This is a genomic window from Lignipirellula cremea (assembly GCF_056501455.1).
Map to the genome: position 1 here is coordinate 1 of NZ_CM151415.1, position 460,000 is coordinate 460,000.

370 protein-coding genes, 2 tRNA genes and 1 pseudogene (1 of these 373 cut by a window edge) are annotated in these 460,000 nt (G+C 65.6%); 198 read left to right on the forward strand and 175 right to left on the reverse strand.

The features are described 5' to 3' along the window. From SH602x_RS00005 to SH602x_RS00035, 7 genes are all read left to right on the forward strand, one after another. Positions 1 to 1,467, forward strand: a complete 1,467-nt coding sequence (locus tag SH602x_RS00005; RefSeq protein WP_479474852.1) for a helix-turn-helix domain-containing protein — start codon at positions 1 to 3, stop codon at positions 1,465 to 1,467. Positions 1,468 to 2,200: 733 nt separating this feature from the next. Further along, a complete protein-coding gene (gene dnaN / locus SH602x_RS00010; RefSeq protein ID WP_479474853.1) occupies positions 2,201 to 3,343 on the forward strand; it encodes a DNA polymerase III subunit beta in 1,143 nt (380 codons plus the stop codon). Positions 3,344 to 3,493: 150 nt separating this feature from the next. After that, complete coding sequence (locus tag SH602x_RS00015) at positions 3,494 to 4,273, forward strand: hypothetical protein (RefSeq protein ID WP_479474854.1); 780 nt, start codon at positions 3,494 to 3,496, stop codon at positions 4,271 to 4,273. Positions 4,274 to 4,390: 117 nt separating this feature from the next. Then, positions 4,391 to 4,747 carry a DciA family protein gene (locus tag SH602x_RS00020; RefSeq protein ID WP_479474855.1) on the forward strand — a complete coding sequence of 119 codons (357 nt, stop codon included), beginning with the start codon at positions 4,391 to 4,393 and terminating at the stop codon, positions 4,745 to 4,747. A gap of 130 nt (positions 4,748 to 4,877) precedes the next feature. Continuing rightward, the gene (gene gyrB, locus SH602x_RS00025; protein ID WP_479474856.1) at positions 4,878 to 7,463 is read left to right on the forward strand and encodes a DNA topoisomerase (ATP-hydrolyzing) subunit B; all 2,586 of its coding nucleotides are present in this window, start codon (positions 4,878 to 4,880) and stop codon (positions 7,461 to 7,463) included. Positions 7,464 to 7,509: 46 nt separating this feature from the next. Next, positions 7,510 to 8,169 (forward strand): hypothetical protein, encoded by a 660-nt coding sequence (locus SH602x_RS00030; RefSeq protein ID WP_479474857.1) that lies wholly within the window; start codon positions 7,510 to 7,512, stop codon positions 8,167 to 8,169. A gap of 108 nt (positions 8,170 to 8,277) precedes the next feature. Next, positions 8,278 to 8,766: a DUF6398 domain-containing protein gene (locus SH602x_RS00035; protein WP_479474858.1), complete on the forward strand. Its 489-nt coding sequence runs from the start codon at positions 8,278 to 8,280 to the stop codon at positions 8,764 to 8,766. A gap of 73 nt (positions 8,767 to 8,839) precedes the next feature. On the opposite strand, the gene SH602x_RS00040 is transcribed toward SH602x_RS00035, so the two are convergent. Then, entirely contained in the window at positions 8,840 to 9,901 is a 1,062-nt protein-coding gene (locus SH602x_RS00040; protein WP_479474859.1) for an NAD(P)-dependent alcohol dehydrogenase, read from the reverse strand. 281 nt (positions 9,902 to 10,182) lie between these two features. Here SH602x_RS00040 and SH602x_RS00045 point away from each other — a divergent pair, with 281 nt between their 5' ends. From SH602x_RS00045 to SH602x_RS00055, 3 genes are all read left to right on the forward strand, one after another. Then, positions 10,183 to 10,641, forward strand: a complete 459-nt coding sequence (locus tag SH602x_RS00045; RefSeq protein ID WP_479474860.1) for a hypothetical protein — start codon at positions 10,183 to 10,185, stop codon at positions 10,639 to 10,641. Between the two features lie 442 nt (positions 10,642 to 11,083). After that, positions 11,084 to 13,705 carry an alkaline phosphatase D family protein gene (locus SH602x_RS00050; RefSeq protein WP_479474861.1) on the forward strand — a complete coding sequence of 874 codons (2,622 nt, stop codon included), beginning with the start codon at positions 11,084 to 11,086 and terminating at the stop codon, positions 13,703 to 13,705. Between the two features lie 39 nt (positions 13,706 to 13,744). Beyond that, the gene (locus SH602x_RS00055) at positions 13,745 to 14,212 is read left to right on the forward strand and encodes a hypothetical protein (protein ID WP_479474862.1); all 468 of its coding nucleotides are present in this window, start codon (positions 13,745 to 13,747) and stop codon (positions 14,210 to 14,212) included. A 12-nt stretch (positions 14,213 to 14,224) separates the two neighbouring features. On the opposite strand, the pseudogene SH602x_RS00060 reads toward SH602x_RS00055, so the two are convergent. Next, a pseudogene (locus tag SH602x_RS00060) lies at positions 14,225 to 14,365 on the reverse strand (LssY C-terminal domain-containing protein); the annotation flags it as partial. Between the two features lie 217 nt (positions 14,366 to 14,582). On the opposite strand from SH602x_RS00060, the gene SH602x_RS00065 reads away from it, so the two are divergent. After that, positions 14,583 to 15,170: a hypothetical protein gene (locus SH602x_RS00065; protein WP_479474863.1), complete on the forward strand. Its 588-nt coding sequence runs from the start codon at positions 14,583 to 14,585 to the stop codon at positions 15,168 to 15,170. A gap of 26 nt (positions 15,171 to 15,196) precedes the next feature. Here the strand turns inward: SH602x_RS00065 and SH602x_RS00070 are convergent, their stop codons facing one another. Further along, entirely contained in the window at positions 15,197 to 16,000 is an 804-nt protein-coding gene (locus SH602x_RS00070) for an LssY C-terminal domain-containing protein (RefSeq protein WP_479474864.1), read from the reverse strand. Between the two features lie 173 nt (positions 16,001 to 16,173). Between SH602x_RS00070 and SH602x_RS00075 the strand changes: the two genes are divergently transcribed. The 4 genes from SH602x_RS00075 to SH602x_RS00090 are packed head-to-tail and all read left to right on the forward strand — an operon-like array spanning position 16,174 to position 20,508. Continuing rightward, the gene (locus SH602x_RS00075) at positions 16,174 to 18,489 is read left to right on the forward strand and encodes a sialidase family protein (RefSeq protein WP_479474865.1); all 2,316 of its coding nucleotides are present in this window, start codon (positions 16,174 to 16,176) and stop codon (positions 18,487 to 18,489) included. Next, the gene (locus SH602x_RS00080) at positions 18,486 to 19,925 is read left to right on the forward strand and encodes a sulfatase family protein (protein WP_479474866.1); all 1,440 of its coding nucleotides are present in this window, start codon (positions 18,486 to 18,488) and stop codon (positions 19,923 to 19,925) included. The genes SH602x_RS00075 and SH602x_RS00080 overlap by 4 nt, the downstream gene beginning before the upstream one ends. Before the next feature lie 35 nt (positions 19,926 to 19,960). After that, positions 19,961 to 20,179 (forward strand): DUF433 domain-containing protein, encoded by a 219-nt coding sequence (locus tag SH602x_RS00085; RefSeq protein ID WP_479474867.1) that lies wholly within the window; start codon positions 19,961 to 19,963, stop codon positions 20,177 to 20,179. Then, positions 20,176 to 20,508 (forward strand): DUF5615 family PIN-like protein, encoded by a 333-nt coding sequence (locus SH602x_RS00090; RefSeq protein WP_479474868.1) that lies wholly within the window; start codon positions 20,176 to 20,178, stop codon positions 20,506 to 20,508. The genes SH602x_RS00085 and SH602x_RS00090 overlap by 4 nt, the downstream gene beginning before the upstream one ends. A gap of 30 nt (positions 20,509 to 20,538) precedes the next feature. Here SH602x_RS00090 and SH602x_RS00095 read toward each other — a convergent pair whose 3' ends face one another. Beyond that, positions 20,539 to 22,065: a UdgX family uracil-DNA binding protein gene (locus tag SH602x_RS00095; protein ID WP_479474869.1), complete on the reverse strand. Its 1,527-nt coding sequence runs from the start codon at positions 22,063 to 22,065 to the stop codon at positions 20,539 to 20,541. Positions 22,066 to 22,208: 143 nt separating this feature from the next. Further along, positions 22,209 to 23,459, reverse strand: coding sequence for a putative DNA modification/repair radical SAM protein (locus SH602x_RS00100; RefSeq protein ID WP_479474870.1), 1,251 nt, complete (start codon positions 23,457 to 23,459; stop codon positions 22,209 to 22,211). Between the two features lie 312 nt (positions 23,460 to 23,771). On the opposite strand from SH602x_RS00100, the gene SH602x_RS00105 reads away from it, so the two are divergent. Both SH602x_RS00105 and SH602x_RS00110 read left to right on the forward strand, forming a co-directional pair. Next, positions 23,772 to 25,799 carry an FAD-dependent oxidoreductase gene (locus tag SH602x_RS00105; RefSeq protein WP_479474871.1) on the forward strand — a complete coding sequence of 676 codons (2,028 nt, stop codon included), beginning with the start codon at positions 23,772 to 23,774 and terminating at the stop codon, positions 25,797 to 25,799. A gap of 187 nt (positions 25,800 to 25,986) precedes the next feature. Then, positions 25,987 to 26,475, forward strand: a complete 489-nt coding sequence (locus SH602x_RS00110) for a GNAT family N-acetyltransferase (protein ID WP_479474872.1) — start codon at positions 25,987 to 25,989, stop codon at positions 26,473 to 26,475. Positions 26,476 to 26,487: 12 nt separating this feature from the next. On the opposite strand, the gene SH602x_RS00115 is transcribed toward SH602x_RS00110, so the two are convergent. After that, positions 26,488 to 27,156: a metallophosphoesterase family protein gene (locus tag SH602x_RS00115; RefSeq protein WP_479474873.1), complete on the reverse strand. Its 669-nt coding sequence runs from the start codon at positions 27,154 to 27,156 to the stop codon at positions 26,488 to 26,490. A gap of 606 nt (positions 27,157 to 27,762) precedes the next feature. Here SH602x_RS00115 and nth point away from each other — a divergent pair. The 7 genes from nth (at position 27,763) to SH602x_RS00150 (ending at position 33,267) form a co-directional block, all read left to right on the forward strand. Next, positions 27,763 to 28,578, forward strand: coding sequence for an endonuclease III (gene nth, locus SH602x_RS00120; RefSeq protein WP_479474874.1), 816 nt, complete (start codon positions 27,763 to 27,765; stop codon positions 28,576 to 28,578). Continuing rightward, positions 28,575 to 29,156, forward strand: a complete 582-nt coding sequence (dcd, locus tag SH602x_RS00125; protein ID WP_479474875.1) for a dCTP deaminase — start codon at positions 28,575 to 28,577, stop codon at positions 29,154 to 29,156. Before nth ends, dcd begins: the two co-directional genes overlap by 4 nt. A gap of 26 nt (positions 29,157 to 29,182) precedes the next feature. After that, complete coding sequence (locus tag SH602x_RS00130) at positions 29,183 to 29,584, forward strand: hypothetical protein (RefSeq protein WP_479474876.1); 402 nt, start codon at positions 29,183 to 29,185, stop codon at positions 29,582 to 29,584. Between the two features lie 89 nt (positions 29,585 to 29,673). Then, positions 29,674 to 30,939, forward strand: a complete 1,266-nt coding sequence (locus SH602x_RS00135; RefSeq protein WP_479474877.1) for a DUF2254 domain-containing protein — start codon at positions 29,674 to 29,676, stop codon at positions 30,937 to 30,939. A 79-nt stretch (positions 30,940 to 31,018) separates the two neighbouring features. Beyond that, complete coding sequence (locus SH602x_RS00140; RefSeq protein ID WP_479474878.1) at positions 31,019 to 31,333, forward strand: helix-turn-helix domain-containing protein; 315 nt, start codon at positions 31,019 to 31,021, stop codon at positions 31,331 to 31,333. Positions 31,334 to 31,762: 429 nt separating this feature from the next. Continuing rightward, on the forward strand, positions 31,763 to 32,755 hold the full coding sequence (locus SH602x_RS00145; RefSeq protein ID WP_479474879.1) for an NHL repeat-containing protein: 993 nt from the start codon (positions 31,763 to 31,765) through the stop codon (positions 32,753 to 32,755). Between the two features lie 113 nt (positions 32,756 to 32,868). After that, a complete protein-coding gene (locus tag SH602x_RS00150; protein ID WP_479470456.1) occupies positions 32,869 to 33,267 on the forward strand; it encodes a response regulator transcription factor in 399 nt (132 codons plus the stop codon). A gap of 12 nt (positions 33,268 to 33,279) precedes the next feature. Here SH602x_RS00150 and SH602x_RS00155 read toward each other — a convergent pair whose 3' ends face one another. Beyond that, positions 33,280 to 33,891, reverse strand: a complete 612-nt coding sequence (locus SH602x_RS00155; protein ID WP_479474880.1) for a GspE/PulE/PilB domain-containing protein — start codon at positions 33,889 to 33,891, stop codon at positions 33,280 to 33,282. A 154-nt stretch (positions 33,892 to 34,045) separates the two neighbouring features. On the opposite strand from SH602x_RS00155, the gene SH602x_RS00160 reads away from it, so the two are divergent. Next, complete coding sequence (locus SH602x_RS00160) at positions 34,046 to 34,804, forward strand: glucose 1-dehydrogenase (RefSeq protein WP_479474881.1); 759 nt, start codon at positions 34,046 to 34,048, stop codon at positions 34,802 to 34,804. A 50-nt stretch (positions 34,805 to 34,854) separates the two neighbouring features. On the opposite strand, the gene SH602x_RS00165 is transcribed toward SH602x_RS00160, so the two are convergent. Genes SH602x_RS00165 through SH602x_RS00175 form a run of 3 tightly spaced genes read right to left on the reverse strand, consistent with a single transcriptional unit; the run spans position 34,855 to position 36,122 of the window. Continuing rightward, a complete protein-coding gene (locus SH602x_RS00165; protein ID WP_479474882.1) occupies positions 34,855 to 35,358 on the reverse strand; it encodes a DUF2243 domain-containing protein in 504 nt (167 codons plus the stop codon). Beyond that, the gene (locus SH602x_RS00170; RefSeq protein WP_479474883.1) at positions 35,342 to 35,623 is read right to left on the reverse strand and encodes a hypothetical protein; all 282 of its coding nucleotides are present in this window, start codon (positions 35,621 to 35,623) and stop codon (positions 35,342 to 35,344) included. Before SH602x_RS00170 ends, SH602x_RS00165 begins: the two co-directional genes overlap by 17 nt. Before the next feature lie 34 nt (positions 35,624 to 35,657). Then, on the reverse strand, positions 35,658 to 36,122 hold the full coding sequence (locus SH602x_RS00175) for a YgaP family membrane protein (RefSeq protein ID WP_479474884.1): 465 nt from the start codon (positions 36,120 to 36,122) through the stop codon (positions 35,658 to 35,660). Between the two features lie 201 nt (positions 36,123 to 36,323). On the opposite strand from SH602x_RS00175, the gene SH602x_RS00180 reads away from it, so the two are divergent. From SH602x_RS00180 to SH602x_RS00200, 5 genes are all read left to right on the forward strand, one after another. Beyond that, the gene (locus SH602x_RS00180; RefSeq protein WP_479474885.1) at positions 36,324 to 36,917 is read left to right on the forward strand and encodes a hypothetical protein; all 594 of its coding nucleotides are present in this window, start codon (positions 36,324 to 36,326) and stop codon (positions 36,915 to 36,917) included. A gap of 273 nt (positions 36,918 to 37,190) precedes the next feature. Then, the gene (locus SH602x_RS00185) at positions 37,191 to 38,354 is read left to right on the forward strand and encodes a zinc ribbon domain-containing protein (protein WP_479474886.1); all 1,164 of its coding nucleotides are present in this window, start codon (positions 37,191 to 37,193) and stop codon (positions 38,352 to 38,354) included. Between the two features lie 67 nt (positions 38,355 to 38,421). Next, a complete protein-coding gene (locus tag SH602x_RS00190; protein WP_479474887.1) occupies positions 38,422 to 39,726 on the forward strand; it encodes a tetratricopeptide repeat protein in 1,305 nt (434 codons plus the stop codon). Between the two features lie 85 nt (positions 39,727 to 39,811). Then, a complete protein-coding gene (locus tag SH602x_RS00195) occupies positions 39,812 to 41,047 on the forward strand; it encodes a glycosyltransferase (protein WP_479474888.1) in 1,236 nt (411 codons plus the stop codon). A 60-nt stretch (positions 41,048 to 41,107) separates the two neighbouring features. Then, the gene (locus SH602x_RS00200; protein ID WP_479474889.1) at positions 41,108 to 41,437 is read left to right on the forward strand and encodes a hypothetical protein; all 330 of its coding nucleotides are present in this window, start codon (positions 41,108 to 41,110) and stop codon (positions 41,435 to 41,437) included. Between the two features lie 164 nt (positions 41,438 to 41,601). Here the strand turns inward: SH602x_RS00200 and SH602x_RS00205 are convergent, their stop codons facing one another. From SH602x_RS00205 to SH602x_RS00215, 3 genes are all read right to left on the reverse strand, one after another. Beyond that, positions 41,602 to 42,801, reverse strand: a complete 1,200-nt coding sequence (locus tag SH602x_RS00205; RefSeq protein ID WP_479474890.1) for an esterase-like activity of phytase family protein — start codon at positions 42,799 to 42,801, stop codon at positions 41,602 to 41,604. A gap of 73 nt (positions 42,802 to 42,874) precedes the next feature. After that, the gene (locus SH602x_RS00210) at positions 42,875 to 43,234 is read right to left on the reverse strand and encodes a transthyretin-like family protein (RefSeq protein ID WP_479474891.1); all 360 of its coding nucleotides are present in this window, start codon (positions 43,232 to 43,234) and stop codon (positions 42,875 to 42,877) included. 179 nt (positions 43,235 to 43,413) lie between these two features. Further along, positions 43,414 to 44,379, reverse strand: coding sequence for a DUF1559 family PulG-like putative transporter (locus SH602x_RS00215; RefSeq protein ID WP_479474892.1), 966 nt, complete (start codon positions 44,377 to 44,379; stop codon positions 43,414 to 43,416). Positions 44,380 to 44,589: 210 nt separating this feature from the next. Between SH602x_RS00215 and SH602x_RS00220 the strand changes: the two genes are divergently transcribed. The 3 genes from SH602x_RS00220 to SH602x_RS00230 are packed head-to-tail and all read left to right on the forward strand — an operon-like array spanning position 44,590 to position 46,459. Continuing rightward, a complete protein-coding gene (locus SH602x_RS00220; RefSeq protein WP_479474893.1) occupies positions 44,590 to 44,721 on the forward strand; it encodes a hypothetical protein in 132 nt (43 codons plus the stop codon). Between the two features lie 17 nt (positions 44,722 to 44,738). Beyond that, entirely contained in the window at positions 44,739 to 45,869 is a 1,131-nt protein-coding gene (locus SH602x_RS00225) for a deoxyribonuclease IV (RefSeq protein WP_479474894.1), read from the forward strand. After that, the gene (locus tag SH602x_RS00230) at positions 45,866 to 46,459 is read left to right on the forward strand and encodes a class I SAM-dependent methyltransferase (protein ID WP_479474895.1); all 594 of its coding nucleotides are present in this window, start codon (positions 45,866 to 45,868) and stop codon (positions 46,457 to 46,459) included. The genes SH602x_RS00225 and SH602x_RS00230 overlap by 4 nt, the downstream gene beginning before the upstream one ends. A gap of 73 nt (positions 46,460 to 46,532) precedes the next feature. Here the strand turns inward: SH602x_RS00230 and SH602x_RS00235 are convergent, their stop codons facing one another. Both SH602x_RS00235 and SH602x_RS00240 read right to left on the reverse strand, forming a co-directional pair. Next, complete coding sequence (locus SH602x_RS00235; RefSeq protein WP_479474896.1) at positions 46,533 to 47,585, reverse strand: hypothetical protein; 1,053 nt, start codon at positions 47,583 to 47,585, stop codon at positions 46,533 to 46,535. 134 nt (positions 47,586 to 47,719) lie between these two features. Then, complete coding sequence (locus tag SH602x_RS00240) at positions 47,720 to 48,850, reverse strand: class I SAM-dependent methyltransferase (protein ID WP_479474897.1); 1,131 nt, start codon at positions 48,848 to 48,850, stop codon at positions 47,720 to 47,722. A gap of 172 nt (positions 48,851 to 49,022) precedes the next feature. Between SH602x_RS00240 and SH602x_RS00245 the strand changes: the two genes are divergently transcribed. From SH602x_RS00245 to SH602x_RS00255, 3 genes are all read left to right on the forward strand, one after another. After that, the gene (locus SH602x_RS00245) at positions 49,023 to 49,754 is read left to right on the forward strand and encodes an RNA polymerase sigma factor (protein WP_479474898.1); all 732 of its coding nucleotides are present in this window, start codon (positions 49,023 to 49,025) and stop codon (positions 49,752 to 49,754) included. Between the two features lie 206 nt (positions 49,755 to 49,960). Continuing rightward, positions 49,961 to 59,866: a VIT domain-containing protein gene (locus SH602x_RS00250; protein WP_479474899.1), complete on the forward strand. Its 9,906-nt coding sequence runs from the start codon at positions 49,961 to 49,963 to the stop codon at positions 59,864 to 59,866. Positions 59,867 to 59,986: 120 nt separating this feature from the next. Continuing rightward, positions 59,987 to 61,177 (forward strand): Fic family protein, encoded by a 1,191-nt coding sequence (locus tag SH602x_RS00255; RefSeq protein WP_479474900.1) that lies wholly within the window; start codon positions 59,987 to 59,989, stop codon positions 61,175 to 61,177. Positions 61,178 to 61,193: 16 nt separating this feature from the next. Here the strand turns inward: SH602x_RS00255 and SH602x_RS00260 are convergent, their stop codons facing one another. The 5 genes from SH602x_RS00260 to SH602x_RS00280 all read right to left on the reverse strand — a co-directional run bounded on the left by SH602x_RS00260 (position 61,194) and on the right by SH602x_RS00280 (position 67,771). Beyond that, positions 61,194 to 63,851 (reverse strand): sodium-translocating pyrophosphatase, encoded by a 2,658-nt coding sequence (locus SH602x_RS00260; protein ID WP_479474901.1) that lies wholly within the window; start codon positions 63,849 to 63,851, stop codon positions 61,194 to 61,196. 270 nt (positions 63,852 to 64,121) lie between these two features. Beyond that, on the reverse strand, positions 64,122 to 64,781 hold the full coding sequence (locus SH602x_RS00265) for a DUF4126 domain-containing protein (RefSeq protein ID WP_479474902.1): 660 nt from the start codon (positions 64,779 to 64,781) through the stop codon (positions 64,122 to 64,124). A gap of 77 nt (positions 64,782 to 64,858) precedes the next feature. Next, the gene (locus tag SH602x_RS00270) at positions 64,859 to 65,557 is read right to left on the reverse strand and encodes a C40 family peptidase (protein WP_479474903.1); all 699 of its coding nucleotides are present in this window, start codon (positions 65,555 to 65,557) and stop codon (positions 64,859 to 64,861) included. Positions 65,558 to 65,586: 29 nt separating this feature from the next. Next, positions 65,587 to 66,564, reverse strand: a complete 978-nt coding sequence (locus SH602x_RS00275; protein ID WP_479474904.1) for an outer membrane protein assembly factor BamB family protein — start codon at positions 66,562 to 66,564, stop codon at positions 65,587 to 65,589. A 226-nt stretch (positions 66,565 to 66,790) separates the two neighbouring features. Further along, positions 66,791 to 67,771: an aldo/keto reductase gene (locus tag SH602x_RS00280; RefSeq protein ID WP_479474905.1), complete on the reverse strand. Its 981-nt coding sequence runs from the start codon at positions 67,769 to 67,771 to the stop codon at positions 66,791 to 66,793. A gap of 169 nt (positions 67,772 to 67,940) precedes the next feature. Here SH602x_RS00280 and SH602x_RS00285 point away from each other — a divergent pair, with 169 nt between their 5' ends. The 8 genes from SH602x_RS00285 to SH602x_RS00320 all read left to right on the forward strand — a co-directional run bounded on the left by SH602x_RS00285 (position 67,941) and on the right by SH602x_RS00320 (position 77,163). Next, positions 67,941 to 69,491: an amidase family protein gene (locus tag SH602x_RS00285; RefSeq protein WP_479474906.1), complete on the forward strand. Its 1,551-nt coding sequence runs from the start codon at positions 67,941 to 67,943 to the stop codon at positions 69,489 to 69,491. A gap of 288 nt (positions 69,492 to 69,779) precedes the next feature. Further along, positions 69,780 to 70,028 (forward strand): hypothetical protein, encoded by a 249-nt coding sequence (locus SH602x_RS00290; protein ID WP_479474907.1) that lies wholly within the window; start codon positions 69,780 to 69,782, stop codon positions 70,026 to 70,028. 55 nt (positions 70,029 to 70,083) lie between these two features. After that, on the forward strand, positions 70,084 to 71,430 hold the full coding sequence (locus SH602x_RS00295) for an alpha/beta hydrolase family protein (protein ID WP_479474908.1): 1,347 nt from the start codon (positions 70,084 to 70,086) through the stop codon (positions 71,428 to 71,430). 116 nt (positions 71,431 to 71,546) lie between these two features. Next, positions 71,547 to 72,308 carry a hypothetical protein gene (locus SH602x_RS00300; RefSeq protein ID WP_479474909.1) on the forward strand — a complete coding sequence of 254 codons (762 nt, stop codon included), beginning with the start codon at positions 71,547 to 71,549 and terminating at the stop codon, positions 72,306 to 72,308. Positions 72,309 to 73,192: 884 nt separating this feature from the next. After that, on the forward strand, positions 73,193 to 74,020 hold the full coding sequence (gene rfbF / locus SH602x_RS00305; RefSeq protein WP_479474910.1) for a glucose-1-phosphate cytidylyltransferase: 828 nt from the start codon (positions 73,193 to 73,195) through the stop codon (positions 74,018 to 74,020). A 118-nt stretch (positions 74,021 to 74,138) separates the two neighbouring features. Then, complete coding sequence (locus tag SH602x_RS00310) at positions 74,139 to 75,197, forward strand: NAD-dependent epimerase/dehydratase family protein (RefSeq protein ID WP_479474911.1); 1,059 nt, start codon at positions 74,139 to 74,141, stop codon at positions 75,195 to 75,197. Next, positions 75,131 to 76,402 carry a class I SAM-dependent methyltransferase gene (locus SH602x_RS00315; protein WP_479474912.1) on the forward strand — a complete coding sequence of 424 codons (1,272 nt, stop codon included), beginning with the start codon at positions 75,131 to 75,133 and terminating at the stop codon, positions 76,400 to 76,402. Before SH602x_RS00310 ends, SH602x_RS00315 begins: the two co-directional genes overlap by 67 nt. 209 nt (positions 76,403 to 76,611) lie before the next feature. Then, positions 76,612 to 77,163, forward strand: a complete 552-nt coding sequence (locus SH602x_RS00320) for a dTDP-4-dehydrorhamnose 3,5-epimerase family protein (RefSeq protein ID WP_479474913.1) — start codon at positions 76,612 to 76,614, stop codon at positions 77,161 to 77,163. A gap of 17 nt (positions 77,164 to 77,180) precedes the next feature. Here the strand turns inward: SH602x_RS00320 and SH602x_RS00325 are convergent, their stop codons facing one another. Next, entirely contained in the window at positions 77,181 to 77,780 is a 600-nt protein-coding gene (locus tag SH602x_RS00325; RefSeq protein ID WP_479474914.1) for a hypothetical protein, read from the reverse strand. 34 nt (positions 77,781 to 77,814) lie between these two features. Then, a complete protein-coding gene (locus SH602x_RS00330) occupies positions 77,815 to 78,564 on the reverse strand; it encodes a class I SAM-dependent methyltransferase (RefSeq protein WP_479474915.1) in 750 nt (249 codons plus the stop codon). A gap of 227 nt (positions 78,565 to 78,791) precedes the next feature. Here SH602x_RS00330 and SH602x_RS00335 point away from each other — a divergent pair, with 227 nt between their 5' ends. The 6 genes from SH602x_RS00335 (at position 78,792) to SH602x_RS00360 (ending at position 85,478) form a co-directional block, all read left to right on the forward strand. Continuing rightward, positions 78,792 to 79,592 (forward strand): methyltransferase domain-containing protein, encoded by an 801-nt coding sequence (locus SH602x_RS00335; RefSeq protein ID WP_479474916.1) that lies wholly within the window; start codon positions 78,792 to 78,794, stop codon positions 79,590 to 79,592. Continuing rightward, complete coding sequence (locus tag SH602x_RS00340) at positions 79,589 to 80,806, forward strand: NAD(P)/FAD-dependent oxidoreductase (RefSeq protein ID WP_479474917.1); 1,218 nt, start codon at positions 79,589 to 79,591, stop codon at positions 80,804 to 80,806. Before SH602x_RS00335 ends, SH602x_RS00340 begins: the two co-directional genes overlap by 4 nt. Positions 80,807 to 80,935: 129 nt before the next feature. Then, on the forward strand, positions 80,936 to 82,066 hold the full coding sequence (locus SH602x_RS00345) for a type III polyketide synthase (RefSeq protein WP_479474918.1): 1,131 nt from the start codon (positions 80,936 to 80,938) through the stop codon (positions 82,064 to 82,066). Positions 82,067 to 82,417: 351 nt separating this feature from the next. Continuing rightward, on the forward strand, positions 82,418 to 83,416 hold the full coding sequence (locus tag SH602x_RS00350) for a DUF1559 family PulG-like putative transporter (protein ID WP_479474919.1): 999 nt from the start codon (positions 82,418 to 82,420) through the stop codon (positions 83,414 to 83,416). A gap of 115 nt (positions 83,417 to 83,531) precedes the next feature. Next, positions 83,532 to 83,855 carry a hypothetical protein gene (locus SH602x_RS00355; RefSeq protein WP_479474920.1) on the forward strand — a complete coding sequence of 108 codons (324 nt, stop codon included), beginning with the start codon at positions 83,532 to 83,534 and terminating at the stop codon, positions 83,853 to 83,855. Between the two features lie 195 nt (positions 83,856 to 84,050). After that, the gene (locus SH602x_RS00360) at positions 84,051 to 85,478 is read left to right on the forward strand and encodes a sulfatase family protein (protein WP_479474921.1); all 1,428 of its coding nucleotides are present in this window, start codon (positions 84,051 to 84,053) and stop codon (positions 85,476 to 85,478) included. Between the two features lie 158 nt (positions 85,479 to 85,636). Here SH602x_RS00360 and SH602x_RS00365 read toward each other — a convergent pair. Next, positions 85,637 to 85,710: transfer RNA gene (locus SH602x_RS00365), tRNA-Arg, on the reverse strand. A gap of 171 nt (positions 85,711 to 85,881) precedes the next feature. Between SH602x_RS00365 and SH602x_RS00370 the strand changes: the two genes are divergently transcribed. The 6 genes from SH602x_RS00370 to SH602x_RS00395 all read left to right on the forward strand — a co-directional run bounded on the left by SH602x_RS00370 (position 85,882) and on the right by SH602x_RS00395 (position 92,160). Then, a complete protein-coding gene (locus SH602x_RS00370; RefSeq protein ID WP_479474922.1) occupies positions 85,882 to 86,634 on the forward strand; it encodes an ATP-binding cassette domain-containing protein in 753 nt (250 codons plus the stop codon). Further along, positions 86,631 to 88,121, forward strand: a complete 1,491-nt coding sequence (locus SH602x_RS00375; RefSeq protein WP_479474923.1) for an ABC transporter permease/substrate-binding protein — start codon at positions 86,631 to 86,633, stop codon at positions 88,119 to 88,121. Before SH602x_RS00370 ends, SH602x_RS00375 begins: the two co-directional genes overlap by 4 nt. A 152-nt stretch (positions 88,122 to 88,273) precedes the next feature. Then, positions 88,274 to 88,705, forward strand: a complete 432-nt coding sequence (locus SH602x_RS00380; protein WP_479474924.1) for a hypothetical protein — start codon at positions 88,274 to 88,276, stop codon at positions 88,703 to 88,705. 131 nt (positions 88,706 to 88,836) lie between these two features. Continuing rightward, the gene (locus SH602x_RS00385) at positions 88,837 to 89,730 is read left to right on the forward strand and encodes a DUF1559 family PulG-like putative transporter (RefSeq protein WP_479474925.1); all 894 of its coding nucleotides are present in this window, start codon (positions 88,837 to 88,839) and stop codon (positions 89,728 to 89,730) included. Positions 89,731 to 90,183: 453 nt separating this feature from the next. Continuing rightward, entirely contained in the window at positions 90,184 to 90,981 is a 798-nt protein-coding gene (locus SH602x_RS00390; protein ID WP_479474926.1) for a BON domain-containing protein, read from the forward strand. Between the two features lie 609 nt (positions 90,982 to 91,590). Continuing rightward, positions 91,591 to 92,160, forward strand: coding sequence for a hypothetical protein (locus tag SH602x_RS00395; protein WP_479470414.1), 570 nt, complete (start codon positions 91,591 to 91,593; stop codon positions 92,158 to 92,160). 320 nt (positions 92,161 to 92,480) lie between these two features. On the opposite strand, the gene SH602x_RS00400 is transcribed toward SH602x_RS00395, so the two are convergent. Together SH602x_RS00400 and SH602x_RS00405 are read right to left on the reverse strand one after the other, a co-directional pair. Continuing rightward, positions 92,481 to 94,013, reverse strand: coding sequence for a sulfatase family protein (locus SH602x_RS00400; protein WP_479474927.1), 1,533 nt, complete (start codon positions 94,011 to 94,013; stop codon positions 92,481 to 92,483). A 280-nt stretch (positions 94,014 to 94,293) separates the two neighbouring features. Then, positions 94,294 to 94,716, reverse strand: a complete 423-nt coding sequence (locus SH602x_RS00405) for a DUF2721 domain-containing protein (RefSeq protein ID WP_479474928.1) — start codon at positions 94,714 to 94,716, stop codon at positions 94,294 to 94,296. A gap of 180 nt (positions 94,717 to 94,896) precedes the next feature. Here SH602x_RS00405 and SH602x_RS00410 point away from each other — a divergent pair, with 180 nt between their 5' ends. Continuing rightward, positions 94,897 to 95,673, forward strand: a complete 777-nt coding sequence (locus tag SH602x_RS00410; RefSeq protein ID WP_479474929.1) for a CorA family divalent cation transporter — start codon at positions 94,897 to 94,899, stop codon at positions 95,671 to 95,673. 9 nt (positions 95,674 to 95,682) lie between these two features. Further along, the gene (locus SH602x_RS00415; protein WP_479477139.1) at positions 95,683 to 96,189 is read left to right on the forward strand and encodes an Imm42 family immunity protein; all 507 of its coding nucleotides are present in this window, start codon (positions 95,683 to 95,685) and stop codon (positions 96,187 to 96,189) included. Positions 96,190 to 96,443: 254 nt separating this feature from the next. Here the strand turns inward: SH602x_RS00415 and SH602x_RS00420 are convergent, their stop codons facing one another. Further along, a complete protein-coding gene (locus SH602x_RS00420; RefSeq protein WP_479474930.1) occupies positions 96,444 to 98,300 on the reverse strand; it encodes an ATP-binding cassette domain-containing protein in 1,857 nt (618 codons plus the stop codon). A gap of 207 nt (positions 98,301 to 98,507) precedes the next feature. Between SH602x_RS00420 and SH602x_RS00425 the strand changes: the two genes are divergently transcribed. The 3 genes from SH602x_RS00425 (at position 98,508) to SH602x_RS00435 (ending at position 100,561) form a co-directional block, all read left to right on the forward strand. Further along, complete coding sequence (locus tag SH602x_RS00425; protein ID WP_479474931.1) at positions 98,508 to 99,170, forward strand: phosphoribosyltransferase; 663 nt, start codon at positions 98,508 to 98,510, stop codon at positions 99,168 to 99,170. 215 nt (positions 99,171 to 99,385) lie between these two features. After that, positions 99,386 to 100,087: a dienelactone hydrolase family protein gene (locus SH602x_RS00430; protein WP_479474932.1), complete on the forward strand. Its 702-nt coding sequence runs from the start codon at positions 99,386 to 99,388 to the stop codon at positions 100,085 to 100,087. Positions 100,088 to 100,234: 147 nt separating this feature from the next. Then, positions 100,235 to 100,561 (forward strand): hypothetical protein, encoded by a 327-nt coding sequence (locus SH602x_RS00435; protein ID WP_479474933.1) that lies wholly within the window; start codon positions 100,235 to 100,237, stop codon positions 100,559 to 100,561. Positions 100,562 to 100,571: 10 nt separating this feature from the next. Here the strand turns inward: SH602x_RS00435 and SH602x_RS00440 are convergent, their stop codons facing one another. Both SH602x_RS00440 and hisF read right to left on the reverse strand, forming a co-directional pair. Further along, positions 100,572 to 100,976 carry a HEAT repeat domain-containing protein gene (locus SH602x_RS00440; RefSeq protein WP_479474934.1) on the reverse strand — a complete coding sequence of 135 codons (405 nt, stop codon included), beginning with the start codon at positions 100,974 to 100,976 and terminating at the stop codon, positions 100,572 to 100,574. 28 nt (positions 100,977 to 101,004) lie between these two features. Further along, positions 101,005 to 101,772, reverse strand: a complete 768-nt coding sequence (gene hisF / locus SH602x_RS00445; protein ID WP_479470403.1) for an imidazole glycerol phosphate synthase subunit HisF — start codon at positions 101,770 to 101,772, stop codon at positions 101,005 to 101,007. A gap of 245 nt (positions 101,773 to 102,017) precedes the next feature. On the opposite strand from hisF, the gene SH602x_RS00450 reads away from it, so the two are divergent. Continuing rightward, on the forward strand, positions 102,018 to 102,635 hold the full coding sequence (locus SH602x_RS00450; protein WP_479474935.1) for a bactofilin family protein: 618 nt from the start codon (positions 102,018 to 102,020) through the stop codon (positions 102,633 to 102,635). A 42-nt stretch (positions 102,636 to 102,677) separates the two neighbouring features. Here SH602x_RS00450 and cyaB read toward each other — a convergent pair whose 3' ends face one another. Beyond that, entirely contained in the window at positions 102,678 to 103,238 is a 561-nt protein-coding gene (gene cyaB / locus SH602x_RS00455; RefSeq protein ID WP_479474936.1) for a class IV adenylate cyclase, read from the reverse strand. Between the two features lie 302 nt (positions 103,239 to 103,540). Here cyaB and SH602x_RS00460 point away from each other — a divergent pair, with 302 nt between their 5' ends. The 3 genes from SH602x_RS00460 to SH602x_RS00470 all read left to right on the forward strand — a co-directional run bounded on the left by SH602x_RS00460 (position 103,541) and on the right by SH602x_RS00470 (position 106,963). Next, on the forward strand, positions 103,541 to 104,632 hold the full coding sequence (locus SH602x_RS00460; RefSeq protein WP_479474937.1) for a PstS family phosphate ABC transporter substrate-binding protein: 1,092 nt from the start codon (positions 103,541 to 103,543) through the stop codon (positions 104,630 to 104,632). A gap of 64 nt (positions 104,633 to 104,696) precedes the next feature. After that, the gene (gene pstC / locus SH602x_RS00465) at positions 104,697 to 105,707 is read left to right on the forward strand and encodes a phosphate ABC transporter permease subunit PstC (protein WP_479470399.1); all 1,011 of its coding nucleotides are present in this window, start codon (positions 104,697 to 104,699) and stop codon (positions 105,705 to 105,707) included. Then, entirely contained in the window at positions 105,704 to 106,963 is a 1,260-nt protein-coding gene (locus tag SH602x_RS00470) for a PstA family ABC transporter permease (protein ID WP_479474938.1), read from the forward strand. The genes pstC and SH602x_RS00470 overlap by 4 nt, the downstream gene beginning before the upstream one ends. Before the next feature lie 329 nt (positions 106,964 to 107,292). Here the strand turns inward: SH602x_RS00470 and SH602x_RS00475 are convergent, their stop codons facing one another. The 7 genes from SH602x_RS00475 to SH602x_RS00505 all read right to left on the reverse strand — a co-directional run bounded on the left by SH602x_RS00475 (position 107,293) and on the right by SH602x_RS00505 (position 114,272). Then, on the reverse strand, positions 107,293 to 108,054 hold the full coding sequence (locus SH602x_RS00475) for a hypothetical protein (RefSeq protein ID WP_479474939.1): 762 nt from the start codon (positions 108,052 to 108,054) through the stop codon (positions 107,293 to 107,295). A gap of 247 nt (positions 108,055 to 108,301) precedes the next feature. Beyond that, positions 108,302 to 109,648 carry an ATPase, T2SS/T4P/T4SS family gene (locus SH602x_RS00480; RefSeq protein ID WP_479474940.1) on the reverse strand — a complete coding sequence of 449 codons (1,347 nt, stop codon included), beginning with the start codon at positions 109,646 to 109,648 and terminating at the stop codon, positions 108,302 to 108,304. A 178-nt stretch (positions 109,649 to 109,826) separates the two neighbouring features. After that, positions 109,827 to 111,020, reverse strand: a complete 1,194-nt coding sequence (locus SH602x_RS00485) for a type IV pilus twitching motility protein PilT (RefSeq protein WP_479474941.1) — start codon at positions 111,018 to 111,020, stop codon at positions 109,827 to 109,829. Positions 111,021 to 111,406: 386 nt separating this feature from the next. After that, positions 111,407 to 111,808: a carboxypeptidase-like regulatory domain-containing protein gene (locus SH602x_RS00490; protein ID WP_479474942.1), complete on the reverse strand. Its 402-nt coding sequence runs from the start codon at positions 111,806 to 111,808 to the stop codon at positions 111,407 to 111,409. Positions 111,809 to 111,978: 170 nt separating this feature from the next. Continuing rightward, positions 111,979 to 112,953 (reverse strand): DUF1559 family PulG-like putative transporter, encoded by a 975-nt coding sequence (locus SH602x_RS00495; RefSeq protein WP_479474943.1) that lies wholly within the window; start codon positions 112,951 to 112,953, stop codon positions 111,979 to 111,981. A gap of 71 nt (positions 112,954 to 113,024) precedes the next feature. Continuing rightward, the gene (locus tag SH602x_RS00500; protein WP_479470392.1) at positions 113,025 to 113,180 is read right to left on the reverse strand and encodes a hypothetical protein; all 156 of its coding nucleotides are present in this window, start codon (positions 113,178 to 113,180) and stop codon (positions 113,025 to 113,027) included. Positions 113,181 to 113,285: 105 nt separating this feature from the next. Beyond that, positions 113,286 to 114,272: a DUF1559 family PulG-like putative transporter gene (locus SH602x_RS00505; RefSeq protein WP_479474944.1), complete on the reverse strand. Its 987-nt coding sequence runs from the start codon at positions 114,270 to 114,272 to the stop codon at positions 113,286 to 113,288. 563 nt (positions 114,273 to 114,835) lie between these two features. Between SH602x_RS00505 and SH602x_RS00510 the strand changes: the two genes are divergently transcribed. The 4 genes from SH602x_RS00510 to SH602x_RS00525 all read left to right on the forward strand — a co-directional run bounded on the left by SH602x_RS00510 (position 114,836) and on the right by SH602x_RS00525 (position 117,899). Continuing rightward, positions 114,836 to 115,462, forward strand: coding sequence for a hypothetical protein (locus SH602x_RS00510; protein ID WP_479474945.1), 627 nt, complete (start codon positions 114,836 to 114,838; stop codon positions 115,460 to 115,462). Between the two features lie 240 nt (positions 115,463 to 115,702). Further along, positions 115,703 to 117,247 (forward strand): polysaccharide lyase, encoded by a 1,545-nt coding sequence (locus SH602x_RS00515; protein ID WP_479474946.1) that lies wholly within the window; start codon positions 115,703 to 115,705, stop codon positions 117,245 to 117,247. Positions 117,248 to 117,453: 206 nt separating this feature from the next. Further along, a complete protein-coding gene (locus tag SH602x_RS00520) occupies positions 117,454 to 117,660 on the forward strand; it encodes a hypothetical protein (RefSeq protein ID WP_479474947.1) in 207 nt (68 codons plus the stop codon). Next, positions 117,657 to 117,899 carry a hypothetical protein gene (locus SH602x_RS00525; RefSeq protein WP_479474948.1) on the forward strand — a complete coding sequence of 81 codons (243 nt, stop codon included), beginning with the start codon at positions 117,657 to 117,659 and terminating at the stop codon, positions 117,897 to 117,899. The genes SH602x_RS00520 and SH602x_RS00525 overlap by 4 nt, the downstream gene beginning before the upstream one ends. 27 nt (positions 117,900 to 117,926) lie before the next feature. On the opposite strand, the gene SH602x_RS00530 is transcribed toward SH602x_RS00525, so the two are convergent. Beyond that, positions 117,927 to 118,505: a DUF1697 domain-containing protein gene (locus SH602x_RS00530; protein WP_479474949.1), complete on the reverse strand. Its 579-nt coding sequence runs from the start codon at positions 118,503 to 118,505 to the stop codon at positions 117,927 to 117,929. Beyond that, positions 118,502 to 118,783, reverse strand: a complete 282-nt coding sequence (gene hemP / locus SH602x_RS00535; RefSeq protein ID WP_479474950.1) for a hemin uptake protein HemP — start codon at positions 118,781 to 118,783, stop codon at positions 118,502 to 118,504. The genes SH602x_RS00530 and hemP overlap by 4 nt, the downstream gene beginning before the upstream one ends. A gap of 186 nt (positions 118,784 to 118,969) precedes the next feature. Between hemP and SH602x_RS00540 the strand changes: the two genes are divergently transcribed. The 6 genes from SH602x_RS00540 to SH602x_RS00565 all read left to right on the forward strand — a co-directional run bounded on the left by SH602x_RS00540 (position 118,970) and on the right by SH602x_RS00565 (position 127,152). Then, positions 118,970 to 119,935 (forward strand): DUF1559 family PulG-like putative transporter, encoded by a 966-nt coding sequence (locus SH602x_RS00540; protein WP_479474951.1) that lies wholly within the window; start codon positions 118,970 to 118,972, stop codon positions 119,933 to 119,935. Positions 119,936 to 119,995: 60 nt separating this feature from the next. Further along, positions 119,996 to 120,271, forward strand: coding sequence for a hypothetical protein (locus SH602x_RS00545; protein ID WP_479474952.1), 276 nt, complete (start codon positions 119,996 to 119,998; stop codon positions 120,269 to 120,271). A 117-nt stretch (positions 120,272 to 120,388) separates the two neighbouring features. Beyond that, a complete protein-coding gene (locus SH602x_RS00550) occupies positions 120,389 to 122,032 on the forward strand; it encodes a Kelch repeat-containing protein (protein ID WP_479474953.1) in 1,644 nt (547 codons plus the stop codon). A 299-nt stretch (positions 122,033 to 122,331) separates the two neighbouring features. Continuing rightward, positions 122,332 to 123,285, forward strand: coding sequence for an IS110 family RNA-guided transposase (locus tag SH602x_RS00555; RefSeq protein ID WP_479474954.1), 954 nt, complete (start codon positions 122,332 to 122,334; stop codon positions 123,283 to 123,285). A 489-nt stretch (positions 123,286 to 123,774) separates the two neighbouring features. Further along, complete coding sequence (locus SH602x_RS00560; RefSeq protein ID WP_479474955.1) at positions 123,775 to 125,394, forward strand: hypothetical protein; 1,620 nt, start codon at positions 123,775 to 123,777, stop codon at positions 125,392 to 125,394. A gap of 216 nt (positions 125,395 to 125,610) precedes the next feature. Beyond that, a complete protein-coding gene (locus SH602x_RS00565; RefSeq protein WP_479474956.1) occupies positions 125,611 to 127,152 on the forward strand; it encodes a hypothetical protein in 1,542 nt (513 codons plus the stop codon). 128 nt (positions 127,153 to 127,280) lie between these two features. Here the strand turns inward: SH602x_RS00565 and SH602x_RS00570 are convergent, their stop codons facing one another. From SH602x_RS00570 to SH602x_RS00585, 4 genes are read right to left on the reverse strand one after another with little or no spacing between them, the layout of a single operon-like run. Then, on the reverse strand, positions 127,281 to 127,718 hold the full coding sequence (locus tag SH602x_RS00570) for a VOC family protein (RefSeq protein WP_479474957.1): 438 nt from the start codon (positions 127,716 to 127,718) through the stop codon (positions 127,281 to 127,283). Further along, the gene (locus tag SH602x_RS00575; protein WP_479474958.1) at positions 127,715 to 128,191 is read right to left on the reverse strand and encodes a VOC family protein; all 477 of its coding nucleotides are present in this window, start codon (positions 128,189 to 128,191) and stop codon (positions 127,715 to 127,717) included. Before SH602x_RS00575 ends, SH602x_RS00570 begins: the two co-directional genes overlap by 4 nt. Beyond that, positions 128,188 to 128,523, reverse strand: coding sequence for a VOC family protein (locus SH602x_RS00580; RefSeq protein ID WP_479474959.1), 336 nt, complete (start codon positions 128,521 to 128,523; stop codon positions 128,188 to 128,190). Before SH602x_RS00580 ends, SH602x_RS00575 begins: the two co-directional genes overlap by 4 nt. Positions 128,524 to 128,540: 17 nt before the next feature. Beyond that, on the reverse strand, positions 128,541 to 133,484 hold the full coding sequence (locus SH602x_RS00585) for a PVC-type heme-binding CxxCH protein (protein ID WP_479474960.1): 4,944 nt from the start codon (positions 133,482 to 133,484) through the stop codon (positions 128,541 to 128,543). A 192-nt stretch (positions 133,485 to 133,676) separates the two neighbouring features. Here SH602x_RS00585 and SH602x_RS00590 point away from each other — a divergent pair, with 192 nt between their 5' ends. Beyond that, the gene (locus tag SH602x_RS00590; protein ID WP_479474961.1) at positions 133,677 to 134,444 is read left to right on the forward strand and encodes a hypothetical protein; all 768 of its coding nucleotides are present in this window, start codon (positions 133,677 to 133,679) and stop codon (positions 134,442 to 134,444) included. Here SH602x_RS00590 and SH602x_RS00595 read toward each other — a convergent pair. The 3 genes from SH602x_RS00595 to SH602x_RS00605 form a co-directional block, all read right to left on the reverse strand. Next, entirely contained in the window at positions 134,431 to 135,024 is a 594-nt protein-coding gene (locus tag SH602x_RS00595) for a DUF488 domain-containing protein (RefSeq protein ID WP_479474962.1), read from the reverse strand. The two genes, SH602x_RS00590 and SH602x_RS00595, sit on opposite strands and share 14 nt — an antisense overlap. A 121-nt stretch (positions 135,025 to 135,145) precedes the next feature. Then, positions 135,146 to 135,685 (reverse strand): hypothetical protein, encoded by a 540-nt coding sequence (locus SH602x_RS00600; RefSeq protein ID WP_479474963.1) that lies wholly within the window; start codon positions 135,683 to 135,685, stop codon positions 135,146 to 135,148. A 173-nt stretch (positions 135,686 to 135,858) separates the two neighbouring features. After that, complete coding sequence (locus SH602x_RS00605) at positions 135,859 to 137,391, reverse strand: sulfatase family protein (RefSeq protein ID WP_479474964.1); 1,533 nt, start codon at positions 137,389 to 137,391, stop codon at positions 135,859 to 135,861. Positions 137,392 to 137,503: 112 nt separating this feature from the next. Here SH602x_RS00605 and SH602x_RS00610 point away from each other — a divergent pair, with 112 nt between their 5' ends. Continuing rightward, positions 137,504 to 138,085: an HD domain-containing protein gene (locus SH602x_RS00610; protein ID WP_479474965.1), complete on the forward strand. Its 582-nt coding sequence runs from the start codon at positions 137,504 to 137,506 to the stop codon at positions 138,083 to 138,085. A 482-nt stretch (positions 138,086 to 138,567) separates the two neighbouring features. Further along, entirely contained in the window at positions 138,568 to 139,119 is a 552-nt protein-coding gene (locus SH602x_RS00615; RefSeq protein WP_479474966.1) for a c-type heme family protein, read from the forward strand. Between the two features lie 15 nt (positions 139,120 to 139,134). Here SH602x_RS00615 and SH602x_RS00620 read toward each other — a convergent pair whose 3' ends face one another. Both SH602x_RS00620 and SH602x_RS00625 read right to left on the reverse strand, forming a co-directional pair. Continuing rightward, positions 139,135 to 140,301, reverse strand: a complete 1,167-nt coding sequence (locus SH602x_RS00620; protein ID WP_479474967.1) for an ADP-ribosylglycohydrolase family protein — start codon at positions 140,299 to 140,301, stop codon at positions 139,135 to 139,137. A gap of 91 nt (positions 140,302 to 140,392) precedes the next feature. After that, the gene (locus SH602x_RS00625) at positions 140,393 to 140,671 is read right to left on the reverse strand and encodes a hypothetical protein (RefSeq protein ID WP_479470372.1); all 279 of its coding nucleotides are present in this window, start codon (positions 140,669 to 140,671) and stop codon (positions 140,393 to 140,395) included. A gap of 497 nt (positions 140,672 to 141,168) precedes the next feature. Here SH602x_RS00625 and SH602x_RS00630 point away from each other — a divergent pair, with 497 nt between their 5' ends. The 3 genes from SH602x_RS00630 to SH602x_RS00640 all read left to right on the forward strand — a co-directional run bounded on the left by SH602x_RS00630 (position 141,169) and on the right by SH602x_RS00640 (position 144,315). Continuing rightward, complete coding sequence (locus SH602x_RS00630; RefSeq protein ID WP_479474968.1) at positions 141,169 to 141,951, forward strand: (Fe-S)-binding protein; 783 nt, start codon at positions 141,169 to 141,171, stop codon at positions 141,949 to 141,951. A gap of 217 nt (positions 141,952 to 142,168) precedes the next feature. Next, positions 142,169 to 143,674: a LutB/LldF family L-lactate oxidation iron-sulfur protein gene (locus SH602x_RS00635; protein ID WP_479474970.1), complete on the forward strand. Its 1,506-nt coding sequence runs from the start codon at positions 142,169 to 142,171 to the stop codon at positions 143,672 to 143,674. Next, positions 143,671 to 144,315 carry a LutC/YkgG family protein gene (locus tag SH602x_RS00640; RefSeq protein ID WP_479474971.1) on the forward strand — a complete coding sequence of 215 codons (645 nt, stop codon included), beginning with the start codon at positions 143,671 to 143,673 and terminating at the stop codon, positions 144,313 to 144,315. Before SH602x_RS00635 ends, SH602x_RS00640 begins: the two co-directional genes overlap by 4 nt. A gap of 9 nt (positions 144,316 to 144,324) precedes the next feature. On the opposite strand, the gene SH602x_RS00645 is transcribed toward SH602x_RS00640, so the two are convergent. Further along, positions 144,325 to 145,005 carry a LuxR C-terminal-related transcriptional regulator gene (locus tag SH602x_RS00645; RefSeq protein ID WP_479474972.1) on the reverse strand — a complete coding sequence of 227 codons (681 nt, stop codon included), beginning with the start codon at positions 145,003 to 145,005 and terminating at the stop codon, positions 144,325 to 144,327. Between the two features lie 301 nt (positions 145,006 to 145,306). Between SH602x_RS00645 and SH602x_RS00650 the strand changes: the two genes are divergently transcribed. The 3 genes from SH602x_RS00650 (at position 145,307) to SH602x_RS00660 (ending at position 148,770) form a co-directional block, all read left to right on the forward strand. Beyond that, positions 145,307 to 145,849, forward strand: coding sequence for a hypothetical protein (locus SH602x_RS00650; RefSeq protein WP_479474973.1), 543 nt, complete (start codon positions 145,307 to 145,309; stop codon positions 145,847 to 145,849). A 106-nt stretch (positions 145,850 to 145,955) separates the two neighbouring features. Beyond that, entirely contained in the window at positions 145,956 to 147,530 is a 1,575-nt protein-coding gene (locus tag SH602x_RS00655) for a serine/threonine-protein kinase (protein ID WP_479474974.1), read from the forward strand. 229 nt (positions 147,531 to 147,759) lie between these two features. Continuing rightward, positions 147,760 to 148,770 (forward strand): class I SAM-dependent methyltransferase, encoded by a 1,011-nt coding sequence (locus SH602x_RS00660; RefSeq protein ID WP_479470365.1) that lies wholly within the window; start codon positions 147,760 to 147,762, stop codon positions 148,768 to 148,770. A gap of 343 nt (positions 148,771 to 149,113) precedes the next feature. On the opposite strand, the gene SH602x_RS00665 is transcribed toward SH602x_RS00660, so the two are convergent. Continuing rightward, a complete protein-coding gene (locus tag SH602x_RS00665) occupies positions 149,114 to 149,635 on the reverse strand; it encodes an RNA-binding regulator (protein ID WP_479474975.1) in 522 nt (173 codons plus the stop codon). A 422-nt stretch (positions 149,636 to 150,057) separates the two neighbouring features. Continuing rightward, positions 150,058 to 151,323 (reverse strand): PP2C family protein-serine/threonine phosphatase, encoded by a 1,266-nt coding sequence (locus tag SH602x_RS00670; RefSeq protein ID WP_479474976.1) that lies wholly within the window; start codon positions 151,321 to 151,323, stop codon positions 150,058 to 150,060. A gap of 528 nt (positions 151,324 to 151,851) precedes the next feature. Here SH602x_RS00670 and SH602x_RS00675 point away from each other — a divergent pair. Next, positions 151,852 to 152,286 carry a PEGA domain-containing protein gene (locus SH602x_RS00675; RefSeq protein ID WP_479474977.1) on the forward strand — a complete coding sequence of 145 codons (435 nt, stop codon included), beginning with the start codon at positions 151,852 to 151,854 and terminating at the stop codon, positions 152,284 to 152,286. A gap of 165 nt (positions 152,287 to 152,451) precedes the next feature. Here SH602x_RS00675 and mntR read toward each other — a convergent pair whose 3' ends face one another. Then, a complete protein-coding gene (gene mntR / locus SH602x_RS00680) occupies positions 152,452 to 152,886 on the reverse strand; it encodes a manganese-binding transcriptional regulator MntR (RefSeq protein WP_479474978.1) in 435 nt (144 codons plus the stop codon). A 192-nt stretch (positions 152,887 to 153,078) separates the two neighbouring features. Between mntR and SH602x_RS00685 the strand changes: the two genes are divergently transcribed. The 3 genes from SH602x_RS00685 to SH602x_RS00695 are packed head-to-tail and all read left to right on the forward strand — an operon-like array spanning position 153,079 to position 154,910. After that, entirely contained in the window at positions 153,079 to 154,143 is a 1,065-nt protein-coding gene (locus tag SH602x_RS00685) for a DUF1559 family PulG-like putative transporter (protein ID WP_479474979.1), read from the forward strand. Next, on the forward strand, positions 154,133 to 154,567 hold the full coding sequence (locus SH602x_RS00690) for a hypothetical protein (RefSeq protein ID WP_479474980.1): 435 nt from the start codon (positions 154,133 to 154,135) through the stop codon (positions 154,565 to 154,567). The genes SH602x_RS00685 and SH602x_RS00690 overlap by 11 nt, the downstream gene beginning before the upstream one ends. After that, entirely contained in the window at positions 154,557 to 154,910 is a 354-nt protein-coding gene (locus SH602x_RS00695; RefSeq protein WP_479474981.1) for a hypothetical protein, read from the forward strand. The genes SH602x_RS00690 and SH602x_RS00695 overlap by 11 nt, the downstream gene beginning before the upstream one ends. A gap of 49 nt (positions 154,911 to 154,959) precedes the next feature. Here SH602x_RS00695 and SH602x_RS00700 read toward each other — a convergent pair whose 3' ends face one another. From SH602x_RS00700 to SH602x_RS00755, 12 genes are all read right to left on the reverse strand, one after another. After that, positions 154,960 to 155,427, reverse strand: a complete 468-nt coding sequence (locus tag SH602x_RS00700; protein WP_479474982.1) for a DUF1801 domain-containing protein — start codon at positions 155,425 to 155,427, stop codon at positions 154,960 to 154,962. A 47-nt stretch (positions 155,428 to 155,474) separates the two neighbouring features. Continuing rightward, positions 155,475 to 156,089: a hypothetical protein gene (locus tag SH602x_RS00705; protein WP_479474983.1), complete on the reverse strand. Its 615-nt coding sequence runs from the start codon at positions 156,087 to 156,089 to the stop codon at positions 155,475 to 155,477. A gap of 83 nt (positions 156,090 to 156,172) precedes the next feature. Then, entirely contained in the window at positions 156,173 to 156,709 is a 537-nt protein-coding gene (locus SH602x_RS00710) for a DUF1801 domain-containing protein (RefSeq protein ID WP_479474984.1), read from the reverse strand. A 63-nt stretch (positions 156,710 to 156,772) separates the two neighbouring features. Continuing rightward, positions 156,773 to 157,174, reverse strand: a complete 402-nt coding sequence (locus tag SH602x_RS00715) for a DUF3592 domain-containing protein (RefSeq protein ID WP_479474985.1) — start codon at positions 157,172 to 157,174, stop codon at positions 156,773 to 156,775. Positions 157,175 to 157,271: 97 nt separating this feature from the next. Then, entirely contained in the window at positions 157,272 to 157,730 is a 459-nt protein-coding gene (locus SH602x_RS00720) for a hypothetical protein (RefSeq protein ID WP_479474986.1), read from the reverse strand. 160 nt (positions 157,731 to 157,890) lie between these two features. After that, a complete protein-coding gene (locus SH602x_RS00725; protein WP_479474987.1) occupies positions 157,891 to 158,256 on the reverse strand; it encodes a hypothetical protein in 366 nt (121 codons plus the stop codon). A 53-nt stretch (positions 158,257 to 158,309) separates the two neighbouring features. Next, on the reverse strand, positions 158,310 to 159,602 hold the full coding sequence (locus tag SH602x_RS00730; RefSeq protein ID WP_479474988.1) for an MlaD family protein: 1,293 nt from the start codon (positions 159,600 to 159,602) through the stop codon (positions 158,310 to 158,312). Between the two features lie 130 nt (positions 159,603 to 159,732). Beyond that, a complete protein-coding gene (locus SH602x_RS00735) occupies positions 159,733 to 160,602 on the reverse strand; it encodes an ABC transporter ATP-binding protein (RefSeq protein ID WP_479474989.1) in 870 nt (289 codons plus the stop codon). Further along, on the reverse strand, positions 160,599 to 161,471 hold the full coding sequence (locus SH602x_RS00740; protein ID WP_479470351.1) for an MlaE family ABC transporter permease: 873 nt from the start codon (positions 161,469 to 161,471) through the stop codon (positions 160,599 to 160,601). The genes SH602x_RS00735 and SH602x_RS00740 overlap by 4 nt, the downstream gene beginning before the upstream one ends. A gap of 364 nt (positions 161,472 to 161,835) precedes the next feature. Then, positions 161,836 to 162,036, reverse strand: a complete 201-nt coding sequence (locus SH602x_RS00745; RefSeq protein WP_479474990.1) for a CsbD family protein — start codon at positions 162,034 to 162,036, stop codon at positions 161,836 to 161,838. Positions 162,037 to 162,169: 133 nt separating this feature from the next. Further along, complete coding sequence (locus SH602x_RS00750; RefSeq protein WP_479474991.1) at positions 162,170 to 162,718, reverse strand: transposase; 549 nt, start codon at positions 162,716 to 162,718, stop codon at positions 162,170 to 162,172. 81 nt (positions 162,719 to 162,799) lie between these two features. After that, positions 162,800 to 163,954, reverse strand: coding sequence for a DNA topoisomerase IV subunit A (locus SH602x_RS00755; protein ID WP_479474992.1), 1,155 nt, complete (start codon positions 163,952 to 163,954; stop codon positions 162,800 to 162,802). Positions 163,955 to 164,211: 257 nt separating this feature from the next. Here SH602x_RS00755 and SH602x_RS00760 point away from each other — a divergent pair, with 257 nt between their 5' ends. Beyond that, positions 164,212 to 164,937 (forward strand): class I SAM-dependent methyltransferase, encoded by a 726-nt coding sequence (locus SH602x_RS00760; protein ID WP_479474993.1) that lies wholly within the window; start codon positions 164,212 to 164,214, stop codon positions 164,935 to 164,937. Between the two features lie 211 nt (positions 164,938 to 165,148). Continuing rightward, on the forward strand, positions 165,149 to 165,511 hold the full coding sequence (locus tag SH602x_RS00765; RefSeq protein ID WP_479470345.1) for a DUF2237 family protein: 363 nt from the start codon (positions 165,149 to 165,151) through the stop codon (positions 165,509 to 165,511). A 21-nt stretch (positions 165,512 to 165,532) separates the two neighbouring features. Here SH602x_RS00765 and SH602x_RS00770 read toward each other — a convergent pair whose 3' ends face one another. After that, positions 165,533 to 166,144, reverse strand: coding sequence for a hypothetical protein (locus SH602x_RS00770; RefSeq protein WP_479474994.1), 612 nt, complete (start codon positions 166,142 to 166,144; stop codon positions 165,533 to 165,535). 146 nt (positions 166,145 to 166,290) lie between these two features. Then, positions 166,291 to 168,159 (reverse strand): bifunctional metallophosphatase/5'-nucleotidase, encoded by a 1,869-nt coding sequence (locus tag SH602x_RS00775; protein WP_479474995.1) that lies wholly within the window; start codon positions 168,157 to 168,159, stop codon positions 166,291 to 166,293. 285 nt (positions 168,160 to 168,444) lie between these two features. On the opposite strand from SH602x_RS00775, the gene SH602x_RS00780 reads away from it, so the two are divergent. Further along, positions 168,445 to 169,290, forward strand: a complete 846-nt coding sequence (locus SH602x_RS00780; RefSeq protein ID WP_479474996.1) for a hypothetical protein — start codon at positions 168,445 to 168,447, stop codon at positions 169,288 to 169,290. 106 nt (positions 169,291 to 169,396) lie between these two features. Then, a complete protein-coding gene (locus SH602x_RS00785; RefSeq protein WP_479474997.1) occupies positions 169,397 to 170,755 on the forward strand; it encodes a metal-dependent hydrolase family protein in 1,359 nt (452 codons plus the stop codon). 29 nt (positions 170,756 to 170,784) lie between these two features. Here the strand turns inward: SH602x_RS00785 and SH602x_RS00790 are convergent, their stop codons facing one another. Together SH602x_RS00790 and SH602x_RS00795 are read right to left on the reverse strand one after the other, a co-directional pair. Beyond that, entirely contained in the window at positions 170,785 to 172,176 is a 1,392-nt protein-coding gene (locus tag SH602x_RS00790; protein ID WP_479474998.1) for an outer membrane protein assembly factor BamB family protein, read from the reverse strand. Positions 172,177 to 172,356: 180 nt separating this feature from the next. Further along, the gene (locus SH602x_RS00795) at positions 172,357 to 174,912 is read right to left on the reverse strand and encodes an ATP-dependent Clp protease ATP-binding subunit (RefSeq protein WP_479474999.1); all 2,556 of its coding nucleotides are present in this window, start codon (positions 174,910 to 174,912) and stop codon (positions 172,357 to 172,359) included. A gap of 795 nt (positions 174,913 to 175,707) precedes the next feature. Here SH602x_RS00795 and SH602x_RS00800 point away from each other — a divergent pair. Continuing rightward, positions 175,708 to 176,661 carry a DUF1559 family PulG-like putative transporter gene (locus SH602x_RS00800; protein WP_479475000.1) on the forward strand — a complete coding sequence of 318 codons (954 nt, stop codon included), beginning with the start codon at positions 175,708 to 175,710 and terminating at the stop codon, positions 176,659 to 176,661. Between the two features lie 31 nt (positions 176,662 to 176,692). Then, positions 176,693 to 176,875 carry a hypothetical protein gene (locus SH602x_RS00805; protein WP_479475001.1) on the forward strand — a complete coding sequence of 61 codons (183 nt, stop codon included), beginning with the start codon at positions 176,693 to 176,695 and terminating at the stop codon, positions 176,873 to 176,875. A 110-nt stretch (positions 176,876 to 176,985) separates the two neighbouring features. Here SH602x_RS00805 and SH602x_RS00810 read toward each other — a convergent pair whose 3' ends face one another. Then, positions 176,986 to 177,690, reverse strand: a complete 705-nt coding sequence (locus tag SH602x_RS00810) for a CDC27 family protein (protein ID WP_479475002.1) — start codon at positions 177,688 to 177,690, stop codon at positions 176,986 to 176,988. 340 nt (positions 177,691 to 178,030) lie between these two features. On the opposite strand from SH602x_RS00810, the gene SH602x_RS00815 reads away from it, so the two are divergent. After that, positions 178,031 to 179,119 (forward strand): thiamine phosphate synthase, encoded by a 1,089-nt coding sequence (locus SH602x_RS00815; RefSeq protein WP_479475003.1) that lies wholly within the window; start codon positions 178,031 to 178,033, stop codon positions 179,117 to 179,119. Between the two features lie 329 nt (positions 179,120 to 179,448). Continuing rightward, the gene (locus tag SH602x_RS00820; RefSeq protein ID WP_479475004.1) at positions 179,449 to 180,147 is read left to right on the forward strand and encodes a PAS domain-containing protein; all 699 of its coding nucleotides are present in this window, start codon (positions 179,449 to 179,451) and stop codon (positions 180,145 to 180,147) included. A gap of 101 nt (positions 180,148 to 180,248) precedes the next feature. Here SH602x_RS00820 and SH602x_RS00825 read toward each other — a convergent pair whose 3' ends face one another. Continuing rightward, entirely contained in the window at positions 180,249 to 182,258 is a 2,010-nt protein-coding gene (locus SH602x_RS00825) for a hypothetical protein (RefSeq protein WP_479475005.1), read from the reverse strand. 419 nt (positions 182,259 to 182,677) lie between these two features. On the opposite strand from SH602x_RS00825, the gene SH602x_RS00830 reads away from it, so the two are divergent. Both SH602x_RS00830 and SH602x_RS00835 read left to right on the forward strand, forming a co-directional pair. Continuing rightward, positions 182,678 to 183,619, forward strand: coding sequence for a DUF1559 family PulG-like putative transporter (locus tag SH602x_RS00830; protein ID WP_479475006.1), 942 nt, complete (start codon positions 182,678 to 182,680; stop codon positions 183,617 to 183,619). A 55-nt stretch (positions 183,620 to 183,674) separates the two neighbouring features. After that, the gene (locus tag SH602x_RS00835) at positions 183,675 to 184,148 is read left to right on the forward strand and encodes a carboxypeptidase-like regulatory domain-containing protein (RefSeq protein WP_479475007.1); all 474 of its coding nucleotides are present in this window, start codon (positions 183,675 to 183,677) and stop codon (positions 184,146 to 184,148) included. On the opposite strand, the gene SH602x_RS00840 is transcribed toward SH602x_RS00835, so the two are convergent. Both SH602x_RS00840 and SH602x_RS00845 read right to left on the reverse strand, forming a co-directional pair. Continuing rightward, positions 184,145 to 184,342, reverse strand: a complete 198-nt coding sequence (locus tag SH602x_RS00840; RefSeq protein ID WP_479470330.1) for a hypothetical protein — start codon at positions 184,340 to 184,342, stop codon at positions 184,145 to 184,147. The two genes, SH602x_RS00835 and SH602x_RS00840, sit on opposite strands and share 4 nt — an antisense overlap. A gap of 61 nt (positions 184,343 to 184,403) precedes the next feature. Further along, positions 184,404 to 185,363, reverse strand: a complete 960-nt coding sequence (locus SH602x_RS00845; RefSeq protein WP_479475008.1) for a hypothetical protein — start codon at positions 185,361 to 185,363, stop codon at positions 184,404 to 184,406. 376 nt (positions 185,364 to 185,739) lie between these two features. Here SH602x_RS00845 and glmS point away from each other — a divergent pair, with 376 nt between their 5' ends. The 5 genes from glmS to SH602x_RS00870 all read left to right on the forward strand — a co-directional run bounded on the left by glmS (position 185,740) and on the right by SH602x_RS00870 (position 195,723). Further along, complete coding sequence (gene glmS, locus SH602x_RS00850; protein WP_479475009.1) at positions 185,740 to 187,641, forward strand: glutamine--fructose-6-phosphate transaminase (isomerizing); 1,902 nt, start codon at positions 185,740 to 185,742, stop codon at positions 187,639 to 187,641. 703 nt (positions 187,642 to 188,344) lie between these two features. After that, the gene (locus tag SH602x_RS00855; RefSeq protein WP_479475010.1) at positions 188,345 to 189,880 is read left to right on the forward strand and encodes a response regulator; all 1,536 of its coding nucleotides are present in this window, start codon (positions 188,345 to 188,347) and stop codon (positions 189,878 to 189,880) included. Positions 189,881 to 190,096: 216 nt separating this feature from the next. Then, positions 190,097 to 191,392 carry a metallophosphoesterase gene (locus SH602x_RS00860; RefSeq protein WP_479475011.1) on the forward strand — a complete coding sequence of 432 codons (1,296 nt, stop codon included), beginning with the start codon at positions 190,097 to 190,099 and terminating at the stop codon, positions 191,390 to 191,392. A 331-nt stretch (positions 191,393 to 191,723) separates the two neighbouring features. Continuing rightward, the gene (locus SH602x_RS00865) at positions 191,724 to 194,696 is read left to right on the forward strand and encodes a hsp70 family protein (protein WP_479475012.1); all 2,973 of its coding nucleotides are present in this window, start codon (positions 191,724 to 191,726) and stop codon (positions 194,694 to 194,696) included. 322 nt (positions 194,697 to 195,018) lie between these two features. Beyond that, positions 195,019 to 195,723, forward strand: a complete 705-nt coding sequence (locus SH602x_RS00870; protein ID WP_479470322.1) for a hypothetical protein — start codon at positions 195,019 to 195,021, stop codon at positions 195,721 to 195,723. A 50-nt stretch (positions 195,724 to 195,773) separates the two neighbouring features. On the opposite strand, the gene SH602x_RS00875 is transcribed toward SH602x_RS00870, so the two are convergent. Continuing rightward, complete coding sequence (locus SH602x_RS00875; protein WP_479475013.1) at positions 195,774 to 197,087, reverse strand: glycosyltransferase; 1,314 nt, start codon at positions 197,085 to 197,087, stop codon at positions 195,774 to 195,776. A gap of 648 nt (positions 197,088 to 197,735) precedes the next feature. Here SH602x_RS00875 and SH602x_RS00880 point away from each other — a divergent pair. From SH602x_RS00880 to SH602x_RS00895, 4 genes are all read left to right on the forward strand, one after another. Beyond that, positions 197,736 to 199,298, forward strand: a complete 1,563-nt coding sequence (locus SH602x_RS00880; protein ID WP_479475014.1) for a DUF4912 domain-containing protein — start codon at positions 197,736 to 197,738, stop codon at positions 199,296 to 199,298. Between the two features lie 627 nt (positions 199,299 to 199,925). Then, complete coding sequence (larE, locus tag SH602x_RS00885) at positions 199,926 to 200,783, forward strand: ATP-dependent sacrificial sulfur transferase LarE (RefSeq protein ID WP_479475015.1); 858 nt, start codon at positions 199,926 to 199,928, stop codon at positions 200,781 to 200,783. A gap of 95 nt (positions 200,784 to 200,878) precedes the next feature. After that, positions 200,879 to 201,583 (forward strand): ion transporter, encoded by a 705-nt coding sequence (locus tag SH602x_RS00890; protein ID WP_479475016.1) that lies wholly within the window; start codon positions 200,879 to 200,881, stop codon positions 201,581 to 201,583. 106 nt (positions 201,584 to 201,689) lie between these two features. Then, a complete protein-coding gene (locus SH602x_RS00895; protein WP_479475017.1) occupies positions 201,690 to 202,385 on the forward strand; it encodes a hypothetical protein in 696 nt (231 codons plus the stop codon). Between the two features lie 19 nt (positions 202,386 to 202,404). On the opposite strand, the gene SH602x_RS00900 is transcribed toward SH602x_RS00895, so the two are convergent. The 3 genes from SH602x_RS00900 to SH602x_RS00910 form a co-directional block, all read right to left on the reverse strand. Beyond that, positions 202,405 to 202,959 (reverse strand): shikimate kinase, encoded by a 555-nt coding sequence (locus SH602x_RS00900; RefSeq protein ID WP_479475018.1) that lies wholly within the window; start codon positions 202,957 to 202,959, stop codon positions 202,405 to 202,407. An 82-nt stretch (positions 202,960 to 203,041) separates the two neighbouring features. Next, the gene (gene aroE, locus SH602x_RS00905; protein WP_479475019.1) at positions 203,042 to 204,535 is read right to left on the reverse strand and encodes a shikimate dehydrogenase; all 1,494 of its coding nucleotides are present in this window, start codon (positions 204,533 to 204,535) and stop codon (positions 203,042 to 203,044) included. A gap of 293 nt (positions 204,536 to 204,828) precedes the next feature. Then, positions 204,829 to 205,962 carry an NINE protein gene (locus SH602x_RS00910; protein WP_479475020.1) on the reverse strand — a complete coding sequence of 378 codons (1,134 nt, stop codon included), beginning with the start codon at positions 205,960 to 205,962 and terminating at the stop codon, positions 204,829 to 204,831. 668 nt (positions 205,963 to 206,630) lie between these two features. On the opposite strand from SH602x_RS00910, the gene SH602x_RS00915 reads away from it, so the two are divergent. Next, on the forward strand, positions 206,631 to 208,064 hold the full coding sequence (locus SH602x_RS00915) for a DUF3326 domain-containing protein (RefSeq protein ID WP_479470313.1): 1,434 nt from the start codon (positions 206,631 to 206,633) through the stop codon (positions 208,062 to 208,064). Positions 208,065 to 208,445: 381 nt separating this feature from the next. Further along, positions 208,446 to 209,912: an aminotransferase class I/II-fold pyridoxal phosphate-dependent enzyme gene (locus SH602x_RS00920; protein ID WP_479475021.1), complete on the forward strand. Its 1,467-nt coding sequence runs from the start codon at positions 208,446 to 208,448 to the stop codon at positions 209,910 to 209,912. Between the two features lie 44 nt (positions 209,913 to 209,956). Here SH602x_RS00920 and SH602x_RS00925 read toward each other — a convergent pair whose 3' ends face one another. From SH602x_RS00925 to SH602x_RS00960, 8 genes are all read right to left on the reverse strand, one after another. Next, entirely contained in the window at positions 209,957 to 210,532 is a 576-nt protein-coding gene (locus SH602x_RS00925; protein ID WP_479475022.1) for a hypothetical protein, read from the reverse strand. Positions 210,533 to 210,623: 91 nt separating this feature from the next. Next, positions 210,624 to 211,649, reverse strand: coding sequence for a DUF362 domain-containing protein (locus tag SH602x_RS00930; RefSeq protein ID WP_479475023.1), 1,026 nt, complete (start codon positions 211,647 to 211,649; stop codon positions 210,624 to 210,626). Next, entirely contained in the window at positions 211,646 to 212,542 is an 897-nt protein-coding gene (locus tag SH602x_RS00935) for a hypothetical protein (RefSeq protein WP_479475024.1), read from the reverse strand. Before SH602x_RS00935 ends, SH602x_RS00930 begins: the two co-directional genes overlap by 4 nt. A 262-nt stretch (positions 212,543 to 212,804) precedes the next feature. Further along, a complete protein-coding gene (bioF, locus tag SH602x_RS00940) occupies positions 212,805 to 213,977 on the reverse strand; it encodes an 8-amino-7-oxononanoate synthase (RefSeq protein ID WP_479475025.1) in 1,173 nt (390 codons plus the stop codon). Between the two features lie 22 nt (positions 213,978 to 213,999). Then, positions 214,000 to 215,844 (reverse strand): hypothetical protein, encoded by a 1,845-nt coding sequence (locus SH602x_RS00945; protein WP_479475026.1) that lies wholly within the window; start codon positions 215,842 to 215,844, stop codon positions 214,000 to 214,002. 333 nt (positions 215,845 to 216,177) lie between these two features. Then, complete coding sequence (locus SH602x_RS00950) at positions 216,178 to 217,605, reverse strand: glycerate kinase type-2 family protein (RefSeq protein WP_479475027.1); 1,428 nt, start codon at positions 217,603 to 217,605, stop codon at positions 216,178 to 216,180. Continuing rightward, on the reverse strand, positions 217,602 to 218,444 hold the full coding sequence (locus SH602x_RS00955; protein WP_479475028.1) for a hypothetical protein: 843 nt from the start codon (positions 218,442 to 218,444) through the stop codon (positions 217,602 to 217,604). The genes SH602x_RS00950 and SH602x_RS00955 overlap by 4 nt, the downstream gene beginning before the upstream one ends. A gap of 83 nt (positions 218,445 to 218,527) precedes the next feature. Continuing rightward, positions 218,528 to 221,065 carry a hypothetical protein gene (locus tag SH602x_RS00960; RefSeq protein ID WP_479475029.1) on the reverse strand — a complete coding sequence of 846 codons (2,538 nt, stop codon included), beginning with the start codon at positions 221,063 to 221,065 and terminating at the stop codon, positions 218,528 to 218,530. An 882-nt stretch (positions 221,066 to 221,947) separates the two neighbouring features. Here SH602x_RS00960 and SH602x_RS00965 point away from each other — a divergent pair. Then, positions 221,948 to 222,226, forward strand: a complete 279-nt coding sequence (locus tag SH602x_RS00965) for a transcriptional regulator (RefSeq protein WP_479470301.1) — start codon at positions 221,948 to 221,950, stop codon at positions 222,224 to 222,226. Between the two features lie 288 nt (positions 222,227 to 222,514). Further along, complete coding sequence (locus tag SH602x_RS00970; RefSeq protein WP_479475030.1) at positions 222,515 to 224,047, forward strand: serine/threonine protein kinase; 1,533 nt, start codon at positions 222,515 to 222,517, stop codon at positions 224,045 to 224,047. 112 nt (positions 224,048 to 224,159) lie between these two features. Here SH602x_RS00970 and SH602x_RS00975 read toward each other — a convergent pair whose 3' ends face one another. Further along, on the reverse strand, positions 224,160 to 226,985 hold the full coding sequence (locus SH602x_RS00975; protein WP_479475031.1) for an MMPL family transporter: 2,826 nt from the start codon (positions 226,983 to 226,985) through the stop codon (positions 224,160 to 224,162). Positions 226,986 to 227,296: 311 nt separating this feature from the next. Between SH602x_RS00975 and SH602x_RS00980 the strand changes: the two genes are divergently transcribed. Together SH602x_RS00980 and SH602x_RS00985 are read left to right on the forward strand one after the other, a co-directional pair. Continuing rightward, on the forward strand, positions 227,297 to 228,526 hold the full coding sequence (locus SH602x_RS00980; protein WP_479475032.1) for an LL-diaminopimelate aminotransferase: 1,230 nt from the start codon (positions 227,297 to 227,299) through the stop codon (positions 228,524 to 228,526). 75 nt (positions 228,527 to 228,601) lie between these two features. Next, on the forward strand, positions 228,602 to 229,495 hold the full coding sequence (locus SH602x_RS00985) for a hypothetical protein (protein ID WP_479475033.1): 894 nt from the start codon (positions 228,602 to 228,604) through the stop codon (positions 229,493 to 229,495). Between the two features lie 339 nt (positions 229,496 to 229,834). On the opposite strand, the gene SH602x_RS00990 is transcribed toward SH602x_RS00985, so the two are convergent. From SH602x_RS00990 to SH602x_RS01020, 7 genes are all read right to left on the reverse strand, one after another. After that, positions 229,835 to 230,080 (reverse strand): hypothetical protein, encoded by a 246-nt coding sequence (locus SH602x_RS00990; protein ID WP_479475034.1) that lies wholly within the window; start codon positions 230,078 to 230,080, stop codon positions 229,835 to 229,837. A gap of 44 nt (positions 230,081 to 230,124) precedes the next feature. Next, positions 230,125 to 230,814 (reverse strand): DUF2461 domain-containing protein, encoded by a 690-nt coding sequence (locus SH602x_RS00995; RefSeq protein ID WP_479475035.1) that lies wholly within the window; start codon positions 230,812 to 230,814, stop codon positions 230,125 to 230,127. 68 nt (positions 230,815 to 230,882) lie between these two features. After that, entirely contained in the window at positions 230,883 to 232,886 is a 2,004-nt protein-coding gene (locus SH602x_RS01000) for a FecR domain-containing protein (protein WP_479475036.1), read from the reverse strand. Further along, the gene (locus SH602x_RS01005; RefSeq protein ID WP_479475037.1) at positions 232,883 to 233,434 is read right to left on the reverse strand and encodes a sigma-70 family RNA polymerase sigma factor; all 552 of its coding nucleotides are present in this window, start codon (positions 233,432 to 233,434) and stop codon (positions 232,883 to 232,885) included. The genes SH602x_RS01000 and SH602x_RS01005 overlap by 4 nt, the downstream gene beginning before the upstream one ends. 262 nt (positions 233,435 to 233,696) lie before the next feature. Then, a complete protein-coding gene (locus SH602x_RS01010; protein ID WP_479475038.1) occupies positions 233,697 to 234,587 on the reverse strand; it encodes a trypsin-like serine peptidase in 891 nt (296 codons plus the stop codon). Between the two features lie 135 nt (positions 234,588 to 234,722). Next, complete coding sequence (locus SH602x_RS01015) at positions 234,723 to 236,093, reverse strand: hypothetical protein (protein WP_479475039.1); 1,371 nt, start codon at positions 236,091 to 236,093, stop codon at positions 234,723 to 234,725. 213 nt (positions 236,094 to 236,306) lie between these two features. Next, positions 236,307 to 240,203, reverse strand: coding sequence for an MFS transporter (locus tag SH602x_RS01020; RefSeq protein WP_479475040.1), 3,897 nt, complete (start codon positions 240,201 to 240,203; stop codon positions 236,307 to 236,309). Between the two features lie 827 nt (positions 240,204 to 241,030). Here SH602x_RS01020 and SH602x_RS01025 point away from each other — a divergent pair. After that, complete coding sequence (locus tag SH602x_RS01025; protein ID WP_479475041.1) at positions 241,031 to 243,826, forward strand: hypothetical protein; 2,796 nt, start codon at positions 241,031 to 241,033, stop codon at positions 243,824 to 243,826. A gap of 87 nt (positions 243,827 to 243,913) precedes the next feature. Here the strand turns inward: SH602x_RS01025 and SH602x_RS01030 are convergent, their stop codons facing one another. From SH602x_RS01030 to acnA, 6 genes are all read right to left on the reverse strand, one after another. Then, complete coding sequence (locus SH602x_RS01030; RefSeq protein ID WP_479475042.1) at positions 243,914 to 244,630, reverse strand: hypothetical protein; 717 nt, start codon at positions 244,628 to 244,630, stop codon at positions 243,914 to 243,916. Between the two features lie 71 nt (positions 244,631 to 244,701). Then, positions 244,702 to 245,673, reverse strand: a complete 972-nt coding sequence (locus SH602x_RS01035) for a DUF1559 family PulG-like putative transporter (RefSeq protein WP_479475043.1) — start codon at positions 245,671 to 245,673, stop codon at positions 244,702 to 244,704. A 146-nt stretch (positions 245,674 to 245,819) separates the two neighbouring features. Then, complete coding sequence (locus SH602x_RS01040) at positions 245,820 to 246,707, reverse strand: hypothetical protein (RefSeq protein ID WP_479475044.1); 888 nt, start codon at positions 246,705 to 246,707, stop codon at positions 245,820 to 245,822. A gap of 296 nt (positions 246,708 to 247,003) precedes the next feature. Beyond that, the gene (locus SH602x_RS01045) at positions 247,004 to 247,417 is read right to left on the reverse strand and encodes a hypothetical protein (protein WP_479475045.1); all 414 of its coding nucleotides are present in this window, start codon (positions 247,415 to 247,417) and stop codon (positions 247,004 to 247,006) included. 279 nt (positions 247,418 to 247,696) lie between these two features. Then, positions 247,697 to 248,143 (reverse strand): hypothetical protein, encoded by a 447-nt coding sequence (locus SH602x_RS01050; RefSeq protein ID WP_479475046.1) that lies wholly within the window; start codon positions 248,141 to 248,143, stop codon positions 247,697 to 247,699. 298 nt (positions 248,144 to 248,441) lie between these two features. Next, complete coding sequence (gene acnA / locus SH602x_RS01055; protein WP_479475047.1) at positions 248,442 to 251,144, reverse strand: aconitate hydratase AcnA; 2,703 nt, start codon at positions 251,142 to 251,144, stop codon at positions 248,442 to 248,444. Positions 251,145 to 251,418: 274 nt separating this feature from the next. Here acnA and SH602x_RS01060 point away from each other — a divergent pair, with 274 nt between their 5' ends. From SH602x_RS01060 to SH602x_RS01075, 4 genes are all read left to right on the forward strand, one after another. Continuing rightward, the gene (locus SH602x_RS01060; protein ID WP_479475048.1) at positions 251,419 to 252,954 is read left to right on the forward strand and encodes a sensor histidine kinase; all 1,536 of its coding nucleotides are present in this window, start codon (positions 251,419 to 251,421) and stop codon (positions 252,952 to 252,954) included. A gap of 210 nt (positions 252,955 to 253,164) precedes the next feature. After that, the gene (phoU, locus tag SH602x_RS01065) at positions 253,165 to 253,872 is read left to right on the forward strand and encodes a phosphate signaling complex protein PhoU (protein ID WP_479475049.1); all 708 of its coding nucleotides are present in this window, start codon (positions 253,165 to 253,167) and stop codon (positions 253,870 to 253,872) included. A gap of 86 nt (positions 253,873 to 253,958) precedes the next feature. Then, positions 253,959 to 254,750, forward strand: coding sequence for a response regulator (locus tag SH602x_RS01070; protein ID WP_479475050.1), 792 nt, complete (start codon positions 253,959 to 253,961; stop codon positions 254,748 to 254,750). A 289-nt stretch (positions 254,751 to 255,039) separates the two neighbouring features. Continuing rightward, positions 255,040 to 255,363: a CD225/dispanin family protein gene (locus tag SH602x_RS01075; protein WP_479475051.1), complete on the forward strand. Its 324-nt coding sequence runs from the start codon at positions 255,040 to 255,042 to the stop codon at positions 255,361 to 255,363. A gap of 151 nt (positions 255,364 to 255,514) precedes the next feature. Here the strand turns inward: SH602x_RS01075 and SH602x_RS01080 are convergent, their stop codons facing one another. From SH602x_RS01080 to SH602x_RS01090, 3 genes are all read right to left on the reverse strand, one after another. Next, positions 255,515 to 256,087 carry a DUF2617 family protein gene (locus SH602x_RS01080; RefSeq protein ID WP_479475052.1) on the reverse strand — a complete coding sequence of 191 codons (573 nt, stop codon included), beginning with the start codon at positions 256,085 to 256,087 and terminating at the stop codon, positions 255,515 to 255,517. A gap of 319 nt (positions 256,088 to 256,406) precedes the next feature. Continuing rightward, positions 256,407 to 258,257 carry a polymorphic toxin-type HINT domain-containing protein gene (locus tag SH602x_RS01085; RefSeq protein ID WP_479475053.1) on the reverse strand — a complete coding sequence of 617 codons (1,851 nt, stop codon included), beginning with the start codon at positions 258,255 to 258,257 and terminating at the stop codon, positions 256,407 to 256,409. 129 nt (positions 258,258 to 258,386) lie between these two features. Next, on the reverse strand, positions 258,387 to 259,301 hold the full coding sequence (locus SH602x_RS01090) for a polymorphic toxin-type HINT domain-containing protein (protein ID WP_479475054.1): 915 nt from the start codon (positions 259,299 to 259,301) through the stop codon (positions 258,387 to 258,389). A 228-nt stretch (positions 259,302 to 259,529) separates the two neighbouring features. Here SH602x_RS01090 and SH602x_RS01095 point away from each other — a divergent pair, with 228 nt between their 5' ends. Then, positions 259,530 to 259,991: a hypothetical protein gene (locus tag SH602x_RS01095; RefSeq protein WP_479475055.1), complete on the forward strand. Its 462-nt coding sequence runs from the start codon at positions 259,530 to 259,532 to the stop codon at positions 259,989 to 259,991. 455 nt (positions 259,992 to 260,446) lie between these two features. Here the strand turns inward: SH602x_RS01095 and SH602x_RS01100 are convergent, their stop codons facing one another. The 4 genes from SH602x_RS01100 to SH602x_RS01115 form a co-directional block, all read right to left on the reverse strand. After that, entirely contained in the window at positions 260,447 to 262,255 is a 1,809-nt protein-coding gene (locus SH602x_RS01100; protein WP_479475056.1) for a polymorphic toxin-type HINT domain-containing protein, read from the reverse strand. A gap of 309 nt (positions 262,256 to 262,564) precedes the next feature. Further along, complete coding sequence (locus tag SH602x_RS01105; RefSeq protein ID WP_479475057.1) at positions 262,565 to 263,881, reverse strand: ATP-dependent 6-phosphofructokinase; 1,317 nt, start codon at positions 263,879 to 263,881, stop codon at positions 262,565 to 262,567. Between the two features lie 75 nt (positions 263,882 to 263,956). Then, a complete protein-coding gene (locus SH602x_RS01110) occupies positions 263,957 to 265,159 on the reverse strand; it encodes a leucine-rich repeat domain-containing protein (RefSeq protein WP_479475058.1) in 1,203 nt (400 codons plus the stop codon). 73 nt (positions 265,160 to 265,232) lie between these two features. Beyond that, positions 265,233 to 265,958 carry a class I SAM-dependent methyltransferase gene (locus SH602x_RS01115; RefSeq protein ID WP_479475059.1) on the reverse strand — a complete coding sequence of 242 codons (726 nt, stop codon included), beginning with the start codon at positions 265,956 to 265,958 and terminating at the stop codon, positions 265,233 to 265,235. 328 nt (positions 265,959 to 266,286) lie between these two features. On the opposite strand from SH602x_RS01115, the gene SH602x_RS01120 reads away from it, so the two are divergent. Then, entirely contained in the window at positions 266,287 to 267,204 is a 918-nt protein-coding gene (locus tag SH602x_RS01120; protein ID WP_479475060.1) for an NAD-dependent epimerase/dehydratase family protein, read from the forward strand. Between the two features lie 8 nt (positions 267,205 to 267,212). On the opposite strand, the gene SH602x_RS01125 is transcribed toward SH602x_RS01120, so the two are convergent. Further along, entirely contained in the window at positions 267,213 to 267,944 is a 732-nt protein-coding gene (locus SH602x_RS01125; protein WP_479475061.1) for a hypothetical protein, read from the reverse strand. Positions 267,945 to 268,202: 258 nt separating this feature from the next. Beyond that, a complete protein-coding gene (locus SH602x_RS01130) occupies positions 268,203 to 270,788 on the reverse strand; it encodes an alanine/glycine:cation symporter family protein (RefSeq protein ID WP_479475062.1) in 2,586 nt (861 codons plus the stop codon). A 431-nt stretch (positions 270,789 to 271,219) separates the two neighbouring features. Here SH602x_RS01130 and SH602x_RS01135 point away from each other — a divergent pair, with 431 nt between their 5' ends. The 11 genes from SH602x_RS01135 (at position 271,220) to SH602x_RS01185 (ending at position 281,068) form a co-directional block, all read left to right on the forward strand. Next, positions 271,220 to 271,987, forward strand: a complete 768-nt coding sequence (locus SH602x_RS01135; RefSeq protein ID WP_479475063.1) for a helix-turn-helix transcriptional regulator — start codon at positions 271,220 to 271,222, stop codon at positions 271,985 to 271,987. Between the two features lie 65 nt (positions 271,988 to 272,052). Further along, the gene (locus SH602x_RS01140; protein WP_479475064.1) at positions 272,053 to 272,688 is read left to right on the forward strand and encodes an NADH-quinone oxidoreductase subunit B; all 636 of its coding nucleotides are present in this window, start codon (positions 272,053 to 272,055) and stop codon (positions 272,686 to 272,688) included. An 88-nt stretch (positions 272,689 to 272,776) separates the two neighbouring features. Then, positions 272,777 to 273,595 carry a Fe-S cluster assembly ATPase SufC gene (sufC, locus tag SH602x_RS01145; protein ID WP_479475065.1) on the forward strand — a complete coding sequence of 273 codons (819 nt, stop codon included), beginning with the start codon at positions 272,777 to 272,779 and terminating at the stop codon, positions 273,593 to 273,595. Between the two features lie 143 nt (positions 273,596 to 273,738). Further along, on the forward strand, positions 273,739 to 275,151 hold the full coding sequence (sufB, locus tag SH602x_RS01150) for a Fe-S cluster assembly protein SufB (RefSeq protein ID WP_479475066.1): 1,413 nt from the start codon (positions 273,739 to 273,741) through the stop codon (positions 275,149 to 275,151). Between the two features lie 127 nt (positions 275,152 to 275,278). Further along, on the forward strand, positions 275,279 to 276,595 hold the full coding sequence (gene sufD / locus SH602x_RS01155) for a Fe-S cluster assembly protein SufD (RefSeq protein ID WP_479475067.1): 1,317 nt from the start codon (positions 275,279 to 275,281) through the stop codon (positions 276,593 to 276,595). A gap of 119 nt (positions 276,596 to 276,714) precedes the next feature. Further along, complete coding sequence (locus tag SH602x_RS01160) at positions 276,715 to 277,086, forward strand: hypothetical protein (protein ID WP_479475068.1); 372 nt, start codon at positions 276,715 to 276,717, stop codon at positions 277,084 to 277,086. Positions 277,087 to 277,277: 191 nt separating this feature from the next. Further along, the gene (locus SH602x_RS01165; RefSeq protein ID WP_479475069.1) at positions 277,278 to 277,595 is read left to right on the forward strand and encodes a Rieske (2Fe-2S) protein; all 318 of its coding nucleotides are present in this window, start codon (positions 277,278 to 277,280) and stop codon (positions 277,593 to 277,595) included. A gap of 40 nt (positions 277,596 to 277,635) precedes the next feature. Continuing rightward, positions 277,636 to 277,953 carry a metal-sulfur cluster assembly factor gene (locus SH602x_RS01170; protein ID WP_479475070.1) on the forward strand — a complete coding sequence of 106 codons (318 nt, stop codon included), beginning with the start codon at positions 277,636 to 277,638 and terminating at the stop codon, positions 277,951 to 277,953. Between the two features lie 334 nt (positions 277,954 to 278,287). Continuing rightward, positions 278,288 to 279,319: an ATP-grasp domain-containing protein gene (locus SH602x_RS01175; RefSeq protein WP_479475071.1), complete on the forward strand. Its 1,032-nt coding sequence runs from the start codon at positions 278,288 to 278,290 to the stop codon at positions 279,317 to 279,319. A gap of 31 nt (positions 279,320 to 279,350) precedes the next feature. Beyond that, positions 279,351 to 280,403, forward strand: a complete 1,053-nt coding sequence (locus tag SH602x_RS01180; RefSeq protein WP_479475072.1) for a hydantoinase/oxoprolinase family protein — start codon at positions 279,351 to 279,353, stop codon at positions 280,401 to 280,403. Beyond that, positions 280,400 to 281,068, forward strand: coding sequence for a hypothetical protein (locus SH602x_RS01185; protein WP_479475073.1), 669 nt, complete (start codon positions 280,400 to 280,402; stop codon positions 281,066 to 281,068). Before SH602x_RS01180 ends, SH602x_RS01185 begins: the two co-directional genes overlap by 4 nt. Before the next feature lie 111 nt (positions 281,069 to 281,179). On the opposite strand, the gene SH602x_RS01190 is transcribed toward SH602x_RS01185, so the two are convergent. From SH602x_RS01190 to SH602x_RS01210, 5 genes are all read right to left on the reverse strand, one after another. After that, positions 281,180 to 282,799, reverse strand: a complete 1,620-nt coding sequence (locus tag SH602x_RS01190) for a hypothetical protein (RefSeq protein WP_479475074.1) — start codon at positions 282,797 to 282,799, stop codon at positions 281,180 to 281,182. A 101-nt stretch (positions 282,800 to 282,900) separates the two neighbouring features. Continuing rightward, on the reverse strand, positions 282,901 to 285,171 hold the full coding sequence (pilM, locus tag SH602x_RS01195) for a pilus assembly protein PilM (RefSeq protein WP_479475075.1): 2,271 nt from the start codon (positions 285,169 to 285,171) through the stop codon (positions 282,901 to 282,903). A gap of 64 nt (positions 285,172 to 285,235) precedes the next feature. Beyond that, a complete protein-coding gene (locus SH602x_RS01200; RefSeq protein WP_479475076.1) occupies positions 285,236 to 286,375 on the reverse strand; it encodes a DUF1573 domain-containing protein in 1,140 nt (379 codons plus the stop codon). A 154-nt stretch (positions 286,376 to 286,529) separates the two neighbouring features. Further along, positions 286,530 to 287,786: a DUF1559 family PulG-like putative transporter gene (locus SH602x_RS01205; RefSeq protein WP_479475077.1), complete on the reverse strand. Its 1,257-nt coding sequence runs from the start codon at positions 287,784 to 287,786 to the stop codon at positions 286,530 to 286,532. Between the two features lie 148 nt (positions 287,787 to 287,934). Then, the gene (locus tag SH602x_RS01210; protein WP_479475078.1) at positions 287,935 to 289,068 is read right to left on the reverse strand and encodes a DUF1559 family PulG-like putative transporter; all 1,134 of its coding nucleotides are present in this window, start codon (positions 289,066 to 289,068) and stop codon (positions 287,935 to 287,937) included. Between the two features lie 426 nt (positions 289,069 to 289,494). On the opposite strand from SH602x_RS01210, the gene SH602x_RS01215 reads away from it, so the two are divergent. Next, positions 289,495 to 290,574 carry a 3-oxoacyl-ACP synthase III gene (locus tag SH602x_RS01215; RefSeq protein ID WP_479475079.1) on the forward strand — a complete coding sequence of 360 codons (1,080 nt, stop codon included), beginning with the start codon at positions 289,495 to 289,497 and terminating at the stop codon, positions 290,572 to 290,574. A gap of 76 nt (positions 290,575 to 290,650) precedes the next feature. On the opposite strand, the gene SH602x_RS01220 is transcribed toward SH602x_RS01215, so the two are convergent. Beyond that, positions 290,651 to 290,857 carry a hypothetical protein gene (locus tag SH602x_RS01220; RefSeq protein WP_479475080.1) on the reverse strand — a complete coding sequence of 69 codons (207 nt, stop codon included), beginning with the start codon at positions 290,855 to 290,857 and terminating at the stop codon, positions 290,651 to 290,653. Between the two features lie 639 nt (positions 290,858 to 291,496). Between SH602x_RS01220 and SH602x_RS01225 the strand changes: the two genes are divergently transcribed. Then, positions 291,497 to 292,966, forward strand: a complete 1,470-nt coding sequence (locus tag SH602x_RS01225; protein ID WP_479475081.1) for a porin — start codon at positions 291,497 to 291,499, stop codon at positions 292,964 to 292,966. A 233-nt stretch (positions 292,967 to 293,199) separates the two neighbouring features. Beyond that, positions 293,200 to 294,171, forward strand: a complete 972-nt coding sequence (locus tag SH602x_RS01230) for a C-terminal binding protein (RefSeq protein WP_479475082.1) — start codon at positions 293,200 to 293,202, stop codon at positions 294,169 to 294,171. Positions 294,172 to 294,222: 51 nt separating this feature from the next. Here SH602x_RS01230 and SH602x_RS01235 read toward each other — a convergent pair whose 3' ends face one another. After that, the gene (locus SH602x_RS01235) at positions 294,223 to 294,942 is read right to left on the reverse strand and encodes an FRG domain-containing protein (RefSeq protein ID WP_479475083.1); all 720 of its coding nucleotides are present in this window, start codon (positions 294,940 to 294,942) and stop codon (positions 294,223 to 294,225) included. 417 nt (positions 294,943 to 295,359) lie between these two features. Here SH602x_RS01235 and SH602x_RS01240 point away from each other — a divergent pair, with 417 nt between their 5' ends. Next, positions 295,360 to 295,863 (forward strand): hypothetical protein, encoded by a 504-nt coding sequence (locus SH602x_RS01240; protein ID WP_479475084.1) that lies wholly within the window; start codon positions 295,360 to 295,362, stop codon positions 295,861 to 295,863. A gap of 37 nt (positions 295,864 to 295,900) precedes the next feature. On the opposite strand, the gene SH602x_RS01245 is transcribed toward SH602x_RS01240, so the two are convergent. Beyond that, on the reverse strand, positions 295,901 to 296,722 hold the full coding sequence (locus SH602x_RS01245) for a hypothetical protein (protein ID WP_479475085.1): 822 nt from the start codon (positions 296,720 to 296,722) through the stop codon (positions 295,901 to 295,903). A 141-nt stretch (positions 296,723 to 296,863) separates the two neighbouring features. On the opposite strand from SH602x_RS01245, the gene SH602x_RS01250 reads away from it, so the two are divergent. Together SH602x_RS01250 and SH602x_RS01255 are read left to right on the forward strand one after the other, a co-directional pair. Then, positions 296,864 to 297,343, forward strand: coding sequence for a hypothetical protein (locus SH602x_RS01250; protein WP_479475086.1), 480 nt, complete (start codon positions 296,864 to 296,866; stop codon positions 297,341 to 297,343). Positions 297,344 to 297,412: 69 nt separating this feature from the next. Further along, positions 297,413 to 298,993 (forward strand): hypothetical protein, encoded by a 1,581-nt coding sequence (locus SH602x_RS01255; protein WP_479475087.1) that lies wholly within the window; start codon positions 297,413 to 297,415, stop codon positions 298,991 to 298,993. A 194-nt stretch (positions 298,994 to 299,187) separates the two neighbouring features. Here SH602x_RS01255 and SH602x_RS01260 read toward each other — a convergent pair whose 3' ends face one another. Then, a complete protein-coding gene (locus tag SH602x_RS01260; protein ID WP_479475088.1) occupies positions 299,188 to 300,429 on the reverse strand; it encodes a DUF5722 domain-containing protein in 1,242 nt (413 codons plus the stop codon). Between the two features lie 413 nt (positions 300,430 to 300,842). Here SH602x_RS01260 and SH602x_RS01265 point away from each other — a divergent pair, with 413 nt between their 5' ends. Further along, a complete protein-coding gene (locus SH602x_RS01265) occupies positions 300,843 to 301,181 on the forward strand; it encodes a tRNA-binding protein (RefSeq protein WP_479475089.1) in 339 nt (112 codons plus the stop codon). 56 nt (positions 301,182 to 301,237) lie between these two features. Here the strand turns inward: SH602x_RS01265 and SH602x_RS01270 are convergent, their stop codons facing one another. From SH602x_RS01270 to SH602x_RS01290, 5 genes are all read right to left on the reverse strand, one after another. Continuing rightward, positions 301,238 to 301,564, reverse strand: a complete 327-nt coding sequence (locus tag SH602x_RS01270; protein ID WP_479475090.1) for a hypothetical protein — start codon at positions 301,562 to 301,564, stop codon at positions 301,238 to 301,240. A gap of 173 nt (positions 301,565 to 301,737) precedes the next feature. Continuing rightward, a complete protein-coding gene (locus tag SH602x_RS01275) occupies positions 301,738 to 302,367 on the reverse strand; it encodes a DUF447 domain-containing protein (RefSeq protein ID WP_479475091.1) in 630 nt (209 codons plus the stop codon). Further along, positions 302,364 to 303,002 (reverse strand): anthranilate synthase component II, encoded by a 639-nt coding sequence (locus tag SH602x_RS01280; protein WP_479475092.1) that lies wholly within the window; start codon positions 303,000 to 303,002, stop codon positions 302,364 to 302,366. The genes SH602x_RS01275 and SH602x_RS01280 overlap by 4 nt, the downstream gene beginning before the upstream one ends. Before the next feature lie 210 nt (positions 303,003 to 303,212). Next, on the reverse strand, positions 303,213 to 304,463 hold the full coding sequence (locus SH602x_RS01285) for a hypothetical protein (RefSeq protein ID WP_479475093.1): 1,251 nt from the start codon (positions 304,461 to 304,463) through the stop codon (positions 303,213 to 303,215). Positions 304,464 to 304,499: 36 nt separating this feature from the next. Next, entirely contained in the window at positions 304,500 to 304,991 is a 492-nt protein-coding gene (locus tag SH602x_RS01290; protein WP_479475094.1) for a diacylglycerol kinase, read from the reverse strand. Positions 304,992 to 305,186: 195 nt separating this feature from the next. Between SH602x_RS01290 and SH602x_RS01295 the strand changes: the two genes are divergently transcribed. Continuing rightward, positions 305,187 to 306,331, forward strand: a protein-coding gene (locus tag SH602x_RS01295) for an IS630 family transposase (RefSeq protein WP_479472857.1) whose coding sequence is annotated in 2 segments (ribosomal slippage) — positions 305,187 to 305,634 and positions 305,634 to 306,331 — 1,146 coding nt in all. Because the reading frame shifts where the segments join, the coding sequence is not laid out codon by codon here. Between the two features lie 273 nt (positions 306,332 to 306,604). On the opposite strand, the gene lptD is transcribed toward SH602x_RS01295, so the two are convergent. Beyond that, a complete protein-coding gene (lptD, locus tag SH602x_RS01300; RefSeq protein ID WP_479470234.1) occupies positions 306,605 to 309,814 on the reverse strand; it encodes an LPS assembly protein LptD in 3,210 nt (1,069 codons plus the stop codon). Positions 309,815 to 310,194: 380 nt separating this feature from the next. On the opposite strand from lptD, the gene SH602x_RS01305 reads away from it, so the two are divergent. Then, entirely contained in the window at positions 310,195 to 310,566 is a 372-nt protein-coding gene (locus tag SH602x_RS01305; RefSeq protein WP_479475095.1) for a hypothetical protein, read from the forward strand. Positions 310,567 to 310,954: 388 nt separating this feature from the next. On the opposite strand, the gene SH602x_RS01310 is transcribed toward SH602x_RS01305, so the two are convergent. The 5 genes from SH602x_RS01310 to dnaK form a co-directional block, all read right to left on the reverse strand. After that, the gene (locus SH602x_RS01310; protein ID WP_479475096.1) at positions 310,955 to 312,211 is read right to left on the reverse strand and encodes a right-handed parallel beta-helix repeat-containing protein; all 1,257 of its coding nucleotides are present in this window, start codon (positions 312,209 to 312,211) and stop codon (positions 310,955 to 310,957) included. 14 nt (positions 312,212 to 312,225) lie between these two features. After that, positions 312,226 to 313,512 (reverse strand): S1C family serine protease, encoded by a 1,287-nt coding sequence (locus tag SH602x_RS01315; protein WP_479475097.1) that lies wholly within the window; start codon positions 313,510 to 313,512, stop codon positions 312,226 to 312,228. Positions 313,513 to 313,844: 332 nt separating this feature from the next. After that, a complete protein-coding gene (locus SH602x_RS01320; RefSeq protein ID WP_479475098.1) occupies positions 313,845 to 314,057 on the reverse strand; it encodes a hypothetical protein in 213 nt (70 codons plus the stop codon). Positions 314,058 to 314,296: 239 nt separating this feature from the next. After that, positions 314,297 to 315,441, reverse strand: a protein-coding gene (locus tag SH602x_RS01325; RefSeq protein ID WP_479472857.1) for an IS630 family transposase whose coding sequence is annotated in 2 segments (ribosomal slippage) — positions 314,297 to 314,994 and positions 314,994 to 315,441 — 1,146 coding nt in all. Because the reading frame shifts where the segments join, the coding sequence is not laid out codon by codon here. Positions 315,442 to 315,552: 111 nt separating this feature from the next. Then, entirely contained in the window at positions 315,553 to 317,457 is a 1,905-nt protein-coding gene (gene dnaK, locus SH602x_RS01330) for a molecular chaperone DnaK (protein WP_479475099.1), read from the reverse strand. 462 nt (positions 317,458 to 317,919) lie between these two features. On the opposite strand from dnaK, the gene pheA reads away from it, so the two are divergent. Then, the gene (gene pheA / locus SH602x_RS01335; RefSeq protein ID WP_479475100.1) at positions 317,920 to 319,026 is read left to right on the forward strand and encodes a prephenate dehydratase; all 1,107 of its coding nucleotides are present in this window, start codon (positions 317,920 to 317,922) and stop codon (positions 319,024 to 319,026) included. Positions 319,027 to 319,160: 134 nt separating this feature from the next. On the opposite strand, the gene SH602x_RS01340 is transcribed toward pheA, so the two are convergent. The 8 genes from SH602x_RS01340 to SH602x_RS01375 form a co-directional block, all read right to left on the reverse strand. After that, positions 319,161 to 319,415: a hypothetical protein gene (locus SH602x_RS01340; RefSeq protein ID WP_479475101.1), complete on the reverse strand. Its 255-nt coding sequence runs from the start codon at positions 319,413 to 319,415 to the stop codon at positions 319,161 to 319,163. 337 nt (positions 319,416 to 319,752) lie between these two features. Further along, positions 319,753 to 320,562, reverse strand: a complete 810-nt coding sequence (locus SH602x_RS01345; protein WP_479475102.1) for an enoyl-ACP reductase FabI — start codon at positions 320,560 to 320,562, stop codon at positions 319,753 to 319,755. Between the two features lie 302 nt (positions 320,563 to 320,864). Further along, entirely contained in the window at positions 320,865 to 321,299 is a 435-nt protein-coding gene (gene fabZ / locus SH602x_RS01350; RefSeq protein WP_479470225.1) for a 3-hydroxyacyl-ACP dehydratase FabZ, read from the reverse strand. A 143-nt stretch (positions 321,300 to 321,442) separates the two neighbouring features. Continuing rightward, the gene (locus SH602x_RS01355; protein ID WP_479475103.1) at positions 321,443 to 322,900 is read right to left on the reverse strand and encodes a phytoene desaturase family protein; all 1,458 of its coding nucleotides are present in this window, start codon (positions 322,898 to 322,900) and stop codon (positions 321,443 to 321,445) included. Between the two features lie 194 nt (positions 322,901 to 323,094). Further along, a complete protein-coding gene (locus SH602x_RS01360; RefSeq protein WP_479475104.1) occupies positions 323,095 to 324,495 on the reverse strand; it encodes a phytoene desaturase family protein in 1,401 nt (466 codons plus the stop codon). 87 nt (positions 324,496 to 324,582) lie between these two features. Continuing rightward, positions 324,583 to 324,843: an acyl carrier protein gene (locus SH602x_RS01365; protein ID WP_479470222.1), complete on the reverse strand. Its 261-nt coding sequence runs from the start codon at positions 324,841 to 324,843 to the stop codon at positions 324,583 to 324,585. A gap of 270 nt (positions 324,844 to 325,113) precedes the next feature. Further along, positions 325,114 to 326,391 carry a beta-ketoacyl-[acyl-carrier-protein] synthase family protein gene (locus SH602x_RS01370; protein WP_479475105.1) on the reverse strand — a complete coding sequence of 426 codons (1,278 nt, stop codon included), beginning with the start codon at positions 326,389 to 326,391 and terminating at the stop codon, positions 325,114 to 325,116. Between the two features lie 422 nt (positions 326,392 to 326,813). Then, positions 326,814 to 328,187 carry an MBT domain-containing protein gene (locus SH602x_RS01375; protein ID WP_479475106.1) on the reverse strand — a complete coding sequence of 458 codons (1,374 nt, stop codon included), beginning with the start codon at positions 328,185 to 328,187 and terminating at the stop codon, positions 326,814 to 326,816. A 318-nt stretch (positions 328,188 to 328,505) separates the two neighbouring features. On the opposite strand from SH602x_RS01375, the gene SH602x_RS01380 reads away from it, so the two are divergent. The 3 genes from SH602x_RS01380 to SH602x_RS01390 all read left to right on the forward strand — a co-directional run bounded on the left by SH602x_RS01380 (position 328,506) and on the right by SH602x_RS01390 (position 331,690). Further along, positions 328,506 to 329,291 carry a dioxygenase family protein gene (locus SH602x_RS01380; protein WP_479475107.1) on the forward strand — a complete coding sequence of 262 codons (786 nt, stop codon included), beginning with the start codon at positions 328,506 to 328,508 and terminating at the stop codon, positions 329,289 to 329,291. Between the two features lie 83 nt (positions 329,292 to 329,374). After that, positions 329,375 to 330,052 (forward strand): EF-hand domain-containing protein, encoded by a 678-nt coding sequence (locus SH602x_RS01385; RefSeq protein WP_479475108.1) that lies wholly within the window; start codon positions 329,375 to 329,377, stop codon positions 330,050 to 330,052. Positions 330,053 to 330,289: 237 nt separating this feature from the next. Next, positions 330,290 to 331,690 (forward strand): hypothetical protein, encoded by a 1,401-nt coding sequence (locus SH602x_RS01390; protein WP_479475109.1) that lies wholly within the window; start codon positions 330,290 to 330,292, stop codon positions 331,688 to 331,690. A 615-nt stretch (positions 331,691 to 332,305) separates the two neighbouring features. Here the strand turns inward: SH602x_RS01390 and SH602x_RS01395 are convergent. Together SH602x_RS01395 and SH602x_RS01400 are read right to left on the reverse strand one after the other, a co-directional pair. Further along, on the reverse strand, positions 332,306 to 333,196 hold the full coding sequence (locus SH602x_RS01395) for an acyl-CoA desaturase (protein WP_479475110.1): 891 nt from the start codon (positions 333,194 to 333,196) through the stop codon (positions 332,306 to 332,308). Positions 333,197 to 333,716: 520 nt separating this feature from the next. Continuing rightward, positions 333,717 to 334,718 carry a CHAD domain-containing protein gene (locus SH602x_RS01400; protein WP_479475111.1) on the reverse strand — a complete coding sequence of 334 codons (1,002 nt, stop codon included), beginning with the start codon at positions 334,716 to 334,718 and terminating at the stop codon, positions 333,717 to 333,719. 257 nt (positions 334,719 to 334,975) lie between these two features. Between SH602x_RS01400 and SH602x_RS01405 the strand changes: the two genes are divergently transcribed. From SH602x_RS01405 to SH602x_RS01415, 3 genes are all read left to right on the forward strand, one after another. Beyond that, the gene (locus tag SH602x_RS01405; RefSeq protein WP_479475112.1) at positions 334,976 to 336,091 is read left to right on the forward strand and encodes an NAD-dependent epimerase/dehydratase family protein; all 1,116 of its coding nucleotides are present in this window, start codon (positions 334,976 to 334,978) and stop codon (positions 336,089 to 336,091) included. After that, positions 336,088 to 337,131 carry a vitamin K epoxide reductase family protein gene (locus SH602x_RS01410; RefSeq protein WP_479475113.1) on the forward strand — a complete coding sequence of 348 codons (1,044 nt, stop codon included), beginning with the start codon at positions 336,088 to 336,090 and terminating at the stop codon, positions 337,129 to 337,131. Before SH602x_RS01405 ends, SH602x_RS01410 begins: the two co-directional genes overlap by 4 nt. A gap of 231 nt (positions 337,132 to 337,362) precedes the next feature. Continuing rightward, positions 337,363 to 337,887 (forward strand): Hsp20/alpha crystallin family protein, encoded by a 525-nt coding sequence (locus SH602x_RS01415; RefSeq protein ID WP_479475114.1) that lies wholly within the window; start codon positions 337,363 to 337,365, stop codon positions 337,885 to 337,887. Between the two features lie 282 nt (positions 337,888 to 338,169). Here SH602x_RS01415 and SH602x_RS01420 read toward each other — a convergent pair whose 3' ends face one another. After that, positions 338,170 to 339,171 carry a glycosyltransferase family 2 protein gene (locus tag SH602x_RS01420; protein ID WP_479475115.1) on the reverse strand — a complete coding sequence of 334 codons (1,002 nt, stop codon included), beginning with the start codon at positions 339,169 to 339,171 and terminating at the stop codon, positions 338,170 to 338,172. 230 nt (positions 339,172 to 339,401) lie between these two features. Between SH602x_RS01420 and SH602x_RS01425 the strand changes: the two genes are divergently transcribed. After that, positions 339,402 to 340,445, forward strand: coding sequence for an L-threonylcarbamoyladenylate synthase (locus tag SH602x_RS01425; RefSeq protein WP_479475116.1), 1,044 nt, complete (start codon positions 339,402 to 339,404; stop codon positions 340,443 to 340,445). On the opposite strand, the gene SH602x_RS01430 is transcribed toward SH602x_RS01425, so the two are convergent. After that, positions 340,431 to 340,835, reverse strand: coding sequence for a hypothetical protein (locus tag SH602x_RS01430; protein ID WP_479475117.1), 405 nt, complete (start codon positions 340,833 to 340,835; stop codon positions 340,431 to 340,433). The two genes, SH602x_RS01425 and SH602x_RS01430, sit on opposite strands and share 15 nt — an antisense overlap. 131 nt (positions 340,836 to 340,966) lie before the next feature. Here SH602x_RS01430 and SH602x_RS01435 point away from each other — a divergent pair, with 131 nt between their 5' ends. Beyond that, entirely contained in the window at positions 340,967 to 341,725 is a 759-nt protein-coding gene (locus SH602x_RS01435) for an RNA polymerase sigma factor (protein WP_479475118.1), read from the forward strand. Between the two features lie 174 nt (positions 341,726 to 341,899). Further along, on the forward strand, positions 341,900 to 345,973 hold the full coding sequence (locus SH602x_RS01440) for a WD40 repeat domain-containing serine/threonine protein kinase (protein WP_479475119.1): 4,074 nt from the start codon (positions 341,900 to 341,902) through the stop codon (positions 345,971 to 345,973). A 30-nt stretch (positions 345,974 to 346,003) separates the two neighbouring features. Here SH602x_RS01440 and SH602x_RS01445 read toward each other — a convergent pair whose 3' ends face one another. From SH602x_RS01445 to SH602x_RS01470, 6 genes are all read right to left on the reverse strand, one after another. Continuing rightward, positions 346,004 to 346,444 carry a hypothetical protein gene (locus SH602x_RS01445; RefSeq protein ID WP_479475120.1) on the reverse strand — a complete coding sequence of 147 codons (441 nt, stop codon included), beginning with the start codon at positions 346,442 to 346,444 and terminating at the stop codon, positions 346,004 to 346,006. A 160-nt stretch (positions 346,445 to 346,604) separates the two neighbouring features. Continuing rightward, positions 346,605 to 347,708, reverse strand: a complete 1,104-nt coding sequence (locus SH602x_RS01450) for a M14 family metallopeptidase (RefSeq protein WP_479475121.1) — start codon at positions 347,706 to 347,708, stop codon at positions 346,605 to 346,607. 368 nt (positions 347,709 to 348,076) lie between these two features. Next, positions 348,077 to 348,364 carry a DUF2934 domain-containing protein gene (locus SH602x_RS01455; protein ID WP_479470204.1) on the reverse strand — a complete coding sequence of 96 codons (288 nt, stop codon included), beginning with the start codon at positions 348,362 to 348,364 and terminating at the stop codon, positions 348,077 to 348,079. Between the two features lie 129 nt (positions 348,365 to 348,493). After that, positions 348,494 to 350,119, reverse strand: coding sequence for an FAD-dependent oxidoreductase (locus SH602x_RS01460; protein ID WP_479475122.1), 1,626 nt, complete (start codon positions 350,117 to 350,119; stop codon positions 348,494 to 348,496). 54 nt (positions 350,120 to 350,173) lie between these two features. Further along, a complete protein-coding gene (locus SH602x_RS01465) occupies positions 350,174 to 350,623 on the reverse strand; it encodes a DUF6924 domain-containing protein (RefSeq protein ID WP_479475123.1) in 450 nt (149 codons plus the stop codon). A gap of 7 nt (positions 350,624 to 350,630) precedes the next feature. Further along, positions 350,631 to 351,296, reverse strand: a complete 666-nt coding sequence (locus SH602x_RS01470; protein WP_479475124.1) for a hypothetical protein — start codon at positions 351,294 to 351,296, stop codon at positions 350,631 to 350,633. A 97-nt stretch (positions 351,297 to 351,393) separates the two neighbouring features. Here SH602x_RS01470 and SH602x_RS01475 point away from each other — a divergent pair, with 97 nt between their 5' ends. Beyond that, a complete protein-coding gene (locus SH602x_RS01475) occupies positions 351,394 to 352,296 on the forward strand; it encodes a PPK2 family polyphosphate kinase (protein WP_479475125.1) in 903 nt (300 codons plus the stop codon). A gap of 238 nt (positions 352,297 to 352,534) precedes the next feature. Then, complete coding sequence (locus tag SH602x_RS01480; RefSeq protein WP_479475126.1) at positions 352,535 to 354,058, forward strand: hypothetical protein; 1,524 nt, start codon at positions 352,535 to 352,537, stop codon at positions 354,056 to 354,058. A gap of 303 nt (positions 354,059 to 354,361) precedes the next feature. Here the strand turns inward: SH602x_RS01480 and SH602x_RS01485 are convergent. Then, positions 354,362 to 354,435 (reverse strand) — tRNA-Met (locus tag SH602x_RS01485). Positions 354,436 to 354,827: 392 nt separating this feature from the next. Between SH602x_RS01485 and SH602x_RS01490 the strand changes: the two genes are divergently transcribed. From SH602x_RS01490 to SH602x_RS01500, 3 genes are all read left to right on the forward strand, one after another. After that, positions 354,828 to 357,473 carry a hypothetical protein gene (locus SH602x_RS01490; RefSeq protein WP_479475127.1) on the forward strand — a complete coding sequence of 882 codons (2,646 nt, stop codon included), beginning with the start codon at positions 354,828 to 354,830 and terminating at the stop codon, positions 357,471 to 357,473. A 120-nt stretch (positions 357,474 to 357,593) separates the two neighbouring features. Then, on the forward strand, positions 357,594 to 358,574 hold the full coding sequence (locus SH602x_RS01495; protein WP_479475128.1) for a hypothetical protein: 981 nt from the start codon (positions 357,594 to 357,596) through the stop codon (positions 358,572 to 358,574). Between the two features lie 43 nt (positions 358,575 to 358,617). Continuing rightward, the gene (locus SH602x_RS01500; protein ID WP_479475129.1) at positions 358,618 to 359,313 is read left to right on the forward strand and encodes a MotA/TolQ/ExbB proton channel family protein; all 696 of its coding nucleotides are present in this window, start codon (positions 358,618 to 358,620) and stop codon (positions 359,311 to 359,313) included. A 190-nt stretch (positions 359,314 to 359,503) separates the two neighbouring features. Here the strand turns inward: SH602x_RS01500 and SH602x_RS01505 are convergent, their stop codons facing one another. From SH602x_RS01505 to SH602x_RS01515, 3 genes are all read right to left on the reverse strand, one after another. After that, the gene (locus SH602x_RS01505; RefSeq protein WP_479475130.1) at positions 359,504 to 360,112 is read right to left on the reverse strand and encodes a nitroreductase family protein; all 609 of its coding nucleotides are present in this window, start codon (positions 360,110 to 360,112) and stop codon (positions 359,504 to 359,506) included. A gap of 501 nt (positions 360,113 to 360,613) precedes the next feature. Then, the gene (locus tag SH602x_RS01510) at positions 360,614 to 361,468 is read right to left on the reverse strand and encodes a phosphoribosylaminoimidazolesuccinocarboxamide synthase (protein ID WP_479475131.1); all 855 of its coding nucleotides are present in this window, start codon (positions 361,466 to 361,468) and stop codon (positions 360,614 to 360,616) included. A 171-nt stretch (positions 361,469 to 361,639) separates the two neighbouring features. Beyond that, positions 361,640 to 363,007 (reverse strand): DUF1598 domain-containing protein, encoded by a 1,368-nt coding sequence (locus tag SH602x_RS01515; protein WP_479475132.1) that lies wholly within the window; start codon positions 363,005 to 363,007, stop codon positions 361,640 to 361,642. Between the two features lie 350 nt (positions 363,008 to 363,357). Between SH602x_RS01515 and SH602x_RS01520 the strand changes: the two genes are divergently transcribed. After that, positions 363,358 to 364,152: a biotin--[acetyl-CoA-carboxylase] ligase gene (locus SH602x_RS01520; RefSeq protein ID WP_479475133.1), complete on the forward strand. Its 795-nt coding sequence runs from the start codon at positions 363,358 to 363,360 to the stop codon at positions 364,150 to 364,152. A gap of 143 nt (positions 364,153 to 364,295) precedes the next feature. Here SH602x_RS01520 and SH602x_RS01525 read toward each other — a convergent pair whose 3' ends face one another. Beyond that, positions 364,296 to 366,788: a SurA N-terminal domain-containing protein gene (locus SH602x_RS01525; RefSeq protein WP_479475134.1), complete on the reverse strand. Its 2,493-nt coding sequence runs from the start codon at positions 366,786 to 366,788 to the stop codon at positions 364,296 to 364,298. Positions 366,789 to 367,050: 262 nt separating this feature from the next. Continuing rightward, positions 367,051 to 367,557, reverse strand: coding sequence for a hypothetical protein (locus tag SH602x_RS01530; protein ID WP_479475135.1), 507 nt, complete (start codon positions 367,555 to 367,557; stop codon positions 367,051 to 367,053). A gap of 429 nt (positions 367,558 to 367,986) precedes the next feature. Between SH602x_RS01530 and topA the strand changes: the two genes are divergently transcribed. The 5 genes from topA to SH602x_RS01555 all read left to right on the forward strand — a co-directional run bounded on the left by topA (position 367,987) and on the right by SH602x_RS01555 (position 374,529). Continuing rightward, positions 367,987 to 370,704 (forward strand): type I DNA topoisomerase, encoded by a 2,718-nt coding sequence (gene topA, locus SH602x_RS01535; RefSeq protein WP_479475136.1) that lies wholly within the window; start codon positions 367,987 to 367,989, stop codon positions 370,702 to 370,704. A gap of 413 nt (positions 370,705 to 371,117) precedes the next feature. Continuing rightward, positions 371,118 to 371,681: a hypothetical protein gene (locus tag SH602x_RS01540; protein ID WP_479475137.1), complete on the forward strand. Its 564-nt coding sequence runs from the start codon at positions 371,118 to 371,120 to the stop codon at positions 371,679 to 371,681. 263 nt (positions 371,682 to 371,944) lie between these two features. After that, positions 371,945 to 372,430 (forward strand): hypothetical protein, encoded by a 486-nt coding sequence (locus SH602x_RS01545; protein ID WP_479475138.1) that lies wholly within the window; start codon positions 371,945 to 371,947, stop codon positions 372,428 to 372,430. 233 nt (positions 372,431 to 372,663) lie between these two features. Beyond that, complete coding sequence (locus SH602x_RS01550) at positions 372,664 to 373,134, forward strand: hypothetical protein (protein WP_479475139.1); 471 nt, start codon at positions 372,664 to 372,666, stop codon at positions 373,132 to 373,134. Between the two features lie 45 nt (positions 373,135 to 373,179). Next, positions 373,180 to 374,529 carry an outer membrane protein assembly factor BamB family protein gene (locus SH602x_RS01555; RefSeq protein WP_479475140.1) on the forward strand — a complete coding sequence of 450 codons (1,350 nt, stop codon included), beginning with the start codon at positions 373,180 to 373,182 and terminating at the stop codon, positions 374,527 to 374,529. Between the two features lie 37 nt (positions 374,530 to 374,566). Here SH602x_RS01555 and SH602x_RS01560 read toward each other — a convergent pair whose 3' ends face one another. Together SH602x_RS01560 and bshB1 are read right to left on the reverse strand one after the other, a co-directional pair. After that, positions 374,567 to 375,532 (reverse strand): hypothetical protein, encoded by a 966-nt coding sequence (locus tag SH602x_RS01560; protein ID WP_479475141.1) that lies wholly within the window; start codon positions 375,530 to 375,532, stop codon positions 374,567 to 374,569. Positions 375,533 to 375,696: 164 nt separating this feature from the next. Next, a complete protein-coding gene (gene bshB1, locus SH602x_RS01565; RefSeq protein WP_479475142.1) occupies positions 375,697 to 376,386 on the reverse strand; it encodes a bacillithiol biosynthesis deacetylase BshB1 in 690 nt (229 codons plus the stop codon). A gap of 405 nt (positions 376,387 to 376,791) precedes the next feature. Here bshB1 and rimI point away from each other — a divergent pair, with 405 nt between their 5' ends. Both rimI and SH602x_RS01575 read left to right on the forward strand, forming a co-directional pair. Continuing rightward, the gene (gene rimI, locus SH602x_RS01570; protein WP_479468457.1) at positions 376,792 to 377,313 is read left to right on the forward strand and encodes a ribosomal protein S18-alanine N-acetyltransferase; all 522 of its coding nucleotides are present in this window, start codon (positions 376,792 to 376,794) and stop codon (positions 377,311 to 377,313) included. A 188-nt stretch (positions 377,314 to 377,501) separates the two neighbouring features. Next, positions 377,502 to 378,308, forward strand: a complete 807-nt coding sequence (locus SH602x_RS01575) for a TerC family protein (RefSeq protein WP_479475143.1) — start codon at positions 377,502 to 377,504, stop codon at positions 378,306 to 378,308. 113 nt (positions 378,309 to 378,421) lie between these two features. Here SH602x_RS01575 and SH602x_RS01580 read toward each other — a convergent pair whose 3' ends face one another. After that, on the reverse strand, positions 378,422 to 380,965 hold the full coding sequence (locus SH602x_RS01580; protein WP_479475144.1) for a ComEC/Rec2 family competence protein: 2,544 nt from the start codon (positions 380,963 to 380,965) through the stop codon (positions 378,422 to 378,424). 140 nt (positions 380,966 to 381,105) lie between these two features. Between SH602x_RS01580 and SH602x_RS01585 the strand changes: the two genes are divergently transcribed. From SH602x_RS01585 to SH602x_RS01600, 4 genes are all read left to right on the forward strand, one after another. Further along, positions 381,106 to 381,369, forward strand: a complete 264-nt coding sequence (locus tag SH602x_RS01585; RefSeq protein ID WP_479475145.1) for a hypothetical protein — start codon at positions 381,106 to 381,108, stop codon at positions 381,367 to 381,369. Between the two features lie 254 nt (positions 381,370 to 381,623). After that, on the forward strand, positions 381,624 to 382,646 hold the full coding sequence (locus SH602x_RS01590; protein ID WP_479475146.1) for a hypothetical protein: 1,023 nt from the start codon (positions 381,624 to 381,626) through the stop codon (positions 382,644 to 382,646). 469 nt (positions 382,647 to 383,115) lie between these two features. Beyond that, positions 383,116 to 383,808, forward strand: coding sequence for a DUF2490 domain-containing protein (locus SH602x_RS01595; RefSeq protein WP_479475147.1), 693 nt, complete (start codon positions 383,116 to 383,118; stop codon positions 383,806 to 383,808). A gap of 274 nt (positions 383,809 to 384,082) precedes the next feature. Next, positions 384,083 to 386,275, forward strand: coding sequence for a prolyl oligopeptidase family serine peptidase (locus SH602x_RS01600; RefSeq protein WP_479475148.1), 2,193 nt, complete (start codon positions 384,083 to 384,085; stop codon positions 386,273 to 386,275). A 290-nt stretch (positions 386,276 to 386,565) separates the two neighbouring features. On the opposite strand, the gene SH602x_RS01605 is transcribed toward SH602x_RS01600, so the two are convergent. The 3 genes from SH602x_RS01605 to SH602x_RS01615 all read right to left on the reverse strand — a co-directional run bounded on the left by SH602x_RS01605 (position 386,566) and on the right by SH602x_RS01615 (position 392,741). Then, the gene (locus tag SH602x_RS01605; protein ID WP_479475149.1) at positions 386,566 to 386,709 is read right to left on the reverse strand and encodes a hypothetical protein; all 144 of its coding nucleotides are present in this window, start codon (positions 386,707 to 386,709) and stop codon (positions 386,566 to 386,568) included. A gap of 821 nt (positions 386,710 to 387,530) precedes the next feature. Beyond that, on the reverse strand, positions 387,531 to 389,327 hold the full coding sequence (locus SH602x_RS01610) for a PQQ-binding-like beta-propeller repeat protein (protein ID WP_479475150.1): 1,797 nt from the start codon (positions 389,325 to 389,327) through the stop codon (positions 387,531 to 387,533). 348 nt (positions 389,328 to 389,675) lie between these two features. After that, a complete protein-coding gene (locus tag SH602x_RS01615; RefSeq protein WP_479477140.1) occupies positions 389,676 to 392,741 on the reverse strand; it encodes a PVC-type heme-binding CxxCH protein in 3,066 nt (1,021 codons plus the stop codon). On the opposite strand from SH602x_RS01615, the gene SH602x_RS01620 reads away from it, so the two are divergent. The 8 genes from SH602x_RS01620 to SH602x_RS01655 all read left to right on the forward strand — a co-directional run bounded on the left by SH602x_RS01620 (position 392,659) and on the right by SH602x_RS01655 (position 399,917). After that, a complete protein-coding gene (locus SH602x_RS01620; protein ID WP_479477141.1) occupies positions 392,659 to 392,850 on the forward strand; it encodes a PA3496 family putative envelope integrity protein in 192 nt (63 codons plus the stop codon). The genes SH602x_RS01615 and SH602x_RS01620 overlap by 83 nt on opposite strands. 409 nt (positions 392,851 to 393,259) lie before the next feature. Then, positions 393,260 to 394,354: a twin-arginine translocation signal domain-containing protein gene (locus SH602x_RS01625; RefSeq protein WP_479475151.1), complete on the forward strand. Its 1,095-nt coding sequence runs from the start codon at positions 393,260 to 393,262 to the stop codon at positions 394,352 to 394,354. Between the two features lie 65 nt (positions 394,355 to 394,419). Then, positions 394,420 to 396,795: an arylsulfatase gene (locus SH602x_RS01630; RefSeq protein WP_479475152.1), complete on the forward strand. Its 2,376-nt coding sequence runs from the start codon at positions 394,420 to 394,422 to the stop codon at positions 396,793 to 396,795. Positions 396,796 to 396,965: 170 nt separating this feature from the next. Continuing rightward, complete coding sequence (locus tag SH602x_RS01635) at positions 396,966 to 397,193, forward strand: hypothetical protein (protein WP_479475153.1); 228 nt, start codon at positions 396,966 to 396,968, stop codon at positions 397,191 to 397,193. Further along, positions 397,190 to 397,807 (forward strand): hypothetical protein, encoded by a 618-nt coding sequence (locus SH602x_RS01640; RefSeq protein ID WP_479475154.1) that lies wholly within the window; start codon positions 397,190 to 397,192, stop codon positions 397,805 to 397,807. The genes SH602x_RS01635 and SH602x_RS01640 overlap by 4 nt, the downstream gene beginning before the upstream one ends. Then, entirely contained in the window at positions 397,804 to 398,280 is a 477-nt protein-coding gene (locus SH602x_RS01645; RefSeq protein ID WP_479475155.1) for a hypothetical protein, read from the forward strand. Before SH602x_RS01640 ends, SH602x_RS01645 begins: the two co-directional genes overlap by 4 nt. Positions 398,281 to 398,405: 125 nt before the next feature. Further along, complete coding sequence (locus SH602x_RS01650) at positions 398,406 to 398,951, forward strand: YceI family protein (protein WP_479475156.1); 546 nt, start codon at positions 398,406 to 398,408, stop codon at positions 398,949 to 398,951. Between the two features lie 42 nt (positions 398,952 to 398,993). Next, on the forward strand, positions 398,994 to 399,917 hold the full coding sequence (locus SH602x_RS01655; RefSeq protein ID WP_479475157.1) for a hypothetical protein: 924 nt from the start codon (positions 398,994 to 398,996) through the stop codon (positions 399,915 to 399,917). A gap of 184 nt (positions 399,918 to 400,101) precedes the next feature. On the opposite strand, the gene SH602x_RS01660 is transcribed toward SH602x_RS01655, so the two are convergent. Then, complete coding sequence (locus SH602x_RS01660; protein WP_479475158.1) at positions 400,102 to 400,359, reverse strand: hypothetical protein; 258 nt, start codon at positions 400,357 to 400,359, stop codon at positions 400,102 to 400,104. An 86-nt stretch (positions 400,360 to 400,445) separates the two neighbouring features. Next, complete coding sequence (locus SH602x_RS01665; protein ID WP_479475159.1) at positions 400,446 to 401,936, reverse strand: DUF1254 domain-containing protein; 1,491 nt, start codon at positions 401,934 to 401,936, stop codon at positions 400,446 to 400,448. 341 nt (positions 401,937 to 402,277) lie between these two features. On the opposite strand from SH602x_RS01665, the gene SH602x_RS01670 reads away from it, so the two are divergent. Both SH602x_RS01670 and SH602x_RS01675 read left to right on the forward strand, forming a co-directional pair. After that, positions 402,278 to 402,736, forward strand: a complete 459-nt coding sequence (locus SH602x_RS01670) for a hypothetical protein (RefSeq protein WP_479475160.1) — start codon at positions 402,278 to 402,280, stop codon at positions 402,734 to 402,736. A gap of 616 nt (positions 402,737 to 403,352) precedes the next feature. Beyond that, positions 403,353 to 405,134 (forward strand): hypothetical protein, encoded by a 1,782-nt coding sequence (locus SH602x_RS01675; protein WP_479475161.1) that lies wholly within the window; start codon positions 403,353 to 403,355, stop codon positions 405,132 to 405,134. Between the two features lie 94 nt (positions 405,135 to 405,228). On the opposite strand, the gene SH602x_RS01680 is transcribed toward SH602x_RS01675, so the two are convergent. After that, positions 405,229 to 406,899 carry a hypothetical protein gene (locus SH602x_RS01680; protein WP_479475162.1) on the reverse strand — a complete coding sequence of 557 codons (1,671 nt, stop codon included), beginning with the start codon at positions 406,897 to 406,899 and terminating at the stop codon, positions 405,229 to 405,231. 324 nt (positions 406,900 to 407,223) lie between these two features. On the opposite strand from SH602x_RS01680, the gene SH602x_RS01685 reads away from it, so the two are divergent. Together SH602x_RS01685 and SH602x_RS01690 are read left to right on the forward strand one after the other, a co-directional pair. Then, complete coding sequence (locus SH602x_RS01685; protein WP_479475163.1) at positions 407,224 to 408,459, forward strand: TIGR02996 domain-containing protein; 1,236 nt, start codon at positions 407,224 to 407,226, stop codon at positions 408,457 to 408,459. 26 nt (positions 408,460 to 408,485) lie between these two features. After that, the gene (locus tag SH602x_RS01690) at positions 408,486 to 409,454 is read left to right on the forward strand and encodes a 3-keto-disaccharide hydrolase (protein WP_479475164.1); all 969 of its coding nucleotides are present in this window, start codon (positions 408,486 to 408,488) and stop codon (positions 409,452 to 409,454) included. 312 nt (positions 409,455 to 409,766) lie between these two features. Here SH602x_RS01690 and SH602x_RS01695 read toward each other — a convergent pair whose 3' ends face one another. The 3 genes from SH602x_RS01695 to SH602x_RS01705 are packed head-to-tail and all read right to left on the reverse strand — an operon-like array spanning position 409,767 to position 412,841. Beyond that, a complete protein-coding gene (locus SH602x_RS01695) occupies positions 409,767 to 411,428 on the reverse strand; it encodes a DUF3618 domain-containing protein (protein ID WP_479475165.1) in 1,662 nt (553 codons plus the stop codon). Then, the gene (locus SH602x_RS01700) at positions 411,425 to 411,937 is read right to left on the reverse strand and encodes a phage holin family protein (RefSeq protein ID WP_479475166.1); all 513 of its coding nucleotides are present in this window, start codon (positions 411,935 to 411,937) and stop codon (positions 411,425 to 411,427) included. The genes SH602x_RS01695 and SH602x_RS01700 overlap by 4 nt, the downstream gene beginning before the upstream one ends. Further along, a complete protein-coding gene (locus SH602x_RS01705; protein ID WP_479475167.1) occupies positions 411,927 to 412,841 on the reverse strand; it encodes a hypothetical protein in 915 nt (304 codons plus the stop codon). The genes SH602x_RS01700 and SH602x_RS01705 overlap by 11 nt, the downstream gene beginning before the upstream one ends. A gap of 1,132 nt (positions 412,842 to 413,973) precedes the next feature. Here SH602x_RS01705 and SH602x_RS01710 point away from each other — a divergent pair. Beyond that, complete coding sequence (locus SH602x_RS01710) at positions 413,974 to 417,441, forward strand: inverse autotransporter beta domain-containing protein (RefSeq protein ID WP_479475168.1); 3,468 nt, start codon at positions 413,974 to 413,976, stop codon at positions 417,439 to 417,441. 118 nt (positions 417,442 to 417,559) lie between these two features. Here SH602x_RS01710 and SH602x_RS01715 read toward each other — a convergent pair. Further along, a protein-coding gene (locus SH602x_RS01715) for an IS630 family transposase (protein WP_479472857.1) occupies positions 417,560 to 418,704 on the reverse strand; the annotation gives its coding sequence in 2 pieces (ribosomal slippage) (positions 417,560 to 418,257 and positions 418,257 to 418,704; 1,146 coding nt in all). Between the two features lie 497 nt (positions 418,705 to 419,201). On the opposite strand from SH602x_RS01715, the gene SH602x_RS01720 reads away from it, so the two are divergent. The 3 genes from SH602x_RS01720 to rpsB all read left to right on the forward strand — a co-directional run bounded on the left by SH602x_RS01720 (position 419,202) and on the right by rpsB (position 420,936). Continuing rightward, a complete protein-coding gene (locus SH602x_RS01720; RefSeq protein ID WP_479475169.1) occupies positions 419,202 to 419,591 on the forward strand; it encodes a type II toxin-antitoxin system RelE/ParE family toxin in 390 nt (129 codons plus the stop codon). Next, positions 419,588 to 419,965 carry a helix-turn-helix domain-containing protein gene (locus SH602x_RS01725; protein ID WP_479475170.1) on the forward strand — a complete coding sequence of 126 codons (378 nt, stop codon included), beginning with the start codon at positions 419,588 to 419,590 and terminating at the stop codon, positions 419,963 to 419,965. The genes SH602x_RS01720 and SH602x_RS01725 overlap by 4 nt, the downstream gene beginning before the upstream one ends. 236 nt (positions 419,966 to 420,201) lie before the next feature. Further along, positions 420,202 to 420,936 (forward strand): 30S ribosomal protein S2, encoded by a 735-nt coding sequence (gene rpsB, locus SH602x_RS01730; RefSeq protein WP_479470186.1) that lies wholly within the window; start codon positions 420,202 to 420,204, stop codon positions 420,934 to 420,936. A gap of 268 nt (positions 420,937 to 421,204) precedes the next feature. Here the strand turns inward: rpsB and SH602x_RS01735 are convergent, their stop codons facing one another. Next, positions 421,205 to 422,224, reverse strand: a complete 1,020-nt coding sequence (locus SH602x_RS01735; protein ID WP_479475171.1) for an ABC transporter substrate-binding protein — start codon at positions 422,222 to 422,224, stop codon at positions 421,205 to 421,207. Further along, positions 422,221 to 425,100, reverse strand: coding sequence for a PD-(D/E)XK nuclease family protein (locus SH602x_RS01740; protein WP_479475172.1), 2,880 nt, complete (start codon positions 425,098 to 425,100; stop codon positions 422,221 to 422,223). The genes SH602x_RS01735 and SH602x_RS01740 overlap by 4 nt, the downstream gene beginning before the upstream one ends. 354 nt (positions 425,101 to 425,454) lie before the next feature. On the opposite strand from SH602x_RS01740, the gene tsf reads away from it, so the two are divergent. The 6 genes from tsf to SH602x_RS01770 all read left to right on the forward strand — a co-directional run bounded on the left by tsf (position 425,455) and on the right by SH602x_RS01770 (position 431,116). Next, entirely contained in the window at positions 425,455 to 426,285 is an 831-nt protein-coding gene (gene tsf, locus SH602x_RS01745) for a translation elongation factor Ts (protein WP_479470183.1), read from the forward strand. 106 nt (positions 426,286 to 426,391) lie between these two features. Then, complete coding sequence (pyrH, locus tag SH602x_RS01750; protein ID WP_479470182.1) at positions 426,392 to 427,135, forward strand: UMP kinase; 744 nt, start codon at positions 426,392 to 426,394, stop codon at positions 427,133 to 427,135. Between the two features lie 264 nt (positions 427,136 to 427,399). Further along, positions 427,400 to 427,960, forward strand: a complete 561-nt coding sequence (gene frr / locus SH602x_RS01755; RefSeq protein ID WP_479475173.1) for a ribosome recycling factor — start codon at positions 427,400 to 427,402, stop codon at positions 427,958 to 427,960. A 94-nt stretch (positions 427,961 to 428,054) separates the two neighbouring features. Continuing rightward, on the forward strand, positions 428,055 to 428,624 hold the full coding sequence (locus tag SH602x_RS01760) for an RNA ligase 1 family protein (protein ID WP_479475174.1): 570 nt from the start codon (positions 428,055 to 428,057) through the stop codon (positions 428,622 to 428,624). Between the two features lie 160 nt (positions 428,625 to 428,784). Next, positions 428,785 to 429,672, forward strand: coding sequence for a glycerophosphodiester phosphodiesterase (locus SH602x_RS01765; RefSeq protein WP_479475175.1), 888 nt, complete (start codon positions 428,785 to 428,787; stop codon positions 429,670 to 429,672). 106 nt (positions 429,673 to 429,778) lie between these two features. Beyond that, positions 429,779 to 431,116, forward strand: a complete 1,338-nt coding sequence (locus tag SH602x_RS01770; RefSeq protein ID WP_479475176.1) for a PQQ-binding-like beta-propeller repeat protein — start codon at positions 429,779 to 429,781, stop codon at positions 431,114 to 431,116. A 35-nt stretch (positions 431,117 to 431,151) separates the two neighbouring features. On the opposite strand, the gene SH602x_RS01775 is transcribed toward SH602x_RS01770, so the two are convergent. From SH602x_RS01775 to SH602x_RS01800, 6 genes are all read right to left on the reverse strand, one after another. Continuing rightward, positions 431,152 to 434,454, reverse strand: coding sequence for a WD40 repeat domain-containing protein (locus tag SH602x_RS01775; protein ID WP_479475177.1), 3,303 nt, complete (start codon positions 434,452 to 434,454; stop codon positions 431,152 to 431,154). 261 nt (positions 434,455 to 434,715) lie between these two features. After that, positions 434,716 to 436,299, reverse strand: a complete 1,584-nt coding sequence (locus SH602x_RS01780; RefSeq protein WP_479475178.1) for a hypothetical protein — start codon at positions 436,297 to 436,299, stop codon at positions 434,716 to 434,718. An 11-nt stretch (positions 436,300 to 436,310) separates the two neighbouring features. Further along, complete coding sequence (locus SH602x_RS01785; RefSeq protein WP_479475179.1) at positions 436,311 to 438,656, reverse strand: ABC transporter substrate-binding protein; 2,346 nt, start codon at positions 438,654 to 438,656, stop codon at positions 436,311 to 436,313. Positions 438,657 to 438,877: 221 nt separating this feature from the next. Then, positions 438,878 to 442,294: an outer membrane protein assembly factor BamB family protein gene (locus tag SH602x_RS01790; RefSeq protein WP_479475180.1), complete on the reverse strand. Its 3,417-nt coding sequence runs from the start codon at positions 442,292 to 442,294 to the stop codon at positions 438,878 to 438,880. Positions 442,295 to 442,491: 197 nt separating this feature from the next. Then, entirely contained in the window at positions 442,492 to 443,103 is a 612-nt protein-coding gene (locus SH602x_RS01795) for a biopolymer transporter ExbD (RefSeq protein ID WP_479475181.1), read from the reverse strand. Positions 443,104 to 443,189: 86 nt separating this feature from the next. Further along, positions 443,190 to 443,687, reverse strand: a complete 498-nt coding sequence (locus SH602x_RS01800) for an ExbD/TolR family protein (RefSeq protein WP_479470172.1) — start codon at positions 443,685 to 443,687, stop codon at positions 443,190 to 443,192. Between the two features lie 379 nt (positions 443,688 to 444,066). On the opposite strand from SH602x_RS01800, the gene SH602x_RS01805 reads away from it, so the two are divergent. From SH602x_RS01805 to SH602x_RS01830, 6 genes are all read left to right on the forward strand, one after another. Beyond that, positions 444,067 to 445,053, forward strand: a complete 987-nt coding sequence (locus SH602x_RS01805; RefSeq protein WP_479470171.1) for a stage II sporulation protein M — start codon at positions 444,067 to 444,069, stop codon at positions 445,051 to 445,053. A gap of 119 nt (positions 445,054 to 445,172) precedes the next feature. Beyond that, positions 445,173 to 446,075, forward strand: coding sequence for a hypothetical protein (locus tag SH602x_RS01810; protein ID WP_479475182.1), 903 nt, complete (start codon positions 445,173 to 445,175; stop codon positions 446,073 to 446,075). After that, the gene (locus SH602x_RS01815; protein WP_479475183.1) at positions 446,072 to 447,214 is read left to right on the forward strand and encodes a DUF4129 domain-containing protein; all 1,143 of its coding nucleotides are present in this window, start codon (positions 446,072 to 446,074) and stop codon (positions 447,212 to 447,214) included. The genes SH602x_RS01810 and SH602x_RS01815 overlap by 4 nt, the downstream gene beginning before the upstream one ends. After that, a complete protein-coding gene (locus tag SH602x_RS01820; protein ID WP_479475184.1) occupies positions 447,207 to 448,781 on the forward strand; it encodes a hypothetical protein in 1,575 nt (524 codons plus the stop codon). The genes SH602x_RS01815 and SH602x_RS01820 overlap by 8 nt, the downstream gene beginning before the upstream one ends. A gap of 143 nt (positions 448,782 to 448,924) precedes the next feature. Beyond that, the gene (locus SH602x_RS01825; RefSeq protein WP_479475185.1) at positions 448,925 to 450,343 is read left to right on the forward strand and encodes an AAA family ATPase; all 1,419 of its coding nucleotides are present in this window, start codon (positions 448,925 to 448,927) and stop codon (positions 450,341 to 450,343) included. Positions 450,344 to 450,512: 169 nt separating this feature from the next. Then, complete coding sequence (locus SH602x_RS01830) at positions 450,513 to 451,988, forward strand: DUF58 domain-containing protein (protein ID WP_479475186.1); 1,476 nt, start codon at positions 450,513 to 450,515, stop codon at positions 451,986 to 451,988. 30 nt (positions 451,989 to 452,018) lie between these two features. On the opposite strand, the gene SH602x_RS01835 is transcribed toward SH602x_RS01830, so the two are convergent. Together SH602x_RS01835 and SH602x_RS01840 are read right to left on the reverse strand one after the other, a co-directional pair. Continuing rightward, complete coding sequence (locus SH602x_RS01835) at positions 452,019 to 452,876, reverse strand: HEAT repeat domain-containing protein (RefSeq protein ID WP_479475187.1); 858 nt, start codon at positions 452,874 to 452,876, stop codon at positions 452,019 to 452,021. A 22-nt stretch (positions 452,877 to 452,898) separates the two neighbouring features. Beyond that, positions 452,899 to 453,675 (reverse strand): carbon storage regulator, encoded by a 777-nt coding sequence (locus SH602x_RS01840; RefSeq protein ID WP_479470161.1) that lies wholly within the window; start codon positions 453,673 to 453,675, stop codon positions 452,899 to 452,901. Positions 453,676 to 454,260: 585 nt separating this feature from the next. On the opposite strand from SH602x_RS01840, the gene SH602x_RS01845 reads away from it, so the two are divergent. Beyond that, positions 454,261 to 454,512: a hypothetical protein gene (locus SH602x_RS01845; protein WP_479470160.1), complete on the forward strand. Its 252-nt coding sequence runs from the start codon at positions 454,261 to 454,263 to the stop codon at positions 454,510 to 454,512. Between the two features lie 167 nt (positions 454,513 to 454,679). Here SH602x_RS01845 and SH602x_RS01850 read toward each other — a convergent pair whose 3' ends face one another. Next, entirely contained in the window at positions 454,680 to 457,295 is a 2,616-nt protein-coding gene (locus tag SH602x_RS01850; RefSeq protein ID WP_479475188.1) for a hypothetical protein, read from the reverse strand. Positions 457,296 to 457,937: 642 nt separating this feature from the next. Here SH602x_RS01850 and SH602x_RS01855 point away from each other — a divergent pair. Next, the gene (locus SH602x_RS01855; RefSeq protein WP_479475189.1) at positions 457,938 to 458,531 is read left to right on the forward strand and encodes a hypothetical protein; all 594 of its coding nucleotides are present in this window, start codon (positions 457,938 to 457,940) and stop codon (positions 458,529 to 458,531) included. A 54-nt stretch (positions 458,532 to 458,585) separates the two neighbouring features. On the opposite strand, the gene SH602x_RS01860 is transcribed toward SH602x_RS01855, so the two are convergent. Beyond that, on the reverse strand, positions 458,586 to 458,936 hold the full coding sequence (locus SH602x_RS01860; protein ID WP_479470157.1) for a hypothetical protein: 351 nt from the start codon (positions 458,934 to 458,936) through the stop codon (positions 458,586 to 458,588). 482 nt (positions 458,937 to 459,418) lie between these two features. On the opposite strand from SH602x_RS01860, the gene SH602x_RS01865 reads away from it, so the two are divergent. Then, positions 459,419 to 460,000 carry the start of a dihydroorotase gene (locus tag SH602x_RS01865; protein WP_479475190.1) on the forward strand. It continues 747 nt past the right edge of the window, so only the first 582 of its 1,329 coding nucleotides appear in the window; the start codon lies at positions 459,419 to 459,421; its stop codon lies off the right edge, out of view.

A 460,000-nucleotide genomic window follows, 5' to 3' on the forward strand; every position in this document is an offset into this window, starting at 1 on the left:
GTGTCCGGTCGAGTCGTTTCGCTTCCGTTGTCGACGCGGATCCTTCCGCCCGACGCGACGCTGTTCAAGCCGGCTCCGACCCGCCCTTCGGAGTCCGGACCGGCCCCTGCGCGCCGCCGCAGCGCCCGCGAAACGAGAGCGAAGCGTCAGCAGGATCTGGACGAACTGGTCCGTCGGGAAACCACGCCTGAATCGCCGGACCTGGAGGCGAGCTGGAAGTCGCTGCTCCATCAGGCGGACCGGCCCTTCCCGATCGAGAACTTCCTGATCGGGCCCGAGAACGTCCTGTTGCTGCCCGCGATCGCCGCTCTGCTCCGCGAACCGCGCTGGACGGCCGACGAAGGTCAAGCGGAAGCGAAGAACGGCGCCGCCGGGCGATCTGCGTCCGCGAGCGCGACCGAATCAAGCGCGACGGAACCCTTCGATCGGCAGGCCTTCGGCATCGCCCTGCCGGACGACCTGCGGGAGCTGCTTTACAACCCGCTCGTCTTCTTCGGCCCCTCGGGCGTCGGCAAGTCGCACCTGACCTGGGGACTGGCGGCGCGGTGGGCGGAAGAGAACTCCCGGCGGCGTCCGATCGTCGTCGCGGCGGTCGACTTCGCCCGCAGTTACGCCACGGCGATCGAGACCGACTCGCTGCCTGACTTCCGGAAGAACTTCCAGGGAGCGGGGCTGCTGCTGGTCGAGGATCTGCAACAGATCGAATCGAAGCGGCCGGCCCAGCTGGAACTGCGCCGACTGATCGACGACGTCCTGGCCGACGGCGCGGCGGTCCTCGTCACGATGCGACGGTCGCCCATCGAATTGACGGGCCTCGATCCGGGCCTGGCCAGTCGTCTGATGCAGGGGCTGACCGCGCCGATGCAACCTCCTGGCGAGGCCGTACGGCGACGGATGATCGAACGGGTCGCGACGCTGCACCGCCTTCCGTTCGGTCCGGACGCGCTCGCCCTTCTGTCGCAGCGCCTGGAAGGGACGCTGCCCGAGCTGAATCACGCGCTGCTGCAGTTCGCGGCTCGGGGAGACGGCGTCGCTCGCATGCTCGCCGGCGACAAGAACGATTCGAATGGCAGCGGCGAAGGGGAAGATTCCGCGGAAGCGCCGCACCCGCTGGACGAATCGAGCGTGGCGGAGTTTCTCGAAGAGCGCGACAAGAGCCTGCAACCGAGCCTGAAGTCGATCGCCCAGGCGGTCGCGAAGTACTTCAAGCTCCGCATCGCCGACCTCAAGGGGAAGACCCGCCGGCAGAACGTCGTACACGCCCGATCGATCGGCATGTTTCTCTCGCGCGAGCTTACCGACGAGAGTCTGGAACGCGTAGGCAAGCATTACGGCGGTCGCGATCATACGACCGTCATTCATGCCTGCCGCAAGACCGCCGGCGATCTGGAGACGGACGCCGAAACCAAGCGTGCGATTCACGAGTTGCGGCTGCAGCTTCGTCCGCTCAACGGAGCGGCGTCATGAATTCAACGCTTCGTTTCGTCGCCCCGCTCGGCGTCATGCAGGGCCCGTGTGCCATGGCTGGCTTGTCCAGCCGTGCCGTGCAGCGGCGTTCCAGCCTTCCATCTCGGTATCGCTTTGCCGGCGAGTCGGATCAGGCCGGTCCTTCAGAGAGCGGAATCTTATCCAGCTTCCCGCACGGCTGGACAAGCCAGCCATGGCACACGGGTCGAGTATCTGATTCGGCCAGAAGCATCTGTTCAAAAACCACGGAGGGCTTACACCCTCCGCTCGCCTGGGACGGATCGGCGAACGACCGACGTTCGAAACTTGTCGCGCCGCGGATGACGGCGCGAGCGGGCTTCGGCGAGGGATCGCGACGGAGCTCTCGCGGCGTCGACAGCGACCGATCCGTCGCCTGTTCCCGGCGCCGGCGCAACGATAGACTGACGCCTTACGCAGGCTCCGCGACGCGGCGCAAGCGTCCGTCAGGAGAGAACTTCGGCGCGGCCAAGCGACCTTTCGAACGCGCCCGCCCTTCGCTTTCTTACTACGGTTCCTTTTTCTCTTACAAAGACATTCTTAAGAGAGAAGCGAACCGTTTTCGAAAGGACCGGGATCTCGGCCCCCGATCTCCGGCGACCCGGCGACAGTCTGGTCAGGTTCCGTGACACGTCTGGACACAGCTTCCTGACGGACTCGCGGTTTCCTTTCTTTCCCGTTCGATTCACCCCTTCGCGTTCTTCGATCGACCTCCATGAAGATCAAGTGCGATCTGGCGAAGCTCTCCGCCGCCTATCAGCATGCCGCCGCGGTCGCCCCGCAGCGCAGCCCCAAGCCGATCCTGCAGAACGTGAAGTTCACCGTCGGGCCGGGATCCGGCGCAGAGGGCGACGCGAACGGCGCGACGATGACGGCGACCGATATGGAGATCGGCATCGTCGTCAACGTCGAAGGCGTCGAGGTCCTGGAGCCGGGCGCGGTCCTGCTCCCCGTCGGTCGCTTCGGCGCCATCCTGCGGGAGAGCTACGACGACACGCTGGAGATCACCGCCGACGCGAAGAACGTCGTCATTCGAGGTCAGCGGAGCGAGTTCAAGTTCCCCTCGCAGAACGCGGACGAGTTTCCGGTCGTCGCGCACTTCGATGCCGACAGCTACCTGGAAGTCCCGGTCCGCCTGTTCCGCGAACTGATCCGCCGCACCGTCTTCGCGACCGATCCCGATAGCCCGCGCTACGCCCTCGGCGGCGTCCTGTTCGAGATGTCGGAGGACCGCATCGTGGCGGTCGGGACCGATTCGCGCCGCCTGGCGAAGATGGAAGGACCGGCCAAGGGGGTCGGCGGCTTCCGCGGCGCGGACGTCATGCCGATCGTGCCGACCCACTCGGTCAAGCTGCTCGAACGGGTTCTCGGGTCGGCGGAAGGCGACGTCAAAATCTCCGTGAAGGGGAACGACTTCCTCGTGCAAAGCTCCGCGGCGACGATCGGTTCCCGGCTGCTCGAAGGTCGCTTCCCGAAGTGGCGGGACGTGCTGCCCAAGAATCGCGACAGCGTGAAGGTCGACCTGTCCGTCGGTCCCCTGCTCGCCGCGCTGAAGCAGGCGGCGATCGTCACGACCAACGAGAGCCGCGGCGTCGACTTCAAGTTCGCGACGGGCACGCTGACGCTCGCGGGTCGCACCGCGGAGTTCGGCCAGTCGCGGATCGACCTGCCGATCGCCTACGACAGCGAAGAGAAGTTGGTGACGCTCGACCACCGGTTCGTGGCCGACTTTCTCCATCCGCTCGATCCGGAGAAGGGTCTCACCTTCGACATGGAAGACGCGGAGAAGTCGACGCTCTTCTCGACCGACGACGGTTACGAGTACGTCGTGATGCCGCTCGCCCAGGATCGGGGTTGAGCGAACAGATCGCGGCGATCATGAATCTTGGCGAGCGGAGGGTGTAAGCCCTCCGTGTCTGGCACGCGACTCGAAACGCTCGATGAACACGGAGGGCTTACACCCTCCGCTCGCGAGTGCGGAAAAACGATAAACGGTAAAGCTTCAAGCATGGAAGATGCTAAACAGCTAGCAATAAACTTTCTGAAGTCGCTCGGATATCGTGCCGAGTCGATTCCGGAATCATCCGATGGCGCGGGCAAACGCGCTGATATTGCTGCCGATGGTGATAATGATCGGTATGTCATCGAAGTGAAACACCGGCTCGAGGATCCAGTTCAACGCAAGGAGATGAACGAGCGTCTTGCGAATGGCGAACTTGTCCCTACCGCAGAATCGCTGGGTTATTCTGCTCGTGTCGACGCGATTCTGCGGCACGGGTTAAAGCAGATAGACGAGACTCCAAAGGCCGACGGTACGTTCAATCTTCTGTGGTTTCACGCTGAAGGTATGGACGCTGACCTGAAGGCACGTCGGGCGAGGAATACCTTCTATGGACTCGTCCACTTGTTGCCTCGGCCTCTCGACTCGCCGCGTGCGGAGGAAACGCAGTGCTTCTACTTTGACCACAACACCTCTATCCGACTCCCAACCGTGCATGGGCTGGTTATCGTCGATGGTGAAGGACTTCAGCTATGTATCAACGAATTTTCGGACAGGGCTTCTGAATTCCGCAGGTCGTCACTCGTTGCCAAATTGGGGACTGCTGTAATTGATCCTGTTTCGTTGGAATCAAGCGGGGAAGCAATTGTTCTACGAAGCAACGTCCGTAGATCTGACGAGACGCTCGTATTGCAGAAGATCTACGAACTGACCGGGAATCGTTACATTTCTATTCGCTTGAATCGACACGCCGTATCTGCAGCCATCGTCCCCGATTTCGATGCGTAGCAACAACTTGCGACTCGTACTCGTCGAAATCTCACGACTTCGACTGCTTGATTCCGGAGCTGCTGTTTTTAGCCCCGAGAAAAGCGATGACTGAAACGCTCAACGGAGGAGCGGGACATGAAACGGCAGGATGACCCGGAGATGCGGGAACTGAAGGAACTGGCCGGGAAGCGACGCCCGGGCGGTCCGAAACGAATCGGCGAAGTCGTCGGCAAACTGATCGCCCGCAAGGGCTACGTCGACGACCTGGGAGAGGAGCAGCGCCTGACGGCCTGGCGTGCCGCGGCGGGAACGCTCGCCGCTCATTCGCGACCGGGAAGATTGAACCGCGGGACGCTCGAAGTGCTGGTCAAGAACTCGGTCGTCCTGCAGGAGATCACGTTTCAGAAGGCGACCATTCTCGGCAAACTCCGCGAACGACCCGAATGGCGAACGTTGCACGAGATCCGCTTTCGGGTCGGAACGATCGATTGAGACGGTCGGCGAGTCGGTGTTGACTCGTCGAAAACAATACAAGCGACACGCTCGCGCACGATAGAGACGCGAGCTTCCGCGCGGCCGGCGACGAACGGTTTCGTCCAGGGCCGCCAGCGAAGGCGAATCGATGGCAGACGATCAGGACCCGCAGAATCAGCTTCCCGCAGACGCCGCTCCTGAAATCGAAGGGGCCGACGCCGAAGGCGACGCCGGCACGACGGAAGCGGTGCGCCCCAAGGCCAACGCCGGAGCCGGTCGAAAGGGAAACGAAGCGTACGAGGGGAAAGACCTCGAACACCTTTCCGACTGGGAGCACGTCCGCAAACGCCCCAGCATGTACATCGGCGACACGACCGCCCGGGGTCTGCACCACCTCGTCTACGAAGTGGTCGATAACTCCGTCGACGAGGCGATGGCCGGCTACGCCAGCGAAGTCTCGGTCCGGATCAACAAGGACAACTCCGTCACCGTCGAAGACAACGGTCGCGGCATCCCGACCGACGTCCACGAACAACTGACCCAGCAGCAGGGCCGCGAAGTCTCCACGCTCGAAGGCGTGATGACGGTCCTCAAGTTCGGCGGCAAGTTCAACAAGGGCGCCTACCAGACCTCCGGCGGTCTGCATGGCGTCGGCGTGACGGTCGTCAACTTCCTCTCCGAGTGGGCCGAGGTCGAAGTCGCCCGCGACGGCAAGCTCTACCGCCAGGAGTACGAACGCGGCATCCCGACCGGCCCCATCGAGCAGGCGGGCAAGTCGACCGGTCGCGGCACGAAGACCACGTTCAAGCCCGACGCGCAGATCTTCTCGGTCACCAAGTTCGCCTACGAAACGCTGCACAAGCGGCTGCAGGATCTGGCGTTCCTCAACCGGGGCGTGCGGATCAAGTTCCACGACGAACGGAACGACCAGGGGGACGAGTTCTATTACGAACGGGGCATCGTCGAGTACGTCGAATGGCTCAACCGGGCCAGCGATCCGCTCCACGCCGACGTCCTCTCCCTCGAAGGCGAACAGGACGGGGTCGGGTACGAAATCGCCCTGCAGTACTCCGACGAGTACACCGAAAGCCTCCACTCGTACGTCAACAACATCCACACGCATGAAGGGGGCACGCACGTCTCCGGCTTTCGTTCGGGCCTGACGCGGGCGCTCTCGAACTATGCGAAGAAGACGAACCTGCTGAAGGATCTCAATCCCACGGGCGAAGACTTCCGCGAAGGGCTCACCGTCGTGATCTCGCTCCGCGTGCCGGAGCCCAAATTCGAAGGTCAGACCAAGACCAAGCTCGGCAATTCCGAGGTCGAAGGGATCGTCAGCTCGGCGACGTACGAGTTTCTCACCAAGTACCTGGAGGAACATCCCAAGACCGCGACGTCGATGATCCGCAAGGGCATCCTCGCCGCGGAAGCCCGCGAGGCGGCCCGTCGCGCCCGGGAACTGGTCCAGAAGCGGAAGAGTGCCTTCGGCGGCGGTTCGCTGCCGGGCAAGCTTCGCGACTGCATCAGCCGGGAAGCCCATCGCTGCGAGCTTTACCTGGTCGAAGGCGATTCGGCAGGCGGAAGCGCCGAGGGGGGACGCCTGCGCGACTTCCAGGCCATCCTTCCGCTTCGCGGAAAGATCATCAACGCCTACAAGGCGCGCGAGGACAAGGTTCTCGCCAACGAAGAAGTGCAGAGCATGATCATGGCGATCGGTGCCGGCGTGGGGTCCGACATGGACCTCTCGAAGCTCCGATACCACAAGATCATCATCATGACCGACGCCGACATCGACGGCTCGCACATCCGCACGCTGCTGCTCTGCTTCTTCTATCGCCAGATGTACGCGATGGTCGCCAAGGGCCACGTCTACGTCGCGCAGCCGCCGCTCTATCGCGTCGTCGAGAAGAAGCGGACGTACTACGTCCAGGAAGAAGATCAGATGCGGACCCAACTCCTCGAACGGGGGCTGGAGGACGCCGTCTTCGATCCGAAGCGATCCGACGGACGAACCTTCGCCGGCGAGGACCTCCGGAAGCTCTGCGAACTGACCGCCGAACTGGAGGAAGAGATCCGAACGCTCGAGCGTCGCGGCATCTCGCTCAAGGCTCACGCGACGCGGTACGACGAGGCGACGCTGCGGTTGCCCGTGTTCCTGCTGTCGTACGGCAAGGACGAGAAGTGGTTCTTCACGCGGAGCGAACTGGAAGAGTTCAAGGCGACGCTGGAATCCCCTGCCCCGCCGGCGCCGGCGCCTGCTGCGGACGGCGAAGCGACCGTTCCGTCCGAAGAATTGGTCGTCGATCGGACGTCGACGCTGGAGTTCCACGAAGTCCGCACGATCAATCAGCGTCTGAAGGATCTGAACGATCTCGGCTTCGACGTCCAGTCGCTGATTCCGCAGGTCCGCACGGGCGACATCGAGCCGCGATACCTCCTGCACCGTGACGGCTCGGACAAGGGGATCGAGGATCTGCGCGAGCTGCTCGACGCGGTTCTGTCCGAAGGGAAGAAGGGCATGACGCTCACCCGCTTCAAGGGTCTGGGCGAGATGAACGCGGAAGAGCTTCGCGACACGACGCTCGACCCGGCCCAGCGGCGCCTGGTGAAGGTGACGATGGCCGACGTCGCCGCCGCCGACGAGATCTTCCGCATCCTGATGGGCGAGAAGGTCGAACCACGCCGGGAGTTCATCGAGAAGCACGCGCTGGAAGTGCAGAACCTGGACGTGTAGGGTGAAGCAGAGACTATGTCTCCTCGTCGCTCGCTCGGGATCCCAGATGTCGGAACTGAGGTCGTCTGACGCACCGCTGGCCGTTCTGACGTACGAGCAGCGCCTTACCGCCGATCTGGAGTTGGCGATGAGCGAAGGGAGCCGCTTTTTCGCGGGCGACAGCGACGTCCATAAAGCGCTTCGTCGAATCGCCGCCTGGTTATCGGAAATCGGCGTGCCCTACGCGGTGGCAGGCGGTATGGCGCTCGTCGCTCACGGCTATCGTCGCTTCACGGACGTCGTCGATATTCTGGTGACGGCCGAGGGACTGGAGCGGATTCACGAGGAGCTCGACGGACGCGGATTCGTTCGCCCGTTCGCGACGAGCAGGAACCTTCGCGAAACCGAGACTCGCGTGCAGATCGAGTTTCTGGTCGCCGGTCAGTACCCAGGCGACGGACGCGAGAAGCCTGTTCGATTTCCCGACCCGGCAACGGTCAGCTTCGAACGAGAGGGGGTCGTCTTTCTTAACCTCCCCACGTTGATCGAGCTCAAGTTGGCTTCCGGGATTTCGGGCGCAGGTCGGCGCAGGGACCTCGCCGACGTTCAGGAGTTGGTGAAAGCTCTTGACTTGCCGAGAGACTTCGGCGGTCAACTGAACGTGTACGTTCGAGCGACGTACGAAGAGCTCTATGACGAAGTCCACGGACCGCCCGGCGTCAGCTGACGTTCGATCGGGGAAGCGTTCGGTCGTTCTATATCCCGGCGTCGAATCGAAAGAGAGAGCGTGACCGGCCAGCCGAGACCACTAACTGTCGAACGACTGTTCGAGCTCGTGTCGCCCGGCTGTCGCGAACGGTGCTCCGAGATCGTCGAGCTGATCGACGCGTTCTGCGACCGGCATTTGAACGACGAGTATCGCGACGTCTGTCGCAAATTGGCGGCGGCTCTATGCATCGAAGGCTCGCCCGTCCTCAAGGGAAAGCCTGCGAGTTGGGCGTGCGGCGTGACGTACGCCGCGGGTCGGATCAATTTTCTGCATGATCCATCGCAGTCGCCGCACATGAAGCCGGACGACGTCGCGAAGGGTTACGGCGTCTCTCCGGCGACCATGTACGCGAAGGGCCGGATCGTCTGGGACGGACTCGACCTCATGCCCTTTCACCCGAGCTTCACCGTCGCCGCTCTCGCCGAGCGGAACCTGCTGATCTGGATGCTGACCGTGAACGGACGCCTGATGGACATCCGCGACGCGCCGCGCGACGCCCAGGTCGTCGCGTACGAACAAGGACTGATTCCGTACATTCCGGCAGACCGCGTCTGACAGGCGACGCTGTGAGCCGTCCAACGCACCGCGCGAAGTTCCGCCAACTCGCGATGTCGCATGTCCGCTCCGCTCACGCCGACTTCAGCGACGCCATGTCGATGGCGAAGCGGTACTTCACGTCGGACTTCAGCAGGCGCTCGTAGGCTTCGTTGACCTGCTGGATGGCGATCGTCTCGACGTCGGCAGTGATGCCGTGCTTGCCGCAGAAGTCGAGCATCTCCTGCGTCTCGGGCAGGCCGCCGATGTTGGAGCCGGAGACGCTCTTGCGGCCCATGATCAGGGCGAACGACGAGAGAGCGAGAGGCTTCGGCGGAGCGCCGACCAGCGTGAGGTTGCCGTCGCGACGCAGCAGGTGGATGTACGCGTTGACGTCGTGATCGGCGGAGACCGTGTCCAGGATGAAGTCGAACGTGCCGACGTGCTTCTTCATTTCGTCGGCGTTGCGGGAGACGACGACCTCGTCCGCGCCCAGTCGCAACGCGTCCTGCTTCTTGCCGGGCGACGTGGTGAAGACGACCGTCTCGGCGCCGAACGCCTTCGCGAACTTCACCCCCATGTGGCCGAGTCCGCCCAGTCCGACGATGCCGACCTTCTGACCCTTGGTCACGCCGTGAAATCGCAGCGGCGAATAGGTCGTGATCCCCGCGCACAGCAGCGGCGCCGCGCCCGCCAGGTCGAGATTCGTCGGAACCTTCAGCACGAAGCGCTCGTCGACGACGACGCTGTCGGAGTAGCCCCCGTACGTCACCGGCGCCGCGCCGTGCTTGTCGGGCGAGTTGAACGTCAGCGTCATGTTCGGGCAGAAGTTTTCCAGCCCCGCCTCGCACTCGGAGCACGTCTGGTCCGAATCGACCATGCACCCCACCGCCGCCAGATCGCCCGCCTTGAACTTCGTGACGGCGGACCCCACCTTCGTGACCCGCCCCACGATTTCATGCCCCGGCACGATCGGGTAGACGGTCGGCGTGACGTCGACCCACTCGTTGCGAACCGAGTGGATGTCGGAGTGGCAGATGCCGCAGAAGAGGATCTCGATCTGCACGTCGCGGTCGGTCGGATCGCGGCGCGGGATCGTGTCAGACGCCATCGGCGAAGTCGGACTGGCGGCGGAATAGGCTTTGGCTTGGAACACGCGTATCTCCTCGTGGCGGAACGTCGGCGATCGACCGAACGCTGCCCCGCGTCCGGTCGTGCATGGGAGATTCTAGGACCCTCCGCCGAGCGGCCACCGTCCGATCCGCATCCCGCCCGCAGAATCCCTGCCGAAACGATCTCCCGGGCGAAGCCTTCGCAGGAGACTGGCGGAATGGGGCGCTTGGGAAGGCCGGCGCCGGAGCGTCATCCCATCGATGCCCGCCCCTGTTATTCTGTGAAGCCTGCTCAGTCTCTTCTCCCGCCGATTGGTTCGCTCCCATGAAAGACTGGAAGTCCCTGAAGCCCGCGGATTTTCAGATCGAGGGTTCGGACCTGCGGACCGTCGTGCAGTTGGATCAGTCCGAAGTCTCGTTGACGATCGTCGAGCTCGAGGCGGTCGAGCAGGATCACGTCGCGAGCTTCGAAGCGCTGCTTGCCGGTTGGCAGGAGCGGCGGGAAGAGTTCGCGAAGCGGACGGAGAGGCATCTGCAGAGATTTCTGCCCGGGCGTAAGGTCGACCCGTCCGAGCTTCGCCTTTGGGGCGTCGAGCTGACGACCGAGGAGACGCAGCCGGTCGCGGCGACGTTCTTCTATCGCGTCGCCGGGGAATACGAATCGCCGACCTACCAGTTGGACCAGTTCGACGGCCGCAGCGTCGTCGAACTGAGCGTCCCGATCGAGGACGGCGACGTCGGCTGGGAGGACGCCGATCTGGCGACCACGAACGACTTCGATTGAAGGGGGCGCCTTCGACTCGCCCCCGCCTCGTCGTCCGTCGTCTGCCGTCCGTCCCGTCCTGAGAGCGCACCTTGCGGTTTGCGGTCGGCGACTACTCCAGGGTGGCGCCGGTTGCCTCAACCGGCGCGGGCGCAGCCCGTCGGAGGCCTCGGAGCGTATTCGGCGCGAGCTCGCCGTCCAACTTCGAGAGAGAGCTTCGACGAACCCGGCTGCGAGGATTCCGACTTGCCTCTGAGGCCTCCGATCCGCTGCGCGGACGCTGGTTGAGGCAACCAGCGCCACCCGCTCGCCGACGATTCCCGCATCAGTTCGGCGAACTTTCGTGCCAGTCGCAAACAGCAAGGTGCGCTCGTTCCTGATCGTCCGGCAGTTCGATGGTCCGACTGCTCCCGCTCGCCTGTTATCCTGAGAGGTCTTCTCTCCTCTCCTGCCAGGCGACGCGATGAACGACGACTCGCTGCGGATCGATCGGCGAACGGCCCTTTCCCTCGGCGCTGCCGCCGTCGCTGCGGGCGCCCTGCGAATCGACGCGGCGGCCGCTCAGCAGCCCGGCGAAGCTCCTGCTCGCGAGAACGCTTCTGAGCAAGCCGATCGCGGCTTCGCCTCCGAGTGGTCGAACGCTCCCGACCGCGTCTGGCTGGGCGAGTCGGTCTGGGCCAATCCGATGGAGGACTGGCGGATCGAGGACGGAAAAGCCGTCTGCACGACCGCGGCGCCGGGGCGAAACGTCCACTTGCTGACGCGGCGCCTCGGCAAGACTCCCGAGGCGTTCGAGACCTCCGTCGTCGTCGAACGCGTCGCCGGCGAACGGGGCGAAGTCGGCTTCGAAATCGGCATTCACGACGAGATCGACGATCCTCGCGGCTGGTGCCTGTTCGGGCGCGGCATCCGCGCCACGCTTTCGACCGACGGAACGCTGCGACTGGGGACTCTCCAGACTTATCGGCAGGAGTGGACGCGGATGCGTCTGACGCTCGAAGGGAAGCCGGCGGAGGACGGACGCTATTCCTTGAAGCTGACCGCAGCTACCGAAACGGGAGAATCGTCGAACTCCGTCGGCATCTTCTTCGCTGCTGATCAGCTTTTCGGCAACGTCGCCCTGATCCAGAACCCGGCTGCCGCGAATCCGGGCGGCGGAGCGGGGAAAGGCGAGCAGGGACCCAAGGCAGACGCCCGCTTCGCCTTCTCGAACTGGAAGCTCTCGGGCGAGAAGCTGACCGGCTCCGACGACCAGGCGTTCGGCCCGATCCTGTGGTGCATGCACAGCCTGTCGGATTCCCGCAGCAGCGAAGGTCGCATTCTGAAGCTGACCGCCCTGCTCCCTCCGCTGGGCGATGCGTATGCGAAGAAAGCCGTCCTCGAAGCCGACCGAGGAAACGGCTTCGAGCCCGTCGCGGAGAGCGAGCTCGACCCTGACGCCTGGACCGCGACCTTCCGCGTCGCGAACTGGCCCTCCGAGAAGGCCGTGCCCTATCGCGTCGTCTACCGGATGGCGAAGAACGACGGCGCGCCCGAGCGCTGCGAATACGCCGGCACGATCCGCCCCGAGCCGTCGGGTCGTCCGCTGAAGCTCGGCGCCCTGACCTGCCAGTTCCACAGCGCCTTCCCCTACACGCCGCTGGTCGAACGTCTCGCCGCGCACGATCCCGACATGCTCTACTTCTCGGGCGACCAGATCTACGAAGGGAACGGCGGCTTCGGCATCGTTCGCGAACCGGCCGATCGCGCGATCCTGAACTACCTGCGAAAGTTCTATCTCTTCGGCTGGGCGTTCGGCGACGTCATGCGCGATCGCCCGACGCTTTGCATCCCCGACGATCACGACGTCTTTCAGGGGAACTATTGGGGCGAAGGGGGCAAGCCGATGGCCAAGAACGCCGGCGTCAGCGTCGGCGGCTACATCGAGCCCGTTCGCATGGTGAACGTCGTGCACCGCACGAACTGCAGCCATCATCCGGACCTGTTCGATCCGAGGCCGATCGAACAGGGAATGAGCGTCTATTACGGCGACATGGTCTACGGTCGCGTCAGCTTCGCGATCGTCAGCGATCGGCAGTTCAAGTCCGGACCCGAGCGGGTCAACGCGGAGAGTCGTCAAAGGGCGGATCACATCACCGACCCCGACTTCGACCTGGCGACGCTCGACGCGGAGGGGCTGGAGTTGCTCGGCGAGCGGCAGGAGAAGTTCCTCGAAGCGTGGGTCGCCGACTGGCGCGGCGCCGATATGAAGGTCTTCCTCAGCGAGACCGTCTTCGCCGGCGCGGCCACGCATCACGGTTCGTTCGACGGCTTCCTCCGCGCCGATCTCGATTCCAACGGCTGGCCTCAGACGCCGCGGAACGAGGCGCTGCGCATCGTGCGGAAGGCGCTGCCGCTGCACGTGAACGGCGACCAGCACCTGGCGACGATGATTCACTACGGCATCGACGGAGCGCGGGACGGGTTCTGGTCCTTCTGCACGCCGGCGATCTCGACCGTCTACCAGCGCTGGTGGCGACCCGACGAGCTGGGCTGGGAGACGCAGAACCGGCCCGAGCATGGCCTGCCGAACACGGGCCAGTACGTCGACTCGTTCGGCCATCCGACCTTCGTCTATGCCGTCGGCAACCCTGACGGCACGGGCGATCCGAAGAACCGCTATCGCAACGCCCAGTCACGCGCCGGCGGCTTCGGCATCGTCACCATCGACGGCAGGGAGCGGACGTATCTCTGCGAGTGCTACCGCTTCCTCGGCGACCATCCCGAGGGCGAGCAGTACCCCGGCTGGCCCGTCACGATCCGCCAGTCCGACAACGACGGTCGCACGCCGAGGCGCTGGCTGCCCGAGCTTGTCGTGCAGGGCCTCTCGCGCCCCGTCGTGAAGGTCTACGCCGGCGACGCCCGGGGCGAACTGCTCTACGCCTTCCGCCTGAAGGACACGACCTTCCGTCCGCACGTCTACGCCGCAGGAACTTACGCCGTCGTCCTCGGCGAACCGGGGAAGGTCGAGCGGACTCTTAGGGGACTGGAAGCGAAGGCGGAGAAGGACGACGCGCGGAAGATCGAGATTTCGTTCGGAAAGTAAATTCCACCCCAATTCTAACAGGACTTGACGGATAGCTACATGAAACGCGACGTCGTCGTCGAATGCTGCCCCGAATGTATGACGCCGGCTGCGGGTTCGTTCGGCGGCATGACGCGCTGTCGCGGTTGCGGCTCGATCGTGCAGCTTGTATCGCGAAAAGTGACGATCGAGTCGGTCCCTGTCGATCCGGCCATTCATCAGCCCTCCTATTGGTCGTGGCCATTCAGGCTCCTAGCGTGGATGTTCATGACGATACTGCTCGGATTCGCAGGAACGGGATACGTTGGACGGCGAGTTTTCCTGATTTTCGGCATCGGTCTGGCGTGCCTGTTTCAGATGCCGACGGCAATCGTTCGCTCCTGCGTTTCGCCCGACATAGCCGGCTATATGGCGCTGCCGTGGGCGCTTGCGGTTCTGCCAATCGCATTTCTGCTCTCGGCGCTCATCGCCATTCGGTTCGGCGAACAGTTCGTGGACAAAGCCGATATCTGGAACGAACACGACTGACGCGACGAGGGTTTATGGGACGGCGTCCGCCGCCCGCTTCAACGTCACGGCAAGCAGCCTGCCGTCGGCGGCGATGTGATGCGTGATCTGGCCGGTCGTGTCGCGCAGGCCGACTCGCTTGTCGAACGCCGCGGAACCGACCCAGATCGGACGTCCCGATTCGCCGTCGTCCTTGGGCGAACGCCGGAAGCGGTTTACGAAATCGGTGACGACGACGGCCGACTCGCCGTGAAGCTGGTCGCGCTGCCGACCTGCCCCGTCTGGATCACCGGTCCGGCGCTGGCGAAGTGGGCGGCGAAGATTCTCTCGGTCGCACGACCCGACGGGTTAGCATAGAGTGCGGAGAGACGCTTCCAGCGAATCCGCGAACATGCTCCATCGTCGCACCTATCAGATCATCGCCTTCACGAGCGCGGCGCTTGCCGCGCTCGTGATCCTCGGCCATCTGACAGGCCACTGCTACTACAAGCATGGCGGTCAGTTTTCGCCTGATACGTTTCGCTGGCGATCCTACGAAGCGTACGTGCTGGGACCGGTTACGATCCCCTGGTACACGCCCGAGTACGAAACGGTCGTCGGTCGCTATCTGGACGAGAACGGTTACGTCGATGGGGATGCGACCGACGTTCGCTGGTTCCATACCGGCGGAAGCCGGGTCGGCTGGACGTTCATCGGTTGTTCGTTCGGAAGTCCCGTCGCATCGATCGCGACGGACGTCGATGACGAATTCGGAGAGCGACTGGTCGCGTGGTCTGAGCGACGTCCCGGTCTGGCGAAGGTCTTCTGGCCGAGAATCATCGACTGGATTCGCGGAGACCGATGCGCTGACGCGGCGGAACTGCTCGACCTGTGGAAGTACGACGAAGACCCTTCGACCGTCGACGACGTCGAGGCGCTGTTCGAGGAAGCGACGCGACGGGCGGACGAAAAATACGGGCCGCAACGCCCGGCAGGATGAGTCGTCTGCATCGGGAGCGATCGCGATCAGTCGTTCTTCGCCGCCGCCCGCTTCATCGTCACGACAAGCAACCTGCCGTCGGTGTGCCATGGATCGCCGCCGCCGTTGACGCCTTCGCAGACTTTGTGGAAGTCGTCGACGTAGTCGAAACTCGCCAGGCAATTCGTCTTCTGCAGCGTGGTGAGCAGGAAGTCGCGTTCGGCGTCGACGTCGGCGGCGATGTGATGCGTGATCTGCCCGGTCGTGGCGCTGAGACCGACTCGCTTGTCGAACGCTGCGGAACCGACCCAGATCGGGCGTCCCGACTCGCCGTCGACCTTCGGCGAACGCCAGAAGCGGACGTGATGTCGACTGCGGGGATCGTCGCCGACCGGATACTCGAACGCGAGATCTTCCTTGCGACCGAACAGAAACAGAGGGCTGACCGGCGCCTGATCGAAGGGCCGTTCGATCACCGTATCGACGGCGATCCGAAGGTCGCTTTTCAGGCCGAGCGCAGCCGCCGGGTACCATCCCGCCGCCTGCATGTCCGCGACGAACTGATCCTCGGAGCCGATCGCCGCCACGTTGACGGGATCGCCTGGATGATCGTCGCCGGTGATGGTGATGCCCGGCGTGTCGTCGAGTTCGGGATGTCGGTGGGCGTAGGTCTTCCATAGCCTGGGCATTGCGACGTACGCGACTCCCAGGTAGGTCGTCAGGATCACGAGCGCGGTCAGCCCGATTCTGCGACGCCAGACCTGGAAGGCCGAGCGCTTCGCCTGTTGAGTTGCTGGCTCGCGATCGAGGTCTTCGGCGGTCGTCGCTCCGGAGGACGCTTGCTCGTTCATCGTTTCGGTTTCTGCGATCGGCGTGGACGCGGTCGTTCGGGGCGATGTCGGGCATCGCGCGTCGAACCAGGAGTTTTCTCCGGTTATAGTCGAACGCCTGCCGGACTCGTCATCCTTCGTCGAGTCCAGCCTGCGAACCGCGCTCTCCCGGCTTCTCTCTTGTGATTCCCGCCATGGCCCTGTCTCGCACCGCGCTCGTCGCGACGCTGCTTCTGATCACGACCGCAGCGACGGCCCGAGCCGAAGAGCCGGCGTTCGACCTGGATCTGTCGCTCGAACCGCCGGTCGTCGATACGTCGCCCGGGCCGGAGTACGCCGACGAGGTCCGCGTCGGCAACATGATCATCGGCATCGAGCGGACGCCGCAGGGGCGACTGTGGGCCTGCTGGGTCGGCAACGGCGACAGCCCCAACGGGTTCTTCCTGCTGGCGTCGAGCGACGACGACGGAGCGACCTGGTCGAAGCCCCGGCTGGTCATCGATCCGACCGATCCGACCGATCCGCCCGGCGCTCCGCAGCGTCGCGCGCTCGTCGGCAACCTCTGGACCGATCCGAAGGGAAGGCTCTGGCTCTTCTTCGATCAGAGCCTCGGCTACTTCGACGGTCGCGGCGGCGACTGGCATATCCGCTGCGACGATCCCGACGCCGACGAACCGACTTGGACGGCGCCCGTCCGTTTCGCCGACGGTTGCACGCTGAACAAGCCGACCGTGCTGTCGAACGGCGACTGGCTCTTGCCGGTGGCGCTCTGGACACGCGATCGCATCGGCCCGGCGTCGCTGAAGGAAGCGCACCAGGATCTCGACTCGATTCGCATGGCGAACGTGTTCGCCTCGACCGACGAGGGCGAAACGTGGACCCGCCGCGGCGGCGTCGCCTTTCCGCAGACCGACTTCGACGAGCATATGATCGTCGAACGCCAGGACGGCAGCCTGTGGATGCTCGCGAGGACGACGCGGGGTATCAGCGAATCGTTTTCCACCGATCGGGGCGTCACCTGGAGCGAGCCGCAGCCGTCGAAGATCTCGAACTGCAGCGCGCGATTCTTCATCCGTCGCCTGGCGTCGGGCAAGCTGCTGCTGGTGAAGAACGGCCCGATCGACGTGCGACTCCCCCGGCGGTCGAGCATGACCGCGTTCCTGTCCGACGACGACGGCGCCACCTGGAGCGACGGACTGCTCCTCGACGATCGCGCGGCCGTGTCGTATCCCGACGGCGTGCAGGCGCCAGACGGCATGATCTATCTGTCGTACGACTGGAACCGGCACACCGACGCGGAGATCCTGCTGGCGAAGTTTCGCGAGGAGGACGTGCTCGCCCGGAAGTTCGTCACGCCAGGGGCGAAGCCGCGCATCCTGATCAACAAGGCCCACGCGCCGCATCTGCCCGGAGCGATCCGTCCCGATCCGAAGTGGACGACCCAGGCCGCGATCGACGCCAAGCAGGATCGCAGCAGCATCCCCTACGACGGCGTCAAGCCGAACAGCATGGTCTGCGATACGACCCTGCGGAAGTTGCCCGACGGATCGTGGATCCTGTTCCTGCTCGCGGGCGGCGATACGGAACCCTCGCCGCTGAACTACACCGGCGTCACGCGCAGTCGCGACGAAGGGAAAACCTGGACGCCGCTCGAACCGTTCGACGTCGGCTTCCCCCGCGAAGGGACGACCATCGGACAGGGTCCGACCGAGCTGATGACCCTCGGACAGCGGTCGACGCTGTTCTTTTCTACGCACTCGAAGCATTGGGCGAACGACTGGCGCAGCTGGTACCTCACCAGCGACGATTCGTTCGAAACGTGGAGCCAGCCTCGCGAAGTTCCCGGCAGACTGAAGGAGCGCACCTTCATCCGCGGCCAACTCGTCGCCCGCGATGGACGGATCCTGCTTCCGTTTCAGCACTACGTCGGTCCCGACGACGAACAGGATCGTCCGCCGCTCGACCGAGCGTTCACCAATCCGAGGAACGGCGTGCTGATCAGCTCGGACGGCGGCGAGACCTGGACCGAGCATGGCGATATCCGGCTGACGCCGAACGACCGCTACTTCGGCTGGGCGGAGAACGCGCTGTTCGAGCGCGAGGACGGCAGCATCGTGATGCTGATTCGGGCCGACGGGCTGGGGGGCCTGCTCTACGTCGCCGAGTCCCGCGACGGGGGGAAGACCTGGCCCGAGTTCGCGTCGGTCACCTCGATTCCCAACCCGGGCAGCAAGGCGACGCTCTACCCGCTGGGAGGCGATGCCGTCGCCCTGCTGCACAATCCGAATTCGAAGCATCGCAGTCCGCTGTCGCTCTGGATCAGCTTCGACGGCATGAAGAGTTGGCCCTACCAGCGCGTGCTGCATGCCGAGTCGTGCGACGGACCCCAGGGCCGCATCAACTATCCCGACGGCTTCGTGAGCGCCGACAAAGAGTGGCTGCACTTCGCCTTCGACGACAACCGCCACCGGGCCGTGCATTACAGCGCCAGGCTGCCGCCGCTGCCGTGAAGCGAACCTCTCTCAAGATTCTCGAACCGATCGCCGTGATGAAGCTCTTCCCCCGATTCGTTGTCGCTTCCTGTCTGATCGTGGTTGCGCTCGGCAATCATGTCGCGAACGGTCAGGCGCCCGCGCGGCCGAACATCGTCGTCTTCCTCGCCGACGATTTGAGCCTGCTCGATTCGACGGTCTACGGCTCGAACGAGGTTCGCACGCCGAACGTCGATCGAATCGCGCAGGCGGGGCTGACGTTCGACCGGGCGTTCGTCGCGTCGCCCAGTTGTGCGCCGAGTCGCGCGGCGCTGCTGACAGGACTCATGCCGGCGCGCAACGGCGCGGAGGCCAATCATTCCAAGGCCAGGTCCGAACTGGCGAAGCTGCCCGATCTGCTGGAGAAGCTGGGCTACCAGACGGTCGCCTTCGGCAAGGTCGCCCACTACCAGCACGCGAAGCATTACGGCTTCGATCGGGCGGAGTTCGAGGGCTTCCACGACTACCGCGGGATCGACGCCGCGGTCGAGTTTCTCGCGGGGCGGAAGCCGGACGACGCGAAGCCTCTCTGCCTGTTCGTGGGGACGAACTGGCCTCACCGGCCCTGGCCGGCAGCCGATGGATCTTATAAGCCAGGCGAGCTTGCCGTACCGCCGACGCACGTCGATACGCCGAAGACGCGGGCCTTCCGCGCCCGGTACCTGCAGGCGGTGGAACTGGCCGACGTCGACCTGGGCCGCATCTACGACGCCGCGACGACCCACCTGGGGCCGAACACGCTGTTCCTCTATTCCAGCGACCACGGCGCCCAGTGGCCGTTCGCGAAATGGAACTGCTACGAGGCCGGCCTGAACGTTCCCATGGTCGCCGTCTGGCCCGGCGCGATCGAGCCGGGCCGACGAACGGACGCCATGGTCAGTTGGATCGACATCCTGCCGACGCTCGTCGAGGCCGCGGGCGGCGAAGCGCCGAAGACCGGCCCTGCCGCGGATCAGATCGACGGACGATCGTTTCTGGCCGTACTCAAGGGCGAGACGCAGACCCACCGGGAGCGGATCTTCGCCACGCACTCGGGCGATCAGAACATGAACGTCTACCCGATCCGCAGCGTCCGCACGGAGCGCTGGAAGTACGTCCGGAACCTGCATCCGGAGTTTCAGCACACCACGCACGTCGACCGGGCGAAGATCGAAGACGAGGTCGGCTACTTCCGCTCCTGGGAACGCAAAGCCAAGTCCGGCGACGCCCATGCCGCCGCGACGGTCGCCCGCTATCGGGAGCGTCCAGCCGAGGAGCTTTACGATCTCGAAGCCGATCCGGACGACACGCAGAACCTGGCCGATGATCCGGAACAAGCCGAACGCCTCGCGTCGCTACGTGCGGCGCTTGACGTGTGGATGCAGGAGCAGGGCGACGAAGGAACGGTGTTCGGGGAACCGATTCGGTTGCCGTGAATTCGCCAGCGGAGTAGGCTTCGGATATGGATTACATGCGAATCATCACGATCGAACCTGGCAAGCGCAGCGGTCAGCCCTGCGTCCGGGGGCTTCGCATGACCGTCCGCGACGTGCTCGAGTACTTGGCTGGCGGGATGACGCCTGACGAAATCATCGCCGACTTCCCCGATTTGACGCTTGAAGACATTCAGGCCTGCCTGGCCTTCGCAGCCGATCGCGAGCGGCGGCTCTGGGTCGTGTCGGCGAGATGAAGCTTCTCTTCGACCAGAACCTTCCGTCGCGCATTTCGGAGCGGCTTCAGGCGGAGTTTCCAGGAACGAAGCACGTCCGGAACGTCGGTCTGACGAACGCGAGCGATCAAGACGTTTGGGACTACGCCCGGCGTAACGATTTCGTGCTCGTGTCGAAGGACGCCGACTTTCAGCAGCGAGCTCTGCTGTACGGACACCCGCCCAAGGTGATCTGGCTTCGCATCGGCAACTGCTCGACGTCCGTCGCGACCGAGCTTATCCGCTCGCAGCTCTCCGCGATTCGAGAGTTCGTCCAGGACGCCTCAGCCAGCCTGCTGGTTCTTTCATAGTTCTATCGCAGTCGCCGTAACGGGCCCCCCCTACCCCGCGACCAAACTCGCCGCGTAGCGCAGATCAGCGGCCAGTTCCTCGCGCCTCGTCGCCGCGGTTTCGCGGTCGGGCATCCGGAGAATGGCGGAGGGGTGCCAGCTCGCGACGGTCTGGGGGCAGAGCTCGCTTTCGAAGAGCTGCCCTCGGCTCTTGGTGACGCGGAAGGCGGGGCCGAGGACGGAGCTTGCCGCGGTCGCGCCCAGGCAGACGAGCACGTCGGGCTGCACGACCTCGATCTCCTTCTCCAGCCAGGCGCGACAGGCGACGACTTCGGAGCGGTTCGGGTTCTGGTGCATGCGACGCTTGCCGCGCAGCAGGAACTTGAAGTGCTTGACCGCGTTGGTGATATAGATCCGATCGCGATCGACCCCCGCCTCCTCCAGCGCTTCGTTCAGCAGCCGGCCGGCGGGTCCGACGAAGGGACGCCCCTGCTGATCCTCCTCGTCGCCCGGCTGCTCGCCCACCAGCACGATCCGCGCGTCTTCCGGTCCCTCGCCGAAGACCGTCTGCGTCGCCGGCTCGAATAGAGGACACCCCTGGCATCCCTTCGACGCCTTCTGTAGGGAAGGGAGCGTGATCGTCGGCGGAAGGAAGTCCGCGGCAGTCGTCGGCCAGCCTTTCAGTTTGCTCATCATCGCCTCCACGCGGGCGGGCGCCGCGGCCAGAAGCTCGGGCAGGATCCGCGTCTCGGGCAGCGTCGGCCAATGCCGCAGCGGCATCTCCTTCCGCATCGCCGAAAGCTTGATCCGCGCGGGGTTGAAGATCGATCCGTAATACGTGAGCCAGAGGTCGGTCAACTCGTCGTCTGCCGGCGCCTGATCCTTCGGCACGCCCTCGCTGAAGACGATCCGCTCGCCGTCCCACGTCGCCGATTGGTCCGGCGTCAGGACGGTCCACCGCATGGACGAGAAACGCTCCGCGAAGAAAGGCGCCGTGAGTTGCAGCGGTCGATGATCGGGCCGATGCCAGGCGACGTACCGCGGTTCTGTCTCGGTCGAATCATGCTGCACGCGGCGTGCCGGGTCGGTCTGCTCTGGTGCGACTCGATCGCCCGGAATTTCGACGAAGCGGACGAAGGCCTCCATCTTGTGCGCGTCGCGGCGGACGGCCTTCTCCATCATGACCGCGCGGCGGACGTCGTCGTCGGAATGAAGTTCCAGCAGATGCCGTTCGCCCTTCGCGATGCGGAACAGCATCCGATAGAGCAAGGCCCAGCGCCCTTCCTCCCGATGACACGCGACGTACCGGCAAAGCGCCAGGAACGGCGGCGGAACGACCAGCTTCTCGCGACGCGCGGGGGGAACCGATAGAAGCCTCGTCAGTTCGTCGGACGCTGACGCCTCGGCCCGATCGCCTTCGGCTGGGGCGCCCTCCCCTGCGGCGGCGTCGAACAACAGCGACGGTTGCGAGGACCACCCGTCGACCCACTCCACCTCCGTCGGCGGAACGTCGCGCTCCGCCAGACCTCGCGCCAGATCGCGCCACTCTTCGAAGATGCGGATGGAAGGCGTTCGCATGATCCTTCGGCGCTTCGTCTGTTCGTAGGGTGGGTCATTGACCCACCTTTCCCTTGGTCGATCCATGCGTGGTCAGGCAGACTGCGCAGTTCGGTGGGTCAATGACCCACCCTACGAAGAGAGACCGCCGGCCCGTGTCTGCCCTACAACTCTCCCGTGAGCGCCGACGTCGCGTCGAACAACGAAAGCTGCTTCGGCGGCGGGACGAGCCGCGAAAGGAGATCGTTCCGGTCGAGCGTCGCCAGCGCGGGATTCGCGTCGGCGACGATCAGGAACGGCGAGACCTTCTTCCACGAGACGCGGAGCTTCTCCAGGTCTTCCTGGCGGATCGAACGGTGGCGCCGGAGTTCGAGGATTCGCTGCACCGACCGCACGCCGAGACCCGGTACGCGCAGCAGCATCTCCCGTTCCGCCTTGTTGACGTCGATCGGGAAGAGCCCCCGATGCCGCAGCGCCCAGGCGAGCTTCGGGTCGATGGCCAGATCCAGGTTCGGCGCCTCGCGCGACGCGATCTCCCCTGCCGCGAAGCCGTAGAACCGCATCAGCCAGTCGGCCTGGTACAGGCGATGCTCGCGCACCAGCGGCGGCGACTTCGCGGGCAGTCTCGCGTCGCCGTGAGGGATCGGACTGAAGGCGGAGTAATAGACCCGCCTCAGCGCGTGCCGGCTGTAAAGTTCCGAACTCGTCGCCAGCATTTCGGCGTCGGTCGCGCTCGTCGCGCCGACGATCATCTGCGTGCTCTGCCCTGCCGGGGCGAAGCGAGGCGCGCGGTGCGTGACCTTCCGCTCGGTCTTGCTTTCCAGAACCTTGGCCGCGACCTGCCGCATCGTCGTCTCGACATGCGCGCGACGTTTCTCCGGGGCGAGCTTCTTCAGGTCGGCGTCGGTCGCCAGTTCGATGTTCGCGCTCAGCCGGTCGCACCACAGACCGGCCTCGGCCAGCAGCTTTTCATCCGCGAGCGGAATGGCCTTGAGGTGGATGTAGCCGCGGTAGTCCTGCTCCGTTCGCAGCTTTTTCGCGACGTCGATGAGCTGCTGCATCGTGTAGTCGGGACTCTGGATGATGCCTGAGCTGAGGAAGAGCCCCTCGATATAGTTCCGCTTGTAGAAGTCGATCGTCAGCTTCACGACCTCGTCGGTCGTGAAGCGGGCTCTGGGCGTATCGCTGCTGACGCGATTGACGCAGAACGTGCAGTCGTAAATGCAGACGTTCGTCAGCAGGATCTTGAGCAGCGAAACGCAGCGACCGTCCGGCGTGTAGCTGTGACAGATGCCGACCGGCGTCGTGCTGCCGATCCCTTTCCCGCCCCCCTGCCGGCGGCTGCCGCTGCTCGCGCACGACGCGTCGTACTTCGCCGCGTCCGCGAGGATCTCCAGTTTGCGGCGAACGTCCATGATCGGGGGGTAGAGGAACGTGAAGGCGCCGCAGAGACGGCGGGTCGCGACCGATCAGGACTAACCGCAATCGAACAGGCCGGCGTCACCGCTGTCGAATCATTTGTTCAGTGGCATTGTCCGCCCTCCGACCGACTTCGACAAGCGACGCTTTTCGTCGCTCGCGAGGGCATCGGCTTTCCGGGGCTCGATCGCGAAAGGCCGATCGATCGCGACTATATTGCGGACGCAAGGCTCCTCTCCCCTCCCGCCTCGGCAGGTCGCGTCATGTTCTCGTCTCGCCTTACTTCGTCGATGCTTCGCCGCGCAGCGATGCCCGTCATCTTGTTCGCGATCGGTGCGACGTTCGCAAGCGCAGACGAAGCCTTCGACGTCGTCGTCTTCGGCGGGACGCCGGCGGGCGTGACCGCGGCGGTCGGAGCGGCTCGCGAAGGGGCGTCGGTCGCGCTGCTCGAGCCGCAGGAGATCGTCGGCGGCATGATGAGCGGCGGCCTCTCGTTCAGCGATTCGAACCAGACCGACCGCCGGACCCTCCGCGGCCTGTTCGAAGAGATCCATCTGCGGATCGAAGCCGACTATCGCGAGCGAGGCGTCACGCTCCCCTATCGCGTCGAGGTCAAGGACCAGGCCAAGTGGACCTACGAACCGCATGTCGCGGAGAAGGTCTTTCACGATCTGCTGAAAGAGGCCGGCGTGCGCGTCTATCCGGGCGAACGTTTGACCGGCGTCGAGCAGAAGGACGGGCGCATCGTTTCGCTGACCACGCAGAACCGGACCGTCCGCGGGAAGACCTTCGTCGACGCGACCTACGAGGGCGATCTGCTTCCGGCAGCCGGCGTTTCGTTCCGGCTCGGTCGCGAGGGGCGTGACGAGCATGGCGAGTCGCTGGCCGGGAAGCAGTTCCCGAAGAAGCCCGTCCTCGGCGTCGACGTTCGCGACGCGAGCGGAAACCTGCTGCCGCTGATGACGGGGGAAAGCGCCGGCGAATCGGCGGCTGGCGACGACGGCGTCATGGTCTACAGCTATCGGCTCTGCCTGACGAAGGATCCGGCGAACCGCGTCGCCATCGAACCGCCAGCGAACTACGACCCCGCCCGGTACGAACTGGTCCGGCGCTTCGTCGCGGCCCATCCGCCGCAGCGGCTGCTGTTCGATCTGTACGAACTGCCGGGCGGCAAGAGCGACGGCAACAACAGCATCGGCGGCCAGATCTCCATCGGCCTCGTCGGCGCCAGCGCCGCGTGGTGCGACGCAAGCTACGACGAACGCGAACGGATCCGGCAGGAGCATCGCGAGTACACGCAGGGCCTGCTCTGGTTCATGGCGACCGATCCCGCGATTCCGGAGAAGCTGCGGAAAGAGATGCAGTCGTGGGGCTACGCCAAGGACGAGTTCGCGAAGTGGAATCACTTCCCGCCCGTGCTTTACGTCCGCGAAGGCCGTCGCCTGCAGGGCGAGTACGTCCTGACGCAGAGCGACGTTCTGGAAGCGACGACCAAGGACGATTCGATCGCCGTCAGTTCGTTTCCGATCGATTCGCATGACGTGCAGCGCGTGCCGACGGAGGACGGCAAGGGCTTCGTCAACGAAGGGACGATCTTCCCGAATCGCCTGCCCAACGGCTTCGGCCAGCCGCATCAGATTCCCTACCGTTCGATCGTGCCGCGGCGCGACGAGTGCATGAACCTGCTCGTGCCGTCCGGCGTCTCCAGCACGCACGTGGCGATGTCTTCGATCCGCGTGGAACCGACCTGGATGACGATCGGCCACAGCGCGGGCGTCGCGGCCGCGCTGGCCGCGAAGTCGGATCTCGCCGTGCAGGATCTGCCGTACGCGGAGCTGCGGGAACGGCTGGTCGCGCAGGGGCAGGCGCTCGACCTGCTTCCCATCCCCGAGGTCGCTGCGGCGGCGCAGGGCATCGATCCCGCGAAGCTGCCGGGCATGGTGCTCGACGATGCGACGGCGACGAAAGAAGGAGCCTGGCAGCATTCCACGAACTTCCGCCCCTACGTCGGCGTCGGGTACGTCCACGACGGCGAAGCGGAGAAGGGAACGCTGAAGCTGACGTTCGTCGCAAAGATTCCGCAGGCCGGGAAGTACGATCTGCGCATGGCTTACTCGCCGCATGAAACCCGCGCGAGCGCCGTGCCGGTGACGGTGCGATCGGGCGAACGAGAGACGGCCCTGTCGGTCGATCAGCGGCTGCCGCTCGACGCGAACGATCGCTTCCGCACGATCGCGACGCTCGACCTGCCTTCCGGCGAAACGACGATCGTCATCGAGAATCGCGATACGGACGGCTTCGTCGTGGTGGATGCGGTGCAGTTGCTGGCAAAGTAGCGGTCAGACAAGGCAAAATCGTCCTGTCTGGCTCTTCTCGGGCGGCGCTGGCTCTGCCAGTGTCGATCTGCGAAAGGGTCAACAACGATGGTCGATTTGGAACAGGTGTCCCACTGGCAAAGCCAGTGCCACCCGAAGGAGCGGATGCCATTCGACTCTATCCCGACCGGTAGGACCGCAGCGCCCGATGCCTGAACCGATCTCGCTGCGACGTAATCGCGACGACGATCTGCCGACGCTGATCGAGCTGTTTCGCGATACGGTCCGCCGCGTCAACGTGCGGGATTACACGCCCGAGCAGGTGCGTGCCTGGGCGCCCGACGAGATCGATCCGGCGAAGTGGCGGAGCTTCGCCGGACGCTTCGCGATCATCGCCGAGACGGAAGGTCGCATCGTCGGCTTCGCGGATCTGGAACCTGACGGACACCTCGACCGGTTCTTCGTCCACGCCGAGATGCAGGGCCGGGGCGTGGGGCGGGCGATGCTTCAGGCGCTGACGGGCGAAGCCGAACGTCTGGCTCTCCCCCGCATCTTCGCCGAGGTCAGCGTCACCGCCCGCCCCTTCTTCGAGCGGCACGGCTTCGTCGTGCTCACGGAGCAGTCGGTCGAAGTCCGCGGCCAGAGCCTGACCAACTATCGCATGGAGCGACGGCTGGACACGCCGGAAATGATCTGACCGCGACCTCTCCTACTTCGCCATCACCCCGTCGCTATCGACCTGCCAGAGCTGCTCGGTCTGGACGTCCATCGTGGTGAGATAGCCGCCGCCGAAGCAGCAGGTGTCGATGCAGATCAGGTGCCCCTCGTGCAGGATGCAGCCGTTGACCTGCGGCGTGTGGCCCACGACGACGGTCTTGCCCGAGACGTGCGGCGGGGGGATCTTCCGGACGTGCAGGTGCTCCCAGATCAGGATGCTCTCGTCCATCTCGTGGAGCGGGCGGTCGTATTCGTAGTTGGCGTGGGCGAAGAGAAAATCGTCCGTCTCGTGGTACCACAGGAGCTCGCGGTAGAATTTCCAGTGCTCCTTCGAAACGTTGTCCAGCGAGCCGTCGTAGCTGTCGACCGTCTCCTGGCCGCCGACTTCGAGCCAGAAGTCGTACTGGTACGAGTCCCCCTTCTGCAGGTCGTCGTAGGCCTCGATCAGCATCTGCTCGTGGTTGCCGCGGATCGTGACGACGTTGCACTTCTTGCGAAGGGCGATGACCGCGTCGATCACCTGACGGCTCTCCGGTCCGCGATCGATGTAGTCGCCCAGGAAGATCCAGGTGTCGTCGCGCTCGGGGGCGATCGCTTCGACCATCGCGTGCAGCGCCGCGGCATGTCCATGAATGTCGCCGGTGGCGAGCAGTCGCCCCATCGGGGTCTCTCCGTCCGAGTTGCAGGTCGATCGTCCGGGGAAGAGGAAGACGATCGTTCCGGTCCGTCGTGCGCGGCGCGCGCATCACCTTGCTTCTGCGCTTGCGCTTTTGTTTCTGCGCTTGTGCTTCGCGCCTCGTCGATAGCCTGTCTATGTTAATCGATCGCTACGTCGATCGAGAATGCCGGTCGCGCAAGCGGCGCCTGCGCGGCGCGTGTTGCGGATTGCGTTCGGCGCGGCGGCGCCGAGATCGAACAGACGTTGCTTCGAGAGTACGGCATCGCGAAATGGACGCTCCGTGTGCCACGGCTGGCTTGTCCAGCCGTGCGGAAAGCAGGGTTGGGCGTCCGGCAGGTTCGCACGTTTCACGATCTAACGCCGTCGCGTCCGATCCTCTCGACGGGACGAGCGAACCGAGAGGCGGCACGGCTGGACAAGCCAGCCGTGGCACACGAGTTCCTTTTCAAGGGCGGACGTGGAGCCTGCGTAAATCGCGAGGTTCGCAGCTCCTGCATCCCGAGTAAGATCACCTTCGTCGTCTGCACGATCTTCGCCAAGCAGAGCAGTCGAAAACGATAACGTCATCCCCGTTGAACTGAATCGACGATGGCCAAACTGACCAAGGCGCAAACCCACGCGCGGGAAGTGAACGACGCGCTCGAGCAGGAGTATCCGGAAGCGACCTGCGCGCTGCTGCATAAGAACGGTTACGAACTGCTCGCCGCGACGATCCTTTCGGCGCAGTGCACCGACGAGCGGGTCAACCTCACGACGCCCGCGCTGTTCAAGAAGTACCCCGGTCCGACGGAACTCGCCCAGGCCGAGCAGGAGGAGGTCGAGACGCTGATCAAGTCGACCGGCTTCTTCCGCGCGAAGGCCAAGAGCCTGATCGGCATGGCGCAGGGCGTCGTCGAGAACCACGACGGCCAGATCCCGCAGAACCTCGACGACCTAGTCAAGTTACCCGGCGTGGGTCGCAAGACGGCCAACGTGGTCCTGGGAACGTGCTACGGCATCCCCTCGGGCGTGGTCGTCGATACGCATGTGGGGCGCAACAGCGTTCGGCTGGGTCTGACGAAACAGACCGACCCGGTGAAGGTCGAGCGGGACCTGATGGCGCTGCTGCCCGCGGAGGCATGGATCGATTTCTCCCACCGGATGATTCTGCACGGGCGGGCGATCTGTAAAGCCCGGCGGCCCGAGTGCGAGCGTTGCCCGCTCTCTCCCCTCTGCCCGAAGATCGGGGTAAACTTGCCCCCTTCCGGCAAGGCGACGAAAACGGCAGGGTCGGCGGCGAATCCGAAGAAAGCCGCGAAGGCCGCCGTCTCTCCGAAGCTCGTCAGGAAGAAGCTCGCCGCGGCGAAACTCGTCGCCGCCGTTCCGAAGAAGACTCCTGCGGTCAAGAGAAAGACCCGTTCATGATCCTCTCCGGTCAGGAGATCAAAGAGCGTCTGGGCAAGGACATCGTCATCGAGCCGTTCGAGGAGAGCCGGCTCAATCCGAACAGCTACAACCTGACGCTGCACGACGAGCTGCTCGTTTACGAGGAGGTCGTGCTCGATATGGCGAAGCCGAATCGCTTCCGCCGGATCCAGATCCCGCCCGAGGGGATCACGCTGGCGCCGAACCGGCTCTACCTCGCCCGCACGACGGAGCGGACCGAGACGCTGAACCTTGTCCCGATGATCGAGGGGCGTTCGTCGGTGGGGCGCCTGGGCCTGTTCGTGCACGTCACCGCGGGCTTCGGCGACGTCGGCTTTCGGGGCTACTGGACGCTGGAGATGTTCGCGATCCATCCGATCCGCATCTACGCCGGCGTGGAGATCTGCCAGATCTTCTACCACCAGGTCTGCGGCCCGTTCGAAGAGTATCGCTCCGGCAAGTATCAGAACAATCGCGACATTCAGCCCAGTCTGCTCTACCGGGAAGTCGGCCCGCTGGTAGAAAGCAGTCGACAGATGAAGCTCGACCTGGAAGCGGGCGTCGAAGGCGCGGAGTGAAGTCGCTCGGGAGCGAGGGCATCGCTATGAACGCGCCCAAGTGCCGAGTCGTTCCGGAATCGCTGCGTTATCGTCAGAAGGTCATTCGTAACCTTGCCTTCGACGGCGATCGCCTCGTGCTCGACCTGCAGGGCGAAGGATTCGCGTACGCCCGGTTGACGTTCGAACTCGTCACCGGCTTCCGCGTGCTCGACGAACGCGATTTGTGCGAGTTTTGGAACGAGTATTCCGAACCGAACGGTTGGCTCTACGAGGTAGAGTCAGGCGGATGGCTCGAACTGGAGTCGATCCGCCCGCGTTTTTCGAGCCTTGAGATCAATCCGAACATCAAGGAGTACTTCGTCGTCGATGAGTGGTGCGTAAGCGTGCTTTGCAGCGCGCCGCCTGTACTGATCGATCTCGGAGCCAGCCCGCCCGCCCGTCCTTAGCATCGCAAGTACGGGCAGATTTCCCCAGCATTTCCCCAGACCTCCTGCGTGTGGCCGAACGCCGGGGCTACGGATGAAAGGAAAGGCCGATGCTTTCTCGCATCCGGTGGTTCGTCGAACGTCTCCCCAAGCGGCTCTGGTTTCGCGCGTCGATCTTCTGCCTGATCGGCGTGGCGTCCGCTCTGGCGGCGGTCTGGCTGGCCCCGCTGATTCCGGAGGAGACCGCGGAGAAATTCGGCGCCGACTCGGTGGGAGAGATCCTGACCGTGATCGCGTCGAGCATGCTCACGATCACGATCTTCTCGCTCACCACGCTCGTGCAGGCGCGGACGGCCGCGTCCCAGGGCGCGACGCCGCGAGCCGCGTCGCTGCTGGTCGAGGATACGGTCGCCCAGCACGCGCTCTCGACGTTTCTGGGCGCGTTCCTGTTCAGCCTGGTCGGGCTGATCTCGCTGCAGGCGGGGCTGTACGGATCGAGCGGTCGCGTCGTCCTCTTCCTGGCGACGCTGGGGCTGATTCTGTATATCGTCTTCACGCTGCTCCGCTGGATCGATCACCTCGGGTCGCTGGGTCGGATCGACCATACGATCGACCGCGTGGAGCAAGTCGCCGAGCGCGCGATGGAGCAGTATCGCGATTCGCCCTGCCTCGGCGCACGCGAGTATCACGATCCCCCTGCGACCGCCGCGCCGGTCTGCGTCGAGCGGATAGGGTACGTCCGACGCATCGACGTGGCCGCGTTGCAGGCGCTGGCCGAAGAGCACGATACGCAGATCTACGCCGTCCAGCGTCCCGGCGGCTTCTGCGACCCGTCGCGTCCGCTCGCCTACGTGACGAATAGCGAACTCGCGGAAGGCTCGGATGCGGAAGGCGAGAACGGCTTCGCGGAAAGCCTGCGGTCCGCCTTCGAGATCGGCGCTTCGCGATCGTACGAACAGGATCCGCGGTTCGGCCTGATCGTCCTTGCGGAGATCGGCGCTCGCGCCCTGTCGCCGGCCGTGAACGATTCCGGCACCGCGATCCAGTCCCTGCAGGCAGGAATGCGGCTGCTGTCGCTCGCATCGGAGACGAAGGGGGCGGAGGACGCGAAGTACGACCGCGTCTTCATGCGGCGTCTGGCGCCGGAGGATCTGTTCGACGACTCCTTTCTGCCGATCGCTCGCGACGGCGCGTCGCGGCTGGAGGTCGGAATCCGTCTGCAGAAGGCCCTGCGCGCGCTGGCGTCGCTGGGGGATGCCGAGTTCGCCGAGGCCGCTCGCAGGACGTCCTTCGCCGCGGCGTCTCGCGGTCAAACGGCGCTGACTTTTCCGGAAGATCGGGAGCGACTGGCCCGGGAAGTCGCCGATCGGTGGTAAGCCGTTTTTTCTTCGAACCGCCCTGGCGACCGTTCCGTATCGGAGAGCGTCGTCACGCCCTTTCGAGGAACGTCGCCCGATGCGCGTCGTCGCTCTCCGCTCTACCGCCCTTCGCCCCGTCGTTCTGGCGGAACTCGATATCCGTCGCCAGATCTCGCGATCGGCGGGCTCGCGACCGTCGGACTCCCGATCTTCGGACGCCCGACTGTCGACGCTGACCCGTCGAGAGCGGGAGGTCTATCGCGGCATCGACGCCGGCCTGAGCGTGCAGGAAATCGCCGCCCTGCTCAGCCGCAGCCCCAGCACGATCGAGCGCCACTGCCGCAACGCCAGGGCCAAGCTTCGGGCGACCGATCGGACGCCGGAGGATAGGTTCGCCTGGAACCGCAGCTGATTCCTCGTTATCCGTGTGCCATGGCTGGCTTGCCCAGCCGTGCGGACGCGGGCAGGCGCCGCCTATTCGAGTGGTCGCCAAGCCTTGAGTGTCATCCTCTCCTCCGGGCGCCACTGGCTCCGCCAGCGCTTTTCCGGAGGCCGGATCGCTCGTGTTGGGGCAACTTTTTAAGATGCAGCACTGGCGGAGCCAGTGGCACCCGGAACTCTCCGACAACCCGCACGAGTCGTTCTACCTGCGCGTTCGCAATTCCAACCTGTCGTGCCGAGCTTGTCAGCCTGGTCCGTCGTTTCCAAGGGCGCATGGCTGGTCAAGCCAGCCATGGCACACGACGGAGAGTCCCGTGCTCTCGCGGGAAAGGACCAATTCCTCGCGGCGGCGGGCGAATAGAATGAGTCGCTTCGGACGACTCCCCCGCATCGCCGCCGTATGACGCGCGACCTCTCCCCTGCCCTGAATCGCCGCACGTTCGTCGCCGGATCGCTGGCGTCGGCGGGGCTCGTGCTGTCCGGCTGTCTGCCGGCGGGCGATCCGGCGCTCGCGACGGCGACGGAGGATCTGTTCGTCTGGGGCCGCCCCGGCATGGGCGACGGGGAGTTCCAGAAGCCCCGAGCGATGACGATCGACGCGGACGACCGGATCTACGTCATCGACATGACGGGCCGCATCCAGGTCTTCACGACCGAGGGCGAACTCCTGCGAAGCTGGCGCACGCCCGAGATCTACCAGGGGAAACCGTGCGGGCTGGCCATCAGCCAGGCGGGCGAAATCAACGTCGCCGATACGCACTACTTCCGCGTGCTGTTCTACACGCCCCATGGCGAACTGCTCGAAGACAAGACGATCGGCGGCCAGACCGGCACCGGACCGGGCGAGTTCGGATTCCTCACCGACGTCGCCCAGGACTCGCAGGGCAATTACTTCATCGGCGAGTACGGCGAACGCGATCGCATCCAGCAGTTCGATCCCGCCGGCAAGTTCGTCCGCCTGTGGGGCGGTCACGGTCGCGAGCCGGGGCAGTTCGTCCGTCCGCAGGGCCTGCTGATGGACGACGACGATCGCCTCTGGGTCGCCGACGCCTGCAATCATCGGGTGCAGATCTTCGACGTGACGCAGGATCCGCCCGCCCTCGTCGGCGGCTGGGGGAGCGAAGGCTCGGCGCCGGGCGAGCTGCGATACCCGTACGGGATCATCTTCCTGCAGGACGGGAACGTCGCGCTGGCAGAGTACGGCAACCATCGCATCCAGATTCTGACCCGCGAAGGAAAGTCGCTCGGCACGTGGGGCCGCGCGGGTCGTCAGCCGGGCGAACTCCATCAGCCCTGGGCGCTCTGCCAGGATTCCCTCGGGCGGCTGCACGTGCTGGACACCTACAACCATCGCGTGCAGCGCATCCCGGCGACGGCGGTGGTCCCTGCGTGAAGATGGCGAAGCCGCGCGCTCCCGTCGCGGCGCCTGGCCTGCTAGAATCGATCGATCGGGGCCATCCGGCGCCGAACATGGAAGCCCCCCTGCCTGCCTTCCCCGACCGTTCCATGGACGAGCCCCGCGACGACGCCAAGGCCGCCAAGCGGATCCTCATCGTCGACGACGATCCCGAGATCATCGATTCGATCCGCATCACGCTCGAGGCCAAGGGCTTCGAGGTGCTGGTCGCGCGGAACGGCAACATGGGCCTCGCGATGGCCGAGAAGTCGAACCCCGACCTGGTCATCCTCGACATGATGATGCCGAAGCGCTCGGGCTTCCTCGTCCTCGAAGCGCTGCGCAAGGATCTGTCGAACCCCGTGAAGGTGATCATGATCACCGCCAACGAGGGCTCCCGGCACAAGGCCTACGCCGAAGAACTCGGCGTCGACGACTACATCCGCAAGCCCTTCGCCATGGACCGCCTGATCGACGCCGTCTTTCGACTGACGGGCGCGGAGGCGTAGCGTCGAATCCGATCACGCTTCGTCGGTGAACGCGATCAGTCCCATCAACTCCCCGCCGTCGCTCTCCTCGATCGTCAGCAGGTCGACGGCAGCACACTGGCCTGCCGCGGATCGCAGACGCAGTTCCTCGTCGTCGCGGCAGTAATAGACGGGTCGCGAGCAATCGACGCAGAAGCGGACGGTCGCGTCGGTCGTCGGCAGCAGATCGTTCCAGTGCAACGTGCATCGGGCGCGGAATCGCCGCCCGCACGAGCTGACTTCGCGCTCGCCCGTTCTCCTGCCGTATGCGACTCGCGTCAGTCGATCGACCCGGTCGCGCGGAGCCAGAACGATTTCCAGCCGGCGGTTCAGAATGAACTCGATTCGGCGGATCGTCTCCTCGTCGACGTCCTCGGCCAGGAGCATGGTCACGCATCCCGCGCCGATCGAGAGCGGGAACGCGCAGTTCTCCAGCGCGACGGAGGCGGGGACGTAGTCGCAGGGTTCGCAACTCGCGTACGGCGGAAGCGGGAAGGGGCGCCCCTCCCGCGTTCTGGCGATCAGATCGCGAGGGACCACGATCCATTGGCCTTCCATCGGCGGTCCGTTGTAACCTCCGCCCGCGGGGGGCATCTGTAAAGACATCGAATCGCTCCTGTCCGCGATGGTCGAACTTATCCGCGGCGCGTCGCCCCTTCGCGAATCTTAGCGCCGCGGACTTTTTCGCACGCGAATGCTCGATCGATCGATAATCCTCTCGTAAAGTCTTTCTGCACCGTCGTTTCGGAAGGTCTCGGCAATGACTCGATTCACCGGCAAGGTCGTGTTGGTCACGGGAGGCACCAGCGGCATCGGCAAGGCGACGGCCATCGCCTTCGCGAAAGAAGGCGCGAAGGTCGTCGTCTCCGGTAGAAGAGCGCCCGAAGGCGAGAAGGTCGTCGAGGAGATCCGCGCCGCAGGAGGCGATGCGGCGTTCGTTCGCGCCGACGTCGCCAAGGAGGCCGACGTCAAGAACCTGGTCGAGCAGACCGTCGCCAGGTTCGGCCGCCTCGACGTCGCCTTCAACAACGCCGGCGTCGAACATGGCGCCGCGATGGCCGACTTCACGGAGGAAGACTATCGGTACGTCTTCGACATCAACGTGCTCGGCGTCGCATTCTCGATGAAGTACGAGATCGCCGCGATGCGCAAGTCGGGCGGCGGCGCCATCGTGAACACGTCGAGCGTGCTGGGCCACGTCGCCGTCAAGAACTTCGGCATCTACAACGCCAGCAAGCACGCCGTCGAAGGGCTGACGAAAACGGCCGCCCTGGAACTCGGCGTCGAAAACATCCGCGTGAACGCGGTCGCCCCGGCGATCATCGAGACCGAGATGTACGACCGCGCGTTCGGCAGCTTGCCCGAGGCGGTCGTCGCTCAACTCAAGTCCGGCTATGCCGCCGGTCGTTTCGGACAGCCGCAGGAAGTCGCGGCCGCGGTGTTGTTTCTCGCATCGGACGCGGCGTCCTTCGTAACGGGGATGAGCCTGCCGGTCGATTCCGGATTGCTGGCGACTTAGGGCTTATGTCGACCGCAGCCCAGAGCGGGCGTCGCCGTCGTCAGCCGACCTCAAGCGGCGGCGCTCGCTCTGGATCGCGGGCCGGATCCGATCATCGCGAAGCCGATCAGAAAGAGCGCAGCGCCTGACCCCAGGAACGCCAGATCCCACACCAGGTGCCCCGGCGTTTCGACCACGTGATGAATATGCAGCAGGTGATGGTCGATCGCCCCTTCGACCAGGTTGAAGAGCCCCCACCCCAGCAGGATCGACCCGACGAAGTCCCGCGTTCGAAGCGGCGCCTGCGGACGCTGCACGGCATGCCACAGCAGGCCCAGGCCGACCGCGGTCATGGTCCAGGTGAACGCGTGGAACAGGCCGTCCCAGAACATGTTGATCTCCAGGTTCACGACCAGCCGCTCGGCCGGAAGGCCCGTGGTCGGATACTTCGCCGAGAGCATGTTGTGAGCCTGGAGCAGTTGATGGAACAGGATTCCGTCGACGAAGCCCCCCATCCCGATCCCCATCAGCGTTCCTGCCGAAATGAGCGGGCGACGATCAGGCCGGTCGTTCATCGGTCACCTCGACTGCTTGAGGAATGACCCTCGGCGAAGCGCTCAGCCCCGGCAGCGGCGCGAAGCGAACGAGCAGAACCAGCGCCAGCAGAATCGGGATCGGCAGACCCACGAGCGCCGCGTTCCAGAAGAACGAAGCGTCGAAGATCCCGGCGGCGACCTGCCTTCCGATATCCGAATCGCAGTAGGGGCACGCCTCCGCGGTCGACGCGGACGCGGCCAGCAGGACGCCTGCGACGAACGTCGCGCTCGGAAAGCTGCGCATGGCCCTGCTCCTCAAGGCGTGACGGGGCGCGAGACTATCGCCGCACGGCGCGCAGCGCCTCGTGGGCCCGACCGCCGCCGCTGGGATTGTTGGCGTCGTACGCCGTTCGGAAATCGCCGCGTACGGCCTTGAGCGCGTAACGCTCCTGGGCGATCTCCTGCTGCGTGCGAATGCCCAGGTTGCGGAAGATCGGCAGCGGGGGGCACCAGCCCTGCAACGAATGCTGCAGCAGGAATCCGCCCACCAGCGCCGGCAGCGCCAGGAACTTTCGATCCACGAAGATCCCGAGCGCCGTGCCGACGAGCACGACCGTCGCGGCGTTCGCCTGGAGCGTCCGTTCGACGTCCCATTCCTGATCGAGCTCTTCCAGGCGCTGGCCGATCTGCCGCGGGTCGGTGGCCGCGAAGTGCGTGACGCTCTGGTCGATCTTCTCGCGGATCGCTTCGTTGGCTTCGTCCGAAGTGTTGTCAGCGACTCGCGTCATCGATGCAGCGAACATGGTTGGATCTCCTTAGTTCTGAACGTTCGTTCCGACGGGCCCTCGAGGCGGGAATCGCTCGCGGGGCCCGATTTCGCCCGGATACGATGCGTATGACGTGCCGAAAATGAGCACGCTGCACAAGAATGGAGGAAGAGCGACGAATCCTTCTGGTCGGGAGAGGCAGCCGACGCCAGTTCAGCGAAATCTGGGAGCAGACAGATGACTATCGAAGCGAAACCGCCGGTTCGGCGCGGATCTGGCGGGGGCGTGATTCTCTTGGCGATCGTGGGAGCCGCCGCCTGCGTGCCCTTGCTGCTCCTCGGGGCGATGCTCGCCTACGGCTTCGCCCGATCGAGCACGACCGAGACGCGGATCGTCTATGCGACGCCGGCGTACTATGGAGACGACGTCGCCGCGGTTCCGGCTTCGGTCTCCCCCGAGTTCGAAACACGTCTCAACGCGGCGAACCGCATTCAGACGACGGCGGACCGGGACTCCGCGCTCGCCGTTCTCGCGGCGGAGTTTTCGAACAACGCGGACGAAGCCAACCGCGCGATCCTGGGCATCCAGGACGCCGGCGCCCGCGATGACGCGGCCTGGAACGCGGCAAAACGGTTCAGCAAGGTGAATCGCCCGCAGGATTCCGTGAAGATGATCGAGATGATGCTCGATCAGGATTCGCGCGACGCCGGCTTCCGCGCCGTCGCGACCGGCGAGTGGCCCGAGCGCGAGGGCGCGGCGACCGACAGCACGACCGTCGAGGTCGAATCCTATACGGGCGAACCGGCGGTCGCGGGCGAAGGAGCGCACTGAACGCTGCGGCAGGTCGAGCGCATCGCAAGATCGCCCGGTTTCGAGCGAACGGAGGACGTGCCGCACAGGCCGAGGGTACAATTCGCCCTGCGCCCCGGCAGACTGCTGCGAAACGCCTTCCTGGCGTTCCATAGTCTCGCCAGGTTCGGAACAAGTTCCTCACGGCTCGCGAGAGGGGGGGCGGAACCTCCCTCTCGTCGTCGCCTCCTGCGACGAACGCAGGCTGACTGCCGTTCGCAGCAGCCTGCTGAAATGCCGCCCGTCCGGTTCGCCATGCCGACCGAAACGAACTGCCCCCACTGCCGCGAAGCGTTGACCGTGCCGGACGCCCCGCAGGGACGGCTGGCCCAGTGTGCCCATTGCGGAGGGATCTTTCCGCTGGCGGTGGCGCTGGCGAATCGGTCGGACCCGGTCGCTCCGGCGCCGACGCTGCAATCGACCGCCCCCGGCAGTCGCGAAGCGGAAGGCGGCGGCGACTCGCCCGCGGTCGCGACGCCCGACTCGCCAGACGCCGTCGACGCGCCCGGGATTGAAGCGCCTGACGTTGAAGCGCCTGACGTTGAAGCGCCTGACGTTGAAGCGCCTGACGTTGAAGCGCTTGGCGTCGAAGCGCCCAAGGTCGAAGCTCTCGCCGTCGAGAGGCCCCCTTCCGCCGACGCTTCGACCGCGGCGGGTCGGCCGGCGCAAGCGACTCCCGTGATTCCGTCTCCCGCCGTCGCGACTCCTTCGGCGATGCCCTCGGTTCCGACGCCCGCGGGATGGCATCTGCGGATTCCAGAGGGGCGGACGTATGGACCGGTCGATCGGGCGAAGCTCGACCGCTGGCTGCAGGAGGGGCGGATCGACTCCGACTGCTCGCTGCGTCAGGGCGACCAGGAATCCTGGATCCCGGCAGCCACGCTCTTTCCGCAACTCCTTCCCCTTCCGAACGAACAGCCTGACGTTCGCCGGTCGGCTCCCGTATCGCCGTCGGCTCCCCTGGCTCAGACGGCTTACGCTCCCCGTCCGCAGTCGCTGACGGGCCAGGCTTCCTTCGGCGGCGCTTACGGCGCGAGCCAGTCCGGCGCCGACCCTTACGCCGCGGGGCAGCCCGTCCGCCGCACGGCGACGTCGGATTCCTATTCCGCGTCGCCTTACGGAGCGCCGGCGAACGCGACCGGCAGTCCCTTTCGCGGGACGCAGGTGCAGCCGCACCGGGGCGAGGTCGTCTTCCTGCTGGGACTGTTCGGACTGCTCTTGGGTTGCCCTGTCTTCTCGGGCGCCGCCTGGTATCTCGGCGGGGCTGATCTCCGGGCGATGAACCTCGGCCTGATGAACCCGGGCGGTCGGGGCATGACGACCTTCGGCTACGTCCTCGGGATCGTGGTCTCCTGCTTCTGGATCGTCGCCGTCCTGATCGGCATGCTGGTCATCAGCATTTCGATTCTGACGCAGTGAGCGACGGGCCTGCGTGCCGTCCTGGCAGGCATACTTTAGACTTCTTCGGATTGGTTGCGGTAGTTCGATGCAGGGATTCGCGCGGGGGGAGTTCAGGAACGCATCCCGCAATCGCCGTGCGGCATTTCTCGCCGCGCTGCTCGTCGTCGTGACGCTGCTCGCCGGCTGTGACATGGGGGCCGCGATGCGCGCGGCGCGCGACAAGGCGAAGGAACAACGCCGCGAAGCGTCGCAGGGGGCGGTGACCGCCGCGTTCGCCGCGGTCACCGACGAAGAGAGCCAGAGGCTCGCCCGGACGCTCGACGACGCCATCGACGCCGGCGACACGTCGGGCCTGATCGGTCTGTTCGATACGGAATCCTTCCTCGCGCTGATTCTGCAGCAGCCGGGATACGAGAGCGTGGACCCCGAACAGTTCCGCCGCGGGTTCGAGAAGGGCGGCGTCAGCGGCGACGACATCCTGCGCCGGCTCGTGTCGGATACGTCGAAGATCGTTACCCCGGACGGCGACTACCACCGTCTGCGGATCCACGAACGCGACGGCAGGAAGACCGCGCTCTTCCGCCTGATCGGCAACGACGCGCGACTCAACTATCACGAGTTCGCCTTCAGTCGCGGCGTCGACGGGCGCGCGCGAATCGCCGACGTCTACATCTACGCCACCGGCGAATGGCTCAGCCAGTCGGTCGGACGTCTGATGATCGCGGCCATGGGTCCGATGGAAGGCAGAATGTCCCAGGCTGAATCGGAGGCCGCGGATCGCGAGCTCGCCAACTTCACGAAGGCCCGACTGCTGGTCGAGAAAGGCGACTACGAAGGACTCGATGCGCTCGTCGCGACGATGTCTCCGGAGATGCAACGCGAGAAGTTCATCATCGTCATGCAGATCAGCGCGGCAGCGCCCGACCAGGAGCGCCTGATCCGACACTCCGACCGCCTGGCGGAGCTTTACCCGAACGATCCGGCGACCTTTCTGATGTGCTCCGACCGCTACCACGTGGAAGAGCGCTACGTCGAGGCTCTGGCGATGATGGACAAGCTCGCCGCGCACGTCGGCGGCGATCCCTATCTTTCTGCCTACCGTGCGGAACTGCTCTGCTCGCTCGATCGACTGCCTGAAGCGCGGGCCGCCGCGGAAGCGGCTTATCAGGCCGACCCGTCGAAGGACCTGGGGCTCGACGCGGTCTACGCGGCGCTCGCGAACGTCGCCGTTCTGGAGGGCGAATTCGACGAAGCCGCCTCCTGGATCCGCGAACTCGCCGATGTGCGGCAGATCCCGATGTCCTACGCCTGCGACTATATCCGTCGCGACGATCCCGCCTGGCAGGAGTTTCAGGAGACCGACGTCTGGAAGAAGCTGGCGAGAGAGTGAGATATCGGCGTGATCGACCCTTCGAGGCCTCTCCGCCGCCGGCGCTCCGTCCGCACGCTTCGGCTCCGCTGAAAGCAGGCTTCTCTTGCACTTCCTCTGCTCCACCTTCGGCAGCTCGGGCGACGTCTTTCCGATGCTGGGGCTCGCGCTGGAACTCCGCGAGCGGGGGCACGACGTCGCGTTCATGACCAGCGCGCAGTACGGCGATCTGGTCAGGCGGCATGGCCTGCCGTTCGAACCGCTCGGCGACGAGGCCGATTTCCAGGCCTGCGTTCGCCATCCCGATGTGTGGCATCCGCGCCGCGCGTTCGGGCACATCTTCCGCTCGATCCGGCACGTCTTCGTGCAGCAATACGAAGCCCACGCCCGGCTTGCACAGGGCGGCGACGCGGCGGCGATTACCAACTGCTTCGGCTTCGGCGCGTTCGATGCGAGGGATAAGTTCGGCCTGCCCGTGCTGACGCTGCAACTTCAGCCGGCGGGCATCTGGAGCGATATCGAACCGCCGACGCTGCCCGGCCTCTTCGGACCGCGGTGGATGCAGAGCGCCTGCCTTCGCATCGGCGAGCGGTTCGTCATCGACCGGACGGTCTGCCCGTTCCTGAACGAGCGGCGTCGCGAACTGGGCCTGCCGCCGATCCGTCGAATCGTGCGATGGTGGAACTCGCCCTCGGGCGTGCTCTGCATGTTCCCGGAGTGGTACGCCAGGCCGCAGACCGACTGGCCGACGCCGCTCGTTCAGACCGACTTCCCGCTTTGGAACGACCGCTCCGACGAAGCGTTGCCTGCCGAGGTCGGCGCCTATCTCGCCGCGGGCGATCCGCCGATCGTCTTCACGCCCGGCTCGGCCAACGCTCACGGACGCGCGTTCTTCCAGGCCGCCGTCGAGGCCTGCGTCGCGCTCCGGCGGCGCGGCATTCTGCTGACGGAGTTCGCCGAGCAGGTTCCCTCGCCGCTTCCGCCCGGCGTCGTTCGATTCGCCTACGTGCCGCTCGACCGGCTGCTTCCGCGCGCGGCCTGCTTCGTCCATCACGGCGGGATCGGGTCGATGTCGCAGGCCATGCTGGCCGGCATCCCCCAACTGCTGACGCCGCTCGCCCACGATCAGTTCGACAACGCCGCCCGCGTCCGTCGCCTCGGCGTCGGCGATTCCCTTCCCGCGACGCGCATCACGGCGAAGCGACTGACCGACATGCTGCAACGGCTGCTTGCGTCGTCAGCGGTTGTCGACGCAAGCAGCCGCATCGCGTCGCGGCTCGCTCCCCACGATGGATTACGCCGCTCGGCGGTAGCAGTGGAAAGGCTGGTACAGGCTCGATAAAGACAGGAACAGCTTGTCGTCAGCAGGACCGGCAAGTAGAAGAGAAACGCCCTTCCGTCGATGAGCCGAGCGATGCCGAAGTACCGGGTAACGATCAACGGTCAGAACTTTCTCGTCGATATGGACGGGAAGCTCGCGAAGCATGGCTTCATCACGTTTCGATTCGCCGAAGCGGACGATCCGAAGCTCGCGGAGAACGACGCCGTCGATGCGATCCGTCGAACCGAACGGCTGCGGGAACTGGTGAAGAACGGACCCGACGATCCGCCGATCATGGACGTGACCGAGATCGTCGAACTGGTCTCGTTCGACGACGTCGACAACCTGGAGCCGGGCTTCCTCTGGTACGACGAGACTCCGCGTCGGTGGTGGCAGTTCTGGAAGCGTTGAAGCGATTCGGTACGTTCTTCATCGCTCGGACAGGCATCAGTCTCGATAGCGATCCTCATCGGCGCTCGTCGTACCGATCGAGATCAACTAGGCCAGCGCCGCGACTCGCTCTTCGTACCGATCGAGCGGGGACTGCCTGCCCCCAGGTCGCCCTCGCGGAGCGATCAGTCGCTTCCCTTGACGCCGGGCAGCAGACCCTTCGGCACGGCGAAGACGTAGATCAGGCTCGGCTGGTCGGCGAGGAAATCGTTGTCCGTCGCGACCAGCAGCGTCCTGCGTCCGTCGGGCAGGTCCGGCCCGAACGTCAGGCCTTCGATCTTCGACGGGATCGACGGCCCCGCCAGACCGAATCGCGGATCGAGCAAGTCCATAAAGAGCGTCTTCTTCACCGGGCGAACGTCCGGGGGGAGGTCCTGCGCGGGAAGGGCTTCCACCGCGCCGACGTCCGTGGCCTCCGAAAGGTCGATCTTATAGAGCCGCTTGACGACGGCTTTCTTGCCTTCCTTGCCGTCTCGCTCGATGACGAGGTACTCGTCGCCGCCCATCGACAGGATTTCGTTGAGCCCGAGCTTGGGATCTTCGAGCACGTACACGAACTGTCGCGTCGCGCCGGTCGCCAAGTCGACTTCCAGCAGACGACAGTTCAGGCCCAGGCGCTCGCCTTCCGCGTCGAGAGCGCCGTCCTGAAGGAGCGGGCCCTGCATCAGTCCGATCAGACGCCGACCGTCGGCGGAGATCGCGAGACCCTCCATGCCCCGATTGTCCTGGCGACCGCGCGTGGCGGAGTCTTCGTCGCCCGTGAACGAAGGGTCGGCCAGAAACATCTCGGGAACGGGGATCGTTCGCCGACGTCGACCGGCAGAGTCGAAGCCCGCGATCGCCGGGCCGTATTCGTCCGACACCCAGATCATTCCGTCGCGGGACTGTCGAAGGCCCTCCGGATCGAGTCGACGTGCGGCTTCCTGCGGTCGCGCCGGGTCGATCGCCGCGGTACCGAGCAGGTTGCGACCCCGCTCGTCCTGCAGCATCGTCGTCGACGTCAGGGCGAAGTCGAACTTCGGCTTCGTTCCGGCATGCAGGGCCAGTTCGGCCGTATGGAACCGGCACCGGTACTGCGTCGCGCCGTCAGCCGGTCCTCGATCGGGCAGCACGAGGTAACGTCCGTCGCCGAGATGCTCGATCGCGGAGATGCCGCCGAAGCGGTCATGCGGCACGTCGCCTTCGAGCAATTCCGTGAGGCCGGAAGCGTCCCGGGAGTCGCCTTCGATCTCGATCGTGGCGAGCCGCTCGATCTCGTTTCCGGACAGGCTGCCGCAGATCGCGAACAGTGCGGCGACGGCCGCGTTACGAAGCGCTCGAATCATGCCGGAACTTCTAACGGTGCGAAGGAACGAGCGACGGAGCGCGGAGCGAGGTCGTCGGGAAACGTCAGCAGGTTCAGGACTTCGATTGGAGGTCGAACGTCAGCGGCTGCTGTCCGCCCTGGACCTCCTGCTCCAGCGTCGTCTGGGCGTTGTAACGGGCGGGCACGAGTTCCGGGACGCCGGATTCCGCGCTCTGATCGCCGCGCGTGCTGATCGAAACCTTGTGCTTGCCCGGCAGAGCGCCCATCTGGTCCGAAGAGTATCGGAGTTCGAACCGCCCCTGATCGTCCGTCGTACCGAGCGACGGCCGACCGTCTTCGGGACGGAAAACGACCTCGGCGTTCGGAAGCGGTTTTCCGTCGAGCGTCACCGTCCCGGTGACCGGCGTCAGTCCGAGATCGCCGCCGCAGCCGACGAACAGCGACGCCGTCATCGCGATCGCGAGCGCCCCGATCCGTCGGGCAATTCGAAAATCAATTCGTCGGTAGCGGGCCAAGGTCTCGTCTCCGCAATCAGGCGCTGTCGGGGGAAGGAACGCGGTCCGGCTCGTCGCGTCGTCGCGGACGAACCGGAGTCGTCCGGCGTTCGGAACGTGCATCGGCGGCTCGGGAATCACTCCAGGGTGACGACCGCGCCGTCGCCCATCTGGCCCATGGCCTGCCAGGTGGCGCCGTTCATGTTGGCGCTGAAGAAGCGAACCGAGCCGTCGCCGAGCAGGCCCTGGACCCCGTAACCGCCCTTTTTGACGGTACCCGTGTCGCTGGCTCCGCCGTGATTGCTGGCCGAGGCGTTGTTGTTGAGGCCGTTGACGACCCAGTTCGGGTGATTCTCGACTCGGATGAGCGTCGAATACTTGTTCCCGGAGTCGTTGGCGCCGCCGGGGCACTTGCCGACCCAGACGCTGCCGCGACGCTTCTCGGAGTCGGCGCCGTCCCAGAAGCGCTCGACGACCAGGAGCGTGTTGGACGTGCCGTCGATGATCGAAGCGATCTTCGTCTTGCTGTTGTAGAACATCGCGCCCCGGGTATGGGACGGCGATTTATTGGCGTAGTCGGCGTTCGAGCCGCTTCCGCAGACGGCCGCGTAGGACGACCGAGCGTGCCCCACGCCTCCGTTATCGCCGCCCAGCGCGTAGGCGGTGTGCAGTTCTCCGCTCGCTTCGCTCGGGCACTGAAAGACGCTCAGGACGGTCATCGTCTGGGCGTTCGGCGCGGCCGGAAAGTTCGGACCGTTCGGAGCGAGCTGGTCGTACAGCGTTCCCTGCTCGATGAACGGCAGGATGAACGTACCCCAGCCCCAGCCGCCCGTGACGGCCGTGCGACTGGGCTCCGCAGCCGCGGGGCTGACCGGCGTGCCGTTATTGAGATAGGCCATCGCCCCCGGCGGAAAGCACTTGAGCGTGTCGTGGTAGTTGTGCAGGCCGATCCCGATCTGCTTCAGGTTGTTGCCGCACGACATGCGGTTGGCCGCTTCGCGCGCCGCCTGCACGGCAGGCAGCAGCAGCGCGACCAGGACGCCGATGATGGCGATCACGACCAGGAGTTCGACTAACGTAAAACCGCGCGAAGGCTTCTTCATAAAGATCTCGCCAGTGGTCGCATCGCGTCTCGGCATCGATGAAGATCGACGCCATGAAACGGAGAAGAAACGGAGAGGAAACGATGAAGAGGCGAGTATCGAGATGAAGAATGAAGAAATCGTGAAGCATCGATGAATTTCCGGCGTGACTTCGTTCGCGCGATAATGAATTCCGGCTCCGCGATGGCTCTACCTTCGCGATCGGTCTTCATGCGTCAACGCATCGCGGTCGCCGAACCGACCCGCTACATTCGACTCGCCGACGAGCAGTCGCAGCGAACCTGGAGTTTCTCGTTCCCAGGCGCGAAGCGGCGAGCGATGGACCGATCGATGCAACCCTGAACAGCGAGTTCCGACGAATGATTCAGCTCGGCGCCCACATGTCGATCGCGGGCGGCTACTACAAGGCCGTCGACGAAGCCGGTTCGTTCGGCATGGAGGTCGTCCAGATCTTCACGAAGAACAACAACCAGTGGGCCGGCAAGCCGATCGCCGACGAGGACGTGAAGCTGTTCCGCGACGCGCTGACCCGGCACAGCGTGGGGCAGCCGATCTCGCACGCGTCGTATCTGATCAACCTCGCAGCGCCGTCGGACGAACTGTGGGAGAAGTCCATCGAGGGGATGGTCGTCGAACTGCAGCGGGCGGAGATGCTCGGCGTGAAGTACGTCGTCGTCCATCCGGGCGCCTTCACCACGACCTGCGAAGAAGTCGGCATCGAACGCGTCGCGACCGCGGTGAACCGCGTGCATGAACAGGTCCATGCCGACGGCTTCCAGGCCGAGATCCTGCTGGAAAACACCGCCGGCCAGGGGTCCTGCCTGGGGCATGACTTCACCCATCTCGGCGCCATGCTCGAGCGGATCGAACAGTCCGATCGCGTCGGCGTCTGCTTCGACACGTGCCATGCGTTCGCCGCGGGGCATGGCTTCGCCGACGCCGACGACTTCGATCAGATGAAGCGGCAGATCGACGAAGCGTTCGGCCTCGACAAGATCCGCGCCGTCCATCTGAACGACAGCAAGAAAGCCCGTGGCAGCCGGGTCGATCGCCACGATCACATCGGCGAAGGGCTGATCGGCCTCGACGGCTTCCGACGGTTCGTGACCGATTCGTTCTTCAGCAAGCTGCCGATGTATCTGGAGACGCCGAAGGAAGAACGCGACGGCGAACACTGGGACTCGATCAACCTCCGCACCGTCCGCGACCTGGCCGCCGGACGTACCATCCTCGCCAAACCGAGCGCGCCCGCAGCGGCAGCCGACGGTAAGGCGACGAAGGCGAAAGGTCCCGCGAAGAAGGTTGCTGCAAAGAAGGGCTCTGCGAAGAAGAGCGTCGCGAAAGTCGTCGAGGCGCCGCCGAAGAAGGCCGTCGTGAAGAAGGCTACCGTGACGAAGGCTCCCGCGAAGAAAGCCGCCCCCAAGGCGCCGGCGGCGAAGCAGCCCGCCGCGAAGAAGAAGTCCGCTCCGCGAAAGAAGTCGCAGGCGTGACCCGCCGCAAGAAGCCGCAGCGCCCTGCCCCGGGCGCCGCGCCGTTCGAGGCCGTGCGGAAGGGTTACGAGGCGCTCGGGCCGCAGGCCTACTATCAGGAGCATGGCGCCGGCTATCGCAACCCGCACGAGGCGACGATCGCCGAACTGCTGCGTCAGGTCGCGCTCGACTGGAAGCTCGATCTCTCCCGGGTCCTCGACCTCGCCTGCGGCAGCGGCGAAGTCACGCTCGCCCTGCGGGATCTCGTTCCCCCCGATCAGGCCCGCACCATCGAAGCCTGCGATCCGTTCACGCAAGACGCTTATCGCGAACGGACCGGTACCGAAGCGTTCGACTGGTCCTTTCAAGCCATCGCCGAGGGGGCGCTCGACGACCGTCGCTACTCGCTCGTCGTCTGCAGCTTTGCGCTTCATCTGTGCGAAGCCTCCTGGCTACCCCGCGTGGTTCAGGCGCTCGCCCGGTCGACCGACGATCTCCTCATCCTCACCCCGCACAAGCGTCCCGAGTTGAAGCCCGAATGGGGCTTCGACCTCGCGGACGAACGCCTCCACGATCGCGTGCGTGCGCGGCGGTATCGGCTTAGGGCTTGATCGCCAGGATGCCGTCGGCGGAGGAGCCGGCCCCGCAGGCGGGTCGTTGGCGCGGGCGTCACGGTCGCGCCGATCATCGCCGGCATGCGGATTCGAGAATACGCGCGACTTCCGGCTCGAATCGTCGCAATGAGTCGCTCGTTTCGAGAAGGTCGATGTTGACCTTGTTGGACATGGCGACGATCAACACGAACAAGTTCTGTCTCGCGACTCCCAGCTTCGGCCGCTCCGCGGGAGACTCCGATAGGCGAAGCAGCTTAGCGGCGTCTGCACTGTTCGCTGTCTCAATGATCCACGCGTCTAGCATCTGGACGTGGCTCGAATCAGGCTCCGGACGAAGGAGGCCCACCAGGAGCGAAACGCCGTGCAGGCGAGCGAGAATCGCGGCGCATTCGTCGACGTCGCCCTTTCCGAACCAGCCCGCGGAAAAACTTTCAGCGATGGTGAAATTACAGGCGAGATACCGATCGGATTCGAGAAGACCTCCGATTTCGATCGCGATTCCGAGGAGATCGATCACCGGCCGAAATTCGAAGATGCCGCAATTTACGAGACCGACGCCGTAGACCGTCCGCACGGTCCAGAGCAAGCAGCGCTCCCGCAGTTCCGCTTCGCCCGGACGCGCCTCTGCCGCCTTCCGTCGCAGGAGATCAGCGACCTTGGGAACGGCGAAGTCCGCGGCGGCTTTGAAGGCCTCGGTTCGCTCGGCGTCGGTAATGCTCGACTGCATCGACGTGCAGTCGAGCACGTTTAACGCCGGTAGGAACTCGCGGATATCGACGCGATCGATATCGACCACCGCGACTGCAAGCAGGCCATCGAACCAGCGCTGCCGGTCGTTTGCCCTAATCGCGAAGACCGCGGAACGATGAGCGAAAGTGAACAGGGCGTAGAGGCTGTCCGTCGTGAGCGCGCTTCTTCGCGCTTCGCGGCTTTCCGCAGAAAGCCCGGCGAACTCGCGACAGAACGAACGCAACGGTTCGTCGGCGTCGCTGGTCGGAAGACGGAGCAGGTCGCCTTCGCCGCGCCAGGTGTCGTAACTCGGCAGGACGAGATCCTGCGCCGCGGCGATTCGCTGTCCCGGTGCGACCGGCTCGCGTTCGGACGTCGGATCGTTCGAGGACATGCGAGCCCGCGCTTCGGAGAAGGAGTATCGAGGCAATCAATCCATGCCGGCATCGAGCATGCAGTTTGCCGTCCGATTCGATCGATTCGCGCTCAAGGCGCTGCGGCGACGCCGCCCTGCCGCTAATCGATCGACTAAACGGGCTTGACCGCCAGCACGCCGTCCGCAGGCGATTCGGTGCGGTAGAGGCGGGCGTCGACGAAGCCGACGGAACGGAGGAGTTCGTCGTACTCGGCGAAGGTCCGCTCCTTGCCTTCGGTGCAGGTGAGCATGTTGAGGTTCTGCATCTGGGCCCAGGGCGGGCCGGACTTGTCGTCGGCCAGAACCTTCTCCACGATCAGCAGCGCCCCGCCGGGCGGCAAGGCGTCGAAGATCCGCGTCAGCAGCGCCACGATCTTCGGCACGCTCCAGTCATGCACGATCCGCCCCAGTGCGTAGAGGTCGCCCGGCGGCAGCGGATCGACGAAGAAGTCTCCCGCGATGACTTGAAGGCGATCGGCGACCGGGGAAGCGCCCGTCATCTCGCGGGCCAGTCCGACCGCTTCGGGCAGATCGAAGACCACGCCGCGAAGATGGCCGTACCGCTCGCAGGCGGCGATGGCCAGATGGCCCGTCGCTCCGCCCAGGTCGACGAAGGTCTTATAAGGAGTGAGATCGACGGCCGCGACGACGGCGGGCGAACTGATCAGGCCGAAGCCGTGCATCCCCATCAGGAACTCGCGCTTCGCAGGCTCGTCGCGGAAGAAGTGCGAGAAGATCGGCCCCTCCCAGCCGTAGACCGCCGTCCAGCGATGCGACCCCTCGCGGACGGCTCCCTCCAGGTCGCCCCACAGCTTCCACCCCGCGTCGTTCGAATACTTCAGATACCCCGTCATCCGATCGGGGCTCGTCGAGGTGAGATACTTCGTCGCGACGTCCGCGTTGGCGTAGTCGTCGCCCTGCCGGCGGAGAAAGCCGATGCCGACGCAGGCGTCGAGCAGGCGCTCTAATCCGTCCTCGCTGCACGCCAGCCGCCCGGCGAGCGAGGCCAGCGACTGCGGACCCTCCGCCAGCGCGTCGAACACGCCCAGTTCCACCGCGGCGAACATGACCTTGGAGCGTCGGAAGCCCTGGATGCAGTCGAGAACGAGCGCGGCGTCGGAGGCGGACATGGCGGGGTCGAGCGGAGGGGAGAAGTTTCGCGGAAGCGCGACGATTCTATCGCGTTCGATTTCCTGAGCGGAGGGCGTGAGCCCTCCGAGTTCGTGGCGCGATCGATCCGTCAACGTCGAAGACTCGGAGGGCTGACGCCCTCCGCTCAGAAGGTTGCATGTCGCCTGTAAACGCTCTCCCGCGGAACTTTTCTCCTGAAAACTCGTCGAACTTCCGCTCTTTCCGCGACGGACGCCCAGCGGTCGCCGCGAACAGATAGACGACGCACGGGGACGAGGAAATCTTTTGAACGAGCCCGACGACGTCTCGACGATGCTGCGGCTCCGGGAAGGAGACGCGGACGCGTGGGACTCGCTGTACCGCCGGTACAGGGAGCGCGTCTGGCGCTATGTCGCGAACGCGACCGGCGCCGGCGAAGAGACGGTCGCTGATCTCGTGCAGGAGACGTTCCTCGAAGCGGCCCGGAGCGCCCGATCGTTCGACGCCGCGAAAGGGACGGCAGCCGGCTGGATCCTCGGCATCGCCAGTCGGCGGATCGCCGATTCCTGGCGGAAGACCTACCGAAACCGTCGGCTGCACGAAAGCTTCGCCCGATCGTTGGACGCCGGGGCGCTCGATGGTCACGCGAGCAGTGCGGGAAACGGCGCGACGGGCGAAGGCTCGGCAGCGCTCAGCGAACCCGAACGGCGCCTCTCCGCGAAGGAGCGGGCGGGCGCGGTTCGCGAAGCGCTCGCCTGCCTGCCGGGCGACTACGCGGAGTTGCTCGCAGGCAAGTACTTCGACGATGCGACGCTCGACGATCTGGCCGCAGCGCGGGGCGAAAGCGCCGTCGCCATCAGTTCGCGGCTCGCCCGGGCGCGGGACGCCTTGAGACAGGCGCTTCGCCGCGTCCTGCCGGATGAATTCAAGAACCCCGTGAATGATCGCCCCGTGACGGATCGGGGAGAACGACCTCCTCCCGCCGAACCCGCGGAGACGCCGGTCGCGTCCGCAACCGAACGCCGCAAGCCTGACTGACTGACCGACCGTTACCTGCACATGACGTTTATGGCCATACGCTCCTTCGGGTGGCACTGGCTCTGCCAGTGGGACATCCGATTTCGCTTCGCCGTCATGGGCGACTCTCTCCCGCTTCGACACTGGCAGAGCCAGCGCCGCCCGAGAAGAGCCAGACCTGACCACTCGCGCTTTGCTAACCAGCTAAACGCTCTGACTTGATCGCGATGAACGATACGCCGCATGAACCGGATGACGACCTGCTGCCGTGGCTGAACGCTGCGCGGGAGGACGTCGTCGCGCCGAACGCCGATCGACTCGATCGGATCGGACAGGCTGCGCGCGAAGCGTTCCTCGCCGCTCCGTCCGCTGACCCGCTGAAACGCTCTTCCGAACCGCTCGTCGTCGGCTCTGCCGGCCGCGGAACCTCTTCTTCGGGCGCTCGTCCCATGACCTGGATCTTTCGCACGCTGGCGCTCGCCGCGGCTGTCGCTTCCGTCGCCGTCGTCGGCTGGATGATGCAGCCGCAACCGGCGCAGGGCTTTCCTCTGGGCGACGCCTTCGATCGCCTGCGCCAGGCGAACTCCCTCACGCTGGAGTTCCGCGAGCAGGAGGGCGAAGGAAGGCTGTGGGTCGAGGCGCCGGGCCAGATGCGCAAGGAGTGGTCGCCGACCCGCTACGACATCGTCCGCGGCAGTCGCCTGTGGCGAGTCGACGAGACCCAGTCGACGGTCGACGAATCGACGTCGCCCTACTTCGACGCTTCCACGCAGGAACTCGATCTGTTCGCGGCGCTGGAACTGGCCGACGTCGACCGGCAGGCGATCGAGAACCTGCAGCCCGAGGCGGCGGTCACCTACGACGACGAAGCCTGCTATCGCTACGAGATGCGGATCGCGCGACCCGAGGGCGATCTGCAGATGGTCGCCTACGCCGGCATCGCGTCGAAGGAACTGAAGAGCCTCCTCTTCTATCCGTTCGGGCAGGAGAACGAACGAGCCGTGCCGCTGCGCGAGTTCCACCTGGTCGCGGTCAATCAGGCGCCGCCCGTGAACGCCTTCGCGGCGCAGACGGATCTTCGCGGCGACGGCGGCGTCGCCACGATCCTGGAAGCGTACGGCGTGGTGACGCTCCGTCCGCTCGATCAGCGGCGCTGGACGCCGGTCGGGCGGGAGACGCGGCTCTTCCCCAGCGACTGGCTGCGTGCGGAACTGCGGGGCGCTCATGCGGCGGTCGTGCGGATGAACGGCGGCGCCCGGGTGACGCTCGGCCCGGGGGCGCTGGTCGAATTCCTCGACGAGAACCGCATTCGCGTCCATGACGGCGACGTCGTCTTGGAGGCGGTCGACGATCTCGATGAACCCCTCGTCGCCGTCGGGCCGAAGGAGGGTTCGTTCGAGCTGCAGAAGGCGGGCAAGCTCTTTCTGCAGGTCCGTGCGCAGGACACGCTCGCGCAGCTCGACGCGTCGCCGAAATGGCTCGTCGGACTCGAAACGACGTCGGTCGGCAACTCCCTCGGCTCGCTGCTGGTCGAGGTCGACGGACGCAACGTGCCGCTCACCATCGGCGAGCATCGCGTGAAGGTCACCATCCGCGATCAGATCGCGCGGACGGTGATCGAGGAGACGTTCGTTAACGAGACGAACGAGCGGCTGGAAGGCGTCTTCACCTTCCCCCTGCCTGCCGACGCCTCGATCAGCGGCTTCGCGATGTGGGTGGGCAACGAACGGGTCGACGCCGACATCGTCGAGAAGCAGCGGGCGAGGCAGATCTACGAAACGATCCTGCACGAGAAACGCGATCCGGGCCTGCTGGAATGGACCGCGGGCAACGTCTTCCAGGCCCGCGTCTTCCCCATCGAGGCGAACGCGTCGAAGAAGATTCGCATCGAGTACACGCAGGTCCTGCCGATGCGGTCGGGCGCGTACCGTTACCGCTACGCCCTGATGAGCGACCTGCTCCGCCGCAACCCGCTCGACGAACTGACGATCCATGTCGACGTGCAGTCGGCCATTCCGCTGGCGAACATCCACTCGCCCACGCACGCGATCCGCCTGGACCAGAACGCGACGACCGCGCAGGCGGAGTTCACCGCGCGGGAGTACGTGCCGCAGTCGGACTTCGAGATGGTCTTCGAGACGTCGGGCATGCGACCCGAGGTCGTCTTCATCCCGCACCAGCGCGGGACCGACGGGTACTTCCTGCTGCAACTGACTCCGCCCACGGAAGGCGCGTGGAAGCGGGCCGTGCTGCAGGACGGACCGCCGCTGAAGATCCTGCTGCTCTGCGATACGTCGGCCTCGATGGACGACGCGTCGCGCAGCCGGCAGAAGGAACTCGTGCAGGCGACGCTCGCCGCGCTCGGCTCGCAGGATCAGTTCCTGCTGGCGACGACTGATGTCGATACCCTCATTGACGGCGACTGGCAGCCGCCGAGCGAGGAAGCGCGGAATCAGGCGATCGCGCGGCTCGATTCCCGGCTGTCGTTCGGCTGGACCGATCTGGCGAAGGCGGTCGCGACCGTGGCGCCGCAGTGCGACGAGAACACGCACGTCCTGTACCTGGGCGACGGCATCGTGACCGTCGGCGACGCGACGCCGGAACCCGCGCTCGCCGAGATCGACCGCATCGCGAAGGAACGCGCGCTCGGCACGTTCCACGCCATGGCGCTCGGCTCGACGTACGAGGCCCGGATGCTCAAGCGGCTGTCGCAGATCGGCGGCGGAACGTACCGCCTGCTGAACACGGACGACGACTCGGCCCTCGTCGTGCAGGAATGGCTGGCCCAGATCGCTTCGCCCGGTCTGACGGATATCAAGCTCGCGTTCGAAGGCATCCGCACCGCGGCGGTCTATCCCGAGGAACTGCTCCGCCTGCCCGAGGGGATGCAGCAGATCGTCGTCGGTCGTTTTATGCCGGAAGAGAAACCGATTACGGGACGGGCGATCGTGACCGGCAAGTTGCGAGGCGAACCGGTGAAGTACGTCGCGCAGATTCAGCTGCCCGCCTCGACCTCCGTTCCCGTGAAGACGACGGATCCGGACGACGCGAAGGCAGGCGAAGCGTCAGGCGAGGAGGAGGACAGCTCCTTCATCCCGCGGCTGTGGGGCAAGGCGCGCATCGATCACCTGCTGTCGCAGAGCGTCGACGGCCAGGCGAAGGCGGAGATCATCGGCCTTTCGGAAGAGTTCCGCCTGATTACGCCCTACACGTCGCTGCTGGTGCTGGAGAGCGACGCCGATCGCGAACGCTTCGGCGTGAAGCGCCAGGTCGCGATGCGAGACGGCGAACGGTTCTTCGCCTCCGCCGAAGAGAAGGCCAAGATCGAACAGCGGCAGAAGCTGCTCGCCCAGACGGCCCGCTACCGGCAGGGTCTGCGGCTGCAGGCGCTCGCCGCGATCGCCAGCCGGGGCCGCGGCGATCAGCCCCTGTTCGCGCCGATACAGCAGCGGTTCGATCAATTGAACCGGCGCAGTCTCACGGTTCTCTCGTCGGTCTCCGCCTCCGGCGCCGGGTCGCACTGGTATTTCCAGGAGGAGGCGATGCTGGGCGAGACGGTCGCGGGTCGCTGGAGCGGCGCCGCTCGCGGCGGCTCGATGAACGAACTGTTCGGCGTGTCGCGGCAGTTGTACGACCAGCTCGAGGTGGGGCAGAAGACGAAGCTCGGCGCCCTGACCTATCGGGAATCGATCGCCAAGGAGCTGCCCGCCCTGTTGCAGTTGACGGATGGGACGGCGTTCGACTCCGACTTCGACATGGCCGTCTACGATCCGCAGCCGGCGGACGACTACCTCTCCGACTTCGGGAATCAGCCCGACGGCGGGCTGAAGGCCGAGGAATCTCGCGGCGTGTGGGACCGCAGAGCGTCGTTCGGCCTCGACCTGGCGGAGAGCGAGTACGGGTACGTCGACGGACGTGCGGACGCCCCTGGCGGCGGCCCTTACGGGGGTTCGATCAGTAACGGTCGCTTCGGCAAGCGCATGGTTCTGACCAACGATGCGAAGCGACAGCAGGTCCGAAGCCTGGGCACGACCAACTTTTTCTCCCTGTCGGATCTGGCGCCGCAAAAGCCGGGACAGTCGCTGGCGTTCCTCCCGGTCGGTCGGTCGTATGGCTACGCCCCGACCGTCGAAGCCTTCCCCGACCTCTTCCCGCCCCTGCACGCGGCGCCGAAGGAACGGGCGGCGGAACTGCCGCTGCCTGCGAACTGGACGCCCGAGGCGATTCGACTGGCCGATCGCCTGGTGCAGACCGACGATCTGGCGCCGGACGCGCGGCTCGCCCTCCGCTCGGAAACGACTTCCTACGAAGCCCGTTGGAACCGCGTCACGGGCAAGAACGCGACCGAGGCGCTCGTCGCCGAAGGACGCTGGCTCGTGCGATCGACGTCCCCGACCGTCTTCGAAACGGTCGAGACCGTCTCCGACGGCCAGCGTCGTGCGGCCTATCCTCATCGCGGCACGGGCCGCGTGCGCGACGCCGCGAAGAGCGAAGCTCTCCCCTCGATCGACGGCTTCGGTCATGGCATCGAACAGCCGCTCTATCGCACGCACGGCTCGTACGACGTTCGCGTGCTCTCCGACGATGGCGAGACCGCCGTGCTGGAACTCGTCTCCGGAGTCTGGAAGACGAACCTGACGATCGACCTTTCGAAGAACGTCGTCACGCGCGTCGAGACCTCCCGGAGCGACCAGCTCGACGGGCAGGGGCAGCCGAAGAAGTGGAACGAGATCCGCTATGACGACTTCGTGCAGGCGGGCGGGTTGACCCTGCCGCAGAAGAAGACGTCGTTCGACGGCGAGGGTCGCGTCGACTCGGAGACCGTGCAGTCGCTGGAGGCGCTCGCGCCCGAGGCTTATGACGCCGCCTTCGCGGACGCGACCTCGTTCTGGGACGGGACGCTCTGGCTGGCGGTCGACCTTCCCTCCTTCCTGATCGCGAAGGCGCGCCTGCAGGCGGGCGGCGCAAGTCTCGAAGAGGCGTGGGTCATCTTCACGACCGAGGTCGGGCGTCAGGGCTGGGACGCCGCGGAACAGGCGCTTGTCCGGATTCGCGAAATCGCAGGCGAGAAGAAGATCGCGATCGATGAAATTCAGTTCCACTTCGATCGGCTGGCCCGTCGGGGAGAGAAGGCCCTCGCGACGGCGACCGCGAAGCTGAACGAACTTGCGGCGGAGGCGAAAGCCGACGGAGAGGAGTTCCGGGCCGACGAGTATCCGCGACTCGGCATCTGGCGCGACTACTTCTCCGGCGCCGTGACGACGGCGCGGTGGCTGGAGATGCTCGACGCGCTCAAGCCGCTGTACGACCGGCAGCCGCTGCCCGAGTACGGCACGCTGGCGTGGATGCAGCTTCGCATATACGCCCTCGATAACCTGGGCCGCACGGCTGAGGCGACGGAGCTGATGCGCGTCCGTTCGCAGGCCATGCCCTGGAGCGTCAGCGAACAGCTTCAGTACGCCCGGCGCCTGCGAAACCAGAACCGCTCCGAAGAGGCGCTGACGCTGCTCCGCGAACTGCTCGACGAACAGAAGCCGTACGACGACGGCGAACGGGACAGCTTCCGCTCGACGATCGCGGAGATTCTGGAACAGGATCGCCGGTACCAGGAGCTGGTCGACTTCCTCCGCGAGTGGACGAAGCGCGATACGACCGACGATGGCGCTTACTCCCGACTGCTCTGGGCGCTCCTCGCGATCCAGGAACAGGACCAGGCCGAAGAACTGGTCGCGAAGTGGCTCGACCGGGCGCTGAAGGAAGGCAAGCTGACTGACCAGGAGGCGAGTCAGGCCCGGGCCGCGCTGCGGTATCGCCTGGGCTACGTCCATCAGATCTCGCGGCACGCCCTGACCGTGCCGATGGCTCGCGACCTGCTCGAAATCGGGAAGAAGCTCCTGGCGTTTCCGGAGCGCTGGGAGCTGGCGACGACGCTCTTCTCCTACAGCGCGCTGGGCGGCATGGAGCAAGGGACCGAGCTGCGGAAAGAGATCCTGAAGACGCTCCGCGCGACTTACCGCGAGGTCACGCTCGACGAGCTGCGGATCCTCCGCAACCATCTGCAGCACGACGGCAGCGAGGAGCTCTTCGCGTTCCATCGCGACCTCGCGACGTACCTCGAACAGGAGCGTCTGGCGAACGGCGATCGGAAGGACGAACTGACCGGGCTGCTGTGGGATCTCTATTCCTACTTGCCGTTTACGTGGCAGGATCGGGTCGAGTACGCGCGGAAGATCGTCGCCGAGGAAGGCGCCCTTCGCGATACGTTCCAGGAACGGCTGGTCGATCTGCTGCTCGATCCGCCTGCCGATCAGGTCGAAGAGACGCTCCCCGCGGCGCTGCGCGAGATCGCGAAGATGGGAGAGGATCTGTCGCCCTCGCAGCGGAAGCTGGCCCAGCTCGCGAAGCTCGAATCGGTCCCGCCGATCCTGGTCGAGAAGTTCTTCGCACCGCAGCGCGAAACGATTCAGCGGCTCGCCGAGAAAGAACCGCAGAACCGGGCCGAGCATACGAAGGCCCTGAAGGAAGCGCACGCCGCCGCGGTCGACAAGGCGGTCGCCCTGCTGACCGACTTCCGCGACGAAGCGCCGGAAGTTCTGCGCCCCTGGGTCGATCTGTTCGGCTGGTCGCTGCTGGCGAAGCTCGACCGCGATCATAACGCGATCGTCGAGGCGCTGCGCGAGATCGTCGGCGCCCAGCCGGGACCCGAAGTCGTCGGCGAAGCGAATGACGAAGAAGGGCCCGCGGAGAATGAAGCGCCCGCCGACGCCGCGGCCGAAGCGAACGCGGAGAAGGCTCTCGCCGACGAAGCCGCCGCGACCGATCGTCTGCTCAAGAGCGTCCTCATCGGACGGGCGATCTCGATGCTCGCCTGGTTCGCGACGAAGCCCAAGGCCGACGCGGAACTGGTCGACTTCGTGCGGGGCTGGCTGGAGGCCACGACCGACGCGCCTCGGGCGTCGCTCGCCTGGCGGCAGATGCTCTACCAGTTCCTGCTCGCTCGCGAAGATAAGCAGAGGATCGAAGCCCTGCTGAGAAAGTGGAGCACGCTGGTCGCAGGCAAGGCGGGCGACGGCGAGGCCGACGAAGAACGCGAGCTGACCGTCCCCTGGCGCCGGGAGCTGGCGATGTTTCTCGCCGAGCAGAGCCAGCCGGGAGATGGGACGAAACTCGACGAAGCGATCCGGCTGTTCGAGGGACTGAAGGCGGATCGGACGCTCGACGCGGGCGACCTGCTGCTGCTGGCCGACTGGAAGCTGGCCCAGGGGGACGAAGCGGCGTGGAAGGCCATTCGCCGCGAGGCCTGGGACCTGACCGACGAGTACCAGCTCTCGCGAATGCTGCAGCAGACGGCTTACGAGTGGAGCAGCCAGGACCATCCCGAGACGCTGGACGAAGAGACGCTTCGCCAGATCGACGCGCTGTTTCAGAAGTCGTCGAACCCGGAGAACTATGTCGGCACGGTGCGTGACATTTACCTCGGGAGCAAGGACTTCCGCCTGCTCGCCAGTCTCCCGCGCCAGGTCGTCGGACGTACCGCCGGCGTCGCCTACGCCTTCACGCATACCGTCGCGACGCAGCTCCTGCCGAACGTGCATGAAGAGGCGACGCTCGACCAGATGCGGCAGGTGATCGACGAACTTCTCAAGGCAAGTCAGGGCGACGATCCGCAGAGCGCGACCGATCGCCGGCTGCTGAACCTGCTGCTCGCGACGGTCGAGATGCGGGCCGCGAACGTGCTGAACCAGCCCGGGCCGCACGCCGAGAAGGCGCTCGCCGCGCTCCGTCGTGCGAGCGACCGGCCTTACGGCGCCGACGAGGCGGTCGCCGCGGCGACGTTCCTGCGTTCGATCTTCGACTACGCCACGCTGGGACCGGAGTTGCGGACCGAGATTATGGTCCAGATGGAGCGGATCGAACGCGTCGTCGGCCAGACCAGCGAAGACCGCCTGCGGATCGCCGCGCTCCGGATGCAGGCGTTGCTCGCGATCCCGGAAGACGGGCTCGCCCTCCCGCTCCAGCGGAACCCGCGAGAGCAGGCCTACCTGATCGGCCAGGCGGCGTTCGACGACTTCCGGAACGCTCATCCCGACGCCTTTCCTTCCGCGCTGCAGGAACTCCTCGCGCAGCGGATGTCGATGCTGGAATTCGATTCGCGCTATCGCGAAAGCGAACGGCTGCTCGCGGGGGTGGAAGCGGTTTCTCGAAAGAGCCTGGGCGACGACTGGTACGAAACCAGGTTGCTCACGCTCTGGCGAACCGCGATGTATCACCGGCAGGAAGTCTCCGTCGGCGGCGGAAAGGATCTCTACATCGCGCTCCGCGACGCGGCGATCGCGCGGGAGAAGCAGGCCGAGCCGAAGGATCGCGAATCGCGTCTGAACTTCCTGGCCGACGTCTTCACCGTCGCCTTCGACAAGGGCATTCCCGGCGTTCGCGAGGACGTCGACCGGTTCGTGACGAACCGGCTGAACGACGCGATCGAAGATCTCCCGGAGGCGTTCGCGAGCGTGATCAACCGTTACGGCTCGCTGCTGGAGCATGTCTTCTCGCCGAAGCGCCGACTGGCGTTCCTGCTGGATCGGCTGGAGGATTACCCCCCTGTGCTGGCGTGGGAGATCGACCACCGCAACCGCAACTTCAACGACACGATCGCCTACCTGCGACTGACGATCGACAAGTCGCCGACGGAGAAACTCGGCGAACTCGAAGAGCCGACCGCGCGGTTCATGACTCAGGAGATCCAGCGCGAGATGCGCTGGCGCCAGTCTTCGCGTCGGGCGGGCTGGTCGAGGAACTACGAGAACGAAGTCGGCCTGTTCTGGGTCGCGAAGAAGGATCGCTTCAAGGGCGCCGCGCTGGAGGTTCTGGCCGAGACGCCCGATTCGCTCGACGCGCTGCTGTTCGTCGCGCAGTTCCTGCACAATGATCTGGCGATGACGAAGGACGCCGTCGTCGTATTGGAGAAGGCCTGGCGGAACGGCATGACCGATACGCAGGTGGCGGAGCACATCGTCAGCTACCTGCGGACCGATAAGCGAGAGCCCGAGGCCATTCCGTACCTCCTCGCGCTGATCGAACGCGTCCCCTCGAACATGCAGTACCGCCGGGAGCTGATCCTGGCCTACTGGAACGCGGACCGTAAGGACGACTGGAACCGCGAGTTCGACGAGGCGCTCGCTTACCTGGAGAAGCACGATCTCCGGGACGAAGGGAACCTTTACCTGATCGGCCAGACGGGCATCCAGGTCGACCGGGCGAAGGAAGGCGTGCCGATGATCGAGGAGGCGATCCGGATGCGGGAACTGAACGTCAAGTCCGTCGCGTCGGGCGATCATCAGTTCTCGAGCTACTTCGAGTCGCTCGCGCAGGGCTACCTCCAGCTCGGAGAAGGACGCAAGGCGTTCGACGCCGCGGCCAGCTCCGTGGTCGTCTGGCCCGAGGGGATGAACGAGCGCTGGTACCCGATCGACCGGCTGCGGGACGTCCTCCGCAGGATGCCCGACCGGGAGAAGTTCCTCGCCGACTGGAACGCCGAGGTCGAGCAGTCTGGCAAGGACAGTCAGCTTCTTAGGAAGGAACTGGGCCGCGTGCTGCTGGAAGAAGGGAAGCCGGCGGAAGCCGCGCAGCAACTGGAACTCGCCGCGGAGCTGGGCGGCATCGATCCGGAACTCGACAAGTTGCGAACCGAGGCCTACGCCGCGGCGAAAGATCCGAAGGGGCTTCGTCAGGCCTGGATCGATCGCCTGCGAAACTCGCCGCGGGAGTACGACCTGTACCTGCAGTTCGCCCGGACCATGGATGCGGGCGATCCGATGATCGAACGGGCGGTGACGACGACCGTCGAACTCGATCCCACGGAAGGCGGCAGCCACCTGGCGCTCGCCGGCTGGCGGCTGGAACGGGGCGACCTGGACGCGGCTCGTCGGCAGTACGTCCGCGCTCAGGAACTGCGAACGTTCGATCCCGCCGGCTGGCTCGGCGAAGGCGAAGTCCTGATCCGGCAGGAGCGCTGGAACGAGCTCCGCCAGACGATCAAGAAGCTCCGCGAGACCGCCTGGACGAATCCGCCTGCGGATCTGAGCCAGAAGATCGAAGCGCTGCGGTCGAAGCTGCCGGAGAGCGAGAGCGATTGAATTGCAACTTGCCTTGCTTGAATCGAGAAGCGATAATCGACGGGGATCTGTGATCAAGAATCAGATCAAAATCGAAGCCTTTTTTGATTCTGCCGGCGCTCTGTCATAAAAAGACCTGGTTTGGACGATCAAAAGTACGACTTTTTCGCCACTCATCCCTGGATCGATTTTCAATTCGATTTCCGTCGAGCGAGCCCTACGGCGCTATTCGCGATCGGCGCCGCGGCGTCGAAGTGCGTGCATGTCGGCGAGACGCTGCTTCCTCCGGATCTGCACCGAAGGTTTCTGGGGATCTACCTGGCGAAAGGAGCTCTCGCCACGACGGCGATCGAGGGAAACACCCTCAGCGAAAGCGATGCGAAGCGGATCGTACGCGGTACGGACACGATCCCTTCGTCGCGTGCGTACCAGAAGAAGGCCATCCAGAACATCATCGACGCTTCGACGGCGATCGTCGCGGAGAGTCTTCAGGCTCCGCCCGCTCGGTTGTCGATCGAGACGCTGAAGGGGCTCAACCGAACGGCTATTTCGGGATTGCCGGTCGACGAAGGCGTCGTCCCGGGCGAGTTCGCGAGTTACGAGGTGGTCGTCGGTCGCTATCGAGGCGTCAGCGTACGCGAACGCGGCCCGGCGTTAGAGAAGTTGTGCGAGTGGATCGAGCATCCGATTTGGAACGACCTGTCGTCCGATCGCATGTCGGTCGCGATCATCCGCGCTATTCTCGCACACCTTTACTTCGTCTGGATTCACCCGTTCGGCGACGGCAACGGGCGAACGGCTCGCTTGCTCGAGTTGAAGATTCTCTTCGACGCAGGCGTGCCGATGCCCTGCGCCCATTTGTTGAGCAACCACTACAACCTGACTCGCGATGAATACTATCGCCGGCTGGACGTCGCCAGTCGGACGCGGAACCCCTATCAGTTCGTCGAATATGCCGTCCAAGGACTGGTCGATGGCCTGAAGAGCCAGATCGCCAAAATCAACCGGTTTCAAAGGCGCGCCGTTTGGCGAGAACACGTCTACGACTCGTTCGGAGACCATCAGACCAAGACGTCGCGTCGGCAACGCGACTTGGCGCTCGCTCTCTATGGTCGGTCGAAGGGAGTAGACATCAGTCGAATTACGACGATGTCGCCTGCTTTGGAAGTCGCGTACGGCGGAAAGTCGCTTCAAACCGTCAAGCGTGACGCGAAGGCTCTGGCCGATCGCGGACTGGCGACGATCGACGCCGGTCGGGTGACCGCAAGTTTCCCGAGCCTGCTCAAATCGAGGTTGCCCAAGCGATCGCGCCGGACATCCGACGGCGAGTGAATCGGCAAGCGATTTCTTAAAACCACCCCATCGCCTGCAGCGAATAGCGGACGATCAGCGCGGCGACGGTCAGGCTGACCATGCTCATCAGCTTGATGAGGATGTTCAGCGAGGGGCCCGACGTGTCCTTGAAGGGGTCGCCGACCGTATCGCCGACGACGGCGGCCTTGTGAGCGGGGGAGCCCTTGCCGCCGAACGCGCCCTGTTCGATGTACTTCTTCGCGTTGTCCCAGGAACCGCCCGCGTTGGCCATGAAGATGGCGACGCTGAAGCCGCTGGCGAGCGCCCCGGCCAGCAGGCCCATCGTGCCGCCGACGCCGAGCGCCAGACCGGTCGCGATCGGGATGACGATGCTCAACGCCGAGGGCAGGATCATCTCCCGCTGCGCGGAGACCGTGCTGATCCGGACCGGCGCCGCGTAATCGGGAAGCGACGTCCCCTGCAGAATGCCCGGATCCTGGTTGAACTGCCGGCGAACCTCCTCGACCATCTCCTCGGCCGCGCGGCCGACCGCCTTCATGGTCATCGCGCAGAAGACGAACGTCGTCATGCATCCGATGAGCAGTCCCACCAGCGTCCGCGGATTGAGCAGCGTGGCTTCGTAGTACCGGGCGTAGTCGGGCAGCGTCGCCCGGTTCGCCGGCACGAACGCGACCCGGGACGGATCGGAAAGAAGGGTCGAAGCGGGCGCTCCGGCAGCCGCCAGATCGACGACCGCTTCGTCGCCCGCGGTCCGGACGTTCAACCGCGTCGCGGCGCCGTCGGTCGCGAGCGGGACGCTCTTCCACTGCGCCCGCCTGCCGTCTTCGGGCATGATCAGCCAGGCGCGTCCGATGTCGTCGGCCGAACCCCCCTGCCCCTGCGCGAGCTTCTCGACCACCAGGTGGGGCGAGACCTTGTAGAAGCCGGGCTCGGCCTCGGCGAGCAGCGCCGGATCGTCGGCCCAGCGCTCGAAGCCGATGCGGATCTCTTCCGCGTACGCGGCGAGGAGCGCCAGCGCCGTGAGCGCGGCCGACCCGATGGCGAAACCCTTCCCCGTCGCGGCGGTCGTGTTGCCCAGGCTGTCGAGGGCGTCGGTGCGCTCGCGAACGTACGGTTCCAGTTCGGCCATCTCGGCGTTGCCGCCCGCGTTGTCGGCGATCGGACCGTACGCGTCGGTCGCCAGCGTGATTCCCAGCGTGCTGAGCATGCCGACGGCGGCGACGGCGACGCCGTACAGGCCGAGCGTGAACGATTCGATCTCGTCGTAGCGACCGTTCGTGGCGGCGACGAACGCGGCGATCGTCGCGATGCAGATGATGAGGACCGGCGCCCAGACGCTCTTCATGCCGTCGGCGATGCCGCCGATGAGGATCGTCGCCGGACCCGTTTGCGCCTCTGCGGCCAGCCGCTGCGTGGGGCCGTACTCGGCGCTCGTCGCGTATTCGGTCCACTGGCCGATCGCCCATCCCGCGAGCAGCCCGACCACCACCGCGACGGCGACGCCCAGGAACCCGGGCAGCAGCCACCAGACGATCGCGAACGTCGCCAGCGACATCCCGACCGTGGCGGACAGAATTCCCTTTTGCAGCGCCCGCAGCAGGTCCTTCTGCGTCGCGTCTTCCGTGGTCGAAACCAGATAGATGCCGGCGATGGAGACGACGATGCCGAAGGCGGCGATCACGATGGGAAGAAAGATCGCCCCCAGTTGCAGGCGAGAGTCCCCCCCGTGGCCGAGTTGCACGAACGCGGCGGCGCCGAGCGACGCGGCGGCCAGGATCGAGCCGCAGTACGACTCGTACAGGTCGGCGCCCATGCCGGCGACGTCGCCGACGTTATCCCCGACGTTGTCGGCGATCGTGGCCGGATTGCGGGGATCGTCTTCGGGGATGCCCGCTTCGACTTTGCCGACCAGATCGGCGCCGACGTCCGCCGCCTTGGTGAAAATGCCCCCGCCGACGCGGGCGAAGAGCGCCTGCAGACTGGCCCCCATGCCGAAGGTGACCATCGTTACGGCGATCCGCGAGGGCGACTCGTCGAAGCCCCACCGCAGTACGCCGTACCAGATCAGGATGAAGAGCAGCCCCAGCCCGACGACCGCCAAACCCATCACCGCGCCGGAGCGGAAGGCGATCTGCAGGCCCGCGTTGAGCGAGACCTGCGCTCCCGCCGCCGTGCGACTGCTCGCCTGGGTCGCCGTCTTCATGCCGAAGTAACCGGCGAGACCCGAGAAAAACCCGCCCGTCAGAAACGCGAACGGCATGTAGACCGACTGCGCCCCGTAAGCCGCCGCCACGCCGAGCAGAATGGCCGTGACGATGAAGAAGCCGGTGACGACGAGGTACTGCTGACGCAGGTAGGCGCCGGCGCCTACCCGGACGTATTCGGCGATCTCGACCATCCGGGGCGTCCCCGGATCGGCGGTCATCATCTTGCGATAGAACAGGAACGCCTGGACGAGCGCCGCGATCGCTGCGACGGCTCCGAGCGCCCAGAGGAGCCCTTCCGGCGCGGGGAGCCCGCCGTAGGCATCAGCCGCGGTAGAGCCCGCTTCGGCGGTTCGTTCCTGGGAATAGGCAAGCGCAGGCGCGCCTCCTGCAAGCACGATTCCCGCCGCGAGCGCCTGCTTCGCTAGACTCCGGACCGATCCGCCGCTCCGCAGCGTCAGCGCCTGATTCGACTCCGTCTCCGACATGCCGCATCCTTGGTCGCAACTCGTGGGGGAAACGCAGCCGTCGATCGCGCGACGCAGCCGAAACCTGCCGCGGGGAAAACAGGCGTCAGGCTTCCGCGGCAGACGCGCCAGCGGCGTCCAGGCGCTCCGCATCTCGTCAGCGAATCGACGTTCGTCTATCGCACGATAGGGAGGAGGGCATGATAGGGGAGCGGCGACCGTTCCGCAATCAATGGCGGATCACGAACCTTCCCTCGCCGCGACGGGATCAGAAATTCCCCGTCTGCTGCCTCAGGCCGACGGCAGGGTGAGCTTGTCCGGCTCCGGCAGAGCCTCCCGGGCGAGTCGCTTCCGGCGGAACAGAAACCGCCAGGCGTACCGTGCGAGGAAGACGATCGCCACGAGCGTAAAGAGAGCCGCGGCGACCGGGACGACGATCGCCATCGCCGCCAGGACGAGCGACGCCACCCACTCGAACGTCGCGACCAGGAAGTTGCCGAAGCCCCCTGTCGCGGCGGTGGAGACGACACGAACGCCCGCCATGCCCAGGCTGGTCAGACCGGCCGCGCCCGCGCCGGCGATGATGGCGCACGACCATTGCAGGAGCGGATCGACCTCCGTCAGGAAGCCTGCCGTCGCGATCGTCCCGGCCAGCATCGCCGCCGGCGCCTTGACCGCGTCCAAGGCGTTATCGAGCCAGGGAACGTAGAACGCCCCCGTCTCCAGCAGAGTGGCGACGGCGAACGCGATCAGCGCGGGCCAGCTTCCGATCCAGGCGAAGCCTTCGTCGAAGCCGACCCACCCCAGCTTCGCCGCGACGCTCAGGCAGAGCATCGGAATGAAGACGCGAAAGCCGCACGCCGCCGAGAGCGCGACGCCGACGCAAAGCGACAGCAAGGCGCTCGTCCAGACGTCAGGCGATTCAGCGGAGACGGCGAACCATTCGAGCATGAGCAGGAACACGAAGGACGGAGAGAAACGTTCTGGGAGCGAGCGAGCGGTCGAAGCGTCGTCCTTCCATTATTCGCTCAATTGTCGGCGTTATCCGGTTCTTTCTCCACGACCGGTACGTATTCCATCTCTCTCGCCCCTTTGAGGCTACCGTCCGGCTGGGGCATCGGCTCGAAGAGATCGTCGTTCTCGAAGAGCTCCTGGGGGGTCAGCATTCCGGGACGCTGGTCCAGGGTCCCGATTTTCTTGAATTCCGGGATCTGGTTCAGGACGTATGCCGTCAGCTCGCTGCAGATCCACTCGTCCTTCTGGTTGAAGAGCGCGTCGGACGCCGCCCGGGCCGCGTCGCCGGTGACCTTGTTGATCAACCAGCCGACGAAGTGGTCGTTCAGTGCGTGAGCGACCAGCACGCCGTTGTCGAATCGCGTGCCGACCTGCGACTCTGCCAGCTCGCAGATCCGGTCGGCCAGCTCCGGCGTCAGTCCCCGCGGCTTGCGAAAGACGACGTACCGGGAGGTCATGTTGAAGTACTGCTCCGTCAGGCTCGTGACCAGCACGCCCTTCTTGAACGCCGCTTCGACGCAGGTATCTTCCCCCGTCACGATGAACGCGTGGGAGATCACGACCGGGCTCTCCTGCCGACGATGGCCGACGCTCCCGATCACCTGGCTCATCCAACTGCTGGAGTGGTTGAACCCGATCCAGCCCCGGTCGTAGTCCTTGCCGTAGACCGGTCGCCGCTTGTCGAAGAGCGGAGCTTGTTCGTTCTCGATCACGGGTAGGGGCATCCTTCAGGAGGGGTCAGTTACCGCAGCTTCAACTCCTCCGGTGCAAGCGGCGCGCCGTCCACGGAGACCACGATCGAATTCGTGAACGAGTCGCCGAAGTCCTTGAAATTTCGGTACTTCCAGACGACGTTCTTCTCCCGGTCGATCTCCACCAGCTGGGGATTCTCCGGCCCGGCGTGGCAGTTCCCCACGACGATATTGCCGCTGGGTAGAACCTGCAGGGTGGTGACCCAGGCCAGTCGCACCCCTTCGAGGTCGTCCTGCCCGACCTGCCAGACGATCTCCTTCGCAGGCGTCACCTCCAGGATGCCGTGGCCGTTGCCGGTCCCGATCAGCGTGTTGCCGCTGGGCAATCGGACCGCGGAGAAGGCCTGGTTGCCGTACGCTTCCGGTCCGTGACCCGGCGCCGGCTGACGATCGAACAACGGCACCTCGAACTCCCAGACGGTCTTCCCTTCCGGCGAATACTCGCGAACCAGCCCGTCCCGTTCATGGCAGACGAGATAGTTCCCGTTCTCGAGCGCGCGGACCAGCCGCGTATCGGAGTGGGCGTTCGTCTGGCGAACCTTCAGCGGAACCTGCTTCAGGATAGAACCGTCCTGCGCCACCTCGACGATGCGGGTGGTGCCCGACTCGGCGACCATCGTCGAACCGTCAGCTCGTCGCTGAAAGGCATGTACCTCGACCGGCTTTCCCTCCGCATGCTTCGTAGCGTCGTACGACCAGACGATCTTCTGCGTCTCGGGCTCCATCTCCACGACATGCTGCCAGTCGGTCTGGAACAGCAGGTTGCCGCTGGGCAGCACGTGCAGATCGTGCAGGGGCCCGATCTTGGTCTTCCAGACGATCTCGCCGTTCTCGACCTTCGCGAGAATGCCCTTCGACGAATCGGCGCCGTAGAACGTTCGCTGCGGCTCGTCGGCCCGGAGCGAAACGGCAGCGAGCAGCGTCAACGCGGCGATCGCGAAGAAAGGACGAAGATGGAGAAATCGCATCGCGAGAAGTTCCGAAGAGCGGGAAGCGAGATCGTGCGCCCCGTCATTCTGGTCTGGCTGGAATGCGGTCGCCAGTCATGAAGGTTCGGCGCTGTGCGGTCGCTCTCGGATTCCGGGGCGAGCGGGGGATGTAAATCCCCCGAGGTCGCTGGCGGCTCTCGTTCGATTCGGCCTCGGGGGACTCACGTCCCCCGCTCGCCAGGACCTTGCGTATCCGCCGACTCCTTCACTCATAAATCGGAAAGAACGTTCCGAACGCTTCCTCGCCGAAGACTCCGGGGTCGTTGAAACGCTGGTTGCGGTTGAGCGACGCGATCCGCTTCATCTCTTCGTCGGACAGCTCGAAGTCGAAGAGCGCCAGGTTCTCCGCCAGCCGCTCGGGTCGCGTGGTTTTCGGGATCACGGCGGTTCCGCGCTGGACGGCCCAGCGGAGCAGGATCTGAGCAGGGGTGCGCTCGTGGCGGGAGGCGATCTGGTGGATCAGCTGCTTCGCCATCACGGAATCGTCCTCCGTCGCCATGCCCAGCGGGACGTACGACGGCGCCCCGAACGGCGAGAAGGCGGTGACCGCGATCCCTGATTCCTTACAGAAGCGGAGCAGCTTTTCCTGCGTCAGGTAGGGATGCATTTCCACCTGCAGCACGGCAGGCGGCGTCATCCCGTACGCCAGCAGGTCCCGCAGCAGCGCGACCGGAAAGTTGCAGACGCCGATCCGCTTCGCGAAGCCGACCGTCACCAGTTCCTCCATCGCGGCCCAGGTCTCCGCGATCGGAACCAGATCGGGCTTCATCGCCGGCCGATCAGCCTGCGGATCGAAGACCCAGCCGGGCGGATAGCGTTCCTCGAACGGGACGTAGGCCAGCGAGATCGGGAAATGGATGAGGTACAGGTCCAGGTAATCCAGCTTCAGATCGTCCAGCGACCGCTCGATCGCGGGGCGGACATACTCGGGCCGGTGGTACGTGTTCCAGAGCTTCGACGTGACCCACAGATCCTCCCGGGCGACCCCCTCGTCCATGACTCGGGCGAGGCCGTCGCCGACTTCCTCCTCGTTGCCGTAGTCGCACGCACAGTCGAAATGGCGATAGCCGATCCGGGCCGCCTGGGCGACGACCTCCGCGGCGATCGGCTTCTCGATCTTCCAGCAGCCGAGACCGACGCTGGGCATAGCTCCGCCGTCGGCAAGGGGGACGTTCGTCACGTTCATGGGGGTCATCTCGCAAGGTCAGGCGAAGAAAGTCAGTCGCTGCGGGCTCTACGGTAGCGGGCGAAGCGCGTCCGTGTGCCGCTGCCGGCTCGTCCGACGGCGCCGCGAATCTTGTAGGGTAGGATGATCCGGAAGTTTCGACACGCTCCGTAGAGACTGCTCCTGCCGCATGAGCGCTTCCCTGAGAGAATCCTCCGCCGTCGAATCGGTCGAGCGCCTGCTCCGCCGGATCGACGCGGTGAACCCTAAGCTGAACGCCGTCGTCATTCGCCGGGACGAAGAGGCGCTGGCAGAAGCCAAGGCCATCGACGTACGGATCGAACGGGGCGAGTTGACCGGACCGCTCGCCGGCGTGCCGGTCTCGATCAAGGAGTGCTTCCGGCTCGCGGGGACGGACGCCACGATCGGCCTCACGTCGCTGCGCGGAAAGAAGAGCGAGCGCGACGGTCTGCCCGTGCGGCGACTGCGCGCGGCGGGAGCCATTCCGCTCTGCAAGACCAACGTGCCGCAGCTCATGATCTGGCACGAGTCGGATAACCCCGTCTACGGCTGCACGAACAATCCCTGGGACCTCTCCCGCGGCCCGGGCGGAAGCAGCGGCGGCGAAGGGGCGCTGATCGCTGCCGGCGGTTCGCTGATGGGGCTGGGGAGCGATCTCGGCGGCAGCATTCGCCTGCCCGCCCACTTCTGCGGCGTGCATGGCTTCAAGCCGACGAACAAGCTGCTCCCTCGTACCGGCTCGCTCGGCACGCTGCACGGCATGAACGCGATCGAGTGGACCCCCGGTCCGCTCGCCCGCCGGGTGGCCGACCTCGCCGCGATGCTGGAGGCTCTCACCACGCCCTGCGAAGGCGAACCTCTCGACGAAGAAAACGCCTGGGAGTCGCGACCCGCTCCCTGGCGCGACGAGCGTCGTGACGTGCGGGGCCTGGCTATCGGCGTGTGGGAGGACGACGGCTACTTCGCGCCCAGCCCTGCGATTCGCCGTGCGGTCGACGAGGCGGCGAACGCGCTGGCGGGCGAAGGCGCGCGGATCGTGCGCTGGACGCCGCCCGACGTGCCGGAGGCGATCCGCCTCTACTTCGGACTGCTCGGCGCCGACGGCGGCGCCGACGCCCAGCGGATGCTCCGCGGCAGCGACGTCGACCAGCGCGTCGCCATGCTGAAGAACATCGCCAAGGTTCCCGTCGCGATGCGCGGCGCCCTCTCGGCGATGCTTCGCTGGCAGGGTCAGGTCTACAAGTCCGGACTGCTCCTCGCGGCGAAGCCGATCAGCGCCGACGGCTACTGGCTGCTCAACGACGAACTGACGCGGTATCGCATTCGCTTTCTGGAAAGCTGGCAGCAGGCCGGCCTGCACGCCTGCATCTGTCCGCCGCATGCGCTGCCCGCGATGCCGCACCGCCTGGGCTTCGATCTGATCCCCGCGGCCAGCTACGCCTTCCTGATGAACCTGGTCGGCTTCCCCGCCGGCACGGTCAGCCTGACCCGCGTCCGCGAGAACGAACAATCGCCCCGGGCGAAGAGCCGCGACGCCATCGTCCAGGCCGCCCGCTCGACAGAAGAAAACTCCGCCGGGCTCCCCATCGGCGTGCAGGTCGCCGCGCCCCACTGGCAGGACTCGCTCTGCCTCTCGGTCATGCAGTCGCTGGAAGAGCTGTTCGCCGGACGACCTGACTACCCCCTGAACGTCACGCCGCCGGGCATCGCGGGGCCGTGATCCTGGGTGGCGCCGGTTGCTCAACCGGCGTTCGCGAAGCGAATCGGAGGCCTTAGAAGCGTGCCGGAATGTCGTCGCCGTTTTCCATTTGCTGGCTTTCTCCTCGAAAGGATGACAGCCTTCTTAACGCCGCGTCGGCTCCAAGGCCTCCGACGGGCTGCGCCCGCGCCGGTTGAGCAACCGGCGCCACCCCCGGATGACGCTGAACTGCGCGAGGGGCCCCTTCGCAAGTTAGACTGAATCGCTCGCCCCTTCTCGACCTCGTCGGCTCCTCCTCGCGTGCGCCTCTTGCGTACTTCGTTCGATCGCTTCGGCATCGCCCTGCAAGTCGCGTTCGCGATTTTCTTCGCAGGCGCGATCGGGCTGTCGGTGTCGAGCTGCGAATCGCGACCTGCCGAGGCGCCGCTGACCGAGACGGCGCACGCCCACTATCACGTCCATGGCCCCGGCATCGAGCATGGCCACGGACACGCCGACTTCACGTCCGGCGGCCATAGTCACGGGCATGAGCATCCCTGGGACGATGAACTGCCTTAAGTAGTGTTCGTTCGGCTGCCTCCTTCCCCCCTCCTCTTCTCCCTGCCTGACTCTTATGACGCGTCCGTCCATCGCCTTCGCGGCGGCCCTGCTGTTCGTCTTCACGTGCGGCCTCTCTGCCGAAGAGCGAAAGCTTCACGTCCACTACGACGCGCCGGCGGAGGGAGAGGCGAAGCCGGGCGAGCTGTCGATCGAGGCGAACTACTGGCTCTGGATCCCCGACCTGGGCGAGCGACCCGTCCGCGGCGTGATCGTGCATCAGCATGGCTGCGGCGACGGAGCGGAACTGGGCGGCGTCACCGCGGCGGACGATCTGCACTGGCAGGAACTGGCGAGGCGGCACGACTGCGCCCTGCTGGGCTCGTCCTATCGCGCGAAGGGGGCGAGCTGCGGCACGTGGTGCTATCCGCAGGGAGGTTCCGACGCCGCCTTCCGCAAGGCGCTCAACGATTTCGCGAAGCAAGCCGGTCGCCCGGAGATCGCGACCGTCCCCTGGTGCCTGTGGGGGCACTCGGGCGGCGGCACCTGGGCGAGTTGGATGATGACCCTGCACCCCGAGCGGATCGTCGCGGCGTGGCTCCGCTCCGGCACGTCGTACAAGGACTGGAACAAGGACGACCCCGCTGCCGAGCTTCCCGCCGGCGTGCTGTCGATCCCCGTAATGTGCAACCCCGGCATGAAGGAGAAGGGGCACGAACGGTTCGACGGCGCCTTCACGAACACGCTCGCCATGTTCCAGGACCTGCGGGCGAAGGGGGCGCCCATCGCCTTCGCGCCCGATCCGCTCCGCGGCCACGAATGCGGCGACAGTCGCTACCTCGCCATCCCCTTCTTCGACGCCTGCCTGGCCATGCGACTTCCTGAAGCCGGCGACAACGATCAGGCGCTACGACCTGTATCGGACGAAGGCGTCTGGCTGGGCGACTGGGAAACGAAGATCGTCGGCCCGCTCGCGAAGTACGAGAGCGATCCGTCGCAGATGAGCTGGCTGCCCAACGAACGGGTCGCGAAGGTCTGGCAGGAGTACGTCGGCGCCGGGATCGTCGGCGACGACACGCCTCCTCCTGCCCCGACGGATTTCTCGATCGTCCGCAACCCGGATCAGACCGTGATCCTGAAGTGGGACCAGCAGGCCGACTTCGAGAGCGGCGTCGGCGGCTTCGACGTGCTGGTCGAAGGCCAGCCGATCGCCTCGCTGCCCGAGCAGCCCGCCTCCCATTTCGGACGCCCCCTCTTCCAGAAGATGTCGTACCACGACACCCCCGAGGCGCCCGTTCCCGCGATGGAGCTGGTTCTTTCCGGCGATCAGGCTCCCGCCGGCGCGTCGCTGACGATCGTCGCGAGGAATGCGGTCGGATTGAAGACGTCGAGCGAAGGCATCGCGGTTCCGGAGAGACGGTAGCTTTCCCCACGGCGTTCGATCAGCATGTAGCATCGCCTGCGGACGTGCGTTCGAAAGCCGTTCGAACGGCTCCGCGAGGCGAATCGCTTACTCCCTGGCCAGGTTCCGCGCCTCCCATGGCTCCTGACGACGTCTGCGAAGTCCTCGTCTTCGGGAGCAGCCATCTGCGCGCGGTGCGGCTCGCCTGGGACACGCGCGCGGGAACGGGGCGGACGGAGGGGCTGGACCTTCGCTTCGTTCAACTGCTCAGTCGCGACTGGCAGCCTTGGATCGTCGACGGCAGCTACAACGAAAAGATCCTGGCGGAACTCGCTCGACCAGGTCTCCGGCTGATCGTTTCGGTCGTCGGCGGCAACGACCACAACGCCCTCGGCCTCGTCAATCATCCGACCCGGTTCGATTTCGTGTTGCCGGAGGCTACCGATCTGCCGCTGCAGGCAGACGCCCAGGTCCTGCCGGCGCTTCTGATCCGCAGGAACCTGGAGAGGCGCCTGCTGCCGACGATCCAGTTGATGACGCTTCTTCGCCGGTCGACGTCGCTGCCGATCGTGCAACTCGAGTCCCCGCCGCCGATTCCGTCCGCCGAGCATATCGCACGGTACCCGGTCGGTTTCGAGGAACTGGTTCCGGAACTCGGCGTCGCCCCCGCGGCGCTCCGTTACAAGCTCTGGCGGGTCCATTCCGCGATCGTGCGGGAGGCCTGCGAAGAGGCGGGCGTCCGCTTCGTGCCGGTTCCGGCGTCGATGCAGGATGCCGACGGCATGCTGATCCGCGAGGCCTGGGCCGACGACTCGACGCACGGCAACGCCTTCTACGGCGAACAGATCTGTCGCCAGATCCTCTCCATCGTCGAGCGGCGCCGGGCAGTCGAAGCCTGAGTCGTTCGAGCGCTCGGGCAGAGCGAAAGAAAAGTGTCGCCTTCCGGATCGGTCCGCGCGTATCGTTCACTCGGCGGGGATCAGCGCCGGCCCAGGCGTCGCAGTCGAAATCCTAGGCTCCTCGACTCGTGACAGGCCCACGACGACCGCGCGCCCCCGCCAGGCGACGTCGCCCTTTTTCGTACACCCTGAAAGAGAGACGCTGATTTAGAAGGGCGATCGGGGGATGTGTGAATCCCCCGAGGCCGAATCGTACGAGCGCCAGGAACCTCGGGGGATTTACATCCCCCGCTCGCCGGCTACGCGAGGTTACTCCCATGCGCTTGGCGCGGGTCTCTGACCCCGCCGAGGGACCGACCGCAGGTCTCCCGCGCGGCAGGCCAGACGAAGCCGCGATGCAGCGGGCCGAAACGGGGTCAGGAGACCCCGGTCGCCAGCGGATTCTTTTCAGCGATCGTTCTAAAACGGCGGGGTCAGAGACCCGCGCCGAGCGCGCGATTGCGCGCCTTGCGATTTGCGAGCGGCGCTCGCTTCAGGGTGGCGCCGGTTGCCTCAACCGGCGCGGGCGCAGCCCGTCGGAGGCCTCGGAGCGAATTCGGCGCAAGGTCGCCGGCCAACTTCGAAAAGACGCTTCGTCGGAATCCGCCGGCGAGGATTCCGACGCGCCACTGAGGCCTCCGATCCGCTGCGCTGACGCTGGTTGAGACAACCAGCGCCACCCGTTCGCCGACGATTCCTGTATCCGTTCGGCGAACTATCGTGCCGATCGCAAGCCGCAAGGTGCGCTCGCCGGAATGCGTGCCTTAGAACCGAGGTTGCCCCAAACGGCCCGTTTCCCGTAACGTGGGCCCTGCTCGATTCGACGCGTCAAGGATGACTGCGCCATGAAAACCGTCCTGCTCGCCGGAGGACTCGGCACGAGGCTCGCCGAGGAGACCCGTACGCGCCCCAAGCCGATGGTGGAAATCGGCGCCCGGCCCATCCTGTGGCACGTGATGAAGCACTACCTTCGTCACGGGCACGACGATTTCTACGTCGCCCTCGGCTATCTCGGCGACGTGGTCAAGGAGTACTTCCTCGACCGGTACATGCTCTCGGGCAACCTCACGGTCGACTTCAAGAGCGGACGCATCGTTCGCGAAAAGGAAGATCACGAGCCCTGGTCGGTCAACCTGATCGAGACCGGCGGCGAAACGCTCACCGGCGGGCGTCTCCTCCGCATGCGCAAATGGCTGCATGACGAGACGTTCCTGCTCACCTACGGCGACGGCGTCAGCGACGTCGATCTCGGCGCCCTGGTCGCGTTCCACAAGCGGCACGGCAAGCTCGCGACCGTGACCGCGGTCCGTCCGCCCGCACGCTTCGGCGGGCTGATGATCGACGACGGCATCGTCACCCGCTTCATGGAAAAGCCGGTCGCCGGCGAGGGCTGGATCAACGGCGGCTTCCTCGTGCTGGAACCCGAGATCTTCCCTTACCTGCACGGCGACAAGTGCAGCCTGGAAGCCGACGTGCTGGAGCGACTGGCGGCCGAGGGGCAGCTTGCCGCGTATCGCCACGACGGCTTCTGGCAGTGCATGGACACGCTCCGCGACAAGAACTACCTCGAACAGCTCTGGTCGACCGGCGACGCCCCCTGGCGAACGTGGGACGCCGGCCAACCCGCCACGCTGCCGACGACCGCAGCGACGGAACGACGGAAAACAGCGTAGACGAACGAATGCAGTCCTGAGCGGGGGACGACAGTCCCCCGAGGCGCTCGGCGCTAGTACGGTTCGGAACTCGGGGGACTGTCGTCCCCCGCTCAGAATGCGAGTGAGAGACAATTCCATGATCGACCTTGCCGCACGTTTCGCTCCGCCGACGCTCGAATTCTCGCGCCGCTTCTGGCAGGACCGCCGCGTGCTGGTGACCGGCGCATCAGGCCTCGTCGGGACGCACCTGGTTCGCCGGTTATCGGACATGGGCGCCGAGACGATCGCGCTCGTTCGCGACTGGACGCCGCAGTCGGAACTCTACGGAACCGACCTCGTTCATCGCGTCCGCATGGTGAAGGGGGACGTCGTCGAGCAGGAGACGCTCGAACGGACGCTCGGCGAATACGAAGTGCAGACGGTCATTCATCTCGCCGCGCAGACGATCGTCGGCGTCGCGAACGCGAACCCGGTCTCCACGTTCGAATCGAACATCCGCGGCACCTGGTCGCTGCTGGAAGCCTGCCGGCGTAGCCCGGGCGTCCGGCAGATCGTCGTCGCCTCGTCGGACAAGGCGTACGGCTCGGTCGACGAGATGCCCTACACCGAATCGACGCCGCTGGAAGGTCGTCACCCCTACGACGTGAGCAAGAGCTGCGCGGACCTGATCGCGCAGTCGTACGCGACGACCTATTCGCTGCCCGTCTGCGTGACGCGGTGCGGCAACTTCTTCGGTCCCGGCGATCTGAACTGGAATCGCATCGTGCCGGGCACGATCCGCTGCCTCGCACGGGGCGAGCGTCCGATCATCCGTTCCGACGGCAAGTTCGTCCGCGACTACTTCTATGTCGAGGACGGCGCGATCGCCTACATGGCGCTGGCCGAGCAGATGGAGCTGCACCCTGAGCTTCAGGGCGAGGCGTTCAACTTCTCGCTGGAGCAGCCGGTCGACGTGCTCACGCTCGTTCGCAAGCTGTGCGAGCTGATGGGCGCCGGCTGCGAGCCGGTCGTTCAGAACCGCGCCTCGCACGAGATCCGAGAACAATGGCTCAGCGCCGAGAAGGCCCGCACGACGCTCGGCTGGCGCCCCCGATTCACGATGGAAGAAGGACTGAAGAGGACCGTCGCATGGTACGTCAATCTGTTGCAGTCGCATCGGTCGCCCGAGTTCGCTCCTGCCGGGCATGCGGCCTGACCGGACTGACGTCGGTTCTCGATCTCGGCAAGACGCCGCTGGCCAACCGGCTGCTCTCCGAAAAATCGCTCACGGAGCCGGAGCCGACGTTCCCGCTGGAACTGGTCCACTGCGGCGGCTGCTCGCTGGTGCAGATCGCCGAGACCGTTCCGCCGGAAGAGCTCTTCCGCGACTACGCCTACTTCTCGTCCTACTCCGAGACGATGCTCGCCCATGCGCGCACGGTCGCGGAGCGGATGATCGAAGAGCGCCAGCTCGACGCGAACAGCCTGGTCGTGGAACTGGCCAGCAACGACGGCTACCTGCTGAAGAACTACGTCGCCGCGGGCGTCCCGGCGCTCGGCATCGAACCGGCGGAGAACGTCGCCGCCGTCGCCCGGTCGCGACACGGCGTCGAGACGATCAGCGAGTTCTTCGACCTGCGGCTGGCCCAGACGCTGGCCCAGCAGGGTCGCCGCGCGGACGTTTTGCATGCGAACAACGTTCTCGCCCATGTCGCCGATCTGGAAGGCTTCGTCGCCGGCATCGCGGCGCTGCTCCGTTCGGACGGACTGGCGGTCCTCGAGTTTCCTTACCTCAAGGAGATGCTCGACAAGATCGAGTTCGACACGATCTATCACGAACATCTCTGCTACTTCAGCCTGACCGCGGTCGAGCGCCTGTTCCGCCGGCACGGGCTGGAGATCGTCGACGTCGAGCGCCTTCCCATCCACGGCGGCAGTCTGCGGATCTTCGCCGAGCCGATGCGGGACGATCGCCTGCGTCTGCCGTCGGTCGCCGTGCAGGAGCTCCTGCGGGAAGAGCGCCGCTGGCGGGTCGACGCGCCCGAGTCGCTGGCGAAGTTCGCGCTCGACGTCAGGACGCTCAAGGCCGACCTGACCGCGGAACTGAACGACCTCAAGCGGGCGGGCAAGCGGATCGCGGCTTACGGCGCCTCGGCCAAGGGGAGCACGCTGCTGAACGTCTTCGGCATCGGTCGCGAGACGATCGATTTTCTAGTCGACCGGAGTGACGTGAAGCAGGGGCGTTACACCCCCGGCACGCACCTGCCGATCCTGTCCCCGTCCGCGCTGCTGGAACGGATGCCCGACGTGACGCTGCTGCTGACGTGGAACTTCGCCGACGAGATCCTCGCCCAGCAGGCCGCCTATCGCGCCGCCGGCGGCAAGTTCCTCATCCCGGTCCCGCAGCCGACGCTGGTGTAGCGGTCGTTCTTGTTCGTAGGGTGGGTCTTGACCCACCTGTCGTTGACCGTGAGCTGCCGCAACGGATCTTTGCCGACCTTCGATCTATCGCGCGGGGCTCTGTCCGGATCGAACGTAGCGACGAGTCGTCCTTCGACTTGCGCATCGAGGGTCGTGAGAATGACAGGTGGGTCAAGACCCACCCTACGGAAGGACGCTCAGCGAACGCCATGGAATTCCACCCCACCGACCTCCATGGCGTCTGGCGCTTGTCGCCGACGCGGCTGATCGACGAGCGGGGCTTCTTCGCCCGGACGTGGTGCGAGGAGGAACTCGAGCGTCACGGCCTGGTCAGCGAACTCCGGCAGTGCAGCGTGTCGTGGAACGAAGTCCGCGGCACGTTCCGCGGGATGCACTTTCAGACGCGGCCCTACGGCGAGACGAAGATCGTCCGCTGCGTCCGCGGGGCGATCTACGACGTGGTCCTCGATCTGCGCCCCGAGTCGCCGACGTATCGTCAGTGGCAGGGCTTCCGCATCTCCGCCGACGATCGCGACGCGATCTATATTCCTGAAGGCTGCGCTCACGGCTTTCAGACGCTGTGCGACGACGCCGAAGTCCTGTATCAGATCGCCGACCCCTACGTTCCTGAGGCCGCGACCGGCGTCCGCTTCGACGACCCCGCCTGGAACATCCGCCTGCCGTTGCCGGTGACCCGCATCTCCCCCCGCGACGCCGCCTGGCCTGACTTCGACGCCGGGCGATTGCGTCCCGCGGCGTGAGAGCGCGTTGCGTTTTTTTACGAATCGGTTCGCGCAGTCGTCGGTGGGTCGCGCATGAAGAAATGCCCGTGAAGAAGACGCCCCTTCTCGTCTTTGTGATAGTTGTAGTTGAAGCATCCCGACGTGCAGACGACGTCAAAGAGGGACGCATTATCGATGACCGATAGCGGCGAACCGCACGCCGGACACGCAGGCTGGACGCAAACGTCGGCGTTCTGGACCTGTTCCACGATCTGCTGAATCTGGGCTTGCTCCGCCCTTCGCTTTTCGCAGCGCGAAGGAGTCCAGACATAGAGCGAGCGTCCGCGGCAGACGTCGAAGGTCCGAACGACTGGATCGAAGTCGAGATCCGTCGTGATGTCTGACGTCTGGCCGCCGCCCAGGATCGAAAGCGTGAGTCGAAACTGGTTCCGGATCGCGCTGTTCGGACCGCAGTTTCGCTCTTCGTTGAAACGTGCGACGAAGGAACCGGTCGCGCGTTCGACCGGATGATCCACCTGAGGAATCAGCTCTCGTGCGACGAAGCGTTCAAGATGAAGGAGGAACGCCTCGTTCACCAGTTCCCGATGGTACGTCGTCTGAAACGGTCCGAGCTCAATCGTCGATAGAAGCGACATCGTGGTAGAGGCTTGTCGGGAGAAGCAGGCGCGGCTACGCCTTCACGCCGCCGAAGGCCGCGAAGCAGTAGCGCTTGTGGAGTACGTGGGTCCGCTCGAAGCCGACGCGCTTGAGCAGATCGAGCTGGTACTCGAGCGACCGGGGCGTATCCTCGGCTTCGATGTAGGCGAAGACCTTCTGAACGTAATCCGGTCCGCCGAGCGCCTCCAGATAGGCGGCGTAGCCTTCGCGGTCGAGCGCCGCGATCCCGGGCGAATCGCTTTCGAGCAGATCGTAGATCCAGAGAGAGCCGCCCGGGCGCAGCGCGGCGAAGAACTTCGCGAAGACCGACTCCCACTCGTCGTCCGTTCGCAGGTGATGCAGCGTCGAGGCGGTCACGATCGCGTCGAACCGCTCCTGCCCCAGATCGACCTCGCGGACGTCGGCCTGCAAGGTTTCGACCTCTCCGCTGGTCGCGGCGGAGACGCGTTCCTGAGCCCGGTCGAGCATCGGTCGGCTCAGGTCGAGCAGCGTCACGTCGCAGCTTGTCTGCTGGCTGGGCAATTGGCCGGGACCCCTGTCCGGCAGCTTGCTCAACAGCTTGAGCGCGTAGTTGCCCGCTCCGCATCCGACGTCGAGCAGGCGCCGCACGTCCGGCGTCGTCGCGACCGCGGCCTCCGCGATCCGTTCCAGGCAGAGGGGCGAATCGATGGCCGCCGACTGTCCGGTCTCGAGGTTCGAAAAGCGATCGACGTCGGCGTCGAACCGGGCGCGGATCTCTGCGACGGTCGATTTCCGATTCACGTGCGACTCGCTGGCGTTACGATCAGGGGACTCGTCGATTCTTGCGGAACTGGCACGCGATGCGCATGCCCGGTTCGACGGTCAGGTAAGAAGGGAAGCAGCGTACCGCGCCGCGAGGGCCGATGAGGTTCTGCCCCGATCGGGTGTTCCCTCTAGGATCCGGGAGCCGATTTCGCCGTCGAAGGTTCGGGTTCCCTTCGCTTCATACATCTGTCTTCGGACTGCTAATGCGATCGTACGTCGAATCGAGGGAACTGCCGCTGGGAGCGAGCGACCGCCTCGCGCCGCCGGAACCCGTTTCGTCCGCTCCGCGACCCGGGCTTTCGCAGCGTCATTGCATCGACGAGATGATGGACGACCCGGCCATCGACGAGGCCAGTCATCGGACGGCGCTGCGGGGACTGGCGCGTCTGAATCGCATCAGCGGTAGCGTGGCCCGCATCTGGCGTCCCATCCATCGGCTGGCGAGAACGCACGGGCTGAAGCGAATCACGCTGGTCGACATCGCGACCGGAGGGGGCGACGTTCCGATCGCGCTGTCCCGGCTCGCACGACGCGCGGGCATCGAACTGCGGGCGACCGGCATCGACCGGAGCCAGCAGGCGCTCGACTTCGCGACGACGCAGGCCCGCAAGCGAGACGCGGACGTCGAATTCCGACGAGCCGATATTCTTGCCGACGAGTTGCCCGGGTCGTACGACGTGGCGATCTGCTCCCTGTTCCTGCACCACCTGCGGGATTCGCACGCCGTTCACGTGCTGCGTGCGATGAACGAGTCGGCGACGCGGCTGGGGCTCGTGAACGATCTGGCGCGTTCCCGGTTAACGTATGCGCAGGTCTGGCTCGCGTCACGGATGATTTCGCGGTCGCCCATCGTTCACCACGACGGACCTGCCTCCGTGCGGGCGGCGTTCACGCGGGACGAAGCGTTGGACCTCGCGCAGCGGGCCGGGTTGCGCGGCGCCGAAGCGACCTCCACCTTCCCCTGCAGGTTCCTGTTGACCTGGCGCCCGTCGGGATGTTCATGAACTCGACCGACCCGAGCGCCGCGACCGACCGACCGCTTCGCAGCCAGGCAGCGCCCGCCGTCGATCTCGCCCGCGCTTCCGGAACGGTCTGGGACGTCCTGGTGATCGGCGCCGGTCCCGCCGGAGCGTTGGCCGCGCGGCAGACGGCGAAGCTCGGCGCACGGACGCTGCTCGTCGATCGCGCGAGCTTTCCCCGCGGCAAGGTCTGCGGCGGATGCTTCAACGTGCGGAGCGCGAAGCTCCTGGAACAGGTCGGGCTGGGCCATCTTCTATCGCAATGCCAAGCAGTCCCCACTCGCGATGTCGAGTTCACCCTGTCGGGTCGCTCGCTGCGGCTGCCGCTCGCGGGCGGCTATGCCCTGTCGCGTGAGACCTTCGACTTCGCCCTGATCCAGGAGGCGATCGCGGCCGGCGCCGAGTTTCTGCCCGGTACGCGAGCGGTGCAAAGCGAAATCCGTGGGGAAATGCGGGTGGCTGAACTGGTCGGCGACGCAGGACCGCACGAGGTCCGCGCCCGGGTCCTGATCGCGGCGGACGGGCTGGGCGGGCGGATGCTCGACGGACGACCGCAGCCGCCCGATGCGGCATCGCGGCTCGGCGGCGGAACGCTGGTCGACGACCTCGGGGCGGACTACCGATCTGGGACGATCTATATGGCGCTCGGTCGCGACGGATACGTCGGCGTCGTTCGCGTCGAAGGGGGACGACTGAACGTGGCCGCCGCGTTCGATCCGGGGCCGGTGAAGCAGAAGGGAATGGCGCCCCTCGCCGAAGAAATCTTAAGACAGGCGGGACTGCCCCCGATTGCCGGTCTCGACTCCGCGGAGTGGCGCGGCACGCCCCTGCTGACGCGGCGTGCGGAGTCGGTCGCTGGGGAGCGGATTCTCGCTCTGGGTGACGCTACGGGCTATGTGGAGCCCGTCACCGGCGAAGGAATGGCCTGGGCGATGATCGCTGCGGTCGCTGCGGCCCCGCTTGCCGTGGATGGCGCCCGGGCGTGGACTCCGATCATCGCTCGCAGATGGGAGGGTGAATACCGGGATTTGGTCGCCCGAAGAACCTGGTTCTGCCGTACGATAACGGGCTTGCTGCGTTCGCCCTTCGCGACCCGATCGGCTCTTGTCGCAGCGTCGATACTTCCTTCGGCGGCCTCCGCGCCGCTCCGCTGGCTCGACCGGCTTCCGTCGATGGCCGGCTCCGCGCGCGACGCATAGCAGCCTGTCGATTCTTCGGCCGGCTGCGTTCGCCGCGGGATGATGACTTGCGGCGCCGATGCGGCGACCTGACGCGTGCCGCTTCGAGCGTGCCGCGGCTTCGATCACGATCTCAGGAGTTCCTTCAGGATGTGGCTGCCGATTCTGGGTCTGGGTACTGCCGTTCCTGAGTTCGAGATGCAGCAGGAGGAGGCGGCCGAAATGGCGGCTGCCATGTGCGGCCCCGACGTCCGCTCCGCCAGGCTCGCCAAGGCGCTGTACGGCAAGGCGGGCGTCAAGACGCGCCATACGGTCGTCCCGCACCGCATGGCGTACGAGTGGCTGAGCGAAGATCCGACGCAGAACTTGGAGCCGACCGACGGCCCGACCACCGGCGAACGGATGGCCCTGTACGAAATGCAGGCTCCGCCGCTGGCCGAGGCCTCCGCCCGTCGGGCGCTGGAAGACGCCGGCATCGAGGCCGACCGGATCACGCACCTCGTGACGGTCACCTGCACGGGTTTTTTCGCGCCGGGTTTCGATTTTCACCTGTTCAATGCGCTCGGCCTGAAGCCGACGGTCGAACGCGTCCAGGTCGGGTTCATGGGCTGTCACGGCGCCATGAACGGCCTGAAGGTCGCACGAGCGATCGGCCTGTCCGATCCTGACGCGCGGATCCTGGTCTGCGCGACCGAACTCTGCAGCCTGCACTATCGCTTCCGGTGGGATCCGCAGTTCGTGATGGGGAACGTGCTGTTCGCCGACGGCTCGGCCTCGATCGTGCTGGGCGGACGCGAAGAGAGCGAGTGGAACCTGCTTTCGACCGGCTCCTGCGTGCTGCCCGATTCGGGCGACGCGATGACCTGGCGGGTCGGCGATCACGGCTTCGTGATGACGCTCGACGCGACGGTGCCCGACCGGATTCGATCGGGCCTCCGGCCTTGGATCGATCAGTGGCTCGCGAAGTCGGGTCACTCGGTCGCGGGCATGAAGAGCTGGGCCATCCATCCGGGCGGACCGCGAATCGTCTCCGCCGCCGAGGAGGTTCTGGAACTCCCCAAGGAGGCGACGGCCGTGTCGCGGGAGATCCTTTCGGAGTACGGCAATATGTCGTCGCCGACGGCGCTCTTCATCCTGGAGAAGATGCGCCGCGAAGGCCATCCGCAGCCCTGCGTCGCGCTCGGCTTCGGACCTGGTCTCGCCGCGGAAGCCGCGCTCTTCGGACCCGCCTCGCATAGCGGGAACGGCGCTCTGCATAGCGGCAACGGCAACGGGCGCTGACGCCCGAACTTCGGGTTCGACGGCTCGGTTGAAGGCCAACCTTCAGAAGAATCCACAGTTGCGTGGATTCTCGGAAAAAATTAACGGCGTTTTCTTACTGCCGTAGGGGATTTAAGCTCCCTGCCCGAGGAGTTTAGCCCCAACGTCGGGGGCGCTCTGTCCCCTAGATGGCGCTGTACGGCTCCGAACGCTGGCGTTGAAGCGGGTATCGAAGCGACCTAATATCGCCAGATAGAGGGACTGGGGGAATTTTCGCGCCTCCGCGTTCTTCACCCTGCCCTGCCCCTGCTTCCTGCCATACTTTTCTTCCTGGGGGTCGCCATGCGCACCGCTCCTCTGCGCGCACGTTCCGTGCGCGGCTTCACTCTCGTCGAGTTGCTGGTGGTCATCGCGATCATCGGCGTGCTCGTCGCGCTGCTGCTTCCCGCCGTTCAGGCGGCCCGCGAAGCGGCGAACCGCACGAGCTGCAAGAACAATCTGAAGAACCTCGGTCTCGCGATCCACAACCACCACGACACCTTCAAGGTTCTGCCCAAGAACCACTATCCGGATGTCACGCCGCCCGGTTGGAGCGCGTGGCATCGCTTCGGCTTCCACTACAAGATTCTGCCCTTCATGGAGCAGGGGAACATCTACGATCAGGTCGATCTGAAGGCTGCGAACTGGAACAACGGCTGGAACGCGGGCGCCGCGCCGGTCGGAACGTTCCTCTGCCCGTCAGCCAATCGTGCTCCCGGCCGAAGCTTCAGCTGGGGCGGACCGGGCGTGCATTACGGGTGGTTAGTCGGAACGCGTTCCCGAGTGACCTGGGGCAGCGCCCCCGAGTACAACGGGATGCTCAACGTCATGGAGGAACAGGGGCTCGCCGTGACGACCGACGGTCTGTCCAACACCGTGATGGGCGGCGAGTTCCTCTCCGGCGACGGCAACGACGGCCTGGCGAAGTATCCGTTCGACCTCTTCTACACGGGGAGCGACAGCGATTTCAATTTCGCGAACGCTGACTTCGCGACCGACGCCGAAGTCGAAGCCCTGGGACAGAAGCTGAAGGCGGCGACCAGCGCGAAGAGCAATAACGGCTCGAACTATATCTGGTACGCTGCCGCCAATTCGCACCTGAACGGGGTCGCCCCGCCGAACTGGAAGTATCCCAGCGGCGCAGGCAACTGCTGCCCGGGCGGCGCCCATGACTGGTCGGTCGGCGCGCTTCCTCCGCGGAGCATGCACCCGGGCGGCGTCTGCATCGTAATGGGCGACGCTTCCGTGCAGTTCGTCGGCGAGACGATCAACCTGCTGACCTGGCAACGTCTCTGCCATCGCAACGACGGCAGCCCCGCCCAGCTTCCGTAACCGTGTCGCAAGATCGTTCGCGACTGGCGGAATCCCTGACGATCCGAACCGCGACCGGCGGTTCGGATCTTTCTTACTTCACTGTTTCGAGAGCCCGATGAAGCGTTACGCCCCGGTGTCCTTTCTTTCCCTTGCGTCGATCGCCGTCGCGCTCGTCGGCTGCGGTCCCAAGATCGAAACCTACGAGATGCCGCAGAAGACCGCCGTCACCCAGGCGAGAGAACTCTTCGAGGGCTATGCCGCCGGCAACCCGGCGACCAGCGAGGTCGAGAACTACCCGGCGATGATCGAGGCCGTTCGCGCGGAAGATCCGGAGGCGGCGAAGGTCATCGTCCCGGCGCTGGAGAAGATCAAGGCGAACCCCGGGAGCGTGAAGGCGACCGCCACGCAGGCGCTGAAGGAACTTCCTCCCGCCCCCGCGGCGACGGCGACCCCCTGAGCGGAACGGACCATCGAAAGTGCTTCGAAGGCGGTCGTCGGAAGTTCCGACGACCGCCTTTTTCATGCGCTCGCAGGAGTGCGCCGAGGAGAGCGAACGGCCTCGGCGGCGGGCGCCGTCGGTCCGGAGCGGTTAGGCTGAAAGGGCGGCGTCGCCGCGATCTCCTCTCCCGCCTCGTCGACGGAACGTCCCGCCATGAATCGTCTCGCTGCGCTGCTCGGTCTCGCTGCCCTGCTGCTCGCCGCGGCGCCTGCGCTCGCGCTCGAGCCGCGTCCGAACGTGATCCTGATCTTCGTGGACGATCTCGGCTACGGCGACGTCGAGTTCACCGGCGCCCGGAACGTGCAGACGCCGAACCTGACGCGAATGGCCCAGCAGGGCCGCGTTTTCACTGACTTCTACGTCGGATGCCCCGTCTGTTCCGGGTCGCGGACGGCGCTCATGACCGGGTGCCACTTCGCTCGCCTCGGCATGGCGCCGGTGCTTTTTCCTAATAGCAGCGAAGGCCTGCATCCCGACGAGACGACGCTGGCCGACATGCTTCAGGAGGCCGGGTACAAAACCGCCTGCATCGGCAAGTGGCATCTGGGACATCTGCCCCCCTGTCTGCCGACCTATCAGGGGTTCGACGAGTACTACGGCGTGCCCTACTCCAACGACATGTGGCTCGATCCCGCGAACGAACTGGCGAACGATCTGATCGTGCGGGAGGATCTCACGCGGGAGGAGGTCGCGGCGGGGCACAAACGCAAGAACTGGGTTCCGCTCATGCGCGGCGAGAAGGTGATCGAGTACCCCGTCGACGAGACCACGCTGACGAAGCGCTACACGGAAGAGGCCGTCCGGTTCATCGACCAGAATCGCGACGAATCGTTCTTCCTGTACCTGCCCCATACGATGGTGCATCTTCCGCTGGCGGCCTCGGAGGAGTTCCGCGGGAAGACCGATTCGCTGCTCGGCGACGCCATCGCGGAGGTCGACTGGTCCGTCGGCCAGATTCTGGACGCGGTCGACGAGGCGGGCATCGGACGCAAGACGCTCGTCATCTTCACCAGCGACAACGGCGCCGCCGTCGGATCCTCGAAGCCGTTGCGGGCGAAGAAGGCGAGCCTCTACGACGGCGGCATCCGCGAGCCGACCGTGATGCGGTGGACCGACACGATTCCCGCCGGCACGACCTGTAACGAAGTCGCGGCCACGATCGATCTGATGCCGACGCTGGCGAGCTTCTGCTACGGCGACCTGCCGGAGCGAAAGATCGACGGCAAGGACATCACGCCGCTGGTCATGGGCGCCAAGCACGCGAAGAGTCCGCACGACGCCTACGTGCTGATGCACAACAAAGGGTGCGTCCGCGCAGGCCAATGGAAGTTCTATCCCTGGCCCGAGGGGCAGGAGCGAGGGCGCGGCAATGCCGACGTTTCGGCGGAAGCTCCTTCCGTGCAGCTTTACGAGATCGGGACGGATGTCGGCGAGACGAAGAACGTCGCCGCCGATCATCCCGACGTCGTCGCCCGACTGCAGCGGGCCTACGACGAGCATGTCGCCGAGATCCAGACGAATCGCCGCCCGACCGCGAAGCTCCGGCGACCCGTAGGTTCGCCCGCGGCGAGCCGACCGTAGCAGGAGCGAGCGGAAAGTCGCTCTAGGACGCGTCCCTTCGAGCGCAGCGCGGACGGCGTCGGAGGGGCGAACGGGATCTGCGAACCGAACCCGCGCAAAGTCTTGAGCAGGAACGGATCCGGCGAAAAGACGCGAGTTCCTGCGAAGCGCAGCGAAAGCATCCCCGGCAGGATTCGAACCTGCGACCTAGCGATTAGAAGTCGCTTGCTCTATCCAGCTGAGCTACGGGGACGTGACTGGAAAGTAGAGAGTAAAGCGTAGAAAGTAGAGCGGCAATTCCCCTCGACGGTTCGCCCCGGCTAGAGAGCGGAGAGGTAGAGCGTAGAAAGTAGGGAGAGCGCCCTCGCCCGCCCTCTCCCGTCTCTCCTCTCTACTTTCCGCCTTCTCCTTTCTCTCCTCCCCCATGCTGTCGCTTCGCAACGTCGAAAAGTCCTTCGGCGACTTCCAGGCCGTCGCGCCGCTGTCGATCGATTTCGCGGCGGGAGAGACGGCTGCGCTGCTGGGGTCGAGCGGCTGCGGCAAGTCGACGCTGCTCCGTATGATCGTCGGCCTGATCGAACCCGACCGGGGGGAAGTCGTTTTCGACGGCGTGCCGATCACGCGAGGCAACCTGCAGGAGTTCCGCCGACGGACAGGCTACGTCATTCAGGACGGCGGACTCTTTCCGCATCTGACCGTCGAGCGCAACGTGACGCTGATGGCCCGGCAGATCGGCTGGACGCAGGAACGGATCGACCACCGCCTGGAGAACCTGCTCGCGCTGACGCAGATGCCGCCTGACATGCTGAAGCGCTATCCGCTGCAGATCTCGGGCGGTCAGCGACAACGCGTCAGCCTGATGCGGGCGCTGTTTCTGGACCCCGATCTGATCCTGCTCGACGAGCCGATGGGCGCCCTCGATCCGCTGATCCGCAGCGAGCTGCAGAACCAGTTGCGGGAGATCTTCGACCTGCTCCAGAAGACCGTCCTGCTGGTCACTCACGACATCGCCGAGGCGGGCTTTCTCGCGCAGCGTCTGATCCTGCTTCAGGGAGGACGCGTGCAGCAGGACGGCGAGCTCCGCGACCTGGCCGAGCGACCGGCGAACGACTTCGTCCGCAGCTTCCTCAACGCCCAGCGGTCGCCGCTCGAATCGCTCACGGAGGCCGCGAGATGAACGGCTGCCTTTTGCTGCTGTCCTTGCTGCTTCCGGCAACCGACGCTCCGAAGATCGTCGTCGGGTCGAAGTCCTTCACCGAGTCGACGATCCTCGCAGAGTCGGCGACGCTGCTGGCACGCGAAGCGGGATGCGAGGCCGTGCATCGCCGCGAACTCGGCGGGTCGCTCGTCCTGTGGAAGGCATTGCGGGCGGGCGATCTGGATCTGTATCCCGACTACACAGGAACGCTTCTGCTGGAAACGCTGGCGAGCGAGAAGCTGTCGTCGGCCGACGAACTGTCCGCGGCGCTGGCGAAGTACGGCATCGGCATGACGCAGTCGCTCGGCTTCCAGAACGGCTACGCGATCGGGATGACCCGCGAGCGCGCGACGGAACGCGGCATCGCGTCGATCTCCGACCTGCGGGAGCATCCCGATCTGAAGTTCGGGTTCAGTTCGGAGTTCCTCAATCGCGAAGATGGCTGGCCCAGTCTGCGGGCGAAGTACGGTCTGCCGCAGCGAAGCGTCGTCGGGATGGAGCACTCGCTGACCTATCCGGCGCTTCAGTCGGGCCAACTGAACGCGATCGATCTGTACACGACCGATCCCAACATCGCCCGGTTCGATCTGCTCGCGCTAGAGGACGATCGCGAACACTTTCCGGAGTACGAGGCGGTCTTTCTCTATCGGCTCGATCTCGAAGAGCGGGCGCCGGCGTTCGTGGCGCGGCTGAAGGATCTGGAGGGTCGCATCTCGGAAGCGGCGATGACGCGGATGAACGCCCAGGTCGACGTCGAGTCGCAGGCCGAGTCCGACGTCGCGGCGGAGTTCCTCACCACGGCGCTCGGCGCCCAGGTGCAGTCGACCGCGGCGAGTCTGCCGGAGCGCATCGCGCGGCGGACGATGGAGCACCTGTTCCTGTCGGGCGTGTCGCTCGGGCTCGCGATTCTGGTCGCGCTGCCGCTGGGCGTGCTGGGCTCGAAGCGGCGCTGGCTGGGGCACGCGTCGCTGATGTTCATGGAGACGGTGCAGACGATCCCAGGTCTCGCGCTGCTGGTCCTGCTCGGGTCGGCGCTGTCGCTGTTGTCGCTCTCGATGATGGGGCCGCTGCCGGCGATCCTGGCGCTGTTTCTGTACAGCCTGCTGCCGATTTACCGGAACACGCTGGCGGGGATGCAGGGGATCGCCGCGCCGCTGCGGGAGTCGGCCGAAGCGTTGGGCCTGTCGCGGCTTGAGATCCTGCGGCTGGTGGAGTTGCCGCTGGCCGCCCCGATGATCCTGACCGGCATCAAGATCACGGCGGTGATCAATGTCGGCTACGCCGCGCTCGGCGGCCTGATCGGAGCGGGCGGTTACGGCCAGACGATCATGGAGGGGCTCCGCCGGCTCGACGTCGGCGTGATCGCGGAGGGAGCGATCCCGGCGGCGGCGCTCGCGCTCGCGATCAAGTTCGCGTTCGAGGCTCTCGAGCGGGCCCTCCTTCCGCAGGGTCTGCGGACGGCGTAGGGCGCGAGCCGTTTCGCTCAAGCGGAGCCGTTCTTGAAGCGATACTAAAAAAATCCGATCGTTAAGCTTTTGCGTGGAACTGGGCGGCGCTATAACGGAGATGCGGGGATCAACTCCCCTCTTATCTCTCGTTCTTTTCCTAGTTTCCCGCCATGCCGCGCCGTTCGGTCGCGCTTCTCGCCTGGCTCGTGCTCGCTGCCCTCCCGCTCGGGTGCGACACGGGTCCGTCTGTCGAGGACCTTACGGTTCACAACCGGCTCAAGGGCGTCGCGGCTCTGTACGGTCGCTACCAGGGGAAGCACCGCGGACAGCCGCCGAAGAACCAGCAAGAGTTCGAGCAGTACCTGAAATCGCTGGATCCGCAGGAATACGCCACCTTCGACGCGACGTCGCCCGGCGATCTGTTCGTTTCGCCGCGGGACGGCAAGCCTTTCGTCATCAAGTACGGCACGAACGCGGGACCTCCCGGGGCCGACGGTTCAACGCCGATCATCGCTCACGAAGCGCCGTCGGAGGGGAGCGCCCCGCTGGGCGTCACCACCATGGGCGAGATTCGCGAATTGGACGCGACCGCTGGGTCGTAGGTTCCATCGAAGTTTTCTACGTCCAGGCTCAGATAATCTTCGTACGTCATTGCGCGGCTGTTTTCCGCCGCGCGAAGAGATCGCTCATCGGCGACATCGGCGTCGCGTTCTCATCTGTAAGGGGCTCGGTCATGGATCCTGGTTTCAAGAAGCGGAGGGGCTTCACGCTCGTCGAACTGCTGGTCGTGATCGCGATTATCGGGGTGCTCGTCGCCCTGCTGCTGCCCGCGGTGCAGGCCGCTCGCGAGGCCGCCAATCGGGCCGATTGCTCGAATCGCTTGAAGCAGATCGGAATCGCGACGCACAACTTCCACGACACCCACAGGAAGTTTCCCACCGGCGGGACCTGGCCCTGGGAAGGGGTCAATCGCTGGGGCGGCGGGGACATGGGCCCGAGTTTCTTCTACCAGATCCTCGGCTACATGGAGCAGACGCAAGTTCAGGACATCGTCAACAACGCGACGGTCGAACGGACCGTCATCCCGGGCTATATCTGCCCGTCGCGAGGCGGTCCGCGGTACCAGGCCGACCGGCACCTGAACGACTACGCCATCGCGACGCCTGCCGACAGCCCGAACTCCTGGGACCAGTTCTGGTACGGAAACACCTGGGGCATTCCGACGAACGCGCCGTACGCGGGCGTGATCGTGCGCGGCGGCGACAATCGCGAGAGTCGGTTCGCGAGCATCACCGACGGCACGTCGAACACGCTTCTGGCCGGCGAAAAGCAACTGAATCAGGCGCTCTACAAGGTCGGCGACTGGCACGACGACGCCGGCTGGTTCGGCGGCTGGGATCCCGACACGGTTCGCTACACCGGTTTCCTGCCCTATCCGGACAAGCGATACAACAACCAGGGCGGCTGGGAAGGCTATCGCTTCGGCGGCGTACATCCCGGCGCGACGATGGGCGTGATGGCGGACGCCTCGACCCACGCGATTTCCTTCACAGTCGATGCGACCGTGTGGAACAATCTCGGCCATCGCTCCGACGGCAACACCATCCCGGGCGGCGTGATTCAGTAACGCCGCTCCGCGAGCCGAAGAACGTTTCGACGTGCGACGCCGTCCCGAGGGGCGGCGTTTTTCGTTTGACGTCAGGCGCAAAAGCGCCCCCCGCGAACGGCGCCTCGGGGGCGGACAATCGGGTTCGTGGGCAAAATCGGAAAAAATGCTACCTGCCGTGCTTCCGACGGGCCGAAACCATATACCGACTCGCATTCGTCGGAGAGGGCGCGGACCTCGCACGAAGGCCGTGGCGACCAGTTCGTCATCGACCCCGAGCAGGGCCCGTTTTCCGCCGAAGTAATGAAACGAAGCGCGCCTTGTCCGATGGCGGCCAGGCGCTCGGGCGCGTCCTTTTCGCATCGGTCGAAAAGCCGCGGGAGGCGACGGAGGATCGCCGGCTCGGTCGTCGAGCATCCCTCCCGGTCCCGCGAAAAGGCGGCACGCAGGAACCGTCATTCAGGAGGGATTTCGATGCGTAAGTGGGTATTCAAGGCCGCAGTCCTAGGCGCAGCCGCGGCGCTGGCGCCGGCTGGGCTGGCGCTGGGCGACGATCAGTCGATCGCCAACCAGCTCAACGAGCAGCTCACCGCCGAACGCGAGGCCGGGCGACTGGAACGTTTCGACGTCCAGATGCAGGTCCAGGACGGCGTCGTGCAGCTCTACGGGCAACTCGCCACGGCGGAGCAGAAGTCGCTCGTGATCGAGACCGCTCGCCGCGTTCCCGGCGTCCGCCAGGTCGTCAACGGCCTGGAAGTCGCTCCGGCAGCCGGTGCGGCTCAGGTTCACGTGCAGCAGGAAGGCTCGGCGGAATACGCCATCGCTCCGGCGGCGGCCCAGCAGCCGATCCCGTCGGTGCTGAAGCCCTCTGCGGCTCCGCAGTACCAGATGGCCCAGGTTCCCATGGCGGCCGCTCCGAGCGGAATCGCGATGGGCCCCATGCACGGCGGCGGCCCGATGCAGGCCGGACCGATGCACGGCCCTCCGATGCCGATGCACGGCGGACCGGTTCCGATGTACGGCCCGAGCCAGATGGGCGCGGTTCCCCCGCCCGTCTACGACCACCCGCAGATGCCGCCCTACGCCTGGCCGGCGTACGCCGCGGCTCCGAACTACGCGGCGGTCACCTATCCGAAGCAGTACTCGCCGACGGCGTGGCCCTACATCGGCCCGTTCTATCCCTACCCGCAGGTTCCGCTCGGCTGGCGTCACGTCACGCTGCAGTGGGATGACGGCTGGTGGAACCTGAAGTTCCGCGACAAGCGGAACTAAGGTTCGCCCTGCCGAGCCGGCGACGGTTCCTCCGATCCGACCTCGTCTCTTCGCCTGAAGAGACGAGGTTTTTTCGTGTCGTCAGTCGACGCTCGGAGCTCGCTTGAACCCCTCAGGCGAGCGGAGGGTGTCAGCCCTCCGTGTCCGGATTCGTGCAGAAGGCGTCGCCTGCGTGCAGAGCCTCGCCGTGTCGTCGAAGCATGTTGCGTGCGTGCGGAAGGCGTCCGGCGCTTTCTCGGCGTTCGCACGGAGGGCTGACGCCCTCCGCTCGCCTGGGAGGCGTCTGCTGGAGCCTCGCGTGCTTGCCGACTCTGACGAAGAGTCCGAATCGTCCGAAGGTTCCGAGAATATCGCAAGTTCGAGCCGGGCGCGCTCGATACCATTCCTACAGATAGCGCTTGGGCGCGTATTCGGCGCAATCGTGCGACGAAGTCGAACCCCGCTACGATTCAACAGCGACTTGAAAACCGTTTCCCGACACGACGCCGAACGGCGTCCGCTCGTCGCGGGCGGATCCCGTCCCCTGGGCGATGACGCCTCGAACCAGGAAGCCCTTGAGCGAAGGCTCGGGGTGCGAGTTCCGGGTCACGAAACAGCAAGGATTGCGAAATGGCCTGCAAACGGTGGACCGCGATCTCCTCCCTGGTGGCGACGATCTTGATCGCCAACACCGGCTGCGTCATCGGGTCCGGCGCCAATCTCGGCCCGCTGGGTATTCCGATCCCGGTCTCGCCTTACTTCCAGAAGATCAAGGAAGACGAGGCCTGGATCAACGAACGCTACATGCGGGTGCCGATCCTCGGACCCCTCACGCAGGGCGGCCCCGCGGTCGCGCTCGATCCCCCGAGCGATGACGAAGTGATCCGTGCCTGGGAACGGGCCAATCCTCAGCAGGGCGGCTTCCCGCTCCTGTACGAGGTGCAGCGGAACAACGTCCAGATCGTGAAAGAGAAGATCGCCGACTACATCGATCCGCCGCGGCACGTGCCGCTGATCGGTCCGGCCCAGCTCCATCACGCGCACTACAAGTGCACCGTGTACTACTCGGAGAAGAAGTACATCGGCTGGCCGATCCCGCACACGATCATCGACAGCGACGCGAGCGAAGTGCTCTACATCGACCACAACCACTTCCACATGGTCGGCGACGTCGACGGCGGCGTCACGGCCCCCTTCTGATCGCCAGGCTTCCGCCGCACGATCCGATCGCGAACCTCACGAAAGCCGGGCGTCGAACAGACGCTCGGCTTTTTTCGTGCGCTCTTGTAGGGCTGGCGCCCTCGCCTGCCACGACGTTGGTACCCGCTTCCGTGGCAGTATGGTAGCGGTCCGTTCGATCGTTAAACGTCAGCTTCTCCTCCGGGTGCCGCTGGCTCCGCCAGCGCTTTTCCGGAGGCCGGATCGCTCGTGTTGGGCGACCTTTCAAGTTGCGGCACTGGCGGAGCCAGTGGCACCCGAAACTCTTCGTTAAGCCTGTAAGCGATCGCGCGTATTGCGCCTTACTTCGACGCTTCAAACCCTGGCCGGCTCCCCTTCGCGCTCTTGATCGCTTCGAGCGCGGCGAGCATCGACTGCACCTGCTCGGGGCGCTCGGCGGCGACGTTCTGCGTCTCGCCGGGATCTTGGGACAGGTCGTAGAGCTGCGGAGCGGGAGCGTTCCCCATCTCCGTGTTGGTGTTCGCGTTTCGCTTCGGTCCCTTCGAGGCGACGATCAGCTTCCAGTCGCCGTCGCGATAGCCGAGCGTCCCGGCATGCTCGACCAGCGTCTGCCGTCCCTGCTCGCTATGGCCCAGAAGCGCGGGCAGCACGTCGAAGCTGTCGGGCGCGGCGTCTGCCGGCAAGTCGATACCGACGAGCGAGGCGAAGCTGGCCGGGAAGTCGACCTGGCTGACGAGAGCGCCGGAGGCGCTTCCCCCCTGCACCTTCGCCGGCCAGCGCACGAGCAGAGGCGTACGCGTCCCGCCCTCGAAGGCGCTGTACTTGCCGCCGCGGAAGGGTCCGGCAGGGCGATGATCGCCCAGCTTCGCGACAGCCTGGTCCTGATAGCCGTCGTCGATGACCGGTCCGTTGTCGCTGCCGAACAGGACGATCGTGTTCTCGGCCAGACCCAGCCGATCGAGCGTTTCCAGGATCTGACCGACGCACCAGTCCATCTGTACGATCGCGTCGCCGCGGGGGCCCATCGTCGTCTTGCCGACGAACCGCTCGTGCGGCGCGCGGGGAACGTGAATGTCGTGCAGCGAGAAGAAGAGGAAGAAAGGCTCGTTCGATTCCTGCTCCAGGTAGGCGACCGCCTTTTCCGTGATGCGGTCGGCCATCTCCTCGTCTTTCCAGCGGGCCGCCTTGCCGCCGGTCATATGGCCGATGCGACCGATGCCGTTCACGATCGTGTTGTCGTGGCCATGGCTGTGCTTCATCTTCAGCAGGTCGGGCCTCGCGGCGCCGGTCGGTTCGTCGCCGATCTTCCCCTGGTAGCTGACCTCGATCGGGTCGTTGGGATCGAGCCCGACGACGCGCCCGTTCTCCGTATAGACGGTCGGCACGCGGTCGCCAGTCGCGGGGATCAGGAAGGAGTAGTCGAAGCCGACCGCCTCCGGCCCGGGCGCGATCGCAGCGTTCCAGTCGACCTTCCCCTGCCCCAGGCCCAGGTGCCATTTGCCGACGACGCCGGTGCGATAGCCGGCCTGCTTCAGGATCGAGGCCAGCGTTACGCGCCCCGGCGCGATGATCAGGTTCGCGTCGCCCGTCGCGATGCCGGTCCCTTTCTGCCGCCAGGCGTACTCGCCGGTCAGCATCGCGTAACGCGACGGCGTGCAGGTCGCGGACGGCGAATGCGCGTCGGTGAACCGCAGCCCCTCCTTCGCCAGGCGATCGATATTCGGCGTCTCGACCGCCGTCGCTCCGTAGCAGCCCACGTCGCCGTAGCCCACGTCGTCGGCGTAGATCAGGACGACGTTGGGGCGCTCCGCGGCGAGGGAGAGCGATGCGATCAGAAGCAGCGGGGCGACGAGCAGCGTGGAGAGAAGTCGCATACGAAAGCGTCCGCAGAAGAGGAGACGAGGCGAGGCCTCGATTTTACTTCAGACGGACAAGTCGTTCCGAAGCAGACAAGTCGTGACCCCGACTTGATGCGGCAATCAGTTTCTTCCGTGTGCCATGGCTGGCTTGTCCAGCCGTGCGGAAGCGAGGGCACGTTCTCACTTGCACGAACATCGCGACGAGCGGAATTTCGTGCCGAGATTGCTCCACTGGACGGACGGAACTAGAGGCACACGGCTGGACAAGCCAGCCATGGCACACATGCGTCCTGACTCAGTGCTCCGTATCCCCTTCGTCGAGGTCGGCGATCTGTACGGAGAGGGCGTCGACGGAGACCTGGATCTCGCGGAGGGAGAGGGCCAGCGACATGAGCAGGAGCAGCAAAGCGATCGCGAAGGAGATCTTGCTCCCCGTCTGGGTCGTGTCGGGAAAGAAGTCCTGAAAGAACAGAAACAGCATGCAGACGACGCAGAAGAAAAAGCTGGCCACGGCCAGGAACTGCATGTTCCGGATCAGGATCACCCGGTAACGCAGATTGCGCAGCTGGACCTTGATCCGCGCGTCGGGCGCCGCCTGGTGCTTGGCGTGCAGCGACCGGATCAGCGTCGCCAGCGTCAGGAAACGGTTCGAGTAGGCGAGCAACAGCAGCGTGATCGCCGGAAAGAGCAGCGCGGGCGTCTGGTATCCGATCTCCATGCGGCGGTCCCGGTTCCTCAGATTGTGAGTTCGCGAAAGCTTCATCCGATTGCGGCGAATCCAATGTAGCGGCCCGTCGAAGGCAGCGGACGGCCGGTAAGACGGGGCCCGAGTTATGCTGAGGCAGCCGCACGAATCGCTTCCAGGATTCTCCGCAGGATGGCGCCGATGGTTCCGACCGTGAGCAAATCGCTCATCCCCGCCGCGTGGGACGTTCCCCAGGTCTTTCGCGAACGCCTCGGCGATCAGGCGGGCAGGCAGCGCGTGATGCATCACGACGGGCACCTGCTGCTGGTGACCCATCTTCCCCCGGCGCCCGACGATACGGGCCGAAAGGCCAGGCTCTTCTGGCGCTCGCCTCGCGGGGAATGGAAATCGACCGATCTCGGACCGGGTCCCGACGCCCTGGGCAAGCATGTGGCCGAGTACGCACAGGCGATCGAGCGGCTCGACCTGGTCGATACCCAGACCAAGTCTGCCGAGGATTTCTTCCGAACGCTGGAGGGGCTCGCCCCGCTGCGGCGTGCGGCGGAGAACCTGCTGGACGTCGTGTCGGAGGCGCGAAAGCTCGTTCCCGACGATCGCCCGCTGATCAATCATCGCGACCGGGCGTACGACCTGACGCGAACGGCGGAGCTGCTGTACGCGGAGGCGAAGAACCTGCTCGATTACGACATCGCCCGGCGGGCGGAGCAGCATGCCGTCGCCAGTCATCGCATGGCGACGTCGGCCCATCGCCTGAACGTGCTGGCGGCGCTCTTCTTCCCGCTCGCCACGATCGCGGCGATCTTCGGCATGAACGTGGAGCACATCCTGGAGCCGTACGACAGCCCGCTCCTCTGGCTCGCGCTGGTCGGCGCGGCGCTGCTCATCGGCATCGTCCTCGCCCTCGGCGTGACGCAGCCGGCGAGGCCGCCGGGGGATAAGACGCGGACGAAGTCGAAGTACGAGAGGTGAGTGAGTTCGATGATTTTCGGATCCGCCTCTTCATTCGCGATCGAATCCAATGCATTCGTGCCTCGGGGCGGCGATTCGAGGATCTACGGTTCGTTTCGGTACTGGATCGCCGGGATTCCGGTCGGCGATTCCGAAGAACTGATCCTGTTGCGAGGAAGCGCGAGGTACGCCATCGAGTTCCTGAACATGGCTGAGCTGAGAGTGGATGACGACGCGGCGCCAGAGTCTGCCGAGGAGGCGTTCGCGCGCGTTTACGACCGCTTCTACTCCGACTCGCTCTGGGAGCATCCGAGCCTGCGCGAGCGCTTCCACCTGGACGACATTGCGATGGAGTCGACGCGAGATCGCTACGGCATCGTCGCCATCGGGGCGTCTGCCGGAACGATGCGCGTTCTCGCGAAGGATCTGCGAACAGAATGCGTGCTTGCCGATGGCTCTCTGCCGATCGTCGCGTTCGACGAGACGTTGCGATCTTATGCGGATTGGGCGCTCGCGATCATGCCCGAACGCGTGTAGATCGCATGCGCGCGCCGCTCACCCGACGAAACAAGTCGCGTGGTGGGTCAATGACCCACCCTACTACAGCGACTCGCTCAAACGTGTGGGTTGCCGAAGGGGTGCGGGTGCCACTGGCTCCGCCAGTGCCGCGTCTGGCTCGATCGCCCAACATGTCCGACCGAGCCGTTCGGTCCAGCACTGGCAAAGCCAGTGGCACCCTCTTGAGACTCACGATTTAAAGCGAGTCGCTTCACGACGGAAGTCCGGGGCGCTCACCCCGCCGCTTCCAGCTCTTCCCACCGCGCGTAAGACTTCTTGACCTTCTGCTCCAGGGTCGAGAGCTTCGTCTGCACCTCGGTCAGTTTCGCGGCGGGCTGCTGATAAAAGCCGGGGTCGGCCATCTGCTGGTGCACCTCGGCGATCTGCGCTTCCAGCTTCTCGATCTCCGCAGGGAGGCGTTCGAGTTCGTGCTTCTCCTTGAAGGAGAGCTTCCGCGAGCTGGAGGTCAGGTTGACGGCCTTGGCCGGTGAAGAGGAGGCGCCCGAGGAGCCGGCGGCTTTCCCGGTCTCGCTCTTCCCTGACGCCCGCTTGCCGCCTCCTTCGGCGTTCTTCTTCGCGTCGGCTTCGCGGCGTTCGACGGCCCGCTTCCAGTCGGTGTAGCCGCCGACGTATTCGCGGAGGCCGCCCGGCTCGAACACGATGACCGAGCTCACGACGTCGTCGAGGAAGGCGCGATCGTGGCTGACGACGACGACCGTGCCGGGGAACTCGACCAGGCGCTCTTCCAGCATCTCCAGCGTCTCGGCGTCGAGATCGTTCGTCGGTTCGTCGAGCACGATCACGTTCGCCGGCTTGGCGAAGAGCTTCGCCAGGAGGATGCGGTTGCGTTCTCCGCCGGAAAGAAACTTCACCGGCGTGCGCGCCCGCGACGGCGCGAAGAGAAAGTCCTGCAGGTAGCCGAGGACGTGCTTCCGCTCGCCGTTGATCATGATCGTGTCGGAGCCTTCGCCGACGTTCTCCTGCACGGTGGCGTTCTCGTCGAGCTGGCCGCGGAGCTGATCGAAGTAGGCGATCTGCAGGTTGGTGCCCAGTTTCACGCTGCCCGTCTGCGGCTGAAGTTCGCCCAGCAGCGATCGCAGCAGCGTCGTCTTGCCCGCGCCGTTAGGACCGAGCACGCCGATCTTGTCGCCGCGGATGATGGTCGTGGAGAAGTTCTCGAAGATCGGACGGTCGCCGTAGGTGAAGGAGATTTCCTTCGCCTCCACGACCAGCGTGCCGCTGCGGTTCGCTTCCTGAATGACGAGGTTCGACTTGCCGACCTTTTCGCGGCGTTCGGATCGGTCGCGGCGCATCGCCTCGAGCGCGCGGACGCGTCCTTCGTTGCGGGTCCGGCGGGCCTTGATGCCGGTGCGGATCCAGACCTCCTCCTGGGCCAGCTTCTTGTCGAACAGGGCGTTCTGCTTTTCCTCCGCGGCGAGCGCGGCCTCTTTCCGTTCCAGGAACGTGTCGTAGTCGCACGACCAGTCGAACAGGCGTCCGCGGTCGATTTCCAGAATTCGCGTCGCCAGCTTCCTGAGGAACGCGCGGTCGTGCGTCACGAACAGGAGCGTTCCCCGCCAGCGGGCGAGCCAGTTCTCCAGCCAGACGATGGCGTCGACGTCGAGGTGATTCGTCGGCTCGTCGAGCAGCAGCAGATCGGGCGAAGCGACGAGCGCCTTCGCGAGCAGGACGCGGCGCTTCATCCCGGCGGAGAGCGCCTCGAAGCGCCGTTCGCCGTCCAGTTCCATATCGAACAGGATCCGTTCGACCTGCTGGGCCGCCCGCCAGGTCTCGTCGTGTTCGTCGTCGTCCGGCTGCCAGCCCGATTCGACGACCTCGAAGATGCTGCCGGTCAGATCCTGGGGAACGTCCTGTTCCAGGCGGGCGACTTTGGCGCCGGGCGCGAAGGTCACCGATCCATGATCGGATTCGATGTCGCCGGCGAGCAGGCGCATGAGCGTCGTCTTGCCGGAGCCGTTTCGCCCCAGCAGGCCGACCTTCTGCCCCGGCTCCACGTTCCAGGAGACGCCGTCCAGCAGCGGAGCCGAGCCGAATCCGACGGTCAGTTCTTCGATCGAAACCAGGGGCATACGGACCGCTGCAAGCACAGGGGAAGGCGCGAGGGCGCGCGGAAACGCACAGGGAACCGTGCATTATCGCCCTTCGAGTCCGAATCGTCGCGTGGAGGTCGCGATTTCCGGCCCAGGAGCCGACCGGCGACCGAACATAAGCAATTTCGGGCGTGACGGAACGGCGTTTGCGATAATTCGATTAAGGACTCCCAGGAGGCAAGCGCCATGAAATTCGCGGATCGCATCGACGCCGGACGGCGACTGGCCGAGCGTCTGACCGCTTACGAAGAAAACGAAAACGTTCTCGTTCTGGGCCTGCCCCGGGGGGGCTTGCCGGTCGCCGCGGAGGTGGCCGAGGCGCTGGGGGCGCCGCTGGACGTCTTCCTCGTGCGAAAGCTGGGCGTGCCCGGCCACGAAGAACTGGCGATGGGCGCACTCGCGACCGGCGACGCGATCGTGGTCAACGAAAGCGTCGTCCAGAGCCTGCACGTTTCCGACGAAGTCTTTCGCGACGTCGTCCAGCAAGAGCGGCTGGAACTCCAGCGGCGGGAGATCGCGTATCGCAAGCACGCTCCGCCGCCGAAGCTAGCGGGGAAGATCGTGATCCTGGTCGACGACGGGCTCGCGACCGGCGCGACGATGCGGGTGGCGGTCGACGCCGTGCGCAAGCAGGGACCGGCGAAGCTCGTGGTCGCCGTGCCGGTCGGCGCGCAAGAGACGGTCGCCTCGCTCGCGCGGTTCGCCGACGAAGTCGTCTGCGCCTCGATGCCGGAGAACTTCAGCGCGGTCGGGTCGTGGTACGTCGACTTCTCGCCCACGACGGACGATGAGGTGATCGAAACGCTCGGACGTGCCGCACGACGGAGGGGCGAGCCGACGGCGTATTGAGCCAGAAGAGAAACTGCAAGACTCGCTCCTTCGGGTGGCGCTGGCTCTGCCAGTGCAGACGCTGGAGCGACTCTTCCATGACGCAAGTGGATCGACGCACGGTCTGCCATGCCGCTAGATGATGTCGGCGCTTTCCGGCTGCGGCTCCTCTTGTCGAACTTCGTTCGACCCAGATTGCAAGCAATCTGGGCCACCCAGACTTCCGGAACTATGCCATGCCCTCCATCAGCGAAAAGGCGATTCGGCTGGAGACGAACGCCGGGACGATTCAGGGCGATCTGACGTCGCCGGATCGTCCGCGAGGCGTGATTCTTTTCGCGCACGGCAGCGGCAGCAGCCGGCATAGTTCGCGGAACCGGTTCGTCGCGCGGACATTGCAGGAGCGCGGCTTCGCGACGCTGCTTTTCGACCTGCTGACCGAAGAGGAAGAGCGGAAGGACGCGGCGACGCGTCAGCATCGCTTCGACATCGACCTGCTCGCCGAGCGCGTCGGCCTGGTCAGCGACTGGCTGGGCGAACAGGAAGCGACGCACGATCTTCCCGTCGGCTACTTCGGGGCGAGCACAGGCGCGGCGGCGGCCCTCGTCGCGGCGGCGGACCGACCGGAGATCGCGGCCGTCGTCTCGCGCGGAGGACGGCCCGATCTGGCCGGCGACGCCCTCCCCCGCGTGCAGGCGGCGACGCTGCTGATCGTCGGCAGTCACGATTCGCCGGTGATCGGCCTGAACCAGCAGGCCCTCGCGCGGCTCGGTTCGGCGTCGGAGAAGCGACTGGAAATCGTTCGGGGCGCGTCGCATCTCTTCGAAGAGCCCGGCACGCTGGAGGAGGCCGCGCGGCTGGCCGGCGAATGGTTCCTCGCACATCTCGACCGGAGCAGCGAGCCGCCGACCGTCGCCGACGCTCCGCGGTCGCGCTGATCGCCAGCGGCCTGCTGGTCGGTTCGTCCGCTCCCCGAACGAGGATTCGACCGGCCCGGTACGGCGGTTGCCATATAATGCAGGAAGCCGAATCGAGTCGCGCGGGCGATTCGACAGACGATTCTTCCGCACTTCGAGGACAGCGCCATGACCAAGCACGAGAAGCCGCTGACGCCGCGCGACGAGCAGGTTCTGAAGGACCTGGCCGAGATCGAGCGAACCGGCGTCGTGAATCAGAATGACCACGTCGCCCACATGGACATCGACGCCATCGCCCGCGCGTCCGGCGGTCCGTCGGTCAGCGAAGCGATGGTCGACGCGACCGGAATCGGCATGAGCGCCGGCGGCGGCATCCCGACCTACGATCCCCGCGACGACAAAGCGGCGGAGGGATACGGCGGCCCCGACCGCGACGATCTGGAAGACGATCCGACGCGGACGTCTCTGCCGAAGATCGATACGTCGGAGAAGTGAGGCCCGGCTTCTACGGTTCGCTCGGACGGGCGAGCCAGAGCGCGGTGCGGGCTTCCTTCGTATCGATCGCTTGGAGCGTTCGTTCGGCATAGAGTCGGAAGCGACCCTCTTCCGACTGGAGCAGTTCCGTCAGGAACGGAACGCTCTCCGGCAGTTTCGCCTCTTCGAGCGCCATCAGCACGTAGATTCGAACTCCGTAGTCCTCGTGCCGATGAAAAGCTTCGACGAACTCGTCGAAGCATGCGGCGGCGTTGTCGGCCAGTTCGAGGACGATCAGATCGGCCCAAGTTCCGCGCGCTTTGCCGGCGAGGATCAGGCGTACGCACTCTTCGACGCCAGGAAAGTGCGGGTACGCCTTGGCCCAGCGACGTTGTTCGGGATCAGGATCATCCCGCCAGCGACTTCGCTTTCCCATCGCTCGCTCCTGCGTGCCCTGCGACCGCTTAGAGCCTGACCGGGATCCCGCGCTCCTTCATCCGCTCTTTCGTCTCGCGAATCGTGTATTCGCCGAAGTGAAAGATGCTCGCGGCGAGCGCGGCGTCGGCTTTGCCGAGCAGAATGGCGTCGGCGAGATGATCGGGCGAACCGGCGCCGCCGCTGGCGACGACGGGGATCGTGACCGCTTCGCTGACGGCTTTGGTGATCTCCAGGTCGTAGCCGTTCTTGGTGCCGTCGGCGTCCATGCTGGTCAGGACGATCTCCCCTGCCCCGAGCGCTTCGACCTCGCGAGCCCAGGCGACGGCTTCGCGACCGGTGGGAACGCGACCGCCGTTGACGTGGACCTCCCAGACTTCGCGGCCCTCCTTCTGCACTCGCTTGGGGTCGATGTTGACGACGATGCACTGGCTGCCGAAGCGTTCGGCCGCCTGACGGACGAAGTCAGGATTCTTCGACGCGGCGGAGTTGATCGAGACCTTGTCCGTCCCCGCGTTCAGCAGCGCGCGGATGTCGTCGAGCGTGCGGATGCCCCCGCCGACGGTGAGCGGCATGAAGACCTGCTCCGCGGTCCGCCTCACCACGTCGAGCATGATGCCCCGCTCTTCGTGGCTGGCGGTGATGTCGAGGAAGACGAGTTCGTCGGCGCCCTCTCCCTCGTAACGTCGGGCCACCTCGACCGGGTCGCCCGCGTCGCGCAGGTTCAGGAAGTTCGTCCCCTTCACGACCCGCCCCAGGTTCACGTCCAGGCAGGGAATCACGCGGGCGGTCAGCATGGGCGGCGGCTTCGGTAGAGCGGTCGTAAGCGTCGGCGGCGGGACGGTTTCTGGCATTCCGGAGGGCTATTTTCCCGTCTCCCGACGTCGTTCGCCACCCGGCGATCCGTGTCGCGGCTTCGTGAAGATTTCCGCAATCCGGGTTAACAGGAGGCTTGGCTTAACGTTTCTTAAGGATTGAATGCCGGCGTCGCCGTCGTCCGCACGTCGCCGGGAGCTGTTCTTTTCGTCTCAGGATTTTCGCGATGCTTCGATTCTCGCTCCGCAGCGTGTCCGCGGCCGTCGCCCTCGCGACCGGTCTCGTGGCGGTCCCGGCGTTCGCCGACGACGTCACTTTCCGCGGGAACAAGACCATCCCGGCGGGTCAGACGCTGGAAAAGAACGTGACCGTGATCGGAGGAACGCTGACCGTCCTCGGCACGATCGAGGGGAACGTCCGGCAGAAGGGCGTCGGCTCGGTCATCGTGCGGGGCGGAACCATCAAGGGGAACCTCTTCGAGAGCGAAGGGGGTCAGGTCGTCGTCTCCAATGACGGACTGGTCGAGGGGAACATCGACGAGCGCGACAACGGCACGGTCCAGATCGCGTCCAGCAGCGTCGTGAAGGGCAACATCGAAGAGCGGGGCGCCGGCAACGTCACGGTCTCCCGCAGCCTGATCGAAGGCAACATCTACGAGTACGACTTCGGCGACGTCCGCATCGTCGATAACAGCCTCGTCAAAGGCAACGTCCGCGAACGCGACAAGGGCCAGGCGATCGTCTCGCCCAACAGCCGGGTCGAAGGGGACGTCAGCGGCGGAGCCGGTGGAGGCGGCGGCGGAGGCGGAGATGATGACGACGACGACGATGATCGGGATGACTGATCGCTCGGTCCGTGAATGAGAAAGACTCGAAGCGGGGTGCGTTCAGGACGCGTCCCGTTTTTCCATTAGCAGACGCAGGTAGCTTCGCGGTTCGGGCTCGCCGAGCTCGAACTTCGCCGCCCATTCGGCGACCAGGCTCTGCGCGGCGGCGATGCCTCCCTCGTCGGCGATCGCTTCGATCTCGACGAACTCCCCGAGCCCTTCGACCTGGTCGAAGCAAAGTTCCACCGACGCGTCGCCCTCGCCCAGCTTCGCCTTGCGGCGACGCTTGGAGACCTCGGCGACCGGTTCGAAGCCCAGAACCGCGAAGAGTTCGGCGTACGCCTCGAAGGCGCTGCGATCGTCCGTCAGGGGGAGCTCGATTTCCCGGCGGGTCTTCACCGCGTGCGACTGCCGGGGCCCCTTGTAGGTGACGAACACCTCGCCGTCCGAGCGCCGCAGTCGCAACGCTTCGCCCGTCTGGCTGAAGTCCCGCGAGGGGTGGCGGAGGTAGCGGTCGACCTGCTCGATCGGCGATTCCCACGCGACGCCGGCACGTTCCGCCTGCGCGAGAAACTTCGCCGAATCGTTCAGGGCGTACTTGGACTCGACTTCGAACGACATCGCGGGGTTCCTGTCGCCGTTTGACGGTTCGGCAGTAATTGCGTGAAGATTTCGTGAAGGCGGATCTTGCTGTGGGTGCTTAAGGCCATTGTTTCCATGGACTTAAGATCGCTCAGCCAGCCCTCGCAGCGGATCCCCGGGGATGACCGGAGAAATGCTGGGGCTTCCGGATCGACGCCGCAGGCGACATCATCAAGTCGCCTGATTCGCCGATCTTACGGCGCTCAGCCGCCCGGTGGCTTGGTCGCCCCGGGCCTTCGCGAGCGATCGGCTCGCTACTTCGCTCCCGACAGGATCGTTCGATGAAGACGCAGAGCTGGATCGGAACGGGCGGCGGACGGTTGACGCTCGCCATCGCCGGAACGCTGCTGGCCGTCGTCGGCTGCACGTCGTCGACGACCGGTCCCGGAAATCCGTCGAATACGACGACCGGGGCTTCGACGGACGTCGGCGCGTCGGCGCTGGAAGGCGCCGTCGAGATCGACGGTTCGAGCACGGTCTATCCTCTGAGCGAAGCGGCTGCCGCCGCCTTCCGGGCGGATTACCCGAAGGTGAAGGTGACGGTCGGTCGATCGGGAACGGGCGGCGGGTTCAAGCGCTTCGTGACGGGCGAGACCGATATCTCCGGCGCCTCGCGTCCGATCAAGAAGGACGAACTCGATCTCGCCAGGAAGAACGGCGTGGAGTTCATCGAACTTCCGGTCGCCTACGACGGTCTGACGATCGCGGTCAACAAGCAGAACGACTGGGTCGACGAGATCACGCTCGACCAGATCAGGAAGATCTATCTTTCGGACGATCCGGCCCAGACCTGGAAGGACGTCGATCCGAGCTGGCCCGATCTGCAGATCAAGATCTACTCCCCGGGCGCCGACTCCGGCACGTACGACTATTTCAAGGAAGTCGTCGCCGGCAAGGAGGGCAGCCTGCGAGACGACATGTCCCTGAGCGAGGACGACAACATCCTGGTCCGGGGCGTCGAAGGCGATAAGGGCGCGATCGGCTACTTCGGGGCCGCGTACTACTTCGCCGATCAGGACAAGCTGAAGGCGCTGAAGGTCGTCGACCCGAAGACGGGCAAGGCGGTCGGCGTCGCTGCCGATACGATCAAGAGCGGCGAGTACTCCCCGTTCAGCCGGCCCCTGTTCATCTACGTCAACGTGGAGCGGATGAACCAGCCGCAGGTCGAAGCGTTCGTCGGCGCCTATCTCGAAAAAGCGGGCGACTTCGCCCAGGAGGTGCAGTACGTCGAACTGCCCGACGCGATCTACGAGGCCGGACAGCGTCATTTCGAGGAAGTGCACGCCGGCTCGCATTACTATGACGAAAGCGGCGCCGACGTGCACGGCACGCTCGAAGAGCTGTTCATCGACGACGCGAAGCACGGTTCCTGATCCCCCCGAAGGCTCGGTCGATCGTCGACTCCGCGTCGACTGAGTCTGTTAGGTCCCAGCTTCGATGACGTCGGAACCTGAAGAGGTCGCGGGCGCCTCCCGGAAGCATCCGGTCCGCTCGCGCATCGTCGCGAAGGCGAGCGAAACCTTCGTTCGCCTGCTGCTGAACCTGTTCGCCCTGTTCACGATTCTCGTGACGGTCGCCATCCTCGGGATCGTCTTCGGGCAGGCGTACGAATTCTTCGGCCTGCCCAAATCTCGCGACGTCGCCGCCGATTCGACCGCCGACGTACCGCGGGTCACGCTGCTGGAGTTCGTGACCGCGGGAACGTGGAGCCAGATGGGGCGGGAACCGACCTACGGCATCTGGCCGCTGATCTGCGGCACGTTTCTCGTGACCGCCATCGCGATGATCGTGGCCGTTCCGCTCGGTCTGATCACGGCGATCTACCTGGCGGAGTACGCTCCGAGGTCGCTGCGGAACGTGCTCAAGCCGACGCTGGAACTGCTGGCCGGCATTCCGACGGTCGTCTACGGGTTCTTCGCGGTCGCGTTCATTTCGCAAGGCATCCGGACGCTCGACGATTCGCTGACGTTCGTCACGCTCGGGTTCGATACGTACAACGCGTTCAGCGCGGGCGTCGCCGTCGGCATTCTCTGTCTGCCGACCGTGGCGTCGCTCGCCGAAGACGCTTTGCAGGCGGTGCCCCGGGCGCTGCGCGAGGGATCGTACGGCCTGGGCGCGACGAAGTTCGAGACGTCGCTGCGGGTCGTATTTCCCGCGGCTCTTTCCGGCATCGTCTCCGCCGTGCTGCTCGCCGTCGCCCGCGCGGTGGGAGAGACGATGATCGTCGCGATGGCCGCCGGCGCGACGCCGCAGATGACGCTCGATCCGCGAAACCAGATCCAGACGATGACGGGCTACATCGCGCAGATCGCGACGGGCGACGTCAGCAACTTCGGCGTCGATTACTACTCGCTCTACGCGGTCGCCGCGACGCTCTTCCTGATCACGATGGCGTTGACGCTGCTCGGAAATTACGTTCGTCGTCGATTCCAGGAGGCGTACCAATGAGCGTCCGATCGACGAAGACCTTCACGGGCGACGCGGGCGTTTCCGACGCCGATATGGCGATGATCCTCGAGCGGGCGCCGAAGATCTCGCACGAGCACCGCAGCCGGATGGACCGCGCGTTCGTCCGGCTCTGCGTCGGCACGTCGATGGTCTCGGTCGCGATCCTGTTCGTGCTGATCGGTTCGATCCTGTTCATGGGACTATGGTCGCTCGACTGGCAGTTCCTGACGTCGTTTCCCGCCTCATCCCCTGCTGAGGCCGGCGTCGGTCCGGCGCTGATCGGATCCGCGGTTCTGACGTTCCTCTGTTCGCTGTTCACGCTGCCGCTGGGCATCGGCACGGCGATTTTCCTGGAAGAGTATCGCCCCAAGTCGCGCTGGCTCATGCGGCTCCATTCGCTGGTGCAGCTCAACATCGCGAATCTCGCCGGCGTGCCGTCGGTCGTCTACGGCCTGATCGGGCTGACGGCGTTCGCGTACATGTTCGGCCTGGTCGGCAACACGGGCGATCCGGGTTTCGAGATGGGCATCCGCTACTTCGGCCAGATGTACAACGCCGATCGGAGCGCCCTGTTGTTCATTCCGGCCGACGACGCGAAGTCCGCCGCCCAGGCGCCGGAGGCGGGCACGCAGGCGCTGTTCAACGACAAGCGGAACGGCCCGACCGTGGCGATTCACGTCGTCGAGAAGCGCTCGGACGTGCCGAGCGACCCGGAACTTCGCAGCCGGACCGTCATCGCGGGTCGTAAGCCGGGCGTGACGACCGATACGTCGTGGTGGTACGTCCGCCTGCCCTTCGGGCGAAGCATCCTGGCCGGCAGCCTGACGCTGATGCTGGTGGTCCTGCCGGTGGTGATCGTGGCGTCGCAGGAGGCCCTGCGGGCCGTGCCTTACTCGCTTCGCGAGGGGGCGTTCGGCATGGGGGCGACGCGCTGGCAGACCGTCTGGAGCGTCACGCTCCCTTCGGCCATGCCGGGCGTCATGACCGGCTCGATCCTGGCCATGGGCCGCGCCGTCGGCGAAGCGGCCCCGCTGCTGATCCTCTCGGGCACGGTCTTCATCAGCTACTACCCGGGCAACCTGATGGATCAGTTCTCGGCCATGCCGCTGATGGTGCATGACTGGACCAGCCGGCCCTTCAATCAGGGCTTTCTGCCGCTGGCGGCGGGCGCGATTCTGACGCTCCTCGCGCTGCTGCTGGTCATGAACTCGATCGCGATCTTCGTCCGCTGGCGCTTCCAGCGACGGTTGTCGTAGCGGTCGAAAGGAGCTGTTCCACGCTCCTCTGCGAATCCGCTTCAGTAGGCGAGCGGGGGGTGTTAATCCCCCGAGCCCGGTTCGCGAACTTCAGTCGCGAACGCGGCAGGGTGCGTGCCGCGGCTGGCTTGTGCAGCGGGCGGCGGTTCGTTCGTCCATCTCGGACGTCGTTTCCCGGAACGAAGCGTCGAAATCGGAGCGGCGACTTCGTGATGCCTGCTCTCGCGATATTGAAATCGATCCCGGGGCCCTGCGGCTGGACAAGCCAGCCATGGCACACGGGGACGATTCGAAGATCGGCGTCGAACGAATGGAGGCCGCCCTCGCCGTCAGTTCTTGGGCTTCTTGAGCGACAGCACGCGCCAGGTGGAGATCTGCTGGTCGGGGATCTCGGTCCGCTCCAGATGCAGGATGGCCGGCACGACGGTACCGTCCAACTGCAGATCATACGCCAGGTCGAAGTATCGGGCGTTCGCCGACGGGTTCTCGACATGCTTGCGGCGTCCGCGAAACGTCCAGGAAAGCTTGTCCGACGCCAAGATCGGGGCGATCAGATCGTCCTTCGCGTAGGCGGCGAGGATGTCCTTCGGTTCGATCGGTCCGCCCAGGGCGCCGGCGTTCGCTTCCGCACGCTCCTCCGGCGACAGGGGCGTGTCGTAGTACGCTTCCAGGTCCGCGTCGGCCGGCTGACGCTCGGTCGCGGGCAGCGTCAACTGATGCACCTCGCGCAGGCGATCCTCGGCCAGCAGTTGCAGCCAGCGATCCCCGACGTCGCGAGCCGTGCCGAACAGGTAGTTCTGCTCGACCAGATTACGGACCGGCGCGAGGCCGATCGTGAACGCCGCGACGGCGATCGCGAGCCCGGCCCAGAGCTTGCCGGAGAGATCCTCGGGGCGACGGACGATCTGCACGAAGGCGACCGACGCCAGGACCAGGGCGAAGATCGACACCGCGGCCGCCAGCGGCCACCAGATCGCGATCAGCCCGCCCAGCGCCAGCGCGAGCGACGGAATCGCGAACGGATGGAGCGGACGGTAGGTCTCGGCGGCCGCTTCCGCGGCGTCGGCAGGTACGTAATCGCGCTGAGCCATTCAGGAGTCGACTTTCATTCGCGTGTAGCGTCGTTGTCCTGGCGAGCGGAGGGCGTGAGCCCTCCGTGGCATTCGTAAGGTAGGGTCACTGACTGTCACTGACCCACCTGAACGTCGGCGGGTCGATGAACGTCGCGCAGCGGCGTGGGCCAGTTAGTTCGGGCGGCCCGTTACATGCCCACCCTGCCTTCGGCGATGTGGGCATGGCACACAAACATCGAGGCTGACGCTCGACCTGGAACGACCCCTACGCTTGCTGCTGACCGCCGCGGAGAACTCGCTGGAGTTCCTGGATGGAGGTGTCGCCCTTCGCGACGGCGAGGATCGCCTCCTCCTGGATGCCGCGGGCGCCCGACTTGGCGCCGTCCTTCTTCGCGATCTGCATCAGAACCTCCGCCTGCGGGCGTTCCTTGAGCGCCTTCTTGAACTCGGGCGTCGCCTCGACCAGTTCGAAGACGCCGGTCCGTCCGCGGTAGCCGATCGCTCCGCAATGATAGCACGGCGGGGGCGGCTCCTGCTTTTGGGCCTTGAGCGCGTCGAGCTCCGCCTGCGAGAGGGGCTGCTTCTCCTGGAACAGCACTTCGACGCGACCGGGCGGAATGCCGAGGCGCTGCAACAGTTGGGGGGGCGGCTGGAACGGCTGCTTGCACTGTTCGCAGAGCTTGCGGATCAGCCGCTGATTGACGAAGCCGATCAGGGAGTCGGCGTACTTCTCGACGCCCTCCTTGCCCGCGAGTTGCCGCAGGCGGAGCGCCGCCTCGACGGCCGTGTTGGCGCGGATGCGGGTGACGACCAGCTTGTCTTCGTCCTGGCACTGGCCGATCAGGAGCGCGAAGGTCTCGGCGTCCTTCAAGTCGGGAACGACGACGGCGTCGGGCTGCTTAAGCAACAGGTCGGCGAGCAGCTTCGTCGCGGTCTCGCCCTTGGCGGGATCGAAGACCTTCGCGTCGACGTTGATGATCTCGTCTTCTTTCGGCGCGCTGGCGTCCCGCACCATCACGAAGTCGCGAATGAAGCGGTCCGCTGCCTGCAGGCCCGCGCGCCACGAGGTTCGGAGACCGGCGTTCGCGGGGGCGGAGAAGACGATCAGACCCTTCGGCCGCGCGAGCCATTCCTTCAGGATCTTCTGCAGGCCGTCGCGCATCCCGATGTCGTTGAGCGAATCGAGCTTGACCGAGTCGTCCATGATCTCGAGCAGGACGCGTTCCCCGGTCGGCGTCCCCTGCGACGTCGTTCGCAGGCGGTACTTCTTGCCGTGAAGCGTCATCTTGAACTCGCTCTCCTGGCGCGAACGCCGGTCGAGCGGATTCAGTTCCGACAGCTTCTTGAGCGCGACCAGAATCGCGTCGCCGCTGACCCGGTCGCGGGGCGGCAGCGGATGCCAGATGCCGTCGATTTCGTACCGGATCGCGACCGCGTCGCGCGTGTAATCGAGCAGCGCCTTCGCAGTCCGGCGGTCGATCATGTCGGCCAGCATGAAGATCGACTCGTTGAAGCCGGCTTCGTACTTCAGCGCCTGGAATTGCTCGGGAGTCCACTTCCCCTTCGGCGTGATCTTCAGCGGCGGCAGAACGGGTTCGGGAACCTTGGCCATGGAGTCGTCGCAGGGGTGGAATCGAGTTGCGAAAGAACGGGTACGTCGCGATACGAACCGCTTCTGAGCGGGGGACGAAAGTCCCCCGAGGCGGAACGATCCGAGCGCTCGGAACTCGGGGGACTTTCGTCCCCCGCTCAGGAAATCGTCGCTGGAACGAGCTAACTACGCCGCGAACTTAGATGATGCCGGGGTTCGAAACGTTGATCCCCTTCAGCGCCATCTTGAGCGCGTCGGGGTTCGGCGCCACCGCGAACGCGGTCGGACGGTCGATCAGCTGCAGGTCGATCAGGCTCTTCAGGCTCATCGTGAAGTCCTGCATGCCGTCGGCGGCGCCGATGCGGATCGCGTCAGGAAGACGCGAGTCCTTCTCTTCGAGCACGAGCTTCTGCACGATGGGCGAGAAGGTCATGATCTCGACCGTCGGGACGCGGGCGACGCCGGGCTTGATCGACTTGAGCAGCTTCTGCGCGATGATGGCCTTCATGTTCTGCACCATGGCGCTGCGGATCGCCTTGTGCATGGCTTCCGGGAACAGGTCGAGAATACGACCGATCGTCGAACCGGCGTTCGACGCGTGGATCGTACCGAAGACCATGTGACCCGTTTCGGCGGCGTGAATGGCGGTGAGGAACGTCTCCTCGTCTCGCATTTCGCCGACGAGCATGATGTCCGGATCTTCGCGGACGGCGTGCTTCATCCCGACCTTGAAGTCGACCACGTCCATGCCGATCTCGCGCTGGTTGATCAGGCACTTCTGCTCGGTATAGACGAACTCGATCGGGTCTTCGAGCGTCAGGATGTGCTTGCGGTAGATCCCGTTGATGTAGTTCAACATCGACGCGATCGTCGTCGACTTGCCGGAACCCGTCACGCCGGCGAGCAGGAGCATGCCCTGATCGAAGTGGCACAACGTCTCCATCACCGGAGGCAAATAGAGCCCGCTGAAGTCAGGGACGAACTGACTGATTCGGCGAGCGACCAGGCCCGGCTTGCCGAGCTGCTTGAGCATGTTGACGCGGAAGCGCCAGGTCGAGCCGTCGACTTCGCAGGTATACGCGAAGTCGGCGCCCCCCTCTTTGATGAAGATCTGCTTGTTGCGCTCGTCGAGCATCGGGAAGAGGAGCCTCGCCATCTCCTCGTCTTCGATGGGGGGGCGATTGAGCGGCTTGAGTTCGCCCCGGGTGCGAACCATGGGCGGGCGCCCGACCTTCAGATGGAGGTCGGAGCCTTCGAGCTTGACCAGGGCGCGAAAGAGCTTGTCGACCTCCAGGTCGCCCTTCTTCTGCAAGAAGAACGAAGCGGCGTCGTCCGCGACCTTGGCGTCGACGACGGGAGCGGGATCGAGTTGCGGTTCTTCGACGGTCGCCATCGAAACGAGATCCTCCTGCGGAAGCCGGAAACCGCGCCCGCGAAGGGCGATCCGGCGTCTCGAACGGATGAAACGACGCAAGAGCGTCGTCGCGAAGCGGCGCCATGCGCCGTAGAAGAGAGAAAGAGCCCGTTATTCTACCCCGGCCCCTTCCGTTCGGTCAGGAAGTTTCGCGATTTCGGCGGTCTCGCGAAAGTCGAAACCGATGGACGGACGCCATGATCGCTTCTGCCGGATCGAAGGCCGGTCGACGCTCGCGAACCGCCCGCCTGCGAAACGAAAGCGGGCCGCCCGGGATCGCCCGGCGGCCCGCATCGTCGGCATTCGGCGATCGGAGTTTCGTCAGGACTTGCCGCCCTGCCCCGGCAACTCGCGACCCGCCGGCGCTACTTCGATTCCATGGCGAAGTCGAACTCGTTCGGACCTGGCTTCACTTCGGCGGTGAACCCGGTGGCGCTGTTGTAACGCGGCGGAATCTTCTCCGGCGGCGTCGGCGTCTCGACGTCGGAAACAGGCGGCGCGAACTCGGTCGTGATCGCGACGGAGTGTCGCCCGACTTCGGCGCCCATCGTGTCGCGAATGTAACGAAGCTCGTAGCGCCCGCTCGCGTCCGTGACCCCGGTCGAGGGGCGCCCCTCAGGCGGAGTGAACGTGACGCGAGCGTTCGGCAGCGGAGCGCCGTCCATCGTCACGATGCCGGTCACCGAGTTGACGCCGTAAGACGGACCGCAGCCCACAAGGGCGACCAGAAGCAGCGCAGGGACGCCAAGCCGGAACAGGGAGTGCATGGTCTCGTTCGTGGGGATACAGGTGCGTGATGAAACGGGGGGGGACGGCGCGCCGACGGGACGCGGAGTCCTCCCGTCGGCTTCCAGCGGACTGCTGCAAAACGCCCTCGCGGCGTTTTGCAGCGTCGAACGCTCGCGTTCGCTCGACTTGCGAAGCGGAGATGTCGGCGTCAAAACTCGCCGACGGGGGCGCCGTCCTGACGATCGCACAGCGCGGTCAGCGTCGCGAAGTTGATCGTCTCGGAGACGTAACGGACCGAGCCGTCGGACAGGCCGCCCATCACGCCGCCCGCGTGAGCGGAAACCAGCGCGATGTTGGAGCCGTACGGCACGTTATTGCCGTCTCCCTGGTAGGTTCCGATCGGATAGCGCAGCGTGGTCTCGTTCTGAGTCCAGCTGTTCGCATCGACGCCTGCCCAGGCGCCGCCCCAGTGGCCGTTCGAGGTGCAGTCGAACTGCGTCGTTCCGTTGAACTGGAAATTCGACTGTTCGCTGACGAACATCGTGTTGCTCAAGCCGTCCGTGATGGACGCAAATTTCAGCGCCGCATTCTTGTTCGGGGCGATGCTGGCGATGACGCCGTTGAAATACCGGACTCCGTAGGAAGCCGTACTCGGCGTCGTCGACTGGACGTTCGTCGTTCCCCCCTTCCAGTACGAACCGGCGATTCCGACGTAGTTGGCCCGTTGCACTTCGTAGTTGACGCCGTGAGCGTTCAACGTCTTCGTCGGCGGCAGCGGGCTCGAGGGACAGTAAAGGCCAGAAACGGCGAATCCGCTCAGCATGGCCGCATTGGGATTCGGGCCGTCCTGGTGCGAAAAGTCGCCGGCGAAGATCATCCTGTCGTAAACGCTGGTCTGCTCCATGAACGGCATCAGCCGCACGAACCATGAAGCGCTGCGCTGCATCGTCGCGCCCGAGCCGGCCTGCGGGTGCGAGTTGTAGGGAAGCCGCTTGTTCGTGTCGTGGTAATTATGAAGCGCGATTCCGAGTTGCTTGATATTGTTCGAGCAGCTCATGCGGTTCGCCGCTTCGCGCGCGGCTTGCACCGCGGGAAGCAAGAGCGCGACCAGCACGCCGATGATGGCGATGACGACGAGAAGTTCGACGAGCGTGAAGGCTCGCCTGGCGAAAGGACGCGGCATCAGAAACGCTCCAGGGAAGTAACGAAAGAAAACGAATCAGGCGGGGGGCGAAGGGCTCGCGAGAGGAAAGATCAGCCGCCGCGCTCGCGGGCGGAGATCTCTTCCATCTGCACGCGATGCTCTTCGAGAGCGGCCGGGCTGACCTCGGCAGGCTCGTGAGCGCCGCAGCCGACCAGCGTCGCGAGCAGCGAACCGGCGACGGCGAACGCGACGACGAAGCGGGACATGCGAAGGCTCCAGCGGGGAATCGATGGGCGGGGGACAGGCAGGTCGAAACGTTCGACGCCGTCCGCGCAGCTCGGCGCGGACGACGCGGCGCGCGTCAGGCGAGGCTACGGAAGCTGCAGCGACTCCCTGCCGCTTCGGCTGCCGGCGGCTTCCCAGACGAGACCGTCGACGGTCTCAGGAACGAAGCGGACGCTTCCGTCGCAGAGCGAGACCTGGGCGCCGCCCGAGTGGTAGCTCTGGGCGGGGGAGATGATGCTCCAGAAGTCGTCTGTGGGAGGGACCCAGCAGGGTTGGTTCGGCGGGAGCAGGTGGTTGTACCAATTGCGCCAGGGCGACCCTTCGGTCCAGGGATAGCCCTTCCAGCGCCAGGTCCCGCTCCAGGGCTGCGTGTGGTCCTGCCACTTCAGCGGCATCAGCGCGGCGCGGGCCGCTGCCATCGAAGTCGTCGGCGGCGCGACGCTCGGGGTGAAGCAGTCGTACTTGAACTTGTCGGCGCCGGAGTTGCCCGCGCCGTTGACCGACTCGCTGAAGGCGGCGGTGTTCGAGAGACCGTCGACGATCGCCGCGAAGGGCAGCCCGCCGCTACCTCTCTTGCCTTTGTGGACGCGGTCCTTGTGGGGGCCGAACGTGCCGTCCCAGCCGTTGATATCGACCCACGTCCCCATGTTGGCGTGATAGCTGGTCCAGCCGAGCGGCTCGGTGGCGCCCTTTATCGGATCGCTCGGACAAAGGAGCGTGGGGGGCTGCGTCCGCGAGAGCGTGTAATTCGGCTCGCTCGTCCAGAGGACGTTCAGGTTCATCTGGTCGTAAATCGTCCCCTGCTCATAGAACGGCGCGAGCACCAGTTGCGGCGAGTGGTAGGCGACGGTGTTGTATTCCCCGCCCGGCATCTTCCGGTTCGTGTCGTGGAAGTTGTGCAGCGCGATCGTGATCTGCTTCAGGTTGTTGCCGCAACTCGATCGGTTCGCCGCTTCGCGAGCCGCCTGCACTGCGGGCAACAGAAGCGCGACGAGCACGCCGATGATTGCGATCACGACCAGGAGTTCGACGAGCGTGAACCCCGTTCGCCGGGCCGGTCCGAGCAAGGACATGATCCCCTCCTGAAGAACGAATCCGGACGTCGAACGACGTCTGAGAAGATGCCGGGACGCCGACCCGCCTCGGTGAGGCTGGCGGACGCTGACGGATCGATCGGATTCGGCCAGGAGAGGGAGAGCGACGCGCTTCGCAGCGTGCCGCGTGGCCGAGCGGGAAAGGTGACGCGTCGCGTCGCCCTTCCGCGATGTCGGATGTTGAGGCATCCGACACGCTTTCGAGCTTATCGTAGCCGCCTAAGCATTGCGAGAACAGAATCCGCCTAAGTTCCGAAAAAACCGGCAGGAAGGGGGATGAGCGTCCCGCTAGAGACTCGCGATTCAGGGCTCGCATGCATTCTTGAAGTTCGATCTAACGGAACTGCGGCTTAGGGGCAGTCGTTGCCTAGGCAGAAGGGGTTTCATTCGGCTGCTGACAGCCCCCTCTCCTCGGTGGAAGCATTGACCTTCGCCGGGTTGTCGCGGAGCCGCGGCGTTCGCTTTGTTTTCTGCGGCTCGCTAGACTGACGCGCAACGTGGTGTCTCTTCGTTCGCTCGTCCGTCTGCTGAAGGTCGCTTCGATGGCGCGTCTCTCTCGTTCGCTGGCGTGGGCTGGTCTGCCGGTCGCTGCGGTATGCTTCGGCAGCGTCGGGTGCGACATCGATATCACGATCCCGAAGCCGGCGGATGCTCCCGTCGCGACCCCGGCGCCCGGACCGCCGCCCGAAACGAACAACGCCCTGATCATGGCCCATCGCGCGGGCAAGAACATGGAGCTGACGCTGCAGATGCAGCAGCTCGGCATGCTCGCGATGATGTCGTCGCTCCAGAATCAGGAGTTCCCCAAGGACTGGGACGCCCTGATCGCGACCGACCCGAACAACAAGCAGTTCTACGAAGACCTGAAGAACGCCGGCGTGGTCGTCGTCTGGAACGCCCGCGATTACGAGAAGCAGGTCGGCGCGTCGAACACGGTCGTCGCCTACGGACCTTGGGTGCTCGAACAAGGGGGACCCGTCGCGACCATCGACGGACGCGCCCAGCAGATGTCTGCCGAGGATCTGAAGGCGAAGCTCGCCGCGATGGGCGTCGAACCGGTCGCTGCCGCCCCTGAGGCCGCCGCTCCCGCCGCCCCGGCTGGCGAAGGTTCCGCCCCGGCGGCTCCTGCCGAAGGCGAAGCGCCTGCGGCCGTGACGCCGGCTCCGTGAGACACTAAACCACGTGCGATTGGTTCCGTCCGTGTGCCACGGCTGGCTGGTCCAGCCGTGCCGCCCTCGGGCCGCGCCTCCGATCGGCGAACGACTCGCGCCGCCGTTCGAGGACGAACGTGAGCCTGTCGGAAGGTCGAATCCAGCTTAGGCACGGCTGGACAAGCCAGCCATGGCACACAGGCGATTCGTTCGTCCGATCTCTTCTCTCTTCTTCTTCTTCTTCTCTGAAAGCGTCTCATGCCGAGTCGCCTGACGCTGTCGATCGCGCTCGTCGCGCTGGCGAGCCTGTTCGCTTCGACCGCTCCGCTCGCGGCGCAGGGGCCGGACCGAGAAGAGGCTCCCGTGCAGAACGTCGATCGCAAGCTTGCGATCGATGCGACGCACCGCGCGGCGAAGTTCTTCTACGAGACGGCCGCCGAAGAAGGGGGCTACGTCTGGGTCACAAGCGCCGACGGCAAGCTCCGCCAGGGCGAAGGTCTGGCCTACGACCGGCGGATCTGGATTCAGCCCCCCGGCACGCCGGCGGTGGGGGAGGCTTTTCTGGAAGCGTGGATCGCGACGGGCGATCCGCTCTGCAAGCAGGCGGCCCTCGAAGCGGCCAGCGCGCTCGTCAAGACGCAGCTTCAGTCCGGCGGCTGGCACTACAGCGGATCGTTCGATCCCGAGAAGCGGAAGGAGCTGCGGTATCGCACGCCGCCTCGCTTCGAAGGGAAGTCGAAGGCCGATCCTGCTGCCCGGCCCGGCGGATGGGAGACCTGGCGCAAGCATGAGGACAAGGCGAACACGACGGTCCTCGACGACGATACGTCGACCGCCGCGACGCGTTTCCTGCTCCGCGTATCGAAGGAGATTCCCGATAGCGATGCCTCGTTCCGCGAAGCGGCGGTCTACGCCCTCGCGTCGATGACGAACGCCCAGCATCCGATCGGCGCCTGGTCGCATAACTACGATCGGTTCGCGTCCGCTCCGCCGGACGCGACGCATTATCCGATCCTGCAGGCGTCCTATCCGGAGAACTGGTCGCGAACCTGGACGAAGGACTTCCAGAGCGCGTACGTGATCAACGATCGCACCACGCTCAACAGCATCCGCACCTTCCTGCTGGCCTACGAAACGTTGGGGGACGAGGCTTACCTGGAGACGGCGAAGCGGGGGGGCGAGTTTCTGATCCAGGCGCAGATGCCGGAGCCGCAACCGGCGTGGTGCCAGCAGTACGATCGCCGGATGCAGCCGGTCTGGGACCGCAAGTTCGAGCCGCCTGCGATCACCGGCTACGAGTCGCAGGACGCGATCGAAACGTTGCTATCGCTTTTCGAAACGACGGGCGACAAGCGCTTCCTCGCGCCCGTTCCGAAGGCGCTCGCCTACCTGAAGAAGAGCGAGCTGCCGAGCGGCGAGATGGCGAGGTTCTACGAGTTGAAGACGAACCGGCCGCTCTACTTCGACGGCAGTTACGCGCTCGTCTACGATCCGTCGCGGGCGCCCGATCATTACGGCTTCGTGCAATCGTCGCGGCTCGACCGGATCGAACGGCGGTATAAGCAGGCGTTGGGAGAGTTGCCTGCCGAGAGCGATTCGAGCAAGCTGAAGCGCCTTCGCAAGAACGCCGAGGAGGCTCTCGCCTCGCTGAATCCGCAGGGGGCGTGGCTCACGCCGGGCGAGGTCCGCGATCGGGAAGGCAAGAAGGTCGTGCCGCGCGAGGGCGTGCTGACCAGCGACGCGTTCGTCAAGAATCTGACGGCGCTCGCGAAGTATCTCCAGGCGACGAAGGGGTCGCCGTAGGGATTTCGTCTATCGTTGAATGTCAGCTTCTCCTCCGGGCGCCACTGGCTCTGCCAGCGCTTTTCCGGAGGCCGGATCGCTCGTATTGGACGACCATTCAAGCTTCAGCACTGGCGGAGCCAGTGGCACCCGACACTCTTCGGTTGACCTGACAAAGCACGATAGTCACACCAGTAGGGCTTTCGTCGTATCGGAGAGCGATCGGCATGGAACGCGACGACGAACTGCCGCAGGATCCCTACCGGTCTCCCGGCCTCGCTTCGGCGGAAGAGGTCCCGCCTCCGGCGCCCCCTCGCGAGGCGCCGACCGCGGGCAAGGTGGTCATCGTCACGTTGCTGCTGGCGATCGGCGTTCCCCTCGCGGCGCTCGTGCTGCTGTTCGCGGTTTGCACGGCGTTTGTGGCGCTGGCATGAGCGAAGGCGATCCGTCGGACGGCTCGGCGGATCCGTTCCGCGCTTACGCTCCGCCCGGGCCGGTCTCCGAGGAGATATCTGAACGGCGTGCGAACGATGACGGCTTTCCCTCCCGCCCTTCCGAGGCTCCGCCCGGAACCGTCGTCGTCGAAGGATGGATCGTGATCGTTCTGTTCATCGGGCTCTCGATCGCCATCGCCATGGCCGTCTGCGCCGGCGCCCTGACGATCGCGCTCTGATAGCCCCGCGCGCATCGTCCGTCGCGGCTACCCCTCGCTCTCCACGTACTTCGCGACCAGCCGGCGGATGGTGTTGAGGTTCCGCATCGTGGCGGGCTGGCCGGCGAGCTTCCCGAACAAGACCGCGAACAGGGGCGACTGGGACATCTTGGTCCGGCTGACCCAGTAGAGTTCGCGACCGGCGAACCGCAGCAGGTCGTCGTCCGACGAGAGAGCGACGATCGGCGCCTGCTTCTCATCCGCGGGCGGCTCGGCGAAGAGCGAGACGTTGATCGTTCCGCCCGTTTCAGCGACGGCCAACTCGACCTCGTCGAACGGCGAACAGGCCCCGATCGCGACCAGTTCCTCCGGCGTGCGGACGAAGACGACGGTCGCCAGGCCGATCTGTTCCGCCAGGGCCTCCTGAATCTTCTTCTCCAGGCTTTTCGGCGATGATCGGGGCGGCGCGTCGAAGACGACGTTGCCGCTGGCGAGGAACGACTCGACCCGCTCGAAGCCGAGGCCGTCGAAGACCGGCAGCAGGCGCTCCTTCTTCACGGTCTTCCCGCCCACGTTGATCCCGCGGAGGAAGGCGAAGCGACGGCGGAAGGTGGCGGGGGCGATCACTTCGTCAGGATCAGTTTGTCGTTTCGCGTCCAGCGGAGGCGGTAGGTCTGACCGGCGAGTCGCACGAGCACTTCGCGGCGGCCCTGGGCGAGTTGCAAAAAGTCGATCGAGCCGTCGCCCGCTCCGTCGGATCCCGTCGGCCCGTCGCCGTCCTCCCCTGCATGGATCGCCTGCCGGGCCGCGACCTGCGCCTCGGCTTCGCGCTGATGCGCCGAAGTATCGGGGGGAAGCGCGGGCAAGCCGTGAGCCTCGTCGGTCCTTCGATCGTGCTCAGGCATCCGCGGTTCCTCTCGCGACGAAAAATCGATTCAAGCGGGCGGAGGTTCTTGACGAAGGGTCCAGCAGGTTGCTAGTGTATTGATACCGATTCTCAGTGTCAATGACGTTAGCCAGCCTCCGCCAGCCGCGTCGGGAAATCGGATTTCGGCATCTGCCGATTCATCCCGCTCTGGAGGCTGCCTGTCATGTCGCTCGGTTCGTTTTCTCGTTCCCGCTTGTTCGCGTCTCGCCCCCTGAAACTTCGGCAGGGGCGCTCCGGCTTCACGCTCGTGGAGTTGCTGGTCGTGATCGCCATCATCGGCGTGCTGGTCGCGTTGCTTCTGCCTGCCGTGCAGGCCGCCCGCGAAGCGGCCAACCGCATGAGCTGCACGAACAACCTCAAGCAGATGGGACTCGCGACGCACAACTTTCACGACACGTTCAAGCTGTTCCCTTACGCCTGCACGGATCGGCTGCCGGGCGAAACGGTCAGCACCTATCCGACCGGCCAGATCCAGATCCTGCCGTTCCTGGATCAGGACAACATCGCGCAGAAGTGGAACCCCAGCGAGGGTCGCAACGGGACGACCGACCACGACAACGACGGTCTGTGGAACGCGACGCTGCAGCAGATGATCATTCCGACGTATCTCTGCCCCTCGATGCCGGAGCCGCCGTCGTTGACCGAGAACCGGGCCCCGGCGAGCTACATCTTCTGCGCGGGAACCCCTGATCCGAAGGCCGCCGCTTACGGCTCGCCGGAGCCGGCGTACGACGGCGCCATCATCCCGGTGAAGAACGCGACGCTCTTCCCGACGAGCCCCAACAAGAAGCCGACCAGGATGGCCAGCATCACGGACGGCACGTCGAACACGTTCCTGATCGGCGAGACCGACTTCAACGCTCGCGGGACGACCACGACGGACATGGGCGCCGTGTGGGCGTACGGCTACTACCTGGGCTACACGTACGGAACGACGTTCCGCAAGTTCAACGACCATAACGTCGTGAGCCCGGATACGACCTACGGTCACTTCCGCAGCATGCACAACGGGGGCGCCAGCTTCGCCCTGGCCGACGGATCGGTTCGGTTCGTGCCCGAGACGATCGACGTGCTGACCTACGCGGCCGCCGCGACCCGCGCCGGCGGCGAGACGGCTCAGCTTCCGTAAGGCGTCGAACGCTTTCGCACGCGTTTCGTCCCGTCGTCCGTCCTGTGCAGGCCATCCGCCATGTTTAAGCGCTCGGTCGTCCTTTCGATCCTGCTCATATTCTCGGCGATCGTCGGCTGCGGCTCCCCTGAGCGGGAGATCGTCACGCTGGAGCCGCCGACGCCTCTCACGCGGGCCGAGTGGCACGCGATGGAAGACCTGGGCGTCAAGTACGACCCGGTCTCGTTCGAGCGTCTGCAACTCGGCGATCCCGCGCTTCGGAGCGACGCCGCCTGGAACAAGTTCTTCCGGGAGGTGGTCGTTCCGGAGCAGAAGAAAGACTTCCCGAACGGCTGAGCGCCTGATCTCGCTCGTGTCGAGCGAAGCCCCCCGGCGATCTGCGGAAGAACTCCGCCTGCGGGTCGCTTACGATAAAACGAATCTGTCCTGCCTCTAAGAAAAAGGCGAAAGCCCATGGTTCGATCGTTTCTGGCTTCGGCGTTGGCCGCGGCAAGTCTTGCGCTGGCGGCTTCGCCGGCGAACGCCCACTTCATCTGGATGAAGCAGTCTCCCTCAGAGGAGGCGACGAAGGTCGAGATCTTCTTCGGCGAAGAGGCTTCGCCTGACGATCCCAAGCTCCTCTCGCGCCTGGAAGGGCTGGAAGTCTGGTGGACGCCCGCCTCGGGCGAGCGCGAGCAGATCGCCGTCGAGCAGAAGGACGCCGCGCTCGTCGGCACGGCGCAGGGCAAGCTCGGCGCGTTCACGGCGAGCAAGGTCTACGGCGTGCTCGAACGAAGCGGCGAGACCTATCGCCTGGTCTATCATGCGCAGGCCTGGCCCGCGCTCGAGAGCGGCGCGAAGATCGAGTTCCCCCGCGACGCGCGGCCCGAACTGCTGATCCACGCCGACCGCCTGGAGAACGGCAAGCTGCGGCTGGTCGCGCTCTACAAGGGTCGCGCCGTCGAAGGCGCCGAAGTCAGCGCCTATCTCCCGGGAACGGGTCCGAAGAACGCGCTGACCGACGCGAAGGGCTCTGCCGAATTCGATCTCGACACGGCGGGCACTTGCGAATTCCGCGTCCGTCACATCGTCGAGGAGGCTGGCGAACTGGAGGGCAAGGCCTATCCCGCCACGCGGCATTACGCGACGCTGGTTCTGGAGACCGCCGGCAAGGGCGAAACGAACGCGGAGGCTGCTGCCGTGAAACTGCCTGATCTTCCGGAAGCGGTCACCAGCTTCGGCGCCGCGACCGCGGGCGAGTACGTCTACGTCTACGGCGGCAACATCGCCGCGTCGCATACCTACTTCGTCGAGGGTCAGGACAACGTCCTGCGTCGCACGAAGCTGGCGGGCGGCGGCGAGTGGGAAGCGCTGGCCGAGGGGCCCCGTCTGCAAGGGCTCGCGCTCGTCTCGCACGAGGGCAAGCTCTATCGCCTGGGCGGCTTCAACGCCGCGAACGCCAAGGGCGAAGAGCATCAGCTCAACTCGCAGGCGTCGGTCGGCATGTACGACCCCGCCGTCGGCCAGTGGAAGGACCTCCCCCCGCTGCCCGAGCCGCGCAGCTCGTTCGACGCCGCGGTCGCGAACGGCGCGATCTACGTCGTCGGCGGCTGGAACATGCAGCACGGCGAGGAGAGCGCCTGGCACTCGACCGCCTGGAAGCTCGACCTGACCAAGGGCGAGAACGAGCTGAAGTGGGAGAAGATCGCCGACGCCCCGTTCCAGCGCCGGGCGCTCGCCGTCGCCGCGCATGACGGCAAGATCTACGCCATCGGCGGTATGACGTCGGACAGCGAAACGATCCCCGGCGTCGACGTCTACGATCCGAAGACGAACGAGTGGAAGTCGGGCCCCGCCCTGGCGTCGGACGAACAGATGGCCGGCTTCGGTTGCTCCGCCTTCGAAATCGGCGGCAAGCTTTACGTGACGACCGCGGACGGCACGCTGCAGCGCCTGTCCGATTCGGGCGACGCGTGGGAAGTGGTCAAGCAGCTCGACAACGCCCGCTTCTTCCACCGCATGGTCCCGTACGACGACACGCGGTTCATCATGGTCGGCGGCTCGAACATGGAGTTCGGCTGGAAGTTCGAAGAGGCCGACGTGATCTCGGTGAAGTAGTCACGGACCGCGATGCGAAGCGATCCGGCTAGCGGGGGACTTGTATGTTGCCCCGGAGGTCGAAGATGGCGAGAAACAAGGTCGCGTCGGTTCCGCGAAGCGAGCGTAGCGAGCGAAGCGGAACCGACGCCGCGGTCGCGAGGTCGAGGGGGACTGGGACGAAGATCCCGTACGGAAGCCGGACCCGCGCCGCGAACATTCCGAAATCCCGAACAGTCGCCGGGGCCGGCGCGGTCGATGCGCCGCTTCGCAAGCGTCGGGGCCAAGCCGAGCCCGCATCCGCAAGTAAGGGAACGCGAATGAACGCCTTCGTCGGAGTCGACGTCAGCAAAGACCGCCTCGACGTCCATCTTCTGCAGGAGGGCGAGCGTCCGCTCGTCCGGGCTTTCTCCAACGACTCCGAAGGGGTCGACGCATTCCTCGCCTGGCTGCGAGAGCGTCCGATCGAACGGGTCGTCTGCGAAAGCTCCGGAGGCTACGAGCGCCTCTTCGTCGCCCAGGCGTGCCTCGCCGGTCTGCCGATCGTGCAGGTCAACGCCAAGCAGGTTCGCGACTTCGCGAAGTCCTGCGGCCAGCACGCCAAGACCGACAAGCTCGACGCCCTGGCGATCGCCCGGTTCGCCCAGGCGATCCGTCCGGAACTTCGTCCGCTCCCCGACGAAGCCGAACGAAAGCTGAAGGAGACGCTGGCCCGACGGGCCCAACTCGTCGCCATGCGAACGATGGAGAAGAATCGCCTGCCGCAGGCTGCGACGGTCCGCGTCCGCCGGTCCATCGAGGCCCACCTCAAGTTTCTCGAGAAGCAGCTCGCCGGCGTCGACGACGACCTGGACGAGGCGATCCGGAACTGCCCGGCCTGGCAGGAGAAAGTCGATCTGCTGAAGACCGTCCCGGGGATCGGCGACCAGACCGCCCGCGTCCTCGTCGCCGATCTGCCCGAACTGGGCCAGGGAAAGAGCGCGAACGTCTCGTCGCTCGTCGGCGTGGCGCCGATGAACTGCGAGAGCGGGAAATGGACCGGCAAGCGCTCGATCCGCGGCGGCCGCGCGAGCGTGCGGGCGACGCTCTACATGGCGACGCTGACGGCGACGCGCTGCAATCCCGTCATCGCCGCGCATTACAAGAAACTCCGCGCCGCCGGCAAACCGGCCAAGGTCGCCATCGTCGCCTGCATGCGAAAACTGCTGGAGATCCTGCACGCCATGGTCCGCAAAAACGAGGCGTGGCGAGAAAACCTCGCCCCCGCCGCTTGAATCAAGACACAGTCGCTTCCGTCCCCCGCTAGCCTTCGTCGTCATAGGCGACGCGTGCAGAGACACGATCGCATCCAAGAGTCCGACCGGCGACGTCAAAATTTCGCCGCCGAATCGCAGGACGCGAGCGGGCCGCCGAGGCGAACGGCAGCGAGAGGCGCCTCCGCCCATCGCGATGCGGGAAAGCGACCTGTACGCATTCCGCGAGTTCCGATCGCTCCGATTTCGGCCCCTCAGGCGAGCTATACGGCCTGTTCTGGCCTGCGCAATCGCCAAAGACGACGGGCCGTCGTCGCTATAACGTCAGGCTTTGAGTTGAATTACGGCATGACTCTGCCTATCTTCACCTTTCTAGGGACCATTCCGGTCGCGTCGACTCTGCGTGCGTTTTTTGCCGCATCCGACCGGGTTTGACTCGACGCCGCGCGTCCCTGCATTCATCCTGCGATTAATCCCGCTCGTACTTCTCTCCGTTCGCGAGGCGCGCCGATGAGCGCATGGCGTATTTCGGTTTTCCTGGTCGTTGCGGTTCTCGCGGCGTCGGCTGGCAGCGCCGTCCGCGGCGCCGACTGGATCGTGTTGCCGTTGAATCCGACGACCCGGGGCGACGCCGTCGCCGGTTCTTACCAACTGAACGCCGCCGCGATCACTGCGATCCGGCGGGTCGATCCGACCGACCCCGCCAGCCCGTCGACCTACAGCATCGGCGCCTGGCAGCGGGCCGGCAATCGCTTCACGCTCCTCGACAGCGGCGGAGGAACTTCGACGGCGACCGACATCTCGCGAGCGGACGGCAAGACGATCGTCGGCTACGTGACGCGTAATCCAGGGGGCCAGAACAGCTTCTACTGGACCGAAGAGGACGGGCTGGTCGAACTGGTCGCGCCGATGGGCGCCGGTCGCAGTCGCGCGCTCGCCTGCTCCGCCAACGGCAAGGTACTCGTCGGCGAGGGCTCCGTCGCGACGGCGTCCCTGCATCCGTATCGCTTCGAGATCGGCAAGGGTTGGCTAGACCTCGGTACGTTCGGCGGCGTCTCGGGCGCGGCGACCGCCGTTTCCGACGACGGCGATACGGTCTGCGGTTACGCCCAGGACGCTCAAGCGAACGATCAGGCCTTCGTCTGGACCCAGAAGGCCGGCCTGACGCCGATCTCGCTGGGCGGACCGACCAGCGCCGCGGACGCCATCTCCGCCAACGGCAAGTTCGTGATCGGCGAGGCGGACGTCTCCGGCGGACGTCGGGCCGCGTTCCGCTACGACGTCGCGCGCAGCAGGGCCAGTCGCCTTCCCGATCTGAGCCGCTTCGCCGGCACCGACGCGTCGCTGATCTCGAAGAAGGGAGACGTCGTCGTCGGCACCTCGGTCGACCAGTTCGGCAACGTTCACGCCTTCCGCTGGTCCCCGAAGCGAGGCATGCAGGACATCGGGTCGCTCGGCCTGACCGCGGTTCCGAACAGCGATTCGTACCCGACGTGCATGTCCGGCAAGGGAGACTACATCGGCGGATGGGCCCAGAACCCGACCTACAGCAACCTGGGGGTCGACCCGCGCGAAGCGTTCATCTGGAGCACGAAGCACTCGATGATGTACGTGCATTCCGCGCTGGAGGCCGCGTTCGACCGGGAATACGCTCGCTGGCGCTTCTACGAAGTGCAGGCCATGTCCCAGGACGGTCGCCGACTGATCATCGACGCGAAGAACCCGCAGGATCAGGACGTTCTGATCTACGTGCAGCTTCCCCCGGCGCGTCCGTTCGTGAAGGGACGCGGCAACGCGTACGTCGCGAACCTGTCCATCTACGGCGCCGCGATCTACGGCTATTACGCGTACGTCTGGGAGCCGACGACGACGTCGTACAACGCGTACCAGTACGCGTATTACGCCTACCTGTACGACCTCCAGGCGCGGAAGCACATCGTCGATTACTACAACAAGGACGAAGTCGTCGATGACTACGTCGTCGATCGCCGCGCCGCGTACCAGGCGGCCTACGCCGCGTACGTCAACGCGGCGACGCGTGCGGGAAGCGGCGATCCGTTCGCGTACGAGACGGCTTACTACGCCTCGCTCGCCTACACCAACATGCTCGCTGACCTGCAGAAGCTGTAGTCGATCGAACCGACGCGGTTCGCCGCTTTCGGCGGTTCTGCGTGCCATGCCCGCATCTTCGAAGGAAGGGCGGGCATGCGAAGGGCCGCCTGAACCGAACATGCCCACGCTGCTACGCGACGTGGGCATGGCACACAGGCATCGACCTCGGCGACCGTTGAAGACGGCGCCGCAGTACGTCTGGTTCCAACGCTCCCCGCCCGCAGCGTGCCGCCCATGCTTCGTACGCTTTCGCTCGTCGCCGGCTTCGCGTGCGCGGCTCTGATCGCGTCGCCTGCAGCGCACGCCCAGACGATCACCTACCTGCCCGGCAGCGTGCAGGTCGTGAACGGCACGAATTCCAGGACGGGCAACTTCGCCGTCGGGTCGTACTTCAGCGGGACGCAGACGCGGGCCTTTCGCTGGTCGGAGGGGACCGGCCTGGAGGACGTCGGCTTCACCGCCGCGCTCTTCGCCGAGCCGGAGCAAGGCGCTGCCGTCGTCGGCTACGGCGACGTGGGAGCGAACATTCACGCGTTCTGGTGGCACCCGCAACTCGGCGCCCGGGATCTCGGCACCTTCGGCGGCTCGGACAGCACGGCCTACTGCGTCTCCGCCTTCGGCGAAGTCACCGTCGGCGAAGCGCACGACGCGAACGACCAGAACCGGGCCTTCCGCTTCGTTCGCGGACCGAACTCCGTGCTCGAAGACCTCGGCACGCTGGGCGGCTTCACCAGCAGCGCTTACTTCGTGTCGCAGAACGGTTTCACCATCGTCGGCGACTCGCAACTGAAAGACGGCTCGCCCCGCGCGTTCGTCTGGAACGAACTCGACGGGATGATCAACTGCGGAACGTTCTCCGGCGGGGAGAGCTACTGCACCCGCTGCTCCGAGGACGGGACCGCCGTGCTCGGTCGCTCACGCAAGGCCGACGGCAAGTACTACGCCTTCCGCTGGACCGATAGCGAGGGGCTGCGCAGCCTCGGCACGCTCGGCGGTCGCCGGGCCGAATCGCAATACGCCTCCGTCGACGGCGCCGTCGTGACGGGAACGGCCCAGAACAAGGTACAGCAGCAGCGGGCCTTCCGCTGGACCGAGAAGGTCGGCATGCGGAGCCTGGGGACGCTCGGGGGCGGCTACTCCTTCCCCACCGGCATCAGCGGCGACGGGCGTCTGATCGTCGGCGTGAGCGAGGACCGTCGGGGGCGTCGCTCCGCCTTCGTCGCGTCGAGCCGATCGAAGCAGATGCGGTCGATGGACTCGGCCCTGGCCGAAGTGATGGATCCCGACGACATTCGGGGCGTCCGGTTCGTAGAACCCCGCGCGATCTCCCGTGACGGGCGGATCCTGTACGTCGAGGTGCTCACGAACGGCTTCGCGAGCGCCGTACAGCTTTCGATGCCTCCCCAGCAGCCGGTTCTCGGGGGACGCGCGATCGGAGCGATCGCCAGCAACGTGGCGAGCCTGGCTTTCCCGTACGCCGCTCAGGCCTACCAGTCAGATTCGGGCAACACGTACGCGTACGCCGCCTACGCGTACGCTCTCTGGGCCTACGACTTCGACCTGAAGGCCCGGTCCACGGTCTACGACTGGTGGGACAAGCGAGCCGCCGTCGCGGAGTACGTGCAGTGGCGAAACGCCATGCAGTTCTACTTCTACTACGCGGCCTACTACTCGTACGCCGACTACAACTACGTCAGCGGCAACCCCTACTCGTACTACTCCGCCGTCTACTGCTACTACGCCCATCAGTACGGTCTCGAGGACCTGGCGCAGTAGGAACCGAGGAGTTGCCTTCTTGCACGGCAGGCGCGCACTCTTGCAGGGCAGGCGCCCCGCCTGCCACGGAAGCTGGTTGCCGCTGCGACGGCAGGCGAGGCGCCTGCCCTACGGGTAGGTGACGCCGGTCACCCTTCCGGCAGGCCCCAGATCCCGGGATGGGATAGCTCCAGGCTGTTGCCGGCAGGATCGCGGAAGTAGATCGACTTCCCCCGGTCGCCCCACCGGTACTCGCTTTCGATCGCGACGCCTGCCGCGATCAGCTTGGCCTTCCAGGCTTCGAGCGTCGCCGGGTCGACCGCGAAGCAGACGTGCCCCGCCCCGCGCGTTCCGTGCGACGGGATGGCGCCGAAAGGCTTCTCCGTCTCTTCGGCGCGAAACAAGAGCAGCATCCCCTCGCCGCAGCGAAAGAAGACGTTGCGCCCCGGGATCTCGGAATAGAACGCCAGGCCGAGGACTCCTTCGTAAAAGGCCCTCGCTCGTTCGAGATCGTCGACGTAGAGCGCCGTCTCCAGCACGCGGCGAATCGACGCCTCCTCGCGGACGCTCGTCTCGTCGGCGCTCATGACATCGCCTTCGAATCGTCCGGGTCGACAGGGAGGCTCTGAAAGCAGAGTTCGTATCCGTCAGGGTCCTTCACGTACGTCTGACGCATGCCGTAGTGGGCCGTCGCGGGCTCTCTCGGTTCGAGGCCCGCTTCGGAAAGCAGGCGGTGCGCCGTGTCGGCGCTTGCGCAATTGAAATACAACGTCGAGTCGCCGTGCGCCGCGATTCGGGCGGGATCGGGGGCAGGCGGGCGTTCACCCTCTTCGTACGCCGTGTTGAGCATCAGCATCACGGAACTCCCCGATTCGACGCCCCCTCCGATAAGCATCGCCCAGTCGCAGCGATCGCCCGGCTGCGAAGTTCCGAGCACGACGAACCCCAGCCGATCGCGATAGAAGGCGATCGACGTCGGCATATCGAAGACCTGCAGCAGCGGCGTCAGACTCCCGGCGCAATCGACCGGCGTTCTCGGCGTCTTGTTCGATCGCGTCACTTATCCGACCAGATGCCGAGGAGGTTGCCCGAGGGGTCGGCGAAGTGAAACCGCCGCCCGCCGGGGAAGGAGAAGATCTCCCGCACGATCTTGCCGCCGAGCGCAGCGATCCGGTCGCGCATCGCTTCCAGGTCGTCGGTCCGGAGGATCACCAGCGCCGCGCCGCCGCGGGGACGTTCGTCGCTCTGGGCGAACCCGCCGGACAGGCGCCCGTCGCGGAACTCGACGTAGGCGTCGCCGTAGTCCTTGAACGTCCAGCCGAAGGCGTCTCCGTAGAACGCCTTCATGGCCGGCAGATCGCTGGCCGGGAATTCGATGTAGTCGATCTGCATCGGTTCGTTCGATCCTGTCACTTGGCCGATCCATCGTAGAGCGGGTCGTTCGCGTTCCCCTTCGACAGGAGATACGCCAGCAGGTCGACGACCTCTTCCCGGCTCAGCGGGTCGAGCGCGCCCTTCGGCATCAGCGAGACGGCGGAGACCTGCTTCTGCTCGATCTCGGCCTTGAGCAACACCTTCGGCGCGGCGCCGGCCAGCGGGTTCTCCGCCACCTCGTACGCTTCCGGGGTCTCCTTGACGATCAGGCCCGTCACGACGATCCCGCTATCCATGACGAACGCGTAGGAACGCCACTTCTCGTCGATCTTCTTCGACGGTTCGAGGATATGTTCGAGCAGCTCCTCGCTCTTGTAGGGGGGCTCGATCTTGGTCAGGTCGGGGCCGATCGCGGTCCCCTGCCCTTCCATGACGTGGCAGCCGACGCAACTGGCGACCTTGAACATGGCCCTGCCGTTCGCGTGCGACCGCGGGGCGGAGATCTGCCTCGCGTCGTCGATCAGGTCGGCCAGCTTCCACTCCGTCCGCGGACGACGATCCTTGAGCAGATCGTCCCGGATCGGCAGGTCGTTCGCGGCCAGGTAAGCCTCCGGATCGGCGAGATACGCGTCGAGGTCGGCGACCACGTAGAGCGCGCCGAACATTCTCCGCCAGTGACCGGGATAGGTGCAGACGTAGGGATAGACCCCCGGCTGCTTCGGCGCGTCCATCGCGATTCGCTGGCTCTGCCGCGTCTGCAGCAGGTCGCTCCCCAGGATCACTTTGTCCGAGGGGGGGACGTACTGCCGCTTGATCGCGTCGGGGCTTTGCGCCGTCGACTCCGCGAGCAGGCCGACTTCTTCCAGAGCGCCCGGCTGCGTCAGGACGAAGTTGTGCGGCATCAGGTCGACGTTCTCGAACAGGATCACGACCGGGCGGCCCGCCGCGACGGCGAGCAGTTCCTTGTCGAAGCTCATCCGCTCGGGCAACGTCCCGATCCGCAGCACGCGAACGCCCAGTTCCCGCAGTTGGCTGCGAACCTGTCGCGCCTCGGCCTCGGGCAGCGTGCCGGCGAGGTTATCCGCCAGCTCCATCTCGTCGAGCGCCGCCTGGAGCGTCCGCTCCTCCGGCGACATGCTCTTGAGGCCGCCGACCAGCGACGCCAGAAGCTCCGGCGCGAGGGCCCCGTTCCAGGACTGCCTCGGGATGCGCTGCAGCGCCCGAACCGTCGCGGCGCGGGTCTCCTTCTCTGCGAGATAGGGGGCGAGCAGCGTGAAGGTCTCCGCTTCCTTCCCGCGGATCGACGGCAGCGCTTCGATCACCGCCTGCCGGATCACCGCCTGCGGCGAAGCGAGCGAGAGCGAATACTCCGCCTTGCGATCGGGCGCGGGGACGTCGGTCTGGCGGAAGATCTCCTGCCGGTTGCCGTCGAGAACGCGAAGGGTGAAGCCGGCGAGCCGGTCTTGAAAACCTTCCTGCCGATTCCAGATGACGATCGATTCGATCGGCTGCTCCGAACCGAGGTCGAGTTCCCACCAGGGGCGGTCCTCATTCTCCTGCGTATGGGTCTGGCCGCCGTCGCCGTAAGTGCCGCTGGTGTTGCCGTCGATGGCGCGTTTGGCTTCGCCGCTGTGGCTCGTGCTGGACTGGGTCGCACGCCCGGACGGAGCGACGTTGCGACCGCCGGCGATGGCCTCGACCTCCGCCAGGGTGAGCGTTCCCCGCCGCGGCAGTTCGATGCGGATGTAGCGAGCGAGCCCCGCTCCGCCGCCGGCATCGTTCGGCTGAAGCGCGGGGGGGAGCTTCGTCAGCAGGCCGACGAACTCGTCGTACAGCGACAGCCGAAGATCGAGATCGTCGATGAAGGGCGCCGCGGCGATCAGATCGCGCAGCGCGCGGACCGAGCCCGACGCCAGCTTCAGCGTCGGGTCGCTCGACCGATCGATTTCGATGAGCGCGGCCATCGCGGTCTGTCGCACGACCGGCTGCTTCGCTTCGAGCGCGAGCGCCTCGAACGTGCGACGATGGGGCGCCAGTTCGCCCGGCGGACGGCTGACCGTCAGGTTCACCAGGTCGGTCAGCACCGTCCGGTCGAGCTGCTGCTGGGCGTCGAGCCGTCCGATCGCCGCGAGCGACGCCGCGACGACGTTCTGGTCGCTGCGCTCCGCCACGTCGGCCAGCGCCTCCAGTCGGATCTGGTCCTGCACGCCCGGTCGGAAGAGAAGTTCCTCCAGCACCGCGGGCGAACGCTCCATCGTCAGGATCTGCTCCAGCGGCAGACGCTGCAGCGCGAACGCCTGCCCTGCCGGGGTCGCGAACGCGATCGGCTCCCCTGCCGCGAGAGCCCGCTCGAAGCGCGGTTCCAGCGTGCGCAGGGCTTCGTTCATCACGTACGTCAGCGTCGCGTCGACGGGCTTCGTCTGGGCGAGCACGACGACCTCGATCGCTTCGGGCCGATCGACGTAGGTCGCCGCGCGCACCGCTTCCAGTCGCACCAGGCCGTCTTCGTCGAGGGCCAGTTCCCGCAGCCGGTCGAGGGCCTCGGGGTAATACGCCACCCAGTAACTCAGCACGCGCGTCGCTGCCGCGCGGGCGAGGGGTTCGTTCGACGTCAGCGCCCGCTGAAGCAGGTCGGCGTCGAAGACGTGCCGCTGCTGATGCAGCCAGAGAACCTCCGTCAGCTTGTGCGCGAACGCAGGGTCGTTCGCGTCCTGCGTCGAGAGCCAGTCATGCGCCGCGGCAAGAACCTCCGCCGGTTCGCGCTCCGACAGTTCGACCCGCGTGCGAAGGCGCACGCGATCCTCCGGATGGGCGAGCAGGGCGACCAGCTTCTCGATGGGCTGGCCGTCGATGGCGGGCGGCTGGCTGAGAGGGCGACCGTCGTAGGTGACGCGATAGACGCGGCCGTGTGCGTGATCGCGACTGGGATCGCGAAGATTGTGCTGCATGTGGCCGATGATCGGGTTCTGCCAATCGGTGAAATAGAGGGCTCCGTCCGGGCCGGTCTCGAAGTCGGAGGGGCGGAAGTTCGGATCGCTCGAACTGACGATCGGTTCGAGCTCCGTTCCCTTCAGCGCCGAGCCTTCGACGTCGATCTTGTAGCGCAGCAAGCCCTGGAAACCGATCACGTTGCCGACCAGCAGGTTCTGCTGAAACTCTTCCGGGAAGTGCTGGCTGGAGAGAGTCTCCGTGCCGGGGCAGGGACGCGTCCGCTGGCCGTAGACCTGCGGCGCGTTGCTGTGCTTGGCCGTTCCCTCCAGATGGCCGGAGATGACGCCCCCCTGATAGGGCTGGGCGCCGGTGCCGTCGTGGATGATGTCCTGACCCCAGCGATCGATCGCGTGGCCGTGGGGATTGGCGAACGGATAGTTCGCGTAGCGGATCACCTCGTACGTCTGCGGGTCGAAGCGCCAGACGCAGGCGTCGGCGTTGCGGACGGGGCCGGTCGGCGTCTCGATCTGCGTCCGGTGAAAGACGCCCTCCTGGAAGTAGAGCGCGCCGTCGGGACCGACGAGGAAGCTGTTCGCCGTGTGGTGCGTATCGGCCGAATCGAGCCCGCCCAGGATCCGCATCCGGACGTCGGCCACGTCGTCGCCGTCCGTATCCTTCAGGAACATCAGGTCGGGCGCCTGCGCGATCAGGACGCCTCCGTTCCAGAACTCGAATCCCGTCGGGTTGTGCAGGCCGTCAGCGAACGTCTTGCAGCTATCCGCTTTGCCGTCGCCGTCCTCGTCGGCGAGGATCAGCAGCTTGTCGTTCATCTCGTCCTTCGGCTTCCAGTGCGGATAGCTCGGCCAGACGGCGACGAACAGGCGGCCCTTCGTGTCGAAGGCCATCTGCACGGGCTGGATCAGCTCTTCGAACTGCCCCTCGTCGGCGAACAGCTGAACTTTGAGCCCCTCCCCGATCGTCATCTTCGAGATGGCTTCCTCGCCCGACAGGAACGAATGCTCGCCGTTCGGGCCGGGGCCGGGCTTGTTCGTGACGACCGGAATGAAGGGGGACGTTTTCGAATCGTCGACCTCGTAGGTCTTCCCTTCCGCGGTCGCCCAGATCTTCTGATCCCGCAGGGCCGTCATCTCGTCCAGGATTTCCAGTTCGCGAAACATGACTTCGCGATTGGTCTGGTCGGCGACGAACTTCAGATAGCTCCGCCCGCCGTAGCTGGAATAGCCGTCGGTCGTGCGGTAGCGATGGAACCAGTGGAAGTTCTTGTCCAGCACGGCCGCGCGGAGCGGTTCGAGCGACTCCCACCGGACCGCCTCCGCCGGCGGGCCGAACAGGGCCACGTCGATCGTCTCCGCCACGCGGCGGTTGCCGAGCGAATTCAGGTGGATGCCGTTGATCGTCAGCGGCTCGGCCTCGCGCTCGTAGAACGCCTTCGTCGGCAGGAACAGGTCGACGAAGCCGACGTTCTCCGCCTTCGCGACGCGCTCGATCGCCGCGACGTACAGGGGGAGCCTCGCATTGCTTTCGCTGCCGTCGGAGAGCGCGGGCCGCTGCAGGTCCTCGACGGCGATCGGGCTGAACAGGACGATCCGCGGGTTCGCCTTGTCGTCGAACTTCGCGGCCTTCGTCGCCCGCACCCAGTTGGTCAGATCGCTTTCGAACTTCGCGACGCCCGCTTCGCCGGCGAACGATTCGTTGAAGCCGAAGAAGGCGAAAATCACCGAGGCGTCGACCTTGTCCAGCCACTCTTCCGGCGAGCCGAAGCCCTCCGAGCGCTGGCGGATCGTCACCTCGTCGGCGTTGAATCCCAGGTTCCGGACGCGGACGTTCTTGCCTGCGAAGCGACGCTGCAGCACCGTTTCGAGGTAGCCGTCATGTTGCATCCGTTCCGGCAGCGCGTTGCCGACGATCGCGATCGAGTCCCCTTCGCGGATCTCGAACGGTTCCGCCGCGGCGAGCGGCGTCGTTCCGAGCATCGCGAACAGCGACCCCGTCACGAGCGAGAGCAGGAACGCGGGCATCCGTGACATGACGAACCTCAGACAGGCGGGAAATAGACGAGGGCAGGCGCAGCGGGCCGCGATGCGGACTTGCGCTGCGTTAGCGATTTCGAGCAGCCGACATTCTGCCGTTCGCGGCGTCGGCTCACAAGAAAGGGTGGGAGAAGCAAATCCGTAGAGAAGTTCTGCCAGAGCGTCCTTTCTCCGACGAATAATTAGGTGATGGACCAACTCGCCCTCATGTCGCTTTCGCTGTCGCTGCTGGTCGGCGCGGTCGGGACGGCGACGGTCCTGCTCGGGCTGCCGAACGAGCGGCTGCCGTGGGGTTTCGCGGTCGTCTTCCCGACATTGATCGTTTGGGCGTTCGCGCTCGGCGCCTCGATGATTCTGCGCAAGGATCGGGCGCCCGACCTGCTGGGAACGATCGCCAGGCAGGGCTACTACGATCGCGAGGGATTCTGCTTCGCGTTCTCGATCGAGCCTCGGGACGGCGTCGCATTTCTCCGCGTCTGGTTTCAGAACCAGTACGAGCGTCCGTGCGTCGCGGAGATCGGCCTGCGTCCGACGCCTCGGATGTTTCGTCGCGCGCCCAGGTTCGAACGCCTACGGCTTCGCGTGGTATGCGAGTCTGCCGCAATGGGCGTCGCTACCGTCGCCTTGCCCGTGCCCGCGAACGTTCAGGGAAAGTCGGTACAGTTCGACGTCGGCGCGTCGGTGAAGTATCCGCAGGGCGGAGGTCGCCGTCTTCGCATGGCCATCGGCATGCCGGTCTCCTGGAGCGCCGCTCGCGTCGGCGAATGGCCCAGGCCCAAGAATAACCGCCCGGTCGAACTTCTCTTGCCTAACGACGTGGATGCCACGATCGAAGGTGACAGATATCAGTCCATGAGAACGTTCTGGAAGCTGGGCGATCCGCCGCTGGAGCGTTGGCCTGACGATCTGTGGAGCGGTGACCCTGCCGAGCCGATGACCGACCTCACGGATACGTAATCCTCTCTGCCTCCACCTCGGCGAAATCCGTCAGTTCGCGATCCTTCGTCTGCGTGGGGCTCATGATGTCGCGGACGCGCCAGCCGCGGACGATCAGGGCGTCGGCGATCAGCCGGCGATGGCACTGCCAGGGAAGCGCCTCGGAGCACATCGTCGCCGTCCGCTTCGACCGGGCGAGCTCCTCCAGCGAAACAAGCGCCTCGCGGAAGGTCCCGGTCGCCATGTAATCGGCGTAGGCGTTGAACGCGTCGACCCGCCAGCCCCGGTTGGGCGAGTCGGGCTCGCGCTTCCCCCGGCGGCCTCCCAGCGCGAGAAAGTGCCGGTAGTCGATGCCCGCCTCGGCGAGCGAATTCTTCAGCGGCTCCTGCCCGAAGTGCGGCCACTTGCGCGAGCCGGGAAAGCGGCGAACGTCGGCCACCGCCTCGATCGACTGGCTCGCCAGCAGTTCGAGAAAGTCTTCGATCGACCGGTTCGAGTGCCCGATCGTCCAGATTTCGTCGTAGGGCTCGGGCATGGTCAGGTCGCCGGCGCGAGCCGTCTCTTCGTAGGTCACGCGTTTCCTGACGACGGCAACGAGCACGTCGGCAGCTATTCCAAGTTCAATTCGAGGATGTCATGCAATCGATCGAGCGGCAAGTCGAACTGAAATAGCCGTCGGTCGATGCCTGACCTACCGGACTGACGCTCGCTTCCTATCGGCGTCAGGGTAACTTCGAAACCGGTTCGATCATGTAGTGAATGATGAAAGGGCAATCGATAACATGCGGGAGGAGGATCTCGCCGATGCGAGGCTCGAGCAGATATCCATCAGCGAAGTAGAAGCAACCGAAGCGCTTGGAATCTGCGCTCGACAATGCCAGAACGTCTTCGGAATTCCCGATCTGAGTTCGATTTTTGGAGGGGAAACATTTGATGTTGAACCGCAAGCCGTCGTCTAGGACATGACGATCGCCCGGAATCACGCCGCGCACGACGAACATGGCGCTCGGCGCGAATGCAGCCTCGGGAAGAGCGTCAAAGATGGCCGACGGTCTGTCCCAATACTGTCGATACTCATGATCTGATCCCCGGAAGGTATGATCAATCAATCGATCGAATTTGATCAGCGCTAACGAGGCCGACGTGCTCTGGCGAAGGTGATGGGCGACGTCCTCACGCACGATAAGGCCGCCCGTTAAAGACACTCCGGGCCACGGGTCGACTGCCCGAGCGATCCGACGTACCGGCGGGGGCTCGTCCATCCCAAAATGATCAGGCACAATCGGTTCACGCCTGACTCCATGGAAGAGAACGTCCAGGAACGTCGGTACTGATGAAGGGCCAGACGGAAGCCTGGATAGATATAGCCACTCGTTCATTGCCATACATTCGTGATTGTGCATCGAACGCAGTGAGCACGACTACAGGACGGCAATCAATCCTTCTTCCCCAGCCGCGGAGCCGAATGCCCCTGCTGGTGGATTTGCTTGAGCAGGGTCTGCAAGTCGTAGACGACGTCGGGATGATCGGCTGCGACGTTCTTGCGCTGGCCGACGTCCTTCGAGAGATCGTAAAGCTCGACGGGCGCGGCGTCGTCGGCGGGATAGTCACGACGCTTCTCCCACGGCGCGAAGCCTTTCGAGTGATAGCCCGTCGACGCCGCGATGAGCAGCCAGTTCTCATGCCGGACGGCGTAGACGTTCGGGTTGGTGTTGTGAATGTGCGCGGTGCGCACCGAATCGGCGTCGCCTCGCAGCAGCGGAAGCAGGTCGTGCGAATCTTCCGCCGCATCGTCGGGCAATTCGAAGTCGACGATCGAAGCGAAGGTCGCCAGCAGGTCGATCTGCGAAGCGAGCGCGTCGCTGACGGCGCCCGGCTTCGTCACGCCGGGCCAGCGGACGAGGAACGGCACGCGATGGCCCCCCTCGTAGATATCCCGCTTCACGCCCCGCAGCGGCTCGGGCGACCAGTGCTCGAACTTCGCGTCCCGGGCGTAGGCGTAATGCTCCGGTCCGTTGTCGGCAGTGAAGACGACCAGCGTGTTCTCCGCATGGCCGGACGCTTCGAGCGCCGCCAGCAGCTTGCCGACCATGGCGTCGGTCTCGGCCACAAAATCGCCGAACGGCCCCGCGCCGCTGACGCCGTCGAATTCATCGTTGGGGATGATCGGCGCGTGGGGACTCGGGAAGGCGAAGTAGAGGAAGAAGGGCTCGGGCTTGCCTTTCCTCGACTCCAGATACTCGACCCCCCGCTCGGTCAGCGTCGGCAGTACGGCGTAGGGATCCCAGCCGGCGACCATCGGACCGGGGCGGCACTCCCAGTTCCCCTCCTTGATCGGCTTCCACTTCGTCGTATCGAGGGACTCGGTCGGCGCGGTGACGACGCGGTCGTTCTCGATCCAGGCGTAGGGCGGAAAGTTGATGACGTCGTCGCCGAAATAGCTGTCGAAGCCGTGCGCCAGCGGCCCGTCGGGGATCGACTTCGACCAGTCGAAGGCTTCGGGACCGACGCCCTTCACCTTGGCGCCGGCCTCGTCGACGCTGCGAATCGCCTCCCAGTCCCAGCCGAGGTGCCACTTGCCGACGGCGGCGGTCGCGTAGCCCTGTTCGCGCAGCATTTCCGGCATCGTCAGGCGCTCCGGTCTGAAAACAGACCGCTCGAAGGCGTTGACGATGTTGTGAAAATCCCGCCAGTGATGACGCCCCGTCAGCAGGGCGTACCGGCTGGGCGTGCAGATGCCCGACGACGAATGGGCGTCGGTGAACCGCATCCCCTGCGACGCGAGCCGATCGAGATGAGGCGTCGGGATCTTGCTCTTCTCGCTGTAGCAGCCGAGATCGCCGTAGCCGAGGTCGTCGGCGTACAGGATCAGGATGTTGGGACGCTCGCTCTCGGCCTGTACGGCGGCGACCGAGAGCAGGGCCAGCGCGACGAGCGAGAATGTCTGTCGCAGGCAGGGGCGGATCATGGCGGCGTCTCGGAGAAAAGCTCGAGAAGAGAAGTTCGCGGACGTTCGTTTTAGCTTACGATGCCCGCGAATAGGTCGCTCTCCGGCTCGCCCGCTGTCAGGAACTCTCCGCATGCATTTGACGGTCGCCGCCATCGCAGAGGCTTTCGCCAGACGGGGCGCCGGTCGCTACGGCTCCGAGGGAGTGACGCAGCTCGAACACGCGCTGCAATGCGCGGCGTACGCGCGAAGCGAAGGGGCGGAGCCGCATCTCGTCGCGGCGGCCCTGCTGCACGACGTCGGTCACATCCTCGGCGACGACGAGATGCCGACCAGCGATGCGGAGAGCTACGACGATCGTCACGAGGCGACCGGCTATCGGTTTCTGAGGGATAGCTTCGGCGCCCGCGTAGCCGATCCGGTGCGGCTGCACGTGCTGGCGAAGCGCTATCTCTGCACGGTCGACGCGACGTACGAGGAGCGGCTCTCCCCCACCTCGCTGAAGAGCTATCACGATCAGGGAGGAACGCTTTCGCCGGAGGAGCTGCGCGCCTTCGAGGCCGAGCCCTCCTTCGACGACGCCGTGCGACTCCGGCGGTGGGACGACGCCGCGAAGGACGACCGCGCCCGGCCCGGAACGCTCAGCGATTATCTGCCGGACGTCGAAGCGAGCCTGGGGCTCGACACAGACGCGAGTCTCGGGCTCGGCGATTGATGCGTCGGATCGCGCTGGGCGACGAGGTAGCCGGCGAGGCGCGCCTCGCGGTTGGCGTGCCTTTCCCGGGTGGCCGCGATTGCTTTGCAATCGGGGTCGCCGAAGGCGACAAGAGGAATCGACTCGAAGCTAAATAGAACGTGGCCGACCTGTCTTAACGCCCTGCCGCCTTTCTCTTGCGGCTGACGCCGCCCCGATTGACGAGCAATCGGGGCCACCCAGATCGTGCGTCTCTCCGAGACGGTCGACGAGTCGTGAGTTGGCGGCGCCGTCGTACGTTTCGTCGTGCCGATCGCAAACCGCAAGGTGAACGCGCGCCGGCAGGACGAGCTGAGAAACGAGTCGAAGCGCGTCGCTTCCGCGCGTAAGATAGGAGGCGAAGCGGTCTTCGTTCGCGTTCCTGAGACGGCTTCTCCCGCCCGGCGTTAACGGCCTGCCCGCCGTCGATCCTCCCCTCCCGCCAAGCTGAAAGGCGCGATTCGATGCGCCCTCGCGTTCGCCCCTTCGTCGGGTTCGCCCTGTTCGGTCTGTTGACGATCGGCTTCGCCGCGTCGTTGTCGACCGTCCGTTCGCTCGTCGGCGAAGAGCGCCAGAAGGTCGCAGCTTCTCCGCCGCCGACGGTCGAGGAGGCGCAGGTCCGAGCCGAACTCTTGCACGAGACCGTGCATGGGGCGCTGCTGGTCATGCATCGCGATCTGTTTCGCGAGGACGAGGGCTTCACGCTGCCTGCCCGGTCGCTCGACGACGTCTTCGCGGAGATGAAGCGCTCGCACGGCGTCGAGATGGCGTGGCTGGCCGTCGACGCCAAGGCGATGGACGTCGGACATGCGGCGGACGACGACTTCGAAAAGCAGGCCGTCGAAGCGATCGCCGGGGGCGAAGAGGCATTCGACCTGATCGAGCGCGACCGCTATCGCTACGCGGGCAGGATCCGCCTGGCGTCCGAATGCCTGAAGTGCCACCTGCCCGATCGGACGAGCGTGGAAGATCGCTCCGCCGCCGTGACGATCAGCATGCCGGTGAGGAAACCGTAGAGTCTCGCTCTGCCGTCAGCGTCCTTCGTTGGCGCTGTCCGCGTTCTGGACGTCCTGCTGCAATTGACGCAGGAGGTCAGCCGGATCGAGTCCCAGGCGCTCGCAGTGATACGCGACCGATTTGCCGGGACAGGAATAGTCGATCCCGAGCCGATCGAAAATCGCCGCCGTCGACGGGTGATCGATGATCCAGTCGACGGCGCTGGAATCGAGATCGTGCAGCGCGTGACCGAGCGCCGGTCGAGCGATCGCTCCGACGAACGCGTTCGATAGCGCCTTGATGCGGGCCAGAAACGCCGGACCGTCTTCGAGTCGCGACAACGGCTCCGCGGGCAGTCGCGACGATCCGACGCGCGCGCCGACGAGAGCGCCCGTCATCGCCGCGATCGTGTCCGTATCGCCTCCCTGCCAGATGGCGAGGCTCACGGCGCGGACGTAAGCGTCTGGAAACAAGGCGAAGCAGGCAAGCGCGGTCGGTACGGACTCATGCGCTTCGATGCCGTTGCCGAGGGCTTCGACGTCCTCTGGTCGAGAGACTTCGCCAAGTGCGGCGATCCGCTTCCTGAAGACCTCGGTCTCGCACAGCGGATGCAATTCGTCGGCGAGCGACTTGGCGTTCAGCGGTCGATTTTCGGAAGCGATCGACGCCGCGACCGCGATCAGTCGCGCCCCTTCGATCCCGACGGGATGACGGTGGGTCGGCCATGCGGACAGACGAGCCTGCGAACGAATCGAATTCACGTCAGTTCGGTGTCGCAGTCCCAGCGGAGCGCTTCGCATCGCGGCGCCGTTTCCGAGCGAGCCGCCTGGAAAAAGCGTTTGCGCGAGGAATTCGTATTCGATGCCCTCGCGGAAGGCTTCGATCAGCGTCCGCGCGCCGCGGCCATAGCCTCGCCACGATTCGTAGTCGCGAACGAAGAACTGCATCAACGTCTGCGGGTCGACGATTCCTCCTGGGCGGAGTTCGCTCAGATAGCTGGCGAGGGCCAGCGCCATCTGACCGTCGTCGGTGTAGCTCAGGTTCGAAGAGGTCGCGAACTGAAACGCATCGGTCGGGATGTCGAAACGCCGCCGCAGGGCGACGACCGACGTACCTTCGAACACGGCTCCGGCAGCGTCGCCGAGCGCGAGTCCGAGCAGGCATCCCTCGACGCGTTCGACGAACGCAGGTGCGCGGGTCATGCGTGACCGGCGAAAGCGGAGAAAGTTCCGGTTGGTCCTGAGCCGAGAGCGGGGCGATCCGACTCGCGGTCACCGGTTCGGCGCTCTCAGTTTAGAACTCTTCCGCACTCCGCGCCAGCATGCCGTGATCGGCGGCGGCGGCGAGGACGGTCAGCATCAGCGTCCCGGCGCCGACGAGCCAGTTGCCCGTGACGTCCTGCGACAGACTGTACAGCGACGCGGCGGCGATCGTCGCGAAGCAGACGAGATAGACGGTCAGGCATGAAGCGCCATGTCCGCCGCAACTCAGAAACCGGGCGCTCACCACGCCCAGGATTCCGATCGGCATGCAGGCCCAGAGCAATGCGATTTCCAGCGCGTTCGACTCCATGCGGAGCGCTCCCTCTGCGCCGTCCGGCGCGTGCGCGACGCTAGTTCCGATGCGTCGCTTCCCGATACGCGGCATCCTGCCGGTCCGTTCGCACGCAGAAGAAAAGGGCATCGCGCAAAAAAGGAGGCGGGGCTTCCCTGCACCCGCCAGCCGTGGCCTGACTGCTCGTTCGCGAGCGAACGGTTTCGGGCGATCCTTGCCCTGTCGTTTGGCCTCGACGGCGGAACTTTAACGAAACTTCGCGGATTCCGCCAAGATCAGAATCGAGGGGAATCCCGCGCATCGAAGCGGCGATCTCTTCGGATTTCTGAGCGGGGGGCGTCAACCCCCCGAGTCCGCGGCTCTGACGATGCGAAACGCCGAGAACTCGGAGGGCTTACGCCCTCCGCTCAGGGAGAGGCAAACCGTCGCGTGTGACGATCTTCCGAGATTCGGCGGATATAATGCAGGACCTCGTCGCATCGCCCTGCCCGCTCGCCGCCCTCGGAAACTCGCTCGTGACTGTCGGCCTGTTCGTCCCGTGCTACGTCGACCAGTGCTATCCGCAGGTCGGCCTGGCGACGCTGGAGATCCTGGAAGGTCTCGGCCTGGAGGTCGATTTCCCGGAGGAGCAGACCTGCTGCGGCCAGCCGATGGCGAACTCCGGCTGCACGAATCAGACGGCCCCGCTCGCCCGGCGTTTCGTGAAGATCTTCGCCGACTACGACGCGATCGTCTGTCCCTCGGGAAGCTGCACCGCCATGGTGCGGCACCACTTCGAGGAATACTTCGACCACGACGACCCCGCCTTCACGAAGGTCCGCGATCGGACGTTCGAACTGAGCGAGTACCTGACCGGAGCGCTCAAGCTCGATCGCTGGAGCGGCTCGTTTCCGCACAAGGTCGGCATCCATCAAAGCTGCCACGGTCTGCGGGAACTGCGGCTGGGGAAGTCGAGCGAGCTGGTCGGCAAATCGTTCAGCACGGTCAGGACGTTGCTCCAGAGTCTCGACGGCATCGAACTGACGGAGCTGTCCCGGTCTGACGAGTGCTGCGGCTTCGGCGGATCGTTCGCGGTCGCCGAGGAAGCGGTCTCTTGTATGATGGGAGAGGACCGCGTCTACGATCACGAACGGGCCGGAACCGAGGTCATGACCGCGGCGGACATGTCCTGCCTGATGCATCTCGACGGCATTATCCGTCGGCAGAAAAAGTCGATCGCGGTCATGCACTTCGCCGAGATCCTGGCGGGGCGACCCGTGCCGACGGTTTCCGCATCGGCCCTTCGTACTGCGACTTAAGTCCCCTGCACAAACATCCCGTGTGCCATGGCTGGCTTGTCCAGCCGTGAATCCGGCCTCCTTCGAAGCTCGATTCGAGAAGCGGCGTCTTCGATCCAAGGAATCTTCGGAGCGTCCTGAGCGGACTTCGTTCATCCCCGATTCGCACGGCTGGACAAGCCAGCCATGGCACACCGGTCGAACCCGACCGCCTGCCCTACAAGAAGCGCTCTCTCCCATGGTTGTCGCCGGACACGATCATCCGAAGAACGCCGCCGCCTTCATCGCCGACAAGGAGAAGGCGAAGTGGCATGACGGCGCGCTCTGGTTCGTGCGGGCGAAGCGCGACCGGATGGCGAACTCCCTTCCCGAGTGGGAGACGCTGCGCGAGAAGGCCTCGGCCATCAAGCAGCACACGGTCGCGAGGCTGCCCGACTATCTGGAGCAGTTCGCCGCCCAGGCGGAGAAGCGCGGCATCCGCGTTCACTTCGCCAACGACGCCGCCGAGCACAACGCGATCGTCCTGGGCATCCTGCAGAGCCGGGGCGTGAAACGCGTCGTCAAAAGCAAGTCCATGCTGACCGAGGAATGCCACCTCAATCCGTACCTCGAACGGAACGGGATGGAGGTGGTCGACACCGACCTCGGCGAGTGGATCGTGCAGTTGCGGCACGAGGGGCCGAGCCACATCGTGCTCCCCGCGATTCATATCCGGAAGGAAGAGGTCGGCGAGCTCTTCCACGAGAAGATCGGCACCGAAAAAGGCGCGACCGACCCGACCTACCTGGCGGGCGCCGCGAGGAAGCGCCTGCGGGACGAGTTCCTTGACGCGGACGCCGGTATCACGGGGGTGAACTTCGCGATCGCCGAGACGGGCGGGATCGTCGTCTGCACCAACGAAGGGAACGCCGATCTGGGCACGGCGCTTCCGCCGCTGCATATCGCCTGCATGGGGATCGAAAAGCTGATCCCGCGCGCGTCGGACCTGTCGGTCTTCATCCGCCTGCTCGGACGGAGCGCGACGGGCCAGCCGATCACGACCTACACGTCGCACTTTCACGGTCCCCGCCAGGCCGGCGGCGAGATGCATATCGTCGTCGTCGACAACGGCCGGTCGAAGATTCTGGCGAGCGACGACTTCCGGAGGTCGCTCAACTGCATCCGCTGCGGGGCCTGCATGAACACGTGCCCCGTCTATCGCCGCAGCGGCGGGCACAGCTACGCGACGACGGTTCCGGGCCCGATCGGTTCGATCCTGAACCCGGCCCAGGACGCGAAGACGCATGCGACGCTCCCCTTCGCCTGTTCGCTCTGCGGAAGCTGCACCGACGTCTGCCCGGTGAAGATCGATCTCCACCACCAGTTGCTCACCTGGCGGCGGGAGATTCGCGTGCAGGGGCACCTCTCCTGGAAGAAGCGCCTTCCGATGGCCGTCGCGGCGTGGCTGTTCGCCAAGCCGGCGAGATTCGAGCTGATCGGTCGGATCGGGAAGTTCTTCCTGCGGAACCTGCCGCGACCGATGCTCTACAACCCGATGAACGACTGGGGGAAGCAGCGCGAGCTGCCGCCCGCGCCGAAGAAGTCGTTTCGCGAACTTTATCGCGAACGCCCGAAGCATGAGCACGGAAGCGCTAAGCGGACCGTGGTTTCCGACGCGGCGACAGGCAAAACCACGGAGGGCTTACACCCTCCGCTCGCCGGGAAGCGTGCCGAAGTTTCGGCTCGTTCGGAGTCGTCGGTATGAGTCCTGACGTCCCTTCGCTTGCGGCGACGGAAGGCGAGCGTCGCCGCAGGATGTTGTCGCGGCTGCGCGAGGTTCTGCCGCAGGCAGTTCCGCTGCCCGGTCTCGACGAAGCGTGGATCCGGTTCGACGATCCCGTTGCCCAGTTCGCGGAGACGCTGGCCTTCGTCGGCGGAAACTTCGAGACCGCGCCGACGCTCGCCGCGGCGCTGGAAATCGTCGCGGCGACGCGGCCGGCGATCGAGGCGCAGCGGACCTACTCCTGGTTCGACGGCTTTTCTCGCGCGAATGTCGACATGGCCGCGATCGACGACCCGCACTCGCTGGCGGACGTCGACATGGCCGTGCTGCCGGGGCGGATGGCCGTGGCGGAGAACGCCGCGGTCTGGGCGACCGAGCAAGGGCTGCGGCACCGCGTCATTCTCTTTCTGACGCAGCATCTGGCGCTGATCGTGCCGAAGGCCAGGATGGTGCATAACCTGCACGAAGCCTACGCGCGCCTCGCCTTCGAGACGAACGACTTCGGCGCCTGGATCTCCGGCCCGTCGAAGACCGCCGACATCGAACAGTCGCTGGTCATCGGCGCCCACGGCGCGCGATCCCTCACCGTCGTGCTGACGGACGAGGATTTCCTGGCGGAGTAGGCGCCGTCTTCACTCGCGCTTCTTGAACTTCTCGTCGCGGAGCGCCTGGACGCGTTGCAGCTTGAGGTGGTCGACGTCCAGGCCGACCTTGGTCACGAGCGAGGCGAGTTCCGCGGCGGTGGACGCCTCCAGCTTCTTGCCGATCGAGGTCTTGTGCCGCTCGATCGTCTTCGGGCTGCGATGGAGTTCCTTCGCGACTTCGGGGACCGACTTGCCCGCCCCCAGCAGGACCAGCGTCTCCAGTTCCCGCGGAGTCAGCTTGTCGAAGGGGCCCAGGTCGATCAGCTTCGTCTCCGCGCGGGCGACGTCGGCCTCGGGCGGCATCTCGGCGTCGGAGGTCAGATACCGCGTCACGGTCATCACGCGGGTCGGCTCCCCTTCGCCTTCCAGCGGATAAATCATCGTGCCGATGCGACGTCCGCGAAGGATATGGTCCGACGCGACGGGCCGCTTCTCTCGCAGCGCCTTGGCGATCCATTCCAGGCGTTCGCGAGCCCAGTCGGGATCGTACAGGTCGATGATCTTCTTCCCGACGTAGTCGCCGCCCGTCGAGTCGCCGATGAACATCGCCGCGGCAGCGCGGTTGTGAAACAGGATCTCGCCCTCCTGCGTCAGCAGCACGACGGCGACGCCCGGGTCCATCTTGAAGACCTCGGCGAACTGAGCGAAGAACTCTTCGTTGATGGTCATGACGGCGACTTCGGCAGGCGCGACAAGCGGAGGGTGCAATCGATTCTCCCCCGCACGAGACCGGGGAGTCGATCTTTTAAAGGGTTTCCCCCCTCCGAAAAAGCCCGGGTATTCTCAGATAGCGGAAATTGGATCCCCCACCTGTAATGCGAAGGGTCGCTGGAAGTCGTTCGACCGGGCCTGTTTTCGATCGGTCCTTGTCGATGGACAGGCCAGCCCGGCTCGTCATCGAAAGCGAAAGGTCTTCCGCCCCGCGGCGAATATAGGAGAGCGTCATCCGCAATCGAAACGGGAGCGATTTATGGAACGAGCCCTGCGCCCGCTGATCGTCGTGCTGCTGGCGATCGGGGTCTGCGCCGCGTTCGGCGCCCTGCACAACCAAGTCTCCTACACGGTCTCGCCTGACTACTTTCATGCGTTCAAATTCTATCAGTTCGACGTCGCCGAGCCGCTGCGGAATCGACTGGGCGCCTCGCTCGTCGGCGTCGGAGCGTCGTGGTGGATGGGCGTGCCGCTGGGATTGATCCTCGGACTGCCGACCCTGCTGCAACCGACGCGGAGCGGTTTCGTCCGCGCGACGTCGCTTTCGATCGTGACGATGCTCGCCGTGACGATCGCGACCGGGGCGTTCGGCCTGGCGCTCGGTTCGACCGTCGTCGACGCGCCGGCAAGGCTGGAGATTTACGACGGCGTTCCGGTGCAGGATCCTGCCGCGTTCTGGCGAGCCGGGTCGATGCACAACTTTTCCTACCTGGGCGCGGCGATCGGTCTGGTTCCGGCGCTCTGCGTGCAAGGACTGGTTTATCGAGGCGAGGTTCGCCGGGCGAAGTCGACGAGTCGCTAAAACGATTCGCCGTATCTCGTCGGCTCCGAATCGAGACAATAGGGACGAGACAATAGGGAAGCGACCGCCGCTCCGCCGCCCACCGCACGAATCGAAGCCCCCCTCCGTGAACTCACCGCCGACGCCGTTCTCAGGCTCTACCGACTCGCCGCTGCGAGATCTGTTGCGACCGGTCGTTCGATCGTTTCGGCTCGAACTGGAAGCGGGTCAGAAGCCCCGGATCGAAGACCGATTGCAGCGTGCGCCTGCGGCGGCGAGGCCCGAGCTCTGCCGGCTGCTGATTCTCGAAGAGCTGGCCGACGGGGCGAAGCGGGGGAAGTCGGCGCCGCTCGACGATTACCTCCGACGTTTCGGCATGCTGATCGACGCGAGCTGGCTGCACTTGATGCGTCGGTCGATTCAGGCTCCCGACGCTTCTTCCGGGACTGCATCGGCGTTCGACGCCGTCGCGTGGGGCGTCCAGGCCGAAACCGAAACGGACGACGAAGCCGATACGGAGCGGACGCTCGACGTCACCGGTCGCTTCGATCGATCGCACGAGCTCGGCGAACCGGCCTTCCGCGACCGGTCGTCGTCGGACGAAGGCGCCGACGCCCCGACCCTCGCGTTCTCCGGCTCAGACGCTGCCGCGTCGGACGGGAATGCGACGGGCGGGCTTTCCGCATCCTCCGCGCTGGTCGACGTTCGACTCCCCTATCAGCTCGGCAAGTACCGCCTGCTGAAGCTGATCGGCAAGGGGGGCTTCGGCGACGTCTATCTGGCGGAGGATTCGCACCTGCATCGCCAGGTCGCGCTCAAGACGCCGCGGATCGAACGGACGGCCTCCGCCTCGGCTGACGTCTCGGTCGAGCGGCGGCTGGAAGCGTTGCTCGAAGAAGCGCGAAACGCCGCGAAGCTCGAACGGATCGACGGAGTCATCCCGATCTACGACGCGGGCCGGATCGGCGATGTCGGGTACATCGTCACGCCTTACGTCGAAGGGGGATCACTGGCCGACCTGATGAGTCGGGGGCGTCTTCCTCTCAGGCAGGCGCTGCGCGTCTTCGCGAACGTCTGCGACGTCGTCGAGCGGGCCCATGCCGCCGGCTGGACGCATCGCGATCTGAAGCCTTCCAATATCCTGGTCGACGGGGACGGCCGGGCGTTCCTGACCGACTTCGGTCTGTCGGTGCAGATCGGCGAGCGGGAGCCGACGGAGACGCAGGGAACGCCGCGGTACATGGCGCCGGAGATCGCCCGGGTCACGCTCGATCGCCTGGCGGGAGCGGCGCCGGCGGAGCGCCGCGAGTCGGTCGTAGACGGGCGGGCCGACCTCTACAGCCTGGGCGTCACCTTCTATCAGTTGCTGACGGGAAGCTCGCCGTTTCAGGCGGACAAGCTCCGCGAGGCGCTGAAGCTGATCGTGGAGACGACGCCCCCCGCGCCGCAGGAAGTCGCGCCCGACGTTCCGCCCGAGCTTTCGACGCTCTGCATGCGCCTGCTGGAGAAGGATCCGAACGAGCGACCCGCCAGCGCGGGCGACGTCGCGGCGCGGGTCCGTCGCTGTGCGGAGCGCCTGCGCCTGGACGAACCGCCCGAAGCCCGCACGGCCCGACGCCGGCTGCTCGCCCTTTCGATCGGAGCCGTCGGCATTTTCATGCTCGTGGCGGTCGTCCTGTTCTGGCTCGCCGGCGGGATTTGAGGTTGCTTGCTGGCATGGCACACAGGCGTCGCCGATCGACGCTAGTTCGTCAACAGGAAGGCCCATTCGTCCTCTTCGGCCCTCCGCTCAGCCGGAACGAACGGTCCTGCTCGTCACAGACGGACGCTTTCGTGGTTCGCGGGCGGATGGGATCGGGCGTGCGAAACGATCTGCGAGCGGTCGCGACTATAATCGCCTGATTCGATCTGAAGCGTCGCAGAGGTTGGAGATGAGCGAAGCGAAATCCTCGAAGCCCGCCCGTGCCTGGAACGACGACGGGCGAGCAGGTTGCGGCGGCGAAGGTCCGGTCGGCTGGGCCCTGCGTTACCTTGCAGATCGGCGCTGGTTCCTGCGACAGGCGTACGGCCCGCGGAACGCCCCGTTCATTTCGTTCGTGCCGCCCGGGCATTACTATTCGCCTCTGCCCGACGGCGAAGCCGTTCATCGCGACGCGGCCAAGCTCTTCGATCGGTCGCGAAAGGAGCTGCCCGGCATCGACTTGCAGGTCGAAGGCCAGCTCTCCCGGCTGCGCGAGTGGGCGCCGCTGCACGACGCGACGGAGTTTCCCGCGGAACAGACCCCGGGACGGCGGTGGTACGCCAAGAACGGCTACTTCACCTACGGCGACGCCGTCATGCTCGCCTGCATCCTGAGGGCGACGAAGCCTCGGCGGGTGGTAGAGCTGGGTTCGGGGTTCTCGTCCGCGCTGATGCTGGACGTCGATCAGCATTATCTGGACGGCCAGACGCAGTGGACGTTCATCGATCCCGACCCTTCGCGCATCGACGAACTGCTGCGCGATTCGGACCGCAGCCGGGCGACGATCCTGCAGAATCTGGCTCAGGATCTGTCGCCCGACTGGTTCGATCAGTTGGAGGCGGGCGACATCCTGTTCATCGACTCGTCGCACGTCGGCAAGATCGGCAGCGACGTGCTCTATCTGTTCTTCGAGATCCTGCCCCGGCTCAAGCCGGGCGTGCTGATCCACGTTCACGACATTCTGTGGCCGTTCGAATATCCGCAGATGTGGCTCGAACGGGGACGGGCCTGGAACGAGGCCTACTTCCTGCGGGCCCTGCTGATGCACCAGCGGGCGTACGAGATCTATTGCTTCGGCAGCTACCTGGAGACGCACCATCGCGATGCGCTGCAGCAGTACCTGCCGAAGTCGCTGGGCGAGCACGGTTTCCCGACGACGCCCAGCTTCAGCAGCATCTGGCTGAAGAAGACGGCAGGCTGAAAGTCGTAGGACCTGCGAACGGCGCCGCGCACTCCGCCGCCGCAGGTCGCTAGACCGTTCGCGTCGAATCGCGAATCACTCGCACGTTCTCCGCGCACGAAAAAGGCCGCGATGCCCGGGGGGCTTCGCGGCCTTTCGATTTCCTGCGTTCGGTCGGGACGTTAACGTTTCGTGCGCGGACTCTTCACTCAAGCCCGCGCGGTTCTCGCTTCGCTCTTACGTCAGGGGAACACTCGATGCGCGGAGCGCCGCCGACCTCAGGCCTGGCCTGTCATCGCACCCAGGCGAAGACAGGAACCAGCGGACCGAGGAAAGGCGATCGCGTGACGCGGAGGGAGGATGATCAGCCGTCGTAGCGACGCGGACGACCGCCACGGTCTCCGCCGCCGCCGCCGCCATAACCACCGCCGCCGCCGCCATAGCCGCCGCGGTCTCCGCCGCCGCCGCCGTAGCCGCCGCGATCTCCGCCACGACCGCCGCCGCCGCCGCCGTAGCCGCCGCCACCACCGCCGTAGCCACCGCCGCCGCCGCCACTACCACCGTAGCCGCCGCCGCCTCCGCCGTATCCACCACCGCCGCCGCCACCATAACCGCCACCGCCACCGCCGCCGCCACCCCCTTCACGGGGCCGGGCTTCGTTCACGCGGAGGGGACGACCGTCGACCATAGCGCCGTTCGTGCCTTCGATCGCGGCCTGCGCTTCAGCGTCGTTGGACATCGTCACGAACGCGAAGCCCTTCGACCGGCCCGTTTCGCGGTCCTTGACCACGAAGACTTCTTGCACGGTCCCGAACTGGCTGAACGCTTCACGGAGGGAATCCTCCGTCGAGCCGTAAGCCAAGTTCCCCACGTAGATCCTGATCACTCCACTAACCTCCCACGAGCCGACGCAGGGCCGGACGCTTTCCGTCAATCACGCACTCGACACAGAGCGAAGCGAAACAAGCTCTTCTGGCGGCCCGTCGCGGCTGACGGGCTATCCGGGGGGAGACGAGTTCTGTCCGTGGGAATGGGAACGCTTAGGAACGCGGGGCCTATCGAACCGTCGCTCGTCCGATCGAAGAAACCTTGAAACGTGCCATACGACGATCGCGCTCGATCGTCAATCGAACATCGTACCGATTTGCCGCAACGGAGCAATCGAAATTCGCTCACGCCAGGCAGAATCCGCAAACTCTCGAATTTTCGTCGAGAGAGAGGCCGCATGGAGCCGAGACGCGGCGAACCGGCGCAGAGGGCGACCCATCCGGCGGGACAGTTAGATCGGCTCAGCGAAACCGCCGCCGATTAGAACACTGCCGAGTCGTCGCCCTTGTTCTGCTGCTGGCGGATTTCCTGCAGCAGAAAGCTGACGCCGCGGGCGTAAGCACGCAGGGCGCTTCCCTGGTCCGACTTCGCCAGCGACGCTTGCGCCTGCTCGCGGAAGTCCTCGAAGCGCTTCCAGTCGACCTGCCAGCCCGACTCGGTGACGGCGTCCGCCAACTCGTCGATCAGCCGCTGCATCTTGTCGAGAAACGCCTTCGGCGCCTCGCGCGGCGTGCGCATGTGCGGTCCGCGACCGAACGGACGCTGCGGCGCGGCGGGGGCGTCGCTCTCGGTCGGTCGCGCGTAGGACCAGACCAGAAATACGCCGCAGGCGACTGCCGCGATCGCGAAGACGACGGCGATCGCATACTGGGCGAAGACCGCGCCGGCGACGGCAGCGATCACGAAAGCGATCAGGCCGATCCACCCCAGCAGCGGAGCAGGCGATGCCGCCTTGCCGGTCGGGGAGGTTCCTCGCGCGCCGTCGCCCGCGAGAAGTTCGGCGCCGACCTCGACCGCCACGATCGTGACGTTATCCGGTCCGCCGCGGAGGTTCGCGAGGTCGACCAGGAAGTTCACAGCCTCCGCAAGCGGCAGCGTCGCGAGCGCGGCGCCGATTTCGCCATCTTCGATCTGGCCGGAGAGTCCGTCGCTGCAGAGCAGAAACTTATCGCCCGGCTCGAGCGGGAACGGGCCCTCGCGGTCGACCTGCACCTTGGCGTTGGGGCCGAGCGATCGCGTGATGACGTTCTTGGGCAGGCTGGCGGCGTACTCGCTCGAGATGTTGGGCGAAGATGCCCGCATCTCCCATACGAGGCTGTGGTCGAACGTGAGTTGTTCCAGCACGCCGCCCCGCAGGCGATAGACGCGGCTGTCCCCGACGTGGGCGACGACCGCGCCTTCGGGAAGCAGCAGCAGCGAGCTGCAGGTAGTCCCCATCTGGTGCAGAGCGGGATCGGCCTCGCCCCGCCGGTGAATCTCGGCGTTGGTGTCGACGACCGCCTTCTGCAGGGCGTCGGCCGGAGCGAGCTCGCGGTACTTCTCGTACAGATGCGAGACGCCGTCGGCGGCCATCTTGCTGGCCAGTTCGCCCGCGGCATGAGCGCCCATGCCGTCCGCCACGACGAACAGGGCCCCGCGGCTGCGAAAGCGATCGGGCGCGATCGACCGCGGAACGAAATAGCTGTCCTGATTGTTCGTCCTGCGCATGCCGACGTCGCTGGCGGCGGCGTGCGCGAGTCCGGGCATCAGGGGAGCGCTTGGGTTCATGCCGGAGAGGCGGCGAAGCTCGACCGATTCGTCGGCGTCAAGCGGACGGAATCGCGTCGGAAAGGGACAGGGCGCAAGAAGTTGGAGCGACCGGCCATCTTCCTCGAAGCGTACCGCGCTGGCAAGCTCGCCGTCGTCGGAACCGCCCCGACCAACGGGAATTCCCCTGTTTCGGGGCATTCCGGGAACGGTCGGAAGAGTCGTCACGGCCTTGCGACGCACGAACCGGGGCCTTCCGGCGCCTCGAATGCTCTTGGCGCAGCGTTCCGCGCCGCGATACCGTCCCGCCCGCGCGCTCCCGAAATGCGCTGGAAGAACGGCCGATTTCTTCGGTCCTTCTCCGTCCGAACTGCGTACCGGCGAGCGGCGCTTTCATCTTTCGCGTCCTGTCCGTCGCCCCCTATGCCGCGTCTCGACCGGCGAATCTCAGCCTCGCTCGCCCGCTGGCGAACCGGACCTTCGCGTCCGGCTGCCGCGAGCGGCGCTGTGCGCCCGTCGTTTCGGGCCGTGCGCTGGTCGCTGGTCGCTCTCGCTCTGGCGATGAGCCTGTCGGGCTGCGTCCGCAGGCGGCTGTTCGTGCGCTCCGATCCGCCCGGCGCCGCGATCTACATCGACGACCAGCATGTCGGATACACGCCGACGTACGTCAACTACACGTACTACGGCAGCCGAAAGGTGCAGCTCATCAAGGACGGCCACGAGACGGTGACCGTCTACCAGCGGCTCGATCCCCCCTGGTACCAGTACCCGCCGATCGACTTCGTAAGCGAGAACTTCGTGCCGACGGAGATTCGCGACGAGCGGATCCTGGACTTCGTGCTCCCGCCGCTGAAGGTCTACGAACGGGAGCAGGTCCTGCCCGGCGCCGAGGCCCTGCGTGCCCAGGTGCAGCAGGGAACCGTCGTACCGCTGCCTCGGCAGATGGGCCCGGCAGCGCCGTAGGTGACCGACTCGCGCGTGTCGTTGCCCTGAAGTCTTCGCTCCTTCGGATGGCACTGCCAGCGCTGAAGCGGAACAGGAGCCGGCGACAATGGATGATCTGTACCGGGAGTCCCACTGGCGGAGCCAGTGCCACCCGAAGGAGCAGGCGAGAGTACGTTTGCCCGCCTACTTCTTCCGTTCACGCGACGCTTCTTCCTTCTCGACGAACCGTGCCATCGCGGCGAGCGTTTCGTCGCTGACGTGATGCTCGATTCCCTCGGCGTCGATCTGCGCCTGGGCAGCCGAGACGCCGAGCGCGACGAGAAATTCCACGACCGCCCGATGACGTTCCCGCGCGTTCCGGGCAAGCGTCCGGCCCTCCTCGGTCAGGCCGATGGGGCCGTAAGGCACCGTCTCCGCCAGGCCGTCGCGCTGCAGCCGGGCGACCGTCCGCGTGACGGTGACGTGACTCACGCCGAAGCGCTTCGCCAGATCGGTGACGCGGCAGCTTCCCTCCGCGGCGAGCAGATCGTCGATCGCCTCGACGTAATCTTCGGCCGTCTCGGAGGCATGATCGCGTCGCGTCCGCTCGTGCGGATCGGGCGTCTGTCGTTCAGTCATCGATTCGAGCAAGCGCGGGGCGATGAAGAGATCAGGAGGCGAGATAGAGGAGACAGTCGCGAACCGGGCCGCGAAAAAACTTCATGCGGAGCTAATCGTCGAATTGGTTGACGTGAATGTAGCCGACGCTACAATCGCCGATGTAGCATGGGCTACAATTCCCGTCCGCCGATGATTTCGTGAGGCGCTTCCATGTTCGGACTCAGCGACGGCTCAGCTTGCGACGTTCGGAATTTCCGACGAGGCGACGCGCGAAAGGGTTTCACGCTCGTCGAGTTGCTGGTGGTCATCGCGATCATCGGCGTTCTCGTCGCGCTCCTCCTGCCTGCGGTCCAGGCGGCACGCGAGTCGGCCAACCGGATGCAGTGCCAGAACAATCTGAAGCAGATGGGGCTCGCCCTCCACAACCACCACGACACGTACAAGCGCCTTCCGGCGGGGTTCTTATCCTACTCCAACTACGCCTCGATCAGCTCGGTCGAACATGACGGGACGACCTGGGACGCGGAACCGGGCTGGGGCTGGGGCGCGCAGCTTCTGCCGTTCCTCGAACAGAATCCGCTTGCCGACCAGATCGATCTTCAGCAGCCCCTCTGGGCGACCGCTTACCGACCGCTGATCGCGCAGGAGCTTTCGGTCTTCCTCTGCCCCAGCTCCGCCGGACCGAGCGGATCGTTCGTCGCGTCAGACGCGTCGGGCGCGCCCGTTTCGACGAGCGGCGGACAGGTGACGCTTGCCCGCAGTCACTACGTCGCCAGTCACGGTCAGGAGGAGTGCTGGGGCGAAGGGGGCGGTCCCTCCGGCGGACTGAACGGCGACGCTGCGAAGGTCGCCGACGGACCCTTCTTTCGCAATTCCAAGACGAACTTCGCGAAGGTTACCGACGGTCTCTCCAACACGATTTTCCTGGGCGAGCATACGTCGACCCTTTCCGACAAGACCTGGGTCGGCGTCGTGCCGGGGGCCTTCACGATCCCCCGCATCGCTTCGCCCGACAATGCGCCCGAGTCCGCGGCCACGCTGGTCCTGTGTCATAGCGGTCCGGCGGGCGGCGAGGTCGATCAGCTCGGTAATCCGATCATCCACCCGGTCAACTATCCCACCCTGCACGTCTGCCAGATGCAGGCAGATCACGCGGCGGGCGGCAACATCCTGCTGGGCGACGGGTCGGTCCGGTTCGTGTCGGAGATGGTCAATCGCGACACGTTCGCGGCCCTGTGCAGCATGAGCGAAGGGGAGCCCGTCGGTGAGTATTGAATCAGTCCTCGCTCCGCAGTTTCGCCATCGGCTGGTCCTCGGGGTCGGCGCCCTGGTCCTGCTCTTCGCGACGTCGATCGTCGGCTGCGGCTATCCGCGGGTGAGCGAACCGGCGCTGCGCCTGGCGCAGGCGATCGATACGGTCGCCAACCGTCGCGACCTGACGCAAATCGACAGGGCTCGCGAGCTCGTCGACCTGCGTTTCGCCGAAGGGGAGATCGTCGAATCGGAACGCGCCCTGCTCCAGGCGATCCTCGACCGCGCGGAGGGGGGCGACTGGCAGGGCGCCGAGGCGAATGCCCGGTCGTTGCTTCACGCTCAGAACGGCGGCGATCGGCCGTTGAACGCGAAATGTTCCTGCTGCGTGGTGAAGGATCCCCCGGCGGATCGAGTCGTCGAAGGAGGATCGGTCGATGATCGCTGACGCTGTTCGCTCCGCAAGCGCCCCCTCGCTTCGCGTCCGGTCGCTGGTCGTCGCCGCGACGCTCGCCAGCGTCGTCCTTCTCGGAACGGTCGGCTGCGGCTATCCGCGGGTGAGCGAGCCGGCGCTGCGGCTGGCGCAGGCCGTCGATACGCTCGCCAACCGTCGCGATCCGTCGCAGATCCCCAAGGCCCGCGAGATCGTCGACCAGCGTTTCGCCAAGGGGGAGATCGTCGAGGCGGAGCGCGCCCTGCTCCAGGCGATCCTCGACCGCGCGGAGGCCGGCGACTGGCAAGGCGCGGAGGCCGACGCCCGTTCGCTGCTCGACGCCCAGAACGGCGGGTAGCGACGGCCTTACCGGTCGTTGCCTTCGATCCGGGCGACCTCGAAGCGCTTCACGCCGTCTTCGGCTTCTTCGGAGCGCGGCCCGAAGGAGCGGCCTTCGCAGCCGACGCGTTCAGGTCGACGGCTGCGCGGATCAGGGCCTGGAACGCCGCTTCGTCGATCGCATCCCCCTGATGCAGATCGATCGCCCTGCGGGTATTGCCGTCGAGGCTGGCGTTGAACAGTCCGGCAGGATCGGGCAGCGACGCCCCCTTCGCGAAGGTCAGCTTGACGTAGTTCTTATACGTCTCGCCCGTGCAGAGGATGCCGCCCTGCGACCAGACCGGAACGCCGCCCGGGTTCGACGGCTTCCTCCACTTAGCTTCCTCGACGACGTCAGGGACGGCCTGCTGGATGAGCGTCCTCACCCGGGCAAGCGTCTCGCTCCGCCAATCGTGCGGTTCGGCGCTTCGAGCATCGATCAGTCGAGAGGGAGAGGCTTCGCTCTCGTCGTGCTTCGAGATGCGCTTTTTCTTCATTCTCGTTTCTCGACTGCTCTCTACTCGGCGGCTTGCGAGAAAGAGCGTCACCAAATCGTCGTAGGCAAAAAGCGATATCCAGTCGACTCTCTACAGACGTAACCGACACGTCGCAGCTCGTTCGTAGAGGAGGCCTGGGCGCGATCGATGTTGCCGGCGATCTCCCAACCGATGGCCGCGATATCGATCGGAACGACTTCGCAAATGCCGAGAACCAGTTCCGCCAGCGATCGTTCTAGCGGTTCGCGCCACGAGCGCGCTGCCGCCGAGTGGTCGGCGTCGCCGGCAGGGAATCCGTCGCTCTGCTCTAACCCGCCAAGCGGGACGCCGGCATATAGCCAGTCGTCTCCGTCTGGGTCCTCTTCCCTCACGAAGCCGGAAGTGAATGGCAGCGGCCCAATCGTTTCATGTTCGAAGACGCCGTAGATACTGTGAAGGTCGCCCAAAGCGAACGCGTCCACGTCAGGCGAATCCGTCCAGCTCCAATCAGCCAGACTGCCGACGGATGAAACGTCGAGCGCGGGACTCGACCAGAGGCGCCTGATCGCCGTTAGGAGCCTTTCGTCGGCGTAGGGAGAGGTCGTGCTGCCCACCACCACTCCTGCTTCGTAGTACCCGCCGATCCAGTTCTTGCTGTCGTGTGGGTCGAAAGGCGCAGGCATCTTCTGAGGGTCCTGTACTTCGGTCGCGCATCAGGGGCGGACATTACCGTCACCCCGTCGAGCCATGAACGTCGCTGCCCTGCTCACATCTTCTCCCCCGGCAACCGGCTCGCTTGCTTGACCCAGTCAACGAACTGCGCTTCGTCGAGTTCGTCGCCCTCGTGGATATGAAAGTAACGCACGTCCTTCTGCTTGGACTCGACGGGCGGAAGCGGGACGAGCGAGGCGCCGCGGAAGAAGGCGACCTTCACGTACTTGGCGAAGACGTGGATGCCGAGGAACCAGGTTCCCTCCTCGACGCCGTACAGCGGCGAGTTCCACTTGACCGCCTTGTTCACGCCGGGGACGGCTTGCGCGATCAGAGCGTCGAGGCGGCGTCCGACCTCCTGCTTCCAGTCCGGCATGGCGGCGATATAAGCCTGCACCGGCTCGTCGCCGTAGCCCTTGGCGATCTGCGGATTGCCGCCCGAGAGCAGGACCGGCTCCCCTGCCCTGGCCGGTGATTTCGTCGGCGTCTGCTTCGGCAGGTTCGCTTTCGCCGCTCGCTTCGCGGGCGCCTTCTTCGCGACCTTCTTTCCGGTTGATTTATTAGTCGCCTTACCGGACGTTTTATCGACCATCGCTATTCTCCTGAACCGACGCTAGGGCGGGCGAAGATGGCGCTCTCCTCTACGAACCGACGTTCAGCGAATCGTGAACAGCAAATAAAGGAGCACGAACGCCGCGCCGATGCCCGCGGTCCCGAACACGATTAACGAAACCTCGAACAGATAGAGATGCCTGAAGTCCGCGATGATAGCTCGACGCGGCTTCCCGGGAGGATAACGAACCGGCACTCTCTGGCCGAGCCGGTAGCCTGGTGGATTCGAGCCGACGTCCCCGGCGATGGTGACCTCCGCCGTGCCATGGACGAAGCGGACGAAGGGGCGGACGAACCCTTCGTCGTCCGGCTCCGTGAACCCCGAAACGACGCCCTCGCCGACCTCGGAAAAGTACGGGAGATGACGACGATTCCTGAAGAACAGGAACAGCCCGAGGCCCAGCGACAGGGCGCCCGTGAGTCCGAACGCGATTGCCAGAAACATCGGGCCGTCCCTGAGCGATACGGGCGAACGACCCGACTCAGCCGATTGGGCCGACCGTCATGGAAGGGACGCTTCTGCGAAGCGACGTCAGAAGACGCTACCGCCCCAGCCGGTCCAGAATCACCGAGTAGCTGAGCTGCGCGGCGAGGTAGGCCTTCTCGTAGGCCTTGCGGACCTGCTTGTCGGGCCAGACGACGCGGCGACCGGTGAAGGCCTCGTCGTAGTACTCCAGCGCGGCGTAGTACTGCAGCCAGAAGCAGTCGATGAAGTAGTTCGGCGCGTCGTACACGTAGCCGTAGTAGGCTGCGTAGAAGCCGTAGTACGTATAGAGCCGGGCGTAGCCGTAACTGTCGTCGACGTCGACGTCGTACTTCCGGATCCAGATCCGCTCGGCGAGCTGGTACGCCTCGTACGATCGGACGTACGCTTCGTACATCCCGGGCGACTGGGCCTGCGCCGTCGGGGCCGAGCCGAAGGCAGCGAAGAGCGCCGCGAGGACGAACGCCACGACCGTGAGTCGCGAACGGAAGCGAGTCGGAGAAGCGAGACCGACCATAGCGGGAACCAGCGAGCGAGGGATCGAAACGACGCCCGCCAGTATAGTTCGGGGCGACCGGCGCCGCCCGAAGTGCCCGTGCCGCGTTGGCTGTCTGCGCGAGGCAGAGGTCTTCAGGCCTCGCCGCATTCCGTAAGATTTCGATCAAGTACTGCCCGATTCAGCGTTTCTCGCTGTCGCGCTCGTAATATTTGGCTCCCTCTCGAACCGCGTCGCGCAACTGTGCGGTGGAAATGCCTGATCCATAGAGAACCTCTTGAAGCGCGAGTACTTCAACTTGCCGTGTGTGCTCATATTCGTCTGTCAGATAGCTTTCCGAGCACACGGCGCTGGCAAGGGTTCGCCAGCCGTCCCGGTCGCCCACCTTCGTAAGATAAAGCTCGCCGTCGCGTGAATCTTTGTTGACGACGACGTAGAACGAGTTGTGAGCAGCGGCTCTGCGTAAGGACATGCCGGCAGCTAGAACCAATAGGGTCGCAAGAACCGCAAGAGCGGCGCCCGCGACGATCCATTTCAAACGCTTCATTTGATGGATCCTACCGGCTCGTTCAATCGCAGAAGGGCAGCATCGCTACGATTCTACCGGTAGAAGCCTTCGTTGTAGAAGGGCTTCTCGGCGGTCGGCAGGCCATGCTTGGAGCCCTGACCGGACGGGGTCTGGTCGAGCGCCCCCTTCACGCCGAGCTGCCTGGGATCGCGGGCGATCTTGTCGGTGAAGATCCGCACGTCCTCCATGATCGGACGCAGGCGACGCGAAACGTCCTCGATGTTGTCGACGGTCTGGGTGATCTTGATCGCCAGCTCTTCGTCGTAGAGCAGCTTGCCGACGGTCCCCTCGCCGCGCCCCAACGCGCCGACGAAGCGATTCGTTTCGGCCAGCGCGAGGTCCAGATTCAGAATCGCGCCGCGCAGCGCCTCGACCAGTTCGGGCCCGTTCTCGCCAAGAGGACGCGTCAGGCCTTCGATGTTCCGCAGGTTCCGCGCTGCCGAGGCCGAGACCTGTTCGAAACTCCGCAGCGTCGTCTGGGCCGTCTGCATGGTGCGCGCGGCTTCGTCGATCAGCGGCGGAAGCGCGGCGATCGCCCGCTTCAGTTCGGCCCGCAGTTCCGGGTCGGAAACGAACTCGTCGACGTTCGTGAAGAACGAATCGACCGACGCCATCGTCCGGCGGAAGTCGTTCACGGCCAGGTTCGCGTTGTCGAGCAGCGTCTCGACGTCGCGTTCGTTCGTCGTGATGACGCGGTTGAAGTTGTTCGCGGCGGTCCGGACCTCGGCGGCGGTCGTCTCGATCTCGGTCGCGGCGGATTCGAAGCGTCGCATCGCGCTCGACAGGTTGCCGCGCATCTCCTGACCTTCCTGGGCGGTGAAGGTCTCGCTCAGCTCGCGCACGGCGTCGCCCGCCTGCTGCACCGAACTGAGCGTTTCGCGAACCTGGTCCTCCAGCTCGACCGCCAGTTCCAGCGCCTCCATCGGATTGCGTCGAACGATGCCGGTGGTGATGACTTCGCCGTCTTCGTAAAGAGCCGTCTCGCGCTGTTGGGACGGAACGAATTCGATGATCGCGTCGCCGAAGAGCGAAGCCGTGCTGATGACCGGCACCTCGCCTTTGCGAATCTTCCGTTCGGCGTCGATCTTCAGCGTGAGCAGCACGCCTCCCTCGTCGAGCAGATCGACCGACGAGACGCGCCCGATCAGAACGCCGTTCTTGCGGACCGGCGTATCGACCGAGACGCCCGGCGCCTGCGCGACCTGCATATTCAGGGTGTACTGTCGGCGAAAGCCGAGACCGAACAGACCGACGAGGATCACGGTGATGCAGATGGCTGCGATCACCACGACGCCGACGCGGAACTGTATGACTCTCTCGTCCATGGGACGGGCTTACCGATCGAGTATCAGGCGAGCAGAGGGCGTAAGCCCTCCGTGCTCTTCGGTTCAGACTCTGTCGTGCAACAAGATCAGGGGGACACGGAGGGCTTACGCCCTCCGCTCGCCTGGAGAACTACGTCGCTGCCAACTCCCGCAGGCGCTCGCCCGCTTCGCCGCGGACGAACTGCCGTACGCGCGAGTCGGGGTGATCTTCCAGACCTTCGGGAGGACCGTCGTAGAGGACCTGCGGTTCTTCCGGATCGAGCCGGGAGAGCGGGTAGAGCATCACCACCCGGTCGGCAACCTTCCGGGCGCTGTGCATGTCGTGCGTGACGACGACGCTGGTGACCGGCATCTGGCGGCGGGTCGCCAGGATCAGTTCGTTGATCACGTCGCTCATGATCGGGTCGAGGCCGGTGGTCGGCTCGTCGTAGAGCAGCACGTCCGGCTTGAGAATCAGCGCCCGGGCGAGACCCACGCGTTTCCGCATGCCGCCCGAGAGTTCCGCGGGCTTCTTGGACAGGACGTTCTCGCTCAGGCCGACCTGATGCAGGCGTTCGATCACCGCCCGGCGGCCTTCCTTCCGGTCGAAGCCGGCGCGCTGCCTGAGCGGGAACGCCACGTTCTGGCCGATGGTCATGCTGTCGAAGAGCGCGGCGTTCTGGAAGACGAACCCGTACCGCAGCCGCAGGTCGGCCAGTTCCCGGTCCGAGAGCTTGGTCAGGTCGTGGCCGTCGAACAGCACCTGCCCCCGCGTCGGGCGAACGAGCGCGATCAGCGCCTTCATCAGCACGGTCTTGCCGCAGCCGCTTTCGCCGATCACGGCCAGCGTCTGTCCCCGCGGGATCTTCAGCGAGATCTCGCGCAGCACGGGCTGACGAGCGAATTCGATATGGAGCTTTCGCGTCTCGAGGACCGGAGGCGCGGCCGGCGCGACGTCGGCGCCCCGCGGCTCCCGGTCGAAGCGTTCGGTTTCCTGATGCGAGCGGTCGGAGGGGGTCATAGGAGCGTCGTCCCTTCCGGCCAGAGGGTGTAGTAGATGCCGTCGAGCACGATCCCCAGAATCAGGTCGAGCGCGAGGATCAGCACGAAGGAGTTCACGAACGCCGCCGTCGCGGCGCGGCCTACGCCTTCGGCGCCCGGCTGACAGTGAAACCCGCGATGACAACTGACCAGGGCGATCGCGGCGCCGAAGAACAGGCTCTTGAAGACGCCGACGAACAGGTCGAACACGCCGACGAAGTTCTTGGTGTTGTCCCAGTAGTGGTGTTTGTCGATTTCGAGAATCACCACGCTGTAGAAGTAACCGCCGACGACGCCCATGAAGTCGGCCATGATGGTGAGCGTCGGGATCAGCAGCAGGCAGGCGAGGAACCGGGGCACGACCAGGTAATGGATCGGGTTCACGCCCATGCTGCCGAGCGCGTCGATCTGCTCGGTCACCCGCATCGTTCCGAGTTCCGCGGCGATGGCGCTTCCGACGCGTCCGGCCAGCATCGTCGCGGCGAGCACCGGTCCCAGTTCGCGAACCAGCGTCAGGTTGATGACCGCCCCGAGGTGCGTCTCCAGATGGAGCTGGCGGAACTGGTAATAGCTTTGAACGGCCAGCACCATGCCGATGAACGAACCCGTGAGCGCGACCACCGGCAGGCTGTTGACGCCGACCTGGTAGAAGTTCGGGAACAGCGTCTCCCACCTGGGAAAGCGGAGCAGCAGCCAGCGGAAGACGCTGATCGTGAAGATCATCCACTCGCCGAGACCGACCACCGTCTCGATGACGACGCGGCCCCACTCGGCCAGCCAGTCGCTGACCACCGTGCTCAAGCGCGGCGGCTGGTCCTGGCGGCCAGGAGCGGCGGAAGGAGACGCCATCGAAATCGCCGTTCGCAGGGAGCGCGGTCGGAAGACACCCGTTCGGCGCTGAGAACTGTACGCAGCGGAGCTCAGGCGGGAGCGGATCGTCCGGTCCCTCGACCGCCCCCTATCGTCCCTTTCGTTCGGGAACTGCAAAGAAAAACCGGGAGAAGAGGCGATTCGCGTCGGAATCGCGTTTTCCCCCGGTCAACGAGCGGCCAGGTTGGCCAACTTCGAGATGTGCGTTCGATCGCTGATTCCGCCTCCTGTGGTCTGGGAGGTTGATGATGCCTCCCGAGCTTCGCCCGCGCGGTCAGATGCGGGCCGGCTCGAAGGAAGCGCCAGCGCTGAAGCGCCGGTATCGTCGCGTCGCTGCCTCACGTCATTGCTTCGTCGTGAAGAAGCTATCCAGTTCGCGTTCGGCCTGGTCTTTTTCGTAGCCGTAGCGTTCCTGGATCCGTCCGACGAGCTCCTCGCGTTTGCCGTCGACCTGTTGCAGATCGTCGTCGGTCAGTTTTCCCCACTGCTGCTTGACGTGTCCTTTGAATTGCTTCCAGTTCCCGGCTACTTGATCCCAGTTCATGGCATTCCTCCTTATTGGGGGGGCCAGAAGGTTCGTCGCCCTTCCCCGGCCTTGCCGTTTCGTACGGAGGAATCATGGTGCAAAGGGCGCGCCGGGAGATGGGGGCGGTGGAGTATGTTCTGAGCGGGGGATGTCAATCCCCCGAGCCTGCCTCGTCAGCTAGCTCACATTGCGCCAGAACGAACGCCTGCGACCGCGTGTACTCGCACGCCGCCTCGATCGCCCTTTCGCCTCGAAGCGGACGCCGCGATCCGGACTCGGTCCACCAGGTATCGCTTGCCGGCCGCTCCCATCGCTCGTTCAACGCTCGCGACGCGTAGCTCTTGAACGATTTCAGGAGTTTGAAGGAAGGAATCTGCTCGTCCGCGGCGACGACAAGATGCACGTGATTCGCCATGACGGAGCCGGCAAGCAGATTCCAGCCGCGATGATTCGCGACCTCCTGCAACTGCCCGGCGACGACGATCGCCTGTTCGCGGGTCAACCGAATCGGCCCTCTCCTCAGACGCTCCGCGCTGGACGAAGCGAGACCCGGAACTGCAGGCGTGTACGGCGTCTCGAAAAGATCGTGCTCGACTCGAGGCCCGCCCGTGCCTTCACGAATCCGCGTCACCGAACCGCGAGCATCGCCCGGGAGCCAAGACCCGTAGGTCGTCCAGGTGAGGAGCCAGTAACGCAACATCGCTCGAGCGTCCCGTCTCGGGGGATTTACATCCCCCGCTCAGGTGAAAGACTGCGACGGCCCAAGAACCTGCCCCCTCCCTCAATCCAGCCAGTCCTGTTCCGCGAGCCGCTCGGGGACGTACGTCTCCGTCACGTAGGAAATGTCCTTCGAGATCAGCGATTCGACTTCCAGCTTGAAGTCGTTGGTCAGCATCTTGTCGATCTCTTTCTTCCACTTCGGCTTGCCGGCGAACCAGGGGTACTTCAGGATCTGCTTCGCCCGCTTCCTGTCGTTGTCGTTGAGCTTGATCTTCACGCTGGGCGACAGTTCGCAGCGCTCCAGGTCGAAGCTGCGCAGGCCGACGAACTTGGCCTCGGGGATCGCCATCCGCGACGATTCGAACGCCAGGTTGATCGAGCCCTGCTTGATGACGCTGTAGATGTAATAACCCCAGGGGTCGTTATCGAGTACGCAGTAGATCGGCAGCTTCAGTTCATGGTGCAGGCGATAGAGCATCCGCCGTACGCCGCGGGGAGGCTGACCCGCGCCGTGCGTCAGCAGGCAGTTGTGCTTCTTCCAGAACTTGTCCTCGTTGAAGCGTTGCCAGACGGTGCCCTTTTCGACATGCAGGATGAACTTCGCGTCGCAGGAGAGGAATTGAATCCGCTCCGGTTCGCAGATGCTGGGGATGCTGTAGCCGCCTGAGCCCATGCGGCTGCAATCGATCGTGTCCCCCATGTCGGAGATCACGATCGGCCCGACCATCGATCCGCGATTCTCCGCGTACAGGTGCAACTCTTCGCGGAGCGCGTTCAGCAGGACCTCGACGTCTTCGATGATGACGTCGCTTTCCTGCTGATCGTTGAAGGTCTCTTCCTTGGTGCTGTCGATGGTGTGCTTGAGCATGTAGTACAGTCCTCGGAGGCTGGAGGACTTGTCGCTCTGAATCAGCTTGCTGCACCCCATGCTGACCATCATGGTCTGCATGTAGCTCTTCGCCTGCGACAGGTTGAAGAGCTGCCGCCGGTTGGTGTTGCTCCCCATTTCGAGGATGCCGCGGGTCTTGACGAACTTCACGTTCGACAGGGCCCGGCTGGGGATGTCGAGATGCGGGTCTTTCTTCGTCTCGACCTGTTTAACGACCTGTTCCGCCAGGCTCTCCAGTTTCGCCAGCGTCTTCCTGTCCTTCTCCTTCAGCTGGACCGGCGTCGCGGGTTCGTCGTCGGCAGCCGACGCTTTCTTCTTCTTGGCCAAGCGAAATCCTTTCGGGCTGATTCTTTGCAGGCAGATTATCGGGCGGCGACGGCGAAGACTTGGAGGGCTTACGCCCTCCGCTCAGAAGCTCGTCGCCGGTGCGTTAAACTTGTTCATCGGCGCCGGCGAGCGAATCGCCTTCGCCGGGCGCCCCTACTTTCCCCGCGACCGGAAATCTTTGCAAGGTCGCCGCGAACCGCCGCCTGAAGTCGTCACGGACCGCGTGCCGCGCCGCAAAAACGGCGTCGATCCCCAGCATGTTCCATCCCCGCGGCCCCACGTTTCTCGAGCTTTGCCGGCAGGCGCTGTCGTCGACGGAGCAGGGTTACGATCTGCTGGCGCCGAAATTCGATTACACCCCGTTCCGCACGCCCGATTGGGCCCTGCGGGCCATGCTGCCCCATCTGGAGGGGCGTTCGTTCGATCGGGCGGTCGACCTCTGCTGCGGAACGGGAGCGGCGCTGTCGCTGATTCGGCCCTGCGTCCGGGAACTGGCGGTCGGCATCGATCTTTCCAGCGGCATGCTGGCGAAGGCTGCCGAGCATCTGCGGGAGAGCGAGCATCCGGACGCGCCGCCGACGCTGCTGGTCCGCGGCGACGCCCGAAAGACGGCCTTCGCGGCGGAATCGTTCGACCTGGCCGTGACGTTCGGAGCGCTGGGCCACTTCCTGAAGAACGAAGAGACCCTGTTCCTGACGGAGGTCCATCGCATTTTGCGTCCGGGCGGGACGCTGATGCTGGCGACCGGCTACGCACCGTCGGCGCTGACGCTACGCTACTGGATCGCCAGGACGTTCAACGGCGTGATGCATGTCCGCAACGCGATCGTCCGTCCGCCGTTCGTGATGTTTTATTTGCAGTTCCTGCTTCCCGGCGTGCGGCAGACGCTGGAACGGATCGGCTTCGACGTTTACGAACATGCCGAGGGCCTCGACCGGTCGCTCCCCGGCATGCGACTGGTGCGGGCGGTGAAGCGTGCATGACGAGAACTTCTCGACATCGATCGGCTAGCGGGGGACGGAAGTCCCCCGAGTTCGTCGATCGAGCGAAGCGACGATCGAACGTCCAGCGTTACGCGAACGCGTTCGCGGTCTGGCGTCCGCGAACCGGGCTCGGGGGACTTCCGTCCCCCGCTAGCCGAAGGGATAAACGACGAACGCCGTAGTTTTGCGGCGTCTCCTCCGGAAGCGACTCATGGCGAAGAACGTGCTCGGCGGCGATCTGAAAACCTGCAGCGAGGATCCGCTGACCGGGTTCTATCGCGACGGATGCTGCAACACGGGCGCGGAGGACGCCGGGCTGCACCTGGTCTGCACCGTCATGACCGACGATTTCCTCGCCTTCAGCCGGTCGCGGGGGAACGATCTTTCGACGCCGATTCCCGCCTATCGCTTTCCCGGCCTGAAGGAGGGCGACCGCTGGTGCCTGTGCGTCCTGCGGTGGAAGGAGGCCCTGCTCTCCGGCTGCGCGCCGCAGGTCGTGCTCGAAGCGACGCACATCAGCACGCTCGAATTCGTCGAACTCGAAGACCTCCAGGCACACGCCGTGAAGGCGTAGCGCTCTCGACCCGGCGAAGGTTCACAGCGGGCGCCAGTTCGACCCGTCGTAAAGCTCCGCCCGCCGGCTCTCGGTGTTGAAGATCACGGTCCCCGCTTTCGGCGCCTCGGGATAGCCGGTAAAGCTCCCCAGGATCAGCATGCCGTCGACCGTCAGATCGCCTTCGACGGTCAGCGGGCCGACCGTACCGCCCTTCTTCGACAGGTACTTCTCGTCGAACGCGGCGAAGTCGACGCGGATCTCCTGATCCTCGATTTCGATTCCCTCGCCGGCGGAGAGGACGAGCTGGAACGCGGTCGAATCGAGGTCGTCGAGCGTGTCGGCGTTCTTCGCTTCGCCCGCCGGCACGTCGCCCAGCAGCACGTCTTCCAGGATCTCTTCGACCGCGACGATCCGCTCCTTGGAGTTGTCGATCCGGTTCCTCAGGTAGTTGACGTTGGTCTGCAGCGCGGCGACCTTCGCCGCGAGCGCCGAATCGCCCTGAGCCGGAGCTTGGGCCTGCACCTGGGCTTGTGCCTGAGCGGTCGCCGGCGTTTCCCAAGGCCGCATTCCCAGCAGCGCCGCCAGCGAGAGACCGCTGACGAGTCCCGCGACGTAGACCGCCGCCGATCGACGACGTTCAAGAATCGACATGGCTCTATCTCGCAAACGTTGACCGCGAAAGGGATCTCTCGTCGATCGTGACCTATCGCGGATCGGACCGCAAACAAAAAGACGGCCCGCGAGGGAATGACTCGCGGGCCGTCGTTATCGTGAGAACAGGCGTTCGTGCGAAGCCGCTACGGGGCCGTGCGTACGATGCGACCTTCTCCGTCCGCGGGATAATCCGCTTCCGTGACGACGCCGGCGAGCGGGCCGCGGAGATAGTTTTCCAGCGCGTCGAGGTAGGTCACGCCCAGCGTGGTGAGGGGGAGGTCCGCCAGCGGCCACTGGTCGCCTCCGCGGGCCGAGAAGTCGTTCGTCGCCAGGACGATGTCGGCGCCCGGCACGACGACGCCGTCCTGCACGAGCGGCGTGCCGTCGTCGAGAACGACGTTTCGTACTCGCTCGCCGGCGACCAGCAGGTTGCCCGCGGTGTCGCGGACTTGGGCCGGTCGAGCCGGATCCCATTCGAATTCGAAGCCGGCGATCTGGGCGAAGCGACCGTCGACGGCGTTCACTCGCGAGACGGAGTTTTCGAGCAGTTCCTTAAAGCGATCGCGGCTCACGCCCGGCACGACGGAGAGGAAGTTCGGGAACGGCAGGATGTTGAACGTGTCGAGCGCCGACAGATCGCTCGGCTGAATCAGGCTGTTGTTACGGATGCCGCCGCCGTTCTGCAGGGCGACCTGCGGCGCGGGAACGCCGAAGGCGGGGGCGAGCTGTCGTGCCTGCCACAGGAACGCGTCGGCGATCAGGTTGCCGAGGTTCGTCTCGACGACGCGGATGTCCGGGCGACGACCTTCGAGAGCGACCTGCGTCGTCGCGACGATCGTCTGCGCCTGCTGAGCGACCGCGGCCGCGACCGGCGTTTCCACTTCGTCGACGACCACCTGGTTGGGAGTCGCCGCATCCGGGAAGTCGGGCCCGACGACGCGGACGGGTCCGCTTTGTTCGCCGACCGCGAGGAGGTTACCCTTCTTGTCGAAGTCGACGACCAGCCGCCCGACGTATCGGTACGAACCGGCGGTGGTGATGACCGGGACGGTCGTCCCTTCCGCGTCGGTAGCTTCGATCGGGTAAGGACGCTGGGCCGCGTCGCCCGGGATGAGCAGGTCGTCGGCGTTCGCCAGAAGCTCGTCGCCGCCGCCAGCGATGGCGACGTCGACGCCCCGGAGCATCGGGATCAGGGCGAGATCTTCTTCGACGCTCTGGAGGTGGCTGGTGAGGACGATCTTGTTCACCCCCCGCCTGCGAAGGCGATCGACCTCGCGCTGGATCGCGCCGGCGACATCCTCGATCACTTCGACGTTGCGGGGGCTGGAGATCGACGCCAGGCGCGGCGTGGTGGCGCCGACGATGCCGATGCGCTCGCCCCGCTCGACGATCACGATGCTCCTGGCGACGATCCCGTCGTCGACCAGATCGGCCAGGCGAGGTTCGCCGCTGACGTCGAGGTTCGCCGACAGGAACGGAACCTCCGGCATGATTCCGACGATGAAGTCGGCCAGCACGTCGGGTCCGAAGTCGAACTCGTGGTTTCCGATCGCGATCGCGTCGTACCCGATCAGAGAAAGCGCGAGCGAGTCGTAGAACGGCACGCCCGTCTGCAGACTGGCGCGGAACTGCGGCCCGGCAAGAAAGTTATCGCCCGAGGAGATCATCACGACGCCGCGCTTCTCGGCGAAGAGAGCTTTGAGGAACTCCAGTAGTTCGCAAAGTCGCTGCAGCGGCGGGAACGCGACGAAGCGATCGCAGTCGCAGTCCGTCTCGGGAGCGATCGCCTCGGCCTTCAATTCTTCGACCAGCCCCGCGAAACGGGCGACGCCGCCGACGGACCGGGCGTCCAGGGCCGAAATCGGCGTCGGAAGAAGCTGCGATTCGCCGTCGTTGTTGTGCAGGATCGTCAGCGTGAAGTCGACCGTCGGAGTCTTGTCCTTCGGGGCCTTCTCCTTCGCGTAGATTGTCGACCCTGCCGGAAATGCCAGGGCCGTCGCGAAGGCGAGCAAGCCAGCGCAGCGCAGGAAGCTAGAGAGATCCGCTCGCATTCCGTTTCTCCATGCGGAGTTCGTTCGAGTCACGCGGCTGAGATCTACCGCGAGGTAAGAAGCGAGCGTTCTAGCCGACGACTCGGTCGTCTTAGATTGAGGTTGCGTTCTGTTTTGGGGAACCTTCCGCGAAGGTTCGGCGAACGAAGTCGCCGCGAGATCCGCCTCCCCCGCTCGCCCGGTCAGCCTCGCCGGCCTAGCATGAAGTCCGCAGTCCCTCCTCTACTTCTTCTGACAGAAGCTCTCTTGTCGAATCGCCTGGATCGCGAGGAATACGTCGAGCAGGCCTACGCCTTCCGGACGCTGCGCGAGCGGATCGAGGAGCGGGAGCCTTTGCAGCGCGTGCTGGCGGATCTCAAGGAAGAATCGCTCGCCACGACCAAGTTCCCGATGGCGCTCGACTTCCTGCTGACGGAACTCCGGCACACCGGCGCGCTGGCCTCCGGCATGAAGCGGATCAGCCATTACTTCACCCCGTTCCAGGCCTACCTGATCGACGAGGCGGAGAACGAACGCGGACGCTTCGACATGCGGCTGGCGCTGGAGATCCTGCGGTTCGACGCCCAGATGCGGGCGGACGACGCCTCGCAGACGGCGGTTTTCCTGTACTGCTTCGAGTGCCTCTGCCGGAATCGCCTGAGCTACGACAAAGGGATCGGGGCGATGGCGACCGATCCGTGGTACGCGCCTGAGCGACAGAAATGGATCGCGGAGGTCCGGCACAATCTGGGGCTGCTCGACCTGGCCGACATGATCTTCGTTCGCAGCCAGCACTACCTGACGCGGAAGCGGCTGAGCGAAGACGAGGCGCCGCACGCGATCCTCTTCACCGAGAAAGAGGGTCGCATCGCGCTGGCCAACCGCAAGAAGGAAGCGCTCTACCTGTTCGCCGCGCTGCAGCGGCATCTCGGCTATCCGACGGTTCCGCGGAACCTCCCCCGGCTGGACGACGCCGCTAGCCTGATGGGCCTGCAGGCCAAGCTCTCGCAGCTCGAAACCCGCATCAAGATGATGGAAGAAGAGCAGCGCGCCGGCGCCATCGACCTGGAGAAGCTGTTTCCGAAGGACGGCGTCAGGCTGCCGCGGGAGTGAGGCTTCGTTCGCTCGCAGCGGGCGCTCCGCTGGAGGATGATGGATCCGATCGCGATGTAGAAACGGGACGATCGCGACCGCCAGCTTCTCTTTAGAAAGCCGCCGTATGTCCGCTCGAATCGGATTCGTCGTCGCTACGCTGCTGACGGTCGTCAGCGCCGCGGATGTCGCGAACGCACAATCTGCCGGCGAGGAGCAGCGACCGAAGTCGTCGGTTCTGTTCAAGGACGTCCGCATCTTCGACGGCAAGTCCGACCGTCTAAGCGATCGGACCTCCGTTCTGGTCGTCGAGAACAAGATCGAGAAGATCGGAGCGGACCTTCCGTCTCCGGAAGGAGCGCTCGTCATCGCAGCCGACGGACGCGTGCTCATGCCGGGGCTGATCGACGCCCACTGGCATACGATGCTCGTGCGTCCGACGCCGGCTCAAGCTCTCAGTTGGGACGTGGGCTACGCGAATCTCGTCGCCGGAGCGGAGGCGACCGCGACGCTGATGCGGGGGTTCACCACGGTTCGCGATCTGGGCGGCCCCTCCTTCGGACTCAAGCAGGCGATCGATCAGGGGATCGTTCCCGGGCCCCGCATCTATCCCTCCGGCGCGGTCATCACCGTCACCAGCGGGCACGGCGACTTTCGTCAGCCGTTCGATCTGCCCAGGACGCTCGGAAGCGCTCGCACGCGGATGGAACTGACCGGCGGGAGCGCGGTCGCCGACAGTCCCGACGAAGTCCGGCTGCGCGTGCGCGAACAACTGATGCTCGGCGCCTCGCAGATCAAGCTCACCGCCGGGGGCGGCGTATCGTCGCCTCACAGTCCGCTCGACGCGACGACGTTCACGTTAGAAGAGCTGCGAGCCGCGGTCGAAGCTGCGGAGAACTGGGGCACGTTCGTCACGGTTCACGCCTACACGTCCGAGTCGATCGAACGCTCGATCGACGCGGGCGTGAAGTGCATCGAACATGGTCACCTGATGGATGACGCCACCGCCCGGCGGATGGCCGACGAAGGTATCTGGCTGAGCATTCAGCCCCTTCCCGAAGAGCTCGCTCTGGCGTTCCCGCCCGGATCGCAGCAGCGCGCCAAGGCTGCGGAAGTCTTCGCCGGCATGGACGTGGCCTATCGCCTGGCGCGAAAGCACCATCTCAAGACGGCCTGGGGAACGGACATCATCTTTTCGCCCGCGCTCGCGTCGCGACAGGGGCAACTGCTCGTCAGTCTGCTGCGCTGGTACGAGCCGGAAGAAGCCCTCGTCATGGCGACGGGGATGAACGCCGAACTGCTGGCGCTCTCCGGCAAACGGAATCCCTATCCCGGCAAACTCGGGGTCGTCGAAGAAGGAGCGCTAGCCGATCTGCTGCTCATCGACGGCGACCCGCTCGAAGATCTCGCCCTGCTCTCCGACCCGGAAAGAAACCTGCTCGTCATCATGAAGGACGGCAAGATCTACAAGAATCTGAAGCGTTGAGCCCAAGTTCTCCTGCGACTGCACGCGCTCTATTCCGCCGAACTACGGAGGCAGTAGATCGAATCGACGCCGCGGATCAGCAGCGAATCGCCCGACGCGGAGGGGGTCGACCAGACGGTCTCCGGCAGCGACGACGTTCCGAGCGGCTCGAACGTGCGGCTCGCCTTCAGGACGTGGGTCGTTCCCGCCTCGTCCAGGAAGAAGAGTTTGTCGCCGGACGCCCATGGGGAGGCGGCGAACGTCTTCGCCTTCTCGAATCGCTCGGCGAACAGCTCCTCGCCTGTCTCGACGTCGAGCGCTCGCACGAGGCCGTTCTCGCCCAGGTAGATGACTCCGCCCGTCGCGATCGGCGAGGCCATGCTCAGGCCCGACCCGTTCTTCTTCCAGGCGACGAACTCGTTCGACTTCTCCCCGGCGGCGAGCGAGATGTCTCCTTTCGCTCCCGCCCGGACGGCGATGAGCGGGCTGTTCGAGAAGGGGCCGCTCGTGCCGAAGAAGACGAGGTCGCCCGAGGCGACCGGCGAGGCGCTGGCCGAGGAAGGAAGCTCGCTGAACTTCCACAATTCTTCGCCGGTCGCGGGATCGTGGGCGGTCGCTCCGCCGATGCCGCTGGCGACGATCTCCGTTCGCTGCGAGTTCTTCCAAACGAGCGGCGTCGCCCACGAAGAACCGGCCTTGCGATTCGCGGTCCAGAGGATCTCGCCCGACTGCAGATCGATCGCGGAGAGCGTCGCCTCCTTCTCGTTGTCGCGCTGCAGGTAGAGCCGTTCGTCGTCGACGGCCAGGGAGCTTCCCGTGCCGAAGCCCGAACTCATCGGCTGCGGCGGAAACTCCTTCCTCCAGAGCACTTCGCCCGCCAGGTCGTAAGCCGCGAGTATGCCTGCCGCGCCGAAGAAGACGAAAACGCGCTCGCCCTGAACGGCGGGCGATTCAGTAGCGAAGGTATTGGAAGGGTGCGTCGGGATGGCCGGCGCCTGTTCGGCGACGACCTTCGACCAGACCTTCTCGCCGGTCGCCAGATCGAGGCACGTCAACTGGAACTGGAAGACTGCCTTCGGCGGCTTGGGGGAACCGAACAGGCCCATCGATCGCAAGTCGGTCGCTCCCGCCGACATGTCCTTCGGCTTCGACTGGCCTTCCGCGTAGGCGGACGTGACGAAGACCTTGCCCTGCGCGACGATCGGGCTCGACCAGCCGGTCCCCTCGATGCTGGCCTTCCAGGCGACGTTCTTCGCGTTCGCGACTTCTCCCTCCGTCGCCTCAGCCCATTCAGTCGGCAGGCTCGCCCCGGCATAGATGCCGTTTCCTTCCGGCCCGCGGAACTGGTTTCTTTCCTCGCCGTAGGCGAACGGCGTCGCGTAAGCGCCGAAGAGGAAAATGCCGACCAGCGCCCGCCGTCCTGTTCGTCCGTCGACCTGCATCGTCTGAGTCCTCGCCGCCGGTGGATGAAGCCCTGCCCGGGAAGTACCCCGCAGAAGGACCGATTCCGTCACGCTTCGCGAAAATCTCTGGCAGCGCACGAAGAAAGCCCGCGGCTGGCGCCGCGGGCTTTCTCGTTAGGGTCGCGATGGAGCGTGTCGGGAGGCATTAGCCCCGCGCCGTCAGCCTTCGGAGGCGGCGCCGGCGTTCGCTTCGGCGGGGACGGGAGCGTCTTCATGAACTCCCTCGAACTTCAGCCGCTGGATCTTGCCGTCGCCGTCCTTGAAGACGTCGACGCGGATCACGTTCTTGCCGACGAACGAGTTGTGCAGGATCTCTTCGGAGAGGGGATCTTCCACGTACTGTTCCAGCGACCGACGCAGGGGCCGGGCGCCGAAGTCCATGTTGGAACCCTTCTTGATGATGAACTCCTTCGACTCGTCCGTCAGTTCCAGGCGGTAGCCCATCTCCGACAGGCGACCGCGAACCTTGGCCAGTTCGTAATCGATGACGGTCTTGAGGTCTTCCTTAGTCAGGTGGCGGAAGATGATCGTGTCGTCCAGCCGGTTCAGGAACTCCGGCCGGAAGTACTTCTCGATCTCGTCCATCACGCGACGCTTCATCGACTCGTACGACGCGTCCTGACCGGTCGCGCCGGGGAAGCCGAACGCCGACTCGTTCTTGATCGCGCCGGCGCCCGCGTTCGTGGTCATGATCACGATCGTGTTCTTGAAGTCGACGTTCCGACCGAACGAGTCGGTCAGGCGGCCTTCTTCCATCACCTGCAACAGCATGTTGAAGATGTCGGGGTGAGCCTTCTCGATTTCGTCGAGCAGAACCACGCTGTACGGCCGACGGCGGATCTTCTCGGTGAGCTGACCCCCCTCTTCGTACCCGACGTATCCCGGAGGCGCCCCGATCAGGCGGCTCAGGTTGTGCTTCTCCATGTACTCGCTCATGTCGATGTGCACGAGCGCGTCTTCGTCGCCGAACATGAACTCGGCCAGAGCCTTGGCGAGCAAGGTCTTGCCGACGCCCGTCGGACCGGCGAAGAGGAACGACCCGATGGGTCGCTTCGGATCCTTCAGACCCGAACGGCTGCGACGCACGACGCGCGAGATCGCCTTGACGGCGGCCTCTTGGCTGACGACCTTCTTGTGAAGTTCGTCTTCCATCCTCAGCAGCCTGAGGCTGTCTTCGGTGGAGAGACGGGTCAGCGGGATGCCGGTCATCTTGCTGACGACTTCGGCGACGATTTCCTCGTCGACGACGCCGTCGGTCTCGCGCGACTTTTCGCGCCACTCCTTGGTGATGTTCTCCTTCTTCTTCTTCAGCTTGTCCGCCGAGTCGCGCAGGGACGCCGCCTTTTCGAAGTCCTGATTGGCGACGGCCTCTTCCTTCTCCTTGTTCAGGCGCTCGACTTCGTCGTCGATGTCCTTCAGATCGGGCGGACGGGTCATCGCGCGGAGCCGCACGCGGGCGCCCGCTTCGTCGATGACGTCGATCGCCTTGTCGGGCAGGCACCGTCCGGTGATGTACCGGCTCGACAGATCGACGGCGCTCTTGATCGCGTCGTCGGTGATCTGCACGCGGTGATGCTCTTCGTACCCTTCGCGGAGACCGCGGAGGATCTGCACCGTTTCGTCGTTGCTCGTCGGGTTGACGACGATTTCCTGGAACCGCCGCGCGAGCGCGGTGTCCTTCTCGATGTACTTGCGGTACTCGTCCAGGGTGGTCGCCCCGATGCACTGAATCTCCCCGCGGGAGAGCGCGGGCTTCAGCACGTTGGCCGCGTCGATGGCCCCTTCCGCGCCGCCGGCGCCGACGAGCGTGTGCAGCTCGTCGATGAAGAGGATCGTGTTACGGGCACGACGGACCTCGTTCATGACCGCCTTGATGCGCTCCTCGAACTGGCCGCGGTACTTGGTGCCGGCGACCATCATGGCGAGGTCGAGCACGACGATCCGCTTCTCGGCGAGGATCTCCGGCACGTCGCCGTCGACCACCCGCTGAGCGAAGCCTTCGACGATCGCCGTCTTGCCGACGCCCGCTTCCCCGAGCAGGACCGGGTTGTTCTTCCGGCGGCGGCAGAGGATCTGCACCGCGCGTTCGATTTCCCGTTCGCGTCCGATGACCGGATCGAGCTTGCCCTGGCGAGCCAGTTCCGTCAGGTCGCGGCCGAACGAATCGAGCGCGGGGGTCTTCGATCGGCTGGCCCGTCCGCCGGTCTGACCTTCGCCGGTCGCGGCGCCGGCGCCCTCGCGGGCCCCGCCTTCGCGTCCGCCTTCGCCCTGGTCGACGCCGTGACCGAGGAGGTTGAGCACCTCGTCGCGGACGTCTTCCAGCTTCAGGCCCAGGTTCATCAGAACCTGCGCGGCGACGCCTTCCTGTTCCCGGAGCAGGCCGAGCAGGATGTGTTCGGTGCCGACGTAGTTGTGGTTCAGGTTGCGAGCCTCCTCCATGGAGTACTCGATCACCTTCTTGGCCCGGGGGGTCTGGGGAAGTTTCCCCATGGTGACCATCTCCGGGCCGCTCTGGACGAGCTTTTCGACCTCCAGGCGAATCCTGCGGAGGTCGACCTCCAGATTCTTGAGGACGTTGGCCGCGACGCCCGACCCCTCCTTCACCAGTCCGAGCAGGATGTGCTCGGTCCCGATGTATTCGTGGTTGAAGCGCTGGGCTTCCTGGTTCGCGAGCTGCATCACTTTGCGCGCGCGATCCGTGAAACGATCGTACATGGACGAGAACCCTTATTCGCCGTTACGGTCGGTCGGCAGGTCGGTCAGGCGACGATCAGTCGCCGGAGTCGAAACAGCCAGATCGAACGCTTCGGTCAGTAAATGGCGCAGTTCGCCGCCGAATCGAGACGCTCGGGATCGGAAGCGATCTGCGGTCGCTTGCGGAATTTACGGTGATCGCTCGACTTCGATGCCGCCGGGATGGCAAGGGATGCAATCCGGAAGCCGAAGCCTTCGTCGTCAGCGATGCAGTCGCCGTCGCCGAGCGAAATCGCCGCTTTCCGCAGGCCAGAACGTCTCTCGCCGCGGTCGCGGCATACCCCATTGTCGCGGTATGGCCCCAGCGGGCAATACGACCTCCGCAAACATAGGCCGCGGGAGCGTGGTTCGACGTACATGCCGGTCCAATGCCGGTCGTTTCGGACGCGACCGAAGGGGCGGCGTCGGGTCTTTCCGCTCGTCCGACCCTTCGCGACGCGCGCGAAGCGGGCGTGAGCCGGTCGCGTCGCGGGCGTGAAAGTCCGGGACGAAGCCCTCCGAACTGACGCAGCCTGCCCCCGCGGGACTATCGCAGCGGTCTTTCGTAATTCGTTCACGAAAGCTTCGCGCGCTCCTCACGGAAGAAAGGGTTGTGGGCTAACCAATGGCGGCGAGAATCCCTGCAGTTGGCTTTTTGGACTTCTTAGCGCTGCTTTCCGCCCCGCGCAACCGCGCGATCTCCGCTCGATTTTCGGAGATCCGGCTCGCTGGTTCGCCCGTCTGCCTGCCGTCATTCATTCTCAGGAGTTCGTTCTCATGGCCCGTCGCTCCGGTTTCACTCTCGTCGAACTGCTGGTGGTGATCGCCATCATCGGCGTGCTCGTCGCCCTGCTGCTGCCTGCGGTGCAGGCTGCCCGCGAAGCGGCCAACCGCATGTCCTGCTCGAACAACCTGAAGCAGATCGGCATCGGGGTTCACAACCACCACGACACGTTCCGGCACCTGCCGTACGGCGCCTCCGACGGCAAGACCGCGGACTGCTGCAACTGGGGCGTCGGGGCCGACATCAAGGACGTTCGCGGCTTCGCCTGGTCGTACCACATTCTTCCGTTCATCGAACAGCAGTCGGTGTACGACCTGGGCGGCACGACGACAGCGAACCACACGCTGATCGGGATGACGGCGATCAACGGCTACTTCTGCCCCTCGCGTCGTCCTCCGGGCGTCTACGGTTCGCATGCGAAGAACGACTACGCGGCCAACGGCGGCGGTCACATCAGCGCCGCTACGGTCACGGTCGGCGGAACCTCTTTCGCATTGAAGGGCTTCGGCGATGACGGCCCCTTCGCCCAGCCCTGGGACGACAGCCAGATCACCGCGTCGGGCGGGATCACCATGCAGACGCCGATGAAGCGCAAGCGGACGTTCGCCAGCATCAAGGACGGCCTGTCGAATACGGCGCTGGTCGGCGAGAAGCAGCTTCACGACACGACGTGGGGCAGCGCCGGCGGCGACAACGAGGCCTGGTACAACGCGGGCTGGGACGAGTGCGTCGCCCGCTTCGGCTACGAACTTCCCCAGCCGGACAAACTGCATCCTGACAGCACGCAGTCGACCTTCTGGTCGCGTCGCTTCGGCGGTCCGCACCCGGGCGGAGTGCAGTTCGTTCGGGCCGACGGCTCGGTCAGCCTGGTTCCGTATACCGTCGACGCCCTCACCTACCTGAATTTCTGCCGCATGAACGACGGTCAGCCGCTCTCCGGCCTCTGATCCCCTGCCCGCACGAAAGAACGATTGATCGATGAAGAAGACGATGATTCTCGCGATCCCCGCCCTGCTGCTGGCGTTGTCGGGCTGCGACACCGGACCGGCAGGTGGCGTCACGCGACCGACGGAGATCACCCCCGAAATGCAGGCCGAGATGGACGCTCACGATAAGGCTGTCGAGGAAGCCGAAAAGGCCCAACAGGCCTCGGGTAACTGAGCCGTCTGCAGAACCTGAAGCTTCGACGAGGCCGTTCCGTTCGCGCGGAACGGCCTTTTCGCTGCGCCGTCCTCGACCTTGTCGGCCCGTCAAGAGAATGCACGGGGGAGCTAGGCTGCGCGGGATCTCGCTTCGTAAGAGACCGTAGCCGGCTCGGTCGACGGCTCGGGGACGTCGGGCGGCGCCGGATCGACCGCAAGTTCCGGCTCGGGTTGCGATTCGGCGGCGGGTTCTTCCTCGCGCGGAGCGACGATCGCGGAGGGGGACGCTTCCGTTTCGGTCGCGGGCGGTTCGTCCGACATCTCCTGCACCGCCGCGCGCAACCGCGTCGCCTCGAACAGCAAGCGATTGCCGCGGGGCGACTCGGCCAGGCGCTTCAGCGCGTCGAGCGCCTCGCGCTTGCGGTTCGATCGGCGATAGACCGACGCCAGCAGCAGCCGGGCCTCCGGGTCGTCCGGCTGGAGATGCAGCAGGCGCCGCAGCGTCTGCTCGGCCTCGTAATAGCGGCCCTGCAGGTAGGCGCACTGGGCGTCGACCAGCTTCTGCTCGGCGGTCGGATCGGACTGGAGTCCGAGCAACGCCGGCAACTGCGTCAGGCTCTGCCAGTAGCCGAGCGCCCAGAGCGACCCGGCAGTGATCCAGAGCGTCGACGTCATCGCCCAGGAGAGCCACTCGGGCCAGACGAACGTCGCCAGCAGCGCCAGGTTCAGCGCCGCGGAGAAAAGGAGCGCCCAGCCGAGCCCGCTCCACCGCCCGCGCAGCCATAATGCCGGGAGACCCGGCCAGGCGCATGCGAGGTAGAGCAGCGGGGACATACGTTCTCTGCGGATGAGTTTCTGCGCGAGCGAGGGCGTACCGATCGCCGGAGGCGATCTTACGCATGGCGCCTCGACCCGCTCAAGGCGAGTTCTCGCACGATCGCCTTCCCTGCCCCGATCGCCTCGTTTCGCCCGTTGTGTGCCATGGCTGGCTTGTCCAGCCGTGCGGCGCCGCGAGAGACTTCTGCCGTTCCGAGAGCGTCGGGCACGTATTCGCGACGGGTGCGACCGTCTGTAGGGATCGGTGAAAGCCGGCGCCAGGCACGGCTGGACGAGCCAGCCATGGCACACAGACAACTTGAGGCGGTCAGGCCAGGATGGCACACGAGCCGATCCCGTGGCGGTACGCCGCCCTTCTCCCGATATTGTTCACCTGATGACCAGCTACTCCGAACGCCTCGCCTGGAGGGCGATCGACGCCAATCTCAACCGGGCCGGCGAAGGGCTGCGTGCGGTCGAGGAATTCGCTCGATTCGGAGAGAACGACCCTCGGCTGACGACGGACCTGAAGCAGTTGCGACATCGGCTGACGGAGGTGAGCCGGGCCTTTCCGACCGAGAGCCTGCTTGCCGCGCGCGACACGCCGGGCGACGTCGGCACGCGGGAATCCGCCGCGGTCGAGACCGCTCGGGCGAACGTGCTCGACGCGGCGATCGCCAATCTCAAGCGCGTGCAGCAGGCGTTTCGCGCGATCGAGGAATTCGCCAAGGTCGTTCGCCCCGACGCGGCGGCGTCGTTCGAACGGCTGCGGTACGACAGTTACACGATCGAGCAGCGCCTCGTCGACCCCGCCGGTCGTCGAAAGCGCCTCTCAGAAGCTCGGCTCTACCTGCTGCTGGACCTCCGGGGCGATCTGGACCGCGTGCGGCGCCTGGCGGAGGAGACGCTTGCCGGCGGCGTGGACGTGATCCAGCTTCGGGATAAGTCGGCGACCGACCGCGATCTGCTGCGCGCGGGGGAGATCGTTCGACAAGCGACGCTGGCCGCGGGGGCGCTCTTCATCGTCAACGACCGGGCCGACCTGGCGCTGGCGCTCGACGCCGACGGCGTGCATGTGGGGCAGGACGAACTTCCGGTCGAGGTCGTGCGGAATCTCATCGGTCCGTCGCGACTGATCGGCCTGTCGACGCACGACGTGGATCAGGCCCTGGCCGGAGAGCGTGCAGGCGCCGATTACCTCGGCGTGGGGCCGACCTTTCCCTCGCGAACCAAGCCGTTCGCCGCGTACGCCGGCCTTCCCTTCGTTCGCGAAGCGGCGACCGCGGTTTCGCTTCCCTGGTTCGCCATCGGCGGAATCGATGCGGGGAACGTGCAAGAAGTGCGGGAAGCGGGCGGAACCCGGGTCGCCGTTTCGAGCGCCTTGCTGGAGGCGACATCGCCGGGCGCGGGCGCGCGAGAAATGAAGACGCTTCTGACCTCGCGCTGACGCCCTTTGGGGGGAGCTCCCGTACCGGGCGAATGCTGGTTCTTCTGCCTGGGGAACCTTTGACCGCAACTCCTGCGCACCCTTGGGGCTTTAAAACTCCCCTCAGGCCACTTAAGGCGGCAACTTAGGTGCGTGGCGAGGGTTAGAGAGGCTTCGGGCGGAAGTTTTGCGCGAATCGCCAACCTCTTTAGCCGGCTAATGAAGTAAAACGAATGGCCCCACCTCACCAGTTTCTCCTGCCGCCGCGGAGGACTGGTCAAGCGACGACGCTGCGTCTCGCTTTCTCTCCCGCCTCTCGCCGAAGATCGGCGAAGCCTTCGCAAGATGCGATGACCACAGAATCTCACGAACTTCCGCCGCCCGATCTTCCGTTTCATGACGCCGTCACGCGTGCGATGGAGCTCGTGAATCGTTGGCTCGTCGACCATAACGACGTCGCCGAGCTCAACGAATTCCCGGACGGAGTCTTCGTCCGGAATCTCGACCGGACGCTGGTGCTCTCGAACGCTGCCTATCGCGATCTCTTCCCGCCGGGGCAGGCTGCCAACGGGCGCTCAAGCCGCAGGTATCTCTCGGCGAACGTCGGGCGGATCTCCGAAGGCTCGGACGCCCTGCTCGTCGAGGGGGTCAGATCCGTCGAACTGGAGCACGAGTTCGATCTGACGCACGGAGAACGGTACAGCCTGAGGGTCCACAAGCGGCTGATCCGCGGGCAGGAGCATCCTCCCTACCTGGTCGGCGTGCTGCGACCGATCGCACGCCACGAAACGGGAGCGCCGCCGCGTCCTGACCTGACGGCCGCCGCGCGGCTGGTGAACGCGTTCGACGAGATCGACCTGAAGATCTGCCGCGGCATCTGCGGCGGCGCGACGAACCAGTCGCTCAGCGGCGATCTGGGGATGACCACCCGCGCGATCGAGATGCGGCGCCAGAAGATTCTCACCCAGCTCGGGCTCAGCCAGACCGTGGAACTGGTCAAGCTGCTCGTCCGGCTGCAGGATCGCGGCTTCCTCGACTTAGGGATCTAAGTCCCTTCCGAGGCGAGCGGAGGGCGTCAGCCCTCCGAGTTTTCGGATCGAAGTCAGCGCTAGGATCTCGGGGGACTGACGTCCCCCGCTCGCCGAGGCGGCTACTTCGCCCGCAGGCTGAAGCCGGTATAGGACCAGCCGTTCTCTTCGTCGACGAGGATGCCGCCGGCGGGGGCGAAGTACTTTTTGAATTCGTCGAACGAGGGGAATTCGGTCTCCTCGAGCGTCCGGTTCAGCGAACCGAGCGGCGCGAACGAGGCGGCGTTGTCCCGCGTCAGGCGCTTCAGATCGTCCCCTTGCAACAGCTCGTAGGCCTGCTTCATCTGCGCCTCGGGCCGGGTGAAGGTGAGCATCGCGGCCTTGTCGCCGCCCGGTAGCGAAGCCGCCTGCGCGGCGACCAGTTTGTAGTCGAGGTCGTCGCGGAGCCTCGGCCCCCCTTCCTGGGTTTCGAGGATCTTCTTCAGGAAGGCCTCGCTGTCGCAGAACATGGCGTAGTCGCCGACGATCGCGATCAGGAACTGCTGCTCCCGCAGGTCGACCGGCGGACCGTTTCGACGGGCAGGTCGATTCTCCTGTCCCGCATCCTGGCCTGCCTCACGCTCCCCGTCGCCCCCCTCGGCGTCGAAGTCATCGAGACCCTTAGGCGCCGCGTCGTCGTCCTCCGGGAAGTCGTCCAGGCCGCGGGGCGCCGCTTCGCCGTCGTCTCCGCCGGGACGATTCTGTCCCCGACGTCCCCCCGGCCCCTGTCCGAGATACCAGTACGTGGTCTCGCCGATCTTCCGCTTCTCCAGGTTCCGCGGCGAGGTCTTCTCGAAGATCGCATCCAGCGTCTGGGCGAACTTCTCCGGATCGTTCAGCTTCGCGGCGAAAACCTGCGCGCCGCTGTTGAAACGGGCCGGAGGTTCCTGCCAGTAGGCGAGCGTGACGCGGCCTTCGAGGCCGTCGACGAGATCCGCCTTCACGCCGACGCCGATTCGTTCGTCGAGGTTTTCCTTCACCCACTTGTCGAACGCCTCCTTCGAGTAGATGCCGTCGTACATCTTCTCGATCTCGTCGTAGGCGGTCTGCGGATCGACCTGCAGCGACATATAGGTGTAGACGTCCTTCGGCATCCACTCCTCAGGCGTCAGGTCGCCGTCGCGCAGGGCGAGCGCCTTGGTCACTCCCGTTCGCGGACGATCGACCAGGACGTAGAGGCGCTGCATGTCCTCGTATTCGCCTTCGTCGCCGAGGAAGTCGACGCTCGCTCCGACGGCCTGAATGCCGTCCAGGCCGAGCGTCGGGAAGAAGCCCATGACCGCCATCGAAGCGAAGTTCCCGCGCAGCGAGACGCGGACCCATTTGATCGGATCGGCGTAGACGACCAGGTCCGGATCGCCGCCGTCGCTCCCCTGCAGCTTGCCGTAGGTCGTGACGAACTTGCCGGAATCCGACAGCCGGCGGAAGGGCTTGCCCTCCTTGTCCTTCGGCTTGCCGGTCCAGAAGGCGTAGATCACCTTCGCCATCTCGGGCCGGTTCGTGACGACGATCAGCTCTTCCTTGCGGAACCAGCTCAAGGTCCGGCGGGGGCCAGCCGGCGCTTCGAGATCGTCGAGGCCTGCCGGCCCGCCGGTCTCCATCGTGACCAGTTCGTCGTCGTCGCCGAGGGTTTCGACGCTGCGCGCGGCGCCGGCGTTGACCATCAGGCGTTCGAGCGTCTCGACGACCCGGTCGCCGATCTGCGGATTCTCGCGAACGTCCAGAAAGCCGGCGATGCCGGGCTCCCCTTCGCCGAGGTCGGAGACGGCGATCGCCATCTCGCCGGTCGGGATCTTCTGCAACTCGTCCAGCGACATCCCGATCTGCTCTTCGACCTGGGCGTACATCTCGCCCAGCACGCCGTACATCTGCTGGACGATCGGCTGCATCTTCTCGTCGGCCATCATCCGCCCGGTGCCCGACTTCTTCATGTCCGCGAGCGTCTGCTGCGGATTCGGGACGCGCAGATAGAGCAGCGTCTCCTCGGGCAGCACCCGCGAAACGGGCGGACGCTGGGCCGCCGCCGTCGCCGCGAAGAGAGCGCACAGTACGAGACTGGCCGCGAGTCGAGGGAGAGTAAGGCGAGCGAACACGAGGCAGTCTCTCCGGTCGCGAATCCGCGAGGCGTTGGAAACTCAGGGCGTAGGTGATTCAGGCGTCCTCGAACCGAGGCCGAGCCAGAGGGATTACCCTCCCGGCGGCGCGTCAGTTTCGAGCGGACAGGATCTTCGCCGCAATCGAACCATGCGGCGATCAATGGCGATTAATGGTCCCTTTACTGAATCGAAACACGCGAAGCGCTCTTCGGTTTTCTGAAGTCCAGTCGTCCCTAAATGGTAGGAAATTGCTCGACTGAGGCTTCTTGTTTTCCCTAGAGCCGCAGGTCGCGTCTCGATCTTTACGGAACCTTCACGCCATCGTCCGCCGAATTTAACGCAACTTTGCGATGCTCCGGCGGTAACGCGGTCTTCGTACGCGATCGTGATTCGTATTCATCGCGGAGTTCTTCGCCATGATCCGCCCGATTTCCGTTCGTCGGGGCTTTACGCTCGTCGAACTGCTCGTCGTCATCGCCATCATCGGCGTGCTGGTCGCCCTGTTGCTGCCGGCGGTGCAGGCTGCCCGCGAGGCGGCGAACCGCATGTCCTGCTCCAACAACATGAAGCAGCACGGCATCGCGCTTCACAACTACCACGACACGCACAAGCTGGTCCCGACGGGATACGACAACCGGGGTCGCCTCTGGTCGGCCCGCATCCTTCCGTACGTGGAGCAGCAGGCGCTGCACGATACGCTCCGCCCGGAGGAGTCGGCGAACTGGGACATCACCGGGAGTCCGGAACAGATCGCCTGCTCCACCCTGATCTCGTTCTACCGTTGCCCGTCGATGCCGATCGACGAGTATGCGACCTTCAACGGCATCGAGAATCGGGTACCGGCCAGTTATCGCGGGAACGGCGGTTCGCTCTCCAGCGCCGACGATGCGAGCGCCGTCGATACGGCCTATGGACCGCTGTCGTTCGAGAGCGACAAACTCGACGGCCTGTTCGGTCCTTGCGGCAAGGTCACCTTCGCGATGATCAAGGACGGCCTATCGAACACCATCGCTTTCGGCGAGACCGCGACCGATCCCAATTTCGGTAAAGACGGTCAGAGCATGGATCACTGGTACATCGGGTCGAGTCAGATCGACCCCTGCGGCTGCAACAACGGGACCGGCGGTACTGAGTTCACCGAAACGGTCGGTTCGGGCGCCGTGCGGATGAATTTGCGGTTCAGAGAACCTGCTGCGCACGGCAATCTGATGGAGCTTTCCTTCGGCAGCTATCACCCGGGGGGCGCCATGTTCTGCCTCGCCGACGGATCCGTGCGATTTCTTCCGGAGACCATGGATTTCGCTACCTACAAGGCAGGCTTCAGCCGCGGCGGCAGCGAGTCCCTGCAGCTTCCGTAGGCTCGGCTTCCAGTTCTAGCCCGCCCCTCGTTTTCGATTCGGCTTCGATCGCATCATGCAACGACTTCTTCGCGCTTCGGCGCTCGCGCTCGTTTCGCTCTCCGTGGGAGGATGCTTCGGCGTTTCGACGGACTACGACAAGGTGGACATCGCGCAGGTCTCCGGGACCGTGACGCTCGACGGAAAGCCCCTGCCGGGCGTCACGGTGCTCTTCGAGGCGCCGGACAAGACGACCGCCTTCGGCACGACCGATTCGGGCGGCGGCTACGTCCTGCAGTTCAACACGGAGAAAGCAGGCGTCACGCCCGGTCCGAAGGTCGTGCGGATTCGCGGCGGCGGGTTCGGCGAAGATGCCGACGCCGCGGAGGAAAGCGAAGAAGAGGGCGCCGCTCCCGCCCCCGCTGCGTCGTCCAGCGTCCCCGCCTGCTACGACCGCGACTCGAAGCTGCAGGCGACCGTCGCGTCGGGCTCACAGACGATGAACTTCGACCTCAAAAGCGATTGCTCCGTCACCGGTCCGACCAGCTAGTTCGAGAGCAGACGGAGCAGCGCGAACGCTCCGTACGTCATCAATGGGAAAACGAACAGCAGGACGATCAGAGTGATCAGCAGCGATACGGGCAGGCGTTCCAACGCGTAATCGTGCCATCGCTTCCGTCGCGGCGGGTCGAAGAAGGCGCGGACGTCGATCTGCGGTTCGTGCTTCGGCTTGTCGTCGGCCATCGGCGAGCGAGATCGGGATTCGGAAAGCGGAGGCGTTTCGCGTCGCGTCCGCCGATTCAGGCTACGGAATCACGAAGGGGCGTGCAACCGAGTTCTCAGACTCTTCCTCTTCGTGGCCGACGAGCTGGACCTCGTCTTCGACCTCGATCGGGCGGCCCTCTTCCGGGATGCCGAGAGCTTCGCGTTCGGCGACGATCTCGTAGGCGCGGGAACTGCCCGTCAGGTGCCCCCCCACGATGCCGCCGACGCTGAAGACGATGTCGGGGCCCGGCAGCGCGAACGCCGCGGCGCTTCCCGCGTAGCTTCCGTACGCGGGGTGCAGGATCCGGTAGGCGTCCTGTTCCTCGGTCAGCGAGCCGTACGCCCGTCGGTACGCCAGGACGTCGTTCGTCGCCTTCGCCTCGTGGTAGAGCGGAACGACGGGCAGCACGTAAGCTGCGGCGTACGTGCCGGGATAGCGGGCCTGGGCGAAGTCCTTCGCGTGCCCCCCCTCATGCAACGCGATCGCGGGGTGATCGCTGTAAACGTTGATCGTGTTCGTGTAGGGGTTGAAGTTGTCGCCGCCCCAGATGCGTCCGGGGAAGACGGTGTAGCCGAGCCAGGAGACCGTCCCGAACGTGTACCGCCAGCCTGCCCCCACGCGGTCGTTCTTCGTCAGGCGGTCCCACTCGCCGAGGGGATCGTACTGGTTCATGCGAACCTTGACGTCGGGCAGATCGTTCACGGCGAGGTACTCGACGACGGCCTGTTCCGTCGCTTCGCCGACGCTATGCCGTTCAACCCGCCAGTCGAGCAGCAGCACGCGGTTCGGGATGCCGACGGTCCAGCCGATCGCGTCGATGACGGGACGCGCCTGCCCCCGTTCGACCTGCGGACCGTCGTCGAGCAGCCCGGGAGACGCCGGCGTCGGACGCAGGACGCCCGGTCGATAGGTGGACGAAGCGACCGGCGAACAGCCGGATGCCAGCGTCGCCAGCGCCGTCGCGACGCCGAGATAGAGGAGCAGCCGCCCGCGTACCATCGGTCTTCCCGCAGCGACTCCGCCGCTCCGTCGAATTCCGTCCGGCTGAACAGCCAGCGAATAGATGGAAATAGGTATCGGCTAACGCAGCGTTCCGGCGAGACCGATTCGCGCGATCTTGCGGGCGGAAGCGGCGTCGTCGGGAAGGCCTCCCGGGCGACCCGGCGTCGGCGCCGGTCGATCGCCGGCGACGGATCGGAATCTACGTCGTAAGATTCCTCGCCCGGCTCTGCTGCATCCAAGCCGGTGGCGCGGACACGCGGGAATCGATCTTGGGCCCCTTTCGCTCCCCCGCTACGATTCGCCGCCCGGCTCCGCCCGAACGCGACGCGTTCTGCGGTCAGGCGATCCGAACTTCAGACAGGGTCAGAACTTCATGTGCGGAATCGTCGGCTACGTCGGACCCGGGAAGGCGACCGAGTTCCTGCTGGAAGGTCTGCGGCGGCTGGAATATCGCGGCTACGACAGTTGCGGCATCGCGACGCTGTCGAAAAAGAGCGGCTGGTCGCTCGTGAAGCAGGTCGGACGGATCGCGGGTCTGGCCGAGAAGATTCATGAGTCGCCGATCAGCGGTCGCACCGGCATCGGGCATACCCGCTGGGCTACCCACGGACCGGCGACCGAACCGAACGCCCATCCGCACGTCGGCGGCGACGGACGCCTGGTCGTCGTCCATAACGGCGTCATCGAGAACTACCAGAAGCTCAAGACCCGGCTCGTTCGCGAAGGCTACGTCTTCCAGTCCGCGACCGATACGGAAGTCATCGCCCACCTGATCGACTCCTGCTGGCAGCGCCTGGAGCTCGACGCCGCGGAAGCGGATCTGGAAAGCGCTCCCGGCAACGGCGCGGCGCATGACTCGACGGATCTGCTCGTCGAGGCGGTCCGCTGCGCTCTGCGACAGCTCCGCGGCACCTACGGTCTGGCCGTGATGTTCCGCGACTATCCGGACACGATCATCGCCGCCCGGCTGGGAAGCCCGCTGGTCGTCGGCGTCGGGAACGGGGAGCACTTCCTCGCCAGCGACGGTTCGCCCCTCGTCGGCTACACCGACAAGATCGTCTACCTCGCCGATTCCCAGATCGCGGTCCTCACGGCCAGCGATCTGCGGGTGCTCCACCTGGAAGAAGGCGACGTCGACCACCTGGTCGAGAAGCTGGAACTGCAGGCCCAGGACGTCGAACTGGGGCCCTATCCGCACTACATGCTCAAGGAGATCTTCGAGCAGCCGGAGTCGCTCCGGAACGGCATGCGGGGGCGGCTCTCCTTCGAAGACGCCTCGGCGCGCTTCGGCGGACTGAACCTCTCGCCGCAGCAGCTTCGCGGCGTCAACAAAATCATCCTGACCGCCTGCGGAACGAGCTGGCACGCGGCGCTCGTCGGCGAGTACCTGATCGAGAAGATCGCCCGGATCCCGGTCGAGGTCGAATACGCCAGCGAACTGCGATATCGCAATCCGCCGGTCGAGCCCGGCACGCTGATCTTCGCCATCACGCAGTCGGGCGAGACGCTCGACACGCTGGCCGCGATGCGGGAGATGAAGCGCAAGGGCCATCCCACGCTCGCCATCTGCAACGTCGTCGGCAGCACCATCGCCAAGGAGGCCGACGGCGGCATCTTCCTGCATGCCGGTCCCGAGATCGGCGTCGCGTCGACGAAGGCCTACACGTCGCAGGTCCTCATCCTGACGCTGCTCGCGCTCTACCTGGGGCGCCTGCGACACCTGGGCTACGACGAGGGAACGCACATCCTGAAGACGCTCGAGCGGGTGCCCGAGTACGTCGAGAAGGCGCTGCTGACGAACGACGAGTGCCGCCGGATCGCGGCGAAGTATCTCAACGTGCGGAACGTGCTTTACCTCGGTCGGCAGCTCAACTTTCCGACCGCGCTGGAAGGCGCGCTGAAGCTGAAAGAGATCAGCTACGTCCACGCGGAGGGCTATCCGGCCGCGGAGATGAAGCACGGGCCGATCGCGCTGGTGGACGAGGAGACGCCCAGCGTCTTCATCATGCCGCACAGCGCGGTTTACGAAAAAGTCATCGCCAACGTCGAGGAGATCAAGGCCCGCGGCGGCCCCGTCATCGCTGTGGTCGAAGAAGGCGACAGGCAGATCCGCCGACTGGCCGACGACGTGATCGAGATCCCCCGGGTCGACGAAATCGTGCAGCCGCTGGTGTCGATCGTGCCGCTGCAGCTTCTCGCCTACCACATCGCCACGCTGAAGAACCGCGACGTCGACAAGCCGCGGAATCTGGCGAAGAGCGTCACGGTGGAGTGAGCGTGACCGTGGTGGAGCGGAGGGCCGGCGGTCTTGCCTCGCGGCATCGCTTCGCTATGCCGACGAAGGCATCTCCGTCCGCGGCGTGAAAAATTCTTAACGTCCTTCGGTTAATTCGTCGGAGACGTGTCGCGCAGGCGCTTACGGCGCTGCCGCTGCACCTTCCTCTCGTGCCAAAGGCGGAGCGGCCGCCTCAAAAATTCTTAGCGCACGAAGCAATTCGTCGGCTAAGGGGACTCGGGGCACAGTTAATGCGGGCGGACGACGAATTGAGGGTGGAATCGTCGGCGCCGGCATCCTAGAATTTTTAGGATCGGAAATTCCCCGATTCGCCAGCCGCGCATTCCAGTCGGACGCCAGGGGCGCCGATGGTGACAGGGTCGCACGGCTCGCGGATCCGGGACCTTTCCCGATCGCCCGCCTCTCCGGTCATGCCTGCAGCGACGCTGCCATGAACAATACGCTCTCCCAAGCCGGCGCTTCCGGCGCCGAGAAACGTTCCGCCCCGCCCGGCATCCAAATCGTTGCCGACGCAGACGGGGTCCGGGACGACGGCCTGGACCGGGCGACCCCTGGCTGGACGACGCTTGTCCCGTCGAACGGGGTCCAGACGAGTGGGCCGCCGGATGCGACGGACCGACGGTTTCAACGGATTCACGACCCCGATCGAGAGCGTGCCGGCGACGACCAGGAGAACGACACCATGGATGCTCGCCGGGTACTCGACTTCGCCCCGGTCGGGCTCCTGGGACTCGACGAGAACGCGAAGGTTCTCTGGGCCAACGACCAGGCCCAGCGCTGGATCGGACCCCTGCAAAGCTGTCGCGGGGGCAAACTGCTCGAACTGCTGAACGAGCCCGCTTACGTCGGCTCCTGCTTCTCCCCTTTCGAGTCGGCGCTCGCGACGGGGCGTACCACCTCGGCGACGCTTCGCACCGGGGACAATCGCTGGTACTCGCTTCAGGTCACCCCGATTCTCGGGGAAGAAGCCGGCCCCGAGCGCCTGATCGCCGTCATGCAGGACGTCAGCACGGAAGCGCTGGAGCGTCAGAAGCTCGAAGCCCTGTTCCGTGCGAGCGCCTCGCTGCTCGATCTTCTGCCGCAGGAAGTGACGACCCTGACGCACGAGGAACGCGTCGGCCTGCTCCGGGAGAACATCCAGCACACGACGCAGGACATCCTCAACTACAACGTGATCGAGGTCCGCCTGCTCGATCCGCACGACGAGCGGCTGATCCCGCTGCTTTCGATCGGACTCGACGACACGGCGCGGAACCGCGATCTGCACGCTTCGCCCGAGGGGAACGGCGTCACGGGTTACGTCGCTGCGACCGGGGTGAGCTACCTCTGTGACGACACGTGCGAGGACCGGCGCTACCTGCAGGGCTTCGAGGGCGCGCGCAGTTCGCTGACGGTCCCGCTGAAGATCCAGGATCAGGTGATCGGCACCTTCAACGTCGAAAGCCCCCACCGCAACGCGTTCACGCATCGCGACCTGTCGTTCGTCGAGATCTTCTCGCGGAGCATCGCGGCCGCGCTGAACACGCTCGACCTGCTGAACGCTCAGAAGTCGAACACGGCCCAGGAGAGCTTCGAAGCGATCCACCGCGCCGTCGCGCTTCCGATCGACGACATCCTCAGCACGATCGGCCTGCTGACGCAGCGGGTGCGCGAGGCCTGCGACTCCGCGAGCGCCCAGGAACTCAGCGAGCGGATCCAGCCCTACATCAAGACGCTGAACGGCAAGGCTCGCGAGGTCCGCCGGATCATTCACGAAACGGGAGAGATGATGGCTCCCGTCCCTGCCGCGCTGGACGAGCCCGCGGCGTCGACCCTGCGCGGTCACCGCGTGCTGGTCGTGGACGAAGAGGCCGACGTCCGCAACGAATCGCACGAGATGCTGAAGTCGTACGGCGTCGACGTCGACACGTCCGTCTGCGGCGAAACGGCGATCTGCATGATCAAGAGCGCGGGCCCGTCGGAGAATTACGACGCGATCCTCTGCGCCGTCCATCTTTCGGACATGGAATCGTTCGAGTTCTATTCCCGGCTGAGGTCGCTCTACGACGACCCGCCGATGATCATGATGAAGGGTTGGGGATACGACCCGCATCACAACCTGCAGGAGGCGGTCAAGCTGGGGATGAGCCAGTCCAGCCTGATCTCCAAGCCGCTGCAGGAGCCGCAGGTCGTGCAGGTCCTGGAGCGCGTCCTGAGCAAGGAATCGACCCCCGTCTGATTCCCCGCGCCTGCCGCTCTGCCCTTATTCCCGCCTGGTCGTCCCCGCCTCCTCGACGTCGCTTTCCGGTAGGTCTTCGACCGCAGCGGCGCGCCGCCTGCCGCTCTGTCAGGCAGCCGCTACGATGGGGCGGAACCGCTGACCTCCGGTGCGGAGCCGTTCGCCCCTGGAGCGAAGCTCCAGGACGGACGAACTTTTCGCAGGACGAGTTTCCGCATGCTGCCGCTGCCCCTGACGTTCTGGGCAGTCGCCCTGCTTCTCGGGGCGTTCGTCCTGCCGGTCTGGGTCAGCGCCCTGCCCCTCTGGGTAGTCGCTTCGGCGGGGCATGTGACGCTCTTCGCCGCGGTCATCAACCGGCTGCAGGGCTACGCGATTCCGCCGCGGATTCTCCATCCGCTGGAGAAGGCGCTGCTCGCGATCATCGCCGCCGGACCGCTGGCGGGGCTGGCGGCGGCGCTGCTGCTCGATCCGGAAGAGCACGGTTCGCTCGCTGCGGCTTACCGCCTGTGGGCGATCGTGACGAGTCTTTTCTTCGTCATCTGGGCCGTCGCACGACTGGGGCGGCAGATCGTCCGCGTCCTGAACCGCGGCCCCGTTCTGCGCCGCGAGAGCGTCACGAACGTCTCGCTGGACGAAGCCCTGCACCGCGATCGCTGGACCTGGCGTCTGGCCACGGCGATCCCCGGCAACGAAGCTCTCAAGCTGAACACGATCCGCACGCAAATCCATTTCCCGCGCGCGACGCGACCGGACGGGCCGCTGCGGATCGTGCACCTCTCCGATCTGCACGTTTCCGGGACGCTCTCCAGGGCGTTCTACCGCCGCGCGATCGACACGGCGCTCGCCGAGCGCCCGGACGCGTTCTTTTTGACCGGCGATCTGGTCGAGGCGGAGGAATGTCTCGACTGGGTCGACGAGTTGTTCCGTCCGCTGGCGGAGGCGGCGCCGACGTGGTTCGTCCTGGGCAATCATGACGGCTACCTGCCGCGGCCCGAGGCGCTCGTCGAGCGACTCGAACAGGCGGGCCTCGTCTCCCTGATGGGAGGGCGCCAGCGGGCCGAACTCGCCGGCTGGCGGATCGAGTTGCTGGGCGATGCGGCGCCCTGGTTCGCCGGGTTCCCGGATTCGGGAGCCCGCACGGAGGCGCGTGGCGAAGCGGCGGTCGATCTGACGCTGGCCCTGATGCACACGCCCGATCGCTGGCCTGCGGCGAAGAAGCTGGGGGTCGATCTGGCGCTGGCGGGTCACACCCACGGCGGACAGATCCGCATTCCGATCTTCGGGCCCCTGTTCTGCCCCTCGCGGTACGGTTCGCGTTACAGCCGCGGCTGGTTCGTGTCCCAGGGACAGCGGATGTTCGTCAGCCAGGGCGTGGCCGGCGTGATTCCGGTCCGCTTTCTCTGCCCCCCCGAGGTCGTGCGGATCGAGATCCTGCCGGCACAGGAGGTCGGGTCGGGCGAACTGACTCAGCAGCAGGATGCGGCGGACGTTTCCGTCGGCGAGCGAGCCTGAGTATTTTGTCGGTCCGCGCGGCGGAGCTGCGCGTCAGCGCAGAAGCCCATCGTCGTCGTCCGCCAGATCGCTTGCAGGCCCCCGACGGGCTGCGCCCGCGCCGGTTGAGCCACCGGCGCCACCCGGGAATCGTCGCGCACTTCGAACGGCAAGATGCATTCCTGCGTCGAAGAGCGTCCGCTCGCTGCGCGTCGAAGGCGGCGTCCTTCGAGCACGCCGCCTTGTCGGTCGGTCGGGAGGTGGACAAGATGACCGGGCGGATCGCCGCTTCCGGCGACAACTCGGCCGCAGCGGCTCGTCCGAAACCCTTCCCCTTTTTCGCTCCGAACCCTTGAATCGTTCTCCCGTGGAATTCGATCCGCTCGTCGATCGGGCGCCCAGTCGCTACGTGGTCGGGATCGATCTGGGGACGACGAACTCGGCGCTGGCCTACGTCGACACCGAGGCGCCGGAGCGCGTCGTCCGCACGTTCGCGATCCCCCAACTGGTCGACGCCGGGAAGGTCGCGGCGCCTGAGACGCTGCCGTCGTTTCTGTACCTGCCGGAGCCGGCGGTCGGAGAGGACGCGCTGCGGCTGCCCTGGTCGCAGGGGAAGCTCGCGCGGGAGGTCGTCGGCGCTTGGGCTCGCGATCGGGCCGCGCAGGTTCCGGGACGCGTCGTCGTCTCGGCCAAGTCGTGGCTCTGTCACGCCGGCGTGAATCGCACGGCCCCGCTGCTTCCCTGGCAAGGCGCGGAGGACGCGCCGCGACTGTCGCCGGTCGAAGCCAGTTCGCGGTATCTCGCGCACCTCTCCGCCGGCTGGAATGAGCAGTTCCCGAATTATCCGCTGGCCGAGCAGGAGGTGACGCTGACGCTCCCCGCGTCGTTCGACGAGGCGGCCCGCGAACTGACCATCGAAGCGGCGGCGCAGGCCGGTCTGAAACGGATCGTGCTGCTGGAGGAACCGCAGGCGGCGTTCTACGCCTGGGTCGAGAAGCGGTCCGCCGACTGGGAAACCGTCGTCGCGCCGGGGCAGAAGATTCTCGTCTGCGATATCGGCGGCGGCACGACCGACTTCACGCTGATTCGCGTGCGGAAGCGCGGCTCTTCTGCCGACGCTCCGGAGGCCGACGCGCGGATCCAGTTCCATCGCGTCGCGGTGGGTGAGCATCTGATCCTCGGCGGGGACAACATGGACCTCGCCCTCGCGCGACGACTGGAAGAGCGCACGACGAGCGGCGGTCGCCTTCCGCCGCGACAGTGGGAATCGCTCCTGCGGCGCTGCCGCGAGACGAAGGAGAAGCTGCTCGCCGACGCAGCGCCCGATTCGTACTCCTTTCAGGCGACCGGAGGCGGGAGCAAGCTGGTCGGCGGATCGCTGCAGTTCGCCGTCTCGCGCGAGGAGGCGGAGAGCGTCGTGCTCGACGGCTTCTTCCCGTTCGTCGATCTGGAAGAGAAGCCGCAGCGAAGGCGATCGGGCTTCCAGGAGTTCGGGCTTCCTTATGCGCCCGACCCGGCGGCGACCAGGTATCTGGCGGCCTTTCTGACGGCGCATCGGCACGTCGCGACGGAGGAGTTGCCCGAGCGGCTCGATCACGATCCGGCGCGGCCCGACCTGATCCTGTTCAACGGCGGCGTGCTGGAGAGCACGAAGATTCGCTCGCGGATCGTGGAGCAGATCGAGCGCTGGTTCGGGCCGACGTCGCCGACCGGATGGCGTCCGAACGTGCTCGATCACGAACGGCTCGATCTCGCGGTCGCGCGCGGCGCGGCGTACTATGGCCTGGTGCGACGGGGCGAAGGCGTACGCATCGCGGCGGGTCTCGCGAGGACGTACTACCTCGGCGTCGCGCGCGACGGAGCGCCTGCCGAGACGCCGGTCGCATCCGGCGAAGAAGCAGCGCAGCGAGTTACGACCGAGCCGACGATCGTCGAGGGCCAGCGGGCGCTCTGCATGGTGCCCGGCAACGCGGAGCCGGGGGACGAGATCTCGCTCGACGACGTGCCGATGCGGCTGACGATGTCGCGCCCGGTCGAGTTCCCGCTGTTCGTTTCCAGCGTGCGCCTGGCCGATCCGCCGGGCATGGTCGTGACCGTCGACCCCGAGGCGATGCAGCCGCTCGCGCCGCTGCGGACCGTCATCCGTTCGCGATCCAAGAACGACGAGGGCTCGATCGCGGTCACGCTGCATGTGCGACTGACGGAGATCGGCACGCTGGAAGTCTGGCTGCAGGAGCGGACGGAGGGTCCTCCGAACGATGCCGCGACCCCGCGTCGCTGGCGGTTGCAGTTCGACGTCAGGGCGGCGCTCGAAACCGATCGCGAATCGGTCGAGAGCCAGGGCGAACGGCTGGGCATCCTGGAAGAATCGGCATGGGAAGTCTGCGCCGCGGCGCTCGACGACGTGTTCACCGATGGAGGAACCGGCGATCCGGATTATCTGGTCGCGCGGCTGGGCGAGGCGCTCGCTGCGCCTCGCGACGCGTGGGCGCCGGTCGCGCTCCGTCGCATCTGGGATCGTCTGCTGGAACTCGAACAGGGGCGGAAGAAGTCGGCGAGGCACGAGGCGAGGTGGCTCAATCTCTGCGGCTTCGCGCTCCGGCCCGGATACGGCGTCGCGCTCGACGACTGGCGCGTCAGCGAAACGTGGCGCAAGGTGCAGGGCAAGCTTCATCACGGTTCGCCCGCCTGCCGGCAGGAATCGCTCGTCCTCTGGCGCCGCGTCGCGGGCGGACTCTCGCCCGGCCAGCAGAAGGCGATCGCCGAACCCCTCCTCACGACGGTCAAGGCCCTGCATCGCCGCGCGACGGGATCGAGCGTGCGCGACGTCGTGCCCGATCCCAAGGAGACGGTCGAACTCTGGCGCCTGCTCGGGTCGCTGGAACTCCTGCCCGTCGGGGAGAAGCGCCAACTGGGCGATCGGATGCTGGACCTGATGTTCCGCCGAAAGTACGACCCCGCGCGACGGGCGATGCTCTGGGCGCTGGGCCGGCTGGGTCAGCGGGTGCCGGTTTACGGACCGCTCGATTCGCTGCTGCCTGCCGATCGCGCGGAAGCCTGGCTCGCCGCGATCGCCAAAGGCTGGAAGGATCTGCCCATCGCCGAGCCGCTCGACCCGGTGCCAATCCTGCAACTCGCGCGGCGGACGGGAGATCGTCATCGGGACATCTCCGCCCCGGCACGTGAAAAGGCGATCGCCCTGCTCGAACTGCACGAGGCGCCCCCTCACATCGTGCGACTGGTGTCGGAGGGAGGCGCTCTCGCTGCGGACGAACAGACCGCCGTCATGGGCGAGGCGCTACCGCTGGGACTTTCGATCGCCTGACGAAGCGGACGCAAGATTCCGCTTGAGTAAGCGAAGACCTTCCTGATCGTCGAGCATTCCGTCGGGATCGTCGCGAGCAGAGTCCTGTGTGCCATGGCTGGGTTGTCCAGCCATGCTCGGCGGTAGCTATCAACGTTCCATGCAGGCCGTCGCTTCCCGACGGAATTCATCGAAATTCGAGTCGCGGATTCATGCCGAACGCTCGTACGATGGCGAGATCGACTCGCGCTGCGGCACGGCTGGACAAGCCAGCCATGGCACACGGGTCACTTATCAAGCGACGATAATGCTTATGGTTCGCTCTTCGAGCTCGTAGCCAGCTATGGACTGCCCCCATTGTCGCGGCGAAATCTCGCTCAGCCCCGAGCACTGGGGTCGGACGTGGACGTGCCCCCACTGTCGGCGACCGTTCCATGCGCCGCAGCCGGCGAGTCAGGCAGCAGGCAGCGTAGCGGTCAATCCGGCGACGGTGACCGCGGCAGGCGTTCGTCAGACCGTGGCGCAGTGTCGCGGCTGCGGGCAGAAGTATTACCGCGTCAGCGATCCGAACGCTGACCGCTGCCCCTCCTGCGGTCTGTCGGCATCGGCGCCTCCCGCCTTCGGAATGACCTCGGCGACTGCGGGCGGATCGATGGCCGTCTACTCCGCCGCGCCGGGCGTCGGTCACGCGGGGCATCCCGCGCGGGATTACGAGATCGCGCAGATGCACTCCCGGCTGTCGACGATCCAGGGCTGCGTGATGGCGAGCGGGATCCTTAACGTCATCATGGGGAGTCTGCTGACGCTGACCTGCTACGGCTCCGTGATCGGCATTCCGATGCTGATCCTGGGGATCTTCGAACTGATCCACCACTCGAAGCGAAATACGCTGCCGCCGTATTACTACGCGTCGGCCTCGATCACGCTGGGCATCTTCGAGATCGTCGTCGGGCTGTTCAACATCGTGACCCTGATCATGGGGATCATCGTGCTGGGGCACGCGACGTCCGTGAAGTCCGTCTGCGATCGCTATCGCATCTATTCGTAGCGACCGCCCGATCCCGAGCGGCCGGGCCCGCCCTTCCGCGTCCGCCCTGATCAGATCGACGTCTCGCTGGTCCCGACGATTGCGACCGGCGGGTCGTCCAGCCGGAGAATCGAGTAGGGGCCGTCGATTCGATATCGCACGCCGCGCCAGGCGACCTCCCGCGCGAACAGGCCCTGGTAGACGGAGGCCAGATACAGCCACTGCGCCCAGGGGACGAGCAGGCCGACCTTCAGGAACCGCGCGAACGACGGCGCCGGCATGGTCTCCACCCGCAGCTTCGCCACGCGGCGCACGCCCGACTCGACGAACGCGAACAGGGCCCACATCGCGAACCAGAAACAGACCGCTCCGCCGATCGCGATGCCCGCTTCGGGCAGGCGACCGAAGGCGAGGCACAGCAGAGCCCAGACGATCGATCCGAAGAAAAGGAAGCTGGTCAGCGACGCGTGGCCGATCGTGATCAGGTAGATCGGCTCGTACAGCCGCGACCAGACCATCATCCGCCGGAGATAGTTCCGCAGGAACGGCAGCGTGCAGATCTCCTGGTTCACCATCACCAGCATCGGCACGTAGGCGAAGTGGGCGCCGTGGGCCTTCAGCGCCTTGCGCATCGGCCCGTCGTCGACGGCGCTCTTCTTCCACATCTCCAGCAGGCCCGACTTCCGGAACAGGTCGCCCCGGATGGCGCAGCTTCCGGCCCAGGGATTGGCGACGCAGAACGTGGCGACGATCGCGCCCGCGTTCCACAGGCTGCGGAGCAGCGACGCCGTGTCGGGCCGCTCTGGGAAGAACCACTGGCCCCCGGTCGCGAGTCCCACTCGCGGATCGCATGCGATCGGAGCGGCCAGCTCGCGCAGCCAGCCGGCGTGCGGCATCATGTCGCCGTCGGCGAAGGCGTACAACTCGGGCGCCTCGTCGAGGTTCTCGATGAGCTGCACCATCGCGTTGCACTTCAGGCTGGCCGTCGGTTCGCGACGTTCCAGCGGTTCGACGCTGACGTGCGTCGCGCCGGCGTCGGCGATGGCCGCCTCGACCGCTGCCCAGGCAGGGTCCGTGCGGGAGTCGACCGCGATCCGGACGCGAAAGCGGGGATAGTCCTGGCGGAAGAGGCGGACCAGGCTCTGTCGCAGCGACGGATCGGCGCCGCGGAGGGTGAGGAAGACGACCGCCTCGGGCAGCGACGCGTCGTCGACCCTTACAGGCCGCGCGAACGCCATGGTGCCCCAGAACAGGATCGCCAGCCCCAGATGGTAGAGGGCGAAGCCGACCATTCCTGCCGCGAGAAGCAACGCCTCGCCGCGCAGGACGTCGATTTCCCAGCCGAGGATCGTGATCGAGTAAATACCGCAAATCGTCGGCGTCATAGTCGTGGCGTCGTCCGAGCGAGCGGCGGAGGAGCGGGCAGCGTAAGTCCAAGAATAGCTCGCGACCTGATTCGCGGAAGCTTGAATGCAGTCTCCGCCATCGCTAGCGCACCAAGAGATATCGGGGGCAGGAAGGGCGTCGCGGCTCGCGAAACGCGCCCTCGATCTGGACGCGTGATCACAAACGATTGATTTCGTAAGATGCGTGCTGGACGACATTTACGGCGCGGGAGTCGTCATTTGGATGCCTCTGCGCTTGCGATCGGCAAGCCCCCGCTTATAATCGTGCTCTGAGGCGTTACGCCCAGACCCATCGAAAGATAAGGCCCCCTGCTCTCCTTCCTAGCAGGGGTTTGGACAGGAGGATCCACGGCCCGGGCTTTTATGGCCCCGAGCTTTTGCAGCTCGCAGGGTCGTAGCCTGTCGCTCGCCGGTCGGCGTCCGGGCATCTCGCTTCGTATCGATAAGAGGCTGTCGACGGAATTCTCCGTTCGCCGGCGATGAAGTCGGTACGTGTCGTCGCGACGCTGACGCTGATCGTCTGTCTGAAGGTTTCGCCTCGGATCGGACCAGCCCCGGCAAGGTCGGCTCGTACCGGTTCGGTTCCGTTCCAAACGGCCGGATCCTTCCACCGGAGGTTCGCTCCCCTTGATTACGCTGGCGACTCTGCGAACGAAAACCGCCAAGGAACTGGGGGCATTGGCCAAGGATCTTGGCGTCTCCGGAGCGGCTTCTCTTCGGAAGGACGATTTGATTCAGGCGATTCTGAAAGCCGACAAGGCCGAGCAGAGTCGTGCCCGACGTCAGGCCAAGTCAGCCAGCGTCGAGGCCAAGAAGGTCGCCCGCACCGGCGCCAAGAAGAGCGTCGCTCGCGTCGCTCCCGAAAAGCCGGTCAAATCCAGGACCGCCGGCGCAGCGAAGCCTGGCGCCGTCGCCAGGAAGAGCGGTACGGCCAAGACGAGCGCCCCGGTCGCCGCGAAGGCGCCCGTGTCTCGCAGTTCCGCCAAGCCTGTCGCTAAGGCGAAGGAGACTCCCGCCAAGCCGATCGGCAAAGCGAAGCCAGTCGGTAACGTGAAGCCTGTCGGCAACGTGAAGGAGACTCCTGCCAAGGCGAAGGAAGCGCCGGCGAAGATTTCGCCCGCGAAGAGCGCTCCGGCGAAGGCTGCGGCTCCCGCAGTTCCCGAAACTTCGGCGCGGCCGGAAGTCGCAAAGCGTGCCGAACCGGTGAAGAGCGCTCCGAAGCCGCCGTCGCGTCCCAGCCGCGCGCATCGCACGCCGAGCGGTTCGGAAGTCGGTCCGGTCGTGAACACGCCGGCATCGCAGCGGCTGGTTCAGATGAGCTCTACCGAGCGGGAAGCCCTGAAGGATCTGTCGGGCCGGCATCGCCACGAACTGGGCGAGTCCGGAAGCATCCGCGAAGATCGCGTAGTCCTGCTCGTCCGCGACGCGTACTGGCTCCAGGCGAACTGGCAGATCACGCGGCAGAGCGTCGAACGGGCGCAGGCCGCGATGGCCGAGCACTGGCATACCTCGCGCCCCGTACTGCGGGTCTACGAAGTCGACGGCGGCTCGACCACCGGCGCCTCGGAGCGTCCGATGCGCGACGTCGAAATCCACGGCGGCGTGAATAACTGGTACCTCGACGTGGCCGGCTCTCCCCGATCGCTGATGGTGGCGATCGGCTACCTGGGCGGGAACGGCAAGTTCCACGCGATCACGCGGAGCAACCGCGTCACGACGCCGGCGCCCAATTCCGCCGACGTGATGAACGAGCACTGGTCCGACATCGCCGAGAACTACGAAAAGATCTACGCCCAGTCGGGCGGCGGTCTGGAAAGCGGCGGTTCCTCGGCCCTGCAGGAAGTCTTCGAAGAACAGCTTCGCCGACCGATGGGCTCCTCGTTCGCTTCGCGGTACGGCATCAACCCGGAAGGCGAACTTCCCGGCGCCCGGGACTTCGCGTTCGAGGTCGACGCGGAGATGGTGATCTTCGGCAAGGCTCTGGCCGAAGCCCGCGTCACCATGAGCGGCGAGCCGATCAAGCTCCGCGAAGACGGCTCGTTCACCGTCCGCGTCGCGATGCCCGATCGCCGGCAGGTGATTCCGATCACCGCTTCCAGCACCGACGGCTTCGAGCAGCGTACGATCGTGCTCGCGATCGAACGCAACACGAAGGTGATGGAACCGAAGCTTCGCGAAGACGTGGATTGAGCGAAGCGATCACGTTCTGAGCGGGGGACGACAGTCCCCCGAGTCTGGACCTGTCGTCGCGGCGTCCCCCTCTCAGGATTCAGCGCCGCCGCTCTTCCGCTTCCGCAAAGGTTTCCGCTCTGTCCCGCGACAGGTGGCGCTCTTACAATGGACGCGACGTCGCTGACTGGCTCGCGAAGGGGATACCCTCGCACGGCGGGGGCGTTCTTCCGGCATTCGGTTGACGGCGAGGCCATTTTTGTGGGGAGCCGATAAACACTGTCCGGGGGCTGATTTCACGGTCTCGAGGCGCGTATAGTCGGCCCACGATCCCTTCGGGGAACTCGTACGCCGAATCATGCAATTCGCGATCTAAGCCCCCACCTGCGTTCGCGGGCTCTCGCGAAACGCCCTCCCTCGCCGAATGTCGGAAGAACGCCCCTGCCTGCGGTCAGCGAAAGCTGATCGCAGATAGGAGAGCGGAGCGAGTGGAAAGTAGAGGAGACAGGCGAACCGCTCTCCTCGGTCTCCCTTCTACTCTCCCCTTTCTGTCTCGAAGAGCGCAAGGTCAAGAGACCCCGATTCTCGCTCACCGCGGCGTCGCCTCCGCTGATTCTGCCCCGCTCCCCGTCCGGTCTGACGACTCCCTTGCACGCTGATTCGCTTGCGGACCCGCCCAGCCAGGCGGAACGGCTCGACGCGCTCGAACTCCGACTGCTGGAGACGATCCGCTCGTACGGATCGTGCGCCGTCGCCTTTTCGGCTGGCGTCGACAGCACGCTCGTCGCCGCCGCGGCGTTTCGCACGCTCGGCGCATCGGCGGTCGCCGTCACCGGGCGAAGCGCCAGTCTCGCCGAAGCGGAATACCGCCAGGCCTGCGAACTGGCCGATGCGATCGGCATCCGGCATGTCACCGTCGATACGGGCGAACTCTCGCGTCCCGGTTACGTCGCGAACGCGGGCGACCGGTGTTACCACTGCAAGACGGAACTCTATACGAACCTGGAGGGGCTCCAGGAGACGCTGGGCGTCGCGGTGATCGCGAACGGGGCGAACGTCGACGACCTCGGCGATTATCGCCCCGGCATGGAAGCGGCCCGCGAGCGTGCGGTGCGCAGTCCGCTCGTCGAATGCGGCTTCCGCAAAGCCGACGTTCGGGAGGTCGCCCGGCGCTGGGGGCTCCCCGTCTGGGACAAGCCGGCGATGCCCTGCCTTTCCAGCCGGCTGGTCTACGGTCTCGAGGTGACGCCGGAGCGTCTGGCCCGCGTCGAAGCGGCGGAGAAGTTCCTGCGCGAGCGAGGCTTTCGCGACGTCCGCGTGCGCCATCACGAGAACGAACTGGCGCGGGTCGAGCTGCTGGTCGAAGACTTTCCGCGCCTGCTCGACGAATCGCTGCGTCAGGCGCTCATCGTTCGCTGCCGGGAAGTCGGCTTCCGCTTCGTCGCCTTCGATCTGGAAGGCCTGCGTTCAGGCAGCATGAATTCGCTCGTCACGCTGGACTCCTGAAGCGCCGGGCTCATCGTCTTTTGTCCGCGCGGCTATGCTGGCGTCCCGCGGAGCTGCATCGGGCTTCGCGAAGAACGAACGCGGGAGCGAAGCGGATGGCAGCGCGCTGGGTGCGAGCGGGCGAACTTCTGATCCAGGCGCTGATCCTGTTTTCGCTCGTCTCGTTCGCCGTCGAGACGCTGCCCGATCTTCCGCCGCGCGCGCTGCGGGTTCTGGAGATCATCGAGGCCGTGACGGTCGGCGTCTTCACGATCGAGTACGTGCTTCGCGTGGCGTTCGCCCGCGACCGGCTGCGATTCGTCTTCAGTCCGATGGGGCTGGTCGATCTGCTGGCGATCGTGCCGTTCTACGTTTCGCTCGGAATCGATCTGCGAACCGCGCGGGCGCTGCGACTGATCCGTCTGGTGCGGATTCTGAAGCTCGCGCGCTACAACACAGCGGTCCGACGATTTCGCCGGGCGATTTTCCTGGCGAAGGAGGAGATCGTCCTGTTCTTCTTCGTCACGGCGCTGCTGCTCTACTTCGCCGCGGTGGGCATCTACTACTTCGAGCGCGACGCCCAGCCGGACAAGTTCGCGTCGGTCTTTCATAGCCTGTGGTGGTCCGTGACGACGCTCACCACCGTCGGCTACGGCGACGTCTATCCGGTCACCGTCGGCGGGCGGATCTTCACGTTCGTGGTGCTGCTGATCGGCCTGGGGATCGTCTCGATCCCGACCGGCATCGTCTCCTCCGCCCTGCTCAAGGCCCGGGAGATGGAAGAGGAAGAAGAGACCGCGGCGACGACCGCCGACGCCTGATCTCGCGATCGAGCGCCCTCTCGAAAGTCGATCTCCTCGCGGGAACTTCCGAGGCGGATCGTGCGTCGGAGAAGTCTGGTTTCTCTCCCCTCGGGTCGCGATCGCGATGAGCCGAATCTGCCTGGTTCCCGTACTGCTGGCGACGTTCTTCGCCAGCGTCTTCCCGGTTCTCGCTGAGGGTCCGACGGCGCCCGACGTCAGTCCGGCGCATCTGAGAAAACTCGGCCTCGAACCGGTCGAGCCGGCGAAAGATCCCGAGACCGGCTTCGTCGTCGGAGGGGTCAATGCGACCGATCTGATCCGCACGCTGACGGAGTTGAACGGTCGGTCGATCGCGGATCTGGAGGCGACGATGCGACCCGGCGCGAGCGGCGAGGGCGGATCCGAAAAGGGCTTCCTCGGTGAGGACGAGTCGCTGCTCGACGTGCTGGCGAGCGATAACGACTTCGTGCGGAACGAACTCAAGCTCACGCACCAGCAGATCGCGCGGCATCTGCGGGTTCTCGTCGTGATCGCGCCGGCCCACGAATCGACCGAAATCGTCTACGGAGGGCTACGGCTCCGTGTCGCGATCCAGGACTGGCGCGGCTATCAGGAATCGCCGTTCCACGACGGTACGAAGGCGAACCAGGACGTGACCGTCACGAACGTCGAGACAGGCGCCAGGCTGCAGTACAGCCTGCTCGTGCCCGACATGATCGAACGCTACGGCTTCTACGAAGGGAAAGGAACGCCCTATCGCGTCGACCCGAAACAGGTCGTCGAGGTCCTCGACTTCCTGAAGCCGGCGACGTCGAAGTAGCGCTTCCGCAGCGACCCTGTCACGACGCCGCTGCGGTTCGCGAGAAGGCTTCGATCACCCGGTCGGCCACGGCGGCGGGATCGAGGCCCTCGGTATCGATCTCCACGTCGGAGACGTCGCGGTAGTAGGGATCGCGTTCGTCGAGCAGGCAGCGGATCTCTTCGCCGAGCGGTCGGCCCGTCAGCGTGGGGCGGGAGGTGGCGCTGGTCGGATCCTTTTCCAGGCGACGCTGGATCGTCTCGGGCGAAGCCTTCAGCCACGCGACGAAGCCGGTCTCCTTCAGCGTCCGGCGGTTCTCCTGACGCAGCACGACGCCGCCGCCGGTCGAGATCACCGCGTCCTGAGTCCGGGCCAGTCGTCGGAGCACGTCGACCTCCAGATCGCGAAAGTTCTGCTCCCCCTCGCGATGGAACATTTCGGTGATCGTGCAGCCGGCGCACTTTTCCGCTTCGGCGTCGGCGTCGATCCACTGCCGGGAGAGCTTCTCGGCGATCAGTCGGGCGGCGGAGGTCTTGCCCGCGCCGCGAAAGCCGACCAGGAAGATCGGCCGGCGGAGTTCGTCTTCGTGACTCATGGCAGCACGCGAGATCCTTGGCGAGCGGAGGGCGTTAGCCCTCCGTGGCACGCTTTATCGGCGCGACCGATCTTGATTCGTCTCAATAGTCCTCATCGTATCGTACGGGACTGAGCGCCCGCTTGAAGGCGCGGTGCATCGTTTCGATCGGCGCGGGCTTGTCGGTGAAGCGCTTGAACTGAATCGCCGCCTGCCGGATGAACATGTCGACGCCGGTGATGACCCGGCAGCCGCGGGCCCTCGCGTGCTTGACCAGCAGCGTCTGCTCCGGGTTGTAGATCGTGTCGAAGACGGTCATTTCCGGTTCGAGCGACTCTTCGTTCCAGGGCGATTCGTCGACGTTGGGAAACATCCCGACCGGCGTGCCGTTGATCAGGATGTCGGGCCGCAGGTTCAGGCGCTCTTCCCAGCGGACGGTCTCGACTTCCAGATCCTTCGCGAAGGCATCGGCGTTGCTCGCGGTCCGGGACGTCACCTGCACGCGCGCGCCTGCCGATTTGAGGCCGTACGCCAGCGCCCGGCTGACGCCGCCCGATCCGAGCAGCAGCGCCGTCTTTCCGGCGAGCGCGTCGCCGGCCAGGTCCTCGCCCGTCGAGGACAGGCACTGCATCGCCGCGCGGTAGTCGGTGTTGTACGCGGCGCTTCGACCGTCCTTGAAGACCAGCGTGTTGGCGGCGCCGATGCTGTTGACCGATTCGGTCGCGTCCGTGGCGTAGGCGACCGTGCGCTCCTTGTGCGGAATCGTGACCGACAGGCCGCGGATGTCGAGGTCTTCGCACTCGCCGAAGAAGTCGAACAGCTCTTCGCGCCCGACCCGGAACGGCACGTAGACCGCGTCGATGCCGGCGACGTCGAAGGCGGCGTTATGTACGACGGGGCTCTTGCTCTGGATCACGGGGTCGCCGATCACGGCATAGACCTGCGTCGAGCGCTGGATCCGTTCGTAGCGGTACCGCCGCGAGAGCGTGCGAAAGTCGAGCTGCCCCGGGGCGAGCGCCTTCTCTTCGTCGATGGCGGCGAACGTGAAGGGCGCGCCCCACTTCCCGGCGAGGATGCGCGTCGCCGTGCCGTACTCGCCCATGCAGATCGCGATGGTCGGGATCTTCGAATCCCGGGCGATCTGCATCATGCGGAGCGCGTCGGTCGCGTGGTTCGCCATCGTCGCGATCTTCACGACGTCGGCGTTCTTCGACGCGAGTTGCTCGTGGATCTCCGCGAGGTTCTGCGGCGTCTCCTGAAAATTGTGGTAGCTGACGATCCGCTTCGTCTTGCCGTAGCGGGGAATGGCGCCGGCGATGTCCCCTTCCAGATCGACGTACTCGACGCCCGCCACGATCGCGTTTCGCAGCAGCATCATCCGATCGGCTTCGGAGCCGTGCCATCGCCCCCCGTCGGCCGGACGGCGGATCGTGACGACCACGGGCGTGGGTCGTTCCGGAAGCAGCCGGGGGAGATCGACCGTGCGGATCAGCATGTCGAGCCGCAGCTCGACGATCTTCGCGCCCATTTCGGCGGCGCGCTGATGATCGAGCGAGAGCTGCTTATGCCGGCCCCTGCCGACGCTGACGCAAATCATGGACGAAGGCGCAGGTGAACGGGTGAGCGGAGAAGCCGATTCGTCCATCGATCGTAAAGAGAGGAGGCGGCCCGCGATAGGGGCATCGACGCGGTCGCGCGATGCGATCGTCCGCGCGCCCGATAGCGGCACGCGGTCGAAGGACGAGTCCTGACGAGCCTCGCGTCATTCTAGTTCGCCGCAGCCGACGAACGCCCGCGTTCTCCCGCCCGCAGTCGACGAAGCGGCGATCCCCGCGAACGAGCGAGTTCGCGGGGTCTTCCAGAGCGATCGGACGTTCGCCCGAATCCGGCTTACGGCGCCAGCGGCAGGCCGTCTGCGTCTTTGTCCATCGAGCCGACGAGGATCATGATCCCCTCGACCACGCCCCAGAGTCCGCCGATGCCGCAGGTGAGCACCGTCACCACGATCTGGATGATGCCCATCTGGGTGTAGCCGAGATAGAAGCGATGGACTCCCCAGGCGCCGAGGAACAGCCCCAGCAGCCCGGCGACCATTTTGCTTCGCGAGCTCGTTCCGCCGCCCATACCCATCGGTCTTCCACCCGGTCCCATAGCCATAGGAGTCGCCTTTTTTCTTCCAGAGATGCCAGATACGGAATTCGAGTCGATGCCGATCTTAAACGCGCCGGAACCCGACGAGCCAGCAGCCGACTTCGTCGCTGGTCCGACGCCCGGAAACGATCCCGGCGGCGTGACGGGTCGCGATGCGCCCGTCTGAATGTTGGGGAGTCCGGCGACCGTTCCCGCGGCAGCCGGCGGGCCGACCTGGGGAAAACCCGATCCGATGCCCGCCTGAGGTGCGGGTCTGGCTGGTCCGACGCCGCCTGCAATTTGCGGACGAGGCGCCTGAACCGCGGGAATCGAGGTCGGGGAAACCGGAGCCGCGTAAATCGGAGCGGGGGCGACAGGCTTCGGCGATTCCGGTTGAGGACGCGGAGCGGAAGGGGCCGGAGCGAGCGAGGGATAGACCTGCGCGGCCCCGATCCATTGGCCGGAGAAGTTTCGTTCCAGTTCGGTTTCGGCGTCCAGCCGGCTCTCCTGGAACCACTGCTGGAGTTCTTCCCGCGTGACCGGGCCGAACGTCTGCAGCGACCCCTCCAGCGTCATGCGGACCCGCCACTGCTCGACCGCCGGCGCGGGAGATGCAATGGGCGCCGGCGCCGGGGCGGGCGTCGATGCCGCAGCGCTCGGAGCCGCGAACGTCGGAGCGGGAACCGGGCCGGACGAGCTTGGCGCAGGATAGGACGAAGGCGAGGCGGAACGCTGTGCGGGTCCGGTCGGCGCCGGGATGAATCCCGACGGCGCCGCATCGACCGGGACATCGATCACGGCCTTGCATTTCGGACAGCGGATCTTCTTGCCGGCGGAACTCTCGGGTGCTTTCAGCTTCGTTCCGCACCCGCTGCATTGCACGATCGTCGGCATAGACAGTTCGTCCGCAGGCCCAGAACTAGAGGATGAAGGGAGATCGCTTCGGCGAAACGCGGGGGAGAAGAGGCGCTTAGCTTACCGAAATTTCCCCGTCGCCAGCAATCTCCGACTGCGGCGCATTTCTAGAAGCGTCCGACTTACGACGCCCGCAGCGGCAGATCGCGAGTCCTTGGCGGCTAGCCGGCGAGTCCCCATCGCGGTTCGCCGGCGCAGCATGGTTCGCGAACGGGAGTAATTCCGCCGCAGAGCGTTTTTCAGTTTTTTAGCTCCATCGCCCGTATCTGACGGGCTCCGGAGCGAATCTGATGAGTGTGGCTAAGGCGGATTAACATTGCCTACCCCAGGAAGTTTTATTCTTGGCGCCAGCCGACTCGATCATTAGAATTCGACGCTTCCCATCCGGACGTCTATCGCTCGAACGAACGACGTTCCTTACGTCAGACGGTTTTCCGAATCGGTTTTCCGTTTCAAGTCCGGTGGGATCGCAGCGGCGAGCGTCGCTGCAAAACAAGAGGCGCGTGAGTCCTCGGTTCGAGCGAGCAGTCGGGAGCGTTCCGTGTATGCCATGACCCCCCTGAACGGCGATGTCGTGAATGACTTCGCCCTCGTCGCTGCCTGTCTGTACGAACGTCGTGTCCGCGTAAGAAGAATGGTGTCCGCTTATGACGATGGAAATCGAGAGCATTGACCTGAACCTGCCCGCCCTGACCCGCAACGGCGACTGCATCGCCGAGCTGCGCGGAGAGGTCGAGCGCCAGCTCGAACGGCAAGGCCACGCCGGCCGCACGCCTCTGCGTTTCGCGATGGTCGAATCGACCGCGGACGCCTCGCGCTGCGAAGTCGAAGTCTGCGAAACGGGCGACGACGCCCTGTCCAGCTTCCCCAGCGTCTTCGATTACCGCCAGCGCACGGGCGAACGTACCGGCGCCTTCAATGCGGCGATGCTGATCCCGACCGGGGTCGACTGCGAAATCGGCGGTCATGCGGGCGACGCCACGCCTGCCGCGCGCCTGCTGTCGACGGTCTGCGACAACCTGATCATTCACCCGAACGTGGTGAACGCTTCCGACGTCAACGAGCAGACGCAGAACTGTCTGTACGCCGAAGGGAGCCTCATCACGCGGCTGCTGATGGGCACCATCGCCCTGAAGAAGGTCCGCAGCAACCGCATCCTGGTCGTGACCGAGCCGCGCGAAGATGGCCCTTGGGCCGTCGATCACGTCGTCAACACGGCCTCGGCGGCGCGTGCCAACCTCGGCGCCGACGTCACCGGCGTGGTCGTCCTGGGCGATCCGATCCACATGAAGATGGCCGTCTCGAAGTCGGGGCGAGCCACCGGTCTGATCTCGGGCATCGAGGAGATGCTGCAGGTCCTGAAGGAGCGCGAAGGAACCTACGACGCGGTCGCGATCGCGTCGAAGATCACCCCCTCCGCCGATTCGGTGGCCCTGCACCACGCCTACTTCTCGGGCGAAGGGGTCAACCCCTGGGGCGGCGTCGAAGCGGCGCTGACGCATGCGGTCTCGACGGTCCTCAACGTTCCGGCCGCTCACGCGCCGACGATGAGCGACCTGTCGCTCCGGACGCAGGCGTTCGGTCGCGTCGAGCCGCGCAAGGCCGCGGAGATCATCTCGGTCGCCTACTTTTACTGCGTGATGAAGGGTCTGCATCAGGCGCCCCGCGTCGTGCCGAATCCGACGGGAGCGTACGATCCGTCGCTCGTCTCGGCGGAAGACGTCTCGGCCCTGGTGATCCCGGACGGTTGCGTCGGTCTGCCGACCATCGCGGCCGTGCAGCAGGGAATTCCCGTGATCGCGGTGAAGAACAAGAACCTGATGAAGAACGATCTTCAGGCTCTGCCGTTCCGCGCCGGCCAGTTGATCTACGCCGACAGCTATCTGGAAGCGGCAGGCATCCTGTCCGCCCTGAAGCACGGCGTCGCGATCGGCTCGGTCCGTCGTCCGCTGGAAGCGACCCGCGTCGAGGTTCTCCCCTCGGCCAAGGCGAACGTTACCCCGGCGGCCAAGTCCAACGGCGTTCCCGCGCCGAAGGGCAAGACGTCCGGCAAGCGTCAGGATCAACCCAGCATCGTCTGACGCCGTTCGGCGGATTCGCCGACTGTCGTCATGAACGAGTCCAATGATCGCCCGCGCCGCACCTCGCGGCGCGGGCGATCGGCTTTTCGTTCGAGGCGCTCGCTCCGCCGAGTCTTAAGCAAGCGGCTTCTTCGACCTGTGTGCCACGGCTGGCTTGTCCAGCCGTGCGGTTCGCGGTCGGAAACTTGATCGCTCGCTGCGTCGTCATCGACATCGCTTCGACGGACGGGACATGCGAGCGCCGCAGTCGAAGACCGTGGTCGCCGCATTCACGGCTGGACGAGCCAGCCGTGGCACACAGACGGAATTTCTGATCGACGGTTGCGATAGTTCCCTCTCCTTTCTGCTCTCCCCTCTCTCCTTTCTCGCCCGGAGGGCGATTTGCACGACCAGACCTCCGCCCCTCTCTTCGAAGCCGTGCAGGCGCTGCTCGGTCGGTCGATCGATGCGCTCCATACGCCGGGGCATAAGGGTCGCTTCCTGCCGCCCGGTTTCGAGCAGGTCCAGGCGCAGCTCGCCGCGTTCGACGTGCCGAGCATGTACGCGACGGACAACACCTTCTATCCGCACGCCTGCATCCGCGAGGCGGAGGAGCTGGCCGCGGATCTGTTCGGATCCGCGCGCACTCGCTATCTGACGCAGGGGTCGAGCAGCGGCATACTGGCCGCGTTCCTCGCGACGCTCGAACCGGGGCAGAAGATCATTCTCGGCCGCGACGCCCACAAGTCGATCTTCTCCGCGCTCGTCCTTTCCGGAGCGACGCCGGTCTATCTGCCCCCCCGCGTCCATAGCCGCTGCGGCGTGCTGCCCGCGCGGGTCGACGCGGTCGAGGCGGCGCTCGCGCAGCATTCCGACGCGCGGACCGTGCAGGTGACGCGCCCGACCTACTACGGTCTCGCCGGGCCGGTCGATGCCATCGCGGATGTCGTTCACGCGCGGGACATTTCGCTGCTGGTCGACGAAGCTCACGGCGCCCATTTGCGGTTCCTGCCGCCGGGCGGCGGGCCCTCCCCGGCCCTGACTCAAGGCGCTGACTTCGTCGTACAGAGCGTGCATAAGACGCTCGGCTCGCTCGTCGGATCGGCCCAGTGCCATCTCGCCCGCGGCGGCAGGCTGACGGAGGAGAAGCTGCAGCGTTCGCTGAACCTGATCCAGTCGACCAGCCCCAGCTACCTATCGCTGATCTCGCTCGACCTCGTCAGGAAGTATCTGGCGACCGAGGGAGAGGCGCTCTTCGCCGCGGCGCTCGAACGCGTTCGCGATCTGCGCCGCCGTCTCGATGCGATCCCCGGCGTCGAAGTCTTCGAGGCCGATCGCCTCGTCGGAGAACCCGGCATCGCCAACGATCCCTTCCGCCTGGTCGTCCGCGTCGCGGGCCTCGGGAAAAGCGGCTTCGAGACCGAAGAGTTCCTCCGCAACGAGTACCGCCTGGAGGACGAGTTCTCCGACTTCGAGAACGTGATCTACATCCTCACGCCGTTCGACCCGCCCGCGGTTTACGACCGGCTGGTCGCGGGGCTGACGCGGCTCTCCGACGGCGCGCGGGCGAACGGAACGATCGTCGAGCGGACCGACTACGCGGAGGCGAGCGAGTTGCCGCTACCTGCGCTCGCCTGCACGCCGCGGGAAGCCTACTCTTCGCCGACTCGCGTCCTGCCGATCGCCGATGCCGTCGGCGCTCCCTGCGGCGAGACCATCGTCTGCTATCCGCCCGGCATCCCGATCATCTGCGCGGGCGAGATCGTCGACCCGAACACGGTCGAAACCCTGCGCCGCTTCACCGCGCAGAAAGCCTCGATGCGCGCCCACGACATGACGCTCGCGACGGTGACGGTTCTCGATGGCTGAGCGGTCGCGACGCGACCGACTCAGGTTCGCGGTCGGGCCGGCTTTCAGACGTCTTCGTCCTCATCCTCTTCTTCGTCATCCATGTCGGACCCGTCGCCGTAGATGACGTCCTCGATGACGCCCTCGACGATCGTGCCGTGCACCAGGGCCAGCTTCTCCGGCTCGACGCCGAACGGCTGAGCGATCTTGATCGCCCAGGGAATCGACGCCCGTTCGAACGGGTCGTCGATCTCGAACGGTTCGGGCCACTCGGCGAGCGCGGCTTCGGCGACGTTCGCCCGCTCGGCCACGATCGCGAACAGACGGTCGATCCAGTCGTCGTTCCAGGTCCCGGTTTCCGGCGTCAGCTCTTCGCGATTGTGCCTGACCATGTCGCGCGTCAGAAGCAGGATCGCGCTCTTCACCGCATCGGGCGACAGCGCGTCGAGCTTCTTCGTCGAGAGCTTCGCGTCGATCATCTCCGGCAGCCAGCTCATCGGGACGCGTTCGAGGTAGTAGTCGATCGCGTCGCGGTTAAGCGAGTTCCACGGCGCCTCGTCGAGCGTCTGACCGAGCGCGGCGAGCGTCTCGGTCGCCGGGATTCCGAAACGCAACTGCCCAAGTTTCGATCGATCGACCATGGACCTACCTTCGTCTGAGAGAGAAACGACGGCGGAGCATGGAAGATTGTACGCCGAATCGGCGAAGGTCGATCGGTCGCTGCGACGGCTTCTACGCCCGCATCGCCAGCAAATGGGGCTTGGCGACGATTTCGAACCGGGACGACAACGGGCGCCACGCTTCGCCGCGCTGCTCGATGTAGTCGTCGTCGATCGGGCCCAGGCGGTCAGCGGCGTAGCCGAGGTACGGGATCTTCGCCGGGTCGAGCTGCATGATCCGCGCGACCGTCGCGTCGAGCGCCGCGAGGTTGGCGCCGACCAGGATCAGGCCCATCGCCTTCTTCGTCCCCAGGATCGGGCCGTCCCCCTCCATGCAGTCGATGCCGTCCACGATGCCGATCGTCTTCGGTAACGACGCGTTGATGTCGAAAACCGTCTCGGCGATGCCGTGATGGTGCAGGACGTTCTTGGGCCAGCCGTACTTGCAGCCCGGGATGACGCCGTAGAGGTTCTTCATCGAAGCGGTCATGCCCATCCAGTGATGGGTCTTCAGCTTCGGCATGGACACGACCAGATCGGCCTCGGCGACGCTCCGGGGAAACCAGAACCCGTCGAGGGAACTGGCGCCGCCGCGGTTCTTCGACCAGGCGACGTCTTCGTAGTTAAGGTCGCGGAACGAGAGCTTCATCGCGTCGAGCCGTTCCCGCAGGCCCGACTGCGAAACGGCCTCTTCCGTATCGCGCATGTGCCCCGGACCTTCGCCGACCGCCACCTCGGCGCCGAGCGACAGGAACGCCTCCGCCGCCGCTGCGACCAGGTCGGGATGCGTCGTCATGTGCGGCGTCTCGCGATTCGGCTCGACGAGGTTCGGCTTGAGCAGGACCTTTTTTCCGCGCAACGCCGCCGCGTCTAGTCCGACCGCCGACAGTCCGTCGAGGATGGTTCGCGAGGTGGGGCCGTCGTAGCGCTGATTCCGGGCGATGAAGACTTCGCTCCGCGTGCGCTGCATCGAGCGAATGCGACCGACCGCGAGCAGGCCCGCCGCCGCGACTCCCCCGCCGATGAGCAGCGCACGGCGATCGACCGTCCCGGGCTTCGGGGACGTAGCATTCGCCTCGGAGGATACGGGCTTCGTCATCGCGTCGTCGGCGCCGTCACGGAGAGGCGACCGCTCGGGTGAAAGGGATAGGCGTCCGCCGCCGCGGCGAGCGCGATCAGCGCCAGGCGATGCTCGCTCGCGGCGTCGAGATCGTGGCGGGAGACGTGTTCGGTCAGCAGCGCGTCGCGGTCGATCGTTCGGTCGTCATGCGCGGCGAGGCCGAGCAGTCCCCAGCAGAGCGACGGCGTGGCGGACGTCGGCAGAAGCGTGCGATTGAGATAGTCGCGCGTTCGCGAGATCTTCGGCGAGAAGCGCTTCTCCCCCGCCAGCGCGAGGAGCGCGATGCCCGAGGGTTGCAGGTGGGGGCGCAGCTCCGCGTCGAACACGATCGTGTTGCCGCAGTTGGCGCCGCCCGAGGGCAGCAGCCGGTCGTAAAGCGCCGCGAGGCCGTGCTTCAGCAAAGGCAACTCCTCGTAGCCGCCGTTCGATTTGAGCGCGAGCACGTGGAACGCCGTCGGTTCGAGCCAGGGCGACGTCTGCTGCACCCACGACCACGCGGGCAGTTCCGAATCGTGGCCGATGTCGATCGATCGCGGCACGGGCTTGCCCGGATGGGCGGCGATCCATCGGCAGCCAGCCGTCGCCCGGTTAAGAAAACGCTCTTCGCGCGAAGCGATCCACGCCAGCACCGCGAGCGAGGTACACCACTCCGGGTCGGCCAGGCTCTCGCGAAAGGCGACGCTGCCGTCAGTCGCCTGCAATTCCGTCAGCCGCATGAGCGGGGCCAGCGCCGGAGCCTTTCGCCCGTGCGCGAGGAGGGCGAGCGCCGTCAGGGCGAGCGGCTCGGCGGAGTCGGACGACTCCGCACCGTAGCGCCACGACGTGCGCTGAGCCAGTCGATCGACGACGGCGTCGAAGTGCGGCTGGCTCATGCTCTCCTCCTCCGACGCTTACGGCGACTCGCGAAATTGCTTCGCAAAGTTACCCCGCCGTTCGCGGCCGCCTGTCCGCGCAGCGTTCCGGGCGAGAATCCGACGCCGTGTCGCCGTGCGACCCTGTCGATCGTAGCGATTGCGACAGGAGTCCTGGCGAGCGGAGGGCGTGAGCCCTCCGTGTCCGGATCGATCGGAGCGCTATTCAGACAGAGATGAAAACAGGGAGGGCTGACACCCTCCGCTCGCCTGAAGCAAGGAATCAGCGTGATCGCAATTCGTCGAACGTCGCCAGCAATCGCTCGATCTGCTCGTCGCTGTGGGCCGCCGAAAGACTGATCCGCAGCAGCGATTCGCCGGGCGGAACGCTAGGGGGGCGGATCGCGGGGACCCACAGGCCCCGCTCGGCGAACGCGGCGGAAAGTTCGACAGCCGGGCCCGGTTCGCCGACGAAGACCGGCACTATCTGCGTAGAGCCGGCGCCGCAGTTCCAGCCCTGTTCGCGCAGCGCGTCGCGCACCCGTCGGGCGACCTCCAGCACGCGAATCCTTCGCTGCGGTTCTTCGGCGACCAGTTCGAGCGCCCGCAGGCCTGCCGCGGCGAGCGCTGCCGGGGCGGCGGTCGAGAAGACGTACGACCTGGCCTTCTGCGCGACGAGATCGATGACAGCCTTCGGCGCCGCGACGAAAGCGCCGTGCGAACCGAGCGCCTTGCTCAGCGTGCCGACCTTGACGAGGGGAAAGCCGGTCAGTCCCGCCGCTTCGCACAGCCCGGTTCCGCGCTCGCCGAAGACGCCCGTCGCATGGGCTTCGTCGACGAGCAGCATGGCGCCGTGACGCTGGGCCAGGCTCGCGATTTCTGCAAGCGGCGCCGCGTCGCCGTCCATGCTGAAAACGGAATCCGTGACGATCAGCCGTCGACCCTCAAGCGGCGCTTCGCCGAGCGCCTTCGCCAGATCGTCGAGATCGGCATGCGCGTAGACGCGAACGTTCGCCCCGCTCAGGCGACAGCCGTCGATGAGACTGGCGTGGTTGCGGGCGTCGCTGAAGACGGAGTCGCCGCGACCGACCAGCGACGTCACGCTTCCGACGTTCGCCGCGTAGCCGGAGGTAAACAGCAACGCCGCCTCCGCCCCCTCGAACGCAGCGATCGCCGCTTCGAGTCGGGCGTGAAGCTCGGTCCGGCCCGTGACGAGCGGACTCGCGCCCGCTCCCCAGGCGTCGGCGACGGCAGCGTTCGCGGCGGCCTCGGCCAGTCGCGGATCGGCGGCGAGGCCGAGATAGTCGTTGGAGCTGAAGTTGACGAACGGCTGACCGCCCAGCGTCATCGTGCCGTCGGGGCGTGCCTGCTGCCGGACTCGCAGCTCCCGGAGCAGCCCCGCCCGCTCGCGCTCCGCGAGCGCCGCGTCGATCCAACCGAACGGGTCGTAGTTCATCCGACGGTCGACCGTTTCAGCGTCACGAGCCGGCGTTCGGCGCAGGCTCTTCGCCCGGAGGCTCTTCCGAGGGCGCCGGTACTTCGCCAGTTGGTTCTTCCGGAGCGGGATCGCCGGCAGGTTCCTCCGACGCCGGCTCTGCTTCCGGAGCTTCGCCTTCGGCTGGTTCTGAGGGCATCGGTTCATCGCCGGTCGGTTCCGCAGGAGCGCCTTCCTCGGGCTTCGGTTCGGACGGCGCAGGCTCCGACGTCGAAGGTTCGGGAGCAGGCGATTCCTCTACCGAAGGCGCTTCAGCCGCCTCTTCGCCGCCGATGGGCGCGAAGGCGCCGGCGAGAATGATGGGGGCCTGCTCCTCGGCTAGAGACGCGGGGAGCGTCTCCGAGTTCGCGGGCAGCTTGACGCCCATCGCGACGACGACCGACCCCTGTTCCGGAATCCCCTGCGATTCGCGAGCGACCGCCACGAGCCGACGCGCTGCTTCGTCACGCAGCGATTCCAGCGACAACGTCACGACGGCAGTCTGACCCTCCGGCTGCACTTCGACCACGCGTCCGACGACGACGACGCCCGCCATGTCGAAGTCCTTGTCCGTCAGTCGCAGTCGGGCGAGGTAGTTCGCCACCTGCTGCTCGGACGGTTCGTCGAAACGATCGGCGAGCTTCGCGTTCAGCTCTGCCGCGGCGGCGTTCGACCGGGGCGCGGGCGGCAGGCCGGTGAGCGTCTCGGCCATCAGCGCCAGTTGTGCGTAGTGCTTCTCAGCCAGCGGTCGCTTCTCCGAGGGCGACGCCGTCGATGCCTGGTAGTCGTTCCAGCTTTCGGCTTCGGCCGCTTCCAGGTCCGGCAGATCCTCGGTCGCGGTCGGGAAGACGATCTCGAAGGGATCGATCGCCGCGATGTTCAGCGGCGCAGGGTCCAGTTCGCTCCGCAAACGATCCGCAGCCTCGGCATCGGACATCGGCGGTTCAGGAGCGAAGGGCTCCAGGTTGAACTCTCCGCCCTCCGCCGCGTCGGCCATCGGTTCTTCGATCGTCGGATCGGCGGAGAACTCGTCGGGCGTCTCTTCCGCCGGGATGGTCGCCGGGGCGAAGTCGGAGTCGGGAATCGCGAAGCTGTCGAGCGACGGATCTTCGAGCGCGAAGGCGTCGCCCGCGTCGAGTTCCGGCATGAAGGCGTCGACGACCGGCTCTTCCGTCAGTTCGCCCGCATCGGGATCGAGCGACGAACGGGTCCCTCGCCCGGCGTTCGGTTGCGGTCGTTCCTCGTCGAGTCCGAAGCGACCGCTGTCGAGTCGCACGCCGCCCGACGCGTCCCGGGGGAGCGGCTCGACCGGATCGGCCCCTTCGGCGGCGGTCTGCTTAGGTGGACCGGCGCTGGAGACGGGAACCGTTTCGGGCCGGAACTGCGCGGGCACCAGGAAGGGCGCGTACTCGGCGACGGTCGGGGCCAGGCTGAACGGATCCTTGCCGAGGCCCCACCAGATGATCAGCACGGCGAGGCCGACGCCGACTGCTCCGCCGATGACGATCTGCGCCATCTGCACGATCGGGTTGCCCCCCTTCGCCTTTTTGGCGGGCGCACGTCCGGCGCCGGTTCGGGTCCCGGCAGTCGCGGCGCCGACGCGCGGCGAGGAAGCGGTCGCCGTGCGGGACGCCGTCGCCAGAGCCGTTCCGCCTCCTGCGAACCCGGGCGAAAATCCGCCGCCGCTCGGTTCGCCGTCGAGAAGTTCCGCCATCGGCGGTAGTTCCGACAGGCACTCCTCGAGCGTGAACGTCTCGGTGCAGAGGGGGCAGCGGCAGCGGGACGACAGGGCCACGCCGCTGGGAAACGTCAACGAATCGCCGCACTCAGGGCAGGAGGCGATAAACATTCGCGTAGAAACTCCGGACCGCGACGAGCGCGTGAAGAAGACGAACCCGGGAAGAAGAGCCCGGCGCCCGACTTCGAGAGCCCGGCGCCGCCAGCAAAAGCGACAACGCCCCAGTTTAGCACGAGGGTCGGCAACTTTCCCGCTGGAATCAGGCGCTCCGCCCGCGGTCGCTCGCCACGACAAGCACAGTGCGGAACGGTGAGCCTCAACAGGGGCGCCACTGGCTATGCCAGTGCCGGCGTCGACGTCTCGGTCATCCAGGCTGGACGATCTAAACAGATTCGGCACTGGCATAGCCAGTGGCACCCGAAACTCGTCGATATGCCCGTAACATCAATCGTGCCGGTCCACCACCAGCACCCGCAGGTCGCAGACGTTCGTGTGGGTGGGCCCGGTCACCAGCAGTCCGCCGATCGGCTCGAAGAAGGAGAAGGCGTCGCAACGCTCCAGGTAAAGTTCGGGCGGCTGCGGAAGGCTCGACGCTCTCGCTAGGATCCGCTCGTCGAAGAAGGCGCCTGCCGCCTCGGTCGGACCGTCTTCGCCGTCGGTACCGCCCGAGACGAAGGCGATCCCCTGCCCCGGGACGGCGGCGCCGGCGTCCGCATCCCGCACGGCGATCAGCGCGGCGAGCGCGGCCTGCTGGTTGCGTCCCCCTTTGCCGCGCAGATGAGCGGGCGGCAGTTGAACCGTCGGCTCGCCCCCCGTGATCAGGCAGTCCACGCCGCCTCCGCCGCGCATGCTCAGCGCCAGGTTCGCGTGACGGCGCCCGACTTCTTCCGCAGCGCCTTCCAGCGTCGTCGCGGCGTCCATCGCGAAGTGCAGGCCCAGCCGTTCCGCTTCGCGGCCTGCGGCATCGACGGCGGAGACGACGTTGCCGATGACGACCGTATCGAGCTTCGCGCGAACGGGCGCGACGGCTGTCTTCCTGCTGCGCGAATTCGCCTCTTCGAGCTGCTTTCGGAGGACGGCGACGACCTCGGGCGCGACGCCGGCGCGGATCGCTCCGAAGCGTTCGAGCACGGCGAGGGCGCCTGCCGGGTCGGGCTCCGCAGGAACGGTCGGACCGGAAGCGATCGCCTCCAGCGGGTCGCCCATCACGTCGGAGATGATCAGCGTGACGAGCCTTCCGGCATTGCAGGCCCGCGCGAGCCCGCCCCCCTTGAGGCGACTGATCTGGCGACGGACCAGGTTGAGTTCGGCGATGTCGGCGCCTGCCCCGGAGAGATGCTTCGTCAGCGCCCGCTTCTGGGCGAGCGACACGCCTTCGATCGGCGCGGGCAGCAGGGCCGACCCGCCGCCCGAGATCAGGCAGACGCACAGGTCGTCGGCCTTGCACGAGCGGACGAGTCGTTCGATCTGGCGGCTTCCCTCGACGCCCTCTTCCGTCGGCTCGTTGACGCCGCCCGGTCGCGCGGCGAAGAGACGGATGCGGGAAAGCTGCTCCACGCAGGGCGCGGGAACGTTGATCCACCCTTCGACCTGCTTCTCGGCGAGAAGTTTCGGGCCCAGCGCCGTCTCGAAGCCGCGAGCCATGCCGGCGCCCGCCTTCCCCGCGCCGACGACGATCAGCCGGCGGAACGACTTGAGCGGGACTTCGACGTCGTCGAACCAGAGCGAACCCTCTTCAACGGCGACGGCTGCTTCGACGAGCGCGTCCCCGCGCACGGCATCGACGCCCGCCCGCCAGATACGGAGCGCCATTTCGAGGGGCGAACCCTTCGCCTGAAGCGGGTCGCCCTTTTTTTCGTGAGGCGAGCTCATCGGGGCGCCTGATCGCGCTGGGAGACGAAGCGGAGATCCTGCCAGAGCTTCGACTCGTGCTCGTAACTCATCTGCGTCACGTTCGGCGTCTGCGGCGAGTAAAGAACCATCCCGAGCAGCAGCGGACGATCCTTGTACTCCGCCCGCGAGACCAGGCTGCACCAGGGCGTGCCGCGACCGTGATCGCCGGGCAGCGGCACCACGTGGAAGAAGAGTTGCTCGAACCCCCGCCGGGAAACCTGCGGATCCCACAGGCGGATATCGGTCTTATGGGCGTCCAGAATCGGACCGAGCCCCGGCATCGCCCGTTCGAGCAGCGCCCTGACCGGCGCGTCCTGCAGAGCGCCTCCGCCCGTCCCCTGAAAGGCGACGACGATCAGCGGCAGATGCGCGGGCGAGCCCATCCACTCCAGCCGCGGGTAGGACTGGAAGTCGAACTGCTGCGGCGTGAAGTCCGTGACGTCGATGTAGAGGTCGCTGCGGTCGCTGAGCGCGATCCGTTTGGGTCGACGGGTCAGGCGATAGACCAGCAGGATCAGGACCAGCAGCGCGAGCGCTCCGAGGAGGATCAGTAGAACCTCGGAGTACTCCGACCAGGGCATCATCGCCCCGTCGGGATCGAGCGGCGCGACGCCCGACCCGTCGGGCACGACCCCTTCGATCGCGCCCCCTTCCAGCCGCAGTTCGCCCCGAATGCCGTCGGGGGATGCGCCGGCTCCGTTCGGTTCGGCGGAAGATCCGTCGACCTGCGGAGGGGCAGGTTCGGACGGACTCCCCTCGCCCTCTTCCAGGCGGAAGGTCTCCCGTCCCTGTTGCAGCCAGGCCGTCATCCACGTCATCGATGCTTCTCCCGCCAGCGGTCGAAGGCATCCTACCCGGCCTGCCGGGGAGCGGGAAGCGAACGAAGCAGGGCTGTCAGGCTCTACTTCAACTCGACCGGCCGGGCGACGACCTCGTCGAGCCGGAGCGTGCCGGGGGCGAAGAGTTCGAACGAAATGACGAGCGGCTGGTCTCCCGCGACCCGGTAGAGCGAAAAGGGCTTCCAGTCGTCGGACACGGACAGATAGAGCGCCATCGCGTCGCCCCCGATCGAATCGACGATGCGGGCGCCGCGCGGACCTTCGTCGCCGTCGAAGCGTGCCATGCCGTGAATGCAGACGATCGTGCCGGGCGAGAGATTCAGCGTCGGCGAATCGATCGTCGCGAGCGGACGCGTTTCCTGAAAGCGTTCCGAGGTCGCCCCGACCAGGGTGGCCGTCGCCTCCAGTCCGGACCGACCGCGATAGACCGCCTGCGGCGTGATCCGAACGCCGGTGGCGATGCCGGGCGACTGCATCTGCCGATTGGTCCAGCCGGCGGAGGCGGTCGCCGACAGATCTTCGAAGTCGCCTCCCTGAAACAGATCGCGCGCGACGGGCACGGAATGGAACGTGTCGGAGAAACGCCAGCGCCAGGCGAGTCCTTCGTAGCCGCACCCGAACGGCGTCGAGACGTACGCGTCCCCTTCCCGGGCGAGCTTCCTCCACGCGTCGCGCCGCACCGCGGCGAGCGATCGCGTCGCCTGCTCCGCCAGCGCGCGGATCTCCCGTTCCTGATCCTTGCCGGCCAGTTCGTCCATTCGCTTGCGGTTCGCGTGGACCCACTCGATCCGTTTCAGCGAATCGGGGCTCGAGAGGCCGACCAGTCCGAGTCGTCGCTCGGTCTCTTCCGCGACGGCGATGGATGCGGCGAGCGCATCGCGTTCCCGATCGGAGCGCGTCCGCTTCCATGCGCCCCATTCCTTACGAAAGTGCGCGAGCGCCGTGGTGTCCTGCGTCAGCAGGAAGGCTTCGATCCGTCCGGCGTCCGCCAGCGCCAGCGTCCGCCCCCCGGGCGAGTCCGACTGATCCATCTTCTCCAGGCCGGCATCGCGGACGCGAAAGGCCATGGCCGAACTCGATCCTTCGACGAAGACCGACAGGGGGAGCGGCGATTCAGGAACGAGCACGCATTGTTCGTTCGGCGACTGGCGGACGCAGAAGAGCGCCCGCGACCGACCGGCATCGAGCTCGTAGAGATCCCAAGCGCCGGCCTTGCGGGGCGTCGCCGCTTCGCCGCCCGCGATCCAGGGCTCCCACAGGCGGAGTTCCTGAAAGATCATCCGCACGCATGACGCTCGCTGGCGAGCGTAGGAGGTCGGATCCTGCAGCGACCGATCCGAGCGCAGGTAGACGCCGCGGGCCTGCGCTCCGATCGCCAGATGGGTCATCAGCCGCACGGCTTGCGAATCGAACGGCGCTCCCTCCTCCCAGTCCGGCGCCATGGCGCTTGCCTGCCGGTCCGCCGCTCGCGGCCAGTGCGTGGCGACGCTGACGAAGCACGGCACGTCGCCGGCTTCCGCCTTTCGCCGTTCTGCGAGCCACGCGGGAAATTCCCGCAGATCGCGCGATCCGCCCAGCCAGACGCCGTCATGCAGCAACAGCGACGGCGCATCATGCGGCGTCCGGGTGGGATCGTCGGCCAGGAGCATCTCCGGACGCCGCCGCCCCAGCGGATGCAGTCGCAGCGCCTCACGCACGGCGGTTCGCTGCTCCGCAGGAACCTCCTCCAGCGACCAGGCGAGGATCGGTTTCCAGCTTTCGTCCCAGTCCGTCACCTGGTCCAGCCTGGGCGGCGGAACGACCAGCCGAAGATTCAGCCGGCGGGCCTCGCTGCGGTCGAACGGCGTCGGCGCATATCGCAGACGCACGACCTCCGCCCCTAGCGAGGCGAGGAATTCGAGCGTCTCGTCGGTTCGGTCGATCATGCGTCCGAAGAACGGTCGCTCGTCGACGAGGAGCAGGCGACCCTGCCGACGGACTTCCGCGGTCGAACCAGGCGACAGCGGCTCGATCGGTTCCAGCGCCGTTGCGGGTCGCACGTGCGAGGGATCGCCGCCGATCGCTGCGATCCCGGTTCGTTCGATCGGAACCTGACCGACGATCTCCAGCCGATCGATCCAGAGCGACCGCTTGCCGGGCCGGTCGTAGACGTTGAGCACGATCAGATCGATGTAGGCGCCGCGAGTGTCGACCGGACGCCGCAACTCCGACCGCAGGCTTTGCGCACGGCGCTCCACTTGCGAACGAAGCTGGTGGACGGCCAGCTTGTTCCAGGCTCCGGGCTCGACATAGGTGTCGCCCGGGATGAGATACCGCAGCGGATCGCCCTGATCGTCGAGCGTTCGCGGAAAGACGGCGCGGGCGAACATCTGGATGTTCGACGCCTCGGAGCGGACCCACAGCGAGATTTGAAGCTCGTCGATCGCGTGCGACGCCTCGATCGGATAGCCGAGATAGGCCGTCGACCCGGAGCCGGTCTGCACTTCCGCGAACTCGGACAGATTCCCTTCCTGGACCTGATCCCCGGTTCGTCGCTGAGCGATCGTCTTCGCGTGGCAGTCCGATTCGAGCAGCCGCCAGGTCGGCGTGGCCGATTCCATTCCGTCGAACCAGTCGGCCCGACCGACCCTTCCGCCGACAAGCAGCGTAACGAGGGCGAAGGCGAGGAGAACCCTGCTCCGGCCGGGGCTTAACGGCCGATTCGTCGAGTTGTACCGCAGGCGACGAATCGTTCGCGGTGTGCCACTGCTGGCTTGCCCAGCAGTGCAGCGGGCCGCGTTCGATTCGCCCATGCAAACCGTCGATTCCCGACCGAAAGCCGTCGATCTTCGAGCGGCGACTTCGTGCTGCATCCTCTCAGGAAGTTGAAATCGTTCCCGGGGCGCTGCACTGCTGGGCAAGCCAGCAGTGGCACACAGGGATTCGCATGCTCGCCTGATCGCAGTGTGGGCTTCCGAGCTCGAAACGCCCGGCGCAGAACCCGCAGGCGTCGCTTGCGGAGTCGGCGAAAGAGACGGAACGTCGGGAGAACTTTTCACGAGCGTCGCTGCCGGAACTGCATCGGAAGAAACGTCGGGCGGAGCGTCTGAAATTCATTGCGGGGCTAAAGAGCCACGCCTAGGATGCCGACCGCGTCGCGATTCCTACTCACGAATCGACGGAGCGTCGCGATTACGAAACGCGATCGCCGTCCGTCGGTTCGACGATGCAGGGCGACAACGTCACGACGCCGAATCGCCACTTCGGCTCCGCAGCCGCTCGAAACGGCATAAGGCCGTGCTGTAGCAAGATTTAAGTTTCGCGAACAGAGACGTTCCGTCCTCTTTTCGCCACGTGCTGAAATTCGATGACTTAGCGACGGATTCGCTAAGGGCTTCTCTCGCAAGGGCTTGCGTCACTTCTTTCGCCTGCCGCGCTCCTGCGGCATACGCTTCGCCTTTTTACGTCGGCGCCGACCTGAGTCCGACACCGGAGAGAGCCGCATGTCTTCCCACCCGCGCCTGCAGCAAGCCGACGACCTCGAGATCCCCCGCGACCTGGTGCAGCTCGGGCTGCTGATCGAAGAGTTGCCCGCCGAATTCCGCGAACGCCTGGAGAGCGCCTACGACGCCGTGGTCGACAGTTCCCGCCGTCGCCGTCGGATTCTGGTGCTCGTGCAGGACGCGCTCAGTCAGCTCCGGCTCGACATGAAGTACCTGCTGTTCGATCTGGAAGCGACCCGCCGCGAACGGGACGAGTACCGCACGCGACTGGAAGGCTGAGAGCTTCCGATCGCGCGAAGCGAAGGTTCCGGCGGCGCCCGCACGAAATCGGCGCCAGCCTCTCGCATCGAGGGCGCCCTCGGAACACAATGCGAAGGGCGTCGCGATGTGGACGCCCTTTTTCGTCCCTTGTCGCGATTCTGCCGGTCGTTCGGCCGGGTCGTCTCCGACGGTCGTTCTTCAGCCGATCGTTCGCTGACGGCCTTCGCGCCGGCGCCCTGTATCTCTCTTCGTCTCGGCGTCGCCGCATCGAACGCGGTCGTTCGCGTCCGACGACACGCCATGCCGATGACCGGCGAGAAGTTTACTGTCGAACAACTCTCGCAGTTGCTGTTCAACCTGAATTTGGTCGAACAGCGACACCTCGACCGCGTGCGCTCGTCGCTCGGGACGAAAGATCCGACGATCGAGGATTTCCGCAATCAGCTGTTGCGGGAAAACCTGGTCACGAACTTCCAGATCGATCGTCTGATGGAAGGTCGCCGGACGGGGTTCTTCTACGGTCCCTATAAGGCGCTCTACATCATCGGCGCCGGTACGTTCGCCCGCGTCTTTCGTGCGGTGCATACCGAGACGGGTGAAATCCGGGCCGTGAAGGTGCTGCGCCGGCGCTTCACGGAGGATCTGACGGCGACCGAACAGTTCCTGCGCGAAGCGGCGATGGTCAAGCCGCTGCGGCACCCGAACATCGTCCCGGTGTACGACGTCGAGCGGGGCCGCGAAGCGACGTACATGGTGATGGAGTTCGTCGAGGGGCGTAACCTGCGGGACTTTCTGAAGGTCCGCGGCACGTTCTCCGTCGAGGAGGCGCTGCGGTTCACGCTCGACGTGGCGACGGGCCTCGACTACGCGTTCCAGCGGGGCGTGGTCCATCGCGACATCAAGCTCTCCAACGTGCTGGTCTCCTCGTCCGGTCGCGGCATGCTGGTCGACTTCGGCCTGGCCGCGATGGAGATGAAGACCGGCAAGGAGAAAGACGACGCGATGAGCAACCCGCGGTCGGTCGACTACGTCGGCCTGGAGCGGGTCTCGGGCGTCGCCAAGCATGATCGCCGGAGCGACATCTACTTCGTCGGCGTCATGCTCTACCACATGCTCACGGGCGACTCGCCCATCGTCGAAACCCGCGACCGCCTGCAACGCCTCTCCGCGACGCGGTTCCAGAAGGTGACGCCGCTCGTCGAACTCGTGCCCGATCTGCCGCAGAAGGTCGCCGCCGTCATCGGCAAGGCGATGGAACTGGACGCGTCGAAGCGCTACCAGACGCCGGGCGATATGCGACGCGACGTCGCGAACCTGGTGGACCTGTGCAAGGCGGACGCCCTGGGGCCGACGCTCGGTCAGATGGCCTCGCAACCGGAGAGCGCAGGCTCGGTCGCCTCGCCGCGGATCGAATTCGACGCCGAGCGCGAGGGCGAAGACGCGACGGTGATGCTGATCGACTCCGACGTTTCGGTGCAGGATTCCATCCGCGAAGAGTTGAAGAAGCGCGGCTACCGCGTGCTCGTCATCAGCGATCCCTCCCGCGCGGCGGCTCGACTGGAGGATACGAACCTGCCGGTCGATGCGGTGATTATCGGCAGTTCAGGCCTGGGACGATCGGCGTTCGAAGCCTTCGCGGAGTTCGCCCGAAAAGAGGAGACCGCCGCGACGCCGCTGTTGCTGCTGGTCGAACGCCACTTCAAGGACCTGCTGAGCCAGATGCCGGGCGCGCCGCATCGCAAGGCGCTCGCCCTCCCCTTGAACGCCGGCTCTCTGAGGAAGACGCTGCACGACCTGATTCGCACGCGCCGCGAGAAAGACCGCGACGTCGAGGCGTAGGCGTTGGCGTGAGCGGTTCGCGATGCCGCTTTCTGGCGAGCGGAGGGTGTCAGCCCTCCGTGTCTGTCCCGAACGGAGAGAGCGAGTTACTCGCGCCGGAATCTCGGAGGGCTCACGCCGTCCGCTCGCCGGTGACTTCTGCCCCTTCGCCCTTCCTGCCGTCCCAGATCGCCAGGAACGCGGGCAGCAGCACGGTCCGGACGAGCAGCGTATCGATCAGGATGCCGAGCGACAGGGCGAAGCCCATCTCGGTCACGCTCCGCAGGCCGCTGGTCAGATCCGGGAAGCGATTCGCCAGCGACGGAAAGACGTGGATCAGCGTCGGCAGCCAGTCCGCCGCGGTCATGGAGAAGAACGTCGCGGCCATGATCAGGCCGCAACTCGTGACGATGCCGCCTGTGCGGATCATCGCGGCGCGCAGGCCCTCTTTCGCTCCGAGGCGCTTGCGCTCTTCCTCCACGCGCGCGGCGAGGTAGACGTTGTAGTCCTCGCCCACGGCGACCAGGATCACGAACAGAAACAGGGGCAGCTTCCAGTCGAGCCCGTCGTAGGTATCGCCGTACCGCCACGCGAAGAACCAGTCCGTCATCCCGAGCGTGACGAAGAACGACCACAGCACCGACACGATCATGTAGGCGCTCACGACAGGCCGCCACAACAGCAGGAGCAGCACCGTGTAGACGGCCAGAACCGTCAGGACCTGAATGCGAAACGTGTCGGTCCGGGTGACCTGCTTCAGGTCGCGGAGCGAGGCGGTCGCTCCGGCGAAGGCGAAGGTCGCGTCGTTCCAGAACGATCCTTCCTGCTGCGTCAGGGCCTGAAGCCGGGTCTCCATTTCCGCGAGCGTCGCGACGGCCTCGTTCGACGTCGGCGGAAGCGACAGGATCACCTCGAACCGCGTGACGTCGTGCCCCCCCGGCTGCATTCCGGAGACGTACGCCTTTTCCGCCAGGCGATGCGCCCGCATGGTCCAGCGTCGCCAGGCGTTGGCGCTGAACAGGCTCGACCGGCCCGTCGATTCGGCATGACTTCCCTCCTCGGTCGATCGCTGCCCCATCGGATCGGCCAGCGAGTAGACCGCCGCGACGCCGGGTCCGTAGAGTCGCGAGGCGAGGTCTTCCATCTCCCGCTTTCCGTCCGGGGAAAGAAAATCGGCGTCGTCGTTTTGGACGATCACGGTGATCGGCGAGCTGCGACCGACGGGGAAGTAGCGCTCGACGATTCGCAGGCCCTGCCGCGCGGGGCGGGAGGGATCGATCTGGCTGGTGATGTCGTAGCTGGTCTTCTCGCCCTGCCCGAGCCCGTTCCAGAAAGCAGGCGCGAAGAGGGCGATCGCGAGGAACAGAATCAGCGCCGGACACTTCAGCACGATATCCGCGACGCGCCGCCAGAAGCGTTCGCTGAAGCCGTCGTCAGTCGGCAGACGCGTCCGCTCTTCGGCCTGGGCCAGGCGCGCCCGCGTCAGGTTTCGCGGCGAACCGTTCCAGAACGCGAGCGGTCCCAGAATGGCGAGGAGCGCCGGCGTCAGCGTCAGACAGGCGAAGAGTCCGATCAGCAGGCTCACCGCGATCGTCGGACCGCTGGAGGCGATCTTGCCGAACTCGGAGAAGAGCATCGTCGACAGGCCGAGGATCGTCGTCATCGCGCTGGCGACCAGCGCCCCGCCGACGCCTCCCATGGCGGAGACCAGCGCCTCGCGACGGTCCGGCGACGTCTGCATGGCCTCGCGGTAGCGCGCGATCAGGAACAGGCAGTAATCGGTTCCGGCCCCGAGCAGAATCACCACGACGAAGATCCGCGTCGTGGCGTAGATGCGGTACTGAAAGATCGGATCGAGCGTCGCTGCCCAGAGCGCCGCGATGCCTGCGATCGTCGCGAGCGCGACGACCAGCGCGACGCCCAGCGTCAGCAGCGGCGCCAGGATCAGCGTCGGCGAACGATAGATGATCGCGAGAAAGCCGATCACCATCACGATCGTGATCAGTTCCGTCTGGCGGATGCTCGCTTTGGCCGATCGGAGCGTTTCGCCCCCGATCGCCGCGGTGCCGGTATAGGCGACGTCCAGGCCCGGTTCGGTCCGTTCCCGCGCCTGAGCGCGAAGCTCGCCCAGGAACGCTTCCAGTTCGTCCAGCAGTTCGATATTGCTGGTCGCGGCGAACTCCCGACCGAGTTGCAGCACGATCAGACGTGCGTCGCCCTTCGGCGAAACGAGCTTCGACCCGAACAGGGCATGCGCGGGCGACCAGACGTCCGCCAACTCCCAACTCTCCGCCCAGGCGGCACGCTCGAGCGGAATCGACTTCTTGAGATCGATCCCCAGCGAGCGCGCGTCGATCGCGACGTCTCGCCGCGCTTCTTCGTTGCCGGCCAGGCGATGCAGCGTCGCGAGTTTGCGAAACAGGGTCGCCCGTCGCGCGATCGCGTCCTCTTCCCACGCCTTCTGGTCGGGACGATCGGCCAGATGGGCGATCACTCCGTCGAGCGCGGCGATCGCGTCGCGGTAAGCGGCGACGACCTCTTCATAAGGAATCGCCCGAGCGGATGCGTCCGGGGCGGATGCGTCCGGGGCGCCCGCGTTCGAGTCGGCGGCGTCGCCCGCCTGCGAACGTTCGTCCGGGAACCCCCGATCGCCGAGACCGGTCAGGAAGTCCGCCGTGGCGTCCTGGATCAGGTAAATGTCCTGCGCGGACAGCTCCTTCCCATCGCGATGAAAAACGAGCGCGACGGAGCTTCGCCCCCGGTCGTCCGGGAACGCCTGACGCAGCAGGCGTTCGCCCTCGGTGCTGGGGAGGCCTGCCGGCAGCGAATCGAAATCGCTGTCGTGAGCGACGGCGTCCCATTTCGGCGCGGCGAACCAGACGCCGACCGCGAGCGCGATCCACGCCCCGACCACGAACCACGGATAGCGAGCGACGAACTCGCCGAGCCGACGAAACATGGCGGGAATGGGGAGCGGGAGGGATCAGGGGCCGAAGCGCCTGCTCGAAGTTGCGGATCGACGCGCTCATGACGCTGCGACCGGAATCATTGGACGGCGCCCCCCTACCCGCCGCAAGAACCGACCGATCCGCCCCGACGCTCTCCGGCCCCGCAGCAAGCGGCGTCTTCCGCCGGTTGAGCGAACCGGAAGGCAGGGGTACGCTGTCCTTCTTCCCGAACGTCCCGTCGGATCGTCTGTCCAGGCAGGCGCCGGTCGACGGCGGCGAATCGTCCGGCCTTCCCCTTTCGCCCTGCGGAAACTGCCCCTCGATGAGCGACCCGTACTTTCAGAAGCTGTTCGCCCATCGCATCGGCGGCGCCAACTACGGCAAGGGCACGGAGATCTACAAGTTCGAGAAGATCAAGCGAGCCAAGCGGAAGGCGCTCGCCGATTATCCCGACCGGACGCTGATCGACTTCGGCATCGGCGAGAACGACGACATGGCCGCCGAGCCGGTGCGTCAGGTTCTGAAGGCCGAAGCCGACAAGAAGGAAAACCGCGGTTACGCCGACAACGGCATCCTCGCCTTCAAGGAGGCTGCCGCGCGGTTCATGCAGCGGCAGTTCGGCGTGGCGCTCGACGCCGCGACCGAGGTCAACCACTGCATCGGATCGAAGACGGCGCTGGCCATGCTGCCCGCCTGCTTCATCGACCCTGGCGACGTGACCCTGATGACGGTCCCGGGCTATCCCGTCGCCGGGACGCACACGGCCTACTACGGCGGCTCGGTCTATAAGCTCCCGCTGCTGCCGGAGAACGACTTCTTCCCCGATCTGGACGCCATCCCCCGCGACGTGGCGGCGAAGGCGAAGCTGCTCGTTCTCTGCTATCCCAACAGCCCGACGGGAAAGGTCGCGACGGTCGACTTCTACAAGCGGGCGATCGAGTTCGCGCAGAAGAATGAAATCGTCGTCGTGCAGGACGCCGCGCACATCCTGCTCTCCTACGAAGGCGAGCCGCTTAGCTTCCTGTCGGTGCCAGGCGCGAAGGAGGTCGGCGTCGAGGTCCATTCGCTGTCGAAGGGCTTCGACATGATCGGCTGGCGCCTCGGCTTCGTCGCCGGGAATCGCCTGTTGGTCCAGGCTTTCGCCGACGTGAAGGACAACTGCGACTCGGGCCAGTTCATGGCCATCCAGAAGGCAGGCGCCGCCGCGCTCGACGACCCGTCGATCCCGCAGCGGATCCGCGCGAAGTACCGCCGGCGCCTCGAAAAGCTCGTCGCGACGCTGCGGCGCTGCGGCTTCGAGTGCTCGATGCCGGGCGGGTCGTACTTCCTCTACACGAAGGCTCCGAAGTCCGCCGGGTCGACGACCTTCAAGAACGCGGGCGAAGCCGCCGAGTTCCTGATCACGCAGCAGTCGATCGTGACCGTCCCCTGGGACGACGCCGGCGCGTTCCTGAGGTTCAGCGTCACCTACGAAGCCGCCGACGAAGCTGCCGAGGATGCCCTGATGGCTGATTGCGAATCGCGGCTGAAGAACATTCAGTTGGCGTTCTGATTCTGCCATGCTGGGGAAAACGCGGCGTGCGCGGATCGAGCGCCGCCGCGATCGTCCTCCGTGCGGAATCCCGGCATGTACCGCTTGTCGCTTTTAGCTGCTTTCCTTGTATCGATCCTGACGCTCGGCGCTGTCCGGGCGACGCTGGCCCAGGACGAAGCGCCGAAGGCTGCCGATACTGCGACGTCCGCCGAGGCGAAGACTCCCTCCGCCCTCGCCGATACTGCCGCCAAGGCGCTGCAGGAAGAACGCTTTCTCGACTACGCGAAGCTGGTCCATCCTGACGAGCGCGAACGCTTTCGCAAGTTCGCGATCGCCGTGATGGACGCCGCGGAGGAGGCGGACGTGCTGCACGTCATCGGCGGGTTCTTCCGCGATGCGGCGTCGCGGGACGCGATCGCGAAGGCCGATTCCGCCGACGTCCTGGCCGACTTCCTCAAGGCAATGGTCGAGCAGGTTCCCGACTTCGCGGAGACGAAAAGGGACCTGACCTTCCAGCCGCTGGGCGAGGTCAAGGAGGCCGACAAACTGGTCCACGTCGTCTGCAAGACGGGCGGACCCAAAGCGAGCGTCGTCACCTGCGTCGTCGACGGCGACGGCTGGTCGCTCGCGCTGCCGAGCGAGGTGCAGTCGCTGATGTCGAAGGCGGGCAAGCTCAAGAACGCGAAGGCGACGCCGGAGAACCCGCTCGCCGCGCTGGAGATGCTCCTGCCCGACGAACTGGTCAGCGTCGCCGTCCTGGGCCGGGTGAAGGAGGGCGAGGATCTCGTCTGGCTCGTCTGCCGCACCGGACAGCGCTCCGGCGCCGCGATCGCTTACCGCGTCGACGCGTACGCGATTCCGAAAACCGACGCCGCCTGGCCCTATCTCGACCCCCGCCGGCGTCGCGAACTGGAGAACGGCCTGCTGCAACGCTGGCGTGCCGAGCAGGCCGCGCGGAACACGCTGGAGGGACTGCCGTTTCCGTGAAGCTTCTTTGTCGAGGAAGCTACAGATCGCTTCGCCGAAGACCTTGCTGACCGCTGCCGCGTACACGCAGGACGACGGCCTCGTCCCCATCCAGCACAAAGATGATGCGATACGTGTTCCCGTGCCTGGTCTTGAAGAGAGCTTCTCGGAGGTCGCGACGGAGTCGACGCGCCTCATGAGACAACGGATACGAAGTCGGCGCGAGAACGATAGCCGCTTTCGCATGGTCGAGAGCGCGCAACCAAGCTTCCGCTCCCGAAACTGAGCGTCGGGAAAGCCACTCTACCGTCAAGTCGACATCTTCGACGGCCTTGGGTCCGAGGCGCAGGCGGACCTCGCTCACGACAGACCGTACTTCTGGCGAATTTCCGCGATGACCTCCTCGTAAGGACGTCCGCGATCGCCTGAGTCGAAGTCTTGAAGCGCCTCCTCGACGGCTCGCAAATCCGCGTCTCGCTCCACATCGGAACGCGAATCCCCCATCCACTCGTCGAAAAACTCGGCGACCGTGCGTCTCTCCCCCGCAGCGAGACGCTGCTCGGCGAAGCGGCGGAATTCGTCGATCTGTGCGAGCGTGTCGGACATGAGGATCTCCTTCCCTTCCATCGTACGTTCGGCGCCGTCGTCGTTCAAAACGGCTGACCCACCGCGTTGCAGAGGAATCGCATCAGCTTCGCGGCGGCTTTGAAGGCGTCGGCGGTCTGCTTCACGAAGGCGGGCGAGCGGGCGTCGGCGAAGTCGAACTTCGCGACGCCGATGAAGTCCTTCCGCTTCAGGTCGTCGATCTGCTGATGGTCGGCAGGGAAACCCTGCGGCGGGCGGGAGAGGCTCTCGCCTTCCAGCGAATAGCGCTCGCGGAATGGCTTGGAATCGCGCGCGGCGACCCAGGCCTTCGGGTCGGCGACGATCGCTTCGCGAATCCGACGAAGCGCGGCGCTCTCGGGATGCCAGATCCCGGCGCCGAAGAAGCAGCCGTCCGGATCGAGGTGAACGTAGAGGCCCGGCGCGTGTACGTCCTTGCCCGCGACGTGCCGAAACTGGATGCCGACGTTCGTCTTGTACGGAGTCTTATCCTTCGCGAACCGCGTGTCGCGATAGATCCGCATCAGCGACCCGCCGACGGGCCTGGGATCGACGGCGACGAACGGCGAGAGCTTCTCCAGCGGCCCCTGCATCGCGGCGATGAACGCCAGCGCCGGTTCCTTCAGGACGCGAACGTAGCGGTCCTTGTTCTTCTCGAACCAGGGCCGCTCGTTATGCCGTTTCAGTTCGACGAGGAACTTTTCAAGGTCGGCAGGAAAGCCGACGAAGGGAGCCATGGTCTCTGCGTCCGCACGAAGCGGGAGGAATGGATTCGCTCACTATAGCGAACCGCTTCGGCCCCGCCTTAATCACGAGAATCGCCTGTCTCGCCTGATACTTCCCCGGCGAAGCCTTCGACGAAGAACTGGGAATTCGGGCCGATGGTCACCGCATGCGCTGCCGGAAGGGACAGCTCCCCCCGGGGCAGTCGTTCCAGGCCCGGGATCTCGCGCAGCGGCACGCCCGCAGCTTCGCCCCGCCTCAGCAGTTCGGCCACGCGTTCGCGTTCGCCCGGTCGCTGCGGATCGACGATCGTCGCGATTGAAACGTATGCGGGTTGATTCTCGGGCGCGTCGGTTCGGGACAGATCGACGAAGACGAGCGACGTTTCGGTCAGCTTCGCCGGCCCCGCGTCCCACGCCTTCGTGAACGTCTCGGCATCGACCGGGGAGACGCGGAGAACCACGCGTTTTTCATCAAGTCGCAGCGATCGCGCCCGTCGGAGTTCCAGCGAGTTGCGGCGTACTTCGCGAGCGGCCAGTTCCCGGTCGTAAATCGCGATCGCCTCCAGCGACCCGGAGAAGCCCGGCCCGCGGCTGTCCGTCGGCCCGAACGACAGCTTCGTCCCTTCGACAGCCACGAGCGACCCGGCGCCTTCGACCTGCTCCTGAAGCGCCGGCGTTCCGTCGCGATAGGCATGCAGACGCCCTTCACCGTAGGTGACGACGACATGCATCGGTTCGCCCGGCGAAAGCTCGCCCAGGTCGCGCTCTATCAGGGTCGGCGGCTTCGCCTCGGCATCCGGTTCGCCCGACGCTGCCTCGATCGAGAAAGCCAGCGAGAGCTTCGTTCCTTGCAGCCGCAATTCAAAGGCGGGCGGCACGTTCGGATCGGCAGGATCAGCCATTCGCACGAGCGAAACGCTCTCCCTGGTCGGTTCGATCGCCAGCACGGTCGTCTCGAGCGAGAAGCTGCCGGCTTTAGATAAGGCTGCCGCGACGATTCGGGAGTCGTCGTCCGCCGCGACGAAGCGACCTCCGTCGACGGCGAGCCGGTAGAGTCGGTCGAACCAGGCTCTACCCTCGCTCGCGACGGTCGACGTGCGGGCTTCGCCCGTCTGCGGATCGTCGAAGGAGATGCCCGCCGCGGAGGCGACATGCAGGAAGACGAGCCCTGCGCGTCGCGTCGGCCAGAGCCCTTCTTCCAACGCCAGGCCGCTCCGGGCGCTGAGGCCCGACTGGTCGGTCTTCACGATGACCGACTGCGGCTCCCGGCCTCGCGAGGGGAGCGTCCGGCGGAACTCGACCTTCCCCTCGCGCACTTCCAGCCGCGTCGCCTCCTGGCTGACGTCGAGCAGCAGCTCCGTCCCCAGCACGCGGGCTTCCGAATGCGGCGTCACGAACGTCATCGGCGCCCCGGCAGGTTGCGGAGAGACGCTGGCCGTCAGTTCGCCGCGCTCGACCTGCACTCGCTTCGCGCCTCCGAACGGCTTGTCGGCGAGCGTGGCCACCGTGCCCGCTTCGAAGATCACGCGAGTCTGATCGGCATAGATGAGTTCCACGCGTCCCCCTTCGTCGACGCGAAGGCGATCGGAGGCGCGAAGTTCGTCGCCGGCTCGAAGGGGCTTCGACGCATCCCCGTCCGCGACGAACGCGTCGCCCTGGATCGTCTCCACTCGAGCGACCGTCGGATGCCACGCCGATAGGAACAACGGCGTCGCCGCCGCGAACGCGAGAATCGCCGCGAGTGCGACCGTCCATCCGATCCAGCGGCGCGACGACCGGCGCTTCGCGTATTCCTGAAGCTGACCGGCCGCGAGCGCGCGAAGTTCGGCAGCCCGGGTATCGAGGGTCTGTTCGCCGCGAAGCCAGTCGGAGACGCGCTGCCTGACCTGCGCCGGGAAGTTCCGGCGATCGACGGCGAACTTCTGCGCCAGGAGTTCGTCGAGCACGAGGTCGCTGCGCAGGTCGGCGACGCGGGCGGGATCTTCTTCCAGCCAGCGCGCGAGGGCGAGCGTCTCCCGGTCGGAGAGCGAATCGCGATCGTCGAGATACCGGCGGACGAGCGTCTCGCCTTCGCCTGCGTTCATGACGCTCCGTCCCGCGAAAGCGTCCGGTCGATGCAGCTTCGAAGCTGTCGCCGGACGCGATGCATCGCCACGCGGATCGCTTCGGCCGTCGATTCCAGCGCGGCAGCGATCGCGTGCGAGGAAAGATCCTGTTCGTATTTCAGCAGCAGCATCTGCCGCGACTTGGGCGCCAGGCGTTGCAGGCAGCCGTCGAGGGCGTATCCGATGGAGTTCCGCCCGTCGGCCATTTCGACTTCCAGTTCCGATTCCTGTCCGGCCAGCAACTCCGCCACCGCGTCATGGTGCAGACGCCCCCGCCGGGCTCGCCGCCGGAGGTGGTTCAGGCACAGATTCCGGGCGATTCCCTTGAGCCAGCGGGCCGGCTCGACATCCTCGGGGATCTTCCCCCAGCATTTGTAAAGTTCCAGGTAGACGTCCTGCGCGACGTCGTCGACCTCGTGCGACGCGATCCCCATTCCCGCGATGTAGGCGCGAATGCGGGAGTGCGTCTCCTGCATCACGGTTTCGAAATCGACCTGCGTCACGGGCGGACCAATCGCGGGCGGCATGATCGTCGATCCGGCGAATGACCGCGCGACGGTCGCGAGGACCGCCAGGGCGCTGGGCAGAAGTCGACCCTTCGCCGGATCGTCCGTCTTTTTGGACGAACGGCCCCGGCGAACGACCGGGACGCTTTCCCGATCGTAAATCAGATGGCCGCGAAGGGCCCGCCCCGTTAGCGACGGAGGGCCCCGGAATCGAAAATTTCGCGAGACGCTCGCCGCGAATCGTCAGAAGGAGCGATTTGAAAGCCGGATTCTGCGGTCGGAATCACGGTTTGGAGGTCGCGGGAGCCGCGGGTCGGGGCGCCGATGATGCGGGAGGCGCAGGTGCGACGGGAGCCGCAGGAGCCGGCGCGGCGGTCGGACCCTTCGCCGGAGCGCTTCCGACCGGACCGCCCGCGGACGCGACCGGCGCGGCTGCGACGACCGGCTTCGGCTCCGTCAGGGTCAGGATGATGTCGGCGTACCATGCACAGTTCAGGCCCAGCGCCTCGTCCTGATCGAGATCCCGCGTCACGTCGAGGCGTGCGGCATGAACGCCCAGCAGCGTCCAGGGAAGCGTCTTTCGACCGCGCTGCAGCGACATCCGGGCGACGACCGGGGCGCCGCTCGTGCCGCGATGGGTTCGGGCGTCGTGCAGGAAGTAACCGTTCCCCTGAAAACGCATGCCGAACGACGAAGCGATCGCCGAGCGTCGGGCGACCGGCAGATGGTGCAGATCGTCGTGGAATCCCAGCGGGAAACCGACGACCAGCAGCGAGGCGCCGACCTCGATCTCGTCCAGTTCCTCCACCATGTGATGGGGCGTGAAGGGTCGATAGACGAGCGTCGGGGGCAGCGCCGACCGATCGAGTTCCAGCGCCGCGACGTCGACCTCGCCCTGTGAGTCGACCGCCTGCTTCCAGAGCGGCGCTCTCGAAGCGTCGTACAGCGGAACGGAGAAGGGCTGCACGACGGTCGCGTTCTCCTCGTCGACGTGCAGTTCCAGTTCGATTCGATCGGGCCGGTGATTCGACGGTTCGTCGAACAGGACGTGACGGTTCGTCACGACGTACAGGCGGTCGTCTCGCTCGAAGAAAAAGCCGGTGGCGCCGGAAAGTCTCTGGGTCCCCCGAAAGGCGCTGACGCGGGTGACGGCCAAAAGGATCGATTCAATCACAGTTCGCAACTCCGTTCGTGTTCGCGATGATTCCTGAGCGAGCGGCGTCGAACGACGCACTGCCGCTTCCCGCCTCGGCGGCGCCCGCTGCTTCGCCGCGGTATAAGCAATCGCCGTGCCGCGGATCGGCTGGCGTCAATCCGTCAGCGCCGGCAGGTGATCGAGCGTGGCATCCCGCTCGACGTCCAGGATTCGCAAGTCGGCGACTCCGCCGGACTCCGCTCTCAGACGGGCTCGCGCGGCGTCCGAGAGTCCAGCCCGTTTCGGCGACAGGATCTTCGACCGTTCGGCGAAGCGCTCCGCGGCGGTGCGGGAAGCGTGATCGAGCGTCTCGCTCCACTCATTCCGATCGGCCTGATCGGCCAGCTTCGTCGCCCGCAGCCAGGCCTCGGTGAACCAGCCGCCCCGTTCGGGATCGAACCAGGCCGGATGGCCCGGCGAAGCCGAACTGACGTCGATGCGCCCGGTATGGCCCAGCAGTCGTTCCGCCCAGCCCCGTCGCGCTGCGTCCCGATCCGCTTCGTCGGGCCCCGCGTCGTCATCGACGCCGGACAGCTTTTCGGTCAGCAGCCGTCCGGCGGACTCGTTCAGGATCGTGGATTCGTCGCAGGCGTCAGTCAGCAGGATCGTCAGTCGCGCGTTGCGCATCAGCATCGCTTCCCACAGCGACCGGCGAAGCAGATCCCCTTCCTGCAGCCGCAGGAACTGTCCGTCGTCAGGCGCGGCGTCCTCGTCGACGGCGAACCCGTCGAACCGCTGGAAACCGACGTCGACCGCATAGCGGCTGTCGAATCCCGAACGGGCGACGACGTAAACGAACAGCGTGTCGCGTTCCCGGCAGGCGATCTCTTCCGTCTTCCGGAGGATGCCCCGGGCGTCGCATTCGGACCCGATCAGTTCCGTGATCTCCAGCCGCTCCGGCGGCAACGCGGCTTCGAGCGCCTCGCGAACCCTCGCCAGCGACGGGTTCGCGACCGCGGCGAGACGCTCGTCGGCCGTGGGCGCGATCAGCAGGGCTCGAACCACGCTCTCTTCGTGCGGCGCGTGTTCAGGCGGCGGAACGTCTTCGGCGAGCTCCAACTGGCGAACGGCGTCGATCGTCCATTCTTCCGCCCCGCCCGTGTCGCGGTTCATGACTCTCAGGCGGGGGCGACCGCCGGAGGCATGCATCACGCGGTTGTACGTGAGGAGCGAATCGATGCGGACCCCGTCGACGTGGGTGATAACGTCGCCCCGCCGCAGAAACCGCGTGATCTCCGGGCGATCGACGCTCTGCAGCAGTCGATCGGACGCGACTTCGTCCCGCGACATCACGATCAGCGAACCGTCCGGCATGCCCTCGCAGCGGATCCCCAGGCGGTACGTCATCGCCTGGCCGATCGATCGGGGACTGACCGTCTCGTAGCGGATATCCGCCCGGTCGTCCTGAGCGAGAAGGACGTCGCCAGACCCGATGACGAAGATCGCGAGGATCGTCGCCAGCGCGTAACGGAGCATGCCCGACATCGAAGGTTTCCGTGTGCCACGGCTGGCTTGTGCAGCCGTGCGAGGCGCGAGCTTTCGTTCGACTATGGCTCCGACCCATCTCCTCGCAAGCGATGCGACGTTCGAAGCCCACCTGCTTTGCAAAGCGACTCTACGATCTCTGCACGGCTGGGCAAGCCAGCCGTGGCGCTCAGGCGTTCGTTCGGCAGCGCTTGCGCCGTCGCTCCTGCGATTCTATGCCTTCGTCTCGGAGGCGGTGAAGGCTTCTGACGCCCGCTTCCGCAGTTCCGACAGATCGAGCTTGCCCGTTCCGAGCACCGGGATCTCGCTCGTCTCCAGCCAGCTTTCGGCGCCCGGGATGAAGATGTTGGGGAGACCCATCGCGGCCAACTCCTTGCGGATCTCGTCGACCGGCTTCGAGAGGGGCGTATGGAGCACGATCAGGCGCTCGCCCTTGGTCGGGTGCGGAATGGCCGTGACTGCGACCTGAAGGGAGCCCGATTCCTGGCCTCCCAAGATCTTTTCGATGGACTCTTCGATCAGCAGGTGGGGCACCATCTCGCCGCCGATCTTGGAGAAGCGGCTGATGCGCCCGGTGATCTTGATGAAGCCGTCTTCGTCGAGGTAGGCGACGTCGCCCGTCTTGTACCAGCCGTCGTGGATCACTTCCGCCGAATGTTCGGGCTTGTTGAGGTAGCCCTTCATGACATTGGGCCCCTTGATCCAGAGCATGCCGGGCTGATTGGCGGTGAGAACCGCTTCCGTATCGAGGTCGAGGACCTTCGCCGTCACGCCCGGGAGGGGGCGCCCGACGGTGCCCTCCTTACGGTCGACCTGAAACTGGTCGATTGACCGGCTGGGCGGAACGTTGACCGACACGAGGGGCGACAGCTCCGTCGCGCCGTAGCCCTCCACGGGGCGTGCGCCGAACTTCTTCTCGAACGCTTCGCAAAGATCTTCCGGCAGCTTCTCGGCGCCGGCGACGACGACGTCGAGCGTCTTGAATTCTTCCGGCGTGCAGCGGGCGAGGTACATCCGGAGGAACGTCGGCGTCGCGACGATGATCGTGCCGCCGAACTTCTGGATCACCTTGCCGACCTGTTTCGCGTCGAGCGGCGAGATGTGATAGCAACCGCCGATATCGAGCGTCGCGGTCCCCCAGATCGTGACCGTCGACCCGAACGAGTGAAAGAACGGCAGGATCCCGACGAGGACGTCCTGCTTGGTGAGGTGGACGACCTGGGAGATCCCTTCCACGTTGTGGGCGATGTTGCGATGCGTCAGCATCACCCCCTTCGGCTTGCCCGTCGAACCGGAGGTGAAGACCAGGCAGACCTCGTCGTCGAGATCGATCTTGTCCAGGCCGAGCTGCCGGCTGAGCATCCTCGCGGGGGTAACATAGGCGCCGAGCGCCCCGGCCAGCTTATCCGCCGTCGTGGGGCCCTTGGCCGGATCTTCGCGGAAGTCCTCCATATAGACGACTTCGCAGTCGAGGTTCATGGGCTCCCGCTCGGAGAGCTTCTCCATGACCTTCCTGCTCGTCAGGACGTGCTTGATGCCGGCCTCGCGGATGCAGTAATTCAGCGTCTCGCAGGTGACCGTCGTATTCAGGTTCACCGCCACGCGGCGATCGAGCGCGACCGCCAGGTTCGCGACAAGCCCCACGACCGACGACGGGAGCAGCAGGCCGACGTACTTTTCGTTCTCTTTCAGGACGTGCCGGCGGAGGAGCCTGCGCAGGATGAGCGTCCGCATCAGAAGCTGGCCGCCGGTCATCTCGCCGGCGAGCAGGTCGGCGACCTTGCGGGTGCGCAGACGCTTCTTGCACATGCGGATGAAGCGTTCTTCCAGCGACTGGGTCTCGGGCTTTTCGGTCATGGCGTGCGCTCCCAGGTCCTGCACCGCCCGACGTACCTCATGCACGTCCTTGGGCTTCTCGATGGGGGGGCCGAAGTAGATCGTGACGGGATAAGGCCAGCGGCGAGGCCATTTCCAGAAGAACTTGCCGCCGGAAAAGCTGAAGACCGATCCCCACAGTCCGTGGAGATAGACGGGGATGACCGGGGCGTCGGTCCCTTCCAGGATCTTCATCAGCCCCGGCTTGAACGACATGATCTGTCCCGTGCGGGAGATGCCTCCCTCGGGGAACAGACCGACCAGCTCTCCATTGTTGAGCGCCGTGCGGGCCTCGCGTAGCGCCGCGACGACCTCCTTAGGGCGCTTCGCGTCCAGCAGGATCGTCCCCCACCACCGGGCCCACCGCGTGAGCCAGTCGCCCGCGAAGTTCCCGGAGAAGACCACCATCCTGACGCGACGTGAGGTCACCAGCAGCAGCAGGAATCCGTCCAGCCACGAGACGTGATTGCAGACCAGCACCGCTCCGCCGTAGTCGGGCAGGTACTTTCGATTGACCACCCGCACGCGATAGATGGAGTGGACGGCGAGCCAAACGAGAAATCGGATCGTCGTTTGCGGAATGAGCCAGACCGCGTACGCCATGACGGGCGTGGCCATCGCCCCGACGACCAGGAAGACCTCGCGCGTCGACAGCAAAGGCGGACCGACCGCCTGATCGAACGCCTCCCGAATCAGGAACCGATCGTTCGGCGACAGAGCGAAATAGAACGCCGGCGTGAACGGCAGCTTTCGCTCCTGGCGCTCCTGCACGTCGGCGGCGACCAGTTGCACGAGCGCCTCGCGGCGAAGCGAATCGGGCAGATCCGCCGTCAGCTCGCGAAGGTCGCCGAAGTCGGTCGTTTCGAGCTGCGAAGGCTCCGTCGTCGCGGCGCCCTTGCGTCGTTCTTCGTCGGATCGGGCCCACGCGTTCTCGTGCCGGGTCAGCAAACGATTCAGACGGTCCGCGTCTTCGGCGGAGAGCGGCAGCCCTCGTTGCTCTTCCGGGATGCGAGCGATGTCGCCGGGCAACGGCGCCCGCATCGCGAAGAAGACGACCGACGTCAGCAGGATGCCGGAGAAGGTCAGGAAGTTCGACGCGGCCAGCACCGCGCCGCGGCGGTCGGGATCGCTGCGGCGCTGGAGGTAGGACTCCAGCGGCACGTCGAACATGCCCGAGCTGACGCCTAGAAAGAACAGGAGCGCGCCGGCCCAGATCAGCCCTCCCGTCAACGCGTCCCCCGGCTCGAACAGTTGGGGCGGCACGAAGAACAGCAGCGTCGAAAAGAGCGCCACGCCGAACAGGCCGATCGGAAGCAGACCCAGCTCGACGTGATCGCCCGAGAGGACGCCGGCGAGCACGCTGCCGACCGCGAGGCCGATCGTCAGGCAGAGCAGCAACGGCGTCTTATCGGACTCGTGAAGCCCGCCCGACTCCATCGTGAACTGATCGATGTTGTTGACCGCCAGCGCTCCGACGGCCCAGAAGAAGGCGATGCCGATCGCGACCCGCAGCAGCGACGGCTTCGCGGCCAGCGTCCTCAGTTCGTCGATCGTGGCCTGGATGGCGAACCAGGGGAACGGTCTTCCGGGATCGCCCGCCGGGACGCTGCGGATCAGGTAGCTCGTGGCCAGGCCTGCGAGCGCGACGCCGATGACGGTCGCGCCGGGGATCCACCACTGCTCCATCCCCTTGTAGCCGGCGACGTCGTAGAGATAGCTTCCGCCCGCCATGCCCATGACGGTGGCGCCGATCGTGGCGAAGCCGAACCAGCCGTTCGCCGCCGAGATCGATTCGGGCTTGAGCAGTTCCGGAAGCGATCCGAATCGGGCCGGCGCGAAGAGCGAACTTTGTGCGCCGAGCAGCAGCACGACGCCGATCAGCAGCCAGAAGCTCCCCAGTACGATCGCCAGCGTTCCGAGGATCAGGATGGCCAGCTCCGCCCATTTGCACCACAGGATCACCGTCCGCTTGCGGAAGCGGTCGGCGAAGTATCCGGCAGGCGCCGCCAGGAACAGATACGGCAGCACGAAGCAGGCCGTCCCGACCATCAGCACGAAGGCCGGATTGTCGGGGTAGTAATCCTTCCCGATCCCGATCACGAGCCAGCGGAACAGATTGTCGTTCAGCGCCGTAAAGAACTGCGTCAGGAGCAGCCCGGCGTAAGTGCGGGAGGCGAGCCCCTCGCCCCCCTGCCAGGCGCCGCGATCCGTGGGAAGAGCCGCTTCGAGCGACATCCAGTTCTACCGCTGCGTACGAGGGTGCATGCTCTGCCGATCCCTCGGCAGGGCGGTTCGATCAGCGGAAAGTGTACCCGCCGGCGAGGGTTACGTTGTATCGCAACCTCGGCATCGGAGACGAAGGCTCCGCGACCGCCGCTTCGGGCTTGGAGCCCCGTCGCCGCTCCATTTTGCGCAGCCTGTCAAATGAGTAGCGGAGCTGGGAGCTGGAACGTCCGTGTGCCATGGCTGGCTTGTCCAGCCGTGCTGAGAACTGGAGAGCTGTCAGCGGCTCGATGCGACCGCGTGTCGCCCGCTCTCCTTGCGTCGGACAGCCGATTAACCCACGCATAACCAGCGTCCGCACGGCTGGACAAGCCAGCCATGGCACACGGTCCGTCCGCGTTTCGGAGCTTTTCCTCACGGAGCCTCGACGCGTTAAGGGTTACGTGAGCCGCAAGGTCGCCTAGACTGAAAGACGCCGGGCGGAGCCGCATTCCTGCGGAGCCGTGGCTGGCACGCTTCTGCCGTTCATGGACGCCGTCATGCTGTTTCGTCGCGACCTGCCGTCGCCGTTTCTCGATCGATCGTCGCGCGACCTGGGTGGCGCCGGTTGCCTCAACCGGCGTCCGCGAAGCGGATCGGAGGCCTCAGGAGCATCTCGGATCGATGGCGCCTCTCTCGATTCGGTTCTGCGTGGAGTGAACCGGGCGAGCCAAGGCTGCGTGCGCACCGGGGCCTCCGACGGGTTGCGCCCGCGCCGGTTGAGGCAACCGGCGCCACCCCAGACCGCCGACATCTCGTGCGACGCTAGTCGTTACGTCATCCTTCTCGCCGCGCTGATCGTGGCTGCCGGCAGCCTGTTCGGTCTCGCGCCCGCGGCGGAAGCACAAACCGTTCAGGCCGTCTACGGCGAGGACTTCGGCGTGGCGACGGTAACCCTCCCGGTCGCGGGGGAGCATGCCGACGCCGCGCTCGCGACGGACGGCTTCGCGCTCCGCAGCGAGACGGGTTGGGTCGGCTACCCCGTCTTCGCACCGACCCGCGTCGGGCCCCTGCTGCAGCAGATCGTCGGTCCGTTCATGAGCAGGTCGGGCAACGTCACCGTCCGTTTCCTGTTCCGCGGATCGGAACCTTTCACCGCGACCGTCTACACGCCGGCGCCGCAGCAGATTTCGGTCGTGCCCCGGCAGGGAAATCCCCGCCAGTTCACGCGGCAGGTCAACGAATGGCGTCGGGCGTACGACGCGCAGTTCGAACTGCTCGACGAGCCCTTTCCGCCGACTGCGGAAGCCTACCTGCGAAACATGCTGCCGGCCCGCTACGGCCTGGCCGCGCCCCCTGCCCCGTCCGCGGCGCCCGATTCCGAACTGTCGCGAATCGCCGATCTGCTCGCCGGTTCGGAGCGCCTGCGGATCGAGGCGGTCCGCACCGCCTTCCTGCGTCAGGAGGCCCCCGCTCCCGCCGCGCGTCCCCTTCCGCCGCCGATCGCGTGGAGGCCGCTCGCGATCGCGCCGGAGCTTCAGGCGAACGAGGTCGAATCGATCGCGATGGGCGTTCCCGAGGAGTGCTTCTACGTCCGCTTCGGATCGTTTCAGAACTATCTCTGGCTCGAAAAGCTGATCGAAGAGAACGGCGGCGATCTCTCGCGGATGCTGACCCTTCGCGGCACCTCGCTCAAGCAAGGGGGCTTCGCCCAGCGGCAGCTCGGCCTGCGAAAGAACGAACTGGCTGACTGGTTCGGCAGCTCGCTGATCGACGACGTGGCCGTGCTCGGACGCGATCTCTACGTGCAGGACGGCGCCGCGATCGGCGTGATGTTCCTGGCGAAGAGCGACCTGCTTCAGGGCGAATTCGAGAAGACCCGCAAGAGCGTCCTTGCCGAACAGAAGGCGCTCGGCGCCAAGCTGACCGAGGTCGAAATCGCGGGGCGACCGGCATCGTTCCTCGAAACGCCGGGAGGCGAACTGCGCAGCTACTACGCCGTCTCGGGCAAGTACCACCTGCACACGAGCAGCCGCGCGATGGTCGAGCGATTCTTCGCCGCCGTCGACGGCGATCGTCCGCTCGGTTCGTCGCCCGAGTTCCGCAACGCCCGGCGATTGCTGCCGATCGACCGCGGCGACACGGTGTTCGGCTTCTTCTCCAGCGAGTTCTTCCGCCAGACGCTCGACAACGAGACGCAGATCGAACTGGCCCGACGGCAGGCGTCGCGAGCCGAACTGGAGATGCTCGAACTGGCGCGCCTCGCCGCGATGAACGAAGGGCTGGAGGACGTCTCCGTGGAGTCGCTCGTCTCCGCCGGCTTCCTGCCGCTCGGCTTCGGCCAGCGACCCGACGGCAGCGTGCTGATCGAAACCGAGGCAGGTCCCGTCGATTCGTTCCGCGGACCGCTCGGCGCCTTCATGCCGATCGCCGACATGCCCCCCGAGGCGCTGACGCCGGAGGAAGAAGCGGTCGCGCTGTCGCGCAAGAGCTGGTTCGAGACGCAGGGCCAGGACATTCAGCCTCTGTCGTTCGCGATGCGGCGGTACGTCCTGTCCGAAGAGCCGCGGATCGAACGCGTCGCCTTCGACGTCAACCTGTCGCCCCTGCAGCGGGAGCGGATGGGCTGGATGCTGGACATGATGGGGACGCAGTCGAACGTCTACATCCCGCCTGCCGACGGCGACGCCATTCATCTTCAGGCGAGCGTGGCAGGAACTCCGGGCGGCCGCGTCGGACCGCACACGCTCTTCCTCGGCGTGCAGGACGTTCCGGCCAAGGGCGACCTGGTCGGCGCGGGACTGATGAAGACCTTCCAGACGCTCCGCTCGGCGCCGGGCTATCTCGGGTCGTATCCGAGGGCCGGATGGCTCGACATTCTGCCCGGCGTCGCGGGACCGGGTCCGGCGCAGGCGGGCTATCAGCGACTCTTGTTCGGGCTCTATCGCTGGCAGCAGCCGGAGTTCTCGCTGGTCGGGTTTCATCCCGATCTGCTCGACCGGGTGCGCGGTCAGGTCAAGCCGACGACGAGCGATCAGATGGCGATCGGCCACCTGTCGATTCAGGACCTGTCGGACGCCGACGTCGGCACCTGGGTCAACGAACTCTACCTCGACCGGGCGCTGACGATCTCCGACGGCAACGCACGGTTCCTGCATCGTCTGTCGGAACAGTTCGGCCTGCCCCGTCAGGAAGCGCCCGCCGTCGCCGAACGCGTCCTGGGCGCCGAGATGGTCGACACCCTGGGAGGAGAGTACGTCCTGACCGGCGCCGAAGAGGGACCCGGCATCTGGCGCTCCTCGGTCGCGTGGGAAAAGCCGATCAGCGAGATCGAGTTCCGGGCGCCGGTGCTGGAGTGGTTCCGCGGGGCGACGGCGACGTTGTCGGAGCGCGACTCCGCGCTCTGGCTGCACGCCGATATCGACATGGAGCGAAAGCCGCTGGCGAACGACTTGGCGCCGTTCAAGCTGCCGGAGTTTCAGCTTCCGTTCTGGAACTCGCCGAAGGAAAGCGCGACCGACGACGAACCCGAAGCGCCGGCGCGGACGACCGAGGGCATTCTTCCGCCGGCGACCCCGACGGAAGAGCTACCTCCGCCCGAGCCCCTTCCCCGCCCGCTGCCGCTGGAAGCGCCCGCATCCGGCGAACAGGACTGAGTTCTCGGAAGTAGCTCGTCGATCGTTCGACGCCGTTCGCCAGCGAGCGGCGTGGGGATCGGGCAGCGCTGGCCGGCTCAAGTCAGGCTACTTCGTCGCGCCGCTCTGCCCCGCGGTTTCCACGACCAGCGTGGCGTTGTGGCGGGTCTCGGAGAACTTCTGTCCGTCGAGTTCGCCTTCGCCCGGTTCGACGTACTGCACGTGCAGGTCGATGAAGCCCGGCTGGTCGAGCGCCAGCTCGGCGGAACCCTTCTCGTCGGTCATCGCGTTGACCGCCGGGCGGCCCGGGATCGAACCGCTGATCTCCGCTTGCGGGAGCGGCTTTCCCTTCCAGAGCGCGGTCAGCCGGAGCTTGCCGTTTTCGAGTCGCTCCGCCCTCAATTCGAGATCGGGGCGAGCGTCGGCGGGAAAGGCGACCCGGGCGCCGCTCTCCAGCGCCGGAGCCGTCTGGGCGTAGCCGACCGATCGATACGTGACGCCTTCTCGTTCGCGGACCCGCGGCGTCCTCATCGCGGAGAGCATGCCAGGGCCGGCAGGCGCCGAGCCGACCATGCGATCGCCGCCGAGCGACAGGGGGACGAGCGTCCGTTCCCCCTTCATCGGCGTCCACCAGACTTCGAGGCCTTCCAGATTCGCCAGCAGCCGCGGTTCGTCCGGTTCCGGCGCATGGCCGAAGAAGCCTTCGACCTTCGTGGCCTTCTCGCCGGGCGACTGCTTCAGATAGATGAAGTGAGCCTGAGCCGACTGGGCGGCCAGCGCGATGCCCGCGACGGCGATCGTCGAAGCGAAGAGGAAGCGATGCATGAAAGACCTTTCGGAAGGCGAAGCAGGATCGCCGGGAGACGTAGGAGAGTTGCCTGTGAATTCCGCCGGCTTCAGAACTCGCCCAGCGGCTGACCGTCGTTGCGCGAGAACAACCGCCGCCAGGTGGCGAGTTCGACCGTCTCGGCGATCGCTCGAACGCTGCCGTCGCCGAGCGTCACCTGCACGGTCCCGGGGTGGTTACTGCGGGCGGCGAACAGGCCGTCGCCGTGGAATCGCGTGTCAGGGACGTCGCTGTTCGGGGGGAGATAGGCGTTGACCATGATGTTGTAGCCGCGCCCGCCCCAGATCCAACTGAAGGCCCGCTCGCCGTCGTAGCCCGTCGAGGCGGCGCCGTTGATAGCGCCGGCGTCCAGCGTGCCCGGGCTCGCGCCGTTCGTGGCGATCTTCTTCATCTGACGCTTCGGATCCTGCAGGTCGGTCGAACTGACCCGCGAGCCGAACAGGGTCTCCGAATAGAGGACCGTGTTGCTGGAGCCGTCGGTGATCGAGGCGAAGCGGAGGTTCGAATCGAGATAGAAGATGCCGTCGGTCTTGTTCACGATCGAGTAGTTGCGACCGACGCCCGAACCGACGTTGACCATGTAATTCCCCGCGGCGAACAGGTCGTCGTCGTTCTTGAGCGTCATGATCTCGCCCCCGTCGGACGGGCATTGATAGACGGCCAGCGGCGTCGCAGCGACCGTCTGATAGATCGGGTTCAGATCGCCCAGATGATCGTTGCCGACGACCAGCGGCTGCGAGAAGTCCAGCAGATCGTGGAGCGAGCGTTGCTCCATGAACGGCAGCAGCTTCGCCTGCACCGAGTAGGCGTAGTTGCGACTTCCCATCGAAGGGAAGCGCCGATAGGCCGACTCGTAATTGTGCGTCGCCAGCCCGAACTGCTTCAGGTTGTTGCCGCAGGACATGCGGTTCGCCGCTTCGCGAGCCGCCTGGACCGCCGGCAGCAGCAGCGCGACCAGTACGCCGATGATCGCGATGACGACGAGAAGCTCGACGAGGGTGAAACCCTGGGATCGTTTCATGGCGGGATTCTCTGGGCAGGACAGGCGGGCGACGCCTCGAACCGTTTCCGAAGGCGACGCGACCGCCCCACCAGTTTACGAAGAAAGCCCGCGATCGGATGTTCCGATGGCGGGCTTCACGCGTTTTTCGCGGAGGCGACGATTTCTTACGGACGGGGCGGCGGAGCCGGTCCGAAGGCCGGGCGCGGCGCGGGAGCGTCGGCGTCCTCGAGATCTTCGTCTTCCATTTCTTCGTCTTCTTCCATTTCCAGATCTTCGTCCAGGTCCCCTTCCGGATCCGGCAGCGGCGGCAGCGCGGGCGGGAAGATGGCCGAATCGAGACCCATCGGCGGAGCGATCAGGTCCATCGGGTTGACGTCGAACGGTTCGCCGCCGAGCTCGCTGAACTTCTTCTTCTGCTCCTCGGTCATGACCGCCATCAGGTCCGCTTCCAGCTTCGTGCGAGCCTGGCGACCCTTTTCGCGCAGCGTGGTCGGATCGACCTTGCGAGCGAAGATGTCCTGGAAGAGCTTCTCCGTCTCCTTTTCGTTCGCTTCGTAGATGTCGTTGATCTGCTTGACCTGATCTTCCGACAGACCGATCTCCGTAACGACGTACTCGTCCTGGAGGGAGCGGTTCTTCTTGAGCTGAACGACGATCTGACGCAGCCGCGACTGCTGCTTGGGAAGAAGCTTGTCGAAGAGCTGCTTCTCGTACTCCTTCTTCTTGTCGGCGAGGAGCTTCTGGATCTCCTTCTCCTGACGCTCCTTCATCGCCTTGATCTCGGTGAGCTGCACCTCAGCCAGGTCGAGCTCGTTCTGGATCACCGGCTTGTCGACCAGCTGCAGCGGAGCGAGCGGGTCGGAGAAGCCGGGCATCATCGCCATGCTACCCGGCTTCGGAAGACCGCCCGGGAGCGGCGGAAGACCGCCGGCGGGAAGATTCGGAAGCGGGGGTTGCGCGTTAGCGAACGGAGCCGCGACTGCGAACACGACCAGCGGAGCGGCCGCCAGGGCGATGCCCGCGAGCGTCCGACGAACGAAACGGGAAGTCATACGACGGAGATTCCTGCAATAGAGAGAAGGCGCTCGTTGCACCAGGCTTTACGCACCAGATTGCCCATGTTCCCTAAACCGCGACGGGCGGAGGGCGTTGCGGACCAATCGACGTTTTTCATTTTACGGGCGTCCGAAACGCGGGACACCCGTCGGCGCCCGACGGAGCGTCGGAAACGAGTTCCGATCACGTCGATTCTACGGCGGCTGAGTCGCGACGAACCGCAGAATCTTCCGACGAAGCGGATTGCCGGGATCTTTCGGACGACGACAGGCGACCCGCAGTTCCCTTGCCCTCAACTAGCGAAGGCGTACCAGCTGAACAGGAACGCGAAGTAGGCCGACTCCTGTGCCCGGAAGCCGAGCGTCCGCGGAAGATAGGCGTGGATCGACTCGTGGTAGCTGTACGCGGCGTAGTGCATGTAGGCCGCGGAATAGAACCAGCCCTGGTCGCCGGTCACGACGCCGTAATAGGCGTACTCGCGACCGTACCAGGCATAGAGATAGGCCAGGTAGGCCGTCTCCGCCTGCGCGGGCCGCGCCCTCGCGAGCGCCCGCTCGGCGTAGATGACCGCGGCGTTCGACCGAAGATACGCATCCTGCTCGTAGGCGGCGGATGCCTGCCGCGGGGCGAACGACGCCGTCAGCGCCGCCGCCGAAAGAATGAGCGCGATCGCGCTTCGCGACACGAGTTTCGCCGAGAAGCCCATCGGACACATCCGCTTCTTGTAGAGGTCCGTCGATCGTTCGACATGGGATAAGAGCGAACGGCAACCGCATCGGCTAGCGGGGGACGGGAGCCCCCCGAGTTCGTCGACCGAGCAGAGCGACGGTCGAGCGATCTTGCCGCTGTGTGCCATGCCCACATCTCCGAAGGAAGGGTGGGCATGCCCAGGGCCGGCCGAACCTTACATGCCCACCCTGCTGGCGCGATGTGGGCATGGCACACATGACACTTAAGACTGACCTGCCGAATCGAACTCCCGCGCCTAGAAGAACGCGGCCCACCAGCAGAGGTTCGACGCGGCGTTCGCGCGCAGGCTGGCGTTGTAGGAATCGGTTCCCCCGACGCCGTAGAAGACCAGCGCTTCCCACAGATCCGCGGCAGCGTCGTGGTAGACGATCGCGGTCTCGAAGTACGGATCGTAGTCGTACCAGTCGCCGTACGCGGCGTACACGTAGCCGTAGTACGAGTAGATCGTCGCGTAGTAGTGGTAGTTGCCTTCGATCCCTTCGCCGTCCGACTGCCAGGCGACCCACGAGGCGAGATACGCGTCGTACGACGACTCGAAGGCTTCGTTCTCGAACAGGGCGCTCGCTTCGCGCGGCGCGGCGAACAGGGCCGACCCGACGAGCGCCGCGACGACGGCGAAGGTCTTCAGACCGGGCAAGAAAGACCGCGACGAAGCGCGGCGAACCGAAAACGCAGAGAACATGCTGTCCCTTCCCGAGGCAGTCGCCGAAGCGACTTTGCAGATCCGTAAAGGCGGTCCGTCGCTCGTCATGATCGCGCCAGCCTGCGCAATCCGTAGATTCGCGATTCTGACGAAGCCGGGAAGGCAGGTCAAACTGCGGGTCGAAAGTTAGCCGCGCAGAACGGCGAAAGAGCGACGCAGGTTAACGCAGCTGCTGCTTCCGGGGAGACAGGCGCCGTCAGTTCGCCGCATCGCGGGCTACTCAAAGGCAGCACTGGCGTAGCCAGTGCCACCCGAGAAGAGCGGGAGAGGGAACTAGCTAACTCTTCAGCAGCTTCCTCAGCACGGTCTGCAGGATGCCGCCGTTGCGGTAGTAGTCGAGTTCGACCAGCGTGTCGATTCGCGCGACGGCATCGAAGGTCTTCGCGTCCCCCTGCACGTTCGTCGCGGTGACGGTCACCTTCGACCCCGGTTTCAGGTCGTCGGCGACGGGGATGTCGAAGACTTCGCTGCCGGTCAGGCCGAGCGACTCCCACGTCTCCCCATTCTGGAACTGCAGGGGGAGCACGCCCATCATGACCAGGTTGCTGCGGTGGATCCGCTCGTACGAGGCGGCGATCACCGCCCGCACGCCGAGCTGGAACGTTCCCTTGGCCGCCCAGTCGCGGCTCGATCCGGTGCCGTATTCCGCCCCGGCGAGGATGACCAGCGGGACGTGCTCCTGCTGGTACTTCATCGCGGCGTCGTAGACCGACAGCAGTTCGCCGTCGGGGAAGTGGGTGGTCCAGCCCCCTTCTTTGCCCTGACCGATGGCGTTGCGGATGCGGATGTTCGCGAACGTGCCGCGGACCATCACGCGATCGTTCCCCCGGCGGGAACCGTAGCTGTTGAAGTCGACCGGCGCGACGCCGCTGGCCTGCAGGAACCGACCCGCAGGGCTGTCCTTGGAGATGGCGCCGGCGGGCGAGATATGGTCGGTCGTGACCGAATCGCCCAGCGCGAGCAGCACGCGAGCGCCCTGGATCTGCGGAACGGGCTGGATCTCGACCGTCAGGTCGGCGAGGAACGGCGGGTTCTGGATGTACGTGCTTTCGTCCTGCCAGTCGTACAGCTCGCCGCCCGAGATCTTGATCTCGTTCCACATCGGATTGCCGTCGAAGACCTGGCCGTACTCCTGGAGGAACATCTCGGCCAGCACGCTGTCGCGGACCAGCGTCTGGACCTCTTCGTGGGTCGGCCAGATCTCCTTGAGAAAGACGGGCTTGCCCTGACCGTCGTAGCCGAGGGGCTCCGTCTCGAAGTCGACGTCGACCGTCCCAGCGAGAGCGTACGCGACCACCAGCGGCGGGCTGGCGAGATAGTTCGCGCGGGTCAGCGGATTGACGCGACCCTCGAAGTTGCGGTTGCCGCTGAGCACGGCGGCGGCGACCAGATCGCCCTCCTTCACCGCGGAAGCGACCTCGTCGGGCAGCGGACCGCTGTTGCCGATGCAGGTCGTGCAGCCGTAGCCGACGACGTTGAAGCCCAGCTGATCGAGCGCGTCCATCACGCCCGCCTTGCGGTAATACTCCGTCACCACGCGCGAACCGGGCGCCAGGCTGGTCTTCACGTACGGCTTGACCGACAGGCCCTTCTCGACCGCTTTCTTGGCCAGAATGCCGGCGGCCATCATCACCGACGGGTTGCTGGTGTTGGTGCAACTGGTGATCGCGGCGATCACGACGGCGCCGTGGCCGATCGTGCTGGCACTGGGTTCCTGTTCCACGATCGCCGTGCGCGCGAGCGCGGCGGAATCGAGCGCGAACCCGCGCTCCGCGATCGGCGCCGAAAGCGCCCGCTGGAAGGACGACTTCATCTTCGACAGCGGCACGCGATCCTGCGGACGCTTCGGCCCCGCCAGCGACGGTTCGACGTCGCCCAGATCGAGCGAGAGAACCTTGGTGAACTGCGGCTCAGGCGCGTCGTCGGTCCGGAACAGGCCCTGTTCCTTGCAGTAGGCCTCGACCAGGGCGACCTCGTCCTTGGTGCGGCCCGTGTTCTGCATGTAGCGAAGCGTCTCGGCGTCGACCGGGAAGAAGCCGATCGTCGCTCCGTACTCCGGCGCCATGTTGCCGATGGTCGCGCGGTCGGCGAGCGACATATTCGACACGCCCGGCCCGAAGAACTCCACGAACTTGTTGACCACGCCTTCCTTGCGGAGGATCTGCGTGACGGTCAGGACCAGGTCGGTCGCCGTCGCGCCGGGGCGAAGCGCGCCCGACAGGCGGAAGCCGATGACCTCCGGCAGGAGCATGTAGATCGGCTGGCCGAGCATGACGCCCTCGGCCTCGATGCCGCCGACGCCCCAGCCGACGACGCCCAGGCCGTTGATCATCGTCGTATGGCTGTCGGTCCCGACCAGCGAATCGGGATAGGCGACCTCCCCTTCCGCGTCTTTGCCGGTGAAGACGCACTTGGCCAGGTATTCCAGGTTCACCTGGTGGACGATGCCGGTGTTCGGCGGCACGACGCGGAAGTTCGCGAACGCCTTCTGCCCCCAGCGGAGGAATTCGTAGCGTTCCAGGTTGCGCTCGAATTCGATGGCGACGTTCTGTTCGAGCGACTCGGGCGTGCCGAATCGATCGACCTGCACCGAGTGATCGATGACCAGATCGACCGGGATCAGCGGATTGATTTTCTTCGGATCGCCCCCCAGGCGGCTCATCGCCTCCCGCATGGCGGCCAGATCGACGACCGCCGGGACGCCGGTGAAGTCCTGCAGCACGACGCGGGCGGGAAGAAAGGGGATCTCCTGCTCGGGCAGCGACGTCGGATTCCACGACGCGATCCGGCGAACGTCGTCCTCGCCGACGATGAAGCCGTCGACGTTCCGCAGGGCCGATTCCAGCAGCACGCGAATCGAATACGGGAGCGCGTCGATCTTCGCGACGCCCGCCTTTTCGAGGCTGCTCAGGCGATAGATTCCGATTTTTCGGCCGCCGACGTCGAACGTGCCGCGCGCGTCGAAGGGATTCGAATTCATGCGTACGAAAGCGAAAGGTGAAAACGAGCGAGAGCGGGCCGTCCCGTCGGGCGGCGAAGGTCAGGCGAAATTGTAGTCCCCTTAAGGCGAGCGGGGGGTGTCAGCCCCCCGTGTCCTGCAAGGGAGATCGATGAATTTCGACGTAGTTCGTCGAGAGTTGCGTCCAGCCGCCTCGCAATCGTTCCGAGAACTCGGTGGGGCTGACGCCCTCCGCTCGCCGGTAGCATATACCCTGATCGATCGATTCTCGCCCGCGCCTTCGCTATCCCTGCCCATGTCCAGGCGGTTTCCGCTTCTCGATTCGACGCCGCTCTTCGTCGTCGCGGCGTCGCTGCTGGCGATCGTGAGCCTCCTCGTGCTCCGCTCGGCGGCGCTCGAGGGGGAGAAGGCCCGCTGGCAGGCCCATGTGCGCGAGATCCAGGCTTCGGGAGCCGATCCCGCGGCAGTCGACCCGCCCCCGGGATCCCACGGCATCTGGGTCGTCGCCGGAATCGCTGCCGCCCTCCTCGCCGGCGCCGGAGCCTATGCCGTCGCCCGCGCCGTGAGGTCGAGTCGCGACCGCCAACTTCGCGAACTGGCCGAAGCGATGGACGACACGGGGCTGTTCGAAGGCGACGGCTTCCTTCGCCGGCGCGACGCCGAAGCGCTGGGCGAAGCGGCTCTCGCCTTCGCCCGGATGCAGCGCCGCCTGCGCGAAGGAGCGGAAGACCTGGTCCAGGATCGCGATCGCCTGCGCGCGGTGCTGGCCGCCATGTCAGAAGGCGTGCTCGCCGTCGATTCGGAACGCCGCGCGCTTTTCGCGAACGGATCGTTCCGCCGAATGTTCGATCTGGAGACGACCGTCTTCGAGGATCGGGACTACAAGGAGGTCGTCCGGCAGCGCGCGATCCACGACACGATCGAAAAGATCCTGCAGGACGGAGGCGCCGCCGCGGTTGAGATCGAACTGCCCGGGCACCTGCGCCGGGCGCTTGCGGTGGCGGTCGGCGCTCTCGAAACCGAAGAGCCGGCGCCAGCCGTCGCGAAGTTCGACGCCGGTTCGAAAACGCAGGCGCAGCGCGGCGCGGTCGCCGTCTTTCGCGACGTGACGGAGCTTCGCCGGCTGGAGCGTTTGCGTCACGAGTTCGTCGCGAACGTCTCGCACGAACTGAAAACGCCGCTCGCGTCGATCCGTGCGTACGCTGAAACGCTGCGGCTGTGGGCTCACGAGGATCCGGCGCGGGTCGATCTGCTCTGCTCGCGGATCGAGGAGGCGGTCGACCGGCTGAACGCCCTCGTCCTGGATATGCTGCAGATCGCCCGGATCGAATCGGGCGAGCAGACGTTCGAGATCGTCGCGACGAACGTCGACGAAGAGATCCAGGCCTGCATCGCCCGGTTCGGGGAGCGCGCGGCGGTCAAGAAGATCGCGCTCGCCGCCGAACCGCTCGCCGACCGCACCGTCGCCGTGCTGGCCGACGAACAGGGGCTCCGGACCGTGCTCGACAACCTGGTCGACAACGCGGTGAAGTACACGCCGGAGGAGGGCCGGGTGAAGATTCGTGCCCGGATCGAACGGGATCTGGTCGCGATCGACGTGCAGGACGACGGGATCGGCATCTCGCCGGTCCATCAGGCCCGGATCTTCGAGCGGTTCTACCGCGTCGACGACGCCCGGTCCCGGGACGCCGGCGGCACCGGGCTGGGCCTGTCGATCGTGAAGCGAATGATCCAGGCCTTCGGGGGGGCCGTCGGCGTGCAAAGCGCCCCGGGGCGCGGGACTACCTTCACGATTCGCCTGCGAAAAGCGACCGAAGCGGGATCTTCTTAATGGTTCCTTAATCGCTTCTTCATCTGATCCGCAATTCCGCCTACTTTAATGAAGGCCGTGGATTTCGGTTCGGGAACCGCGTCGGAGGGGCTGCTCCCTCTCAGGTTCGTTTCGCCCCGAGGCACGGCTCGTCCGCGAGCCTTCGCGCTGATCGTTCGGCGGCGGCGGTAGCGAATGGTCCTCCTGAACCTGAAAGCTTCGAGAATCCGAATGAGCAAGCATTTCGAACGCGACATGCAACGTCTGCACGAGCGGATGCTGTCGCTTTTCGCGTCGGTCGAGGAAATGCTCGACCTGGCGTCGCGGGCGTTGCTGGATCGCACCTCCGCGGATCGGCCCGATGCGTCGACGGCCCAGTTGCGACGCATGGACGACGACGTCGATACCCAGGAGGTCGACATCGAAGGCGAATGCCTGAAGGTGCTGGCCCTGCATCAGCCGGTCGCGTCGGACCTGAGGCGGATCGCGGCGGCGCTCAAGATCAACAACGACCTGGAACGGATCGGCGACCTGGCGGTGAACGTTACCGAGCGGGCGGAGGCCATCGCGGACTTTCCGAAGTTCGCGGTCCCCTCGGCGCTCCGAACGCTTTCGGCCCTGTCGATCGAAATGGTGCGCTCGGCGCTGAACGCTTACGTCGACATGGACGTGAAGATCGCGCGGCGAATCCTCACGCTCGACGAAGAAGCCGATCGGCTCTACGTGCAGACCGTGCATGAACTGCAGGCGGCGATGCAGGCGTCGGCGGAGGCCATTCCTCCCGGCCTGCATTGTTACGGCGCCTCGCGACATATCGAGCGCGTGGCCGACCTGGCGACCAACATCGCCGAAGACGTGATCTATCTGGTCGAAGGCGAAATCATCCGGCATCGGCACAACGCCTACCGGCGCAAGTACGACGCCTCGGCGCCAGCCTGATCGGCAGCCCGGCAGGCGAGCGCGAGCGGAACGAAACAGCGACGCGGAGACGGATCGGGCGCGGCTCTTCAAGGCGAAGGAATCTTATGTCCACGATCGTGACCCGCATTCAGAACCCGGCAGGGGCTGCCCCCTTCCGGTGGACCCAGGAGCGAAACGGCGAGAGCATGAATCGACCCCGCGTCCTGATCGTCGAAGACGATCGTTCCATCTCCGAGATCGTTTCGCTCAACCTGCAACTCGCCGGTTACGAGCCGCTGCACGCTTACGACGGCCAGGCGGGTCTCGATCAGGCCCAGCGGCATCAGCCCGATCTGATCGTGCTCGACCTCATGCTGCCCGTAGTCGACGGCTACGACGTCTGCCGGCGCCTGCGGAACGACTCCGCGACGCAGAAGATTCCGATCCTGATGCTGACCGCACGCTCGGACGAATCGGATCAGCTCGTCGGGTTCTCGATGGGCGCGGACGATTACGTCACCAAGCCCTTCAGCGTGAAGATCCTGCTCGAACGGGTGAAGGCCCTGCTCCGCCGACGCCGCAACGTCGAAGAACAGGACGACGTCGTCACCAGCCAGGGCGTCTCGGTCGATCGCGTACGCCACCGCGCCAGCATCGCGGGCGAAACCGTCCATCTCACTCGAAGCGAATTTCGTCTGCTCGACACGCTCATCCGCCAGCCGGGCCGGGTGTTCGAGCGGACCGAGCTGATCGACGCCGCGCTGGGCGAAGACACGATGGTCATGGAACGGACGATCGACGTACACGTCCGGGCGCTGCGGTCGAAGCTGGGCGATCGGGCGTCGCTGATCGAGACCGTCCGCGGCGTCGGCTATCGCTTTCGCGACCCCGACATGGCTGACGAGCCGACCAACTGACCTGATTGCGTCGGCCGAGCCTGGCTTGCCCAGCCGTTCAAGTTGCGGGGTCGCGCCCTGCCCTCAGCGGCGGCTTCGCCCCTTCCGCTCCCTTTTCCTGCGCTTTCAGGAGGAGGGCCGTTCTATCCGTGCTGGCGAAACGCTACGCTAGCAGCGCCCTCAGCGATCTTCTTGCGCGGATCGGTTCGGCAGCTTCGCCGGACGCGTTCCTGTTCATCGCGGATCGTGCAAGGGATCGCCTCCAACCGCAACCGGCGCCGCCACAGAATCGTTCACGAAAGGACCGCAGATGAGCTTCGGCACGCAGCCTGGACCTTACACCTCGCCGAACGCCCCGGGCGCCGGCGCCCCGATCAAGAACTGGCTGGTCGAGTCGATCATCGTCACGCTCTGCTGCGGATGCTGGCCGCTCGGCGTGGTCGCGATCGTCTTCGCCGCTCAGGTGAATTCGAAGCTCGCGAACGGCGATCGTGCCGGCGCGGAAGAGGCGGCCAAGAAGGCCAAGATGTTCGTGATCATCGCCGCCGTGGTAGGCGGCATCATGATCGCGCTCTGGCTGCTGCTGGTCGTGCTCGGCGGCATCGGCGGAGCGATGGCCGACCCGAATATGTAATCCTCGGATCGCCTGCCGGAAGAAACGCGAAGAGCCGCGGTCGATCGACTCGCGGCTCTTTTCATGCGACGGCGCGAACGACGTCTGACGGCGAGCGGAAGGCGTCAGCCCTCCGTGGCAGCGTTCCCGGCGATCGATCGACGTCGCCAGCTCACGCGCCCGGGAGCGTGAACCGCGAGACCGTCTCCAGCACGGCGTAGTCGCTGGGGAGCGTGCGGAAGGAGCGAACTTCCAGCGCCTTGGCCGAAAGCTCGTACCGGATCCAAGAGAGCGATCGCAGGCCGTTCCAGCGGTCGGGGCGCTCTCCCGCGTCGATCAGTTGCGGCGGCGGCGCGTCGAGCGCTTCCTGTTGCAGTTCGACGAACTCCGCCGGTCCGCAGCTTCGCACCGAAAGCGAAAAGGCATAGCCCGCTCCGCCGATCAGGGCTTCGTCCGCGAACGAGCCCTCCTTGAGCTTGCGTTCGACCCGCTGACGTCGTCGGGGCAGCGTCTGCGTGGTCGAGCAGATCGTCTCCGTGAGCGTCGACTTGCCCCACGCGAACGAACAGACGTGACCGGTCGAGGTCAGATAGAGCCGGGCCTGCAACGCGCCCCGTTCGAGCACGACGCCCTGTCGCAGGGAGAAGAGTTCCGGGTGGATCGATCGCTCGAAGAGATGGAAGGCCAGGTCGACCGTTCGCAGGCTGTGGGCGGCAGGGATCGCAGTCTCTCTTCGGCGCTGCATCAGGTCGTGCTCCGTCCGAGCCAGTTCAAGGGGGCAAGCCCCGGGGCGGCGAAATCAGCCCCGGCGTCTTCGCCTGGGGCCCTTCGCGGAGCGGATTATAGGGCCCGAACGCAGGGCAGGCGAAGGCGAGTTTTCTCGCGATCTTCGCGAACGAAAGAATCCCTCTTGCACCAGCGTCGCGCCCGGCTTCGAGCGCCGAGTCGTCTCAGGCGAGCGGAGGGTGTAAGCCCTCCGTGGTTCGAACTTACCGAGCGGTATCGACGCCGGACCCGCACTCCAGACACGGAGGGCTGGCACCCTCCGCTCGCCTGAATGTCGTCTACTTCTGCTGCAGTCCCGGCACGATCGCGTCGGTGGGCTGCCTCGAGGAGTTGTCGTGGCTGAGGACGCGGGCGTCGGTCACGAAGTAGTTCGCGTAGTCGGCGACGATCAGGTTGTAGGTCGGTTCTTCGCCGTCGGCAACGACGTCGCTGACGCGGACCGAGCCGTCGAGCGTGTGGAGTTCCATGCCCGACTTCAGCCGCTTCGCGTGGACCCAGCCTTCGCCCGAGACCCAGAAGGGGTGACCTCCCGTGCAACGGAACGAGCCCTGCTCGTGCTCGACCCGCAGAAGCTCCGCCGGCGGTCGCACCGTCGTCTCTAGCACGGGCTTGAACGCGATCTCGCCCGTCTCGACGTCCTGCGCGAGAACCAGATCGCCCACCCGCATCCGCTCGATCGCCACCTCGCCGCGATTGGTCAGAACGGGCGTGCCGGCAGCGAAGCAGGAGAACTGTGCTGTGTACCCCAGGTCGCGGAATTTCTGAGCCCAGGAAGTAGGCAGTCCGACGGCTTGCGCACTGAACTGCAGGCTGACCGGTTTTTCGTCCTGCACCAGTAGCTCGTTCTGCCGCTCCCACCAGTTCCACCATTGTCGCGCGTCGGCGCCGAATTTCTCGCCGGTCGATGCCTCCAGGCATTGCGCGATGCGGGAGTTGAGTTCCTGATGGCGGACGTTCTCGACCTTCCCCAGCGCCTCTGCCATCGCGGAACGGGCGACGAAGTCGGATTGCGATGACTTCGTCTCGGTGCGCAGATTGAGACGCGTGTACCAGGGCGTTACGGGATCCTGGACATCCTTTCGTCGCGACCCGATGTAGATCACGTCATGCACGGCGACATTCGCAGCGAACAAGCCCTCTCGATAAATCGCTTGTCGATAGAAGAGTCGTCCGTCGGCCCCGCGACCGAAACCGAATCGCGTCTCCGTCGACGTGACCATCGAGCCGAGCAGCTGCGGGACGAAGTGGTCGAACTTGCGGTCTTTCAGCGAGTCCGAAGCCTCCCAGCGTATGCGACTGTCTGGCGAGAGCACGGCGAACCGAGCGAGCGATAGCGACGCTTCCTTCTCGGGCATCGCGGCGAGAGCCTCGAGTACGGCGAGGGAGGCTTCCTCGCTGACGCCGGCGACGACCCGCTCGAGCGCCGGGATCATCTCCGGATCGCGGATCGCCCTGATCCTCTCGAGCGCCTGCTCGCGCACGACTGCTAGTTCGCTCGTGAGGTCGTCGATCACCGCAATGAGGCGGACGCCGTGCTTCTTGATCGACGCCTGGGCTTTCGCCTCTTCGGCGACGGCGCGGGCGATCTCCTCGCGGCTGATCCATTCGTCTTCGACACGCACGTAGCCGAGCCGAACGCGAGCGTGCGCGTGGTTCGGATCGAACTTCAGCACGCGAGCGAGATGCGCCCGCTCCTGCTCGAAGAGCTTCTGCTCCTGACACCACCGAGCGAGAGCGAGGTGGTCCGCGAGCGTATCGGCCGTCGCGTCGCGCTTCGCGACGTACTCCGCGAGCAGCGAGTCGGACGGCGGCGGGACGGCGACCTCCTCGGCAGGCGTCCACTTACCGTCGATGAGCAGCATCCCGCGTTGCCACTTGACGGCAGGCAGGTCGGGGGCGAGCACTTCGGCCTTGCTCAATAAGGCTTCGCGCTCGGCGTCGAGACCGTAGATCTCGGAAACGAGCGCCTCTTCGAGCAGCGCCTCGGCAGACTGAATCGCCTGCTTCGGACTCGAGCGAGCGTCAGGATTGGCCGCGAGAAGCGTCCCGCCGACGCATCCTGCGGCGAGCAGGAGGGCGAAGGTCGCCGGACTTCGGCGAACGGCGCGAAGGGGAAACGGAGCGAACATGGGATCTCCTGGTTACGTCCCCTGACGAATCGCTGGCGACAAGAGCGGAGGTTCGGCGGCCCCCGCGCACGACTGCTGCGAACGGGCGAGCGGAAAGCTGACGCTCCCGCTCGCCTGGAAAAACGTCGTCTACTTCTGCTGCAGTCCCGGCACGATGGCGTCGGTGGGTTGTCGCGAGGAGTTGTCGTGGCTGAGGACGCGGGCGTCGGTCACGAAGTAGTCCGCGTAGTCGGCGACGATCAGGTTGTAGGTCTCTTCCGCACCGTCGGCGACGACGTCGCTGACGCGGACCGCGCCGTCGAGCGTATGGAGCTCCATGCCTGACTTCAGTCGTTTGGCATGGACCCAGCCTTCGCCCGAGACCCAGAAGGGATGTCCGCCCGTGCAACGGAACGAGCCCTGCTCGTGCTCGACGCGCAGCAACTCCGCCGGCGGTCGCACCGTCGTTTCCAGCACGGGCTTGAACGCGATCTCGCCCGACTCCACGTCCTGCGCAAGAACCAGATCGCCCACCCGCATCCGCTCGATCGCCACCTCGCCGCGATTGGTAAGAACGGGGGTGCCGGCGGCCATGCATTCATGTCCCGGTTCGGTCGTTCCCGTACGCCATTGCGCCATAGTAGTGAGGGGAACCTGCGCCAAACTTGCCGTGTACTGAACGTCTCGCGGCTTCTGGCCCGGTATCACGACTTCGTTTTGCTCGTCCCACCAGGTCCACCACAGCCGATAGTCAGCGCCAAGCCTTCGGTCGGCGATCCGCTCAAGCGCTTCGACGATGCGGTCGTTGGAATCGTGATTGCGAACCTCTTCAAGTTTGAGTTCCATCTCGGCGTTCGCGAAACGACGCCACGCATCGGACACTGCGAACGCTGCCGAAGCCGCGTCGCTACGATTGCCCGATCCGTCATAGACGACTTCGTGAATCGACTCGATTTCGGCATGCATCTCTTCCCGAAGGATCGCGTGGCGGTAAACGAGGCGTCCTCCTCGCTGACGGTACATTCCCGCCTGCGTTCCCTCCGGAATGCTCAACGACGTAAGCATCTCGGGAATGAAATGATCGAAGTTGCGATCTCTCAAAAGGTTCGCCGCTTCGGTCCGCGTCCGTTCGCTCGGCGACGAGACCGCGAATCGTGCCAACGACAGCGCAGCCGCTTTACCGGGCATCTCTGCGAGAGTTTCCAGAACGACTAGCGACGCCTCTTCGCTGACGTTCCCCACGAACCTTTCCAAGGCGGGAATAGCGCTTGGGTCTCGGATAGCCCGTACTCGTTGAGCGGCACGCCCTCGTACCGCAGCGTTCTCATGTCTAAACAGGCGACCCAGCTCGCCGAGTACCTGCCCGTGCTCGGCAAGAGAAGCCTCCGCATTGCGCTCTTCGACGACGAACTGAGCAATTTCTTCTCGACTTACCCACCGTCCGCCCAACTGAACATAACCGAGTTCCTCACGAGCCTTCGCGTGGTCCGGTGCGAACTTCAGAACGCGGTGCAGATGCGACCGCTCCTGCCCGATCAGGTTCCTTTCCCGGCACCATTTCGCCAACGACAAATGGTCGTCAACCGAGTCCTGCACAGCCTCTCGCTTCGCAAGATATTCCTCGAGAATGGGACTTTGCGAGAAGGCCACGGCGACCTCCTCGGCAGGCGTCCACTTGCCGTCGAGGAGCAGCATCCCGCGTTGCCACTTCACGGCAGGCAGATCGGGGGCCAGCGCTTCGGCCCTGCTCAATAAGGCTTCGCGCTCGGCGTCGAGCCCGTAGATCTCGGAGACGAGGGCCTCTTCGAGCAGCGCCTCGGCAGACTCGACCGCCTGCTTCGGACTCGGGCGAGCGTCAGGATTCGCCGCGAGAAGCGGCGGACAAAAAGCGATCGCGATCAGCGACAGAGCGCTGACGCCAGCGGGGGCATAGACCCCGCGTATCCAGAACGGAGCGCGCATGCGAACATCTCCCGATTCTGTCCCCTGACGAGCAGCGATAAGAGGTCGAAGGTTCGGCGGGCCTTCGACGATGCCTTTCATCGTACCCGAGGGTATCCCCGGATAGCTATCGATTTTTTCGGCTGATCGGGAAGCGGGACCCGAGTCGAAACGGGGACTTCGAGCCGGCCGGGCACGAAAAAGCCTCGCGTTCCGTAGGGAACGCGAGGCTCGGATAGTCGTGCGGCGGACGTCGCTGGGACGCGAAATTACTTCTGTTCCAGTCCCGGGACGATCGCGTCGGTCGAGTCGCGGAACGAGTTGTCGTGGCTCAGCACGCGGGCTTCTCCGACGAAGTAGCTGGAGAAGTCCTCGACGATCATGTTGTAGGTCTGTTCCGAACCGTCGGCGACGATGTCGCTGATCCGGACCGAGCCGTCGAGCGTGTGGAGTTCCATGCCCGACTTCAGGTGCCGGGCGTTGACCCAGCCCTCGCCCGAGACCCAGAAGGGATGACCGCCCGAGCAGCGGAACGAGCCCTTCTCGTGTTCGATGCGGAGCAGGCCGTCGACGGGACGGATCGACGTTTCGAGGACCGGCTTGAACGTCAGTTCGCCCGACTCGACGTTCTGGGCCAGGACCAGGTCGCCGACGCGGATCTGCTCGACGGCGACGTCGCCCCGGTTGGTCAGAACGAGCGTTCCCGCCGCCAGGCACTCATGAGCCTGCGTCGTGCCGGTGCGGACGGTGTTGACCCGCTGGGCGCCGGGCGTCAGCACGGCCTGAACGGCGTACTGGAGGTTGACGGGCTTGTCGCCCTGAATGATGAATTCGTTGTGCTGGTTCCACCAGTTCCACCAGCCCTGGGCATCGGCGCCGAGCTTCTGGTCGGTGACCTTCTGCAGGGCCTCGCCCACGCGGCTGTTGAACTCGTGCGTGCGAAGGTTGTCCACCGCGACGAAGGCTTCGGTCATCGAAGCGCGGGCGCCGAAGTCGCCGGTCGCCATCATGGCCGCGACGTCGCCGCCGTTGCGGGTGCCGGCGTAGACCGTGTCGCGAACCTGCAGATTCGCCGACCGCATGGCTTCGCGATAGAGCGAGTGGCGATAGACGAGACGTCCATCGGCGCCGCGCGACATCTGCAGTTCGGTCCGAACCGGGGCCGTCATCGAGGCCATCATTTCCGGGACGAAGTGATCAAGCTTTCGTTCCTTCAGCAGGTCCGCCGCTTCGGTCCGAACCATGATGCTCGGCGACAGGACGGCGAAGCGGGCGAGCGAAACCGCGGCTTCCTTCTCCGGCATGCCGGCGAGCGCTTCCAGAACGACGAGCGAGGCTTCCTCGTTGACGCCGGCGACCAGCGTTTCCAGGGCGGGGATCATGCCCACGTCGCGGATCGCGCGGATCTTGTCCGCCGCGCGGTCGCGAACGACCTCGTTCTTGTCGCCCATCAGGCGACCCAGGTCGCGGAGGCTGTTGCCGTGCTTGGCGATCGAGGCCTGAGCCTTGGCGTCTTCGGCGATCGCACGGGCGATCTCTTCGCGACCGACCCATTCGGCGCCGACGCGGACGAAGCCGAGCCGGGCGCGAGCCGTCGCATGTTCGGGATCGAACGTCAGTACGCGAGCGAGGTGGGCGCGCTCCTGATCGAGCAGGCCCTTCGCCTTGCACCACTCGGCCATCACGAGATGACCTTCGATCGTGTCGGGCGTGTCGTCGCGCTTGGCGACGTAGGCGGCGATCGCTTCGCTGGCGGCGGCGTCGGCGGCGACTTCTTCAGCCGGGGCCCACTTGCCGTCGGCGAAGACCATGCCGCGGTGCCACTTGATGGCCGGAGATTCGGGAGCGAGCGCTTCCGCTTTTTCGAGCAGAGCGTCGCGTTCCTCGGTCAGGCCGTAGATTTCGCGGGTCAGGGCCTCTTCGACGAGGGCCTCCGCCGAGCGGGAGACGCTGGCGTGCGTTTCCTGAGGCGCGACTTCGACCGCATAGAGACTTCCGCCGGACGTTCCGGCGACCAGGGCAAGCGTCCAGACCGTCGAGCGGGACCGGATCGGACGAAACGAGAAGGGAGTGCGCATAGAAACTATCTCCTGATCCTGTCCCCTGTTGTCTTCGATTTCTCGCGTTGTCGAAGCCGCATCGACGAACCGATTCACGCGCAATTAAGACGGTGATTCGGGGCCGAAACGAACATCGACGGCGAAGTCGGCAGCCCTTCGCGACGGTTCATGGTAGTTCCGTCTCCCCGGCGTAGCAATTTTTTCCCGGAAGTTCCGGAAATACGGGCGGGGCTAACCTGAGGGGCTGCGTCTTCGAGACAAGTCTACTTCACGAATGGGCGAGTTTTACGGGCGGAAACGCGTCGGGACGGGTTCGACCGGTCGCCATCAACAGTCCGGATTCGGCTCCCAGCGGGGCTGACCGGTCGTCAGCAGCGCCGACGTCCAGAGCGCCCCCTCCAGATCGAGTCGCTTCTTTCCGGCGATCACGGTCTCGAGCGGAAGATGAATCCAGTCGTCGTGCCAGTTTCCGACGACCAGTCCGGTTTTGCCGGCCATCGCGGCGTGCGCCGCATGCCGGGCCGCCTGGTCGCAGATCAGCCGGTCCCACGAGTTCGCCGGCGAACTCCGCACCAGGTAACTGGGGTCGAAGTACTTCACCGATATTGGCAACTGTCGGTCGGCGAAGCGGCGTTCGATGACCGATTTCAGAAAGGTGCCGATGTCATGGGGCTTCGGGTTTCCCGAAGCGTCACGACCCGCTTCACCGGTCGGAAACAGGTACTGCCCCGCTCCTTCGGCGACCGCGATCACGGCGTGGCCGCGACGCCGGATACGCTCTTCGATCGCTTCGAGCAGCCCGAGCGGACCTTCCAGTTCGAACCGCACTTCCGGCACGAGCACGAAGTTCGCTTCCTGACTGACGAGCGTCGCGCCCGCGGCGATGAAGCCGGCGTGGCGTCCCATCAGCTTCACCAGGCCGATGCCGTTCTCGACCGATTTAGCCTCGACGTGGGCGCAGCGGAGCACGTCCGCCGAGCGTTCCAGCGCCGTCGCGTAGCCGAACGACTGCGAGACGTAGGGGATGTCGTTGTCGATCGTCTTCGGCACTCCGACGATCGCGATGGGGAGGCTCTGCCGGGTGATTTCGCGAAACAGGGCGCAGGCGCCGCGCTGCGTGCCGTCGCCGCCGATGCAGAAGAGCATGTCGATCTTGCGGTCGACCAGAAAGCGGACCTGGTCCTCGATCGGCTGCGCGCCCCGCGACGTGCCGAGGAACGTCCCGCCCAGTCGGTCGATATCCTCGACCATGTCGTCGTTCAGCTCGGTCGGGGCGAAGCGGCTCCCCGCGACGAGGCCGCCGTAGCCGTAGGGAATGCCGAGCGTCGCCGCGATGCGGTAGTTGTAGTGCAGCTCCCGGAAGAGCGAACGGATCACGCTGTTGATGCCGGGCGAGAGCCCGCCGCAGGTGACGATCGCCGCGCGAACCGTCTGAGGTTCGAAGAACAGCCGTTCTCGCGGCCCCGCCTTCTCGAAGCTCTCCTGCGGGTCGATCGGCTCGCTCGCGCTCCATTCGTGCCGCGACAGGATCCGGCGGTCCTCCGTGACGTAATCGCCCAGGCCGTCTCCCAGCGCCTGCGAGAGTCCGAGGGGGGAGACGAAACGTCCTTCGCCGAGCGTTGCGATGCGATAGGGTTCGGACATGACGCAGACGACCGGGCGAAGAAGGAACGTTGGCTCTTCGCCGCCGATTGTAACGGGCTCGCTTCGCTTCGTTCGTCAGTAACTCGGTCCTTCGACTGGCTCGACGTCGGCAGCGGGTTCGGCAGAGTACCTCTCGAAGGGAAATCCCGGATCGTTTCGGATCACCTCGCAGTCGGGATTGTCGTTCGCGAAGCGCTGCGCGGCTTCTCGGGAAACCCCGGCAGGGAGATAAACGTGCTCGAGGTTCGGCAGAGCGCGCAGGGATTCGAGCGTCGCATCGGTTGACGAAGCGGGAAGCGCTACCCGCTCGAGCGTCTTCATCTGAGCGAGGGTCCTGGCGCCGGCCTCGGTTACGTTCGGTGCGATAACGTGAAACTCACGAAGCCTCGTCAGCTTCGTCAGGCTCGCGAATCCTGCGTCGGTCGTGCTTGGCGCCGTCGCCGAGAAACGTTCCAGGGACTCGATTTCGCAGAGCGCCGCCAGCTCGCGATCTCCGAGGTTGCCGGGAGGGACCATATAGATCCGCAGATCCTTCAGACGCGACGAATTCGCTAGTGCTTCAAGCGCATGCGGTTCGATCCAAGGAACGCTATGTGCCCAGAAGCGCTCAAGGCGTTTTGACTTCGCGACGGCGCGCACGCCTTCGAGCGTCAGCGGCTCTCCGGTGATCACGATGGATTTGAGGTCCGGCAAGGCATCGACGTGTTCGAGAACGCGGGCCCCGCGCCGGAGAGCGCTCGGCCCCAAATTCAGATGTCGAAGTCGTTCGTGGCCCGTAAGCTCCGCAAAGCCTTCGCCAGTGACGGACGTCCACTCCAGAACGAGATAGTCCATCGACTTCGAGCTCGCCGCGCCGCGCAGCGCTTCGTCCGTGAATCCATCTCCGACGAGCCGAACCGTCTTCAGTCCTCTGAGTCGCGCGAGATGTTGCGTCTCCGCGTCCGTCGCGCCGTCCGCCGAGTCGAGCGTGACGGATGTATGCTCCTCCACGTAGAACCACGGAAACCAGCCGTACAGGTCGGCAGGAAGCGTCGTGCCGGCGTAGTCGAACGTCGGCATCGTCAACTGGGCCCCGACGCGACGAAGGGCTTCCGCTGCCGCGCGCTCCTGACGCACGCGATAGACGTGCCGTCCGTACCAGCCGAGCAGCAGCGACATCAGGACCGCGGCGACGAAGAGCGTCCTCAGCCCGAATCGCGGGATCAGACGTCGTCGCCTTTTGACGGACGGCGTCGACACGGCGCCCTGCTCATGGATCGGTTCGGCGGCGACGGTCATGACGGACTCCGAACGACTGTAGAGGGGAGCGGTTCCTGCAGGTTACCCGCCGCCGTCGCATGGGTGCAAACGCTTAGCTTCCGTTCCCCTTCCTTCCGATCGCGATCCAGAACGGCAGGTGAATCGTCGGACGCTCCTCCGCGATCCAGCGGCTGACGCGGTGGAGTCGGTCCCGTTCGTCGTCCGAACGCGCGAGATCGAGAAGCAGCGTCGCCGCGTTCGGCGAGGCGGGCTCGACCCGATCGAACAGCAGCATGCGCGTCTCCAGTTCCGCCGCTTCGAAAAACCGCGGCAGCGTCCTGCCCGCGTGAACGTCGGCGCCGGCCCGCGACAGCAGTTCCTGCGTCAGTTCGTACAGAGCCTGCGGATCGGGGTCGACGGCGAGCGAACGATAGTCCGGTTCGATCGCGACGAAGGCGCCTCCCGCCGACAGCGTCCGCGCCGCCTCCTGCACGGCCCGCCCGCGATCGGACTCGGGCAGCCACATCAGCACGCACTGCGCGAAAACCAGATCGAACGAGGCGTCGTCGAAGGGAAGCGTCTTCGCGTCGGCTCGCAGCAGCCGCACGCGGTCAGGCGAATGCTCGACGGCAGCGAGCGCCTCCGCGGGCGGATCGACGTCGATCAGCGTGATCGTCGCGTGCGTCCGCTCCAGCCACTCGGGCAGCGCGAAGGCGAAGCCGCAGCCGATCTCCAGCACGCGCTTCGCCGACGCGACGTTCGCCGCGCGCAGAGCCCGCGACCTCGCGCCCCGCAGCCGATCATGCAGTTCGCGCTGTGCCTCGAAACCGCCTCGCATGATGCTCGATTATTCTCCGCGTCAGGGACAGATCCGTGTGCCATGGCCGGCTTGTCCAGCGTAGCGGTGCGTCGATCGTTTGGCGTCAGGTTTCGCTTTCTCCGTGTGCCATGCCCACATCGCCGAAGGCAGGGTGGGCATGTACAGGGCCGCCCGAACCTAACATGCCCACCCTGCTCCGCGACGTGGGCATGGCACACACGCTGACGTCGAACGATCGACGGACCGGTAGCGTTCCTCACGGTTCGACAATCCAGCCATGGCACACCGGAATCCGCTGCGCGTCTAATCTGGCGTTTCCAGCGAAGTTCATCTTGCGAGGGAACGCGTGCGAATACTGCTGACAGGCGTGCGAGGCTTCATTGGACGACGGCTGGCGGCGCAGTTGGTCGCCGCGGGGCATACGGTGGTGGGCCTCAGCCGGGGCGAGGAGGGGGGCGGGCACACGACCTCCCTCGAAACAGTTCGGGGCGACCTGCTGCAAATGGGCGAGGCGGAGCGGATCGTCGCTGCGGCGTCTGCGGAGGCTCTGATTCATCTCGCCTGGATCACCGAGCCGGGCCTCTTCTGGCATTCGCCCGAGAACGAGCGCTGGCTCGACGTCAGCCGGCGACTGATCGAGGCCTTCGCGACATCAGGCGGCCAGCGGATCGTCGTCGCGGGCACGTGCGCGGAGTACGCCTGGAGCGATCGGCCCCTTTCAGAAGCGACGTCGCCGCTGGAACCCTCTACGCCCTACGGTCGGGCGAAGGCGCAGCTCTTCCGCGAGATGCCTTCGCTCGTCGGTCCCTGTACCGTTCGAGGGGCGACGTGGGCTTGGGGTCGGATCTTCTTCCCCTACGGACCGGGCGAGCAAGGCAAGAAGTTCGTCCCCTTCGTCGTCGACGGTCTGCGGCGGGGGGAGCGGATCCCGCTGACCTCGGGCGAGCAGGCCCGCGACTTTCTCTACGTCGACGACGTCGCCCGGGCGTTCGTGCGGCTGGTCGAGTCGCCGACGTTCGAGGGGGCCGTCAACGTCGCCTCCGGCGTCGCGACGCCGCTGCTCGACGTAGGGGAGACGCTGGGTCGGTTAGCGCTTCGCCCCGACCTGCTTGGCTGGGGCGATCTTCCGCCTCGCGAGGGCGACCCGCGAGTCGTCGTGGCGGACGTTACCCGAGCGCGCGAAGCGCTCGGCTTCGAGCCCTCCGTTTCGCTCGAACAAGGTCTGCGGCTGACGTGGGAAGCGAGCGGCAGTCAGCAGACCTGACGGAACGCCTACTCGTCCCGGTCTTCGTATTCGAGATCGAGTTCCAGATCGAGGGGCTCGTACCGCGGAGCCTCCTTGTCCTTGTCGTCGTCCTGCTTCGCCCGATCGCGGCGCCGGCGCTCTTCCCGCGGATGCTTCTCGGATTCAGACGACCTGGACGAGGCGGCCTCCGCCTCGCCGCCGATCGGCTCATGCAGGGCGTCGGCGGCGATCGCGATAGAGACGTCGTCCTTCGTGTCGAACTTCCCGTCCGGTCCCGAACTGCGGAGCGAGTACGACCGGTCGTCGTCGTGCAGTTCGTAGCGGATTTCGCCGTTCCAGGGATCGCGGAAGCCTTCCTTCAGCAGCAGCCGGTTGCCGGCGACGCCGTCCGGAAGCTCCTTCTCCTCGGCACGCTTTTCGTCGATCTTCACGCGGGCCGATTCGAGCGTCGCCCGGGCCTGCTGGACGATCCGGTTTCGTTCCTCGTCGCGATGTTCCTTGATTTCGCTGAACAGGAGCGCGCCGGGGATCGCCAGACCGAGCAGCGACAGCAGGACGCCGGCGATCGCTCCGCCGCGACGTTTGCCGGTCAGACCGATGACGCTCAGGAGCAGACCGATCGGCGAAAGCGCGCCGCAGGTGACCAGGCCGAGAATCGAGAAGACCAGCCCCGTCGTCCCCAGGTAGTTGGGCGGGGGCGGGTTATCGATGTAGAGCACTTCCCGGCGCGTCTGCGGATCGCGAATGACCTGAACCATGAAATCCTTCTCCCCCATCGCAGCGCCAAGGACACCAGCGCCCGGCGACGCACAAGATCAAGAACCAGGCGCCGGAAACGCCGAATAGCGGGCCGCTCCTCGCTCGTGCGACAGGCCCGCTGTCGTATTCTTCGCCGGTTCCCTCCAGATCTTAAGCCTTTCAGCGATTCCGAACGCGATTTTCCGCCCGCCCCCCCCGTTATGTCGGCGGTCGAAGCGGGCAGTCGGAATGGCGTCCCTGGATGGGTCAGTTCGCCGTCAGTTGGCGGGAGGCTTCGGCTTCTCGGGATGATCCTGGGCGCCCGGGGCATGCATCCGCGCCCAGTAGTCGACCAGTCCCCGCCGAACCTTCGGCGCCAGGATGTAGAGGCCCAGGATGTTCGGAAACGCCATCGCCAGGATCATCAGGTCGGAAAAGTCCATCACCGACTGGAGGGAGAAAACGACGCCGCAGAAAGAGGCTGTCACGAACAAAGCCTTGTACAGCAGGCTCCAGCCGGGCCCGAACAGCAGCGTCCAGCACCGCTCGCCGTAGTAACTCCAGGAGATCTGGGTAGAGAAGGCGAACAGGCAGATCGCGACGGTGAGGATGTACGGGAAAAACCAGATCTGCGATTCGAAAGCGGCGCTGGTCAGTTCGGATCCGGTGATCTCGGTGTTCTTCCAGTACCCGGTCAGCAGCATCACGAGCGCCGTCATGGAGCAGACGACGATCGTGTCGATGAAGGGTTCCAGCAGCGCGACGGCGCCCTCGCGGATCGGTTCGTCGGTTTTCGCGGCGCTGTGCGCGATGGCGGCCGAGCCGACGCCGGCTTCGTTGCTGAAGGCGGCCCGCTGCACGCCGATGACCAGCACGCCGAAGAGCCCCCCGCCGAACGCCTGGGGAGAGAACGCCTCGCTGAAGACGAAGCCGATCATCATCGGAATCTGGGTCACGTTCGCCGCGATGATCCAGAGGCAGGCGACGATGTAGATCAGGCACATCGCCGGCACGATCTTCTCCGCCGCGAGCGCGATCCGCTTGATGCCGCCGATGATCACCACGCCCACCAGCGCGGCCAGGACCAGGCCGAAGATCGGCTTGAACCGCGACGCGTAGAGGCCCATCTCCGCCTTGACGTCGTCCCGCTGCCTGCTGAGCTCCTCGATTCGCGCGACCCGGGCGCTCATGCCTTCATCGACGGCGCCTTCCTCCACGGGAACGGCGGCGACCTTGGCCATCTCGTCCTCGATCCGCCGGATCTCCTGCGCCCGGCCTTTCTGCAGCATGCCCAGCACCTGCGCGCCGGCCTGATTCCCCTGGAACATGTTGCCGCCGCCGAAGCTGGCGAGGATGCACATGACCGAGAACATCAGCGACAGGACCCAGCCCAGCGGCCCCAGTCCGCGTTCTTTCAGGCCGTGGTAGAGGTACTGCATCGGCCCGCCCAGCACGGTCCCGTCGGGCTTCACCTCGCGATAGTACTGCCCCAGCGCGCACTCGACGCACTTGCTGGTCATGCCCAGGAAGCCGCACATCAGCATCCAGAAGAAGGCGCCCGGTCCGCCCGCCGCCATCGCGATCGCGACGCCGGCGATGTTGCCGAGTCCCACCGTCGCCGAGAGCGCGGAGAACAGCGCCTGCGCATGGGTGACTTCGCCCGGTTCGTTCGGATCGTCGTACTTGCCGACGACGCACTTGAGCGCGTGCCAGAAGCCCCAGATGTTGAAGAACCGCAGGTACAGCGTGAAGACCGTCGCCCCCGTGAAGAGCCACAGCACGACGAGCGGAATGCCGCCGACGAACTCGGTCTTCAGGTGGAGCGACTGTTCGCCCTGTTCCGGAACGTCGTGCTGCAGCTTGCCGTCGCGGGCGTAAGCCAGCGCCTCGCTCAGCGTCAGAACGTCCACGGTCGTGCGAGCCTGCGGCCCCTCTTCGATCTCGCGCGTCGGATCGTTTCCGAGCAGCTGCCGGTAGCCCAGATCCCGGCGGAAGGCGCCGTCCTCCAGGACGAACTTCTTGAGCCGGGGCTTCGCGACCACGATCTCCAGGTCGCGCATCTCCCCCGACGGATCGAGGATTCTGCCGGCCAGCAGAAAACGTCGCCCCTCTTCGGCGTCGGGGCGGAGCTTCAGCTCCCCGCGGAGATCCATCATGGTGAGCTCGTCGAGGGTCTTCGTCTCCGTCGGATCGAGCTTCACGAAGTAGTCGAGCCTCAGGAACGGTTCGTCGCTCCCGCGCGGACGGACGTAGAAGCGAGGCGAAGCGCCCTCCCCCGGGCGCGCGACGGCGTCGGCCTCGACCGTTTCGCCGGTCGCTTCGTCGATATAGAGCGCTCGGAAGACGGCGTAGTTCTTGGCTTCGGTCGACGGAATCTCGTCCGCCGGATCGGGACGCCCTACCGTCACCAGCCGGGCGAAGGGCTCGCTGGTTCCCTTCTCCCGTCCGAAGTACTCGGCCTCGTCGACGACCAGATACGTCCGCTCGTACTGTCCGACGGGATAGAAGAAGGCGGACCCGACCAGGTTGACCGCGCTTTTGAAGACGCCGTCGACGCGATCCCAGAACGCGACGGGCGGCGCCGGCGGCTCCTCGACCGGAGGATGATCCGGCAGGCGATAGACGAACTCCTCCCCTCCGGCGGCGATTCCCTCCGTCGCGGCAGCGTTCGGAGCGCCTTCTTCGTCGATCTCCGCTTCTCCGAGGTTTTGCTTTACCGCCTCCGGTTCAATGTCGCTCTCTTGTGCGAATAGCGCAGAGGGCGCAGAGCCCGTAAGCGCCGTCACACCGGCGACGCCGAGCGGAATCGCGACCGTCAGCGCGATCAGAAGGGGGCCTGTCCGTCGACTTCCGAACCAGTTCATGAACGATCGCTACCGAGTGAGGGGGGGCGTCGCCCGCAGAGGCATGTGCGATCGGGCGAAAAGCGCCGGCGCAGCCTGCGAGCGAGGGTATGGCGAAGGGCGATCAGACGCCGGCCTAGCGCTCGATCCGGGACCGCAGGCGCGGTCCGTCTCGCGTAGCGCGAAACGTGCGGAAAACGAACGTCGAAGCCGGCCGGGGGAGAAGACGGCGAGGAGTTTTCTAATCCTAAAGCCAATAGGTGTCAACATTTTCAGGCATCTGACGGGCTTGCCTGATTTTTCGCTCAGTTCCTTGTCAAAAATCCGCGACACCGGTAACATCGGCTTGGAGTTTGCGGTTTCTTCTTTAACGAAGACCTTTCCCGATCGCAGCCTCGCTTTCCCAGATTCCTTCGTTTCCCGTTCTTTCGCTTTCCACGGTCCGCCCGGTTATGACCGGCCCCACTGTCAATTCCGACGGCATTCTGCTGGATCTGCTCCGCGGCAACGCGGGCATGACGATCCACGAGATGGCCGACGGTCTGGGCGTGACGGCGACCGCCGTTCGTCAGCGGCTGACCCGCCTGATGGCGCAGGGACTCGTCGGACGCCGGACGGTACGCGGCGAGAACGGACGGGTCGGGCGGGGGCGACCGAATCACGTTTACGAACTGACCGACCAGGGTCGACGCGCTGGAGGGTCGAACTTCTCCGACCTGGCGATGGTCCTCTGGGAGGAACTGCGAGCGATCCCCGACCCGGCCGTCCGCCGGGGCCTGATCGCCCGCGTCTCGCACAAGATGGCGGATCGCTACGCCGCGGAAGCGGACGTGGCGGTCGTTGGCGACGCCCTGGAAGAAGCTTCGCCGCTGGAGGAACAGTCCCTTCGCGAACGACCCCTGCGGGAACGGATGGAGCGGCTGTCGGAGGATTATCGCCGGCGGGCGATTCCCTTCACGGTCGAACAGCGGGGCGAGATGCCCGTGCTGAACGCCCACGCCTGCCCCTATCCCGATCTGGCGGAACAGGATCACAGCATCTGCGCGATGGAGCGGATGCTCTTTTCGGAGATCGTCGGCGAGCCGCTGAAACTGAGCAAGTGTCGCGTCGCCGGGGATCAGTGTTGTTCGTTCGAGCCCAGCGGCGCCTCGCAGGCATCGAAAGAAATCCCGGAACCTTCATCGGCGAGCGGGGGATGCGAGCCCCCCGTGTCGCGCTGAGAGTCGGCGCAAAATCCACGGAGGGCTGACACCCTCCGCTCGCCAGCAAGAAAGTTAATTACGGCATGAATCATGAACCTTCCAGCGAGGCCTGGTTCGAAGGCCGCATGGAAGAGAACGTCATCACCACCACGCTCGAGCAGGTCATCAACTGGGGCCGCGAGTCGAGCGTCTGGCCGATGACGTTCGGTCTGGCCTGCTGCGCGATCGAACTGATGGCGACCGGCGGCCCGAAATACGACCTGGAACGCTTCGGCTGCGGCGCCTTTCGATCGACGCCCCGTCAGGCCGACCTGATGATCGTCGCCGGAACCGTCACCTACAAAATGGCCAGCCGGATCCGGCGTCTTTACAACCAGATGCCCGATCCGAAGTACGTCATCGCGATGGGCGCCTGCACCATCGGGGGCGGCCCCTATTTCAAATACGGCTATCACGTGGTGAAGGGGGTCGACCTGATCGTCCCCGTCGACGTCTACGTCCCTGGCTGCCCTCCCCGACCGGAGGCGCTGCTGGAAGGCGTGATGAGAATTCAAGACAAGATTCGCGGTCATAAGATCGCACGTAAACCGACCGACGACCGGGCGTGGTGGGACTTCCGCAAGGGAGAGAAGGTGGAGGACGAACTTCCCCTTCCGCACCATACCGGGCATGTGAACGTGCCGCAGTTCCCGCGGGGAGAGCCGGCTCCAACGAACTGAAATCGCCTCGGGGGACTCTCGTCCCCCGCTCAGACTCGATCGCCTGCCAGCTTTACTGTCGCCAGCCAGCGAAACCTAGATACGAACTATGACTGACGTCCTAACGATCAAGAACCTGCACGTCTCCGTGGGCGACAAGCCCATCCTCAAGGGCGTGAACCTCGAGATGAAACGGGGCGAAACGCACGCCCTGATGGGTCCCAACGGCTCGGGCAAGAGCACGCTCGGACTCGCCGTGATGGGGCACCCCGGCTACGAGATCACGGACGGAGAGATCCTCCTCAACGGCGAGAACCTGCTCGAAGCGAGCCCCGATCAACGGGCGCGCAAGGGCATCTTCCTGGCGTTTCAGCGACCGATCGCGGTGCCCGGCGTGCGGCTGGCGGACTTCCTCCGTCACGCCACGACGAACGTCCGCAATCCCGACCGGAAGGAAGGCGAAGAGCTGATCCCGATGAAGGAGTTCCGCAAGGAAATCCGGAGTCACATGCAGCAGCTCAAGATCGATCCGGAATTCGCCCGGCGGTACGTCAACGAAGGCTTCTCCGGCGGCGAGATGAAGCGGGCGGAGATCCTGCAGCTCGCCATGCTGCAGCCGAAGTTCGCGATCCTGGACGAAACCGACAGCGGCCTCGACGCCGACGCCGTGCGACTGGCCAGCGAGTCGATCGCGGAGATCGGCCATCAGAAGATGGGCCTGCTGATCATCACGCATCACGACAAGCTGCTCGAAAGCAACCCGCCCGATTACACGCACGTCATGCTCGGCGGACGGATCGTGGAAACGGGCGGCGTCGAACTGGCGAAGGAACTCCATTCGCACGGCTACGAACGGATCCGCCAATCCTATCCCGACGCCGACGCCGACAACGCCGCGATGCAGGAAGAAGGCACGGCCGTCGTCTGATAGATCGGTTCTGAGCGGGGGGATCTAAATCCCCCGAGTCCGAATCGTACGAGCGCCGAAAACCGCGGAGGATTTACATCCCCCGCTCAGATACGACACGACGGCGGGTCGCTGATCCGCCCTACAGATAAGAGGCACCGATCATGGCTACCGACCTGCGCGAGAACCCGTCCAGCGAGCTGGGCGAAATCAACAAGTACGACTTCCGCACGGAGACGACCAGCGTCTTCAAGGCGCGGAGGGGGATCGACGCCGAGATCGTGCGCCAGATCTCCGACATGAAGAACGAGCCCGACTGGATGCGGGACTTCCGCCTGAAGTCGTTCGAGATCTTCGAGTCCAAGCCGATGCCCAAGTGGGGCGGCGACATCGCGATCGACTTCCAGGATATTTACTACTACCTGAAGCCGACCGACCATCAGGGACGGACGTGGGACGACGTCCCTGCGGAGATCAAGGAGACCTTCGAGCGCCTCGGCATCCCCGAAGCGGAGCGGAAGTATCTCTCCGGCGTGAAGGCGCAGTTCGAAAGCGAAGTCGTCTACGGCTCGGTCAAGGAAGATCTGACCCGCCAGGGCGTGATCTTCACCGACACCGACACCGCGGTGCGGGAGTATCCGGATCTGGTGAGGAAGTACTTCGCGACGATCATTCCGCCGCACGACAACAAGTTCGCCGCGCTGAACTCGGCGGTCTGGTCGGGCGGATCGTTCATCTACGTCCCGCCCGGGGTGAAGATCGACTTCCCGCTGCAGGCCTACTTCCGCATCAACGCGGAGAACATGGGCCAGTTCGAGCGGACGCTGATCATCGTCGACGAAGGCGCCCAGGTGCATTACGTCGAAGGCTGCACGGCCCCGATGTATTCCAGCGAAAGCCTCCACTCGGCGGTCGTCGAAATCGCCTGTCTGAAGGGTTCGCGGTGCCGCTACACCACGATCCAGAACTGGGCCAACAACATCTATAACCTCGTCACGAAGCGGGCCATGGCCTACGCCGACGCGACGATGGAGTGGGTCGACGGCAACCTCGGCAGCCGGCTGACGATGAAGTATCCCGCCGTCTACATGATGGAACCGGGCGCCCGGGGAGAGATCCTCTCGATCGCCTTCGCCGGAGCGGGTCAGCATCAGGACGCCGGCGCCAAGCTGGTCCACTGCGCCCCCAACACGCACGGGCGGATCATTTCGAAGTCGATCTCCAAGAACGGCGGTCGCTCGAGCTATCGCGGACTCGTTCGCGTCGAGAAGGGGGCGACCGATTCGAAGAGCAACGTCGTCTGCGACGCGCTGATTCTCGATTCCAAGAGCCGCAGCGACACCTATCCCTATATCGAGATCGACGAACAGGACGTCTCCGTCGGCCACGAGGCGAGCGTCTCCCGCATCGGCGAAGAGCAACTCTTCTACCTGACCAGCCGCGGCCTGACCGAAGCCGAGGCGAGCGCCATGATCGTCAACGGCTTCATCGAACCGCTCGTCAAGGAGCTGCCGATGGAATACGCCGTGGAGATGAACAAGCTGATCCAGTTGCAGATGGAAGGCAGCGTCGGCTGACCGCTATCTGAGCGGGGGACGAGAGTCCCCCGAGTTTCCGTCACGGCGCACCGTCGGCCTCGGGGGACTCACGTCCCCCGCTCGCCATTCAAGAATTGACGTCGAACGTTCTCTGATCGATCTCGCGATGACCGCTGTCCAATCCGCCCGTTCCTTCGACGCCGAAGGCTTCCGTCAGATCCTCGCCGAGGAGAACGAGCCGCGGTGGCTCGTCGAACTGCGCGAGCGCTCGTTCGAAGCCTACCTCGACCTCGCCTGGCCCCGCCGCGACTCCGAAGAGTGGATGCGGACCGACATCCGCGGCTTCCGGATCGGGAAGTACGCGCAGTCGTCGGTTGAAGAGGTCGCCGCGCTCGCTCCGCCGCAGCCCTTTCTGAGCCAGGGGGTCGAACTCGCCGGTCAGACCGTGTCGCTGAACGGTCGCGAGAAGTCGACGCATCTGGACGAAGCCTATAAGGCGAAGGGCGTCCTCTTCGGTTCCCTGCTCGACTTCGCGAAGTCGCACGGCGATCTGGTGCAGAAGCACCTGCTGACCAAGGCCGTCGACCCGACCTACGACAAGTTCGCGGCGCTCCATTCGGCCTTCTTCGCAGGCGGGACGCTGGTCTACGTCCCGCGCGGGGTCGTCGTCGACAAGCCGCTGCATATCCTCTCGGGGCTGGCGGAAAACGGCGTCGATCTGGGGCACCTGCTGATCGTGCTGGAACCGGGCGCCCAGGCGACCGTGCTGGTCGATACGGCCAGCGTGCCGGGCGCGACCGAGGGGCTGCACTGCGGCGCGACGGAGATCCTTGTCGGCGACGGCGCCAACCTGCGATACGTCTCGCTGCAGGACTGGTCGAAGGGAGTCTGGCACTTCGCACACCAGCATGCGGTGCTCGGACGCGACGCGACGCTGCAATGGACGATCGGAGCTCTCGGCGCTCGTCTGGCCAAGGTGAACCAGTCGGTTCGTCTCGCCGGGGCGGGCGGCACGTGCCAGGTGAACGGCGTGCTGTTCGCCGAAGGGAAGCAGCACCTCGCGTATCACACGCTGCAGCATCACGAGGCGCCCTCCTGCCGCAGCGACTTTTTGTACAAGGCCGCCCTGCAGGATCAGTCCCGCACGGTCTGGCGAGGCATGATCAAGGTCGACAAGGCGGCCCAGAAGACCGACGGGTACCAGCGCAACGACAACATGATGCTGTCGCAGAAGGCCCGCGCCGATTCGATCCCCGGTCTGGAGATCGAAGCCGACGACGTCCGCTGCACGCACGGCTCGACCAGCGGTCGCGTCGACGAGGAGCAGATCTTCTACCTCCGTTCCCGCGGCTTCACGCGTCGCGAAGCGATCCGCGCGATCGTCTCCGGCTTTTTCCAGCAGGTCTTCGATCGCGTCACGATCGACAGCGTCCGCGAATCGCTGGGCGAAGCCGTCTCCCGCCGCGTGCGCGATTACGATTGAGCGGGAAGTTCGACTTTCTTGTAGGGCCGGCGCCCTCGCCTGCCATCGAACCAGGTACACGCCGCACGGCAGGCGAAGGCGCCGGCCCTGCGAACGGTCGCGAGCCGACGGAGAAGCCGATGCTGGAGATCTTTTACGCAGCCGGGGCGATGGGTCGGTTCAATTCCGACATCGAGAACGCCTCCAAGGTCGCCTCGGTCTCGACGCAGGCAGACCATCTCCGAACGCAACTGCGTACGCTCGAGGCGACCGTCGAACGCCAGGCCCTGGCCTGCCAGGCGATGTGGGAGCTGCTGCAGCAGCACCTGCCGGTCGGCGAGAAGGACCTGCTCAAGAAGATGGAGCAGATCGATCTGCGGGACGGCGTGGCGGACGGCAAGATGACGCCCCAGGCGAGCGTCTGCCCCGCCTGCACCCGGGCCGTCCATGCGAAGCGAAAGAACTGCCTCTACTGCGGCGCCGCCGTCGGCGGAGCGCCTTCGGCGTTTTGATCGCCTTCCGCTTCCGGGGCTAGCGGGGGACGGAAGTCCCCCGAGTCCGTCGATCGAGCGCAGCGAAGATTCGAGCGTCATTCGGCGCTCTCCATTTCGACGGTAGCGCTCTGACGACCGCTACCCGAACTCGGGGGACTTCCGTCCCCCGCTCGCCGTTGCCACCGCCAGAACTTTCACCACTGCATCGCATGAGCCAATTCGTTCCCGTCTGCAAAACCGACGACATTCCCGATCCCGGCAAAGCGTCGTTCGAGATCGGCGACCGGTTCGTCGTCGTTATCAAGGCGGGCGGGACGTTCTATTGTCTCGACGACGTCTGTACCCATGACGGCGGCCCGCTCGGCGACGGCGAGCTTTGCGGCTTCTCGATCGCCTGTCCCCGTCACGGGGCGGAGTTCGACATCCGCACCGGCGCCGCGCTGACGATGCCCGCCACCGAGCCGACGCTGGTTCACGAAATCCGGGTCGACGGGGATCAGGTGTTCGTTCGGCTGCAGGCCGAATAGAATCGAGAGAGCCATCCGTTCTGCCCGCGAGACCTGCGCCATGACCCTGACCGAAGATCGCCTGCGCGAAGAGTTGAAGCAGGTCATCGATCCCGAACTGTTCGTCAATATCGTCGACCTGGGGTTGGTCTACGTCGTCGAGCCGCGCGTGCGCGAGGACGGCAAGACCGAGGCCTACGTCGAAATGACGATGACCTCCCCGATGTGCCCTGCCGGGCCGCAGCTCATCGCCGACTGCAAGCGGTACCTCTCCAATATCGAAGAGGTCGAGTCGGTCGAGGTGAAGATCGTGATGGATCCCCCCTGGACGCCCGATCGCATGACCGAGGACGCCCGCGACCAGCTCGGCATCTTCTAGCGGTCTTTCGCGAGCGGCGGCGTGACAGCGCCTGGCTCTCGGGGAGGCCGATCGGCGGATTTCATGAGTCCGCGAGAGCTTTCCGGGCGTTTCGTCATGCGAGCGCGATGCTCCGAGGCGTTTCGCGCCAGAAAAAAATCTCCTTTCTCGCTGTCCGGTCGACGGCTTCGCGCACGCTTAGCTTACTGGGGCATTGCGCCCGCACTTACGCGAACGCTTATCGACGACGTCACGCAGACAGCGGCGGGCGCATTTCGCCGCCGCGATCTGCCGTTCGCGACCTTTTCGCATAGACGGGCCGGTCAGCGCTCGACGACCGGCAGGGACGACAGCCGTGAGAGTTCTCATCTATGAATTCGTCGTCGGCGGAGGCGCGTTCGCCTGGGGCATGTCGCCGGACGGGCCGCTGCTCGACGAGGGTCGGGCGATGGTCGAAGCCGTCGCACGCGACTGGGCCGCGTTGCCCGACGTCGAAGTCGATCTGGCCTGGGACAGTCGGCTGGCGCACGACCCGACGCTGAACGTCCGCTTCCGCTTCGTCGATTCGGAACAGGAAGAGCGGAGCCTCCTCGAATCGTCGCGCGAATACGACGCGACGATCCTGATCGCACCGGAACTCGCCCGGGCACTTACGGAGCGAGTCGAACTCGTCGAACGGGCGGGAGGCCGCCTGCTCTGTCCCGGCAGCGCGACCGTCGGCGTCGGCGCCGACAAACTGGCGACCGAGGCCGCCCTGCGACATTCGGGCGACAACGGATCGTCCCGGGTCTGCATGATTCCGTCGGTCCCCTGGGACGAGTTCTGCCATCTCAACGGCTCCGGGAACGCTCGGTGGATCGTCAAGCCGCGCGACGGCGTCGGCGGGGAACGGGTCGTCTGCGTCGGCAGCGTGGAACAGGCCTGCGAAATCGTCACGCCCGAGATCCGCTCGGCCTACCTCGTCCAGCCGTACGTTTCCGGAAAGCCCGCCAGCATCGCGGCGCTCGGCGGACCGACGCCGCTGATTTTGCCTCCCTGTTCGCAGTCGATCGTCTGGAAGAACGGCGCGCCGATCTACGGCGGCGGCGAGATTCTGACGGACGAGGAAGAGATCCAGATGGCGCACGACGCGATGCGTTTCGCGCTCTCCAAGCTGCCCCCGTTCGTGGGCTACCTGGGCATCGACCTGATCCTGACGCCCGATGGTCCGCGGATTATCGAGGTCAATCCGCGAACGACGACTTCGTACGTCGGACTCCGCGTCGCCATCGAAGAGTCGCTCGCCGACCTGACGCGCCGCGTCGCCCAGGGCGAGGCGGTTCCCGCTCCCCGCGTGAAGCGGCAAGTGCGGTACGATGGCCGCGGCAGCGTGACGTCGACGTCCTGACGCCTGCCCTTCAAGGCCTGGCGGGCGGTGCATGGCGACGGAAAAAACTGCGACGGAAAGAACGCTCGGCGTCGACGTGGGGGGCGCCAATCTCAAGGTCGCCGACAGCTCGGGACGCTCCGCATCGGAGTCCTTCCCGATGTGGAAGGAGAGCGAGCAGCTCGCTCCGCGTCTCGTCGCCCTGTTCGACCGGGCGAGTTCCTTCGATCGCCTCGCCGTCACGATGACAGGCGAACTGGCCGACTGCTTTCCGTCGAAGAGCGTCGGCGTCGCGTTCATCGTCGACGCGACGCTCGCCGCGGCGGGCGACCGGCCGGTGCGCTTTTATTCCCAGCGCGACGGCTGGATCGAGGGTCAGGCGGCGAAGGAACAGGTTCTGGACGTCGCGGCCGCGAACTGGCACGCCACGGCGACCTTCGCCGGCCGATACGCGGCGCCTAAAGAAGTGAAGCGCGGCTCAGCCCTGTTCGTCGACGCCGGCTCGACGACCGTCGACGTCATTCCGCTGGAGCAGGGAAAGCCTGCCGGCGTCGGACGCACCGATACGGAGCGTCTCCTCTCGGGCGAACTTGTCTACTGCGGTATCGAGCGCACGCCGCTGTTCGCGCTGAACCGCGTCTTTCGCTATCGCGGGCAGGACTGCCCCGTCGCCGCCGAACTCTTCGCGACGACGGCGGACGCGTATCTGCTGCTGGACCGTTTGCCCGAAGATCCGGCGAACTGCGATACGGCGAACGGGAAGCCCCGGACGCGAATCGAAACGATCCGCCGGCTGGCAAGGACGTTCTGCGCAGACGAGCTGGAGTTTCACGAGTCCGACGCGCTCGATCTGGCCGAGCAGGTGCAGCGCCGGCAGACGAACCTGATCGCCGACGCGATCCGCCGCGTGACGCATCGCCTGAACGGACCGGTGCAGAGGGTCATCCTCGCCGGGCATGGCGCCTTCCTGGTCCGTCACGCGCTCGAAACGTTACGGATGAACGATCCGCCCATCGTCGATCTGGCCGAGACGATCGGCGCGGAGGCCAGCCGCGCGGGAAGCGCCTACGCCCTCGCCTGTCTGGCGGAGGAGGGTTGGAAGTGAGCAAGGGCGAGCGAGAGCGTGATCGTGCGAAGCCGCTGGTCGAAGTCGTCCGCCTGGGCGGGAGCCTGCTGCTGCCTGACGCTGCCGAAGCGAAGCGTCTCGCCTCGCTTCGGACGCGACTGAGCCGCTGGACGCGCGAGCGCTCCAGTCTTCGCGTCTGGATCGTCGGAACCGGCGCATGGGGCGATCGTCTGCGCCGGGTGCAGGCGCCGCTCGGTCTTTCCGACGAGGCCTGTCACTGGGCGGCGATCGGGCTGATGGCCGCTGCCGGCGAACTCGCGACGGAAGTGCTCGACGGCAGCACGACGATCCGGGACTTCGCCGAACTGCGCATCGCGATCGACGCGCGAACCGAGCCGGGCGACATCGTCTTCGACCCGGCGTCCTTTCTGCACGACGTCGAACCGACGCTCGCCGGTTCGGCGCTTCCGCACGACTGGAGCGTCACCAGCGACTCGATCGCCGCGCGGGTCGCCTCGGCGATCGAAGCCGACGCGCTGACGCTGCTGAAAGCATGCCCTCCCCCTGACAGTCGCGATCCGCAGGCGTGGAGCGCGGGCGCGTTCGTCGACGCCTTCTTCCCGCGCGTCGCGTGCGAGCGAACGGAGCTCCGCTGGGTCGATCTCTCCGGCGACGAACCGGTCGAACGCCGCTTTCCTTCGTGATATGGCTGGTCGCCTGTGTGCCACGGCTGGCTTGTCCAGCCGTGCATGCGATGTCGCCCATTCAGCATGGCTGGACAAGCCAGCCATGGCAACCGAACCACGGTTCGACGCTCAGTCGCTGACGCTGGCGGTGTCGACCGACGTCGCGGAGCTCTGCATGCGGGGGAGCAGTCTCTCGAGCGCGACGAGGCGTTCCTCGGGCGTTCCGGAGTAGAGCGCCTGGCCTTCGCTTTCGCCGAGGATCGCGGCGTAGGCGTCACGCGCTTCGAGGCCCGCAAGATAGCCGTGCAGGTGGAGCGCCTTGATCTCGACCAGGTAAGGTAGCGCGTTCTTCGACGCCAGCGCCTGATCGATCAGCTTCGGAAGCCGGGCACGCACGTGCTCGGGGCGCACCTCCGCGGGGAAGTCGGTCAGCGGCAACTGCGAGTCGACGAACGCCTGGACTTCCGTCGTGACGGGATCGACCGGATCGGGCGCGACCGGGTTCTTCCGGGTCGCCGCGACTTCCAGATTCCGTAGCAGCTTCGTCGCGAAGATCTCGCGGTCGCCGACGACGTCGATCAGCTTGATCGCGGTATCGTTGATCGGCTGCGCGGGATCTTCGACGTTTCGCTTCGCCCGCACGTCGTAAACGATGAGCAGATCGAGGCCGAGCCGCTCGGCGTGCGCCTTCAGCAGTCGCGGCTCGCCCGGCCCGAACAGCAGCAGCCCGCCGCTGAGCCGCGTCGGAAGCGGGCGCCCCGCATCGACCGGACCGGAGGCTAACGGCGCGAGCGTCGGTCCCAGCTTGCCTGCCCTCAGCAGCGTCAGGTGTGCGGCGAGCGACTTCTCCGCGAGTTCGCCGCCCAGGTCGAGCACGTTGCGACCCATCGCTCCGAAATCGCGTTCGAGCGCCAGATCCTTCGCAGGAATCGGCGCCATATTGCCGCGAACGTCGACCGCGTCCACATAGAAACCGATGCCCGTGCGAATCCAGGGAACGGGTCGACGGAGCGCCGGGGACCAGCGCATGGCGAAGGGCCACTCTTCCAGCCGATCGCGCAGCATCGCCTCGCCCAGCAGCAGGCGGTCGGCCTCCGTTTCCTCGCTCGAGTCGGCGAACTTCTTCGCCTGCGGAAGCAGCGTGACGGAAGAGGCGTCGGGCGCGAGCGTTCGCTCGGGAAGTTGCATCTCGCTCGCGGAGGCCACATGAACCACGGGCCCGGCGGGTAAAGCCTGGTCGGTCGAGGCGACGGTCGAAGCAGTCGGCGCCGGAGCCGTGTCGACGGCGGGAATGTCCGCCGGCGGTTGAACGGGCGTGGGCTGGATCGTCGCGGGCGGGGGAGTCGCGGCGGCAGTCGTCGAGGAGGTCGAAGGTGCGGCAGACTCCGGGGGCTCAGGATTCGACGTCGGCGGCACACTGGCCACCGGCGCCGTAGCGCGCGGCGGCGTCGGCACGACGGGGGCAGGATTCTCGGCCGGCGGTTCGGACGCGACGGGTTCGGTCGCACCGGGCTGGGCTGGCGGAGTCGGATTCGCGCTGGGCTCCGCAGGCGCCGAGGGCGGAGCTTCTTCCGGGGCGGTCTGGACGGGGGCAGGCGGCGGGGGCGCCGGTTCCTCTTCCTCTCCGCCCCAACCGCCGCGGATCGCCTGCTGCTGGGACAGAGACGGCGATCCGCATCCGCCGCACCCGGTGAACAGGGGCGTCAGCGATCCGCAAACCAGAAGCAGGAGCCGGCTCGTACGTTGCATAACGAACTCCGACGCAAGTCGGCCAAAGTCGATCGGCAGGAAGCCAGACTCGATGGGCAGGATGAACGGGCGACGCGTGGCATTCGTCGCCTGATGAACGGTCAGTCGAAGAACTTGTCCGGGCCGAGCAGCAGCGAAGATGCGTAGCCGTCGAACCGGGATCCGCCCCCGACGACGAAGAATCGTCGAATCGCCCGCTCGGGACACGCGCTGCGGAACAGCTTGAGCGACCGTTCGATCTCGGCGTGAAAGTCCTCAATTTGAGGCTGCGCAACGGAATACAAATGCCCGAATCGCTTGGCGGCAGACGGATCTCGCTTGAAGGTCTCCGCCTGGCTGACGGTCAGGCGATAGGCGCCGGCGAGCTTCTGCGTCAGGCGATAGGACCCGCAGCCGAAGCTGCGAAACCAGACCAGGCCCTCGCCGACGATGGCGATGTTCGAATGAAACGCTCCGACGTCGACCAAGGCGATCGCCTCGTCGGGTTTGAGCTCCAGCGTCACGCCTTCTTCGACCGGCGCGGGTTCAGGTCCCTTCTTGTTCGGAAGCGCTGCGAAAGGAGATCGCACGTTCCATTCGAACCGGGCGTAATTGGCCAGCGCGATCGCGTCGGGCAGAACGACGCTGGGCTTCACCTCCGCGTCGCGGAAGGCGCCGTGCCAGTTCTCCAGCCAGGTTCGACGCACGGCCATCAGCGCGACCTTCGCGCTGTCGTGAACGGCAGGCGCGTCGAGCGCCGCGTCCAGGCGTTGCCAGATCCACCGCAGCTCGTCGAGCGGGATCGGGATCTGTGCCTTCGCTTCGAGGGCGACCATCTTCTCGAACGTCTTTTTGTCGGTGACCGGCATCCCGAACCAGCGTCCGATCATGCTGTCCGAGGGAAGGCTGGCCGCGATGCGAACGCCTTCCAGACTCCGCTTGTCGGCCAGGCGGCTTTCCCGGAACGCCTTCAGCGCTTCGCGACCGTAGTGCGTGCCGCCGAAGTCGTCGTCGCCGCTGCGCGGAACGGCTTCGGCCAGATAGAGATCGCGAAGTTCCACGGCGCCGTCGTCACGCAACGCGAGAAGCGCTCCCTTCAGAGACGAGGCGCTGCAATCGAGCCCCCAGGCGGCTTTCGTCTTTTCACGAAAAAGCGATAGGCCCGCCAGCGCCGACTTCTTCTCTTCGAATTCGAAGCCCGATTCGAGCGCGCCGCGATCGAGAGCCTGAAGCGCTCCGCCGATCGCGGAGCAGAAACGACCGGGCTCCGACTTCCAGAGTCGCGCCGCTTCGTCCGGCAGGCCTTCCGCCAGAATCAGGCGCCGGCTGTAAGCATGCTCCTGCGTCGGGAAGACGATCTCCTCCGGGGCGACCTTCCGCCATTCGACGAGCGTCCTCCGGGGATCGGCGGGTTTCGAACGCTTTCGCTCGACCAGGCGCTGGGCGTATTGCTTCGCCGTATCCGATTCCGGAACTCGCTCGGCGAACGCCGTGGCCATCGCCTCCACCGCCGGCGTCAACCAAACCGCGCTCGCAAGACGCTGATCGAGGAACAGCATCTCTTCCGCCATGCGGCGGCGCTTGTCGGCTTCGTCGTTCGCCTCGACGAACGACCCGGGCAGAAGTCGAAAGTCGGCGAGCGCATCGGCGAACCGAAAGGTCGCATAGCGTCGCTTCCCGCGTTCGAAGATCGCCTCGCTCGCCTTGTTCAGCAGAGCTTCGTACTTCGCCTCGCCCGGGAGGATCTGCAACAGGCGCTCCAGTCGAGGCAGCAGCTCCTCGACCTGTTTGGCCTCGTAGAGTTCCTTGACTTCGCGCTTCAGGCGACCGATCTCCTGCTCGTGCGACACGACCTGGTCGAGCAGCGCCTGGGCCTCGCGTGACAGCAGGGGCGCCGGGATCGCTTCGAGCGACTGTCTCGCCTCGGCAAGTTGTCCGGACGCGGCGAACGCCTGCGCTTTCGCGATGCGGGCCCGGGCGTCTTCTTCTGCGCAGCGCTGCCGCTGGGGAAGTTCCGCCAGCAGGGCCTTCGCTTCGCCCGCCGGACCTGTCAGGCGAATATCCTGCTGCCTGGCGATCACGGAAAGCTGGACCTGCGCGTCGCCATATCGGGCGGCCTCCATCATGCTGCGAGCGGACGCCAACTGCGTCTGCAGCGATTCGAGACGAGCGGCCATCCGGCCGGCGACGTCGGACCCGCACGTTCCGCAGAAACGTTCCGTCGCGGAGTGAGGCTTGCCGCACTTGTCGCAGTCGAACCAGAGCGTCGCGCCGCATTCGCCGCAGAACTTGCGACTCTCCTCGTTCGCGGCCGAGCAGCGGATGCAGACGAGGCTGGCGACGCCGCGATCGGGCGCGACGGAGGTCGAGCTTTGCGGGCGAGTCGTTTCCATACGGCGAATCGTTCCGGAGGAAGTCTTGCGGACCGGGTCGGGGCGGCCTCGTCGAGGGGTGCCGCTATTCGGCATAGGCGCTGAGGACGGAAATCCATGTCTCGATTCGCACTTCCGGGTCGAGCGGATGGTCCGTATGCAATACGATTTCGCCCGGGACGGTATTCGTCGTGTGAACGCCGGGTTCGGCGTCTTCAGGCAAGACGATCTTTAGGCGGTACATCCCCGGCTTCGGTTCGCCGTTGGACATCAAGGGAGCCACGGACACCTGAAGGTAGCTGGGACGAGTTTCGATCGACGTCACCTCGAGCGTCTGTCGCTCGCCGCGTAGCCGGATCAGCCCGTTCCACTCCTTCCTTTCGCCTTGAACGTGCGTCTCCAGGTTCAGGACGTCGTTCAGGAGGAACCGGAGTCCGTAGATGCTGACCGGACGCGCGACATTCCCCGTGAACCGCACTTCATAGTGCTGGCCGACGGTATCGACGTCGTCGGGAACCGCGTCGAAGACGACCGAGCCCGAGAAGGGGCCTCCCTTGATGTCGTTCGGGAGCGTCAGTTCAAACACGAGGCCGGAGGTCGCCGAATAGGCCTTCAATTCTTCGGCGGTCGCCTCGCGGGTCGACCAATCGACGCCCGGCATGGTGATTGAAACGTTCTCGAGCCGGAACGCGTCCCAGGTTTGCGAGAAGACCAGGAACGAACCCTCGACGCTCTGATTCGGTTCCAGCGAGCCGAAAGTCAGCGCTTCGGGCACCGTCTGGACGTGATGCCGAACCTGACCTTCGATACTGAAGCGAAGGACCGGGCGCTTCGGATCGTTCGTAAGCACTTCCGCGGAGTTCGAAAACAGATCCCGAACCTTGTGCGTTTTCCACTCGAGCGTGACGCGCCCGACCCCTTTCGAAGGAATCACGTTCTCAGGTAGTTCGCTGAAGGTGCACTTGCAGGTCGTTTCACCCTTCGCGAGTTTGAGCGGTCCCTCGCCGCGGTTATAGATGACGAACGTATGGCTGCCGTCCTGGAACGGATCCATCACGCCGAAGTCGAAAACCGTTTCCGGAACCGCTGCCTCGGGCAGCGGTTCGACAGGCTTCGCCTGCGCCGCTTCAGTCGACGGAAGCGCCACGAGAAGGATTCCGGCCCCCACGACGCAAAGGGCGGCGAAACAGACGAGGGCGAACAGGGGAACCGTCTTGCGGGACATGGCTTCGGACGTGCGATCAGGGGCAGGGGCGGAAACGGAAAGAAGCGGGAAGAGGCGCTGAGCTCCTCTTCCCGCTTGTCTCTTCAAATCCGGCGGCGAGCGTGCGCCGTCGGATCGTTCTTCAGGTCCGACGATCAGACGGTCGACCTGTCGATCATTCGAAGGAGCCCTTGCTCAGCAGCTTCTTGTTGAGGAAGACGCGGTTGAACATCACGCCCGGGGTGATCTCGACCGTGCTGTCCGAGTATCCGACATCGACGTAGCTCGGCTGCAAAAGGGCGACACCGAAGCCGGGGTTCAAGAATCCGTCGCCGTTCTCGTCGAAGAGGGTGATGACGGAACCGTCCGCCATGGCGACGTTGCAGGAACCGCCGTGCTGGGCGTACCAGTCGCGGGTATCCTGCAGGTAATGACCGTTGCCTGCAGGACCGGTCGGAGCGAGGCAGTTGTTGGCGATTTCGCAGTTGATCTCTGCATCGGCGTCGATCGGCGCCGAGGCATTGGGGATCAGGACCTTGTTGCTGGAGGCGTCGTAGTACGCGGGGCCGTCGTTGAACGCTTCCGCAAGCGGAGAGCCGACCGAGAGCAGGGTCTTGACTTGGCCCGAGGTATCGGTGAACGACATGGTCGCATCGAGAGCGGCGTCCTTGGGATCGCCGATCGTGGCGTCGCCCAGAATGCCAATTTGCGACATGGGAACGTCGCCGCCTTCGGCCTGCCTCGCATTCAGCGGGCCGGTCGTCGTCCAGCGTCCCTTAAACGTGTTGCCGGTCGCCGCGTAGGTGATCGCCGGCGCGACGTTGTCGGTTCCGACGAAGAAGGAGTAGTTGACCGCCGTGATGTTGGCCGTAGTATCGCCAGCGAGTTTGGCCTGTCCGCGAACGAGGAACCAGCTGGCGGCGTAGTTGGTGTTCAAGCCTTCGTTCAGCATCTGCTTGGCGATGAAGGTCGCGCGAGCGGGAGTGTTCTGAGCGTCGAACTCCGCCGTGCCGCACTTGCCCGCGGTATAGCGGGACGCCAGACCGACCGGCGCCAGGCCTTCCGCGGTGCTGTTCGCCGTCGCTTTACCGTAGATGTCGTTCAGCTTCTCCGTGCCGCGCAGCGGGCTGGTCGGGCAAAGCATCGAGCCCGGCAGCGCGGCGCCCATGTTGGCGAGGTCGGCGACCCAGCCGAACTCGGTCATGCACCCGTCGCGGCTGTAATCCCAGGCTCCGGTCGTGTAGGCCTGTTCCGGATTGGTCGTCGCGAAGGTCTGCAGACCGATCGCGAACTGCTTCAGATTGCTCTTGCACTGCGCGGAGCGGGCGGCTTCGCGAGCGCGGAAGACGGCGGGCAGCAGCAGGGCTGCCAGGAGCGCGATGATCGCGATGACCACCAGCAGCTCGACGAGAGTAAAACCTTGACGCTTCATGAGAAATACAGTCCCTGGGAGAAACGGAAGAACGAACGGGTCGGGAACGGAGGAGGGCGACGCTGCCCTCGTGCGACAGTGCAGGCAGACCTTCGGCTCTATTAGGAACTACGCAACCAAGAGCGAACGGAGGAGGGAGGAGCAGGAACTACAGCCGCGCGGACTTGTCGTCGAGCGAGTAGAGGTGCTCGATCTTCTGCTCCACCGTCATCGCAGCTTCGACCGTCGCGTCCTTGAAAGGTCCGACCGCCTGAAAGCCGGTGTTGAGAGCCCCGTCCTCGTTGTCGTCGTACATCACCTTGACGCTGCCGTCGGCCATGGCGACGTTGAACTGGTCGCCATGGTGAATGCCGAACTGCGTATAGTCCTGCACCGAGTTCTTCGCCAGTTCCGCCCAGCGGGGACCGGCGCCCGACGCGCCCGAGGCGTACGTCGTGGTCGAGCCGCTGAAGGAAAGTACGTCCGAGCCGTCCGAGCGTCGCTTCGGTCCGCCCGTCAGGCCGTATGTCAGGAAGTCGCCCTGCGGAATACGACCGACCGCCACGGGCAGTTGAACCGACGCGATGCCGCCGTCGCCGAGAATGGGAACCGACGAGGAGACGACGTTCGCGAGCGCCCGGTCCCGCAGCGGCCCGTCGCAGCAGTTCTTCGAGCGCGAATCGCCCCCGCAGGCAGGATTGCGAGGATTCAGATTCAGGTTCGCGTCCAGCCGCAGACCGGACCGGCACAGGAACCAGGTCGGAGTGTAGTTCGTGTTGTAGCTCTTCTCGAAGATCTTCTCGACGATCGTCTGGACGCGGGCCGTGCTGCCCGGCGCAACCGCCAGCGGCTGAATCGTGCGGCACGGGTTCGAGTAGGGCGTGCCGTCGGGAAGGGTCGTCGGAGCCGAGCCGAGACCCGATTCGCACGTCGTGAAGCTCCCCGAACTCAGCGTGAGCAACTGGTGATACGTCTCGGTCATCTGGGCCGGGTTATTCGGACAGAGCATCTCGCCGACCGGGATCTCCATATTCACGAGATCCGCGACCCAGCCGTGCTCCGTGACGGCGCCGTCTTCTTTCCAGTTCCAGGCGCCGGTGCAGTACGTTCCCCGCGAGTCCGATGCATGCGCCAGCAGGCCGATCGCGCACTGCTTCAGGTTGCTCTGGCACTGCAGGTTCCGGGCGCGCTGCCGGGCCAGATGAATCGCCGGCGTCAGGATCGCGACGAGCAGGCCGATGATCGCGATCACGATCAGCAGTTCGACGAGCGTGAACGCCCGGCGCGACGAAAACGCGGGCATCAGCTGAAACTGCGGCGATCCGTTCCCGGACTGAATCATCTTCCCCTCGGAGCCTGCGGGCGAACGCATCGGAACAGGTCGTTTCCGATGGCGAGGAGTATGGAGTCCGTGTGTGAAGAAACCCCGATAGGGGGGGTGAAGGATCAGTGAATGTTTCAACAAGGAATTTCGAACGATTCGTGAAGATCCTCTTCGCCATCGACGGACTTCCCACGGGGGACAGCGGTTACGGCGTCTTCACGAAGCGGACGCGTCGTCGCTTGTGCAGTCGTGATGGCTTTCCTGTCTTGCGCAGCAGGCCCGGTCGGTTTCTCCAGGACGTCAGCAGAGACCAGCGGCTCATCGCATGCGTAGAATGAGCACGCGGATCGGCGGACGACGTCGGGCGCTGACGATGGCACCTTGAAGCAGAACCTCCGCTGACGCATGCGATTCGCGCACGCCTGTATCGAGTCGATCGGCTACTCGCTCCCCCAGGAGATCTGGACCTCGGCGGAGATCGAGCGCCGGCTCGCGCCGCTTTACGAGCGTCTGCGCCTGCCCGAAGGTCGCCTGGAACTGATGACCGGGATCCGTGAGCGGCGGGTCTGGCAGACGGACGAACTGCCCGGCGACATCAGCATCCGCAGCGGTCGTCGAGCGCTCGAAGCGGCAGACTGGGATCCGTCACGGGTCGGGGCGCTGGTGCATGGCTCCGTCTGCCGGGATCACCTGGAACCGGCCACGGCCTGTCGCGTTCATCACGAACTGGGGCTAGGCGAGGAGTGCGTTATCTACGACCTCTCGAACGCCTGCCTCGGTTTGCTGAACGGCATGGTGCAGGTCGCGCAGATGATCGAGCTCGGGATGATCGACTCCGGCCTCGTCGTCGGCAGCGAAAGTTCCCGCGCGCTGCTCGAAACGACCATCGACTGGTTGAACGCGAACCAGACCCTCGATCGCAAGTCGATCAAGTCCGCCGTGGCGTCTTTGACGATCGGATCGGCTAGCGCGGCGATCCTGCTTGTGAGGCGCGACGTGAGCCGCAGCGGCACGCGACTGGTGGCCGCGTCAGCGCACGTTCGAAGCCGCTTTCACGATCTCTGTCAGAGCGGTCGGGACGAAGCCGCGGCTGACGGCATGCACCCGCTGATGATGACCGATTCCGAAGCCCTGCTGACGGAGGGCGTGGAAACGGCGGGCCGCAACTTCGAGCGCTTTCTGGTCGAAGCCGAGTGGAGTCGCGACGACATCCAGCGCAGCTTCTGCCACCAGGTCGGCGTCGCGCATCGAAGGGCTCTGCTGGAGCGACTTCGGCTCCCCGAAGCGAACGACTATCTGACGTTCGATCGCCTGGGAAACACGGGTTCGGCCGCGCTGCCGACGGCGCTCGCGCTGGGGATGCAGGCTTCGCCGGCGCCGGCGGGAACCCGATGCGCCTTGCTGGGCATCGGTTCGGGCATCAACTGCCTGATGGCGGGCCTGGAATGGAACGGCGTCGCCATTTCGGGCGAGCCGCTCGCCTGAGGAGGGGGTAGCGCCCCGCTTCCTCCATCGCTCGCGGCTATACGGCGAGCGATCTAAGCCGTTGTCTGAACGGCGCTTACCGTCCGCGACCGATGTGGTGGAAGAACCGCACGGTGTTGCCGTAGACGTGTCCCGGGCGATTGGGACGCTCGGTGATCGGCATCGACTTGATCTCCTGCGGCGACAGATTCGTCGGGTTCCGACCGAACGCCGAGGTCGGAGCGGAGGCGAAGATCGCGACGACGGCGATCAGAACGGCGAAGAACGAAAGAGCGAAGCGCATAGTGTCGGCTCCTGTCGAAAGTCGAGGGGATGATGGAGGCGGGCCTGCCTCGGGCGGAGCGTCTACTGGCAATCCGCGTGCCCAAGCCTCGCAGAATTCCCAGCCTCTCGTCGAAAAGGACGAGCGCCAGGCGGCGAAGTCTCCAAGTCTACACCCCAGAATCGGCGCCGCGGGCAGAAGAGTTTCTTCTGGCGGCGCTGAATCCAGACCTTCCTAAGGGGAGGAACTTGAGCCTCGCGCCGATCAGATGACCGCCGATTATCGCCTGTATCACACTGGGAGGTATGGGGTGTCCTTGCCGGGGTGGCACGGGAGCATGGATTTTCCCGGTAGCAGGGACCGAAGAATATCGCTGAATACGTTCGCGTGCTCTCGCAGGCGGGCGTTCCAAGGACGGATCGGTACCGTGCGGAAGCGGACGGATCGGCGATCCGCAGTTCCCGCGATCTCTCGGCTGGCCTTCTGAAGGTCATCCATAGACAACGCGGCGAACCAGCGGGAAGTCGCAGTCGGCTTCGTCGGGTGAAGACTGGGGGAACGGCGTCCGGCGGTCGCTCCATCGTGGAGCGAGGGTCGTTCGCCCGGTCATCCCTCCGTACGACAGAAATTTTCTTCGGCACGTGCAAGGAGTGCAGAGGCATGAGACTCTCGAACCTGCTGGCGGGTTGCTGTATGGCGACCGCCGCCGTCGCGCTGGGGGGCTCCGTTGCGAGCGCCCAGCAGGCGTACTATGGGGGCCCGGTCGCCCCCGTCGCTTACTGGGGCGGCGACGTCATGGCTCCGTCCTGCGGGGCGGGTCCGACGTGCTGCGAAGATCCGAGCTGCTGCGCGGATCCCAATAGCTGCTCGGGCTACGGCGGCGGCTGCGGAGCCGGCGGCTGCGGACTCTTCGGCGACTGCGGAGGCATCGGCCTCTTCGGCGGCGGAGCCTGTCGCGGCGACGGTTGCGGGCCTGCCTGCAACCCGGACTGCGAAGCTTGGGAACTGATGGAACGGTCCTGCAACGGTTGGAAGGTCGGCGGCTGGCTCCAGGCCGGTATCTACGCCAACGCTTCCAACACGGTCGGTCCGGGCGGTAACGGCCCGATCGCGTTCAACCAGACCGCGGGGCAGCTCAACCTGCACCAGGGCTGGGTGTACCTCGATCGCGAGCTGAACACCGACGACGGTTTCGGCTGGGGCATGCACGCCGACTACCTCTACGGTATCGACGCCGCGGACACCGCCGCCTTCGGCGACGCCTCGTGGGACTACACGTGGCAGTCGAGCGCCTACGGCTACGGCTCGGCGATTCCGCAGGCTTACGGCCAGGTCGGCTACGGCGACCTGAACGTGAAGGTCGGTAAGTTCTTCACGATCATGGGCTACGAAGTCGTTCAGGCGACCGGCAACTTCTTCTACAGCCACGCCTACACGATGAACTACGGCGAACCGTTCACCCACACCGGCGCCCTGGCTGAATACACCGGCGCCGAGAACTTCACGTTCTGGGGCGGTTACACGTTCGGCTGGGACAGCGGCTACAACAACTACGCCGACGCTTCGACCTTCCTGGGCGGCGTGAGCTACTCCGGAATCGAGAACGTCACCGCGACCTACACGACGAACTTCGGTTACTTCGGCGACGGCACCGGATCGAACCTCGGCGGCACGCCCTTCGCGGCCAACTCCGGCGACATCTGGGTTCAGTCGATCGTGATCATCGTCGACCTCGGCGACAAGTGGCAGTACGTCGCTCAGAGCGACTTCGGCAGCAACACGGGCGGCACCAACGCCGGTCCGGGAAGCACCAACACGTGGTACGGCGCTAACCAGTACCTCTTCTACACGATCAACGATTGCTGGAAGGCCGGCGTTCGTTACGAGTGGTTCTACGATGACGCCCGCGACTCCGGTCGCAGCCGCATCGGCAACGGCGAGAACGAGTACCAGGCCATCACCGCGGGCCTGAACTGGACCCCCCACACCAACGTGACCATCCGTCCGGAAGCCCGCTGGGACTGGACCGAAAATCACGGCGGCGGACCGGCTTATCCCACCGCTGCGGGCGGCGCCGGGACCAGCAACTCGATCTTCTGCTACGGCGTCGACGCGATCTTCACCTTCTAAGGTCGCTTCGATCTGAGAGCCTCGAACTTCTGACACTCCCAGAGGCGAAAGCCGCTCGCGCCGGACGCGAGCGGCTTTTTTCGTGCGCGCCCGGCAGCCTCCGCCGACGAACCGTTTAGGATACGAACCGTCGCGTGCGATTTCTGTCGCGCCGAAGACTCGGAGGGCTCACGCCCTCCGCTCGCCGTTCGAGTTCTCTCCTTACTGCTTTCTACTCTTCTCCTTACTTCCCCATGCCTCGCTTCCGCGTGCTGCTGACCGACTACGCCTGGCCCGACCTCGACATCGAACGGGCGATCATGCACGAGATCGACGCCGAGCTGATCGTCGCCGGCAAAGGGAAGAACGACCGCACGACCGCCGAGCTGGCGGAGCTGGCGAAGGGATGCGACGCCATCCTCTTCAACTGGGCCAGCGTGCCCAGGGAAGTCATCGCCGCGGCTGGCGACGGGCTGAAGATCTGCTCGCGGATCGGCGTCGGCCTCGACAACGTCGATATGGCCTACTGCACCGAACGGGGCATCCCCGTCACCAACGTCCCCGACTACTGCGTCATCGAGGTGGCCGAGCACGCCCTGGCGCAGATGCTCTCCCTCGCGCGCAAGATCGCCTTCTACCACTGGCAGACCATGCAGGGCGAATACGACCTGCAGGCCGGGCCGACCCTCCGCCGCATCGAGGGGCAGACCCTCGGCATCGTCGGCTACGGCGCCATCGGCAGCAAGCTAGCCGAGAAGGCCCGCGGCCTGGGCGTGCAGATCCTCGCCTGGTCCCGTTCGCCCAAGTCAGCGCCGGGCGTGGAGTTCGTCTCTCTCGACGAGCTGCTCTCCCGCAGCGACTACGTCTCGCTGCACGTCCCGCTGACGCCCGAGACGAAGCATCTCATCAACGCCCGCACCCTCGCGCTGATGAAGCCCACCGCCTACCTGATCAACACGGCCCGGGGCGGCGTCATCGATCACGCGGCGCTCGCCGCCGCCCTGGCCTCCGACTCCCTCGCCGGCGCCGCGCTCGACGTGCAGGACCCCGAGCCGCCCGACCTCACGATTCCCCCCTACAACGACCCCCGCGTCCTCGTCGCCCCCCACGCCGCGTTCGTCAGCGTCGAGTCCCTCATCGCCCTCCGCACGCGATCGTCGCGACAGGTGGCGGATATGCTCACGGGGAAGACGCCGGAGAACGTGAGGAACGGAGTTAGGGCTTAGGCTATTCACAACTGTCGAAGCCTCATAGCCCGCGACCATTCATACTCGCAGTCAGCCGTCCCCGCGGAAGAAGCGTTCTGCGTCCTCCACCGACGTCAAGTCTCCGCGCGCTTGAGCTTCCTCTAAATCTTCATCCCGCTGAGCCAACGCGTCCCAGACGTTGTGAAGCGAGTTCTTGATATTGTCCAGCGTAGGCATGAGGTGCGCGAGCGTCACGTCCTCGATCCAGAGGAGACGCATGAGTTCGAGGCATTGCGAGCGTTCCAGATTCATCTTCTTGAGCCCGACTACTTCGTCTTCCATTCGTGGCCACTGCCCCATTCTCAGGAAATAATCCTCGACCGACTCGCGATACGTAAATAAACCGCTCTGAGCGTGAAGGAATTCGATATCGTGCCGAGGAACCGTCAGAACCTTCCAATGCGGGGCTTTCGCGAGGTCGTAGCGGTTCAGAGCCCAGACGCTGATCTGAGGGTTTCCGCAGGGGCAGAGTTTGGACGGCTCGTTTGAGACGTTGGCGGCGAAGAAGGCGGCGAAGAGCGGGTTTTCTGTCCAGTCGAGGAGTCTCGTCGCTACTCCGTGGTGCTGCGCCATCGCGTGCACTGCATGAACCTCGAATCCCTGCAGCATCTGGCGAATCGGAGGAAGGTTTACCTCTCTGTTCGGGACGCGAACGCCCAAACGGTCAGCTGTCGCCTTAAAGGCGGCCACGCCTCGATACTCGTACAGCTGCTGGTTGGCTAGACGCATGAGTCGCGCGACGTGTTCCACGGGATCTCTGTCGGCGGGGCACGAGGACACCTGTTCCAGGTCTTGTCGAATATCGCCTCCCTCGTGCAGAACGGAGGCGAATTTGAAAAGGGCGGACCTCAAGACCTTATCACGGAATGCAGAAGGGCAGAGGTCCCAGCATGAGCAGGTCTGGCCCCTAAATACCCAGTGACATTCCCACGATTCAGGCCGCGTCCACACGACACTTGACTTCCGAAGGAAGTTCAGGAATTGTCGAGCATTCTTCAGTTCGATCACTTCTACGGCCATGGTCGTCTCGGTATTTGACCGGCTATTTATTCTGTCGGGTAGTTCAACCGCGACGTCAGTTTCGTCGGTTGGGTCATTGAGCCACTGAATGTAAGGAACTGTGTCTTTTATGGAATGGCCTTTGCTCGAGAAAGTCGCTAACGCGCTATGGACGAACACTACGCGATCAAACGCCCGGGCGGCTGGTTCTGGAAGGGTAAGCTCACGCGGGAGCAGGCGCTGGAGGAGGCCCGTGGCGGAAGGCTGCCGGGCGACTGGCTCATCTGCCCGCTGGGCGCCGCGAACAAGGCGATCTCCGTCGCAGCCTTTCTCGGCGATCCGGAAGTTCTCGATCGGCGAGGGAAGCAGGAGATCGACCAGGAGCTTCGTCGTCGGGCGTTCGCGAAGAGCTATCCCTGGCCCCGCCTGCTCACAGCCGGCGTCTGGCTCGTGCAGGCGGTCGTCGCTTGTGCATTGATCGTTAAAGCGACCGTCACGATCTTCTTTCCGCAGATGCAGGACGACGAACTCACATCGTTGGAGCTGGGCATCCTGATACCGATCTGGGCGCTGGGCGGACTGGCGCTGATTCTCGTGATCGTCGGTTGGATCCAGCGCGGAATGCGAATCCGAAGAGACTGGCGGAATCAGCTTCGTGAGACCGGTCGTTGACCCGCCTCCTGCATAACTCGCTGCCATAGCTGACGAATCAAGGCTCCGTCCCGCGGTTCCCAAGCGCTGCCGCTGCTGCCTCCGGACAGAACTCTTCCAGCAGCCGCTTCATCAGTTCGACCTTCGCACGCAGCACGGCGTCGGTGGAGGCGCGGCGGGATAGTTCGGCGGGGTCGACGAAGAGGTAGGCGAAGATCTCGGCTTTGTCCTCCTCAACGCCGGTCGTCGAGTAGTGATTGAGGAAGCCGGGATACTTGTCGGAAAGGTGGCCCGTGCCGGCGGTCGTCTGGGCGGTGTGGCCGCCGGCGCCGTAGCGAAAGCCTTCGGGGTTGGCCGCCGACCAGCGATCGTCGCGATAGAGCAGGCCGTCGTCGACGTCGTCCACCATGTGAAAGAACTCATGGTGCAGGACCCGCCGCTGGTACCCTTCCCGTTCGATGCCGCGCGTCACGTCCAGGTAGAGCGTGTCGTTGGCGAAGTCGGGCAGCGCCGCCCGCAACTGGTCGTCCCACGCCAGCGCCTCGCAGAAGACGATCCGCCGCACCTCCGCCCGTTTCACGAACTCGACAGGGTACCGGGCGAACTCCTCGGCGAAGAGCGTCACGTACGCCGTCAGCTTTTCTCGATCCGCCGTCCTGCCGCGGATCTGCCCGTCGACGAGCGGAACCGGAAACCGCGGCGCCTCGTCGACCATCGTCACGCCGTAGTCGTCGGCGAGCTTCGTAAGCTTCTCGATCGCGACGGCGCGAGCGTCCGCCCCGCCCTGCTCTTCGGCAGAGAGCGTTCCCGCGACGACGCCCGACGCGAGCAGCGTCCAGGCGCAGGCTCGGACGACCGGCGAAAGACTCCAGTGACGCATCGTTCGTTCCCGTCAGGCGCTGCGGAGTCGACGGCGGAAGAGAGGCCCGATTCTACCGCTGAAGTCGCCGCCTGCTGCTGCCGATAGGGGGTGGAACGGTCGCTGGGAGATTACTTCGCTGAAGTCGCAGCAGGTGTCGCTTTGAAAGTCGATGCAGGGACGAACGGATTGCAGATCGCCTACGCCATGCGGCGGTCGACGACGATGGCTGCCGATCCGGCGATCGCCTCCTCCGGAGCGTCGGGAGAGCAGGCGCCGGCCGGCGGCTTCGGTAGCTACGACTTCAGCGACATGACGCCGCGGGAGATGCACGACACGGCGACGAAGCTGTTTCGCGCCGGCGAGGTCGATCTGACGCAGCTCTTCATGCTGCAGAACATGGGCGTGCCGCTCGGCCGTCAGGGCGCCTCGGGCGAGTTCGTCCCCCTCTCCGCCGCCGAACGGGATACCTTCCGCGACCAGCCGCACGACTATCTCGCCGGCGCCCGGGACGCGATCTCGTACATCGAGCAGTCGGGCCGGGCGTCCGATCCGAAGTCGGGCTACCAGAGCTGGCAAGGCATTCTGAACGTCCTCCAGAACCGCCAGGGTTCGCCCGCGGGGCTTGACCTGGTCGCGTAAGCGGAAGGCGCCCGACGAAGCTGCGATTTTCGATTGAACTCGCTGCTGGCGATCCGTATAGTGCGGCCCATGAAGCGCACTCATCTCGCAGCCGTCTCGTTGTTCTGCTTCCTCCTGTTCGGTCCGTCGGCGTTCGACGCAGTCGCGTGGGGAGAGTTCACGCGCATCGAGCCGGTCGCGCAGCAGGCGGCCAGCGAACTGGGCGTGTTGATCGGCGACAAGCCGGCGGTCGTGGCGGCGCGGTACGTCAACCGCACGCCTCCGCTGTGGCCCTATCACGAGGCGCTCGCGGCCGAACTGACCGCCGCGCTGCGGAAGGGGAGCGTCGACGCGATTCGGTCGTGTTCGCATCCCGCGACGGCGGCCCTGTCGCAGAAGAACGCCGCCTTCTCCGTCGCCGACGCGCGGCTCGCGAAGGAGGCGGGGTGCGAGGTGCTGGTCGCCGTCGAGGTCGCCCTGTTCCGCAACAAGCCGAGGGCGAAGTTCACGCTCTGGCCGACGCAGGGTAGCAAGAAGCTGGGCGAGACGACGATCGACCTGCCGGCGGAGAGCTTCGACCTGGCGGGCAACGCGCCGCCGCTGAATCTGAAGGTTCTGCAGTTCTGCAAGGAGAACTACAACCAGCGCGTCGGCGACGGCGACTCGCCCGACCTGGCCGCGATGGCGCTGGAGGCCGCAGGCGCGGAACGTTCGGGCGTCTATCTCTGGGGACGGGAACTCGACCCGAGCGAGCCTTACCTGCCGGGCGACATCCTGCAGATGGAGAACGTCCGGATCGACGCAGGCAACCAGCGCTGGACCATGCCCCATCACACGGTCGTCCTCGAGGAGGTCCGGCCCGACGCGCTGGTCGTGCTGCATCAGAACGTCCGTCCCGTCGGCCAGATCGTCCACCGCGCGACGTTCCCGCTGGCCTCCGACATCATGGGCATCGTCCGCGGCTATCGTCCCTGGCCGGGCGAGACTCCGCTGCCGCCGGTCTCTCCCCGTCGACGCGGCGAGGCGCCGGTCGTCCGCCAGGGGAAGACGATCGAATTGCTCGCGACGCTCGACCCGACGCTCGACTCGGTCCGCGGCATCTGGTGGCGAAACGGCAGGTCGCTGCAGATGAACGGGGAGACCTATGCCCGGGTGCAGGTCCCGGTCACGCCGCCGGCGAACTATACGCTTCGCATGAAGGCGATCCGGCTGGCGGGCGACGACATGCTCGGCATCGGCGTGGTCGTGGGAGGGAAGCAGGCGCTCGTGGCCATCGACGGCTACGAGGGGACGAAGACGGGGCTCTCGCTCATCGACGGCCAGACGAACGAGGCCAACGAAACGACGCATGCCGGCGCCCTGCTTCCCAAGGACGTGCCGGTCGAGCTTATCGTGCAGGTGCGGGCGAACTCGGCGAAGCTGACGGCGAACGGGCAGACGGTCTTCGACTGGACCGGAGATCCCGCCCGCCTGAGCCTGCAGGACCGCTACGTCGTCCCGAACGAGAACTGCCTCATTCTCGCGACGTGGAACACGATCTTCGAGATTACCGAGTTCACGCTGACCGATGACGGCGGAGGGGCGGGATCAGCGCCCGCTCCGGCGGCCGCGAAGCAGTCGCCTGTGCCGCAGCCGTCGCCGACGGAGATCGATCCGTTCGATCTGCGTTAGGTCGTCGTGATCGGGCAAGCGGTCCTTGCGTGCCATGGCTGGCTTGTCCAGCCGTGCGCGTCTCGTGCGGACGATCCAGTCGAAACCGTGGGGACGTGCCTTCGAGAGTGCCCCCGTGTGGATGACCCAGTACCCGCTTCCTGCACGGCTGGGCTAGCCAGTCATGGCACACGGCGGAAAGGCGCGGTCCGAGCTCAAGGCGTCGCGAACGCTTCCTTCGCGAACGCGCTCTTCGCTTCCCAGTCGTCCGTTCCCGCTGCCTGGAACAGGTCGTAGATCAGCCGCTTGCGGCCGGGCGTGGCGATCGTGCCGGGCTCGTTCTCGTACAGGCCGAGACGCAGGCCGCCCTCGTGCGCATGATCGACGTGGCGATGCCAGATGAGCGCGTCGATCCAGGGCTGCTCGGCGACGCGGTTCCAGGCGTAGACGAAGCCTGCCGCCTGAAGCCGGTCGCCCTCCGGCGAGTCGAGGCAATGAATGCCCTGCTCGCTGAGGATGACCCGACGGCGCTCCCCGGCGAACTGCAACTCCGGCTGGTCGAGGACCCGACCGAGAACCTCCAGGTTTGTGAACGTCACGTGCGGCGAATCGTCGGTCGACCAGGCCTGCCGATCGAGCCACGTTCGAGGATTGCCGAGGTCGTCGGGATAGGGGTGATACGCGACATGCCAGTCGAAGTCGCCCCGCTCCTTCGCGACCCGGGCGAAGGCTTCCAGGAACGCCTTCCCCGGATAGGCGACCTGCTCGTCGAGACCGGGCGCGCTGGCGTTCCAGCAATGATCGAGCGAAACGTACACCCTCGCATTCGGCGTGACGGCCTGCACGGCGTCGCGCGTCAGCCGAACCGCCTGCTCGTACTCGCCTGCCGCGATTTCGACCGACTTCTTCCCGAGCGCGTACCACTGCCCTTGCGAATTGATTTCGTTGCCGACGATCCAGCCCCAGACCCGGCCATGCTCCGAATCGGCCCGGCCGTAGCGTTCGGCCAGGAAGCTGATCGCGGCGCGATAGAACGCCCGGCCCTCGTCGGTCTTCGTGTTGAAGCCGGCGATGGTGAAGGAGCGATCCTGCGGCGCATCGGGATGCAGCAGCAGCGCGTCGCGTGCGGGGTCGCCGGTCGGATAGGCGAGCAGGATCAGGTAGACCACGACGCCCGCGTCGCTGAGCGGCTTGATCTGGCGATCGAGCGCCGCCGAGTAACGTGCGTCGAACGTCCATGTTCGCCCGTCCGATTCGAACGCGACGCTTCCCTCGCCGCCGTCCGGTTTCATCAGCGCCCCGAGGCTGACGTTGATCGCCGCATGCCGGATGCCCAGCGCAAGCGCGTCGTCGGTCATCTGCACCTGCAGGCCCTTCACGGTCCCCGGCTGCGGGAAGGGAACGTCGTCGGCGGCCAATCTTCCGAGAGCGCACGTCGCGAACCAGAGCGTCGCCAAGGCCGTCGAAATCGTTCGGTTGCGTGTCATACTGCCATGAAACGATCTTCGCTCGCCCCTGTCGAGCCCCCGATCGGCTACCCACGTTCGAGGAGCGCACCTTGCGGTTCGCGAACGGCATGAAAGTTCGCCGAACGGATCCGGGAATCGTCGGCGAGTGGGTGGCGCTGGTTGTCTCAACCAGCGTCCGCGCAGCGGATCGGAGGCCTCAGGGGCGAGTCGGAATCCTCGCAGCCGGGTTCGTCGAAGAGTGTTTTCGAAGTTGGCCGGCGAGCTTGCGCCGAGTTCGCTCCGAGGCCTCCGACGGGCTGCGTCCGCGCCGGTTGAGACAACCGGCGCCACCCTGAATTAATCGCCGCTCGCAAACCGCAACGCACGATCTGTTCGAGTACGTCGACTGACGAAGGACGGCGATGACGACCGCGTCGATGGAAGACTTCGAAAAGCTCGACATCCGCGTGGGCGAGATCGTCGAGGCGACGCCGTTTCCGGAAGGAACGTACTCGACGCACGTGCTGATCGTCGACTTCGGCCCGGAACTGGGGCGAAAGAAGTCGCTCGCCCGGCTGGCGGCGAATTACGAGGGGCCGGAGCTGGTCGGCAGGCAGGTTCTATGCGTCGTCAACTTCCCGCCCCGGCAGATCGGCAAGCATCGCTCCGAATGCCTGACCCTCGGCCTGCCCGACGAACGGGGCGAAGCCGTTCTCATCTCGCCGCATCGCGACGTGCCGCTCGGCGGCCGGCTTTACTGAGCAGGAGCGAGGCTTCGGCCCTGGATAGTTCGAACGGACCGTCGGGATTCGCGGAACTACGATCCGTTCGCGTTACGCCCGCCTCGTCGAGGGGAGCCCGGGACTGGGTCAGACGCGACGTTCGGAGAATCCGGGATCTCCTTTCTGCGTCCGAACAGAAAGAAGCCGACGGCTCCGGCGACGAGCAGCAAGGCGCCGACCAGGAAGGGAATCAGCCCGAAGGCCAAGAACCCGAACCCGATCTGACGATTCTCCGCGTAGCTGACATCGGCGACGACGCCGAGTAGGCCGAGAATGCCCAGTCCGATCGGCAACAGAGAGAGTCCGACCGCGAGAAGTCCGACCAGTCCGGTACCGAGCGAGACGATGCGTCCTGGCGTCATACGAGTTCCTGAATGTCGGAGCGTCGAAGAGTTCCTCACGGCCGGAGCGTGACCGGCGGGCGGCTTCAGATCGGACGACTTCGCGTTTCGGGAGCCGAACCGACCTGTCGATCGTTCGGCTTTCGATCCGACTCGGAAGAACGGATCGGCGTCGAAGCGACCGACGGCGCCCGTCATTCGTGCGGGGAAGCGGCTTCTTGAAGAGCCTGCTGCAACATCGCGAAGGTCGCTCGCTCTTTCGCCCCCGCGGTCTTGTCGAGAATCGTCTCCAGCCGGACGATCTCATCGGCCAGAACTTCCGGCGAATAGAGATGCCGCCGGGTGGCCAGGATCGCCAGTTCCAGGCAGGCGAACTGCGCCCGGCAGAAGCCGAAGAAGGGACGCACCTCCTCGCGATGCACGACCCGGCAGCGGATCCGCGTTCGCTCCGCCGAGTCGTCCAGCTCGACGACCTCGAACGCGAAGCGCCGGCAGCAGTCCGCCAGGTAGAAGACGTCGCAGGAGTATCCGTCCGCACGATCGATTTCGAGCCGCGTCGCCGGGGGAAGCGGGTTCAGGCGCCCGACCGCCGCCCGCGCGATGAGATCGACGTCGTCCGTCACGTGGAAGGCGCCGCGACCGTGCTCGATCAGGTTGCAGTAGGTTTTCGACGAACGGAACGGACGGAGCAGCAACTCCTCGTAGTCGCCGATCACGCGCGGACCCATCGGAGCGACGTGGTAGGGCGAAGACTCCCAGCTTTCGCCTTGGGTGGTGACGATCCCTTCGCAGATCGGCGCGTCGTCGAACGAGGCTTCGCTCATATAAGACTCGGCACGCCTGGCGGAACCTGGCCTGCGTCGGAAGCGGTGAGCCCTGCCTCGCGCAGAAAGTTGGCGAGCAGCGCGGCGCCGTGCGGCGTCAGCGCCGACTCGGGATGGTACTGCACGCCGAACACCGGAAGCTCGCGATGGCGGACCGACATCACGATGCCGTCGTCGGTTTGACCGTCGACGACGAGCCGCGCGGGAAGCCGCCTGCGGTCGGCGACGAGCGAATGGTACCGGCAGACCTCCAGCGGATCGGGCAGCCCGCGATAGAGATGCGTGCCGAAGTGCCGCACGCGGCTGGTCATGCCGTGGACGGGAGCGGGCGCCCTTATCGTGCGGCCGCCGAACGCTTCGACGATGGCCTGATGGCCCAGGCAGACGCCCAGGATCGGAATGCTGCCCGCGAAGCGCTGGATCGTCGCGATCGAAAGTCCCGCGTCGCGCGGCGCCTTCGGACCAGGGGAAATGACGATCGCCCCGGGAGGATCGGCGGCGATCTCTTCCAGAGCGAACGCGTCGTGCCGAACCGTGCGGACCTCCTGCCCCAGGCAGACGAAGTACCTCGCCAGGTTATGGACGAAGCTGTCGTAGTTATCGATCAGCAGCAGCACGGAGGGGAGCGAAGCCAAGGGAGAACGGATGGGGTGGCGCCGGTTGTCTCAAGCAGCGTCCGCGCAGCGGATCGGAGGCCCTAGAAGCGCGCGTCGCAGTTTAACGCGGCTGTCCATTTTACACAGCTTCCGGAATCGAAGCGGCGACCAGGGACTTGCTTCGACCCGAGGCCTCCCACGGGCTGCGCCCGCGCCGGTTGAGCCAACCGGCGCCACCCAACTTCCGCGTCACCGCCCGACGATGACGGTCGCGAGCATGCCGGCCATCGCGGCGAATCCGCCGACGACGCAGACCCAGAACAGCACGACCCGCGAAGCGCCTGCGACAGGTAAAGCGCCTGCGACAGGTAAAGCGGCTTCGACCGGAGGCGCTTCGGCCGGAGTTTCAACGGAGGCTGGAATGACGGCGGTCGCTGCCGCTTCCGGCTCCTTCGCCTCGCATGCGGCGACAAGCGCGGAAGGATCGAGCGCTGCGTGCGGATCGAAGCAGAGATCGATCGACCGCCAGGCATGTTCGACGTCGTCGAGCGACCCGATCGTTCCGTCCAGCCCGTCGAGACAGCGGGCGAGCCGCTCCGTCCACGGACCGCGTTCGCCGACGATGGCGTGTACGAGCGGGCCGATCACCTGCGGCTCGAGTCGGCGAAAGTCTTCCGCGGCTCCGATCAGAAAGGTTTCGTCCCACAGCCGGTCGCTGCGATCGTCGAAAGCGCCGGGGTCGTCCGCCTCGCTCCATCGCAGCGACGTTTCGCGCTGCAGCCGTCCGACGCCGGTCAGCCGTACGACGCCGAACTCGTCGAGTTGCACGTCTTCGAGCGAGAGCCGCCCGTGACTCCAGCGCCGGTCATGCGCCGCACGCAGCGCGGCGAGCGTTTCCCGAACGCATTCCTCCGCGATTTCGGCCGGCATGGGACCGGCCTGCTGCAGGACGCAAGCGAGCGATTCGGCTTCGCCCTCGATCGGGCGCTCGCCGCCGGGTTCGGCGAAGTCGGCCAGCCGGAAGCGCAGATCCCCCGCGCCGTCCGCACAGAGCGCTGCGACGCGGCGGTCGAACTCGGTCTGCACATCGTCCCACGCGGGATCGTCGACCGCGACGGCGAGCGACGTCCTATCGGAAGAAGCGCCGGAGGCGGAATCGTCAGAACGGCGGAGCCAGGCGTCGGAGTCGCCTGCGAAGCCGCGCGAAGCGGTGGTCACGTCGGTCAGATCCTGGAGGCGAGCCTCGCCCCTGCGGATGCGCGTCAGGCGACCCGGTACGGGTTCGCCGGTCGAAACGACTCGATCGCGGGTCAGGCAGGGCAAGTGTCGGACAGCGGTCCATGCTGCGCGGGAGGCGGTAGGCGGATCATGCCGACCGCGACGGAACTCGCGACGACCCGCCCGGTCGGCCGCAAGCACGTCCGACATTATAGGATCGCGTTTCGCCCTCCAGGCAGAAAAAACCGGCTTCGTTCGGCCGGTTCGCGAGATCTTGATCAAGCGTCTACGAAGGTCCTTCCGCCGCCGAACCGAGCCTCATCCGATCTGCCAGAGCAGCGCAACCAGCTTCGGCACGAACACGATCGCGCCCATCGCGGCGGCGACCAGGCTGGCGAGCAGCACGGCGCCGGCGGCCATGTCGAGCGAGTCGCGGATGCGGTCGTCCTCTTCGAGCGTGATCGCCCGGGCGAGGCGCTCCAACGCGGAATTGAAGAGTTCGGCGACGAAGACCAGGCCGATCGCCGCGGCCAGCGCGACCCACTCCCAGCGTTCGCACCGGAGCAGCGCGCCCGCGGTCACGACGACGATCGCGGCGACGGCATGAAACGCGAAGCTGCTCTGCCCCCGCATGCCGACTGCGATGCCGCGGAACGCGTCGGCGAACTTGCGACGCAGGTCCCGAGGTTGACGATGGAATGGTGCAGGCGGCTGGTCGCTCAACGCTTCGCTTCGGTAGTGGTAGGACGATCGTTCGACATCATGTTGAACGAAGAGTTCCGGGTGCCACTGGCTCCGCCAGTGCTGCATCTTGAAAGGTCTTCCAACACGAGCGATCCGGCCTCCGGAAAAGCACTGGCGGAGCCAGTGGCACCCGGAGGAGAAGCTGGCATTTAACGATAGACGGACCCGTAGTAGTCGACCTGGCTTTATTCGTCAGGCGGAGGTTAACCTGATTTCGCGGAGGGAGTCGAGGGATCGTTTTCGATTTTCGCGGAGGCAGGGATGCCGGCAACGAACGAAAAGCTGGAAGTTCGTCTGACGCCTGAGACCCGGGCGGAGCTCGCGGCGTTCGTCCGCAAAGGGGACTCGCCGGCGGCGAAAGTTCGCCGGACGAGGATCCTGCTCCTGTCCGATCGCGAGCACGTCGACGGTCGTCGCACCGACGGCACGATCGCCGAGATCGTGGGGCTCTCCGAGCGGCAGGTCTGCCGGATTCGGCAAGCCTTCGTCCGCGAAGGAAACGTCGCCGCGGCGATCGAACGGAAGGCCCGCTCGGCTCCCGGCGTCCAGCCGATCTTCGACGGTCGCTCCGAAGCGAAGCTCGTTCTGCTGGCCTGCTCGACGCCGCCCGGCGGACGCAAGGCCTGGACGATGCAGCTTCTGGCCGACGAGGCGATGCGGCTGTCGATCGTGACGAAGGTCTCCGAAGAGACGGTTCGCCAGACGCTCAAAAAAACAGGCTGCAGCCCTGGCGGACGCGGCGCTTCTGCATCCCGGAGAAGGATCTCGCCCGCTTCGTCGCCCGCATGGAGAAGCTGCTCGACGTCTACGCCGAATCGTTCGACGACGAGCACGTGCTGATCTGCATGGACGAGGCGGCCAAGCAGATCCTGGCCGACGTCGAGCCGTCGCTGCCGATGACGCCGGGCCAGCCCCGCCGCGAGGACCATCACTACGAGCGCCGCGGCGTGCGGTCGATCTTCTTGTTCTTCGATCCCGTCGGCGGCTGGCGTCGCGTCTCCGGTCGCGACGGTCGAACGCGAGTCGACTGGGCCGAAGAAGTCGCCGAGCTGCTCGAGCGGGACTATCCCCGGGCCGAACTCGTCACGCTGGTCTGCGACAACCTCAACACGCACGACGTCGCGAGCCTGTACCATGCCTTCGACGCCGAGCGGGCGCATCGCCTGGCCCAGCGCCTGCGGATCGTCTACACGCCCAAGAACGGCAGCTGGCTCAACATGGCCGAGTTCGAGCTTTCCGTCCTGACGCGGCAGTGCGTCGGGCGACGCTTCGAAAGCGCGGCCGAGATGGACGAAGCGATGGCCGTCTGGCAGCGCGAACGCAACCGCCTGCGTCAGGCTGCGACCTGGCGCTTCACGACGGACGACGCTCGCGTCAAACTCAAACATCTCTACCCCAACGCCTGACGAATAAGGCTTGGTCGACTAGTAGGTCAGGCATTGCCTGACGGCTAGAAGAACTCGGCTTGCGGCGGCTGAACCTTCGTGATCGAAGCAGCCGGGCTGTTCGCGCATGTGTGCCATGCCCACATCGCGTCAGCAGGGTGGGCATGTAAGGTTCGCCCGGCCCCTCGCATGCCCACCCTTCCTTCGGAGATGTGGGCATGGCACACAGAGCCGCACGAAGTAGCCGTCAGGCGATGCCTGACTTACAGGCAGTCGCCGCGGCTGCGTTCCGTCCTACTCTAATCCCCGTTCGCCCAGCGCGGGGATCTGCACGCCGGCGACGTTGCCGAGACGACCGCGAGGAAGGAACCGCGGCTCGATGGCGAGGCTGAAGCCGACGTTGCCGCGGCTGACGTCGGCGTCGATGCCGAACCGCAACAGGAACGATTCGCCGATCCGGGTGAAGCCGACGTTCTGACCGATGCTGCCCGTCGGTCCGAAGTCGTAGGCGGCGCCTGCGGTCGCGATCCACTTCTGGCTCATGCGATAGGACAGCGAGCTGGACAGCACGTACGACTCGAACGGTCCGTCGATCGAACGCATGCCGACGAACAGAGAGCCCTGCTCGGGCCGCGTGAGTTGGGCGCCGAGGCTCGCCGTGCGGAGGCCCTGCTCGAACGTGTCGGCGTAGCCGTCCGAGAGAATCGTCAGCCGGTCGCCCAGCGCCCAGCGGAAGTCGTAGTTGAGCTGGCCGAAGTCCTCGCCGAAGTTGTCCCGATCGGGATTGGCGTAGTAGGTCCCTTCGACGTCGAACGTGATCCAGTCGACGATCTGTTCCTGTCCCGGGAAGCCGCGCTTCGTCTGCCAGCGTTGTCGGACCGCCGAACGCAGGATCACGAGGTCGTCCGCCACGTCCATCGTCGGCGACGAGACGTACTTCTGCACGCCGGAGCGGAACGCGTACGAGCGCTCGTCGTACTGGAACGGGATGCTCCCGCCCGGCACGCCGTTAAATGTGGTGAAGAACGACCGTCGACGGAGGAACTCCTGCGTGTCGTCGTCGACCGCGTCGTACAGAGGCAGGTTTTCGTAGTCCTCCGAAGAGTCGGCGAGCAGGAACTCGCTCTCCAGCAGAATCTTGTGCGACAGTCCGTTCAGGTTGAGCAGTTCGCTCTGCACGCTCCGGTCGACCGTCCAGAACGGGATGCTGCCGCGGATGCCGGTCTGACCGAGCAGCCGCGTCGCCTCCTGGTCGTTGAAGTCGTTGCTGTAGAACGTCGCGTCGCCGAGCACGTAGGGCGTGAAGCGGAACGGACCGACGTCGAGGGGCAGATCGAGTTCCTGCCGCGTGCCGGCCCGGACGCCTTCGTTCTCGACCTCCCAGGCCAGCGGCTGGAACGTCGCCAGATCTTCCGGATTCTCCGACGGCGGCCCGGCAGGCTGCAGCCGGTAATAGCCCGCATGCGTGTGGCCGTACCACGTCAGGCGATCGAACAGCAGCGACTCGCCGATGACGAAGTGATCGAACCGGGGCAGCTCGTCGGTCTGCGTGAGCCAGTCGCTCGTGCGGATCTGTGCGGCGATCCTCCACGACGACGTATCGAGGTAGCGCTTCAGCTCGATGCGGTTGACGACGTCCTTCTCCTGGTCGAACTCCCGCTCGTAGTACTGCTCCAGAAAGTTGCCGTCGCTGAGCAGCCCGACTTCGCCGGTCAGTTCGAAGCCGCCGCCCAGGTCGTGGCGATGCTGACCGCGAACGCGCCCGCGAAGTTCCGTATCGGGTTCGAGCGACCGGCGATCCAGGCCGAGGTTATCCTCGCCCACGTCGTAGATGCCCCACAGGTCCCACTTGCCGAAGTAGGGACCGGGGAAGCCGAGCAGGCCGAAGCCTTCGTATTCGAAGTCCGTCCCGACGCCGACGCCGCGCTTCGACAGCACGTCCAGCGAGAAGTCCCAGTCGGCGTCGATCGGCGGCTCGGAGATGCCCAGCAGTTGCCAGGCGTTGAATTCGAGCTGCGTCTGAAAGCCGAAGACGGAGTCGTTCGCGATCTTGATCGATTCGACGTAGAACGTCGGCTCGTCCAGGTTCGTCTGCAGGACGGGCCAGTAGAAGACCGGCACGCCGCCGACGTAGACGAAGTCGTTGCGACTCTCCGCGACGTATCGGTGTCCGACCAGCGGCTCCCCGGTCGCCGAGTCGACCATCGGGGCTCCGGTGACGGGATCGACCACGGGCGCCGCGATGTCGGTGAAGGCGACCGTTTCGCCCTGCACCCAGTACCGCGGATAGCCGATCCGGCTCGACGTGATCGCCGCGTTGTGGGCGATGATTCGCTGCTCGTCGAGCTGCTCCAGCACTTCCGCCTTGAGCCGTACCAGGCCCTCGAAGCCGGGCGCCGGCGTGAGCATCTCCGCCGCGAGGACGGCGCCCTTGCGTGAGCGGACGTCGTAATAGAGCCGGTCGGCGTAGATGATCCGGTCCCCCTCGCGGAAGACGACGTTTCCTTCCAGGTAGAACTCGATCGGCGAATCGGCGCTGAATTCCACCGCTCCCACGGGCGAAGCGTCGTCGGCGCGCGTCCAGATCACGACGCGATCCGCTTCGACGATCAGCCGTTCGCCGATGAAGGGGGTCCGCTCCGAAGCCGTTCCGTCGATCGTCAGGCGCACGCCCGAGGGGATGAAGGTGATCTGCTCCTGGCCGTTCGCGGACCGTTCGCTGGAAAGCTGGACGCTGCCGCTCTCGCTGCGCGGTTCCAGTCGCAAGCGTCGCAGTCCGGCGCCCGGGCCCTGCTGCATCGGCACGGGAACGAAGGGATCGGCCGCGCCGGGAGGCAGCGTTGTCCCCGCCGAGCCTGCCGGCACCAGCGGATCGAGCGCCTGGGCCTGCTGAATCTCCTGGTACTCTTCTTTCAGTTCGGTCTCGAGCCGGGCGTAGATCTCGGGTCGCTCGGGCGGCGGCTCCTCCATCCGCAGGACCTGGAATTCCGGCTCCTGATAGGTCCGCAGCCGACCGACCCAGCGTTTGTCGACCAGCCGGTTGTACGTCGGCTTCGACGGATCCGCGTTTTCTGACGCTGCCGGGGCGGACGTCGGGCCGCCGGGGAAGAGGATCTCGACCTCGCCTTCCAGGGCCACGATCAGCAGGTGGGCTTCGCCCTCGGCCTGGTCGCCGCGCAGCACCTTCACCAGGGCCTCGTTCGCGACGTACTTCACCGCGCCCTGCTCGATGCGGCAGTTCCCGCGCAGGCGCCAGACGTCGTACGAGCCCTGCTTCCACCGCGAGGCGCTCTCCGCCCGGAGCGAGACGGCGTACTCGGTCGGCGCCTGGGGAATCTCCGTCTCGGAGATTTCGCCCCGGACGACGCCCACGAAACCGAGGAGCAGAGCCGCGACTGCGACCCGGAAAAGCCCTGGTTTTCGCGCGCACTTCCAGCCGAACGGCGAACGAGATTCGTTCGCCGCGGAGAAAGCGGACGTGCGGACGTGCAGATCGGGGGGCACGGTCTTCCTTGCCGTCGCGCCTCGGGCGCGCTCGTATCGCGCCTCGGGCGCCCAAGCAGTCGTTCCGGACTGGGGCGGCGGATGATAGGAACCGTCGCGACCCGTCGCAAGCCGAATCGGACGCGAGGCGCCGGCGCTTCCGGCGCTGGCGCGGCAGACTCGCTTCCGATCGGATCCGGGTTTCCCGGGAGCGATCCGGGCGGGCGTTCCGTCTGTGCGGACCGCCGCGAATCCTGCCCCCTCCATAGGATGCGTCTCGCAATCCTGCTACACTTGCGAGCTTTACCGCACAGTCCCGATTCGGACGTGGGTCTCTCCGTCCCGGGAGGTCCCGGTCCGTTCGCGCCTCGTCCGATACGCGTACCCGTTAGCCATCGCCCATGATCATTGCGCTCGACATCGACGGCACGATCGAGGAGCAGCCGGTCTTCTTTTGTCTGTTGACCCACGCGTTTTCCGCGGCGGGCCACGAGATCGTCATCCTCAGCGGCCGCGCTCCGAAGAGCGGTTCGACCGAGCAGGCTCTGGAGGGGTACAAGATCAAGTACGACCGGGTCGTCTACGCCAGCTCCATGGAGCAGAAGGCCAGTCTCTGCAAAGAGATGGGCGTCGACATCCTGTTCGACGACGAAGACGAAATCATCACCGCCGTCGACGAGAAGACGACCGTCTACAAGGTCCGCAACGACGCCAACTTCGATTACAACGATCGCAAGTGGCTCAGCACCGAGCGCCTCACCCGGCTGCTGTAGTTCGTTCGATCCTTGCTGAGCGGGGGGTGTAAACCCCCCGAGTTCGATCGTCACGCTACGCCCGTCGAACTGCGTTTTCGCAGGTCAGGCCTTGCCTGACGAACCGCGGATTACCCGTCGATAGCTTCCAACCGCGGCCGCTTCGCGGGTCACCGCCCCGCTCAAGGCGAAGCTTCCGAAGATCGCCGTCAGGCGATGCCTGACCTACAGGTCGGTCGATCGTTGGACGTCAGGCTTCGACTTCTGGGTGCCATGCCCACGTCGCGATAGCAGCGTGGGCATGTTAGGTTCGGGCGGCCCTGTACATGCCCACCCTGCCTTCGGCGATGTGGGCATGGCACACATGCCTAAGGTCGAACGGTAGACGAGCCACTACAGGAAGCGACCCTCAGCGCTGCTCCGCCGCGGTCGCCTCGGCCCTCACGCCGACGCCCAGCTTCTCCGCGTCGACGGCTCGCATCATGCCGTCGCGGACCTCCTCGAATTCGAGCGAGAGGTCGTAGCGTCCTTCCCGCTCGTCCTGATGCGGCAACCGGACCAGCCGCCGCGTCCAGTCGGGGTTATCGATGCACTGCCAGACGTTGCCGACGAAGGCGAACGTTTCCGGCGCCGTCTTCTCGCCGTAATTCAGGGCGCGGAAGTTCGAGACCTGGTGGCTTAGCGTGGCGCCCTCCCGAATCTTCGGCGTGTAAGGATCGGCCCGGAACGCGATGACGTTCCGCTCCAGACGCCCGTTGCGAGAGGGGACGAAGCCTTCGCCCTGGTTCTCCTGCAGGATGCGGACGGCCCAGCGTTCGGGAGCGTAGATCGTGCAATGCCGCACGACCGCGCCGTCGACGCCGACGAACGCGATGGCAGCCTGGCCGCCGATGAACGAGCAATCCTCGACCGTGATGTCCTTCGCCTCGAACCCCTGCGGCTCGGGGCGGAAGTAGGCCAGGCCCGTGCTGCCGCCGACGTTGATCGCCCGACCGCCCGCGTGCAGGAAGTCGCACCGGCGGATCACGATGTCCCGGCTGCCCCCCTTGGTCTGCACGCCGTTCGCCTGTCCCACGCCCGGATGAGAGAAGCGGCAGCGTTCGACGACGCCCCGCGAGCAGCCGACCATGTCGATGCCCGACCCGCTCTTCCCCCAGCGCTCGACGGTGCAGCCCTCGATCCGGAAGTCGACCAGGCCGGAGAGTTTGATGCCGTCGCGATTCCCCTCCGGTCCGACGTCGTGGACGCGGAGGTTCTTCAGCGTGATCTGCGTCGCAGGACGTTCGGCCGACCCGCCGTCATCGAGGTTGAGCCCGTTCGAGTCCTGGCCCGTGAAGACCAGATCCTGCAGCGTGACATGCTCCGGCGACGAAAGATGGATCCCGCTCGGGCCCCCCTCGATCGTCGCGGGTCGTTCGGGATCCGCTGACCCGATGACGATCGGATCGGCCTCCGTTCCCCGGAGCGATCGCTGGATGATTCCGCCGCGGTAGGTTCTCGGCTCGAGCAGGATCGTCGTCCCCGGCTGCGCCTCCCGGAGCGCCGCATCCAACTCGGCACGCGTTTCGACGCGAACCACTCGGCTTTCCGCAACGCTGACGCTCGTCAGCGCGAGCGAAGAGGCGACGACGACGAGCAGACTCAGTAGATAAGGAATGATGGCCATTCAGCCATCCTATCCTACTGGATCGGGATCGGCTGCTCAGCGACGGAGATCTTCAGCGAGACCGTGGCGCCGTCGCGCAGGACGTCGACCTGGGCCTGCGAATCGACCGGCGTCTGACCGACAGCGAGTTGCAGCCGGGTCGGATTCTCGATCGGAGCGCCGTTCCAGGCGACGATCACGTCCCCTTCCCGCATGCCGGCCTGACGGGCGGGCGAAGGAACGCCGGGGTAGTCGCGAACGTCGGTGACGACCGCGCCGAAGGGCGCCGGCAAGCCGCGCTCCGCCGCTTCGTCGGCGCTCATGTCGCGCATCGTGATGCCGAGCCATCCGCGGCGGAAACGACCCTCGGTCCTGAGCCGTTGCGTGACCGTTTCGGCGATGGAACTGGGAATCGAGAAGCTGATCCCCTGGTAGGCCTGCCCCACGATCGCCGCGTTCACGCCGACGACTTCCCCCCGCACGTTGACGAGCGGGCCGCCGCTGTTGCCGGGATTCACCGCGGCGTCGGTCTGCAGGTAATCGCGATAGATCGAGCCCGCTTTGCCGGCGCGGTTCTTCGCGCTCAGGATGCCGAACGTGATCGAGTGATCGAGCCCGAACGGACTTCCCACGGCCCAGACCGGGGCGCCGACGTCGAGTTCCTCGCTGTCGCCCCATTCGACGGGCACGAGTCCCTTCGCCTCGACCTTGATCAGGGCCAGGTCGGTCTCCGGATCGGAACCGACGACGACGGCGTCGAGGCGGCGACCGTCGTTGAGGGCGACCTCGATCGTGCCCGAGCCGTGAATCACGTGTTCGTTGGTCAGGATATAGCCGTCTTCGCTGACGACGAAGCCGGAGCCCTGCCCCTCGAATTCCGGCGCGACGCGAGGCGTCGGGCTGCGGAAGTCGTTGGAGACCAGCGTCGCCTCGACGGAGGCCGTGTCGATATGCACGACGCTCGGAGTGAGCTTCTGCGACACCCGTTCGAACGCCACCCGCATGTCGGCCAGCGGATCGGTCGCCAGCGCCAGCGTCGCTTCGGCATGCCGCGCCCGGTCGTGGCCGCGGGTGATCGCGAACTGGACCTCTTCGGCGATGCCGGGCACGAACCACTTCGCCAGCAGCAGCGCGGCGCCGAGCGCCAGCGTCGTACCCGTCAGCGAGATCAACCCGGCGAAGGCTCGCTGGATCGGACCCTCGCGACGCTCTGCGGGACGTTCGACGACGGTCTTCGGGGGTAGAGCCTCTTCCTCGCGACGATCCTCGAACGGATCGCCGCCCTCGGGAAGCCAGAACGTGGACGATGGTCGATCCGTCATGGACGGGCAGCCGATCGACGTGCGGAAGGGACGAACCGGTCGCGTCTTACCTGACAACCGCGAAACGCCCGCGGGAGTTTCGCGGTCTTTCAGAAAGACCGACTCCGGGGACGACCTCTTCCAAGGAAGGGCGCCGCCCGAATCGAGTTCGCTCGGTCGGCGGGTTTATTCTACCCATCCCGGCTCTGCGGACAAATCTCGACCTTCCCTGGCAGGCGCCCGTTGCCCGCTTCCTGATCGGTTTTTAACGAAAGACGGGGCGGATTGCCCATCGGAACGCGCGCGAACTGCGTCTGCCCGTCACGGTCGGCAGCATTCGTGCGACAGTTTCGTCAGGGCGAAGTCTGATTCCGCGAACCGTCCTGGTCGACCGGCAAGGCCGAACGCTCGGCGGGCGGCGCTTCGTCGACCGACGTGAAGAACACGCGACCCGATTCGCGTTGGTGACGCCGAGTCTCTTCGACGATGCGATCGAGATCGAAATCGCAGGCGGCAGCGAGACGGTCTCGGATCGCTTTGATTTCCTCCGTGGGGTCAGAAATCAATGATCGCTCCTCCCGGGTTGACGCGGGGTGCAGGTCTTCGAAGGACGACAGCCTTCCTCCCGGTATGCGTCAGAGATGCGTTTCTGAAGATGCGGGTTCGCACCACCCGCTGGTCGACTGCCCGACGAAAAACGGGACGCTTCCGCGTGGAAAGCGCCCCGTCGTCTGATCTTCGCGTCAAGCGAATCCTCGCCGTCGTCAGGCGGTGCCTGACCTACTAGTCGACCAAGCCTTATTCGTCAGGCGTTGGGGTAGAGATGTTTGAGTTTGACGCGAGCGTCGTCCGTCGTGAAGCGCCAGGTCGCAGCCTGACGCAGGCGGTTGCGTTCGCGCTGCCAGACGGCCATCGCTTCGTCCATCTCGGCCGCGCTTTCGAAGCGTCGCCCGACGCACTGCCGCGTCAGGACGGAAAGCTCGAACTCGGCCATGTTGAGCCAGCTGCCGTTCTTGGGCGTGTAGACGATCCGCAGGCGCTGGGCCAGGCGATGCGCCCGCTCGGCGTCGAAGGCATGGTACAGGCTCGCGACGTCGTGCGTGTTGAGGTTGTCGCAGACCAGCGTGACGAGTTCGGCCCGGGGATAGTCCCGCTCGAGCAGCTCGGCGACTTCTTCGGCCCAGTCGACTCGCGTTCGACCGTCGCGACCGGAGACGCGACGCCAGCCGCCGACGGGATCGAAGAACAAGAAGATCGACCGCACGCCGCGGCGCTCGTAGTGATGGTCCTCGCGGCGGGGCTGGCCCGGCGTCATCGGCAGCGACGGCTCGACGTCGGCCAGGATCTGCTTGGCCGCCTCGTCCATGCAGATCAGCACGTGCTCGTCGTCGAACGATTCGGCGTAGACGTCGAGCAGCTTCTCCATGCGGGCGACGAAGCGGGCGAGATCCTTCTCCGGGATGCAGAAGCGCCGCGTCCGCCAGGGCTGCAGCCTGTTTTTTTGAGCGTCTGGCGAACCGTCTCTTCGGAGACCTTCGTCACGATCGACAGCCGCATCGCCTCGTCGGCCAGAAGCTGCATCGTCCAGGCCTTGCGTCCGCCGGGCGGCGTCGAGCAGGCCAGCAGAACGAGCTTCGCTTCGGAGCGACCGTCGAAGATCGGCTGGACGCCGGGAGCCGAGCGGGCCTTCCGTTCGATCGCCGCGGCGACGTTTCCTTCGCGGACGAAGGCTTGCCGAATCCGGCAGACCTGCCGCTCGGAGAGCCCCACGATCTCGGCGATCGTGCCGTCGGTGCGACGACCGTCGACGTGCTCGCGATCGGACAGGAGCAGGATCCTCGTCCGGCGAACTTTCGCCGCCGGCGAGTCCCCTTTGCGGACGAACGCCGCGAGCTCCGCCCGGGTCTCAGGCGTCAGACGAACTTCCAGCTTTTCGTTCGTTGCCGGCATCCCTGCCTCCGCGAAAATCGAAAACGATCCCTCGACTCCCTCCGCGAAATCAGGTTAACCTCCGCCTGACGAATAAAGCCAGGTCGACTACTACAGGAAGACTCGTCCGCCTCAGTCCTTCTTCACCTCGAACTCCGCGTCGACGGCGTCGTCGTCGGCGCTCGCTTCCGGACCGGGACCAGCCTGGGGGCCGGCGCCGGCGCGGGCGTTGATCGAAGCGAGGAAGGCCTTCGCCGTCTGCTCCAGGCCGGCGATCGCCGACTTGATGCTGTCGCGATCGTCCGTCTTGGCCGCTTCGCGGGTACGCTGGATCGCCGCTTCGAGGGGCGCCTTGTCCGCGTCGGACAGTTTGTCGCCCTGCTCGTTGATCTGCTTCTCCAGATCGTACGCCTGGCGCTCAGCCTCGTTCCGCAGCGTGGCCAGTTCGACCTTCTTCTTGTCCTCTTCGGCGTGCGACTCGGCGTCCTTCCGCATCCGTTCGATCTCGGTTTCGGAGAGGCCGGACGACTGCTCGATCCGGACGCTGGCTTCCTTCCCGGTTCCCTTATCTTTGGCGGAAACGTTCAGGATGCCGTTCTGATCGAGGTCGAACTTCACAGCGATCTGCGGAACGCCGCGGGGTTGCGGGGCGATCCCTTCCAGATTGAACTCGCCCAGGACGCGGTTGTCCGCGGCCATCTTGCGCTCGCCCTGGTAGACCTTCACCGTCACCGCGGTCTGACCGTCGGCAGCCGTGCTGAAGACGTTCTCCTTCGCTGCCGGGATCGTGGTATTCCGTTCGACGAGAACGGTCATCACGCCCCCTTCGGTTTCGATGCCGAGCGACAGCGGCGTCACGTCGAGCAGCAGCACGTCGCGGCGTTCGCCCGACAGAACCGCGCCCTGGATGGCGGCGCCGATGGCGACGACTTCGTCCGGGTTGACCCCCTTGTGAGGCTCCTTGCCGAAGATGTCGCGAACGAGCGTCTGGACCTTCGGAATGCGCGTCGAACCGCCGACCAGAACGACTTCGTCGATCTGCTTCGGGTCGAGCTTCGCATCCTTCAGCGCCTGCATCACGGGCTTGCGACAACGCTCGATGAGCGAGTCGGTCAGCTTCTCGAATTCCGTCCGCGTGATCGTCACCTGCAGGTGCTTGGGACCCGTGTCGTTCACGAGAATGAACGGCAGGTTGATGTCCGTCTGCTGCAAGCCCGAGAGATCGCGCTTGGCCTTTTCGCACGCCTCCTGGAGGCGTTGCAGGGCCATCGTGTCTTTCCGCAGATCGACGCCGTTGGTCTTCTGGAACTGGTCCGCGACGAAGTGGATGAGCGCCGCGTCGAAGTCATCGCCGCCGAGGTGCGTGTCGCCCGAGGTGCTGATGACCTCGAAGACCTTGTGCCCGTCCTCGTCGACGACCTTCAGCACGGAAACGTCGAACGTTCCGCCGCCGAGGTCGAACACGACGATCGTCTCGTTCTTCTGCTTGTCGAGTCCGTACGCCATGGCGGCAGCGGTCGGCTCGTTGATGATGCGAGCGACTTCTAATCCCGCGATCGCGCCGGCGTCTTTCGTCGCCTGACGCTGCGCGTCGTTGAAGTAGGCCGGGACGGTGATGACCGCCTTGTTGACCTTATGCCCCAGGTAGGCCTCGGCCGATTCCTTCAGCTTGCGCAGGACCTTGGCCGAGATCTCCTGCGGCGTGTACTTCTTGCCGGCGACCTCGATCTTGACGTACTCGCTGGGGGCGCCGACGACCTTGTACGGCACCATCTTCTCTTCGCCCTCGACCTCCTCGTGCCGGCGGCCCATGAACCGCTTGACGGAGTAGATCGTCTTGGTGGGGTTCATCACCGCCTGACGCCGGGCCGGTTCGCCGACGAGCGTATCGCCCTTGTCGTCGAAGCCGACGACGCTGGGGGTGATGCGGCTGCCCTCGGGGTTGGGGATGACCTTGACCTCGCTCCCCTCCATGACGGCCACGACCGAGTTCGTCGTGCCGAGGTCGATGCCGATAATCTTTTCTCCCTGAGCCATAATCCTGCTCCCTTCTTTTTCAGTCTTTAACCGCGGCGACAGTCGGCTCGGCAGAACGCCCGGATCGACCGTTCGAACGCCGCGGATTCGCTGTCGCCCCTTAAAGCAACCGTTATGCCACTTCGGGGGGCGGCGATCGGTCGATCGGCGCAAGGCCCCGCGATACAAGCGCTTGCGGTAGAAGATTCTTCGCGCCGGATCCTCGCCTGCCGCGCGCCGCTTGGAAGCTCCGCCAAAATGACAGCGGCCGCGAACGCCGGACCGGGGAGAGCTTTCTTTTCGTTAAGGCGCCGCCGGGAGCCGCTCCGCCGCACGCCGAAACGGCAGAGTCGCCGTCGCTGGCCTGCCGCGCCGCAGGAGGCGCTGACCCGCGTTGACGCTGTCGAGGGTCTGCCGTCCAATCGGTCGATCCGCGGGCCGGTAGGGACCGCAGGCCCGCGCTTTTCCCTCGGCATTCGTCGCATGACCCGTTCTCAGCCGCCTGCGTCGCCCCCTTCGGACGATTCGCTGATCGCCGAACTTCGGGAGAACCTTCGGGCGATCGCCGAACTCCTCCAGCGTCGGGCGCAGGTCATCGATCAGGCGCGGCGGTCGGGCGCCGATCTTCGCTCCCGGGAGGCGGAGTGGAACGCGGTCGATCTCTCCGGGATTCCGAAAGCGGACCCGCCGTTTCCTGCCGAGTCCGCCGCCGCGGCGCTTCGCGAGATCATCGCCGCCAGCCGGACGCTGGTTCGCGCGACGCGCGTCGCGTTCCTCGGCCCTGAGTGGAGCTACTCCCACCTGGCCGCGCTGCAGGCGTTCGGCCATGCGGTGGAACTGATCCCCGTCGGCTCGATCGGCGCCACGTTCGAGGCCGTGGAGCGGGGAGACGCCGACTTCGGCCTGGCGCCGCTGGAGAACTCCACCGACGGCGGCATCGTCGACACGCTCGACGTCCTCGCGCGGAAGCCGCAGTCGATCTGCGGCGAAGTGACCGTGCCGATTCGGCATTGCCTGTTCAGCAAGTCGCCCCGGGCGGAGATCCGCGAGGTCTATTCCAAGCCCCAGGCGCTGTCGCAGTGCCGGCGCTGGCTGGCGGAGAACCTTCCCTGGGCCCGCACGATCGAGTTCTCCAGCACCGCGGAGGCTGTCCGCCTGGCAGGCGAGAAACCGGGCGCCGCCGCGGTGGCCAGTCGCGAATCGGGCATGGCCTACGACGTGCCGCTCGTCGCCGAGAGCATCGAGGACCAGAAGGACAACGCCACGCGGTTCGCCGTGATCGGGTCGGAACCGACGGTCCCGTCAGGCGACGACAAGACGGCGCTGCGACTGCGGGTCGCGCACGTCCCGGGCGCGCTGGCCGACGCGACGGCCATCTTCCGCGAATTCGAGTGCAACCTGAACTGGATCGAGTCGTTCCCGATGCCCGGTTCGCGCAGCGAGTACCTCTTCTTCATCGAGTTCGAAGGGCACCGCGACGAGCCCCGCGTCCGGCAGATGCTCGAGGCGCTCGATCGGACGACGCAGGATCTGGTCGTCCTGGGCTCCTTCCCCCGTCGCGACTGGCGCAAGGGCCCGAACGGCGGGTAGCAGGCGCTCTGTCTGAGCGGGGGACGAAAGTCCCCCCGAAGCGCGACGCCGAATTCGACGCTCGCGCAGTCAGTCCGACGCTCGTTCCGCTGCATCTCGGGGGACTTTCGTCCCCCGCTCAGGCGCGAGTTCGGCTACGCCGCTTTCCGCAGCGGTTCTTCGCCGGCGGAGCGGACTTCCAGGACGCTGCCGTCCGGGGCGTGGAACTTGAGCTGGTTCTCTTCGATGAACCAGATCGCCTGCAGGCCGCCGCGGTGATAGCGCCGCCCGCAGTAATAGCCGTCGCGGATCAGGATCGTCTCCCGAACCTCGCCGCTCTCGGCGCCGAGGCGGTCGAACGTCTCGCGGATCAGGCCGCGAACCTTTTCGGCCGTGGAAGCGGGAATCATACGATCCGGGGGCGCCGAGCGGGAAGCGATCGTGCGACTCGTGCGCGGAGAGGCGCCGCATCGGCGGCGTAAGCGCTCGGTCGTCGTCAACTTCGGAAACGAACCAGGGAAGCGATCGTCGCGAAAACCGGGCGTTCTGAGCGCCGTTTCCCGCGTCGATGCACGCCGCCGGAAACGCATTTCGCCGGTGCGGCAAGCAATAACTTCATCGGAAGGCCGCCCGCATCGCCTTCGCATGATCCGCCGGAATTTCCGAAGAATCGGCAGAACGCTCGCGACTGGCGCCTTTTGACCGAAGGGCGTCGATGGGAAGGCGAAACCTTGCCGGTTAGCGAAGTCAGTCGGCCTGCTTTTCGACGACCGCTTCCACGATCTGCCGGTCGAAGTAGTTCAGCGCCATCCCGGCGTCGACGACGATCGACTGGGCCTGCAAACCCGACGATCGGGGGCTCAGCAGAAATGCCGCGACGTTCGCCGCCTCGAGCGTCTCGACCGCCCTGCCCCGCGGGATCGCCTTTTCCGCGAAGAGGTACGAATCGACGTAGCCCGGGATCCCGGCAGACGCGCTCGTCTTGAGCAGCCCCGGCGAAACGGCGTTGAACCGCACTTCCGAGAAGCCGCTGAACGACTTGGCGAGAAAGGCCAGCGACGATTCGAGCGCCGCTTTCACGGGCGCCATGAAGCCGTAGTTCTCGCTCGCCATCCGCGTGGTCGAGATGGAGACCGTCACGACCGAAGCGTCCTTCACGAAGCGATCCTTCAGCGCGTTCGCGACGGCGATCAGCGAGTAGCACGAAACGTCGATCGTCCTCAGGAACTGCGCCCGGCCCGTTTCGTGGAACGGCTTCATGCCCCCTTCGTAGTCGGCGAAGGCGATCGAGTGGAACAGGCCGTGCAGTTCGCCCCCTGCTTCTGCGACGCTGACCGAAAGGGCCTCGATCTGCTCCGGCTTCTCGACGTCGCAGACGAAGATCGGCACGTTCGGGAAGAGCTTCGCGACCTGTTCGCGTCGCGTCTCGCTGCGGACCGACAGCAGCAACTCGGCGCCGGCGTCCTGCAGGATCTTCGCGACGTGAAAGGCCACGCTCTTCTTGTTCGCGATCCCCAGGATCAGAACCTTCTTGCCGGCAAGCTGGAGGAAGTCCATCGCGTTTCTACGATTGGGGCGAGCGGAGGGTGTCAGCCCTCCGTGGTTTCTATGTCGAGCGAGGCGATTCTTCGTCGTGGTTCGTCGATCGTCCAATGTCAGTTTCTCCTCCGGGTGCCACTGGCTCTGCCAGTGCTTTTCCGGAGGCCGGATCGCTCGTGTTAGGCGACCGTTCAAGCTGCAGCACCGGCAGAGCCAGTGGCACCCGAAACTCTTCGTTCGGCCTGACAGAAAACGGTAGTCGAAGCGCTGGCGAAAGCACGGAGGGCTGACACCCTCCGCTCGCCGGGACTGGTTCTACGTTACTGAGGTTGCGCGGCAGTCACGGCGAACGAGAACCGCATGGCCAGCTTGCCGTCGACGGTCGTCTTCGACTCCATGTAATACGCGTCGGCCAGTCGCTCCTTGAGCGTGATCTCCATGCGGATCTCGTCGCCGGGGCGGACCATCCGCTTGAGCTTCACGTCGTCGATCCGCGCGGCGACCGGCACCTTGCCGTCGAGCGGTTCGTTCCGCAGCGCGATCAGCACGGCGCCTGCCTGCATCGCCGCTTCGCAGAGCATGACGCCCGGCACGATCGGATAGTCGGGGTAGTGACCCTGGAAGTAGAACTCGTCGCCCGTGAACTTCTTCGTGCAGACGATCCGCTCCGGGTCATGCTCCACGACGGCGTCGAGCATCAGCATCGGCGGGCGATGCGGAATGAGGTTCTGAATCTCCGCGGCGTCGAGCGGCATGTATCTCGTAGGTCAGGCATTGCCTGACGGCTAAGGGAAGACGTTTCGAGGCATCGAGCGACTTGGACGGCCTTCGCTTGAGCGTCACGCGAGTTGCTGCCGTCGTCAGGCGATGCCTGACCTACGAAAGAGCGACTCGTCGATTACGCTTTCGCGCTCTCCGCGGAGACCGCTGTCGACGATCCCTCGCTCGCCAGCAGGCCGTCGACGTCGTTGGCGACGATGACGCCGTAATTGATGGCGCCGAGCCAGCCCGACATGATGATGCCGACGCTGCCGGCATGGTAGAGGCCGCGGATCCGCTGGGGCAGATCGCGACTGACGCCGAGCCCTTCGAACTTGGTGCCGAAGCTCGCGCCTGCGACGTGATGGGTGTAATGCTCGAACGTCTTCGGCGTGGCGGCCTCGGCGTGGATGATCCGCTCGCGGCAGTTCGGCACGTACTTCTCGAGCGCGTCGAGCGTCGTCTCGACCAGGTCGGCTTTGCTCGCCTCGTACTCGTCCTCGGGCAGCCTGGCCCAGTCGTCGTAGTGGGCGTTCGTGCTGCTGACGATCAGCGTCCGCGGACGACCCTCGGGCCGCGTTCGCGGGTAATAGAACGAGAACGTCCGGCTGGTCACGTCGCGGGAGAGCAGCGCCTCGGTGTTGAATTCGGTCGCCGTCGAACTGAAGAGCAGATCGCCGGTCGATTCGTCGATCTCGTCGCCTTCCTGCAGCGCCATGTAGACCTGCGTGCTGCTGTTGTTCAGCCGCACGGCCCGGGCCTGTTCCACGAAGTCGGGTTCGAACTTCTCCTCGCCGACCAGCCGAAAGATGGTCGATCGGAGGTTCGCGTTGGAGACGACCGACTTGCAGCGGATGAGCTTGCCGTTGACGCAGACGCCGCGGACCTGACCGTTCTCCGTCTCGATCTTCTCGACGTCGCAGCGGATACGAACGTCGACGCCGCTGGCCTTCAGTTCCTTCTCCATCATCCCGACCAGGCGATCGGTGCCCCCTTCGAAGGTGAAGACCCCCTTCGACATGAAGTTGGAGAAGACGATGCCGTAGGTGATCGCCGGATCTTCCAGGGTCGATCCGTTGGCGTAGACGATCGGCTCCATCAGCAGACGGATCACGTCGTCGCGACCGGGGAAGAAGCGTTCGAAGAGCTGGCCCGTCGTCGTCGTCTGATCGTCGTAGAAGTTCATCGACCGGGCGGTGTCGAAGAACGCCGTGACGGTCTCCGCCGGGATGCCGAACTTCGTGGTGAGCAACTCGGTGAAGTTCTCGCGATCGTAGGTCGTCGTGAGCGAGAACATGGGGTTGTCGAAGCGAACCCCCTCTAACTGCACGATCGAGTCGGCGATCTCCTTCGACCAGTAGCGCCGGCAGGACTTGATCATGCCGTACGGAAAGCCGTGCAGCGAGATATCGAAGATGTGCCCGCCCGGTCGTTTGAACCAGGTCGCCATCCCGCCCAGCTTGTAGTGCTGTTCGAGCAGGAGCGTACGCCGGCCCGCGCGGCCCAGCACGTTCGCCGCGGTCATCCCGGCGAGGCCGCTTCCGATCACGATGCAGTCGTATTCGTCGGCGACGCCGGCGAGAAAGTCCTTGGGCATGCTTCTCGTATTTCGTAGGGTGGGTCTTGACCCACCTGTCGCGGACCCTGTCGATCGATAGATGATTCGCTAAAGATTGGGGCGCTGCATGAAGCGATCGTGTCGCGTCGAACGTCGTGGAAACCGACAATGAATCACTGTCGAATGACCGTATGGACGACAGGTGGGTCAAGACCCACCCTACGAGAAGAGGCTCATGACGCGGTCGACTGGTCGGCCAAACACCACCGGTTCGCCATCGAGATGCCGCTGACGATCGAGCCGATGATGCCGATGTAGCCCTGGTCAGTGCCGCAGAGGTAGAGGTTGTCGAGGTGGGTCCTGCCGTCGAGCACCTTCTCCGGCGCTCCGTAAACGGCGCCGTTCTCGTGCCAGGTGAACCGGCGGATGGTCGTCGGCGTGAACATGTCCGAGGCGACGATCCTGCGGCGGAAGTCGGGCATGAAGCGGGTCGCCGACGCGTTCACGCGATCGAACCACTCGTGCTTGGCCAGCCGGTACTCGGACTCGCTCATACGGCTCCAGGCATCCCAATCCGCGATCGCGGTCACGCGGATCACGCCCTCTTCCAGCAGTTCGCCCTGCGGATAGTCGAAGTTGTTCGGCGAACAGATGACGCCCGTGCGGAGGTCGACCGGCGTTTCCGTCGGACGCTCCCAGTGAAACGTCTCCGAATCGTTGTAGAAGACGATCGTGCGATCGTGGCCGAGTTGCTGCGGCAGGCGATCGAGGATCGAGACGGTCTCCACGAACGACAGGTTCCCCGCCTGGGCCTGATCGACGACCGTCAGATCGTCGCACAGCTTCAGCGTTTCGAGCCGGCCCGCTGACGACAGGATCCGTTTGGCGAGAAGTTCTTCGCCGTTTTCCAGAACGACGCCGACGGCGCGGCCGTTCTCGGTCTTGATCGATTTGACGCCGGTTCGAAGCCGCAGTTCGCCGCCGAGACCGCGGAACTTCTTGACCAGGTTCTTCAGAATCAGCCGCACGCCCTTGAAGGGTCGGGCGAGCCCTTCCAGGTAGAGCGCGCGGAACATGATGCAGAACTGGCCCCAGTCCATGTCCCGCTCGCGCGCGTTGCCGTACCACATCAGCGGGCAGAGCAGCATCTCGATCAGCAGCGGATCGCTGAGCGTCTCGCCCAGAACCTTTCGGGCGGAGATCTGGAACGCGGCTTCGTCGAGCTCGTCGTAGTCGAGGATCTTCCCCAGCAGCGCGCGGTAACGATCCCGTTCGCGGGGGAACTTCTTCTCGACCTCGGAGGCGAGCACCTCGGGGTCGTTCGTGAACTTCAGCCGGACGCCGGGGAAGGCGATCTCGGAACCGAGCTGCGGCGAGAGGGCGAAGTCCTCCCACTTGAAGCGGAGCTGCCTGAGGAGCTTCGCCAGGGGGCCCTTCTTGGTCCCCTTTTCGGTGAAGTTCGTGACCGCGTGCAGACCGACGTCGTAGTCGCGTCGGTTCAGGCGATAGAACGAATTGAGCCCGCCGATGGTCGTGTGCTTTTCCAGCACGCAGACCTTCTGCTCGAAGTGGGCCAGGCGGATGCCCGCCGCCAGGCCGGACATGCCGGCGCCGATGATGATCGTGTCGTACATGCGGCGCCGCGCAGGGCTATGCACTGGCAGAGCCAGTGGCACCAGAATCGGACGCTGGTCGTACCAACGACGCCCGAAGGAGCGAACCTACGTCTTGCTGAGGTCCTTCATCTTGGGAGCGAGGTAGTCGACGGTGCTCTGCATCGAGGCGAGCTGGCCGTAATCTTCCTCGGGAACCTGCACGCGGTGGCGCTTGCGGAGTTCCATGACGATGTCGAGGAAGTCCATGCTGTCGAGTTCGATCTGATCGCGGAACGGCTTCGCGTCGTCGAGCGAACCGAGGTCCTCGTCCGGGGCGATGTCAGACAGGATGTCGAGGATTTCCTCGCGAATCTCCGCAGGCGTCATGAGGCGAGAGCGCTCCAGGCAGACTGAACGACAGGGCGGACGGCGAACCGCAATCGGGCCGGGATATCTTACCCGTCTTGCCCCCCGGCGGAAACCGGCGGGAGCGTCCGCGAATCTCTGAGCGGGGGACGAAAGTCCCCCGAGTTCCGAACCGCTCGAACGACGTTCCATCGCAACGGCGAGCGGAGGGTGTCAGCCCTCCGTGCATGCGGCGTGATCCAGCGATTCCGACACGGAGGGCTGACACCCTCCGCTCGCCGGGAAATTCCCTCACTCCGTGAACCGCTTCACGATCAACACGGAATTGATGCCGAGCATGCCGAACGAATTGTTCAGCACGTAGTCGCAGCGCTCCATCTCGCGGGGCTGGTTCAGCACCAGGCCCTCCAGCGCGCAGTCCGGATCGAGGTCGTCGACGTTGATCGTCGCGTGCGCGACCCGGTCCTCGAACGCCGGCAGATTTCCGGCCAACTCCAGCGCCCCGGCGGCACCCATGGCGTGGCCGATGAAGCTCTTCGTGTTGTTGATGAACGTGGTCTTCGAATGGCCGAAGACCTTGCGCAGGGCTGCGACTTCCTGGATGTCGCCCTGCCCCGTGCCGGTCGCGTGCGTGCTGACCAGGTCGATCCGCTCCGCCGGGATGCCGGCCCGACCGAGCGCCAGATGCATGCACTCGGCCTGGCGTTCCGGATTGGGGAGCACGAAGTCGGTGGCGTCGGTGTTGATCGCGTAGCCGACGATCTCCGCGAGGACCTTCGCCCCGCGGGCCTTCGCGTCGGAGAGCCGTTCCAGGACGTACATGCAGCCCCCTTCGGAGACGACGATGCCGTTACGGGCGACGTCGAAGGGGCGGGAAGCCTTCGCCGGTTCGGCATGTTCGGCCAGAGCGCCCTGGCTCTTGAAGCCGGCGAAGATGCCGAACGTGCGGATGCTCTCCGAGATGCCGCCCGCGAGCGCGACGTCGCACTCGCCGAGCCTGAGCATCTGCAGACCCTGGATCAGGCCGGCGTTACCCGCCGCGCAGGCCGCGCCGATCGTGTAGTGCGGGCCGGTGACGCCGAGGTTCAGGGCCGCTTCGCCTGCCGGGTTGTTGGCGACGGTGCGGGGGTTGTGGTGGTGCGACCAGCAACTGGTGTCGTAGTTGAAGGCCTTGATCTCGTTGATTTCGTTTTCGGTCTCGACGTTGCCGTGCTCGGTCACGCCGACGTAGATCCCGACGCGGGACTTGTCGACGTTTTCCCAGTCGAGGCCCGAATCGGCGATCGCTTCCCGCGTGCAGTAGATGCCGACGCTGCCCGCGCGGGTGCCCCGGCGAAGATCGCGCTTCGGCTGGTACTTGGTCGCCTCGAAGTCGCAGATTCCGGCGAGCGTTTCGCCGATGTAGCGGATTTCGTACTTCGACACGCCGCTGACGCCGGCGAGGAGATTCTCCCGGTATTCCTTCAGCGTATTCCCGTTGGGCGACGTCAGGCCGATGCCGGTGACGACGATCCGCCACTCGTCGGAATCGCGGCGGGGAGGAAAGTCGCGGTCTGGCGAAGCGATCATTCAGGAAGGCCGGAGGCGAACGGGGTAGCGAGAGCGTCCGCCGGATGCGCAGACGCTGAGCGATGAAACGCGCCGGAAAACCGTCGGCAGCGCTAAAAAAAGTTAGGCGAATCGGGCCGTGCCGGCAAGCGGCGACCGATCGGAATCGGCTGGCCGCAGATCGTCGCAGGCCGGTAGGGCTCTACGAATTCGGAGCCTGAAGCGTTCGTTCCGTGTGCCACTGCTGGCTTGTCCAGCAGTGCAGCGCCCCGGAAGTGATTCCGACTCTGCGAGAGCGTCCATCACGAAGTCGCCGCCCGGATCGAAGCGTTCCTTCGGGAAACGACGGCTGCGATCGGCGGACGAACCGCTGCCCGCTGCACTGCTGGACAAGCCAGCAGTGGCACACGGGTCACCGAGACAGGGTCTGAACGGACGGGATCCTACTCCCGAGCGGGCGGCTTTTCGTCGATTCGGAAGAGTTCGGTGCGAGGGACGATCTGGTCCCAGGCGTCGGTGTAGCCGATCCAGTGGATCTTCACCTTGCCGTCCGGTTCCAGGCTGACGATCTCGACGGGGTACCACTGTCCGGCCCATTTGGCCTGAAACTTATCGCCCTTCTGGATCTTGTAATCCTGGGCGACGACCTGGGGTTCGATCGCCTCCGACGGCTCGTTCTGCGGCGTGTTCGGCGTGCCGGCGGGAGCGGTCGCGGTGGGCGCCGACGCCGTCGCCGAGGGCGCGGGCTTGAGCTCTTCCGGCGCGGGGTCGAGGTAGAGATCCTGCACCCGCTTCTCCAGCGGTTCGCCCCCCTTCGCGGACTGGATCTTCACGACGCCGCTGGCGGCGGGGCCCATCGCGACGAACGGCTCCATGCCGTGCAGCGTGAAGCCGACCAGCCGGGTTCCCTCCTCGATTTCCTTCTCGGGCGGCGCCGCCAGACGCTTCGGCGCCTGGCCAGCGGAGAGCCGCTGGTCGTACTTCTTGAAGTTCGCGGCGATGGCGGGGTCGTTCCCCTTCGCGGCTTCCAGGGCGCTCGCCTCCAGTTCCAGCTTCTCCCGCTCGGGCTTCATCACGTAGGGGAGATAGAGCCCGCCCGGTCGTGCGAGATAGGTCAGCACGCTGACCGGTTCGCCGGCGGCTGCCGCTTCATACACGACCCCGGGCGATTTTCGTTCGCCGGTCGCGACCAAGACGGGCGTTCCCTTAGGAAGCGCGACGTCGGCAGGCGCCGCCACGGTTTCGAGCGTCGGATTCGTCGCGTCCTCCACGGACGGCGGCTCGCCCTTTCGCATCGCCGCGGCGAGTTCCTTTTCGGTGCCGAACCAGTAGGGCGCCGACAGCCGGACGGGAGGCTGTTCCTTGATCGGCGAAGCGGCGGTCATTTCCAGATAGATCCGCGCCCCGCCCGGGATCTTTCCGCGCCAGTCGAGCAGTCCGCCGACGATTCCGCCCAGCCGGTCGGACTCGCGGGGTCCGTTGACGCTCATGTTGACGTAGTGCGCGTAACGTCCGCCGTGAGCGGGCAGGATGACCAGCTGCACGCTTTTCGGCAGCGTCGTGACGAGCCAGTTCCGCTCGACCGTGCCGCTCAGGACTTCCTGATCGACGTGGTTCCGTTCGATCTTCAGGCTGGTGATCGCGTAAGCCGGTTCCTTCGCAGGCCCTTTCGACGGCTCGATCAGGGGCGGAAGTCCCTGCGACAGCCAGTCGTCGCGCTCGGCAGCGAGTGCGACGTTCGCGACGGAGAGAACTCCGCAGGCGGAGATCCCGAGCAGGCCGGTCACCAAGACCCGGCGGAAGCAGGCGACGAACATTCCAGGCGACTCCAGGAAGAGAGGGCCGAACGGCTTCGGCGGGAGACGAACGGAAGGAAGCTCCACGAGCGGACGCAACTGCTTCGCCCCGGCGGCTCCGATCTTGAACGTCCTGACGCTTCGGCCGAACGCATTTCTACCGGTTTAGTACCAGGAAACGGGCCGGCGGGAAGCCTGACGGCGGACTCGTCGTTTCCTGCTCGTTACGGACGGGAGTCTGCGAAATTGGAGAAATGCGTGCAACAATTCAGGCTTCGGCGGCGTTCATGCAGTACAGAAGCGCCGCCAGGTCGTCTTCTCTTCCGCACGGAAAGTCTTATGCGTTCGTCTTCGGATTCTGACAGTCGTCGCCGGTTTCTGCAGTCCTCCGCCGCGGTCGCGGCAGCGGCGTGGTGGGCGCCCGGCGCGTTCGCGGCGGAACTCTCCGCGACGCCGTCGATGACCGAGGGGCCGTTCTATCCGGACAAGCTCCCCCTCGATACGGACAACGATCTGCTGGTTCTGAACGACGCGCTCACGCCCGCCGTCGGCGAGGTGACGCACCTGACGGGCCGGATTCTGGGGCCGGACGGCGAGCCGATCCGCAACGCCTTCGTCGAGATCTGGCAGGTCGACGCGAACGGGGCCTATCTGCATTCCGCGGACAGCCAGGCCGCGAAGCGGGACAAGAACTTCCAGGGCTACGGTCGGTTCATGACCGACTCGAGCGGGCAGTACTATTTCCGCACCGTGAAGCCGGTCCCCTACCCCGGTCGCACGCCGCACATTCACTACGCCGTCAGCGCGGGCGGAAAACGCTTGCTCACGACGCAACTGTTCGTGAAGGATCATCCCGGCAACGCACGCGACGGCATCTACCGCTCGCTCGGCGAGCAGGCGGCGTCGGTGACCGCCGACTTCGCGGCGATTCCGGATTCCAAGATCGGGGAGCTGTCGGCCAAGTTCGACGTCGTCCTCGGTAGCACGCCGGTCGAAGACGAACAGGGTCGTCTCCGCGGCATCGCGCCTTCCGAAGTGCAGTCGGGTCGCGGCGGATTCGGCCCCCCTCCGGGCGGACCGCGCGGTCCGCGTCCGAACGGTCCCCCGCCGCGCGAGAACTCTTAGAAACTGAACGTCGCCGGCGCATCGTCGCCGCGACGAACTCTTCCGGCTCGCATTCGCGGCCTCTCTACGACGGAAAGACTCCCATGAAGCGCACGCTGTTCACGCTCCTCCTCGCTGCCGGCGCCGTTTCGGCGACGGCGGTTTACGCCCAGCCGCCCGAGGGCGGTCCCCGCGGTCCTGGACGCGGTTCGGAAGGTCGCGGTCCCGGCGGGCCGGGAGGCCCGGGCGGACCCGGCCGGATGATGCCTTCCCCGGTCATCGCCGCGCTGGACACCGACAAGGACGGCACGATCTCCGCCGAGGAACTGGAGAACGCCGTCAAGTCGCTCAAGACGCTCGACAAGAACGAAGACGGCAAGCTGACGCCGGAAGAGATGCGTCCGCAGGGCGGACCCGAAGGCCCGGGCGGACCCGGCGGTCCGGGTCGCGGACCTGGCGGTCCCGGAGGTCCGGGCGGCGGACCGGGAGGACCCGGCGGACCCGGGTTCAACTTCAGTCCGGAACAGATGATCGACCGGGCATTCGAAGCGGACGCCGACGGCGACGGCAAGCTCTCCAAGGAAGAGGCGCCCGAGCGGATGCGCGAGAACTTCGACCGCATCGACGCCGACAAGGACGGCAGCGTCTCCAAGGAAGAACTGACGGCCGCATTCGCGCGGATGCGCGAGGCGGGACCCCGCGGACCGCGCGAAGGCGGCGAGCGCGGACCGCGCGAAGGGGGCGGCCGCGGCCCGGCTCCCGGCGAATCGCCGGAACTGTAAGGACGTCGAAGTCGACAAGAGAAATTCGCCGAACGTCGAACAGGACGCGTCTCTCAGGAGCCGCGTCCTTTTTTCGTGCGCAGGCGACGCTCTCGACCGCCTGACCCGTCACGGTCTGCTGGCCCTGGAACTTCTGGCCCGCGAAGAAGCGGCTTGAAATCGTCCCGACGATGTCCGACAATGAAATCTAGACGTGTGGGTGTAGATTTCGAGCGACGGCTGGGAAGAGGTCGGCGGATGAGACGGGGACTGATCTTCGCGATGGCGGCGCTTCTGGGCTGCGGCAGCGCCTTGTTCTGCGGCGGCGCCTTGCCGACGGCCTTCGCTCAGCCCGATTTCTACAAGCCGCCGATCGCGTACGAAGATACGCCGTCGCACGACGTCATCGAAAAACTCCGCCAGCAGCTCGAATCGAGCGACGAGGAACTGAAGTGGGACGAGCGGCATGGCTGGCTGCCGGCGCTGCTGCAGAAGCTGGAGGTGCCCGAGTCGTCGCAGACGCTCGTCTTCTCCAAGACCAGCCTGCAGATCCACCGCATCAGCCGTCGGACGCCGCGGGCGCTTTACTTCAACGACGACGTCTACGTCGGCTGGGTGCCGGGCGGCGACGTCGTGGAGCTTTCCGCCGTCGATCCCGACCTGGGCGCCGTCTTCTATACCGTCGAGCAGACCGAAGACCTCCGTCCGCGGATCGTTCGCGACAAAGGCGAATGCATGACGTGCCACGCTTCGTCGAATACGAAGTCGGTGCCGGGCTATCTCGTTCGCTCGGTCTTCGCCGGCGGCGACGGGCGCCCGCACTACGGCATGGGGACGCAGGTGACCGACTGGACCACCGACTTCGCGGATCGCTACGGCGGCTGGTACGTCACCGGAACGCATGGCGACCTGCGACATCGGGGCAACGTCTTCGCGAAGGACACGGCTGTCAATCCGATCGACGTCGAGGCGGGCGCCAACATCGAAGATCTGGCGCGGTACTTCGAGGTCACGGCCTACCGTCAGCCGACGAGCGACATCGTCGCGCTGATGACGCTGGAGCATCAGACGCAGATGCACAACCTGATCACGGCGGCGGAGTACGAAACGCGGAGCGCGCTGGCCTACGATCAGACGATGAACGAGGCGCTGGAGCGTCCGGCGGACTATCGCTCCGAAACGACGACCCGCCGGATCGAATCGGCCGGCGAGGAGCTGCTGGCCGGGCTGCTCTTCGCGGACGAGTTCCGCCTGACGTCGCCCGTCGCGGGGAATTCCGGCTTCGCCGCGGAGTTTTCGGCGAAGGGACCGCGGGACGCCAGGGGCCGGTCGCTGCGGGAGTTCGACCTGCAGACGCGGCTGTTCGAGTACCCGTGCAGCTTCCTGATCTACTCGCCGCAGTTCGACGGACTTCCGAATGAAGTGCGATCGTACGTCTACGACCGCCTCATCGCGGTCCTGAACGAAAGGCCGGCGGAGAAGAATCCGGACGACGCGGCCGGCGACGAAGCGAGCGCAGGCCCGCGCAAGCGGCAGCCGACGAAGGATCCGTTCGCGCATCTCTCTGCCGCGGATCGTCAGGCGATCCGCGAGATCCTCGTCGCGACCAAGCCGGAGTTCGCCGAGCGGCTCGCGAAGGCGAACGGCGTCGTCGAATGAAGCAGGCGAGCGGAGGGCGTGAGCCCTCCGTGTCCCGTTTCAGTCGCATCTTCACGAAACACGGAAGGCTATCGCCTTCCGCTCGCTTTGAAATCTTTCAATCGCTCGTCAGATAAACCTCAATCGCGTTGTACGAAAAAGGCCGACGTCGGCTGGCGGGGGGCGCAATAGGGATAACGGTCGTCATGGGCAAGTCGAGGGTCGAGTATCTAGAATTTCGACCGCGACACCTGGGCCGGCGCTTATCCCCGCCGACTGAACGATACGCGCTGACCACCGCAGAAGGCGACACTTTTCTTGCGGGGTCCTTTAAGGGGCTAGCGGGGGACTCAAGTCCCCCGAGCTCGGTTCGCGAAGCGAACGCGACGGACGGCAGGGCGAGCCCGCTATCCCGCATGAGAGTCATCGCGGCTCCCGGCGCTCGATCGTCGCTGCGCTCGATCAACGGACTCGGGGGACTTCCGTCCCCCGCTAGCCGACAAGCTTTCGAGCGACTTTTGCTTCAGCGGAGCGCTCAATCAGCCGTCTAACGAAAAAACGCGTCGCCGAACGATCGGCGACGCGCTTCCTGTTTCTGAAGGCTCTGCGGCAGGCATGCCCTGCCGGGGAGTCCGTTTACCGCTGCTGAGCCGGAGCGGGCGCCTTGCCGAGGCCCGCCTGGAGCACCTTTTCGGGAACCCGCTTGAGGTCCCACACCAGGCCGAACCACGACAGCACGACCAGCGTGTAGTACGACAGGTCGATCTCCCACCAGTAGAACCCCTGGCGAGCCGAGTTCGGGAAGTAGTGGTGGTTGTTGTGCCAGCCTTCGCCGAACGTCAGCAGGGCCAGCAGCCAGTTGTTCCGGCTGTCGTCCGCCGTCTTGAAGCGACGCTTGCCGATCACGTGGGCCAGCGAGTTGATCGAGTAAGTGACGTGGTAGACGGCAACGGTGGAGATGAAGAAGCCCCACACGAGCATCTGCATGCCGTTCACGCCCAGCGACGGCGCCCAGGTATCCAGACCCCAGCCCAGCAGGAACAGCCCGACGGCGAGCGAAACGGGGGCGACGAACTCGAACCGGTCGATCAGCCGCAGTTCCCACCGCTTGTACAGGTCGGGCACGTTCGACACTTTCGTCGTCATGTTCTCCGACGTCAGGAACCACAGCATGTGGCTCCAGATGAAGCCGTGCACGACGGGCGAATGAACGTCCTGTTCCTGGTCGGAGTAGCGATGGTGGTCGCGATGATGGGCGGCCCACCAGATCGGGCCCTTCTGAGCGGCCAGATTGCCCAGCAGAGCGCCGACGAACGCGAACCAGCGCGTCGTGGTGAACGTGCGGTGCGAGAAGTAGCGGTGGTAGAACGCCGTGAGGGCGAACACGCGAACCGCGTAAAGCGCGACGCAGACGCCCAGGGCGAGCCAGCTGAATCCCACGCCAGGCAGGAACACGAGCAGGCAGGCCAGGTGCAGCGCCCAGTAAGGCGAACTGCGCAGCCAGTCGGCAGATCGAAGCTTCGACATCAGGGGGGACCCGGATTCCTTTAGGGTTCCGCTCGCAGCGTTTCGTTCGAGCCGTAGCGGCGAGCGAACGGCAACCTTGCCGCAGAACCGATCATCGCGTGCGATACGTCACTCGTCGAACGCCTGCACGCTGGGCGCCGCTCGGTTTCTACAGACGGCGTTGTCGCTGGGGACGGCCGCTTCCGCGATTCGAGGAAATCGTAAATCTTCTGGAATTGGGAGGGTAGACGGAACTTGCCGGGAAGCTCGCTTTTCGCGAACTTTTCCTGCCCTTTCGAATGTGGCCGCGTGGGCCGTTCGACAGGGTTTGCAGAGGAACCGTCTCGTTTCCGGAGGGGAAGAAGCCGCATTCTACGCGTCTCGGCGAGTTCGCATTGTAGGCAATACCTATACCGGCGCCGCACGATTTCCTGGATCCCTTTCCGGGCACGCTTCTTCGCCGATTCTTCGCGTTTTCGGCGATTCGTCGGGAAGCGCTCCTGCCAGCCCCTGCCGCCGTGCTAGCGGCGTGCTTCGGGCCCTATGTCGAGGCGCCGTCAGAATGCTCCTGCTCGTCAGCGGCAGTCGCGGGCGGCTGCTGGGCGGCCAGTTTCTGCAGTTCCTGGCTTCGAATCTTCCAGTACCGACGCAGGCGCCGGACGAAATCCTCGGGTCGCTCGACGTAAAACCTCGCGCCGGGACCGCGAGCGCTTTCCCGCAGCTCCAGCCGTCGCTGCTCCGCCAGCGGCAGGAAGCGTTCGGCCTCCGCCTCGAAGCCCAAGCGTTCTTTTTCGGTCGAGACTCGATCGCACAGCAGCGCCAGGTCGTGCTCTTCGCCGAGCTTCGCTTCCAGGCGATCGGTGACTTCGCGAAGCTGACCGAGCCCTTCCTTCCACGTCGGCGTCAGGATCCGGAGGGCGAAGCCGAGATACTTCACCGACTTCCGCCAGTCATGCAGGGCCTCGGTCGTCGTCAGCGCGAACGGCTCGCGCTTCGCCGCCTGGAACGCGACTTTTCTCCCGACGCTGCCGGAGGCGTACAGTCGCAGCAGTCCCCCCTCGATCACGCGGAAGTCGTCGCCGCCGATCTTCCATTCCGCTGCACGCTCGCGAAGCTCCTGCAGCGTTTCGAGCGTCCGGCTCAGCCGCGCGGCAAGCTCGTCGTTGCCCGGGTCGGTCTCCGCTTTGACTTCGAGCAGCCGGTCGCGGATCTTCGCCAGCGGTTCGTCGGCGAGCTCCCGGCGATAGCGCTTGCGAAAGGCGTCGAAGGCTTCGATCGCCGACTGCGCGTCGCGAAACGGCGCCAGTTCCCGCGCCGCGTCCCGGCAAACGGCGTTCTCCCGGCGGTACGTCTTGGGGAAGGCTTCGCGTGCCAGTCGCAGGATGGCCCGCACCCGCTTGAAGCGCCGCCGGACCTGGTGGACCGTCTCGTACCGGTCGAGTTCCGGGTTCTCGATCTCGGCGATGGAATCGCTGAGTTGCTCGATTGCGATCCGGCGGAGCGCGTGCGCGATCTTTTCGTCGCCCTCAAGTCGGAAAGCCATGCAATTCTCCGGCGAAGCGCGTCCGAGGCCGAGGAATCGTTCATGGGGGAGGCGGCGCTGATTCGCTGCCCGCCATCTTCGTTCGCCTCGCTCATCGGGTAAAGGCGCCGGCTAACGACGCCGGTTAACGGCACCGGGTCATGGACGGCCTGTCCTCCGAAAGCCTTTCCCCCGGGAGGAATGGGGGGTACGCGGCGCGGGGGTTGCATGCAAAGGTTCCGCGACCAGTTCCTGATTCCCGAACGGAGGCCTATCCCGTGGAACCGACGCTCAACGCGCCCGAAACGCTCGACAAGCCCTACGTTCTGGTCACAGGAAGCGCAGGCCTGATCGGCCGCCAAGTGGTGCGCCGACTGGCTCAGGACTACCGCGTGCTCGGCTTCGACAAGGACCTGCCGGAGCGCCCGATCGATGGCGTGACCGACCGGTCCGTCGATCTGACGGAGGACGACGCGGTGGAGTCCGCGCTCGCAGACGTTCGCGAACAGACGGGCGGCAAGCTGGCGGGCGTCATTCATCTGGCCGCCTACTACGACTTCACGGGCGAGCCGAGCGACCTGTACCAGAAGCTGACCGTCGAGGGGACGCGGCGCCTGCTCCGCGGATTGCAGTCGTTCGAGCAGGTCGGCCAGTTCCAGTTCACCAGCACGCTGATCGTGATGAAGCCGGCCGAAGAGGGCGAACGACTGACCGCCGACGATCCGGTCGATCCGAAGTGGGCCTATCCGCAGTCGAAGATCGAGACCGAGGCCGTCATTCGCGAAGAGCGCGGCCAGATCCCCGCGGCGATCATCCGTCTCGCCGGCGTTTACGACGAGGAGGGCCACTCGCCTCCGCTCTGCCAGCAGATGAGCCGGATCTACGAGAAGAAGCTCGAAGGGTTCTTCTTCCCCGGCGACTCGAGTCACGGCCAGTCGTTCATCCACCTCGAAGATACGGTCGAGGCGCTGCGGATCTGCCTGGAACGCCGGGCGGTCCTCGGCGACTACGAAGTCTTCCTCCTGGGCGAGGAGGACACGATGAGCTACGCCGAACTGCAGGAGACGATCGGCCAGTGCCTGTGGGGTCGCGACTGGCCCACGATCCGCATCCCGAAGGTCGCCGCCAAGGTCGGCGCCTGGGCCAAGGACAAGCTGGCCGACGAGGAAAACCCCGCCTTCATCAAGCCCTGGATGATCGACCTGGCCGATCAGCACATGCCGGTCGACCTGACCGAGGCCAAACGAATTCTCGGCGGCTGGACGCCCGAGCGCTCGCTCAGGAAGACGCTGCCCGAGATGGTGAACCGCCTGACCTCGAATCCGCGGAAGTGGTACGAGGAGAACGGCCTGCCGCTGCCTGAAAAGCTGAAGGAAGAGGAGGCGCGCTCGTGACGAAGTCGATGCGCGGCTATCCGGCGGAGCGTGCGAACATGGACGTCGCCGTCGCGCCGTTTTCCTACAACCCTTCGGCCTGGCCGCAACGCATCCCGATCGCGGCGCTCGCGCTCGTGGCGTTCGTCATTTCGACCAGCATGGCGCTCTACCAGTGGCGCCTGACGACCTACGTCTGGGATCCCTTCTTCGACACGGAGAAGGTGATCGATTCCGACGTCGCGCAGATGATGCATCGCTGGTTCGGCATCCCCGACGCCGCGCTCGGCGCGATCGCTTATCTCGGCGACGCGCTATTCGGCATCGCCGGCTCGACCCGACGCTGGCAGTACCGGCCTTGGCTGGTGATCCTGTTCGGCCTGGACGTGATTCCGCTGGGCATCGTGAGCGTGCTCCTGGTCGGGGTGCAATTCTTCGTCCTGGGGCAGTACTGCACGCCCTGCCTGATCACGGCGATCATCTCGCTGGTCCTGATTTACTGGGCCTATGACGAGGTCTACGCCTCGCTGAAGTTCCTGTGGCTCGTCCGCAAGCGCCACGGCTGGAGCGTCTTCCGGCAGGCCCTGCTCGGTCATCCGAACGAACAGGCCGACGAAGTCGCCGCCTCGATGGTCCGGGAATCCGAACGCCCCGCGTCGCTGGAAGACTCGATCGGTCGCTCAGTCGGCAACTGGGCCCGCGTGGTCGAGATCGGCCTGGCCTGCTGGCTGGCGGTCAGTCCCTTCGTCTTCCGCCACCCGACGGAGAACGGGCTTTGGTGGCTCGTCGACTGGACGGCGGCGGGAATCCTGTTGCTCGTCGCGTCGGCCTCCTTCTGGGCGCCGCTCCGCCGGGTGCGATGGGTCTCGCTGGCGGTCGCCTTCGGCCTGATCGCCTTCGGTTACCTGATGCATTCCGAGGAGCTACCCCCTGCCGCGCTGCAGAATCATATCTCCGTCGGCATCCTGCTCCTGATGATGGCTTTCATTCCCAATGACGCCGGTCGCCCCGGCCGGGCCTGGTATGAGGAAGCGCCGAAACTGACAGGTCCGAATGCATGAGTCGGACTGTCGAAACGACAGGGATCGGTCAGGCCTCGCAATGCCCGTCGACCGGGTTTTCGTTCGTCCGTAAAGGCTTTGCAGTAAATCATTTGCGCGCGAGGTTGTCGCTCTTCGGCGATCCCCGTTCGCGATCGGCGCGCGTGTTGCATCTACTGAGAGACTAACGGCCATCCGGACGTTCCGGCGCCCTACTTCGCATATTCGTTTCTTCCTTGGAGGAGACTTAACATGGCACGCTTGATGACGGTTCGATCTTCGCAGGAACTCCCTCGTACGTTCGGCGACTTTCAGCGTCACATCGACAGCATGTTCCAGAACCTGCTGTCAGGCGAAGCGATGACGCCGTCGGCCGACTTTCAGCCGCCGATGAACGTCGTCGAGACCGAGGACGCGTTCCACATCTCCGTCGAACTCCCGGGCGTCAAGCCGGAGAACGTCAACGTCGAAGTCGAGTACGGCTTCCTGAAGGTTTCCGGCGAGAAGTCCGAAGAGCGGACGCACGAAGGGACCGCATGGCGCCGGGTGGAGCGCAGCTACGGCTCGTTCCAGCGCGTCGTGAAGCTCGGCGCGACGGTCGACGCCGACCGGATCTCGGCCGAGTCGCGCGACGGCATCCTCTACATCGAGGCGCCGAAGGCCGCTGCCGCGAAGCCCCGCAAGATCCAGGTCGCCTCGTCGTCGACTTCCGCTCCGCAGTCGGAGACCCTCGAAGGCAAGACCATCGAGAACGGTCCGCCGGGCGAACTGAGCTAATCGCCTGGGGATCCGAGAAAAGCAGCAGCCGTTCGCTCCGCAGCGCGAACGGCTCTCACTTAACGAAGAAGGGCACGGAGCGATCCGTGCCCTCTTTGCGTAGGTCGGCTAGGTCGGGCTCCTTCGGGTGGCGCTGGCTCTGCCAGTGTTGCGTCCGGATTTGCTCGGCGACCGGCCTGGGCTCTCAACACGGTCAGCGTGAACGAGCCTCCGCACTGGCAGAGCCAGTGCCACCCGAAGGAGCGAGAGGCCGGCGCCTCATCTCCTCTCGCTCCAATCGCGTCACGCCGCCCTGCGAATCCGAAGCGTCGATGCTTCGTCTTCCTGGCGTTCCTTGCGGAAGTTCAGCGACGAGCGGACGGCGTAGGTCGACTTGTGCGGCTGCGACAGGTAGATCCGCGCGTTCACTTCGCCCAGGAGGCCCAGGCTGAAGAACTGCAGCCCGGCGAGCAGGCCCAGGACCGACGTCAGGAAGAGCGGATTGCCCGTGACGTCGACGCCTCCGAAGACCTTCATCGCCCCGGCAGCGGTCGCCGCGACGAACGCGAGTCCCCAGGCGGCGAAGCCCATCATGCCGAACAGCTTCATCGGGCTCGCGAACCAGCTCAGCATGTACTTGACCGTCAGCAGGTCGAGCAGCACCCGCAGCGTGCGCGACAGGCCGTACTTCGACTTGCCGTACTTTCGCGCGTGGTGGTTGGCGACGACCTCGACGCACCGGGCGCCCCGCTGGTGGGCGAGGATCGGGATAAAGCGGTGCATCTCCCCGTAGAGTTCCAGTTCCTGCGCGATCTCCCGCCGCATGACTTTCAGCGTGCAGCCGAGATCGTGAATCGGGAAGCCGGTCGTCTTCGAGATGATCCAGTTCGCCGTCACCGACGGCAGCTTGCGGGTGAGGAACTTGTCCTGCCGGTTCTTTCGCCAGCCATGGACCAGGTCGTAGCCCTCTTCCAGCTTGCCGAGCATCATCGGGATGTCGGTCGGGTCGTTCTGCAGGTCGCCGTCCATCGTGACGATGATTTCGCCCGAGGCGTGCTGGATCCCGGCGTACATCGCCTGCGTCTGGCCGAAGTTCCGCCGCAGGAACAGCACGCGGATCCGTTCGTCGTGCGCGGCCAGCTTCTTCAGGCGCTCGGGCGTGCGGTCGCGACTGCCGTCGTCGACGAAGAGAATCTCGTACGCCAGCGGCAGCTTCTCAAGGACGGGCCGCAGCGCCTCGATGATCCGGTCGACGTTCTCTTCCTCGTTGTAGACCGGAATGACGACGGTGAGGTCCATGGCCATGCTTGTTCGACAGGTAATGCGTACCGGTAGCGCTCCGGGGAAAGGCCGGCTCGCGAGTCGGCGGATCGTAGGAAGCCGCATCGATCCGCGACAAGAGCAATTGCGGAATCGTCGCTTCGGGTGAAAACTGGGCGTCTGTTCCTGAGCGGGGGGCGTAAGCCCTCCGAGTCCGGATCTGTTCTCGCGTCGATGCCTCGGAGGGTTTACACCCTCCGCTCAGGAAGAACTCGTTGTCGTTGCCCGATCCGATCCGCCCGCCGACCCCCGAGGCGATCGCCGACGCTGCCGAGGCGCTGGCGGCGGGGAAGCTCGTGGGCCTGCCGACGGAGACGGTCTACGGCCTGGCGGCGAACGCCTGGGACGATCGGGCGGTCCGTCAGATCTTCGAGGCGAAGGGACGCCCCGCGACGAATCCGCTGATCGTCCATATCGCCTCCGTCGATCGCCTGGCCGACGCGGCAGGAGCGCTGAGCGAGGGGCAGCGCGATTTGCTGAGGCGGCTCGCCCCTTTCTGGCCGGGACCGCTGACGCTCGTGCTGCCCAAGCGCGACGACCTTCCGCAGGAGGTCACGGCTGGGCTCGAGACGGTCGCGGTGCGCGTGCCCGATCACCCGGTCGCGCTGGCGCTGCTGGAGAGGTGTCCGTTTCCGCTGGCGGCGCCGAGCGCGAACCGTTCGAACTACGTCAGTCCCACGACCGCCCGGCACGTGGCCGAGGGGCTCTCGGACGCCGTGGCGCTGATCCTCGACGGCGGTCCCTGCCGGATGGGACTGGAGTCGACGATTCTCTCGCTGGTCGACGATCCGCCCCGGATTCTGCGGCACGGCGCGCTGCCGGCGGAACGGCTGGCCGAGGCGCTCGATTTGCCGCTGGCGACGCTCGCGCGTGAAGACCGGAAGCCGGCTGACGAGAGAACGGAGTCCGAACCGCCCCTCGCGATGTCCTCTCCCGGCCAGTTGCCGGTGCATTACTCTCCGAAGACGCCGCTGCAGTATCGCGAGTCGTTCGCCGAACCGCCGGCCGGCAGCCGCATCGGCTTGATCGCCTTCCAGACGTCGCCCTTCCGCGACGAATCCGCGTACGCCGTGATCGAGCGACTAAGCGAATCGGGCGACGAAGAAACGATCGCCCGGTATCTCTTCGCCGCGCTACGCCGGCTGGACGCGATGAACCTCGACCTGATTTTGGTCGATCAGGCGCCGCGCACGGGTCTCGGCCGCGCGATCATGGACCGCCTGGATCGCGCGGTGCGGGGCGGTTCAGGCGATCTCTGACGCCACGACAGCCTGACGGCTCGACAGGTCGAACTCGATTTCCTGCGGCGCCGGGCGAGCGGGTTGAGCGAAGAAGATCGCGACGCAGACGGCGACCACGAAGTGGACGGCCGCGAAGGCTCCGCCGACGGCGAAGGCTCGCTTGATCTCCATTCCGAACATGGCGGAGATGACCAGGCCGAGGATGCCCGCCCCGATGACTGCCGCGAGCAGGATGCCGGCGATGCCGAGGAAGGCGCCCAGGATCGCGCCGAGGATGGTCGTGGCGACGGAGAAGATGCCGGCAATGACCGCCGCCGTGCCGAAGCCGATCCCTTCGCCGCTCAGGGCGACCATCAGGCCGACGAGGGCGATCGTGTCGAAAAACAGGATGATCATCAGGCCGAACATGGGCGAAGTCCCTTCGCGGATAACAAGAAAACGCAACGTGCGAGGGCAAAGCATAGTCGACGCCTGTTCGCTGGCCAACCGCGTTCGATCGCTGACGGCGAATGGACCTGCGGCGTGTACCATGACGGACGATGAACGCCGATCCTTCTTCTTCCGCCGTTTCCTCCGGCACGCCGCACGCGTCGGGCGGTCAGTTCGCCACGACGCAGTGGACGGTCGCGCTGGCGGCGGGGCGTGCGGAGGGGGAGCCTCGCCGGGAAGCGTTCGGGTCGCTGTTCGCCATCTACTGGCGTCCGCTTTACGGCTATCTGAGGCGGACGGGCTGCTCGCCTGACGAAGCCGAAGAGGTCCTGCAGGCCTTCTTCGCGAGGTTGCTGGAGAAGGGGGACCTCGCCCGCGTCGCGCCGGAGAAGGGGCGCTTCCGTTCGTTTCTGCTCGCGTCGCTGCGGCATTTTCTGTCGAACGAACGCGACCGGCAGCGCGCGGCGAAGCGCGGCGGCGGGAAGCTGCTGTCGCTCGACGTCGCGGCGGCGGAGAGCCGTTACGGCGCCGACTCGACCGCCGGGGGCGATCCGGCGGATCTGTTCGAACGGGAATGGGCGCTCGCGGCGCTCGAGCGGGCGGGGCAGAAGCTTCGCGAGGAAGCGGTCGCCGCGGGAAACGAGCGCCGCTTCGACCGCCTGCAGCCCTTCCTCGGCGGCGCGGCGGACGATCGCTACCGGGACGCGGCCGCCGACCTGGGGCTGTCCGAGAACGCGGTCAAGGCGACCGTCGCCCGGCTAAGAAGCCGGTTCGGCGAACTGCTGCGCGCGGAGATCGCCCCGACGGTGGAAAGGATAGACGAGATCGACGAAGAGCTGCGCGATCTGCTGGCGGCGCTGCAACGCTGAGCGTCGGGGACACGGAGGGCTGACACCCTCCGCTCGCCAGGAGACGCGACCGCTTGGGCGCTTCGCTCGCCGGCAGGGCATAATCCCGGTTACTCGTCCGATTTTCTCGTCACCTTTTCGCGCGGACGCTTCTTTACCTTCGGAAGCGATTCATTCTGCGCGAGACGGACTCCGATGACTCCCGAACGATCCGCCTGTCCCCGTTGCGGCGCTCCGCGGACCTCGTCCGATCAGGAAAGCCCCTGCCCCGCCTGCCTGCTGCGGCTGGCTCTGGGGCCGGGCGCGGCTCCGCCGATGATGCCGCAGGGAACCGGCAGCGCCGCCGGGTCGGCCGCCACGGCAGCGTTCGCGGGGCCTTCGGTCCAGGCCGGACCTGTCGCGCCGTCGATCGAGGAGCTGACGGCGCTTTTCCCCGAACTGGAGATTCGGGAACTGATCGGTCGGGGCGGCATGGGGGCCGTCTATCTGGCGAGGCAGAAGAGTCTCGACCGGCTGGTCGCGCTGAAGATCATCCGCGCGGACGCAGCGGCGGATCCAGGGTTCGCCGAACGTTTCGCCCGGGAAGCGCGGGCGCTCGCGCGGCTCAACCATCCGCATGTCGTGACGGTGCACGATTACGGCGAGCGGCAGGGGACGAACTACCTCGTCATGGAGTACGTGAAGGGGGCGAACGTCCGGCAGATGCTCAAGGCGGGCAGGCTCGATCCGGCGACGGCGCTCGCCATCGTGCCGCCGATCTGCGACGCGCTCCAGTACGCGCATGAGGAAGGAATCGTTCATCGCGACATCAAGCCGGAGAACCTGCTGGTCGACGAGCGGGGCCGCGTGAAGATCGCCGACTTCGGCCTGGCGAAGCTGCTGAAGCGGTCGCCGGCCGAGGTGACGTTGACGGGCGATCTGCAGACGCTGGGGACGCTGCATTACATGGCGCCCGAGCAGTTCGATCGCCCGCTGGAGGTCGATCACCGGGCGGACATCTACGCGCTCGGCGTGACGCTGTACGAGATGCTGACGGGCGAGTTGCCGCTGGGTCGGTACGCCCTGCCCTCGTGCAAATCGAACGTCGACTCGCGGATGGACGAGGTGGTCCTGCGCGCGATGGAGCGCGAGCCCGACTTGCGATACCAGAGCGCCTACGACGTGAAGTCCGACGTCGTGGCTTACTCGTCGTCGGTCGCGAGCGTGCCGGCTCCGCAAATCGCGCGTCGTCGAGAGCACGGGAGCGATCGTGTCGAGCCGGCTCCGACGGAGGAGTACCTGCTTCCAGGAATCGCGCTGACTCTCGTCGGGATGCTGATCACTTTTTTCCACTTCGCGACATTCGTCGCGATGGCGCTGAGCGATCGCGGGCCAGGCGCCGAAGTCATGGTCGTCGTCCTCGGACTATCTCTGTTCGGACTTTCGATGATCGTGGGCGGGATTCTCTGTGCATTTCGTCGCGGCTACGAGTTCGCCGTCTTCGGAGCGCTGACGGCGATGCTTCCCCTTACGCCATTCGTAGTGTTTAGCCTGCCGATCGGGATCTGGACGCTGATCGTGCTGCGGAAGCGTGCAGTCAGAGAGGCGTTCCTTCGCAGGATCGACGCGGCAGACTCGCGCGAAGAAGGTATCGCCGCCGGCATCGAATCGGCGCCGACGGAAGAACACCTCATTCCCGGGATCGCGCTGGCGTCGGTCGGCCTGCTGGTCACGGTCCTGCATGTCGCGGCGTACATCGCGATGGAGTCGAGCCCTTATTGGCCCGACCTCGAGATGAAGTACGCCGCTCTCGGCATGGCCCTGTTCGGTCTTCCGATGATCGCGGGCGGCATCCTCTGCGTGCGAAGTCGCGGCTACGAATTCGCCGTCTTCGGGGCGCTGACGGCGCTGTTGCCGGTGTCGGTCTGCTTTCCGCTCAGTCTCCCGATCGGGGTCTGGGCGCTGCTCGTGCTGCGGAAGCGGTCCGTACGGGAAGCGTTCGGCCGGAAGAGCGAGGGAAGCGTTCGTCAGGAGCCGACCGCCTACGGACGCGATATCCTTCCCTCGCTCAGCGACGAACGGCTGAACCCGTCGCCGGTTCGCGAGCCGTCCGCACTTCCCTCCGAAACTTATCGATCCTCCGTCGTAGCGGTTCCGCCGCCGCAGGTCGCGTACGGAGCGCCTCGCGTCGAGCCGTCGTCCGAACACGTTCTGCCGAGCCTGCTGCTCACGGCGGTCGGCGTTCTGGGAGCGATCGGAAGCCTGGCCATGACGTGGTTTCTGGTCGAGTCCGATGTCGGTCAGCCCGACTGGGAATGCTTCCTGCCGCTCGTCGGTCTGCCGTTCGCGATGACGATGATCGTGGGCGGACTGCTCGGAGCGACGACCCGCTCGATCGAGATGGCCTCGGTCGCCGTCTTCGCCGCCTTTCTTCCCTTCACCGTCGTGTTCTGGATCGGGTTGCCGATCGCGATCTGGCTGGCCGTCGTCTTGAAACGAGCGGACGTGCAGGCGACGTTCGCGGCGCGGGCGGAAGAGCGACGTCGCGTTCGGATTGCGGGAGTCGGCCCTGCCGCAGGGGACGCGGGCTCGTTCGGCGCCTGGTGGCGCGACCTGCCGAGGCCGGTTCAGTTGACGGTGCATACGTGTCTGGCGATCGTCTACTGCCTCGGCCTCGTGGGGGTGTTCAGCTTCAGCGGAGGCCGGACGCCTCAGGAGCATCATTTCACGATGGGGGCCCCGACGCCGTGGCTTTCGTTTCGCGAGGAGGGAAACGATTTCACGCAGTCGATCCTGCTGAGCTGGTCTCTCGTCCTGGGTCTGATCGGTCTGGCGGCGTTGTTCGGCGAGCAGGCGTTGACTCGAATCGAGGGACGGAAGCCGACTCCGCTGACGCTGCACTACGCGCTTTGGGGCGGTCTGCTGGCGTTAGCGTTCACGATCGGCCTGGTCTCGGTCCATCTGCATCGTCAGAACCCCCTGCTTCCCGATGGCCAGATTCTCATCCCGCCGCCGACGGCGCCGCTTGTGACGGGGATCGTCGCCGGCCTGATCATCCTCGTCGGATCGATCGTCGCGCTGATCGTCGGATGGCTCAGGAAGAAGTCCGACGAGCTGCCGGGGAAACCGGGAAGCGCCCGGGACCGACGTCCCGGGCTGGTCGGACCGTTCGTCCTCGCCGGCGCCGGAATCGCCTTCGCGGCGTTCGGAGCGGTCGGCTGGTTCGCGATCTATCAGCTCCTGTCGACGGGGGAATCGGATGCGTACGTTCCTGCGGGAGTCGTCTCTCCCCCCTTCGTCGATCCGGTCCATCGCGCGGTCGCGCGGGACGTGGTCGTATCCGACGACGGTCGCTTCCGCCTCTCCGTCGGCGACGACGGACGCATCGTCTGGCAGGATCGCGAGGAGCGGGACGTCTGGCGATCCTATACGGTCGAGCACGACGACGGCGGTCCGGCGTTTCTGCGCGACGCCGTGATCGCTCCCGACGGCAAGACCGCCTACGTCACGGGCGAAATGGGTATGTCTCGCATCCTCCGGGTCGATCTGCTCACCCGGCAGGTGGACCAGCTTCCCCTTCGTCGCGGCGGCCAGTTCAGCGGTCTGGCCGTCGCTGCCGACGGACAGACGATCAGCTACCTCGTGGGCGAGAAGACGTTCGAGGTCACCGAGCTCTCCAGTAACGTGACGTTCGCCACGGCGGAGATTCACCGCGGCGATCGGGTTTCGTTCGGCAACGTTCGGCGCGTCGCCTCGTCGCCCGACGGCAGCCTGACCGCGGTCACCTCTTCGAGCGTCGTTCCGGGGAAGGAGCCCGGCGTCGCCGCCGAATCGGCCGGGCCCTGCAAGCTGGCGGTACTCGATCGGCAGGGCGAAGAGATCTTGAACTGGGTCTTCCCCGACTACGCCGAGTTCTCATACGCGCAGATCGCCTTCCTCGACGACGAGACGCTGGTCGCGGCCCTGCCCTCAGGTCAATTGAAGAAGTGGACGATCCGCGACGGCGCCTGGACCGAAGCGTCGGTTCGCATCTCTCCCGGGCGTTACATCGCGGCCGCGCGCGACTTCGACGGCAAGCATCTCTGGCTGGCCCACGATCGGGAGGTCGTCCAGATCGACGCGGAAACCGGGAAGGCCGTCGCGGCGGCGAACGTCCTGATCGGGTCGAAGGTCGGCGATCGCGCCGCCGAGCCGATCGAGGCGCTGTCCGGGACGTTCGAGCCGCACACCGTCGCCGTCGCCTGCTGGGACGGGACGGTGCAGACCGTGGTGTGCGAGCCGGTGCGGTGAATCTGCCGCGGTCTCATCGAGCGACGGCCATCACGCGGGAATGGGCTTCGCCGAAGGTTCACGCGAAGCAGGCGTCACCCGCGAGGCGAAGGCGACCTTCGCGAGAGCGAGGACGCCGAGCGACCCGGCGACGAGACTCACGAGCGGCCCGAGGATGCCGCAGGCGATTCCCATCGAAATGATGACGGCGTACGTCGCCGGCTGTTCAGGCGACTGCGAGGTGGCGAGGTCAGCGAAAGCGAAGAAGGCGTAGAGGGCGCCGACCGTCGAAATCAGTCCCGGCACGAACGACAGCAGCGCCTGGAGCGTGAGCAGGGCGGGGTTCCGCACGAAGACGACGTTGTACAGGCCCCAAGCGGTCAACAGGCCTCCGAGCAGTAGCAGCGCGAGAACCAGCGGCGCGGACGCGTTCTGCAGCAGCAAGACCAGAGGGGAAACCGGAAACGAGGGCGGCGACGCCTGGCTGAGCATGAGCGATGCGGTCCTTGGCTGACGCACGCACATGCCATCGCATCGCACGAGCGGGCGTCGAACGGAAGAAGTGAAATGCCCCGAAAGGCGTCGCGATGAAGCGTTATTCGGAGCTCGGGGCCGTATCTTGCCGCGAAGAATCAACCTTTCGGTCGCGCACTCAGGCCTTGCGATCCGAGGCGAGCCCCGCCACGGATCGTTCGATCAGGTCGAGACCGCCGGTGAGCGCCCGGTTCCGCCAGGTGGGCGAAGCGGGACAGAAGGTTTCGAGGAGCGCGCTCTTCGCCCGCTGCGTCGCGGGGGCCTCCGGTCGGCGCCAGCGATGGACCTGGTTCTCCGCACGGAGCGCGCCGAGCACGCGGAGCGGGGCGTACGTTCCGAACTCCGCACAGGCGTAGAGGTAGTTCGCCGCGAGCTTGCGCTGCACGAGCCACTTCCCGATCGAGCCGCGGGTGACGTAGTCGCTGCCGGCGCTGCCCGGTTCCTGAAAGCAGCCTGCGTCGAAGCGTTCGAGCAGCCACGCCCGCTGCGGCTCGGTCAGCGGCGAATCGAGCAGCAGCTTCCACGTGCCGTAACCGCCGAGGCCCGTGTGGAAGTCGAGATGTACGACCTGCTCCGCCCCTTCGATCCACCCGGGCAGCTTCAGTTCGAGCAGCCGGCGCGTCTGGCAAGGTTCCTTGCCGCCGAAAAAGAGCCCCTCGGGAAAGTCGAATTGTCCCCCCGCGATCGACTGCTTCAGCGCGGACATGCCGTACCGCACGACGGCCAGCGCGCTGCGGAGAATGAACCCGTCGAGCAAACGCGGCGGAGGCGGCGGATTCAGCAGCGGATCCAGGTCGGCGTAGCGATCGGGCGCCCCCTGGTAGCGTTCGCCTGGCAGCAGGAAGTTCCGGTTCGGATCGACGTTGTCGAGATCCGCCCGGCGGATCCGCGCGAAGCCGTACGGGTTCAGTCCGTGCACGAAGACGCAGCGGCAGTCCGGGCTGTTCGTCTTCGCCCAGTTCTCCATCGCGGCGAGCTGCGCGGCCGAGCCGAAGAACCCTTCGACGCCGTGCAGGCCCGACGAGACGATCAGCGTCCGCTTCGCGTCCCCTCCGCTGACGGCGACATCGACGACGAACTGTTCGTCCGTCTCCTCGTCCGAGGCGATCGGAAACGCGAACGTCTCCCACTCCAGTCGTGCGGCGACTTCGCGGAACCGCTTCCTCGCGGTGGCGTAGTCAGGAGAAAACGCTTCAAGATCGGCCGTGACCGTTGGCGCCATAAGGGGCAGACTTCGCAACGAGGTGCGTCGAAAGGAATGAGAATAGCGGGAACCTGCGCGAGCCTGAAGACTCGAGCTTCACGCGCCAAGCAGAGCAAAGCCGGGGTCAACGGTGTGCCACTGCTGGCTTGTCCAGCAGTGCAGCGCCCCGGGAATGATATCGACGTCGCGAGAGGATCCGTCACGAAGTCGCCGCGTTGATAGCGAACGGCTTTCTCTCGGGATACGACGATGCATGTGGATGAACGATCCGTCGCCCGCTGCACTGCTGGGCAAGCCAGCAGTGGCGCACAGACCAGGCGAACGTCGTACCGGACAAAATGGGACGTGCCCAGCGAAGGCGGATGTTCATCAGCGACTCCGATCGGTCAGACTTCGTCGGGCGGATCTTCGCCGCCGACGGTGGCGCCGGTCCAGGAGGGGGCGTCGCTCGCGGGGAACGAATCTTCCGACGCCTCCTGCACGACATCCGTCGCTTCGGAACTGTGGGAGCCGCTGATTTCGTCGGCGCCGCCGGCGACGCTCTCCACGGCAGCGAGTTCCTGTTCGGCCTCCTGCCAGAACCGATCCTGCTCGCCGTGGGGGCACCCGGCCTGTTCCCACTTGCGATAGGCCAGTTCGCGAATCATGCCTTCGTCGGCAGGCGAGTCCGTCATGGGGGCGTTTCCGGTGAAAGGGGTCCGCGGGTGTCATGTCCCCCCATTGTTGTGCGGCCGCGCGTTCCGGGGAGCGGACGCCAACCTATCCGCCCGCCGCTTTCGGAAGAAACGGTTGTCCGCCGGCGCTCAAAATTCGGGCGGGCCGTTCAGATGCTCGCACTTCTCCGGCTGACCCGGGACGAAGTCGACGATCTGCCCCTGCTCTCGCAGCCTGTCTTGCAGGGCCTCGACGTCGATCTTCTGGACGCTCTCCCCGGTTCGTGCGGCGGTCGCCGCCGCGACGCCTGCCGCGTGCCCCGCGATCATCCAGACGCTTTCCAGTCGCAGCGTGCAGAAGGCGACGTGCGTGAAGCTGGCGGCGACCGGGACGAGCAGGTTCGTGCATTCCTCCGCTTTCGGGATCAGCGCCGCGTAGGGAATCTTGTAGGCGTAACCCATCCGCCAGATGCGACCCTCGTTGACGAATTCGCTCTCCGAAAGAGCGACCCGCTGAACGTGATGGCTGTCGATGAAGTGACTGCTCATGCCGACGGCGTCGGGCTTCCGGCGATCCTCCTGCACGTCGTGTTGCGTGACGACCGCTTCGCCTCGCATGCGGCGAGCTTCCCGGACGTAAAGCTGGTACGGCAGATGGCCGTTGTCGACGAACTCGCCGCGGTGCAGGCCGAGCGACTGCATCTCCTTCCGCATCGCGGGCGGGACGGAGTCGTCGGTCGCGAGAAACTTCAGCAGGCCGAGCGTGTAGTCGAGGTGGTCCTGAAAAATCTGCGCCCGCTCTTCGTAGTCGGCGTCGGACCAGCCGAACTGCCCGCCGAAGTGTCCGAGCGAGATCACCGCCGCCTGCTTGTTGTTCAGCTCGAACTTGCCGTTCCGCCGGGCGTAGAGGTCGAGCACGTCGGCCAGTTTGACCCCCTCCCCTTTCGCCGTCTTTCCGCGGAGCCACTCGGCCAGCAGCGCGTACCGACCCGCGTCGTAAGTCTGCGGCTCGGGAATCGGAATCTGGAGCGCCGGATCCTTCGCCACGGTCAGGCGAAAGTTGTAATTCATCGGCGCACCGTGAGCGTCGCCTTCCTTCAGATCCTTCGCCCAGGCGCTGATGCCGGGAAGCAGTTCGCCCTGATCGTCGACGGTTCGCGCCTTCCGCGGAGTCTTGTCGAAGCGGATGCCGGCAGCCTCTTCGTCGAACTCCGATCGGGCCTCGCGTCCGACGACGTACGAGACGCCCGCGCGTGCCATCAGGTCGCCTTCGTAGCTGGCATCGACGAAGGTCTTCGCAGAGAACGAGGCGCCGTCGGTCAGTTCGATGCGGACGATCCGCGGTCCTTCCTTGATCGCCGTGGCGACGCTGGCCCCACGGTAAGCGATCACGCCTGCTTCCAGGAGCAGTTCGCGATAAGCCCGTTCGGCGACACTCGATTCGAAGTAATACTCCGGCCTGTTCGTTCCGTAGAGCTTGCCGAGGCGGCGATAGAACTCGTCGGCGAACCCGCCGATGGTCCACTTGAGCATGTGCTCGGACTCGGCGGTGTTGATGCCGCTCGTGCTGAGTCCGCCGACATGCTTCGTCGGGTCGATCAGCAGCGTCTTCGCTCCTTCCCGCGCGGCAGTGACCGCCGCCGCGATCCCGCCCGGCACGCCGCTATAGACGATGACGTCCCACTCCCGCCGTTCGAGTTCCTGCGATGTTCCCCAGCGGGCCATCGCAGCGGTCGACAGGGCGAGCGATCCGGAGAGAAAGGTTCGTCGTCGCATGGCGGGAGGGAACCGAGAGGAGAGGGTCGAGAGGAGAAAGGAGAAGAGGAGAGCTTATGTCTCCGGAAACCCGCGAAAGACGCCGGCGGCGTCGAGGGCGGCGACGAACTCCTCGAAGCCCATGTTTCCCAGGGAGAGGTTGTTCTCGACGCTCCAGAGAACGGAGGCCAGGGCGCGGAACGCGTCGCCCCGTTTCGCGAAGTAGGGGTCGTCGTCGATCGACGGATCGCTGAACAGGTTCACGACCAGGACCGTGCGCTCCGCGCCTGCGAAGGTGGCGTCGTCGGCGATCAGGAAGAACGTGCTGTCGCCGGGCGAGAGTTTCACCAGGGACTCCGCGTCCGCGCCGTCGTATTGCGGATCGGAGAGGAAGTCGACGTAAGCCCGATGACCCTCGCGCGGCGTCGGCTCCTCGATCGTCCCGCGCAGCGCCATCCACGCCTCGTCATTGACGAAGTTGGTCCGCACCAGCAGAGCGTTCTCGGTGCGCGGCAGCGGTTTCATAGGACACTCACAGTTCCGAAACGTCAGGTCGAGGAGCATAGTCGATTCGGCAATCGGGCAGCGCGCTCTTCAGTCTCTCGTAGCCGTCCAGAGAGATTCGCGTCTTCGTTGCGACGAGTCTTCGAAGCTTCGGCATGGCGACCAGCGACGGTATGGCTGCGTCGCTGATGTCGGTGTCGTTAAGCGACAGCATTTCCAGGTCCGGTCTGCTGGAAAGGCGTGCGAGGTTTTCGTCAGTGATGCACGTGCCGTTCGCGAATAACTCGCATACGTAGTCGAGCGATTCGACATGCTGGATATGGCGTTCCGTGAAGGAAGGGCCATTGAGTTTCACCGTCGTGACCTTCTTCAATGAGACCATCGCATCGAGCGATCGGTCATTCGCGTGCTCGGTGTAGAGATAGACGGAGTCGATCCAGTGATTGGCGCGAACGGCCTCCTCGTTAGAACCAACATGCAAGCCCCCTCGACTATCGCGAAAGCCGACGTAACCCAGCGTTTCGACCGCAGCCAGGCGTCGTGCGAATCGTCGCTCCGGTCTCGCATAGAGAAACTCGAACCCTATCGTCGCCGACAGCGAGGCGAGAAGCAGCAAGCCGAACGAAACGCGCAGCCGGCGTCGTACCGCTCTCGCGAACGCAGGCAGGTTGAATTGCGAGTTCCAGCGTGGCATGGAGGCTTCGCTTTCAGGGCGAGGGGCCGAGACTATTCTGCGCTTCTCAAGGACTCTCCGCACGCTCGACCCTTCCTCCGCCAGCTAATTCGACATCATGTTCGACGACGCCCATCTCCGCCGGTTCCTCGTTCCGCCTGTTACGAAGGTCCGGCTGAAAGACTACGCGACCGACCTGCGCGGGCAGGACGAATGGGCGGATCTGTCGAAGGACAAACTCGAAGCGAAGGCGACGCAGGCTCTGGAAGAGACGCGGGAGGAGCTTTCGACCGCCCAGGGAAATCTCTACGTCGACGATCGTTTCGCCGTGCTGGTCGTGCTGCAGGGGATGGATGCCGCAGGCAAGGACGGCACGATCAAGCACGTCCTGTCCGGCGTGAACCCGCAGGGCTGCCGGGTGGAGAACTTCAAGCAGCCGACGACGGAGGAATTCGATCACGACTTCCTCTGGCGCTACGTCCGTCGATTGCCGGAGCGGGGAACGATCGGGCTATTCAATCGTTCGTATTACGAGGATGTCCTCGTCGCGAAGGTCCACCCCGATCGCCTGGGGCCGGGAGCCATCGATCGGGCCAGCGAGCCGGGCTTCTGGGAGGGCCGCTACGACAGCATCGCCGACCTCGAACGTCATCTGATCCGAAACGGGACCGTGATCGTGAAACTGATGCTGCACCTGTCGAAGGACGAGCAGCGAAAGCGCCTGCTCAACCGGCTCGACACGCCGTACAAACGGTGGAAGTTCGACCTGGGCGACATGGTCGAGCGCGAGCTGTGGGACGATTACGAGCGGGCGTACGAGGAAACGCTGTTTCGCACCTCGACGGACGAGGCGCCCTGGTACGTCCTGCCCGCGGACTACAAGCCGATCGCCCGCGCGCTGGCCGCCCGGATTCTGGTGCAGGCGATCCAGGGCCTGGACCTCCGCGTTCCGACCGTCGCGGAAGCGGATCAGGCGGCGTTCGCCGAAGCGCGGAAGAAGCTGGCTAAGGAAGGGGAGTGACAGCGAGCCTGGAGGGCTCGACGCCGACGAGCGGCTTGGACGCGGATACCTCGCCGAGCGATCGAGGCCGTATCGCCAGCGAGTAATCCCCGAGAACGAAGGGGGCGGCTGCGACAGTCGACCTTTTCGGTCAGGGAAAATGGAATATCAGGAATATTCCTGGGTATACTCGCCGAATACGCGGCGCATTTCGGGATGCGAGATGCCTTCATCGTTCGCCTCTTCAGAGTTACCCCCTATGACGCGCTTTCTCTTCTTGGCCCTCGCGGCGCTGACTCTGACGCTCGCCTCCGCAGAGACTGCGAGAGGGCAATTCCGTGCGCTCGCCGGTCGCGTGCCGAACAGCGCCAACGCGATCGTGTTGATCGACGTCGAAAAAGTGATGGCTTCGCCGATGGCCGAACAGGCCGGCTGGAAGGGGAACCTCCAGACGGCGTTCGAGTCGGGTCTGGTGATGCTGCCGCCGAACGTCGAACGCTTCATCGCCTCGGCCAAGATCGACTTCCATTCCATGGAAGTCCCGGCGCACCACTACATCTTCGAAACCGCGATCGATCCGGACTTCGTCAAGCTCGCGACGGCGGTCGGCGGAACGATCGACAATTTCGGCGGTCACCAGGCCGCGGTGCTGCCCGGCGACTATTTCGCCGTGAAGTTCTCGCCCAAGATCTCCGTCATCGGATACCCCGCCGTTCGCCAGGAAGTCGCCTACTATGTGAGGCGCGTCGACAACGGTTCGATGTCGATGTCGGAATACCTCAAGGAAGCGGAGTCGTTCGCGGAGTACAACTCGCCCATCATCATGGCGCTCGACCTCACGGACGCGGTACCGCGCGACGTCATCCGCGCGAAGGCCGACTCCATGCAGTCGCTCAAGGGGAAGAACCTCGATCTCGACGCCGTGGCCGATCTCGTGGCGAGCGTCCGCGGTCTCACGCTCGGCGTGAACGTCGGCCAGGAGATGACGGGATCGGTGAAAGTCGACTTCGGTTCCGACGTCAGCGTGCTCGGCGACGCCGCGAAGCCGCTGCTGCTGGAGGTTCTGGGGAACCGCGGCATGATGATCGACGAACTGCACGACTGGGAAGTCCAGTCGAACGAGAAGTCGATCCGCCTGATCGGAAAGCTGGAGGCGAGCGGCCTGCGCCGGATCATGAGCCTGATTCCCGTTCCGCCGCCGCTGCAGCACGCACGAGAAGCCGAAGCTCAAGTTCCGGAAGGCGAAGCGAAGCAGAAGCTGGTCGTCGCGTCGTCGCAGAACTACTTCAAAAGCGTCAGTTCGCTGATCGACGATCTGAAGGAGAGCAAGAGCGGACGCTCGACGATGGGACAGACCGCCGTCTTCTTCGATCGCTATGCCGACCGGATCGATCGCCTCCCGTCGTTGAACGTGGACCCCTACCTGCTGGAATTCGGGTCCTACGTTTCGGGGTCGCTCCGGAACGGCGCGGGCGCGGTCCGCGGCGCCCAGGTCAGCGGCACGATCGCCGCGCAGAACGTCCAGCAGCAATACGACTACAGTTCCTGGTACACCCCCATCGGCGTCGTGGCCGGCGACGGCTTCGGCGGAGGCGGCGCCTATGGATGGGGCGGTTGGTCGGCGACCCCCAACGTCGAGCGGACCCAGAACCTGCAAACCAAGGCGCGGTTCCAGGAGCAGGTGCAGGGGAACATGTCGGCGAATCAGATCATGGCCCAGATCGAAAAGGCCGCCGGCGACACCCGCCGTCAGATGACGGCGAAGTATCAGGCCCAGTTCTGATCCGCCCTCGCAGGATCGACATCGGGGTCGCGGCCAGGTAGCTCGACGAGTTCGCCACGATCCTGATCCGGCCGGGCATCCGGTCGTCGCGATCGAAGAGCTGCATTTCGAGTCGGCATCGCAACCGCTCGCCTCTCTGGCTAGATCCTGCGTTCGCCGTCGCGTTCCTCGCATCGGAGCGGCGACGCCGCACACGTCGGCGGGCGGCGCAGGATCCCTCCGCAGCGACGACGAAACGCTCGCACGCGGTTCGGTTCGCGCACGAAAAAACCCGCGAACGTGTGAACGTCCGCGGGTTTCGAGTTGCGGGGACAGGATTCGAACCTGCGACCTCGAGGTTATGAGCCTCGCGAGCTACCGGGCTGCTCCACCCCGCGTGTTAGGTGGTGCATTATCGCGACGAACGTCCCGGCGTCGAGGGGGGCTCGCATGCGAATCTGAAAAACCGGCGAATGTTCGATCGCAAGTCTTGTCTCGGATGCGGCTTAGGTTCTTCGGTTAAGCGTGGCGGCGCTTCTGAAACCGGCCTCCGCCGACTGGACTTCGCAAGATAGCGGGGGAGAATTCGCCGGCGCGGCAGGATCGATCGGGGGGCTCGGACTCGACGGGGAACGCTCTTCCGCAGGGATCGCACGGGTACTTTCGAGCGTCGTGCGTCGATAAGAGTCGAGCGCGGCAGGCGCGCGGGGGATAAAATGACGGCGGCCACCTCTCTGCGGGCGATCTCGTCGTCCGGCTGCCGGGGTCGGCGACACTTTTCGGAAGCCCGATGAGCGAGCGCGAGCGGAAATCGAAAGGCGAGCCGGGCCGCGCGCTACCGAACCTGCCGAAGTTTCTTCAGGGGAAGCCGAGCGCCCCGGTCGAACGGCCGCCCGCGACGCCCCCTGCCCCGATCATCCCGCCGATCGAAGGCGCCGGCCCGGCTGCGAAGAAGCCGAAGCCCGCGGCGCCGATTCAATCCCGGCCCGCAACGCCCAAACCAGATCAGCCGAAGCCCGAGCAGCCCAGGCCCGAGGCGCAACCGCCCGCTGCTGCCAAGTCGTCCCCGCAAAAAGCGGCCCAGCCGGCTGCGAATCAGCCGAAGAAAGCGCCCGCTTCGCCGCCTGAGGCTTCGGCGGAAGCGAAGCCCGGGAAAGTCGCTGCGGCGCCGATAGCGAAGGCGACCGCCGCGAAGGGCCCTGAAGCGAAAGCGATCGAGCAGGCGCCGAAGTCGCGGCCGCCGGCGGAAGAGCCTGCGGCGAAAGCGTCGGGGGCCAACGCGTTGGGGGCGACAGTCCCGGCGTCGGAAGCGAAACCGAAGTCCGCGGCGCCTGCGGCCTCGCTGCCGAAGCCGGCGAAGGTCGAAGATCAGGCGCCTCCTGCGCTAACGCCTCCTGTGCCGGAACCTCCGGTCGTCGAGGCGGCCGTCCGCGGTAGCGACGCGTCCGACGGGGGAGTTGGTTCACGCGCCGGTTCGGCGATCGAGTCGGCGCTCGACGACGTTCTGCCGCAGGCGATTTCCGTCTCGATCATGCGGGAGGCGATGGCGGCGGAGAAAGCCTTTCGCCCCATCCTGTTCGCCGGACCGCTGAAGCGCGTGCCGAAGGCGCCGCCGGTCGAGAAGAACGGATCCCCGGTCGTGGCGTCGGTTGTCCCTGTGTCGGTGGCCCTGACGGCGGACGCTCCGGAACGGGCGGCTTCCGCGGTCGCTGACGCACCGCCGGAAACGGCAAGCGTGCGAGAGCCTGCGGAGGCGCTTCCTGCTGCCGTACGCGAGAAGGCCGCCGAACAAGGAAAGGGCGAGGATTCGCCGCAGCCGTCCGACGAGTCGAAGGAGCGCGAACGGCGGAAGTCGAAGCGGCGGAAGGCGGTCTCGACCGTCCTGCTCGCGGCGGCAAACCGGGCGAAGGCGGCGTCCGCTGCCGATGCGGAAGAGCATGGCGACGGGGCGCCTTCGTTCGGCGATCCGTGGGAACGCCTCCGGGCCGCGGCGATCGCTCCGGCAACGCCCGAGGGGCCGACGATCCGCACGGAATCGGATCCCGACGAGCAGGAAATCACGCCGGACAAGATCGTCCGTCGCACGCCCCCCTTCCTGGCCAGTCTGGTCCTGCATGTCGTCCTGTTCGTCGCTCTGGCGATGATCGTGCTGCCCGGGTTCCAGTCGCGAACGGCGCTGGAACTGGACATGAACTATGCGGTCGAAGAGACCGACCTGCTCGAGGCGATCCAGCTCGACCTGCCGACCGAGATGGAGGTCGAGACGGTCGACCTGTTCTCGTCCGACCTGTCGGAGGTCGCCGATCCGCTCGCGTCAGCGCGGGACCTGCCCGATGCGCTCGGCTCGCTGGATATGCCGATGCCGAAGACTCTCGGTCAGGCGGCCGTCGGCTTCTCGGGTCGCGACGAAGGGACGAAGCAGGCGCTGCTGAGCGCCTTCGGCGGAACGATCGCGACCGAAGATTCGGTGAAGCTCGGGCTCGGCTGGATGAAGCGTCAGCAGCAGCCCGACGGTCGGTGGCTTCTGAACGGCCCCTACACGAACGGCGCCTCGCTCGAAAATCCTGCCGCGGCGACTTCGATGGCGCTGCTCGCGTTTCTCGGCGACGGGCATACGCCGATGGAGGGCGAGTTTCGCCAGGCGATGACGAAGGGGGCGGACGCCCTGCTCCGCTTTCAGGATTCCGACGGCAATTTCTACATCGGGCCCGAAGGTCAGCATCGCCTCTACACGCAGGCCCAGGCCACCATCGCGGTCTGCGAACTCTACGGCATGACCGGCGACGAACGCTTCCGCGAAGCGGCGGAGTTGGCGGTCGAGTATTGCCTCCGCTCGCAAGCGCCCGAAGGAGGCTGGCGATATTACCCGGGGCAGGAGTCGGATACTTCGGTCACCGGCTGGTTCGTCATGGCTCTCAAGAGCGCCGAGATGGCGGGCATCGAAGTGCCGCAGGAGTCGTTCGACCGGATCTCCGGCTATCTCGATCGGGTGCAGGACGAAGAAGGCTGGCGCTACAAGTACCGCATCATCGAGCGGGATTTCTCCAAAACGATGACCGCCGAGGCCGTCCTCTGCCGGCAGTATCTCGGGTGGCAGCGGGACGACCTGCGGATGAAGAAGGCGGTCGATTACCTGCTCCAGTCGCCGATCGCGACCGACGAGCGCGAGATCTATTACTGGTACTACGCCTCGCAGACGATGCACCACTACGGCGGCGAGGAGTGGGAAGCCTGGAACGAAACCCTCCGCGAGGTGTTGCCCGCGATTCAGGAGCGGAAGGGACGCGAACAGGGATCGTGGAGCCCGCGGGACGACGAATGGGGCTCGGTCGGCGGTCGACTGTTCATGACCAGCCTGTGCCTCTACACGCTGGAGATCTACTACCGCCACCTGCCCCTGTACCAGCAGGCCGGCGACGCGACGGCCAGTCGCTGATCGCTGGCCGGCCTTGCGTGTCGGAGTCGGTCGGCGGCGATTCGATGGGATACAATGGGGAGCCGGGGAACTCCTGGCAGTTCGCTCGACAGATCGTCCGCACTTCGTCCGCCGCACGCGATGGCCACTGCACCTTCTCCTCGCCGACGAGCGTCGCTTCCGGTCGCCCCGACGGAGATCGAGATCAAGGTCTCGCTCTACGACCGGCTGGCGAGCCTGCTGACGGCGCTGTTGTTCCTGATCGGAGGCGGCTTCGCGCTGCTCCTCGCGATCTGGCTGACGACGTTCGTTTACGTGCGGCCCGTCTCGCCGCCGGTGGAGTACGTCGAACTCGGCGGGGGCGATCCGAACCAGGGGATCGCTCAAGATCTGGAGGAGCCCGGCGTCGAAGAGATGGCCGACGTGCAGGAGCCGCAGATCGCCGAGACGCTCGAAGCGCTGACCGCGGTGATGTCCGATAAGGCCGCGACGCTCGAAGCGATCTCCGGCAAGGCGAGCCTCATGGGCGCCGGCTCGGGGATGGGCGATTCCCGCGCCGCAGGACCGGGGGGCGGGGGCAACGCCAACGTGGTGCCGACCTGGGAACGCTGGCAGGTCCGCTTCGCCACGAACGACATCACGGTCTACGCCCGGCAGCTCGATTTCTTTCAGATCGAGCTCGGCGCCATCGGCGGCGGAACGCCCGAGGTCTTCTACGCCCGGAACCTGTCGCAGGCCGCGCCGACGACCCGGCAGGTTCCCAATGGCAAGGAAGAGACCCGCCTGCGGTTCAATTACACCGATCCCGTAATGAAGGGCCTCGATCGGCAATTGCTGACCAAGGCCGGCATCGACGCGAACAAGAAGGAGCCGCTGCAGTTCTATCCGGCGGAGACCGCGGGCCTGCTCGCCAGAGCGGAGCAGGAATACGCGGCCGCGGCGAACAAGCGGATCGAGGAGATCCGCCGGACCGTGTTCGGCGTTCGTCCCGGCGGCGGCGGCTACGAGTTCTTCGTCATCGAGCAACTCTATCGCTTCGCGCCGGCGGCGCAGGCGAAGTTCGAATCGCCGAACGCTCCGGGCCGCACGGCTCCTCCCTCCCGCGGCTTTACGTTCGGTTAGACTGACAGGCGCTTTTCGGCATCGCTTCTATGGGACGCTTCGGATGGGCGACGTTTTCACGATTGTCGGCAACCTCTGCTACATCTGGTTGGCGATCCTCGCCCTCTGGGGCGCGTTCTGCGTGGTGATGGTCTGGACCCGCGTCGGCCAGAAACGCTTCCGCAACGAGAAGGCGATGCTGGCCTTTCTCCAGGAACTGGACGAGCCCCTTTCGGAAGGCGACTTCGAGGGAGCGGTCGAAGTCTGCGAAGGGGATCGCCGGGCGCTGCCGCAACTGGTTCATCTGGCGCTGGTCAATCGCGATCTGAACCTGCCGCAGGTCAAGCAGCTCGTCATCGACAAGTTTCAGCAGGACATTCTGGCCGACATCCAGCATCGCCTGACCTGGATCAGCACCACGATCAAGACGGCCCCGATGGTCGGGCTGCTCGGGACGGTGCTCGGCATGATGGGCGCCTTCGCTCAGCTCTCGGGCGGCGGCGAAGGGGGCGTGAAGGCCGAAGCGCTGGCCGAGAACATCATGGTCGCGCTGATCACGACTGCCTGCGGTCTGACGATCGCGATTCCGCTCGTCCTCTGCACGGCGAGCGTCAACATCCGCATCCGGAAGCTGGAAGACCTCGTCTCGTACGGCCTGACGCGGTTCTTCGAGACGCTCAAGCGGGTGCAGGAGCAAGGCCCCGCCTCGCCCCCCTCCGCCGCCGCTCCGCCCGAACTGGCGGAAGCCCGCTTCCGCTGAGCCGCGGTTCAGGTCTCCCGGTTCTTCGTAGGGCTGGCGACCTCGCCTGCCATTGCAGCGGAGTAAAGCGGTCTTCGCTGGGCGAACCGCTGAACCGCCGTCAGCGTCACGCCGGTTCAGAAGCAGGTGGGTCGATGACCCACCCTACGGAACACGCCTCGCCGACGAACGTTCGTCGTAACGCCCGCCTCTACTCCGCGAAGTCGAACACGCCTTCGCGGACGATCTGCTCGAAGGGCTTGCGCGTGGTCGGCTTCTCGCGCTCGCGAAGTTCTTCGGGCAGGACAGAGAGTTCGCCCGGCCGACCGATCGCGGTCATGGCCTGAATGTCGAAGACCTCCGGGATCGCCAGTTCCCGCCGGGCCATGTCGCGCCCGAAGCCGGCCATCGAATGGGCGACCAGGCCCATGACCGTCGCCTGCAGGTGAAGGTTCTGCAGCGCGAGCCCCGCGTCGAGGACGCAGACCGGGTTCTCCTTGCCGTTCTTGACGAACGTCTTCCGCGTGCAGGTGAGGATCAGGACGCTGGCGTTCTTGCACCAGACCTGGTTCGCCTCCATCAGGAAGCCGAACAGCTTGTCCCACGCGGGCGTATCGCGAAGCGCGTAGACGAAGCGCCATTCCTGCTCGTTGTAGGTCGAAGGCGCCCAGCGGGCGGCCTCGAACAGCGACATCAGCTCGTCCTTCGCGACGGGCTTGCCCGACATGGCCCGCGGCGACCAGCGCTTGAGGAAGAGCGAGTCGACCGGGTATTCCGGCTTGCGGTAATCGAGCGGGTTGGGGAGTTCGGCGCTGGACATGGCGTGGTTCTCGCAAGGGGCGAAAGTCGTTCGCTACGTTGTAGCGTCCCGCGACGAGTTCAGTAGGGTGGAGAGTCGCCGGACCGAGGACGGGTCTTATTCGTCAGGCTCGATAGATCTGTGTGCCATGCCCACATTGCCGCAGGCAGGGTGGGCATGTAAAGGGCCGCCAGAACCTAACATGCCCACGCTGCTCCGCGACGTGGGCATGGCGCCCATGGCGTTTAGGATCCCGTCGCGCGACCGATACGAAGAAGCCGTCAGCGAAACGAAGTAGCCGTCAGGCGATGCCTGACCTACTAGTCGATCAAGCTTTATTCGTCATGTTGATCGAAGAGATCCGGGTGCCACTGGCTCCGCCAGTGCTGCATCTTGAAAGGTCGTCCAACACGAGCGATCCGGCCTCCGGAAAAGCACTGGCGGAGCCAGTGGCACCCGGAGGAGAGGCTGACGTTCAACGATAGACGAACCACTACCGAAACGGCGAGCGCCGCTTCGCGTTCAGGCGAACTTCCGACCGCTGAGGCGTTCGTAGGCCTCGACGTATTTCGCGCGGGTCTTCTCGACCACGTCGGCAGGCAGCGGCGGAGGGGGCGACTGCTTGTCCCAGACGGTCGACTCCAGAAAGTCGCGCACGAACTGCTTGTCGAACGAGGGCTGCGACCCGCCCGGGCGCCAGTCGTCCGCCGGCCAGAAGCGGGAACTGTCGGGCGTCAGGACTTCGTCGATCAGCAGGATCTCCCCGTCCGCGACGCCCCATTCCAGCTTCGTATCGGCGAGCAGGATTCCCCGCTCCGCGGCGTACTGAGACGCCCGGGCGTAAACGTCGAGCGTCTTCGACCTTAGCGTCTCCGCCCGCTCGGCGCCGACGTGAACGATCATCTCCGAAAAGGGGATGTTCTCGTCGTGGCCCGTCTCCGCCTTGGTGGCGGGCGTGAAGATCGGCTGGGGCAGCTTCGACCCGTCGACCAGCCCCGCGGGAAGCGGCACGCCGCAGACCGTTCCGTTCGCGCGGTATTCCTTCGTGCCGGAGCCTGCCAGGTAACCCCGGGCGACGCACTCGATCGGCACGACGTCGCACTTGCGGCAGATCATGCTCCGCCCGACGAGCCACGCCGGGTCGACGCCGGCAGGAACCTGATCGGGCGCCACGTCGAGCGAAAGGAGATGGTTCGGCACGCCGAGCAGTTCGAACCAGAACGCGCTGAGCTGCGTCAGCACGCGGCCCTTGTCGGGGATCTGCGTGGGAAGGACCCAGTCGAACGCGCTGATCCGGTCGCTCGCGACCAGCAGCAGCGCGTCCCCCAGATCGTAGAGGTCGCGAACCTTTCCCTGACGAAGCGGTACGGCGGGCATCGGCGAATGTCAGGCCAAGAGCGGTCGAGTCGGAGGCGGCCCGCGAACGAGAGGGCGCGAGGCTCAGTCTACCGGCGACGCTCGAACCCCAGGCGCTCGCGCACGAAAAAAGGCCTCTCGTCGGGAGAGGCCTTTTCGTGATTCGTTTCACGCTCGCCTGAACGCCGCAGATCAGTCCCACCACCACTGACCGGCGGGGAGATCCGACAGGCTGACCGCGGCTCGCTTCTCGGCCAGGGCGCCCTGCTCGTCGGCGAGGAGGTTCTCCTGTTCGAGCGCCTGCTCGGCCTGGATCCGGACGCCGCCGCCGATGGGGGTCATCAGCGTGTTCCCCTTCCAGATCGCGTTGACGGCGGTCTCGACCTTGGTGGGGGCGACGTAGGTCTGGATCGCGTACTTGCTCTCGTCGCCGAAGAAGTCCATCGACCAGCCCGACTCGGCGTACCAGTCGTTCCGCTGCACGTAGGCGGCGACGATCGACAGGTCGATCAGGTTGCGGAGCTGAGCGTAGACCGGCGAGTTCTTCGCCAGCGTTTCGTACTCGTTGGTGAACGTGCTCGTGAAGGCCTTCGACGCCAGGTCGCCGCGACCCGACGCTTCGCGATCGCCCGAAGCGGCGACCAGTTCGGCCTGACCGACGAGCTTCACGCCCCGACCGACCAGTTCCATTGCCAGATCGTCCTCGCTGGCCCGGACGCACTCGTAGTTCGGGACGAAGTACCACCGCTGCAGAGCGTTCCGCGAGACCGCGGCGGGGTTAGCCTTCGAGACGTAGCTGGTGATCTTCGCGGCAGGCTTTTCGAGGCCGATGCCGATCAGCTTCATGCGGTAGTCGGCTTCGACCAGCACCTGGGCGAAGTGCGTCTCCGCCGGGACGCCCTTGATGCTGACGGTCTGCTGACCGAGGCTTTCCTGCAGGCCGTTGACGATTCGCGAGGTGTCGCCCGGGACGGCGGTGCGACCGATCTGACGCAGGAAGTCCTGCATCCGGGCGAGGCCTTCCTTCGTGGGATCGATCGAGACCGAGATCACGCTCGTCCGATCGCCTTCGGGCGAGTAGGCCCGGAGCGCGGCGATCACGTCCTGAAGCTCGACGACGGCGCTTCCCGTGGCGATGCCGACGGGTCGTCCGGCGAGGTCCGTACCGAACGGTTCGGCGGGACCGGCGATGACGATGTCCTTCGTCTCGGGATAGTAGAAGACGTACTGCACGCGGGTCAGGCCGGCGAGATAGCGCATCTCGTCAGGCACCGGTTGCCCCGCGGCGAGCTTCTCCTGCACGGCCGCTTCCAGCCGCTGCAGCGAGATCTTTCGCATCTCGGTCGGCTCGGCCAGTTTGCCTTCGAGCTTCGCGTGAGCCTCCGCATAACGCATTTTGGTCAGACGCCCGGTCGGATCCTGGGCGTAGACCATGCGGAGGACGCCGTCGGGATTGACCTCCACGCCGGCGGGGAAGTCCTGGGCCCGGCTGAGCTGCCCGAAGCCGAAGGAGAGTCCGAATGCCGCCGCGAGAGCCAGCGCGATGCCGCGGAAGTTCATGCCGTCCAACCTTTTGCAGTAAAGCTCGCCGTAACCGGAATCGCAGGGACGAGTCCGTCGCCGGTTTCGAAGCCTGTCGTCTCGTATTTATTCGGAATCGCCGCGAAGAACGATCGGCGGCAGCGAAAATCTGCCGGTCGTCCGACGTCGGACTCTATCGTAGCTGCGTCCGACCGGAGAGGTCGGGCCGGATCGAGGATCGATCCGACGGGAGCCTTCAGATGCGGACGAGCTTGCTAGACTAGGTTACCCGGCGTCCATGGTAGTTGGGGGCATTTAGGGGGGCAAGAAACTTTTCCTGCGGGGCGGACGTGGCGGATCGGGGCGATTCTTTCGATTCTGCGGAAGGAATGTCCGACGGCGCGACCTGGCCCGGCTGGCTGAGGGGGGCGTTCGTTCACGACGAACTCCCTTCGACGCAGGATGAGGCCCGGCGGCTGATCGCCGAGGGAAGCGCCGATTTGCCGTTCTTCGTCCAAGCGCTTCGCCAGACGGCGGGGCGCGGTCGCGGAGAGAACCGCTGGTCGGCAGGCAAAGGGGCTCTGGCGTTCACCCTGGTCTTCGATCCGGCGGACATCGACCTGCCTGCCGATCGCGTCGCCACGCTCGCGATCGCGACGGCGCTGGCCGTTTGCGAATCGCTGCAACGCTTCAGCCCGACCGAGCGGCTCGCCATCAAGTGGCCCAACGACGTCTACGCGGCGGGTCGAAAGCTCTGCGGCATCCTGATCGAGACGCTGCCGCGTGCGGGAGGCGGATCGTCGGTCGTCCTCGTCGGCATCGGGGTGAACGTCCGGAACGACGTGCCCGCGACCGCGGTCGAGGGCCGGGCGGCGGCAATCAATCTTGCGGAACTCGCGGGAGCGGCGCTTCCTGATGACGAGGGCCTCCGCCAGACGCTGGCCGACCTGCTCGCGACGCTGGAGCGGGAATATCGGTCGCTCGCCTCGCGCGATGCGAAGCAGGTCGAACGCTGGAACGCCCGAAATCTTCTGGCGGGCCGTCGCTGCCAGGTTCAGACCCGGCGGGACGCGCTTCCGCTCGTCGGCGTCGTCGAGCGGATCGAAGCCGACGGGGCGCTGACCCTGTCTACCGAAGCGGGGCCGACGACGATCCGATCGGGATCGATCGTGGCGTGGGCGTGAGCGGATCGGCGCGTCGATCGAATCTCTGAGCGGGGGGTGTGAACCCCCCGAGTTCGTGCGTCGATCGTCGCGTCAGGAACACGGAGGGCTGACACCCTCCGCTCGCCTGAATAAGCGCGACGCGACGTCTACCGAAGTTACGTCTACCGACGCGCGTTCTGTTCCAGCGGAGGTCGCTTCCATTCCAGGTCGACCTGATCGGTCATTTCCTGGAAGACCTCGTACTGGAAGTTCTGTCGCTCGCCCATCAGCGAGGGCTGAATCATCTGCATCAGGAACTGGTTCGGCACGGCCAGGAACCGGTCGACCGTCTGCGCGGGCGGCTGCATGTCCTTGGTGACTTCCGCCAGGTAGTAGATCGAGTGGTCCGCGTTCGGGCCGTAGCTCACCTCGCCTTCGCGAAGCGAGAAGATGGCCTGCCGGAGTTCGGGTCCGGCGTTCTCGACGTTGGCGATCTCTCCCGCCGTCGGATCGAACTGGTGCGGAAGGAAGGTGAACTGCCCCGCGTTCTTCGCCTGCTTCGGATAGAGAGCCGTGAGGGCGCTCTCGCGAACTCCCTCGGCGTTCGGCTTCAGCGAGGCCGCCTTGGCGTTCGCGTCTTCGGCCGCCTTCTCCGCGGCTGCCTTGGCCAGGTCGCGGGCCTTTTCCAGCTTCCACGCCTGAACGACTTCGTCGCGGATCTCCTCCAGCGGCGGAACCTCCGCCGGGCTCTGTTCGGTCTTCCAGAAGACGTAGGCGTCGGACGGGTTGAACCGGTTCTCGACGAACAGCGTGGACGGCTCGAACAGCGGCGCTCCCGGAACGAAACCGGCCTGCGCGAAGGTCTTGTAGGCGAACTGCTGGCCCTGCATGGGCTGGCTGAAGTCCATCTCGCGCGCCGTGATCAGCGGGTAATACGGCTTCCCTTCGTCGGTACGCGTCGCGAAGGCGTTCAGCGCCGGCGTCTCGGCATACTTCAGGCCGAGCGTCGAAGCGGTGTGGCGGAAGTTGGGCCGAGCGGGAAGCGTCTCCTCCGTAGCCGCTGCCACGGCGAGGCGTCGGGCGTACTCGTCGAGTCCCGCGGCGGCCTTTCCTACAGCCTGAATCATCGCCTGCTGCGCGATCGGTCGAGCCAGTCGCAGTCGCAGATCGTCGGCGACCTCCTCGAACGGCTTGAACTTCGGTTCGCTCGCGGGGACCTCCGCCGCGGGAGCCGTTTCCGTAGCAGGAGGTGCCGCGCCGGGAGGGGCGGGAGCCTGAGCCGCCAGATCGGGCGAACCGACGATGACCGCCCCGGAGGGAGGCGCCGGCGCGGCAGCCGCGTCATCAGCCGCAGCGTTCTCCGCGGCGGGCTCCTCCCCGGCAGGAACTTCCGCTACCGGCGCTTCAGCAGCCGGTTGGCCTTCCTCTTCCTGCAGCACGACGAAGAGTCGATCGTCGGCGACCGTTCGCGAAGCGTTCTCTTCCGGAGTCTCGGCAGGAGGCACAGGTTCGCCCGGCGCTTCTTCGCTCGGAGTTTCTTCGCTCGGAGTTTCCTCGCTAGCAGGCGGTTCGGGGGTCGATTCCTCAGGCGTCGAACCTTCTTCCGGCGCCCCTTCGGGAGCGGGCGTCGATTCGGGAGCGGCCTCGCCGGGCGGAGTTTCGCCAGGGGCCGGTTCGGCGGGAGGCGCGGTTTCAGCCGGCGGAAGGGGCGTCTCGCCTGCGGGGGGCGCGGCGCCTTCGCCGGGAAGCGGCAGCGGATCTTCGTCCACGGCGGGCAGATCGAGTTCGCGGAACTCGCCGCGAGCGATCGCTTCGTCGTAAGCGGCGCGCACCTCTTCGTCGCTCACCTGCTGCTTGGCCCGTTCCAGGAAGTCGTCGAACTTCGCATGGAAGTAGCCGAACTTCGCCTCGTACGGGCGACGGAAGCCGGGTTCGTACGTCAGAGGATTGCTGTATTCCGTCTTGTACTTCTCGTAGTACTTCGCGACTTCGGCGCGCGACGGCTCTTCCTTGACCTCGGCCAGGTAGTCTTCGACCGGGAACGGAACGACGGTCGCCTGCACCTGACGGGACGTTCGGAGATAGGCTTCCCACGCGGAAGCGGGCGTAACCGCCGGCTGGGCCGACTGGTACGCGAGGTAGACCTGCAGAATCGCCAGTTCCTTCTTCATCCGATCGAAGAAGTCGGACGAGTTCATCTCGCCGCCCGTGAACTTGCGGAACGTGTCGGAGATTTCCTCGGGCGAGACGAGCTCGTCGGAGTAGAGCGTCAGGTAGGCGTTGACGTCGGCGTCGGTGACGCGGATGCCCATCGCTTCGGCCCGCTCGGCCATGATTTCGTCGAGCACGATCTGCTCGTCCGAGGTGCCGAGCAGCAGTTGCGGCGCTTTCGGAAAGCTGTCCGTCGCCCGTTCGGTGCGCATGCGATCGATCTGGGCGAGCACGCTTGCGACGACTTCGCGGCGTCGCCGGGCGCGTTGGACTCCGCCTTCGTTGATCGTGCCTCCGTCCCAGGTCGCGACGACCGCGTCCGGATCGAACGTGTCCGAAGGCGCGCGGCCCTGAAAGAACTGCATGATCACGCCGCCGACGGTGAAGGTCAGCACCGTGATCGCCGTCAGAATGACGAGCAGGATCTTGTTGTGGCGGCGGAAGAACGAGAGAGGACTGGCCATGAGTCGGCTCTGACGAAACGCGGGATGGATGCGTCGCCCGAAGGGAACGCAGCGATCCGCCCCGATCGCGAGTGGAGCGGCGGAGGTCCGATTCCGACCGGACCCGCCAGAAGATGCAGCGCCTTGCCTGCGGGTATCCGACCCGCGGCACGCGCCGAATAGCGAAGTGTATCAGATGGCTTTCAGACGAGATACGTCGGTTCGACGGGTCCTCGGCAGCGCCCCGGAAGTTCCGCGATCGGGACCGGCGAATCTTCGCGGGTCACTTGGGCTCATCCGGCGCGTCGGGCTCGCCGTTCGGCAGGCGACGGTAGGTCATCGGGTAGATCGGCCCCTTCTCGCCGTCGAGAGCGCCGACGACGAGCGTCCAGGCGTCCTGCTCCAGGCGATAGACGCAGCCGCCGTCAGGAATCAGGGTCCCCGCGCCCTGCCCGCCGATCCGTTTCCCGTTCTTCCAGCGAAAGACCTTCACGGGGCCTTCGAGGGCGACTTCGAAATCGGCGGAGTGATTCGCGATCAGCTCCCTGCCGCGGAAAACCTGAAAGCTTTCGTGATTTCCGGAGATCGCTTTCACGAAGCGAAGCTCTCCGTCGGCGCTCTTCTGGCGGGACTCCCAGATTCCCTGCAACGCGAGGACGTCGTCGCCGAGGATCTGCCGGTCCTCCGGTTCCTGCCCCTGAGCCGACGTAACCGTGCAGAACCCGGCAGCGAGGCCGATCGCGACGACCCCCGACCAGACGATCGCTGAAGCTAGAAATGGGATCGGCATAGGGCGCTCCGTCGGACGAAACTGGCGAGTCTGGAAGAGGCTCAGCAGAGGAAAACGGCGACGCGGTCGCTGCGACCGCTCGATCCCGCATGGCTTGACAGCGCTCTTCCCGTCCTATTAATGGTTTCCGCATCGGGCTGCCGGGAGCCGCCAGGGCGACGCCGAGGCGAACGGCGGAAGCCGGAAGGGCGCAAGCTACCGAATTCGCGCAGGTTGCGTCAACGCTTCGCTCGCATGGGATCACGTCGTCGCGACGTTCCTCTCGTCCCGATTCAGCGCAAAATGTCTGTCCGGAAAGTCGGCATCCCGCCTCTTTCCAGACGCGTCGACTCCGCAATCTTCGATCTGCGGAGTCGGGACGACCCTCCATAGTCGTCTTCGAGGCTATACCGATAGCCTCTAACTCCAACGTCGGAACTGTCGGATCACATGGCGAAGCAAGAAACGGATTCCCGCAAATCGCTGGTGATCGTGGAATCGCCCACCAAGGCGAAGACGATTTCGAAGTTCCTCGGGAAGAACTACGTCGTCGAGGCGAGCATCGGGCACATTCGCGACCTTCCGACGGGCAAGAAGGACTGCCCCGAGAAGTTCAAGAGCGAGCCCTGGAGCTACCTCGGCGTCGACGTCGATCACGGCTTCAAGCCCGTCTATATCGTCCCCAGCGAGAAGAAGGCCCAGGTCCAGAAGCTCAAGACGCTGCTCAAAGACGCCAAAGACGTCTATCTCGCGACGGACGAGGATCGCGAGGGCGAAGCGATCAGTTGGCACTTGGCCGAGGCGCTCGATCCCAAGGTCCCCGTTTACCGGATGGTGTTCCACGAGATCACCAACGAGGCGATCCACGCGGCGCTGAACTCTCCCCGGAGCATCCACGAGGGGCTCGTCCGCGCGCAGGAGACGCGGCGGATTCTCGACCGGCTTTACGGCTACGACGTTTCCAAGCTCCTCTGGCGTCGCGTCGCGCCCGGTCTGTCGGCCGGACGCGTGCAGAGCGTCGCCGTACGGCTGATCGTCGAACGCGAACGCCACCGGATCGCCTTCCGCAGCGCCACGTATTGGGATCTCGTCGCCGAATTCGAAACCGGGAAGAAGGCCCGCTTCAAGGCCGAACTGCGCTCGGTCGACGGGAAGCGGATCCCCGCGGGCAAGGACTTCGACTCGACGACCGGGAAGCTCAAGAACGACGAATTCGTCCAGCTGAACGAGGCGGGCGCCCGGGCGCTGGCGGAGCGGCTGCGCAACGCTTCGTTCAAGGTCATCGAGGTCAAGGAGACTCCCTATCGCCGGCGTCCCCAGCCGCCGTTCACCACCAGCACGCTTCAGCAGGAGGCGAACCGCAAGCTGGGTATGACCGCCCGGAGGGCGATGCGAACCGCGCAGAGCCTGTACGAAAACGGGCACATCACCTACATGCGTACCGACTCGACCAACCTCGCCAAGGTGGCGATCGACGCGGCGCGCGATCTGGTGAAGGCCGAATACGGAGCGGAGTTCCTCCCCGAACAGCCGCGGGTTTACTCGTCCAAGGTGAAGAACGCGCAGGAAGCCCACGAGGCGATCCGCCCCGCGGGCCACCCGTTCGAAGTGCCGCAAAACCTCCGCAGCCGGCTCTCGGACGACGAGTACCGCCTGTTCGAGATGATCTGGAAGCGCACGATCGCCAGCCAGATGGAGGACGCTCGCGGCACGCAGATCGCCGTCGTGATCGAAGGGGACGGCGCCATCTTTCAGGCGACCGGCAAGACGATCGAGTTCCCCGGTTTTCTTCGCGCCTACGTCGAGGGCTCGGACGATCCCGACGCCGAACTGGCCGACAACGAACGGATCCTGCCCGCGGTCGCTCCGCAGGAACCGCTGACCCCGGTCGGCGTCGATTCGCTGAGCCACACGACGCAGCCCCCCGCCCGGTTCACCGAAGCGGCGCTGACCAAGGAACTGGAAACGCTCGGCATCGGGCGCCCCAGCACGTACGCGTCGATCATCGACACGATCCAGCAGCGGGAGTACGTCACCAAGCGCGGCTCGGCGCTGGTCCCGTCGTGGACGGCCTTCGTCGTCACGCGACTGATGGAGCAGCACTTCGGCGAGCTCGTCGATTACGAGTTCACCGCGCAGATGGAGGAGTTCCTCGACGCCGTCAGCCGTCGCGAGGCGGGCCACGAGGAATACCTGCGGGCGTTCTACTTCGGCGACGGCAAGCCGGGCCTGAAGGAGCGGCTGGAGCAGAAGCTCGAAGAGATCGATCCTCGTTCCGCGAACCAGATCGACGTCGGCATCCCGACCGAGGGCGATTTCCGCGACCCGATCTACCTCCGGGTCGGAAAGTTCGGACCGTTCCTGGAACAGGGCGAGCGGAAGGCCAGTCTGCCCGCCGAACTGGCTCCCGACGAACTCACGATCGAGAAGTGCCTGGAACTTCTCGCGCAGGCGGAGAAGGGCGATCAGCCGCTCGGTTTCGATCCGGCGACGGGCAAGCCGGTCTTTCTCAAGCAGGGACGTTTCGGGCCCTACGTGCAGCTCGGCACGCTGGACGATTCCGAGAAGCCCAAGAACGCGTCGCTCCTCAAGGGGATGGCGGTCGAAACGCTGTCGCTGGACGATGCGCTCTCGCTGCTCTCGCTTCCGCGAACGCTCGGCCCCCATCCGGAGACGGCGGAGCCGATCCAGGCCTTCAACGGCAAGTTCGGGCCTTACGTCATGGCCGGGAAGGACTCTCGCTCGCTCCCGGCGGACGTCTCGCCGCTTCACGTGACGCTCGAGCAGGCGATCGCGCTCTTCGCCCAGCCGAAACGGGGCCGAGGTCAGGCCGCGCCCGCGGCGCCGCTGAAGGCGTTCGACCAGGTTTCGCCCGTCACGGGTACGCCGGTTCAGATCCTGTCGGGGCGCTACGGACCGTACGTCACGGACGGCACGACCCACTTCTCGGTCCCGAAGGACGTCGAGCCGCAGGACGTGACCGCGGAACAGGCGCTCCAGTGGCTGGCTGAGAAGGCGGCGCGGGCGCCAGTCAAGAAGAAGTCCGCCCGCAAGAAGACGGCGAAGAAGGCCGCGGCGAAGTCGGCGCCAGCGAAGAAAGCGGCCAAGAAGAGCGCCTCGAAAAAGGCGTCCAAGAAAGCGCCCGCTCCCGAGTCGGACGAGGACTGACGCGAACGCGATCGTCCCCCGACGGGATCGAAAGCAGCTTTGCGTGTCCGATCGACAGGCGTCGGAATTCGCCTGAATTCCGACGCGCCGGGCGAGGCATTTCGCCGGCTTCCGATCCCGGATAGATCCGGAAAAACGGAGCTTAGGGCTTGCTCTGGCCATGCGGCCGAGTATTCGTGGGTATTACGCGACCGACGCCTCGCGGGATGCGACGCGACTGGATACGTGCTCCCAAGTTACGGACGACGAAATCGGCTTCTTCCGCTCTGCTCGAGCGTGCGCCCCCGACGGTACGAGAAAACTCTCGTCATCGAGGCAGCGTGAACGAGCGCGGGCGAAGAAGAACGCGACGAAGCGAGTTGTCCGATTTCGACCCGGCCGAGCGTCCAACCAAGCCGAGAGAGTCGAAACCGATGTTCCGTAAGATGCTGGTTCCCTTCCTGATCGCGGCGATTGCGATCACCTCCTTCTCGAGCGTCGCCTCGGCCCAGGACCCGCCCAACGATCCGCCGCCGCGCCGTCCGCAAAAGCACACGCCCTGGCAGTATTTCCGCATCTTCTCGATGACCGGAGCCACGCTCAGCTACACCGGATACCTGTACGCCCAGTATGCGCGGCAGATCGCCCTGAGCGAGGGCTATGACGACGGCGACACGCAGGGCGCGTTCTATTACGGCCAGCAGTACGCCTACTACAGCTTCATCTACGGATACTACGGCTACGAGTACGGCTACAAGGACTGGATCTCGCAGGCGGGCGATCTGGCAGTTGCGGCCAAGAACTACGAGAAGGGAATCTACGACTATCTCTACGGCGGCTACTACCAGTCCTATCCGCGCCAGCTCCAGCCGGTCATGGACGCGCTCGACGGAGGCTACCGGTACGAGGACCTGGCCGCGAAGTACTTCTATTACTCCGTGACCTTCGTCACGCCGCCGGATGACGGCGACGCTCAGTCGACGAAGTCGAAGAAGTAACCGCTTCGCCCGCTCAAGAGGTCCAGGCGCACGCGGAGGCTCTCCGCCTGCGCCTTCTTTTTCGGCTCCGCTTCGGAAAATCCTCGCAGCGGAAGCATCTGCCGCCGGCGAAGGGCCGTACTTAGGCTGACGACCCGACCCGGACGAATCTCCGGCCTGGGGAAACTTTCCCGAAGAAGGTTGAAATTCCAGCGCGTCGTATCCATTGTGGATGGATCGATCGCACCAACCCCACGCACTCCCGTTTCGAGGAAGAAGGATTCATGTTTCGCAAGGCGTTCTTCACGTTCATCTGCACGGCGCTCGTCGCCGTCGTCTTCGCTTCGCCCGCTGAGGGCAAGATGCCGAAGGCGATCAAGCGCTTCAACAAGGCAGGCTACACGGGCCTTCAGTACAACTACTACGGCTACCTGTACGCTAACTACGCCCGACAGATCGCGATTTCCTACGGATACGACGACGTCGAAACCGGCTACTACCTGTACTACGGCGAGCAGTACTCGCTGTACGCTTACGATTACGCCGCCGTCGGCATGCAGAAGAGGTACTCGGACTACATCACGAACGCCGCAGATCTCTGCAACGCGTCGTGGCAGTACGAGTACAACATCTACAGCTACGTCCTGAACAGCGTCTATCCGAGCAACCCGTCGGTCGGCGGTCTGCTCGAACCGCTGTACTATGCCTATGCGTACAACTACTACGCGGAGATCTACTACGACGCCGCGGTCCGGGCCGTGCAGCCGTAGTCGTGCCGCTCGCGACGACTTGTCGTCCGCCGGCGAACGAATCCGAAGGACGCGCTCATGGGCGCGTCCTTTTTTTTTGTGGCCTCGCCTGCCGCAAGAGCGCACGCGGGCGTCCCTGTTCCTGCCGCAGCTTCCGATTAGGATGAGACCGTCGCTCGGTCTCGCATCGCCCTGACGTGCCTCGCCCCGGCCGCGCCTGGTCGCGAGCTTTTTTCTTCACGGACAAATTCGCCATGCGGTTCCCCCCCGCCCCGGTCGCCGCGATTCTGTTTCTGTTCGTCGCGGGCGCCGGCTCGCAGGCCTACGGACAGCGTCTGGAGCCCTACCAGACTTACGCCGAGACGGGCCTGTCGATGAACTACGCCGGCTACGTCTACGCGGAGGACGCGTACGTCATCTCGGCGAATTACGGCTTCGAGAATCGCAAGTCCCGCAGGGCCGTTCGCGACTCGTACATCGCCTACTACTACGGCCAGAACGCCTACACGTTTCTGCACCCGAACAAGTACATCCAGGCTCGCGACGCCGGCTACGACGCGGCCCGGCGCAGCTACGCGAACTTCGACTACCTCTGGACGTACGTTCTGCCGTTCAACGAGGACCGGGCGATCTACGACTTTTCCGTCGCGACGTACTACAGCTTCGTCTACAACTACTACGCTGCCGTGTACTACGACGCGGCGTTCTTCACGCTGATTCCGTAGCACAGCGTCTCGCGTCGCCCCGCCCCTGTCGCCCGCCCCCCCGCCATGCGTTCTCCGTCGCTTCTCGCGCCGATCGCCCGCGCGACGTTCGCCTTCGTCCTCGTCGGGTCGCTCGCGCCGGCGCTTGGGGCGCGAGCTCAGGAATGGCCGCAGTTCCGCGGTCCGGACGGCCAGGGTCATGCGCCCGACGCGAAGAACCTTCCGACTGACTTCGCCGATCCGCAGAACGTCGCGTGGAAGACGTCGATCCCCGGCAAAGGCTGGTCGTCGCCCGTCATCGGCGGGAACGAAATCTGGTTGACCTACGGCATCGACGTGCCGGCGACTGACGAGCAGAAGCGCGAACGACTCGCCTCGAACACCGGCAATCAGCCGCTCATCGTCTCGGCCCGCGTCGGGCTGCATGCGATCTGCGTCTCTCGCGAGAACGGCGAGGTTCTGGCCGACGTCGAGCTGTTCGCCGTCGAGAATCCGCAGCCCGTTCACGACATGAACTCGTTCGCCTCCTGCACGCCCGTGTTGGACGCCAACCGCCTTTATTGCTCTTTCGGGACCTACGGAACCTGCTGCCTCGATACGAAGACGCGCAAGGTCGTCTGGCTCAATCAGGAGTTGAAGATCCAGCACGAGAACGGCCCCGGAAGTCACCCGGTCCTGTTCGAGGATCGACTGCTGGTTCACTTCGACGGATCCGACAAACAGTCGCTCGTCGCGTTCGACGTCGCCGACGGAACCATCGCCTGGCAGACGCCGCGGGCGGGCGAGATGCACAGCAATCCGCAGGAGAAGAAGGCCTACGGAACGCCGCTGGTCGTCGAGCAGGAGGGGCGCCCCGTCGCGGTCTCGCCCGCGGCGGACTGGGTCTACGGCTACGACCCGCGATCGGGCGACGAACTCTGGCGCGTCTCCTACGGCGAACTCGGCTACTCCACCGTCCCCCGCCCGGTCGCCGGCCACGGCATGTTCTACGTCTGCACGAGCTTCAACCGCTCGATCCTGCTGGCGGTTCGCTACTACGGGGTCGCGAAGCCGGAGGTCGTCTGGAAGTTCGACCGCCAGGTCAGCCAGAAGCCTTCGCCGCTGCTGGTCGGCGACGAGATCTACGTGGTGAGCGACAAGGGAGGCGTGCTGACCTGCCTCGACGCGCATACCGGAGAGGAACGCTACGCCGAACGTCTCGGCGGGAACTTCTCCGCTTCGCCCCTCTTCGCCGACGGCAAGATCTACCTCGCCAGCCACGAGGGAGAAGTCTTCGTCGTCGCGCCCGGTCCGGAGTTCGAACTCCTCTCGCAGACTTCGCTCGACGGCCAGATCATGGCCTCGCCTGCCGCAATCGGCGAAGAGCTCTACTTCCGGACCGCCGCGTCGCTCTATCGCCTGCAGAAGTCGAAGTAGCGATCGGCGCCGATGGCGACGGCGGATGAAGCGGCGTCTACTCGTCGTGCCACAGGAGCGTCGTCTTCGGCTCCTGAGCGCCGCCGCGAAGCGAGAGCGTCTCGGTCAGGTGCAGCCGGCAGCAGAAGCGGATGAACTCCTTCTTCCGATGCAGCGTCGCGGTCCAGTCGTCGCTGCGAAGGTCGTCCCGCCCGATCTGCCGCTCGGCCAGCGCCTGAGTGAACCAGCGTTCGGCGGCGTCGTACTGCCGGACATGCTCGATGATCGGGCGATCCTGCGGACGGGCGTCGGGACGCGCCGTCTGCGGTCCGGGCGGTAGGAATCCCTTGGGATCGGGCCAGTCCGCCGGCAGTCCCGGCTCGCGACCCAACTCGGCGATCGCGGCCGCCTCTTCCGGCGTCTGCTCGCCGGGCATGGCGGGCGTCTGCGTGCGAAGCTGTTCGCGAGCGAGGGCGAACTCCGCTTCCCAGACGACGCGTTCCGGAATGAACTCTTCGTCCGCCGTCCCCCACGGAAGTCCGTAACCTGGCGGGATCGGATGGAACGACGGGTTGGCCGCGTACCAGTTCGTCGCGATGCCCATCCGGGGCGGATAGTATTCGGTGAAGTCGGTCACCGCCCCGACGACGACGGCGTCGACGCCCAGGTCCCGGGCGAGCTGCTGGAAGTCGGACGCCTGGTGGTAGTCCCGCGAGCCGAGCGCCTCCAGTTGCCGCACCGCGACGCCGACCGGCATCACCTCGAATCCCGGGATGCTTTGCAACTCGATCTGGTACGCCTCGGCGACCTCGAGCTGATTGACCGACGGATCGGACGAGAGATTGGCGAACGGAAGCACCGCGACGCGATGAAGCTGCGGGAACGGATTGCGGATCTGGGCGTCGAGATGGGCCGACGGCACCAGCGAACAGCCGCTCCCGCCGCACGCGATCAGCGCCAGCGTCGCGACCGCCAGCAGGCGGGCGAACGAACTCCTCGAAGTTGGCGCTAGCGGCGCTCGCATCGCGGACGCAGGGGCTCGAGTACGGACGGAACGTCCTTCGCGCAGGGCGAAGCTCGACGTTCCGCGTCCCGCTCCTATCGTCCCGCCCCGCCCGATCGATCAGGCGAACCCTGCCGGCGCCTCGATTTTGGCTGAAGAGTTTTCATCGTTCGTCCGGCGTCCGGTCACACGAAGTCCCGCAGGCTCTTCACCCCTAGCGTTTCGCGGCAGGCGAAGGGCTCGGCGTAGGCGGTTCCGATCGACTTGCCCCAGAAGGCGGCCTCGTCCCGCATACGATCGAGAAACGTCGGCGGCGTCTGGGGGCGACCCGTCACGAACTGACTCTGGTAGGCCTCGATCGAAGCGATTTTCCGCTCCCAGTAGGGCGAGATGTCGACGACGAAGTTGGGACTGGGCACCTGCTTCAGGTGGACGCAGTAGTAGTACCAGATCCGCTCCGGATGGTACGGCTCGCCCGGCAGGTCGGTCTTGGTCAGCTTGGACCAGAACCGGGCCGCCTCGACGAGCTGCGTCGCGGCGACGTGATCGGGGTGGGCGTCGGTCCAGAAGGGAGCGAACAGCCACCGCGGCTTCTCGGCCCGGAAGACCGCCGCCAGCTTCGCCCGCGCCTCCAGCGTCGGTTCCAGCGAACGGTTCGGCAGGCCCAGATTCTGCCGCCAGGTCAGGCCCAGGATCTTCGTCGCCTCGGCGGTCTCCTGCGCCCGGATTTCCAGGCTGCCGTGCGGCGTCGGCTCTCCTGTGGTGAGATCGAGCACGCCGACGGAGAGTCCCTCCTCGATCATCTTCAAAATCGTTCCGGCCATGCCGAGTTCGGCGTCGTCCGGATGGGGAGCGATAACGAGCGCGTCGAGCATATCGCGAGAGTCGGTGAGAGCGTTAAAGCGCGAGGGACAGGCAAGCGGAGGGCGCGAACCCTCCGTGGCGTACCGCTGCCGGCGTTAAGAGCGAAACTGCTTCGCGGTCAAAAATCGGCATTCCCGATTCGGCGCCGCAACCCTTATCATCGGCTCGTCGTCAAGGATCGACGGCGAGACGCAACTCTCACGGATGAGAGCCTTTTCGCTTCGTCGACGATCCGGCTGCGAGCCGCCGAATCCCGCCCGCCATGATAGCCGCCCGGAAGGGTCGGCAAGGGCGAACGCGGGGGGCCGCGCGAGCGACCGGCGACGCAAGATCTTGTCGGAGTGGTGAATCGAGACGCGACCGGGAGAGCGACGCTCTCCGGACGCGGCAGGGAAGTCCGCGTGAGGAGGCGCGACGTGCTCGATCAGCGTGAAGAAAAACTGTCGGTTCGCATCCGCTGGATGATCCGTCGGGATATGCCCGAGGCTCTGGCGATCGAGGAATCGAGCTTCGAATTCCCCTGGACGGAGGAGGACTTCGTCCGGTGCCTGCGCCAGCGGAACTGCATCGGCATGGTGGCCGAGCGGAACGACAAGATCGTGGGGTTCATGATCTATGAACTTCTGCAGAGCGAGCTGCACGTGCTGAACTTCGCCGTCCGGAAGGAATTCCGCCGGATGGGCGTCGGTTCGCAGATGATGGAGAAGCTCGTCAGCAAGCTCTCGTACGGTCGTCGCGACCGGATCGTGCTGGAAGTCCGCGAGACGAACCTCGAAGCGCAGCTCTTCTTCAAGAAGCAGACGTTCCGCGCGATCGACGTCCTCCGCGACTACTACGAAGACACGATCGAAGACGCCTACCTGATGCAGTACAAGTACTATCCGACGCAGGCTGACGTCGACTGGGCCTACCAGCGGAACAGCCGCCTCGCCGGCTGATCGCCGCGCGGGACTATCGAGAAACATCGCGACGGAGGGGCGACACGTTCGCCCCTCCGTTTTTTTCGTGCGCAGACGGGGCGGGCGCCCGCGGGGCCCTTCCCGTTCCGCGCGGCGAGTCTAGAAACTACATTGATCGCGCGAAACGCGAGAGCGACTCACCCCCAGAGATAAACGGCACAAGACGTATGTTCGATTTTCTGACCGGCGAAGCGCTGATCGCTCTCCTCGCGCTGTCGGCGATGGAGATCGTGCTGGGGATCGACAACCTCGTCTTCATCTCGATCCTGACCTCCAGGCTGCCGGAGGAATCGCAAAAATCGGCCCGGCGGCTCGGGCTCGGTCTCGCGCTGGTGATGCGGATCGCGCTGCTGTTCACGCTGAGCTGGATCCTCGCGCTCGACAAGCCGTTCTTCCACTTCTCCGACCTCGGCTTCCTGTCCGAATGGTTCGTGGATCACGAGCACATCAACGACGTCAGCGTGAAGGACCTGTTCCTGCTCGCGGGCGGGATGTTCCTGATCGGGAAGAGCGTGGTCGAGATCCACCACAAAGTGGTCGGCGAAGAAGAGGAGCACGCCGAGGGGAAGAAGGTCTATCCCAGCTACTCTTCCGTCCTGATGCAGATCGTGCTGCTCGATATCGTCTTCTCGCTCGATTCGATCATCACCGCCGTCGGCATGGTCCGCGGCCACATCTGGGTGATGGTCGTCGCGATCATCCTGTCGGTCGTCGTGATGATGATCTTCGCCGAGCCGGTGAGCCGGTTCATCCAGAAGAACCCGACGCTGAAGATGCTGGCGCTCTCGTTCCTGATCCTGATCGGCGTCATGCTGGTCGCCGAAGGCGCCGGTTCGGAGATCGAGAAGGGCTACATCTACTTCGCTATCGCCTTCTCGCTGATCGTGGAGTTCCTGAACATCCGCGTCCGGAAGATGACCGGGAAGAAGCCGACCTCCGTGCCGAAGGGCGAACCGGATCGCGTGACGACGTAGGCGATCGCGGCCCAAGGCGAGCGGAGGACGCGAGTCCCCCGAGTCTGTCGATCGAGCGCAACGAAGTTCGAGATTCTTGTAGATCAGCCCGATCGAGTTGACGCTGCGTTCGCTCACCACGGATTCGCGCGGAACGTCCTGACCCGCGGACCGCGACTGGTGAGATCGATCCGCACGGCGCCGTCGCGCTCGGTCAGGTAGAGCCGCGCGTCGGTCGAGCTCCAGGCGGCGGCGAACTCGTCCCACCGTTCCAGATCGTCGCCGGAGACGACCACGATCTGCGCCTGCGCGAACTCGGCGAACCGCTCGGGCAAGCTGTTGAGGCTTCCGTGATGCGGGGCGAGCGTCACGTCGATCGGCGGCAGGTCAAGCGCGAGCAGGCGCTCCATGCCGTTCTCTTCCAGATCGCCGGGCAACAGGACCGTCTGCCCCGCGCTCTCGACCAGCAGCGTCACGCTTTCGGCGTTGTCCGAATCGCCGACGAAGCCCGCCGGCGGATGCAGAACGCGAATCGTCGGACGGGCGGAGGCATCGATCGAAGAGGCTCCTGCTCCCTCGACGATCAGGTCGCCCGCTTGAATCGTCTCCCACGGGATGCCTTCGCGGGCGAGGACGCGTTCGAGTTCGCTCGCCAGCCCGTCGCTACCGTCGAAGAAGCCCGCGGGCACGTAGACGATGCCGATCGAAACCAGTCGCGTCAGCTCGGCCAGCGAGTTGAAGTGGTCGGCGTCCTGATGGGAGATCACGACCGCGTCGAGGTGCGTTCGTCCGCCGCTCCAAAGCGCTCCGGCGATGGTCCGGGCGCCGACGCGAGGCGAGCCGGCGAAACCGGCATCGCACAGAAGCGCCCCCTCGCGCGTTTCGATCAGCACGGCGGAGGCGTGTCCCACGGCCAGCGTCGTGATCCGAACGTCCGCGACATCCCGCCTTGCGGAAACGTCGGTCGCCGTGGCTGCCGCGAACAGACCCACCAGCAGAGCGAACGCCGCGACGTGCCGCTGCTTCGGCAGGCCCAGCAGAACGGCAGCGCCCGCGGCGTAAGCGAGCACGGTCGTCGACGCCGACGGACCCGCGGTCCACGTGAACGAATAGGGCAACCGGCTGGTCACGTCGAGCGTCCACGCCAGCGCCGCGAGCGACCGGTCGGCGATCCACGCCACGGGCAAAGACAGCGGCCCCGCGATCAGCCAGAGCGGAATCGTCAGCGCGGCGGAGTAGAGGGCGATTGCGCAGAGCAGGGCATAGAACGGATTGAGCGGAACCGCCGAAAGCGAGACGAAGTGGAACCGGCACGCCACCAGCGGCAGCGTCGCCAGCCAGACGCAGAGCCCTGCCGTCCAGATGCGGAGACTCCACCGCAGGGAGAAGCGCCAGGCCAGCCGCCACGGTCCCGGCGGTTCCAGTTCCCGCCGCTCGCGTTCGCGCCTTACGAACTCCGACGCCCGCCAGCGGTCGCCGTGCCACGCCAGCGCCCCGACCGCCAGAAAAGAGAGCTGCGCCCCCACGTCGAACAGGTCCCAGGGACGCCAGACCAGCACCACGAGCGCGGCGATGGATAGCCCCTGCAACGCCGTCATCCTTCGACCGCGTAGATCGGCGAAGCCTGCAAACAGGATCAGCGTCGCCGCGCGGAGGATCGGCGCCTGCACCGCGGCGAAGATCGCGAAGGCCGCCGTCGCTCCGAAGATCAGCGCCGCCGTGCGACCGCGCGACAGGCCGGCGATCTGTGCCAGAAAGCGCAATCCCACGATCAGGATGCTGACGTGCATGCCCGAGATCGCGAGCAGATGGACGGCGCCGGTCAGGAAGAAGTCGTCGCGGTCCTCCCGGTCCATCCGGTCGCGACGCCCGACGATCAGGGCCGTCGCCGCGGCAGCGGAGGAGGGAGACATCGTCTCGAAGAAGATCCGCTCGGTGCCGTCGCGTGCGGCTTCGAGCCAGCCCCGGGGATCGAGCGCCAGGCGCCTCGCGATCAGCGTCGCGGACTCCGGATAGCGGACGCGGAAGGCGAAGGTCTCGCCGTCGCCGCGGGCCATCGCTCGCCAGTCGGCCTCGCCCGGATTTCTGGGGCCGGCGATCGCGCTCAACAGACCGCGCGCTTCGATCGCGTCTCCCACCGAGCCGATCGGACCGTCGAACGGAAAGATCAGCGTGCCGGTCCCGCTGACCGTTCGCCAGTCGGAGCCGTCGCGGATCTCGCGCGCCTCGACGAAGGCTTTCCAGAAAGGGGGTTCTCCCGGTCGGGCGAATGCGCCGGGAGGGAGTTCTCGCGGCGAATCGAGCAGGCGGAAACGTGCGACGACCGGCGCCGGCTGCTCGGCGGCCAGCAGCGACAGATCGTCCGCGCTCGTCTCGTGCCAGCGCCAGTGATGCCAGAAACCGCCCAGGCAGAGCATCGCGGCCGCCGTCGCTGCGATCGGCAAAGTCGCGCCTGCCGGAAAGAGCGACCCGCCGGACTCGAAGCGTAACCTAGGGTTCACCCGTCGACTGACGAGGGCGATCGCGACGGCGGCCAGCGCCGCAGTCGCCCAGGCGGTCGACGAGAAAGCGAATCCCAGCCCGTCCAGCAGGACGCCGGCAGCGAACGACAGGGCGGGAATCGCCGCCGGGGCTCTTCCGGCTGAGCCCTCCGCCTCGGGCGTCTGCAACTCCTGCATTACAGACCCCTGAAATTGCCTATCCGGACTCTGGCCGCGTTTCGTTCGGATTGACCTCTGTTGTCCGGCAACCCGCGATATCCAGAGTATCAAAAGCTCGACAGGGGTCGAGAAACGCCAGTCGGAAAGGAAACGTCGTCATGACCAAGTATTACGTCGAGAGCGGTCGTCATCTGAAGGTCGTCGTGCTGGCCGAAACGCCAGTCGCCGCCATCCTGAAGGCGCTGTCGGCCGGAGCGTCGGACGAGCCCCTGCGACTGGCGAACGTCTTCATCGTCAACGAACGGGGATTCGTCTGGGACCGCGAAGGCCAGGAACGCTACGGCGACGAAATCGTCATGCCGACCAGCCTGCTGATGGGCGAGCCGGAGGAAGGCCCCGCCCCCCACGACGAGCGGGCGTAAGCATCGACAGGGATCGATTTTACAGGTCCCAGCGAAGTGTACGGATGGGGCGTTCGCACGCCCCCCATCGGCCAGATCGCGAGCTAGACTGGTAAAAGCTGGCGAAGTAGATCGCCCGCCCTTATCTTGCTCGATCAGCGAATCGTCCGAGACTTCCGCGGGTTCAAGGATCTCTCGCCGCGAAGTCGCCGACGCCGTCTCTGTCCGAACCGACAGACGGACCTTCTCTCGTGATCTCCGTCGCTCAAGCCGCTATGTCGAACACCCCGGTTTCGCGTCCCACGCTGGCGTTCGCGGTGACGATGCATCGCAGCGGTTCGAGCGTGACGATGAACGTGCTCCAGACGCTCGGCGCGTCGCTGGGACCGTATCCGCTGAACGGCGCTTCGACCGGCAACAAGTACGGCCACTTCGAATCGATGCCGCTGCTGCTGCTCGATCGCGAGGTCCTGTTCGCCGTGCATGGTTATCGCGACGAGGAGTTGTTCCTGTCGCCCGAACTGATGGCCCGCTTTCGCCAGACGCAGGGCGCCTGGAACTCGCCCGATCTGAACGACGAATGGCTGCGGAAGGGGAGCAGCCTGCTCGCCCGGATGACGGAGTCGGGCGACGTCGTCGCGTTCAAGGATCCGCGCGTCCCGCTGATCTGGCCCTTGTGGCGAAAGCTGCTGGAGGAGCTGACCGGCGTACGGATCGTGCTGCTGTTTCTCGTGCGCGCCCCGCATGCAATCGCGATGAGCATCTACTCCCGCTCAGGCGGCGAGATTCCTTACGACGCGGCGCTCGACGCGACCGAAGGCCACCTGCGGCAGATGATCCGCATCCGCGATGAATGGCAGGGCGAATCAGCCCTCGTACGGTTCCAGGGGGAGCAGTACTTCGACGATCTGAAATCGGCGGCGACGCTCTGCGGCCTGAACTGGTCCGACGAGATCGTCCGTCAGGTCGTCGATCCGGGCGAACGCCATCAACGGGCCGCCGCGATCGACCATCCGGCCCAGCGCCTGTTCGAGGAACTCGCCGGCGAGCCGCTGCGCCTCGACGAGCAGGAGAACCAGCGGATCCTGCAACAGGACTCGGCGCGGCGGGAAGCCATCCTGCGCAAGACCATGCACGACTGGCGGGCGAAAGCGGGCGCTCTGACCGAGGAGGTCCATCAGCTCGCGAGCTCTCCGAACTCCGCAGAGGTCGCCGCCACGCTCCATTCGCTCCGCGAAGAAATCCGCGCCCTCCGTGCCTGCCTGCAGACCGAACGCGACGCCTCGTTCGGAAGCTGAAGCGTCTCTCGCGAATGGGGGTGGCGCTGGTTGTCTCAACCAGCGTCCGCGCAGCGGATCGGAGGCCTCAGAAGCCCGTCGGACGCCTCGCAGCCGGGTTCCGTCAAAGCGTTTTCTCGATGGGGAACTGCGACCTCGCGCCGAATTCGCTCGGAGGCCTCCGACGGGCTGCGCCCGCGCCGGTTGACGCAACCGGCGCCACCCAGCAAGGGTCGCCGACCGCAAGCTGCGAGATGCACCCGTCGACGAAGTCGACAAGAGCAGCGGCAGCCGGAAAGCGCCGACTTCATCGAACGACGTGGCGAACGAACCGTCGATGCTCTTGCGGCTGACGCCGCCCGGATTGAAAAGCAATCCGGGCCACTCCAATCGTCTATGCGGCGAAATAGCTAAGCGCCGCCCCGCTGCGGACCCGATAGATGCCCTACCGAATGGGCAGATCGGGCAATTTACGCAGGGGCGTAATCTCATGGGCAGGTTCGTAGTCTCGCTATTCGCGGTTACCCTCCTATTCGCCGTTCCCGGAGCCGTCCGGGGCGACACCGTCGACGATTTCGGACAGTGGACGGCGTTCTTCACGCAAGGCGAAGTCGGCGCCGACTCCAGTCCGATCCGGTACTGGTTCGACGGACAGGTCCGGCTCCTCGAGGACGCGGACGGCTTCAATCAGAGCCTCGTTCGTCCGGGCCTCGGTTGGGCCTTGAGCGATAACCTGGTGGCGTGGGCAGGATACGGATGGATCCACACCGAGCCCGTAACCGGCGACCCGTTCGAAGAACATCGCATCTGGCAGCAGTTGACGTGGTCGCATAAGCACGACGACTGGACGCTCTCGCTGCGTCCCCGGGTGGAGCAGCGCTTTCTCGAAACGGGCGACGACGTCGGCTGGCGCTTTCGCCAACTCGTCCGCGTGCAGCACGACCTTCCGAATCTTCCTCGGCTGACGTTCGTCGCCTGGGACGAGGCCTTCTTCCATCTCGGCGACACGGACTGGGGCGCCGATTCGGGCTTCGACCAGAACCGCGCCTTCGTCGGATTCGGCTGGAAGTCGCATCCCGATAGCTGCCTGCGGACCGAGATCGGCTACCTGAACCAGACGATCAGCCTTCCGACCGGCGACGACCGCGTGAACCACATCCTGTCGGTCAGCTTCTTCTTCTGATCCGACGGCTGACGATGCGGTCGAAGGCCTGCCCGCGACCGGCAGCGCCTGGGAGTAACGGCGAGCGGGGAATCCTCTGCTCGCCTGAAGATCGCGGCGCGACGGCAGTCGCCGGGGTCGGGACGCGCTTCCTGACGGAGCCTCGTCAGGGTCTCGACGACCTGCTTCAGGTCCCCCCACCGTCACGGTCGAATGGCGTATCGTGGAGGCTTCGTAGTCCGCGACGCCCTCTCCTTCGCGCCGCTTCCCTGCCGTTCGAAACCTCGGAGGAGTCATGCTTCGTTTCGTCGTCGCGTCGCGACGGTCGATCGCCGTCCTGTTCGCGTGCGCGATCGCGGTCGCCGCGGCGGTCGCTGCCCTGCCCTGCCCCGTTTCCGCCGTCGAGCCTTCCGCTTCGCAAGCCCCGGATATGAGCTACCCGCAGCCCCGTCGTTCGGACCATGTCGACGTCTACCACGGCGTCTCGGTGCCCGATCCGTACGAGTGGCTGGAGAACCCCGACGATCCCGAAACCCGCCAGTGGATCGAGGCCGAGAACTCGCTGACCGATTCGATCCTGTCGAAGATCCCCTTCCGCGCGAAGGTCAAGGAACGCCTGACGAAGCTGTGGGATTACGAACGCTACGGCCTGCCCGTCGAGCGGGGCGGAAAGTACTTCTTCACCTGGAACGACGGCCTGATGAATCAGTCGATTCTGCAGATCGCCGACTCCGCCGACGGCGAAGCCAGGACGCTGCTCGATCCCAACACCCTCTCGAAGGACGGCACGGTCAGCCTCTCCGGCTGGCATCCCAGCGAGGACGGTAAACTGCTCGCGTACGGTCTGGCCAGCGCGGGTTCCGACTGGAACACATGGCGGATTCGCGACGTCGCGACGGGCGAGGATCTGCCCGAGGTTCTGGAGTGGATCAAGTTCTCCGGCGTCTCCTGGCTGCCCGACGGTTCGGGCTTCTTCTACAGCCGCTACGACGCGCCGAAGCCGGGCGAAGAGTTCACCGGCGTGAACTACTTCCAGAAGCTCTTCTTCCACAAGGTCGGGACGCCGCAGTCCGCCGACGTCCTCGTCTACGAACGGCCCGACGAGAAGGAATGGGGCTTCGACGGCGAAGTCAGCGAGAACGGCGAGTACCTGATCGTCAGCATCTGGAAGGGAACGCTCCGCAAGAACCAGCTCCTCTACCGCCGGCTCGATCAGCCCGACGCGCCGTTCGTGGAACTGTTGACCGGGTTCGACGCGCTCTACGGCGTCGTGCATGCCCAGGAGGGCAAGTTCGTCGTCGTCACCGATCGCGACGCCGCGGCGAAGAAGGTGGTCGAAATCGATCTCGACAAGCCGGCGCCGGAGAACTGGCGGACGCTGATCGAGGAAAGCGAGCGCCCGATCGAATCGGTCGATTTCGTCGGCGGACGCCTGATCGTCTCCCGACTGGCCGACGCCAAGACGGAGGTCACGCTGTACGACCGGCAGGGGAAGGAGCCGCGTCAGCTCGAACTGCCCGGCATCGGAACCGCGGGCGGCTTCTCGGGCAGGAGCGACGACAAGCAGACGTTCTATTACTTCACCAGCTTCACCTTCCCCACGACGATCTTCCGCTTCGATCTGGAGCAGGACGAGAGCGAGGTCTTCCGCGCGCCGGACGTCGACTTCGATCCCGCGGACTTCGTGACCGAGCAGATCTTCGCGACCAGCAAGGACGGCACGCGGGTGCCGATCTTCGTCACGCGCCGTAAGGACGTGCCGCTCGACGGCCAGCGACCGACGATCCTGTACGGATACGGCGGGTTCGATATCTCGCTGACGCCGTCGTTCTCGGTCAGCAACCTCGTCTGGCTGGAAGGAGGCGGAGTCTACGCGGTCGCCAACCTTCGCGGCGGCGGCGAGTACGGTCGCACCTGGCACGAAGGGGGCATGCTCGGCAGCAAGCAGAACGTCTTCGACGACTTCATCGCCGCGGCGGAAAAGCTGGTCGAGTCGAAGTTCGCCTCAGCGGAAACGCTCGCCATCCGCGGGGGAAGCAACGGCGGCCTGCTGGTCGGCGCGGCGATGACGCAGCGACCCGAGCTGTTCGCCGCGGCGGCGCCGGCCGTCGGCGTGATGGACATGCTCCGCTTCCACAAGTTCACGATCGGCTGGGGCTGGGTCAACGAGTACGGATCGTCCGACGATCCGGAGCAGTTCGCCTGGCTCAAGGCCTACTCGCCCTACCACAACCTGCGTGAAGGCGTCCGCTATCCGGCGACGCTGGTCACCACGGGCGATCATGACGACCGGGTCGTGCCGGCCCACAGCTTCAAGTTCGCGGCAGAACTGCAGCGCAGTCAGGCGCCGGGCGGACCGCCCGTTCTGATCCGCATCGAAACGAGCGCGGGCCATGGCGCCGGCAAGCCGATCAGCAAGACGATCGAAGAAGCCGCCGACGTCCTGAGCTTCCTCGGCAGCCGCACCGGCTGGCAGGGTCCGAAGTAGACCGGACATCTATCGACGGACCAGGCGAGTTCTCTTCGTAGGGTGGGTCATTGACCCACCTTCTTTCGCCCCTGCGGCGCCCCTTCGTGCCGCAGGTCGCCTCCGGTGGTCCCATAGCGGCTCGTCTATCGTCCGACGTCCCTCATGTGTGCCATGCCCACGTCGCGCAGCAGCGTGGGCATGTTGGGTTCGGCCGGCGCTTTACATGCCCACCCTGCCTGCGGCGATGTGGGCATGGCACACGTAAGCGCCGAAGCCTGACGAATGAGGCCGGATCGACTACGACGAATTCACGCCGCCTTCCGCATGGGATCGTCGGCGGAACGCGTCGGATCCGCCGTTTTCCGGCGGGCGACCAACTGCTGGTACGCGAACAGCGCCGCGACGTACGCGAGCAGGGCGAACTGCAGCAAATCCCAGGGGTCGAGTTGCATCTCGAGGACTCCGCTCGGGCCTGCACGTGCCGCCGGTCACCGCCGACGACACGCAAAGATTTCACGCGCTCTTCATGCGAACTTAATCATCTCTTCGCAATTCGGCCAGAGAGCTTTCGCCTTTCCGGCCCTGCGTGAAGAGATTGCAAAGCCCGCGCCGAACGGCGATCGCGTAACGGTCGATCATTCGACAGGGATGCTGGACCGACCGCGACACCCTCGAATGGGCTAGCGGGGGACGGCAGTCCCCCGAGTCCGGTGAGCGGGCGCAGTCCGCGAACTTTGGTAAGGCGTCGTGATCGACATCGCCCGAGCGATAGCATCGAGGCGCGCGAAACGGCGCTCGACCGTCGCTTCGCTAGGTCGACGAACTCGGGGGACTGCCGTCCCCCGCTAGCCCATGCAATCGTGGTTCGCTCGCCCCTGACATCGCTCGCCTGACGGCTGCTTTGAAAGGCGTCGTCGGCGACGCCTCGATCTGTCCGACCAGCGCTCGGCCCGGGCGTTGCCGGCGGCGAAAGAAAAGTGTTGCCGGAAGCGGGTAAGCGCCCGCACGATGCAACATGGTCGCCGTCGTACACCGGGTTCACGTCCGTTCGCCCGAAGCGCTGGAGTGGTTCGCCGCGGAAGAGGCGAAAGAACGGGCGCTCCAGGCCGAACGGGCCCTCGATCGAGAGCGCGACCGACAGCGCGATCTCCGGCAGGCGCGGACGAAGAAGAGCGTCGAGCGCGAGCGTCCGGTCGCGGCGCCGTCGACCGAGGGAGACACGGAGGGCTTACGCCCTCCGCTCGCCAGGAAGCGACGGTCGAAGCTCGATCGGCTATCGATCGACCTGCGGCAACGACGGCAGGCCATACGCCGCCATCTCGGCGCTGTTGCGGACCAGCAGCCGATCGCCGATCAGGACCGGGTTGTTCCAGGTTTTCCCTTCGAGAGCCTGGAAGCGTCCGAGTTCGAGGAATTCGTCCGGCGTCGCCTGGACCATGGCGACCTCGCCCTGCTCGCCCTGAACAAGAAGCAGACCTCTGGTCTGCGCCCCAGCAATTTCGGGCAGGTCCCCGACGAGCAGTACCTGGCCATGGCCATACCGTCCGTCCCGCCAGGCCTCCTTGCCGGTCTCGACGGCGACGCATTGCAGCACGCCGTCGGAGAGTCCGTAGGCGTGATCGCCGAGGACGACGAAGTTCGTGAACTTGGTCCCGAGCGACCGCTTGTTCGCCCAGATCGGGTCGGCGATCCAGTCCTCCGTCCCCTCGACCTTCGCGACGCGGAAGCAGAGAGCCCCGTAGCCGTAGCCCTTGGAGATCATCACCCGCTGCGACGAAAGAACGTGCGGCTGCGAACAGGTCGCGTCGCCCGAGCTGCTGCCCTTCCAGGGCTGCTTCCAGAGGAGCTTGCCGCTGTCGGCGTCGAAGCCGAAGACGGCGTTCTCGCCGACAGCCAGAACCTGACGCACGTCGTCGATGACGGCGAAGCTGGGGGAGACGTACGAGATCTGATCGTCGCCCCCCTTCCAGACGACGTCGCCCGTCGCGGCGTCCAGACAGAGGAGCAGCGCTCGCTCTCCCTCGCGTCCGCCGCCGGGGATATAGACCTTGCCGCCCGCGACCAGGGGCGAAGCGGCCCGGCCCCAGGAGACGGCGGCGACGTCTTCGGCGTCGCTGATGCCGACGATCTCCCGCACGTTCACGGACCAGATCTCGGCGCCGGTCGCGGCGTCGAGGCAGAGCAGAAACCCGGTCGCCCCGGCGGCATAGACCTTCCCGTCCGCCAGCGTCGGCGTCGCCCGCGGACCGACGCCGCCCAGCGCCTCGGCGTGTCGCGTCTCGCGGAAAACGGCCCAGACCGGCTCGCCCGTGGCGAGGTCGTAGCAGGCGACGTACTCCTTCGGCCCGCGCTGCTCCTGGGTGAAGAAACGGTTCCCCCAGACGGAGAAGCTCGACCACCCCTCGCCGACGTCCCGCTTCCAGAGCAACTTGGGCGGCGAGCTCTCCCAATCGGTCGCGAGTCCCGGATCGTTCGTCACGCCGTCGCGGTTCGGGCCCAGGAACCCGGGCCACTCGGGCTCTCCCGCAAGAGCCGCATCGCTGGCCGCCTCTCCCTTGCCGCTGTCGACCGTGCGGACCTCTTCGCCCGGGGCGACGTCCCCGCCGACGGGCCGGATGGGTTCGCCGACGAGGGCGCCGGGCAGATCCTCGAGGCTCTTCGACCACCGCAGGGAGGGCCGCATGAAGCCGTCGAACTGCACGCCCACGGCGTCCCACCTGCCCGACCTGAACACCGTCGCGGCGCCGACCCCGATCAGCGCAATCACGAGCAGCGTGCCGGCCACGCGTCCGATCCAGCCGACCCGCAGGAAGATCAGGACCACGTTGACGAAGAACAGCAGCGCCACGATGCCCAGAATGAATCCTACGATGTGCGCGACGGCCTTGTCGGGCAGTCCCGCCAGATCGCGGATCGGCTCCGCGTAGAGCAGCAAAACCGCCGACGCCGTACCGAAGAAGAGCAGCCCCAGCAGCGCCGCGTACGCCCGGCGCGGCCGCCGCTTCACCGTCCCGTCCGGCATCTCGACGTAATCGCCCCGCCGGGACTCCGCTTCCTCGCTCGTCGCCATCGTCCTCTGCCTTCGTCCGAACGTTCGTCGCACGATGCCCCGCATCGGCTGTATGACATTCTAGGCGGACGACCCTCTTTCGTAGGTCAGGCATTGCCTGACGGCTACTTCGGTGCGGCGCCTTCCTTCGTAGGGCTGGCGCCCTCGCCTGCCATGATTCGTGCAACGATCGGCGACGGAGCCTTTCGCAGGACGGCCCTTGGTCCACCTTCTAGTAAAAGCGACTCTCGGGTTCCTGGCAGGCGAGGGCGCCAGCCCTGCAGGAAGCACGCTCCTCTGCCGGGCGAAGGCCAGATCGAAGTAGCCGTCAGGCGATGCCTGACCTACAGGGAAGGGAGCCGCCCTCCCCTACTTCAGCGTCCTCAAATACGCCAGCAGATCCGCGACTTCCTGCGAACTGACGTCGCGCAAAAGCCCGGTCGGCATCAGCGACTGGCGGACCTTGTCGAACGCGGCCAGCTCTTCGCCGGCGATGCGGATGGTGGTCTCGGCATCAGTCTGCAGGAGCGTTCCCTCGGGCGACTCGTACACGACCATCCCCACGTACGACTTGCCCGAGCGGGTGAGCAGCCGGGTCGTCTGATAGGTCGGCGAGACCTCCCGGCTGGGGTCGACGATCGCGAGCAGCAGATCCTTCGGGTCGAAGCGCTGCGCCGCGCCCTTCAGATCGGGGCCGACCTTGCTCGCGCTCAGGTGACACCGGGCACACTGCCGGGCTTCGAACACGACCTTGCCCTTCTCCGCGTCGCCGGTCAGCCCCTCGATCTCCGGCAGCCGTTCCAGCCAGGCAGGCACGTCGTCGGCGGCCGACATGGCCGCGGCGATCAGATCGGGATGGGCCGCTTCCCAGGCCGCGATGAGCGGGGCGTAACGCTTGGCGACGGACCTCTTTTTCCTGTCGCTCTCTGCGCCTTCCTCGATCGTCGGCAGACCCTCCGACCACTTGGCCAGGAGCGTCGCGAGCGCCTGCCGGGCTTCGACTGCCTGCTCGTCGCGCAGTTGCTGACGAAGGGCCCTGACGACCGCGGTCTGTTCCAGCGGATTTCCCGCGACGCCGAGCGACCTGAGCGTGTCGGCCGCGAGTTTGACGGTGGAAGCGTTCGGCGAATCGAGCCCGATCAGCAGCCGCGCGAGATCCTCGTCGCGAGCGTCGGCGGCCAGTCGCCGCAGCGTCGCTTCGCGGAGCGCCGGATAGTTCCAGGCTTCGTCCGTCAGTTCCCGCCGGCGGTCTTCGTCGAGATGGGCGAACAGCTCGACCGTCTCGCTGGTCCACTCCTCGGGATCGGTCGACGAAGCGATTCGCTCGGCAGCCTTCGCCCGCAGAGATTCAGGCAGCAGCCCGACCCAGTCGGCATGCATCGGCGCGCCGAACCGGTCGCTGGCGACCAGTTTCCCGGCCAGCGCCTCGTCCCGCTTCAGCAGTTCGGTCACGACCTCCCGCATCCGGTCGGGAAAGTTCCGACTCGGCTGCTGCCCCAGCTCCCGCATCCGATGCGGCAGCCCGGCGAGAACGGCGGCGACGCGGTCCGTCGCCTCGTCCTTCCGCTCGCCCGGCATCCGCGAAATGCAGATCAGCGCGTGAATCTCGTCCTGCGGACTGAGGTCCTTTCGCGCGAACCAGAGATCGATGACGGGGGAGGCCTGCTCGTAGGTCAGGTTCACCGCCCCGGCGAGACGCAGCCATTCGGCGAGCGCTCCGGGGGAAGCGCCGTCGCGAAGCGGAGCGATCGCCAAAGCGCCGGCGAAGTCGTCCGGCGCAGCATCGTTCAATTCGTAGCCAGCGTAGACGGCGTGCCCTTTCGGCTCCACCGACCAGTCGCCGAGGTCGATTTGGACCTCGCGCAGATAGCGTTGGGCGCCCTCTCCCGACGACCTACTCGCAGTCAGGAGTTGCCAACTGGCCCGGCTCCCGAACTGGAGTCCGTTCTCCGAGGCCGGGTCGTCGCTTTCAGAACTGGCAGATTCGTCAGCGCTGTCGGCGTCGCGACGCTTGCTCGCGATCAAGTGAGCGATATGTTCGATTCGCGGGTCGCCCAGACGCCCCACGACGAATGCGTCGTCGGATCCAAGCTCCTCCCCGGAAGCGAGCTTTCGCTCCAGTGCGCGTCGCACCACGACGGAGAGCGAGACCTTCGCCGCGAGGTCGTTAGTTCGTTTTTCCAAACGCTGGCGATCCTCGTCGTTTGCGTCGTCGCCATCGCCTGCGTACTTAACGCGAAACACGCTTCCTTGCGTTCCTCTTCCTCCGACTGCGATAAACAGAGAACCATCCTTTCCTTCGGCCAAGTCCACCGGCGCGAATCCGACGGTGCCGCGAGTCTCCAGAAAAACCGCGGGCAAAACCCTGAACGACGAGCCCGATCGGAACATGCGGAAAGAGTAGATCCGCCCGAGCGTCCAGCACGCGGCGAATACCTGTCCCCGATACGGCCGCGGGAACTTCTCCCCCCGATACGCGAGGACCCCGGTCGGCGAGCCGCGACCGATCTCGGCGACCCGGTCAACGGTGTCGAAGTAGTAGGCCGGGCGGTTCCAGCTTTTCTGCCAGCCCGACTGGATCCAGCCGTGATGGCCGCCGAGTTGCACGTCGAACAGACGCGTCGGCGCGTACCATGGCAGGTACTGATCCCGTTCGCCGTCGGAGTCGACCGTGACCATCTCGCCCGACGGGAGGAAGTCCATGTCGTACGGGTTGCGGAAGCCGTGCGCGACGACTTCGCTCTTGCCCGACTTCGTGTCGAGCCGCCAGACGACGCCGCAGTTCGGTTCGGGGACCAGCGGGTTCTCGACGGTGTTGATCTTCGACGTGTCGCCCGCGTCGTTGCCGGTCACGCCATAGAGCCAGCCGTCCGGCCCCCAGACCAGGCCGTTCGCGCCATGCTCCGGACTCTTCAGTTCCAGGATCCGCTGCGGCTTTCCGTCCGCCACTCCGTCGGCGTCGGCATCCTCGAAGTAGAGGAGCGCGTCGTCGGCGGTCGCGTAAAGATTCGGTCCGTCGAAGGCCAGGCCATGCGCGCCCCCCTTCGTCTTCGCGTAATCGAGGCCCCGGTCGGCGAAGCCGTCGCCGTCATCGTCGTACAGCGTCCGGATGTAGCCCGGCCCTGCGACGACGACGTTCCCCTGCGGGTCGACCGTCATCGCGAACAGATCGTGAGCCAGTTCGTCGCCGGCGAAACGCTCGACGACGAAGCCTTCCGGCACGCGGAAGGCCTGCGTCAGGTCCTCCTCGTCTTCCCACGGTTTCGCGAGGGTCGTCGCGGGAAGCGCCTCCTCCCCCCCGACCTCGACCGGCTGGGGGGCGACCTGACCCCGCTCACCGCCGACCCCGGCGCTGGCGAACAGAACCAGCGCGACGCCCGCGAACAGGCAGACGCCGAGCGCGGCGAAGCGAACGTGCGCCGCACGGAGGCGGATCGACGACCGGCGGGAAGGCATGGCGGGAGACGTGCGAGGAGGCGGACGAGCCGAGCGCCTCATGCTATCCGCGACGCGTCACGAGGGCAAATTGACGACCATTTCGTAGGTCAGGCATCGCCTGACGACGCGGAGAAGCCGCCCGGCATGAAGGATCCCGGTCGTGGGAATGCTCGTCCCGAGTCGAAACGCCGCGAAGTAGCCGTCAGGCAATGTCTGACCTACCGGCTCGTCTATCGTCCGACGTCACTCATGTGTGCCATGCTCACGTCGCGCAGCAGCGTGAGCATGTTAGGTTCGGGCTGCCCTTTGCATGCCCACCCTGCCTTCGACGATGTGGGCATGGCACACAGAAGTCGAAGACTGACGTCGAACGATCGTCCGACGACTACCGGCTCCGGCGGCTCCATCTTGTGGCGCCGGCCCTTCCCGCCATTTATGCTGCGCGTCAGCCGACGGCGGGCGCAGAAGGCGCTTTCCTGTCGGAATCTTCTCCCGTTTCTTCGGAGTTCTCCCTGATGGCCGACCGCTATCTGTTTCCCGCCCGCTGGTCCCGCCGCAACTTCCTCCAGGCGACCGGCGTCGCCGCGGCAGGAGCCGCCCTCGCGAACGTCGGCCTGTCGACCTCCACCAGTTGGGGCGCCGAGAAGCCGGGCGACGAGGCGAAGGATTCCTCCGTCACGATCGGCGAAGGGAAGTTCAAGTACGCCCTCGATCCGAACTGGGGCAAGCTGCCCGAGGGGATGTCGTACGGCTTCGGCTGCGCGATCGTGGTCGACGGCTCCGATCGGATCATCGTCACCAGCCGATCGCAGAATCCCTGCGTCGCGATCTTCAGCCCCGAGGGCGAACTGCTCGAAACGTGGTCGAAGGACTTCGCGGATCGTGTCGGCTACACCACGGAGCAGGTCGCCGGCACGGCCCACGGCCTGTACTGGAGCAAGGAAGGCGACGCGGAGTATCTCTACTTCACCGAGAACGCCCCGGGCAACCGCGTCTACAAGACCGACATGCAGGGGAAGATCCTGTACGAACTGGGCAAGGTCGAGAAGGAAGGCCCGACCAGCCAGAAGTTCCAGTTCGATAACCCGACCGACGTGGCCGTCGCCCCCAACGGCGACATCTACATCGTCGACGGCTACGGCAGCCAGCTCGTCCATCAGTTCGACAAGAACTTCACCCACAAGAAGACGATCGGCGGCCGTGGTAAGGAACATGGCAAGTTCGAAACCTGCCACGGCGTCTGGGTCAGCACGCTGAAGGAGACGCCGGAGATCTTCATCGCCGACCGGGCGAACGATCGGCTGGAGGTCTACTCGCTCGACCTGGAATACGTGCGAACGATCCCGGGCGTGCGGAAGCCCTGCTGCTTCTACCAGTCGAACGGCCACCTGTTCGTGCCCGAGCTCGACGCCCGCGTGAGCGTGATCGACGCCGCCGACCAGTTCGCCGCGCATCTCGGCGACGGCAAGGGGATCCCGAAGGACGCGCTCGCCGAGCACCCGGAAGTCTTCGCCGCCCCCCACGCCCTCACCCTCGACAGCCAGGGCAACCTCTACATTCTGGAGTGGCTGCCGTACGGTCGGGTGCGGAAGTTTTCGCCGGTGGCATGAGCGGCGATGCGTCCATCGCGCGGCGTGGTTCCAGCTTCCGTTTCCGACTCGTGAGAGGCATTGCCGTGATCCGAAGACTGTCGACCTGGGCGGTCTTCGCGGCGATCGCCGCTCCGCTCGTGGCGATTTCCGCTCCGCTATCGGCGGCGCCGCCGAGCGACGGGTCGGTCCTTCCGTTTCCTGCGACGCCGACCGCGAGCGTCGCAGGTCCGACGCTCGAAGAGTCGGAGATGCACTGGCGCGTCGAACCGAATCGACTCGATCCCGATGCGCCGAACATCTTGATCGTGCTGATGGACGACGTCGGGTTCGGACAGGCCGACGCGTTCGGCGGCGAGATTCATACTCCGACGCTGACCCGTCTCTCCCGGCAAGGCATCGCCTACAACGCCTTCCATACGACGTCGATTTGCTCGCCGACCCGGGCGTCGTTGCTGACGGGGCGCAATCACCACCGCGTCGGCTTCGGAACGATCGCCGAGCGGGCGTCGGATTTCGACGGATACACGGGCGTCATTCCGCGATCGTCAGCGACCGTCGCGGAGGTGCTGCATCACTACGGCTACAAGTCCGCCGCGTTTGGCAAGTGGCACAACACGCCAGCCAACCAGACGACCGCGATGGGACCGTTCGATCGGTGGCCGACGGGCCATGGCTTCGACTACTTCTACGGATTTCTTGCGGGCGAGACCTCGCAGTGGGAGCCGCGGCTGTACGAGAACCTGACCCCCGTCGAGCCTCCCCTGAGCGAGGATTATCACTTGAGCGAGGATATGGCGGACAACGCCGTCGCCTGGCTCAAGCGGCACGAAGCGTTCTCGCCCGACAAGCCGTTCTTCCTCTATTGGGCTCCGGGATGCGCGCACGGACCGCATCACGTCTACCAGGAATGGGCCGACAAGTATCGCGGCAAGTTCGACGACGGATGGGACGCTTACCGCGAACGCGTTTTCGCTCGACAGAAGGAGCAGGGATGGATCCCTGAGAACGCCGAACTGACCGAGCGGCCGGAGACGCTCGCGTCCTGGGAGAGCGTGCCGGAGAACCAGCGTCCGTTCCAGCGTCGACTGATGGAGGTCTACGCCGGCTATGTGGAGCATACCGACGCGCAAGTCGGCAAACTGGTCGACGCACTCGAAGCGCTCGGCGAGCGCGAGAACACGATCATCTTCTATATCTGGGGGGACAACGGCGCGAGCGCCGAGGGGCAGCAGGGGACGGTCAGCGAACTGCTCGCCCAGAACAATCTCCCCAACACGATCGAACAGCAACTGGCGGCGCTCGACGAAGTCGGCGGACTGCCGGCGCTCGGAACGCCGCTCGTCGACAACATGTATCACGCGGGCTGGGCCTGGGCGGGCAGCACGCCCTTCAAGTCGACGAAGCTCGTCGCCGCCCACTTCGGGGGGACTCGCAATCCCATGGTCGTATCGTGGCCGAAGCGGATCGAGCCGGATGCGACGCCCCGTTCGCAGTTCCACCACGTCAACGATCTCGTGCCGACGATCTACGAGGCGGTCGGCATCCCGGCGCCGCAGCAGGTGAACGGCTTCGAGCAGGATCCGATCGACGGCGTCAGCCTCGTCTACACCTTCGACGACGCGCAGGCCGCAGGCACGAAGCGGATTCAGTACTTCGAGAACAACGCCAGCCGGGGCGTCTATGAGGACGGCTGGTTCGCCTGCACGTTCGGACCCCTGATTCCCTGGAACACGCCGGCGTCCGTTCGACGCCTGAACGAATGGAGGGCAGGCGACGACGTGTGGGAACTGTACGACCTGCGCAACGATTTCTCGCAGGCGCACGACCTCGCGGCGCAGGAGCCCGAGCGACTCGAACGCATGCAGGCGCTCTTTCTCGAAGAAGCCGAACGGAACAAAGCCTTCCCCATCGGGGCCGGGCTGTGGACCCGATTTCATCCCGAAGACGTCATCGCCAGTCCCTACCGCTCATGGCGTTTCGACGATACGACGCGACGTCTGCCGGAATTCGCCGCGCCTGCCGTGGGCAAGCGATCGAACTCGGTCTCGCTCTCCGTCGAAGTGGAAGAGAACGCGTCCGGCGTTCTGTATGCGCTCGGCGGGCAGTCGGGGGGCGTGACCGTCTATCTCGACGAAGGACGGCTGGTTTACGAATACAACCTGCTGATCATCGAAAGAACGACCGTCGAAAGCGAAGAACGGATTCCTGCCGGAAAGCATCGCCTGGAGATTCGCGAAACGATCGCCCGCCCCGGAGCGGCCGCCGACGTCGAACTGCTCGTCGACGGAAAGACCGTGGCCAGGTCGACCGTGAATCGAACCGTTCCCGGCGCCTTCACGGCCAGCGAAACTTTCGATGTCGGCATCGATCTCGGGTCGCCCGTCTCGCGTCGATATTACGATCGGCGGCCCTTCCGTTTCGCCGGTAAGATCGACGAAGCGGTCGTCGAATTGAAATGACGCCGCGCGTCGCAGAACGTTCCTGCTTCGGGCTCAACGATCGAGCCGTCGAGCCCGAAGCAGGCAGGTCAAGGTCGCGTCGACGTTCGCGAAGGTCTTTCCGTCTCGACGTAGAATATTCGAAGGCGAGTCGACGACCCGCCCAACGAGTCCGTTCAGCGATCTGAGGCATGATGCAGTACCGCACAGGCGAAGAGATTCGCGTCGGCGACGTCGTGCGATACGCCGGCGCCGAAGGGACCGTCGACACCCTGATCGTTCCCGGCAGCGAAGCGGCAGCCGACTGGGGCTGTCGCGAGGAAACGATCGCGATCTCCATGCGCGAAGGGCCGGGCTATCTTCTGCCGTCGCCGCAGCAGGACGAGGATCTCGATTTCGTTCGTCGGGCGGACGAATGACCGAGATCTCGCGCGAGCCGTTGCGAACGTCGGTCGCGTCCGAAGGGAACTTCCATCGACTGCGTCCGCTGAGCGAAGCGCAGATCATGCTCGAGCCGAAGCATTCGCCGCGGGTGCTGGCCTGGTGGGGTCTCTCGCTCTTTCTTCTCGCCGCCGTGTCTTATGCGGCGTTAGGGGCGGCGGGCGTTCAAGCGCCTTTCCCTGTCGGCTCCGCCCTCGTCTTGGGGGCGCTCGGGTCGCTGTGCGTTGGGCTGGCCCTGTTCTATCCTCTCCAGGCGAGATTCGTCTTCGATCGCGACGCGAGATCGATCGCCTTCAGCGGCCTTCGCCTGGGCAGCCGGCGCGGACTGCCGCTCGATGAGGTTCTGGCGATTCAAATCTGCGGACCGAGCCAGCGTCCTGATTTCGAGGGTTCGACGTGGCCCTCGTACCAGCTCAATCTGGCGCTGGCGCTGGCGCCGGGCGCCTCGAAGAAGGATCGTATCAACCTGCTCGACAACGGCGGGCTGGACGAACTGCTCTTCATGGGCTGGAAGCTGGCGGAGTTTCTCGACGTTCCGTTCCTGGACCACCGGGCGCTCGACGAAAGTCCTCAGAAGGACGTGAAGCGATGAGAAGCGTCTGCCTCGCGATCGCGACCCTGGCCCTCGCATGCAGCCTGCGGGGAGAGGAAGCCGGACAGCCGCTGTTCGACATCGCGCTCCAGCGGGAGAACGATCGTGCGGAGACGAAGGTCGAGCGCGGGCACGCGACCATCGCGATCGAGAGTCCGTTCGGCATCAGCCGCGCGACGGTGACGCGGAAGGGAGAGCGCTGGCCGGCGGAAGTGACGTTGCGGCTGAAGCTGAGGGGGCTCGAGCGGTTCGTCGTGAAGAGCGGCGAAGTGCGGTTCGAGACGTCCGCCTCCGAAGTGGAAGCAGCCGACGTTCCGAGTCTGGATGTCCGTCCGTTGACGGCGGAAGGTCTGCCTGCCGGCGAGATCCCTCTGCCCGTCGGCGGCTGCTTCGAGATCCGCCTGCCGCAAGCGCTGTTCGAGCAGAACCCGAAGTCGATCGAAATCGAATGGATCGATTTCTACCGGGGTTAGGCAAGGCCCTGCTCGCTTCCGGCGAAGGTGCGTCGCCGGCCCCTCTGCGGGGTTAGAATAATCCTCCTCCCGCAGGCGCTTCGTGCCTGCGTTCGTTCGCTCGGGTTCGTTATTCGGAGTCGATGATGTCGCGAGTCGCTTTCGGTACGGCGCTGATGATGTTCGTTGCGGTCGGCGCTCTGCAGGCTGCCGAGCCGCTGAAGCTGGACGCCAAGAACTCGACGATCGAGTTCGTCGGCAAGAAGGCGGACGGCTCGCATGCGGGCGGGTTCAAGAAGTTCACGGTCGACGCGACCTCCGACGCCGAGGATCCGACGAAGGGGACGCTGAAGATCGTGATCGACGCGACCAGCCTCTGGTCGGACGCCGACAACCTGACGAACCACCTGAAGAACCCGGACTTCTTCGACGTCCGGAAGCATCCGCAGATCACGTTCGTCGCCACCAAGATGGCTCAGGCATCGGAGACCAAGGGAACCATCACCGGCGACCTGACGATGCTGGGCAAGACCGTCTCGATCACGATCCCGGCGGAAGCGAAGTCGACGGAGAAGACGACCGAGCTGACGACGTCGTTCAAGCTCGATCGCACGAAGTGGGGCATGACCTACGGCGAAGGCAAGGTCGACAAGGAAGTCGACGTCACGGCGAAGCTGGTGTTCGTGCGCTAGTCGCAAACGTTCAGCCGACGCCTGCGCCGAAGCGACGGAGCCATGCTCGATTTCGCCGAATGGATGGTCAGCGCCGCGGTGCCGTTCGCGGTCGCGGCGCTCGCCGGTTGCCTCGCGATCCGGCTGCGCCTGCGTCCGGTCGAGGACGAACTCGCGCTGCCGACGAGTCGGACGGACGTTCTGGCCCCGCTCGCGCTGAGCCTCGGCTGGACGGCTGCCGTCATCGCAGGACTGGCCGGACAGCTCTGGCACAGCGGCGAGGCCGCGCTGGTCTGGTGGCCGGAAGAGTTCTGGCAGCGCGGCGTCTGGGCGATCCTGGCCGTCGCGATCGTGATGGGCGCGACGGCAGGAACCCGCGGGCGCGACCTGCCGATCCGCTGGATGGTCGCGGGCCTTCTCGCGATCGCGACCGCAGCGATCGGACTGGCCAGCGGCGAAGGCTGGGAGGACATGCTCCCGCTGCATCAGGTCTGGTCTGCGCTGCTCGCGTCGACCTGTCTGCTCGGCCTGTTCGCCCTCGACCGGCTCGCGGCGACGGGCGCGGATCGCTGGTTTCCGCTCGCGGTGCTGGCGACGCTGGCGGGGCCGATGCTGGTCGCCGTCGCCACGTACGGGGATCTGGCGCAGTGGACGCTCGCGGCCATCGCGGCGACGCTGCCGATCGTGCTCTTGGGTTTACTGGGCTGGATCGATTCGAGAACCGCCGCGGGGATCGCCTATCCCGCCGTCGCTTTCGCCACGGTCCTGATGTCCGCCGGGCGGTTTTACAGCTACGACGATCATCCCTGGTGGAGCTACCTGGGGATGCTGCTGGTCCCCCTCGCGATCGGGCTGGTCGATCTGCCGCTCCGCAAGCGTCACAACGGAATCCGTGCCGTCGTCGCGGCGGTCACGGCGCTGCTCGCGATCGGCGTGTCCGCTTACCTGCAGTACGTGCCCGGCGAACCGGGCGCCGGCGAGTGGTGACGCGACCTCTTCGCCGCGCCGCCGCATGAACGCCTGAAGGCGCGGCCGGAGGATCGTCCCTTCTCGCTCGCTGCATGACGCGCGCCCAGTACGGCGTGCGCAAGCTGAAGGACGCGATCAGCCGGGAAAGGTCGACGCCAGCGCGTAAGCCAGACCTACGGAGCCGCCTGCGGGCGCTCGACGCTTACCTGGAAGCCTCCGGCTTCTCGATGCCGATGAAGAACCGGGCGATTCCGTCGACGATGTTCGGCAGACTGCCCAGCACCTGGATCAGGCCGTAGATCGCGATTCCATGGTGAACGCCCAGGCGAAGGCTCTGCTCGGCGCTCTGGAACTCGGAAACGATCTCCGATCCGCCGGAGATCAGCAGGATCAGGCCTGTGGTCAGTTGCGTCGTCGGATGTTCGGTGAACGCCTTAAGCCCCTGCAGAAACCGTCTCATCGCGAACTTGTCTCCAGCGCTCGCGCGATTCGCGCGGACGACCGTCCGGCCGTCCGCCTGCATTCGAGATCGATCACGATACGATTTTAGTTCGCGCGGACGATTCCGGGCGGCTTCCACGTCCCTTCGCCGGCGGGCAGGATCGACGGATCTTCCGTCTTCGGCCAGTAAAGCCGCATAGCCAGATAGATCGGACCGTCCGGCGCGGGAAGCCAGTTGCTCTCCTTGTCCGGGCCGGGGTTCTCGTGCTGGATATAGATGGTGAGCGAGCCGTCCTCGTTCGTCTTCATGTCGGACAGCATGGGCGAGTTGATCAGGTACCGGTCGATGGGGTTCTTGATCAGCAGCTGAGTCTCGCCGTCGTACATCGTCACCGACCAGAAGGCGTTCACCGGCGGAAGCTGGCCCTTCGGAAACGTGAGCGTGTAATCGTGCTTGCTTCCGTCGAGCGGTTGGCCGGTCGCGTCGATGCGCGTGATGGGATAGGTCGCCTCCACCGCGTCGTTTCCGTAGATGCCGCCCTTCGCGGCGCCGGCCCGCATGAGCCAGTTGCCGTCATAGAACGCCTGGTCGCCGAAGAATGAACCGATGCTCCAGCCGTTGACGACCTTCATCCCCGTGGCCAGAAAGTTCGTGACCTTCTCGTCGCCAGCCTTCATCCCGAGCAGGATCGCGTCCTTGTGCTCTGGCGACAGGTCCTTCATCTCGAAGGTAGCGCCGGGGCCGACGCCGATGCTGGCCAGTTTCGCGCGGACGCCCTTGTCGGCGTCCGACTCCGGAACGAACTCGATCGCGGCGTCGAGATACTCGAAGAAGTTCTCCTTGATCCCTTCTGACGTCGCCGGGACGAAGTCGATCTTCGGCGCGGCGGGGGGAGCGGGCTGCTGCAGGAACGCCGACAGGGGCTGCGCCTTGTAGCCGGCCTGTACGGCTTCGACGTTCGGCATATCCGCCGCGTCGAAGAGCTGCGTTCGGAACACGGCGACCGAAAAGGGCGTCGTCGATGCGAAGACCTGATCGATCCCCTCCGGCTTGTCGCCTTCCCATCCCGGGCCGACGACGAGGTAGGAGCCGGCTTGGCTGTGCGTCGCGCGGCTACCGATATAGCCGTAGTTGTAGGTGTTGCCGTCCGTGAGCATCACCGCGTAGTAACGCTCCTTCGGTACTGCCGGAACCGAGATCACCATCGGCTCCGCCCGCAGGTCGAGCCAGAGCATGGAGTAGGGGGTATCGCTGTTCGGCGTGATGACCGCCGTGTCTTCGTAGGTGAAGACGCGGTGGTCGTTATGGATCTCGTTGAAGGGCGCCTTGAACTGGCCCGAGTTCTTGTCGACGGAATACTCGTTCATCACCGCGTAGTTCATCACGATCGGCAGGCCGAAGATGAAGCCCTCCTCGGCGATCGCCTTCGTCTCCTCGATCCCGGGCGCCGCGACGTCCGCCTTCGCCTCGTCAACGACCGCCGCCGGATCGGACTGCTCTGACGGGGCGACCGTCTCGTTCGCCGGTTCGCAGCCGGAGAGAAGCGGCAGGGCAAGAACCCCGCCCAGCGCCAGGAGAGCAGGAACCTTCTTCATCGCGTCCATCGTTCGACTCGCTACGAGAACTGGTGCATTCGCCTACCGATCGATTAGAGCAGCATTCTCCAGAGGAAACGACCTAGCCCCCCCCGAAGTAATGGGTGTCGGCTCAGCGTCCCGGCGGTTCGTTCGCGGAGGCGATTCGCGTTCATCGGGCGCGGTCGATGCCCGAGCGACGATTCAAAACTCGCGGGCGCCGATCAGCGATTCCGGGCACGCCGAAAATTAATTCCATCGACACGCGGGGGAAATACGGCGACAATAGAGGAATCGCCATCAATTCAGCCCGCACCGCGGCGCCCGACGGACTGCTTCCGTCCCCCCAAGGAATTCCCCCCATGTTCACCCTGACCGAAACCCGTTTTTCGAAGGTTCGGCCGATTCTGGATCGCTACCGGTCCGAGCTCTACGCGGAGGGGACGCAGAGCCACGCGGCGATGGACGGCGAACTGCGCGAGGCGCTGAAGGTCGGCCCCGACAGCATCCGCGGCCTGCTGCAGGAGGTCTACACCCGCTTCCCGCGATACAAATACGTCGCGGCCTACTCGATGCAGTACGGCTGCGAAGCGGAGCCCGCCAACGAGCATCGCCCCATGCTGCGGGAGCTCTACAAGGCGCTTCGCGACAAGAACGACGACCTGGACGCGATGGGCACGACGTTCTGGGAACGGTTCAAGAGCAAGAAGGCGATGGCCCTCCGCAAGGAGATCGACGAGATCCGCCTGGCCCCGGATAAGTCCGCCCGCCTCGAAACGATCCGCGGCGAGCTGAAGGCGCTGACCGGCGAGCTGTACTAAGTCGCGTTTTCGCGAACGCCTGAGCGGGGGATAACAATCCCCCGAGCCCTCACCTCGCGATAGCCTTGAAACCTCGGGGGTTCGTCATCCCCCGCTCAGATACTGTCGTACGCACGACTCGCGATCCGCTAGGCGAAGCTCGCCGTTCCTCGCGACGCCATCGGGCGTGATTCCTCGCCGCGCCGGTACCCGCCGGGCGGTCGATCCGGCGTAACAGCATCGTGCCGAGGGTACGCGGGCCGAGGTCCGCCCTGCTGGCCTGGCTATCGCCGAAGGCAAGGGGAAGCCGCGCCTGACGTTCGAATCGCAGCAGGCCTACCACGCCTGGCTCAAAGACGCGATGGCCGGCGCACAGGAAGATTGACGACGAGCTCGCACCTCGGAGCCGACGACAGGTTCTGCCCGGGCGGTCGGGAACGCCTTCGCCAGGGATTCGAGGCGCAGGCGGACGCGAGCCGGAAGTTGGATCGCCCCGGCGAGTTCGTTGCAGTCGAGTGCGCCCGTCCACGAGCCGGTCAACATTCGATCGTAGTCGCGATGGAATGAAGCGCCGCAGGGCTCGCTCGCAGACCGGCGGCGACGACGACGGCTCCTGGAAAGTCACGGAGGAAATGCCATGGTCCGCGTCGCTCATCTCATGCTTCTCGTCCTCGCGATTCCGTGCGGGACGCTCGCGACTGCGGAACCGCCGGACGAAGCTTCGAAGGATCTCCGCGGCGCACGCAGGCTGCTCGCCCTTCCGTCCGGCGACGTCTCCGTCGAGGACGTGCTGCGGATTCTGGAGGAGGAACAGGAGGCGCTGCGGTTCACCGGCACGGACCCGGAGCGCTGGCAGTTCGAAGTTTCGAACTTTCCGAAGGAAGGCGGTCCCGACGTATCCGATGCGGCGATCGCGATGCTGGCAGAGAAAGGCGGCGACGTCCTCTCCGTCGCCGTACGCGACGGTCGCGGAGCGCCGATCGCCTTTCGTCGGACCGACCATGCCTTGTGGCTCGACCGCCCCGGTCAATGGCGGCACGTCTCGCCGCACGCCTGGCGCTTGCTCGTCGATGCGGATCGCTTTCATAGCAACGATGATTCCGAACTTCCCCCGGGAAGGACTCATGACATTCAGGTCGATCTGTCCGCCTGGCTGACGACGGTGATCCGTAAAGCGAACACGAAGGCTATCTGGGACGCGCGGTCGCGAAGCGTGGGCCTGTCGGATTCTCGCAGCGGAATGATCGTGTTGCGATTTCGTTCTTCCGACGACGAAGCACGCTACGGCTCCGTCTGGGGAAGCGTCATCGTGAAGACCAAATCGAGCTACATCGTCCTCGCCGGCTTCGCACGAAAGCGCGCGGACTTCTTCACGAACGCGATGGATATCGAGGTAATCGCCGAAGCGCTGAACGCAACGGAAGCGGACGTGTTCCCGCATGACGTAAGCGACATCGATACGGCCGGGTCGGGACAGAGCGAGGCGGCGTTCCTGATGGAAGCAGCGCTCGGCTCCGAGACCTATCGGCGCCCCGAATACACAGCCTTTCGAGAAGCCATCTCCGCGGCGACCCGTGAGGGACTCGCCTACCTGAAGAACAAGTTCGACCCCGAGCGAGACTTCCTGCCCCAGACGGAGGACGCCGAAAAGTTAGCGGTCGCCGAGACGGCAACCGTCGTCGCTGGTTTGACGAAGACGCTACAGGATATGGCGGACGCCATAGCGAACGATCTGGAGGGGTATCCCGACGACCCTTCGCAGGTTTGGCGCGAAGCCCAGGCACGCTACGGCGCAATGCGATTGCATTACTTTCTGCAGCGCCTGGTCGGAGAGATCGTCATCGACGACCGCACCGCGAAGAATCGTGACTTGCAGGCGAGTCTGTGCGACGCCCTGTTCGATCTCGGCGAACCGCCGTCGGCACGCACCGAGGAGCGGTGGTACGAACTGAAGCAGGATCCGTTCTTCGACGCCATGCTCAGCGCGCACGTGCCGGATCGAATCTCCGACGAGCATCGGGAAGCCTGCCTGGCCGAACTTCGCGACGCGGAGGCAGGATCGACGCTGGAAAACCTCGCGATCGAGATTCTGCTGCGGATCGACGAGCCGCCTCCCGAAGAAACTGGCGCCGTCGATCGCTGGTGGCGCAGCTCGGTCGTCGAAGCGAACCGGGGCCGGCGTCTGCGATCGCTGGTCGTCCTGTCGGGCAGCGCCTTCGGACGGGAGGCGATCATGAAGCGCCTGCGTGCCGAGGAGTTGTCCGAGGATGTGCGACGCGACGTCGTGCGGGCGTTGACCTCGCGAATCGATTCCGCGGAGCAGACGGGGCGCAACGAAGCGATCGACGCCCCCCAACGCGAAGCCTGGCGAAAGGAACTGGCCGAACTCGACGCCGCCCAGCCGGCGACGCCGGACTGACGGTCCGCGAACGCCGGAGAAGCGTCGATCGTCTATCTTCTCAGGCGAGCGGAGGGCGGGAGCCCTCCGTGCTTAGGCGCGCGTCCTTCCCAACTCAGCCCCCTTCGCGGAGACGGTTGAAGTATTCCTTCGCGTGCTCCCGGCGGTCGCGCGGCAGGCGCTGGTTGGAGAGGGGATCGTTGTCGGCGGAGAACTCGCTCTGCAGTTCGGCCTTGATCTCCTCCAGCGTCTTGCCCTTCTGATTCGGGCCTTCGGCGTCGCCGGTGCGGACCGCTTCGCCTTGACGAACGTTGCCGCGGACCTGCGTGTCGAAGGCGCCGGTGTCGGTCTTTTCTTCCGGTCGATAGCCGTAACCCTGACCTTCGCCCATACCGTCGCCCGGCTGGTCGCCCTGTCCGTCGCCGAAGCCCTGCATGCCGGCATTCTGACCGTCGAAGGGATCGCCGTTCTCGCCGTTCAGCTCGTCGCGCATCTGGCTCAGCTCGTCCATTATCTCGTCGAGCGATTCCAGTTCCTGCAACTGGGCCTGCATGTCCTGCATGTCGCCGGCCATGTCCTTCATCTGCTGCATGGCCTGCTGCATGTCGCCCTGCTCCATCTGCTCGGCGGCCTGCTCCATCTTCTGGGCCATAGCCTCCATCGCGTCCATCTGCTGCTGAGCCTTCTCGAGCTTGTCGAGCTGCTCCTGCATCTTGGCGGCTCCCTCGTTGTCCCCTTCGTTCTTCTTCTGCTCGATCTGGCGCTTCAGCTCTTCCTTCATTTCCTTTTGCTTCTGCGCCATCTCCTTGACCTTGTCGGCCATGGCCTGCATCTGCTGGGCGAGCTTCTTCTGGTCTTCGGGCGTCAGTTCGCCGTTCTTCATCTTGTCGGCGAGCTGCTTGAGCTCCTTCATCGCCTGGTCGAAGTCGCCCTTCTCCAGCGCCTTGCCGAGCTTCTCGCCCGGACCGGTCTTTTCGACGTCTTTGAGGTCGGCCAGCTTTTTCTTCAGCTCGCTCGGATCGCCCAGGGCTTCCTTGCGATCGGCGAGCTGCTTCTTGATATCGTTGAGCTCGATCAACGCAGTCTTCTTGTCGAGGTTTTCCTTCGACTGAAGCTTGTCGACCTTCTGCTGCACCTGCTTGAGAAGCTCCTCCGCCTCCTTCAGGCCCTGCTCGCTCAGGCGTTCCTGACGCTCGGCCAGCTTCTTCTTCAGTTCGTCGTTCGACTTCTTGATCAGGCTCCGCGGGTCGAGCTTTTCCGTATTCGGATTGGCGACCGTCGATTCAGCCGCGTAGGGCAGGAAGAGGGCGCCGGCGACGGCGGCAGCGAGCGCGACGGGGAGCGCCGCCGGCCAGCGAGCGCCGACCTTGAATTCCTCGGTCACCTCGACCTGCTCCAAGCGCTTTTCGGCGTCGGTCAGCAGGGCCTTGCCCATCTCGGTCTCGCGTTCTGCGGGGGAGAGGGCCAGCGCGCTGGAGATGCGTTCCTTCAGGCGGAAGCGGTGGTCGATTTCGTACGCCGCCTCTTCGGTCGAGCGGCGATACATCCAGGTCAGCACGATCGCCGCGATGACGGCGACCGCGACGCTGCCCAGGCCCCAGCCCCACGTCCAGGCGGTCGCTCCCTGCGGCGACGCCGTGTAGGGAAGGGCCCAGATCCGCGGCACGATCAGGCCGATCAGGCCGACGGCGAGACCGACCGTCAGGCACCACGCCGCGACGGTCAGGAAGACCTGGAAGTTCATCCGAAACCGGGCGCGGGCGATCTGTCGCTGGATTTCGTTCATGCCGCTGACCTTACGCGTAGGACCGTTCGCGTCGATTTCTGAGCGGGGGGTGTAAACTCCCCGAGGTTTCGGCGCTGTGTACGGTTCAGACTCGGGGGGTTTACACCCCCCGCTCAGGTTTTCCATCCATCCTATCGGATCAGGGGGCCGAATCTACGGCATTTCTCCCTGCGGAGATTCGCCGACGGCGCGGGAGTCTTGTGAAGCGTATCCGCGGAAACGAAAAAAGAGGCCGCGAGGAGGGTCGCTTGGACGCCGCGCCGCCCATACTGCCCCGTCCTGTCGCTCTTTCGAGTCGCTTCTCTTCCGGAAAGTTCCCCAACCGTGTCGGAGTCCGTCGCGTTCGAGGAGGAGATCGCCCGGCGTCCCGACGACGTCGAGCCCCGGCTGGTCTTCGCCGACTGGCTGGAGGAACGGGGCGACCCGCGCGGCGAATTCATCCGTTTGCAGTGCGAACGGGAATCCGACGAGACGCCGCTCGAACGGGAACTGGAGATCGACGCCCGGCTGACGGAGTTGCTGACCGCTCACGAAGCGGAGTGGACGGCGGACCTGCGCGGCATCCGGATCGACGCCTACGAGTTCCGTCGCGGCTTCGTCGAGCGCGTCGCGATGGATACGGCGCCCTACCTGGAGTCCGACGAGGAACTGATCGCGAAGCTGCCGACGCTGCGGTCGCTGGCGCTGAAGAAGGCCGGCCCGCAGATTCAGGAGCTGGTGCAGCGGTCGTCGTTAAGAGTTTTGACCACCCTGTCGCTGCAGAAGAACGATCTGGAGAACGAGCAGGTATTCTGGCTCGGACGCTGCCGATACTTCCGCACGCTCAAGCGGCTGGACCTGTCGGTCAACAAGATCTCGAACCCGGGCATCGGTTCGCTGGCGGGGTCGGCGCTGCTCGATTCGCTGGAATCGCTCGACCTGTCGCACAACGTCATCTCCGCCGACGGCGTTCGCCGCTTCGCGGAGGCGCCCCACTTCGGGCGGCTGAAGGAACTGGCCCTGCGGGGCAATCTGATCAAGGCCCGCGGCCTCGATGCGCTGGCCCGGTCGGAGACGCTCGTCTCGCTGACGGAACTGGACGCGAGCGGGAATCACATCGATCGGGCGGAAGTTCGACCGATCGCGACCGCCGAGGGCTTTCAGAACCTTCGCTTTCTCGATCTCTCCGAAAACAGCCTCCGTCCGGTCGGGATCGCGTTGCTGGCCGGCGCTCCCTGCTTTCGCGGGCTGGTCGGGCTGGCGCTGCGAAAGAACGGGGCCCTCGATCGCGGGACGTTCGATCTGTGTGCCGACCGGGCCGTGTGGAAGCTGCAACGACTGGATCTGTCGAGTAATTACGTGCAGGACGAGGGGCTCGCGGCGCTGGTTCGATCGCGGCTGAGGACCCACCTGCGTTACGCGAATCTGGCGGGCAACTCGATCGGCGACCGGAGCGTGCCGGTTCTGCTGGAGACCGCCGGATGGACGAAGCTGCGCCGGATCGACGTGCGGGAGAACCTCTTCTCGCCCGCTGCCGCGGACCAGCTACGCGAGAAACTGGGCGATCGGGTGGCGATCTAGATTCGGAAGAAAACGGCGAGCGACTCATGACCTTCCACCTCGGCGGGGGACTGCTACTCTGCCTGTCGCTGGGATGCTTTCCGGCCAACTTCGCTTTCGCACAAGGAGATCCGACCATCGACGCGACCGCTCCTTCCATTCTGGGACGCTGGGACGTCACCGTTCACGGCGCCGCCGGCGACTATCCCTCCTGGTTCGAAGTTTCGAAGTCCGGCGATCGGACGCTCGTGGGGAGCTTCGTCGCCCGCTTCGGCAGCGCCCGACCGGTCTCGCAGGTGGAGTTTCAGGAGGGGCGCCTGAGGTTTGTCGTGCCGCCGCAGTGGGAGAAGAAGGACGACGACGTCGTCTTCGAGGGCCGAATGGACGGCGACCGCCTGCGCGGCGAAACGACCAGCCACGAAGGCGAGCCCGTGCAATGGACGGCGGTTCGCGCGCCGGATCTCGATCGACCGGAGCCGACCGCCTGGGGCGAGCCGATCGAACTCTTCAACGGGCGCGATCTGAACGGCTGGAAGCAGCAGGCGCCCGGCAGCGCGAGCTACTGGAGCGTGCAGGACGGGATCCTCGTGAACTCGCAGATCGGCGACAACCTCGTGACCGAGCCGCGGTTCGACGACTTCAAGCTGGTCGCGGAGTTTCGCTATCCGCCCGGCAGCAACAGCGGCATCTACCTCCGCGGGAGGTACGAGCTGCAGATCATCGACGGGTCGGGCCCGATCCCGAACCCGCACGACATCGGCGCCATCTACGGCTTCCTCGTCCCGTCCGACAACGCCGCGAAGGCCGCGGACGAATGGCAAACGTACGAGGTCACGCTAGTCGGCAGGCGGGTGACCGTCATGCTCAACGGCAAGCGAATCATCGACCGGCAGCGGATCCCCGGCATCACGGGCGGCGCGCTCGACAGCGACGAAGGCTCCCCCGGTCCGATTCTGCTGCAAGGCGATCACGGCCCCGTCGACTTCCGCCGGGTGACGCTGACCCCCGCGAAGTGAGCTGAGGGCGGAGCCTTTGTAGGGTGCGTCTTGACGCACCTGTCGCTCACACGACGTTCGATTTGGCCAATTGCAATGACGTCGCACACGGTAGAGCGATTCGCGGATCGCAGCTCGATGGGGGTTCGGACTCACGACCAGGAGCGGCACGGGCAGCGCGAACCTTCTCGCAGAAGTCACTAGCGAGTCTCGATCGAGGGTCGTGACAACGACAGGTGCGTCAAGACGCACCCTACGAAGAAGCGAACACGAAAAAACGTCGCCTGCTCGTGAGAGCAGGCGACGTCCGGAGGATTCGATTCAACTCGAACGTCAGGCGTTCTTGTTCTCGTCCATCAAGTGAGCGGCCTTGGACTGTCTGGCCTCCTGCTTGATCTCCGACTTCGCGGTCCGGGCAGCCGCCGTCGCGACGCGCTCGAGCTTGTCGACGACCGTAGAACCTGCCGACGGCGCGGCGTTCTTCGCCGCGTCCGCTGCCTCGGAGACGCTCCGGCCTGCCTTCTGGGCGATATGACTCGCCTCGTCGGCGATCTGCGACGGCGCGATTCCCTGACGTTCCGCCTCTTCCGACGCGGCGCGGACGGTTTCCTGCGCGACGTGACCGGCACGCTGGACCGCGTCCTTGCCCGCGTCGTAGGCCTGACGCTTCATCCGGTCGGAGGTCTCGCCCATCAGGCGGTTTTCCTGCTCCGTTTCGGGAACGAGAAGACCGACGAGCAGACCCAGGCCGAGGAAGGCGCCTGCTGCGGCGAGCGGATACTCGTCCATGGCGTTGCCGACGGATCGCGACGTGGCGGCGGCGCTGCGACGGACCTGACGCCCCGCGGCCATGGCGCCCTGCCGAGTCATGCGAGCGCCTTCATAGGCTTCGTGCCCGACCCACCGACCAGCGTCTGCGACGTACTCGCCGGTCTGCCGTCCGGCGCTGGCCATGCCCGCGCCCGCGCTGCGCAGGCCATGCTTCGCCCCGCGGTAGCCGCGACCGCTGACCGTGCCGGCGTAGTCGGCGGTATGCGAGGCGACGTCGGCGATGCGGCGACGCACGCTTCGCCCCCCCTTAGAGAGCGCTTCTCGCATTTTCGCGATCATGCCTTCCGCATGCTCGTCGGCGTCAGGATGCTCCTCGCCCTGCGACCCGAGCAGATACTCCAGCCCCTGAGCTTCGCCATAGCCGTAGTCGTCGGTGTAGGGCTCGCCCGTCCGGGCGTCGACGCTCGAACCGGAGCGTTCCTTCCACTCCCGCCACTTCGACTGGTACTTCGATCCCGAGAGATTCTGCAGATGGCCGGCGACCGAACGAATCCGCTCGCGAGCGGGACGGCTTTCGTCGCCCAGGGTCGTCTCGATCTCCGCGATCGACTTGAAGGCGTTCTGCGACCAGGCTCCCTCGTCTTCGTCAGACCAGTCGTAGTCCTCATGCCAGGCGGCGAAGACGACGGGCTCGGTCCGACGCGGCATCGGCCGGGTTCCGAAGGCCGAACCCTGCGGTCCTGACGAAGGGCCTCCGTAATAGAGGGATTCTTCGCGAGCCGCAGGTCCGCCGCCGTACGAACGGTCGAAGCCGGCGTTCGGGGAACGCCCTGGCCGGGATCCGGCGTAGCCCTGCGGCGAGTTCTCGCCCATGTGTTCCCAATCGGGCCATTGGCGGTTCTGCGTCGATTCGTAGACCAGCCAGGCCGCGCCCGCTCCGATCAGAAGCGACGGAAGAGGGTGTCGCTTGACCGTATCGAAGAGGGCGTGGCTGACGTGGGTCGCCGCATCCTTCGCGCCGTGCGCCAGATGCTGGCCGACGCCGCTCGAATCGGCGTCGCCGTTCGCGTTTCCGTTGCCGGAACTGACGTAAGACTGAAACATACCGACGGCCTCGTCGAGGAGATGGCGGGGCTTCATGCGTTCGCGGAATTGATCGAGCGTCTCGTCCATTTCATGGCGAGTTCGTTCGATGTCCTGTTCGATCTGTCGACTGGATTTCATGCCTGCACCTTTTCCGTGATCATGTCGCGGTCGCGCTTGAGGGAGTCGATCGTCCGATCGGGAGCGGTGATCGCCTCCTGAAGGCCGTTCTTGCCCTTCAGGATGTGCGCGATGCCGACCGCGCCGAGGACGAGCGCCGTGATGAGCGGCGCGATCCATCCCGCATTCGCGTGCGAAAGTTCGAGGCCGTAAACGAGCCCGAGGTAAATTCCGACGGTCGCCGCCGCGGCGAGAAAGATCGCCGCGACGCCGGTGACGACCGCGCCCATGCCGATGAAGGCGGCGTTGCGAGCCGCCTTCGACGCCTTCTCCGACATCTCGGCCTTGGCGAGCGCGATCTCCTGCCGTACGAGCGTCGTCGATTCGTCGCGGAGTTCCTTGATCAGGTCGACCAGCGATCGGGCGTCTCCGTTGACGGACCGATCGTCAGCCATCCTGGGTTCCGCCGCCGCATCGTCGAGCTCGAAGCGTCGACGTCCGGCGATTCCATCTCGCGTTTCAGAGGACATTGCGGTTCTCCTCGCCGTCGGATTCGGGATATCGGGTCGAGACCGCGGAGGCCATGTAGCCGGCGGTCGCGTAGTACGGGTCGCTTCTGCCGGTCGCCGATTCGCGGTACGAATCGGGATCGTCGTAGTAGGCGTCCATCCGGTCCTGACCGCTGCGCGACGACTCGTAGTCCGTCTGCGGACGGCGTCGCGAGGCCTTCAGGAACCGCGCGAGACCGAGTCCGGCCAGGAACAGTCCGCCGTAGACGATCTCCGGCCGGCGACGGGCGAGCGTCTCGAAATCGTCGCAGAGAGCGCCTGCATCGCGATCGCGAAGGTAGCTGCCGACGCCTTCGATCCCGGCAGCGGCCTGATCCACGTAGGACGCGACGCGGTCGTCCCCTTCGTCGTGAAGCTTGCGACCCGCTTCACGAACGGCAGCGCCGACGTGCGAGACCTCCTCTGCAAGACAGTCCTTCTGTCGCGCGACGTAAGCGGCGCCCTTCTGTTGCAACTGGGCAGCTTGCGAAGCGACGGCATGACGGGCGTCGGACGCAAGATGAGAAGCCTGGCGCTTCGCCTCGTCCGCTGCCTGCGTCGCCGCGTCTTTCACCTCGCGACCCGCCTTGGAAGCGGACTTCGCGACGCCGGGCCCGCCGGAAGACCGCTTCGCAGCGCTCTCGACGCCGGCTAGGAGGATCGGTTCCTCTTCGGCGCCGGCGTTTCCGATGCCGGATCCGAAGGAGCCGCTCTGGCTTCCTGGCGTTTGGCTTCCTGGCTTCTGGCGGAAGTCTTCGCCCTCCGCCTTGCTGGGCCGGGGCGGTTGCTGAGCGTTCGGACGGGTGCGATCGGCTTCGCCTTCGGCCTGACTCGGTTTCGGAGGCGAGCTGCCGGCGCCGAAGTCGCCTGGTCGTGATTGAGACATGCTTTGGTTCCTTTCGTCGAGGACGCTTCGGTGCGACGCGCGATACGCTCCGCGTCGCTGTCGAAGATCTTCACGTCAGGGCTCAGGGCACACTGCGCGCCGCGGACTCCGCATAAGCCGGTTAACCTTCGTAATTGCCCGTCAACAGTAAAAGTCCGAGGCGCGATACCCCGTCATCAGGGTGAGCGGAGGCAATTGAGCGAACGCGCATCCCCTGCCTCGCGATCCACGACGGTCGCACGTCGATCGGCGTGACGTACTTGGCGCCGTCGGCTCCTTCCACGCAGTGGAACGAGCGGAGTGCAAGCTGCGGTTTAGAGTGCGCGACTATCCTTGGGTGGCGCCGGTCGTCTCAACCGGCGCGGGCGCAGCCCGTGGGAGGCCTCAGCGCGAATTCAGCACAAGGTCGCCGCTCTGCTTCATGAAGGCGCTTCGACATACGCCGGCTGCGGGGACTCCGACCGGCTCTTGAGCCCTCCGATCCGCTGGTTGGGATAACCAGCGCCACCCAGACGACGATTCCCGCGTCCGTTGGCGAACGTCCGTGTCGTGCCATGCCGCAGGCGGCCTTCGGATCGAGCGAAAGGCTCGCTTCCGCTGCCCCCGTCCGCTACGGCGCCAGCAAGCTGTCAGCGCTTGCGAGCCTGACTACCACCCGACTTCACACTGCGAACGGTGCCCAATCCCTCGTTTTCAACGCCTTCCGGCGATGAAACTTGAGCCCGATTCGCCAACGCGGAGGGCTTTCTCCCGAGTCGATCGCTTGGGCGCCGCTAGGCCCGGCACGTTCGTTACCCCTTCAGGCCGGGTCGTGCCGCAAGCTCCGTAAGCGCCGGTTGTTCGGGGGCCTCCGCGAAAGCCGAATCCGCCGGAATGACTAATGTTCCGACTTGTACGGGGTCGATGAAGACGAACGAGTGCAGGGATTCTAGGAATCCTGCCGCTCCCCTATTCGGGACACGCGCCAGGGACGGCCGTCGTATCCCTAGGAAGGAAACGACCTTACGAGCCGAAGTCGAACCGCCGGTCGATCGCCCAAGTCCGCCAAGGACCCGGGAGAGAGGCCCGATTCGACCCCGATTCGTCAGGGCGTGCCGTCCTTAGGGCGACGTTCTCCTGCAGGAGATGATGCATGAAGAGGCTAGCGGGCTTCGTCATCCTGAGCCTGGTCGTTCTTGCGACCTGGACGCCGAGACTGGGCGCCCAAGGTCCGGCCGGACCGACGCAGCAATCGGGACCGGCGTTCGATAGCGTTTTCCAATCTCCGCTAGGAGGATTGGTCTGGCTCGGGGCGACAGCCGCCGACCAGGGCTTGGGCTACGACGGCAGTTACTTCACCGCCGGAGCCAAGCAACCGCTGTTCGACGACGTCCTCAACGGCGAATGGTTCGTCGAAGGACAGGCGCACGTCTCCGCCCAGCGCGGGCAATTCTTCTCCAACCTCGGTTTGGAGCGGGTCTTCCACATCAAGCCCGCCAAGACCGACGTCGGGGCGAACGTCTTCGTTGACTACGACGCGGACGAGTACGAAGAGTTCGGCCATACCTACTGGCAGATCGGCGTCGGCGGCTTCATCAAGACGCCGAACTTCGACTTCTATGCCAACGGCTATTTGCCCCAGGGGCAGATGGACCATCGCTTCCGCGACACCTCGTTCGTCGGCAACCAGGTGGTCGTGCCCGGGATCGACAGCGCCCTGCAAGGGTTCGACGCGAAGTTCCGCGTGCCGATCCCGCGGCTGTCGATGATCCAGGGTTACTTCGACGTCGGCGGTTATTACTACCGCTCGGATTACGTCGAACCGTTCGGCGGTCTGACGACCTCGCTCGGCGCCCATCCGCTTCCCGGCGTGGCGGTCAACCTGACCGTCAACCAGGACCAGATGTTCAATACGTCCGGGTTCCTGCAACTGATCCTGCATGCGGGCGGCGACGGCGCCCCCACCAGCGCCCCCCGTGCGCTCGAACGGAGCGTCCGTAACGATCACGTCGTTCGCGTGAATCAGCCCTCGTTCGTCGCGATCAACCCGCTCACGGGCACGCCCTGGCGAGTGGTTCACGTCGACAGCGACGCGGCGGTCGACGCGAACGCCGGCACCGGCACCGCGGAAGATCCCTACTCGCAGCTCGCGATGGCGGACCCGACGCAGTTCGGCGCTTCGATCGCGCAGCCGGGTGACATCATCTTCGTGCACCAGGGCGCAAACGACTTCGTCAACCACGACACGGGCATCACGCTGCAGGATACGCAGTGGCTGCTCGGCGAAGGCGTTCCGCAGTACATCCCGATCGCCAACTACGGCGGCGCCGGGACGGGCGGAGTCGGCCTGTACCAGTTGCTGACCAACGAGAACGGCCAGCGGCCTCTCATCAGCAACCTGGACAACAACACCGCGGCGACCGTGCAGCTCGCCAACGCCAACGTCGTTCGCGGTCTGGAGATCACCTCCAACAGCACCGAGGCGGCGATCCGCGGCGACGTGATCACCCACGGCGTGATCAACAACAACATCATCTTCGGCGAGCAGGGGAACGCGATCCTCGTCGACGGCCTGACCGGGACGTTCTGGATCACGGACAACACGATCGACAACCAGGTAATCGATCCGCTGGTGCAGACGTTCGACGTCGTGTCGCTCAACAACGTCAACGCCGCGGACATCCTGATCGACAACAACGTGATCGGATCGCGGAACCAGCTCGTTCCCTTCGGCGTGCAGGACTTCCTGGGCGGCGACGGAATCCACATCGAGAACATCGCCGCGAGCTCGGTCGTCATGACGAACAACCGCATCGCCTCGAACGATCCGTTCGAGCCGAACTTCGGCGACGGCATCGAGATCACGCAGGCGACCATGTCGTCGTTCCTGATCCGAAACAACGACATCGGGAACAACGGGTTCAACGGCATCAACATCAACGCCAGCGAAGATATCTACGCCGAGATCAGCAGCAACAACATCGTCGACAACGGCGTCTTCGGGATTCCTCAGGCGGGCTTCGGTATCGCCTGGACCCAGGCGACGGGCAGCCTGCTGGTCTTCTCGGAGGAAGGCTTCCAGACGCAGAACATCTCCGAGAACCAGTCGGGCGGCGTCGGCATCACGCTGGTCGGAGCCTTCAACGACGACGACCTGAACTTCTACGCCTACGACAATACGTTCGCTGCGAACGGCGGCTCGGCCATCCAGATGACGATCGCGGGCGACGCCGGCTCGACCGAAGGGCCGAACTTCGTCTTCGACATCCGCAACAACCGGATGTTCGGCAACGCCGCAGGCGTGTCCCTGGCTCAGGATACCGGCGCCCAGGTGCTCGGTAACGTTTACGGCAACGTGATGTCGGGCAACGGCGTCGGCGTCGCGGCCCTCGTGAACAGCAATCTTGCCGCCGGCGTGTCGCGGCTCGACCTGCAGATTCACAGCAACACGATCCTGAACGCCGGCCTTTCGGATCTCGGCAACCCGCTGACCGATCCGCTGCTCGACCCGAGCGACGAGTTCGACGACGGCACGGGCGGCATCTACGGCGCCGTCACCGGCACGAGCATCGCCAACTTCGACATCCGCGACAACTTCATCGAAGGCGCCGGCATCGAAGGGCCGGACGACCTGTTCGGCGACGCGGGCATGCAGTTCTTCTTCAACGTGGACCAGTTCACCACGGCGGACAGCCCCTACGAGCCGCCGATCAGCTCGGTCACGATGGTTCGCAACACGATCGTCGACACCTTCAACCACGCTCGCACGTTCAACGTCTACGGCGACTCGCAGGTGCAGATCACGTCGAACTACAACGTCTCCCGCAAGACGCTCGACGTCGACGGCGTGCCGATCCTGGACGACGGCGAAGACATGGGCCTGCAGATCAAGACCAACGATCGCTCGGTCGTCGGCCTGAGCATGAACGGCGACATCCTGCAGGATCACCAGCTCAACGGCATGTTCCTGGAATCGCGAGACCAGTCGCGCATCTTCGCGACCGTCATCAACTCGCAGTTCCTGCGTAACGGTCGCGCTGACGAAGAAGACGCGACGCTCGATCTGTTCTTCAACTCGAACGTGGAACTCTTCGCCCAGGACCAGTCGATCCAGGTCATCAACTTCCAGAACAACACCATCAATCAAGTCGTCGACGACGAGTTCCGCGTCGGTATGGCCATCCACAACGAAGTGGGCAGCGAGGGCCAGGTCTACGCGATCGTCAACAACAACATCTTCTTCGGGGAGTTCATCGATCCGGATGACGATGACGCCGAGATCATCCTCAGCGATCGCGTCGCCTTCACGATGTACCAGCAGGGCTCGCTCGGCGTCCTGCCGAACGCCGGCACCATGTCGCTGGCTCTGTTCGGCAACCAGGTCTCCGATCCTTCGGGCCTCGCCTACCTGATCGAGAACCGGAACGATCCGCTGTCGATCCCGCCGTTCTACTTCACCTACGGCGGCAACCAGGGCTTCTTCCTGGAGGACAACCTGCTGCTCGGACAGTTCGCCAGCCTGAACCCGCCGCAACTGGGCGGACAGCCCTCGTCGATCCTGGTCAACCAGGTCGCGCCGGTGAACCTGGCGCCGCTGACCGACTTCATCCGGAAGCCGTAAGCGAACGGACTGCCGGCCTGCGGCAGGGCGAAACGGGAACCATCACGCAAAACGGCTCGCGATCCCTCGCGAGCCGTTTTCGCGTTCATGTTCGTAGTAGTCGACCAAGCCTTATTCGTCAGGCGTTGGGGTAGAGATGTTTGAGTTTGACGCGAGCGTCGTCCGTCGTGAAGCGCCAGGTCGCAGCCTGACGCAGGCGGTTGCGTTCGCGCTGCCAGACGGCCATCGCTTCGTCCATCTCGGCCGCGCTTTCGAAGCGTCGCCCGACGCACTGCCGCGTCAGGACGGAAAGCTCGAACTCGGCCATGTTGAGCCAGCTGCCGTTCTTGGGCGTGTAGACGATCCGCAGGCGCTGGGCCAGGCGATGCGCCCGCTCGGCGTCGAAGGCATGGTACAGGCTCGCGACGTCGTGCGTGTTGAGGTTGTCGCAGACCAGCGTGACGAGTTCGGCCCGGGGATAGTCCCGCTCGAGCAGCTCGGCGACTTCTTCGGCCCAGTCGACTCGCGTTCGACCGTCGCGACCGGAGACGCGACGCCAGCCGCCGACGGGATCGAAGAACAAGAAGATCGACCGCACGCCGCGGCGCTCGTAGTGATGGTCCTCGCGGCGGGGCTGGCCCGGCGTCATCGGCAGCGACGGCTCGACGTCGGCCAGGATCTGCTTGGCCGCCTCGTCCATGCAGATCAGCACGTGCTCGTCGTCGAACGATTCGGCGTAGACGTCGAGCAGCTTCTCCATGCGGGCGACGAAGCGGGCGAGATCCTTCTCCGGGATGCAGAAGCGCCGCGTCCGCCAGGGCTGCAGCCTGTTTTTTTGAGCGTCTGGCGAACCGTCTCTTCGGAGACCTTCGTCACGATCGACAGCCGCATCGCCTCGTCGGCCAGAAGCTGCATCGTCCAGGCCTTGCGTCCGCCGGGCGGCGTCGAGCAGGCCAGCAGAACGAGCTTCGCTTCGGAGCGACCGTCGAAGATCGGCTGGACGCCGGGAGCCGAGCGGGCCTTCCGTTCGATCGCCGCGGCGACGTTTCCTTCGCGGACGAAGGCTTGCCGAATCCGGCAGACCTGCCGCTCGGAGAGCCCCACGATCTCGGCGATCGTGCCGTCGGTGCGACGACCGTCGACGTGCTCGCGATCGGACAGGAGCAGGATCCTCGTCCGGCGAACTTTCGCCGCCGGCGAGTCCCCTTTGCGGACGAACGCCGCGAGCTCCGCCCGGGTCTCAGGCGTCAGACGAACTTCCAGCTTTTCGTTCGTTGCCGGCATCCCTGCCTCCGCGAAAATCGAAAACGATCCCTCGACTCCCTCCGCGAAATCAGGTTAACCTCCGCCTGACGAATAAAGCCAGGTCGACTAGTAGGTCAGGCATCGCCTGACGGCCACTTCGATACGGCCCCGCTTGCAGCGGCAGTGAAGTCCGATCGAACGCGAGCGGGACCGGGACCCTATAGCCGTCAGGCAATGCCTGACCTACGGGCTCGTCTATCGTTTTCTGTCGGTCGATCGAAGAGTTTCGGGTGCCACTGGCTCCGCCAGTGCTGCATCTTGAAAGGTCGTCCAATACGAGCGATCCGGCCTCCGGAAATGCACTGGCGGAGCCAGTGGCGCCCGGAAGAGAGGGTGACATTCAAGGCTCGACTGACCAAGAACTTGCGTCTTCCGTCGTTTATCTTGGGGCACACAATCGAACTATCCTGCTACAACGCCGCGAGCGAAGCCGATGCTTGATTTCATGCATAATTCTGCATAGACTTGGGAAGTCGATGGCTAAAAAACGAGCGAATCGAGCGGAAGGGAGCGAGGCTCGCGAATTGCCTCTTCGACTGGTCTTCACCCGCGACCGCGTCGAAGTCCCGCCGTTTTCCCCCCGCGCTGCAGCGGAAGCCGCAAGTCTGCTCGATCAGTTGGCGAACGGAATGACGTTCGCGGCGCCGCGATGGAAGCCGATGCCCTCGATCGGTCAGGGCGTCGCGGAGTTGCGATTTCGAGACGGCGAAACGCGGAAGTCCTTCCGCATCATCTACTACCGCGATCGGCGCAACGTGGTCGTCCTGGCGATCTTCGAGAAGAAGTCGCAGAGGACCCCGCCGCGAATTCTGGAAGCGAGCGCGTCGCGGCTGAAGACCTATCTTCGGCAGGAGGAGCGTCAATGAGCGAAGCGAGTCGCAAACGCCTGGAGGCGGCTGGATTCACCGTCGGCACGCCGCGAGATCTATTCAACTTGTCCGACGAAGCCTGGGAACTCGTGCAGGCTCGCACGGACCTGCTGTGCGCCATCGTGGCCCAACGCAAGCAAGCGGGGCTCTCGCAGGCGGAACTTGCGGAGCGGATGGGGGTCACCCAGGCCCGCGTCAGCCGCATCGAGAACGGCGCCCTCGGCATCAGCATGGACGTGCTGCTGAAAGCCTACTTCGCGACGGGAGCGAAGTGGGCCGACATCGGAACGATCGTTCGCCCGCAGAAGCGGAAGCGTAAACCGTCGGCGAAGCGTAAACCGGTTGCCAAGACCGGCGGGAAGGGCGCCTGACTCCTCCCTTCGCCGCTTGCACGAATCTCGCGGGCGGCGATATACTTCGAGATTCGTCGGCGCTCGTCGTGAGGGCCGATTCTTCGTGCGTTTCGTCTGTGACGACTCGATCGGGGCCCGCCCGCCCGCGTTCCTAAAGCGAACGCCGGCAAGGCGAAACGGTCCCGAGCGCCCTGCGGGTTCGACCCGCTGGATGGCGTGGAGCGGCAGGCGGCTACAGGAGTTTTTCGAGAGACATGGCTCAGCATCCCCTCGTGCAGGAACTGATCGACGCCGGCGTGCATTACGGCCACCGGGCCAGCCGCTGGAACCCGAAGATGCGTCCGTACATCTTCGCCCGTCAGAACCTGATCCACATCATCGACATCCGCGAAACGATTCGCGGTCTCCTCCGGGCGCAGAAGTACCTGCAGCAGGTCGCCGCCCAGGGCAGCCTGATCCTGTTCGTCGGGACCAAGCGTCAGGCCAGCGCCGCGGTCGAGGCCGAATCGACCCGCTGCCGCATGCCGTTCGTCTCCGAGCGCTGGCTCGGCGGTACGCTCACCAACTTCCGCACGATCCGCAGCCGGCTGTCGCGCCTGGAAGAGCTGGAAAAGATCCGCTCGGGCGAGGAACTGGCCAAGTACTCTAAGAAGGCCCAGTCGTCGCTGAACCGCGAGTACCGCAAGGTCTATCGCAACCTGAACGGTCTGCGGAAGCTGAACCGCATTCCGGAATGCATGGTCATCGTCGACCCGAACAAGGAAAAGAACGCGGTCCGCGAAGCCCGCGCTCTCGGCGTCACGACGGTCGCCGTGCTCGACACGGACTGCGATCCGGACCTGATCGATCTGCCGATCCCCGCCAATGACGACGGTATCCGCGCAGTCGAGGCGATCATGCGGCACCTGGCCGATGCGGTCCTGAAGGGTCTCGGCGACAAGGTCGCGCAGTCCGAAGGCGCCAGCGAGCCCGTCGCCGCCGGAAGCTGATCCGGTCGAACGAATCCAACGAAACATGAAGGGGACGCTTTCTAAGCGTCCCCTTTTTTCGTGCGCGGCGCCTGAATTCGCGATTCGAATGCGTGTCGATTCGCGGCTGGCGCGAGTTTCGTCCGAAGATACCGGGTTCGCTCGGTGTGCCACGGCTGGCTTGTCCAGCCGTGTGAGCGCTTCGCCGGATTCGGCACACGGCTGGACAAGCCAGCCGTGGCACACAGAAGCATTCGAGACGCGGCACGAAGCGGAAAAACGGCTTCGTCTACTCGGTCAGCGCCGCGGGCCAGACGGCGGCGTCGAGGTCGACCTTCTCCGCGTCGATCAGATCCAACTCGCCGAGCTGCGCGGCGAGCGTCTCCCAGCGCTTCCGATCCATTTTGCCGAGCTCCTCGGGCGGCATCCCTTCCGGAAGCGCCAGCTTCCGCAGCTCCTGATCGCCGAACTCCAGCACCTCCGGCGTCATCGTGTCGTTCGCCGCCGCGATCAGCTTATGGGCCGGTTCGGGATTCTCGAAATAGGCCTGCCAGCCGCGGAGCGACGCCCGACGCATCTTCTCGACGACGTCGGGATCCTGCTTCGCCAGGGCATCGCTGGTGGCGAGGATGCCGACGTAAGGATCGAAGCCCAGGTCGGAGACCATGAGAAGCTTCGGGTCGGCGCCCTCCTGCTTCGCCACGAACGGTTCGCTGAAGGAGTAGGCCTGCATCGCGTACTTCGGATCCTTCACGAACAGGCCGACGCCGTTGTAGGGAACGACCGTCACGCCTTCGAGCGGAAGGCGCTTCTCCAGAAACTCCGCGAAGGCCAGGCTCTGGTTCATCGCCAGCGTGACGTTCTTCAGATCCTCCAGCCGCTCGATGCCCGACTCGGCATGGACCATGATGCATCGCGGGCTGTGCTGCAACGGCGCCGCCAGCGCGGTCAGTTCGGCGCCTTCCTGCCGGGCGAGCAGAAGCTGGTCGGCGTCGACGATGCCGAACTCGACCTGCTGCGACGCGACCAGTCGGGGAACGATCGAAGAGTTGTTGCCTGCGGGCGCGATTTCGACGTCGAGCCCCTCTTCCTCGAAGTAGCCGAGCGCCTTGGCGGCGTAGAAGCCGCCATGCTCCATCTCGGGGTACCAGTTCAGTTGCAGCGTCACCTTCCTGAGGCCGCTCCCCGCGACGCCCTGGTCGGCAGCCGGCTCCGTTTTTTCGCAACCAGTCAGCGCCGACGCCGCCAGGAGGAGCACGGCCAGGAGAGGTCCTTCAGCAAGCGAAGCGAACCGGCGGGCGAGCGTCACGAAGCGAACTCCTCATCGAGCGGGCGGCGACCGAAAACCTGCGTCTGACAGATCTTCGCCCAGAGATCGTACGGCGCCAGATAGGGTTCCGGGTCGATGGGCGGCCAGTAGACTTCGGCCCGGACCTTGCGAATGACGTCGCGAACGACATCGTCCGCCTCCGCCAGTTCCGCGTCGGTCCATTCCGCCGGAGCGAAGGCGACCTTTCGCAGATCGCCGGGCAGCTTAATGAAAGCCATTCCGACCTCCCGCGGATCGACGCCGTAATGATTCGCCACGAGCAGGCGATAGACCGGCAACTGCACGTTGTACCAGCGAAGTTCCTTGGTGACCTTGTCCTTCTTGCGATGGGCCTCGTCGGGATCGGGCGCGGTCGCCGTGGTCTTATAGTCGCAGACCCGGTAACGCCCCGAATCGCGGTGGCGGTCGATGCGGTCGACGATGCCGCTCAGGCGGAAGGGTTCGCCGTCGACGTCGATGTCGTAAGTCAGCCGAACCTCGACCGCGATCGTCTCCCAGCCCTGCGCCGCGATGGCCGCCTGTCGTTCGGCGTAGGCTTCGAGCCGCAGGCGAAGCTGCTCCACCTGCAACTGCACGCTGGCGGGCGGTCGCGGGCCATAGCGAGCCGTCGCCTCCGCTTCCGCCAGGCGGGTCAGTTCGGCCGCGAGACGTTCGGCCTCGGTGCAGCCTTTCAGATCGTCGGCTGCCGCGACGGCTTCCAGCACGGCATGCGTCAGGTCGCCGAATCCGCCGGCGTCGAGTTCGTCGGCGTCGTCTTCGCGCTCCTTCAGGCCCAGCACCTTTTCCAGGTAGAACCGGTAAGGGCACGCGAGGTAGGAACGAAACGACGTCGGCGTCAGTTCGGTCACCTTCCGCGGCGCCGGGCTCGCCGGCATCGGAATGGGAAAGCGGGACTCCGGCAGCGTGGCCTTCCAGGCGCGACCCTGCGTCACGCGGTAGGACGGTCCGTCGCCGAACAGCACCCGCACCCGGCGCGCCGCATCCTTCGCCGGACAGGCGAAGAGCAGCCGGCTGGGAGCGAGGGGGGAACCTTCGTCGTCGGTCCGCCCCAGGATCCACGCCACGCGCGGCTGGCGATCGAGCAGGCAGGCCGTGACGTAGGCGTCGCGGGCGTAGCGCCGGGCGTTGTCGTCGATGCCGAGCGCCGAGCGGAGCGAGTTCGGCAGGAACATGTCGCTGGTGGTCGACTGCGGCACGATCCCTTCGTTGAACCCGACCACGATCCGCACCGGCGCGTCGTCCAGCAGCAGATCCAACCAGCCGATCAGGTCGACCGCCTCGGGATCGGGATCGCCGTAGATCTTCGCGCTCCGCACGGCATGCAACGCCAGCCGCATCGCTTCGCCGGCCGTCGTGTGCGGTTGAAATCCGTCGGCCACGCCGCCGAGCGCATCGATCGCGTCGCGCAGCGCCGCGGCGGCGGTCCGCGTCAGATCCTCGCCCGATCGCGACGCCTCCGCCGGTGCGTAGTCCTCGTACAGACGCACCAGCAGGTCCCGCCACGGCGCGGCCCACTCGCCCAGCCGACGCGGCGATTCGTCGAGCAGCGTTCCCAGCAGCTCGTGCAGCCGGTTCCCGGCCGCGGCGAGCGCTTCTCCCCGGCTCTGCTTTTCGACGGCAGATTCCCGCGAACTGCCTCGCCCCTCGGCGGGCGGCTCGACGTTCCAGAACGAGGGGTCGACGGTGACGGGATAAGAGCTCTGGTAGGCGTCGTCGAGCGCGGTGAGCCAGTCGCCGGCGATGCCCCGGCTGCGAAGCAGTCTTTCGACGTCGGGATGCCGCAGCAGGGCCGCGAAATCGCGATACGAACGAGAATCGACGTACGCGGCGACGGTCTCCAGCAGCCGATACGGCGCCGAATCGCGCAGCGGGGCGCCGCCGGTCCAGTAGGTCTTGATCCCCTCCTCCGCGAAACGCCGGCGAATCTGGGGGACGACTCGCTCGTCCGGGATCGAGATGCTGATCTGGTCGACGGCGAGGGAATCGCTCTTCAACGCGTCCTGCGCGGCGGCCAGTCGTTCGAGCGCACACTGCGCCTGTTCGGCGGAGTTTTCGACCGAAAAGACTTCCGCCAGCGGCACGTTCAGATCGACCTTCTCCCACTCGCCGGCGGCCAGACGCCCCCACTCGTCGAAGCGCTCGGACCAGGACTCCGGGGCGTAGACGTAAGCCGTCACCTGATCGCGGACCTGCTCCAGCATCCGGACGATCACGCGCGGCAAATCCGCCGTCGCGGCGAGCACGATCCGCCGATCCGTCGAGCATTCCGCATTTTCCGAGGCGAAAAGCCTGGCCGTCTGCAGGTCCCAAAGTTCTTCGCCGTCGAGAATTTCCAGATACCGCGCCTGAAGTCTGGCCAGCGTGCGCCAGCGTTCCTCTTCCTGAAAGCCGGGAAGATCGACCGCGACCCGCAGAACATCCTCGAACCGGTGGCCTTCGCCGGCCAGTTCGCGGTGTTGCCTCGCCAGCAGATCGCCGAGGTCGAGCCACGCCGCGGCTTCGCGTTCCTCCGGCAGATGCGGAAGCGCGGGGGCGATTTCCTCCGCGGAGAACGACCTCGCCGCCCGCACCCAGGCGAGTCGCTGCATCCACTCGCTGGCGATCGGTTTTTTGATCGGATAGAGCCGCTCGGGCAGGCGACCGATCGTCACCGCCTCCGGGGGCTTCCAGAAGACCCGCTCCGCCTGGGCCCGGTCGGCGAGCAGTTCCATCGTCCGATGCACCGCCCGCAGACCGGGCAGGACGAGCAGCACATCCGACAGGTCCCAGCGGCCTTCTTTTCGGTAATCTCGCTCCAGACGCTCGACGAGCGCCGGAAGCGCAGGCAGCCGGAAGTCGAGAAACTCGCGGGACATAAGCGACCGGGCGGAAAAGCGTCAGGCGGGACCGGAGTTCAGTGTACCGCCGCCGCGCGAAGCGGCGACGGTCTTCTGATACCCGACCCGCGTGTCACCAGCGGTCAGGCCTGCCCCCCCTAGCCGACGAGGCGGGATTTTCGAAGAATAGCGGTTCCCGTCGCGGGCGATTTTCGGGTTCTCGCGTCGCAGGCTGCCGCGTTCCGTCCTGCACCCCAGGCGCGAACGTCCCGGCGTGCCCGACGCTCGTAGTTCCGACGGATCTTCCGCGACGGATCGATCCGACCATCGCTTCCGGCCTCCGGCGCTCGCCCGCAGGCCGCCTTCGATTTCCATAGCAGGAGTTCCTCTCGGATGACCCAGATCACCGCCGCCCAGGTCAAAGCGTTCCGCGACCGTACGGGTCTGCCGATGATGGACTGCAAGACCGCGCTGGCGGAGTCGGGCGGCGACGAAGACAAGGCCATGAAAATCCTTCGCGAGAAGGGCGTCGCGCTCTCGAACAAGCGTTCGGATCGCGAAACGGCCTTCGGTCGCATGGGCATCTACATCGGCGAGAACGTCGCCGCGATGGTCGAACTGATGTGCGAGAGCCAGCCGGTCGCCAACCATGACGAGTTCCGCGGCCTGGCCGCCGACCTGGCCAAGCAGCTCGCGACCGGTCCCGGCGCCTCGACGGCGGAAGAACTCCTCGCGCAGCCCTGCCCCACCAAGAAGGGCATGACGCTCGGCGAGCACAAGGACGAACTGTTCAACCGCATTCGCGAGCTCTTCAACGTCGGGCGGATCGTCCGGATCGAAGGCAAGTGCGGCGCCTACGAGCATAACGGCAGCATCGTCCACGGCGTTCTCGTCGAAGCGACGGGCGGAACGCCCGAGCAGCTCAAGGACATCTGCATGCACATCGCGGCGATGGCCCCGGCGGCGCTCGACAAGGAGAGCCTCGATCCGAAGGTCATCGAAGACGAGCGGGAAATCCTCCGCGCGGCGGCCAAGAACGAAGGCAAGCCGGACTCCATCATCGACAAGATGGTCGAAGGCCGCATGAAGAACTTCTTCGCCGAACGGACGCTCAACGAGCAGCCCTTCGTGAAGGACGACAAGATCACCGTCGGCCAGTACGCGAAGGACAACGGCTTCGCCCTGAAGCAATTCGTCCACTGGAAGCTCGGCCAGAAGGCGTAAAGCCAGTCGCGTCGATTCTGAGCGGAGAGCGTGAGTCCTCCGAGTCCGCTGCGTCCCGTTACGAAGTCTCGGGGGACTGTCGTCCCCCGCTCAGAGCCGCCGATCTATGACCGACCCGCCGCAATCGTCGACCAAGTACCGCCGCGTCCTGCTGAAGCTTTCGGGCAACAGCTTCGCGCTCCCGGGAGACCGGGGCGTGAACATGAAGAAGGCGGTCGAGGTCGCCCGGCAGGTCCACGAGGCGCAGCAGCTCGGCTGCCAGCTCGCGGTCGTGATCGGCGGAGGGAACATCCTTCGCGGCGCCCAGTTCAAGACCCAGGACGCCAGCGTCGTCGAGTCGACGGCCCACTACATGGGCATGCTCGCGACGGTCATCAACGGCCTCGCGTTTCAGGACGCCCTGGAATCGATCGGCGCCCAGACCCGGCTGCTGACGGCCATCCGGATGGAGTCAGTCGCCGAGCCCTTCATCCGCCGCCGGGCGCTGCGGCATCTGGATAAGGGTCGGATCGTCATTCTCGCGGGCGGCACGGGTCGCCCCTTCGTGACGACGGACACCGCCGCCGCGCAGATGGCGCTGGAACTGGACGCGGAGATCCTGATGAAGGCGACCCGCGTGGACGGCGTCTTCAGCGACGATCCGGAGAAGAACCCGCACGCCGAGTTCTATCCCGAATTGACGTTCGATTCGGTTCTGACGCGAAACCTGCGCGTGATGGACGGCACCGCCATTTCGCAGTGCCGGGAACACAAGCTGCCCGTTCTGGTCTTCAATTACCTGAAGGAAGGCGCCATCGTGCAGGCCGTCGGCGGTCGCAAGATCGGCACCCTGATCGGCGGAACGCGGTAAGCAGGTTCTTCTCATTAGTGGTCCGTCTATCGTTTTTCTGTCCGGTTGATCGAAGAGTTTCGGGTGCCACTGGCTCCGCCCGTGCTGCATCTTGAGAAGTCGTCCGACACGAGCGATCCGGCCTCCGGAAAAGCGCTGGCGGAGCCAGTGGCACCCGGAGGAGAGGATGATACTCAGCGGTAGACAGATCAGTGGGGCGGGTCTTGAACGACCCTGCGAAGATAGAAGCCTCTCGCTCACTCTCACTTCCAAGGAAACCACGCCATGCCGGTCGACGACATTCTGATGGACGCCGAAGAACGCATGGAGAAAGCGCTCGACGTTCTCAAGAAGAACCTCACGGGCATCCGCACCGGCCGCGCGAATCCGGGTCTGGTCGATTCGCTGCGCGTGGAGGCTTACGGCTCGCCGGTGCCGATCAAGCAGCTCGCCTCGATCGGGGCGCCCGAGCCGACGCAAATCGTGATCCGCCCCTACGATACGGCGACGATCAAGGACATCGAAAAAGCGATCGTCGCCAGCCAGTTGGGCCTCAACCCGCAGAACGACGGGCGCGTCATCCGGATCAACATTCCGCCGCTGTCGGGCGACACGCGCAAGAAGCTCGCCTCGCGGATTCGCGATCTGACCGAGGAGTGCAAGGTCTCGCTGCGCAACGTCCGCCGCGACGCGAACAAGGCGATCGATACCGAAGAGAAGGACAAGCTCATCAGCGAGGACGACAAGGGCGCCGGCAAGGAGGAGATCGACAAGCTCCTCAAGCGCTACGAAGGCTCCGCCGCCGAACTGTCGAAGGGGAAGGAAGCGGAGGTGATGGAGGAGTAGGCGCTGGGGCGCGAGTCGGGCGTGCACACGAAAGTTGAGCGACGCGCGTCACCTTTTGTCGCCGCGAGTGTCGTATCTCGCGGAGGTCCGACGCATGAAGAAGATCATTAGCCTGTTCCAGCGAAACTACGACGGCGATCGACTCGTTCGAAACGAGGTAACGCCCGGGGCCGAGTGGGTGATCGCCGGCGAAGGCGAGGCGACTCGCAAGTTCGACGGCACCTGTTGCCTGATTCGCGCCGGAAGATTCTACAAGCGGCACGAAGTGAAGCCTGGCGGCACGCCGCCTCCCGATTTCGAGCCGGCGAACGAGATCGACGGGAACACCGGCAAGCAGCAGGGTTGGCTTCCGGTCGGCGCAGGCCCTGAGGATCGATACCACCGCGAGGCCTTCGATCGCGCAGCGGCCGAAGGCGCGGTACCTGTCGACGGAACGTACGAGCTTTGCGGTCCGAAGGTGCAGGGAAATCCAGAGGGTCGTCCCGATCATGAACTGATTCGACACGGCGCCGTTCGTTTATCGGACTGCCCCCGAGAATTCGAAGCGCTTCGCGACTACCTGCGAGAGCGTAGCTACGAAGGCGTCGTCTGGCATCACCCTGACGGACGCATGGTCAAGATCAAGGCACGCGACTTCGGGTTTCGTCCGAGGCCGGCTGAGTGACGGCCCGCTCGCGACTCCGAATCCAGCAAGTCATTCGTCGCTCGTTAAGTTCCGGCGAACATCGGGCCACGGCTTTGCGCGGCGCGATTATGCTGCGGGTCTGAAATCCCGTCCCGACCGTGCGTGAGGGCGGGACGACTTCCCCCGCTGGTCGGAACCGATGAAAGCATTCTTTCGCGCGACGTGCTTCGTCGCGCTCGCCGTCATGTCGAACGCCTCGCTCTTCTCCGCGGAGCCGGCCGCTCGGCGCTCGCCCGAGGAACTTCTTCGCTCGAAGACGCCGCTCGTGATCGGGCACCGCGGCGCGCCTGCCGTCGCGCCGGAGAACACCGCGGCCAGCTTCCGCGAAGCGATCGCCGCCAACGCCGATCTGGTCGAACTCGACTACTACGTCGCGAGCGACGGCACGCACGTCGTCTTCCACGACAAGACGCTCGACCGGACGACGGACGCCCTGAAGGTCTTCGGCGGCGAAAGACTGCCGGTGGTCGATCGATCTTGGAAAGAGCTAAGCGGTCTCGACGCCGGAAGCTGGTACGCTCCGAAGTTCGCCGGAGAGCCGATCCCGCGGCTGGACGAGGCCCTCGACCTGATCCAGTCGGGCTCGGTCACGCTCATCGAACGCAAGCACGGCCCGGCGAAGCCGCTGGTCGAACTGCTCGCCGAGAAGAAGCTGACGAGCGACGTGGTCGTCCAGGCATTCGACTGGGACTATCTGAAGGACGTCGCGAAGCACGAGCCATCGATCGTGATCGGGGCGCTCGGGTCGAAGGAACTCGGGTCCGCGCAGATCGAGCAGGTCGCGACGATTCCGGGACTCGACTTCGTCGGCTGGAGCTATAAGGACGTCACGCCCGCGGCGGTCGAGGCTCTGCACGCCCGAAATCTCAAGGTCTTCACCTACACCGTGAACGACGTCGAAGCCGCGAAGAGCCTGGTCGCGATGGGCGTCGACGGCATCATCACCGACGACCCCGCAGCGGTCGCGGCGGCGATTCGACCGGCTGTCCCTGCTTCGCCGCGCGCGGGCGTGACGGACGATCAGTAGTCGCGGCCGCTTCCGAGAAAGCCGTGTTTCCTTTTCGACGGCGGCGGCATCCAAGCGAGATTGCTCGCCTGGCGCTGGGAACTCGCCGACTCGGGAGAACGTCGTGATGTCGCGATTGGCTGCGTGCGTTTGGTCGCTCGGACTGGTTCTGGCCCTCTCCCCTGCCCTGACGCGTTCCGTCCGGGCCGACGACTGGCCGCAGTGGCTCGGTCCGAATCGCGACGCGACCTGGAACGAGACAGGCGTCATCGACGCGTTTCCGGCCAGCGGGCCGAAGATCAAGTGGCGCGCCCCCGTCGGTCTGGGCTATTCGGGACCGGCGGTCGCGGACGGCAGGGTCTATGTCGCCGACTTCGTGAAAACGTCGGGCGAGGTGACCAACAATCCCGGCACGCGCGACCGACTGACGGGGCAGGAACGCGTGCTCTGCCTCGACGCCGCGACGGGCAAGCAGATCTGGGCGTTCGCCGAGGATCGTCAGTACGCGATCTCCTATCCGGGCGGACCGCGTTGCACGCCGACCGTCGACGGCGACCTCGTCTTCTTCCTAGGCGCCGAGGGGGATCTGGCGTGCCTGAAGACGGCTGACGGTTCGGTCGTCTGGAAGAAGAAGCTGACCAAGGAATATAAGACCGAGACGCCCATCTGGGGCTTCGCGGCCCATCCGCTGGTCGTCGGCGATCTGCTGTACTGCGTCGTCGGCGGTCAGGGTTCGGTCGCCGTCGCTTTCGATAAGCGGACGGGCAAGGAAGTCTGGAAGGCGCTTTCCGCTCCGGAGCCGGGCTATTGCCCCCCCACGCTGATCGAACAGAACGGCAAGCCGGCGCTCGCCATCTGGCACCCGGAGGCGTTGAACGGGCTCGACCTGGCGACGGGCGAGGTTCTCTGGACCGTGCCGCTGAAGCCCTCGTACGGCATGTCGATCATGGCCCCGCGACAGGAGGGAGACGTCCTGTTCGCGGCCGGCATCGGCAACGTCGGCGCCGCGATTCGCCTGCCGAAGAATGACGGCGAGCCCGAGGTTCTCTGGCGGTCGAACGTCCGGAGCGGCGTCTACCCCGTGAACGGCACGCCGTACGTGCTGGACGGCGTGATCTACGGTAACGACGGCGAGTCGGGCGGCATCATCGCCGCCAAACTGGCCGACGGCGAACGCCTGTGGCAGTCGTTCGAGGCCACGACGAGCGAGGGCCGCCCGGTCCGTCAGGCGACCGTGTTCCTCGTGCGAAACGCCGACCGCTTCTTCCTGTTCAACGACCAGGGCGAGCTGATCATCGCGAAGCTCTCGCCCGAGGGCTACGAAGAGGTCAACCGCGCGAAGATCGTCGAGCCGACCGAGCCGATCAACAGCCGCGTCGTCGTCTGGTCGCACCCCGCCTTCGCCGAGCGCTCCTGTTTCGCCCGGAACGACAAGGAAATCGTCTGCGTCGATCTGGCCAAGTAGGTTTCGAAGCCGAGTCGCGCGCGTCGGTTAAGGGCTTACTTCGGAGCTTCCGCGGCCTTCTTCGGAAGCGCGACGTCGCCCTGCGTACTCGCGATTTTCGCCAGCCCGGCATTCGACACGTCCCAGACTCGCAGCGTTCCGTCGGTCGCGACGGTGACGAGCGTCTGGTCGTCATCGCGATAGAGGAGGGAACGGATGGTTCCGGCGTGCCCGCGAAGGCGGTGGGTTCGCTCGCCGGAGGCGACGTCGTACACGTCGACGGTCTGCGAGTCGATCGCGTTCAGGTCGACAGCCGCCGAGTAGCTGGGAACCGTCCTTCCCGTCACCACGAAGACCCGCCGACATTCGCGAGATGCGGCGAAGAGCCCGTCCGCCTGCAGCGGACGCCAGCCGAGCGGAAAGGGGGCGATCTTCGGGTTGGGATCGTCCAGCGAAGTGGCGACGGCGATTCGGCTTCTTTCCGCCTCGATCGCGAAGTGGGGCCGATTGCCGTCAGTGCGTCCGGTCTTCGGCGCCATCGCGAAGAACACGAACTCGCCCGTCGGGGCGTACTGGGGATCGAGCACGGGTTGCAGAGCGCCGAAACTGCGGCGCTCCATCTTCTTCGTCGCGATGTCGTAGACGCCGACTTGCTGCCCGTCCCAGATCGTGAAGAACCTGGCGTCGCTGGAGAAGAAGGGGTTATCGAGCGCCCCGCTCCATTCCTGGTCGTCGATTCTTTCGCCCGTCGTCGCATCCCAGATCATGAAGTGCGACTTGCCGGTCGGCGTCTCGGAGCGAACGGTCTTGGCGAAACGCGTGCCGTCGGCGGACAGAACTTCAGGCGAGATCGGTTCGCGATGCACGACGTCTTTCAAGCGGGTCGGCTGTCCCCCCGAGCCTGCGCCGATGCGATAGACGGCGTAGGTTCCGTCGGCTTCCGTCCCCGTCAGGATCAGCGTCTTCCCGTCCGCGGACCCATGAATTCGTCGCAGGCTCAGGCCGGGAATGCCGAACGAACCTGAGACCGTCCGGGTCTCGAGATTCACGATCGAAGCCTTCCGGGAATCGGCGATGACCATCGCCCGCTTTCCGTCGTTGAAAAGCGCGGCGTCCAACGACGCGCCTGAGAATCCGGCGCCGTCGAATCGCAACTCCCAAAGCGAATCGCTACCGCTCGGTTCCGCCGTAGCGGGCGCGGCGCTCGCTTCTCTGAAAAATCTCTTCGCGCCGTCCGCCGATTCCTCGTTCGGGAAGAGCTCGTTGGAGGTGACCTTGACGATATCGAGGCGATCGACGCCTCCCGCCTTCGCGATCATCTTCTTCCCCACGCGGAAATCGTTGGAGAAGTAGGCGAAGACCTCGGCGTACTTCCAGAGCTCTTCGCCGGGCTGGCTGACGTCGGACATGTCTTCCGCGACGGCGGCCAGCGTCTCGCGATCGAACATGCCATGCTCGAGGAGATCGACGTCCGTCGGATAGATGGTCGTGTAGACCTGGTAGAAGACGTCGACGGCGAGTTGACCCCGGAAGCGCTTCACGACGCCTGCGACGTATTCGCCGACGTCGCCCGGTTCGCCATGCCAGCGCGGCTGGAGATAGAGCGCCATCTCGGCGTGCGGTCGACTGAAGTGGGGATCGGCGGCGACGGCGCGCGCGACGATCGCGTCCATCTTCTCGCGGGGATACCCCGCCGACCGACCGAGCATCAGCCGCCAGCAGGCAGCGACCGCGTCGCTGGGCGCTGCCGCGTCGGCCTCGTCGAGTTCGCCTTCGCACTTGTCGACGAACAGGCCGTACCCCTCCGCTTCGTTGCGGTCGACGTCGCCGATGTATCCGTCGCCGCGAAGCTTCCAGGCCTGCCGATAGCAGGCGATCGCCGCGACGAGCGAAGGGTTCGGCGAATCAGGTCGCAGCCGTTTCCAGTTCTTGATCAGCTTCTCGCCCGGGGTGTTTCCGTCGGTCGGATCGATGCGTCGCTTCTGCAGTTCGGCCAGTCGTTCGGTCGCCTTGCCCATCGTCATCTTCTCGGCCCGGACCGCTTCGCGCAGCCGTTCGACTTCGGCGACTACGTAGCGCTCGTCGCCCGCGAGCAGGTGCGCCGCGAGCGTCTCCAGACGTTCCAGCCGGAAGTCGCTGAGGTCCCGGGGCGCAGTACCGGGCGGCGGAACGAGTCCCGCTTCCAGATCCGCGATCAAATCTTCGTCGCCGGCGTAATCTCGGAAGATCGCGGCGAGATCGCGCGAAAAGACGGGCGGCGTGACCGCTTCGTACTTTACCGGCTTCGACGCGTCGTGCTTCGCGGTCCAGAACCCTTCGACGCCGTTCAGGTACTCTGCATCCTCGGCGGTCGGATACTCGACGACGTCGACCACTCCGTCGTCGCGAAGCACGAGGGCCTGGCGCGAGTTGCGAAGCAGGAGCCTCGCCGGCATCGGACCGGTTTCCGCCTGCATCATCGTCTGCTTCCAGATGCGGACTTCGCCGACCGGTCCCGCTTCTCCGCGGTCGGACGCCTTGTACGCGGCCAAGACGCCTGGGTGCCGGGCCGTGGGCGAGAGCTTGGCGTGTCTGCCGAATCCGAGGGCGATCTGCTGCACGAGCGGATCCCAATCCAGCCGACCGACGTCCGACCAGGTCGCGGTCATGAACCGGGGATAGAGCGACGGATCCTTCGCTTCGCCCTCCAGACGGGTCTCGAAGAAGTACCGGGCTCCGTCGACCGCCACGAGGTAGGTATCCGCCGGATGGGGAGCGAACTTGTCGCTGATCCCGGGGGACATTTCGGCCAGCGATCGCTTCTCGTTCGCGATCCAGAGCGACTGACGAAAGGGAGCGCCCGCGTAGATCCACTCCTCGAGCGACAACTCCGGTCCGAAGCGGTCCATCAAGGCGATCATCGTCCGGGCGTCGAATTCCCGATACTGCGAGATGACGTGCCGGATCGTTCCGTCCGGATCCGCAGTCAGGATGCAGCGACCGTTGAATTCGATCGGAATCTCGGGCGCGTAGTAGGTCCCGTCCGGCTTGAACATCGGCATCGGATCGCGGAGCAGTTCCCCAGCGATCGGCGACGCCGTTCGCTCCCCGATCTCGCCGCGGAAGTACTCCTTGTCGGCGGGAGAGAGGAGGCCCTTGGCGATCATCACGATCTGCCGCGCCTCCGTCTCCAGGAAGACGGCGTTGCCGGCGGTCCAGTACGCCAGGCGGGAATCGACCCCCTGCGGCGCCGGCGGATCCCATTTCCGGAACGGTCGATCTTCAGCGAGAAGAGAGCCCGCAGTCGGCAGCGAGGCAGCCGCGAGCAGCAAAGCGAGCGTGGCGCAGAAGCACGTGCGGCCGGTCGCGCATAACGTCATCGAGCGTTCCTGCTGTCCATGGCGCGCCTGCGCCGGTGCGATGGTCGATCGCCGCGAGAGTCTTTCGCAGCAGATGAACGGTAGTGCAGGCCGAGACCGCCGGCAACCGCCCGCCGGCGATTCCTAGCGACGACCGTGAAACGGGGCCGAATGCCCGGATCGCGACGGTTCTGCGAATCGCCTGCCGGCGGCGTTTTCACGTCCGCCCCACGGCTCGCGCGTCGGACAGGAGCCTGACGCGCGACGGACGAAAAAGCGGCTCTACCCCGCCTGCTTGACCTGCGATTCGAGTTCGCGGTCGAGGGTCGTGTCGAGGAACTTGTTCAGCACGCCGCGAGTGGCGTCGAACATGGCCTCGATCCGGCGAGCGGCGGCAGGATCCTCGGTCGAGAAGCGCTTCCGCAGTTCCTCCAGTTCGAACGTCAGGCCGGTGCGATCGAACATCGGCTTGAACTCCTGTTCCAGCAGGCGCTCCGCCTCGGCACGCTCGGCCTGTTCGACCTTCTTGCGGATCCGCACGGCGAGCGCCTGCCGGCGCGCGATCAGGTCCATCAGCCGCGACTGGAACGCGGCGACGGCGCCCTCGGCCTCCAGGCGGAAGGAGTCGTCCGGCACGACGGCGGTCACGTCCGCGTGCAGGCCGGGCGCGATCGGCAGCCTGGCCAGGATCCGGTCGCCGCTCTTGGCGTAAACGATTCTGAGCGGCTGATCGGCGGGGGGAACGACGAACTGGCCCCGCCAGTCGGTCTCGCCCAGGAACGTCGAGACCTCGCCCTCGGGTTCGCGGGAATAGATGTCGTAGCCGCCGAGCGGCTGCGACGGTTCGGCCTCGCTCGGAGGGGAGACGACGGTCAGCGTCGTGGGGCCCTGCACGTAAGGCAGGAAGCGGACGAACTTCTGCACCCGGCGACTGGATCGGGCGCCGAACGGCGAACGCAGACCGGAATAGACCGGGCCGTCCACCAGCGAGCCGCGAATCTGCTCGGCCAGCACGTACGTGAACTCCATCTCCGCGACGCCGTTCGCCGCCGGAACGCCCAGCCGATCGTTGTTTCGTAGGACGACCGTCATCGGCGAACCGACCGGCGGCACGAGCGACGCCGTCCCTTCGGTCGCGAGTCCGGCCGCTTTGAACCGGACGGAGGCCCGGTCCTGGCGCTTGATCCGCGGACCGTCGGGCGTCTCGACGGTCGATTCGACTTCGTACGTCTTCTCCACGCGCGCGAGCCGGGTGAAGGCTTGCGAGACGAGCCCGGAGACGACGCGCGGGATCTGTCCGACCGAGGCGGCGTCGGCGCGGAGAACGTCTCCCGCCTGGTAGCTGGAGATTTCGAACTCGCGCACTTCGACGTGGAAGCGAACGCCGTCGTCCCGCAGCGCTACGAGATAGATCTTGTCGAAATCGGCGACCGGGATGCCGTCGGCGCCGGCGAACCACCAGCCTTTCCCCAGCCGATCGAAATCGAAGACCGTCATCTCGTCGAGCGAACCGAGCGCCGCCGAGGAAACGTCCTGGGGGGCGCGACTGGCGGAGGCACGCCAGCTTGCGCCGAAGGCGACGTCGATCTCGTCCAGCAAGTTCGCTCGCACTTTCTCGATCGATGCCGGCGAGAGCGATCGCGAACCGTCGTCGACCAGCCAGAGATGGACCCGGTAGGGGGCGTACTCCCACGGCGGCGTGTAGGGCTCCGGCTCCGCGGCCCTCGTCGACTCCGACCGGACGACCTGCCCCGCGACGGTCGACGGGAAAGCCGACCACGCCGTCAGCGCGACGAAGGCCAGAGCGCAGGCCGAAGTCGCCCGCAGCCGATGCGCGGAGAACGAGCGGATCATCGATCGAGGCATGTTTCCGCCCGTCATGGCGTTCTCGACGCAGGATTCGCAGGGGCGGACGTCGCCGTCGCAGTCGCGCGGGCGGGGGTCGCTGCCGCGGCGGCAGGGGGCGGCGCGGTTTCGCCGGAACTCGAAGCGCGGGCCTCGACGCTCCAGTCGTCGACGTTCTGATAGAGCGTGAACTGGCGGTCGGGAACGCCCTGCACGTCGACGCGATAGGCGTAACGCTCGATGAGTTGCCACAGCGGAATGATGGTCACTTCCTGATCGACGTAATGGTGCAGATCGCGGAGCGCGAGCCGTGCCTCGTTCCAGGTGCGGGCGCCGTCGACCTGTCGCAGCGCCAGATCGACGTAGGGACTGCCGATCCGGGCGAGGCCATGTTCTTTCGACAACAGGCGTTCCGCGTCGACCAGCGGTTCCCACAGCGCGGCCTCGACCAAGAGCAGATCGAAATCGTTCGTCGGATCGTCCGTCATGCCGAGCGGCAGCGCCCGGATCTCGATCGGAATCTGCACCGAATCGAGCTGTTCGGCGATGGTGGCCGCGACCTGCCGAGCGAGGGGCTGATCCGGGTAGGCGAGAACCAGCTTGCCCAGTTCGGGAGGCTGCTTCCCTTCGCTCCGGAACGGCGCGGCCGTCGTCTGCATGGCCAGCTCTTTCAGGGTATAGGCCAGCCGCGGATCGTACGCCTTGGGTTCCAGCCGTTCGTCGTAGGCGTAGGCGATCGCCGAGGCGTCGGCCACTTCCGCCGGGAACGGACCTGACAGGACGCGACAACCGGGACGGGGCCTGCCGCCCAGCACGACCTGGTCGAGCGTCGCCTGCCGGTTGATTCCGTACACCAGCGCCCGACGGAACATCGGGTTCTGCATGTAGGGATTCCGGTCGTTGCAGACCAGCATGTGAACGGTCGGGATGTCGTACACGCCGACGCGTACGTCCGGATGCGCTTCGAGTTCCGCCGCCCGGGCAGGAGGGACGCGATCGAGGACGTCGATCTCCCCTTCGAGCAACGCTTCGATGGCGTCTTCGGCATCGACGTAGAGGATCTCTCCCACTTCGGTCGCGACCTGCGGATCGCCGGCGAAACGGGGAGGCTTATGCGCGAAACGCATCTCGCCCGCCTGGTTCTGCACCATGCGATAGTCGCCCATCCCCTCGAACGGTTCGCGAGCGGCGTCCTGGTCGCCTTCCGATTCGAAGGGGATCTGCACCAGGCTCTCGGGCAGGACGTGCATCCGTCGGAACTTGACGACGAGGTGATTCGGATCGCGAATCTCGAACGACTCGACCAGTCGCGCCCAGGCCGGCTCGTAGAGGGGCGATTCAGGATCCGCGGCGGAGGCGAGCATGTCGTACAACTGGTACGCGTCGCCGATGCCGGTGACGTTCTCCGAGCCCGGCCGGATGCGGAGCGACCATTCGACGGCGTCGTCGCTGAGCTGTCGCGTCGCGAGGTCGCAGCGGTAATCGCCCCCTTCCGTACCGAAGCCGGAGAACTGCATCAGATACCGCTGGGTCAGCCGGCTGACGCGGCGCGAGGCCCAGTTATCGACCTGCGTCTGATCGTCGACGATCGCGGGCTGCGTCACGCCGACCAGCGTCAGGCGGAAGCGTTCGTGAATCTGGTTCAGCAGCGAGATGGCTTCGGAGAAATCGGGGTCGACGGAAAGCGCCTGCCGGGCGGCCCGTCGGGCTTCGCGGATCTTCTCTTCGTCGGCGAGCGACTGGGCCTCCGCATACAGCTTCTGCGCTTCGCTCCGCAGCGCGCCGCGGTACTTGTCGAGCGTTGCGTCCAGTTCGCCCGGATAGCGCTTCGCGTAGTCGGCGATCGTTTCGCGGACGCGGTCGAAACTGCGGCGGTCGAAGAGCGCGCCGAGCGCCTTGTCCAGCACGCCCCGCATCACCGAGAGCTGGTCCGGCGAAGAAGGCGTCAGGCGGAAGTTCTTATCCCGGGCGCGAAGCTCTTCGAGCACGGCCAGCGATTCGGCGTACTGCCCCACCTGGAACAGTCGGGCGGTCTCGACGTAGAGATATTCCAGTTCCTTCTGCTTCAGGCCCGGAAGTTCGGGGTCGATGCGATGCAGGTACTGGAGGTACTCGTAGGCGAGTTCGTACTCCTTGTTCTTGACGAGGCGGTCGGCCTCCTCCATGACGAGGTTGAGCCACGGCTTGTAGACGAATTCGTCTTTCCAGTCGATCTCGCGATTCGGGAATGGCGACTCGGGCCAGACGACGCGGACGCGGTAAGTCTGTTTGTCCTTCAGGCCGTTCTTCGCGTCGATCAGCGGCTCGATCCGGACCTCCTGCGAGTTCCCCTTTTTGTCGGGAAGGACGAGGATGTCGTACGGCTCCCGGTCGAGCAACGGCGGCTCGTCCGGCGGCGGTCCGAGAGGCTGCGCGAAGGCGACCGCGGGCAGAGCGAGACACAGAAAGATCGCGACGAGGGTCGACCTTTTCGAGAGCCGCTCGCTCTGACGGCGCGTGCTCTGGAGAGGAACAGTCCTAGGGGACGATCGTATGCCGCTGCCGCACTGGCGGAGCCAGTGGCACCCGGAGGAGCAGGAGAATCTGGTTCCGAAGAGATTCATTCGGCGGACGCCTCGGCGACGGAAGTGGCGGGCGATCCGACGCTGACGGTCGATTCTTCGTCCGATGGCTCGAGCGGGAGGATGACGCTGGCGCCTTCGGCGGTGGCGGCGAGGACGCGACCCTCCTGGACGGAGATCAGGCGATCGAATCCTTCGATACGTTTCTGGGCGGAGATCACGCTGCCCGTTCCGCGTTCCACGACGACCAGGTCGCCGCTCTTGAAGGCGAAGATCAGATGCTCGCCCGACAGCAGCGGGTCGCCCGCGACCGCCTGGGCGGGAAGATCAGTCTGCCACTTGATCTCGCCCGCGGCGTCGAAGGCGATCGTCTCGCCGGAGACGAGCGTCACGACGTAAAGATCGCCGACGGCGAAGGGACCCGCGGCGAGCGCGGCGCTAAGCGGAACCTCCTTCGTCTTCTGCAGCGTCGTATCCGCCAGGAGGTCGATCCGCGCGGCGCCGTCCGCGCGAACGGGGACGGCGACCGTGGCGCCGATCGCCGCCAGAGGACCGGCGATTTCTCCGTCGACCTTGCCGGCGACGGCCTCCTTCAGGAAGGGCGAGGCGCCTTCCTGCAGCGCGATGCGATAGACGTTGCCGGAGTTCTCCGCGACGAAGAGCGCCGCGGCGTCGTTCGGCGAAGCGACCGGTCGGCGCCAGACGGTCTCCTGCCCCGGCGTCAGCGTCGGCTGAAACGGCAGCGCCGCGTTCGTTCCGGTCGTCGGGTCGAGAGCGAAGATCTGTCCCGCGCTCCAGGGGACGATCAGCGCGTCGCGCCACAGGATCGAATCCGCGGTGGGGCGACCGTCCCGGACGCCGAATCGCGTGACCCGCATGATCGGGTCCTTGGTCTGCTGGTAGATCGCCGCGCGGTCGGGATTGTTCTTCCCGTACAGCACGACGGTCTTGTCCGAACGCAGGAACGCCTGGTCGAAGGAGCTTCCCCGGGCGCCGACGCCGGCGTTGGCCGATTCGGCGAGGTAATCGGGCGCGGCGTTCCAGTCGGGCAGCGCGAAGGCCTGACCGAGCGAACTGAACAGCAGCGGCTCCGACGCGCCGGTCGCGGCCGCATCGAATAGCGCGAGCGGTCCGTATCCCACGTCGCAGCGCCAGACCGGCTCGCCCGACGCCTGATCGATCGCGGAGACGGTCTGGCTCGGGAGCCCCGGCTGCCGATGCGTCATCGTCACGGCGTTCGGTCCGGCTTGGGCGAGCGGACCGGTGAAGACGTCCCCTTCGAACTTGATCCACGAGCGATTGAGCTGGCCGCGCGAGGTCTGCACCTCGTACCGGGAGAGGCGCCGCTCGGCGACGAACAGCGTGCCGGAGTAGATCAGCGACCAGGGGCGCGCCAGGTCGCGCTGCGACGCGGTGAACTGCGTGGTGGCGACGACCGGCGCCGACTTCGCGGCCGGGTCGACCTCGAAGAAGGAGATGGAGCCCGAATCGGTGGCAACGATCAGGCGTCGATCGTAGATCTGCATCGGGGCGTGGACGTGACCCTCCAGCCGGATCGGCTCCTGGGCCTTCTCCAGCGCGAGGCCTGAGTTCTTCGCGATCAGGATATGCAGGAAGGAGTAATCCGCGCCGGCGTTCTCGGCGACGAAGACATACCCCCGCATCAGCGCGGGGGGGACATGCACCGTCCCCTCCTTATGCCCGAGGTAGTAGACCTCCCGGCAGTTGAGCGTGTCGGCGTTCAGGACGTAAAGATTCGTCTGACGTCCGCACTGGTAGAGAAGCGGACGTTGGGCGTCGAAACCGGGCGCGGCGGCGAGCGGCTGGGAGAACTGGGCCATCGAACGCGGCGTACCGTCCTGCACGCCGATCGAGTGAAGCTTTCCGCTCTCGGTCGCGATCAGCGCGACGTCGCCGAAGATCGTCGGCTGGGCGAAGCTCTCGCCCACCGGCGTGCGCCACTGCACGACTCCGTCGCTTCGACGGACCAGTTCGACGGCGCCCGACTCCGTATCGGAAAGCAGGACGGCGTCGCTGGCTTCGATTTCGACCGGGGCGCGTTCTTCGCCCGCGCCGAGGAACCTGCGCCAGACAGGTTTGCCGGTGCGCATGTCGACGCCGTAGGCCGCGCTTCGTCCGTAGGCGACATAGACCGATTCGGGCCCGTCTTCGATCGGCTTGCCTTCGAACCGCGCGAGCGAGAAGAGCTTCGCCTCGGCTTCCTCGACGGGAGCGGTGGTCGAGACGAGCGTCGAGGGCTGAACCTGGACCAGTTCCTGTTCCTTGGCGACGATCGCGGCGACCGCCGTGAGGAGCCGGGCATCGGTCGCGAGTCCAGGATAGTCGCGGACGAGTTCCCGCCGGACGCCGTACGCCTGGTCGATCCGACCTTCGCCGACGGCGGCGGTCATTCGCGTCAGCGCGTCGTCCAGCCGCTTGTCGCGCTCGATGGCTCGCGACGCCAGCTTGAGATTCTCGGCGATCGTCTCCAGACGCCCCGCCTGCGTCTCGCGCAGTTTTCGGGGAAGGTATTCCGCGTCGTCGACCAGAACCATCGCCTCGCCCGCGAGTTTGACGAAGCGTTCGGCGTCCTCGGTCTTCTTCGCGTTCACCGCCTGCAACGCGAAGCCTTCGGCGATGGCGGGCAGAACCATGGCCAGCTCGCCGCGGACTTCGTCATCGAAGCCCTTCTCCGTCTTGAGGACGGGCAGAACCTCCTGGGCCTTGGTCAGGGCGCCGGTCATGTCTCCGCCGGCGTCGGCTTTCGCCCGCAGCGAGGCCATCTCCCGCATGACGCGGGCCTGCGAAGCGAATTCGCCGCCCGGAAAGCTGGTCAGATACCGGTCGGACAGTTCGATCGCCTGGTTGTAGCTCTGCGCCCGGTACGCCGACTTCGCGACGTCGAACATCTTCGTTTCGTTGCCGCGAAGCAGCACGAAGATCAGGAAGCCGCTGCCGATGAGCAACAGGGCCAGCCCGCCCGTGCCGAGGAGCAGCAGGGGCGACTCCCACTGGCTCTTCTTGACCTTCTTGCGGCGCTCTCGTTTAGGAGCCGCTTCGCCCGGCGTCGCGTAGGCGTCCACGGCGCCGAACGTGTCGGCGCCCGCTGCGGCTCCGAGACCGCCGAAGGCGTCGGCGCCGCCGAACGGATCGGTCGAAAAAGGATCGGCAGCCGCGGATTTGCCGCGTGCCGGCGCGTCGGGCTGCAGGTCGACGACCGGTTCGTCGCCGGCGAGATCGACGACCTCCTCGTTCGCGTTCTGGAGGTCTTCCAGCAGCCGCTTGCCTTGCCACTCGGTCAATTCGCCCCGTTTGCGGAGCGATTCGATCATCCGGCCGGGGCCGTACTCGTCGGGTTTCGCCTGAAACTTGTCGCGCAGTTCCTGGAGGCGTTTGGGCGAGACAAGCCGCTCTTTGCGAAGCCGCGCCAGAAGCTCTTCGGCTTCATGGGACATCAGAACCGATCCTCGCTAGTGCAGGGCAGCGAACGTCGCTGTATTGTTCGTCCCGACGAGAGCCGCGGCCACCCGGGAGAGCGGGAAGCGAACGATGCGGCGATGGGCACGTTCAGTTTCGCACGGGGCACGCGCGGTCTCAAGCAGGAGCGAACTCCGGGCAGCATCCGCCCAGGGAGCGATCCATCGTCATTCCTCTATTCTTCCTCTTCGGTCGTTTGCAGCATGACGCGTTCGATGCCGATCGCGGTTCCGCAATCGAGCGCGGCGACGACCTTGTCGTGCGTGGCGTCGCCGTGGGCGATCACCATCAGCGCCACGGGCGGCGGATTCGAGTCCCGCAGGTCGTGCAGCTTGGCGAGCAGGTCCTGCTTGCTGACGATCGGGTACTCATCGTCAGGGCCGATCACGAGGTAGTTGCTCAGCGAATCGACCCGGACGGTGATGAAGTCGGGGTCGTCTTCGATATCCTCGATCGTCTTCGCCTGGGCGCTCGGCTCTTCGTTCTCGGGCTTCGGGACCGCGATCGAACGCTGCAACGCGAACGACGCCGTGACCATGAAGAAGATCAGCAGCAGAAACGTGACGTCCACCATGGGCGTCATGTCCATGTCGGCTTCCGCCTCCGATCGGCGAGGCGCCATCTCGAAGTGAAACGGCTTCTCGGCGTCCTCGGGCTCCGCGGGCGGAGGAGGCGCTTCCACGTGAAACCGCTCGCCGCAGGCGCCGCACGCCGCATCGCCTCCGGCCAGCGCCGAAGGGATTTCGACCAGCGTCCTGCAATGCGGACATTCGACGGTGACGGACATCGGCGAAATCGAACGGAAGGAAGCCGCAGAAAAAAGTCAGGCCAGACAGTCAGGCAGCGCGTCGGTCCCCGCAGCTCGCCCGGGCGTCACCCCTGATCGAGGACCGCGAGATGGATGGTCTCGATGTCGGTATCCGATTGTCCGATCGCCTTCAGGATCCGCCCGACTTCCCGGTGTTTCAGTTTGCCCGCGGCCTGAATGACGATCGCGGTCGGCTGCGGAGAATCGGACAGCCGGGACTCGACGTAGTTCACGATCTGCTGTTCCTGCTCTTCCATGTCGGTGACCGCGATCCGCGTGCTCGGTTCGACGGCGGCGCCCTTGTAAATGACGGCGCTGCCGTCGGCGGCGGCGTCGACGGTCAGGACCAGCGCGTTGTTCATCGAGACGGCGACGCCGTAGTTCGCCGGAGGAAGATTGACGTTCGCCTGCTCCTGCATCTTCGACGTCACGATGAAGAAGATCAGCAGCAGGAAGACGCAGTCGATCATCGGCGTGATGTCGATTTCGTCGTCCTCGGCGACGACGCTTTTCTTCGTCGCGAAGTCCGAGCTTTCCGAGAGAAAGTCGCTGGTTGAACGCATGAAGCAGAAGATAAGGGGGTCCGAGGTCTCGTTCCAGCTACCCGAAACGCGTTGGCCAGCGGGGGACGGAAGTCCCCCGAGTTCGAGTAGCGGTCGCAGGCCGCTACTATCTCCATGTAAGCCTCGATGTCAGCGAGTTGCCTGACTCGCTCGTCGCTTCGCTCGATCGACGGACTCGGGGGACTTCCGTCCCCCGCTAGCCTGCAGGGCGGAAGTCGCTGCCGCGCGGCGTCGTTTCGTCGCTCGCGGTTTCGCGCCCGCGAGCCTTCGATTCTAGCGCCGGCTTGCCCCGTCGTGCGCCGGCGCCCTATTCTGCGAAGGAAACCGCTTCTCCGGAGGCGACCTCCGCCCCTGACCGCACGCGATCTCGACCTGCGCGATGAAGGTTCTCGAACTGATCGATCAGCGTCAGGCGAACTGGCGCGAGCTGGAGGCGCTGATCGCCTCGTCGCCGACCGATCCGCAGACCATCCTGCGTGCCGCGGAACTCTACCGCAGCGCCGCCGCGGATCTGGCGCTGGCCGAATCGTATCAGCTTCCTCCGCGAACGGTCGCCTATCTTAATCGGCTGGTCGCGCGGGCGCACAACTTCATCTACCGCACCCGCACGGCCCAGTGGCAGCGCTGGGCGGAGATGCTCCTGATCGACGCTCCCCGGCGGATCTTTCACGACCGGTGCGTGCAGTTCGCGTTCGTGCTGTTCTGGGGCGTCTTTCTGCTGTCGGCCTATCTGACGTTCGACGAGCGCCACTTTCCGGAGTACGGCCCCACGATTCTGCCGACGGAGGAGCGGACGACGCTCTCCGACAATTTCAGCCAGCCCCTCGCCGGTCGCGACTGGGGGACGAATCTGGGGATGGCCGCCTACTACATCATGCACAACACGTGGATCGGCCTGGAGTGCTTCGTCTACTCCCTGCTGGTCATCCCGGGTTTGATCAAGCTGGTTTACAACGCCGCGGTCCTGGGCGCCGCGTTCGGATATATGGCCCAGTCGGGAAACGCGTCGTCGGAGAACTTCTTCGAATTCGTGACGGCTCACGGTCCGTTCGAACTGACCGCCATCGCGCTGAGCGCAGGGGCCGGCCTGCGGATCGGGCTGTCGTGGATCTTCACGGGCGGCATGTCCCGCGGTTCGTCCGCACGGCGGGCGCTCAGCGATTCGATTCCGCTGGTGATCGCGATCGTGACGCTCTTCTTTCTGGCGGCGCTGATCGAGGGCTTCGTGTCGCCGTCGTCGCTGCCGCAGCCGCTGACGCAGTACAGCGCACTGGTGAAGCGGATCATCGCGATCCTGGCGACGGCCGGCCTGCTCTTCTACTTCGTGATCCTGGGGATGGCTCCTCCTCGCGATCAGCAAAGCTAAACGCGAGGAGGAGAGAGTCGAGCGTAGAAAGTAGAAAAGGAGAGAAGCGGAACCGATTTTAGACGCTCATTTCTACTCTCTACTTACCGCTCACTCCTTTCTTTCCGCCTGCGGAACTCATGCAGTTCGACAAGACCTCGGTCGGCATACGCGAGCGCAGCTTCATCGACCAGATCGATCTGGCGACGCAGATGGTGCGCCGGCGTTTTCGTCCGTGGGCGCTCTATTGCGGGCTCGCGGCGTTGCCGATGGCGCTGCTGAATCATGCGCTGCTGTACGACCTGGTCGACGTCGATTACGACTACGAGATGCCGCTGCGGTACCTGTGGTGCCAGACCTGCCTGATCCTGATCGAGGCGCCGCTGGTTTCGCTCTTCTTCACGCCCTGGATCGGCCTGGAGACGTTCTTCGATCGCCCGAAGCTGCGGGCCCTGTTCGCGAGCGTCTGGAACGCCCTCCCTTCGCTGATCGTCTCCGTGCTGATCGTCCGGGGCGTCGGCATCGCCTGGATCGTCGCGGCGCTCGCGCTGGTCGCCAGGCAGGACTCGCAGGAGTCGTTCATCGCCGAGAGCGTGCTTCCCCTGATCGCCTGCTGGGGGTTGCTGATCCAGGCGATACGCCCCTACCTGATGGAGATCGTGCTGCTGGAACGTCCCCCGCTGAGGAAGCGGGCCGATCAGGCGTCGCTCGGTCAGCGCAGCGCCATGCTGCATAACGTGATCGCGGCCGACTCGTTCTTCAAATCGTTCGCGATGGTCTGCCTGCTAGCGCCGATCACGATCTCGCTGTTCGGGTCGGCGGTCTTCGCGATGGGAACGCTGAGCAATATCTGGTATCCGACCTGGCTCACGTGGATCGTGCTGTATCCCCTGTCGATCTGGATCGCCGTCGCGTTCGCGGCCTCGATCCGGTTCCTGGCGTATCTCGACGCCCGGATCCGACAGGAGGGGTGGGAGGTCGAACTGCAGATCCGTGCCGAGGCCTCGCGCCTGCAAGAACGCCGCATGATGGGGATGCAATGAGCCGCCTGGCCCTCGCCCTCCCGCTTCTCGCGATGTCTCTCGCGGCGTCGTTCGACTCGTATGCCACGGCTGGCTTGTCCAGCCGTGCAGCGGGCAGGGAAGCGTTTGCCGAGGCTGTGTGCCATGGCTGGCTTGTCCAGCCGTGCTGTGTTGCAAGCGCCGACTCTGCCCGTCGAATGCGGCTCGACACGAATTTGCGTCTTGAAATCGGTCGCCTTTCTTCGGGAAGGGACTGCCGGAGTGGATCGACGATTCCCGGCTCCCTGCACGGCTGGACAAGCCAGCCATGGCACACAGGACTCCTGCAAGCGTCCGACTCTTCTGAGGGCGAAACCTCTTCGGGCGAAGGAGTAGCGGAGACGACGGACTCCGACGTCGAACAGCTCGAATTCGAGTCCTACCTGGCCGATCCGCACGACGCGGCAAAGAAGGGCCTGGGAACGCGGGTTTCGCCTCCCTGGTACTCGGAAGAGGAGGACGAGGCCGTTCCGGTCGGCTTGGACAAACATCCGGAACCTTATCGCGATCCGGTCGACCCGGGGAATCGTGCGTCGGACTGGGTCCATACGCCTCCGCCGCCCACCGCCGGCGGAAACTGGGGCAACTGGTCGCCCTTCGCCGGGCTGCCGCTGACGGAGTTGATCTGGGTCGCGCTGGTGATCGCCTTCATCCTGCTCGCAGGGTTGTTGATCTTCGCGCTGATCCGGGCACGGACAGGGGAGACCGAAGGGAACGCTGGCGAAGGAATCGCCGAGGAGGAAGAGGATCCGCTCTCCGTGCAGGAGCGGATCGAGCGCCTGCCGTTCGATCTGCGGCAGGGCGTCGTCGACTTCCTCGAAGAAGCCCGGCGACTCGCCGCGGCCGGCAAGTACGAGGAGGCGCTGGTCTACCTCTTCAGCCATGCCCTGGTGCAACTCGATCGGGCGCACCGCATTCGGCTGGCGAAGGGAAAGACCAACCGTCAGTACGTCGCGGAGATCGAATCGAGTCCCCCTCTCGCGCAGCTTCTGAGCGAACTGGCCGACGACTTCGAAGGGGTCTTTTTCGGCAAGTACCCGCTCTCCCGGGCGAAGTACGAACAGAATCTCGACCGGATCGAGCGCTTCCGCAACCTCTTGCAGCAGGCGTCGCATGGCTAAGACGCCCGATAGATTCAAGAAGCGAAGTTCCGAGTCGCGGATCGGGGTGGCGCCGGTTGCCTCAACCGGCGTCCGCGAAGCGGATCGGAGGCCTCAGGACGAGACCGGAATCCTCGCACACAGTCGGGCGAGCGACGGTTGTTTCGTGAGGATGACCCAACGTTCCGTGCCGAGCGTGAGCCGAGGCCTCCGACGGGCTGCGCCCGCGCCGGTTGAGGCAACCGGCGCCACCCGATGCGGACTGGCTCTCGCGCTCCTCGCGACGCTCTTCCTCTCCGGCTGCGGGGCCTGGAACGACGAGGTCGACGAAACGTACGGCAGAGCGTCCGGCGCCGGTCAGCGCAGCGTCGCGGGCACCGGCGCGCTGGCGGAGATGTTCCGCGAAGCAGGGTTCGAGGTTCGCAACGGCGACTCGCTGGGACGACATCTCGACCGGGCGCAGACCATCGTCTGGGCGCCCGATGCTTATCAGCTTCCGAGCGACGAGGTCTGCGACTTCTTCGACAAGTGGCTCTCGCAGAGGCCTGGCCGGACGCTGGTCTACGTCGGACGAGACTACTCCGCCGAGTTCGACTACTGGAGCGACATGGCCGAGCGCCTGCAGGGCGCCGAGAAGATCAAGGCCCTCCGCACCAAGGCGCAGAAGTCGCACGAGATGCGACTGACCCGTAACTCGTACGACTTCGATCAGACCCATCGCTGGTTCGTGCAGGAGGACGCGCCGATCCCGCGACGGGTCGAGCGTCTGACGGCGCCCGCGTGGTCGGGCTGGACCGCCGGCATCGACGACGCGAAGACCAGGCTCCGCCTGCAATCGTCGCTCGGCTTCCCGCCACCGACCGACGAAGAGAAGACGGCGTTCGAAGCGGCGCGCGTGCAGCAGGAACGACTCGATTTCGAATTCGACGAGTACGGGTACGAACTCGACCCGGAGGAGTTCGCGCAGGCTGGCGAGAAGGGCTACGACGAATCGCTCGTAAAGCTCGATCCGGTCGTGCTGCTGGAGGCGGACGGACGCCCGATGGTTTCGTCAGCGCAGTACGGCGCGGGCGACAATCCGAGCTCGCTCGTCGTCGTGTCGAACGGATCGTTCCTGCTCAACTATCCGCTGACGGTTCCCGAGAATCGCAAGCTGGCCGCGAAGCTGATCGACGAATGCGGCCCCCCCGGGCTGGCGTACTTCCTTTACTCCGGCCCGGCGGAGATCGAGATTCGCGATCCCCGCGACCCGCGGCGCACTGCGTGGACCATGTTCACCGAATGGCCGCTGGGCATCTTCATGATCCACCTCACGATCGCGGGGCTGATCGTCTGCCTGGCGGCGTATCCGATCTTCGGCCGGGCGCGGTCTTACGTGACGCGGGACCTGCAGGATTTCGGCTATCATCTGGAGGCGGTCGGCAGGCTTCTGGAGCGTCGCAAAGCCTACGATTTCGCCCGCCAGCGACTGGCCGCCTACTCCGAATGGATGAAGCGTCAATCCGGTTCAAGGATTCGAGCCGACGGCCCCTCGGCGGCGCTGGAGTCGCCGACGAATGTGCAGCCTCCCGTGGAACCGCCGGGGTAGCGGCTGACCGCTTGGGTCCTCCGTAGGGCGGGTCATTGACCCACCGCTTCCTGGATCCGCGGGTAGGAAAAAAGGTGGGTCAATGACCCACCCTACAAGAAGAGACGCACACGGACAGCCACGAACGCGACCACGAGTCGAGCATGACCGAGTATCAACCGAATGCGTCTCCCCCTGCGTCCGGCGATCCGTTCGCCCCTGCCGACGAGTTCACGTTCGCGTGCGTCGGCTGCGGTCGCAAGCTGAAGTCGACCCTGTCGATGGCGGGGCGTGCCGTGCGCTGCCCGGAGTGCGCGACGCAGCAGACCGTGACGCCGCCCGGGGCTTCGGCCTCTCCGCCTGCGAGTCGCGAGAGCGCCCCTGCGGGAACTTCCGCGCCCGGGATGCAGTCGTCGTATGTCGCTCCGATGCCGCTCGCTCCGTCGGGTTCCGCTCCGCCGGTGACGCATCCCTCCTTCACGCCGCCGTCCGGGTCGCAGCCGCTGCGGAACGAACCGGCGATGTTCATCTCGGCGGACGGTCCCTCGGCCGCGTCGCAACCTCCGTCGCCGAGTCCTGCGCCGCCGGTCGCCAGCGCCCAGGTCGTCAGCGCTCCCGTCGTGAGCGAGGTCCACAAGCCGACGCGGGACCTGTACGAGGCCATCTCGACCGAGGTGGCGAAGGTCTTCGTCGGTCAGAAGGAACTGATTCAGGGAACGCTGGTCGCTCTCTTCTCGGGCGGCCACGTCCTGATCGAGAGCGTGCCCGGCCTCGGCAAGACGCTGTTCGTCCGCACGCTGGGGCGCGCCCTCGGGCTCGACTTCGGTCGGATTCAGTTCACGGCCGACCTGATGCCGTCGGACATCACCGGCGCCCCGATGTTCGACATGAAGACGCAGGAGTTCCGGTTCCGCCCGGGTCCCGTCTTCACGCAGCTGTTGCTCGCCGACGAGATCAATCGCTCGCCCGCGAAGACGCACGCGGCGCTGCTGGAGATCATGCAGGAGTTCCGCGTGACCGTCGACGGCACGTCGCACGAGCTGAAGCGACCGTTCCTGGTGATGGCGACGCAGAACCCCATCGAGTCCGAAGGCACCTACAACCTGCCCGAGGCGCAGCTCGACCGGTTCATGTTCAAGGTGCTGGTCGAATATCCCAGCGAAGCCGAAGAGGCCCGGATCCTCGATCTGCACAGCCGACAGGTCGACCTGAACGAGCAACTGGAGAACGTCCGGACCGTCGCATCGTCCGAGACGATCCTGAAAACGATCCACCGGAACGCGACCGTACGAGTCGACGACCGGCTGCTGCAGTACGTGAACCGGGCCGTCCGCGCGACGCGAACCTGGCCGCAACTTTACATGGGGGCCTCTCCCCGCGCGGGTATCGCGCTCATGCAGGGGGCGAGAACCCTCGCAGCCTTCCGCGGTCGCGACTTCGCCGTCCCGGACGACGTGCGGGAGATCGCCTTGCCCGCGCTGCGTCACCGCGTCTCGCTCACCCCGGAGGCGGAGGTCGAAGGCTTCTCCGTCGACGACGTGCTTCGCGAAGCCCTCGCCACGGTCGAGGTTCCGAGGCTGTAGGAGTCAAAGGCGAGGCGGACTTCCTCCCGCTCCTTCGGGTGCCACTGGCTCCGCCAGTGCAAACGCGGGAAGAGGTCGTCCCTTGTCGAAAGTCGTTCGCGGATTCCCACTGGCAGAGCCAGTGCCACCCGAAGAGAGCGGTCGTTTCAAAGATCGATAGCTCGGCGTCATGCTCGAAACGATTCGCGATCTTCTCTTCGGCCTGCTCGAGCTTCTGCTCGCTCTGCTCGACCGGCCGTGGGCGCTGCTCTTCATCGCCCTCGCGCCAGCGGTCGCGCTGGCGTATTGGAAGAAGATCTATCCGCACGCTTCGCTGGTGTGGGGGCTCGCGTTCGCATGGGTTCTGAGCGCCCTGCCCCTGCTGGAGGCGTTCGTTCCGCTCGATCGCTTGCGGGAAGTGATCGGCGTCTCGCCCTGGGCGCTGCCGGCGCTGACCGTCGATCTGCTGATCGCGATCGCGGCGCTGATCGACCTGACGAACCTGCCCGGCAAGAAGACGTTCGACGCCGAACGCACCGCGGGCCGGGTCGTTTCGCTCGGGAAGAAGCACGAGATCGAACTGTCGATCTTCAACCGCTCGAACCGTTCTTATCGCGTAGCGATCCGGGACGACGTCGATCCCGACTTTCAGCCCGAACCCGATACGTTCGACCGCACGTTGCCTCCCCGCAGTCGGCTGGTCCTCGGGTATCGGCTGATCCCTTCCGCCCGCGGCGCGTTCGAGATCAAGGGCGTCTACGTCCGCGCGTTCAGCGCCCTGCGGTTCTGGAAGCGGGATCTGTTCCTGCATCGCACGACCGAACTGCACGTCTATCCTGACCTGAAGCAGCTCGCGGAGTACGCCCTGCTGGCGCGGACCAACCGCCTGTCGCTGATGGGGGTCAAGCGGGCGCGCAAGGTCGGTTCGGACAACGAGTTCGAACGGCTGCGCGATTATCTGCCCGACGACAATTACAAGTTCATCGACTGGCGCACCACCGCCCGGCGAAGCAAGCTGACGGTCAAGGACTTCACCGTCACGCAGAGCCAGAACATCATCTTCCTGCTCGACTGCGGGCGGATGATGACCAACAAGCACGACGGCTACAGCCTGCTCGACCACGCGCTGAACGCCGTGCTGCTGATGAGCTACGTCGCGCTGGAGAAGGGGGACTCCGTCGGGCTGATCTGCTTCTCCGACCAGGTCCATCGCTACGTCCCGCCCGCCGGCGGAAAGCGGCAGATGAACCGCCTGATCCACGCGGTCTTCAACCAGTTTCCGACGCTGGTCGAATCGCGATACGACGAGGCCTTCGTCTACCTCGCCAAGCATTGCCGCAAGCGGTCGCTGGTGGTGCTGGTGACGAATGTGATCGACGAGCTGAACGCGGCGGCGATCGAGAAGCATCTGCGCACGCTCGTCGGCAAGCACCTGCCGCTGGGCATCCTGATGCGGGATCACGCGATCTTCGACCGCGCGAAGTTCCCGGTGCCGCCTGCGGATCTCTTCCCCGCCGCGGTCGCCGCCGACCTGATCCTCTGGCGGCAGCAGCTTCTGGTCGACCTCGAACACCAGGGCGTCCTCACCATCGACGCCTTCCCCGAGGAGATGACCGCCCCGCTGGTGAACCGGTATTTAGAGGTGAAGGCGCGGCATCTGTTGTAGCGGCGAAATCCGGCGAAACCTCGCCGTTCGCTAGGCGGGCAACTTCGCCGCTTCAGCGTCGACGATCGTATGCACCGCCCAGTCACAATCGGAAGCGCCGTCAATCGACAGGAAGACGAAGATTCGCCGAACGACGCATTTCGCGTCTTCGAAACTCACGTCGATTTCGAACGGCGAGATCAGGCTCGTTCGAAGTCCGAGCTTCGAAGACCAGCCGAAGCCGAGCGCCTTTATCGGTACTTGCTTGTACCGTGACGTGCGGAGAATGCGACCCTCCGAATCGAACGGAATCGCCTCGCAGGTCACCTTTCCTCGCAATCGACCAGCTGGCGTCGTCTCTTCGAATGCGTTCGACGGCTCTCCGGCGATCCGCCGAATCGTCCAGCGTCTCAGCACATCGCTCATCGCTTCGACGGCTTGACCAGCCGGCGAGTGCCCGAGCTCGTCGACCTCGAAATCGGATGTCGATGCGACATGCAGATGCGGCAACGCCTGAACGGCCCCGATCCCGCCCAGTGCGTAGGCAGCCGTACCGCGAACCTGGGCGTCCGGATCGCAATTCATGCGATCCAGGAGCGACGAAATCGCCCGTTCGTCGCCGATATCGTGCAAACAACCGCAAGCGACCCAGCGCACGATCTCAGACAGATCTTCGGTTCGAGCCAAGATCGACTCGACAGCGCGCGAACCGTAGAGCTCCGCCAAGCCTTGGATCCCTTGGCAGCGATCTTCCTCGTCGGAACTCGATAGAAGCTCGCCGAACGCCGCGAAAACTTCCGACTCTGGCCGTCCCAATATTTCGCGGCGGGCCTTTCGGAAACTTTCCGGGTCCGAACAGGCGTTCCGCCGCGATTCGAGAAGATTCCGAACTTGCTCGAGCGAGACCACGCGAACCTCTATTTCCGATCGCTCACGCCGCGATCGCCCGGCTGATCGTCGCGGCGAGGGCGTCGATCGCGACGGGGCGGCTGAACCACTGGTCCACGCCCTTGGGGCCGGTCGGCACGCCCAGGTCCTCCGCGTCGCCGTCGCCGATGGCGAAGACCTTCGTCAGCGGGTTGTTCGACTTCCGACGGAGCTTCTTCACCAGCGAACCGCCGGCGGAGAGTCGCGTCCCGACGTCGACCAAAACCAGTTCGGGCGCCTCGTGGTGGTCGAAGAAGGCGAGACCTTCTTCGCCGTTCTCCGCCGCGGCGACTTCGTAGCCGTGCGAGCGAAGCAGCCGTTCCAGCGTCGCCCGCTCCGCCGGGTCCTGCTCGATCAGCAGCGCGACGGGCGTCAGATTCGGCAGCGTCGTCTCGGGACGGACGAGTTGCTTGACCTCTTCGTGCAGCCGCGACACGGGTCGGAAGAGCTTGAAGACCTGGCGTTCGAGAAGGGCCTTCTGCTCCGCGGGCAGGCCGCAGGCCTCGACCAACTGGTGCAGGCGGTTCAGTTCGATGCCGACCTCGTCGAGGTTCTCCTGGGCGACGGTTCCCAGGCGGCGAAGGGCGCGGGCGGCGTCGCGCTCGCTGGGGGCGAAGTCGACCCCGCGACCGGCGGCGATCTCTTCGCGCACCACCGGCACGTCGCCGGGCGCCTGAATGCCGATCTTCGCGGAGGATCCGCGGGTCTTGAGCAGTTCGATCACCACGTTGAGCGTGGGGAGAACGATCTTCTGGCCTTCGCGGCGGGAGAGTACGAGCATGGGGAACTCCTTTTCGGCTTTCTCAGGGGAAGCTTCGTCTGCCGTCGCGAGGCGTCGCAGAGTTTCTGCGAAGGCGCGCTCGAACGGTCTCGTCGCGGACCGGAGTCATCCTTCGACTGCCGGTCGGGTCTCCCCGCGTCGCCCGCAGCGACGCGAGATGATTCGCAAGTTCTAGGCCTCGCACGAGTTGCGAGCGAAGCGGAGACTTGGCGAAGACGATCAGCTTCCATGCCGACGATAAGCCGGGGCGGCGTTCGCGACCGGGGATCGACCCGTGCGGACGCCGTCTGGCTCCCGGAATTCCCATTCCTAACTCGTCGCCATCATTCGTACCGAAAACGCGGTTTTCGACGCAAGAGCAGTTTCTTCAGACTTTTCGCCCCGATTCCGGACGGGATTTTCGCGTTAAGCCCTACGAATGTCCCTTGCGAAAGTTGATTCAATCCGCTGAACTTCCGACCCTTCGCGTACGAAGTAAAGAGAACCAGGCGGCGGCGACCGCTCCACGAGAGCGATCGCCCTTCGATCACCCCCTCGGTCGCTCGACGAGACGCGGCTCAGGACGAACCAGCAAGGAAAGAAGCGATGGGGAAAGCGTTCTTCGGTTACCAGCTCGAAGGTCTGAAGCTGCAGGGCGGCCAGGCCGTCTGGATTCCGCTCGGCGTGTACCCGTCGGAAGAGGCTCTGGCCCGGGCAAAGTCCGAGCGCGGCGGTCGTCCGGATCTGGTCGAGTTTCGCCAGTGCGCTTACTTCCTGGACGACTGCGACGCCGATCGCGTCATCCGCCGCCCTTCCGCCGGCAAGGTCGTTTTCGACGACACGCACCTGCTGGCGTAAGCGAGGCCGGGGCGACGGCACGCTACTGACCGGCGAGCGGAGGGCGTCAGCCCTCCGTGCTTTCTCGAAGTCCCGGTCGGCGCATAAGACACGGAGGGCTCACGCCCTCCGCTCGCCAGGGATCGCTCCGCGATTCCTCGATCGCAGCGCCCGCTTCGAAGCTCCGCCTATCGCAGTTCCGGCTGAACCGGCGCGGGGGCGACTTGCGTCGGGATGCGCGTGTAGCCCGGGACGAGCGAGACGCCGAGCCAGCCCTGGTTCATCACGATCTGGCCGACGGCGAGCCCCTGCACTCGCGGGTCGTCGAGCATCTCGTCCTTCAGCAGCGTCAGCGCCCGGCTTTCGGAGAAGACCTTGCTGAAGATGGCGCGGAGCGCGATCTGCTGGCGAAAGTCGAGGCGATCGCCGGAAAGTTCCAGCACGCCGCTGCGGACCAGCTTCACCTGCAGGCCCTCCACGATCGGGCGGTAGCGAGCGCGAACCACGAAGTTGCGAAAGAGCGACTCGTCGTTTTCCGCGATCCGTTTCACGCGGAGTTCCATGACGACCTGATCGTCCTCGAACGAAACCTTCGCTCCGTCGCGCTCGGCCAGCCGGATGGAGACCCCTTCCGGGACGTCCATCGGTTCGCCGTCCGGATCGCCCATGGCGCCGCGAACCCGCGTCAGCGCCTCGGTCAGCAGCATCTCGCGACCGAACAGGTCGGTCTGGCTGAAGACGTTGTTGAAGGCCGACTCGTGCATCTGCACGCTGATCTCGCTCACGGCGAGCGCCTGCGGACGGGGCGTGAACGCCGCCAATTGTTCCGGGTGGGCCAGTCGGTAGCGCGCGACCGCACGGTCCGCCGTCGTTTGAAGTTCCACCGCCGACAGTTCGACGCCGAGCTGCGCCAGCGGCGAGAGGACCTTGTCGCGGAAGCGACCCTCCCCTTCGGCCAGACGGCGTTCGACTTCGGCGTCGACGTACGATTCGATCCGGGCCGCGACGCGGCTGCTCGTTTCGCGATCGGCGAGCGCCCGTTCTTCTTCGACTCGCTGCTCGACCTGGTTCCGCACGATCGATCCGATCAGCGGAACGCTGTCGTACTCGGTGCGGAAGCCCTTCAGCAGCGATCGCGAGCGGACCTGGACCGCCGTCGGGTCCTTGGTGAAACGGTCGGGCCCGACCGCCAGCGGCTTGGCGCCGACGAACCAGGCGCTTCCGTCGTTGAAAATGCGAGCGGGCCCCGCGGAAGCGGTCGTCGCCGAAGCGACCTCGCCCTCGACGGTCAGTTGGAATTGCAATTCGCCTTCCGCCGGCAGGAAGTCGACGCCGAGACGCGTGAGCGTTTCGCTGCGACCGCTGACCCATGCGCCGCGGATCGATTCGCGAACGGGAAGCTCCGTCACCTGGGGCTGCGGCACGAAGCGCCCGATGAACGACTTGCCGACGGAGACGCGAAGATTCGCGTTGCGGTAGTGGCGTTCCAGACTCTCCGCGATCGGGAGAAAGCTCGGATACTGCGAGTACCGGAACGCCGTGCAGATGCGGGCCAGGCGGATGCCGTCGGTCTGCGAGCGGGTCGACTCGAACTCTTCCAGTTCGGCCGGAACGCGCAGCACCGGATTCGGACCGAGCGACCAGACGGTCAGCGCCGCCAGGAATCGCACGAATTCCGGCTGAGCCAGGTATTCCTTCTGCTCAGGCGTCAGCGCCGCGTGGCGGAACCGCTCGAAGATCGCGCCTTCGGCTTTCGCACGAAGGGCCAGCGAAGCGTCCACTGCGAGCGCCTTTTCCAGGTCGGGCAGCAGCAGGAACTTCCGCCAGACGTCCCGCTCCGGATGCGCCTCCAGCGAGGCGTTGATCTCGACGAGCGACTCGTTCAGCGAGAGGCTTTTGAGCTCAACCGCGAAGTTCGCTCGCGAGGTCGTGGTCGCGTGGATCTGACTCCAGAGATCGACCCGGCGTTCGATGTCGTAGCCGATCTCCTGAATCGCCAGCGCCGCGACGGGGTCGGACACCTCGTACGCCATCGTTCTTGCGCGATCGATCAGCGCGGCCAGCGCGACGCACGTCCGGGCGATCTGCGGGTCGTTCCAGTCATCGATCTGTCCGAGCGTCGCCAGTTCCGCGTCGAGAGCCGCTTTCCACGCAGCGACCTCCGGGTATCCGGCAAGTTCCGCGAGGCTCTTGTCGAGGGCGGGCATGGCCGGGAAGACGGATACGCCCGCCAATTCCGACATGCCTGTCTGGCCCGTCCCCGGAATCGCCGGCGGAAGAGCCGTTCCTTCGTTCGCTGCGGGCTCCGCGACGACGGCGGGAGCGGCAACGGCGGGCTCGGCCGTGGCGGGCTCGGCCGTGGCGGGCTCGGCCGTGGCGGGCTCGGCCGTGGCGTCGAAAGTCTCGACGACCAGGCGAATGGAGGGCGAACCTGACGCGGCGGAGGTCCGCGTGCGGGCGGCGCCGGGATTTTCAGGCAGTCGCTCGACCGGACCGAAATCCAGGAGCTTCGGCGCGGGAACGGCAGCCCAGCGCTTCCCGGCTTCCGACGAATTCGCCGCGAACGTCGGCTTCGTCGGGACGGCGCCGGCAGAACGGGTCGTCGACGGACCTCGGGCGGCGGGGACATGCGGCAGCGCTCGCCAATCGGCGTCGAACGCTCGCGACCGGGGCGATTCCTGCGGCTCCGTCGATTGCGGAATCGCCGAATAGGCGATCATTCCCACGACCGTCCCGAGAGCGCCGACGACGCCAAGCGTCGCGAACGTCCGGAAGGGGGCCGCGCTTCCCTGCGACTCGGCCATGCGTCACGTTGCGTTAGAGCGCGTCTCGCAAAACTGTAGCGGCCTGGGCGCCGATGACGCGGCGATCGGATCGCCGGGAACGCTACATGTGCTTGCGACACGCACCAGCGGAGGGTCCGACGAACGGTGCATCGCTCAGCGTTCGCAGCTTGGAGGAACTCCGTCCCCCCTCGCACGAACGCGGCGCTCCTACTTCATCGGACGTTCGACCGGCAGAGTCGAACGGGAAAGCGTCGCCGGAGCCTGTTTGGCTCAGCAGGCGACCCGCGTCTCCGTGCAGGTTCAGCCAGAGCCCGCAGATTGCCTGCTCGTGTAGCGTGTGGAACCGCCTGCTCGGCAAGCATGGCGAGGAAGAGCGGGGGCGATCCGTCGAGGCCTCGGCGTTTCGGGAGGACGCCAGCGCTGCTGGCTACAGCGGCGCGTCCGTTGCGAAGTGATTGACGGGGCGCCGGGCGTACAATGCATTTTCGACGACCGATCCTGCTGGCCTTTCGTCCGGCGGCGATTCGAATCGAATCTCTCTTCAGACTCGCAGGCGGCGTCTTGATCGAAAACGAGCAGGATCCAATTTTCGATAAACGGCGGCCCGTTTACGGAAAGGATTACGATCGCGGGTGGATCGGATTCAATCACACGGCCCGCGTGACCACTCGCATCATCGCCAGCGCCGGTCAGTACGAGGCGAAGAGCGGCATCCCCGTTTCGCACGTCTTCATCGTGACGGGCGAGGATACCTGCGTCGAAGCGGAAGCCGGCAAAGGCGTGCTGACGAACAGCCTGACGTCGCAGTACTTCGAAGAGCCTTCGCGGTACGTCGTCTTCCGGAAGCCGCGGGGCCTCACGCCGCAGATCGCCGACCGGATCTGCGAACTGGCCGAAGCCAAGGTCGGTTCGAAGTTCGACCACGGCGTGTTCGTCGCCCACGCGATCAACGATCACTTCGTGGGGTGGATCCTCAACAAGCTGACCGCGGACGGAATGCGGCGTCTATCCGACGATCTGTTCAACGACCCGGAAAAATGGATCTGCAGCGAGCTGGGCGTCTATGTGCTCAACCAGTTCCCGGAATACGAAGGGATCGGGAGCCTGTCGTTGCGCCCGGGACTGGTGACCCCGCAGGAACTGTTCGAAAACGACGAGGTTTTCGAGCCCCTGCCGCAACCTGACGGCAGCTTCCGAGGCGCCCGAGAAACGCATCCCCGGATCGTCGAGGAATCGGTCGCCGCCGAGGAGTGATCCGCCCGTGCGATCGTCGATCGAGAAGGGAGACCGCCGATTGCGGCGCAGGCTTCAGCGAATCACTTCGATCTGATTGACCAGTTCCTGATTCGCGCCCTGCCGCTGGAGCAGTTCCATCGCCGCCTGCTGGGCGATTTGCTTCTGGTAGTAAGTGCGGACGATTCCGTGCAGCTCGATGACGTTCGTGTCCATCTTGGCGTGCAGCCGACGGAGCGGCGGATAGGAACTCCGCTGGAACGTTTCGTTCAGGGTCTCCGCCATCCGCTCAGCCTCGCTGCGAACTCCGTCGTCGTCCGGGCGCCGCCGGTCCTCCGGAAGCCTCCCCTCATGCCGTTTCTCTTCCGAGGGGTGCGACGCGTCATGGCGCGCCAGCACGCTCGCATTTCGCTCAAGAATCGCCATCTGTGGCTCCTTGCGATTCGGTCGCCGCAGTCATGCCCCCTGCGGTCGGACGAACGCGACGACGAGCGCTCGAACCAGAACCCGTCTTCGGAAACGTTCCGGCGACGGAGGAACAGGTTCTCGGCGCAGGCGTCGGTCGCGTCGGGCCTTCTTCCAGAGGCGGGAAAACGCGAGAGAAAGTTCGGCGTTGCGGACTCGATCGGCGACAGGAGAGAAGCGGATCGAGTCGCCCGAAGGTTCACGATCGCGAGTCGCCGAGATGAAGTTCGTCTCCGTACGAAACCAGCCCCCAGTGGTTCCCGGAGTTTAAGGCGTTTAAATGACGATCGTCAAACGGATTTCGCGTTCCTGCCTCGTTTCGCGACCGTTTCGCGTATAGGGACTGTCCCGGCCCCGGCAGTTTTCCGAGACCAAGCGGTATCTTGGGAACGACCGACGCAAGCAGGAACGCGTCTCCCGCTCTCCTTTTCTCCGAAGACTTCATGCGCACGCTGATTCGCGACGCCGTCGTCGTTCTGCCCGAAGGTTCGTCGAAGGTCGACGTCCTGATCGAAGGTCGCAAGATCGCGGCCATCGACCCCGCGAAGCAGACGCGAGTGGACGAAACCATCGACGCCAGCGGCCTGCATCTGCTCCCCGGCGCGATCGACGATCAGGTCCACTTTCGCGAGCCGGGGCTGACCCACAAAGAGGATCTCGCGACCGGGAGCCGGGCCTGTGCGAAAGGGGGCGTCACCACCTTCCTGGAGATGCCGAACACGAAACCGACCACCACCACGGTCGAACGACTGCACGAGAAGCTCGCCCTCGCGGCGTCGAAATGCCTCGTCAATTTCGGCTTCTACATCGGCGCCACGCCCGACAACCTGGCCGAGCTTCAGCGGGCGGAGCGAACGCCGGGCATCAAGATCTTCATCGGATCGAGCACGGGCGAACTGCTGGTCGACGAACAGGAAGCGCTCGAACGGATCTTCGCCGAGACGACGCTCCCCCTGACGGCCCACTGCGAAGACGAAGCGACCGTTCGGGCGAATTCGATCAAGTTCGCGAACATCGAAGACCCG

Bases quoted from the DNA above. Each gene is read 5' to 3' on its own strand.
- SH602x_RS00875 (WP_479475013.1), bottom strand. From the start codon at position 197,087: ATGACGCCGACGATTTGCGGTATTTACTCGATCACGATCCTCGGCTGG.
- SH602x_RS01020 (WP_479475040.1), bottom strand. From the start codon at position 240,203: ATGTCGCTCGAAGCGGCTCTTCCCACGGATCGCGGCGCCTGGCAGGGG.
- fabZ (WP_479470225.1), bottom strand. From the start codon at position 321,299: ATGCCGCTCGACGCCGCGGAGATTCAGAACCTCATTCCGCATCGCCCG.
- SH602x_RS00435 (WP_479474933.1), top strand. From the start codon at position 100,235: ATGACCAAGCACGAGAAGCCGCTGACGCCGCGCGACGAGCAGGTTCTG.
- SH602x_RS01770 (WP_479475176.1), top strand. From the start codon at position 429,779: ATGTCGCGATTGGCTGCGTGCGTTTGGTCGCTCGGACTGGTTCTGGCC.
- SH602x_RS01075 (WP_479475051.1), top strand. From the start codon at position 255,040: ATGAGCTTCGGCACGCAGCCTGGACCTTACACCTCGCCGAACGCCCCG.
- SH602x_RS01200 (WP_479475076.1), bottom strand. From the start codon at position 286,375: ATGTCCCGCAAGACGGTTCCCCTGTTCGCCCTCGTCTGTTTCGCCGCC.
- SH602x_RS01465 (WP_479475123.1), bottom strand. From the start codon at position 350,623: ATGAAACCGCTGCCGCGCACCGAGAACGCTCTGCTGGTGCGGACCAAC.
- rpsB (WP_479470186.1), top strand. From the start codon at position 420,202: ATGGCTCAGCATCCCCTCGTGCAGGAACTGATCGACGCCGGCGTGCAT.
- SH602x_RS00790 (WP_479474998.1), bottom strand. From the start codon at position 172,176: ATGCAGGTCGACGGACGAACAGGACGGCGGGCGCTGGTCGGCATTTTC.
- SH602x_RS00945 (WP_479475026.1), bottom strand. From the start codon at position 215,844: ATGTTTATCGCCTCCTGCCCTGAGTGCGGCGATTCGTTGACGTTTCCC.
- SH602x_RS00660 (WP_479470365.1), top strand. From the start codon at position 147,760: ATGAGCGAAGCGAAATCCTCGAAGCCCGCCCGTGCCTGGAACGACGAC.
- SH602x_RS01550 (WP_479475139.1), top strand. From the start codon at position 372,664: ATGCGGTTCCCCCCCGCCCCGGTCGCCGCGATTCTGTTTCTGTTCGTC.
- SH602x_RS01310 (WP_479475096.1), bottom strand. From the start codon at position 312,211: ATGGCCATCATTCCTTATCTACTGAGTCTGCTCGTCGTCGTCGCCTCT.
- SH602x_RS00015 (WP_479474854.1), top strand. From the start codon at position 3,494: ATGGAAGATGCTAAACAGCTAGCAATAAACTTTCTGAAGTCGCTCGGA.
- SH602x_RS00710 (WP_479474984.1), bottom strand. From the start codon at position 156,709: ATGGTCGATAAAACGTCCGGTAAGGCGACTAATAAATCAACCGGAAAG.
- SH602x_RS00140 (WP_479474878.1), top strand. From the start codon at position 31,019: ATGCGCGTCGTCGCTCTCCGCTCTACCGCCCTTCGCCCCGTCGTTCTG.
- SH602x_RS00475 (WP_479474939.1), bottom strand. From the start codon at position 108,054: ATGGCTCAGCGCGATTACGTACCTGCCGACGCCGCGGAAGCGGCCGCC.
- SH602x_RS00695 (WP_479474981.1), top strand. From the start codon at position 154,557: ATGATCGCTGACGCTGTTCGCTCCGCAAGCGCCCCCTCGCTTCGCGTC.
- sufB (WP_479475066.1), top strand. From the start codon at position 273,739: ATGGCTACCGACCTGCGCGAGAACCCGTCCAGCGAGCTGGGCGAAATC.
- SH602x_RS00205 (WP_479474890.1), bottom strand. From the start codon at position 42,801: ATGATTCGAGCGCTTCGTAACGCGGCCGTCGCCGCACTGTTCGCGATC.
- SH602x_RS01270 (WP_479475090.1), bottom strand. From the start codon at position 301,564: ATGACGCCAGGACGCATCGTCTCGCTCGGTACCGGACTGGTCGGACTT.
- pilM (WP_479475075.1), bottom strand. From the start codon at position 285,171: ATGGAAACGACTCGCCCGCAAAGCTCGACCTCCGTCGCGCCCGATCGC.
- SH602x_RS00335 (WP_479474916.1), top strand. From the start codon at position 78,792: ATGCGATCGTACGTCGAATCGAGGGAACTGCCGCTGGGAGCGAGCGAC.
- SH602x_RS00620 (WP_479474967.1), bottom strand. From the start codon at position 140,301: ATGACCCGCGCACCTGCGTTCGTCGAACGCGTCGAGGGATGCCTGCTC.
- SH602x_RS00520 (WP_479474947.1), top strand. From the start codon at position 117,454: ATGGAACGCGACGACGAACTGCCGCAGGATCCCTACCGGTCTCCCGGC.
- SH602x_RS00050 (WP_479474861.1), top strand. From the start codon at position 11,084: ATGAACGACGACTCGCTGCGGATCGATCGGCGAACGGCCCTTTCCCTC.
- SH602x_RS01190 (WP_479475074.1), bottom strand. From the start codon at position 282,799: ATGCAACGTACGAGCCGGCTCCTGCTTCTGGTTTGCGGATCGCTGACG.
- SH602x_RS01375 (WP_479475106.1), bottom strand. From the start codon at position 328,187: ATGTTCGTCGCCTGCTTCCGCCGGGTCTTGGTGACCGGCCTGCTCGGG.
- SH602x_RS00210 (WP_479474891.1), bottom strand. From the start codon at position 43,234: ATGACGGCGTCGCTGTTCGTCGGCTGCGGCGGCGATCTCGGACTGACG.
- SH602x_RS00095 (WP_479474869.1), bottom strand. From the start codon at position 22,065: ATGCGAACGCCTTCCATCCGCATCTTCGAAGAGTGGCGCGATCTGGCG.
- SH602x_RS01605 (WP_479475149.1), bottom strand. From the start codon at position 386,709: ATGCAACTCGACCCCTGGGATTTGCTGCAGTTCGCCCTGCTCGCGTAC.
- SH602x_RS00135 (WP_479474877.1), top strand. From the start codon at position 29,674: ATGCTTTCTCGCATCCGGTGGTTCGTCGAACGTCTCCCCAAGCGGCTC.
- SH602x_RS01695 (WP_479475165.1), bottom strand. From the start codon at position 411,428: ATGAAATCCAGTCGACAGATCGAACAGGACATCGAACGAACTCGCCAT.
- dcd (WP_479474875.1), top strand. From the start codon at position 28,575: ATGATCCTCTCCGGTCAGGAGATCAAAGAGCGTCTGGGCAAGGACATC.
- SH602x_RS01610 (WP_479475150.1), bottom strand. From the start codon at position 389,327: ATGGCGACGAGCGAGGAAGCGGAGTCCCGGCGGGGCGATTACGTCGAG.
- SH602x_RS01400 (WP_479475111.1), bottom strand. From the start codon at position 334,718: ATGGCTTTCCGACTTGAGGGCGACGAAAAGATCGCGCACGCGCTCCGC.
- SH602x_RS00810 (WP_479475002.1), bottom strand. From the start codon at position 177,690: ATGTCCCCGCTGCTCTACCTCGCATGCGCCTGGCCGGGTCTCCCGGCA.
- SH602x_RS01675 (WP_479475161.1), top strand. From the start codon at position 403,353: ATGGTCCGCGTCGCTCATCTCATGCTTCTCGTCCTCGCGATTCCGTGC.
- SH602x_RS01680 (WP_479475162.1), bottom strand. From the start codon at position 406,899: ATGAACGAAATCCAGCGACAGATCGCCCGCGCCCGGTTTCGGATGAAC.
- SH602x_RS00220 (WP_479474893.1), top strand. From the start codon at position 44,590: ATGCGTCAACGCATCGCGGTCGCCGAACCGACCCGCTACATTCGACTC.
- SH602x_RS01650 (WP_479475156.1), top strand. From the start codon at position 398,406: ATGTCGCGAGTCGCTTTCGGTACGGCGCTGATGATGTTCGTTGCGGTC.
- SH602x_RS01290 (WP_479475094.1), bottom strand. From the start codon at position 304,991: ATGCAGCACTGGCGGAGCCAGTGGCACCCGGAACTCTTCGTTCAACAT.
- SH602x_RS01440 (WP_479475119.1), top strand. From the start codon at position 341,900: ATGACTCCCGAACGATCCGCCTGTCCCCGTTGCGGCGCTCCGCGGACC.
- SH602x_RS01500 (WP_479475129.1), top strand. From the start codon at position 358,618: ATGGGCGACGTTTTCACGATTGTCGGCAACCTCTGCTACATCTGGTTG.
- SH602x_RS00645 (WP_479474972.1), bottom strand. From the start codon at position 145,005: ATGACCATCAACGAAGAGTTCTTCGCTCAGTTCGCCGAGGTCTTCAAG.
- SH602x_RS01645 (WP_479475155.1), top strand. From the start codon at position 397,804: ATGAGAAGCGTCTGCCTCGCGATCGCGACCCTGGCCCTCGCATGCAGC.
- SH602x_RS01450 (WP_479475121.1), bottom strand. From the start codon at position 347,708: ATGGCGCCAACGGTCACGGCCGATCTTGAAGCGTTTTCTCCTGACTAC.
- SH602x_RS00730 (WP_479474988.1), bottom strand. From the start codon at position 159,602: ATGGACGAGAGAGTCATACAGTTCCGCGTCGGCGTCGTGGTGATCGCA.
- SH602x_RS01380 (WP_479475107.1), top strand. From the start codon at position 328,506: ATGCGTTCGTCTTCGGATTCTGACAGTCGTCGCCGGTTTCTGCAGTCC.
- SH602x_RS01495 (WP_479475128.1), top strand. From the start codon at position 357,594: ATGGCCACTGCACCTTCTCCTCGCCGACGAGCGTCGCTTCCGGTCGCC.
- SH602x_RS00990 (WP_479475034.1), bottom strand. From the start codon at position 230,080: ATGTCCGACACGCTCGCACAGATCGACGAATTCCGCCGCTTCGCCGAG.
- SH602x_RS00515 (WP_479474946.1), top strand. From the start codon at position 115,703: ATGCCGAGTCGCCTGACGCTGTCGATCGCGCTCGTCGCGCTGGCGAGC.
- SH602x_RS01635 (WP_479475153.1), top strand. From the start codon at position 396,966: ATGATGCAGTACCGCACAGGCGAAGAGATTCGCGTCGGCGACGTCGTG.
- SH602x_RS01040 (WP_479475044.1), bottom strand. From the start codon at position 246,707: ATGACTTCCCGTTTCGTTCGTCGGACGCTCGCGGGCATCGCCCTGGCG.
- SH602x_RS01130 (WP_479475062.1), bottom strand. From the start codon at position 270,788: ATGAACTGGTTCGGAAGTCGACGGACAGGCCCCCTTCTGATCGCGCTG.
- SH602x_RS01515 (WP_479475132.1), bottom strand. From the start codon at position 363,007: ATGAACTTCCGCGGCATCGCGCTGGCTCTCGCGGCGGCATTCGGACTC.
- SH602x_RS01115 (WP_479475059.1), bottom strand. From the start codon at position 265,958: ATGCGAGGCGGTTTCGAGGCACAGCGCGAACTGCATGATCGGCTGCGG.
- SH602x_RS00430 (WP_479474932.1), top strand. From the start codon at position 99,386: ATGCCCTCCATCAGCGAAAAGGCGATTCGGCTGGAGACGAACGCCGGG.
- SH602x_RS00585 (WP_479474960.1), bottom strand. From the start codon at position 133,484: ATGTCACGGATGCCCGCGTTCCTGCTCTCGCTCGTGACGGGGTCGCTG.
- SH602x_RS00840 (WP_479470330.1), bottom strand. From the start codon at position 184,342: ATGGCCGACGACAAGCCGAAGCACGAACCGCAGATCGACGTCCGCGCC.
- SH602x_RS01140 (WP_479475064.1), top strand. From the start codon at position 272,053: ATGAATCATGAACCTTCCAGCGAGGCCTGGTTCGAAGGCCGCATGGAA.
- SH602x_RS01430 (WP_479475117.1), bottom strand. From the start codon at position 340,835: ATGTTCGGCCTGATGATCATCCTGTTTTTCGACACGATCGCCCTCGTC.
- SH602x_RS00200 (WP_479474889.1), top strand. From the start codon at position 41,108: ATGAGCCGAGCGATGCCGAAGTACCGGGTAACGATCAACGGTCAGAAC.
- SH602x_RS00300 (WP_479474909.1), top strand. From the start codon at position 71,547: ATGGCTCCTGACGACGTCTGCGAAGTCCTCGTCTTCGGGAGCAGCCAT.
- SH602x_RS01470 (WP_479475124.1), bottom strand. From the start codon at position 351,296: ATGCCACGCTGGAACTCGCAATTCAACCTGCCTGCGTTCGCGAGAGCG.
- SH602x_RS00110 (WP_479474872.1), top strand. From the start codon at position 25,987: ATGCCTGAACCGATCTCGCTGCGACGTAATCGCGACGACGATCTGCCG.
- SH602x_RS00550 (WP_479474953.1), top strand. From the start codon at position 120,389: ATGGTTCGATCGTTTCTGGCTTCGGCGTTGGCCGCGGCAAGTCTTGCG.
- SH602x_RS01340 (WP_479475101.1), bottom strand. From the start codon at position 319,415: ATGATTCCCGCTTCCACGGCCGAAAAGGTTCGCGGCCTGATCCGCGAG.
- SH602x_RS01275 (WP_479475091.1), bottom strand. From the start codon at position 302,367: ATGAGCGAAGCCTCGTTCGACGACGCGCCGATCTGCGAAGGGATCGTC.
- SH602x_RS00225 (WP_479474894.1), top strand. From the start codon at position 44,739: ATGATTCAGCTCGGCGCCCACATGTCGATCGCGGGCGGCTACTACAAG.
- SH602x_RS00995 (WP_479475035.1), bottom strand. From the start codon at position 230,814: ATGGCTCCCTTCGTCGGCTTTCCTGCCGACCTTGAAAAGTTCCTCGTC.
- SH602x_RS00600 (WP_479474963.1), bottom strand. From the start codon at position 135,685: ATGGACGAGCCCCCGCCGGTACGTCGGATCGCTCGGGCAGTCGACCCG.
- SH602x_RS01245 (WP_479475085.1), bottom strand. From the start codon at position 296,722: ATGCGTCACTGGAGTCTTTCGCCGGTCGTCCGAGCCTGCGCCTGGACG.
- SH602x_RS01825 (WP_479475185.1), top strand. From the start codon at position 448,925: ATGACCGAGTATCAACCGAATGCGTCTCCCCCTGCGTCCGGCGATCCG.
- SH602x_RS00405 (WP_479474928.1), bottom strand. From the start codon at position 94,716: ATGGAGATCGGATACCAGACGCCCGCGCTGCTCTTTCCGGCGATCACG.
- SH602x_RS00490 (WP_479474942.1), bottom strand. From the start codon at position 111,808: ATGCACTCCCTGTTCCGGCTTGGCGTCCCTGCGCTGCTTCTGGTCGCC.
- SH602x_RS01480 (WP_479475126.1), top strand. From the start codon at position 352,535: ATGACGCGCTTTCTCTTCTTGGCCCTCGCGGCGCTGACTCTGACGCTC.
- SH602x_RS00470 (WP_479474938.1), top strand. From the start codon at position 105,704: ATGAGCGTCCGATCGACGAAGACCTTCACGGGCGACGCGGGCGTTTCC.
- SH602x_RS00960 (WP_479475029.1), bottom strand. From the start codon at position 221,065: ATGGAATCGGCCACGCCGACCTGGCGGCTGCTCGAATCGGACTGCCAC.
- SH602x_RS01790 (WP_479475180.1), bottom strand. From the start codon at position 442,294: ATGTCCCATGAAGCCGAAGAGCTTCTGGCGCGGCTTCGCAAAGAGCGG.
- SH602x_RS01460 (WP_479475122.1), bottom strand. From the start codon at position 350,119: ATGCGACGACGAACCTTTCTCTCCGGATCGCTCGCCCTGTCGACCGCT.
- SH602x_RS00935 (WP_479475024.1), bottom strand. From the start codon at position 212,542: ATGAGCCAGCCGCACTTCGACGCCGTCGTCGATCGACTGGCTCAGCGC.
- SH602x_RS00160 (WP_479474881.1), top strand. From the start codon at position 34,046: ATGACTCGATTCACCGGCAAGGTCGTGTTGGTCACGGGAGGCACCAGC.
- SH602x_RS01455 (WP_479470204.1), bottom strand. From the start codon at position 348,364: ATGACGGACTCGCCTGCCGACGAAGGCATGATTCGCGAACTGGCCTAT.
- SH602x_RS00685 (WP_479474979.1), top strand. From the start codon at position 153,079: ATGTTCGGACTCAGCGACGGCTCAGCTTGCGACGTTCGGAATTTCCGA.
- SH602x_RS00235 (WP_479474896.1), bottom strand. From the start codon at position 47,585: ATGTCCTCGAACGATCCGACGTCCGAACGCGAGCCGGTCGCACCGGGA.
- SH602x_RS01665 (WP_479475159.1), bottom strand. From the start codon at position 401,936: ATGAAGAAGGTTCCTGCTCTCCTGGCGCTGGGCGGGGTTCTTGCCCTG.
- SH602x_RS00345 (WP_479474918.1), top strand. From the start codon at position 80,936: ATGTGGCTGCCGATTCTGGGTCTGGGTACTGCCGTTCCTGAGTTCGAG.
- SH602x_RS01520 (WP_479475133.1), top strand. From the start codon at position 363,358: ATGTCCGACGGCGCGACCTGGCCCGGCTGGCTGAGGGGGGCGTTCGTT.
- SH602x_RS01415 (WP_479475114.1), top strand. From the start codon at position 337,363: ATGGCACGCTTGATGACGGTTCGATCTTCGCAGGAACTCCCTCGTACG.
- SH602x_RS00650 (WP_479474973.1), top strand. From the start codon at position 145,307: ATGGAACGAGCCCTGCGCCCGCTGATCGTCGTGCTGCTGGCGATCGGG.
- SH602x_RS00105 (WP_479474871.1), top strand. From the start codon at position 23,772: ATGCCCGTCATCTTGTTCGCGATCGGTGCGACGTTCGCAAGCGCAGAC.
- bshB1 (WP_479475142.1), bottom strand. From the start codon at position 376,386: ATGCTCGACGCGCTCGTTATCGCTCCCCATCCGGACGACGCCGAACTC.
- SH602x_RS01070 (WP_479475050.1), top strand. From the start codon at position 253,959: ATGTCCACGATCGTGACCCGCATTCAGAACCCGGCAGGGGCTGCCCCC.
- SH602x_RS00895 (WP_479475017.1), top strand. From the start codon at position 201,690: ATGAGCCGAATCTGCCTGGTTCCCGTACTGCTGGCGACGTTCTTCGCC.
- SH602x_RS01850 (WP_479475188.1), bottom strand. From the start codon at position 457,295: ATGGCCGAGTCGCAGGGAAGCGCGGCCCCCTTCCGGACGTTCGCGACG.
- SH602x_RS01660 (WP_479475158.1), bottom strand. From the start codon at position 400,359: ATGAGACGGTTTCTGCAGGGGCTTAAGGCGTTCACCGAACATCCGACG.
- pstC (WP_479470399.1), top strand. From the start codon at position 104,697: ATGACGTCGGAACCTGAAGAGGTCGCGGGCGCCTCCCGGAAGCATCCG.
- SH602x_RS00175 (WP_479474884.1), bottom strand. From the start codon at position 36,122: ATGTTCGCTGCATCGATGACGCGAGTCGCTGACAACACTTCGGACGAA.
- SH602x_RS01795 (WP_479475181.1), bottom strand. From the start codon at position 443,103: ATGTCCGTCACCGTCGAATGTCCGCATTGCAGGACGCTGGTCGAAATC.
- dnaN (WP_479474853.1), top strand. From the start codon at position 2,201: ATGAAGATCAAGTGCGATCTGGCGAAGCTCTCCGCCGCCTATCAGCAT.
- SH602x_RS00715 (WP_479474985.1), bottom strand. From the start codon at position 157,174: ATGTTTCTGGCAATCGCGTTCGGACTCACGGGCGCCCTGTCGCTGGGC.
- sufC (WP_479475065.1), top strand. From the start codon at position 272,777: ATGACTGACGTCCTAACGATCAAGAACCTGCACGTCTCCGTGGGCGAC.
- SH602x_RS01720 (WP_479475169.1), top strand. From the start codon at position 419,202: ATGGCTAAAAAACGAGCGAATCGAGCGGAAGGGAGCGAGGCTCGCGAA.
- SH602x_RS00250 (WP_479474899.1), top strand. From the start codon at position 49,961: ATGAACGATACGCCGCATGAACCGGATGACGACCTGCTGCCGTGGCTG.
- SH602x_RS01530 (WP_479475135.1), bottom strand. From the start codon at position 367,557: ATGCCGATCCCATTTCTAGCTTCAGCGATCGTCTGGTCGGGGGTCGTC.
- SH602x_RS00185 (WP_479474886.1), top strand. From the start codon at position 37,191: ATGCCGACCGAAACGAACTGCCCCCACTGCCGCGAAGCGTTGACCGTG.
- SH602x_RS00070 (WP_479474864.1), bottom strand. From the start codon at position 16,000: ATGAACGAGCAAGCGTCCTCCGGAGCGACGACCGCCGAAGACCTCGAT.
- bioF (WP_479475025.1), bottom strand. From the start codon at position 213,977: ATGAACTACGACCCGTTCGGTTGGATCGACGCGGCGCTCGCGGAGCGC.
- SH602x_RS01575 (WP_479475143.1), top strand. From the start codon at position 377,502: ATGTTCGATTTTCTGACCGGCGAAGCGCTGATCGCTCTCCTCGCGCTG.
- SH602x_RS00625 (WP_479470372.1), bottom strand. From the start codon at position 140,671: ATGGAGTCGAACGCGCTGGAAATCGCATTGCTCTGGGCCTGCATGCCG.
- sufD (WP_479475067.1), top strand. From the start codon at position 275,279: ATGACCGCTGTCCAATCCGCCCGTTCCTTCGACGCCGAAGGCTTCCGT.
- SH602x_RS01585 (WP_479475145.1), top strand. From the start codon at position 381,106: ATGACCAAGTATTACGTCGAGAGCGGTCGTCATCTGAAGGTCGTCGTG.
- SH602x_RS01540 (WP_479475137.1), top strand. From the start codon at position 371,118: ATGTTCCGTAAGATGCTGGTTCCCTTCCTGATCGCGGCGATTGCGATC.
- SH602x_RS00170 (WP_479474883.1), bottom strand. From the start codon at position 35,623: ATGCGCAGCTTTCCGAGCGCGACGTTCGTCGCAGGCGTCCTGCTGGCC.
- SH602x_RS00765 (WP_479470345.1), top strand. From the start codon at position 165,149: ATGGCGAAGAACGTGCTCGGCGGCGATCTGAAAACCTGCAGCGAGGAT.
- SH602x_RS00725 (WP_479474987.1), bottom strand. From the start codon at position 158,256: ATGAAGCGTTTGAAATGGATCGTCGCGGGCGCCGCTCTTGCGGTTCTT.
- SH602x_RS01030 (WP_479475042.1), bottom strand. From the start codon at position 244,630: ATGCATCGCTTCCTCTTCGCTTCGACGATCGCCGTCGCGGGCATCGCG.
- SH602x_RS00295 (WP_479474908.1), top strand. From the start codon at position 70,084: ATGACGCGTCCGTCCATCGCCTTCGCGGCGGCCCTGCTGTTCGTCTTC.
- SH602x_RS00460 (WP_479474937.1), top strand. From the start codon at position 103,541: ATGAAGACGCAGAGCTGGATCGGAACGGGCGGCGGACGGTTGACGCTC.
- topA (WP_479475136.1), top strand. From the start codon at position 367,987: ATGGCGAAGCAAGAAACGGATTCCCGCAAATCGCTGGTGATCGTGGAA.
- SH602x_RS01725 (WP_479475170.1), top strand. From the start codon at position 419,588: ATGAGCGAAGCGAGTCGCAAACGCCTGGAGGCGGCTGGATTCACCGTC.
- SH602x_RS00265 (WP_479474902.1), bottom strand. From the start codon at position 64,781: ATGCTCGAATGGTTCGCCGTCTCCGCTGAATCGCCTGACGTCTGGACG.
- SH602x_RS00425 (WP_479474931.1), top strand. From the start codon at position 98,508: ATGAAATTCGCGGATCGCATCGACGCCGGACGGCGACTGGCCGAGCGT.
- SH602x_RS01060 (WP_479475048.1), top strand. From the start codon at position 251,419: ATGTCCAGGCGGTTTCCGCTTCTCGATTCGACGCCGCTCTTCGTCGTC.
- SH602x_RS00845 (WP_479475008.1), bottom strand. From the start codon at position 185,363: ATGGTACGCGGGCGGCTGCTCCTCTATCTCGGCGTCGCGACGGCGCTG.
- SH602x_RS00075 (WP_479474865.1), top strand. From the start codon at position 16,174: ATGGCCCTGTCTCGCACCGCGCTCGTCGCGACGCTGCTTCTGATCACG.
- SH602x_RS00795 (WP_479474999.1), bottom strand. From the start codon at position 174,912: ATGTACGATCGTTTCACGGATCGCGCGCGCAAAGTGATGCAGCTCGCG.
- glmS (WP_479475009.1), top strand. From the start codon at position 185,740: ATGTGCGGAATCGTCGGCTACGTCGGACCCGGGAAGGCGACCGAGTTC.
- SH602x_RS00180 (WP_479474885.1), top strand. From the start codon at position 36,324: ATGACTATCGAAGCGAAACCGCCGGTTCGGCGCGGATCTGGCGGGGGC.
- SH602x_RS01705 (WP_479475167.1), bottom strand. From the start codon at position 412,841: ATGTCTCAATCACGACCAGGCGACTTCGGCGCCGGCAGCTCGCCTCCG.
- tsf (WP_479470183.1), top strand. From the start codon at position 425,455: ATGACCCAGATCACCGCCGCCCAGGTCAAAGCGTTCCGCGACCGTACG.
- SH602x_RS00360 (WP_479474921.1), top strand. From the start codon at position 84,051: ATGAATCGTCTCGCTGCGCTGCTCGGTCTCGCTGCCCTGCTGCTCGCC.
- SH602x_RS00890 (WP_479475016.1), top strand. From the start codon at position 200,879: ATGGCAGCGCGCTGGGTGCGAGCGGGCGAACTTCTGATCCAGGCGCTG.
- SH602x_RS01555 (WP_479475140.1), top strand. From the start codon at position 373,180: ATGCGTTCTCCGTCGCTTCTCGCGCCGATCGCCCGCGCGACGTTCGCC.
- SH602x_RS01595 (WP_479475147.1), top strand. From the start codon at position 383,116: ATGGGCAGGTTCGTAGTCTCGCTATTCGCGGTTACCCTCCTATTCGCC.
- phoU (WP_479475049.1), top strand. From the start codon at position 253,165: ATGAGCAAGCATTTCGAACGCGACATGCAACGTCTGCACGAGCGGATG.
- SH602x_RS01355 (WP_479475103.1), bottom strand. From the start codon at position 322,900: ATGCCCAAGGACTTTCTCGCCGGCGTCGCCGACGAATACGACTGCATC.
- SH602x_RS00570 (WP_479474957.1), bottom strand. From the start codon at position 127,718: ATGAGCGCCGACGAGACGAGCGTCCGCGAGGAGGCGTCGATTCGCCGC.
- SH602x_RS00635 (WP_479474970.1), top strand. From the start codon at position 142,169: ATGGTTGTCGCCGGACACGATCATCCGAAGAACGCCGCCGCCTTCATC.
- SH602x_RS01560 (WP_479475141.1), bottom strand. From the start codon at position 375,532: ATGCGAGCGCCGCTAGCGCCAACTTCGAGGAGTTCGTTCGCCCGCCTG.
- SH602x_RS01625 (WP_479475151.1), top strand. From the start codon at position 393,260: ATGGCCGACCGCTATCTGTTTCCCGCCCGCTGGTCCCGCCGCAACTTC.
- SH602x_RS00560 (WP_479474955.1), top strand. From the start codon at position 123,775: ATGAGCGCATGGCGTATTTCGGTTTTCCTGGTCGTTGCGGTTCTCGCG.
- SH602x_RS00555 (WP_479474954.1), top strand. From the start codon at position 122,332: ATGAACGCCTTCGTCGGAGTCGACGTCAGCAAAGACCGCCTCGACGTC.
- SH602x_RS00505 (WP_479474944.1), bottom strand. From the start codon at position 114,272: ATGTCCTTGCTCGGACCGGCCCGGCGAACGGGGTTCACGCTCGTCGAA.
- SH602x_RS01000 (WP_479475036.1), bottom strand. From the start codon at position 232,886: ATGAACGCAGGCGAAGGCGAGACGCTCGTCCGCCGGTATCTCGACGAT.
- SH602x_RS01815 (WP_479475183.1), top strand. From the start codon at position 446,072: ATGAGCCGCCTGGCCCTCGCCCTCCCGCTTCTCGCGATGTCTCTCGCG.
- SH602x_RS01080 (WP_479475052.1), bottom strand. From the start codon at position 256,087: ATGCAGCGCCGAAGAGAGACTGCGATCCCTGCCGCCCACAGCCTGCGA.
- SH602x_RS00870 (WP_479470322.1), top strand. From the start codon at position 195,019: ATGGACTGCCCCCATTGTCGCGGCGAAATCTCGCTCAGCCCCGAGCAC.
- SH602x_RS00610 (WP_479474965.1), top strand. From the start codon at position 137,504: ATGCATTTGACGGTCGCCGCCATCGCAGAGGCTTTCGCCAGACGGGGC.
- SH602x_RS01265 (WP_479475089.1), top strand. From the start codon at position 300,843: ATGACGACCGCGTCGATGGAAGACTTCGAAAAGCTCGACATCCGCGTG.
- SH602x_RS00375 (WP_479474923.1), top strand. From the start codon at position 86,631: ATGAACGGCTGCCTTTTGCTGCTGTCCTTGCTGCTTCCGGCAACCGAC.
- SH602x_RS00390 (WP_479474926.1), top strand. From the start codon at position 90,184: ATGCGTAAGTGGGTATTCAAGGCCGCAGTCCTAGGCGCAGCCGCGGCG.
- SH602x_RS01860 (WP_479470157.1), bottom strand. From the start codon at position 458,936: ATGGCGATTCTTGAGCGAAATGCGAGCGTGCTGGCGCGCCATGACGCG.
- SH602x_RS01840 (WP_479470161.1), bottom strand. From the start codon at position 453,675: ATGCTCGTACTCTCCCGCCGCGAAGGCCAGAAGATCGTTCTCCCCACG.
- SH602x_RS01090 (WP_479475054.1), bottom strand. From the start codon at position 259,301: ATGCTTACGTCGTTGAGCATTCCGGAGGGAACGCAGGCGGGAATGTAC.
- SH602x_RS01780 (WP_479475178.1), bottom strand. From the start codon at position 436,299: ATGCCTCGATCGATGATCCGCTCGTTCTCCGCGCATCGGCTGCGGGCG.
- SH602x_RS00750 (WP_479474991.1), bottom strand. From the start codon at position 162,718: ATGTTGCGTTACTGGCTCCTCACCTGGACGACCTACGGGTCTTGGCTC.
- SH602x_RS00325 (WP_479474914.1), bottom strand. From the start codon at position 77,780: ATGTCGCTTCTATCGACGATTGAGCTCGGACCGTTTCAGACGACGTAC.
- SH602x_RS01205 (WP_479475077.1), bottom strand. From the start codon at position 287,786: ATGAAGCGTCAAGGTTTTACTCTCGTCGAGCTGCTGGTGGTCATCGCG.
- SH602x_RS01360 (WP_479475104.1), bottom strand. From the start codon at position 324,495: ATGTACGACACGATCATCATCGGCGCCGGCATGTCCGGCCTGGCGGCG.
- SH602x_RS00495 (WP_479474943.1), bottom strand. From the start codon at position 112,953: ATGCCGCGTCCTTTCGCCAGGCGAGCCTTCACGCTCGTCGAACTTCTC.
- hisF (WP_479470403.1), bottom strand. From the start codon at position 101,772: ATGCTGACCGCCCGCGTGATTCCCTGCCTGGACGTGAACCTGGGGCGG.
- SH602x_RS01490 (WP_479475127.1), top strand. From the start codon at position 354,828: ATGAGCGAGCGCGAGCGGAAATCGAAAGGCGAGCCGGGCCGCGCGCTA.
- SH602x_RS00320 (WP_479474913.1), top strand. From the start codon at position 76,612: ATGGAATTCCACCCCACCGACCTCCATGGCGTCTGGCGCTTGTCGCCG.
- SH602x_RS01255 (WP_479475087.1), top strand. From the start codon at position 297,413: ATGAAGCGCACTCATCTCGCAGCCGTCTCGTTGTTCTGCTTCCTCCTG.
- SH602x_RS00190 (WP_479474887.1), top strand. From the start codon at position 38,422: ATGCAGGGATTCGCGCGGGGGGAGTTCAGGAACGCATCCCGCAATCGC.
- SH602x_RS00965 (WP_479470301.1), top strand. From the start codon at position 221,948: ATGTCTTCCCACCCGCGCCTGCAGCAAGCCGACGACCTCGAGATCCCC.
- SH602x_RS00590 (WP_479474961.1), top strand. From the start codon at position 133,677: ATGGACCAACTCGCCCTCATGTCGCTTTCGCTGTCGCTGCTGGTCGGC.
- SH602x_RS01210 (WP_479475078.1), bottom strand. From the start codon at position 289,068: ATGCCCGCGTTTTCGTCGCGCCGGGCGTTCACGCTCGTCGAACTGCTG.
- SH602x_RS00760 (WP_479474993.1), top strand. From the start codon at position 164,212: ATGTTCCATCCCCGCGGCCCCACGTTTCTCGAGCTTTGCCGGCAGGCG.
- dnaK (WP_479475099.1), bottom strand. From the start codon at position 317,457: ATGGCTCAGGGAGAAAAGATTATCGGCATCGACCTCGGCACGACGAAC.
- SH602x_RS00900 (WP_479475018.1), bottom strand. From the start codon at position 202,959: ATGAGTCACGAAGACGAACTCCGCCGGCCGATCTTCCTGGTCGGCTTT.
- SH602x_RS01315 (WP_479475097.1), bottom strand. From the start codon at position 313,512: ATGACGGATCGACCATCGTCCACGTTCTGGCTTCCCGAGGGCGGCGAT.
- SH602x_RS01050 (WP_479475046.1), bottom strand. From the start codon at position 248,143: ATGTTCTCTGCGTTTTCGGTTCGCCGCGCTTCGTCGCGGTCTTTCTTG.
- SH602x_RS00485 (WP_479474941.1), bottom strand. From the start codon at position 111,020: ATGGCGACCGTCGAAGAACCGCAACTCGATCCCGCTCCCGTCGTCGAC.
- SH602x_RS00065 (WP_479474863.1), top strand. From the start codon at position 14,583: ATGCTCCATCGTCGCACCTATCAGATCATCGCCTTCACGAGCGCGGCG.
- SH602x_RS01305 (WP_479475095.1), top strand. From the start codon at position 310,195: ATGATCATTGCGCTCGACATCGACGGCACGATCGAGGAGCAGCCGGTC.
- SH602x_RS00830 (WP_479475006.1), top strand. From the start codon at position 182,678: ATGATCCGCCCGATTTCCGTTCGTCGGGGCTTTACGCTCGTCGAACTG.
- SH602x_RS00415 (WP_479477139.1), top strand. From the start codon at position 95,683: ATGATTTTCGGATCCGCCTCTTCATTCGCGATCGAATCCAATGCATTC.
- SH602x_RS00115 (WP_479474873.1), bottom strand. From the start codon at position 27,156: ATGGGGCGACTGCTCGCCACCGGCGACATTCATGGACATGCCGCGGCG.
- SH602x_RS00980 (WP_479475032.1), top strand. From the start codon at position 227,297: ATGAGCGACCCGTACTTTCAGAAGCTGTTCGCCCATCGCATCGGCGGC.
- SH602x_RS00420 (WP_479474930.1), bottom strand. From the start codon at position 98,300: ATGCCCCTGGTTTCGATCGAAGAACTGACCGTCGGATTCGGCTCGGCT.
- aroE (WP_479475019.1), bottom strand. From the start codon at position 204,535: ATGATTTGCGTCAGCGTCGGCAGGGGCCGGCATAAGCAGCTCTCGCTC.
- SH602x_RS00855 (WP_479475010.1), top strand. From the start codon at position 188,345: ATGGATGCTCGCCGGGTACTCGACTTCGCCCCGGTCGGGCTCCTGGGA.
- SH602x_RS01525 (WP_479475134.1), bottom strand. From the start codon at position 366,788: ATGGCCAGTCCTCTCTCGTTCTTCCGCCGCCACAACAAGATCCTGCTC.
- SH602x_RS00955 (WP_479475028.1), bottom strand. From the start codon at position 218,444: ATGACGTGGATGACGGCCTGGCTGCAACAGGGACGGGAGACCTTCCGC.
- SH602x_RS00735 (WP_479474989.1), bottom strand. From the start codon at position 160,602: ATGACCCCCTCCGACCGCTCGCATCAGGAAACCGAACGCTTCGACCGG.
- SH602x_RS01105 (WP_479475057.1), bottom strand. From the start codon at position 263,881: ATGTCCGAACCCTATCGCATCGCAACGCTCGGCGAAGGACGTTTCGTC.
- SH602x_RS01510 (WP_479475131.1), bottom strand. From the start codon at position 361,468: ATGCCCGCCGTACCGCTTCGTCAGGGAAAGGTTCGCGACCTCTACGAT.
- SH602x_RS00525 (WP_479474948.1), top strand. From the start codon at position 117,657: ATGAGCGAAGGCGATCCGTCGGACGGCTCGGCGGATCCGTTCCGCGCT.
- SH602x_RS00640 (WP_479474971.1), top strand. From the start codon at position 143,671: ATGAGTCCTGACGTCCCTTCGCTTGCGGCGACGGAAGGCGAGCGTCGC.
- SH602x_RS00605 (WP_479474964.1), bottom strand. From the start codon at position 137,391: ATGATCCGCCCCTGCCTGCGACAGACATTCTCGCTCGTCGCGCTGGCC.
- SH602x_RS01475 (WP_479475125.1), top strand. From the start codon at position 351,394: ATGTTCGACGACGCCCATCTCCGCCGGTTCCTCGTTCCGCCTGTTACG.
- hemP (WP_479474950.1), bottom strand. From the start codon at position 118,783: ATGCCTGAGCACGATCGAAGGACCGACGAGGCTCACGGCTTGCCCGCG.
- SH602x_RS00145 (WP_479474879.1), top strand. From the start codon at position 31,763: ATGACGCGCGACCTCTCCCCTGCCCTGAATCGCCGCACGTTCGTCGCC.
- SH602x_RS01820 (WP_479475184.1), top strand. From the start codon at position 447,207: ATGGCTAAGACGCCCGATAGATTCAAGAAGCGAAGTTCCGAGTCGCGG.
- rfbF (WP_479474910.1), top strand. From the start codon at position 73,193: ATGAAAACCGTCCTGCTCGCCGGAGGACTCGGCACGAGGCTCGCCGAG.
- SH602x_RS00565 (WP_479474956.1), top strand. From the start codon at position 125,611: ATGCTTCGTACGCTTTCGCTCGTCGCCGGCTTCGCGTGCGCGGCTCTG.
- SH602x_RS00820 (WP_479475004.1), top strand. From the start codon at position 179,449: ATGACCACAGAATCTCACGAACTTCCGCCGCCCGATCTTCCGTTTCAT.
- SH602x_RS00925 (WP_479475022.1), bottom strand. From the start codon at position 210,532: ATGGTCGATCGATCGAAACTTGGGCAGTTGCGTTTCGGAATCCCGGCG.
- SH602x_RS00580 (WP_479474959.1), bottom strand. From the start codon at position 128,523: ATGCAGATCGACTACATCGAATTCCCGGCCAGCGATCTGCCGGCCATG.
- SH602x_RS01505 (WP_479475130.1), bottom strand. From the start codon at position 360,112: ATGTCCAGCGCCGAACTCCCCAACCCGCTCGATTACCGCAAGCCGGAA.
- acnA (WP_479475047.1), bottom strand. From the start codon at position 251,144: ATGAATTCGAATCCCTTCGACGCGCGCGGCACGTTCGACGTCGGCGGC.
- SH602x_RS00370 (WP_479474922.1), top strand. From the start codon at position 85,882: ATGCTGTCGCTTCGCAACGTCGAAAAGTCCTTCGGCGACTTCCAGGCC.
- SH602x_RS01690 (WP_479475164.1), top strand. From the start codon at position 408,486: ATGACCTTCCACCTCGGCGGGGGACTGCTACTCTGCCTGTCGCTGGGA.
- SH602x_RS01590 (WP_479475146.1), top strand. From the start codon at position 381,624: ATGTCGAACACCCCGGTTTCGCGTCCCACGCTGGCGTTCGCGGTGACG.
- SH602x_RS01805 (WP_479470171.1), top strand. From the start codon at position 444,067: ATGAAGGTTCTCGAACTGATCGATCAGCGTCAGGCGAACTGGCGCGAG.
- SH602x_RS00540 (WP_479474951.1), top strand. From the start codon at position 118,970: ATGTCGCTCGGTTCGTTTTCTCGTTCCCGCTTGTTCGCGTCTCGCCCC.
- SH602x_RS00100 (WP_479474870.1), bottom strand. From the start codon at position 23,459: ATGGACGTTCGCCGCAAACTGGAGATCCTCGCGGACGCGGCGAAGTAC.
- SH602x_RS01345 (WP_479475102.1), bottom strand. From the start codon at position 320,562: ATGGACTTCCTCCAGCTTGCCGGCAAGAAGGTTCTGATCCTGGGGATC.
- SH602x_RS00150 (WP_479470456.1), top strand. From the start codon at position 32,869: ATGGACGAGCCCCGCGACGACGCCAAGGCCGCCAAGCGGATCCTCATC.
- SH602x_RS00480 (WP_479474940.1), bottom strand. From the start codon at position 109,648: ATGGCCAAGGTTCCCGAACCCGTTCTGCCGCCGCTGAAGATCACGCCG.
- SH602x_RS00385 (WP_479474925.1), top strand. From the start codon at position 88,837: ATGGATCCTGGTTTCAAGAAGCGGAGGGGCTTCACGCTCGTCGAACTG.
- SH602x_RS01830 (WP_479475186.1), top strand. From the start codon at position 450,513: ATGCTCGAAACGATTCGCGATCTTCTCTTCGGCCTGCTCGAGCTTCTG.
- SH602x_RS00020 (WP_479474855.1), top strand. From the start codon at position 4,391: ATGAAACGGCAGGATGACCCGGAGATGCGGGAACTGAAGGAACTGGCC.
- SH602x_RS00450 (WP_479474935.1), top strand. From the start codon at position 102,018: ATGCTTCGATTCTCGCTCCGCAGCGTGTCCGCGGCCGTCGCCCTCGCG.
- SH602x_RS01180 (WP_479475072.1), top strand. From the start codon at position 279,351: ATGGCGACGGAAAAAACTGCGACGGAAAGAACGCTCGGCGTCGACGTG.
- SH602x_RS01760 (WP_479475174.1), top strand. From the start codon at position 428,055: ATGAAGAAGATCATTAGCCTGTTCCAGCGAAACTACGACGGCGATCGA.
- SH602x_RS01220 (WP_479475080.1), bottom strand. From the start codon at position 290,857: ATGCGCTTCGCTCTTTCGTTCTTCGCCGTTCTGATCGCCGTCGTCGCG.
- SH602x_RS01710 (WP_479475168.1), top strand. From the start codon at position 413,974: ATGAAGAGGCTAGCGGGCTTCGTCATCCTGAGCCTGGTCGTTCTTGCG.
- SH602x_RS00930 (WP_479475023.1), bottom strand. From the start codon at position 211,649: ATGACGAAGCCCGTATCCTCCGAGGCGAATGCTACGTCCCCGAAGCCC.
- SH602x_RS01100 (WP_479475056.1), bottom strand. From the start codon at position 262,255: ATGCGCACTCCCTTCTCGTTTCGTCCGATCCGGTCCCGCTCGACGGTC.
- SH602x_RS00915 (WP_479470313.1), top strand. From the start codon at position 206,631: ATGACGATGGAAATCGAGAGCATTGACCTGAACCTGCCCGCCCTGACC.
- SH602x_RS01445 (WP_479475120.1), bottom strand. From the start codon at position 346,444: ATGCTCAGCCAGGCGTCGCCGCCCTCGTTTCCGGTTTCCCCTCTGGTC.
- gyrB (WP_479474856.1), top strand. From the start codon at position 4,878: ATGGCAGACGATCAGGACCCGCAGAATCAGCTTCCCGCAGACGCCGCT.
- SH602x_RS01580 (WP_479475144.1), bottom strand. From the start codon at position 380,965: ATGCAGGAGTTGCAGACGCCCGAGGCGGAGGGCTCAGCCGGAAGAGCC.
- SH602x_RS00910 (WP_479475020.1), bottom strand. From the start codon at position 205,962: ATGCCGACGATCGTGCAATGCAGCGGGTGCGGAACGAAGCTGAAAGCA.
- SH602x_RS01670 (WP_479475160.1), top strand. From the start codon at position 402,278: ATGTTCACCCTGACCGAAACCCGTTTTTCGAAGGTTCGGCCGATTCTG.
- SH602x_RS01370 (WP_479475105.1), bottom strand. From the start codon at position 326,391: ATGATCGCTTCGCCAGACCGCGACTTTCCTCCCCGCCGCGATTCCGAC.
- SH602x_RS00670 (WP_479474976.1), bottom strand. From the start codon at position 151,323: ATGCCCGGACTCGCGCACGCCGCCGCCAGCGACGTCGGCATGCGCAGG.
- SH602x_RS00340 (WP_479474917.1), top strand. From the start codon at position 79,589: ATGAACTCGACCGACCCGAGCGCCGCGACCGACCGACCGCTTCGCAGC.
- SH602x_RS01110 (WP_479475058.1), bottom strand. From the start codon at position 265,159: ATGACCGTCGCCGCCGAACCGATCCATGAGCAGGGCGCCGTGTCGACG.
- frr (WP_479475173.1), top strand. From the start codon at position 427,400: ATGCCGGTCGACGACATTCTGATGGACGCCGAAGAACGCATGGAGAAA.
- SH602x_RS00545 (WP_479474952.1), top strand. From the start codon at position 119,996: ATGTTTAAGCGCTCGGTCGTCCTTTCGATCCTGCTCATATTCTCGGCG.
- SH602x_RS01045 (WP_479475045.1), bottom strand. From the start codon at position 247,417: ATGGGCTTCTCGGCGAAACTCGTGTCGCGAAGCGCGATCGCGCTCATT.
- SH602x_RS00500 (WP_479470392.1), bottom strand. From the start codon at position 113,180: ATGTCCCGCTTCGTCGTCGCGTTCGCCGTCGCCGGTTCGCTGCTCGCG.
- SH602x_RS00045 (WP_479474860.1), top strand. From the start codon at position 10,183: ATGAAAGACTGGAAGTCCCTGAAGCCCGCGGATTTTCAGATCGAGGGT.
- pheA (WP_479475100.1), top strand. From the start codon at position 317,920: ATGACCCGTTCTCAGCCGCCTGCGTCGCCCCCTTCGGACGATTCGCTG.
- SH602x_RS00510 (WP_479474945.1), top strand. From the start codon at position 114,836: ATGGCGCGTCTCTCTCGTTCGCTGGCGTGGGCTGGTCTGCCGGTCGCT.
- SH602x_RS01225 (WP_479475081.1), top strand. From the start codon at position 291,497: ATGAGACTCTCGAACCTGCTGGCGGGTTGCTGTATGGCGACCGCCGCC.
- SH602x_RS00440 (WP_479474934.1), bottom strand. From the start codon at position 100,976: ATGGGAAAGCGAAGTCGCTGGCGGGATGATCCTGATCCCGAACAACGT.
- pyrH (WP_479470182.1), top strand. From the start codon at position 426,392: ATGACCGACCCGCCGCAATCGTCGACCAAGTACCGCCGCGTCCTGCTG.
- SH602x_RS00085 (WP_479474867.1), top strand. From the start codon at position 19,961: ATGCGAATCATCACGATCGAACCTGGCAAGCGCAGCGGTCAGCCCTGC.
- SH602x_RS01135 (WP_479475063.1), top strand. From the start codon at position 271,220: ATGACCGGCCCCACTGTCAATTCCGACGGCATTCTGCTGGATCTGCTC.
- SH602x_RS00130 (WP_479474876.1), top strand. From the start codon at position 29,183: ATGAACGCGCCCAAGTGCCGAGTCGTTCCGGAATCGCTGCGTTATCGT.
- SH602x_RS01640 (WP_479475154.1), top strand. From the start codon at position 397,190: ATGACCGAGATCTCGCGCGAGCCGTTGCGAACGTCGGTCGCGTCCGAA.
- SH602x_RS00740 (WP_479470351.1), bottom strand. From the start codon at position 161,471: ATGGCGTCTCCTTCCGCCGCTCCTGGCCGCCAGGACCAGCCGCCGCGC.
- SH602x_RS00165 (WP_479474882.1), bottom strand. From the start codon at position 35,358: ATGAACGACCGGCCTGATCGTCGCCCGCTCATTTCGGCAGGAACGCTG.
- SH602x_RS00380 (WP_479474924.1), top strand. From the start codon at position 88,274: ATGCCGCGCCGTTCGGTCGCGCTTCTCGCCTGGCTCGTGCTCGCTGCC.
- SH602x_RS01005 (WP_479475037.1), bottom strand. From the start codon at position 233,434: ATGCCGCCCGCGATTGGTCCGCCCGTGACGCAGGTCGATTTCGAAACC.
- SH602x_RS01765 (WP_479475175.1), top strand. From the start codon at position 428,785: ATGAAAGCATTCTTTCGCGCGACGTGCTTCGTCGCGCTCGCCGTCATG.
- SH602x_RS00275 (WP_479474904.1), bottom strand. From the start codon at position 66,564: ATGCGATTTCTCCATCTTCGTCCTTTCTTCGCGATCGCCGCGTTGACG.
- SH602x_RS00785 (WP_479474997.1), top strand. From the start codon at position 169,397: ATGTCCGCTCGAATCGGATTCGTCGTCGCTACGCTGCTGACGGTCGTC.
- SH602x_RS01845 (WP_479470160.1), top strand. From the start codon at position 454,261: ATGGGGAAAGCGTTCTTCGGTTACCAGCTCGAAGGTCTGAAGCTGCAG.
- SH602x_RS00835 (WP_479475007.1), top strand. From the start codon at position 183,675: ATGCAACGACTTCTTCGCGCTTCGGCGCTCGCGCTCGTTTCGCTCTCC.
- SH602x_RS01545 (WP_479475138.1), top strand. From the start codon at position 371,945: ATGTTTCGCAAGGCGTTCTTCACGTTCATCTGCACGGCGCTCGTCGCC.
- SH602x_RS00030 (WP_479474857.1), top strand. From the start codon at position 7,510: ATGTCGGAACTGAGGTCGTCTGACGCACCGCTGGCCGTTCTGACGTAC.
- SH602x_RS00700 (WP_479474982.1), bottom strand. From the start codon at position 155,427: ATGAAGAAAAAGCGCATCTCGAAGCACGACGAGAGCGAAGCCTCTCCC.
- SH602x_RS00805 (WP_479475001.1), top strand. From the start codon at position 176,693: ATGAAGAAGACGATGATTCTCGCGATCCCCGCCCTGCTGCTGGCGTTG.
- SH602x_RS00260 (WP_479474901.1), bottom strand. From the start codon at position 63,851: ATGTCGGAGACGGAGTCGAATCAGGCGCTGACGCTGCGGAGCGGCGGA.
- SH602x_RS01700 (WP_479475166.1), bottom strand. From the start codon at position 411,937: ATGTCCTCTGAAACGCGAGATGGAATCGCCGGACGTCGACGCTTCGAG.
- mntR (WP_479474978.1), bottom strand. From the start codon at position 152,886: ATGACTGAACGACAGACGCCCGATCCGCACGAGCGGACGCGACGCGAT.
- SH602x_RS01810 (WP_479475182.1), top strand. From the start codon at position 445,173: ATGCAGTTCGACAAGACCTCGGTCGGCATACGCGAGCGCAGCTTCATC.
- SH602x_RS00215 (WP_479474892.1), bottom strand. From the start codon at position 44,379: ATGAAGAAGCCTTCGCGCGGTTTTACGTTAGTCGAACTCCTGGTCGTG.
- SH602x_RS00400 (WP_479474927.1), bottom strand. From the start codon at position 94,013: ATGCGACTTCTCTCCACGCTGCTCGTCGCCCCGCTGCTTCTGATCGCA.
- SH602x_RS00950 (WP_479475027.1), bottom strand. From the start codon at position 217,605: ATGAGCTCGCCTCACGAAAAAAAGGGCGACCCGCTTCAGGCGAAGGGT.
- SH602x_RS01160 (WP_479475068.1), top strand. From the start codon at position 276,715: ATGCTGGAGATCTTTTACGCAGCCGGGGCGATGGGTCGGTTCAATTCC.
- SH602x_RS00970 (WP_479475030.1), top strand. From the start codon at position 222,515: ATGACCGGCGAGAAGTTTACTGTCGAACAACTCTCGCAGTTGCTGTTC.
- SH602x_RS00285 (WP_479474906.1), top strand. From the start codon at position 67,941: ATGAGCGCTTCCCTGAGAGAATCCTCCGCCGTCGAATCGGTCGAGCGC.
- nth (WP_479474874.1), top strand. From the start codon at position 27,763: ATGGCCAAACTGACCAAGGCGCAAACCCACGCGCGGGAAGTGAACGAC.
- SH602x_RS01015 (WP_479475039.1), bottom strand. From the start codon at position 236,093: ATGTCGGGCATGCTCCGTTACGCGCTGGCGACGATCCTCGCGATCTTC.
- cyaB (WP_479474936.1), bottom strand. From the start codon at position 103,238: ATGTCGTTCGAAGTCGAGTCCAAGTACGCCCTGAACGATTCGGCGAAG.
- SH602x_RS01775 (WP_479475177.1), bottom strand. From the start codon at position 434,454: ATGACGTTATGCGCGACCGGCCGCACGTGCTTCTGCGCCACGCTCGCT.
- SH602x_RS00860 (WP_479475011.1), top strand. From the start codon at position 190,097: ATGCTGCCGCTGCCCCTGACGTTCTGGGCAGTCGCCCTGCTTCTCGGG.
- SH602x_RS00745 (WP_479474990.1), bottom strand. From the start codon at position 162,036: ATGAACTGGGATCAAGTAGCCGGGAACTGGAAGCAATTCAAAGGACAC.
- SH602x_RS00975 (WP_479475031.1), bottom strand. From the start codon at position 226,985: ATGTTTCGTCGGCTCGGCGAGTTCGTCGCTCGCTATCCGTGGTTCGTG.
- SH602x_RS01390 (WP_479475109.1), top strand. From the start codon at position 330,290: ATGAGACGGGGACTGATCTTCGCGATGGCGGCGCTTCTGGGCTGCGGC.
- SH602x_RS00090 (WP_479474868.1), top strand. From the start codon at position 20,176: ATGAAGCTTCTCTTCGACCAGAACCTTCCGTCGCGCATTTCGGAGCGG.
- SH602x_RS01395 (WP_479475110.1), bottom strand. From the start codon at position 333,196: ATGTCGAAGCTTCGATCTGCCGACTGGCTGCGCAGTTCGCCTTACTGG.
- SH602x_RS01085 (WP_479475053.1), bottom strand. From the start codon at position 258,257: ATGTTCGCTCCGTTTCCCCTTCGCGCCGTTCGCCGAAGTCCGGCGACC.
- SH602x_RS01125 (WP_479475061.1), bottom strand. From the start codon at position 267,944: ATGGTTCAGGTCATTCGCGATCCGCAGACGCGCCGGGAAGTGCTCTAC.
- SH602x_RS00055 (WP_479474862.1), top strand. From the start codon at position 13,745: ATGAAACGCGACGTCGTCGTCGAATGCTGCCCCGAATGTATGACGCCG.
- SH602x_RS01435 (WP_479475118.1), top strand. From the start codon at position 340,967: ATGAACGCCGATCCTTCTTCTTCCGCCGTTTCCTCCGGCACGCCGCAC.
- SH602x_RS01600 (WP_479475148.1), top strand. From the start codon at position 384,083: ATGCTTCGTTTCGTCGTCGCGTCGCGACGGTCGATCGCCGTCCTGTTC.
- SH602x_RS01165 (WP_479475069.1), top strand. From the start codon at position 277,278: ATGAGCCAATTCGTTCCCGTCTGCAAAACCGACGACATTCCCGATCCC.
- SH602x_RS01215 (WP_479475079.1), top strand. From the start codon at position 289,495: ATGCGATTCGCGCACGCCTGTATCGAGTCGATCGGCTACTCGCTCCCC.
- SH602x_RS00615 (WP_479474966.1), top strand. From the start codon at position 138,568: ATGCGCCCTCGCGTTCGCCCCTTCGTCGGGTTCGCCCTGTTCGGTCTG.
- SH602x_RS01240 (WP_479475084.1), top strand. From the start codon at position 295,360: ATGGACGAACACTACGCGATCAAACGCCCGGGCGGCTGGTTCTGGAAG.
- SH602x_RS01035 (WP_479475043.1), bottom strand. From the start codon at position 245,673: ATGAAACGATCCCAGGGTTTCACCCTCGTCGAGCTTCTCGTCGTCATC.
- SH602x_RS00310 (WP_479474911.1), top strand. From the start codon at position 74,139: ATGATCGACCTTGCCGCACGTTTCGCTCCGCCGACGCTCGAATTCTCG.
- SH602x_RS01655 (WP_479475157.1), top strand. From the start codon at position 398,994: ATGCTCGATTTCGCCGAATGGATGGTCAGCGCCGCGGTGCCGTTCGCG.
- SH602x_RS00155 (WP_479474880.1), bottom strand. From the start codon at position 33,891: ATGTCTTTACAGATGCCCCCCGCGGGCGGAGGTTACAACGGACCGCCG.
- SH602x_RS00395 (WP_479470414.1), top strand. From the start codon at position 91,591: ATGGCCTGCAAACGGTGGACCGCGATCTCCTCCCTGGTGGCGACGATC.
- SH602x_RS01420 (WP_479475115.1), bottom strand. From the start codon at position 339,171: ATGGCCATGGACCTCACCGTCGTCATTCCGGTCTACAACGAGGAAGAG.
- SH602x_RS01740 (WP_479475172.1), bottom strand. From the start codon at position 425,100: ATGTCCCGCGAGTTTCTCGACTTCCGGCTGCCTGCGCTTCCGGCGCTC.
- SH602x_RS00280 (WP_479474905.1), bottom strand. From the start codon at position 67,771: ATGAACGTGACGAACGTCCCCCTTGCCGACGGCGGAGCTATGCCCAGC.
- SH602x_RS00315 (WP_479474912.1), top strand. From the start codon at position 75,131: ATGGTACGTCAATCTGTTGCAGTCGCATCGGTCGCCCGAGTTCGCTCC.
- SH602x_RS01365 (WP_479470222.1), bottom strand. From the start codon at position 324,843: ATGACGCCTGCGGAGATTCGCGAGGAAATCCTCGACATCCTGTCTGAC.
- SH602x_RS01385 (WP_479475108.1), top strand. From the start codon at position 329,375: ATGAAGCGCACGCTGTTCACGCTCCTCCTCGCTGCCGGCGCCGTTTCG.
- SH602x_RS00705 (WP_479474983.1), bottom strand. From the start codon at position 156,089: ATGCCTGCGCCTTTCGACCCACACGACAGCAAGAACTGGATCGGCGGG.
- SH602x_RS00770 (WP_479474994.1), bottom strand. From the start codon at position 166,144: ATGTCGATTCTTGAACGTCGTCGATCGGCGGCGGTCTACGTCGCGGGA.
- SH602x_RS00800 (WP_479475000.1), top strand. From the start codon at position 175,708: ATGGCCCGTCGCTCCGGTTTCACTCTCGTCGAACTGCTGGTGGTGATC.
- SH602x_RS01230 (WP_479475082.1), top strand. From the start codon at position 293,200: ATGCCTCGCTTCCGCGTGCTGCTGACCGACTACGCCTGGCCCGACCTC.
- SH602x_RS00720 (WP_479474986.1), bottom strand. From the start codon at position 157,730: ATGGTCGGTCTCGCTTCTCCGACTCGCTTCCGTTCGCGACTCACGGTC.
- SH602x_RS01170 (WP_479475070.1), top strand. From the start codon at position 277,636: ATGACCCTGACCGAAGATCGCCTGCGCGAAGAGTTGAAGCAGGTCATC.
- SH602x_RS00985 (WP_479475033.1), top strand. From the start codon at position 228,602: ATGTACCGCTTGTCGCTTTTAGCTGCTTTCCTTGTATCGATCCTGACG.
- SH602x_RS01800 (WP_479470172.1), bottom strand. From the start codon at position 443,687: ATGCGTTCAACCAGCGACTTTCTCTCGGAAAGCTCGGACTTCGCGACG.